365 protein-coding genes, 3 tRNA genes and 2 pseudogenes (2 of these 370 only partly in view) are annotated in these 461373 nt (G+C 56.1%); 188 read left to right on the top strand and 182 right to left on the bottom strand.

From position 1 onward, the window contains the following. Nucleotides 1–62, top strand: partial view of an ATP-binding response regulator gene (locus tag OHL22_RS17200; protein WP_263340006.1) — the final stretch only. It extends 1453 nt beyond the left edge of the window; 62 of the gene's 1515 nt are visible here — the last part of the coding sequence; its start codon lies off the left edge, out of view; its stop codon occupies nucleotides 60–62. A gap of 68 nt (nucleotides 63–130) precedes the next feature. Beyond that, nucleotides 131–511, top strand: coding sequence for a response regulator (locus tag OHL22_RS17195; protein WP_263340002.1), 381 nt, complete (start codon nucleotides 131–133; stop codon nucleotides 509–511). A gap of 227 nt (nucleotides 512–738) precedes the next feature. Here OHL22_RS17195 and OHL22_RS17190 read toward each other — a convergent pair whose 3' ends face one another. Together OHL22_RS17190 and OHL22_RS17185 are read right to left on the bottom strand one after the other, a co-directional pair. Continuing rightward, on the bottom strand, nucleotides 739–3375 hold the full coding sequence (locus OHL22_RS17190) for an ABC transporter permease (RefSeq protein WP_263339999.1): 2637 nt from the start codon (nucleotides 3373–3375) through the stop codon (nucleotides 739–741). After that, nucleotides 3372–3725, bottom strand: a complete 354-nt coding sequence (locus tag OHL22_RS17185; protein ID WP_263339997.1) for a PadR family transcriptional regulator — start codon at nucleotides 3723–3725, stop codon at nucleotides 3372–3374. The genes OHL22_RS17190 and OHL22_RS17185 overlap by 4 nt, the downstream gene beginning before the upstream one ends. Before the next feature lie 254 nt (nucleotides 3726–3979). Here OHL22_RS17185 and OHL22_RS25115 point away from each other — a divergent pair, with 254 nt between their 5' ends. Beyond that, nucleotides 3980–4279, top strand: a complete 300-nt coding sequence (locus tag OHL22_RS25115; RefSeq protein ID WP_396127116.1) for a helix-turn-helix domain-containing protein — start codon at nucleotides 3980–3982, stop codon at nucleotides 4277–4279. Nucleotides 4280–4364: 85 nt separating this feature from the next. Then, nucleotides 4365–5369 (top strand): aldose epimerase family protein, encoded by a 1005-nt coding sequence (locus OHL22_RS17180; RefSeq protein WP_263339995.1) that lies wholly within the window; start codon nucleotides 4365–4367, stop codon nucleotides 5367–5369. A gap of 42 nt (nucleotides 5370–5411) precedes the next feature. Here OHL22_RS17180 and OHL22_RS17175 read toward each other — a convergent pair whose 3' ends face one another. Together OHL22_RS17175 and OHL22_RS17170 are read right to left on the bottom strand one after the other, a co-directional pair. Then, entirely contained in the window at nucleotides 5412–5849 is a 438-nt protein-coding gene (locus OHL22_RS17175) for a DMT family transporter (protein ID WP_263339991.1), read from the bottom strand. An 11-nt stretch (nucleotides 5850–5860) separates the two neighbouring features. After that, a complete protein-coding gene (locus tag OHL22_RS17170) occupies nucleotides 5861–6316 on the bottom strand; it encodes an EamA family transporter (RefSeq protein WP_263339989.1) in 456 nt (151 codons plus the stop codon). Between the two features lie 186 nt (nucleotides 6317–6502). On the opposite strand from OHL22_RS17170, the gene OHL22_RS17165 reads away from it, so the two are divergent. Beyond that, nucleotides 6503–7636, top strand: coding sequence for a mandelate racemase/muconate lactonizing enzyme family protein (locus OHL22_RS17165; protein WP_263339986.1), 1134 nt, complete (start codon nucleotides 6503–6505; stop codon nucleotides 7634–7636). Here the strand turns inward: OHL22_RS17165 and OHL22_RS17160 are convergent, their stop codons facing one another. From OHL22_RS17160 to OHL22_RS17130, 7 genes are all read right to left on the bottom strand, one after another. Further along, complete coding sequence (locus OHL22_RS17160) at nucleotides 7637–8626, bottom strand: zinc-dependent alcohol dehydrogenase (protein ID WP_263339983.1); 990 nt, start codon at nucleotides 8624–8626, stop codon at nucleotides 7637–7639. A 21-nt stretch (nucleotides 8627–8647) separates the two neighbouring features. Beyond that, nucleotides 8648–10585 (bottom strand): PocR ligand-binding domain-containing protein, encoded by a 1938-nt coding sequence (locus OHL22_RS17155; protein ID WP_263339980.1) that lies wholly within the window; start codon nucleotides 10583–10585, stop codon nucleotides 8648–8650. Between the two features lie 181 nt (nucleotides 10586–10766). After that, on the bottom strand, nucleotides 10767–11540 hold the full coding sequence (locus tag OHL22_RS17150) for an SDR family NAD(P)-dependent oxidoreductase (protein WP_263339978.1): 774 nt from the start codon (nucleotides 11538–11540) through the stop codon (nucleotides 10767–10769). A gap of 34 nt (nucleotides 11541–11574) precedes the next feature. Continuing rightward, nucleotides 11575–13341, bottom strand: coding sequence for a glycoside hydrolase family 36 protein (locus OHL22_RS17145; protein ID WP_263339976.1), 1767 nt, complete (start codon nucleotides 13339–13341; stop codon nucleotides 11575–11577). Between the two features lie 614 nt (nucleotides 13342–13955). After that, nucleotides 13956–17690 carry a carboxypeptidase-like regulatory domain-containing protein gene (locus OHL22_RS17140; protein WP_263339973.1) on the bottom strand — a complete coding sequence of 1245 codons (3735 nt, stop codon included), beginning with the start codon at nucleotides 17688–17690 and terminating at the stop codon, nucleotides 13956–13958. A 269-nt stretch (nucleotides 17691–17959) separates the two neighbouring features. Continuing rightward, nucleotides 17960–19654, bottom strand: coding sequence for a CRTAC1 family protein (locus tag OHL22_RS17135; RefSeq protein WP_263339971.1), 1695 nt, complete (start codon nucleotides 19652–19654; stop codon nucleotides 17960–17962). Then, the gene (locus tag OHL22_RS17130; RefSeq protein WP_263339969.1) at nucleotides 19644–20948 is read right to left on the bottom strand and encodes a tetratricopeptide repeat protein; all 1305 of its coding nucleotides are present in this window, start codon (nucleotides 20946–20948) and stop codon (nucleotides 19644–19646) included. Before OHL22_RS17130 ends, OHL22_RS17135 begins: the two co-directional genes overlap by 11 nt. Before the next feature lie 328 nt (nucleotides 20949–21276). On the opposite strand from OHL22_RS17130, the gene OHL22_RS17125 reads away from it, so the two are divergent. Then, entirely contained in the window at nucleotides 21277–21489 is a 213-nt protein-coding gene (locus tag OHL22_RS17125) for an SEL1-like repeat protein (protein WP_263339966.1), read from the top strand. Nucleotides 21490–21551: 62 nt separating this feature from the next. Here the strand turns inward: OHL22_RS17125 and OHL22_RS17120 are convergent, their stop codons facing one another. Both OHL22_RS17120 and OHL22_RS17115 read right to left on the bottom strand, forming a co-directional pair. Beyond that, on the bottom strand, nucleotides 21552–21689 hold the full coding sequence (locus tag OHL22_RS17120; RefSeq protein ID WP_263339964.1) for a hypothetical protein: 138 nt from the start codon (nucleotides 21687–21689) through the stop codon (nucleotides 21552–21554). A gap of 438 nt (nucleotides 21690–22127) precedes the next feature. After that, nucleotides 22128–22220: transfer RNA gene (locus OHL22_RS17115), tRNA-Ser, on the bottom strand. A gap of 222 nt (nucleotides 22221–22442) precedes the next feature. Here OHL22_RS17115 and OHL22_RS17110 point away from each other — a divergent pair. After that, on the top strand, nucleotides 22443–23753 hold the full coding sequence (locus OHL22_RS17110; protein ID WP_263339963.1) for an APC family permease: 1311 nt from the start codon (nucleotides 22443–22445) through the stop codon (nucleotides 23751–23753). A 6-nt stretch (nucleotides 23754–23759) separates the two neighbouring features. Here the strand turns inward: OHL22_RS17110 and OHL22_RS17105 are convergent, their stop codons facing one another. Continuing rightward, on the bottom strand, nucleotides 23760–24941 hold the full coding sequence (locus tag OHL22_RS17105; protein ID WP_263339961.1) for a serine hydrolase domain-containing protein: 1182 nt from the start codon (nucleotides 24939–24941) through the stop codon (nucleotides 23760–23762). A gap of 65 nt (nucleotides 24942–25006) precedes the next feature. After that, nucleotides 25007–25555, bottom strand: coding sequence for an inorganic diphosphatase (locus tag OHL22_RS17100; RefSeq protein ID WP_263339959.1), 549 nt, complete (start codon nucleotides 25553–25555; stop codon nucleotides 25007–25009). A 125-nt stretch (nucleotides 25556–25680) separates the two neighbouring features. On the opposite strand from OHL22_RS17100, the gene purS reads away from it, so the two are divergent. Further along, nucleotides 25681–25926: a phosphoribosylformylglycinamidine synthase subunit PurS gene (gene purS, locus OHL22_RS17095; protein WP_263339958.1), complete on the top strand. Its 246-nt coding sequence runs from the start codon at nucleotides 25681–25683 to the stop codon at nucleotides 25924–25926. A 4-nt stretch (nucleotides 25927–25930) separates the two neighbouring features. Then, complete coding sequence (locus OHL22_RS17090; protein WP_263339956.1) at nucleotides 25931–26374, top strand: hypothetical protein; 444 nt, start codon at nucleotides 25931–25933, stop codon at nucleotides 26372–26374. Nucleotides 26375–26464: 90 nt separating this feature from the next. Here OHL22_RS17090 and OHL22_RS17085 read toward each other — a convergent pair whose 3' ends face one another. Continuing rightward, nucleotides 26465–27601, bottom strand: a complete 1137-nt coding sequence (locus OHL22_RS17085; protein ID WP_263339955.1) for a hypothetical protein — start codon at nucleotides 27599–27601, stop codon at nucleotides 26465–26467. A gap of 278 nt (nucleotides 27602–27879) precedes the next feature. On the opposite strand from OHL22_RS17085, the gene glmS reads away from it, so the two are divergent. Next, nucleotides 27880–29763 carry a glutamine--fructose-6-phosphate transaminase (isomerizing) gene (gene glmS, locus OHL22_RS17080; protein WP_263339953.1) on the top strand — a complete coding sequence of 628 codons (1884 nt, stop codon included), beginning with the start codon at nucleotides 27880–27882 and terminating at the stop codon, nucleotides 29761–29763. Between the two features lie 27 nt (nucleotides 29764–29790). On the opposite strand, the gene OHL22_RS17075 is transcribed toward glmS, so the two are convergent. Beyond that, nucleotides 29791–32130: a GH92 family glycosyl hydrolase gene (locus tag OHL22_RS17075; protein WP_263339951.1), complete on the bottom strand. Its 2340-nt coding sequence runs from the start codon at nucleotides 32128–32130 to the stop codon at nucleotides 29791–29793. 409 nt (nucleotides 32131–32539) lie between these two features. Between OHL22_RS17075 and OHL22_RS17070 the strand changes: the two genes are divergently transcribed. The 5 genes from OHL22_RS17070 (at nucleotide 32540) to OHL22_RS17050 (ending at nucleotide 38172) form a co-directional block, all read left to right on the top strand. Next, nucleotides 32540–33895 (top strand): HD-GYP domain-containing protein, encoded by a 1356-nt coding sequence (locus tag OHL22_RS17070; RefSeq protein WP_263339950.1) that lies wholly within the window; start codon nucleotides 32540–32542, stop codon nucleotides 33893–33895. 114 nt (nucleotides 33896–34009) lie between these two features. Next, a complete protein-coding gene (locus tag OHL22_RS17065) occupies nucleotides 34010–34690 on the top strand; it encodes a YceH family protein (RefSeq protein WP_263339949.1) in 681 nt (226 codons plus the stop codon). Nucleotides 34691–34767: 77 nt separating this feature from the next. After that, nucleotides 34768–36513: a M28 family peptidase gene (locus OHL22_RS17060; protein WP_263339947.1), complete on the top strand. Its 1746-nt coding sequence runs from the start codon at nucleotides 34768–34770 to the stop codon at nucleotides 36511–36513. A gap of 81 nt (nucleotides 36514–36594) precedes the next feature. After that, the gene (locus tag OHL22_RS17055) at nucleotides 36595–37110 is read left to right on the top strand and encodes a Dps family protein (RefSeq protein ID WP_263339946.1); all 516 of its coding nucleotides are present in this window, start codon (nucleotides 36595–36597) and stop codon (nucleotides 37108–37110) included. Between the two features lie 225 nt (nucleotides 37111–37335). Further along, entirely contained in the window at nucleotides 37336–38172 is an 837-nt protein-coding gene (locus tag OHL22_RS17050; RefSeq protein ID WP_263339945.1) for a ferredoxin--NADP reductase, read from the top strand. Between the two features lie 26 nt (nucleotides 38173–38198). Here OHL22_RS17050 and OHL22_RS17045 read toward each other — a convergent pair whose 3' ends face one another. From OHL22_RS17045 to OHL22_RS17025, 5 genes are all read right to left on the bottom strand, one after another. Further along, nucleotides 38199–38369, bottom strand: a complete 171-nt coding sequence (locus OHL22_RS17045) for a hypothetical protein (protein ID WP_263339944.1) — start codon at nucleotides 38367–38369, stop codon at nucleotides 38199–38201. A gap of 68 nt (nucleotides 38370–38437) precedes the next feature. Next, on the bottom strand, nucleotides 38438–39292 hold the full coding sequence (locus tag OHL22_RS17040; protein ID WP_263340534.1) for a LytR/AlgR family response regulator transcription factor: 855 nt from the start codon (nucleotides 39290–39292) through the stop codon (nucleotides 38438–38440). 159 nt (nucleotides 39293–39451) lie between these two features. Further along, nucleotides 39452–39979: a zinc ribbon domain-containing protein gene (locus OHL22_RS17035; protein WP_263339943.1), complete on the bottom strand. Its 528-nt coding sequence runs from the start codon at nucleotides 39977–39979 to the stop codon at nucleotides 39452–39454. Nucleotides 39980–40188: 209 nt separating this feature from the next. Continuing rightward, on the bottom strand, nucleotides 40189–40602 hold the full coding sequence (locus tag OHL22_RS17030; protein WP_263339941.1) for a hypothetical protein: 414 nt from the start codon (nucleotides 40600–40602) through the stop codon (nucleotides 40189–40191). 51 nt (nucleotides 40603–40653) lie between these two features. Further along, nucleotides 40654–41304: an RNA polymerase sigma factor gene (locus tag OHL22_RS17025; protein WP_377819733.1), complete on the bottom strand. Its 651-nt coding sequence runs from the start codon at nucleotides 41302–41304 to the stop codon at nucleotides 40654–40656. A gap of 187 nt (nucleotides 41305–41491) precedes the next feature. On the opposite strand from OHL22_RS17025, the gene rlmB reads away from it, so the two are divergent. Then, the gene (gene rlmB, locus OHL22_RS17020; RefSeq protein WP_263339940.1) at nucleotides 41492–42295 is read left to right on the top strand and encodes a 23S rRNA (guanosine(2251)-2'-O)-methyltransferase RlmB; all 804 of its coding nucleotides are present in this window, start codon (nucleotides 41492–41494) and stop codon (nucleotides 42293–42295) included. Nucleotides 42296–42338: 43 nt separating this feature from the next. Further along, entirely contained in the window at nucleotides 42339–44327 is a 1989-nt protein-coding gene (locus OHL22_RS17015; RefSeq protein WP_263339939.1) for a gluzincin family metallopeptidase, read from the top strand. A 26-nt stretch (nucleotides 44328–44353) separates the two neighbouring features. Here OHL22_RS17015 and OHL22_RS17010 read toward each other — a convergent pair whose 3' ends face one another. Together OHL22_RS17010 and purD are read right to left on the bottom strand one after the other, a co-directional pair. Then, nucleotides 44354–45208, bottom strand: a complete 855-nt coding sequence (locus tag OHL22_RS17010; protein ID WP_263339938.1) for an SGNH/GDSL hydrolase family protein — start codon at nucleotides 45206–45208, stop codon at nucleotides 44354–44356. A 21-nt stretch (nucleotides 45209–45229) separates the two neighbouring features. Continuing rightward, on the bottom strand, nucleotides 45230–46513 hold the full coding sequence (gene purD / locus OHL22_RS17005; protein WP_263339937.1) for a phosphoribosylamine--glycine ligase: 1284 nt from the start codon (nucleotides 46511–46513) through the stop codon (nucleotides 45230–45232). A gap of 221 nt (nucleotides 46514–46734) precedes the next feature. Here purD and OHL22_RS17000 point away from each other — a divergent pair, with 221 nt between their 5' ends. From OHL22_RS17000 to lpdA, 3 genes are all read left to right on the top strand, one after another. Further along, nucleotides 46735–46923, top strand: a complete 189-nt coding sequence (locus OHL22_RS17000) for a hypothetical protein (protein WP_263339936.1) — start codon at nucleotides 46735–46737, stop codon at nucleotides 46921–46923. After that, complete coding sequence (gene miaA, locus OHL22_RS16995) at nucleotides 46887–47930, top strand: tRNA (adenosine(37)-N6)-dimethylallyltransferase MiaA (RefSeq protein WP_263339935.1); 1044 nt, start codon at nucleotides 46887–46889, stop codon at nucleotides 47928–47930. Before OHL22_RS17000 ends, miaA begins: the two co-directional genes overlap by 37 nt. 71 nt (nucleotides 47931–48001) lie before the next feature. After that, nucleotides 48002–49438: a dihydrolipoyl dehydrogenase gene (lpdA, locus tag OHL22_RS16990; RefSeq protein ID WP_263339934.1), complete on the top strand. Its 1437-nt coding sequence runs from the start codon at nucleotides 48002–48004 to the stop codon at nucleotides 49436–49438. A gap of 62 nt (nucleotides 49439–49500) precedes the next feature. On the opposite strand, the gene OHL22_RS16985 is transcribed toward lpdA, so the two are convergent. Further along, nucleotides 49501–50112 (bottom strand): outer membrane protein, encoded by a 612-nt coding sequence (locus OHL22_RS16985; protein ID WP_263339933.1) that lies wholly within the window; start codon nucleotides 50110–50112, stop codon nucleotides 49501–49503. A gap of 112 nt (nucleotides 50113–50224) precedes the next feature. Beyond that, nucleotides 50225–51157, bottom strand: coding sequence for a LolA-like protein (locus tag OHL22_RS16980; RefSeq protein WP_263339932.1), 933 nt, complete (start codon nucleotides 51155–51157; stop codon nucleotides 50225–50227). Between the two features lie 624 nt (nucleotides 51158–51781). On the opposite strand from OHL22_RS16980, the gene OHL22_RS16975 reads away from it, so the two are divergent. The 16 genes from OHL22_RS16975 (at nucleotide 51782) to OHL22_RS16900 (ending at nucleotide 75899) form a co-directional block, all read left to right on the top strand. Next, nucleotides 51782–53815 (top strand): sensor histidine kinase, encoded by a 2034-nt coding sequence (locus OHL22_RS16975; protein WP_263339931.1) that lies wholly within the window; start codon nucleotides 51782–51784, stop codon nucleotides 53813–53815. Between the two features lie 100 nt (nucleotides 53816–53915). Further along, nucleotides 53916–56165 (top strand): dipeptidyl-peptidase 5, encoded by a 2250-nt coding sequence (locus OHL22_RS16970; RefSeq protein WP_263339930.1) that lies wholly within the window; start codon nucleotides 53916–53918, stop codon nucleotides 56163–56165. A gap of 46 nt (nucleotides 56166–56211) precedes the next feature. After that, nucleotides 56212–56346 carry a hypothetical protein gene (locus OHL22_RS16965; protein WP_263339929.1) on the top strand — a complete coding sequence of 45 codons (135 nt, stop codon included), beginning with the start codon at nucleotides 56212–56214 and terminating at the stop codon, nucleotides 56344–56346. 56 nt (nucleotides 56347–56402) lie between these two features. After that, nucleotides 56403–56957, top strand: a complete 555-nt coding sequence (locus OHL22_RS16960; protein ID WP_263339928.1) for a regulatory protein RecX — start codon at nucleotides 56403–56405, stop codon at nucleotides 56955–56957. Nucleotides 56958–57118: 161 nt separating this feature from the next. Then, the gene (locus OHL22_RS16955) at nucleotides 57119–58795 is read left to right on the top strand and encodes a GMC oxidoreductase (protein WP_263339927.1); all 1677 of its coding nucleotides are present in this window, start codon (nucleotides 57119–57121) and stop codon (nucleotides 58793–58795) included. A 137-nt stretch (nucleotides 58796–58932) separates the two neighbouring features. Beyond that, nucleotides 58933–62064, top strand: coding sequence for an alanine--tRNA ligase (alaS, locus tag OHL22_RS16950; protein ID WP_263339926.1), 3132 nt, complete (start codon nucleotides 58933–58935; stop codon nucleotides 62062–62064). A gap of 243 nt (nucleotides 62065–62307) precedes the next feature. Then, nucleotides 62308–62907 carry a DUF4142 domain-containing protein gene (locus tag OHL22_RS16945; RefSeq protein WP_263339925.1) on the top strand — a complete coding sequence of 200 codons (600 nt, stop codon included), beginning with the start codon at nucleotides 62308–62310 and terminating at the stop codon, nucleotides 62905–62907. Between the two features lie 110 nt (nucleotides 62908–63017). Then, nucleotides 63018–65243 carry an N-acetylmuramoyl-L-alanine amidase gene (locus OHL22_RS16940; protein ID WP_263339924.1) on the top strand — a complete coding sequence of 742 codons (2226 nt, stop codon included), beginning with the start codon at nucleotides 63018–63020 and terminating at the stop codon, nucleotides 65241–65243. Nucleotides 65244–65286: 43 nt separating this feature from the next. After that, nucleotides 65287–66120 carry a biotin--[acetyl-CoA-carboxylase] ligase gene (locus tag OHL22_RS16935; protein ID WP_263339923.1) on the top strand — a complete coding sequence of 278 codons (834 nt, stop codon included), beginning with the start codon at nucleotides 65287–65289 and terminating at the stop codon, nucleotides 66118–66120. A gap of 88 nt (nucleotides 66121–66208) precedes the next feature. After that, entirely contained in the window at nucleotides 66209–68641 is a 2433-nt protein-coding gene (locus tag OHL22_RS16930) for an ABC transporter permease (protein ID WP_263339921.1), read from the top strand. 35 nt (nucleotides 68642–68676) lie between these two features. Further along, nucleotides 68677–69375: a formylglycine-generating enzyme family protein gene (locus OHL22_RS16925; protein WP_263339919.1), complete on the top strand. Its 699-nt coding sequence runs from the start codon at nucleotides 68677–68679 to the stop codon at nucleotides 69373–69375. Between the two features lie 28 nt (nucleotides 69376–69403). Continuing rightward, nucleotides 69404–70267 carry a type III pantothenate kinase gene (locus OHL22_RS16920; protein ID WP_263339917.1) on the top strand — a complete coding sequence of 288 codons (864 nt, stop codon included), beginning with the start codon at nucleotides 69404–69406 and terminating at the stop codon, nucleotides 70265–70267. Nucleotides 70268–70336: 69 nt separating this feature from the next. Further along, the gene (locus OHL22_RS16915; protein WP_263339915.1) at nucleotides 70337–71035 is read left to right on the top strand and encodes a hypothetical protein; all 699 of its coding nucleotides are present in this window, start codon (nucleotides 70337–70339) and stop codon (nucleotides 71033–71035) included. 21 nt (nucleotides 71036–71056) lie between these two features. After that, nucleotides 71057–72352, top strand: coding sequence for a class I SAM-dependent RNA methyltransferase (locus OHL22_RS16910; RefSeq protein WP_263339913.1), 1296 nt, complete (start codon nucleotides 71057–71059; stop codon nucleotides 72350–72352). A 171-nt stretch (nucleotides 72353–72523) separates the two neighbouring features. Further along, nucleotides 72524–75451: a ComEC/Rec2 family competence protein gene (locus tag OHL22_RS16905; protein ID WP_263339911.1), complete on the top strand. Its 2928-nt coding sequence runs from the start codon at nucleotides 72524–72526 to the stop codon at nucleotides 75449–75451. 70 nt (nucleotides 75452–75521) lie between these two features. Beyond that, nucleotides 75522–75899 carry a hypothetical protein gene (locus tag OHL22_RS16900; RefSeq protein WP_263339909.1) on the top strand — a complete coding sequence of 126 codons (378 nt, stop codon included), beginning with the start codon at nucleotides 75522–75524 and terminating at the stop codon, nucleotides 75897–75899. A gap of 148 nt (nucleotides 75900–76047) precedes the next feature. On the opposite strand, the gene OHL22_RS16895 is transcribed toward OHL22_RS16900, so the two are convergent. The 5 genes from OHL22_RS16895 to OHL22_RS16875 all read right to left on the bottom strand — a co-directional run bounded on the left by OHL22_RS16895 (nucleotide 76048) and on the right by OHL22_RS16875 (nucleotide 81258). Beyond that, nucleotides 76048–76806 carry a DUF3108 domain-containing protein gene (locus OHL22_RS16895; protein WP_263339907.1) on the bottom strand — a complete coding sequence of 253 codons (759 nt, stop codon included), beginning with the start codon at nucleotides 76804–76806 and terminating at the stop codon, nucleotides 76048–76050. Nucleotides 76807–77038: 232 nt separating this feature from the next. Then, complete coding sequence (locus OHL22_RS16890) at nucleotides 77039–77659, bottom strand: methyltransferase family protein (protein WP_317890905.1); 621 nt, start codon at nucleotides 77657–77659, stop codon at nucleotides 77039–77041. Then, nucleotides 77656–78876 carry a glycosyltransferase family 9 protein gene (locus tag OHL22_RS16885; RefSeq protein WP_263339905.1) on the bottom strand — a complete coding sequence of 407 codons (1221 nt, stop codon included), beginning with the start codon at nucleotides 78874–78876 and terminating at the stop codon, nucleotides 77656–77658. Before OHL22_RS16885 ends, OHL22_RS16890 begins: the two co-directional genes overlap by 4 nt. 109 nt (nucleotides 78877–78985) lie before the next feature. Then, the gene (lpxK, locus tag OHL22_RS16880; RefSeq protein ID WP_263339902.1) at nucleotides 78986–79993 is read right to left on the bottom strand and encodes a tetraacyldisaccharide 4'-kinase; all 1008 of its coding nucleotides are present in this window, start codon (nucleotides 79991–79993) and stop codon (nucleotides 78986–78988) included. Next, on the bottom strand, nucleotides 79990–81258 hold the full coding sequence (locus OHL22_RS16875; RefSeq protein ID WP_263339900.1) for a 3-deoxy-D-manno-octulosonic acid transferase: 1269 nt from the start codon (nucleotides 81256–81258) through the stop codon (nucleotides 79990–79992). Before OHL22_RS16875 ends, lpxK begins: the two co-directional genes overlap by 4 nt. 90 nt (nucleotides 81259–81348) lie before the next feature. Between OHL22_RS16875 and OHL22_RS16870 the strand changes: the two genes are divergently transcribed. Both OHL22_RS16870 and OHL22_RS16865 read left to right on the top strand, forming a co-directional pair. Further along, the gene (locus OHL22_RS16870; RefSeq protein WP_263339898.1) at nucleotides 81349–82050 is read left to right on the top strand and encodes a hypothetical protein; all 702 of its coding nucleotides are present in this window, start codon (nucleotides 81349–81351) and stop codon (nucleotides 82048–82050) included. A gap of 149 nt (nucleotides 82051–82199) precedes the next feature. Continuing rightward, nucleotides 82200–82625: a hypothetical protein gene (locus OHL22_RS16865; protein WP_263339896.1), complete on the top strand. Its 426-nt coding sequence runs from the start codon at nucleotides 82200–82202 to the stop codon at nucleotides 82623–82625. 19 nt (nucleotides 82626–82644) lie between these two features. Here OHL22_RS16865 and OHL22_RS16860 read toward each other — a convergent pair whose 3' ends face one another. Together OHL22_RS16860 and rsmD are read right to left on the bottom strand one after the other, a co-directional pair. After that, nucleotides 82645–84903, bottom strand: coding sequence for a S9 family peptidase (locus OHL22_RS16860; protein WP_263339893.1), 2259 nt, complete (start codon nucleotides 84901–84903; stop codon nucleotides 82645–82647). Nucleotides 84904–85060: 157 nt separating this feature from the next. Beyond that, a complete protein-coding gene (gene rsmD, locus OHL22_RS16855; protein WP_263339890.1) occupies nucleotides 85061–85657 on the bottom strand; it encodes a 16S rRNA (guanine(966)-N(2))-methyltransferase RsmD in 597 nt (198 codons plus the stop codon). A 120-nt stretch (nucleotides 85658–85777) separates the two neighbouring features. Between rsmD and OHL22_RS16850 the strand changes: the two genes are divergently transcribed. Then, nucleotides 85778–86893, top strand: coding sequence for a CBS domain-containing protein (locus OHL22_RS16850; RefSeq protein WP_263339887.1), 1116 nt, complete (start codon nucleotides 85778–85780; stop codon nucleotides 86891–86893). A 775-nt stretch (nucleotides 86894–87668) separates the two neighbouring features. After that, the gene (locus OHL22_RS16845) at nucleotides 87669–89540 is read left to right on the top strand and encodes a hypothetical protein (protein WP_263339884.1); all 1872 of its coding nucleotides are present in this window, start codon (nucleotides 87669–87671) and stop codon (nucleotides 89538–89540) included. An 18-nt stretch (nucleotides 89541–89558) separates the two neighbouring features. Here OHL22_RS16845 and OHL22_RS16840 read toward each other — a convergent pair whose 3' ends face one another. After that, the gene (locus tag OHL22_RS16840; protein ID WP_263339882.1) at nucleotides 89559–90503 is read right to left on the bottom strand and encodes an IS481 family transposase; all 945 of its coding nucleotides are present in this window, start codon (nucleotides 90501–90503) and stop codon (nucleotides 89559–89561) included. Between the two features lie 298 nt (nucleotides 90504–90801). Next, nucleotides 90802–91635, bottom strand: a complete 834-nt coding sequence (locus OHL22_RS16835) for an AraC family transcriptional regulator (RefSeq protein ID WP_263339880.1) — start codon at nucleotides 91633–91635, stop codon at nucleotides 90802–90804. A 201-nt stretch (nucleotides 91636–91836) separates the two neighbouring features. Between OHL22_RS16835 and OHL22_RS16830 the strand changes: the two genes are divergently transcribed. Next, nucleotides 91837–92376: a YkgB family protein gene (locus OHL22_RS16830; RefSeq protein WP_263339878.1), complete on the top strand. Its 540-nt coding sequence runs from the start codon at nucleotides 91837–91839 to the stop codon at nucleotides 92374–92376. Between the two features lie 232 nt (nucleotides 92377–92608). Next, on the top strand, nucleotides 92609–92986 hold the full coding sequence (locus tag OHL22_RS16825) for a DUF2784 domain-containing protein (RefSeq protein ID WP_263339875.1): 378 nt from the start codon (nucleotides 92609–92611) through the stop codon (nucleotides 92984–92986). 101 nt (nucleotides 92987–93087) lie between these two features. On the opposite strand, the gene OHL22_RS16820 is transcribed toward OHL22_RS16825, so the two are convergent. Continuing rightward, nucleotides 93088–93603: an SRPBCC family protein gene (locus OHL22_RS16820; RefSeq protein ID WP_263339872.1), complete on the bottom strand. Its 516-nt coding sequence runs from the start codon at nucleotides 93601–93603 to the stop codon at nucleotides 93088–93090. Between the two features lie 195 nt (nucleotides 93604–93798). Between OHL22_RS16820 and recG the strand changes: the two genes are divergently transcribed. Continuing rightward, nucleotides 93799–96141, top strand: coding sequence for an ATP-dependent DNA helicase RecG (gene recG, locus OHL22_RS16815; protein WP_263340528.1), 2343 nt, complete (start codon nucleotides 93799–93801; stop codon nucleotides 96139–96141). Between the two features lie 146 nt (nucleotides 96142–96287). On the opposite strand, the gene OHL22_RS16810 is transcribed toward recG, so the two are convergent. The 4 genes from OHL22_RS16810 to OHL22_RS16795 all read right to left on the bottom strand — a co-directional run bounded on the left by OHL22_RS16810 (nucleotide 96288) and on the right by OHL22_RS16795 (nucleotide 98721). Next, nucleotides 96288–96716 carry a DUF3592 domain-containing protein gene (locus tag OHL22_RS16810; RefSeq protein ID WP_263339869.1) on the bottom strand — a complete coding sequence of 143 codons (429 nt, stop codon included), beginning with the start codon at nucleotides 96714–96716 and terminating at the stop codon, nucleotides 96288–96290. Nucleotides 96717–97002: 286 nt separating this feature from the next. Then, entirely contained in the window at nucleotides 97003–97368 is a 366-nt protein-coding gene (locus tag OHL22_RS16805) for an acyl carrier protein (RefSeq protein ID WP_263339867.1), read from the bottom strand. A 121-nt stretch (nucleotides 97369–97489) separates the two neighbouring features. Next, the gene (locus tag OHL22_RS16800; RefSeq protein WP_263339864.1) at nucleotides 97490–97999 is read right to left on the bottom strand and encodes a hypothetical protein; all 510 of its coding nucleotides are present in this window, start codon (nucleotides 97997–97999) and stop codon (nucleotides 97490–97492) included. Between the two features lie 347 nt (nucleotides 98000–98346). After that, a complete protein-coding gene (locus OHL22_RS16795; RefSeq protein ID WP_263339861.1) occupies nucleotides 98347–98721 on the bottom strand; it encodes a hypothetical protein in 375 nt (124 codons plus the stop codon). A gap of 175 nt (nucleotides 98722–98896) precedes the next feature. Between OHL22_RS16795 and acpS the strand changes: the two genes are divergently transcribed. From acpS to OHL22_RS16770, 5 genes are all read left to right on the top strand, one after another. Next, entirely contained in the window at nucleotides 98897–99283 is a 387-nt protein-coding gene (gene acpS / locus OHL22_RS16790; RefSeq protein ID WP_263339859.1) for a holo-ACP synthase, read from the top strand. Between the two features lie 166 nt (nucleotides 99284–99449). Then, nucleotides 99450–100526, top strand: a complete 1077-nt coding sequence (locus OHL22_RS16785; protein WP_263339857.1) for an MlaD family protein — start codon at nucleotides 99450–99452, stop codon at nucleotides 100524–100526. A 320-nt stretch (nucleotides 100527–100846) separates the two neighbouring features. Beyond that, nucleotides 100847–102400 carry a sulfatase-like hydrolase/transferase gene (locus OHL22_RS16780; protein WP_263339854.1) on the top strand — a complete coding sequence of 518 codons (1554 nt, stop codon included), beginning with the start codon at nucleotides 100847–100849 and terminating at the stop codon, nucleotides 102398–102400. 61 nt (nucleotides 102401–102461) lie between these two features. Beyond that, nucleotides 102462–103376, top strand: a complete 915-nt coding sequence (locus OHL22_RS16775) for a lysophospholipid acyltransferase family protein (RefSeq protein ID WP_263339851.1) — start codon at nucleotides 102462–102464, stop codon at nucleotides 103374–103376. Nucleotides 103377–103484: 108 nt separating this feature from the next. Continuing rightward, nucleotides 103485–104393 carry an NADP-dependent oxidoreductase gene (locus OHL22_RS16770; RefSeq protein ID WP_263339848.1) on the top strand — a complete coding sequence of 303 codons (909 nt, stop codon included), beginning with the start codon at nucleotides 103485–103487 and terminating at the stop codon, nucleotides 104391–104393. Between the two features lie 182 nt (nucleotides 104394–104575). Here OHL22_RS16770 and OHL22_RS16765 read toward each other — a convergent pair whose 3' ends face one another. After that, nucleotides 104576–105832, bottom strand: a complete 1257-nt coding sequence (locus OHL22_RS16765; protein ID WP_263339845.1) for a metallophosphoesterase family protein — start codon at nucleotides 105830–105832, stop codon at nucleotides 104576–104578. Nucleotides 105833–106047: 215 nt separating this feature from the next. Next, a complete protein-coding gene (locus tag OHL22_RS16760; protein ID WP_263339843.1) occupies nucleotides 106048–107541 on the bottom strand; it encodes a multicopper oxidase family protein in 1494 nt (497 codons plus the stop codon). A 329-nt stretch (nucleotides 107542–107870) separates the two neighbouring features. Between OHL22_RS16760 and OHL22_RS16755 the strand changes: the two genes are divergently transcribed. Beyond that, complete coding sequence (locus OHL22_RS16755; RefSeq protein WP_263339841.1) at nucleotides 107871–109871, top strand: hypothetical protein; 2001 nt, start codon at nucleotides 107871–107873, stop codon at nucleotides 109869–109871. Nucleotides 109872–109930: 59 nt separating this feature from the next. On the opposite strand, the gene OHL22_RS16750 is transcribed toward OHL22_RS16755, so the two are convergent. After that, nucleotides 109931–111232, bottom strand: coding sequence for an NRAMP family divalent metal transporter (locus OHL22_RS16750; protein ID WP_263339838.1), 1302 nt, complete (start codon nucleotides 111230–111232; stop codon nucleotides 109931–109933). Between the two features lie 315 nt (nucleotides 111233–111547). Here OHL22_RS16750 and ychF point away from each other — a divergent pair, with 315 nt between their 5' ends. The 3 genes from ychF to OHL22_RS16735 all read left to right on the top strand — a co-directional run bounded on the left by ychF (nucleotide 111548) and on the right by OHL22_RS16735 (nucleotide 114626). Continuing rightward, the gene (gene ychF / locus OHL22_RS16745; protein ID WP_263339835.1) at nucleotides 111548–112654 is read left to right on the top strand and encodes a redox-regulated ATPase YchF; all 1107 of its coding nucleotides are present in this window, start codon (nucleotides 111548–111550) and stop codon (nucleotides 112652–112654) included. 493 nt (nucleotides 112655–113147) lie between these two features. Further along, the gene (locus OHL22_RS16740) at nucleotides 113148–114092 is read left to right on the top strand and encodes a YXWGXW repeat-containing protein (RefSeq protein ID WP_263339832.1); all 945 of its coding nucleotides are present in this window, start codon (nucleotides 113148–113150) and stop codon (nucleotides 114090–114092) included. 159 nt (nucleotides 114093–114251) lie between these two features. Continuing rightward, nucleotides 114252–114626, top strand: coding sequence for a hypothetical protein (locus OHL22_RS16735; RefSeq protein ID WP_263339829.1), 375 nt, complete (start codon nucleotides 114252–114254; stop codon nucleotides 114624–114626). 75 nt (nucleotides 114627–114701) lie between these two features. On the opposite strand, the gene recJ is transcribed toward OHL22_RS16735, so the two are convergent. Then, nucleotides 114702–116612, bottom strand: a complete 1911-nt coding sequence (gene recJ / locus OHL22_RS16730) for a single-stranded-DNA-specific exonuclease RecJ (RefSeq protein WP_263339826.1) — start codon at nucleotides 116610–116612, stop codon at nucleotides 114702–114704. Continuing rightward, nucleotides 116609–117097, bottom strand: a complete 489-nt coding sequence (locus OHL22_RS16725; protein WP_263339823.1) for a hypothetical protein — start codon at nucleotides 117095–117097, stop codon at nucleotides 116609–116611. The genes recJ and OHL22_RS16725 overlap by 4 nt, the downstream gene beginning before the upstream one ends. A 129-nt stretch (nucleotides 117098–117226) precedes the next feature. Here OHL22_RS16725 and OHL22_RS16720 point away from each other — a divergent pair, with 129 nt between their 5' ends. The 3 genes from OHL22_RS16720 (at nucleotide 117227) to OHL22_RS16710 (ending at nucleotide 118208) form a co-directional block, all read left to right on the top strand. Next, nucleotides 117227–117586, top strand: coding sequence for a (2Fe-2S) ferredoxin domain-containing protein (locus tag OHL22_RS16720; protein ID WP_263339821.1), 360 nt, complete (start codon nucleotides 117227–117229; stop codon nucleotides 117584–117586). 71 nt (nucleotides 117587–117657) lie between these two features. Further along, complete coding sequence (locus OHL22_RS16715) at nucleotides 117658–117936, top strand: DUF507 family protein (RefSeq protein WP_263339818.1); 279 nt, start codon at nucleotides 117658–117660, stop codon at nucleotides 117934–117936. Beyond that, nucleotides 117933–118208 (top strand): DUF507 family protein, encoded by a 276-nt coding sequence (locus OHL22_RS16710; protein ID WP_263339815.1) that lies wholly within the window; start codon nucleotides 117933–117935, stop codon nucleotides 118206–118208. The genes OHL22_RS16715 and OHL22_RS16710 overlap by 4 nt, the downstream gene beginning before the upstream one ends. Before the next feature lie 184 nt (nucleotides 118209–118392). Here OHL22_RS16710 and OHL22_RS16705 read toward each other — a convergent pair whose 3' ends face one another. Together OHL22_RS16705 and OHL22_RS16700 are read right to left on the bottom strand one after the other, a co-directional pair. Next, nucleotides 118393–118788 (bottom strand): DUF1398 family protein, encoded by a 396-nt coding sequence (locus OHL22_RS16705; protein WP_263339812.1) that lies wholly within the window; start codon nucleotides 118786–118788, stop codon nucleotides 118393–118395. Nucleotides 118789–118797: 9 nt separating this feature from the next. Further along, nucleotides 118798–119271: a MarR family winged helix-turn-helix transcriptional regulator gene (locus tag OHL22_RS16700; protein WP_263339810.1), complete on the bottom strand. Its 474-nt coding sequence runs from the start codon at nucleotides 119269–119271 to the stop codon at nucleotides 118798–118800. Nucleotides 119272–119438: 167 nt separating this feature from the next. Between OHL22_RS16700 and OHL22_RS16695 the strand changes: the two genes are divergently transcribed. The 4 genes from OHL22_RS16695 to OHL22_RS16680 all read left to right on the top strand — a co-directional run bounded on the left by OHL22_RS16695 (nucleotide 119439) and on the right by OHL22_RS16680 (nucleotide 122322). Then, complete coding sequence (locus OHL22_RS16695) at nucleotides 119439–120089, top strand: TetR/AcrR family transcriptional regulator (RefSeq protein ID WP_263339807.1); 651 nt, start codon at nucleotides 119439–119441, stop codon at nucleotides 120087–120089. After that, on the top strand, nucleotides 120086–121315 hold the full coding sequence (locus OHL22_RS16690; RefSeq protein WP_263339805.1) for a glycosyltransferase: 1230 nt from the start codon (nucleotides 120086–120088) through the stop codon (nucleotides 121313–121315). The genes OHL22_RS16695 and OHL22_RS16690 overlap by 4 nt, the downstream gene beginning before the upstream one ends. 106 nt (nucleotides 121316–121421) lie before the next feature. Further along, nucleotides 121422–121496: transfer RNA gene (locus tag OHL22_RS16685), tRNA-Glu, on the top strand. A gap of 178 nt (nucleotides 121497–121674) precedes the next feature. Continuing rightward, nucleotides 121675–122322 (top strand): tyrosine-type recombinase/integrase, encoded by a 648-nt coding sequence (locus tag OHL22_RS16680; protein ID WP_263339801.1) that lies wholly within the window; start codon nucleotides 121675–121677, stop codon nucleotides 122320–122322. Between the two features lie 20 nt (nucleotides 122323–122342). Here the strand turns inward: OHL22_RS16680 and OHL22_RS16675 are convergent, their stop codons facing one another. Continuing rightward, nucleotides 122343–123113: a GntR family transcriptional regulator gene (locus tag OHL22_RS16675; protein ID WP_263340525.1), complete on the bottom strand. Its 771-nt coding sequence runs from the start codon at nucleotides 123111–123113 to the stop codon at nucleotides 122343–122345. 346 nt (nucleotides 123114–123459) lie between these two features. Here OHL22_RS16675 and OHL22_RS16670 point away from each other — a divergent pair, with 346 nt between their 5' ends. From OHL22_RS16670 to OHL22_RS16630, 9 genes are all read left to right on the top strand, one after another. Then, nucleotides 123460–124212, top strand: a complete 753-nt coding sequence (locus OHL22_RS16670; RefSeq protein WP_263339799.1) for a fumarylacetoacetate hydrolase family protein — start codon at nucleotides 123460–123462, stop codon at nucleotides 124210–124212. Between the two features lie 21 nt (nucleotides 124213–124233). Then, entirely contained in the window at nucleotides 124234–125682 is a 1449-nt protein-coding gene (locus OHL22_RS16665; RefSeq protein WP_263339797.1) for an APC family permease, read from the top strand. Between the two features lie 24 nt (nucleotides 125683–125706). Further along, entirely contained in the window at nucleotides 125707–127014 is a 1308-nt protein-coding gene (locus tag OHL22_RS16660) for a metal-dependent hydrolase family protein (RefSeq protein ID WP_263339795.1), read from the top strand. 376 nt (nucleotides 127015–127390) lie between these two features. Beyond that, complete coding sequence (locus OHL22_RS16655) at nucleotides 127391–130792, top strand: carboxypeptidase regulatory-like domain-containing protein (RefSeq protein ID WP_263339792.1); 3402 nt, start codon at nucleotides 127391–127393, stop codon at nucleotides 130790–130792. 98 nt (nucleotides 130793–130890) lie between these two features. Beyond that, a complete protein-coding gene (locus OHL22_RS16650) occupies nucleotides 130891–132117 on the top strand; it encodes a tetratricopeptide repeat protein (protein WP_263339789.1) in 1227 nt (408 codons plus the stop codon). A 114-nt stretch (nucleotides 132118–132231) separates the two neighbouring features. After that, the gene (locus OHL22_RS16645) at nucleotides 132232–133965 is read left to right on the top strand and encodes a CRTAC1 family protein (protein WP_263339787.1); all 1734 of its coding nucleotides are present in this window, start codon (nucleotides 132232–132234) and stop codon (nucleotides 133963–133965) included. Between the two features lie 249 nt (nucleotides 133966–134214). After that, nucleotides 134215–135528: a glycoside hydrolase family 30 protein gene (locus OHL22_RS16640; RefSeq protein ID WP_263339784.1), complete on the top strand. Its 1314-nt coding sequence runs from the start codon at nucleotides 134215–134217 to the stop codon at nucleotides 135526–135528. Nucleotides 135529–135532: 4 nt separating this feature from the next. After that, nucleotides 135533–138637, top strand: a complete 3105-nt coding sequence (locus tag OHL22_RS16635) for a glycosyl hydrolase family 28-related protein (RefSeq protein WP_263339781.1) — start codon at nucleotides 135533–135535, stop codon at nucleotides 138635–138637. A 90-nt stretch (nucleotides 138638–138727) separates the two neighbouring features. Beyond that, nucleotides 138728–139855: a LacI family DNA-binding transcriptional regulator gene (locus tag OHL22_RS16630; RefSeq protein ID WP_263339778.1), complete on the top strand. Its 1128-nt coding sequence runs from the start codon at nucleotides 138728–138730 to the stop codon at nucleotides 139853–139855. 752 nt (nucleotides 139856–140607) lie between these two features. On the opposite strand, the gene OHL22_RS16625 is transcribed toward OHL22_RS16630, so the two are convergent. From OHL22_RS16625 to OHL22_RS16610, 4 genes are all read right to left on the bottom strand, one after another. Continuing rightward, nucleotides 140608–141630, bottom strand: a complete 1023-nt coding sequence (locus OHL22_RS16625) for a YncE family protein (RefSeq protein ID WP_263339775.1) — start codon at nucleotides 141628–141630, stop codon at nucleotides 140608–140610. Between the two features lie 38 nt (nucleotides 141631–141668). After that, complete coding sequence (locus OHL22_RS16620) at nucleotides 141669–143162, bottom strand: MmgE/PrpD family protein (protein ID WP_263339772.1); 1494 nt, start codon at nucleotides 143160–143162, stop codon at nucleotides 141669–141671. Further along, on the bottom strand, nucleotides 143143–143655 hold the full coding sequence (locus OHL22_RS16615) for a hypothetical protein (RefSeq protein ID WP_263339770.1): 513 nt from the start codon (nucleotides 143653–143655) through the stop codon (nucleotides 143143–143145). Before OHL22_RS16615 ends, OHL22_RS16620 begins: the two co-directional genes overlap by 20 nt. 71 nt (nucleotides 143656–143726) lie before the next feature. Next, nucleotides 143727–146762, bottom strand: coding sequence for a TonB-dependent receptor (locus OHL22_RS16610; protein WP_263339768.1), 3036 nt, complete (start codon nucleotides 146760–146762; stop codon nucleotides 143727–143729). A 199-nt stretch (nucleotides 146763–146961) separates the two neighbouring features. Here OHL22_RS16610 and OHL22_RS16605 point away from each other — a divergent pair, with 199 nt between their 5' ends. Both OHL22_RS16605 and OHL22_RS16600 read left to right on the top strand, forming a co-directional pair. Beyond that, on the top strand, nucleotides 146962–147642 hold the full coding sequence (locus OHL22_RS16605) for a response regulator transcription factor (RefSeq protein WP_263339767.1): 681 nt from the start codon (nucleotides 146962–146964) through the stop codon (nucleotides 147640–147642). Then, a complete protein-coding gene (locus OHL22_RS16600) occupies nucleotides 147639–149081 on the top strand; it encodes a sensor histidine kinase (protein ID WP_263339765.1) in 1443 nt (480 codons plus the stop codon). The genes OHL22_RS16605 and OHL22_RS16600 overlap by 4 nt, the downstream gene beginning before the upstream one ends. Here the strand turns inward: OHL22_RS16600 and OHL22_RS25110 are convergent. The 4 genes from OHL22_RS25110 to OHL22_RS16585 form a co-directional block, all read right to left on the bottom strand. Then, nucleotides 148995–149333 (bottom strand): hypothetical protein, encoded by a 339-nt coding sequence (locus OHL22_RS25110; RefSeq protein WP_377819584.1) that lies wholly within the window; start codon nucleotides 149331–149333, stop codon nucleotides 148995–148997. The two genes, OHL22_RS16600 and OHL22_RS25110, sit on opposite strands and share 87 nt — an antisense overlap. 134 nt (nucleotides 149334–149467) lie before the next feature. Then, complete coding sequence (locus tag OHL22_RS16595; RefSeq protein ID WP_263339761.1) at nucleotides 149468–149635, bottom strand: tetratricopeptide repeat protein; 168 nt, start codon at nucleotides 149633–149635, stop codon at nucleotides 149468–149470. Between the two features lie 82 nt (nucleotides 149636–149717). Beyond that, a complete protein-coding gene (locus OHL22_RS16590; RefSeq protein WP_263339759.1) occupies nucleotides 149718–152153 on the bottom strand; it encodes an ABC transporter permease in 2436 nt (811 codons plus the stop codon). Nucleotides 152154–152893: 740 nt separating this feature from the next. Then, nucleotides 152894–154633 (bottom strand): FAD-dependent oxidoreductase, encoded by a 1740-nt coding sequence (locus OHL22_RS16585; protein WP_263339756.1) that lies wholly within the window; start codon nucleotides 154631–154633, stop codon nucleotides 152894–152896. A gap of 972 nt (nucleotides 154634–155605) precedes the next feature. On the opposite strand from OHL22_RS16585, the gene OHL22_RS16580 reads away from it, so the two are divergent. Further along, nucleotides 155606–159907: a HEAT repeat domain-containing protein gene (locus tag OHL22_RS16580; protein ID WP_263339753.1), complete on the top strand. Its 4302-nt coding sequence runs from the start codon at nucleotides 155606–155608 to the stop codon at nucleotides 159905–159907. 213 nt (nucleotides 159908–160120) lie between these two features. Here the strand turns inward: OHL22_RS16580 and OHL22_RS16575 are convergent, their stop codons facing one another. Further along, nucleotides 160121–161788: an alpha-amylase family protein gene (locus tag OHL22_RS16575; RefSeq protein WP_263339751.1), complete on the bottom strand. Its 1668-nt coding sequence runs from the start codon at nucleotides 161786–161788 to the stop codon at nucleotides 160121–160123. 50 nt (nucleotides 161789–161838) lie between these two features. On the opposite strand from OHL22_RS16575, the gene OHL22_RS16570 reads away from it, so the two are divergent. Continuing rightward, a complete protein-coding gene (locus OHL22_RS16570) occupies nucleotides 161839–163398 on the top strand; it encodes an alpha-amylase family glycosyl hydrolase (RefSeq protein WP_263339748.1) in 1560 nt (519 codons plus the stop codon). 253 nt (nucleotides 163399–163651) lie between these two features. Here OHL22_RS16570 and OHL22_RS16565 read toward each other — a convergent pair whose 3' ends face one another. Together OHL22_RS16565 and OHL22_RS16560 are read right to left on the bottom strand one after the other, a co-directional pair. After that, on the bottom strand, nucleotides 163652–164536 hold the full coding sequence (locus OHL22_RS16565) for a c-type cytochrome (RefSeq protein WP_263339745.1): 885 nt from the start codon (nucleotides 164534–164536) through the stop codon (nucleotides 163652–163654). A gap of 142 nt (nucleotides 164537–164678) precedes the next feature. Continuing rightward, nucleotides 164679–164831: a hypothetical protein gene (locus tag OHL22_RS16560; protein WP_263339743.1), complete on the bottom strand. Its 153-nt coding sequence runs from the start codon at nucleotides 164829–164831 to the stop codon at nucleotides 164679–164681. Between the two features lie 739 nt (nucleotides 164832–165570). On the opposite strand from OHL22_RS16560, the gene OHL22_RS16555 reads away from it, so the two are divergent. The 3 genes from OHL22_RS16555 to OHL22_RS16545 all read left to right on the top strand — a co-directional run bounded on the left by OHL22_RS16555 (nucleotide 165571) and on the right by OHL22_RS16545 (nucleotide 173497). Beyond that, the gene (locus OHL22_RS16555) at nucleotides 165571–168279 is read left to right on the top strand and encodes a M14 family metallopeptidase (RefSeq protein WP_263339740.1); all 2709 of its coding nucleotides are present in this window, start codon (nucleotides 165571–165573) and stop codon (nucleotides 168277–168279) included. Between the two features lie 154 nt (nucleotides 168280–168433). Next, the gene (locus OHL22_RS16550; RefSeq protein ID WP_263339738.1) at nucleotides 168434–171388 is read left to right on the top strand and encodes a TonB-dependent receptor; all 2955 of its coding nucleotides are present in this window, start codon (nucleotides 168434–168436) and stop codon (nucleotides 171386–171388) included. Nucleotides 171389–171499: 111 nt separating this feature from the next. Beyond that, nucleotides 171500–173497, top strand: coding sequence for a prolyl oligopeptidase family serine peptidase (locus OHL22_RS16545; protein ID WP_263339736.1), 1998 nt, complete (start codon nucleotides 171500–171502; stop codon nucleotides 173495–173497). 472 nt (nucleotides 173498–173969) lie between these two features. On the opposite strand, the gene OHL22_RS16540 is transcribed toward OHL22_RS16545, so the two are convergent. Genes OHL22_RS16540 through OHL22_RS16530 form a run of 3 tightly spaced genes read right to left on the bottom strand, consistent with a single transcriptional unit; the run spans nucleotide 173970 to nucleotide 179883 of the window. Beyond that, nucleotides 173970–175409, bottom strand: a complete 1440-nt coding sequence (locus OHL22_RS16540; RefSeq protein WP_263339733.1) for an efflux transporter outer membrane subunit — start codon at nucleotides 175407–175409, stop codon at nucleotides 173970–173972. After that, nucleotides 175406–178627 (bottom strand): efflux RND transporter permease subunit, encoded by a 3222-nt coding sequence (locus OHL22_RS16535; protein ID WP_263339729.1) that lies wholly within the window; start codon nucleotides 178625–178627, stop codon nucleotides 175406–175408. The genes OHL22_RS16540 and OHL22_RS16535 overlap by 4 nt, the downstream gene beginning before the upstream one ends. Nucleotides 178628–178629: 2 nt before the next feature. Then, complete coding sequence (locus OHL22_RS16530) at nucleotides 178630–179883, bottom strand: efflux RND transporter periplasmic adaptor subunit (RefSeq protein ID WP_263339726.1); 1254 nt, start codon at nucleotides 179881–179883, stop codon at nucleotides 178630–178632. A 76-nt stretch (nucleotides 179884–179959) separates the two neighbouring features. Here OHL22_RS16530 and OHL22_RS25105 point away from each other — a divergent pair. Both OHL22_RS25105 and OHL22_RS16525 read left to right on the top strand, forming a co-directional pair. Next, a pseudogene (locus OHL22_RS25105) lies at nucleotides 179960–180175 on the top strand (hypothetical protein); the annotation flags it as partial. A 297-nt stretch (nucleotides 180176–180472) separates the two neighbouring features. Then, nucleotides 180473–180664 carry a hypothetical protein gene (locus OHL22_RS16525; RefSeq protein ID WP_263339723.1) on the top strand — a complete coding sequence of 64 codons (192 nt, stop codon included), beginning with the start codon at nucleotides 180473–180475 and terminating at the stop codon, nucleotides 180662–180664. 102 nt (nucleotides 180665–180766) lie between these two features. Here the strand turns inward: OHL22_RS16525 and OHL22_RS16520 are convergent, their stop codons facing one another. Continuing rightward, nucleotides 180767–181996, bottom strand: coding sequence for a CehA/McbA family metallohydrolase (locus OHL22_RS16520; protein WP_263339716.1), 1230 nt, complete (start codon nucleotides 181994–181996; stop codon nucleotides 180767–180769). A 242-nt stretch (nucleotides 181997–182238) separates the two neighbouring features. Beyond that, the gene (locus OHL22_RS16515; RefSeq protein WP_263339714.1) at nucleotides 182239–183693 is read right to left on the bottom strand and encodes a hypothetical protein; all 1455 of its coding nucleotides are present in this window, start codon (nucleotides 183691–183693) and stop codon (nucleotides 182239–182241) included. Between the two features lie 248 nt (nucleotides 183694–183941). Between OHL22_RS16515 and OHL22_RS16510 the strand changes: the two genes are divergently transcribed. The 3 genes from OHL22_RS16510 to OHL22_RS16500 all read left to right on the top strand — a co-directional run bounded on the left by OHL22_RS16510 (nucleotide 183942) and on the right by OHL22_RS16500 (nucleotide 193221). Further along, nucleotides 183942–187292 (top strand): carboxypeptidase regulatory-like domain-containing protein, encoded by a 3351-nt coding sequence (locus OHL22_RS16510; protein WP_263339711.1) that lies wholly within the window; start codon nucleotides 183942–183944, stop codon nucleotides 187290–187292. A gap of 737 nt (nucleotides 187293–188029) precedes the next feature. Next, the gene (locus tag OHL22_RS16505) at nucleotides 188030–191890 is read left to right on the top strand and encodes a carboxypeptidase regulatory-like domain-containing protein (protein WP_263339709.1); all 3861 of its coding nucleotides are present in this window, start codon (nucleotides 188030–188032) and stop codon (nucleotides 191888–191890) included. A 176-nt stretch (nucleotides 191891–192066) separates the two neighbouring features. Continuing rightward, entirely contained in the window at nucleotides 192067–193221 is a 1155-nt protein-coding gene (locus OHL22_RS16500) for a tetratricopeptide repeat protein (RefSeq protein ID WP_263339707.1), read from the top strand. A gap of 8 nt (nucleotides 193222–193229) precedes the next feature. On the opposite strand, the gene OHL22_RS16495 is transcribed toward OHL22_RS16500, so the two are convergent. Next, nucleotides 193230–194177: a tetratricopeptide repeat protein gene (locus OHL22_RS16495; RefSeq protein WP_263339704.1), complete on the bottom strand. Its 948-nt coding sequence runs from the start codon at nucleotides 194175–194177 to the stop codon at nucleotides 193230–193232. A 193-nt stretch (nucleotides 194178–194370) separates the two neighbouring features. Here OHL22_RS16495 and OHL22_RS16490 point away from each other — a divergent pair, with 193 nt between their 5' ends. The 7 genes from OHL22_RS16490 to OHL22_RS16460 all read left to right on the top strand — a co-directional run bounded on the left by OHL22_RS16490 (nucleotide 194371) and on the right by OHL22_RS16460 (nucleotide 202430). After that, nucleotides 194371–195414 carry an arabinan endo-1,5-alpha-L-arabinosidase gene (locus OHL22_RS16490; protein ID WP_263339702.1) on the top strand — a complete coding sequence of 348 codons (1044 nt, stop codon included), beginning with the start codon at nucleotides 194371–194373 and terminating at the stop codon, nucleotides 195412–195414. A gap of 261 nt (nucleotides 195415–195675) precedes the next feature. Further along, the gene (locus OHL22_RS16485; RefSeq protein WP_263339700.1) at nucleotides 195676–196200 is read left to right on the top strand and encodes an RNA polymerase sigma factor; all 525 of its coding nucleotides are present in this window, start codon (nucleotides 195676–195678) and stop codon (nucleotides 196198–196200) included. Further along, a complete protein-coding gene (locus OHL22_RS16480; protein ID WP_263339697.1) occupies nucleotides 196197–198803 on the top strand; it encodes a FecR domain-containing protein in 2607 nt (868 codons plus the stop codon). The genes OHL22_RS16485 and OHL22_RS16480 overlap by 4 nt, the downstream gene beginning before the upstream one ends. Before the next feature lies 1 nt (nucleotide 198804). Then, nucleotides 198805–199758 (top strand): ABC transporter ATP-binding protein, encoded by a 954-nt coding sequence (locus OHL22_RS16475; RefSeq protein ID WP_263339695.1) that lies wholly within the window; start codon nucleotides 198805–198807, stop codon nucleotides 199756–199758. After that, a complete protein-coding gene (locus OHL22_RS16470) occupies nucleotides 199745–200620 on the top strand; it encodes an ABC transporter permease (protein ID WP_263339692.1) in 876 nt (291 codons plus the stop codon). Before OHL22_RS16475 ends, OHL22_RS16470 begins: the two co-directional genes overlap by 14 nt. Continuing rightward, complete coding sequence (locus tag OHL22_RS16465; protein ID WP_263339689.1) at nucleotides 200617–201567, top strand: ABC transporter ATP-binding protein; 951 nt, start codon at nucleotides 200617–200619, stop codon at nucleotides 201565–201567. The genes OHL22_RS16470 and OHL22_RS16465 overlap by 4 nt, the downstream gene beginning before the upstream one ends. Next, a complete protein-coding gene (locus OHL22_RS16460) occupies nucleotides 201567–202430 on the top strand; it encodes an ABC transporter permease (protein ID WP_263339686.1) in 864 nt (287 codons plus the stop codon). The genes OHL22_RS16465 and OHL22_RS16460 overlap by 1 nt, the downstream gene beginning before the upstream one ends. A gap of 64 nt (nucleotides 202431–202494) precedes the next feature. Here the strand turns inward: OHL22_RS16460 and OHL22_RS16455 are convergent, their stop codons facing one another. The 5 genes from OHL22_RS16455 to OHL22_RS16435 all read right to left on the bottom strand — a co-directional run bounded on the left by OHL22_RS16455 (nucleotide 202495) and on the right by OHL22_RS16435 (nucleotide 206228). After that, a complete protein-coding gene (locus OHL22_RS16455; protein WP_263339684.1) occupies nucleotides 202495–203280 on the bottom strand; it encodes a LytR/AlgR family response regulator transcription factor in 786 nt (261 codons plus the stop codon). After that, nucleotides 203261–204250, bottom strand: a complete 990-nt coding sequence (locus OHL22_RS16450; protein WP_263339681.1) for a sensor histidine kinase — start codon at nucleotides 204248–204250, stop codon at nucleotides 203261–203263. The genes OHL22_RS16455 and OHL22_RS16450 overlap by 20 nt, the downstream gene beginning before the upstream one ends. Before the next feature lie 185 nt (nucleotides 204251–204435). Next, on the bottom strand, nucleotides 204436–205101 hold the full coding sequence (locus tag OHL22_RS16445) for a hypothetical protein (protein WP_263339678.1): 666 nt from the start codon (nucleotides 205099–205101) through the stop codon (nucleotides 204436–204438). An 84-nt stretch (nucleotides 205102–205185) separates the two neighbouring features. Next, the gene (locus tag OHL22_RS16440) at nucleotides 205186–205653 is read right to left on the bottom strand and encodes a hypothetical protein (protein WP_263339676.1); all 468 of its coding nucleotides are present in this window, start codon (nucleotides 205651–205653) and stop codon (nucleotides 205186–205188) included. Between the two features lie 251 nt (nucleotides 205654–205904). Beyond that, nucleotides 205905–206228, bottom strand: a complete 324-nt coding sequence (locus OHL22_RS16435) for an energy transducer TonB (protein ID WP_263339674.1) — start codon at nucleotides 206226–206228, stop codon at nucleotides 205905–205907. A gap of 179 nt (nucleotides 206229–206407) precedes the next feature. Here OHL22_RS16435 and OHL22_RS16430 point away from each other — a divergent pair, with 179 nt between their 5' ends. After that, nucleotides 206408–207358 carry a diacylglycerol/lipid kinase family protein gene (locus OHL22_RS16430; RefSeq protein ID WP_263339672.1) on the top strand — a complete coding sequence of 317 codons (951 nt, stop codon included), beginning with the start codon at nucleotides 206408–206410 and terminating at the stop codon, nucleotides 207356–207358. Nucleotides 207359–207378: 20 nt separating this feature from the next. Here OHL22_RS16430 and OHL22_RS16425 read toward each other — a convergent pair whose 3' ends face one another. From OHL22_RS16425 to OHL22_RS16415, 3 genes are read right to left on the bottom strand one after another with little or no spacing between them, the layout of a single operon-like run. Further along, nucleotides 207379–208287 (bottom strand): DMT family transporter, encoded by a 909-nt coding sequence (locus tag OHL22_RS16425; protein WP_263339668.1) that lies wholly within the window; start codon nucleotides 208285–208287, stop codon nucleotides 207379–207381. After that, nucleotides 208284–210065, bottom strand: a complete 1782-nt coding sequence (locus OHL22_RS16420) for an amidohydrolase (protein WP_263339666.1) — start codon at nucleotides 210063–210065, stop codon at nucleotides 208284–208286. Before OHL22_RS16420 ends, OHL22_RS16425 begins: the two co-directional genes overlap by 4 nt. Nucleotides 210066–210106: 41 nt before the next feature. Next, the gene (locus OHL22_RS16415) at nucleotides 210107–210520 is read right to left on the bottom strand and encodes a TOBE domain-containing protein (protein WP_263339664.1); all 414 of its coding nucleotides are present in this window, start codon (nucleotides 210518–210520) and stop codon (nucleotides 210107–210109) included. 353 nt (nucleotides 210521–210873) lie between these two features. Between OHL22_RS16415 and OHL22_RS16410 the strand changes: the two genes are divergently transcribed. The 7 genes from OHL22_RS16410 (at nucleotide 210874) to OHL22_RS16380 (ending at nucleotide 220981) form a co-directional block, all read left to right on the top strand. Beyond that, nucleotides 210874–211638, top strand: coding sequence for a hypothetical protein (locus tag OHL22_RS16410; RefSeq protein ID WP_263339661.1), 765 nt, complete (start codon nucleotides 210874–210876; stop codon nucleotides 211636–211638). A gap of 125 nt (nucleotides 211639–211763) precedes the next feature. Beyond that, nucleotides 211764–212444 carry a response regulator transcription factor gene (locus tag OHL22_RS16405; protein ID WP_263339659.1) on the top strand — a complete coding sequence of 227 codons (681 nt, stop codon included), beginning with the start codon at nucleotides 211764–211766 and terminating at the stop codon, nucleotides 212442–212444. Beyond that, nucleotides 212441–213910 (top strand): sensor histidine kinase, encoded by a 1470-nt coding sequence (locus tag OHL22_RS16400; RefSeq protein WP_263339656.1) that lies wholly within the window; start codon nucleotides 212441–212443, stop codon nucleotides 213908–213910. The genes OHL22_RS16405 and OHL22_RS16400 overlap by 4 nt, the downstream gene beginning before the upstream one ends. A 117-nt stretch (nucleotides 213911–214027) precedes the next feature. After that, nucleotides 214028–215050, top strand: a complete 1023-nt coding sequence (locus tag OHL22_RS16395) for a YncE family protein (RefSeq protein ID WP_263339654.1) — start codon at nucleotides 214028–214030, stop codon at nucleotides 215048–215050. Beyond that, nucleotides 215047–216552, top strand: coding sequence for a TolC family protein (locus OHL22_RS16390; RefSeq protein ID WP_263339651.1), 1506 nt, complete (start codon nucleotides 215047–215049; stop codon nucleotides 216550–216552). Before OHL22_RS16395 ends, OHL22_RS16390 begins: the two co-directional genes overlap by 4 nt. Beyond that, complete coding sequence (locus tag OHL22_RS16385) at nucleotides 216552–217847, top strand: efflux RND transporter periplasmic adaptor subunit (RefSeq protein WP_263339648.1); 1296 nt, start codon at nucleotides 216552–216554, stop codon at nucleotides 217845–217847. Before OHL22_RS16390 ends, OHL22_RS16385 begins: the two co-directional genes overlap by 1 nt. After that, nucleotides 217844–220981: an efflux RND transporter permease subunit gene (locus OHL22_RS16380; RefSeq protein WP_263339645.1), complete on the top strand. Its 3138-nt coding sequence runs from the start codon at nucleotides 217844–217846 to the stop codon at nucleotides 220979–220981. The genes OHL22_RS16385 and OHL22_RS16380 overlap by 4 nt, the downstream gene beginning before the upstream one ends. A gap of 2 nt (nucleotides 220982–220983) precedes the next feature. Here the strand turns inward: OHL22_RS16380 and OHL22_RS16375 are convergent, their stop codons facing one another. Beyond that, nucleotides 220984–222264, bottom strand: coding sequence for an arsenic transporter (locus OHL22_RS16375; RefSeq protein WP_263339642.1), 1281 nt, complete (start codon nucleotides 222262–222264; stop codon nucleotides 220984–220986). A 281-nt stretch (nucleotides 222265–222545) separates the two neighbouring features. On the opposite strand from OHL22_RS16375, the gene rhaT reads away from it, so the two are divergent. After that, a complete protein-coding gene (gene rhaT, locus OHL22_RS16370) occupies nucleotides 222546–223703 on the top strand; it encodes an L-rhamnose/proton symporter RhaT (RefSeq protein WP_263339640.1) in 1158 nt (385 codons plus the stop codon). Between the two features lie 510 nt (nucleotides 223704–224213). On the opposite strand, the gene OHL22_RS25100 is transcribed toward rhaT, so the two are convergent. The 4 genes from OHL22_RS25100 to OHL22_RS16355 form a co-directional block, all read right to left on the bottom strand. Then, nucleotides 224214–224510, bottom strand: coding sequence for an FkbM family methyltransferase (locus tag OHL22_RS25100; RefSeq protein WP_377819602.1), 297 nt, complete (start codon nucleotides 224508–224510; stop codon nucleotides 224214–224216). Between the two features lie 6 nt (nucleotides 224511–224516). Further along, nucleotides 224517–224813: an FkbM family methyltransferase gene (locus OHL22_RS16365; RefSeq protein ID WP_263339637.1), complete on the bottom strand. Its 297-nt coding sequence runs from the start codon at nucleotides 224811–224813 to the stop codon at nucleotides 224517–224519. Between the two features lie 411 nt (nucleotides 224814–225224). Next, complete coding sequence (locus OHL22_RS16360) at nucleotides 225225–226322, bottom strand: substrate-binding domain-containing protein (RefSeq protein ID WP_263339635.1); 1098 nt, start codon at nucleotides 226320–226322, stop codon at nucleotides 225225–225227. Nucleotides 226323–226374: 52 nt separating this feature from the next. Further along, the gene (locus OHL22_RS16355) at nucleotides 226375–227562 is read right to left on the bottom strand and encodes a TIM barrel protein (protein WP_263339633.1); all 1188 of its coding nucleotides are present in this window, start codon (nucleotides 227560–227562) and stop codon (nucleotides 226375–226377) included. 497 nt (nucleotides 227563–228059) lie between these two features. Between OHL22_RS16355 and OHL22_RS16350 the strand changes: the two genes are divergently transcribed. Further along, nucleotides 228060–228380 (top strand): L-rhamnose mutarotase, encoded by a 321-nt coding sequence (locus OHL22_RS16350; protein WP_263339631.1) that lies wholly within the window; start codon nucleotides 228060–228062, stop codon nucleotides 228378–228380. A gap of 30 nt (nucleotides 228381–228410) precedes the next feature. Here OHL22_RS16350 and OHL22_RS16345 read toward each other — a convergent pair whose 3' ends face one another. The 5 genes from OHL22_RS16345 to OHL22_RS16325 form a co-directional block, all read right to left on the bottom strand. Then, on the bottom strand, nucleotides 228411–229838 hold the full coding sequence (locus OHL22_RS16345; protein ID WP_263339628.1) for an L-arabinose isomerase family protein: 1428 nt from the start codon (nucleotides 229836–229838) through the stop codon (nucleotides 228411–228413). A 15-nt stretch (nucleotides 229839–229853) separates the two neighbouring features. Next, nucleotides 229854–231317 carry a glycosyl hydrolase family 39 gene (locus tag OHL22_RS16340; protein WP_263339625.1) on the bottom strand — a complete coding sequence of 488 codons (1464 nt, stop codon included), beginning with the start codon at nucleotides 231315–231317 and terminating at the stop codon, nucleotides 229854–229856. Between the two features lie 178 nt (nucleotides 231318–231495). Further along, nucleotides 231496–232494 (bottom strand): amidohydrolase family protein, encoded by a 999-nt coding sequence (locus OHL22_RS16335; protein WP_263339623.1) that lies wholly within the window; start codon nucleotides 232492–232494, stop codon nucleotides 231496–231498. Nucleotides 232495–232529: 35 nt separating this feature from the next. Beyond that, complete coding sequence (locus OHL22_RS16330; RefSeq protein ID WP_263339620.1) at nucleotides 232530–235925, bottom strand: glycosyl hydrolase; 3396 nt, start codon at nucleotides 235923–235925, stop codon at nucleotides 232530–232532. Between the two features lie 300 nt (nucleotides 235926–236225). Then, a complete protein-coding gene (locus OHL22_RS16325; protein ID WP_263339617.1) occupies nucleotides 236226–238487 on the bottom strand; it encodes a Tex family protein in 2262 nt (753 codons plus the stop codon). Nucleotides 238488–238692: 205 nt separating this feature from the next. Here OHL22_RS16325 and OHL22_RS16320 point away from each other — a divergent pair, with 205 nt between their 5' ends. Then, entirely contained in the window at nucleotides 238693–241071 is a 2379-nt protein-coding gene (locus OHL22_RS16320) for a glycoside hydrolase family 95 protein (protein WP_263339616.1), read from the top strand. Nucleotides 241072–241269: 198 nt separating this feature from the next. On the opposite strand, the gene OHL22_RS16315 is transcribed toward OHL22_RS16320, so the two are convergent. The 5 genes from OHL22_RS16315 to OHL22_RS16295 all read right to left on the bottom strand — a co-directional run bounded on the left by OHL22_RS16315 (nucleotide 241270) and on the right by OHL22_RS16295 (nucleotide 247408). After that, on the bottom strand, nucleotides 241270–243714 hold the full coding sequence (locus tag OHL22_RS16315) for an ABC transporter permease (RefSeq protein WP_263339614.1): 2445 nt from the start codon (nucleotides 243712–243714) through the stop codon (nucleotides 241270–241272). A 310-nt stretch (nucleotides 243715–244024) separates the two neighbouring features. Beyond that, a complete protein-coding gene (locus OHL22_RS16310) occupies nucleotides 244025–245542 on the bottom strand; it encodes a serine hydrolase domain-containing protein (protein ID WP_263339612.1) in 1518 nt (505 codons plus the stop codon). 78 nt (nucleotides 245543–245620) lie between these two features. Continuing rightward, nucleotides 245621–246013 carry a nuclear transport factor 2 family protein gene (locus OHL22_RS16305; protein WP_263339610.1) on the bottom strand — a complete coding sequence of 131 codons (393 nt, stop codon included), beginning with the start codon at nucleotides 246011–246013 and terminating at the stop codon, nucleotides 245621–245623. 36 nt (nucleotides 246014–246049) lie between these two features. Next, complete coding sequence (locus OHL22_RS16300; protein WP_263339607.1) at nucleotides 246050–246583, bottom strand: YybH family protein; 534 nt, start codon at nucleotides 246581–246583, stop codon at nucleotides 246050–246052. A gap of 75 nt (nucleotides 246584–246658) precedes the next feature. Next, entirely contained in the window at nucleotides 246659–247408 is a 750-nt protein-coding gene (locus OHL22_RS16295; RefSeq protein ID WP_263339604.1) for an SDR family NAD(P)-dependent oxidoreductase, read from the bottom strand. A gap of 121 nt (nucleotides 247409–247529) precedes the next feature. On the opposite strand from OHL22_RS16295, the gene OHL22_RS16290 reads away from it, so the two are divergent. Beyond that, nucleotides 247530–248510: an AraC family transcriptional regulator gene (locus OHL22_RS16290; protein WP_263339601.1), complete on the top strand. Its 981-nt coding sequence runs from the start codon at nucleotides 247530–247532 to the stop codon at nucleotides 248508–248510. Nucleotides 248511–248686: 176 nt separating this feature from the next. Here OHL22_RS16290 and OHL22_RS16285 read toward each other — a convergent pair whose 3' ends face one another. The 3 genes from OHL22_RS16285 to OHL22_RS16275 all read right to left on the bottom strand — a co-directional run bounded on the left by OHL22_RS16285 (nucleotide 248687) and on the right by OHL22_RS16275 (nucleotide 251409). Then, complete coding sequence (locus tag OHL22_RS16285; protein ID WP_263339598.1) at nucleotides 248687–249262, bottom strand: hypothetical protein; 576 nt, start codon at nucleotides 249260–249262, stop codon at nucleotides 248687–248689. Between the two features lie 58 nt (nucleotides 249263–249320). After that, nucleotides 249321–250421, bottom strand: a complete 1101-nt coding sequence (locus tag OHL22_RS16280) for an NADH:flavin oxidoreductase/NADH oxidase (protein ID WP_263339596.1) — start codon at nucleotides 250419–250421, stop codon at nucleotides 249321–249323. A 241-nt stretch (nucleotides 250422–250662) separates the two neighbouring features. Continuing rightward, nucleotides 250663–251409: an SDR family NAD(P)-dependent oxidoreductase gene (locus tag OHL22_RS16275; RefSeq protein ID WP_263339593.1), complete on the bottom strand. Its 747-nt coding sequence runs from the start codon at nucleotides 251407–251409 to the stop codon at nucleotides 250663–250665. A gap of 215 nt (nucleotides 251410–251624) precedes the next feature. On the opposite strand from OHL22_RS16275, the gene OHL22_RS16270 reads away from it, so the two are divergent. Beyond that, entirely contained in the window at nucleotides 251625–252164 is a 540-nt protein-coding gene (locus tag OHL22_RS16270; protein WP_263339592.1) for a TetR/AcrR family transcriptional regulator, read from the top strand. A 78-nt stretch (nucleotides 252165–252242) separates the two neighbouring features. Here OHL22_RS16270 and OHL22_RS16265 read toward each other — a convergent pair whose 3' ends face one another. The 4 genes from OHL22_RS16265 to OHL22_RS16255 form a co-directional block, all read right to left on the bottom strand. Continuing rightward, entirely contained in the window at nucleotides 252243–252518 is a 276-nt protein-coding gene (locus OHL22_RS16265) for a hypothetical protein (RefSeq protein ID WP_263339590.1), read from the bottom strand. Further along, nucleotides 252449–252871: a DJ-1/PfpI family protein gene (locus OHL22_RS25095; protein WP_377819600.1), complete on the bottom strand. Its 423-nt coding sequence runs from the start codon at nucleotides 252869–252871 to the stop codon at nucleotides 252449–252451. Before OHL22_RS25095 ends, OHL22_RS16265 begins: the two co-directional genes overlap by 70 nt. 310 nt (nucleotides 252872–253181) lie before the next feature. Continuing rightward, nucleotides 253182–254057 (bottom strand): SDR family NAD(P)-dependent oxidoreductase, encoded by an 876-nt coding sequence (locus tag OHL22_RS16260; RefSeq protein ID WP_263339589.1) that lies wholly within the window; start codon nucleotides 254055–254057, stop codon nucleotides 253182–253184. Nucleotides 254058–254120: 63 nt separating this feature from the next. Continuing rightward, on the bottom strand, nucleotides 254121–255026 hold the full coding sequence (locus tag OHL22_RS16255) for an SDR family oxidoreductase (protein WP_263339586.1): 906 nt from the start codon (nucleotides 255024–255026) through the stop codon (nucleotides 254121–254123). Between the two features lie 122 nt (nucleotides 255027–255148). On the opposite strand from OHL22_RS16255, the gene OHL22_RS16250 reads away from it, so the two are divergent. Further along, the gene (locus OHL22_RS16250; RefSeq protein ID WP_263339584.1) at nucleotides 255149–255730 is read left to right on the top strand and encodes a TetR/AcrR family transcriptional regulator; all 582 of its coding nucleotides are present in this window, start codon (nucleotides 255149–255151) and stop codon (nucleotides 255728–255730) included. Between the two features lie 474 nt (nucleotides 255731–256204). Here the strand turns inward: OHL22_RS16250 and OHL22_RS16245 are convergent. The 3 genes from OHL22_RS16245 to OHL22_RS16235 form a co-directional block, all read right to left on the bottom strand. Beyond that, nucleotides 256205–256279 (bottom strand) — tRNA-Asn (locus tag OHL22_RS16245). 111 nt (nucleotides 256280–256390) lie between these two features. Then, nucleotides 256391–257218, bottom strand: coding sequence for a CAP domain-containing protein (locus OHL22_RS16240; RefSeq protein WP_263340522.1), 828 nt, complete (start codon nucleotides 257216–257218; stop codon nucleotides 256391–256393). A gap of 124 nt (nucleotides 257219–257342) precedes the next feature. Next, nucleotides 257343–258086 (bottom strand): CAP domain-containing protein, encoded by a 744-nt coding sequence (locus OHL22_RS16235; protein WP_263339582.1) that lies wholly within the window; start codon nucleotides 258084–258086, stop codon nucleotides 257343–257345. Nucleotides 258087–258190: 104 nt separating this feature from the next. Here OHL22_RS16235 and OHL22_RS16230 point away from each other — a divergent pair, with 104 nt between their 5' ends. Further along, a complete protein-coding gene (locus OHL22_RS16230) occupies nucleotides 258191–259072 on the top strand; it encodes an ABC transporter permease (RefSeq protein WP_263339580.1) in 882 nt (293 codons plus the stop codon). Then, nucleotides 259073–259543: a metallophosphoesterase family protein gene (locus OHL22_RS16225; RefSeq protein ID WP_263339577.1), complete on the top strand. Its 471-nt coding sequence runs from the start codon at nucleotides 259073–259075 to the stop codon at nucleotides 259541–259543. Between the two features lie 52 nt (nucleotides 259544–259595). On the opposite strand, the gene OHL22_RS16220 is transcribed toward OHL22_RS16225, so the two are convergent. Further along, entirely contained in the window at nucleotides 259596–260369 is a 774-nt protein-coding gene (locus OHL22_RS16220) for a hypothetical protein (protein ID WP_263339575.1), read from the bottom strand. A 171-nt stretch (nucleotides 260370–260540) separates the two neighbouring features. Here OHL22_RS16220 and OHL22_RS16215 point away from each other — a divergent pair, with 171 nt between their 5' ends. Beyond that, nucleotides 260541–261485 carry an alpha/beta hydrolase gene (locus OHL22_RS16215; RefSeq protein WP_263339572.1) on the top strand — a complete coding sequence of 315 codons (945 nt, stop codon included), beginning with the start codon at nucleotides 260541–260543 and terminating at the stop codon, nucleotides 261483–261485. Nucleotides 261486–261500: 15 nt separating this feature from the next. Here OHL22_RS16215 and OHL22_RS16210 read toward each other — a convergent pair whose 3' ends face one another. The 7 genes from OHL22_RS16210 to OHL22_RS16180 form a co-directional block, all read right to left on the bottom strand. Then, a complete protein-coding gene (locus OHL22_RS16210) occupies nucleotides 261501–264434 on the bottom strand; it encodes a glycosyl hydrolase family 28-related protein (RefSeq protein WP_263339568.1) in 2934 nt (977 codons plus the stop codon). A gap of 92 nt (nucleotides 264435–264526) precedes the next feature. Beyond that, the gene (locus OHL22_RS16205) at nucleotides 264527–265495 is read right to left on the bottom strand and encodes a deoxyhypusine synthase family protein (protein WP_263339566.1); all 969 of its coding nucleotides are present in this window, start codon (nucleotides 265493–265495) and stop codon (nucleotides 264527–264529) included. 102 nt (nucleotides 265496–265597) lie between these two features. Beyond that, nucleotides 265598–266632 (bottom strand): L-glyceraldehyde 3-phosphate reductase, encoded by a 1035-nt coding sequence (gene mgrA, locus OHL22_RS16200; protein WP_263339563.1) that lies wholly within the window; start codon nucleotides 266630–266632, stop codon nucleotides 265598–265600. Nucleotides 266633–266748: 116 nt separating this feature from the next. Then, entirely contained in the window at nucleotides 266749–267612 is an 864-nt protein-coding gene (locus OHL22_RS16195) for a DNA-3-methyladenine glycosylase family protein (RefSeq protein WP_263339560.1), read from the bottom strand. A 46-nt stretch (nucleotides 267613–267658) separates the two neighbouring features. Next, nucleotides 267659–268261, bottom strand: a complete 603-nt coding sequence (gene pnuC / locus OHL22_RS16190) for a nicotinamide riboside transporter PnuC (protein WP_263339557.1) — start codon at nucleotides 268259–268261, stop codon at nucleotides 267659–267661. Beyond that, entirely contained in the window at nucleotides 268261–269496 is a 1236-nt protein-coding gene (locus tag OHL22_RS16185) for a phosphotransferase enzyme family protein (RefSeq protein WP_263339556.1), read from the bottom strand. Before OHL22_RS16185 ends, pnuC begins: the two co-directional genes overlap by 1 nt. Before the next feature lie 94 nt (nucleotides 269497–269590). Then, nucleotides 269591–274828, bottom strand: coding sequence for a chitobiase/beta-hexosaminidase C-terminal domain-containing protein (locus tag OHL22_RS16180; RefSeq protein WP_263339554.1), 5238 nt, complete (start codon nucleotides 274826–274828; stop codon nucleotides 269591–269593). 272 nt (nucleotides 274829–275100) lie between these two features. Here OHL22_RS16180 and lpxB point away from each other — a divergent pair, with 272 nt between their 5' ends. Together lpxB and OHL22_RS16170 are read left to right on the top strand one after the other, a co-directional pair. Beyond that, complete coding sequence (gene lpxB / locus OHL22_RS16175) at nucleotides 275101–276318, top strand: lipid-A-disaccharide synthase (protein WP_263339551.1); 1218 nt, start codon at nucleotides 275101–275103, stop codon at nucleotides 276316–276318. A 232-nt stretch (nucleotides 276319–276550) separates the two neighbouring features. Beyond that, nucleotides 276551–278485 carry a M1 family aminopeptidase gene (locus tag OHL22_RS16170; protein ID WP_263339549.1) on the top strand — a complete coding sequence of 645 codons (1935 nt, stop codon included), beginning with the start codon at nucleotides 276551–276553 and terminating at the stop codon, nucleotides 278483–278485. Nucleotides 278486–278562: 77 nt separating this feature from the next. On the opposite strand, the gene OHL22_RS16165 is transcribed toward OHL22_RS16170, so the two are convergent. Continuing rightward, nucleotides 278563–282138 carry an alpha-mannosidase gene (locus tag OHL22_RS16165; protein ID WP_263339546.1) on the bottom strand — a complete coding sequence of 1192 codons (3576 nt, stop codon included), beginning with the start codon at nucleotides 282136–282138 and terminating at the stop codon, nucleotides 278563–278565. A 71-nt stretch (nucleotides 282139–282209) separates the two neighbouring features. Then, entirely contained in the window at nucleotides 282210–282791 is a 582-nt protein-coding gene (locus OHL22_RS16160; RefSeq protein WP_263339544.1) for a hypothetical protein, read from the bottom strand. Between the two features lie 174 nt (nucleotides 282792–282965). Here OHL22_RS16160 and OHL22_RS16155 point away from each other — a divergent pair, with 174 nt between their 5' ends. Both OHL22_RS16155 and OHL22_RS16150 read left to right on the top strand, forming a co-directional pair. After that, complete coding sequence (locus OHL22_RS16155; RefSeq protein ID WP_263339541.1) at nucleotides 282966–284972, top strand: ABC transporter ATP-binding protein; 2007 nt, start codon at nucleotides 282966–282968, stop codon at nucleotides 284970–284972. A gap of 58 nt (nucleotides 284973–285030) precedes the next feature. Then, on the top strand, nucleotides 285031–285912 hold the full coding sequence (locus OHL22_RS16150; RefSeq protein ID WP_263339538.1) for a CPBP family intramembrane glutamic endopeptidase: 882 nt from the start codon (nucleotides 285031–285033) through the stop codon (nucleotides 285910–285912). Here the strand turns inward: OHL22_RS16150 and OHL22_RS16145 are convergent. Then, nucleotides 285875–286645, bottom strand: coding sequence for a CPBP family intramembrane glutamic endopeptidase (locus OHL22_RS16145; RefSeq protein ID WP_263339536.1), 771 nt, complete (start codon nucleotides 286643–286645; stop codon nucleotides 285875–285877). The two genes, OHL22_RS16150 and OHL22_RS16145, sit on opposite strands and share 38 nt — an antisense overlap. A 148-nt stretch (nucleotides 286646–286793) precedes the next feature. Between OHL22_RS16145 and hemW the strand changes: the two genes are divergently transcribed. From hemW to OHL22_RS16130, 3 genes are all read left to right on the top strand, one after another. Further along, on the top strand, nucleotides 286794–288044 hold the full coding sequence (gene hemW / locus OHL22_RS16140) for a radical SAM family heme chaperone HemW (RefSeq protein WP_263339534.1): 1251 nt from the start codon (nucleotides 286794–286796) through the stop codon (nucleotides 288042–288044). 36 nt (nucleotides 288045–288080) lie between these two features. Continuing rightward, entirely contained in the window at nucleotides 288081–289187 is a 1107-nt protein-coding gene (locus OHL22_RS16135; RefSeq protein ID WP_263339531.1) for a threonine aldolase family protein, read from the top strand. A 150-nt stretch (nucleotides 289188–289337) separates the two neighbouring features. After that, nucleotides 289338–289631: a hypothetical protein gene (locus OHL22_RS16130; protein WP_263339528.1), complete on the top strand. Its 294-nt coding sequence runs from the start codon at nucleotides 289338–289340 to the stop codon at nucleotides 289629–289631. A 59-nt stretch (nucleotides 289632–289690) separates the two neighbouring features. On the opposite strand, the gene OHL22_RS16125 is transcribed toward OHL22_RS16130, so the two are convergent. Continuing rightward, a complete protein-coding gene (locus OHL22_RS16125) occupies nucleotides 289691–290386 on the bottom strand; it encodes a helix-turn-helix transcriptional regulator (protein ID WP_263339525.1) in 696 nt (231 codons plus the stop codon). A 100-nt stretch (nucleotides 290387–290486) separates the two neighbouring features. After that, entirely contained in the window at nucleotides 290487–290891 is a 405-nt protein-coding gene (locus OHL22_RS16120; RefSeq protein WP_263339522.1) for a VOC family protein, read from the bottom strand. Between the two features lie 187 nt (nucleotides 290892–291078). Here OHL22_RS16120 and OHL22_RS16115 point away from each other — a divergent pair, with 187 nt between their 5' ends. The 5 genes from OHL22_RS16115 to OHL22_RS16095 all read left to right on the top strand — a co-directional run bounded on the left by OHL22_RS16115 (nucleotide 291079) and on the right by OHL22_RS16095 (nucleotide 296122). Further along, nucleotides 291079–292068, top strand: coding sequence for a glycosyltransferase family 2 protein (locus OHL22_RS16115; protein WP_263339518.1), 990 nt, complete (start codon nucleotides 291079–291081; stop codon nucleotides 292066–292068). Nucleotides 292069–292236: 168 nt separating this feature from the next. Further along, nucleotides 292237–293661 carry an alpha-L-fucosidase gene (locus tag OHL22_RS16110; RefSeq protein WP_263339516.1) on the top strand — a complete coding sequence of 475 codons (1425 nt, stop codon included), beginning with the start codon at nucleotides 292237–292239 and terminating at the stop codon, nucleotides 293659–293661. A 52-nt stretch (nucleotides 293662–293713) separates the two neighbouring features. Further along, nucleotides 293714–294283: a methyltransferase family protein gene (locus tag OHL22_RS16105; protein ID WP_263339513.1), complete on the top strand. Its 570-nt coding sequence runs from the start codon at nucleotides 293714–293716 to the stop codon at nucleotides 294281–294283. 47 nt (nucleotides 294284–294330) lie between these two features. After that, nucleotides 294331–295299, top strand: coding sequence for a quinone oxidoreductase family protein (locus tag OHL22_RS16100; RefSeq protein WP_263339511.1), 969 nt, complete (start codon nucleotides 294331–294333; stop codon nucleotides 295297–295299). Nucleotides 295300–295384: 85 nt separating this feature from the next. Further along, on the top strand, nucleotides 295385–296122 hold the full coding sequence (locus tag OHL22_RS16095) for an SIR2 family NAD-dependent protein deacylase (RefSeq protein ID WP_263339508.1): 738 nt from the start codon (nucleotides 295385–295387) through the stop codon (nucleotides 296120–296122). A gap of 13 nt (nucleotides 296123–296135) precedes the next feature. On the opposite strand, the gene OHL22_RS16090 is transcribed toward OHL22_RS16095, so the two are convergent. Together OHL22_RS16090 and OHL22_RS16085 are read right to left on the bottom strand one after the other, a co-directional pair. Continuing rightward, entirely contained in the window at nucleotides 296136–298439 is a 2304-nt protein-coding gene (locus OHL22_RS16090) for a TonB-dependent receptor (RefSeq protein WP_263339505.1), read from the bottom strand. Between the two features lie 177 nt (nucleotides 298440–298616). After that, nucleotides 298617–299006 carry a hypothetical protein gene (locus tag OHL22_RS16085; protein WP_263339500.1) on the bottom strand — a complete coding sequence of 130 codons (390 nt, stop codon included), beginning with the start codon at nucleotides 299004–299006 and terminating at the stop codon, nucleotides 298617–298619. Between the two features lie 118 nt (nucleotides 299007–299124). Between OHL22_RS16085 and OHL22_RS16080 the strand changes: the two genes are divergently transcribed. Next, on the top strand, nucleotides 299125–300453 hold the full coding sequence (locus OHL22_RS16080) for a homoserine dehydrogenase (protein ID WP_263339497.1): 1329 nt from the start codon (nucleotides 299125–299127) through the stop codon (nucleotides 300451–300453). 28 nt (nucleotides 300454–300481) lie between these two features. Here the strand turns inward: OHL22_RS16080 and OHL22_RS16075 are convergent, their stop codons facing one another. From OHL22_RS16075 to cyaY, 4 genes are all read right to left on the bottom strand, one after another. After that, entirely contained in the window at nucleotides 300482–301519 is a 1038-nt protein-coding gene (locus tag OHL22_RS16075) for a LacI family DNA-binding transcriptional regulator (RefSeq protein ID WP_263339494.1), read from the bottom strand. 328 nt (nucleotides 301520–301847) lie between these two features. Further along, nucleotides 301848–302045 carry a hypothetical protein gene (locus tag OHL22_RS16070; protein WP_263339492.1) on the bottom strand — a complete coding sequence of 66 codons (198 nt, stop codon included), beginning with the start codon at nucleotides 302043–302045 and terminating at the stop codon, nucleotides 301848–301850. Nucleotides 302046–302355: 310 nt separating this feature from the next. After that, complete coding sequence (locus OHL22_RS16065; protein WP_263339490.1) at nucleotides 302356–303135, bottom strand: glycosyltransferase family 2 protein; 780 nt, start codon at nucleotides 303133–303135, stop codon at nucleotides 302356–302358. Between the two features lie 60 nt (nucleotides 303136–303195). Continuing rightward, a complete protein-coding gene (cyaY, locus tag OHL22_RS16060) occupies nucleotides 303196–303543 on the bottom strand; it encodes an iron donor protein CyaY (RefSeq protein ID WP_317890904.1) in 348 nt (115 codons plus the stop codon). Nucleotides 303544–303709: 166 nt separating this feature from the next. On the opposite strand from cyaY, the gene OHL22_RS16055 reads away from it, so the two are divergent. Beyond that, nucleotides 303710–304696, top strand: a complete 987-nt coding sequence (locus OHL22_RS16055) for a hypothetical protein (RefSeq protein WP_263339488.1) — start codon at nucleotides 303710–303712, stop codon at nucleotides 304694–304696. A gap of 74 nt (nucleotides 304697–304770) precedes the next feature. Here the strand turns inward: OHL22_RS16055 and OHL22_RS16050 are convergent, their stop codons facing one another. The 7 genes from OHL22_RS16050 to OHL22_RS16020 form a co-directional block, all read right to left on the bottom strand. Further along, a complete protein-coding gene (locus tag OHL22_RS16050) occupies nucleotides 304771–305235 on the bottom strand; it encodes a single-stranded DNA-binding protein (RefSeq protein ID WP_263339485.1) in 465 nt (154 codons plus the stop codon). A gap of 104 nt (nucleotides 305236–305339) precedes the next feature. Next, the gene (locus OHL22_RS16045; RefSeq protein ID WP_263339482.1) at nucleotides 305340–305627 is read right to left on the bottom strand and encodes a hypothetical protein; all 288 of its coding nucleotides are present in this window, start codon (nucleotides 305625–305627) and stop codon (nucleotides 305340–305342) included. Nucleotides 305628–305676: 49 nt separating this feature from the next. Beyond that, nucleotides 305677–306228 (bottom strand): DUF420 domain-containing protein, encoded by a 552-nt coding sequence (locus OHL22_RS16040; protein ID WP_263339480.1) that lies wholly within the window; start codon nucleotides 306226–306228, stop codon nucleotides 305677–305679. A gap of 25 nt (nucleotides 306229–306253) precedes the next feature. After that, a complete protein-coding gene (gene cyoE / locus OHL22_RS16035) occupies nucleotides 306254–307267 on the bottom strand; it encodes a heme o synthase (RefSeq protein ID WP_263339477.1) in 1014 nt (337 codons plus the stop codon). Nucleotides 307268–307405: 138 nt separating this feature from the next. Continuing rightward, nucleotides 307406–307996, bottom strand: a complete 591-nt coding sequence (locus OHL22_RS16030; RefSeq protein ID WP_263339474.1) for a shikimate kinase — start codon at nucleotides 307994–307996, stop codon at nucleotides 307406–307408. Nucleotide 307997: 1 nt separating this feature from the next. Continuing rightward, entirely contained in the window at nucleotides 307998–308285 is a 288-nt protein-coding gene (locus OHL22_RS16025; protein WP_263339471.1) for a hypothetical protein, read from the bottom strand. Continuing rightward, the gene (locus tag OHL22_RS16020) at nucleotides 308285–309007 is read right to left on the bottom strand and encodes an RNA polymerase sigma factor (RefSeq protein WP_263339465.1); all 723 of its coding nucleotides are present in this window, start codon (nucleotides 309005–309007) and stop codon (nucleotides 308285–308287) included. Before OHL22_RS16020 ends, OHL22_RS16025 begins: the two co-directional genes overlap by 1 nt. A 355-nt stretch (nucleotides 309008–309362) precedes the next feature. Between OHL22_RS16020 and OHL22_RS16015 the strand changes: the two genes are divergently transcribed. The 7 genes from OHL22_RS16015 (at nucleotide 309363) to OHL22_RS15985 (ending at nucleotide 321205) form a co-directional block, all read left to right on the top strand. Further along, complete coding sequence (locus tag OHL22_RS16015; protein ID WP_263339462.1) at nucleotides 309363–312686, top strand: POTRA domain-containing protein; 3324 nt, start codon at nucleotides 309363–309365, stop codon at nucleotides 312684–312686. Nucleotides 312687–312700: 14 nt separating this feature from the next. Next, the gene (locus OHL22_RS16010; RefSeq protein WP_263339458.1) at nucleotides 312701–313480 is read left to right on the top strand and encodes a peptidylprolyl isomerase; all 780 of its coding nucleotides are present in this window, start codon (nucleotides 312701–312703) and stop codon (nucleotides 313478–313480) included. Continuing rightward, nucleotides 313477–317760: a translocation/assembly module TamB domain-containing protein gene (locus OHL22_RS16005; RefSeq protein WP_263339455.1), complete on the top strand. Its 4284-nt coding sequence runs from the start codon at nucleotides 313477–313479 to the stop codon at nucleotides 317758–317760. Before OHL22_RS16010 ends, OHL22_RS16005 begins: the two co-directional genes overlap by 4 nt. Nucleotides 317761–317939: 179 nt before the next feature. Then, nucleotides 317940–318734, top strand: a complete 795-nt coding sequence (locus OHL22_RS16000) for a BON domain-containing protein (protein WP_263339452.1) — start codon at nucleotides 317940–317942, stop codon at nucleotides 318732–318734. Nucleotides 318735–318965: 231 nt separating this feature from the next. After that, on the top strand, nucleotides 318966–319568 hold the full coding sequence (locus OHL22_RS15995; RefSeq protein ID WP_263339449.1) for a hypothetical protein: 603 nt from the start codon (nucleotides 318966–318968) through the stop codon (nucleotides 319566–319568). Then, entirely contained in the window at nucleotides 319565–320860 is a 1296-nt protein-coding gene (locus tag OHL22_RS15990) for an MFS transporter (protein ID WP_263339447.1), read from the top strand. The genes OHL22_RS15995 and OHL22_RS15990 overlap by 4 nt, the downstream gene beginning before the upstream one ends. A 75-nt stretch (nucleotides 320861–320935) precedes the next feature. Next, nucleotides 320936–321205 carry a hypothetical protein gene (locus OHL22_RS15985; RefSeq protein ID WP_263339444.1) on the top strand — a complete coding sequence of 90 codons (270 nt, stop codon included), beginning with the start codon at nucleotides 320936–320938 and terminating at the stop codon, nucleotides 321203–321205. A gap of 13 nt (nucleotides 321206–321218) precedes the next feature. Here OHL22_RS15985 and OHL22_RS15980 read toward each other — a convergent pair whose 3' ends face one another. The 4 genes from OHL22_RS15980 to OHL22_RS15965 all read right to left on the bottom strand — a co-directional run bounded on the left by OHL22_RS15980 (nucleotide 321219) and on the right by OHL22_RS15965 (nucleotide 324191). Continuing rightward, a complete protein-coding gene (locus tag OHL22_RS15980; protein ID WP_263339441.1) occupies nucleotides 321219–322250 on the bottom strand; it encodes an ABC transporter permease in 1032 nt (343 codons plus the stop codon). Beyond that, a complete protein-coding gene (locus OHL22_RS15975; RefSeq protein ID WP_263339439.1) occupies nucleotides 322243–323220 on the bottom strand; it encodes an ABC transporter ATP-binding protein in 978 nt (325 codons plus the stop codon). The genes OHL22_RS15980 and OHL22_RS15975 overlap by 8 nt, the downstream gene beginning before the upstream one ends. Nucleotides 323221–323394: 174 nt before the next feature. Continuing rightward, nucleotides 323395–323772, bottom strand: a complete 378-nt coding sequence (locus tag OHL22_RS15970) for an MmcQ/YjbR family DNA-binding protein (protein WP_263339436.1) — start codon at nucleotides 323770–323772, stop codon at nucleotides 323395–323397. Further along, nucleotides 323772–324191, bottom strand: a complete 420-nt coding sequence (locus OHL22_RS15965; RefSeq protein WP_263339434.1) for a VOC family protein — start codon at nucleotides 324189–324191, stop codon at nucleotides 323772–323774. Before OHL22_RS15965 ends, OHL22_RS15970 begins: the two co-directional genes overlap by 1 nt. A 279-nt stretch (nucleotides 324192–324470) precedes the next feature. Here OHL22_RS15965 and OHL22_RS15960 point away from each other — a divergent pair, with 279 nt between their 5' ends. After that, the gene (locus tag OHL22_RS15960; RefSeq protein WP_263339432.1) at nucleotides 324471–325790 is read left to right on the top strand and encodes a Gfo/Idh/MocA family protein; all 1320 of its coding nucleotides are present in this window, start codon (nucleotides 324471–324473) and stop codon (nucleotides 325788–325790) included. Nucleotides 325791–325975: 185 nt separating this feature from the next. Continuing rightward, nucleotides 325976–327136, top strand: coding sequence for an ROK family transcriptional regulator (locus OHL22_RS15955; protein ID WP_263339429.1), 1161 nt, complete (start codon nucleotides 325976–325978; stop codon nucleotides 327134–327136). Nucleotides 327137–327171: 35 nt separating this feature from the next. Here OHL22_RS15955 and OHL22_RS15950 read toward each other — a convergent pair whose 3' ends face one another. Together OHL22_RS15950 and OHL22_RS15945 are read right to left on the bottom strand one after the other, a co-directional pair. After that, entirely contained in the window at nucleotides 327172–327984 is an 813-nt protein-coding gene (locus OHL22_RS15950) for a helix-turn-helix domain-containing protein (protein ID WP_263339427.1), read from the bottom strand. Nucleotides 327985–328107: 123 nt separating this feature from the next. Further along, nucleotides 328108–329520: a M20/M25/M40 family metallo-hydrolase gene (locus OHL22_RS15945; RefSeq protein WP_263339425.1), complete on the bottom strand. Its 1413-nt coding sequence runs from the start codon at nucleotides 329518–329520 to the stop codon at nucleotides 328108–328110. 252 nt (nucleotides 329521–329772) lie between these two features. Here OHL22_RS15945 and OHL22_RS15940 point away from each other — a divergent pair, with 252 nt between their 5' ends. The 7 genes from OHL22_RS15940 (at nucleotide 329773) to OHL22_RS15910 (ending at nucleotide 338789) form a co-directional block, all read left to right on the top strand. After that, nucleotides 329773–330849 (top strand): polysaccharide deacetylase family protein, encoded by a 1077-nt coding sequence (locus tag OHL22_RS15940; RefSeq protein ID WP_263339423.1) that lies wholly within the window; start codon nucleotides 329773–329775, stop codon nucleotides 330847–330849. A 44-nt stretch (nucleotides 330850–330893) separates the two neighbouring features. Beyond that, nucleotides 330894–331760 (top strand): UbiA-like polyprenyltransferase, encoded by an 867-nt coding sequence (locus tag OHL22_RS15935; RefSeq protein WP_263339420.1) that lies wholly within the window; start codon nucleotides 330894–330896, stop codon nucleotides 331758–331760. 128 nt (nucleotides 331761–331888) lie between these two features. Further along, entirely contained in the window at nucleotides 331889–332722 is an 834-nt protein-coding gene (gene pheA / locus OHL22_RS15930) for a prephenate dehydratase (RefSeq protein ID WP_263339417.1), read from the top strand. A 321-nt stretch (nucleotides 332723–333043) separates the two neighbouring features. Beyond that, complete coding sequence (gene lon, locus OHL22_RS15925; protein WP_263339414.1) at nucleotides 333044–335500, top strand: endopeptidase La; 2457 nt, start codon at nucleotides 333044–333046, stop codon at nucleotides 335498–335500. A 441-nt stretch (nucleotides 335501–335941) separates the two neighbouring features. Then, on the top strand, nucleotides 335942–336337 hold the full coding sequence (locus tag OHL22_RS15920) for a BlaI/MecI/CopY family transcriptional regulator (RefSeq protein WP_263339411.1): 396 nt from the start codon (nucleotides 335942–335944) through the stop codon (nucleotides 336335–336337). Further along, on the top strand, nucleotides 336334–337623 hold the full coding sequence (locus OHL22_RS15915) for a M56 family metallopeptidase (protein WP_263339408.1): 1290 nt from the start codon (nucleotides 336334–336336) through the stop codon (nucleotides 337621–337623). Before OHL22_RS15920 ends, OHL22_RS15915 begins: the two co-directional genes overlap by 4 nt. 263 nt (nucleotides 337624–337886) lie before the next feature. Next, on the top strand, nucleotides 337887–338789 hold the full coding sequence (locus tag OHL22_RS15910; protein ID WP_263339407.1) for a hypothetical protein: 903 nt from the start codon (nucleotides 337887–337889) through the stop codon (nucleotides 338787–338789). 28 nt (nucleotides 338790–338817) lie between these two features. Here OHL22_RS15910 and OHL22_RS15905 read toward each other — a convergent pair whose 3' ends face one another. Further along, nucleotides 338818–339105, bottom strand: coding sequence for a TIGR03435 family protein (locus OHL22_RS15905; protein WP_263340518.1), 288 nt, complete (start codon nucleotides 339103–339105; stop codon nucleotides 338818–338820). A 147-nt stretch (nucleotides 339106–339252) separates the two neighbouring features. Here OHL22_RS15905 and OHL22_RS15900 point away from each other — a divergent pair, with 147 nt between their 5' ends. Together OHL22_RS15900 and OHL22_RS15895 are read left to right on the top strand one after the other, a co-directional pair. Further along, nucleotides 339253–339984, top strand: a complete 732-nt coding sequence (locus tag OHL22_RS15900; RefSeq protein ID WP_263339403.1) for a TlpA disulfide reductase family protein — start codon at nucleotides 339253–339255, stop codon at nucleotides 339982–339984. Beyond that, on the top strand, nucleotides 339984–340187 hold the full coding sequence (locus tag OHL22_RS15895; protein ID WP_263339401.1) for a TlpA family protein disulfide reductase: 204 nt from the start codon (nucleotides 339984–339986) through the stop codon (nucleotides 340185–340187). The genes OHL22_RS15900 and OHL22_RS15895 overlap by 1 nt, the downstream gene beginning before the upstream one ends. Nucleotides 340188–340512: 325 nt before the next feature. On the opposite strand, the gene OHL22_RS15890 is transcribed toward OHL22_RS15895, so the two are convergent. The 7 genes from OHL22_RS15890 to allB all read right to left on the bottom strand — a co-directional run bounded on the left by OHL22_RS15890 (nucleotide 340513) and on the right by allB (nucleotide 348017). Then, a complete protein-coding gene (locus OHL22_RS15890; RefSeq protein WP_263339398.1) occupies nucleotides 340513–340923 on the bottom strand; it encodes a hypothetical protein in 411 nt (136 codons plus the stop codon). Nucleotides 340924–340926: 3 nt separating this feature from the next. Beyond that, a complete protein-coding gene (locus tag OHL22_RS15885; RefSeq protein ID WP_263339395.1) occupies nucleotides 340927–341733 on the bottom strand; it encodes a hypothetical protein in 807 nt (268 codons plus the stop codon). Nucleotides 341734–341753: 20 nt separating this feature from the next. Further along, nucleotides 341754–342725: a prenyltransferase/squalene oxidase repeat-containing protein gene (locus OHL22_RS15880; protein WP_263339391.1), complete on the bottom strand. Its 972-nt coding sequence runs from the start codon at nucleotides 342723–342725 to the stop codon at nucleotides 341754–341756. 457 nt (nucleotides 342726–343182) lie between these two features. Continuing rightward, nucleotides 343183–344442: a M20 family metallo-hydrolase gene (locus OHL22_RS15875; RefSeq protein WP_263339388.1), complete on the bottom strand. Its 1260-nt coding sequence runs from the start codon at nucleotides 344440–344442 to the stop codon at nucleotides 343183–343185. Further along, a complete protein-coding gene (allE, locus tag OHL22_RS15870) occupies nucleotides 344439–345209 on the bottom strand; it encodes a (S)-ureidoglycine aminohydrolase (protein WP_263339386.1) in 771 nt (256 codons plus the stop codon). Before allE ends, OHL22_RS15875 begins: the two co-directional genes overlap by 4 nt. Nucleotides 345210–345257: 48 nt before the next feature. After that, nucleotides 345258–346541: an allantoate amidohydrolase gene (locus OHL22_RS15865; RefSeq protein ID WP_263339383.1), complete on the bottom strand. Its 1284-nt coding sequence runs from the start codon at nucleotides 346539–346541 to the stop codon at nucleotides 345258–345260. A 3-nt stretch (nucleotides 346542–346544) separates the two neighbouring features. Next, complete coding sequence (allB, locus tag OHL22_RS15860; protein ID WP_263339380.1) at nucleotides 346545–348017, bottom strand: allantoinase AllB; 1473 nt, start codon at nucleotides 348015–348017, stop codon at nucleotides 346545–346547. 49 nt (nucleotides 348018–348066) lie between these two features. Between allB and OHL22_RS15855 the strand changes: the two genes are divergently transcribed. Then, on the top strand, nucleotides 348067–348546 hold the full coding sequence (locus OHL22_RS15855; RefSeq protein WP_263339377.1) for a nucleoside deaminase: 480 nt from the start codon (nucleotides 348067–348069) through the stop codon (nucleotides 348544–348546). Nucleotides 348547–348552: 6 nt separating this feature from the next. On the opposite strand, the gene OHL22_RS15850 is transcribed toward OHL22_RS15855, so the two are convergent. The 5 genes from OHL22_RS15850 to OHL22_RS15830 form a co-directional block, all read right to left on the bottom strand. Continuing rightward, complete coding sequence (locus tag OHL22_RS15850) at nucleotides 348553–349113, bottom strand: hypothetical protein (RefSeq protein WP_263339373.1); 561 nt, start codon at nucleotides 349111–349113, stop codon at nucleotides 348553–348555. Nucleotides 349114–349261: 148 nt separating this feature from the next. Beyond that, nucleotides 349262–350668, bottom strand: coding sequence for an amidohydrolase family protein (locus OHL22_RS15845; protein ID WP_263339371.1), 1407 nt, complete (start codon nucleotides 350666–350668; stop codon nucleotides 349262–349264). A gap of 196 nt (nucleotides 350669–350864) precedes the next feature. Further along, the gene (locus OHL22_RS15840) at nucleotides 350865–352223 is read right to left on the bottom strand and encodes an aminotransferase family protein (protein WP_263339366.1); all 1359 of its coding nucleotides are present in this window, start codon (nucleotides 352221–352223) and stop codon (nucleotides 350865–350867) included. An 89-nt stretch (nucleotides 352224–352312) separates the two neighbouring features. After that, nucleotides 352313–354769 (bottom strand): ATP-dependent Clp protease ATP-binding subunit, encoded by a 2457-nt coding sequence (locus OHL22_RS15835; RefSeq protein ID WP_263339363.1) that lies wholly within the window; start codon nucleotides 354767–354769, stop codon nucleotides 352313–352315. Nucleotides 354770–354868: 99 nt separating this feature from the next. Continuing rightward, entirely contained in the window at nucleotides 354869–355612 is a 744-nt protein-coding gene (locus OHL22_RS15830; protein ID WP_263339360.1) for an ABC transporter ATP-binding protein, read from the bottom strand. Nucleotides 355613–355918: 306 nt separating this feature from the next. Between OHL22_RS15830 and OHL22_RS15825 the strand changes: the two genes are divergently transcribed. Further along, the gene (locus OHL22_RS15825) at nucleotides 355919–356110 is read left to right on the top strand and encodes a hypothetical protein (RefSeq protein ID WP_263339357.1); all 192 of its coding nucleotides are present in this window, start codon (nucleotides 355919–355921) and stop codon (nucleotides 356108–356110) included. A gap of 522 nt (nucleotides 356111–356632) precedes the next feature. Here OHL22_RS15825 and OHL22_RS15820 read toward each other — a convergent pair. The 5 genes from OHL22_RS15820 to OHL22_RS15800 form a co-directional block, all read right to left on the bottom strand. Continuing rightward, nucleotides 356633–357676, bottom strand: coding sequence for a WD40/YVTN/BNR-like repeat-containing protein (locus OHL22_RS15820; protein ID WP_263339354.1), 1044 nt, complete (start codon nucleotides 357674–357676; stop codon nucleotides 356633–356635). Between the two features lie 438 nt (nucleotides 357677–358114). After that, entirely contained in the window at nucleotides 358115–359050 is a 936-nt protein-coding gene (locus OHL22_RS15815) for a UDP-glucuronic acid decarboxylase family protein (RefSeq protein ID WP_263339351.1), read from the bottom strand. Nucleotides 359051–359146: 96 nt separating this feature from the next. After that, entirely contained in the window at nucleotides 359147–360565 is a 1419-nt protein-coding gene (locus OHL22_RS15810) for a UDP-glucose dehydrogenase family protein (RefSeq protein WP_263339349.1), read from the bottom strand. A gap of 461 nt (nucleotides 360566–361026) precedes the next feature. Next, nucleotides 361027–362808: a hypothetical protein gene (locus tag OHL22_RS15805; RefSeq protein WP_263339347.1), complete on the bottom strand. Its 1782-nt coding sequence runs from the start codon at nucleotides 362806–362808 to the stop codon at nucleotides 361027–361029. Further along, nucleotides 362805–363569: an ABC transporter ATP-binding protein gene (locus OHL22_RS15800; protein WP_263339345.1), complete on the bottom strand. Its 765-nt coding sequence runs from the start codon at nucleotides 363567–363569 to the stop codon at nucleotides 362805–362807. The genes OHL22_RS15805 and OHL22_RS15800 overlap by 4 nt, the downstream gene beginning before the upstream one ends. Nucleotides 363570–363856: 287 nt before the next feature. On the opposite strand from OHL22_RS15800, the gene OHL22_RS15795 reads away from it, so the two are divergent. The 6 genes from OHL22_RS15795 (at nucleotide 363857) to OHL22_RS15770 (ending at nucleotide 369780) form a co-directional block, all read left to right on the top strand. Continuing rightward, entirely contained in the window at nucleotides 363857–364864 is a 1008-nt protein-coding gene (locus tag OHL22_RS15795) for a type I phosphomannose isomerase catalytic subunit (protein WP_263339343.1), read from the top strand. Beyond that, entirely contained in the window at nucleotides 364849–365469 is a 621-nt protein-coding gene (locus OHL22_RS15790) for an HD domain-containing protein (RefSeq protein ID WP_263339341.1), read from the top strand. The genes OHL22_RS15795 and OHL22_RS15790 overlap by 16 nt, the downstream gene beginning before the upstream one ends. 183 nt (nucleotides 365470–365652) lie before the next feature. Then, nucleotides 365653–366225 carry a porin family protein gene (locus OHL22_RS15785; protein WP_263339339.1) on the top strand — a complete coding sequence of 191 codons (573 nt, stop codon included), beginning with the start codon at nucleotides 365653–365655 and terminating at the stop codon, nucleotides 366223–366225. Between the two features lie 239 nt (nucleotides 366226–366464). Continuing rightward, entirely contained in the window at nucleotides 366465–367457 is a 993-nt protein-coding gene (locus OHL22_RS15780; protein ID WP_263339336.1) for an NAD-dependent epimerase/dehydratase family protein, read from the top strand. 9 nt (nucleotides 367458–367466) lie between these two features. After that, nucleotides 367467–368222 carry a WecB/TagA/CpsF family glycosyltransferase gene (locus OHL22_RS15775; RefSeq protein ID WP_263339332.1) on the top strand — a complete coding sequence of 252 codons (756 nt, stop codon included), beginning with the start codon at nucleotides 367467–367469 and terminating at the stop codon, nucleotides 368220–368222. Nucleotides 368223–368436: 214 nt separating this feature from the next. Beyond that, a complete protein-coding gene (locus OHL22_RS15770) occupies nucleotides 368437–369780 on the top strand; it encodes a BON domain-containing protein (protein WP_263339329.1) in 1344 nt (447 codons plus the stop codon). 164 nt (nucleotides 369781–369944) lie between these two features. Here OHL22_RS15770 and OHL22_RS15765 read toward each other — a convergent pair whose 3' ends face one another. From OHL22_RS15765 to OHL22_RS15755, 3 genes and pseudogenes are all read right to left on the bottom strand, one after another. Beyond that, the gene (locus tag OHL22_RS15765; protein ID WP_263339327.1) at nucleotides 369945–370595 is read right to left on the bottom strand and encodes an LbetaH domain-containing protein; all 651 of its coding nucleotides are present in this window, start codon (nucleotides 370593–370595) and stop codon (nucleotides 369945–369947) included. Continuing rightward, nucleotides 370588–371532: a branched-chain amino acid transaminase gene (locus tag OHL22_RS15760; RefSeq protein ID WP_263339324.1), complete on the bottom strand. Its 945-nt coding sequence runs from the start codon at nucleotides 371530–371532 to the stop codon at nucleotides 370588–370590. The genes OHL22_RS15765 and OHL22_RS15760 overlap by 8 nt, the downstream gene beginning before the upstream one ends. Before the next feature lie 81 nt (nucleotides 371533–371613). Beyond that, nucleotides 371614–371994, bottom strand: a pseudogene (locus tag OHL22_RS15755) (hypothetical protein); the annotation flags it as partial. Between the two features lie 407 nt (nucleotides 371995–372401). On the opposite strand from OHL22_RS15755, the gene OHL22_RS15750 reads away from it, so the two are divergent. Next, nucleotides 372402–374051, top strand: a complete 1650-nt coding sequence (locus tag OHL22_RS15750) for a tetratricopeptide repeat protein (protein WP_263339321.1) — start codon at nucleotides 372402–372404, stop codon at nucleotides 374049–374051. A gap of 85 nt (nucleotides 374052–374136) precedes the next feature. On the opposite strand, the gene OHL22_RS15745 is transcribed toward OHL22_RS15750, so the two are convergent. Next, the gene (locus tag OHL22_RS15745) at nucleotides 374137–377475 is read right to left on the bottom strand and encodes a WD40/YVTN/BNR-like repeat-containing protein (protein ID WP_263339318.1); all 3339 of its coding nucleotides are present in this window, start codon (nucleotides 377473–377475) and stop codon (nucleotides 374137–374139) included. A gap of 163 nt (nucleotides 377476–377638) precedes the next feature. Continuing rightward, nucleotides 377639–377986, bottom strand: coding sequence for a DUF488 domain-containing protein (locus OHL22_RS15740; RefSeq protein WP_263339316.1), 348 nt, complete (start codon nucleotides 377984–377986; stop codon nucleotides 377639–377641). Between the two features lie 172 nt (nucleotides 377987–378158). On the opposite strand from OHL22_RS15740, the gene OHL22_RS15735 reads away from it, so the two are divergent. The 14 genes from OHL22_RS15735 to OHL22_RS15670 all read left to right on the top strand — a co-directional run bounded on the left by OHL22_RS15735 (nucleotide 378159) and on the right by OHL22_RS15670 (nucleotide 392995). Continuing rightward, the gene (locus tag OHL22_RS15735; protein WP_263339314.1) at nucleotides 378159–379061 is read left to right on the top strand and encodes a PfkB family carbohydrate kinase; all 903 of its coding nucleotides are present in this window, start codon (nucleotides 378159–378161) and stop codon (nucleotides 379059–379061) included. A 132-nt stretch (nucleotides 379062–379193) separates the two neighbouring features. Continuing rightward, nucleotides 379194–380396 carry a GntR family transcriptional regulator gene (locus OHL22_RS15730; RefSeq protein ID WP_263339312.1) on the top strand — a complete coding sequence of 401 codons (1203 nt, stop codon included), beginning with the start codon at nucleotides 379194–379196 and terminating at the stop codon, nucleotides 380394–380396. A 224-nt stretch (nucleotides 380397–380620) separates the two neighbouring features. Next, nucleotides 380621–381016 (top strand): NADH-quinone oxidoreductase subunit A, encoded by a 396-nt coding sequence (locus OHL22_RS15725; protein ID WP_263339310.1) that lies wholly within the window; start codon nucleotides 380621–380623, stop codon nucleotides 381014–381016. Between the two features lie 55 nt (nucleotides 381017–381071). Continuing rightward, nucleotides 381072–381707, top strand: coding sequence for an NADH-quinone oxidoreductase subunit B (locus OHL22_RS15720; protein ID WP_263339308.1), 636 nt, complete (start codon nucleotides 381072–381074; stop codon nucleotides 381705–381707). Beyond that, on the top strand, nucleotides 381704–382363 hold the full coding sequence (locus OHL22_RS15715; protein ID WP_263339306.1) for an NADH-quinone oxidoreductase subunit C: 660 nt from the start codon (nucleotides 381704–381706) through the stop codon (nucleotides 382361–382363). Before OHL22_RS15720 ends, OHL22_RS15715 begins: the two co-directional genes overlap by 4 nt. Continuing rightward, nucleotides 382360–383514: an NADH-quinone oxidoreductase subunit D gene (locus OHL22_RS15710; protein WP_263339301.1), complete on the top strand. Its 1155-nt coding sequence runs from the start codon at nucleotides 382360–382362 to the stop codon at nucleotides 383512–383514. The genes OHL22_RS15715 and OHL22_RS15710 overlap by 4 nt, the downstream gene beginning before the upstream one ends. A gap of 25 nt (nucleotides 383515–383539) precedes the next feature. Next, nucleotides 383540–384184, top strand: a complete 645-nt coding sequence (locus OHL22_RS15705; RefSeq protein WP_263339298.1) for a 4Fe-4S dicluster domain-containing protein — start codon at nucleotides 383540–383542, stop codon at nucleotides 384182–384184. Further along, a complete protein-coding gene (gene nuoH, locus OHL22_RS15700; RefSeq protein ID WP_263339296.1) occupies nucleotides 384181–385389 on the top strand; it encodes an NADH-quinone oxidoreductase subunit NuoH in 1209 nt (402 codons plus the stop codon). The genes OHL22_RS15705 and nuoH overlap by 4 nt, the downstream gene beginning before the upstream one ends. Nucleotides 385390–385419: 30 nt before the next feature. After that, nucleotides 385420–385956 (top strand): NADH-quinone oxidoreductase subunit J family protein, encoded by a 537-nt coding sequence (locus OHL22_RS15695; protein WP_263339294.1) that lies wholly within the window; start codon nucleotides 385420–385422, stop codon nucleotides 385954–385956. Further along, a complete protein-coding gene (gene nuoK / locus OHL22_RS15690; protein WP_263339291.1) occupies nucleotides 385953–386264 on the top strand; it encodes an NADH-quinone oxidoreductase subunit NuoK in 312 nt (103 codons plus the stop codon). Before OHL22_RS15695 ends, nuoK begins: the two co-directional genes overlap by 4 nt. Further along, the gene (nuoL, locus tag OHL22_RS15685) at nucleotides 386261–388477 is read left to right on the top strand and encodes an NADH-quinone oxidoreductase subunit L (RefSeq protein WP_263339289.1); all 2217 of its coding nucleotides are present in this window, start codon (nucleotides 386261–386263) and stop codon (nucleotides 388475–388477) included. Before nuoK ends, nuoL begins: the two co-directional genes overlap by 4 nt. After that, on the top strand, nucleotides 388474–389994 hold the full coding sequence (locus OHL22_RS15680; RefSeq protein ID WP_263339287.1) for a complex I subunit 4 family protein: 1521 nt from the start codon (nucleotides 388474–388476) through the stop codon (nucleotides 389992–389994). Before nuoL ends, OHL22_RS15680 begins: the two co-directional genes overlap by 4 nt. After that, nucleotides 389994–391532, top strand: coding sequence for a complex I subunit 4 family protein (locus OHL22_RS15675; RefSeq protein WP_263339284.1), 1539 nt, complete (start codon nucleotides 389994–389996; stop codon nucleotides 391530–391532). Before OHL22_RS15680 ends, OHL22_RS15675 begins: the two co-directional genes overlap by 1 nt. Next, nucleotides 391529–392995: an NADH-quinone oxidoreductase subunit N gene (locus OHL22_RS15670; RefSeq protein ID WP_263339282.1), complete on the top strand. Its 1467-nt coding sequence runs from the start codon at nucleotides 391529–391531 to the stop codon at nucleotides 392993–392995. Before OHL22_RS15675 ends, OHL22_RS15670 begins: the two co-directional genes overlap by 4 nt. Before the next feature lie 7 nt (nucleotides 392996–393002). On the opposite strand, the gene OHL22_RS15665 is transcribed toward OHL22_RS15670, so the two are convergent. Continuing rightward, nucleotides 393003–394208, bottom strand: a complete 1206-nt coding sequence (locus OHL22_RS15665; protein ID WP_263339280.1) for a thiolase family protein — start codon at nucleotides 394206–394208, stop codon at nucleotides 393003–393005. Nucleotides 394209–394318: 110 nt separating this feature from the next. Between OHL22_RS15665 and OHL22_RS15660 the strand changes: the two genes are divergently transcribed. Continuing rightward, the gene (locus tag OHL22_RS15660; RefSeq protein WP_263339278.1) at nucleotides 394319–395200 is read left to right on the top strand and encodes an amidohydrolase family protein; all 882 of its coding nucleotides are present in this window, start codon (nucleotides 394319–394321) and stop codon (nucleotides 395198–395200) included. Beyond that, nucleotides 395197–396513 (top strand): L-fucose:H+ symporter permease, encoded by a 1317-nt coding sequence (fucP, locus tag OHL22_RS15655; RefSeq protein ID WP_263339275.1) that lies wholly within the window; start codon nucleotides 395197–395199, stop codon nucleotides 396511–396513. The genes OHL22_RS15660 and fucP overlap by 4 nt, the downstream gene beginning before the upstream one ends. A gap of 27 nt (nucleotides 396514–396540) precedes the next feature. On the opposite strand, the gene OHL22_RS15650 is transcribed toward fucP, so the two are convergent. From OHL22_RS15650 to OHL22_RS15635, 4 genes are all read right to left on the bottom strand, one after another. Further along, complete coding sequence (locus OHL22_RS15650) at nucleotides 396541–397377, bottom strand: fumarylacetoacetate hydrolase family protein (RefSeq protein ID WP_263339273.1); 837 nt, start codon at nucleotides 397375–397377, stop codon at nucleotides 396541–396543. A 39-nt stretch (nucleotides 397378–397416) separates the two neighbouring features. Continuing rightward, on the bottom strand, nucleotides 397417–398172 hold the full coding sequence (locus OHL22_RS15645) for an SDR family NAD(P)-dependent oxidoreductase (RefSeq protein ID WP_263339271.1): 756 nt from the start codon (nucleotides 398170–398172) through the stop codon (nucleotides 397417–397419). A 210-nt stretch (nucleotides 398173–398382) separates the two neighbouring features. After that, nucleotides 398383–398607 carry an exodeoxyribonuclease VII small subunit gene (locus OHL22_RS15640; protein ID WP_263339270.1) on the bottom strand — a complete coding sequence of 75 codons (225 nt, stop codon included), beginning with the start codon at nucleotides 398605–398607 and terminating at the stop codon, nucleotides 398383–398385. A gap of 38 nt (nucleotides 398608–398645) precedes the next feature. Continuing rightward, on the bottom strand, nucleotides 398646–400553 hold the full coding sequence (locus OHL22_RS15635; protein WP_263339267.1) for a bifunctional homocysteine S-methyltransferase/methylenetetrahydrofolate reductase: 1908 nt from the start codon (nucleotides 400551–400553) through the stop codon (nucleotides 398646–398648). Between the two features lie 212 nt (nucleotides 400554–400765). On the opposite strand from OHL22_RS15635, the gene OHL22_RS15630 reads away from it, so the two are divergent. The 13 genes from OHL22_RS15630 (at nucleotide 400766) to phoU (ending at nucleotide 414196) form a co-directional block, all read left to right on the top strand. Next, nucleotides 400766–402193, top strand: coding sequence for a hypothetical protein (locus OHL22_RS15630; protein WP_263339264.1), 1428 nt, complete (start codon nucleotides 400766–400768; stop codon nucleotides 402191–402193). Nucleotides 402194–402206: 13 nt separating this feature from the next. After that, nucleotides 402207–402938, top strand: a complete 732-nt coding sequence (gene bshB1 / locus OHL22_RS15625; protein WP_263339261.1) for a bacillithiol biosynthesis deacetylase BshB1 — start codon at nucleotides 402207–402209, stop codon at nucleotides 402936–402938. A gap of 110 nt (nucleotides 402939–403048) precedes the next feature. After that, nucleotides 403049–403798, top strand: coding sequence for a class I SAM-dependent methyltransferase (locus tag OHL22_RS15620; RefSeq protein WP_263339258.1), 750 nt, complete (start codon nucleotides 403049–403051; stop codon nucleotides 403796–403798). Nucleotides 403799–403908: 110 nt separating this feature from the next. After that, complete coding sequence (locus OHL22_RS15615; RefSeq protein WP_263339253.1) at nucleotides 403909–404688, top strand: hypothetical protein; 780 nt, start codon at nucleotides 403909–403911, stop codon at nucleotides 404686–404688. Between the two features lie 85 nt (nucleotides 404689–404773). Next, nucleotides 404774–405694, top strand: a complete 921-nt coding sequence (locus OHL22_RS15610) for an IS1595 family transposase (RefSeq protein ID WP_263339251.1) — start codon at nucleotides 404774–404776, stop codon at nucleotides 405692–405694. A gap of 220 nt (nucleotides 405695–405914) precedes the next feature. Beyond that, complete coding sequence (locus tag OHL22_RS15605; protein ID WP_263339248.1) at nucleotides 405915–406868, top strand: tropomyosin; 954 nt, start codon at nucleotides 405915–405917, stop codon at nucleotides 406866–406868. A 196-nt stretch (nucleotides 406869–407064) separates the two neighbouring features. Further along, nucleotides 407065–407763 carry a winged helix-turn-helix domain-containing protein gene (locus tag OHL22_RS15600; RefSeq protein WP_263339246.1) on the top strand — a complete coding sequence of 233 codons (699 nt, stop codon included), beginning with the start codon at nucleotides 407065–407067 and terminating at the stop codon, nucleotides 407761–407763. A 60-nt stretch (nucleotides 407764–407823) separates the two neighbouring features. Beyond that, complete coding sequence (locus OHL22_RS15595) at nucleotides 407824–409263, top strand: HAMP domain-containing sensor histidine kinase (RefSeq protein WP_263339244.1); 1440 nt, start codon at nucleotides 407824–407826, stop codon at nucleotides 409261–409263. Between the two features lie 151 nt (nucleotides 409264–409414). Further along, entirely contained in the window at nucleotides 409415–410458 is a 1044-nt protein-coding gene (pstS, locus tag OHL22_RS15590) for a phosphate ABC transporter substrate-binding protein PstS (RefSeq protein ID WP_263339241.1), read from the top strand. Nucleotides 410459–410656: 198 nt separating this feature from the next. Beyond that, nucleotides 410657–411790 carry a phosphate ABC transporter permease subunit PstC gene (pstC, locus tag OHL22_RS15585; RefSeq protein ID WP_263339239.1) on the top strand — a complete coding sequence of 378 codons (1134 nt, stop codon included), beginning with the start codon at nucleotides 410657–410659 and terminating at the stop codon, nucleotides 411788–411790. Between the two features lie 5 nt (nucleotides 411791–411795). Next, nucleotides 411796–412671, top strand: coding sequence for a phosphate ABC transporter permease PstA (gene pstA / locus OHL22_RS15580; protein WP_263339237.1), 876 nt, complete (start codon nucleotides 411796–411798; stop codon nucleotides 412669–412671). Next, complete coding sequence (gene pstB / locus OHL22_RS15575; protein WP_263339234.1) at nucleotides 412672–413430, top strand: phosphate ABC transporter ATP-binding protein PstB; 759 nt, start codon at nucleotides 412672–412674, stop codon at nucleotides 413428–413430. Nucleotides 413431–413482: 52 nt separating this feature from the next. Continuing rightward, nucleotides 413483–414196: a phosphate signaling complex protein PhoU gene (gene phoU, locus OHL22_RS15570; protein WP_263339231.1), complete on the top strand. Its 714-nt coding sequence runs from the start codon at nucleotides 413483–413485 to the stop codon at nucleotides 414194–414196. 121 nt (nucleotides 414197–414317) lie between these two features. Here the strand turns inward: phoU and OHL22_RS15565 are convergent, their stop codons facing one another. The 3 genes from OHL22_RS15565 to OHL22_RS15555 form a co-directional block, all read right to left on the bottom strand. After that, on the bottom strand, nucleotides 414318–417263 hold the full coding sequence (locus tag OHL22_RS15565) for a protease pro-enzyme activation domain-containing protein (RefSeq protein ID WP_263339229.1): 2946 nt from the start codon (nucleotides 417261–417263) through the stop codon (nucleotides 414318–414320). 361 nt (nucleotides 417264–417624) lie between these two features. After that, nucleotides 417625–421455 (bottom strand): UvrD-helicase domain-containing protein, encoded by a 3831-nt coding sequence (locus OHL22_RS15560; RefSeq protein WP_263339226.1) that lies wholly within the window; start codon nucleotides 421453–421455, stop codon nucleotides 417625–417627. Beyond that, nucleotides 421448–424216 carry a PD-(D/E)XK nuclease family protein gene (locus OHL22_RS15555; protein WP_263339223.1) on the bottom strand — a complete coding sequence of 923 codons (2769 nt, stop codon included), beginning with the start codon at nucleotides 424214–424216 and terminating at the stop codon, nucleotides 421448–421450. The genes OHL22_RS15560 and OHL22_RS15555 overlap by 8 nt, the downstream gene beginning before the upstream one ends. 129 nt (nucleotides 424217–424345) lie before the next feature. Here OHL22_RS15555 and OHL22_RS15550 point away from each other — a divergent pair, with 129 nt between their 5' ends. The 4 genes from OHL22_RS15550 (at nucleotide 424346) to OHL22_RS15535 (ending at nucleotide 428150) form a co-directional block, all read left to right on the top strand. Next, complete coding sequence (locus OHL22_RS15550) at nucleotides 424346–425266, top strand: SCO family protein (RefSeq protein WP_263339221.1); 921 nt, start codon at nucleotides 424346–424348, stop codon at nucleotides 425264–425266. Further along, nucleotides 425263–425799, top strand: coding sequence for a gluconokinase (locus OHL22_RS15545; RefSeq protein WP_263339219.1), 537 nt, complete (start codon nucleotides 425263–425265; stop codon nucleotides 425797–425799). Before OHL22_RS15550 ends, OHL22_RS15545 begins: the two co-directional genes overlap by 4 nt. A gap of 83 nt (nucleotides 425800–425882) precedes the next feature. Beyond that, nucleotides 425883–426260, top strand: a complete 378-nt coding sequence (locus tag OHL22_RS15540; protein ID WP_263339217.1) for a hypothetical protein — start codon at nucleotides 425883–425885, stop codon at nucleotides 426258–426260. 9 nt (nucleotides 426261–426269) lie between these two features. Then, nucleotides 426270–428150 carry an ABC transporter ATP-binding protein gene (locus OHL22_RS15535; protein WP_377819597.1) on the top strand — a complete coding sequence of 627 codons (1881 nt, stop codon included), beginning with the start codon at nucleotides 426270–426272 and terminating at the stop codon, nucleotides 428148–428150. A gap of 5 nt (nucleotides 428151–428155) precedes the next feature. Here OHL22_RS15535 and OHL22_RS15530 read toward each other — a convergent pair whose 3' ends face one another. Further along, nucleotides 428156–428992, bottom strand: coding sequence for an energy transducer TonB (locus tag OHL22_RS15530; RefSeq protein WP_263339213.1), 837 nt, complete (start codon nucleotides 428990–428992; stop codon nucleotides 428156–428158). A gap of 18 nt (nucleotides 428993–429010) precedes the next feature. After that, the gene (locus OHL22_RS15525) at nucleotides 429011–431140 is read right to left on the bottom strand and encodes a S9 family peptidase (protein WP_263339212.1); all 2130 of its coding nucleotides are present in this window, start codon (nucleotides 431138–431140) and stop codon (nucleotides 429011–429013) included. An 81-nt stretch (nucleotides 431141–431221) separates the two neighbouring features. Here OHL22_RS15525 and OHL22_RS15520 point away from each other — a divergent pair, with 81 nt between their 5' ends. Next, the gene (locus tag OHL22_RS15520) at nucleotides 431222–432052 is read left to right on the top strand and encodes a TPM domain-containing protein (protein WP_263339211.1); all 831 of its coding nucleotides are present in this window, start codon (nucleotides 431222–431224) and stop codon (nucleotides 432050–432052) included. Nucleotides 432053–432142: 90 nt separating this feature from the next. Then, nucleotides 432143–432721 carry a LemA family protein gene (locus OHL22_RS15515; protein ID WP_263339209.1) on the top strand — a complete coding sequence of 193 codons (579 nt, stop codon included), beginning with the start codon at nucleotides 432143–432145 and terminating at the stop codon, nucleotides 432719–432721. Here the strand turns inward: OHL22_RS15515 and OHL22_RS15510 are convergent, their stop codons facing one another. From OHL22_RS15510 to OHL22_RS15490, 5 genes are all read right to left on the bottom strand, one after another. Next, nucleotides 432722–434542 (bottom strand): M56 and DUF3738 domain-containing protein, encoded by a 1821-nt coding sequence (locus tag OHL22_RS15510; protein WP_263339207.1) that lies wholly within the window; start codon nucleotides 434540–434542, stop codon nucleotides 432722–432724. It abuts the gene before it with no gap. Then, a complete protein-coding gene (locus OHL22_RS15505; RefSeq protein ID WP_263339205.1) occupies nucleotides 434532–434963 on the bottom strand; it encodes a BlaI/MecI/CopY family transcriptional regulator in 432 nt (143 codons plus the stop codon). The genes OHL22_RS15510 and OHL22_RS15505 overlap by 11 nt, the downstream gene beginning before the upstream one ends. 311 nt (nucleotides 434964–435274) lie before the next feature. Then, a complete protein-coding gene (locus OHL22_RS15500; protein WP_263339202.1) occupies nucleotides 435275–435619 on the bottom strand; it encodes an STAS domain-containing protein in 345 nt (114 codons plus the stop codon). A 21-nt stretch (nucleotides 435620–435640) separates the two neighbouring features. Continuing rightward, entirely contained in the window at nucleotides 435641–436099 is a 459-nt protein-coding gene (locus OHL22_RS15495; protein WP_263339200.1) for an ATP-binding protein, read from the bottom strand. 231 nt (nucleotides 436100–436330) lie between these two features. Beyond that, the gene (locus OHL22_RS15490; protein ID WP_263339197.1) at nucleotides 436331–436855 is read right to left on the bottom strand and encodes a GNAT family N-acetyltransferase; all 525 of its coding nucleotides are present in this window, start codon (nucleotides 436853–436855) and stop codon (nucleotides 436331–436333) included. 77 nt (nucleotides 436856–436932) lie between these two features. Between OHL22_RS15490 and OHL22_RS15485 the strand changes: the two genes are divergently transcribed. From OHL22_RS15485 to OHL22_RS15475, 3 genes are all read left to right on the top strand, one after another. Continuing rightward, complete coding sequence (locus OHL22_RS15485; protein ID WP_263339195.1) at nucleotides 436933–437862, top strand: LysR substrate-binding domain-containing protein; 930 nt, start codon at nucleotides 436933–436935, stop codon at nucleotides 437860–437862. Nucleotides 437863–437957: 95 nt separating this feature from the next. Continuing rightward, entirely contained in the window at nucleotides 437958–439214 is a 1257-nt protein-coding gene (locus tag OHL22_RS15480; RefSeq protein WP_263339192.1) for a magnesium transporter MgtE N-terminal domain-containing protein, read from the top strand. A 145-nt stretch (nucleotides 439215–439359) separates the two neighbouring features. Beyond that, nucleotides 439360–439722 (top strand): hypothetical protein, encoded by a 363-nt coding sequence (locus tag OHL22_RS15475; RefSeq protein WP_263339189.1) that lies wholly within the window; start codon nucleotides 439360–439362, stop codon nucleotides 439720–439722. A gap of 41 nt (nucleotides 439723–439763) precedes the next feature. Here the strand turns inward: OHL22_RS15475 and OHL22_RS15470 are convergent, their stop codons facing one another. The 3 genes from OHL22_RS15470 to OHL22_RS15460 are packed head-to-tail and all read right to left on the bottom strand — an operon-like array spanning nucleotide 439764 to nucleotide 442320. After that, nucleotides 439764–440441 (bottom strand): NAD-dependent epimerase/dehydratase family protein, encoded by a 678-nt coding sequence (locus OHL22_RS15470; RefSeq protein WP_263339186.1) that lies wholly within the window; start codon nucleotides 440439–440441, stop codon nucleotides 439764–439766. A 22-nt stretch (nucleotides 440442–440463) separates the two neighbouring features. Further along, nucleotides 440464–441699 (bottom strand): glycoside hydrolase family 172 protein, encoded by a 1236-nt coding sequence (locus OHL22_RS15465; protein ID WP_263339184.1) that lies wholly within the window; start codon nucleotides 441697–441699, stop codon nucleotides 440464–440466. A 36-nt stretch (nucleotides 441700–441735) separates the two neighbouring features. Further along, on the bottom strand, nucleotides 441736–442320 hold the full coding sequence (locus tag OHL22_RS15460; protein WP_263339181.1) for an LOG family protein: 585 nt from the start codon (nucleotides 442318–442320) through the stop codon (nucleotides 441736–441738). A 217-nt stretch (nucleotides 442321–442537) separates the two neighbouring features. On the opposite strand from OHL22_RS15460, the gene OHL22_RS15455 reads away from it, so the two are divergent. After that, a complete protein-coding gene (locus OHL22_RS15455; protein ID WP_263339179.1) occupies nucleotides 442538–443776 on the top strand; it encodes an Nramp family divalent metal transporter in 1239 nt (412 codons plus the stop codon). 15 nt (nucleotides 443777–443791) lie between these two features. On the opposite strand, the gene OHL22_RS15450 is transcribed toward OHL22_RS15455, so the two are convergent. From OHL22_RS15450 to OHL22_RS15440, 3 genes are all read right to left on the bottom strand, one after another. Continuing rightward, nucleotides 443792–444274, bottom strand: a complete 483-nt coding sequence (locus OHL22_RS15450) for a (deoxy)nucleoside triphosphate pyrophosphohydrolase (RefSeq protein WP_317890903.1) — start codon at nucleotides 444272–444274, stop codon at nucleotides 443792–443794. 125 nt (nucleotides 444275–444399) lie between these two features. Continuing rightward, entirely contained in the window at nucleotides 444400–445143 is a 744-nt protein-coding gene (locus OHL22_RS15445) for an HAD family hydrolase (protein WP_263339177.1), read from the bottom strand. A gap of 196 nt (nucleotides 445144–445339) precedes the next feature. After that, nucleotides 445340–448159 (bottom strand): UPF0182 family membrane protein, encoded by a 2820-nt coding sequence (locus OHL22_RS15440; protein WP_263339174.1) that lies wholly within the window; start codon nucleotides 448157–448159, stop codon nucleotides 445340–445342. Between the two features lie 284 nt (nucleotides 448160–448443). Between OHL22_RS15440 and OHL22_RS15435 the strand changes: the two genes are divergently transcribed. Next, the gene (locus tag OHL22_RS15435) at nucleotides 448444–449424 is read left to right on the top strand and encodes a site-specific tyrosine recombinase (RefSeq protein WP_263339172.1); all 981 of its coding nucleotides are present in this window, start codon (nucleotides 448444–448446) and stop codon (nucleotides 449422–449424) included. Beyond that, nucleotides 449421–450419 (top strand): tyrosine recombinase XerC, encoded by a 999-nt coding sequence (locus tag OHL22_RS15430; RefSeq protein WP_263339171.1) that lies wholly within the window; start codon nucleotides 449421–449423, stop codon nucleotides 450417–450419. The genes OHL22_RS15435 and OHL22_RS15430 overlap by 4 nt, the downstream gene beginning before the upstream one ends. 68 nt (nucleotides 450420–450487) lie before the next feature. On the opposite strand, the gene OHL22_RS15425 is transcribed toward OHL22_RS15430, so the two are convergent. From OHL22_RS15425 to uvrA, 4 genes are all read right to left on the bottom strand, one after another. Beyond that, complete coding sequence (locus OHL22_RS15425) at nucleotides 450488–450763, bottom strand: DUF4242 domain-containing protein (RefSeq protein WP_263339169.1); 276 nt, start codon at nucleotides 450761–450763, stop codon at nucleotides 450488–450490. A 159-nt stretch (nucleotides 450764–450922) separates the two neighbouring features. Then, nucleotides 450923–452353, bottom strand: a complete 1431-nt coding sequence (locus OHL22_RS15420) for an APC family permease (protein ID WP_263339167.1) — start codon at nucleotides 452351–452353, stop codon at nucleotides 450923–450925. A gap of 49 nt (nucleotides 452354–452402) precedes the next feature. Next, a complete protein-coding gene (locus tag OHL22_RS15415; RefSeq protein ID WP_263339165.1) occupies nucleotides 452403–453539 on the bottom strand; it encodes a CPBP family intramembrane glutamic endopeptidase in 1137 nt (378 codons plus the stop codon). After that, on the bottom strand, nucleotides 453536–456520 hold the full coding sequence (gene uvrA, locus OHL22_RS15410) for an excinuclease ABC subunit UvrA (protein WP_263339162.1): 2985 nt from the start codon (nucleotides 456518–456520) through the stop codon (nucleotides 453536–453538). Before uvrA ends, OHL22_RS15415 begins: the two co-directional genes overlap by 4 nt. Before the next feature lie 271 nt (nucleotides 456521–456791). Here uvrA and OHL22_RS15405 point away from each other — a divergent pair, with 271 nt between their 5' ends. Then, nucleotides 456792–456977: a hypothetical protein gene (locus OHL22_RS15405; RefSeq protein ID WP_263339159.1), complete on the top strand. Its 186-nt coding sequence runs from the start codon at nucleotides 456792–456794 to the stop codon at nucleotides 456975–456977. Nucleotides 456978–457182: 205 nt separating this feature from the next. Continuing rightward, nucleotides 457183–457791, top strand: coding sequence for a hypothetical protein (locus OHL22_RS15400; protein ID WP_263339157.1), 609 nt, complete (start codon nucleotides 457183–457185; stop codon nucleotides 457789–457791). A gap of 16 nt (nucleotides 457792–457807) precedes the next feature. Here the strand turns inward: OHL22_RS15400 and OHL22_RS15395 are convergent, their stop codons facing one another. The 4 genes from OHL22_RS15395 to OHL22_RS15380 form a co-directional block, all read right to left on the bottom strand. Further along, nucleotides 457808–459106, bottom strand: a complete 1299-nt coding sequence (locus OHL22_RS15395; protein WP_263339154.1) for a spinster family MFS transporter — start codon at nucleotides 459104–459106, stop codon at nucleotides 457808–457810. A 47-nt stretch (nucleotides 459107–459153) separates the two neighbouring features. Further along, nucleotides 459154–460407, bottom strand: a complete 1254-nt coding sequence (locus OHL22_RS15390) for an ankyrin repeat domain-containing protein (protein WP_263339152.1) — start codon at nucleotides 460405–460407, stop codon at nucleotides 459154–459156. A gap of 154 nt (nucleotides 460408–460561) precedes the next feature. Next, nucleotides 460562–461257 carry a hypothetical protein gene (locus OHL22_RS15385; protein ID WP_263339150.1) on the bottom strand — a complete coding sequence of 232 codons (696 nt, stop codon included), beginning with the start codon at nucleotides 461255–461257 and terminating at the stop codon, nucleotides 460562–460564. A 30-nt stretch (nucleotides 461258–461287) separates the two neighbouring features. Beyond that, nucleotides 461288–461373, bottom strand: partial view of an alpha/beta hydrolase gene (locus OHL22_RS15380; RefSeq protein WP_263339148.1) — the end only. 622 nt of this gene lie beyond the right edge of the window; the window shows 86 of its 708 coding nt (coding positions 623–708); the start codon falls outside the window, past its right edge; it ends in the stop codon at nucleotides 461288–461290.

Below are 461373 nucleotides of genomic sequence, written 5' to 3'. Positions count from 1 at the left end.
TATTTCTTCCTGAACGCCGTCCGGATGAATCGGCGATCATCTTGCAAGAAGTGCACTCGTAGACACTTCCAGACACAATGTTGCCCATACAATCTCTAATAGAACAAATCCAGATTGACGGAGGTCGGATATGAGCGATCAGACCAAACCACGCGAGACAATCTTTGTAGTAGATGACGAACCTGTTGTTGCTGACACCTTAGCCGCGATTCTTCGTCAAGTAGGTTTTGCTACGAACTCGTTTCATCATCCGCAGGCAGCATTGGACCAGGCACAGATAAACTGTCCGAATTTATTAATCACCGACGTGATTATGCCGGGAATGACAGGAATCGATCTTGCGATTCAGATGCAGAAGGTCTGCCCCCAATGTAAGGTGCTGCTTTTCTCCGGACAAGCGGCGACTGCGGACTTGCTGGAAGAAGCGCGGACTCGCGGCCATGAATTCGAGTTACTTTCAAAACCAATTCATCCCGCCGATCTCTTGGCCAAAATCTCTAATCAAGAGTAGCTGAGGCAGATTGAATCTGCGCGCGGCAAAGGGTCTTGCTGAATTTCAAGAATACAAAAGCTCCACTCCATTTTGAACAACAGAGAATCAGCGCCGATTCAACACTATTTGGCAGCATTTGAGCCAAGGGCTACCCGTCCGGAAAGCCGATTCTTCGACCATGTGGCTCAAGTGCTGTCGCCAGTGAGTGCGTTGGCGATTACGTCTCAATCCGCCTATACCCTGTTCTATTCAGTTCGGAGCGCTTTCATCGGATCTAACCGGGAAGCACGCCATGCGGGAGCCAGACAGGCCAGAACCGCAACCGCCAGCAGCGTCGCAATCACGCCGGAGAGAACCACAGGATCGAGAGGCTTCGTTCCGAAAAGCATCGACTGAAAGATGCGTGTCGTCGCGAAGCTCATCACCAAACCGAGCCCGAGCCCGGACAGCGCTGGCGTCAGGCCATCCATCAGCATCAACTGCAAGAGCTGATCTCGTTGCGCGCCGAGCGCCATGCGGATGCCCAGTTCCGAGGTCCGCTGAGTGGTCAGGTACGATAGCACGCCGTATAACCCCACCGAAGCAAGAATCAGCGACAAGATAGCAAAAGCCAGCACAAGGGTTGCGCTCAGGCTCGCATTCACCAGGGACGCGCCAATGATCTGCTTCATAGTGAGCACATCTGAGACCGGAAGTTCAGGATTGAGCGATGCGATCTGTTTTTGCAGCGGCACTGAGAATTGCAAAGGATCCGTTGCCGTGTGAACCACGAGCATCGCACCGCCCCGGCCTTCAAGGATGGGGAAATAGATTGTCGCTTTCGGCTCTTTGCCAACCTGGTACAAGATGTCGCCGACGACGCCCACAATCTCCCAATCCATCAGGTTAGGCGCTCCATCGTGGGCGCGCCCTGGAATGTGCAGATGTTTGCCGATAGGATCTTCGCCCGTGAAATATTGCTGAGCGAACTGACGGCTCACAATCACTTTGTACGAGCGCGCAACACGTTCGTCGCTGGTAAAGAACCTTCCGCTCACAAGCGGAATTCCGAGCGCGCTGAAATAGCCAGGATCGACCCAGCGCGTCATCGCATTAGGCAAGTGTTCGCCCACCTTGAGCGGAGGATGCTCCTTCACCGTAAATTCGTCTGTACCCCAGTATCCTGTTCCCGGAACTGTCGTTCCCAATGCAGCGCCGCGAACTCCGGGCATCGCTTTCACTTGCGCCAGCAGCTCTTCGTTGAATGCGTTTTGCTTCTCCGGCGTGTCGTACTCCTTGCCGGGCAGGTTGTATTGCAAAGTGATCGTGTTGTCGATTACGCACCCCATATTGGCTGCGCGCAATTGCATAAAGCTTTTAAGCAGCAACCCAGCGGCCGCCAGCAGCACCACGGTGATTCCAATCTCCGCCGTGAGCAGCGACTTTCTGAGCGCGGTGCGCGAAACGCTGCTCGAGCCGGTCCGGACCGAGGTTTGCAGAGCCTTCAGCATTGACTTGCCTGTTGTGGAAAGCGCGGGCAGCAAGCCTGCAATCAGCGCCGCAGCGAACATGAGCGCGCAGGCTAGCACAATCACCGCGCCATCCATGTGAATGCTCTGCGCGGTTGGCAGATCTTTCCACGTTTTTGCCAGCCACTCAGTGGCGCCTAACGATAGGAGAACTCCACCCATACCCCCGGCTGCGCAAATCACAACACTCTCTGCCATCTGCTCGCGAATCAGGGTGGCCCGCTGAGCGCCGAGGGCGCTTCGTATCGCCACCTCTTTCTGCCGTGCCGCGCCCCGCGCCACCAGCAGGTTTGCGACGTTGAGGCAGCCGATAAGCAGCATGCATCCAACAGCGGAAAGCATCAACGTCAGCGGCTTCTTGACATCTCCGGCGAGATCCTCGTTCAGCGAGCGCGAAACAACATCTTCAGCCACCGGATCATTCGGGTACAGCAAATGATTCTGGTACTGAACGGCGCCAACTTGCGCGATTGCGCTGGCCAGGCTTACGTCAGGGCGGAGCCTTGCCACCACCTGGCTCCCATGCCAGTCGTGATGTTGAAGCATCTCAGCACTGGCATCGGCTTTGTAGGGAACCCACAACTCAATTCCAGCATTGGGATATGTGAACCACGAGGGCAGCACGCCGGCCACCGTGTAAGGTTTGCCGTCGAGGTGAATCTGGCCGCCCACAATCTTCGCATCACCTGCAAACCGCCTCTCGAAGACGCTCCACGTCAACATCACAACTGCGCTGCCGCGTTGATCGTCCGCCTCCGTAAAGTCCCGGCCCAGCGCCGGCTGCACTCCAAGCAGCGAAAACAGATTTGCGGAGCCTGCCTCTGCGTCGACCGACTCCGGCAATTCGTTGCGTACACCGGTGAGGTTGTACCCCGCAGAACGCATGATTGCCATGTCCTCAAAGCCACGGGTCTTCGAGCGCCAGTCGTAGAAGTCAGCAGGCGCAACAGGGTGGTAACTTAATTCCCCTCCTCGAAAGTGTTCGTACACCATCACCAGTCGCGCGGGGTCGCGAAAAGGCAGCGGCCGCAGCAGCACCGAACGTACGACAGTGAAAAGCGACGTGGCAGCGCCCAGGCATAAGGCCATGACCACAATCGCAACGATCGAAAATCCCGGTGTGCGGCTCAAGGCTCGAAAGGCGTATTTCACGTCGCGGGCGATACCGGCCAACCGTTGAGGAGTGTTTTGCACCCACAGCGACTCACGCACCTTCTGTGGATTGCCGAATTTCAAACGGGCCTGCCGCCTGGCTTCGTCGGGGGACATGCCGCGAGCCTCATTGTCGGCAGTCTCTTCCGTCAGAAAAGTGTCGATCTCGTCCTGCAACTCGGAGTCGGAGCGTTTGCGGTGTAGAAATCTCATCCAGCTCATTGCGCACCGCCTTCTTCACCCATAACCAGGCCGATGGCGCGGGTCATCTGCCGCCAGCGGCTGGTTTCGCGAACCAACTGCTTACGGCCTTCTGCCGTCAACCGGTAGAACTTGGCCTTGCGATTGTTCTCGCTCGCACCCCAATAAGAAGAAACCCACCTTCGGTCCTCGAGCCTGTGCAGCGCAGGATAGAGGGAGCCTTGCTCCACCTCCAGAAGATCCTCAGAGGTACGTTCAATAACCTTGGCAATCGTGTGGCCGTGTGCATCACCGCCGACAAGGGTTCGCAGGATCATCATGTCCAGGGTGCCCTTGAGCATTTCATTCTGTGGCTCGCTGCTTTTGCGCATCGCTCTCTCCACTCGAACTTCTATGGGAAAGAATCATACACCACTCGAACTTCTATGGGAAGGTCTACAGGAACGTCCTCGAATATTTGCTGTCAACAGTCCGGCAGATTGCGAAGACAGATCTGCCTATCTCGTTTGACGAACGACTGTTGGGCAGAATTGACGTCTTACAGCTCTCCAGGAAATGTGCGGGAACTGGAAGGCGAGATGGCAAAACTAGCCGCTCTGGCGCCTGCCGACGCTCCATTGCTCCAATGTCATTGCATGAAATGGAAAGGCAGCTTATCTTGTCTGCGCTGCAATATACGATCGGAAACCGTACGCGCGCGGCAGAAATTCTTGGGATCAGTCGCGAAGGGTTACGCACCAAACTGCAGCGATTCCAAGCTAAGGCATCTAAGCTCTTTATTTTGAGGAGCAAAAGCAGAATCCACCCTCTCCGCCACTACTGCGCCCTTTCTGACATCCCCCTTCAACTTGCACGGGAGCCGCAAAGCAGCATAAATTGCTTGCCAAAAATTGTCCGATCTATCCAGAGATCACGGCACGAATAGCGAACGATTTGTTCGTTAACCTGTGATATGACCTTTGCTCCCTGAATACGGATTCGATAATCTGAGGGCGGTTTCCTGTTATCCCATGAGCGATCTTCGCATCTCGACTGCCTGGACATTTCACGGACTTCAAACAATAGTGCTGGAGAATCGCTACCTGAAGCTTGTCGTTCTTCCGGAAGCGGGCGCAAAAATCTGGCAGATAACCTACAAGCCGCTCGATGCAGATTTGCTCTGGAACAATCCTCGCATTCGTCCTGCGAAGCACACGATTCACGCGCGCTATGACGATGTATGGAGCGGCGGGTGGGATGAACTTTTCCCAAACGATGAAGCAGGACTGCTTCAGGGCGAGCACCTTCCCGACCACGGCGAACTCTGGACCGGTTTATGGGAAGCAGAGGCTTTCGCCAACCCGGATTTCGTTGGCGTTCATCTTCGATTCCAGACGCCGATCTCCAGCTTTCTGATCGAGCGAACCATCCGTCTTCGGTCAGGATCCTCTCAATTTGAAATCCAATATTGCTTCACAAATCTCAACACTGGACCGTACCCGTTCCTTTGGAAATTGCATCCCGCCTTCGCAGTCAGTCCAAATCATCGCATTGACTTTCCAAAGATGCAGGTGATTCGCGAACCAGCATTTGCAGGCTCTCTGGGCGACGCCCCACTCACTTTCCCATGGCCACACGCAACGCTTTCAGATCGCACGGTCGATCTTCGCAATGTTCCCGATGTGAGTTCGAGAGCCATTCTTTTTTTCTACGGCACCGACTTCTCTGCGGGCTGGTGCGCTGTCACCAATCGCTCGACTGGACTGGCAGCAGGCCTGCGATTCGATCCATCGGTATTCTCGTCATGCTGGCTGTTCGCCAGTCATGGCGGATGGCGCAATCTCAACGTCGCAGTACTTGAGCCAGCAACCGGATATCCCTTCCAGGCGCAGGCCATGATCGACGCTCAGCGAGCACGTTGGCTTGAACCGGGAGAGCGCCTCGAAACATCCGTGCTTTTCTCCGCACAAGAAGGTTTAAGCTCTGTCGGCGAAATTAATGCTAAAGGTGAAATCGCAGCCGCGCGGGACGAGTGATTCGCACCTCGCGATCGGTCGCGATCAATCTATCCTTCTGGATTAGGTTTCCGCCTTCGCCTCCGTCTCGACAGAAAGCAGAATCGCAGCTGCGATAGCGACCACGGCGCCAACCGATTGCGTCCAGGTGAGCCGCTCATGGAGTAGGAGAACAGCGAGGGCAACTGTGAGCAAAGGATAGAGCGATATCAGCGATATCACAATTGATGCTTTGCCTCCCGACTCGAGTGCACGAAAGCTCGTCCATGCGCCCAGACCGTTAAGTGCACCTCCCGCAATCGCGCTCAGCACAACGACGCGCCCAAGACCCCAATGAGGGCGTTCAATAATCAGAACCACCAGGGACAGTGCGACCATCGCCCAGCAGAACCATAGAAAAGAGCGTTCGCTCGAAATGCAATTCGTCGAGAGTTTTTGCGTCACCCCGGTGATGCCCCAGAAGATCAGCGCCAACATTGCGAACAAAAGCCAGATATGCATCGACGGCTCACCTACGCACTAAGAAGATAAATCGCAACAAACGCTAAGCCAAGGCCAGCCCATTGCGTGCGGCCAACTCTTTCCTTGAGCAGCAACACAGCCAGCAATACCGTCACCATTGGAAACAGCGCGGTTACTGGCGCCACAATGGAAGCTTCACCGCCTTTCACCAACGCCTGAAAGAATGCAAGATTCCCCACCCCGCCTAAAATTCCCGTCAGAAACGCCCAGAAGACCCCTTTGCGCCTTTGAGGCATTGCCTCGCGAGGGCTGCGTCTCCACACTGTCCATCCGACAAATGCCATCAAAGGAGCCAGGCCGACGGTATAAAGCAGCTGGTTCACATATACATCCACGCCATCCGAAGCAACCTTGGAAACCAATCCCCAGGCACCCCATAGAACGATCGTTGCCAGCGACCAGAGCAACCACGCCGGGCGCTTTGTTCGAGACGTATCCTCGATCATGGCGCCACCCCGCTAAACCGTTGGAACTTCATATCCGCAGAGAATAACGGGCGCAGATTGCATGAGCAACCATCGAATGCATCGGCTTCCCTAGTTTTTTGGATCATTCTTTCGCTATGGCGCTCTGTGGCTTTCGTTTCTTTGCATGGGCGCTTTATCATCGGGCATTTAAGAGATCGAATAACGATGAAGATTACCTCCATTGAAGCCATCCACCTCCGAGCTGAGGATCCACTGATCGAACTCTTCGATGGTTCGTATGACGACTGCGTCCTCGTAGTACACACCGACTCCGGCCTCATCGGCATCGGGGAAACGGAATCTATGGCGCCTGCGATCCAAGCCATCGTGCGCGGTCCGTCGGCACATAACCACGCGCGTTCGCTGTCCGCGATCCTTGTGGGCGCCGACCCTTCGGACCCGGTCGAGCTTTGGAATCGCATGTATGAGTCCACCGATTACGTTGGCCGGCGCGGCCTGATTATGCATGCCATTGGCGGCGTCGATCTTGCACTGTGGGATCTGAAAGGCAAGATCGAAGGCAAGCCAGTTCACGAACTGCTGGGCGGCGCCAAGCGAGATCGCCTTCCTGCTTACGGCACTATTTATCCGATGGCGCAAACACCAGCGGCGGTAAAAGAACAGGTCGCGACAGGGAAAGCCAAGAACCTGCGCAACTTCAAATTCGCGGCCGATCCATGGTGGCTGGACGATATCTCTCATACTGGCCGCTTATTGACTGCCGCGCGCGAACAAGCTGGCCCTGAAGCCAAAATCATCATCGATGCAGCTCTTTCCTATCGCACCGCGAAAGAAGGGCTGAAGCTGATACCCATCTTCCGAGAAGTCGGCATCTGGTTTCTCGAAGCCCCGCTACCACTCGACGATGTTGAAGGGCATCTTGAAATGAGCCAACATGGCCTGCCTACCGGCGTCGGCGATCTCGGCCTAACCCATGTACGTGAATTTATCGAGATGATGGACTACGGCGGCGCCAGCATCTGCCAGCCGGATATCTCCCAGGTCGGCGGCTTTACGGGAATCAGACAAATAGCGGCGGCGGCATATTCCAGAGGTAAGCGCGTCATCACACACGGTTACAAGACCAACATAGAAATCGCAGCAAACTTGCATTTCCTTGCGGCACAACCAAACGTCGAACCTTTGGAGTTTTCATTGAGCCACTCGCCGCTTCGATGGCAAACCACTAACGAACATTTCCAGGTAGAGGAAGATGGCTGCGTTCGCGTGTCGCAGACTCCAGGCCTGGGTGTCACACTCAATCCGGAGACGATCGAGCGCTACAGGTTCGGTAACTAATTAGCTTACGCGCAGGAGCATTTTGAGCGTATCGCCTGGCGACTTTGTCATCAGATCAAAGGCACGTTGTCCTTGTGCAAGCGGCAGCTCTTTCGTCCAAGGCGAAAGATCAATCTCACCTGCCTTTAGCAACGCAAGCGATCGCTCAAAGTCCACTGGCGTGTACGCAAACGACGTCGCCACGCGGTGCTCCTTGCGAATGCTGGTCACGAAATCAATCTCGCTTTTTTCTGTTGCCATGCCAAGCAGCACAACCAATCCGCCAGGCCGGCAAAGATCGAACGCGGCCTGACGCGCGTTAGCAGAACCACTTGCGTCCAGCACTAGATCCATGCCCCGTCCTGCAAAATGCAACGCCTCGCCTCGCCCTTCTTCCGTAGCAGCATTTACCGCTAGCGTCGCCCCCATGGCGCGTACGGTAGCAAGACGCTCTTCGCTCACATCCTGAACCAGTACTTCGCGCACTCCGAGACGCAAAGCAGTGAGCAAGGCAAGCGCTCCCATCGTGCCGCCACCGATGATGCCCATACGAAAGAAAGGCTGAGGCGACGCGATCCGAAAAAGATGCACTATGTTTGCCAACGGTTCCGCCAGCACCGCAGAAATATCGGAAAGGCTGTCTGGGATCTCATAAATCTGAGTTTCCGGAATGGCGAGAAACTCCGCATAGCATCCCTGCGTCGTATCCATTCCGAGCAGCCGCCAGCTAGAACATAGATTCTGCGACCCACTCAAGCAGGCGTTACAACGTCCGCAGCTCACTAGTGGATTTGCAACAACTCTTCGACCGTCTTTCGTTCGTCCTACAAATTCATGCCCTAGCACCAACGGAGGTATCCGTCGCCGACTGTGCCCAAGAAACCCCGAAATATCCGATCCGCAGATACCTGCGGCAACCACCGTCAATTCAACTTCACCCGATTCCAGCTTTGGTCGTGGTCGCTCTTCGAGCGAGACGCACAAAGGCGCTGTATAAACAAGAGCGCGCATTCATATCTCCAGTATGTTGATTCAGACTGCTCGTTCCAGTCCCGAGGTCATAGGTTCACTTGCGCCCCAGCGGTGTGGATCGCTCGCAAAAGCCCGCGGTGTACAGTGCATGTGCTTCTTGAATACCGATGCAAAGTATGCGGGATTACAAAATCCGCAGCGATCGGCAACCTCAGCCACATGCAATCTGGGGTTAAGCAAAAGACGCCTCGCCATCTCAAGTCGCTGGCGAATCAAATACTCCTCCAGCGTATGACCTGTTGTCCGGCTATATACACGGCCTAGATGTCCCGCAGACAGCTTCAAATCGTGCGCAATATCCTTGATCGTTACTTTCTCCGGCCCCATCTTGCGAATCAGCCTCTGTGTCTCACTTACGATTTTCTCGTCGCGTTGACTGAATAGCTGCACCAATTGCTGCCGCAGCGAATCTACAAATCCGCGAAAGGCCTCCGCCATGGCAAACGAACTGGGCGAACCAACAATAATCTGAATCGCTCGTTCCTTTGCAGTGTTCACCATCATCGGGTTTGTACCCAAAGTAGAGATCTCACGCGCAAGATGCTCACAAGCCCATGTCAACAAGCCACGTGCCTGCTGTAGCTGGCCGATAGTCGCTGCAGCCGGTGCCGTGGTTGCAAGAAACTCGCGTACCGCGGCCATCACCGACACACTATCTCCGTATTGCAGAGCCTTCAAAATTTTGCCCAGTGTCTGCGCCGGTTGTTGCTGGCGTTCGGGCAGTTGCTCGAACCAGTTCACAGTTGAATGCCCGGAGTCGAGGGCTGATGATGCCTCGTGATATGCGCGAAGCAATTCAACAGATTGGGAATGCAAACCGCTGATGCCTACCCGCGCAAAAGACAGCCCCTCACCGCGTGCAACCCGCATGAGCGCCTGGGCCATATCTTCGAGCATGAGCCGTTCATGCCCAAATGTGCGAGATTTCTGTGAGGTAAAGATGCAAATCTCTCCCGGCGTAACCACGGTTGCAAGCGTATTTGTCCAGGACTGACAGCGATCCTCGATCAGGTGCGCAACGCGGGCATGTGTGAGATGACTGCCGATAGCCGCTGCACGCTCCGCTTCCCGTTGAGATGTGGTGCGTGCGTCGCTGTTGGATACTCCACTCTGCAAACGCAAAATCAAAATTCGGTCTGGAATGCGCTCAAGTCCAACGTTGCGCGCGAGTGCTCGTACTGCATCAAGATTGCTGTCTGGACCATTGTTAACCTGGCCCGCCAGCAGCATCTCAGCCAGTTGCCTTCGATCCAGCGCCAGTTCACGTTCTCTCACCCGTTGAAATTCACTCATGATTTCAAGCCGACGCCAGGAGTTCGCCAGATACCTTGAAAAGACTTCGAGCATTCGAACCATTTCAGCAAGTTGCGCCGACGTCACAACCGGAACGCGGTAATATGCCTCCTCAAGTCGTGCCAAATCAATATGCGGTTGGTCTTGCAGCACCGATTTCACATACGCGAAGCCCTCTGGCGAGGGCTGCTTCGTCAGAACTTGTCCACTGAACAGCGTTCCCAGATATCGCCCTTCGCAAATCACTGGAACCGCAATGTCAGTGAGCCCGACATGGCACGAATAGACCTGACTGCATCCAGTTGCCCTGCATCGCTCCTTCGCAGGTTTATCACTCTTCGCGCAGGTCTGCTCCTCATGCCCCCCAAAACCATGCACCAGATCACAAAATAGCGTGCTGGGGCTTGGAGAGCTTCTTCCTGCTCCCTCGGAGCCCATGGGCTGTAGTTGTATAAGTGCATCGCAGGTGCTCACGCGAGGCTTCCCACTCGGATCGAAGAGCTCCAGATCGTCCGCCCACATCAGCTCAACATTGCGAATCGGACTTGAATGGTTGATCAGAACAAGAAAATATTCAAAAAGCTCTAAGTCTTTTTTGAATTCCTGCTTGAGAGTCCCGCCAAAGGGAGTCTTTTGTTTTTTCATCCCCGCTCCAGAAAATTTCGCCCAACTTTAAATACGTTCCGTTTGCGGAAATCATCATAGGACGGGTATAACGCTTGAGAATACCGAAAAGACGATGGTAACTATCAAAGATGAGCGAATTCTATCGAAATAAACGCGATTGGCCGCACACCTACGAGCAATAAATCAATCATCGACCGCTCTAAGGATGCGCACGAATTGTAAGTCCACCGTCCACCACCAGGTGCGTTCCCGTCACCCATGCAGATTGTTCGCTTGCGAAGTATGCCGCTGCCGATGCTACATCGGCCGGAACTCCACGCCTGCCCAGCGGATGCAAAGCCGTAGTTTGGCGCGCAAGCTCCTCTGGATGGGGTACCGTACTCAACCACTCATCCCACATCGCCGTATCAATGTAGCCGGGGCAAATCGCATTGACACGAATATTGCGTGGCGCTAATTCAAGTGCCATATTCCGCGTCAATGCAACTAAGCCTGCCTTTGAACATGCGTATGGAATCGAATTTGGAAATGCGTGCTCCGCGTGAACGGAGCTGATGTTAACGATGGCGCCTCCGCTCGGTGAGAAGAGCGAAGCCAGCGCCTGGCTCAATAGAAGCGGCGCGCGTAGATTCACAGCAATGATTTGATCGAAGATTGTCGATGTTACCTGACTGAATGGAAGATCGCGTTCAATCGCAGCATTATTTACGAGCACGTCGATTGGGACATTGCGGGCCGCAATTTCCTCGCACACGCGCTGAATCGCTTCCGGATTGCCCAGATCTGCCACGATGGTGTCCACAGACGGTCTATGTTCCGCACGCATCGCAGCCGCAGCGTCTCCGAGTTTCGCCTCGTTGATATCGACAAGCACAAGCTGCGCGCCAGCAGCATGCAGGTGCTCTCCTATAGCGCGGCCAATTCCTTGCGCGCCACCGGTCACTACTGCCAGCTTGTCTGAAAACTCACCCATGAAATGCAATCCTTTCCGATCATTGCTATTTGTCCTAGTGAGTTGCAGCGCCCGACGACAAGAAGACAAGTTCTGAACTGAGTGGATATCGTAGATGAACCTTTAGCCCTTCATCCATTAACTCTCGACCCGAAACCGTGCGATCCGGCGCAGAGCCATCGTGAAAGTGAAGATCATATTGACGGCCTGCCTCAAGCCCGGCCAGCTTGAAGCTGTGCTCGGCTTCATCGGGCGTCGAGCCTCTGAACACGTAAATAACTCCCTTGGCTAGCTCAGGATCCCAATACTCCATCCCATCCCATCGCTTTCCATCTGGCCGCTCTGATATGTGATACAGCCGTGCATCTCGAATCAGCGGACGTAACTTTTCCTTGTAGAGCGCAAACGCCCCTTTAGCGGCGTCGTGCTGCTCCGGGGTCCATATAGATGTATCGAGCATGATCGTTGCCCAACCCATCATGCCGCTACGCAGCATGTACAGGAAGTTTTCAATTCGTGGTGTCGGCCACTTCTCGATGTAATCCTCGAGCATTGCCGTGGGCAGTTCGTAGCTCGTGTCGTAAAAGGCGCGCCGGTTTGAGAGTGGATCGTATGTATCGGTGATCGAGAAGTAATCTCCATGCGACGCCGAGCCAAAGTCCACCATGCGGCCGCCATCATTGCAGATCTCGAACAACAATCCCGGATGCTCACGTCGTGCCTGTGCGTAAATATCGTAATATGCGTGAACCGCATGATAGCTCACATCCGTCGAGTTCGATGCCAATACAAAATCCGATCCCCAGTCATGCGTGACTTGCATCGTGCTCTTGTCTGGCGCAGCATGCGGATGATCTTCGCGCGTGCAGCCCTGAGCGACGAGATAACCATCGTGCTCAATCATGTCCAGATGATTCGTCTCGATGAGTCGCTTCACCTCTTTTGCGGCGTAGGCGTGCGCAGCCGGATCTCCGATATCGATTGTTTGCCCTTTGAATGGCTCCGGTTTCCAGTCGGGTCCTATGTCTGCAACCAACCAGTTGCGAACCTTTGGATCACGAGCATTTAACGCTCCTGGCTCGGTGTCGAGACCAGCCTGCGTCCAGTCCACCCAAATTCCGAAGCGCAATCCTTCTTTGTGAGCTTCATCAGCTACATAGGCCAGGCCGCGAGGAAACTTCTTGGGATCAGCGTACCAGTCACCGACCCCGCGAAACCATCCCGCGTCGACATGGAACATCTCAAGCCCCAGTTCCTTTGACTCGCGAATCATGCGCAGAGCTAAAGTCTCATCCACTGCCATACCGCTTCCCCAACTGTTGTTCACCAGCAGGGGATAATGGACGTCCTTCCAGGTAAGAGGATTCGTGAGCACTTGGCGCACCCATGGCCGCAGCTGATTCCCCGCTCCATCCGGACCTCCGTCAAATGCTCCCAGGAAGACCGTGGGCGTCACGAAGTGATCCCCTGGTGTAACCCGTGTGCGAAATGGCCCAGGCTCTGGGTTAAGCCCAAGCACCGAATCGAGGTTGTTTCCTTGCCTCTCAAGCGAAATACGCGTACGCCCGCTAAACTCTATCCCCGCATACCATCCAGCTTGCGTATCACGATCAAAAACAAAGATAGCCGGAATAATCTCCCGCGGCTGATCCTTGTGAGGCCGTGCATATGTACTCGAGCTACCGATCCACCGATATCCCTCACCAATCGATTCCAGATGTGTGCCTACGGCAGAGGGCGTGTCTGCACCCTTTTCGACGTAAAAGTTCTGCCACTCTTTTCCCGATGAAAGTGCCCACCTGGCGTGCAGACTATCGATCATCTGCAGCCAGATCTCATGAGTGCTGAGATTTTCCACGCGAATGGAATGCTCGATCGCTCCGAACCCTGCGCGCGCAGTCCATTCCCAGCTCAATCGAAGTTTGGGATCTTGCGATTCATATACAAAGACCGCATGTCGACTATCCGCAGAAGAGGCTTTGCTGTTGAAAGTCCAATTGACAGAAGCTTCTGCTCCGTCCACCGTGACACTCGTAGGCAGAGCATCCCCACCGATGTTCTGCCAAACTCGTTCGTTCGAAGTCTTGCTGCGAGTCAGGCTCAACAATTCAGGTCCATGAGCGCCTGCACGAATTTCTATCTGCGCGTCGCTCGTAGAAACGGTGATACTTATTCCTTCCTTGACTTCAGCTTGCGCTGTGAACGATAGCGAAGCATACGCAAACGACAAGCAGATCGAGATCCAACAGATACGAAGCCGGTGCACAGCAATCACCCCATGATCTTGCAATCGTTAAATGCATCCTTCAATCGGCACGGCAGAATGAGCCCTGGTCTGCACATTGCGAGCCACAGCAACTGATGCTTGAGCTTTCAGAATTCAAAGAGTCTGTGGAGACCAGCACCCCGATCTCCACCAACAGATTTGGCCACACACTAAAAAAAGTAACGCACACCAGCCTGCATCACACGTTGTCCGGCCTTGCCGTTAATGCCTCCGAACACCGGTGAATCAGGATCAGCAATGATGTTGCCAAAGTTTGGATGGTTAAAGATATTCTGCGCTTCAATGCGCAGCTCAATGTACTGCGCCTGATTATCGTTGAAATAATACTTCTTGAGGATGCTCGCATCCGTGTAGAAGTTTCCAGGATTACGCATATCCGGAAACATCACCGGAGCATTGCTTAGTGAATAATCAGCCGTACGGGTAAATGCCGAGGCATTCAACACACCCGCAGCATTTCCATTTACAAATTGACCATTCACCACAAGCGCGTCGCTCAAGCTTGCTCCGGATCTCCGGTAGCTGTGGTTTGCCAATGACCACCGAAGGGCCGCACCTGGCGCGGTCGTCCCTCCATCCACCGTCGGCACAGTGACAGGCGTGCCTTTGGGATCCCATGTCGAGATTCCCGCTACTGCCCAACCGCCGGCTACTGCATCCACGAGATATCCGGCAACGCCGTCTGGATGGTTCATGAACTGTCGTCCGCGTCCAAATGGCAGATCGTAGTTGTAATTCAGCTTCAGCGTTTGCGGCATCTCGTAGAGCGCGACACCGTAGCCTTCCATCAGATTATGCGGATTCTGTAGCAATCCCGCCGTAGCTCCGTAAACATGAATATCGGTGCTTGCGGTATTACTCAATGTCTTGCGAATCGCATAGGAGGCCAGCAACGCAAGGCCGCGGTAGTTTCGCGTCTGAATTTGAATGTTGGCAAAGTTCGAAAACGATCTTCCCCAGGTCACTTGACCGGGAGTTGTCGAAGTTGTTCCTGCATATTGCGGCGAAAGTGCAAGCAATTGACTCAGAGACACAGTTGGCTCACTTGAAAACGTCTGTGACTGGCCATAGAACGGGTTCGGCACCTGGTCATTCAGATGTGTGCCCAACTGATAGAAGTTCACCGGCGTGTTATTCAGGCTCCAGTTGAAGACGTTTGTTAATAGGTGCACTCCCTTGATGCCTTGATACTCGGCCGTAATCGCCCAATCATTGCCGAGTTGACGCTGTACGCTAACGCCCCACATATAGTCGGTCGGCGTGTCATAGTGACCTATGGTCGTGCCCGCCTGATCAAAGTTTCCGGCTGCGCCGTAACTCGCGTACCAATATTCTTGATTATTGGTTAATGGGGTGACAAATCCAAGATGCGTTCCACCCGGCTGTGCAGGAAACGTCCCTAGACCGTGATCATTGCCAAACTCGCTGATCCAATGCTGGCCGTCGACGGTTGGAACCTGGTTAAACGTATTAGAGTTGTAATAGAAGCTCAGCCAGTCTGTTGAAAGTCCGTTCAATCCCTGGTCAACAGTACCACCACTCAAATGCAGTACGGTCTTGTCGTTCAATGCCCAACTGATACCAAGGCGCGGTTGCAGGTTTGCGATATTCGTTGTGTACAGGTTCTTCTGTGGATACTCTTTCGTCCCCAGCAGAGCCACACGTCCCGTAGCGCCCTGCGTAAGCCACGCAGGTGTCGGCATGCTGGCCAATTCAGGCTCAGCCGCTACAACCTGACTCCAGTTCCAGTCACTGTTAGCGCTCAGAACATTCTTGGCATTCAGGTCATACATCAAACTGCCTTGCACGTGACGTCCCTGGCGCGCTCCATCATGATCCCAGCGCAAGCCAATTTGCACAGTCAATTTGGTATTTACCTTCCAGTCGTCCATCACATAGGCAGCCTGGTTCCATCCATAAGGTGTGATGTCCCAGTTGCCCCATTGGAAGAAATTGGAAGATCCCATCATCAATTCGGACAGAGGGCTTCCCGTCAAGCCGTCGACCTGATTCCAATATTGATTGGATCCGCCACCTGGGTTCACCCATGCTGCTCCTGTATGGTCGCCGCCTTGTTCTGTAAATCGAATCAGAGACTGCTCATAGCCCACCTTGATCGAGTGACGCCCAATCAGGCGCGTCGCGGAAACCGTTCCGTTGTATGTCTGCGTAATGAACGAATCAAACTCTGAACCCCCGACCGGCGTGTAACCGCTGATTGTCAATGCTGGAGGAATCTCATTTGTCGTCTTTTCAGTGTTGCTTTCAAGCAACGGATCAAACGGCCACTTTGAAGTGTTCACATTCGGATCTGGTGCTGAGCCCAATCCTGAAACGCCATTGCTTATCAGCTTCGAAGTAGCAAAGCCAAGATGGGCATCAATAATGGTCTTCGGTGTCGGCGTCCATGTGTAAAGGAAGCTCCCGCTCCAATCATCATCCGTCGTCACCGACTCAGCGCCGTGCAGCCATGGCGCTGGGATATTGTCCGTCAGCATCGAGCGGCTGATGCTACCTTGCAAATGCTGATCTGCTCGAATCACCTCGTCCATGCGAAGGAAGTATTTGTCGATGGGAAGCGTTAAATTAATCGGGTCATAGCGATTGTCAAGGTGATCATTGTTTGCGGCTGGCGCATGATTCGGCTGCGGCCACAATGCAAGGTAGTCCAGAAATAATTGGCTCTGACCAGAGATTGGACAAGTGAGGCCAGTCCCGCACGGCGCTGAAGATCCATAGTTTGCCGGAATTTTATTACCAGGAAACTGCGGACGAACCCAACACGGAGATTGGCCAGCTAACGGGCCGGTACAGTCATTTGGATTCGAATCATAGGTGCCGTTAAACGGATCATAAATCGTTGCATACAGCGGTTGTCCGTTGTTGACGTTGATCACCGTCTGCGAAAAATCTCCCTCCCGGTTCAAGATCGTAGGAACGCTCGTAAGGATTTCTTGACCTTCGTGGAATCTCTGACCTTCCCACGCGCCGTAAAAGAACGTTTTGTCGTGGCCGTTATATATGTGCGGAATCCGCACAGGACCGCCTGCCGAGACCCCGTAGTTATACTGGTGAAAATCCTGCCTTGGGTTGCCTAGAGAATTGTCAGTCCAGTCGTTGCTGTCCAGGTTCTGGTTCCGGAAGTAGAAGAATGCGCGCCCATGATAAGTATTTGTACCGCTTTGCGTTTCCATCGAAATCAGGCCGCCCGCATAGCGCCCCTTATCCGCGGTCAAGACACCGCTTTCAACGCGAAACTCTCCTATGGAGTCCGGCGTGGGAATAGATCGGTTTGTCGCGTTAAACTCCGCTTCCTGCACCTGATTCCCATCCACGCTAATGCTTGTTCCGTTCACCTGGCCGCCAGAAACGGAATAACTGTTGCCGGTATTGCCAATCAGATAAGCGGAATTACCAAGCGTCTGAATCGAATCCACCTGGGGCCCGTTTCCTTGAATCGAAGGCACCGTCGCGGTCAAATCAAGTGAGTTCCGATTAAGCTGCGGCAGTTCCGTGATCATCTTGTTATCTAGCACATCAGACGAGCTCGATTCATCGGATGAGATCAGCGTAGCGCCGCTCGTAACGGTCATCGTCGTTTCAACAGTGCCCGGTTTTAACGAGAAATTCTGTGTGAGGTGATCGCCTGTATTCAAGACCAAACCAGATCGATTCTCTGTACCGAACCCCGGCACGCTGACATTCAACGAATACGTGCCCGGAAGCAGTTCCGTCAGCAGATATATTCCGGATCCATTGGAAATCGCAGAATAGGAGACATTGGTCGCGGTGTTCGTCGCTTTGATCTGCGCGCCGGAAATAACGGCCCCGGTTGTGTCGGTAACCAGTCCGCTGAGTTGAGCATTGGAACTCTGTGCACGCATTGCCGGACACATCATCAACACTGCAACCAGCATCGCGCTGCATAGGCGCACACTTCGACTGCAAGCGAATCGTCTCCATCCAGATTTCATCGTCTATGGACCTCCAGGCTCCCGCCGCGTGACAATCAGTCATATTTCAGGCGGAAGAACCTAGAGCTATTGATAGTCCTCAAAAAAAACAACCGTCTATCTACATGGAGGATATTTCTTATGCTTTAAGGTTTACCGAGGTTGCGTTGCCGAGGACAAATGAATTCCTGCCGGTCGATCTATGCCTTTGATTTTGGCTCTGTCAGCGATAAACGCTGATCTGCTTTCACTTCTGTAACCTTCTGCACCACACCTGAAGGCCACCGGATCTCAATCGCCGCTGAAGTGGCTGAGCCCAAACCAAAATGCAATGTTAGGTCGCTCGAAGACGCATAACCGACACTGTTCGTAACCGTTCTTATCTGTTTTCGGCCGCTCGCCAGGCATACGACCTGAGCTCCAATCGCCGACCGGTTGCTTGCGGCTCCCGTAAGACGTAATTGCAGCCAGTGCCTGTCATGGCTTTGCGGCGTCCGATTCCACCATAGCTCCAACGGTGCGTTCATTGCGCTCACTGCGACGTCGATGCGGCCATCCCTGTCGAAGTCCGCAAAAACTGCTCCTCGGTGGAGCGCTGGAGTCGCTGCCCCGACTCCGCAATCATCCGACACATCAACAAAGCGCCCGGCTTTGATATGGCCCGCATTATTCTGAAATACGCGATTCGCTTGTGCGTCTCGTACATCAAGGCCTCCTCCGGCAACGAAAAGATCTAGCCAGCCATCGTTGTCCAGATCCACAAGGCCACATCCCCATCCGCTCCATGGTCGGCTCAGATTCAATAGCCCGGTGCTTGCACTTCCATCGTCGAAACTGCCATGCCCTCGATTTAAGAACACTTCATACGTCTCATTCTTCAATCCCGTCATCACGATGTCGGGCAAATCGTCCCCATCAATATCGCCAACAGCCGCACCCATTCCAGAGATGTTTCGTCCATCACCGTTATAGGCGACACCAGCCTCTAATCCGATCTCTGCAATATTTTTCCCCTCAAACGAAACCAGCAGATTCCTCGCATTGTCGTTCGCTATAAAAAGCCCGGCATGCTCACTACCCGCGATGTAGCCCATGGCAATCCCCATGCCTTTGCCCAATAAATCCGGCAGACCTTCTTTACGCGTAACCTCTGTGAAGGTGCCGTTGCCGTTATTGTGATAGAGCTGCATCGCTTGTGCCGTGTACTTATCTGGATGGCAATACGCTCTCGACTGAGGCTCAACGCCTCCGCAAACTGGGTCAGAGCCCGGCGACCAATCACAGTAGTTGGATAGAAACAGATCCAGATAACCGTCGTTGTCATAATCAATCCAGCATGCGGCCACAGTCCAGGGCGGCTTACCCAACGAACCGTTGCCTGCTAAACCCGCCTTCACCGTCACATCATGGAAGGTTCCATCACCGTTGTTGCGATAGAGATGGTTCCCATGCACTCCGGCCACAAAGAGATCTTCAAATCCGTCGTTGTCGTAGTCGCCCACGGCAACGCCCATGCAATAGCCTTCTCCCGCTAAACCCGATCTCTTCGTAACATCGGTAAACGTGCCATCCCTGTTGTTTCGATAAAGACGATTCGAATATTCAGGCCCGGACTTCTTCATCTCGGGTAAACAAGCTCCATTGGTACAGAAAAGGTCCGGCCACCCGTCTCCATCGAAATCAATAACGCCCAGACCACCGGGCAATGTCTCAACCTGATATTTGCGTCCTTGAGCTCCGTTGCATAAAACGAAATCCAGCCCCGCCGCACGTGCGCCATTCACCAATCGAATACCCGAAATTCCCACGTCAGATAATCCATGAGCCGCCGGCCATGCAGCGAGAATGAGAGATGTGCGAAGAAAATCCCGCCTGCGCAGTAAATCAGTTCGCATCAGGTTTTGTAGTTTCCTTATCCTTAGCTGCATCCTGGCTTTCTCGTTGAGCGCTATGAGCTTGAAACTGATCCGAAAGCCGACGCGCTTCTGCGGCAGCTCGCCCCGCGTCGGTATCGCGCCCAAGCCTCTTGAGTACCCGAGCAAGCAGAGCGTGTAACGAGCCTTTCTCATCCGGGTAGCCTTCTCGCAATGCCGGCTCAAGCAGCTTCAGCGCAGAAGAATCGTCTCCCGTCTCCGCGAGTGCTCGACCTAGCTCAATCGAAATCGACTTATCGTTTGGAGTCTGAGCTGTAAGCTGCCGTAGCAATGGAAGCGCATTTTCATAGTCGCGTTCGTTCATTGCAATTGCTGCCAGGGTACGAAGTGCAGACTGGCGATGAGGATCCAGCACCAGTGCCACCTGGGCCGAGGCTTTCGCATTGTCAGAGTCACCTTTGCTCAATTGCGCCTCCGCCAATCTCTCCAGAAGCCGTGGATCTCGCGGATGCAGGCTAATAGCCTGGCGATACTCCTTTTCAGCTCCATCTGGATCATTGCTTAACCGCAGCAAAACATCTCCACGCAACTCATGCACAGCTGCCAGATCCTCTGCCGAATTCCCAAGCCGCCCCGCAGCTTCGCCTGCCTCAAATGCATAGCAGATCGACAGTCGATACGCCGCATCTGCGTCAAGCTTCTGAGAATCATTCGCAAACCTCTTTTCAAGCAAAGGTATTGCGACGCTGCACGACTTATCGTTTGCAGCGACTTGTTCCCTGGTCTTTGCAGTTGATTCAAGCCTGCGCGCCACCGAAAGACCTTCCTCAGATGTGCGAAGCTGTAGTCCAATACTATGGAATCGCTCAAGCGCAAAACCGGCCCACGCTTCTATAGACTGTTCCGATCCATGTCCTCGTTGAACTGCGCGTTCAAAGGCCTCTGCAGCCAGGCCGTATCGGCCAACTGTTGCCTCGGCTTCACCCAGGTAATCTTCCGGGAACTCTTCCTCAGGCTTCGTTCGCGCCGCTGACTGCAGCCGCGGTATGGCATCCAAAGGTTTTCCGATTCGCAGGAGATCAATCCCCAGCAGAAGATTAGCAAAATAGTCATTTGGCTCAAGTTCGCGCGCCTGGTTGAGTACCTGTATAGCCTCGCCGAATCTGGCCTGTTGGTGAAAGTCGAACCCACGATGCAGAAGCGTCTCGAAGGAATCAGCTTGAGTGCCTTGTGCCCACAAAGCGAGCCCGACACCGGCGGCCAAGACTAGGACCGCAGCCAGACTTTTGATCCTTCGTGAGACAGGTGAAGCCATTGGCTCAACATAGCTCGTCTGCTTGCAATGACGCAAATCCTTGGCCGGTATAAACTTCGCGTCCGATTCCAATCGGGGCCGGTGAGAAGAAAAGAAATCTTTCTACCTGCAAGACCGGCTATAGCTATTGCGGCCATAGCATGCTACGCCCAAGGGTCTCTTACTACGACGAGTGAATAACTCCGGAGACATCGGTTGGCATAAGAACAGGATCTTCATTAGCGAAGTCTTTCGTTTCGAGGAACTGGGATTCGTGTTGATTGCACCTGGGTCCAGCAGGGGATGCGAGGTGGCGGGCGAAGGGTATTTGATGGGAATCGGAGTGCCGATGGACAAGTTCCATGGCGTGGATTTGTTGCGCAAGATCTGCGACGTGGGGTATGCGACAGCTTGCGGTGTCCTGGCAATGCAGTACCTGAACGGCGAGGGAGTTCCAAAGAACACGAGCAAAGCGATGGAGTTGCTGCAGCGATCCTGTACGGGTGGCTTCGAGAAGGCTTGTCAAGAAAGAGATGTACTGCGAGCCAAGGGTGTGCATTGATTCTGCGTTTTGGGGTTGAGGAAGTACAAGAGCCGAGGATTGTTCTGCTTAGAGCGACGTTGTTAGAGCTGACTCGAAATAACGAGTCGGAGGGCGCCGCCGAGGAGGACTTCTTCGTTGGAGACGATGCGGGCGCGATGTGACAAGTCGAACTTGATGTCCTGACTACTGAAGCTCGACGGCGTAGACGTTATCCGCATGGCAGGCCATCGCTTCTGAGGATGCTCGTTCGGTCAGTGTTTCGTTCCTTTGGGATTGAGTTGAAGCCAGGCATCGAGATCGCGACGGCACCGGCGTTGCGTTAGCTCAACCCCCGCATTTCAGTTCGAAGTCGGCGGAGGGACAAATTCTCTGGAGTGTTTCCGTCAAGACAAGCCCAATTTGCGGAAAGAATGGGCTTCCCCTTTAAAAACTCTGAATCCCGCAGACCCCACGGCGGGCAAACAATCCTACGACGAACTTGGATTAGAACTTTCTCCAAAAACTGAACATCAACTATCAGACTCAGAAATTGGAGCTAAATCGCAAGGATTTATTCGAGAGAGCTTTTAGGAGAGAAGCCAGTATTTGCGAAATGTGGCCGTATAACAGTGATATTCGAAATTCAAATTGCTCATTTTAAACAACTGATGACTCTATGGCGGAGAGAGGGGGATTCGAACCCCCGGTAGAGCTTTTGACCCTACAACGGTTTAGCAAACCGCCGCCTTCAGCCACTCGGCCATCTCTCCGGCTATTCCCGGATTATACCCGATATGCGACTTTCTCCGCCTGAGAGGAGCAGGAAAGCCGCTCATTTAACAGTGGAAGGACCGCTACCGGACGTACATTGCTCCCTACGAACATTTGCCCGCGGATGGGGTATTTTTCTCTTGGGGTGGGAGGCGATCATTGTTACATTCACATGCATGCGTCTCGCCGCCCAATCAGGGCAGCCGGGGGTTCCGCGCAAAATGCGGATTCTTCCGCTCATCGCCGCCACATACTTCATGGTGTCGGGCGGGCCTTACGCCATTGAGGATATTCTCGGCGGCGCGGGATTCATTACCGCAATCGTCATTCTGCTGGTGCTGCCGTTTGTCTGGAGCCTGCCGACAACACTGATGATCGGCGAACTGGCAAGCGCTATCCCCGCTGAGGGCGGCTTCTATGTTTGGGTTCGCCGCGCGCTCGGGCCCTTCTGGGGATATCAAGAAGGCTGGCTTTCGCTCTCAGCCAGCATCTTCGATATGGCGATCTACCCGGCCTTTTTCGTGAGCTACCTCGGCAAGTTCAATCCAGCATGGACTGCAGGCTGGCACGGGTGGCTCTGGTCTTTTGGTGTAGTGGTGGTGTGCTGCGCCTGGAATCTGCGTGGCGCGCCGTCGGTGGGTGACGGATCGATGGCGCTGTTTGTTTTGTTGTTGTCGCCGTTTGTGGTCTTCACTGTGATCGGCTTCTGGCGTGGATTTACGCTGCACCCGGCAATTCAATGGGGACATACAGGTACGTCAGCCGAGCTTTCCACGGCGGTGCTCGTCGCCATGTGGAATTACATGGGGTGGGACAACGCTTCTACCGTCGCGCAGGAGGTCGAGAATCCGCAGCGCAACTATCCGCTGGCGATGATCGGCTCCGCAGTCCTGGTAGCCGTCACCTATATTCTTCCGCTGCTGGCGATGGCTTTTGCAGGACTCTCATCAGAAAGCTTTTCGACAGGAGCATGGGTGGATGCGGCGCGATCCGTCGGCGGCAACTTGCTGGGACTGACCGTGGTAGCCGGTGGCGTCATCAGCGGTTTTGGCATGTTCAACGCGCTCGTGTTGAGCTACACGCGCCTGCCCATGGCGATGGCCGAAGACGGCCTGTTGCCGCGTGTGGTGGCGCGGAAAAACGCAAAAGAAGTTCCGTGGGTTTCAGTGCTGTTTTGCGGCCTGGCTTGGGCACTCGCGCTCAATCTCCCTTTCGAGCGCCTCATCTCGATCGATCTGATCTTGTATGGTGCGAGTCTTGTTCTGGAGTTCGTGGCGCTGGTAGTGCTTCGGCGTAAAGAGCCAAATCTGGAGCGGCCATTCAAAGCCGGGAACATGGCATTTGCCATCGCTCTTGGCGTAGGACCCACAGCGCTCATTGGCTATGCGCTCTGGGCCTCGCGGGATGAGCGTGTAGGCAACTTCTCTGCACTGTTGTTTGCCTTGTTCGTCGCGCTCCTCGGGCCTGTCTTTTACTGGATCACGACGTGGAAGCAAAACAAGCGTGACCTGGCTCCTACACCCGCCGATTGATGTGGATTATTTCTCTGTAAAGAAGTGATCGATCAGGTAGTCGCGCAACTCAAAGTCGAAGCTGCGTGTGTTTTGTTTCGAATCCTGAGCATCGGTGTTGTAGACAACGATGTAGCCGTTATGCCTGGCTGGATCGATATAGAAGTGGCTGCGGAAACCGTTTTGCCAGCCTGCGTGACCGATCAGCGTCAGTGCTCCATCGGTGTGCTCGAAGAAGCTGGTTGAGACTGTATCGTGTGCTCCTGCACGCGACTGGAAATCGTCGTCCGGCACAACCGGAAGAAACGGCGTCCACATCTCCTCAATCGACGAGCGCTTGAGCACCATATCGTACTCGGCCTCGCGCGTCGCATCGGAAGGATCGCCAAGCAGAAATCCGAGATACTTGAGCATGTCGCCAATGGGCGCGTTCAGGCCACCGTTCGAGCGCGTAATGCCAGTATTGAAATCGAATGGATCTTCAGTCAGCTTGCCGTCTTTCAGGTCCCAGCTATGCGAGCGGTAGCGCAGCAGAAAGTAAGGACTGCGGTCATAGTACGAGCGGCTCATACCGAGCGGCCGAAGCACATTCTTCTCCATGTAGACTTCGTAGCTATCTCCCGAAAGGCGCTCGATGATTTCGCCGAGAAAGACAACGCCGAGATTGGAGTAGCTGAACTTCGAGCCCGGCGGAAACAGGACTTCGGTATAGGGCATCATAGCCACGAGTTGCGACCACTGCGTCGGCTCGAATGGCTGCCAGGTTTTGTCGTCATCGTGCCACGGCCATGTAGGATCGCGAAAACCACCGGCATGGGCCATCACATGGCGAATGGTGACCTTGGAGATTGAACCGTATGGATCATGAACCGCAGCCAGCTCGGGAATGTACTTGATGAGTGGATCGTCTAGCGAGAGCAGACCCCGGTCACGAAGCTGCATGATGGCAATGCCAGTGAATGTCTTGGTGCATGACGCCCAGTGATACGTTGTTTCATCGTTCACCGCTTCTTCAGGTGATTTGCTCTGAATGCCGTAGTTATCGTGCAACACGACGCGGCCATCGCGGATGAGTGCGAGACTGCTGCCCAGTATTCCGTTTTTCTTGAGGCCGGATTCGTAGTAGGTCCGGATGGCCGTTAGATCAGGAGTGGTGTTTCCGGCACCCTCTGCCGCAACCGCAGCTGCGTGAGCAAGCGATATCAACATCGCGCTCACGCAAACTATACGGATGCACCGCCACGCATACAGCCGACGGGCGAGGGCTCTGTGCATCAGCCTTTGGCCGCTTCAGACTTCTTCTTACTGTCATCGAATTGCTTGACGGCGTGCACGATATGATCACGAGCATAGGAAGCGTCGTGCCAGCCCTTGATCTCGACGCGCTTGCCTTCCAGATCCTTGTAGATCGCGAAGAAGTGTGTGATCTCCTTCAGCATGTGCGGATAAATATCGGTGTAATTCCATACATTGTTGTAGCGTGGGTTGTTGTTGCCTACCGCGAGCACCTTCTCGTCGAGTACGCCCTGGTCGAGCATCTCCAGCAGCCCGATCGGACGCACTTCCTGGATGCAGCCGGGAAATGTCGGCTGCGGAACAAGCACCAGCACGTCCAACGGATCGCCGTCATCGCTCAACGTTGACGGAATAAATCCGTAATCACCGGGATAATGGACCGGGGAGTGGAGATTTCGGTCGAGCTTGAATACATGCAACTGTTTGTCGTATTCAAACTTGGCCTTGCCGTCTTTGGGGATCTCAATGACCACCCGAAAAACCTCAGGGGCCCGGTCGCCTACAGGCAACTCCAGATAATTGACCATCTCGTTCTCACTTCTCCCACATTCAGATGTGGGCGGGGGTTGTGACCGGTTATGTGGATGTCCTGCAATGAGAGACAGATACCAGATCTCATCCGGTACCGCCGGAACTACTATAATTACGGGAAATGAAGGCTCATGTCTATGTCACGTTGAAGACTTCCGTTCTCGATCCCCAGGGACAGACGATCCAGAATGCTCTCCGCAAGATCGGTTTTACCGGGGTCGATGGGGTTCGCCAGGGTAAGTATTTTGTTCTCTCGCTCGCCAAAGGCTTAACGCTCGAAGCAGCCAAGGCAGAAGTTGAGCGGGTTGCACGAGAAGTACTGACCAACCCGGTCATCGAGGAATACACCTATCGGATCGAGGAATAAGACCATGCTGGGTGGGGGCAGATCCAAACCGAGAGCGCATGATTATCTCGATGAGCTTGCTCCCAAAGCATCTGCTGGCGAGAAGCTGAAAGTCTTTGGCAGGTGCGCGCTTGGCTGGCTTACCGGTTATCTGATCTCCGCCGTTTCATCGATTCTGTTCTTCCTGATTGCGCATATTGCTTCGCACGCGGCTGCCTCAAACGGGCTGATGTGGGGCACGGCGATTTACGGCGTCGTGTTTACCGTCATTGGAGCAATTGTCGGCGCAAATTTCTCCCGAGCTAATGCGCTCGGCATCGGCGCAGCCATAGCCGCGACCATCGCCGGGGTCGCGCTTTGGTCCTGGGCCGAAACTCCAAGCGATCCACACTGGACGCAGGCGATTGCGATCTTTCTGATGGCGCCCGCAGCGCAATTCGGATCGCTCTTCCGCAGGACGATGGACTAGAGATCTGAGACAGACGGCGCCGCACCCTATAGGCGAAGCGCCGTCAATATCGTACGTCTCTGGGCAAGCTGGAAGCCCTGCCTCAGGAATTTACCGCCAGTCGTCGTTATCGTTGTTGCCGTTACCGCCTTTGCCACAATGCTGCGGAAAGGTGGTGCGTAGGAATCCGTGATTCTGAAGGCTGGTATCAATGTAGCTTCCCGTCACCACACCGAGAACATTGACAGCCGCGGGTGCAGTAGAGGTGGCATTCTGCGGCGCCGTCGACGGAACGGAGAACACAGTCAACTTTCCATCCGTCCCGCGGATAAAGCCCTGATCTCCAGTGGTGCTGTTGGGATCAAAAAAATCGCCCGTAATCGTTCCTTGAAAGTTGATGCTTTCCGGAATGGTGAGTGCCGAATTCGGCGGGTCAAATGTCGTGAAGTTCCCCTTCGCGTCACGTACAAAGCCGTGATACTGCGATACTCCATCGAAGTAATAACCGGTAACTGTGCCGAGGCCGCTGATGCCAGTGACGATGGTGAAGGCAGATCCCGAAGGATCAAATGTTGTCACCTGGCCAGAAGCAGTGCGGATGAATCCATGATCGGTAGTGCCGTCTGAGTAGTAGCCCGCGACGGTTCCCCGTTCATTGATGCCCTGCGGCAGAGTAAGCGTTGAGCTTGCAATCGAGAATGTTTTGATTTTTCCATCAAGCCCTACTACAAATCCATGCGTACCCGCGTCATCGCTGTAGTGGCCCGCGATGTGACCCACCGGAGAGAAGTACTCGGGAAAGGTTCCCTTGTCTGCTCCCGGAACAGTAATAACGGCGTAGTGTCCCCAGGGATCGCGCAGAAAGCCACGATACGTCTGGGTTGCCGTTGAGAAGTAGCCAGTGATGGCTCCGACGAGGCTTATATCGGAGACTGCTGTGTAGGTAGATCCCGGCGGGTCAACCGAATAGACCTTGCAACTAGGTGAACGAAGAAATCCGTGACTGATGGACTGCGCGTTTACAGTGTTACCGACGATGGTTCCGTCGATGGCGATAGCTGTCGGGAACGTTCCACATTGTCCCGTGCATCCGGTTGCGATGGTTCCGACGCCCGCCGGCGCGTCGAAGGTTACGATAGTCGGTTGTGGTGACCACCAGCCTTGAGCTGAGGCCTGCCAAGGTAACATCACTGCCGCTGCGAGAAGCACACTTCGCACAGCAACGCACTCCAGGGAGCAAATCTTCATTGCAAGAATCCTTTCCCTCTCCGGATAGGGCGGACGAGTGATATTTCACTTCGCCGCAAATATTTTTCTTATCTTTAAAAACTGCCGATTTGGACACACACTCTGCGCACACCGATAGCAAGCCCGGTCGAATGCGGCAGATTAAAACCCGATATTGTAACGGCCAGGAAGCATGAAGCAAGGCCGCGTGAGACAGTGCAGTGTGCCTACAATAACTCGCCGGAAATCTCCTGGTCTAGCTGAAACTGAACAAGAATTAAAGGCTCTACAATCGCAGCATGTGCGGAATCGTCGGTTATGTAGGCCCGAAGGAAGTGGTTCCCGTTATTTTGGAAGGCTTGCGGCGTCTTGAGTATCGTGGCTATGACTCTGCAGGCATTGCGGTTGGGTGCAAAGGACAAGGCAAGCTTTCTGTGCGTCGTGCACCGGGCAAGCTCAAGAATATGGAAGAGGTGCTGCGCGAGCGGCCCATCAGCGGGTGCTACGGCATTGGTCACACACGCTGGGCTACGCATGGGCGGCCCACAGAGGAGAATGCTCATCCGCATCGCGACTGTACCGGCAGCATCGTCGTTGTTCACAACGGCATAGTTGAAAACTATCTCGAGCTAAAGCGTGAATTGATAGCACAAGGTCACACGTTCGTAACTGAAACCGACACCGAAGTCATCGCCCATTTAATCGAACAGGTAACTGCCGACGCTCAAAATACCGATAAGACTTTGTCGTTGGAGGCTGCTGTTCGCAAAGCTGTGAAGCGGCTGACAGGCGCCTTTGCATTAGGCGTGTTATCTGCTCGTGAGCCGGACACGATCATCGCCGCGCGGCAAGGTCCACCGGTTGTCATTGGCCGCGGGGAAGGCGAATCGTTTATCGCATCGGATGTGCCGGGCATCCTGCATCACACGCGCAACATTGTTTTCCTCAATGATGGCGATATGGCCAGGCTCACGCCTGAAGGTGTCACCTTCACCGATTTTGACGGCCAGCCCATTACGCGCAAGGTGCAGCACATCACGTGGGATCCGATCCAGGCAGAAAAAGGCGGCTACAAGCACTTCATGCTCAAGGAGATCTGGGAGCAACCGCGCGCTATCCGAGATACCACGCTCGGCCGCATCTCTCTAGATTCGGGGCAGGTGTTTCTTGCAGAGATGGGATTAGCCTCCGAAGATCTCGCCACGGCATCGAGCATCAACATCGCCGCCTGTGGAACAAGCTGGCACGCCGCACTTGCGGGCAAGTACATGATCGAGCGGCTTGCTCGCATACCGGTCGATGTAGATTACGCCAGCGAATACCGCTATCGCGATCCAATCGCTGATCCAACTGCACTGGGCCTCCTAATCACGCAGTCCGGCGAGACGGCGGATACGCTGGCAGCACAGCGCGAAATGATGGCGCTGGGCTCAAAGACCGTAGCCATCTGCAACGTAGTTGGAGCCATGGTGACACGCGATGCCCACGGCACGATTTACACCCACGCCGGACCGGAGATCGGTGTCGCCTCCACGAAGGCCTTTACCTCGCAGATCACGGCGCTGTTTCTCTTTGCGCTTCATCTGGCGCAGGTGCGCGGCAAACTGACTTCGGCAGAGTCCTTGCATCTCTGTGAAGAATTGAGCCGTATCCCCGCAAAGATGATCGACATGCTCAAGGCCGTTTCAGCGCAGACGGAACGGCTAGCGCGGGACTTCTCAAACGCACGCGATTTTCTGTATCTCGGCCGTGGAATTCACTTCCCCATGGCACTCGAAGGCGCACTCAAGCTCAAAGAGATCTCTTATATTCACGCCGAGGGATACCCAGCAGGGGAAATGAAGCATGGCCCGAACGCGCTGATCGATGAGACGCTGCCCGTGGTCGTGCTCGCAACACAGGATCCTTCGGATGCGGGTTCACGTCTGCGCTATGAGAAGACTCTCTCGAATATTCAAGAAGTAACAGCTCGATCAGGCCGCGTAATCGCCATCGCTGTCGAGGATCAGGAAGAGATCGGCAACCTGGTCGAGCATGTCATCTCCATACCGAGAGCACCTGAGCTGCTACTGCCACTACTGGAGATTGTGCCGCTGCAATTGCTGGCCTATCACATCGCCGTGCGCCGCGGCTGCGATGTCGATCAGCCGCGCAACCTCGCGAAATCCGTCACGGTGGAATAGATTCGCCCTATCGAGGGTGACGGTTCGTTACTCCGGCTTTGACATCGAATAGGGTGTCTCTTCCGGACGCGTTGACCACGCAGCATCGTCCTTCGTACTCATAACAAATCGCAGCTCGCCGCCCTGCATCAGTTCGCTGTGCCATAGATATGTGCGATCGAGCGGCTTGCCGTTGAGCGAAACAGACTTCACATACGCATTGGCATCGTTGAGATTGTCGGCGACCACCGTGAGCGTCCTTCCGTTGGGCAGATGCAGTGTCGCGCGGTCGACGAATGGGCGACCGATCACATATTGATTCGATCCCGGCGCAACAGGATAAAAGCCAAGCGAAGTAAAGATGAACCAGGCAGACATCTGACCCAGATCGTCATTGCCTACAAGACCATCGGGAGCAGGACGATACTGCGAGTCGACAATCTGCTTGAGCCGTGCCTGCGTGCGCCACGGCGCTCCTGCATAGTCGTACAGATAAGCAAGATGGTGGCTCGGCTCATTGCCGTGAATGTATTGCCCGATCAGGCCACTGATGTCCTCAATGTCTGCATATTGCTTCGGGTCGACCTTGGCATCGAACATAGCATCGAGTTTGCCTATGAGCTTGTCATTGCCTCCGAGCAAATTGATAAGCCCTTGCGTATCCTGCGGCTCATACCACGAGTACTGCCACGCGTTGCCTTCGGTAAATCCACTGGCAGCACCCGCGCGCGCAGGATCAAAGGGAGTGCGATATTCGCCATTGGCCAGCCGCGGCTCAACGAATCCATCCTTCGTATTGAAGTTGTTTCGCCAGTAGCTCGCGCGTTTCGCAAAGGTATCGGCAACGTCGGTGCGATGCATCGCGCGGGCCATGCGCGCAATTGTCCAGTCGTCAAACGCATATTCGACAGTCTTCGACGCCGCCTCTGCATCGTCATCCACAGGCACGTAGCCATACTTCATGTACTGGTCGAGATGGCCATAGGGACCGTAGGTTGCGCTGGCCACCATGGCCTTCAGTGCGGCATCAGCATCGAATCCGCGAATGCCCTTCATGTAGGCATCAGCAATCTCAGGCACCGCGTGATAGCCGATCATGCACCATGTCTCGATGCCCTGGAACTGCCAGATGGGCAGAATGCCAAACGGGCTCTCCTGCTGCGAAGCAAGGAATGAGTTCACCACATCGCTGGTGCGGCGCTCTGGTTCGATAAGCGTCATCAGCGGCTGCTCAGCACGATATGTATCCCATAGGGAAAAACTGGAGACGAAATTGAAGTCCTTCGCGCGGTGTACCTGATTATCCGGCCCACGATATTCTCCGTCCGCATCCATGCTGATGCTTGGAGCCATCAGCGCATGATAGAGCGAGGTGTAAAGGCTCTTCTGCATTTCCGGCGAGGCTTTGAAGTCGATGACGCCAAGCGCCTGCTGCCACGCCTTATGCGCTGCGGTCCGCACACCATCAAAGTCAAACTCGGGCACTTCGGCATTCATATTGGCAATGGCGTTCTCTTCGCTCACCGGTGATAAAGCTACCTTGATGATCAATGGTTGCGACAATTCGCCAAAATCGAAGGAGGCTTCCAGACCGCGGCCCTCGATGGACTGTGTCGTTTCGGGCGAGGTTCCCGGTGATTTGAATCCCTTGTAGACCGGCGGCTCAGGCTCCAAGTCGTAAAGGCTATGCCCTGTCATGGGGCGCGAGAAGCGAATCGCAAAGTAGAGCTGCCGTCCCGGAGCCCAGCCGCGTGTCTCACGCATACCGGTAATGGTGCCATCCTGGCGAACGCGAATCCGCGACCACAGAATCTTGCCAGGATAGTCGTAGATACTGGAGCGAAGATCGAGCAGTACATGTGCAGGCTTGCCGGCAGGATAGGTATAGCGATGAACACCGACGCGAGTCGTCGCCGTCAGCTCGGCGCGCACTCCATAATCGAGCAGTGTCACAGCGTAGTAGCCAGGCTCTGCATGCTCCTGATCGTGGCTAAACCGCGAGCGATATCCCGAGCCTGGCTTGCCAATCTCGCCGGGATCGAGACGGACATCGCCGGAGATCGGCTGCAACAGCACATCTCCAAGGTCCGAATGGCCTGCCCCCGAAAAGTGCGTGTGCGAGAAACCGAGGATCGTCGTGTCCTCGTACCGGTATCCGGCGGCCCACTTGTAGCTCTGCTTGAAAGGACGGATCTGCGTATCGGGCGAAAGCTGCACCATGCCGAACGGAACGGTCGCACCCGGAAAAGTATGCCCCTCGGGACCTGTCCCGATCATCGGATCGACCATCGATGTCGGATCAGCTTTTGCAGCGTTAGGCGCCGGCTGCGACCAAAGTAACGGGCAAAGAGCCAATGATGCGATCGCCCAGACCCCAAACGTCTTCAAACAGGTCATCCCAATACCAGTCCTGACAGAAAATAGCGTCTCTTCGTCTTCTGCGCCGATGCACGGCTGAAGCTCCCGAAGAGGTTGTTACGCCGTAACCCATTGTGGCAGCTAAGGCCCAAACGCAGCCAGCGTCTGCAAAACCCGAAGAAAACCTATGACAACCGAAGAAATTACCTGATAGAGACCAGAGTACCGACCTTAGTGTTACTCCGGTAATCACATCAGGGGATACCCTCCCACCCCTTCGCCGATAGATAAAGATGTACGGACAAAACCCGAATCTTTCTCGTGAATCAGAGAGGTATCCCCCGTGGCCACTCAACCCGCAGCTCTGGAAAGCTTCTCAGCTGAGAGCATTTTGCTCGATTTTGAGCGGGCCCTTTCGCGAAATCCGCGAGCCCGAGCCGTGATCGGAACGCACCAGATCCCAATGCACGAGATGCTGGCCGCTCTCTCCTACGCGCTCGACCTTACGGAGGGCGCGATCCCCGGCCATGCGATTCGTAGCTGCCTGTATGGAATGCGCATCGCGGACGAACTGGGATTGCCCGAGCTCGACCGGACAACACTCTACTACGCACTTCTTCTTAAGGATGTGGGCTGCAGCGGCAATGCTGCCCGTATGTACTCGCTGATTGGCGGCGATGACCGCCGCATGAAGCACGACGTCCGTCTTCTGGATTGGACCCGGCCCTCTCTTGCCGCGTTTTCGACACTCTGGCACCAGGCGCTTCCGGGTTCCTCGGCGATTCTTCGCACTGGCCGCGTTCTCAAGCTGGCTCTCGATCAGAACAAGAACAGCCGCACCATGATTGCGATCCGCGCCGAACTGGGCGCAAACATCGCCCGCAAAATCGGCCTTGGCGAAGGCGTAGCCGAAACCATTTTAAGACTCAATGAGCACTGGGACGGCAGCGGATATCCCCAGGGACAGCGAGGGCAGACTATTCCACTGCTGTCGCGCATCGCTGCTGTAGCACAGCATCTGGATATCTTCGCCTCCGAGACGGGACTGTCGCGCGCCATGCAGGAACTGACCGACCGCGCCGGCCGCTGGTTCGATCCTGAGCTGGTTCGCGTAGCACGGTGCCTGTACTCCCGTTCGCAACTTCGCGCGGCAGTGGGTGGATTCGATCACTTCGCCCGTGTAAAGCAATTGCGCCCCGGCACTTTGCGCTCCTTATCGACCGAAGAAGTGGATCGCATCTGCGAAATCTTTGCCGAAGTCATCGACGCCAAATCTTCCTTTACCCGCTCGCACTCTTCGAGTACTGCGCGCATAGCTGTCGGAATCGCGGGGGAGCTTGGCTTTACCGTGCAACGTCGGAACAGGATACGACGAGCCGCGCTGCTGCATGATATCGGCAAGCTCAGCCTTCCAAACACCATCCTCGACAAGACAGGACCACTGAGCCCTGATGAATGGGATGCCGTTCGCGCCCACCCAATCCTTTCCAGGCAGATACTAGATCGCATTCCACACTTTGGCGAGATCCCTGCGATCGCCGCACAGCACCATGAAAAGCTCGACGGCGGCGGCTACCCATTCGGTCTTTCCGGCCGGGATTTGAGTCTTGATTCCCGAATCGTGGCCCTCGCCGACATCTTTGCAGCGCTCTCCGAAAAGCGGCCCTACCGCAAGACTTTGGAGATCGGCGAAGTCATCAACATTCTCGAAAGCGATGTCCCCAATAAGCTCGATCCCGATTGCTTCGAGGCCCTGTTGCGCTACCTGCATTCGGCTCCATACGCAACAATCTGATAATCGAACACGAGATGTATTCGTCTGCGGGCCGCGCCAGTATGGCGCGGCTCTTGGCATTTCATGGTATTGCCGGATGATCTGCGAAGATGTTCGCAGGAGACTTCAGCAGCCATGCAGCTCACGCCAGTGGAAGCCCGCGTCCTGGGCGCACTCATTGAAAAAGAGATCACGACACCCGAGTACTATCCACTGTCGCTCAATGCGCTCGTCAACGCCTGCAATCAGAAGAACAACCGCGAGCCAGTCATGTCACTGGATGAGGACCAGGTCCGGCAGGCTCTGCATGGACTTGAGGATGAACGGCTCGCCGGAACTGTGCGCGGTGATAGCCGCGTGACCAAGTACGAGCACCGCATGCAGGAGGTCTTCAACTTCACGCGCGGTGAAATCGCTGTAGTCTGCACGCTGCTGCTGCGCGGCCCGCAAACGCCAGGCGAGCTGCGCGGACGCACCGAGCGCATGTACCGCTTCGATGAGCTGACCGATGTGCTCAATGTGCTGAACAAGCTCTCAGCACGCGAACCGGCGCTGGTAAAGGTGTTGCCACGCCAGCCCGGCACCAAAGAGGCGCGCTATGTCCACCTCTTCTCGGGAGACATCGAAGCATTTCAACCGCCAGTCGCGCATGAGTCTTATGCCGCGGACTCCTCAGACGCAAATGACGCCGTTCGAGCGGAAGATCCGGAGCTTCAGCAGCGCGTCTCTGATCTGGAAGCCGATGTCGCGACATTGAGACGCGAGTTGCACGCCATGCAACAGGAAGTCCAGCGGCTCGGAAAGCTGTTTGACTAGCCCGAGTCCAGGGCACGACGGCCGGGAGAGTTATCCTGAGCGAAACGTACCCGCGTTCCACTCCTCAGGAGGATGCCTTGACAGATTCCCAGCATTCCAACTTATTTCTCAAATATCCCAGACATATCGCTCTCGTCGTGGCAAGCATCTTTGCCATACTCCCCATCGCTGGCTCTCCACAAGGCTTAAAGGAATCGAAAGCAATGGCTTCGGAAGATCTGAAGAAATTCGAATCGCAGGTCGATCCATCCACCATTCGCGCCCATGTTGAATACCTGGCAGATGATCTTCTGGAAGGCCGCTATCCTGGTCTGCGCGGCGGCGAACTGGCCGCCAAGTACATCGCAACACAGTTTGCGGTTTACGGGCTCAAGCCAGTGGGTGACAACGACACCTACTTTCAGAACATCGCCTTTGTTGGCATGAAGGTGAAACGCGATCAGACAACGGCCAGCCTCGTTCCCAACAGCGGCAGTCCCATTCCACTGCAGTTCGGCGACGACTACACGGTAATGAACGAAACCCTGACGCCAGCAGCCGATATCGATGCGCCGCTGGTCTTTGTCGGCTATGGCGTAACTGCTCCGGAGTTTCATTGGAATGACTATGCGGGCATCGACGTAAAAGGCAAGGTTATCGTTTGCATCGTCGGCGACCCGCCATCGGACGATCCAAAATTCTTCGGCGGTCCGGCGCTTACCTACTACGGGCGCTGGACATACAAGTTTGAGCAGGCCGCTCGCATGGGCGCGGTTGGTGCGCTGATCATTCATCGCACCGATCTTGCGAGCTACGGCTGGGATGTGGTGAAGAACTCGAACACCAGCGAAAAGACCTTCCTGCGCAATGACAAGAATCCTGCGCTGCAGGCAGCAAGCTGGATCCAGCTCGACATCGCGAAAAAGCTATTTGCCGCTTCGGGCCTCAATTTCGATCAGGAGTTTGAAGCCGCTGGAAAGCCGGGATTCAAGGCCGTGGAACTCCCCGTACGATTCAAGGCGCATATCGAGAGCACGGTGCGGTCCTTCCAATCACCCAACGTGGTCGGCATGCTTCCCGGCAAGGAGACGCCGGATCAGGCTGTTCTTTACACCGCGCATTACGATCACCTCGGCTTTGTTGCCGGCCCCGACGGGAACCCAAAATCGCCCGGCGACAACATCTATAACGGCGCTGCCGACAACGCAACCGGTGTGGGCATGCTGCTCGAAATGGCCCGCGTCTGGAGCCTCTTCGATTTGAGCCGCGGCGATGCAGGACTGCCTCACTCCGTAATCTTTTCCGCCGTCACCGCCGAAGAGCAGGGTTTGCTCGGCTCGGAATACCTCGGCCAACATCCACCGGTTCCAGCAGCTCAGATCGCCCTCGATATTAACTACGACATGGTGCTTCCTCTCGGCATTCCGCAGGAGATCGATGTCAACGGAGCGCAGCGGACCAGCTTCTATCCGGCAGTCGAAAAAACAGCGAAGGATTTTGGACTGACCATCGTGCCCGATCCACGCCCATCAGCCGGCAGCTACTATCGTTCCGACCACTTCTCGCTTTCCCGCGTCGGCATCCCAGCATTCTCCATCGACACTGGCACGCTGTACGAAGGTCACGACCGCGCCTGGGGTGAAACCAAGATGAAGGATTTTGTGACCAACGACTATCACAATTTCAGCGACAACTTCCACTCCGACTGGGATTTTGCCGGCAACGCGAAGCTGGTGCGCTTTGGCATGGATCTGGGTTGGCAGGCAATCACTTCCAGAAGGCCGATCGTCTGGAATAAAGGAGATGAATTTGAGGCGGCGCGGCTCGCGAGTGAAAGGCCCTAAATCCGAAAGCCTTCACAAGAATTTGACGAAACCCAGAGCCAAGTTACCCCTCTGATTCATCTAAAAGGTCAAGGAGAAATCATGACTACGACTGCCGTTGATCCGAAAAACGGAAACGCTCTGATTACCCCCACCGACCTCTCTCGGAAGGGAGCCGCCCAGATCGGCGAAGAGCTGCGTGTATTGCTGGCTGATGTATTTGCACTCTATCTGAAAACCAAGAATTTCCACTGGCATATGACCGGGCCGCACTTCCGCGATTACCATTTGCTGCTGGATGAGCAGGCGGATCAGATCTTTGCCATCTCGGACGAAGTCGCCGAACGCGCCCGCAAAATCGGCGAAAAGACGCTTCACTCCATCTCGGAGATTTCCAAGTATCAACGCCTGACCGACAATAACGAGGCTTTCGTCTCGCCTAAGTTGATGCTCGCCGAGCTGCACCAGGACAATCTGCGGCTTGTCGAGTATATGCGGAAGACTCATGAAGTCACATCGGAAATTGGCGATGTAGCCACCACCAGCTTGCTTGAAAACTGGATCGATGAGGGCGAGCGTCGTGCCTGGTTCCTTTTTGAGAGCATCCAGACTGCATAGTTGGCTCGCAACGCACATAAAACACTTAGGCCCGGGTTTCGTTCCGGGCCTTTGTTCTTTGTTGACATGGTGATACAAAATGCGCTCAAGCGAGTAACTCTTATAATCCCACATCACAAATTTTCAATTTTGTACCGTCTTATAATCAGCCCATGTTCGAAATAGCATTGGAATCGAAGGCTATTTCCCAACGGACTCAAATTCAGCGTTCAGCGAGAAACTATTTTGCCTCGTCAAACATATACGGCCAGCCTCCTGCAAAAAGCCTGCATCTCCGAATCAGCCCAGTGCTACCATCTTGAGTTCCAGGTCGATGAGTTGCCCAGCTTTGATTTCGCGCCGGGCCAGTTTGTATCGACAGTGGCGGTCGACGAGCGCGGCAAAACCCAGACTCGTGCCTATTCCATTGCCTCGGCCTCCAGCAGCAATCAGTTCGACCTCTGCGTAAACCGGGTGGAGGGCGGTTTTTTCTCAAACCATCTGTGCGATATGGAACCGGGGGCTACAGTGCAGGTGCATGGACCGCATGGCAACTTCACCCTGCGCCAGCCGCTTACCGACTCGATCTTCATCGCCACCGGAACCGGTATTGCGCCGATGCGGAGTTTCACGCAGTGGCTCTTTCCCGAGCAAGGCGAGCACGCCGGCGAAGACCGCAGCGAAGGGAAGCATACCTGGCTGGTCTACGGCACACGGCACGAGAGCGAGCTCTACTATCGCGACTACTTCGACCGCATCGCCGCCGAGCACGAAAACTTCCACTACGTCACCACCTTGAGCCGTGCCGGCGAAGAATGGACGGGCCATCGCGGTTATGTGCAAGAGTATCTCGGAAACATCGTCGAATCGCGAACTCTGGCAGCCAAGACCTCTGCCGCAGCGGTTACCGGAGCGGTCGCTGAAACAGCGGTTGCTGTTGAAGAGCTGGTCGAAGCTCAGACGCCCGCCTTCGATATTCACACTTATATCTGCGGTTTGAACAATATGGTCAGCGCCGTTCGCGAGCGCCTCACCGGATTCGGCTGGCACAAAAAGCAGATTATCTTCGAGCGGTATGACTAAGAGCGAAGCCGTGGGTGAAATGGATCCTAGTGCTGGAAACCCCACATAAGGACACCGAACACCGTCGAAGCCATCACCACAATAAGCACCAGCAGGCCACAGATGAACCACACGGCCTGCTGTTCTTGTTTTGGCGTGGGTTGTGTAATGCCGAAGAAGTTAATAAATCCGCGCGCGACAGCCCGAAGCAAGCCCATTTCGTACCCGTTATCTCTCAGAACAATCTTACCGGGAAGATGTTCGTTGGTGAGTCAGCGGTCTCGTCCTAGAGATTGAAAAGCTCACGCAAACGCTTCGTCTGCGCCCGGCTGACCGGGATCTCTGTCTGTTTTTTATCGTCCATGCGCAGCTGATAGCTCGACTTGAACCAGGGCACGACCTCGCGAATGTGGTTGATGTTGACGACGTAACCCCGATGCGCACGCCAGAACATGCTCGGATCGAGCAGTTCCAGCAGATCTTCTAACGTGCGGCATTTGGAGTGTCCCTCAACCGTTGGCGTCACAACACGGATAATGCCCTCTTCAATCTCAGCAAAGCAGATCTCGCTTTGATCCACGAGCAGAAGACGGCTCTGCACCTGGACTATCAACTTGTTCGGCGCCGGTCCGCGTGGTGTCGTCTGCTGCCGATGCAGCATTTCGAGTAGCGCATCCATGCCCGCGTCCTTACCCGCGCTGGCGTTGATGCTCGTGGAGCTTTCCTGTCCAGCTTCGGCCAGGCGGGCGCGGGTTCGCTCCACAGCTTGCTGAATACGGCTCTTGTCAAAGGGTTTCAAAACATAGTCAACGGCGTTTACATCGAACGCGCGAACGGCGTACTGATCATAAGCCGTCGCGAAAACCACTTGCGGCAATTTCTGCACGCCACGACGCTCGATAAGCTGCTTCAGCACAGCGAAACCGTCAAGACCCGGCATCTGAACGTCGAGGAATACCACATCAGGCTGAAGGTCTTCGATCAGCTCGACCGCCTCGATGCCGTTAGAACCCTCGCCGAGAATCTCCACTCCGCCGATTGAGTTGAGAAGGAACTTCAGCTCCTCGCGCGCAAGCTGCTCATCGTCGACAACGAGCGCTGTAATAGGTGCAAGGCCGACAACATTGGAGGAAGAATTCATTACCGCATCGTCCTTCGATGCTCCATTTGCCATCGTTCACACCCTCCACGGACGGGCTATCAACAGATCAGCCCGATGCAGAAGCAACGGGCTGACTCTATCAATGCTGACCCTGCCAATCAGGATACTCTTTGTGAACTGGCTCGCGTTGGAAAGTACTTAATCTGCAACTGCACGCAGACGGGCCGGCATATGATCCCTGGCTAGCTCATGTCCGCAACGGGTACAGAACTGGTCCGTCGTTCGCACCGATCGGTAGCAGTTGCCGCAACTCGCCGTAAGCTGATAGGCGCACTGCGGGCAGAAGTGAAACTCATTCTGCACGTGACTTCCGCAGGCCGCACAGCGCGATGTAACCGGCAGCCTCAGTAGGAAATAGAGCACCGCGCCAATCCCACCGGGAAGAATAAAGCAGATCGTCATCCAGAAGCGCGCACTCATCGAACGGCGTGGCGCGTCCTTGCTGACGTAGCCGATCATCAGGAAGTAGAGCGCGGCGAGCAGGCCCCACGACAGATTGAAGTAAATGCGAAGGCCGAGCGGAGCCGGTGCATGATGCCGCTGTGCCGGCAGGATAAACCACCAGTAGTATTCGACCACTGCAAACGCGATCCCGGCGGCGAACATGGACCACACCGGGACCAGTCGTGCGTCTTCGTTCATCGGAAAGGATTGGGGCTCGCGCATGGCTATTGTTGTGTCAGAAACAATCGTTCAGGATTTTCTTCCAAATCTACGTGGTTTGACGGCGGCGCACAATGGGAAGTTGCGGGATGGAGAGATTTTTGTAAGGTTTCGGTAAGGTTTCAAACGTACGAGCCAAGACTAAGGCTCGGAGGCAGGGAACCGCCTCAGGCGCCTCTTGTACATCCGATGAAAACAGGAATGGATGGAACTTAGGAGCGGTGACGCCACCAGCCTGCCACAAGAGCCGCGCCAAGCAGCGTTGGGCAAACGATACAAGCCCAGAGACTCCACTGATTTCCGGGATCGCCTAGGTGCTCACCGGCGATCAGGCTGTCAGTCGCTTCCCAAAGAAGGGGAGTAATCAGCAGCAGGACCACTACCGTGATGGCTAGCGCACGCGCCCTTACGCGGTTTCCGTCCTGCTTGATTTCCCGCATCACACCGAGCGAGCTTTGCACTACCCGGCGGGTACGCATGGCCACGGCGCGTTCGCGGTTGGCATCTCTGCCAGTCAATGAAGCGAGTATATCGGGCCCCAAACCCTGCTCAGCCCCGGAATCTCGTTCCGGAGTTTGCGAGCCCACAACGGGTTGCGACTCCCCGGATTCTATTCCCTGATTCAATGCAGCTCCCGATACGGACCGATCATACACCGGTTTTTGGGTCTATCGTATTTAGTTTTCGGCCTGCGCAAAGCCGGGAGCGTCGAAAAGTCTGGTTTTCATAGACGCAAGACCACGATATAGCCTTGACTTCACAGTGGACAGCGGAGCGCGGGTCACGGTTGCAATCTCTTCCAGTGAAAGATCTTCCTGAAATCGGAGGACGAGGACTTCTCGATAAAGAGGTTCCATCTGCATGAGAGCGGCAACTAACCGGTCGCGGTCTTCCAAACCGGAACACTGATCAAAAGGCGAGGGGCCGTCGGCTGCGATCTCGACACCCATCGGGCGGTCTTCTTCTCCGCAATTCTCAAACAGCTCATCCAGGCTCGACATCGTTCGCTTGCGGCGAAGGTCAATCACCAGGTTGCGCGCGACCGTAAACAACCAGGTGTCGAAGCGGGCCTTGCCGTTAAACTGCCCACCGCGTACCAGCACGCGCATCCAGACTTCCTGAAAGAGATCCTCCGCCTGTTCGCGATTGCTGGTTAGGTACAGCAGGTAGCGCAGCAGGCGGTGTTGATAGCGAAGAATAAGCGTGTCTAGCAGCCCCTCGTCCTGTCGCTTGAGCCCCTGAGCGATCTCAAGGCTCTCCTGGCGAACCAGTTCCTGCGCTTGCCGTGATGTAAGCGGGACTGTGGTAACGGAGGCGTGCATTGACATTACATTCGCTTAGACGATGGAAACGGTTCCAAAGGCCAACTTGTTTCTCTACAAAATTTACCATATACCACAATATGGTAACGACCTCTGACGCAGCCTCGCTACCGCATCGGAACACATCCTCGGGAAGTTCCGGCCAGACAGAACTTACCGCGGCACGATTCCGTCGCCGAAGTAAACTGGGGCAATGCAGATTTTGTACGGTGTCCATCCGGTAGAGGAAGCCCTCAAAGCCGGAAAGCGCCGCTTTGACCATGTCCTGATTGCCCGCGAACGGCGCGACGACCGGCTCGAAGCCATCGTTAACCTCTGCCGTGACCTCAAGATCCGTGTCCGTACCGAGCCCCGTGAAACCCTGACCGATATCGCCCGCACCCAGGCACATCAGGGTGTGGTGGCAATTGTGCGCCAGCAGGAGTTCCTGACCATCGAAGACATCCTCGCTCCAACCGGCGATCCGCGCCTGGTTCTCGCGCTGGATGGCATCGAAGATCCCCAGAACCTGGGCGCGCTCTTGCGCACCGCCGACGGAGCCGGCGTCGATAGCGTGGTGATGACCGAGCGGCGGGCCGCCCCATTAAGCGCGGTTGCCGCCAAGGCTGCTGCAGGAGCCCAGGAGCATCTGCGCATCGCGCGCGTCGTCAACCTCGTCCGCGCTCTGGAAGACCTGAAACGGCAGAACATCTGGGTCATTGGCCTCGATGAGCGCGGAACCACCGATTACGACCGCTTCGATTTCACTGGCGACTGCGTTCTGGTGCTCGGCCGGGAAGGCGAAGGCTTGCACGATCTGGTCCGACGCACCTGCGATCATCTGCTGCGCATTCCGATGGCCGGAGGCGTCAGTTCCCTCAATGTCTCCGCAGCCGGAGCTGTCGTGCTCTATGAGGCATTCCGCCAGCGCCGTGCCAAACAGCGCGCATCCGCCGGATCTGACAAATCCGCGGGCGCTTCGTCCAAACCCAAACGGCTGAAGGGACTCGGTTCTTGACCGCTGCATCACGGGAAGCACTGGAAAGGTTCGAAAAACGGTCATGAAGGCAAACACTCTTCAGCGCATCGGAATGGCTCTGCTTTTCGGCGGAAGCCTGTGCGCCGGAATCTCACTATCTGCCGCTGCGCAGACATCCACAGGCGCGCCGCCTGTTTCCTCGCAATCGATTCAGGACACCCAGAAGAACCAGGACAAGAAAGACAAGATTGTCTTCCAGCGCTCGATCGACGCTGACGGACAGGTCGTCGATGGACCGGGTGCTCAGGGAAATTCCGATAACCCGGCTGCGGCTCTGCAGAATCAATCAGGAATATCTCCCGCGAAACCCTCCGCCGCTGTCCTGTCTGCCGAGGATGCAGAGAGATCTGCAATCGCCTTTACGGATTACGACATGGACGTGCGCCTGCGGCCCGCCGAGAGCCATATTGCAGTTCGCACGCTGGTGTCAGTACGCAATACCGGCAAAACGCCGCTGCAGCATCTGCGGCTGCAGATCGGTTCCGAACTCAACTGGGAGTCGATCCGCATCAACAGCCAGCCGATGCCGTTCGCTGCCGCCGTTCTGAACTCCGACGCGGATCATACGGGGCAGCTTCACGAAGCAGCAGTCACCCTGGCGACTCCGCTGGCTCCCGGAGCCGAAGTTCAGGTGGATGTAACGTATTCAGGCGCTATCAAGCAGTCGTTGAAACGCCTGCTCGCCATCGGCACCCCGGAAGAAGTTGCCGAAACCTCCGACTGGGATCGCATCTCAACCGATTTCACCGGCCTGCGCGGATTCGGCAGTGTCGTCTGGTATCCCGTGTCCTCCGTTCCAGTCATTCTCGGCGACGGCAACCGGCTCTTTGACGAGATAGGCCAACACAAGCTGCAGCTCTCCGGAGCGCACTTGCGCCTGGCTCTTACCGTCGAATCCCCGGCGGCCCAGGCTCCCGATATCGCTCTGGTCAACGGGCATCCGGTTACACTCACATCCTCCTCTTCCGCCGACCCATCCCTGCCGGTCATCTCCACTGGGCGAATCGAAGAAACCACCATCGGTTTCGAAGCCCTCAGCTTGTTCCTCGCCCGGCGCAATCATCATGCCTCGGGCGATATCGACCTCTGGACGCGCATCGACACCGAATCCAACGTGACCTCGTGGAGCACTGCCGCAAACGATGTCACGCCGTTTCTGCAGGGCTGGTTGGGCAAGAGCCCACGCACCCGCCTCACCGTTCTGGACCTGCCGGACGACGGCGACATTCCCTTCGAGACCGGTTCGATGCTCGCGACGCCCGTTCGCTCCGCCTCTGAAGATGTGCTGAACGGCGTTATGGCTCACGCGCTTTCCCATGCCTGGGTCAACTCCCGCCGCGCCTGGCTCAGCGAAGGCGTAGCCCACTTCATGGGTACACTCTGGGTCGAAAAGAAGCTGGGCCGCAATCGCGCTTTGGCCGCACTCGACAACTCGCGTGAAGCACTGACGCTCATCGAACCTGAAAGCCCGGGCGAAAGCGACGGAGAACCACTTATTTCCTGCATTTCTCCGGCCTACTATCGCACCAAAGCGACCTACGTCTTCTGGATGTTGCGTGAGCTGGTCGGCGACGAGACGCTTTCAGCAGCCTTCCGCGCCTACGACCCGGCAAAAGATACCGCCCCCGACGCCTTTGAAAAACTCATCGAGCAGGCAGGTCCACGACATGACCTGAGCTGGTTTTTCAACGACTGGGTCTACCACGATCGCGGCCTGCCCGATCTCTCCATTGGCGAGGTCTACCCCACGCCTGCCTCCGTTGGCGGCTCTTACCTGGTGGCAGTAGATGTAGCCAACAACGGCTACGCAGCGGTCGAGGCTCCATTGCAGGTGATCACCGCCGACACCAGCATCACGCAGCACATCATGCTGGCTGCTCGCAGCAAGATCGTGCAGCGCATCTTGATTCAGGGCAAGCCCACAGAGGTGCGTCTCAACGACGGCACCATCCCCGAAACACAGGCGACAGTGCATGCCAAGACGCTTACGGATGCTCCTGCCAAGCCTTGATCGCAGGCCATCACTCGGTCAAGTCCTCAGGACTGGCCGAGTGCCTTTGCAATCCCCGCCTCAACTAACGGATTCATGATCGCGTACCCGGCCGGATTGGGATGCACTCCGTCGTGGCTCAGATTCGCCGGTAATCCTCCGCGGCTATCCACCATGGCCGAGTAGAAATCAACGTACACATCGCCATTGCTGTCGGCGTAATCCTTAATCCACTTGTTGATAGCGACGATCTTGGGTGCAGGCTCGCGTCCGGGCCGCCACGGAAAATCGTACGCAGGCAGAATTGAACAAAGGACGACGCGGATATGGTGCACGCGCGCCAACTCCGCCATCGACGCCAGGTTCGCCTCGGTCTGCTCGGCCGTCATATCGCCGGTGTTACCCGCCACGTCGTTTGTGCCTGCAAAAATCACCACCGCGCTGGGCTTCAGATCGATCACATCCTGCCGGAAGCGCAGCAGCATCTGCGGCGTAGTCTGGCCGCTGATACCGCGATCAATCCACGGCTTGCCAGGGAAGAAGCCGGGATTCGCCGGGCTGGCATCCGTCCCATGGTTCATCCAGCCTTGAGTGATAGAATCGCCCATGAATACAACACGTTTCTCGTCCTTTCCCGGCTGCGGCAAAGCCATGTCTTCCTCATAAAATCTCTTCAGATTCGGCCAGTCCTTCAGCATGACTTCGGTTTGCGCTTTGTATTGCTGAAGCGCTTCGATTTCTTTCGGCGTAAGGGCCGGCGCGGCCGAAGTTGTATTGGCTTGTTGAGCCATAGCCGGAGCAACCAGCAGGGCAACCAACAGGCCCATCGCACTCACGGTTGCCCATCGCCGCATGTGACCGAAATCAAGACGCTTCTCTCCGCACACAGGTTCAACCTGCATCTGGTAATCCCTCCATATCGGTTACTTGCTAACTGATTTATTCAGCGCGCGGTGCCCTATATCGCGCCGGTAGTACATGCCTTCGAACTGAATTTTTTCGATCGCCGCATAGGCGCTATCCAGTGCCTGCCGCAGTGTATCGCCCGCAGCGCACGAACACAGCACGCGGCCTCCGCTGGTGCGAAGTACTCCACCAGAGATCGCCGTTCCCGAGTGAAAGACCTGCACCTCGGGGACACGGTCTGCCTCCGCTATGCCCATAATTTCGAATCCCGTGCGGTAGCTGCCCGGATATCCTCCCGAGCTAGCAATCACACATGCGCTCGCTCCCGGTGACCACCGCAGTTCCGTTTCCTCCAGATGTCCCTCAACGCAGGCCTCCAGCACGTCGATCAGGTCCGACTCTAGCCGCAACAGAATCGCCTGCGTCTCCGGATCGCCAAAGCGGGCATTGAACTCAAGCACTTGCGGCCCGCGTGCCGTCATCATCAGGCCCACATACAGTACACCGATAAACGGCGCATCTTCTGAGGCCATGCCAGCCACCGTCGGACGCGCTATATGTTTCAAAATCCATTCCTGCATGTGCGGTTCGAGGATTGAGTCGGAGGTATAGACTCCCATGCCGCCGGTGTTCGGTCCTGTATCGCCCTCACCGATGCGCTTGTGATCCTGCGCGGCCAGCAGAGGCTTCACATCCTTGCCATCCGTCAGGCAGAGAAAGCTGACCTCATCTCCCTCCAGAAACTCCTCGATGACCAATTGCTGTTCCTGTGACCCCAGCAATTTCCCGCTGAAAAGACCATGCGCGGCCTCAAGCGCAGCCCGCTTCGACTGGCAGATAACCACGCCCTTGCCTGCCGCAAGCCCATCCGCTTTGACCACAATAGGAGCGTGGAAGAACTCAATTGCTTTCTCGACTTCTTCCGTTGAATTGCAAACCGCATAGTTCGCTGTTGGAATCTGATGCCGCTGCAGAAACCGCTTGGCAAACGATTTACTCGTCTCCAGCATCGCAGCAGCCTTGCTGGGACCAAAAACCCGAAGACCAAACGCCGTAAGCGCATCCACAATACCAAGCGATAAAGGCAATTCGGGACCGATGATTGTCAAATCCGGCATTTCCGCCGTAGCCACTGCAACCATTGCATCCAGATCGGAAAGCGAAACAGGCACCAGACGCGCAATCGACGCTATGCCGCCATTGCCTGGCGCACACACCACTTCAGAGACTTTCGGGCTCTTCGCAACCGCCCAGGCAAGCGCGTGTTCCCGCCCGCCGGAACCAAAAATCAGAACTTTCATGACTCCACTAGCCTAGCGTACTAGCCTAGTGTATTTGACCGGTTGCGATGGACCGAAGAGCCTCTTCGCTATACTTCGGCTATAGCATTTTCGGAATTGGTGTAGACCGAAACCACAGCATTCGAGTGGATTTTTCCTCAAGAAAATCCACCTGTTGATGCTTTTGGAAAATCCAAAATAACTCCGAAAATGCCTTAGCCGGAGAAACATCGGACTCATTCATGAGTGGCAATCTCAAAAGCTACGCTGTCCAGCAGGAGCGCAAGGCCCGGCGCGAGGCGCAGCGCATCCAGTTCACGCGCAATCAGGCTATCGGGCTACTGCTCGCAGCGGGCGTAGTGCTGGCCTGGCGCCTGCTGCATACGCCCTCCGAATGGCTCTTTCCCCCAGGCTGGTGGCGGCTGTGGTAGCGAACGTGACCATAAGCCCGCAAAATCAACCTCGAAATCCCGATCCGCTCGCAATCCTCATCCTCGGTCCCACCGGCAGCGGCAAAACATCTCTGTCGCTCGCTCTCGGCGAAAGGCTCAACGGCGAGATCATCAGTTGCGACTCCGTCGCGGTCTATCGCGGCATGGATCTCGGCTCAGCCAAGCCTACCCGCGAAGAACAAGCCAAACTCCCACACCACCTGATCGACGTTACCGATCCCGACCAGCCATATACCGCTGGCGAATACTCGCGTCAGGCGCGGCAAGCCATGCGTGAGATCGTCTCACGAGGTCACACACCCATTGTCACCGGAGGCACTGGCCTCTATCTGCGCGCACTCACGCTCGGGCTCTTTCCCGGCCCGAAGCGCGATGAAGACCTGCGTCTTCGTCTCAATCGCTCGCAAGAGCGCCATGGCGCAGGGTGGCTGCATCGCCTTCTCAAACGGCTCGACCCCGAATCGGCAACGCGTATTCACGCCAACGATACCCCCAAGCTTATCCGCGCCATCGAGGTCTGCCTCGCCGCAGGGCAAACTCTTACGGCTGCTTTCACCGAAGGCGAACATCCGGGGCGCAATCCTCTGACTGGCTTTCGCCTGTTGCGAATCGGCCTCAACCCACCGCGAAAACTGCTCTATGAGCGCCTGAACGAACGCGCAGCAGCAATGTTCCATGCCGGGCTGGTCGAGGAAACTCGCAGCCTTCTGGAGCAGTACGGGCGCGTCAAGGCGCTCGACGCCCTGGGCTATCGCCAGGCCATGACAGTCATTGACGGAATCTCAACACTGGACGAAGCGATTGCCGCCGCCCAGCAGGGCCATCGCAACTATGCCAAACGCCAGCTGACCTGGTTTCGGCGCGAGCCGGATGTGTATTGGATTGATAATTTTGGCGATATGCCGGCGGCACAAAGCACCGCTCTCCAGTGGGTAGAAGATAGAACCTCGAACACAACCGGTCGTCTGGCGCATCTTTTAGACTGAAGCGTTGGAAAGACAGATCTCGCCTCGCGGCAATCAGCCGCAAGACGTTGCCTGTCATGAAAGGAACACACTTGCCTGAGACAATTTACGACGTCGCTATCATTGGCAGCGGCCCTGCTGGCTACACTGCGGCTATCCGCGCCGGGGAATTCGGCCTCAAAGTAGCGCTTATTGAAAAGAACGATCAGATGGGCGGCACCTGCCTGCATGTAGGCTGCATCCCCACCAAGGCACTGCTCTTCCACGCCGAGGTATGGGATCACCTCAAGCACGCAGCCGACTATGGCATCGACAATGTCACATCTCCGCAGGTGAACTGGCCCAATGCCCTCAAGCGCAAGAATGCAATCATTCAGAAGCACGTCAAAGGCCTTGAATTTCTTATGCGCAAGAACAAGGTCAACGTCATCGAGGGCTACGGACGTCTGACAGGCCCTGCGAAAGATGGCATTCACACCGTCAGCCTCTACACCGAGGGCGGAGGCGGCGCAGCCGGCGAGCAAACCACGCTGCAAGCAAAAAACATCATCGTCGCCACCGGTTCTGAAGCCAAGCTGCTGCCCGGCCTCGAAGCCGACACGCGCATCCTGACCAACATCGAGATTCTCTCCATGGCTGACGTGCCCAAATCGCTGATCGTCATCGGCGCAGGAGCCGTCGGTGTCGAGTTCAGCTCTATCTTCCGCAGCTTCGGCAGCGAGGTCACCATCATCGAATATCTGCCTCGCCTTGTTCCCGTAGAAGACGAAGAGATCTCCAAAGAACTCACGCGGCAATTCAAGAAGCGCGGCATCGATGTAAACACCGGAGCGAAAGTTGAATCCGTCGAAAAAACTGAAACAGGCGTCAAAGTGACCTGGATCGGCTCCAACGGCAAGCAGCAGGTCAAGGAAGCCGAGAAGGTTCTGATCGCCGTAGGCCGCGCACCACGCATCGGAAACATCGATATCGACAAGACCAAGATCGAGCTGGACCGCGGCTTCATCAAGACCGGCGAAGCGATGGAAACCGCAGAGCCGGGCATCTTCGCCATCGGCGATATCGTAGCCGGCATGCCCCAGCTCGCCCACTCGGGTGCAATGGCGGGCATGGTCGCCGTCGCTAAAATCGCAGGCAAGCCTTATCGGCCAATCCGCCGCGACCGTATCCCGGGCTGCACTTATACGGAACCGCAGATCGGCTCCGTAGGTCTGACCGAAGCTGCGGCCAAAGAAAAAGGCCACGAAGTCAAGGTAGGGAAATTTCCCTTTGCCGGAAACTCCAAGGCCACCATCGTCGATTCACACGACGGCTTTGTAAAAATCGTCTCCGATACCAAATACGGCGAGATTCTCGGCGTTCACATCATCGGGCCTCAAGCCACCGAAATCATTTCCGAAGCCGTCGTCGCCATGGATCTCGAAGGTACAGTCGATGAGCTCATGTACACCATCCACGCCCATCCAACGCTGAGCGAATCCATGCTCGACGCCTACGGCGCTGTCAACGGACTCGCTATCAACGCATGATCCTCAACCACTCACAAATGAAATCGCACGGTCGTCCATTCCGAAGGCCGTGCGATTTCTCTTTACAGCCGCAGATAAACCCCCAACATCGGCTCTGCTGTGTGTGTAAATGAGTTCGTCGAAGTATATAGCTGCGAAAGATCAGGCGCTTTATAGAGGTTGCCGCGATATTGAAAACGCACGCCGAGATGAGGTAGCAAACCCCAGTCGAGGCCAGCGCCGTAGACATACACAGCCTTGGTGACAGTACGCGTATCAGTGCCGCCCTGCGGCACATCGAAGAGCGCACCAACACCCAATACACCAAATGGCCGGAAACTGCCCACCTTCACATGCGGCACCCAGTCCGCTGTGATCTCATGGGCATCCGCCGAGACCGATTGTGGAATGACGGAAGTGCACTCAGTACCCGAACAAGGAGACGAGTAGGTTTGATTCGCGCGGTTGTAGGAATACGTAGCTTCAAAACCAACGATTGGGTTGCGGAGATGCCGAACCTCAATCAAACCGCCCGCGGCATTTGCAGGACTCTGAGTCGTTCCGTTCCCATTCGTCGTGCCACTGAATGCACCGTACAGGCTCAGTCCAACATCCGTCTGCGCCAGAGACGGAAGACAGCTAAACGCAAAAGCACCTGCTATGAAAAGAAAACGCCGTATAAAAACCGACCGCATATGACCTCCGGAACACCCAAACACCTGAATTTCAGACTCACGTCTGCGTGATTGGACGCATTCCGGGATTCCTGGTTTGTTTGCATATCCAGAAGAGAATCTGTGTAAAAACTTACTTCGGCTGCGAATCGGGCTTTTTCGTATTGTCAGGGGAATTCGTAATTTCGGTGCCGTTATAGAGAATCGTGCTCGTCGATCCGAACTGCTTGTAATCGGTATATTTTACCGTCTGCCGAACGTGAACATCGTCGGACAGATAGCCATTGCCAGCGGTAAAGTGCAGCACGCCGTCACCCTTCGTATACGTCGGGAACCAGTTCTTACCGTCGATCTCTTCGCGATATGTGGTGAAAGGCGTAGACAGGTCCTCATGCCCCTTGCGCAGATCGTCCGGCACATTCTTGCCATTCGTGATCACAATCTGCAACTCCTCGGTATCGACCCAGATCTTGCCCTGGAAATACCGTTTACCCTTCTCGATCACCTTCGGCGAAACATCGAAGACGTAGCACTCTACCTGGTCCACTTTCTGCTTGCCGACATACTTGATGTCGTACTGCGAAGCATCCTGCGTTGTCAGCACAAACGGCAGCCGCTGCTCGATATCCTGAAAATCCGCCGGAGACATGGCAATGCGCTGAAGCGTGTTCGGCGGCGCATCCACGACATGCTCCGTACGGCGGCCATCGGGAGTAAAAATGATGTCATCAACCTCGAAATATTCTCCATCCACCTTGCCGTCATCGTCGATCGTTTGTACCTTTACCGCCCGCCGGTAAGTGTAATGATTCATCGCCTCGCGAAACTCTGATTCCTTGGCGGTGAACTTCTTGACGATCTCCTCGGGCGAAATAGAAGGAGGCGTCAGATCCATTGGCCCGTAACCCGAGTCGAGCGGCATAGGCGAATAAGAGACCGTCGCATTCGGATCGCGTTTCTTTTTATCTTTCGCCCAGCTAACGGCGCATCCGGCCATCAAGGCGCATACCAGCGCAATCCTGATAGAACGTCGCAGCCATGCCCTGCAGAATGTCTTCGTTAACACCCGAAACTCCATTGCTCCCTTGACTGGACACCGGTGGACACCAGCCATGGAAGTCTAAACAGCCTGCTAAGTGTAATTTCGCGCCGGGCACGCGCCCTTTGCGTCTACAACTTTAGACGCATACTCCCGCTCACCGGTAGACCCGATCATAAAATCAGTCTCAAGCTTGGTAAGGCTTATGCTATTACTGTTTTTTCAATAATTTGTAGACACTCGAACCTTACCTGTGGTCTCCTTTCGAAATTGACAGCAGCCAACGGAAGCTCAGGACTACCGGTTTGAAATGTTGAAACCATATTTGCTCTTGGATTCGCAGTCTCCTGAGCGGTCTCTCGCACTGTACTTGCAGCCGTTACCAGCTACAGGCTTTATCCCGAGACCATACCGTTCGACAGGCATTTCGTAAGAAAACCATAACCAGCAAATTGCTTTTCTGGATGCGCAGCCGACAATCCGTTAGAAGATAGTAGTCAGCATCCGCAATCGAACTCCGGTGAGCACGAAGCGGTGATTGCCTGCACCAGTCTGTCTCACAGGGAACTACGCACTTCGCTATTGCATAAGCGCAACAGTCGGATCATCGTATTCGCTGCCTCCACCAGAGGAGTCTGAGGTCTTTCCTTCATGTTCGACGACTACCAGATTCCCGCAATTCTGTTGATCGCCGCGCTCCTGCTCGCCTTTTCTTACCTGCATTCGCGCTTCCGCAGTGTTCGCACACTCTTGTGGCTACTGGCCCTCAGTTGCGCTGAGCTTCAGTCGTTGCTGCAGTGGATGGTCGGCCATTGGCTGGTTCCCACCGGAGGGCACGTCCCGTCCGCGGTTATGTGGCTCACCGTCGGTTCCGAATCTGCCTTCATGCTCAGCTCGGCCTTCTTCCTGGCCTCTCTCTCGCCAATCAGCTTCAAGCTTGGCAAGCTCGAAATTCTCTACGTCGTCCCCTACACCATCCCCATTCTCCTCTACTCCGTCCTTTACTACGGCGTCACGCTTCCGACAGGAAAGACCTTCCTCTGGGCCTACGCATTTCTGGCGTTCTGGGCCGCTGCCGTAGCCGTACTTTGGGGTCTGCGCAAAGGACGTGTTCCCCTCTGGCTGGCCGCGCTGGTCGTCGGTTTTACTACCGCCCTCGGAATCGTGTTTTTCATTCAGCGCGATGTGCATCTGCCGTTGCTGGTCGTCGAAGCCGGCAATATGTTCATGACCACTCTGCTGGTCTGCTACACCTTTCCACGCCTCTCTCCGGGCGTATTTCTCACTTCATCCGGTTTCGTCCTCGTCGCCATTCCACCTTTCTTTCAATTAGTCAATCCCTTCGTCCCGTTCGATTCAGCAACCGTAGTGCTGGCGCGAATGGTCATTCTCGGCAAGATCATCGTTGCCATGGGATTGATTCTGCTCGTCCTGGAAGACGAGGTCGACAAAAACGAGGACGCACAGCGTCGAGAACGGCGCGTCCGCATGGAGCTCGAAGCCTACGCCAGGCCTGCTCTGACCGCGCGCAGCCTGGAAGAGTTCGATCGCGCTTCCAGCCGTTTCTGCCACATGATCGTCGAGAACAGTTGCTTCCACACTGCGGGGCTGTTGGTGCGTACGGCTGCCAATTCTTTCACACTGGCTGGATTTGCCGGCATGGATGGTGCGACCGCGGGAGCCCTGGACGCCCTCGCTCAACGGCTTCCCGCAACCAGCCTTGAAGACTGCTCCGAACCCCTCGTCCCGCAAAGCTCCGGCCTCAATCTCGATCTGACACCGTGGCTCGCGCCGGGCGATGATTTGGAACGGCTGAGCATCACTCACCTCGGCGCAGTACCACTGCGAGGCCCCGATCATACGATCGAGGGCGCGATTCTTATCAGCAGTCCGGCAGTCCCCGTCGAAACACTGCATGCCGAAGACCTGATGCCGCTTGAGATCCTTGCCGGCCGCCTGCAGGCCGCGCGCGCGCAAGCCATGATGCTCGGCAAGCTGATCGACTCGGAACGTTTCGCAGGCGTCGGCCAACTCGCCAACAACGTTGCGCAGCAGCTCAATAATCCTCTGACAGTCATCCTTGGATATTCGGCCCTGCTTGAAGAATCCGTACCTACGCCCGCAGACAGGCGCGCAGCCGAGGCCATCACACAGGAGTCGCGCCGGATGAAAGGCATCCTCGACCGCCTCGCCCGCTTCAGCCGCATCTCTTCCGAGCGCTATAGCGCCTTCTCCCTCGCCGATCTCATCACCGATGTGGAGCAGATGCACCGCACCGATTTTCTGCGCAACGCCATTGAATTCCGCATGTCGATCGAACCAGACATGCCACAGATCTTCGGCAATGCACATCAGCTTCGTCAGGCGCTACTGCACGCCACACAATACGCAATCGATACTGTCATGCGCGTCGAACCCAACCAGGAACGATCCATCCGCATTGAAGCCACATCCTCCGTCCCGGAAGATGGGCGCGTCCACATTCTGATCGCGCATTCAGGCCAGGGGTTTCCGCATCCAGAGCGCGCCTTCGATTCGCTTTCATCAGGCTTTGGAGGCGCCGATTCTCCCGGCATTGGTCTCAGCCTCTGCGCCGCCATCGTTCGCGAGCATCGCGGCAACATCTCCGCCATCAACTACACTCCCACCGGCGCGGGCATCCTGCTCGACCTGCCTGTGAGCTGATCTCTTCCTCCTTTTCACACTTCGTACTCATACTTCACACTTGCCCTTCGCCATGTAAACTTCCCTTTCCGCGCTGTACGCTGCGGACGGGAAGGATTGCATGCGGAATCGTTCTTTGCTCATGCTGGCCGCGTTTGGCGCATTGTTGATGCCTCTAGCAGCTTCAGCCCAATCAGCAGCCAAGCGGCCAATGACCTTTGAGGACATGATGAAGATGCGCCGCCTGGGCGACACCGACGTCTCACCCGACGGCAAATGGCTGCTCTACTCCGTCACCGACGTCGACCTCGCCGCCAACACCCGCACACCCAAAATCTGGATTCAGCCGATAGGCGGCAGTCGAGAGCCAAGAGTAGTCTCCGTCACCAAACCCGGCGACGGCAATGCGCGCTTCTCTCACGACGGCAAACACATCCTCTTCCTCTCCAACCGTCTCGGCACACAACTCGTCTACGTCGCCGACTTCGACCCCGCCACCGGCGAAACCTCCAACGCCGTGAACCCCACGCTCGGCCACCTCTACCACGCAGATACATTAGGCGAACAAACACCGCTGCTCGATGAAGACAGCGCCATCTGGTCACCCGACGGCCAATCCATCGTCTTCACGGCAAAGGTCTATCCCGACTGCCCAGCCATCACACCTGACAATCAGGCCGCGGCAACATGCGATATGGACCGCGATGCCGAGCAAGCCGCAAGCAAGGTCAAGGCCCGCATCTTCACTCACCTGCTCTACCGCCATTGGAACGCCTTCACCGGCGACAAGCGCAGCCATCTCTTCCTCATGGATGTGGCCACCGGCAAAATCCGCGACCTCACGCCAAACGATCCGCATGACGTCCCACCCTTCTCACTCGAAGGCGGCTGCGGCTGCGCCATCTCACCCGACTCGAAAGAACTCGCCTTCACCGAAAACCTCGACCCAGAACCAGCCATCAGCACCAACTCCGACATCTTCACGCTCGACCTGACAAACCCCACAGCCAAGCCAGTCAAGATCAGCACCAGCCCCGGCGGTGACCTCGGTCCCGCTTACTCACCCGACGGCAAATATCTAGCATGGCGATCACAAGCCCGTGCGGGATACGAGAGTGATAAATTCCGGCTAATGCTGTACGACCGTTCCGCGAAATCAACTAAGGAATTGCTTCCAAAATTTGATCGATGGGTTGACGAATTTATCTGGGGACACGAGAAAGAGTCGATCCATACTGCTCCCGCTGATATCTATGTCGTTTCAGGTAATCAGGGCGAGGCAGACATTTTCGGTTTAGATATTGATGCACGCTCTGCGATGCTCATCGCACACTCTGCAGAGTTCAGTGGTATCAACACAGTTGTTTGGCAGCCTTCGCCCATCAGTCAATCTAGCGAACAATTGGTTGTCAGTGAAATGCATGTCGATCGGCCATCGGAGATAGTGCGGCTGGAATCAGTCGGACCAATTGAGCACCTGAAGAATCAACCTGAGGGGGTTCGATCTATATCGATAAATTATCAAGAAGATCAGATCACCCATCTCAACGATTCTCTCCTTGCCCAACTCGACCTCCCCAAGATGGAATCCTTCTGGTTCCCCGCCTCCGACGGCACCAAAGTCCAAGGCTTCCTAATCCGCCCACCCAACTTCGACCCCAACAAGAAATACCCCGTAAAATTCCTGATCCACGGCGGCCCGCAGGGCGCATGGGGCGATAGCTGGAGCTACCGCTGGAACCCTGAGCTCTTCGCCGCCAACGGTTACGTAGTCATCATGATCAACCCAGGCGGCAGCACGGGCTACGGCCAGGCCTTCATTGACCGAGTCAACGGCGACTGGGGCGGCAAGCCCTTCACCGACCTCATGACCGGCCTCGACTACGCCGAGCAGCATTACCCCTTCATCGACAAGAACCGCGAATGCGCCCTCGGCGCCAGCTACGGCGGCTATATGGCCAACTGGATCCTTGGCCACACCAACCGCTTCAAGTGCATCGTCAGCCACGACGGCATGTTCAACGCCGAATCCGCCTTTGGCTCAACCGAAGAAGACTGGTTCAACACCTGGGAATTTAAAGGCCACCCGTGGGACTACTACGGCAAACCTGACGATCAGAATCCCTTCCGCAAATGGTCCCCATCCCTCTCAGCAAAGAATTTCAAGACACCTACACTCGTAGTCCATAGCCAACTCGACTACCGCCTCGACGTCAGCGAAGGCTTCCAGCTCTTCGACACCCTCCAACTCCTCCACATCCCCAGCAAAATGCTCTACTTCCCCGACGAAGGCCACTGGGTCCTCAAACCCCAAAACTCCCAGCTCTGGTACAAAACCGTCAACGACTGGGTCGACCAATGGACAAAGTGAGACCCAATGGACCAAACCCCAATGAACCAAACAAGGATCAGCGGCCATGGAAGAGAGCTCAGCCCACCTCATCCACCGCACGCTCGCCGCATCCGCTGCAATCCTCGTCAGGCCCCAGGCCCAGCGCCAAAGGCGCGACACTATCCCAGCCCAGGCCATCGGCCTGGGTGCACGAAGATAGAGAGAGACATGAGGGCTGAAAGCCCGCTCTAAACTGATCTCTCTGTGTGAACGCTTATGCCCTTTGGCCGCACTTCAAAACGAACAGATCCACTCGACGAACCCACCCTCCACGAGTACGCTCTAAAATCCCTCGGCCGCAAGATGCGCTCCGAAGCCGAACTCCGTCGCCTCATGCAATCCAAAGTAGAGCCCGGCGAAACCGGCTCCGCCAAAATCACCCGCGTCCTCGCAAAACTCAAAGAATACGGCCTGCTCAACGACACAGCCTTCGCCGAAACTTACGCCCGCCTGCGCCAGGAAAACGAAAAATTCGGCCCGCGCCGCGTCCGTCAGGACCTCGCGCAAAAGGGCGTAGCCAAGCCCATCATCGAAGAGACCATCGAAGCCCGCTACGAAGCCGTAGACGAAGAAACCCTCGCCCGCCAATACCTCGACCGCAAGCGCCTGCGCAAACCCGAGAATGAAAAAGAAACCGCCCGCATCCTGCGCCGCATGGTAGGAGCAGGTTTCTCCACCAGCATCATCTACAAAGTCCTGCGTCAGTGGAATCTACCCGAGGAGTCCTTGTCCGCCATTGAAGGCCTCGATGTGGAAGCCTCCGGGGAATAAGACGAGCGCATCCGTCGCCATAGATCGCTACAGATCGCCATAGTAGGATGGAGTAAGACCATTGCCCGGTAAACCGGTTCGGTTTTGGGCCAATCGAGGCGTCTCTTCAAGAGCGTTTTCGTTGCGAGATCATCTCCAACCTGTTCCCCCCACGGGTGCTCATGATCGAAGAAAGTCTTTCAGACAACAAGGTTTGGGAGCTGTGTATCGTCGGCTCCGGACCTGTGGGCATGGCCACGGCGCTCGAGTGCGAGAAGCTCGGCCAGGATGTGCTGCTTCTCGAGGCTGGCGATGCCTCGTTCGACCCATCCGCCGCCAGTGATTCGCATGCAGAAATCGTCGATCCCGACCGCCATGCACCGATGGAGATTGCTGTCTGCCGGGCGCTCGGCGGAACCTCCTGGACCTGGGGTGGCCGTTGCGTTGCCTACGATGACGTGGACCTGATGCCGCGCGAGTTCGTGCCCAACGCGCCCTGGCCAATAAGCCATGGCGAGATTCGTCCCTGGTACCAGCCCGCGACGGACTACCTGTTTTGCGGCGGAGACCGTTTTGAAATACCGCTGGGAAGAAAGCTGAGTGGTGGATTGACGTTGGACTGGGTCGAGCGATGGGCTCGCGAGTCCAGGGTCATCCTGCTCCATCGCGAACGCCTGCTTGCATCCAAGCGAATCCACATCAGCTTGAAAAGCGTCGTTACGCAGATCAATCTAGGCCCGCGCAACAGCGTGGGCGAGCGGCCGCTCCAGAGCCTTACGGTAAAGACGCCAAACGGTGATGCTACCGTGCGTGCCCGCCGCGTCATACTAGCAATGGGTGGAGTGGAAACCACCCGCCTGTTGCTCCACACCCAGCAGCAATGGCCTGAGCTGGGCGGTGGTATTGATGGCCCGCTGGGCCGGTACTACATGGGCCATATCTCGGGGAAGATTGCGAGCATCCTCTTCAACGATTCCAAGACGGTCACCGATCTGGACTTCAAGCTCGACAGTACAGGCGCCTACATCCGTCGGCGATTCATGCTAACCGCGGAGACGCAGATACAGCATCGCGTTCTCAACACGGCATTCTGGCCTGACAATCCTGCCTTTTACGATCCCAGCCACAAGAGTGGAGTTCTGTCCTCGGTCTTTCTCGCGCTCGCTTTTCCGCCGACCGGCCGGCGGCTTTTGTCGGAAGCCATTCGCCTCGCACACACCGGACCACGGCCATACCGGCTCGGAGCACATCTGCGCAATGCAATCCTCGGCGCTCCGCGCGGCGCGGTGGATATCTATCGAATTCTCCGTGATCGTTTCATCCGCAAGCCCAAGAAACCCGGATTTCTGGTTCCCAATGCGGGCAGAAAATACGCCCTGCACTATCACGCCGAACAGGTGCCCGATCCGGAAAGCCGGATCAGCCTCAGCAGCGAGCGAGACTCGTTCGGCCTGCAACGCGCGCAGATTGATCTCCGCTTCACCGAGCAGGACGTTCAGAGCGTTCTGGACTCTCATGCACTGCTCGACCAGGCACTGCAATCTAGCGGCATCGGACGCCTCGAGTATTTCTACGAGGGCCAGGATTTACGCAAGAAAGTCTGGGCTCAGGCAGCGGACGGCTTCCACCAGGTAGGGTCAACCCGCATGGGAACAGACCCGGCTCAGAGCGTCGTCGATCCGGACCTCAAAGTGCACGGCGTCGACAATCTCTACGTCGCTTCGAGCAGTGTCTTCCCAACGTCGGGCCAGGCCAACTCTACACTGTTGGCCGTAGCCTTTGGATTGCGGTTGGTTCATCACCTCCACAATTCAACTCATGAGTTGTCTACGGCTGACCACGCTTCACAACCAGCCTGACCGCAGCTTTCGCACGATCCGGCCGCACAACCATTCATCTGCGGCCACCCTCCTCTCACTCCTCCGTTCCTTCTCACTCGAATTCATCCGGCCTGGAATGACATCCTTCCCCGGGCGCCAATTACACTTGAATAGCCATGCAATACCGCTCAGGTAACGAAATCCGCGAGACATTTCTGCGCTTTTTTGAGTCCAAGGACCACCGCCGCGTAGCCTCGTCCTCACTCGTCCCGGCCAACGACCCCACGCTGCTCTTCGCCAACGCCGGCATGAACCAGTTCAAAGACGTCTTCACCGGCGCAGAAAAGCGCGACTACACCCGCGCCACCACCTCGCAGAAGTGCGTCCGCGCCGGCGGCAAGCACAACGATCTCGAAAATGTCGGCTTCACCCGCCGCCACCACACCTTCTTCGAGATGCTAGGCAACTTCAGCTTCGGCGACTACTTCAAGCACGACGCCATCGCCTACGCATGGGAGCTCGTCACCAGCCCCGAGTGGTTCGGCATCGATAAAGACAAGCTCTACGTCACCATCTTCGAAGGCGACCCGGCCAACGGCGTCCCGCGCGATGACGAAGCCGAGCAGTACTGGATCGAAACCGGCGTCCCCAGAGAGCGCATCTTCGCCATGGGAGCCAAGGACAACTTCTGGCAGATGGGCGAAACCGGCCCCTGCGGCCCCTGCTCCGAAATCTTCTACGACATGGGCCTCGAAGCCTCCGAATCCACCGGCCCCGACGGCAAGCCACTCGACCTGCCCTTCCCGCAGGACGAAGCCCGCTACGTCGAAATCTGGAACCTCGTCTTCATGCAGTTCGACCGCTCCGCCGCAACCGACCCACTCGGCAAGACAATCGGCTACAAGCTCACCCCACTACCTAAGCCCAGCATCGATACCGGCATGGGCCTTGAGCGCACCGCCGCAGTGATTCAAGGCAAGCTATCGAACTTTGAAACCGACCTCTTCACGCCACTGATCCTTCGTGCTGCTGAACTAACGAATTTCAAATTCGATGAACCCAATGAGAGTAGCCGTAGATCGGCAGCGCTAGTAGAACCGTTAACAGAAGAATTTTTGCAACAAGTCAGATTGCATCAAGCTCTTCAAAGCGCCAGTCTTCGCATCATCGCCGATCACGCCCGCGCCGCGACTTTCCTCATCAATGATGGTGTCCTACCTTCCAACGAAGGCCGCGGCTACGTCCTGCGCAAAATCCTCCGCCGAGGCATCCGCCACGGTCACTTGCTAGGACAGGAACAGCCATTCCTGTTCCAGATGGTCTATGCAGTGCGTGATCTGATGAGTTGCGCATATCCTGAGTTGATCGATTCAGCTGATCGAGTTGCAAAGATCGTCGAATCGGAAGAGAGGCAATTTGCCCGAAGCTTGTCACTCGGGCTCGACGAATCTGAGCCTGAAGTGAACGAAATTAAATCGACACAAACGACCCTTGATCCAGCCATCTTTGGAGAGATTCAAAATAAGCAGAGAGAACTCGTAATCTCATTACGTGACAAGGTCTTTGAACTGCGGAATTCAGGATTCCAAACTCTCCCACTCGAAACTGCGGAAGAATACATAATCCCTTCGCGATCATCCTTAAATGCCCCCGCCAGTGCAGCGGATTACATAAGTTCTTCGCTCGCCTCACCCGGCCTGCCTGCAAGTTGGGTGCAAACAATTTCTGCATCGGGTGGTTTAGTATCGCCAAATCTTGCCCAAATGCCTCACCGGCCTAAGAGTTTCTGGCTGGGGGAGCAGGCCTTCCACCTCTATGAAACCTTCGGCCTCCCACTAGACTTCATGGTCGACGCCGCCCGCGACGCCGGCATCGCCTTCGACTCCGAAGGCTTCGAACGCGCCCGCAGCGAAGAACAAGCCCGAGCCCGCGCCTCCTGGAAAGGCGGCGCAACCAAAACCGCCAGCCCAGCCTTCCGCGATCTGCCCAAAACCGACTTCCTCGGCTACGCCCAGCTCATCGCCAAAGACGCCGAAGTCCTCGCCATCGTCAAGGACGGGGCAGGCGTCCCCGCAGCCAAAGCCGGAGACTCCGTCGATATCGTCCTCGACCGCACCAGCTTCTACGGCGACTCCGGCGGCCAGATCGGCGACACAGGCCGCTTCACCTCGCTCGACGGCAACCTCACCGTCGCCGAAATCATCGGCTGTGTCCTGCCCGTGCAAGGCGTCCGCGCTCACAAAGCCATCCTCAAACAGGACATCTCCCTCGGCGACCGCGTTAACACCGTCGTCGACGGCGTCCGCCGCGACGCCATCAAGCGCAACCACACCGGCACCCATCTGCTCCACGCCGCGCTGCGCCAGGTTCTCGGCACCCACGTCAAACAGGCCGGCTCGCTCGTCGACCCCACGCGCCTCCGTTTCGACTTCAGCCACTTCGCCCAGGTTGCCCCCGAAGAGCTCGAAGAGACCGAGTCCATCGTCAACCGCGAAGTCCTCGCCAACGCCGCCGTCGAAACCCTCGTCGACGTGCCCATCGACGTCGCCGTCAACGAGTTCCACGCCATGGCCCTCTTCGGCGAAAAATACGGCGACAAAGTCCGCGTCGTCCGTCTCTCCGACGGCTTCTCCACCGAACTCTGCGGAGGCACCCACACCGCAGCCACCGGCGAGATCGGCCTAATCAAAATCACCGGCGAGGGCTCCGTCTCCTCCGGCGTCCGCCGCGTCGAGGCCATCAGCGGCACCGGTTCGCTCGACGCCTTCCGCCGCGACTACGCCGTAGCCCAGGTAGCCGCACAGGTGGCTCCTCCGCTCCCCGCGTCGTCAGGAGCGTCAGCCCCGGCCGAAGCCCTGCGCCTCAAACTCTCCGAACAGGAAGACGAAATGAAGCGCCTGCGCCGCGAACTCGAAGAGCTGCGCATGAAGTCCGCCGCATCCACCCTCGACGCCGCGCTCGCTTCCGCCGTCGAAGTCAAAGGCGTCAAAGTCGCCACCCTGCGCGCCGACCAGCTAGACCGCGGCCAGCTCCGCACCCTCGTCGATAACCTCAAGCAAGGCCTCGGCGAAGGCGTCGTAGTCCTCGGCTCAGCCCAGCCCGAGGGCAAAGTCGCCATCATCGCCGGCGTCACTCCCGGCCTCACCAAACGCATCCAGGCGGGCAAGCTCGTCGGTGCAGTCGCAAAGCTCGTCGGCGGCTCCGGAGGCGGCAAACCAGAAATCGCAGAAGCGGGGGGCAAGGATCAAGCCCAGCTCGGCGCAGCCCTCGCCGCAGCCCCCGGCATTGTCGGCGAACTACTCGCCTGACAATCTCGCAAAGCAAGAGCCTTCTGTTGTTTAGAAGGCTCTCGTCTCAATGATCGACTGTGCAAGATTGCTCAGGCCTTTCGTCTGGCGCGAGGCAAACACCACCCTGACGGACAACTTACTCGCCACTCTTCCCTTCCCATCAGGAGGAATCACAGGAATCAGTATCATGCTCACCTGTGCGTTAGAGGAGTAAGAGGAGTAGTCCCTATGAGCGTTAGAGGAGTAAGAGGAGTAGTCCCTATGAAAAATCAGTCTTTATTGCGCTTTGCTACCGTTCCAGCTGCTTGTCTGCTGGTAGCCACGGGCCTCATTATTGTTCGTGCCTCAGCCTCGTCATCATCATCGGCAACCGACACCGACAAAAAATTTGTCACCGAAGCCCTGAAAGGCGGGATGGCCGAAGTCTCGCTCGGCCAGCTCGCGGCGCAAAAAGGAGCAAGTGAAGACGTAAAAGCCTTCGGCCAGAAGATGGTCACAGATCACTCCCGTCTTGGCGACCGCATGAAGGTCGTAGCCAGCGACATCGGCGTTTCTGCGCCCGACTCTACAACGCTTGGCGATACCGCTGAAAAAGCCAAGCTCGAAATGCTCTCAGGCAAAACGTTTGACGATGCCTACATCAAGGCCATGGTCAAGGCCCACGAAGACGACCTGAAGGCTTTCCAGCAGGAAGAAGCCGACGGCACATCTCCGGAAGTAAAGCATGCAGCCCGCGAAGGTGCGGCAATGATCCAGTCTCATCTCGACATGATCCGTAAGATTGCTACCGCCCACAACGTCGACAACTCAGCCTCTTACCATAAACCGTCGCCCTACGGCAGCTTCGCCCATGGTCGCTAGACACACATCACCCCTGGCAGACGGGAGTGCGCTATCGTATTCCCGTCAGAGCCCCCTCCCGCCAGCCACACTCGGTCCAGCGATACAATCAAGTTGAGACGATTGCGGCGATGCCTATCTCCCCCGCCATGCCGGCAGACACAGGGACGGCATTTTGCCGCGCGGGCTCTGCCGTGCCAATGTTTCATTTTCCCCGAGCCTTCAGGCGGCCCCATTCGCTTGCCGTTGTTCTTTTCCTCGCGTCTTTAGCACCAGCATCCGCGTTTGCCCAGCACCGTACACATCGCGAACGCACCGTTGATCCCTGGGAACACGCAGTCCAGCTACGCGACAAGCTTGAGGCTCTACCGCCAGAGCAACGCACGCGAGATCGCTATGAAGAAGTTCTCGAAGCCTTCCGCGCCATTTACCACGACAAGCCCGGAGTATCGAAAGCTCCCGCCGCAGTCGCAGCCGTAGCCGACCTGCTCGCAGAAAAAGGCCGTGTCCTGCACGATGCAAAAGCCTCGCGTGACGCACTCGGCCAGTATGAATTTCTCAGGCAGCAATATCCTCAAAGCCCGCAGGTCGATAACGCCCTGTTGCTTGAAGCCGAAGTCTGCCGCCAGGATCTAAATGACACTGGCTGCGCCAAGGAAAAACTCCGCCAGGTCATCCAGGAAATGCCCGACACATCGTTCTCGGAGCAGGCTCAGCTTGAGCTGAAACAGATGGAGGGCCAGCGAACCACCACCCACCGCAGCGACAGAGCCTCGGTGAAGCGTTCGCGTCCGGAATCGCAGCCACAGGTAGCGCAGCAGCCCCGCGAAACCACTCCCGCACCAGCCCCCACGCCCATCCCCGCAGCACAGGATCAACCGGTAGAGTCGCAGCAAGTCGATACCGTAACCCACAGCTCCGGCAAGCCCGTTCTCATCACCGGCATGCGTCACTGGTCCAACCCCACCTCAACCCGCATCGCCATCGATCTAGGCGGCAAAGTGGAGTACGAAGCAGCGCGCGTGCCCAATCCCGACCGCATCTTCTTCGATCTTCACGGCGCACGCCTCGCGCCCGGTCTCAACGGCAAAGAAGTCCAGGTCATCGACGACGGCTATCTGAAACGCATTCGCGCCGCCCAGTTTCAGCAAGATGTAACACGCGTCGTCCTCGACATCACCGATGTCAGCGGCTACTCGGCGTTCCTGCTGCCCAACCCATGGCGTCTCATCATCGACGTACACAGCGATAAATCGGCCAACAAACTCGCTGCCTCCAACGCAAAACCAGCGCCGCAGGGCGACAATTCCGTAGCCGACGTAGCCGCGCTCAGCACCGAGCCTGCCAAGATCCCCGCCACTGCCGGCCCTACAGCAAAGCCAGTCGCCGCGCGCGTCCCATCCAGCCATCCGTCTGACGCAACGCCAAGCCCCAGCGAAGACGCCTCCGCGTCAACGGCTTCATCCACGCCAAATACAGCTACGCCCGACTCGAAATCCCGCAGCAAGTCTCGCCGAGGAACGAAACCAGATAGCAATTCGGAAGAAGCCTCCGTAGCTCACCCTGCCGACCCAACCTCCGACGGTGAGCGATCCCTCGTGCGTGCTCTCGGTCTCAAAGTGGGCCGGATTGTTATCGATCCCGGCCACGGCGGGCACGACTCCGGTACCCTCGGCCCCGGCGGCATTGAAGAGAAAGATGTGGTCCTCGACGTAGCCCTCCGCGTCGGCCGCCTGCTGCATGATCAACTCGGCGCGGAGATCGTCTACACGCGCGACACCGACACCTTCATCCCGCTTGAAACGCGCACGGCTATCGCTAATAAGGCGCAGGCCGATCTCTTCCTCTCCATCCACGCCAACTCCAGCCCCGAGCCCGATGCCCGTGGCGTCGAGGCCTACTACCTCAATTTCACCTCCGACCCCACTGCGCTCGACGTTGCCGCGCGTGAAAATGCAGTGTCCACCAGTGGCGTCCATCAACTCTCCGACCTCGTGCGCAAAATCGCCCTCAAAGACAAGATCGACGAGTCCCGCGAATTTGCAGCTGACATCGACACCGGCCTCTACGACGGCCTGCGCAAAGGCAATCCCGGACTCAAAGATCGCGGTGTCAAAAAAGCTCCCTTCGTCGTCCTCATTGGCGCGCAGATGCCCTCGGTTCTCGCCGAAATCAGCTTCCTCACCAATCCCGATGACGCCGAGCAGCTTCGCGAACCCGAATATCGCGAACGCATCGCCAAATCTCTCGTTGACGGAGTAGAGCGTTATCTGCGCGGACTCAGCGGCACGCGCCCGCATGCCTCCGACAAAGCCCTTGCATCTACCCCATCGACAGGCAATGGTTCAGGACAATAGCCGTCAGCATTGCCTGACTGCATATCTAAAAGAGAACGCACACTTGGCTCCAGCTATACAAGGCCCTCGCGACTTGGACCCACGCGCGATTGATGCCGCACTCACCGGCACGCCCTTCGCGGGACAGATGCACCACTTCCCCACCATCGGCTCCACCAACACCCACGCGCTCGAACAAGCCCGCAATGGCGCACCGCATGGCAGCTTCTACGTCGCCGACGAACAGACCGCAGGCCGCGGCCGAGGCGGCCATCACTGGCACTCCAATGCAGGCGACGGCCTCTACGTGAGTGTGCTGTTGCGCCCGCAGATCAACACTTCCGGCCTCATCTGGATACCCCTCATCACCGGCCTCGCCGCTCATCGAGCAATTGAGAAAACAACCGGCCTCATCGCAGACCTGCGCTGGCCCAACGACCTGCTCATGGGCCCGCGCAAAACTGGAGGTATCCTCGTCGAATCGCAGCTCGAGTCAGATCGCGTAAACGCCGTCATCATTGGTATCGGCATCAATCTCCACCAACAGAGCTTCCCACCGGATCTTGCCACACCCGCCACATCATTCGACCTTGAGCTCAAAAAACATGCCGTGGATACCACGGATAACATCGCAAGCCGTCAACTGCTACTGATCCACCTGCTCATTGCATTGCACGAAGAGTTGCTCGCTCTAAACTCAGCAACAACCGCAGCCAATATCCCCGCCCGCATCTCCGCTATCTCCACTTGGGTAAAAGGCCGTAGCGTCCACGTCCACGGCCCGCAGGAGTGTACCGGCATCACCGCCGGACTCGACGACCACGGCTTCCTCCAGGTCCGTACCGAAAGCGGCCTTGTCCGCATCACCACCGGCGGCCTGCGCGACGCAGCAGGCTGAGCAAGCGGAAATTTTCCTTCGTCCTCACAAATTCACGGAACAACCTCACTCCAGCCGCCGTATTTCCGCTTGAAGCCAAGGGGGAACCATGAACGCAGATCTGCGTCTCGCCCTGCGCCAGTTGCGCAAAGCACCCGGTTTTGCCATTACAGCCGTGTTCACGCTGGCGCTCGCCATCGGCGCCAACGCCATCGTCTTCAGCGTCCTCAACGCGCTGGTGCTACGCCCGCTCAACGTTCCGAATCCCGGCAACCTCTTCATGATCGAGCGCGTCTTTGGCTCCGATACGGTTCCATCCCAGGCCTATCCCGACTACCGTGACCTCCGTGACCGCAGCAACAGCTTCGAATCACTCATAACCTACGACATCCAGGGAGGAATGGGCCTCGACACTGGCAGCGGAAATCCCTCCGTAGTCTGGCCCTATATCGTCAGCGGCAATTACTTCGACGCACTTGGCATCCAGCCATATCTCGGTCGATTCATTCATGCCTCCGACGAGCACGGCAAAGACAGCGCCCCCTTTATCGTCCTTAGCTATGACTATTGGCACAGCCACTTCGATGCCAATCCCGCCGCAGTCGGGCGCACGGTCCAGATCAACAAACATCCCTTCACCATCGCCGGTGTTGCGCCTGCCGGCTTTCGCGGCACCGAGCTTTTCTTCGCTCCAGACTTCTGGATGCCCATCGTCGATCTGCCGGGAGTAGCAGGCTGGGATCCCATCGAAGAACGCGGCGATCACTTCACCTGGATAATGGGACATCTGAAACCGGGCGCATCCCCCCAATCTGCAACCTCGGACATCAATGCGATCGCTGCATCACTCTCCAAGGCCTACCCAAAATCGGATGATGGCCTGAAGTTCGCTCTCTCGCATCCAGGGCTCGCCGGTAATACGCTTGGCAAGCCAACGCGCGCCTTCATGGCCGGACTCATGCTCCTCGCCGGTCTCATCCTGCTCGCAGCCTGCGCCAATCTCGGTAGCCTCTTCGCAGCTCGGGCCGCCGACCGGTCCCGTGAGATTGCCTTGCGAATGGCCCTCGGATCGCGCCGCAAATTCATCTTCCGCCAGCTCTTCACCGAAGCCATCCTGGTCTCGATCACAGGAGGCGTCCTGGGCATTGCAGGAGCCGTCGTCATCCTTCATTTCCTCAGCGCGTGGCGGCCAATCCCCAGCATTCCGATCAATGTGCCGGTCAATCCGGATATCAGCACCTACCTGCTTGCGCTCGCGCTATCTATCTTCAGCGGTCTGCTCTTTGGCCTCGTCCCGGTCCGCCAGGTGCTCCGTTCCGATCCGTGGCAGATTCTGCGCGCGGGCGGCACCAGCGTCGCCGGTCAAAGCCGCTTCACCCTGCGCGATATTTTGCTCGCACTGCAGATCGCCATCTGCGCCGTACTAGTCACCTCGTCGCTCGTAGCCGTGCGTGGCCTAGCCCGATCTTTGCAGAGCAACTATGGATTCCAACCGTCCGGCGTCATGCTCGTACATACCGACTTGCACATGGCCGGCTATGAAGGCGACCAGCAGGTGCAGATGCAGAAACGCATGCTCGACACCGCCGCTGCGATTCCGGGCGTCACCGCCGTCGGATACTCCGACCGTCTCCCGCTCAGCATCGGCGGCAATGACTCCAGCGTCTTCAAAGACGAAACCACCGACTTTCGCGGCGCCAACGCCGTCGCTGACGCGCAACAGTTCGATATCTCGCCTGACTATTTCCGCACGGCCCAAACATCGTTGCTTGCTGGCCGTACCTTCACGGAACACGACACGGACAAGACCCCTGTGGTAGCCGTCATCAATCAACAATTTGCGAAAAAAGTATTTGGTTCTGTGCAACAGGCCATCGGCAGCCACTACAAGGTCTGGGGAGGCAAGCGCGTCGAGGTCATCGGCGTCGTTGAAGATGGCAAATACGAAACCCTCACCGAAGATCCAAAACCAGCGATGTTCTATTCCTACCTCCAGCAGAAATCAGGTGAGGTCTGGCTTATCGTCCGGTCACAGCGCGAACCGGAAGAGATTGCTGCCGCATTGCAACGATCCCTGCGCAAGCTGGACCCCTCTATGCCCCTCGAAATCAGGCCCTGGAGCAGCGAGCTCGACTCCGCTCTCTTTGCCGCGCGCGTAGCCACCGTAGCCCTCGGTGTCCTCGGCATGCTCGGCGCAATGCTCGCCATCACCGGCATCTTCGGCATGGCCTCCTACACCGTCAGCAAGCGCCTGCGCGAACTCGGCATCCGCGTAGCTCTCGGCGCCAATCAGCGCAAAGTGCTCACCGCGGCATTGGGACGCGCCTTCCGCATTCTCGCCATCGGCTCAGCAGCAGGCATGGTCCTCGGCATTCTCGCAACCCGCGTGCTATCGTTCATCGTCTATCAGGCCACGCCACGCGACCCCTTTGTCCTCGGCGGGGTGATTTTCGCCATGCTCGGCATCGGTATGATCGCAGCCTGGATACCAGCCCGGCGTGCCCTTGCTGTCGATCCAATGATCCTCCTGCGCGAAGAATGAAGCCTATACTGCAATCGTAAGCAGCGAGCCTCGGGATGAAGATCCTTTCCATCGTCTTGATCGTGGCCGCATGTGCCATATCCCCACCGGCTCCGGACAAAACCGCGGAGCATCTCAGAATCAACCCCAAAGACGGCTTAGCCTATGTCTGGATACCGCCAGGCGTCTACTGGACGGGCTGTCTTACCGGCGACACCAATTGCTTCGGCTGGGAAAGAAAGAGGGCTGAAATCAAGATTGCTGAGGGATTCTGGATCGGGCGCACGGAGGTCACCCAGCTCGCCTTTCAGCACATCATGCACGCCAATCCCAGCTTCTACATCGGCATGCAGCTTCCAGTCGACAGCGTAAGCTGGCCGGCTGCGCGAACCTATTGCGCCCGGATCGGCATGCGCTTGCCAAGCGAATCCGAGTGGGAATATGCAGCCTATGGCGGAGCAACAGAGCCTCCAAGGCAGCCGCTTTCCACCATTGCCTGGTATGACCCCAACAGCCAGGACACGACCCACCCCGTCGGCCAAAAACTTCCCAACGGATACGGCCTGTTCGATATGCTGGGCAACGTCATGGAGTGGGTATCGGATATCGGCACCGCCCCTGAGGGCAACCGGCTGCTGAAGGGCGGTTCATTTTTCAATGCCGCCCGCGCTCTGCGAATCTCAAATCGCCTCGGAGCTCCCGAGGACCTGCGCCATCGCGACGTCGGATTTCGCTGCGCCGCGAATCAATGGTGAGTCGCCAACCTGCTAACCTGTTCCTCGTATGCTGCTAGCGCTCGACGTAGGAAATACCAATACCGTCCTCGGCCTCTTCAACCTCGACGGCCCAAAAGCTTCAAACACCCTGGCTGGCCACTGGCGTGTATCTACACACCGCACGCAAACCGCCGACGAATACGGCGTCCTCTTCACCAACCTCTTCGAGATGCACGGCCTCGCAACCTCGCGCGTTCGCCACATCATCATTTCGTCCGTAGTTCCCCCGGTCGAAAGCACCCTGCTGCAGGTATGCGAACGCTATTTCCACCTGAAACCGTTGTTCGTCGAGCCTGGTATCAAGACAGGCATGCCGGTGCTGGTAGATAATCCCTCCGAACTAGGCGCCGATCGTCTCGTCAACTGCATCGGAGCCTTTGAAAAATATGGCGGCCCGTCCATCGTCGTAGACTTCGGCACCGCAACCACCTTCGACGTCCTCTCCGCCAAAGGTGAATATCTCGGCGGCATCATCACCCCCGGCCTCGGTATCAGCGCAGACGCTCTCTTCAGCCGAGCCGCGCGCCTCGGACGCGTCGATATCCGGCGTCCCGCAAAGGTCATCGGCACCAACACCGTCGCTCACATACAAAGCGGCCTCTATTACGGCTACATCGGTCTGGTCGACGGCATCCTCGAGCGCATGATCGCCGAGATGCAGCAGGACCCTCGCAGCGGCCTCGCGGTCGATACATCTCTTCCCGAAGCCTCCATCAAAATCCTCGCCACAGGCGGCCTCGCACACCTGATCGCGGAAGACTCACGCTACATCTCCACCATCGACGACATGCTCACGCTCGACGGCCTGCGTCTCGTCTTCGAGCGCAACCAGCCCGCGCCAGATAAACCACAGCGTCCTAGAAGACGCTGAGCAACTCTCAAATCCACAGGCCCACAACTCGACGCCACCCCGTCTCTTGCACGAATCTATAGCAGTACCGTGCAGAACTACTTCAATTACTTCACCGAAATCGAAGAGCACTTCCAGCGCCGCCGCGGCAGCCTGCTGCTGCTCTCCACGCTCGACTGGGCGCTCATCGAAACATGGCGCGAATCCGGCATCCCACTCGAAGCCGTCCTGCGCGGCATCGACAACGCCTTTGACAAATACGACGCGCGCCAGCAAAAAGCCCGCATGCGCCGCGTCAACGGCCTCGCCTGGTGCGCACAGGCCGTCCTCGAAGCCGCCGGAGAGATGGTCGATGCAGCTACCGGCGTTGCTCCAGAAAAACGGCCCACTGATGCTGGTTTCGAACACCAGCGAATCGCGCAGCATCTAAATGCCTCAGCCCATACACTGAAAAACGCAGCAGTCGCCCCAGAAATCACGCAATCAATATCCGCAAAACTCGACGCGCTTTCCCACGAAATCTCCACAAAAGCAACCGTCAGCCTTGAAGATCTGGAGCGCGAGCTCGCAATGCTGGAAGATAAGCTCTTCGCCACACTCACCACGCACGCTCCCGAAGACCTCCTGCTACGCTTCAAGACCGAAGCAGCCCGCGACCTCGCCGCCTATCGCAGCCGCATGAGCGCCGTGCAACTCCGCCAGGTCGAGCAGCAGTTCGTCCACAAGCGCCTGCTCGAACACTACAGCCTGCCGCGGCTTAGCCTGTTCTATATGAGCCAGGCCTCGTGAGCCAGATATCGTAAGACGCAGATGAAACTCCATACAGAAAAATCGGTCTACGGTGGCGACTGTCTCGCCCGTCTCGACAGTCAGCAGACCGATGGCAAATCCGCAGGCAAAAAAGTCTTCGTTCCCCTCACACTTCCCGGCGAAACCGTAGAAGCCCGCATCCTCGAAGACAAGCGCGCCTTCGCCCGCGCAGAAATCGAAACCATTCTCAGCGCTTCACCCAATCGCATCGAGCCGCGCTGCCCTCATTTCGGCATCTGCGGAGGATGCCAATATCAGCATGCCAACTATTCCACACAACTCGCCATCAAGCGCAGCATCCTGCGCGAAACACTCGACCGCGCCAAAGTTCCGTCACCTGCGGAGATTCATACGCTCGTAGGCTCCGAAGAGCAATCCTGGCGCTATCGCAACCGCATTCGCCTTGCCTTCATCCGAGACTCGACCCACGACGCGCAAGGCCGCACACAGGTCGGCTATCGCAGCCGTCGCTCCCACGATCTCGTGCCCATCGACGAATGCCCCATTGCCGCACCCATCCTCGTCGAATGCGCCCTTGACCTGGCCTCCGTTATCGATTCCAACGACCCTCGCAACGACCTGACGGAAAATGACCTGACCGAAGTCGAGCTATTCATCAACCACGACAACTCCGAAATGCTCGTCACATTCTTTCGCGTCCAGGGCGAGCCCATCCTGCGCAGCCTCCGTTTCGTACCTGTGGCAGGCTCTTCACGCCCAAAACTCGAACGTACAGACGCACAATCTCTCACTTACGCAGTCGCAGGCCATGAATACCGCGTCGACGGCGGAGCTTTCTTCCAGATCAATCGCCATCTCCTCGATCGCTTCACAACCCTCGTCACCGATGGCCTCACCGGCTCACTCGCATGGGATCTCTACGCCGGAGTTGGCCTCTTCGCGCGCCGTCTGACGCAAACCTTCAATATGGTTCACGCAGTCGAATCCGCACCGGCCTCGACCGCCGCATTGCAGCATAACCTCGCAGGCGCCAACAGCCACGCAAGCGCACTCACCACCCTCGACTACCTCCGCCGCAATCGCGAACAGCGCGAGCCGCGCCCCGATGTCATCGTCCTCGACCCACCGCGTGCCGGCCTCGGCGATGAAGTCGCCCATCTGCTCAACGCCATCGGTGCGCCTCAACTCGTCTACGTCTCCTGCGATCCCGCAACCCTGGCGCGCGACCTCCACGCACTCACCCGCGAGCGCTACCGCATCGAAGCCATCCACCTCGCCGACATGTTCCCACAGACCTTTCATCTCGAAACTGTAGTCCGCCTGCGCAGGATCTGAAGCCTGGCCTGATACAGTGTCAGCAAAGCCCAAGTCATTCCCAAAATCACTCACAGATCAAATACAGATGGGCGCATAAATTTCGCTTCACTTTCCTCAGATCCATTCGAACGCAACCTCTGAGCATCTTTCCAATGCGTGCTCTGAAAACTTGCGTCTATGAGGAGAAGTTTGCTCCCATCCGCCACAACGACAGCCCAGGCCGCTGCTATCACCCTCGCGCCGCTCTCCGTCCCCGAACCAACACTTCCGGCTATACGCCGCCAGCGCCGGTCAAAGTACATCCTCAACCCTGCACTCTTCGTCCCTCTTTTCTACGCCGCGCTGCTGTACATGGCCGGAATCGTACTGGCTCATCTCCACTACTTCCGCCCCGGATTGCTTCTTGCCAGTCTCGCACCCATCGTCGCAGCCGCAGCCATCTCCATCTCCAAAGCCCCCCGCATCGTCTGGCTACCCATCGCGGCGTTGTGGTTCGTTCTCGGCCTGTGGTCTGCCGAAACCGAGCCCGAGCCAGCCGCAAACCCCGTTATCCTCTCGTACTCCGACGGTCTTCTGCGCACGGTTGAGGGCTCCATAGTCAACGCCGAACCTATACGCAACAATCGCATCGATCCATCAATCATTGACCCATCGCTGCAAGATTCGGACTCCACTTCCGAGCCAGCGAGCAACAGCCAACGCACGCAGCAAGTTGACCTCGCAATCTCTTCGGTAGAAGCCATCTCCGATACAACAGACGCAATGCAGACTATCGCGGAAACGCCCTCCGCCAGAGTCCGCATCACCATCCACTGGCCTGCCACGCCCCATCCATCGTCCAGCCAGCCATTGGATAGCCTCCAATGCGGTCAACACATCCGCGCCGTCCTGCGCATGCTGCCACCAGACACCTTCCATGACCCGGGCGTCTGGAGCCTTCCCAACTACCTCGCCTCCGAACAAATCTCCGCCACGGCAACCCTCGTCGCCACCCAGCAGGACAACGGCGAACCTCGTCTGGTCTTGACCGGCGCACCTGCAATCAACTCACCGCCATGCTGGCTCAACCGCATGCGCACCACAGCAAGCGCACAGCTCGAAACGCTGCCGTTCCTCACCCGCAATCTATCGCCTCCGTTGCGCGCCACTCCTGAAGACGCAGCCATGCTCACCGCCATGCTTACCGGTGACCGCTCCTTCCTCACCCACAGCCTGCGCGCCGGCTTCGAGCGCACAGGCTCCTTTCATCTCATCGTCGTCTCCGGCCTGCATCTCGCCATCCTCGCAGGACTGGTGCTCTCACTCGCGCAACGGCTCCGCATCCCGCGTCTCGCCGCAACAGCCGTCACGCTCGCCATCACTCTCGCCTACGCGCTCTTCACGGGCTTCGCCATCCCCGCGCAGCGCTCCTTCTGGATGATCGCCCTCTACCTGATCGGCCGCCTGCTCTATCGCAGCCGCAGCCCGCTCAACGTCATCGGATTCGCCGCGCTCTGCGTCTCCGCAGTCAGCCCGCGCACTATCTTCGACGCCAGCTTCCAGATGACCTTCATCGCCGTAGCCGCAATCGCCGGCATCGCCATGCCGCTTCTCGAAAACACACTCCACGTCTGGTCCCGCGCCACCCGCGATCTCACGCTGATTTCCATCGACTCCAGGCTTCCGCCGCGCATCGCTCAATTTCGCGTAACATTCCGCCTCATCGCTCATCATCTCGAACACGCCACAAGCCACCACTTCGCGTGGAAGTTGTTTCCTCTCATCATCCGCGTCCTATGCCGCTTAGGTGAGCTACTCTTCGTCACTCTTACCGTAGAACTCGCACTCGCCCTGCCAATGGCCATCTACTTCCACCGCATCACTGCCTTCGCTCTGCCGGTCAATCTCCTGATCCTCCCGCTTCTCACCGTGATTGTCCCCGGCGCGATGCTCACGCTGCTCTTGCTCCTTGCACTTCCTGCGTCTGTATCGATCCTCGCCGCAATACCAGCTACGCTCTGTCTGGCACTACTGCACTTCAGCCTCTGGCTCGTCCACATCTTCGGCAGCTTCACGCTCGGCGATCTCCGTATTCCCCAGCCATCCTTCTGGCAAACCGCCGTCGCATTTGTTTGCTTCATCGCAGCATTGCAGCTCGCCCATGCGAAACAACTCAAGCCATTCATGCAACGCAAGCTCGCCTTCGTCGCAATGCTCGCCATGTCTCTTCTGGCCCTATGGCCTCGCGCCATCGACCACCCCGCAAACGTCATGCTCTTTGAAGCCATTGACGTCGGCCAGGGTGACTCACTCCTTCTCATTTCACCCGATGGCAAAACATTGCTCGTCGACGGCGGCGGCCTCGGCCTGCCATTTGTATCTGCCCATCAGGCAAATCACACAGAATTCGACGTTGGCGAAGAAGTTGTCTCCGCGGCTCTCTGGTCGCGCGGCATCCGCCATCTCGACGCCGTAGCTCTCACCCACGCTCACCATGACCACATGGGCGGCCTTCCAGCCATCCTGCGCAATTTCCATCCCAGAGAATTATGGGTAGGCAACAATCCTCCGGTTGCCGCCTACGAATCCCTGTTGCAGCAAGCCACCACACTCGGCGTACAAATCCACTCCCTGCACACAGGTGACACCATGCCCCTCGGCGACGCAACCATCCGCGTCCTTGCTCCCGAACTCAACTACCGTCCCGGCCCACAACCCGCCAACAACGATTCGCTCGTCCTCCAGGCCAGCTATCGAACCACTTCTGTCCTGCTCGCAGGCGACGCCGAAGCACCCGAAGAACACACCATCCTCGCCCACTCGAAAGCTATCCCAGCAACTAGCCAGGTCTCATCTCCGCTCGACACCAGCCTCCACAGCACCGTCCTCAAAGTCGGCCATCACGGCAGCGTAACCTCTACTCGCCCCGAATTCCTCTCCGCAGTCTCACCGCAATGGGCCGTCATCTCCTGCGGACGGCACAACCGCTTCGGCCATCCACGTTTCGAAATCCTGGAAGAGCTGCAAGCCGCGCACGTTCGCACACTGCGTACCGACACCGGCGGAGCTGCATGCCTCCTTCTCGACGGCCAGACCGTCACCCCAGACCCTGGCTGCCTCGGCGCATCTGAAAAATAAGCCTGGCTCGAAACCTGTTGCACCCCTCGGCACCCTGCCCCTTCGGAGATGGAACTGGAAACATAAGCGGGTGTACGATGCAACCCAACAGGCAAGCATCCGCACCACTCCGGAGGCCTCCTCGTCCATGGATTATCCCGTTTCCCCGGCTCGTACTCACAGCGAGAACGACACGCGACTCATCGAGGCATCGGTCGAAGATCCCATCCAGACTCCCGAAGAGAAGCTCGAAGAAGCCCGGCGCATCCGCCGCCTGCAATTCATGATGAACATGGTCATGCAGGTCATTCAGCAGGATGTCTCACTGCCCGTCGAGCAAGCCTCAGAGATGTGCGCCGACGCCCGCCGGGCCGCGCTAGCCATGTTCCCGGACAAAGCTCTAGCCTTCGACCTAATCTTCTGGCCACGCCTGCAGCGCCTAATGCGCGAGCGTTACCGCATGCAATAGAGGACGAAGTTGAGGACGCCGATGAATCCCTCCATAGCGATAGATCCCTCTAAAACGTAGGCCGGGGATTTATCCCCGGCACAAAGGCAAAGCCGTCATTGGGCTTTAGCCCCTGAGGTGAGCTTTTGATTTCTATCCGCTGTCTGAGTCATTTGTTCTCTAAGGTCGCCAGCCGGAACGTGATCGTCCCCCAGAATGACCGAGCCCGCATCTGCACCGGCAGGTGCCGATCATCATCTGTGTACCAGATCCAGATCTGCCCCCGGTTCTTCACCACACCGGCATCCGCCGTCGGCTCCACGCGCACTGTCTTGTACGTCCCGGAGGGCAGCTTCAGCTCTTCCCGCCCCTCCACCTTCATCGTCACTATCACCGTTTTCAGCGGATCGGAAACCGGAATCTGGAAGCTCTGGCCCACCGTCATCGGTTGTGAAGAAGCATAGAAAACCCCCGTCAGCAGATCCGTCACGCAATTCGGAATTCCCGCCTCCAGATGCTTCGTCTGCCCAGTCGTCAGGTTCTTCTCATCCAACACAGACTTCCCGTCCGTGTAATCCATCTTCAGCGTTGAATTGATCTGGCGCCGCCCCTCGATCGTCTGCTTATCGAACTCCGCCGTGCATCCCCTGTCGCGATCGAACGTCGACTGAAATTTATCGCTCACCCGGTAAATCAGGTTGATCGCTCCGGTCGTATCTCCCGTTGCGGTCAGATGTTCTTTTTCACCATCGGCTTCCAGATGCACCGTAGCCGTCGCCGCCGGAAATACCCTCCAGTCCACCGCGTACGTATACGTCTGCTTTGCAGGGAACGAATAACCAGCCCGAGGCGCAGGCAAAGGCGCGACCGTCGCAACCCCCATCGCAGGCGCAGGAGTCTGCTGCGCCCGCAAATGGGTCGCTGTCATTGCCACGAAGCATGTCAGAAGAATCAAAGAAAAAGAATGCCGCTGCACCGTAGGGGCTAGCTCCATCAAAAAATTATTGAAAATGCAGTTCTTACATTCCCGTAGCGGTGCACGCACCATACGGTTCCAGGCTCGCCGCCACCTATCAGGCAGTCAACTCGGCCCGTTCTTTAGACGTATCTGGTCGCAATGAACGGTCTGGAGGAAAGAGAATAACGACCGGCAATTGCAACTACCTTCCATGCGTCGCGTGTAACCAGATGGCGAGCCCCAGGCTCAGGTACAGCAACGCGGCCCCTAGCAAAGCATTGTACTCGCGATGTTTCCGGTAAAGCGCCAGCGAAAATTTCCCATCCTGCCCTCGATTGCCATCCGGAGACCGCACCGGCGTCAGACGCGGAAAAAGCCTCGGCACTCGCGCGCAATACCACTCGTATTCAAGAAACGTATCCCGCAAAAATGTCTCTTCCGAAGCGATAACCGGCACATAAATCAACAGGAAAAACGCAACCAGCACTCCCGCAAACGCCCAGCTCATCAGAGCAACGGCAAAGCCCGCCGCAATCAGTATCGATCCCAGATACAGCGGATTACGCACATACGCATACGGCCCGGTAATCGTCAGTTCGCTGTTCTTCTTCACATACCCTGACGCATATCCGCGCAACGCCAATCCCGGAATCACCAGCAGCAGGCTCCATGCCACCGCTGCTCCCTGGGGCCGGTGCTTGATCAATTCCCAGAGGTAAACGGCCCCCGCAACAAAACCAAGAGGCACGCGAATCCGCCTGGCAATTCGTTGCCAGCCTGACAGAAACCGCGCCATCACCGATGGCTGATCATCGCCGATCAAGAAAACCTCGCTTCGTCCGCCGACCGTGTTTTGTCCTGTCGTGTTTGGCTCTGCCGCGCTTGCCCCTGCCGTGCTTGCCCATGATCGATCATCAGCACTTGTCCACCCGTCTGCTCCGGCTCGCTCTCATGTACCGTTCGTTCGTGCAGCAGCAATTCCATCACCGCAGTCATCACCGCCTTAGGCATAATCGTCAGCAAACCAGCCTCCGGCTCCTCGCGCCGCGTGTGATCTCGTCTGCTCTCAGGATTTCTTAACACAATAAACTTCGTTCCAAACGGCCCATTGCGGTTCGGCTCCGTTGGTCCATAAATCCCCACCACCGGCCGCTCCAACGCACACGCCAGATGCAGTGGCCCTGTATCGCCGCCAACCACAACCGATACCCTCCGGGTCAATGCAATCAACTCCGCAATCGAACACCGCACCATCGTTGCAAATCCATGGGCAGCTTCAACCACGCCATTCGCCAACTCTTCCTCGCCAGGTCCCGCGCTCACCAGCGACACTCCACCCCGCTGCGCAAACTCTTCCGCCACAACTCCATATCGGTCGACCGGCCAGCGCTTGGCTCCCCATCCAGCGCCAGGGTGAATCAACAAAACCGGAGACCTCGCCGTGCCAAACATCTCACCCTCAAGAACATCGCACCATTCTTCAGCCGCTTCATCATAGGGCAACACCGCAGGAGCATACATCAATTCATCGCCCGCTACCGCCGCCGCCAGCTCTATATCCTGCTCAATGACGTGAACGCCGCAGGTCGCCACTCGCTCGCTGAAAAGCCACTTCGCAATCGGCTCGCGCGGAGTCTCCTCGCCAATGATCCGGCGACATCCCGTAAACCGCGCAACGATCCCCGAGCGCACCGAGCCCTGCATATCGATGACGGCATCATACCCACCCTCGCGCAATTGCCGTCGCAACGTCAGAATGTCACGCAAAGTCTGCCGGCTCAGCGGTTGCCGGCTCCACTGCTTGGCTGGAACCACAAACAGCTTGTCCACCAGCGGACGGCTCGCGCTCCTCGGCAATTCCGTGCTCGAAGCAGGTCCCTCGACTGCCAGCAATGGCATCCACTGCGGCTCAACAGCCCAATCGATCTGCCATCCCGGATGCGCCCGGCGCAGCGCCGTCACGGCCGGCAAAGCATGCAGAATATCGCCCATCGCCCCCAGCCTGACCACCAAAAGACGAAATGGAACCTGTCCGCGCAAGCTCCAATTTTCTCACACCGCTTGCTCCGCAACTCCTCGGCCCTCAGTCGTCCTACGCGATGCAGCCGTCTCTTGGGATTTCCATACGAGGGCTGATTTGGCGTTCGATTCAGGTGCTCTGATGTCCCAACTCACTGAGAAGCCAGCTCATCGCCGCACTCTGGTCTTCGATCACAATCTTCAAATCCGCAGCCAGAATCGGTACTGCTTCCTCCGATCCAAGACTCAGATCGCCCATCCGGTACAGATCCTTCGCCGTCGTAATCAGCGCACCCGCCCCCGTAGTGCCGGCCCTTCGTCGCAGCGATTCGATATCCCCAAACGTGTACGGATGATGATCGGCAAAAACCCGTGTCTCAGCGAGCTTCAACCCTGCCGCCATCAGTCCGGCAAAGAACTGCTCCGGCCGCCCTATACCGCAAAAGGCCACCCACGGCAACGCAACAAGCGACTCCGGCATCGGCGGTAGAACCATCTCCCGTCGAAATCTCCAGATTTTCTGCCCCCGTGCCGTGCCAAATCCGCGCGACTCAAGCAGTTGCACTGCTTCATCATCCTGCGCCGGAACCGCCAGAACATGTGCTCGTGCCAGTGCGGAAAACGGCTCCCGCAGATTTCCCGCAGGCAGCAGAAAATCGCGAAGATCCTCCAAATTCACCAGCACAATATCCACCTGCCGCGCCAATCCACGATGCTGGAAACCATCATCCAGCAGATGTACACCCGTCTTGCCTTTCGCCTCCCGCTCCGCCAGCCGTCCAGCCTGCCACCGGCTAGCCCCCACATACACTGGAGCCTCGGTCGTACGCGCAATCAACAGCGGCTCATCGCCAAATTGCTCCGCGCTTCCATGCCGAGGTACACGCTCCGTAACATCGCCTTTCCGCCCATATCCGCGCGAGAGCACATCCACGGCAATTCCCCGCTCCTGCAACAGCCTCACCAGCGCAACCGTAAACGGTGTCTTGCCCGTCCCTCCCGCCGACAGGTTCCCAACACTCACCACCGGCCACGCCAGCTTCCGCACTGGAGCCAGCCCAGTGCTCCAGCTCAGACCACGCAACGCTAGCCCCGCCCCGTACAACGGTACGAGCGGCATAGCCCATGGCCGTCTCATCGATGCGCCTCCAACACATCACGCAGCGCGGCCACCGTCCGCGCAGTCGCTCCAGCCTGCTCCTCAAAAAACTGGCGTCCTCGCTCACCCATCTCCGCAGCAGCCTGACCATCCGAAAGCAGCGCAGCCATTTCCATTCCCAATGCAGGTGAATGAACAATAGCAATCGCTTTTTTGTCCGCCATCCAGCCCACAATGGAGACAAAATTCGCGTAATGATCCCCCATCACCACAGGCACGCCAAACTGCGCAGGCTCCAGAGGATTATGCCCACCCGCCGGCACAAGGCTGCCTCCCACAAACGCCACCGCCGCCATCGAATACACCGTCGCCAGCTCTCCCATCGAATCCAGCAGCACCACTTCACCCGGCTGAAGCATCGCCTCACCCATCGCCGACCGCCGCCGCCAGGGCACGCCTGATCGCTCCAGCAACTCCGCTACAGCCCCAAATCGTTCCGGATGCCGCGGCGCAATCACCATCGCCAGCTTTGGATCGGCACTCAGCATCTCCGGCCACGCTTCCAGCAGCGCCGCTTCTTCGCCCTCCAGCGTGCTCCCAGCCACCACCAGACGCAGATCCCTGCGAAGTTCTTCTATCAGCTTCACCGCTGCAGAGTCCGCGCCCGAACGCACGTCAAACTTGAGATTGCCCGCCACTCGCACGTCTTCGCAACCCAATTGACGAAGCCTCTCGGCATCCAGTTCCGATTGCGCAAGCACCAGGCTCAGCCGTTTCAAAATAAGACGCCAAAGCGCCCGCAAACGCCTATACCGTGGCCATGACCGGTCCGAAACCCGCGCATTCACCACCGCTACCGGAATCCCGCGCCGAAAGCATCCAAACAGCAGATTGGGCCAGAACTCACTCTCCGCCAACACCAGCATCCGCGGCTTCAAAGCATCCAAGTGCGCCCGCACAGCCCATGGCACATCCAGCGGAGAATAAAAAACCCGGTCACTCCCGAAACGCTCCCGAGCCACCGCTTGCCCCGTCCGCGTCGTCGTCGAAACCACGACAAAGTATTCCGGAAACTCCGCGTCCAGCGCCTTCACCAGCCGGCTCACGGCCAGCACCTCACCCACCGAGACAGCATGCACCCAGATCACCGGACGTCCATTGCGCCCCTTCAGCTCCCGCACCCGCCCCAGCCGCTCCGGCAACCCCTCGCGATACTTCTCCATCGTCAGCAGCCGCCATATCCACCACGGAGCGCTAACCAGAAGCACCAGCATGAGAGCTGCGTTGTAAAGAAATAAAATCATGCGTGACGGATTCGCTGAGTCCGCTGTCTAACCTCTGCAATCATAACGTTGAGTACCAGCGCATCAACCCGCATCCCCGCGAGGACTCTCATGTTTAAGACTGGGATTGCCGCTTTCGCCGCCAGCTACGCCAGACCGTTCCTCAGGCAGGTTGCCGGATTTGCACTACTCACCGCCTTGCTCTCGCCACCGGCCATTGCCAGCGATCACAACCCGCCGCGCGTACAGCCCGCCACTGACTTCGCCGCCGTCGAGGTCCACAAAGACGAAAAGGTCGCCATCGCCGCCGAGCCCTACGACACCAAAGAGAAGATGGAGCTCTTCCGCGTCGACTACATCTCCCACGGCGTTCTGCCCATCCGTCTTATCGTGACCAACAACTCCGACCGCCCCATCTCCCTGCGCGATGCCCGCATCATCTTCGTCACCGCCAACGGAGACCGCATCCAGGCCGCCGAGCCCGAAGACGTCGAGCGCCTCATGTCCCGCAAAGAACGCGAAGGCTCCAAGATCCCCATGCCCGGACCCATTCCCTCGATCCATCTAAAGCCCAAGGCCAGCAATAAAGAGATCGAGCAGGACTTCGATGCCCTCGAGTTTCAAGCCCTGGTCGTCGAGCCGCACACCACGCAGGCCGGCTTCCTCTTCTACGACCTCAGCGGACTCGAGCACCCGCTCAAAGGCGGCATCCTCAACCTGCACACCATCAAAGACGCCGATGGCAAAGAGCTCTTTTACTTCGAAATCCCCTTCGACAAATACCTGAAAACCAAATCCAGTGTGATGAACTAAACAATTCTGTAGTGCTTGTCAATCGAAGCCGCATACCTGTCGCAATCGTGACAGTTTCCTGATGTTTGTCTGCAACCGAGTCTATTTTTGGGTACTCGCGTCTTCGCTTTGCAGAGCACGCACCTTAAGTGCTCTGCAAAGGATGGACTATGCAGATCCACACAAGCATTCTGCGTTCCTTGGTTGCCGCCACACTCACCGTGTTGTTCATCACTCCAACCAGTTCCATCGCTTCACCCAAGCCTCTCGATCCTGTAACCGTCCACAAGCGCATCCTCAAACGCGGCGAGGGCAACTGGATCGCCGTACAAGAGAATAACGGCGTCGATCTCTTTGGCAGAATCATCACCATCGGAGATCGATCCTTCACGCTGCAACTGCACAACGACCCGCAGACCACCGAGATTTACTATTCGGATGTTGCCTATCTCCGCACAGGCTTCACCACCGGACAGAAGATATTCATGATCGGCGGAATAGCGGCAGTTGCGGGCGTTTCCATCTGGGGATTTGTCCACATTCACAACCTCGAGAACAAGCAGCTCAGCAATCAGCCCACTCCCGTTTTTCCATGACCACCATGCGCCGGTGAATCTATGGATGTACCTTGCACCCCACATCCTTCACCGGCGCCACATCATACTGCGGCTCGCACTCATTCATCAGAAACTTATCCATCCAGTTCATGATGTTCTCCAGCCGCTCCACGCGATGCCACGGCTCTCCCGATCGCGAAAGCTCATGGCTCTCCCGCGGAAACCGCACCATCACCGTAGGAATCTTCTTGTACTTCAGCGCGCGGAAGAAAATCTCCCCACCCGAAGTCGGTGGCGTGCGATAGTCCGCATCCCCCAGAATGAACATCATCGGCGTCTTGATGTTGTTCACATATGTCAGCGGCGAGCGGTCGTGATACGCCTGCAGATTGTCGAACGGCGCAGGCTTCATCCAGTACTGCCGGAACTCCCCGATATCCGCCGTGTACCACCACCCCGCCCAGTCCACAATGTCGCGCTGCGCCACCGCTGCTTTGAACCGGTTCGTCTGTGTCACCGTCCAGTCCGTCATCAATCCGCCGCCACTGCCGCCCGTCACGCCCTCACGCTCCGGATCAACCCATCCCTTCTTCTCCACCGCGTCCACCGAGTCCATCAGGTCGTGAAAATCATCGTTGGGATAGTTGTCCTGAATGATGTTCGCGAAGTTCTCGCCATAGCTCGTCGATCCGCGCGGATTCGGATACACCACCACATACCCGCGAGCCGCCATCCAGAGCATCTCGTGATCGAAGACCCACCCATACGCCGAGTGCGGTCCACCATGAATGTTCAGGATCATCGGATACTTCGTCCCATCCTGAAAATCAGGCGGCAACTGCACAAACGTATCGATCGTCTCGCCCTTGATATCCTCCGGATGCGACGTCGGCACCACCTGCAGATCTTCCGGCATCTTCAGATCGAGTTGACTGAACAACGCATCGTTCACGTGCGTCAACTGCGTCTGCGCCTTGGTCCCCGTAATTGAATACAGCTCTCCAATCATGATCGGATTCGAAATCAGCGCCACCAGCCTCGACCCATCCGCCGCCTCGGTGAACCCAAGCACCGCCTGCTTCTCCTGCGTCAGTTCGCCCACTTCGCCAGAAGCCGCATCCACCGTCACCAGCAGCGCGCTCCCCCGCTTCGCCACCACATCCGTCAGCGACGAATCATCCGGGCTCCAGCTCAGCGCAGCACGTCCCGCTCCGCGCGGCGCAACATTATCTCCACCAACCGTGCCGCCCATTTCATAGCTCAGCTTGCTCGTAAGATTCTTGGGCTCGCCCCCTGCACTCGGCTTCCCTCCATCCCACTTCAGATCCATCACCCACAGATCTGTCTGCTTATGGCTCACCGGCTTTGCAGGATGCTCCTGCGCATGAAAAGCAATTCGCTTTCCGTCATGCGAAATCGCAATCCCGCGCGCACTGATCTTCAGATCATCCGCAAACTTCGTATCCGCCAGTCCCTTCGGATGCTCTGCACCCGTCGGAGCCTCAATCGCATACAGCGTGTTGTGATCCTCCGCATCGTAGTAAGGCTCTTCTTCCTGCACAGACGTATAAAAAATCCAATCCGACTTAGGCGACCATTGATACTCCTCAACCCCAAACCGCCCGCCCGTCAGCTGCCACGGAGCATCCTGCGTCCCATCCGCCTTGAGCAAATGAACGAGATACAACTGCGGCGCAACCGAAGCATCCGTATACCCCGCGCCATTCAGCCTGTAGTTATTGCGAGTAATAATCCGCACATCCGACACATGCGCATCGTCGCCCGTCGCCCGCGCCTTCTTCGCCGCCTCCAGCTTCGCCTCTTCCTGATCCTTCGGCGTCGACGACACAACCACGATCGCCTTGCCATCCGGCGACCACGAAGGATTCGAAACCCCCTTCGGCAAATCCGTCAGCCGCACCGGATTCGTATCCGCTGCGCCTTTCTCCATCGGCTGCAGATACAACTGCGGCGGCGCAGGCTTCCCTTCCTTCTCCGCACTGCGCACAAACACCAACTGCTTCCCATCCGGCGACCATCGCGGAGAAGTATCATGCGGCCCGCTCGTCAGCTCCACAGGCTCAGCACCCTGCTTCGTCAGGTCCAGCAAACAAATCCGCGTCTCATACCCGCTGCGATCAGCCGCAACCGTCGCCAGCACATACGCCACCGTCGAACCATCCGGCGACATCTGCGTATCGCCAATCCACTTGAAGCTGAATAGATCTTTCTCAGTGATAGCGCGCTTCTGCGCAACAGAAGCAACCGTGAATACAGCAAAGACGAAAACAACGGCAGAGCAAAGCAATCGGCGCATAGAGCCTCGATGGAAATCTGGGATAGATCGTGCGGGGCGTGCCTGTCAGCAATACGACAAATCATCCGAAACGTCGTACGTGACGCTTGCCCTCAAAACCGGCAGCAAAAGCTCATTTCGGCTGATAGGGAAAAGAATGCCACATCCAACCGCCTTCTCATCCACTTACTTCGTAGAAACTCAACGCAGCATCTCCCTGCTTCAGCAAACGCACGCGCCGCAATGCCCCAAAGCTCTCGCCCGGATCATCCTTTCCGCGATGCTCCGCCACTACCAGCGCTCCCTCGACCAGCAGTTCGCGCCCATCACCGCCCAGCAATTCCAGCACAGCGGCATACTCGGCAGCCGCATCATACGGCGGATCGAGAAACATCACCCCAAACGGTCCAACCCCGCCACGCTCCAACCCGCCGCGCAGGAACCGCAGCACCGCAGCCTTCTCTATGCGAATACCCTCTCGCCGCGAGCGAGCATCCAATCCCAGCCCCGCCAGATTCTTCTCCACCACCCGCAGCGCCGCCGCCCCTTGCTCCACAAACGTCACACTCGCCGCGCCCCGGCTCAGCGCCTCAATCCCCACCGCCCCCGAACCCGCATACAGATCCAGAAACACTCCGCCATCCACACGATCCACCGCCCCCTGCGTCAGCACGTTAAACAGCGTCTCTCGCAGCCGGTCACTCGTCGGCCGTGTATCCATTCCCGCCTGAGCAGCCAGCACCCGCGACCGGAATTTCCCCCCAATCACCCGCATTCCCCGCCAGCTCCTGTCTTGGTTTTCCCGTCTATCATCCCGGAAGGGGATCCGCTTCTCAGCAGCCTCGTATCAATAGCCACAACCACACTCGCCTCACCCCGATACAATCATTCTCATATGCGAGGCTGGTCAATCCCGTTAGGCCGCTGGATGGGTGTCGAAATCCGCATCCACACCTTCTTCGTGATGCTGGCCGTCGTCTTCATGCTCGTCGCCAACGCCGCAGGCGTCAGTTCCACCGCGGGACTCGCCCTCTGGGTGCTCGTCTTCGCCGCCGTCGTCGTCCGAGAAATCGGACGCCTCCTCGTCGCCGGCTGGCTCGGTCTTCGGCTCCGCACCATCCTCATCCTGCCCATCGGCGGCCTCTTCGCCTACGCCAACCCTGAAAGCCAGGAGCGCTCCAGCTCCGGCAGCGCACAATACGCACTCGCCGCCGCAGGCCCCATCGCCAACATCTCCACTGCCGCAATCCTCGCCGCAGGCGCCATGGGAGCCTCCGGCAGTTTCCCGCTCCTCACCCCGCCTCTTGTCTCACCCACCACTCTCGTCCGCAGCCTCATCTGGCTCCAGGCCGCGCTCGGCCTGCTCCACCTGCTCCCCGCCTATCCGCTCGATGCCGGCCGCCTACTGCGCAATAACTGGACACGCGCTCACTCGCCCTCCGCGGCCAGCCGCGCTCTCTCCGGCCTCGGCCAGCTCGTCGCTCTCGCCGCCATCTTCTGCGGATTCTTCCTCCACGACCCCATCCTGCCCGCCGCCGGATTCTTTATCTTCATCGGCGCGCAAATCGAAGATCAGGGCGTCTTCTTCCAATCCGTCGTCGATACCGTCCAGATGCGCGAAGTCATGCTCACCGACTACGCCACCCTCTCACCCAGCGACACCCTCGCCGACGCCCTCCACCGCTGCGTCCACTCGCTCCAGGAAGACTTCCCCGTAGTCCGCAACCGGCAAGTCGTAGGCATCGTCAACCGCCAGCGCATCGTCGAACAGCTCCGCATCGAAGGCAACGGCTACATCCAGGGAGTTATGTCGCGCACCTTCCAGGTAGCCCGCCCAGACGACACCCTCGGAGCCATCATCCGCCGCATCAACGCCGGCCGCGGACTAAGTCTCATCCCCGTAGCCGAAGGCGAAAACATAGTAGGCATGGTCAGCGTCCAAAACTTAATGACCAGCATGTCCCTACTATCCGAACAACGCCGCCTCGAACGCCTAGACTCCGAAAACTAACCCCCGCCGGTGCATTGGGTCCCAGCCACGTTGTCCTCCTGAGCAGAGCGAAGGACCTGCTTTTGTCTTTGTAGTTGCATCTGCAGTTGCTCTTGTCTTTGTTTTTGCCCTTGTCTTTGCCTTTTTGTTTGTCATCCCCGAAGGGGATCTGCTTCTGTCTTCGCAGTTGCATCTGCATTTGCTTTTGTCTTTGCTTTTGCCCTTCTATCTGTCATTCCCCTTTGGGGAATTTGCTTTTATCCCACGCAAGTGGCCCAGTCATCCACCTCTCTGCTTCCGCGTCCCACCAACGCAGCTGTGCCCCATTCATCGCGGTTTCATCGCGATGAGTGGGCGGGACAGGTCTAAAATCCAGTCACTCGCGGCCTGATGTCAAAACCGAAGACTGGCAATGGTCCAGCTTCCTGCATTACCGCACCGGAAACGATGGGATCGTAGAGATAGAATCCTGGTGGACAGCCATGCGCAGAGAACGAAGCATCCTCGAAACCCAGGTCTCAAAGGCGAGACCTGAGGCACCCTCGGTGGTGAAGGAAACATGAAATCTGGGCCACCCGCCAAATGAGCGACAATGGCTTTCATGCGCAAGGTAGTTGCTTCATGGGTAGCACTGCTGTGTCGAAGCCGGACTGGAGGGCAAGGGCGGTCTGACGCCGTTCCTAATTGTGACCCATCCCATGCGTTGAAATACCTTATTCACAAGGTGTCCTTTATTACAGTCCTTTCTCTTGCTTCGCTTGGAGGTCATTCACAGTCCCCCAGTGATCCCGCAGAATTGAAAGCCGTCGAAGGAGGCGTTTCAGGGATCGAGGCGTTCGCCAGAACGGGCGGAAGATTCATTGGCCAGAAAAACAGCGGTGGACAGACCGCGGCCATGCTGGCCGCGGCGAGCTCACCCGAGGTCATTGCTGCATTCCGCAAGGCCGGCGGAACGTTCACCGAGGAAAAAGATAGTTCAGGACACAATGCGGCGGACTATGTCTTGCAGGTGAAACCACATCCTGACCCGGGTGCCGCGCAGTATTACCGGGAGCGTGCGAAAGCGATTGATGCTTTCGCTGAAGCCGGCGGCCGGTTCGCCCTTCAGGATGGCAGGGTCAGTACGAACACGATCGTCCTGCTCATGCAGAACCCAGCGTCGCTTTGCGCATTCCGTAGGGCGATCGGCCCAGACGTTGACCTGCGTTCTTCGATTAGCAACATACAGGAACTTATGGCAGTTAATGGAGGGGCAACTGCCATTCAGGCTTTCGCGGCTGCTGGTCACGTATTTACTTCGAATAATTCTCTCGGAGAATCCGCAGCACAATTGGCTGCTCGCAAAGGCGCCAGCGTGCTCCAGGCCTATGACTCGGCGGTAGAAAGACAGGGAGGCCTTGAATACATCAGCACGGATGACGAATACAGCGCCCTTCGAAGTCCTGCGGCAGTTGAATCCTTCGCGAAAGCCGGTTGCAAGTTCGATGATCGACCCAACAGGAAAGGCCTCACCGCAGAAGCCACGGCAATATTGCACGGGGCCAAAGTCGTTGAAGCTTTCTCAGAATACGGTGGCAAATTCACCAATCGTCTGACACCCCAGGGACTAACCGCCGGAGATATGGCGAGGCGGGAGGAGCTGAACAGTGCTGGAGTGCTGATCGCCTATCGGGCAGCCTTGAAGCGCCAGGGCGGACTCATTTTCGATCTCCCCAAAGACGAATATGAAGCCACCAGGATCGGCGCTCCGGGGATCGAAGCCTTCGTACACCAAGGTGGCAGATTTACAGACACACCTAATGTGCAAGATCTGACCTCTGCAATCATCGCTGCTTCGTCAGGCGCCGAAGCGATCGAGGCTTTCGCGCGGGCTGGCGGCCACTTCACCGATTGGCAAAACAAACAGGGCTATACCGCGGCCATGGCTGCAGCCTACAGCGGAGCCGATGCAATTGCTGCCTTTGCGGAGGCTGGCGGCCATTTTACCGAGCAGCAGAATCACGTTGGCGACACAGCCGCTTTGATCGTTGCCATGCGGCCTGACGATCTTGGCCCCGGAATGCAAGAACTTCATTTTCGACTCGGCGACATGTTCATCGACGGAAAGCAGCGAGGAGCGGCGGCCATCGAAGCTTTTTACGCTGCAGGCGGACGATTTGCGGATCACCAGAATTCGCTTGGCAACACCGCAGCCATGAGTGTGATCGAAAATGGCCCAGCTGCCATTCGTGCTTTTGCCCATGCCGGCGGTCACTTTACCGAGCAAGAAGATAAGGCAGGTCTTACCGCGGAAATTTATGCAGCGTACGACGATCCGGAAACAATCAAGGCATTCTCCGAGGCCGGCGGACGATTCACCACACGCGTCTCAAGCAGTGGCATGACATCTGAAATTGCTGCTGCTGAGAGTACCGTCGATCAGATTACTGCATACTCACAAGCCGGAGGTGTCTTCACTGATCGCAAAACGCGCGAAGGCTGGACATCGGCAATGATCGCTACGAACCATGGAGGCTGGATTCTTCGCCATGAGCCTTCTACGGACATCCCGGACACCATTGCTACGCAGAAGGCTGTCAAAACGGACTTTGCACAAGAGGATGCTGAGGCCAGCAAGGCATATCAGGAAGCGTTGCAAAGACAAGGCGGATTGCTCCACGTTCCATAGGCGGGTGGCTGTAGAAGCTCAAGAGGTTGTTCCATCGGCGAGCGGTATCTCGGAGCGGCTGATGGGCGGGTTGTAGTTGAGGCTACCATGAGGTCTTTCGTGGTTGTAGTAGTGAGTCCATGGCTGCAGATGTGAGTCCCTGTCCTGTGAGTCAGTCCAGTGTTTTGCGTAAGCCCACTCTCTGAGCGCGGTCTGTATAAATCGCTCAGCCTTTCCGTTGGTTCTGGGCGTGTAGGGCCTGGTGCGGTGGTGTTTTAGTGCGAGCTTGCAGCAAGCCTGGCGGAACTGTTGGGAGCGGTAGCTGGATCCGTTGTCGGTCAGCAGAGCGCGCACGCCGATGCCGTGTTGTGCGAAGAAGCCCAGCGCATCGTTGAGGAAGCCGATGGTGGTACCGGCCTTCTGGTCTGGCAGCATGCGGGTGAAGGCCATACGCGAGTGGTCGTCGACGGCCACATGCAGCGCAAGGAAACCGGGATGAGCGCGTTTGCCGCGCAGCCGCCCATCGCCGCGCAGCGAGACCTCCGAGAAGCGCGTCATGCCCTTGATGTCGAGATGCAACAGGTCACCGGGCCGCGGATGCTCATAGCGAACCACGGGAGGCGGCGGGTTCAGGTCGCGCCATCGGCTCAACCGCGCCCGGCGCAGGATGCGGCTCACGGAAGCCGGACTCAGACCCGATTGCCGTGCGATCCGGTACCCGGGCATGTGCCCCCGGCGCAGCTCGACAACCCGATCAACAAGACTCCCCGCCAGGCGGCGCGGACTGCGATGAGGCCGCGAGCTACGATCTGCCAGACCATCCAGTCCGGCTACCTGGAACCGCATCACCCACTTGGCCGCAGTCTTCGCACTCACGCGGAAGGCGGCTGCAGCCGCCTTCCGCGTCTCTCCCTGCTCCAGTACAAACCTGACCAATGCCTCTCGACTGCGATAGCTCAGTCGGGCATTCTTATGAATGTCCATTCGATCCTCCGAAGATTCCTAGTTGCTCGTCACAACCAGCTTCTCCGGTCCAAATCGAATGGACAACCTCCTGAAAGATCACAGGTGGGGCACCCTCTTCTTTCTTTTGCTGAAGCTCCCGAGACTCTCGGGGTGCCCATCCGTTCTACGTTCTTAGTCGAAAGGATGGGATAGTGGATGCCCGCAGCACCAGACCACATTCGTGCGCAGCACGAACCCCGCAGTCTCTTCAATCCGCCTTCAGACGGTTCCTGTGATCTTTCTCATGGCGCGGAAGTTCGCGTGACGGAACATAGAGTCACGTTTGGCGGGTACGGCTGCCAGCGAGCCATTCCGACGGCGACATGCCTATCCGTTGGGTGAAGACTCGCGTTAGAGCTGTGGCATTCGCGTATCCCACCGCGGCGGCGATGAGTTTCAGTGAGTTGCCTTTACGCAACATGGTTTGGGAGACTCCTAATCGCCAGCTTGTCAGGTAGTCAAACGGTGTCATGCCGACGACCTGGCGAAAATAAGCGGCAAAGCGCGCTCGGGACATACCGGCAAGCTGAGCCAGCTGCTCCAGTGACCATGAGGTCTCGGGAGATTCGTGCATGCCTTGGATTGCCTTGCCAAGACGCGAATCGCTGAGTCCCACTAAGATTCCACTGTCAATCAGGCGCGTGTTCATTGCCGATCGGATGAGCAGCACAAAGAGATATTCGAATAATCGATCGATGGCAGCCTGACGGCCTGGTAGCTCAGAGAAGGCCTCTGCAAACAAGAGCTGCAGTGTCGGTTCAAGCTCGGGAAGCGCTGTGAGCGGGAGCACGAGTGGTTCGGGCAGGGATGCGATCAGAGGGTTTAACATTCCGGCGCCGAATTCGATTGTGGCGCATACGAGCTCGGCGCCTGCCTGCAGCGGGCCGTGAAGGCGATGAACGCGAGGGCGGGGAAAGAACAGTATGCTCGGGGTATCGATGACGATCTGACGAGCGTCGGGCCGGGTGATCTTGAGCTTGCCTTGCTTGAGCACATGAAGATGACCGGCATGTTCGCTTATCTGATCTCCGGTGCTGCCGCACAACAGCCCGGAATAAAACATTCGGGCCGTAAGAGAGAACCGTTCGAAGAAGAGCGCGAGTCGATCCATTATGAGACTAAAAGATATCTGATGGATATTCTTTGTGACAAGCAGTCCCATCCTATGGTTGAAAAGACTTGCAGCGTAGTGCGAAGATGCGCTGTCGAGGATTTTGGAAAGGATCGTGTCCCGCATTGCTCCCGTTGTTTTAACCAACACGAGATTTGCCCCAGGCGTGACCACATCAACTTTAATAAGGAGAAGTGAGAAATGAGTAACATCTCGTCGGCACAAACAAGCAACCTCTTACAACAAGCGAAAAACAAACTGACCGGATTGGCTGAGTGGATCAGTGATCGTAATCTACCCTTTCTGGTTATCAGCATCGGTATGATCGTTATGCTGCTTTGGGCCGGATCTTACAAGATGACGCGGCCCGGCGCTGAAGGCATCATTCCTCTTGTTTCGAACAGCTTTCTCGTCTGGTGGCACTTCAAGTTATTCGGTCCGTATATTGGATCGGATCTTATCGGAACTACCGAGTGGCTTACCGCGATCTTGATTATCGCGGGCTACTTCAGACCCAGGGCCGGCATTGTTGGCGGGCTCCTAGGAGTCGTTATCTTCTTCACAACCAGCACCATGCTGCTGAGTACTCCCGGCGCGATTATTTCCGTACCTGGCATTGAGGGAATGAGATATATGAGCTTCCTTGGCCTGTTCCTGTACAAGGACATCATTGCTCTTGGTGGATGTCTTTACCTGGTCAGCTATTTCGGCAAAAAGGCGGTTTCCGAAAACAAACGCTAACTGTGGAGGCTCGGGCCGACATTTTCAGGCATGTCCATTCGATTTATCTGAAGCTTCTGGTTGCTCGTCACGACCGGCTTCTCGGACTCAATCGAATGGACAGTCTTTTGAAAGAGCACCGCGCGGCCGATCATCCTGTCGATGTGGCAACTTTGCTTCGCAGCGCTCACACGATCGCCAGAGATACGCAGTAACGAGGAGCACGCAGTAAGATGAGGCGAGGTTGCGCGCCATGGCCGAGCTTGCGGTCCTCGTTCTGAGCTTTCATCTGGCGTGGCTTTTGCTGGTTATCTTTGGAGCGATCTGGACTCGAGGGCGTCCGTGGTGGAGTGTGCTTCACATTCTGGCTTTGTTGTGGGGCATCGTGGTTGAGGTGAGCCCGTGGCCATGTCCTCTTACGTTGGCCGAAAAGTACTTCGAATCGCGCGCGGGCTGGGCTGCGTATCATGGCAGCTTTTTGCTTCACTATCTGGATGCAATCGTCTATCCCAACCTTCCTGACTGGGTCGTAACCATCGCGGGAGTATCTGTATGCGCGCTGAATCTCGGGGTCTACTGCTGGCGGCTGCGAAAAGGCGAGCTATTTCGCAGCAAAGCGCGGGGAACGTGAGTCAGCGTAGCGCGTGACCACATCTCAACATGCCAACCCAGCCACGAATGCGTGCCGAGGTCTTCAACGACAGGTCTTTGCGCGAAAGCGGAAGCTGTTCCCTAGTTAGTCTCCGGTCCCTGGTTTCTGCCTTTCAGGTACGCTTCGAGTTGTCCCAGCGTTCCATTCCATCCTTGGGTCATCGCGTCGTGCATGCTGTCAAAGGTTTTCTGCTCCGAGGGGGAAGCATCGATGGGGTGCCACGCAATCGTCAGCACGGTGTTCCCGTCGACATCCGCGAATGTCGCTGTTGTCAGTATCTCGAGCGGCCAATCTGCCACATAGGGGTGACGCGTGGGATTCCCGTGTTTATTCGAGAACGTGTTCACCAGCACAATTCGCTCGGGCGCAACTACCTCGCGAAATACCCACTTGCCCCACATCTCGACGCCATTCGCAGCGCGCATGCAGTAGTGGAAGATTCCGCCCGACACGACATTCAGCTTCGCGACTGAAAGCGCGAATCCCGCCGGCGCAAACCACTGCTTGAGATGCTCTTCCTCGGTCCACGTCTTCCATACCAGTTCACGCGGTGCGTCCAGTTCCAGTAAATAGACAAATTCTCGCTCTCGGGACAACTCTGCACCTGCCTTTAGGGTTTGCCGGCCGTGATCAACGTTCCTCAAACTTTTCCGCGGATTTCTCCTCCATCATACCCAAGCTGTGTTCGCCTTCCATACCCAACGACTCAACCCCTTCACCGTGGCACGCGCAACCCGCCGCAATGTAGCATCCACAATGTGCCCGGCCGCAAATCCAATCCCCAGCCCCCACTGCCTGTCGCGCCGCCCGCAGCTCAGGGCCATCAGCCATTCAAGCCTCTCGCGCTCGATACGCCTGTCACTTACGTTCGCGGCGTAGGCCCGAAGGTGGCCAAGGTCCTCGAAGAAAAAGGTATTCTTGTCGCCGAAGACCTGCTCTACCATCTGCCTTTCCGTTACGAGGACCGCCAGCATCCGCGCTCGCTCGATGAACTCAAACCCGGAGAGACCGCCTCAGTCATTGCCGAAATTCGCGGCACGGCGCTCCTGCGCACCCGCCGCATGCCCATCTTCGAGATGACCGTAGGGCAGGGCAATCTCGCTATGAAGTGCATCTGGTTCAACGGCTCTTATCTGCAAGGCCGCTTCCATGCTGGGCAGACCATTGCACTTTTTGGCCGCATTGAGCCATCCCGCTCCAGCCGCAACATGAAGATGATCCAGCCACAGTTCGAGCTGTTGCCTGGGACCGGCGAAGACGAAGAGACTCTCCTTCTCGAAGTGGGCCGCATCACTCCTGTTTATGAATCCCTCGGTGGCTCCATGCTCGCCTCACGCTGGCAGCGCAAGGTCATCTTCCGCCTCATCGAGTCTCTCCGCGGAGCTGCCGGCGCGCCGACCTTGATCCCAGAAGTCCTGCCGACGTCGATGCTGGAACGCCTTGGCCTTCCCACGCGCGAGCAAGCCATCGCCCACGCACACTTTCCTCCGGAAGGCACGACGCAGACTGCGCTCATGGAAGCGCGCACCGCGCCGCTACGCCGCCTTATTTTCGAAGAGCTTTTCTTTCTCGAACTCGGCCTGGAGCTCAAACGCCGCAAAGGCCGCGCGCAGCTGGGCATTGCCTTCGCCACCACCGATCAGGTTCGCGAAGCCATCCGTGAGATTCTGCCGTTCCATCCCACAACTGCACAGAAACGCGCTCTTGGCGAAATCGTCAGCGACATGCGCCAGCCGCACCCTATGCGCCGCCTCTTGCAAGGTGATGTCGGCTCCGGCAAAACCATCGTCGCGCTGCAGGCGATGCTCGTCGCTATTGAAAACGGCTATCAGGCCGCGCTCATGGCTCCTACTGAAATTCTGGCCACGCAGCATTATCTTGCCGCGCGTAAGCTGCTGGCGCGCTCCTCGAAGCGCTACAACATCGTTCTGCTTACCGGCTCACTTGAGCACGATCGTAAGCGCTATGCCCGCAGCCTCATTTATTCCGGCGAAGCGCAGCTTGTTATCGGCACTCATGCCCTCATTGAGGAGAAAGTCGACTTTGCGCGTCTCGGCCTCGTCGTGGTCGACGAGCAGCATCGCTTCGGCGTCCTACAGCGCTTCCGCCTCATGAAAAAACCCGGTGAGGCTGAGCCAGACGTTCTCGTCATGACCGCTACGCCCATCCCACGCACGCTCGCCCTCACGCTCTACGGCGACCTCGACGGCAGCGTCCTCGATGAGCTTCCGCCGGGGCGCACGCCCATCGTTACCCGCAGCGTTCCTGGCGAGCGTCAGGAGGAGGTGTGGGAGTTCGTTTGCAAGCAGGTTGGCCTCGGCCGTCAGGCTTACATCGTCTATCCCGTCATCGAAGGCCCCCGCGACGACCAGCCCGAGCTGGACTTCGCCGCAGCCGATGCCGAGGCCGCTCAAGCCGCTCCACCTGTCCCTGCCAAACGCGCACGCAAATCTGCGAAGAAACAAACCGCCCTCTTCACGCCGGAAGAAATGCCCGAGACGAAACCGTCTCCGAAACAGGAGCTCCGCGCCGCTACCGATATGTATGAGCAGTTGCGTAGTGGGGCTTTCCACGGCCTCCGCGTCGGCCTTCTCCATGGCCGTCTCGACGCCGATGAGAAAGATGTCGTCATGCGCCGGTTTCAGCGCGGGGAGATCGATGTCCTCGTCTCCACCACGGTCATCGAAGTTGGCGTCGATGTTCCCAATGCTTCGGTGATGGTCGTCGATCACGCCGAGCGCTTCGGCCTCGCCCAGCTTCACCAGCTTCGCGGGCGCGTCGGACGCGGCTCCGCCAAAAGCTACTGCATCCTCATGACTGGTGAACGCGTCTCGCCGCAGGCCGAAGAACGCCTGCAGGCCATGGTCCGCACACAAAACGGATTCGAATTGGCCGAGCTCGATCTCACCATGCGCGGCCCTGGCGAGTTTTTCGGTACCCGCCAGGCCGGAGCCCCTACTTTCCGCGTAGCCAACCTGGTCCGTGACCGCGAGATCCTCGAACTGGCCAAACAGGAAGCCGCCCGCTTTGCAAACCAACCCGACGATTCCATCACCGAAGCTGAACGCAAGCGTGTCTGGAACCACCTGCGCCAAGCCTGGCAGCGTCGCTACGGCCTGCTTGAAGCTGGCTGATCACCAGTCGACCGTGAAGTGCACTGCTTCAGACGAACGCGCCTGGAGTTGGTGCACGCAAGCCGGTTTCTCGTTACTTAAACCAGACGAGATTGAGAATGCATGTGAATATACGTCCTCAATCTCGTCTGATTTCGAATATTCCCTTAGGGTGCTCTGTCCCAAAGAACAAAGGCCACGACAGCGACAAGCACTAAACCGAGGATGTAGACGAAACGTAAATTGTGGCGACTCTGCTCAGAAAAGTCTTCAAGAGCACTAAATCGAGGATTTTGGCTGTCATAATAGACAGCGACTGTCTGCCCAAATCCAACTCCTCTTTCGGCTTTGCTGACCGCGGTATATTGTGCATCGCCAACTGAAAAAGTGTAGTCACAGTAGTTGTCGTGCCCGCGTCCACGCTCCTCGCACTGACCAATGATTCCGAAGCTCGTTTTCTGTCTACTCGCTAAATCATTCTCTACAGCTGCTTGATAGGCGAAAAACAAGATACCGAACAGCGCGAAGGCAATGAACGGCCACAGTGACTTCCTGCCAAGTCGAGAAGAATCAGAAAGCCTCTGCACGATGTTCATGATTTTCTGAATGCAAGTATCTGATCTTGCCAAGGCTGAGGTCAATCCAGTTTTCGGGCTTCGCTTAGAAGGTTCTATTCAGGGCAATCCCAGCCGACGAAGCGATACCACTTGCGGAATTAGTCTTCATAAACGCGCTTCTCGTCACTGAAACGGCTCTTTGATCGAGTGATCGACTACTCGGATACGATCCGGACTCGCATTGAAACCAAAGTGTGTCGCATAGGGTAAATCTTGGAACCGGCATAAAGTGGCCTCCGCTTACAACTACGATTCTCTTTAGGTTTTAGTCGACGCCGAGATCTTGGGCGATGCTGGCGCTGTAGAGAATTTCTTCTCGTTTCAAGCCCTGTTGATCGACAAAAACGGCGACCAAAACGTCCCACACACTTTGCGGCGACCAATGCAGCACTTCCACCGGAGCTGGCAGCGGCGTATGCGTGGAAAGGAAGAGGAACTTCGCTTCCTTATGCGTAATTGTGGGAAGCTCTGCCGAAGTGACCGGAGATTGAAGCGGCATCACGCCCACTTTCCGGCAGATCAGATGATAGAAGTCTCCCACTGTGCGGACAGCACCCGCTTCGTCATCTTCGATAGTTATGGCAAACAATTCTTCCGTGCGCAGCACAATCTCTACGGTGTCAAGCCCCATCGGTACAGGTTAGCTCGTGCGAAGGTCCGTCACAACTTCACTAAAACGGGTTCTGGAAACTTTGCTCCGGTCTCGAAAAGGATAACTTCCGGATAGCCGGTCACTCGCTCGGAACTTAAATTCACAGACCTAAATGCTCGAGGTATGGGTTCGCAGCGAGCCGCGCGTGAATCTCTGCTGCTCGCTCGCGCAACCTCTGATCCGGGTCTTCCTCTGCTTTTGCCAATAGCTCTTTCGCCAAGTCGATTCCTTCCTCGCCTAAGGGCCTCGCAAGAACCTGTTCCAACGCGACTACAGCATTCCAACGTGTGGTGCTGTCCTCCACGAGTTCACGAGCCCATCGCATGAATCGCCAATCAGCCATTTCCGAAAGTAGGAAGATCGCTCGTCCTGCTCGCTCCGTGCTCGGCTCGTTTTTGTAAATCTCGTAGCAGTATTCCATCGCGACTGTTGACCTCATGATCAAGAGAACCTGCTCAGCGGCTCCATATCCGGGTTCGAAAGTGATCCAATGATCAACAGCACGACGAATGTTTTCTTCGCCGACGATAAGTTCCAGTACTCGTATCCCTGGCTCTGTTCCCCAACAGCCGCCGACTTGCTTGTCCAGTGCTCTCCAGTCAATCGTCATCCCGTTCTCTCGGTCACTTCGTTTCGACCTCTCATCATCGCATGGAGTTTAGAGCACTGGGAGAATAGTCGGCCATCCGTCATTTACTTCATGGCCAACACTTCCAAAATGGCGCACAAAACGGCATTGCCCGCCGGCGTATCTCACAAAGGGTAAGTTTTGAGACGGCCAAATCAACTCAGTAAAACTCTTGTTCGAGATGCAGAGCCGCCGTGGAATACGCTGCTTCAGGCGAACACGCATGGACCAGCACATGCCAGCATCACCGCACCTTCGTCGTTGCTGTTATTGCTTCGTCATTCTCGCTGAAGATCTGCTTTACTTCGCGCGAAGGCGCCACCCCACTCTTACACCTCACCCTTCCCAAAACACCGCACCTCAAGATCCACACTCACAATCTCAGCCCCGCAATCCTCGTGATGGCTAAGTGTGCACTGGCAAAGCTCAGTAAACCGCAGATGCGCCAACTGGCTTAGCTCGAGCCCCGCCGCAATCAACATTGCATACATATCCACGCAATGCTGCCGCTCAAACTCAAACAGCATGCTGATCAGCCCCTGATCATCCGCTCCTCGGCTCAGCACCCAGCCGCCGCAGCCCAGAATCGCTCCCGTCAGCGTGCGCACCATCATTCCAGGCTCCGCCATCGCCGATGCGCGCATCTGCAGCGCCCAGCTCGATGCCGGTCCCTTCACTGCCGCGGATAGCGCCGCTGGATTCATATCTCATTCATCGGACCCCGTCCGCCAATCTTCACCCACCGTCCCACCCCGCGACAGATCCGGGCCGATCCCGCCCGGTCGTAAGACAACTCCAATCCCAGCCCCCTGATTCTCACCTGCGGCCACTGTTCGCTGTTTCCTGCTCCCCGGCTGCTGTTGTACCCTCCAACCAGACATGCTTGTCGGCACCGGCATTGACCTTACCGAGATTCCCCGCATTCAGCGCTCCATGGAGCGTTTCGGTCAGCGCTTCCTCAACCGCATCTTTACTCCCGCCGAGCAGGCCTACTGCCTCCGAAAAAAGCACTCCGCCGAAAGTTTCGCCGCCCGCTTCGCTGCAAAAGAGGCGGCCGCCAAAGCGCTTGGCACCGGTATCCAGCATGGAGTCAATTGGTTAGAGATTGAAGTCACCCGTCACCCCGGTGGCCGTCCCGGACTTCGCTTTACCGGTCGCGCCGCCGACTTCGCCGCCCGCCTGCGGGTCACCCATGCCGCGCTCTCGCTCACCCACACAGGGACGCTCGCCATGGCCAGCGTCTCCCTCGAAGGCCCCGAATTCTGACTTCGGCAGCAAAAGTCCGCAACCAACGACACATATGCCGCATCGTTTGTTCTGAAATTGGTGCTTTTCGAATTGCTGACTCGACAAAGGCGTTTGGTATCCTCAACCCAGCGAGAGATACACAAAGGCACACCTATTACCCAGCACTACTGAGGACGATTGCACGATGCCGAGCCAGAAAGAACTTCGTTGGTCCCAACTGAAGGTCGGAATAGTAGCTCTGATCGCCATGACCGTTCTCGTCGTGATGATCTTCATCCTCGCCGGATCCACAGGCGGCCTCTTCACCAAGAAGATCAATCTCATCGCCTACTTCGATAACGCCAATGGCCTGAAAGACGGCGCGCCCGTCACGCTCGAAGGCGTCACCATCGGTAACGTGGTCCACGTGCGCATCATTCCGAGCCATGAGCCCCACGCCGTCGAGGTTGTGTGCCGCATCGGTTCCAACTTCCTGCCTTCGCTGCATACCGACTCGACCGCATCCATCACCTCCGCCGGCGTCCTCGGCGATGCCTTTGTCGACATCTCGTCGTCCCACGCCACCGGCCCGCAGCCCGGCAACAACACAGAGATCCCTGTCGCCAAGACACCCAGCATTCAGGACGTTGTCCGTACCAGCCAGGTCTCTATCGAGAACATCAACAAGGTTGTCGCCAAGGTCGGAGTCCTGCTCGATACCGTCAACAACGGCGACGGTACCGCCGCCATGTTCCTCAAAGATCCGGCCATGGCTAAGAAGATTTCCAACACCATCAGCCAGCTTCAGGTCATTACTACCAACATTGCCGAGGGCAAGGGAACGGCTGGCAAGCTCATCACCGACGACGCCCTCTACAACAAGCTGAATGATTCAGTAGCCAAGCTCGACGACATCACCACGCGCCTCGACAACGGCCAGGGAACAGCAGGCAAGCTGCTTACCGACGACACACTCTATAAAAATCTGAACAAGGCCCTCGCCAACACCAACGAGCTGCTGGGCGACATCAACGCGGGCAAAGGATCGCTCGGCAAGTTCACCAAGGATCCCGCCTTTGCCAACAAGGTCGAAGAAACCCTCGGCCACCTCAACGGAATCCTCAAAGGCATCCAGGAGGGGCAAGGCTCCATTGGCCAGATGTTCGTGAACCGCACGCTCTACGACAACTTAAGCAAGACCCTCAACGATACCGGCCAATTGGTCACAGCCATTCGCAAGGACCCCAAGACTTACCTGACAATTCACGTAAAAGTCTTCTAGCCGGTTCTCCATCGCGAGAAGGTTTCTTGAAAAGTGCGATTGCCCAATCCTGCGCGAGATTAATGACGCGGGATTCGGGTCAATTTTTTCAAACTCGTAATCTCTGCTCCCAAAGTATGTCGCATCCGTTGCGCATGCCCTATATGCTGATTAGTCTTGCACCTCGGATTCTCTGAGTGATTGTCGAGGATCTTGATGGATGCTCCATCTATAAACTTCCAGAATGATTCGCAACTTATTTGTGACTTCTATGAACGAGAACATGGAGCTTGCCGTAAGAATCTACTTTTAAATACGACGTAAACAGCAGGGAGGGCAAGGTGGATCGAAGGAAGTTTATGGGATGGATGGCCGCAGGAGCTGCCAGTGGCGCGGTTCCTGTTCTCGCAGGCGCCGAGGGGACGGTGAGCGAGAAGGAGTCTTCAAAGCCGAACTTTCTGTTCATCATTGCCGACGACATGATGTACAGGACCATTCACTCTCTGAACAACCCTGAGATTCACACACCTAACCTCGACAAGCTGGTCGCAAATGGCTGTGCGTTTACGCATTGCTTTCATCAGGGTGCATGGTCAGGTGCTGTTTGCGTGCCTAGCCGCACGATGCTTAACAGCGGTCTTACTGCGTTTCATGCCCTGACGGGCATCGATCGCGTTCACACATGGGGCCAGACGATGGGCGCCGCTGGATATGACACCTTTATCTGCGGCAAGTGGCATCTGAATCCGACGCTTTTGCAGAAGAGCTTTAAGGAACTGGGTCCGGTTGGACCGGGATTTCTGGCTCCGGGCAACGATTTTTATACTGACGAACCAAGCGACAATGATGGCGACCATGTGAATGTTCCGTGGTCTGAGAATGAAGCGTATTTTCGTCCGCGGCCGGGTGGTACGTGGAATCCTGCAGACCGTTCCCTCCACGGACATTGGCTCCAGTCGGACATTGTGGATGCGAAGTTGCCGAGGGAAATCAGGCACTCGAGCACCATTTACGCAGATGCCGTGATTGATTATTTGACCGACAAAGCCGCGAAGCGGAGCACGCCGTTCTTTGTTTACATGGGTTTTAATGCGCCGCATGATCCCCGCCAGGCGCCGCAGGAGTTTCTCGATCTGTATCAGCAGGACAACATCGAAGTGCCTCCGAATTTCCTGCCTGAGCACCCATTCAATATTGGTTCCGACACGTTTGGCCGTGACGAATCACTTGCGCCGTTTCCGCGTACGCACGAGGCTGTGCAACTGCACCGCCGCGAGTATTACGCCATTATTTCGCACATGGATCATGAAATCGGCCGCGTGCTCGATGCGCTGGAACGTTCTAGCAAAGCTGGTAATACGTACGTGGTTGTCACCGCGGATCATGGACTGGCCGTGGGTGAGCACGGACTGATGGGTAAGCAGAATCTTTATGATTGCAGCATCCGTATGCCGCTGCTGATTTCAGGCCCGGGAGTTCGCACAGGCGTGAAGGTTGATGAACTGGTGTATCAGCACAGCATGTATGCGACAACCTGCGATCTGGCGGGCATTCCGACGCCGGGAACAGTTCAATTTCCAAGTATTGCGCCGATGCTACGTGGCGATTACCGTCCGGTACACGATGCGGTCTTCACCTGGCATCGCCATACGCAAAGAGCCATCCGCACGAAGACGCACAAGCTGATTGTGTACCCGGAGGTGCATACGATTCAGTTGTTTGATATCGAGCGTGATCCGTGGGAAATGCATGATCTGTCGGGAGATCCAGCGATGGATAAGCTCAAAGGTGAATTGATGGAGCAGTTACAGCGGATGCAGAAAGAGCTTGGCGATATGATTCATTTTGTCGATCCGCTGCGTGGCGTCTGGACGAAACTACCCCGCCGCGCATAACGATGGATCGTCGTAAATTCATGGGACTAGCTGGTGAAAAGGGTGGAGCCCCCGAGAAGAGTTGATCGAGGCGGAACAAATCAATACTGACGAGCGAGAGAGCGCGGCTTTGCCGGTGGACGATGCGGCGTGCGCGCAGGAAGCTGCATGGGTGCAGGAGGCTGCGTCTGCTTCTGCACGTGGGGCTGCGTCGGGACTTGCTGGGCGGGTGACGTTTCGGCTGGTGAAGCGAGTGGTAGTGCTGATGGCGGCGCTGGGGGTTTGTTTCGCGTGGTTTGGAGTGTTGTGGTTTTGGTGGAAGATGCGCGGACGGGATGTGCCGCTGACGGTGCGCGCGGAGTGGATGCACTTTTGCGGGCAGGTTGTACTGCGCGGGATGGGCGTGAAGTCTCGCGTGGAGGGTGCGCGGCCGTGCGGGACTACGTTGATTGCGGCGAACCATCTGAGCTATCTGGATATTGTGATTGCGGCGGCGGTGATGCCGATTGTGTTCGTGTCGAAGGATGAGATTGCGCGGTGGCCGGTGTTTGGGGCGATAGCGACGCGCGGAAAGACGATCTTTCTGGACCGGCAGAGCAGGGCGAGTGTGCGCAAGGCTGCGAAGGAGATGGCGGAGCGGCTGAGCGAGGGTGTGCCGCTGCTGCTGTTTCCGGAGGGGACGAGCACGGATGGGAGCACGGTGTTGCGGTTTCACTCGCCGCTGTTTGAGCCTGCGGTTGCAGCGGGGCTGCCGATTACTCCAGCGGCGATTGCTTATGAGCCGAAGGCGCCCGGGGTGATGGAGCGCGGTCTTTGCTGGTTTGGGGATGAGACGTTTGTGCCGCATTTGATGCGGGTGCTGAATGTGAAGGGATTCACGGCGGTGATGCGGTTTGGAGAGCCGTTTGTAGTTGCGGACCGGCGTGCGGCAGCGGTGACAGCGTATGATGCGGTGTCTGCCATGCGAGTGGATGAAGAAGCTCGCCGCAGAGGTTAAAGCCGGTCGCTGACCTGGTTGGATGGATGTTAAACCGATCCATCTTTGCGCATCCTCTCTGCTGTCGATCCGCATCTGACAGTTAGCAAAAGCATATGAGGTGTGGTTATGAAAGCAGTTGTGCTACATGAATACGGTGGACCGGACAAACTGAAGTATGAGGAGTGGGATGATCCACGGGCGGGCGAAGGTCAGATTCTAATTCGCGTCACTGCAGCGGGAATCAATCCCATCGACTGGAAGCTTCGTAGTGGCGCCATGAAGGATTTCATGCCGCTGGAACTGCCCACCATTCTTGGTTACGACTACTCTGGCGTCGTTAGCTCGGTCGGCAAGGGCGTTGAGGGCTATGCCGAAGGCGATAAGGTATTCGGCCGTGCCGGCAGGACTTACGCCGAGTTTCTTCTGGGTGATCCCGCAGGCATGTCGAAGATTCCCGACGGCCTTGATCATGTGGAAGCTGCCGCACTTCCGGTGGTGCTAAACACTGGCGAACAACTCATCGCTCAGTTTGGCAAAGTGCAGCATGGACAGGCCGTCATTATCACTGGAGCACTGGGCAGCGTTGGCCGCACTGCCGTCTGGGTGGCCAAGAAGCTTGGTGCGCATGTCATAGTGGGCGTGCGCAGTTCACAAAGAGAGGCTGCGGAGGAGCTCGAGGCCGATGCCATTCTTGCGCTTGATGATCCGCAAGAGATGGACTCGCTTGGCTTCGTCGATGTTGTCGCGGATACGATTGGCGGCAACATAGGCGGTTCGCTCATGGCCAAGGTCAAACCGGGAGGAACATACGCCTCGGTTGTTGGGCCTCCGCCAAATGCCGAACTTTACCCCAACGTGAAAGTAGAGGTTTTCGGCTCACATCCCGACGGAGCGGGGATGCGAGCGCTTGCGGAAGATATCGTGAAGGGAAAGTTCAAGATTCGTGTTGACCGCAAAATGCCACTTGCCGATGCGGCGAAAGCACATGCTTTAGCGGAGAAGGGCGGCGTTGGAAAAGTTCTTCTTTTAGCGTGAACGCAATGGGGATTTCCAGCAATTGATCGGTGAGCGGGAAGGCATCCGCTGATGTGCGGCTGAGGAACGGCTGCGGACGGGAACCGAGAGACAGGCAAAAGAAATTCCCCCTTCGCGAGAAATCGCGAAGGGGGAACGGGTGCTGGAGCAAGGTCATGCTGAAGGTAGCGAGGACGATCCAGTTACCACCTGTTGGATGGACCGTGGCAGGCGGCGACGCCCTTGTCGCTGTACTTAGACGGACCGGTTGTTTGTGCAGGATCCTTTAATGCCGATTCGTAATCCCACGCGTAGCCATTCGGATTGAGCGTCAGTTTCATCACGCCCCAGAATTCTCCGGTTGACGCCTCGAGATTCTCTGCATTGAAGTTCGCGTGGCCACCCGGATCGGAGGATGTGCCGGTTGTGACGACTGTATCGAGTGTTTCGCCGCCCGTGCCAATGATGAATTCGCGGATGCCCTTCCTGGGATCGGAGTTCCCATTGGGGTCAAGCGGCCGATAGCGGGCATAGAGGTGGTCGTGTCCGTTGAGCACCAGGTCGGCTCCGTACTGATAGAGCAGGTCCCAGAAGGCTACAGCGGTCGGGCCCTCGGGCACGGCGATGCTGTTGGCAGCGCTAAATGTGGGCTGGTGCCAATAGGCGAGTGTGCACTGGGAGTGATTGGCCTCGAGATCTTTTTTCAGCCATGCGAGTTCTGAGGCAAACCAGGAACCCGTGGTCGAACAACCGCCAGGCTGTGTCTCGCACTCGATATTGAGCGAGATAAGATGCCACGAGCCGAGGTTATAGGAGTACCATCCATCTCCCACGCCGTCTCCGTTGAGGCCGTTGTTTACCTCTTCGAAGTGCCCGGCTTGTCCATCCGCGCGTGGGACGGGTTGAGGAGTGGGTGAGGTGCCGTTGAGAGAGTTGGAGACCGTAGTGGTCATCATGCTCCCGTCGGCGTTGTGCTGGAAGCCGTTGTAGTAGGAGAAGTAGCCGTAACCAGCAACGCCGATTGCGCCATGCTCGTTGTAGAACTCGTGGTTGCCTGGCGCAGGCCGCTGGATAAATTTGAAAGCGCCGTAGGTCAGGTCGAACGAGTTTTCAAAGTCCGAATAGTTTCCTACCTGGTACTGCTCATCGCCGAGGATCGCGACGAGGTCAGGTTGCATATTCTCAATCTGCTGCGCGGTGGCCGCCTGAGACTGGTTGAGGTTCTGAGCAGTGTCTCCGCTGCAGTTTTCACCCGCCTTCTCACCACTCGGCTCGGTGCCGGGCTGGCACGCGACATCGCCAACCGCCGCCAGCACAGGCGAGCGCTGCACCTTGTTGTATGGCCACGGATTGCCATTGGAGTTTTGATTTTGTGCACTTGCTCCAGCTGCAAATGCCAGTACCGAGGCGGCTGCTCCCATGAGCAGCGCCACTCGGAACCTGTCTTGTGTCATCTTCATGCAGACCTCCCGTTGAGATTTGTGATTGGGGGGAGTTGCCAAAACATCTTTTTCTATCCCGTTAATATTTCGCGTGTGTATCTGGCGTGTTAAAAAGCTGTAACAGAGATGATTTGGAAGCCGTGATGCTATGGTTCAGGCTGTGCAGCAGACGAATGCACAGCCGATAGCTTCGCAGAATCGGTATTCTGCCAGGTTTGCATGCGTTGTAGTACTCAGGCGTAGCGAAACAGCGCCTTGAAACCAAAGTCCATGTGCTGTTGGATATGGCAGTGAAACAGCGTGAGGCCCGGCTGGTCTGCCACCAGGTCCACGGTTGCCCGTCCATACATGGGAACTATCACCGTGTCCTTCAGGATGCCGGCAGTTGGTTTTCCATTGAGCTCGACCAGTTCGAATAGGTGCCGGTGGAAGTGCACGGGGTGGGAATCGTCGCTGCGATTGTGAAACACGATCCGGTGGCGGTGTCCCTGCCGGAACACGAATTCGCCGTCATGCGGATATTCCTTACCGTTGACGAGCCAGTGATTGATTCCATGCAGGCCGCCCGGCACTTTTTCAAAGATCATATCGATTGTCTGGTCGGGAACAGGAAGCGAGGCTGGATGGGGCGCGGTCTTGCCGAAGATTGTGTAATCCCAGCGCGCATTCTGCGGCGGAAGCCATTGCGGATGCTGCTGCTGATTGGCGTACTCCACGACGATGCCCATGCCGGATTGCCGCGCCACATTGCGCATGGCCCCTAAAATCCAGACGCCTGGGTTATTCATCTCGACAATTGCGTCCACGCGCTCGCCTGGGGCGATTTCAATTACATCGACTGTCTGAGGCGTGGGTACGGGATTGCCGTCCAAGGCAATTACCTGAAAACGGTGGCCGGAACAAGCCACACTATGAATTTGCGAGGCGCTGGCGTTGAGCAGATGTATCAGGACACGGTCGCCCTGCCGCACACGGATGGGTTCTCCCGCGCCGAGCATCTTATCGTTGATCGAGTAAAGGGCGGAGTTGACTTCGAGCCCGTTGGTACGCCGGTCTCGCGTGGCGGGTTTTTCAGGCATCGGGTCGTTCGGATCGGGTGGACCCTCATCCGGGTCCATCGTGGTTAGAAAAGGCTCCCACTCTCGCAGGGCCAGAAAGACTTCCTGATCGTAGTGTCCGGGGTCATTGGCGGAATCGATCAGGAGAAACCCGAACTGGCCGGTGTACGCGCCGCGATGCAGATCGAGCATAGCCATAGCGTGCGAGTGGTACCATCGCGAACCCGCCGGGTTGGCTACGAATTGATAGCGGCGCCGGCCATGCGGAGGGACAGGAGGCGTGCCTTCTTCTTCCGCACCGTCCACTTCCGAGGGAATGCACAAGCCATGCCAATGCACGTATTCCGGAGTGTCCGTATCGTTCGTAACATCAACGGTGACGGATTGACCCTCGCGCATTCGCATGAGCGGACCGGGAACTTGATTGTTGTAGCCGATGGTGCTGAGCACGACACGGGGGGCCAGCTCGACCAGCATCGGTGCTATTTGCAGGCTGAAATCCGCCGCGGGCCCGGCAGCGTTTGGTTCTGATGGGGCAACCATTGCATGCTGTGGCGGTGTCGAAACCGGCTGGAGGCCTGGCGGTTCGCCGAGCGCGGTCCGCAGTTTGCCTGCACCTGTCGCGATCATGGTGGCCCATCCCAGCCGTACAAAATCCCTTCGCTTCATGCGATCCCTGTCCCAACTGCGAATGCCACCATACAGACGACTGCCTCAATGAGCATTGCTGATATTAAAAACTTTCCTGATCATTTCATGTTCATCCCGTCCCCTCCCTTTTGGGTCGAACGGTCGGGCAAAATGATCTTCTTTTAACCTTCGGTGTTTCGTCAGATTTGTCTAGAGCAGAAGGACGGTTTCGCTATAGCTGGCGATTGCTGTCCGGCCTGCGGATGAAAATTTATCGATTGTGACCGGTATTCTTCGGACTTTGCGCAATGCGAAGTGCATGAACGCTGCGTGAGACGAAGCACAGCGGACTGCTTGTGAGGGCCCTAATGCAGCGAATTGAACGTCTTGTTATTGCGCTGGCGTTGTTGTTTGGCGCGGGAATGGTGGTTCCGTCGTTTGGTCAGGCTCCGCCGCAGCTGAATGTTCCATACCGTTGCGCGAATGGAATTACTTACACGATTCTTGCGTGTAAGCCGTACCGAGCTGACCAGTGGTGCCAGTGGAAAGAGGAACAGAACGGCAGGCTGGTAACGACGGTCAACAGCACGTGGAGTTCGATGACGGGCAGGATGCAGGGGTGTGTGATTGGCCCACCGGAGCCCAAATCGACAGCGGGCGAGCAGCAAACGTCTGATCTGAAGTTGAATACGCCATACAAGTGTGACGGTGGGCTGACGGTGACTGTCTTCGAGTGCGGGGGGCAGGGAAGTCAGGCGTACTGTCATGTGCGCGCGGAGATGAATGGCAAGTTTGTTTCGCAATTGCCGAAACCGCGCGCCGAGATTGCTCCGCACCTGAGCGCGTGCACGGCGGGCACGCCGTTCAGCCCGCCATATACGGCTGAGTTTCCGAGCGCGCATCACGTGATTGAAGCGATGCTTGCGGGCGATCCGCGCAAGAATATCACTCGCGCGCTGGGGGCCTATTACCAACTCAGCGAGATTCTTGTTGTGTTGGCTGGCGAACGAGCGAATGGCGGGCTGCTGCTGGACGAGAAGAGATTGATCGACGACTACAACAGGCTTGCGGGTGAACTGACCCAAGTGGCTCAACAGAAGTTTCCGGGGGAACACTTTGAGATAGGTGCGAATCCCTATCACTATGCACGGACGGATCCGAAATTTGGGTTTGAAGGGATTCATGTCTGGACGGTCTTTCTTTCGCCGGAAATCCAGTCGGCGTATGCGAAAAGTGTGGGCGGCAACGATGCACGGTACATGGCGGCGATAGAGCAGGAGCGACAGGCCGCGATGAAGCAGGTACAGGCGGATATGGCCGCGGCCGAAGCTGAGGCGCAGCAGAACTCGATGCCGCAGGACCCCGGCTCGGTAGCGATGCGGCGCTGCATGGAGTCGGGCCGCAGCGATGTGGAGTGCATGAAGGAAGCAATGGGGGTTGGATTATCCGATCTATCGGGCGTTACGATGCCGAATCTCGTGCCTGTTGGGCTGCGGCTGACAGGGCTCTACTCAGAGGGAAACTTTGGATTGCAGTTTGCGCAGGATAGCGTAATGGTTGCGTGCGGTGATTTAGTAGCACAGTCGCTGCCTTACACTGTGGAGCGGAGCGATTCACGCGTGGTGGTGCATGTTCCGGTTTCGCCGAGGCCGATCACACTTGCATGGCAAGCCGACGGGCGGCTTGTTGGGCCCGGAGCGGTGGATATCAGCGGGCGTGTTGTTGCTGGCGGAACTGTTGCGAGTACGTCCACGGGCTACGAAATGCAGACACAGACGGCAACGACGCAGAGAACTATCGATTCGGCCGAGGCTGGGAACTACAACCCCGATCAGGTTCACCAGAACGGAATGGAGACTACGGTCGATGAGCAGACGAGCACCACGACGATGAAGCCGACACACACAACTCACTACAGTGTGCCCACTGTTCCGAAGACGGAGCGTTGCAATGTGGGCTCTCTGGCAGCTACAGGGAAAAATGTGGCGATTTCGGCTGTGTTGACGCAGGCGCTGGGGACCAATGCGAGCAAATCTTCGAGTTTGGAGCCTGGGTTGCGGCTGAATGGAACATATGCTTCCGCGACCGGGATGAAGATTGAGTTTCGCGATGATTCGGCGACGGTTGGATGCGGCAAGGTTGCTAACTCCGAAGCATACTCGGTTACCGCAGAGCAGGGGCAAATGATGGTCAGATTTCAAAACAGCACTGGGCCTCTCGCGCTTGTGTTGCAGGCGGACGGGAGTCTTTTGGGATCTGGATCAGTGGGGATTGCCGGGCGGAAGGTTTATGAAGATGCTAATGGCCACGTTGCTTATACGCCGCAAAATGCGCAATGCTCGCTGGGAATGTTTACGCCGGTGAAATGAGGGAGTGTGGGTTTTGCTGATATGGAGATGAGATGTTTGTGTTTCATCGATCAGGCGGCTCACACGACGAGAAGTGCAACTGCGGCGGCGGTCATAAGGACAGCGCAAGCCCAGCCCAGCCATTTCATCAGGGGTGAATTTGTGCGAGTGCCCATCACCTTCTTATCGCTGGTCAACAAAACGACGATGACCACTAAGGGCGGGGCTAGAATTCCGTTGAGAATCGCCGACCAGAAAAGCATTTTGACAGCGTTCATGCCGACAAAATCAAAGACAAGGCCGATGCAGATTGACGCTGCGATGACTGCGTAAAATTTCTGAGCAAGTCTGGGCTTGAGATTGAGCGATGCCGATCTCCACTTTGCTCCTTCCGCTACAACATAGGCACACGATCCCGCTAAGACGGGGACAGCCAGCATGCCTGTGCCAATCATGCCAAGTGTGAAAAGCCAGTAGGCTCCACGGCCGGCCAGGGGACGCAAGGCCTCAGCGGCCTGCTTTGCGGTTTCAATGTTCTTTTCTCCGTGAGCATGGAGAGTCGCTGCCGTGGTGAGGATGAGGAAGTACATCACGAGGTTGGAAAGGAGCATGCCGGTGATGACGTCTCTTTTAGCGGCGCGAAGTTCGGAGTTCGTTGAGCCTTTCCGCTGCGCGACGGTTACCTTGCCGTGATCCCTGTCCTCTTCTACCTCCTGGGCCGCCTGCCAGAAAAAAAGATAAGGCGAGATGGTCGTTCCCATGATTGCGACAAGGACTGAAATATATTCTTTTGTCCATTCAAAATGAGGAAGAAGAGTGAAGTGCAGGATTGCCTTCCAATCCGGATGGCTCAAAAAAGCGGTGATGACATAGGCAAACAGCACGAGTGTCAACCACTTGAAGATGAGCGCCATGGTGCGATAGGAGGTCCAAAGTAGAAGAGCCACAATAACAGCGGCGAAGAACGGGGTCCAGATGTACGCAGGGATGTGAGTCATCATCTCCATGGCGTCGGCCATGCCTGCAAGATCGGCACCCACGTTGAAGATATTGGCGGGAATAACAAGCGCGCACGCAAGCCAGAGGCACCAGCGGGAATAACGAGTACGTATTACACTGGCGAGCCCGCAGCCGGTCACCATGCCTAGCCGCGCGCACATGAGCTGTACAGCGGCCATGAGCGGGAACGTCAGAAGCGCAGTCCAGAGGGTGGCGTAGCCAAATGACGCGCCGGCAACGGAGTAGGTCGATATTCCGGAGGGATCGTCATCGGCCGCTCCGGTTACGAGGCCGGGACCGAGCTCATCCAGGAAGCCCTGAATTCCACGCGGAGAACGAATCAAGGGTTTAGGTCGGGCAGGTGCTGTTTTGGCGTTGGCCACGGCTCATCGTACAGGAGGCAGGCTCACGGCGACTGCCCGGTCTGATGCACTCGGAAAGCATTAATTCAGCCATTCTGCCGGCTAAGAGCCAGACCCGAGGCTGAAGCTCATGCTACTTCGCAACGTATGATGGACTGGGTGAGAGGAATAGATTCCTGGGGCTAAGTGGCTGCGGAAACACGGCCGGCGCCACGGGCATTTGTGGTTCCCACATCTCCGCGAAGTACGCGGATAGATATGGGGCACCCTCGTATGTGGTGCCCACATCTGTGGTATCCGTACTCGATGCTTAATTTGTGAAGGTAAGGAATTGGAATGGGTTTTAACTGTGGAATTGTTGGGCTGCCGAATGTGGGCAAGTCTACTTTGTTTAATGCGTTGACGGAGACGGCTGCGGCTGAGGCGGCGAACTATCCTTTTTGCACGATTGAGCCGAATGTGGGGCGGGTGGCTGTGCCTGATCCGCGGCTGGATGTGCTGGCGAAGCTGGAGAACTCGGCGAAGATTATTCCGACGCAGCTTGAGTTTGTGGATATCGCCGGGCTTGTGCGTGGGGCGTCGCGCGGTGAGGGTCTTGGGAACAAATTTCTGGCGCATATTCGCGAGGTGGATGCGATTGCCCATGTGCTGCGGTGCTTTGAAGACGGGAATGTGACGCATGTGGAGGGATCTGTGGATCCGGTGCGCGATGCGGAGACTGTGGAGACGGAGCTGATGCTGGCCGATCTCGACAGCCTGGAGCGGCGGGTGCTGGCGGCGCAGAAGAAGGCTAAGGGCAACGATGCGGAGTCGAAGGCGCAGCTTGCAGTGATGGAGCCGGCACTCGAAGCGCTGCGCGAGGGCAAGCCGGCGCGTGTGATCGTGCATGATCTTTCGCATGACCAGCAGAAGACGCTGAAGGGGTTGGGGCTGATTACTTCGAAGCCGGTGCTGTATGTGTGCAATGTCGAAGAGGGCTCGGCGGGTACGGGCAATGCGTATTCGGCAAAGGTGGCGGAGTTTGCTGCGGCGCAGGGTGCGAAGTCGGTCGTGATTTCGGCGGCGATTGAGGCAGAGGTTTCGCAGCTTGGCGAGGCTGAGGAGAAGAAAGAATTTCTGGCTTCGCTGGGGCTTGAGGAGACGGGACTGGCGCGGGTGATTCGCGCGGGGTATGAGCTGTTGGGGTTGCTGACATTCTTTACGGTTGGTCCCAAGGAAGCGCATGCGTGGACGGTGGAGAAGGGCGCGAAGGCTCCTGAAGCTGCTGGTGTGATCCATTCGGATTTTGAGAAGGGATTTATTCGCGCGGAGACGATCTCATACGAGGACTATGTGGCTGCTGGCTCAGAGACGGCGGTGAAGGAAGCAGGGAAGATGCGTCTTGAGGGAAGCGACTACGTGGTACGGGATGGGGATATTTTCCATTTCCGGTTTAAGGCTTAAGAGCAGGGAGCACACTCTTAGGGACCAGGGAACAGCCTGCAGAGATCAGGGGTCAGAGGTCAGTTATTTGTGTGGGCCTGCGGCGGCAGAAGCGGGTTTTATTGTGCCTGCGAATCGTTTGCTGATTACTCAGATGGGTCGGATTTGTTGAGCAAACTGGCCACTAACTTACGCAATAGGGCATAAGGGAAGCATAAATTTTCGGAGCTTAACGTTGGCCAAATGGCACGTTTTGCGGATGGAAACTTCGCGGAATCTTTGCCTTATGGCGGCAATAACCGAAAATGTTTTTACAGTTGGAGACGTTTGGGCTATAAAGGCCGTGGCGTTTTGGATTTCTGGTGATTGGAAGGCAACTTCCTTTTACGGTAAGGGTTTTAGAAGCCAAACGGAGCTGATTCGGTTGCGGCTTCGCTCAAAATGATATTCAAACCGGCGTCAGCGATGGGTACGTCCCAGGAGCAAGACAGCCGTTAGAAACAGGAGGTTCTCGATGAAAGTATTTCGCTCTTTGCGGCTTGCTTTGCTGGCCCTCGCACTTTGCGCTATCCCGGCTTCTTCGTTTGCTGGCGTATTTATCAGCGTAAATATTGCGCCGCCGGTGATGCCGGTATATGTGCAGCCACCGTGCCCGGAAGAGGGCTATATGTGGACGCCGGGTTACTGGGCGTATGGGCCGGATGGTTATTACTGGGTGCCTGGCGCCTGGGTGGCTGCTCCGCAGCCTGGCTATCTCTGGACCCCGCCTTACTGGGGCTGGGAGAATGGCGTGTATCTCTTCCATGCCGGCTATTGGGGAGCCCACGTTGGCTACTACGGCGGCGTGAATTACGGCTTCGGATACATGGGATGGGGCTTTGCCGGCGGCGAATGGCGCGGCGGGCACTTCTTCTATAACACCGCGATTGTGCATGTGGGCGGCGGCTTCCACAATACCTATGTGAATGAGACGATCGTGCACAACACGACGATCATCAACAACAATCACGTTTCGTACAACGGCGGCCCGAACGGCGTTCGTTATCAGCCCAGGCCCGAAGAGCGCGCGGCGATGAGCGAGCATCACCTTGCTCCAACCGCAATGCAGCAGCAGCACTTCAACGCAGCAGCGCACAATCCGCAGCAGCGCTTCTCTGCTAACCAGGGACACCCGCAAACAGTAGCGGCAGCGCGGCCGCTGAACGGCGGGGCACGTCCGGAGACGATGAACAGGCCTGCAAATCAGCCGCAGAATCGTCCCCAGGCGCAATCGCAATACCACCCTCAGGCTCAGCCACAGAATCGTCCGCAAACCCAGGCTCGGCCGGAACAACAGTATCGTCCACAGACACAGGCACGGCCTCAGACCGAGGCTCGACCTGAAGCGCGCCCGCAGTCGCAGCCACGGCCTCAGTCGCATCCAGCGCCAAGGTCCGAGGAGCATCCGCGCGGACGCTAGACGTGGCTCAATTGTCCTGATCGTCTTCAATCGGCCCGCAGCCAACCCTGCGGGCTGATTTTTTCATCTTCTGGTTGCAGGTTGAATACAGAATTTGCTTCAGATTGAAAACGATCTGCCAGGAGATAAACGTGCTTTTCAATGAGCAAGGAGGAATAAATGAAGATGTGTAATGCTAGTTGGATGCGTGTTTTTGCTGCCGGTTCGACGCTGGCGACGGCCAGTATGTTGACGGGTGCTTTTGCGATGCCTGCGCATGCGATGGGTGCCGCTGGAGCTCCGGCTTACGGCTATGCGATGCAGGGGCCTGGATGGGATGCTCCTCCGCCGGAGTTGGATGAGGTGACACGGCGAGGCTTTCACGATGGCATAGAGGGCGCGCGGAAGGATTATGAGAATCATCGGCGGCCTGATGTGAATAACCGCGATGAGTTCCGTCATCCGCCTGTTCGTGAGCGCGATCGCGAGGCTTATCGGCATGGTTTTGAGCGCGGATATCGTGTAGGCGTACAGCACTTCTACAACGGCCGCTAGCATAGCTGGCAGCAGCGAACATAAACCCCGATGCCTCGACGAGGTGTTGGGGTTTTGTTTTGAGCTGGGATGACTTCAGTAAGGCAATGTATCCGCTGGCTGTAGGTCCGCGATTTCAATTTGCAGACCACCGTATTGCGGATGTTGATTTTCGCGGATGCGATAGGCGAGGTTGATGCGAGTGCCGGTGTCGAGGGCGAGGTCGCGGCCGCGCTGGGCGAGATTCCAGCCGATGACGGAGATGGGAGAAGTTGTCAGCGCTGAGGATTGGGTCTTGTCTTGCGTGGGCAGGAGTTCGAGGCGGATGTGTTTTTCCTTGAGAAAACGCAGAGGGGCGTGTAGTTGCAGATTGCGTGCGAGGAAGACTGGCTCGGGATTGCCGTGACCGAGTGGCTCAAGTTTGCGCAGCCATGCGCCGAGCGCCGGTGTGACGCGTTCGATGGGCAGCTCGGCGTGTAGCTTGAGGATATGTTGCACGGGCTGGCCTGCGAGTTTATGCGCGGCGAATTGATACAAGCGCTGCTGCAATTCGGGAATGCGTTCGGCAGGGAGGGCGAAGCCGACAGCGAAGGCGTGGCCACCGAAACGGGTGAAGAGCTCGGCGCAGCTTTCGAGGGAGTCGAGAAGAGGGAAGCCATCGATGGAGCGGCCTGAGCCGTAGGCGACGCCGTCTTCGATACTGACGACGATGGCTGGCTTGGCGGTGCGCTCGACGACACGTGAGGCCAGGATGCCGATGATGCCGCGATGCCAGCCTTGGCCGGCGAGGACGAGCATGCGACGGGTGGCGCAGTCTTCGTCGGTGGCGAGGCGATGCTCGATGTCGCGGAGGATGCGGGCTTCTTCTTCGCGGCGCTCAGTATTGAGGCGCTCGAGCTTCAGGGCTAGTTCGTGGGCTCGTGTGTGATCGCGGGTGGTGAAGAGCTCGACGACTTCCGCTGCGATGTCCATGCGGCCTGCGGCGTTGATGCGCGGGCCGAGACGGAAACCGAGATCGAAGCTGGTGAGCGGCTTGGTTGCCGGATCGAGGCCAGCGGCGGCGAAGAGTGCGCGTAGGCCGGTGCTGCTAGGGCGGTGAAGCTCCTGAATTCCGATAAATGCTAGGACGCGGTTTTCGCCTTTGAGCGGGACGGCGTCGGCGACGGTGGCGATGGCGACCATCTTGAGAAATGAGGGAATGATCTTGTCGTGTATGCGCGTGGAGCCGGTGCTGGCGCTGTCGCGAGCACCTTTGCGTTCAAGGACGGCCTGGGCGACTTTGAAGGCGATGGCGGCGCCGCAGAGGGATTTTTCGGGATAGGTGCAGCCGGACTGATTCGGGTTAAGGATGGCGAGGCAATCGGGGATGGATTCACCGGCTTCGGGAAGATGATGGTCGGTGATTATGAGGTCGAGGCCGAGGCGGCGTGCGGTTGCAGCTTCGGCGAAAGCGCGCATGCCGGTGTCTACGGTGATGACGAGATGAACGCCGTTTTGCGCGGCTTCTTCGAGGACGGCGGATTGCATGCCGTAGCCTTCGCGGAGGCGGTGTGGGACATGGAAGCGCACGGCTGCTCCGGACGAGCCGGAGGTTGCTCCCGATGGGCCGCCGGCCATTTCTATGGCGGTCTTGAGCAGGACGACGGCGGTGGTGCCGTCGACATCGTAGTCGCCGTAGAGGAGGATGGTTTCGCGGTTAGCGATTGCGCTCTCGATGCGGGCTACTGCTTCTGCCATGCCGCGCATGAGAAAGGGATCGTGAAGCTGATGGATGTTCGGATTGAGGTAGGCTTCTGCGGCATCGAGGGAGTCAATGCCACGAGCAAGAAGAAGCTGCGCGATGACTTGTGGTATGCGCAGCGTGGATGCGAGATCCGCGGCTCGCAGATCGGCTGGAGCCAAAACCCAGCGCTGTGGAGGGGGCGTGAAGAGCGGTTCAGGAGAAGATGCCGGCGCGGATGGGGAACCGTCGACAGCATCGGATGCAAGACCTGCGGGAGCGTTCACTGGTCTTCGTTGTCGCTTTCTGTGTCGTCGATGACAATGTCGCCAAGGCTCTCGATGCCTTCGAGCAACTCCTGATAGTGCTCGTACCAATCGGTGGTGGTTTCGTGCAGGATGGCGACGCCTTGATGCAAGAAGCCAAGTTGGATGTAACCGACCTTGCCTGCGTATTTACGCAGCCATTCTGCTTCGGCTAGTTCAGAGGTTTCTTCGTCAGGGAAATTAAGATCGCCCGCTTCGTCGATGAGTTCTTCGATCTCTTCGCGCTCAAGTTTGACATCGCTGATGGTGATGAACGGAGCGCCTGCGTGCTTGGCCATCTCGACGAAGTCTTTCCAAGAATCAGGATTTTCTTCGTCGTGGTCATCGGCTTCCCAGAGGATTGCCGGGATGTCTTCGGTGACGAAACCGGGGAGACGGCGCATGCCGTGTCCCTCGATGAATGCCACCATGTCGTCTTTTACTGCTACCAGATCATCGGTTCTCATAGTTCGCTGATTATTGTCGCAGATGCGGGCGGGTTGCAAAGGTCATACCACGGAAAAAGCGGTGATACCAGTCTGTGGAAACCGCTTATGTTGTTGCCGATAGGATTGAGTTTCGGAGGACTTTCGATTTTGGCTCTTCTTGAACGGCACGTCTTTGTGTGTCATAACACACGTCCGGAGGGCGCACCGCGGCCTTCGTGCACGGCGGATGGCAAGAGTGAGTTGTTTACCCAGCTGCAGCAGTTTGCGAAGGCAGCAAACCTGGGCGGTAAGGTGCGGATCAACAAGGCCGGATGCCTGGACCAGTGCGAGCATGGACCAACGGTAGTGGTGTATCCAGAGGCTGTCTGGTATGGGGCTGTGAAGCCGGAAGATGCGGAAGAGATTGTGTCGGAGCATCTGGTGGGCGGACGGCCAGTAGAGCGGCTGCGGCTGGCGGAGACGTGCGTCAACACTAAGGAGTGTCCGCACCGACAGCCGGCCAGCTGATAGCAGGTATTTGCAGCAGCAAAGAGCGGGGCTGCAGGCTCTGCTGCGTATGTTATCTTTGGATTTAATCCATGATCTTTTCCCGCGAATATATCGGATATCTGGCGCAACGGACGGTGAAACACCTGGTCCAGGCGAAGATGATCCAGACTGAACATCAGGCACTGGTTGAGGAACGTGTCACCCAAGCGATGATCGAAGAGATGTCGCTTGAGGACCGCATCAACGAAGAGGTACGCGTGATTCTTGAGGCGTATCAGCAGGAGATGCTGAAGTCGGGCGCGCAGTATGCCGAGATGTTCAAGAAGGTAAAGGGCGAACTGGCGCGCAAGTACAAGGCGGTGCTATGAGAATCTCACGCGACAAGCTGAACAAGCTGGCCCATACGGTAGCGGATGCACTGGCGGAGATTGACCAGGTGGACTTTATGGAGGATCGCAACACGATTCGCCAGGAGGCCCGCAAGGCGCTGGAAATGCTGCTGAATGAGGAGACGAAGATCGACCAGGCGGCTCGCCTGAAGATCAGCTCACAGCGGAAGATCATCCAGGAAGGCACGCAGGAATGGGACATCCTGTACCGCAAATACTACAACGACGAAGTGCGACGGCTGGGGATTTAAAGCATCTTAGGTCAGAGGCGATGACGCGGATTTGTGTTGCGCCTCATTGCCGCTCCAGAATGCGCTTCATCGTTTATAGTTCCTCTTCGACAAACGGCAAGCCCTGGCGAAAGACATTCTCCTGCATCTGTGCGGGTTTGACCAGCGTGATCATATAGACCGAATCCATCGCTCCGCAGACTGCTTATGCTCTGGGCTTTGGAAATTCCTCGATATACTGCTCGCCTTTCCGACCGAAATAGACCACCCGCTTGCCCGTCAGAAATGCCCAGTAGCCGACGACGCCCGCTGCGGTGGATAACTTAACGAATTCGGGATACCGCACTGTGTCTGCCTGCGCACCGCGGATGGCGGCTACGAGATCGGCACTGTTGAATTCCTCCGATATGGGGTCGAGGTCGAGAATCATCGGCACTGCGTGGGTGGTTCCGTCTGACATGTAGTGGGTTTTCTGTTTTGTTGCGAAGTCAACGAGATAAGATTCCACGCCTACTTCGAGCAGTCCTTTGACGACCTGCGGGAAGGTCATTTCGCCTTGCTGCGTTGCGATTGCCAGTTCATGAATAACCTGCTTGTTCATTTCTTCTCCTTATTCGGTTGGCATGGTCTGCAGACCATGGGCTTGCACGAGTTTTTTCATTGAGGCCAGCAGTGCGTCGCGTTCTCTGGCGGAGAGCGGACTGAAAAACTCTTCGTCGTTCTGGTCTGCGAGTGCTGCGAGTTGCGGTACCAGCCGCCGCCCTTTTGGCGTAAGTGCTATGGATTGAAATCGGCGGTCGTCAGTGCGCCCGGTGCGCGTGATGAGCCCTTTGCCGACCAGCCTGTCGACGAGCTTTGAGACTCCGCCGCGCGTCATGCTGATGCGTTCTGCAAGCATCCCAGGCGAGGTTTCTTCTTCGTCGAGCATCTCTCGCATCACCAGCCACTCCGCCACGGTTACGCCGCTTGCCTGGAGCTTGCGAGCGAACGCATGGGAGACGTGATTGGAGACAAAGCGCAGCCAGAATCCGACGTGTTTTTTCAGGTCGCTTACGGGGAGGGAAGATGCTTTTGCGTCTCTCATAGAACTTAATTTACATAGAAACAGTTTCCATATCAACTAAATTTTTCATTTCATTTCGATAGCTGACGCAATAGTTAACTCGCAGCCATCTTTCCTGAGGGTTGGAGGCTTGAAAGATAAGGTTGTACGATGGATAATATTGAACGTTGTTCAATATTTGATTTTTCATGCCTGCACCGAAGACACCAAGCCGACGCGATCGCAAGCGATTGCAAACACTGGAGCGTCTGGCCCGCACCGCGGCTGCTTTGTTTGAGAAGCACGGTTACGAGGCGGTCACGATGGAGCAGATCGCTGCCGAGGCAGACGTGGCCAAGGGTACGCTGTATAACCATTTTCCGGTAAAGGAAGCGGTGCTGGCGCATTGGATACACCTAGAATTGGCCGCGAATCTGGAGATGCTGCACGATCAGTTGCAGACGAGGCCAGGCTTTGCCGAAGGGGCAATGCATGTGCTCAATCATTCGGCCAAGTGGTGCGAACAACACCCGCATTATCTTGCGCCGTACCTGCGCTTCCGCTTTCTGGGCATCGGCGCAAACCCCTCGCCGTCGCATGACAGCGAGCAGTTGAGCGATATTGCCGATACATTTGCATGGCTGATACGGCGCGGGCAGCGGTCGGGAGAGATTCGCGATGACCTCGATCTGGCGCGGCTAGCTATCTCGTTTCACCATCTTTATCTTGGCGCGATGCTGCGTTGGCTTGTCAATCCGCGTTTGAGGTTGCGCAAAGAGTTTGCGGCGATCGTTGAATTGTTTCTGCGTGGTGCGGCAACTGCCAAAACATCCTCCAACAGCAGGAAGAAGGGCTCATGAAGTTTGTCGTTGCAACCTATGGCACGGAGGGTGATGCGCGTCCCTTTGCGGCGCTGTGCCGAGGCCTGATGGATGCTGGGCACGAAGCGCGGCTGCTTGCCGATGGCTCCACGCTAGGCAGTGCGCGGGCGCTTGGGGTGCCGACGGAGGTGCTGGCAGGTGATATTCGCGGTGCGTTCGGCTCCGATCAGGCCATCACCGGCGTGGTCGCTAAGGGTGGTGGTTTCAAAGACACCACGCGAGCGCTGGCGAAGATGGCAAACGACAATGCCGCATTCTGGTTGCGCACAATCATCGAGGCGGGAGAGGGTTGTGACGCGGTCATTGCAGCTGGATTGGCGGCGTTTGTTGCCTTTTCCGCAGCCGAGTACCTGGACGTTCGGTGCATTGGCTCCGGCATGATTCCGATTACGCCGACGGCTTTGTTTCCTTCGCCATTTTTGCCACCTCGGTGGGTACCTCGTTCGCTCAATCGCGCGAGTCATCGTTTTGTGAATGCGATGCTGTGGAAGGCGTTTCGCGACAAGACGAATGCGGCGCGCGCCATGTTTCAACTGCCGCCACGCAAGGCGGTGTGGACGGGGCATCCGATGGTGTATGGCGTCTCGCCCAATTTATTGAGGGAGCCTGCGGACTGGCCTGCCAATGTTCACCTGAGTGGGCAGTGGCTGATGCGGGACTCTACATGGATGCCGCCGCGTGCCTTAGCGGACTTTCTTGCTGCGGGTGAGGCTCCTATCTACATCGGTTTTGGCAGCATGAGCGGTTTCGACAATGCGCGGCTACTGGATGTACTGGTGGAAGCAATGGCTGGGAGGCGCGCGCTATTTTATCCCGGCTGGAGCGGTGTGGATGCGAAGGCGCTTCCGGCCAATTTCTTTGTTATTGGCGACACGCCTCATGATTGGCTGTTTCCGCGCATGACTGCTGTTATCCATCATGGCGGCTCTGGAACTTCACATTCTGCTGCTCGTGCGGGGGTTCCCAGCATCGTGGTTCCGTTTGCAGGGGACCAGTTCTTCTGGGCGGAGCACCTGCGGCTGGCGGGCATAGCACCTGTTGCTGTGGATGGCCGACGGCCCAGCGTTAAGGCATTTGCAGGAGCGCTGGACTTCGTCGCTAGTGAGGAGGTTCGGAACCGTGCACGGGTGCTGGGTGAGACGATGCGTGCGGAGAGCGGTGTTGCAGATGCAGTAGCGGTGCTTGAACGTATCGTGGCGGGTTGACGCAGAGATGATTAGCCCAACCGGATTTTGGCAGGGTGCTGATTCTTTGGTAGATTAGATAGGTAGCCGTGATGCGCAGATGCGCTCGGGCTGTCCCCATACAAGTGGCGCTATCGTCTAGGGGTTAGGACGTGAGATTCTCAATCTTAAAACACGGGTTCGATTCCCGTTAGCGCTACCAGAACTCTTCCAGGCCCGTCCAAGGGCATCCAGTACCAAAGAAAGCAGCTCTATAAATTCAATCACTTAGGTGGAAATCCGTCCTGAGGCATCCTGGCGTGTCCTGCCAAATCCAATAGAAATTGGTGTGTGAATGGTATATATCCCCCTAGCCGTATACCACGGCAAACGGGACACAGATGGCACTCACACAAGTAGAGATAAACAAGGCTAAGCCAGGAGAGAAGAGCTACTCCCTGACCGATGGCAACGGGCTGATGCTTGTCATCTCACCATCCGGTTCGAAGCTCTGGCGGTTCAAGTACAGGATCAATGGGATTCAAAGGATGATGGCCTTTGGCGCATTCCCGGTTATCACGCTTGCTGAGGCCAGGGTTCTTCATCTCGATGCGAAGAAGAAAGTAGCTCAAGGCGTTGACCCGATGGGTAAGGAACAGCAAGAGCGGCGCACAACCCTTAGCACCGCTGATGTAGCTAGTCAGTGGTACGAGCACTGGAAGGTGGGAAAAGATCCGATTCACGCCGGTCATGTACGCACCCGGCTGGATGTCGACATTTTGCCCGTCATCGGACATCTTCACGTTGATGCGGTCAAGCCCATGCACATTGTCCAAATCGTAAAGAATGTGGAAAGTCGGGGAGCACTCGACTTGGCGCGGCGAGCATTTCAGAACTGCTCCCAAATTTTTCGGTACGGGATTGCAAACGCTTTGACAGAAAACAACCCGGCTGCACTAATCAAGCCAGCCGACTTGCTCAAACCGGTTAAGGCAGTCAACATGCCTCGGGTATCAGAGAGAGAGTTGCCCATCTGCTGGTTGGCATAGATGACTACAACGGCGAAGTCCTAACACGCTTCGGTGGAAACGTGCAGTCGCGCGCGATGGTGTGAAGCTTGAATGGAAGGGCGCAGGTTTCTACCGTGAACTGCGTTTAGCGAGTCGCTATCTTGCGTATCATCCAAAAGCTTCCTGCCATCTACAGTCGCATTCAGCAGGATGTGCGTCGTAGCTTCCAGATGTGCCGCCAACAGCCGCGTCGCGTTTTCCGCATCTCGTGCGAGGGTCGCAGTCACGATCGCCTGGTGTTCCTCGTCTACATTGCGCCCCTTCGCAGCGAAGGGCACCGAAAGCCGCCGATAGCGTTCGCTCTGGGCATATAGAAGAGCATGCAGGTGCAGCAGCCAGGGACTTTCGCAGCCATCTACGAGCGCGAGATGAAAGGCAGAGTGCGCTTCAGCCCAGTCTTCATTGGAGCGCGCTGGATCGTTTGTATCGCGCTCGGGGGTGCGCGACAGCCTGTGTGCTGCTGCGACTAAGCGAGCTTCCCAATCCACATCGCCAAAGGCAATCGCCCGCCTAAGGCAGAGGGTTTCAATTTCGACACGCACCATCGTCAGGTCCGTCAGATCAGCTGCCGAAATAGGAGCTGCGCGAAAGCCACGCTGCGGTTCGGCTATCACAAGTCCTTCGGACGTCAAGCGGGACAATGCCTCGCGAACAGCGCCTAAACTGACCGAGAACCGGGTGCAGAGATCCTGGATTTTGAGCCGATTGCCAGGGAGAATCCGACAGGCGAGCAGGTCGGCTCGCAAGCTCTCATAGGCTCCCTGCGTCATGTTTCCAGACGGCTCTTTATTCATCCCCTCATGCCACCCTTGACCGTGTATATCCAGACAAACGTACCATAGAAAACTATTTCGCAAGAGAAAATATATTATTCGTTGACAAATATACATCACTGCGTGATCTTGAATGGAACAAGTCCCGCGAGAAAGGCTGCTGGATTTCGATGATCACAAAAGCTCGTGAAAGGCAGTCTTCGTGCGATTTGCGGCATTTCGGAACGGCGGACAAGAGGGAGTGGCTCTCGCCAATTCAGAGGGAGCATTCCATGGCATGTTGAGTGCAGAGGCGGACTATCCCGGTTCGCTTCGCACTCTCATTCAGAATGGCTCTGGCGCTTTGGAAGCGGCACAGGTTGTACTGGAAAACGGCCCATTGATCGATCTGGAGAAGGTCGAGCTTTTGCCGCCTCTTCCGAATCTAGGAAAGATCATCTGTGTGGGATTGAACTACATCGATCATTCGCTCGAAAGCGGATTCACAGTGCCGGATTACCCGACCATATTTACTCGCTTCGCTTCAAGCCTGATTGGGTCCGGGGCCAGCATCACCCGCCCGGCCGTCTCTACCCAACTCGACTACGAAGGTGAAATGGTCGCAATCATTGGTACAGCGGGCAGGCATATCGCCGAGAGCCGAGCACTTGACCATGTCGCCGGCTACTCAATCTTCAACGATGTATCAGTACGCGATTATCAAAAGAAATCACCTCAATGGACTATAGGCAAAAACTTCGATGGCACCGGAGCCTTTGGTCCTTACTTCATTACCGCGGATGAGATTCCATCAGGTGGAAAAGGACTACGTATTCAAACCCGTCTCAATGGCGCGATTGTTCAGGATGCTTCGACGAATGACATGGTATTTAGCGTGGCACAACTGATTTCTATCCTGAGCGAGGTGATCACACTTTCGCCAGGCGATATCATCGTGAGCGGTACGCCCGCCGGCGTTGGCATGGCGCGGAAGCCACCGTTGTTCATGAAGCATGGTGACGTTTGTGAAGTTGAAATCGAAGGCCTGGGGATACTCCGCAATACTGTCGCGGACGAATTGAGCGTCGTGCCGTGTCTCGAATCGGGCGCTGCGTAAACGCCAATCGCGGGGAACACTATGTTGGCGAGGGAAGCGGAAATCAACGCGAAGGTGGGCGAAGAGATGCGGCTCCGGCAAAATACGCTCTCTCCGAGCCACATCGTGGTGTCCACTCTCGCCACCATCGCGCCGGCGATGAGTTTCTTTTTTGGCTTTGCCGTGATTGTGCGGGGAGCAGGGCTTGCGGCTCCGCTTACGATTGTCACCGCCATGGTTGTGATCTTGTTTCTGACTAACACGATTGCGGAATTTTCTCGCTTCACCCCATCTACTGGATCCTTCGTAACCTTCACCGGCAAGGCGTTCGGACCTTCGGTCGGCGCTGGGGTTTCCGTCTTTCTTATCTTCGGCTATATCGTCTCTGCTTCTACCGTCGTCTCAGTCGCCGGTGTCTGGATTGCGGAAACAATCAAAATGTTCCTTGGTTTCTCGATTCACTGGAGCTTCGTTACAGTACTGATTTCTTTCGCAACCGGTTGGCTGGTTATGAGGGGCGTTGCACTCTCGACATTCTGGTCAGGAGTATTCTTCTATTTCGAAGCCGGTCTGCTGGTTATCGGGAGCATTCTCATGATGCTTGCCCATCCGAGATTTCTCACGGTTGCGCCCTTCCAGTACTCCAACCTGGTAGGCGGGCTCGCAGGTTTGGGAACAGGATTTCCGCTGGCCGTGTATCTCTTCATTGGATGGGAAAATTCCGCTTCGCTTGCAGAAGAGACTGAGAATCCACGCCGCAATATTCCCCGTGCTCTACTCACTGGGACGCTTGCTATCGGCATCTTCTATATCTTCCTAGCCTATGCAACCGCCGCCGGTTTCAAAATGGACGCGCATGCACTGGGAGGCTCACAACTGCCATTTATTGACGGTCTCAAGGCTGCGGCGCCCAGACTGCTCGTGCTTGCGTATATTGCAGGCGTCACCAGCATTCTTGGCTCGCTGATTGGTCTGGTTAATTCCCAGGCGCGCATTCTATTCAACTCGGGCCGTGAAGGCCTGCTCCCTGAATTTCTTGGGAAAATTCACCCCCAACATCAAACGCCGCATAGTGCGATGTGGGTGTTCCTTCTGATCGCAGTTTCACTTGTGCTCGGCTTTGGCTTGCTCGGCGGCGTTGCGCCCATGGAATATTTCGGATTCGCTGGTACGCTTGGTGGCATCCCGATCATTCTTACCTATATGCTTACGAATCTCGCCTTGCCGATCTATGTCTTCCGCCATCGGCGCAGTGAACTCAATATCTTTCGTCATATTCTGCTGCCGGTGGTGGGAGCGTCGATCATGATTTTGCCACTCTGGGGATTAATCCAGCCAGGGCAACCGTGGCCTTTCAATGTATTCCCATGGATTGCTCTGATGATCCTTGTACTGTCCGCAATCTACGGCATGGTGATTTCTCGAATCTCGCCGGGTCTCGCGGCTCGAATCGGCGCCTATGTCGCCGATCAGTCGTACTTGAGTGAATAGGTTTCAGCTTGCAAGGAGATAGACATGACAAAGCCAGTTCTATTCCGCGGCGCCAGCGTTTGGGATGGCAGTGGCTCTACTGCGTTTCCCGCTGACGTGCTTGTCGAGGGATCTCGAATTAAAACGATTGCCTCAGCACCTCATCAACTTCCTACAAGCGGGGCACACGTGATCGAGGCTCTTGGCAGGACTCTGATGCCGGGGCTGGTAGAAGGACACGCCCACATTTCTTTCGGTGGAGCGGTCAATGATTCCGACCTGGGCAATATCCCTCCCGAAGAACACATGCTTCTCACAGCGCGCAACGCCAAGACGCTGCTCGATCATGGTTTTACCAGCGCTTATAGCGCAGCTACGTCCAAGTTGCGTTTGGACGTGGTCATTCGGAATGCCGTTAACGCGGGTCAGTTTCCTGGGCCGCGCATTCGAGCCGCGAGCCCTGAGATCACTGTGACCGGCGGGTTGGGCGACGAGCGCAAAGCACATATGTACTACGAGAGCTTCGGCTTGATCGCCGACGGCGTCGAAGAAATCAAGAAGGCTGTGCGCCTGTGTTGCCGGGAAGGCGTAGACAACATCAAAGTCAACATCTCAGGCGACGATCTCAGCCCGGCTGCACATGGCGGACTTACGGTGATGCGGGAAGAAGAGGTGCAAATGGCCGTCAATGTCGCGCGTGATTTTGGCAAGAAGGTCAACTGTCACGCGCGCGCGGCCGAATCTGTCAAGCGAGCGGTTCGCTGTGGAGTCGACGTAATCTATCACTGCGAGTCTGCCGACGAAGAGGCGATCGACATGCTGGAGTCTGTGAAGGATCGCATCTTTGTCGGGCCGGCTATTGGAATCATCTACAGCACCCTGTATGAAGGGGAGCAGTTTGGTTTCCATCGCGATTCTGAATGCGGCCGGCAGATGCAGCGCGTAATCGATTCCACAGCCGCGGTCTACACCGAGCTGCGCAAGCGAGGGGTGCGTATCCTCATCGGAGGCGACTATGGATTTGCCCAGTCACCGCAAGGTGACAATGCCCGCGACCTCAAGCACTTTGTCGACCTGCTCGGCTTCTCACCGAGCGAAGCTCTTCAATGCGGCACACGGATTGGTGGCCAGGTGATGGGGATGGGCAACGAACTCGGCCAAGTGAAGGAAGGCTACATTGCGGATCTCCTTTTGGTAGACGGCGATCCACTCGCAGATCTTGATCTGGTCGTCCGCGAGAAGAATCTGCACGTTGTCATGAAAGAGGGATCCCTCTACAAGGATGTCTCGGCGACTGCGGCTATTGAGCATGTGTTCAATCTCGAATTAAGACCACTTGTAAATGCTGGATGAGTGATTCATAGCTAGAACAATCGCTTTACTAAAGAAGCTAGGCGGCGCAACCATCACCGCGCTCTAAAGCCTAACGACTCAGCAGTTTTTCTGAATGAACGAGGCTGCTTTGCGGCACGAAACGGGAAGCGGCAACTTTGTTGACAATCATTACAAAGTCGTGATGTAATCCGTTCGCGCATGTACCCGGTAGTTTTCTTTGACCAAGACAAACGATTGCCTTTTATAAGGCAACTGGCTGTTGAAATTGACTGGGCAGGCTCCCGTGCCTGCTCTTTTGCGGAGATGCATGCGGTGGTTCTGTAATTTTTGGAGGCTTTCAATGAGATACAAGGTGCGATGGATATTGGCCCTCTTTTTGAGTTTGGAAAGTGGGATGTGTATTGCCCAGAATACGAACTCCGGTGATCTTCGCGGAACGACCACGGATCAATCGGGCGCAGTAGTTCCTGGGGTAACGGTCACGGTGCACGATGTAGACAAGGACATCACCACTACGTATCTCACCGATGGTGCCGGATTGTATGACACAGGTTCGATCGTGCCCGACCATTATGTCGTCACTTTCAGCCGGCAAGGGTTCAAGGACTTTGTACGCGGCCCCATTACTCTGGGTGTCGGAATCAATACCGTGAACGCACAACTCACGGTGGGCGCAGCAGAACAGCAGGTCGTGGTGCGAGAGGATCTTCCGCTGCTGACGACCGAATCTGGTGCGCAAGAAGGTACTCTTGAAGCATCGACCATGGCGGAACTGCCACAGGTTGGCGGAGCGGATTGGGAGAACTTCGTTGTCTTGCTACCCGGTGCTTCCGGTGCGCCAGAGAATTCATCGAGTTCTGTGAACCCGGGTCAGATTGCATCGATCAATGGCAATCTTCCTTTCGAGAGCGTGTTGGCGGATGGAGCAACCACCACGCTGCCAATGAGTCAAAACGCGGACGTTACAGTCTTTGAAACCACCGCGGAAGTCAAAGTCAGTAGCACTGGCTTCTCAGCTCAATACGGCGTAGGCGACATCGTCTACAACCAGATCACCAAGAGTGGCACCGATGCGTTTCATGGTGCCGGCTATGACTACTTCCAGAACAATGCATTGAATGCCGCCACATACAATTTCGGCGCGCCCTTTACAGTTCCTGTTATTCACTACAACAACTTTGGTGTGGCGGTCGGAGGTCCGATATGGAAGCACAAGATGTTCTTCTATTTCGACTATGACAAAACCATTGACAATGGCGGTTCAAGCACCGGCTTCTTAACCGTGCCGACAGCCGCAATGCAAGCAGGAGATTTCAGTGCGGAAGGTCTTCCTCTTCTCTATGATCCAACTACGCAGACCATCCAGGCGACGGGCAGCCACACATACACAGGTCCCGCCTATACAAATGGAGCCATCACGGTCACATGCCCTTGCGTGATCCGCCAGAGCTTCGCCTCTGAATATGGAAACGGAAGCCAGGCGTATAACAAAATCCCCACAAATATGCTGAGCCCCGCGGCTTTGGCTATTCAAAAGATCATGCCTGCGCCGAACTTTCCTGGACAGCTGGTTACAAATGGAAACGCGAGCGAGGGATATTATCAGAACAACTACGCCTACCAAACACCGAGCACGAATCCCTTCACCAAGTTTTTTGGTCGTCTCGACTATGATGTCACCGGCTCCAACCGGGTCACTATTTCTGAGACAGAGAGCGATAACCCTGGATACGGATACGGCGAGGGATTTTGCCCCATCGATTGCCAGAGCGCGGATGTGAGCCGCGACAACGCGCAGGTTTCAGACGTGTGGACCTTTAGCTCTCATCTCACGAATGAAGCGCGTTTAGGCTTCACGGACCAGTTGAATTTCTTTGTACCGGCGACGCTTAACCAGAACTGGCCGTCGAAGTTGGGAGTCGCTTTTGCCAAGGCCGACAACTTTCCAAACATAAGCATCAACAATTTCTATGGGCCCGGTGGTTCCACCAATGCGGTCTATAAAGAAATGGTTTTTGATCCCTCTGATGTTGTGACGCTTATCAAAGGCAAGCACGTTCTGCATTTCGGAGGCGAGTTCCTGATCAATCGGGCTGACTCTACAGCCTGGGGAAATATCAACTCCGCCAGCGTGAATTATGGCGGGACTTACACCTCGGCAGGTGGTGGCAATACCAACGCCTATGATGGTTTTTCCTACGCAGACTTTCTACTCGGGCAGACCCAAACCTGGAGTGCATCCGTGACTCCGGAATACGGAGGAAGATGGAAGACTCCACAGGTCTTTGCCCAGGATGATTGGAAGATGCGCCCGAACTTGACCATCAATCTCGGTCTGCGTTATGAAATCGAAACCGGCTGGTCTGAGGTGCGTGGCAATGAGGCGACCTTCGACCCCACTGTAGTTAACCCCGCAAACAACACACCTGGTGCGATGTGGTACGGCTTTAGCCATGCGAATGGTCGTCACACTTTGGAAGCCCCGAAGTATGCCATCTTTCTGCCGCGCGTAGGTTTCAGCTGGCAGCCCAGCCAGAATACGGTTCTTCGCGGTGGCTTCGGTATTTATGCGTCCACGTGGAGTGCGGACACCTATGCCGGCGGCTCGCTGGGGGGCGCCTTTGGCAGCCGCGGCAACTACGGGAACGATGTAACCAACGGTATTTGCCCGTTCGTACAACTCGACTCAGACGGCAGCACGCCGGATAACGCCGACCCAGGTTGTGGTGTCGGAGCATACAACTTAGGGAGCGTCAGCTCTCTCTATCTCACCGCGCCGACCACTCCGGATGCCTATAACGGACAGGGCGTGAACTACGATCAATATCACACTCCCGTTCCGACAAATTATCAGTGGTCTTTGGCGGTGCAGAGGGAGTTTGCCAGGGACTTCGTCGCTGAGATCGCATACGTTGGCAACCACGGCACGAATTTGAACTTCCCAGTAGACATTAATCAAGTTCCTCAAAGCCAACTCGGGCCGAATGACGCTGGGAATGTGCCGTACCCGAACTTCCAGCAGATCAGTGGAAGCCCAAACAACGCCGTTTCCAACTACAACTCGTTGCAGGCTCAAATCACCAAACGGATGAGCTATGGACTGCAGTTCAATGTGAACTACACGTGGTCTCACTTCCTCGACGATCAGGATTCTTCCGGCTGGGGCAGCCGCGGTGGCTGGCAGAATTATCAAAATGCGTTTGCTACCTCCGAGAACTACAGCAACTCCAACTTTGACATCAGGAACATGTTTAAGGGACAAGCGATTTATAAGCTGCCGTTCGGCAGGGGAGCGATGTTCTTGAATAAGAACCTGGTCGCCGATGAAGTGCTCGGCGGGTGGCAGATTGCGGGTACCTTTGTAGTTCAGGGCGGAAACCCTATCACGATTACGACTGGGAATAACAATTCATCGAACAATCAGTCCGGAAGTTATACCCAGTATGCGAACCTGGTCGGTGACGTACATGCCGTGCCAGGCGGTCGCAGTCTTAATGAGTGGTACAACCTTTCCGCTCTTGCAGTCCCTGCGCCATACACATACGGCAATTTCATCCGGAACATCGTTTACGGTCCTGGACTCTCGAACGTAAGCTTCTCGCTTGGCAAGACTTTCGATCTATTGCCGGAACGCGGAGTCAAATTCCAGATCCGGGCGGATGCTTCCAATGCCTTGAATCACCCCAGCTTTGGCCAGCCAGGCAACAACGCCATAGGCCAGGGTGAGTCTGCACAGATTACGGGCACGACAGTGGGTGGCAGAGCTCTGCAACTCTACGGCCGTATATCGTTCTGACCGCAGAGAACTACTGACGCGAGGAGGATGGGAGGAACACGGCATCCTCCTCGCGATTTCTCCACCTGATCTCCGTCCTTTGTTATTCTGTGATTACTATGATCCACAAGGCTGTATTGGTAATGCTGATCGTGCTGCCGATACAGTTACTTCCTACCATCTCCCAGACTTCGACTTCAACTGTTACCTCTCAGACAATCCAGCAGCCCAGCTCTCAAACTGAAGTTCAGTCGCATGCGCAAGCTGCGCAGCAATACCTCCGTGAGCACAGACCAGAGCTCGCGATCCCGGAACTGCAAAAGGTCGTTGCCCTTGAGCCAAACAATGTGGAGGCTCGCGCGAATCTCGGAGTTCTATTATTTTTTCGCGGCGAATATAAAGACGCGGTACCGCAACTTCATGCGGCCGTTCAGCTCCAACCGAACTTATCGCGAATCCAGGCACTTTTGGGGATTGCCGAGGAGCACACCGCCGACTTTCCGCATGCGCGCGAGGACCTGAAAGCATCGTTCCCGCTTCTTGAAGACAAGAAGTTCAAAAGCCAGGCCGGCCTCGAATTGATTGGCATCTACACCCAAACCGGCGATCTCGACCAGGCAGTGAATATCATCGGTCAGTTGCAAAAATCAGATCCGGAAAATCCGGAAGTGCAATACGCCGCCTATCGCACCTATGCCGATTTAGCAGGAGAGTCGATGTTAAATCTCTCCTTGATTGCGCCCGATTCAGCGCAAATGCATCAGGTGATGGCGCACGAAGAAACCAGACTGGGCAATAATGCTGGAGCCATCTCGAATTATCGTAAGGCGATTGCCATTGATTCACATCTGCCCGGCGTTCACTACGAATTGGCCGAGCTGCTGAATGCTTCCGATGACGTCTCTGCAAAGAAAGAGGCTGAGCAGGAGTACCGCACAGCTCTTGAAGTCAATCCCATGGACGAAAAGTCTGAATCGCGACTGGGCGAGATCGACGCACAGAGAGGCGATACTGCCAAGGCTTTTCAGGAGTATTCGAAGGCCGTCGAGCTGCAGCCATCTGATTCTGATGCCAAGCTAGGGCTGGCGAAACTGCTCATTGACATGAATCAAAATGCAAAGGCCACTGCATTATTGGAACAGACCATCCAATTGGACCCCACCAATGCGACGGCGCATTACCGTCTTGGCATGCTGTATCGAGGGGCTGGACGGACTGAAGATGCGAAGCGTGAGATTGTCCTCTACAAGAAGTACAAGGCAATGAAAGAGAAGCTGCGCGCTATCTACAAGGAAATGCAGATTCAGCCGCAACAAATGCAGGCCGATGATCCCGTTGAGAAATAGTGACCACGATAGTTTCGCCACGGAGTCGCGATGTTCTGCCGTGCTCTGATTTCAGCCCGAAGACTAATTGCTATTAGCAGGACTGCCGCTGTTTTGGGCGCTATCAGCTTTTCTATGGGGCTCGCACAGGATGTCAATCAACAGTCTCCTGCACAGCAGCCCAAGGTGACTCCTTCGGTCGGAAAACAAGAGAGTGCAACTAGCACTAAATATCCGAATCTTGTGGACATTACGGCCTCGACGGGTATTCACTTCGATCACCTTTCAAGCCCAGAGCAGAAGTTTATTGTGGAGTCCATGAGCGGCGGAGTTGCATTGATAGACTACGACCGCGACGGCTGGCTCGATATTTACTTTACAAACGCGCAGAGCGTTGAGATGGCACTTCATGGGCAAAAGGCTCGCAGCGCCCTATACCACAATAATCATGACGGTACCTTTACTGACGTGACAGACAAAGCTGGAGTCGCGAGTCCGTGCTGGGCGATGGGCGCAGTAGTGGGAGATTACAACAACGACGGCTGGCCCGATCTGCTGGTCACTTGTTTTGGTGGGATAGTCCTCTATCGCAACAATGGCGATGGCACATTCACCGATGCGACGAGGAGCGCGGGCCTGGGTGGCGATCATTTGTGGGCCACAGGCGCAGCGTTTGGAGATTATGACGGCGATGGCTGGGCCGATCTATTCGTTTCCCACTACGTCAACTTCGATCTCAAAGATCTTCCGGCATTCGGATCTGCGAAGACGTGCAAATATCTCGGCGTTGATGTGCAATGTGGCCCGCGCGGTCTGAAAGGTTCCTCCGACAGTCTCTATCGCAACAACCACGATGGAACTTTTACCGACGTCTCGCGGCAGACAGGTGTTGACGATCCGGAGGACCGTGTTGGTCTTAGTGCAGTCTGGAGCGACTTCGACAACGATGGAAAACTCGATCTGTTTGTGACTAACGATGGTGAGGCAAACTACCTCTATCGCAACGAAGGTTCTGGCAAATTCAACGATGTGGGACTTGCGTCCGGCGTCGCGGCTAACGAAGATGGTCTCGAACAGGCCAATATGGGCATCGCAATCGGAGACTATCTCCATTCGGGGCGCATGTCTCTGCTGATCTCACATTTCGACAATGAATATGCGGCCCTCTATCGCAATGAAGGCGATATGAACTTTATCGACGCTTCACTGGCGTCAGGCATTGCAAGAGGAACCAAAGGATATGTGGGTTGGGGCGATGCTTTTGTGGACTTCGATAACGACGGCTGGCTGGATTATTTCGTTGTGAATGGGCACGTCTATCCCCAGGTAGACAGTGCTCATAAAGACGCGAAATATCGTGAGCCAAAACTGCTGTTCGAGAACCAGCGCGATGGGACATTCAAGAACATCAGTAAGCAAGTCGGGTCGGCTATCCAGGCGCCGCAAGTGAGTCGCGGAATGGCAATAGGAGATCTCTTCAACGACGGCCACCTTGAAGCAGTCATAGAGAATTTAGTTGGTCAGCCCATGATTCTTCGTCCAGAGGATGGACCACACAACCACTGGATCAGCTTCCAATTGGAAGGCGTGCAGTGCGATCGTCTGGCACTCAACGCACGAGTGCGAGTAATGGCTGGCGACCTGGTGCAGCTGGGTGAAGTCATCAGCGGCGGAAGCTACCTCTCTCAAAATGACCTTCGCATCCATTTCGGTTTGGGCAAGCATGAGGGTGTAGAAAAAGCTGAAGTTCTCTGGCCCGATGGCAAGACGGAAACATTGACCAATCTATCCGTAGACCGCTTCTACTCCATTCGGGAGGGCGCAGGAGTGGTTTCCTCGGCTCCAGCCACTCATCTGAACCAGAAGTAAGTGAAGTCTAGTAGAAGGTTTAAGCAATATAGAAAGACAATCGTTTGTTTAAAGGTCAAAGTTACTAAATAAACTTGACAGAAGAATCCCTGGGTGTGCCTAATGCTGATTGAAGATTCGATCGCGTTACATATGGAATCACTCCAGGTGTTTATGAAATTGAAGACCATACATTTTGCGCTGCTTGTTTGCATCAGCGTATCGCCCCTCGTGTTGGTTGCACAAGACAAGGGAAGAGCTGAACTGTGGTTGACTACCGCTGACCGATCGAGCTTGTTAGCTCATCAGCCGAACTCGCTTCACTTCCAGAAGGGCAATCAGAAGAACCCTGTCATCGACGTAGACGATAAGCAAACTTACCAATCGATGGATGGCTTCGGATTCGCGCTTACTGGGGGGAGCGCGCAACTGATGATGCGCATGGATGCGCCAAGCCGCTCCGCGCTCCTCAAGGAGCTCTTCGGGCGAGGCAAGGGCGAAATAGGTGTGAGTTATCTGCGCGTCAGTATCGGATCGTCCGACATGAACGACCATGTTTTTACATATGACGATCTGCCCGAGAGCAAAACGGACCCGAATTTGTCCAAATTCAATCTCGGTCCGGATCGCGACGATGTTATCCCTGTTCTGAAAGAAATCCTGGCGATCAATCCTGGAATGAAGATTCTAGGGTCGCCCTGGACAGCGCCGTCCTGGATGAAGAGTAACGACAATCCGAAAGATGGCAATCTCAAACCGGAGTACTACGCGACCTACGCCCATTACTTTGTGAAGTACATCTCAGCGATGAAGGCTGAAGGGATAACCATAGATGCAATCACCGTCCAGAATGAACCGCTCAACGGCAAGAACACGCCGAGTATGGTCATGCAGGCGACAGATCAAGACCGTTTCATTCGAGAAGATCTGGGTCCCGCCTTTCGCAAGGCTGGCCTCAAAACCAAAATCATCTTGTACGATCACAACTGCGATGTTCCTGAATATCCGCTGACGATCTTGAACGATGCTCACGCTGCACAATTTGTCGATGGCTCGGGCTTTCATCTGTATGAAGGCAAAATTGATGCGATGACTCAGGTTCACGACGCGCATCCGGATAAGAACCTCTACTTCACGGAACAGATGGTAGTGGATAACAACGAAGACCCGAAGCTGGATATAGCCTCTGCGTTGAGCCGCGTTCTTGTTGGAGCAACGCGCAACTGGAGCCGTAACGTCTTGCTTTGGAACCTCGCGGCAGATCCGCAGTTTGGTCCTCACACTAACAATGGAGGATGCCCAGTGTGCGAGGGCGCCATTACGCTCGATGGGAATCGGGTCACCCGTAATATCGCGTACTACACCATCGCGCATGCATCGAAGTTTGTACCTCCCGGTTCAGTGAGAATCCAATCCAACACATCAGAATCCTTGCCCAACGTTGCTTTCAAAACTCCAACAAACAAAATCGTCCTGATCGTCGCAAATCCCGGTAATGTCGATCGAATGTTCGACATCAGTTTTCATGGCAAGAGCATAACTTCAACGCTTAAATCCGGTTCTGTGGGAACCTTCGTCTGGTAGAAAAATGAAATCCATATCGATTGCGCTGTCCTTTAAATATGGCTCCGTTGGGAAGTTCTACAAAAACCTGGGAGCTGCAACCAGCTGGCTTGTTCTGGTCTCCGCGTTGCCCGCGCTGGGGTCGTCATCGTTCTATCCGACTCGTCTCCAGGATGAGAAAGCCGTCTATCTTACTCCCGACAAGTTTTCCATCGTCGGAGATGGTGTTGCGGATGATAGCGCCGCTATTCAGCAGGCGATCGATCAGGTACAAGAGACTTCGGGGGAGGGAATCGTCTTCCTTCCTTCGGTCCGCTATCGCATTAGTAAAACTATCTACGTATGGCCAGGAGTGCGGGTAATCGGATACGGTGCGACACGGCCGGTGCTCTATCTGGGCAGGAACACGCCAGGATTCAGTGAGGGTATGGGCTACATGGTTTTCTTCACGGGAGGACGGCCTGGTCACGATCGCCGGCGCCCTGGAACTGCTCCGTCAGCCCGTCGCAATACGAACTCCAGCGCAAGTGCGCCGTTTCCTGGGACGGTGCCACCGACGGCGCCAATTGTGGACGCAAATCCAGGTACATTCTATTCCGCGATGAGCAATGTCGATTTTGAAATTGACGACGGCAACCCCGCAGCTGTTGGCATCCGTTTTCATGTGGCCCAGCATTGCTACCTTGCGCACATGGACTTTCACATCGGCTCTGGCCTGGCAGCTTTGCATGATGTAGGCAACGAGGCAGAAGATCTGCATTTCTATGGCGGCCGCTACGGCATCATAACGCGCAAGCCCTCTCCAGGGTGGCAGTTCACGCTCTTAGACTCGACCTTCGAAGATCAGCGCGAAGCAGCGATCAAAGAACACGAAGCTGGCCTCACCATGATCCGAGATGAGTTCAAAAACGAGCCGCAGGTGGTGGCGATTGATCCCGGATACGCCGACGAACTGTGGATCAAGGATGCGCGCTTTGAAGACATCTCCGGTTCCGCGCTCACGATTAGCAACGAGAACAATGCACGCACTGAGATCAACCTCCAAGGAATTGTGTGCATAGACGTGCCTCATTTCGCTTCTTTTCGCGAGACCGGTAAACAAGTCGATGGACCTTCGAAGACATACCACGTCGAGGAATTTTCGCACGGACTGATCGTCCCGGAGATTGGTCTCAACGGAAAGATCACCACCTTATTTAAGACCGCGGCACTAACAGCAACTCCATCACGCGAGGGGCCCGCAATCCAAGCTCTGCCGTCTCCCAATTCCTGGGTTAACCTGCGCACGCTGGGTGCGAAAGGCGATGGTGTTACCGACGACACGGAGGCCATTCAAAGGGCCATTGATCAGCATTCGACAATCTACATACCGATGGGCCGATATCTTGTTAGCGACACGATCCATCTCAAACCTGACACTGTCCTGATCGGATTACATCCCAGCGCGACCCAATTCGATCTTGCGGAGGCTTCCCCCAAATTTCAAGGTATTGGTGAGCCAAAAGCACTCCTCGAAGCCCCCCTTGGTGGCCGCAATATCGTTACCGGTATTGGGCTCTTTACGGGCGGCCAGAACAACCTTGCCATAGGCGCGTTGTGGCAGGCGGGAGAAGGTTCCTTGGTCGATGATGTTCGTTTTCTCGGCGGCCATGGTACCAACAATGCAGACGGAACGCGAAGCAATCCCTATAACAACACACACACCGCCGATCCGGAGATCAACCGAAGATGGGATGGGCAATATCCAAGCCTCTGGGTGACCAATGGAGGCGGCGGAACCTTCGCCAATATCTGGACGCCGGATACGTTTGCCCAGGCCGGACTCTATATTTCGAACACCACAACCGAAGGTCACGTCTATGAGTTGTCGAGCGAGCATCATGTGCGCACCGAAGTGAAACTCGATCACGTATCTAACTGGGAGATATTTGCCTTGCAGACGGAAGAGGAGCGAGGGGAAGGCCCATTTGCGTTGCCTCTTGAAATCGACAACTCAAACAACATCCTGATCGCCAACTACCATTCCTACCGCGTTGTCAGCACTTATCAGCCCTTCCCCTACGCGATCCGCATAGCGGCCTCGCGAAACATTCGCTTCCGGAATCTCCATGTCTACAGCGACTGCAAGGCCTCATTCGATAATTCAGTCTACGATCAGACAAACAAGATTGAGCTTCGCCAGCGAGAGATCGGTTCGCTAACCGTCTCTGGCAAGAATGTGGTCGCTGAATCCGTGAAGCAGGCGGCTTCGATAGCCCCAGGCGCAAAAGTTGAAAGGTTGACTGGAGGGTTCTTCAATATCTCCGGAGCTGCCGTCGACAGTGCGGGGCGCCTCTATTTTGTCGACTCTCACTGGCAACGGATATATCGATGGTCGCCACAGAATCGGGAGCTTGAAACGATTCTCGATCATCCCATCGATCCAGTAAATCTGGCATTCGATCGCGCAGGCAATCTCATGGTGATTTGCTATAGCGGCAGTGGGACCGTCTATAGCGTTCGCCCCGATTCTCCGGAACGCAAATTGACTGTCATGAAGCCCGTTCCTTCCGTGATTCACACAGGTGCTGATTTTGTTCTTCCAGTAGATCATTGGCGCAACGAGAATGATTTCACGCAGGCTGTGCCCGTGGCCAAGCCATCTCAATTCATCTCTCCCGACGGAACCACAATCATTCCTGCGGGACAAGACTTTGTTGAGGGGCAACTCTATTACGGAACGAAGATGGCGGATGTACTGCGTGCCTTTGGGCTTGGCAAGGTCATTCCCGGAAAGCGCTTCTACGTATCGGATGAATCACAGGAGAAGACGTATTCCGCGAGTGTCGATGCGTCTGGAACCATCAACGGCATGAAGTTATTTGCTGAGCGCGGCGGTGAAAGTGTGGCTACCGATGCGGCTGGAAACGTCTATATCGCAGCCGGGCAGATCTTTGTCTACAACGCACGAGGCGAGAGCCTTGGTACTATCCAAGTACCTGAACGGCCTATTGATCTTATTTTTGGTGGTAAGGACGGGCAAACATTGTTTATTCTGGCGCGCACATCCCTTTACTCAATAAAGATCGCGTCATCAGGCAATCCTAAGGCGAACGACGGAGGACCAGGAGTTAAAGCAAAGTCACAATAACTGTATCCATGTCCGGAAATCCTGGATGGAGATTTTTCTTGTGTGAAAGCCAATAATAAGAAGTCGAGATAGGATGCGCCATATCGGTCCATGAGAGACGACCCCAAGGGTAAGCAAAAAAAAACCGTCGCAAAGTCGGAAGCCCGCAGAAGGGTAAATCTGAAAGAGCTGGCGGCACACCTTGGTCTAAATCCGGCCACGGTTTCGGTCGTCCTCAACAATGTGCCAGGTCGCTCTATCCCCCAAGCTACCCGAGAGCGCATTAAAGCAGCGGCCAAGCAGCTAAATTATGAGCCGAACCTGCTTGCTAGATCTTTTCGCAGCCAACGAACTCACACCATTGGAATATTGGTCCCCGAACTTGGCGACGGGTACCACAACGAAGTGATGAGTGGTATTGGTGACCAACTCATCAATGCGGGATACTTTTATTTCACCGCTCATCACAGGCACCGTCAGGACTTGATTGAAGACTATACGCGAATGCTGGTAGGCCGCGGTGCACAGGGGATTATAGCGATTGATACGGCGATCAAGCATGCGACCTCCGTACCCGTAGTCGCGGTCGCAGGCCATCGTCCTATCGATGGTGTAACCAACGTCGTGCTCAACCACCGTCGCGCGGCAGAGCTGGCTTTGACTCACCTGTATTCCCTGGGGCATCGGCAAATAGCTTTTATGCACGGACAGCTGTTTAGCTCTGACTCGGATGTGCGCTGGAAAAGCCTTGTTGAAGTCGCCGCGAAAATGGATTTGGAAATCAAGCCGGAAATGGTAGTTAGGCTCGACCGCGATACTTCTTCCCCTGAACTCGGCTATCCGGTCGTGCAGCAATTGCAGGCAACCCGACAGCCCTTCACTGCTCTAGTTGCTTTCAATGACATTTCAGCGATAGGAGCCATCCGAGCGCTCCAGGACATCAAGATGCGAGTTCCTGGCGATGTTTCGGTGATTGGTTTTGACGACATCAAGGCGGCCGCCTTCGTTATGCCGCGTCTGACAACCATTCATCAACCGTTGGGAGAGATTGGTAGGATCGCAACCCAAGCCTTGCTTGACCGCTTGCACAGTGCGGAAAGTTCGCGAAGCGAAATAATCGTGGAACCAACGCTTGTTGTCCGGGAGTCAACAGGTCCAGTGAAGAAATCTTCTGCGATGGAGCCATCAACAACGAAGGCTTCCCGAAGTGACCGGTCTCGAGAATCCTATACCAGTTGAAATGATAGTTTTCCGCCAAATGGATCTTCAGCCGGCTCGCCTCGGTAATTTGAACTTGAACACTTTTCAAGACGAGTGGCTCAAATCCGGGCGTGCGAACAGCTAGGTCATAGTTGAACTACTGACTCTCGAGTTACTTCAATGACGATTTAATTTGGGTTGAGTTCCGCTCATGTGTGAGTGCAGGCAGATTTGAAGTGGGGTTCCCGGTAATTTCCCCGGTAACAGAAAAACGTTTATCCTTCCAAACCAATTGGCAGCATAAAAGAGGCGTGGGACTACACTATTGCGGGATCTGGTGCGCGCCCGGCATCGTCCGCTACTTGCGGACGCACCTGCGGGAATACAAGAGGCTGAATTGCAAGATTTTCTCTGTATATTTCCCTGTTAGCAGCGAATTCCAGAGAGCAGTTCGCAGAAGACTCGACCCACCACCAAAGAATAAGAATACAGCGCGAAACCTTGGGCAGATCAACGGAGCGATTAATTGTCGGAGAACAGTTTTTAGTGCATTACAAAGACAACGAGGCTAAAGTGCAGCGGCATTTTGATTGCCAGCACTTCAAAGAGATCAGGAAGGGAATTCAGTCATTCCAGCATCAAAGAATTTCGATCTCATAGATCGTCCGAATCTACTCAAGAAGGACCCGTTTGAGCATTGGCGATGAGGCGCTGATTGATGTCTTGTGAGATCGTTGGATTGAAGCCCGCGTCTTAATGCTCAGGATATGGTCAGAGCACCGGAATTCCATTCAACGAGTGATTGAGAATGCATCAATGAATCCACGACCGGAAGTTGGCGGAATAATGACGTAATAGCGGTTCATCTGTGGTGCGAGCAAAGAATTTTTGGCGTTTGTGCCTTCGGAGATGTGGCCGATGCGGGTGAACTGATTCGTTCCTTTTTCCTGATAGATCCATGTCGATCCGTCTTTGCCGCATTGAACGTAAACTCGCTCAGTAGCCGGATCGAAGACAGCGTCGTCGACGCCGCCACCAATAGGGAGCACTTGCAATTCCTTCCCGGATTGGGTGTCGAAAATTACCAGCTTGCCGTCGCGGCAGGCGACAAAGAGCCGATTGTGCGCTTGATCGAGCGCCATGGCAACGTTGCGTTTGCCGAGGGTCACAGGCCACGTGGCCTCAATCTGCGAGGTTCTGCGGTTGAGCACTACCACCTTGTTTTCCGCCGCGTCGTTTACGAACATGCGTTCAGATCCAGCCTCCAGAGTCATGGCCTCGAGCGTGTCGCCGTCGATTTTGATATCGGCGACTTTGGTTCCTGCGGTTGTATCGATGATGCTCAGCATGGAGTAGGTCTCATGCGCATCTCCGCCGCCATTGTCGATGTAGAGATATTTGGTTTGCGGGTCGTAACCGATGGAATCTGCATCGACCTTGAGAGGAATCTTCTTCAGCAGACGATAGGTGCGGCCGTCATAGATGCGGACAGCACCATCTCCTCCGTCGGTAATGTAAATACGGTCAAGATCCTGCCGGACGAAGATGGCATGTGGAATAGGAATTCCGTCGATGGAGCGGAGATATTTACCGGTATCGAGGTCGAAGACCAATACCTGGTGTGCAGCCTCTGCCGCCGCAAACAGGCGATGACCGTGAACATCGATCCCAAGGTGGTCGAATTTTCCCTCAATCGACGAGGGCATGGCATATTTCCGCACAGGCACCAGCGCAGCGGACTGCGCGTGGAGAGCCGAGGCAGGCGAAAGGCAGAACAGCAATGCGGAAAACAGGGATGTAAAACAGCGAGACATAGTTAACTCCATTGTTGTGGTGAGAAACGTGGATTCGCTCAGGCGGGGGGCTGCAGCAGCGGTCGCAGCATGCGAAGGTCGGTCAAACTTTCCAGATTAAGGATTGCTTCCATCAGATGCGTGGTCCGAAGAGTGCCCAGGCGGGGTTCCAGGAGGTCGCGCGCTTTCTCTGCTACCTCACTAGTCGACATTGGATTCAGTACTGTTCCGCGCACGTGGTCGATGCGCTGACTCCAATGACTTCCATCGTCAAGGATTACCTCGACAACCGAGACCAATTGAGGATAGAGCTTCTGCAAAGCCGCATCAGGCACGAGCTGCACCTTGTTGCGCGCACGCACGATGGCCGGATCGGAAATGAGGGTACGATCGTGGGATTCATTAAAGCCGACGGTGCCCTTCACGAGCATCACGGCAATCATCTGCTGCAGAGAGATATTCGGCATTTCGCGATTATTTACAGTACTGGCCTCGATAGTTCCAAGATGTACGATGATCTGCCGGACGCGATTGGGATGGAACGGGTGCAACGCGCGAATCGACTGCAGGGCATCGAGGGGCGCCTGAATCGGTGAGCCGACGGACCATTTTTTGATACTGGCCCGGGTAATTTCGAAACGCTCGCCAAGACCTTCGATCAGCAGAGCAGGATTCGCTGCGGGAGCAAAGGCGAGGTAGAAGTTATCAGTGCCGGAAAAGGTGTCGTCAATTCCCGTGGCTCCAGCATGGATAAGCAGAGCTGCGGTTACTCCGTTGCGTGCCGGGCCGCCGCCGAACACAAAGGCCTTCTCGATGTGCTGCTGGTCGCGCTGCCAGGCAGCGATGCCAGAGTCCTGCTGAGCGGCAAAATCCAGCAGCCAGCGCATTGGCTGCTCCGCGAGAGACGCTGCACAACCCGCCGCAGCCGCTGCGGCAAAAGTATTCGCCATGCTGTGGGCGTCGTGGTGTGTCTTCGCCTGATACTCGATGCCTCCCATCGACATTAAGACGCGGGTGCCGATGTCATAGCCGAGAGCCAAGGCGCGCAGAAAGCGTGTTCCACTGATGGCGAAGAGGTCACCGGCAACCAGAGCGGCCGGTACGGTGGCACAGCCCGGATGGGAATGGGAAGGGGCATGTGAGTCGTCGGTTTCGTCCGCGTGTGCCAGCATGCCATTGGCCACAGCTGCCTCCAGCGGGCTACAGGTCAGGGACGAGCCTGCCACAGGAGTATTGCCGGTTCCACCGTACAGCCCTGCAAAGCGGAGGGCGGCCTGTCCAGGCAAGAGTTGGGTTCCCGACACCATGGCGGCCAGCGTGTCGAGGACATGTTGCTTCGTTTTTTCGATGACCTCGGGAGGCAGGGCCTGATCGCCCGCTGCCGCCATATAGGCGCTCAACTTGTCCATTACTGCCGGATCGGCCCGGGAAACTGAAGATGGCCGGCGAGCAGCCGCTTCCGAGAAAACCGGAATGGCCGAGAAGGCAAGAAGCTTAGCCGTTGTGGTAAAGAGCTGCCGCCGGCTGAATGAGCTATTGCTTTGCGGGTCCAAAGAGCGTCTCCAGGGTCGGCACCTGCTGCTGCAGTTGATTCCGGATCATGGTTCCGACCGCAATGGCCTCGGATTCAGTAGACGCTGTGCGGAAGGGCACTTCCATGATGAGGAAACCGATGACATCGCCGCGATAATCGTGAACGGGAACAAATGTATCCCAGAACTTGCCCTGCTCCACGCGGTGTACATTGGGCTGGCCTGCGGCGACTGCCGCGAGGTCATCTGGAGACGAAAGCTTGCCAATCTTCTCCGACAGGTTGCTGGCGATGATTGCACTCTGCGTCTGCCCTGGAGGCACTGCGTGAAGGCTCAGCTTCTGAATCTCCGGATGCTGATTCTTGAGTTTCACGATCAGTTGTTGTGCAAACGGAGCCTGCACAGCAATTCTCGTGGCAGCCGGTGATCCCAGGACGGATGGCGTGCAGGCTATGAGACCAGAACCGCTACCGACAAGCAGCGCCCCCATGACTACGTGACAAATCGACTTCATTCACAGTTCCTTTTCTGATTTGAAGAGACAAGCTGTTCAGGAACGCAGGCCGTCTTTTTGTTAAATCCGTATTAGTAGGTAATGCGGAGAGAGAATTCGAGGACGCGCGGCGTTCCCGTACCGACCAATCCGGCAGAGTTAACGGTGGAGGTGATCTTGCCGAAGCTGGAGGGAGTTGTGAGGATGCGCGTACCCCCTGTCACCGTTTCAGACAGGGTGGATGCTGGCTGGCCGTACTGTGCACGATTGAAGATATTGAAGGATTCTGCTCGGAAGATCACGTTGTTCTGCTCACCGCCCACATGGAAGGTCTTCTGCACAGCCGCATCGTCCTGCCAGAGTGTTGGACCGACAGCGGTGTTCCTTCCGGCATTACCCCAGGCTCCAGCCGCAGGTAGCGAGAAGGCCGCTGGATTGAGCCAATGTGCAATCGAATGCCCTAGATAGAGCGGCGCGCCAGGAACAACGTCAGGCCGCTGATCGACGTTGTTGCCGTCGAGAAGGTCTGAGCTGGGGCGGCTCAGGAGGATGTTCACAGGAAATCCGGAACGGGCTGTTAGGAGCGAGTCTACCGACCACCCGCCGACAAGCAGATCTGCTGCGGTGCCAGCATTCAGGAATCGCTCACCACGTCCGAAAGGAAGGGTGTAGACAACGCTGGCGGTTCCGGAGTGACGCGAATCGAAGTCACTGCTCGCGTAATCGCAGCGGAAACACGCGATGTTTTCCGGTGCGTCGGCGTCGCCGGCTCCGACTGAACCGTCGTCGATGGCGTGGGAATACATATAGTTTCCTCCAAAGAAGAGCCCATTGTGCAGATGCCGCCGCAATCCCACCTGAAGGGCGTTGAAGTTAGACATCCCTTCGTTGTACTTCGTGTCGATTTCACTCGGGAACTGTGGCAAAGGGCGGGTTCCGGTCGCAGGATTAATGAGGTTTGTATAGCCGCGGCGGAAGAGATGCACTCCATGCGATCCGAGATAAGTGAGCGTCAGCACGGACTGGCCTGGGATGGCCTGTTCGATCGAGGCTGTCCACTGCTCGATATAGGAGTCCGGATGGTTGCGAGCCATGGAACGAGGCGTAAGTGCGAGGCCCGTGGTGGGTGTCAGAGCAGCGGGAACCGGGTAGCTGTAAATCACGGTGCTGCCGTTGGATTGAATGCCGCTGGTGAGCAAGGTTGACGGTTCGGTATTGACAACCGGACTATCCTCATCTCCCAGTTGTACTTCGCCGTGGAAGGTTCCGAAACCGGCGCGGAAAACGGTATGCCCGTTCAGTTGCTCAGGCGCCCAGGCCAGAGAGAGGCGGGGATCGAAGTCCAGGTAGTTAGGGAAGTAGAAGCCAGTTCCGATGCCGCAATAGCCACCACAACTCGCGATGTCGAAGGGATCTTCAGCGTTGTGAACTTCGGTGAAGGGAGAGAAGTAGCTGTAGCGCAGGCCATAGTTGACGGTCAAGTCACGAGTAGCTTTCCACTCATCCTGGAAGTAGCCGGCCGCATGGAACTTGCGCATGCCCTTGTCGGGCAGCGGCGCGGTGATCTGATAGGTGCTCAACTGATCTGCGAGAAAGGTTGTTTCATTCAGAAAAGCCGCCGTACCATCCAAGGAGTTTGCCTCGTAGAACCACGGCCACTGCAATTCTGCACCGAACTTGACGGTATGTTTGCCCTTGATCCAGGTCAAGGTATCATTCAAATTTTCGTCCTGCCCCACCTGTTGTTTGTTGTAGTTTTCCTGTAACTCGGTGAGTCCGGTGAGTGTGAAATTGATGGGCAGGCCAGTCGTCTGGCTCTGATAGTACAGGTTGCGGTTGAAGCCGAGCTCGGCCTCGTTGGTGATGGTGGCACTGATAATGTGCTCTTCTTCCAGCACGGCGTTATTCATGTTTGCGTTGATCGTAATGGCGTTGCCAAGCGCGTTCAGGGCGCTGGTAGAGACGCCATAGTCTGCGTTGTAGCGGAGGTAGGCAGAGTCCTTCTCGCCGAAACGATGATCTACCCGCGCAGTACCGCTGTCCTCATGATCGGGACTGGGTACAACACTGGTGTAGCTGTCAACGCGAGGGTCGCTGGTGGCAGCCTCCCCGTGGGGATAGGCATTCAGAAAGAAAGCCAGTTCCGGCTGTGCCGCCTGGGTCTCGGCAAGGAAAGCTGAGCTGGGAACAAAACCATTCTGGGGTACGCCGCCCAGCTGTTGGCGAAAGCCTTCGTAATTCGCGAAGAAAAAGGTTCGATCCCGCTTGATTGGCCCGCCCACGTCACCGCCAAACTGATTTAGCTGAAATACCGGTCGACGATTCGAGGACTTGATCGGACCCACAGCGTCAAAAACATTGTTGCGGAAGTAATCGAATACGCTTCCATGAAAATTGTTAGTGCCGGTCTTCGAAATAAGACTTACTTGCGCACCTGCGGAACCTCCGGTATCGGCGGTATAGTTCCCGCTATCGACTTTAAATTCGGCGATAGCCTCGGTTGAAAACTGCAGCCGGAGGGCCGACTTGAGAGAGGCATGAAAGACTCCGCCGGCGTCCACTCCATCGAGACGGAAGTTATTGTCGTCGGTGCCGTTTCCTTCAAAGCGAATAGTCTGTTGAGAACCCGAAGCGGAATCGATGGCGCCAGGGGCGAGCAGTTCAAGATTGGTGATATTGCGACCGTTGAGGGGAAGATTCGATACCTGCACATGCTGTACCGTTCCACCTAGGGTTGCGTTGCTTTCATCGAGCTGAGAACCATCGTGCGCTTGGATGGTCACCGTCTGATTCACCTCGCCGAGTGTCATGGTGAGGTTGACGGTGTGCACGTCTCCGGCGTGAAGGTCGATATCGGGAACGCTAAGATCGCGAAACCCACTGTGCGAAATCCTGATGCTGAAGTGGCCGATTGGAAGAGAAGAAACGGAAAACTCTCCGTGACTCGCGGTCATGACAGATCGAATCTGATTGGTGTCGATTTGCGTAACTGTTATGGTGGCGCCTGCAACGGAGGCGCCCGAAGGATCGGTGACGGTTCCGTTAATCTCGGTTCGGTCGATCTGGCCTTTTGCTGATGGGCATAAGCAGCAGGCGAGCAGCGCAAGGACAAAGACAATTCGTTTCATCGTTCAGCTCCATATATTTCGGGACAGCGGGCATGTAAGAACGGGTAGGTTCGAAAGCACTGGGTTGCACTACGCACCGCTGTGTGGCTTTTCCGATGAAAACTGACGAATCTTAGCTGGACCTTAGGCGGAGATCGTCATCGCGCATTATTTACCCGCAATTCATCAGCCCTGCATGGCGGGTGGGAAGAATAGTTTCATGCATGTTTGCATGGTGGAAGACGATATTCGACTGGCGGAGCTCGTGCAGCAAGTGCTCGAAGAAAATCGCCACGTTGTCGTTCATCTCGAAAGCGGCGAAGAAGCTGCGAGTTACATCGCCGCCCATCGATTTGACGCGGTTTTGCTAGACCTGATGCTGCCTAACGTCAGTGGCCTGACGGTGCTGAAGGAGGTGCGCCGGGCGAATTGCCAGACGCCGGTCATCATTCTCTCCGCGCGAGACACTGTGCCGGAAATGGTGCGAGCGCTCGATATAGGTGCGGACGATTACTTAACCAAGCCCTTTCATCTGGACATCCTTCTGGCTCGTCTGCGATCCGTGGTACGGCGTGGGCCGGTATCGGCGACAGTCGAACTCGTTGCAGGATCCATCTCTCTTGATCCAAAGCGATGTACGGCGCGTCTCGACGGCAGGTTGCTCGATCTGACGCGGCGAGAATATATGCTGCTTGAAACCTTCGTACGCCGAGCCGGGCAGGTGCTGACTCGCGATCAGTTGACAGATGCGGTGTGGGGTATCATCGCCGAGATCAGTAATAACAATCTCGATGTTCATATTCATTCGCTACGCACAAAGCTTGGCAGGGCAGGAGCCATGTACATCCAGACCGTTCGTGGCATTGGCTATGTGCTGCACGCGGAAAGCCGAGCGTCGTGAAACTATCGTCACTGCGAGTACGGGTTGGGCTCGGATACGCGGTATTCACGGTCAGCTGCCTGACACTCTTCGGCATCTTTCTCACGGTCTATCTAGGCCAGGTTCTGGAATCCTCCCGGCCGGCGAGCATGGTCGACCGCGCCGCGCGACTGATTGCTTTCACTGGCGCGGAACACAATGGCTATGCGAAGCGTCCCCTTGACGAAACACTGAACCGCTTCATCGAAGTGTCGCCGGATACCAGCGAGATCATTGTGCGCAGCCCAGACGGGCAAAAGCTGCTCCTTGCGGCCGGCGATCAGCCCTTCCTGCTGAATCTCCTCAACTGCAGTGCTCCCTGTTATCAGGAGGTCGTTTACTCCGGTCACCCGATCCGAACCTATACTGTCGAAGCAAAGCTGGCTGGGAACCTGGTGAAGCTGACCATGGCCGGTCGCGTCGATGAGCACTATGGCATCTTGCACACCGTGCGTACCTCATATCTCCTGTTCGTTCCATTTCTGGTGCTGGCGTCGCTTGCAGGAGGTTATGTCTTCAGTAACCGGGCGCTTCTCCCGGTGGGGCGCATGACGGCGATGGCGAGTCGCCTAAGCATCTCCGACCTGCGGGGGCGCGTACCCGTTCCTCGAACCGGAGACGAACTGCAAAGTCTGGCCGAGGCTTGGAACAGCATGCTCGCACGGTTACAGACGGCAATGGAGCGTAATGCCCAGTTTACTTCGGATGCTTCGCATGATCTCCGTACCTCAATGGCGGTGATGCTGGCGAGCACGCAACTTGGACTTAATAGAGAGCGTACGGCCGAAGAGTATAGAAAACTGCTCGGAAAGATCGCGTCGGAGTGTGAGCACACCCTCACGCTGCTCGAAGACCTTCTAATTTCTGCCAGGTTTGGCTCCGAGCAATATCATCTTGCGCAGGAAACTCTTGATCTCGCCGAGATTGTGCGCGAAAGCTGCGGATTGTTTATCCACCAGGCCGAAGCGAAAAACCAGTCGTTGACGTTTGCTTTGGCTTCGCAGTGCTGGATTCGCGGCGACCGATCTCTCATGCATCGGATGATCGCTGTACTGGTGGAAAATGCCATTAAATACACGGCTCCCGGAGGATCCATTTCGGTGCAGCTTGTCCGGGAGAAGAATACCGCCATCCTGGAAGTGTCCGATACGGGATCGGGAATCTCCGCAACCGATCTACCGCGCATCTTCGATCGCCACTTTCGATCATCCGCATCGCGAAGAACGCAGCGTGGAAACGGTTTGGGCCTGCATATCGCGCGCTCGATCGCCGAGGCCCACGGTGCCCCGCTTACCGTCGAGTCTGAGCTGAACAAGGGCAGCATCTTTCGGGTTTCATTGCCCAGAGTAGAAAGCGAGATTCGAAAAGCTTTTTCGATGCGCGTAGACATAGAACCTGAGGAGAGATCGCTGTTTTCGTGACACCCGATGATCATGATGAAATGGAGCTAGAGTCAGAGCCGCAGGTATTCTATTTGCTGTTGGTGGGTTGATCGAACGGGATAGTTTCGGAGTTCTCGCGGCATTGTTATTAAGGTAAAGAACCCTCAAGCTATTACTGTTTAGCGTAATTGTCGCTCGGCGAGTGCGATCGACTGAAAGTTCTTTCGCCTGCTTGAAAGCTGAAACCGCATTAGTCTTATCTCTACATTTGATGTAGAGCCTACCTAACAAATAGTGAAGGCTTCCATCGTCGTCGCTGGACAGTGCGAGCTTCAGTTCAGCGAATGCTTGTTGATCATGCCCTATAGAAAAATAGACTCGATCAAGAAGGGCATGTGCCTGGATTACGAACTGAGGCTTTCCTGTCAGAGTTTTTTTAGATATGGTTCTGCTGCTTCAAAGTCGCGCTCACCTACCAGTGCTTCCGCCACAAGGATATTGATTGCAGGATCATCCGGCTTCTGCGATAGTGCTTTTTCTGCGGCCGACACTGCATGACAGTCAAATCCATGAGCAGGCGGTTTTTCAATCATATGCCCATGACACAGATCGATCTGAATAGGTCAATGAATGCACCGGCTTGCTCTCGTCAGTTCACTAAATATTCGAACCAGCCTACTCGCAGCGCAGAGCGACCATTGGGTCAATGGCAGTAGCGCGGCGGGCGGGGACCAGACAAGCCAGCGCCGCCACGGCGATAAGAATCAGCGCTACCGCCAGAATCAGGAACGGATCGCGTACGCCGCTTTCGATCCAGTTCGCGATCAGGCGGTTCAGACTGAAGCTCAGCGCCAGTCCTGCAGCAATTCCGATTCCGATGCTGGTTGCAGCCGACCGGGCGACAAGGCTCAGTACATCACGGCGGCGGGCTCCCAGTGCGACGCGGACGCCGAGTTCGCTTGTCCGTTGCAAGACGGTATATGAGACCACACTATAGAGCCCTACCGCAGCCAGAGTCAGCCCCAGGAAGGCGAAGGCTCCGAAAAGTATGGAAATAAGCCGTCCGCGCTCAAATTCCGGCTCGTGTTGGATCCAGCCCTGGAGGTCGCGGACATCGCTGACGATCTGTTGATCAGGATCGATGGAGGCGATCCGCTGACGAATGCTGCGAACCTGGACGAGGGGCTCGCTCTGGGTGCGGACCAGGACCTGCGTGAAGGGAGGCATCACCAAGGTGTAGGGCGCGTACACCGCCGGCGCCACCGGCTTGTCCAGCCCATCATCAAGTGAATCGCTTACGACACCTATGATCTGCAGCCATCCGGTGATTCCATTTGCAGCTAATAGCATGGGCGGGAGACTGGCGAATTGGGGTACGCGCAGGGAATGACCCACAGCATCTTCGCCCGCGAGATAATGACGCACGAACGCCTGATTCACCAAGACCAATGTAGCGCCGCGCTCCACCTCGCTCTGCTCCCAAACGCGGCCCTTGACGAACGGAATTCGCAAGGTTGAGAAGTACTCTGGACTGACGAACTCGACGTGTGCCTCCTGCTCCTGGGCGGCCGGCTTGCCGAGAACCTCAACGGGAACTCTCCAGCCGCTGTTAGGTGGCGTAGCATTGGTCGAGATCCCAACGGACAGAATCCCGGGTGTTGCCGCGATCTTGTCCCGCAGTTCGGCCAAGAACCGGCCACGGTCCGCCCAGGTCGTATGTGCGTTCTCGCGAATGGGAATTTCGACGGACATTGTGTGCTGTGTTTCATAGCCGAGCGAAACGGTGTTCATGCGAACAAAGCTCTGAATTGCCGCACCGGCTGCGGTCATCAGTAACAGGGTCAGAGCGATCTGGCCCGCGATGAGAGCGGTGTGCATGCGCCTTCCTTTCACACTGCCAGTGAGCCGGCGGGTGCCAGCCTGCATCACCTGGCTGATCTTCGGTTGCGACGATTGCAGAGCCGGAAAGAGGCCGAAGACGACCCCGCTGAGGATTGCCAGGCCCACGCTGAAAAATAGGACAGGCAGATTGATGTGAAAGTCGGCTTCGTAGGGATAAGAGTGGTCGGGAAGTCTCGGAACAATGAACGCGATCGATTGATAGGCGACGAACACTCCTAATCCGGCCCCAACGCCAGATAAAAGCAGCGACTCGGTAAGAAGTTGGCGCACGATGCGAAACTGGCTCGCGCCCACCGCGGAGCGGACGGCAAACTCATGTTGCCGTGCCGTGCCGCGCGCAAGCAGAAGGATCGAGACATTCCCACAACCGATCGCCAGCAGCAGCGCGACGGCCCCGAAGAGCAGATACATCGTCTTCTTGAGATCGCGGGTGTAAGTATCAGCCAGCCCACGCACACTCACCTTGAATTGTTTTGGGAAGACATTCGGCGTTTGCTTGTCGAACTCCTGATACAGGTTTCGGAATTCGGCGGCAGCAGCCTCGAAACTAATGCCTGGCTTCAACTTGATCTCTGGACCATAGCGATGCGCCTGGTCGGACTCCATTTTTAGCGGAGTGTAGATGTCTCCGTCTCTCCAGGTGAAGCGCATCGGCATCACGCCCAGGATTGTGTAGGTCTTATGGTTGAGCTGGATGGTCTTTCCCACAACTGCGGGATCGCCGCGGTAATGTCTCTGCCAGAATTTGTAGCTCAAGACCGCGACCGGCTGGGGATCCTGCCCATCGGGAACATCGGTGGGCGTGATGTATCGGCCGAGGACAGGTGTGAGCCCGAGGAACTGAAAATGGGATCCAGACATCTCGTCAACAACCACGTCTTCGGGTATGTCACCGCCTGTCACCGTCTGGTTTGTATAGTTCGAGGTAACCACATCCTCCACCGCGTGGCTCTGGCGCAGCTGGCGAATTTGCGGGCCGGTAAGGTCCCAGGTCCCTTCATGGCCAGCATTATCCGTGAGCCAGACATCGCAGATCCGCTCGATCCCGGCGTACGGCCAGGGGTGCAGCACAGCATCGTACAGAATGCTGTAAACAGCGACCGTTGCGCCGATGCCCAGCGTAAGCGAAAGCACCGCTGTGAGAGAAAAACCTGGGTTGCGAATGATTTGCCGGAACGCAAAGCGGAGATCCTGGAGCGCAACTTGCATCAGCCCTCCTTTGACCTGGAAAAGAGGAAAGTCAGCCCGATTTTTGAATGTAAGCACTTCGACGGCCAAGTCTTTGGTCCAGTTCGAAGGATGTCCATTGGACGTGCCATGCTGAGGAACGCTCGGCCCCGGTGCATGAATCCTACGTTTTAACCTCAAAAGCGACGAAGCGAAGACAGGAATCGCACTGAAGCAGAGCGCCTGTTAACGCGGAGTAAATGTCCACGGACGCACATGCCTGTTCGAAAATGAACATCCCTCATCGATCGGCAATGTATTCACGTCGATGAGCGCGCTGGCCTGAAGTCAACAACTGAGGTTCGAAGTACCTAGCTCGGCGGAAAAGACCGGTTCGCGGGAAGTATTCACCGATTTCGTCCTAATGGCGGTGAGTCCTTACGGCTTCCTCAGCTGTAATTGAACATGAGCGACTCCTCGATTTAGGTGCTCGGAGCGGATGAAATATGAGTCGGAGACATTTTGAATGGTTATGAGCTTTGCCGACGCATAAGGGCAACGCCGAAGTTCGACAGCATTGCATTCATCTTCCACACAGCTTCGGAGGATATTTCCAGCAGGAAGCACGGAAGCGATGTGTTCCTGACCTATCCAATCGGTATAAGTGATTTGACCACCGTAATCACCGGCTGTGCTGCAAGACGAGACCTCGCTCGTCCATGCAGAATCTATTGAATGCTGATTGAGCAGAATGAGAGGTCGAACAAATTTCTTCTTTGGGATCAGCTGCTAACTTCTCTCAGTGCGGCAAGCGTGGACTCAGGCCGCATATTGAACTGGTCACGATGTGCTGCCAAATAGCGGTGTACATCCGAGATGACTACGGAGCCTTCACCTACAGCGGACGCAACGCGCTTAACTGAATTGGCCCGCACATCGCCAACGGCATACATCCCAGGGAGGCTGGTTGCATAGGGCGTATTTTCGAAACCGTCTGCAGCGCCCGTGAGAACGAACCCTTTACTATCTAGCTTCACTGTGCCGAAGAGCCATCCGGAATTTGGCTCTGCACCAATCATTACAAAAACCCGACCGATAGGCTTCGTAGTCTTCTCACCGGTTTTGCGATTTCTCCAAGTGACAAGATCAAGGGCCGATTTTCCTTCGAGCTTCTCAATCTCGGTGTCTGTGTAGAGCGTTATCTGCGGAGACCGCTCGATGCGCGAAATCAGATACTGCGACATCGTGCTCTCGAGCGACGAGGCGCGCACGATGTGATGTACGTGCTTGGCCACCCCAGCCAGGAAAATAGCTGCTTGACCAGCGGAGTTTCCTCCTCCGACTATTATGATTTCTCGCTGGCCACAGAGAAGCGATTCCATCGCTGTTGCCGCGTAATAGATACCTCGATTTTCAAAGTCACTGTGATTCTTGATAGCTAGTCGCCGGTATTGCGCTCCGGTGGCTATGACTGTAGCCCGTGAATAGACCGAGAGCCCACCAGCTAGGGTGAGCTTGTGGATTCCATCGATCTGTTGAGCTGTCACTATCTCGCGAGAGATGGCGAAATGTACTCCAAACTTGAGAGCCTGCAAGTGGGCGCGACTGGCGAGTTGCTGGCCGGAGACTCCTGTTGGAAAGCCGAGATAATTTTCAATCTTTGAACTTGTACCGGCTTGGCCGCCGGGAGCCGTTCCTTCGATGACGATAGTCGTTAACCCTTCCGAGGCCGAGTATACTGCCGCGGCCAAGCCTGATGGACCGGCTCCTACGACGGCTACATCGTAGATCGTTTGCGAGTCTGGGAGCTCGGTAATGCCTAGCTTGTCTGCCAAAGCGGTTATGCTTGGGCGCACGAGGATTTCCCCATCCGGCAGCGCTACAATTGGAAATTTCAAGTCACGAGAATCTTCTCTGTCGGTGCTCCCTTCGAGAATCTCTTCAATCCTGTAGGGATAGTAATTGCGTACGAAGAAGCGCTGTAAGGTCAATAGTTCGACGTCTCCTGCACAGCCTCGAACAAGAACGCCGCTGGAAGCTTCAGCATTGATACCGATACGGCGCCAGATGGTTGCCTGCACAATGAGGTTGGCGATATCTCCTTCGGCACGCATTAACAGCCGAAGCTCTTTGCGTGAAATTCGCAGCAGACGGCTGTCCATCGCTGTTCGTACTTCAGCGACGGCGCTTTGAGAATTCAGAAGGCTCAGCTCTCCACTGAAATGAAACCTGTGATGACGCGCGAAGGGCTTAAGACTGCCGTCTGAGGACTGCAACAAAACATCAATGGCTCCATCCAGGATGACAAACATGTCAGTCTCGCGGTCACCGAAGGTATAGAGAATTACATCCTTTGCAAAAGATTCTTCCCGACCGTATTCCTGCAGCCGCTGAACCATCTCTTCGGTGAGAATGGGAAATGCGAGGTCACGACGATATGCCGCTGTAGCGTCATTAGCGCCCGCTTGCTCGTTCAAGGGTTCTTCCTTATTCGCTGGGACTTGATCATCCGGAATCGTCATGTTTTCAATCTCCGAAGGTGCCTCTCTAGGATATCTGCCGCTATGTCTTTATGCTTTTAGTCCTCCCTAGAGGACTTCCTGGGATGTCCCATTTTTCGATTGCTACGGTACCTCGCCGCCGAGAACGTATCCAGATGGAGGAGCGTTTCGACCCCGCGAAATCCGTTGCGGGAACGCCTGACCGGTGCCGGTGCGCTTCTGGCGGATAAACGATATCCTTGCCAGGTTTCGGTGCAGAGAACTGTGTATTGAGCAAGGGTTGCCAAATGGAGTTTTGATGGATCTACGCCGACAGATCAGGAACGGCGCAGTTTGGCCTCATCGAGGTTAAAAGAATAAAAATTACTTACTCGTTTTGGCGGTAATTGGCGCATGCATAGATATGCCGCGGGATAGGGTCTCCAGCAACTACGGGAGCTCCGCACATAGGTGACTGCGAGCGTGACTGTCCAAGTACTGAACCGCCGGTCAACAGGCCATGCTTATAACCAACTCTCAAAATACTTGTAACGTTCGTAGTCGTGGGCTGCTAAGGAGGAAAGAGGGCAGGCAGCGGCAGCGAAAAGGTACCAGGAACCGGGGTTCTGAAAAAAACCGATTTGGATTGGGACTATATCGACGGGTGGCCACGGTCTTCGGCATACTCTGCAAACCATAGATGAGGGTGCGCCCGCTTCCTCGCAGTTGAGGATCGGGAATACCACAGAACTCAGCGGTCCGGAACCTCAGAAACAATAATTCCGATAACTACTCATAAATCCGCTCTCATCAGTGTTCCGCGCGCGACACACACACATGTTTAGCAGGTAGCCTGTTAGTTCAAAACCTTCGAAATATCCCCTGTTTCGGCGCCAAAAATTGCCAGCCCGATATCTTTGATCTTTGGAATTGCCCTGAAATACCCCAATGCATATATAGTTTCTGCTTTGGTATTCCCGAGCAATTTCAGCCAATCCTAGAGGTACAACCGAGATGCGAGATCCAGTCAAAGAACCGATGATCAAATATCGACGTGTTGCAAGCTGGACGATTGTTGCGGCGTCAGTTTTGGCATGGATTGTCTACGCCATCGTTCCGGTCGGAAGTTCTGTCCATGCCAACCTGGCAACGCAGCCGCCTGCGAAGATTTTGACGTTGGGCACAGCGCGCGCCGACACACTCTATGGATTGACATTGTCGGTGAAGAATCCCGCTCAACTCCAGGGCAGCGATGCCGTGCGAGTCACGGTAAACGATGCCCAAGGAGAGGTCGAGTCCAAATGGCTGCATAGTGCCGATCTCGATCTTTATCTGACCATACGGCCGCGGAAAGCCGGCCCGGTTACCGTTAGCCTTTCGTCGACTTCTGCTGAGCATGCCCCCGAAATCGGCTCTTCCTTAAACAGGATTCTGCAGACTTCCGTGGCGTTGCCGGCTGGCGCAATCGATCTGAATCGGGGCGTGATCGCCGCATCGCCAAACGGCACGTGGCAAGAGGCGCAGCCTTTCGAGCTTGGCCAGACTATTTTCGGCAGCGATGATGAGCGCCCCTATGCTCCCTCGAAAAGCGAAGATGGGTACGCGGCCATGGTCAAGGGGTTTCAATGGTTCCGTTTCACATTTCGCGAAAAGCAGCCTCGGCTGGTCTATTTCGTATTGAATGTGACCGACAGAGATATCCCTCTGGATGTCGATCTTTTTCAATCGGGTAAGGACGCGAGCGGTCAACAGGATGTCGTTCCATTTACGGATGGAGAGTTTGTTTATCAGGTAGAAGCGACGCAGAATTATCCCGGGCTATATAAGTTCAGGACGCGCATCCTGCAGCCTGGGCATGAGTACTACGTCCGGGTAGCGGCGAATCATCCCAGCTATCAACTGCATACATATCAATATCCCGTTCCACCCAACAAAGACCCACACGATGCGGTTCGCGCCGGCATGGATTTCCTGGTGAACATGGGAGATAGCTGGCTATCGAACACTCCGCGCCGGGGTGCGATCGCGCTGCGGACCACGATGCAGCACTCTGAGACGCAGCTCTGCATTGCCTGCCATCCGTCTCAGTTCTCAACCCGAGGATATTTGAGAGCTGTTCAGAACGGTTATGCACCAACCCAGCGTGCGGGGCTTGAGTTTCTGACCGATCGCATCTACAACAACACCAGACCTCTATACGGAGAACCCAACACCAATTGGGTGCGCATCATCTATACCGCTCGGACGGAAGCCAGCCGCCTGCCTTTGATCGCTCATTCTTTCGAGGAGAATGTGACACACGATCCACCACGGAAGAAGTTTGATCTGCCGTATGCGGAGTATCTGAAAATTCATTACAAGGGAGTGACCGTCATGCCTGGGGACGAAGCCGATGGCTGCGAACCTGACGTCAGCCCCTTCGAGATTGCCTCGCAGAGTTGGCACACATTCGACCTGGCCTACAACGAAACACATAACTCAGACTGGCTTAAAGAACGAGATCATGTCGAAAGCCTGGCGCTGGCTTATGAGCCAAAGAACGTGATCGATTTGAATTGGCGAATCATGCTGCTGTCGGAGATCGACCGGCAAAAGTACTCTTCGCAAATCGAAGCGCTCATTGCCAAGCTTTATGAATATGAAACCCCCGAGGGTGGGTGGCCCTATCCTTTCGACAAGAAGGCCAAACCAGCAGACTTTATTTCCTACAACGCAGTATTGGCGCTGGCAGAGGCGGGTCACCGCCCCGAAAGCGACGAACATCTGGACCGCGCAGTCAAAGCGATGTTGGCGGCTCAGCGGCCTGAGGGAAGTTGGGAAGGCGACCCCGTCTATCAGGGATTCAATACGCCGTTTCGAGCCACGCAATTTGCGGTGATGGCGCTATCGACTCTCTATCCCGGAACAACCAAAGCCAAGAATTGGGACGCCGCTTATCCCGCGCCGGTCAAGACTCTTGCCTCGAATGATCTGCCGCTGCTTTTGCAGCAGCTTGATCAGTTCTGGGATCTGGCCCCGGAGGCGGAGCTGCGGCAGATTCGCAAAGTTCTCGCACAAAGCGATCAGCCGCTGGCACGCGAAGCTGCAGCTCGCGCTCTAGGCCACATGGCTGATCCCGGAGCCATGCCGGTTCTCATCAAAGGGCTCGGCGATCCGGCCAAGATGGTGCAGACCTCTTCCGCTTATGCCATCCGCATGGTGCTTTCGCGACGTCAGCAAGCAGCGCCTGAAGGGCGCAAGCTGCTTGCCGCTGCGCTGGCCTCGCCGGATGCAAGGACGCGCTGGGGCGCAGCCCGCGTCTTTAATCAGCACTTCCGCGATCTTACAGACGATACGCAACTGCTGGCTGCTCTGGAGCGCGATCTGAATGATCCGGTGCCTTATGTTCGCTTCGAAGCCGCTGGCGGCGTTTGGCGCTGGTACTACTGGCAGGTAGACAAGCAGGATGTTCGCCGTGGAACCCTGGAGGCGCTTGCCACTCGGCTCAACACGGAGACAGATGCAATGGTGCGCCGTGGTTTGGAAGAAAGCATCTATGACCTGCTCGACGAAAATACCGGATACCTGTCGGCCTGGGTGCGAGCCAGCGCCAAGGATGAAGACAAAGACCGAATCAACGTTGGCTATGAAGCCGTCGTGCGTGACCAGGCACAAGTACTTGCTAAGGTCCTGCGCAATGGAACGACACTTGGCCGCGAAGGCATCTTGAATGCCCTATGGGATTTTCATATCCGCCACTACGCACTGCCAAAGCTGAAATCCGACACCGTATCCATTGGGCTGCCTGCGGTGCTCACCAAGTATGTAGCCGGCGTGCCCGACCTGCACCGACCCGGTTATGAATACCCGCCATATCGCGAAGCGGTAGATTTCAAATATGACGTGGCCAATGGCTTCTTCCAGACTCGGATCGGCAACGACAGCGATCTGATTCACTTCTTCAAGAGCTCTGGGCCGGAGCTGGAAGAAGCCTTGCTCGATTGCCTAAAGGGCGCCGATGACTCCATGAAAATCGAGGTGCTGAAGGCCGGCAGTACGCTGAGTGAATCCGGCGACGCGCGCTTTACTCTTGCGGCATTGGATCTGTCGGAAGACAAGAATGCCGATGTTCGCAAGACCGTCCGCTACGTTTATGAAGGCGGCCAGCGGGGCGTTCTGAACCTCGATTCCACGGCCGCCCCCGATCCCAGACTCGTTGACAAAGTAATCGAGATACTCAAACGGGGAAACCCGGATAGTCAGGCCGTCGTGCTGCCTCTTCTTGCGACGCTGACTCAAAAATCACCATGGCTTGAGCAGCCCGATATTCAAGCTACATTACAGTCCCTCCTGGAGCAGAGCCCGCAGCCCGGAAATTATGCACAGATACTGGATGCGGCCTCATCCTTCCCTGCCCTCATACACGATCCGAAGGTGCAGGAGTTAGTGCTTGCAAGCCTCAATTCGAATGACGGCGATGTACAGCGAGCAGCAATGCGCGTTTCTTTCGAACATCTTCTGAACGATTCGCAGACGGGGCCTGCGGTAAAGACGGCGTTCGCGAATCTGAACTCCTCGTCACTGAGAGTTCTGATGGAGGAAGCGGGCAATCCGCAGTTTCTCAAGAGACGCTTCGGGGTATCCGGAGGTGCGGTATCCCAGGATCAGGACTTTCTTAACGGACACGCGGCTGAATTGAAAATCAAGGAGCCGCTGGAGTATCCGATCGTCGTCGACACAGTGATGGCCAGCTTGCTGAATCCAGACGCCAACGTGAGCGCGGAGGCACTCGACACGCTGCGTAAAGTTAAGGGTGTGGAGCAGCGGCCTGATTTCAAAGCTGCAATGAACCAGCTGCAAAACTCAACGAATCCACGGCTGAAACTCATCTCCACGAGTGTCTTGAAAGGCAAGAATCTGAGCGACGCGCTGCAGGATGTCCAACCGGGCTCGGTCCTCGACTTCCGCTATTTCGTCGCTAAAATCGAGCCCATTCTGGCAAAACGCGGTCAGGATGGAATGGCCTGCGTATTCTGCCACGCCAGTCATGTGATCTTCAAACTGGAGCCGCCGAACGCTGAAGGCGTCTTCTCCGATCAGGACAGCAAAGAGAATTACAAATACGCGATGCGCGTCGTGAACATCTCCGCTCCCGACAAGAGTCTTATGCTGATCAAGCCGACACGGCCTACAGACAGCGCAGGTAATGTCGGCGACTATCTCGCCACACACAACGGCGGCCAGCGTTGGCAGGGAAATGAATCCAGCGAACAATATCGCACGATCCTTGAGTGGATCCGTGGAGGACGCCTTGAGACTGCGAAAGCGCCGCAATAGAGCCCGCAGCAGCACCGCCGTCGTAGCCACAGATTCCATCGCAAGCGTGCGTTCCATGCATCTCAGTGGAGAGCGGCTCACGGTTAACTAGGTGACCGTTCCCCGGCGCGCGAACGGCTATTAGACACCGATTTCTTTGTGTAGGATACGGCCGTCATGTAGAGAGTTCTTTAGTAGGAGCAACGAACCCAATAGGCGCCTTCTCTATCGCCCCTACACTTCGGAGCGACGCAGCAGGTACTCCAAACCGCCGACTCGGAACCAACGGTAGCCATACGGCTCAAGCACGATGCAGTAACGTCCTTTGCCATCTGGAAGGCAATGGTTGTCGCTGAGAAGGTTCGTTAGCTGCTTGCCTTCAAATGCATTTTTCGACTTCAGGCGGAAGCGTATTTCGCGTGGCTCTGACACGAGATTGTGCACGCAGACCACAGAATTGTTGCGCCATGTGTATTCCATGGCCAGTACGCCAGACACGGGAAGAGACACAAATGAAAAATCTCCCCAGCCGATCTCAGGAATCTCTTTGCGCATACGAATCATACGCTCCATCCAGTTGAGGAACGAATTGGGATCCCTGCGCTGAGCGGCTACGTTGATTTGTTCAAAGCCGAAGGGACCGTCTGAGATCAATGGCACAACGGGTTTCGCATGCGTCGTAAATCCTGCGTTCGGTTCCATAGACCACTGCATCGGTGTGCGCGTGCTATTGCGCTCGGGCAAACGCAGATCATCCCCCATCCCGATCTCGTCTCCGTACCGCAGCACCGGTGTTCCCGGCAGTGTCATCGTGAGGCTATATGCAAGTTCGAGCCGCCGCCGATCTCCCCGAAGCATGGGTGCCAGGCGACGCCTGATTCCACGCCCATATAACTGCATCGACTTTTCAGGACCAAACTCTGCGAAGACGAAATTTCGCTGGGCGTCTGTTAGCCGTCCAAGGTCGAGCTCGTCGTGGTTTCTAAGAAACTGTCCCCATTGCGCCGTCGCAGGACGAGACTTGGTATTCTCGAGAGCTTTAATTAAGGATCCAGCCTCGCCGCTCGCCATCGCATAAAAGAGATGCTGGTTGACATCGAAATTGAACATCATCTGCAACCGCTCGCCAAATTCGCCGAAGTACTCCATGTCGTTCTTCGGTACGATGTTCGCTTCGCCCAAGATAATCGCACCACTCTTTCTCCAGGACAAAAACTCCGAGAACGAGCGCAACATGTCGTATTGCTCAACCGATCGAGTTAGATTCGCTCCCTTCTTCGCAATCACAAACGGAACGGCATCCATCCGAAATCCGTCCACGCCCAATTGCAGCCAGAAGCCCATAATCTTGAGGATCTCTTGCTGGACTTCTGGATGGGCTGTGTTCAGATCTGGCTGGAAATCATAGAAACGATGGAAATAATAGGAGCGTGCATTCTTTTCCCACGTCCATGTTGACTTCTGCACGCCTGGGAAGACCATGCCTGAATTCGCATTGTCTGGTTTCTTAGCGGACCAGACATACCAGTCGCGGTAACGTGATTTCGGGTCGCTACAGGCTTCGCGAAACCATGGATGTTCGTTCGAGGTGTGATTGACCACGAGATCTATCAATACGCGAATACCGCGCTCATTGCATGCGTGGGTGAACTCCACGAAATCGCCCAGGGTTCCGTATCGTGGGTCTACGTTATAGTAATCAGCAATGTCATAACCGTCATCGCGACAAGGGGAAGTCTGGAATGGCATCAGCCAAACCGCCGTGATCCCCATGCCCTGTAGAAAATCCAGACGCCTCAATAGACCCTTAAAATCACCCACTCCATCGCCGTTTGCATCCATATAGGTGGCGACGGAAAGGCAATAGATAATCGCGTTCTTGTACCAAAGATCGTTGATCATATGTACGTCTCGCGCAATGGTCTGCTCACTCAAGGAGCTTGTGAGGTCTGATGCAAAATTTGGAGTGGTGGAAACGAGCTGTTATCTACGAGGTCTATCCGCGATCCTTTCAGGACAGCGACGGCGATGGCATCGGCGACCTGAAAGGCATCCTGAGCCGTCTCGACTACTTAGTGGCGCTTGGCGTGGACGCAATCTGGATCTCGCCGATCTATCCCTCACCCATGGCCGATTTCGGATATGACATCTCCGACTACTGCGCGATCGACCGTCTTTTTGGCGCCATGGACGACTTCGACCGGTTGCTGGCAGAGGTGCACCGCCGGGGACTTCGCCTCATTCTCGACTTTGTCCCTAATCACACGTCCGACCAGCATCCATGGTTCTTGGAAAGCCGTTCTTCACGAGAGACTGTCAAGCGCGATTGGTACATCTGGCGAGATGAGCCAAACAATTGGACTAGCAACTTTGGCGGTTCGGCTTGGGAATTCGACGCCACGACGGGTCAGTATTACTACCACTCTTTCCTCAAACAACAACCCGATCTGAACTGGAGGAACCGGGGCGTAATCGACGCGATGTTCGATGTGCTGCGCTTTTGGTTGCAGAAAGGCGTGGATGGCTTCCGAGTCGACGTCATGTGGCTGATGATCAAAGACGATCAGTTTCGCGACAATCCTCCCAATCCCGGTTTTCGCCTCGGGTCTCCGTCCAACCATCGATTTCTTTCGGTCTATAACTCGGACCGGCCCGAGGTCCACGCCATCGTCAATGAGATGCGCAGTGTCGTCGACGAATTTTTGGATCGCGTCCTGATCGGCGAAATCTATCTGCCGATTCCACAGCTAATGTCCTATTACGGTCAAGACCTCAAGGGCGCCAATCTTCCTTTCAACTTCCATTTGCTGCAATGCCCTTGGAGCGCCCCAGTCGTCGCTCAGGTAATCAGCGAGTACAGTCTGGCACTGCCGGAAGGCGCATGGCCGAATTGGGTCTTAGGTAACCATGATCAACCACGCATCGCTTCCAGGGTCGGCAAAGATCAGGCGAGGGTGGCTGCCATGCTGCTTCTCAGCCTTCCAGGAACGATCACCTTATACTACGGCGAAGAGATAGGGATGATAAATGCATCGATCCCTCCCGAGCAGGTGCAGGACCCGGCAGAGAAGAATGAGCCAGGAATCGGACAGGGGCGTGACCCCGAGCGAACACCGATGCGCTGGGACCAACACGTAGGTGCAGGATTCACGACGGGCGTTCCGTGGTTGCCACTGGGCGAGGACCTGAATGAGACAAACGTGGCCTTCGAAATACACGACGGAAAATCGATTTTGCAGCTTTATCGCAGATTCGTCGCATTACGGAAAGCCCACCCCACATTGGTTAGCGGAAAACTGCACCAAATTCAGGTTGATGGGAATGTACTGCGGTTCCGAAGAAGCGGAGCGGAGGAGATCGAGGTCATTCTCAACATGAGCCGCGAACAGATTGCAGTGCCGACAACGCGTGCGACAGTCCTGGCTGGCACACATATGGACTGTGAGGGCCGGGTTATATCTGAACTATCTACACTTCGTGGCGCAGAGGGTGTGCTCCTGCTTCTTGACTAAGCAGAGTTCGGTTGAAGCCGACCGGGCCTACGTCGGCCAGAGGTGATCGAGCGGGATACAATCACACACCACCCGCTGGATGTTGCAGTGAGATAGCTCGCCCCATTCCGCGCTGTCAGTCGGGATGAGCATCTCACGGACTCTCGCATGACCCGCCCAAATGCAATCATTTGCGCTGGCCACAATAGACTGCCGATGCAGACTAGATTTCCACGATGAGGTGCGAGTACGGTTTTACCTCGATTAACCTCATTCACTTTTGAATGCGCGTTAGATTCAGCATGAGATCGACGTCATGCTGGGTACCTGGCACCGTCGGCGCACCGGGCTCACCGACATTCACTTGCGCGTTCCAATGAATCTTGACCATCTTGGCACCATCCGGAAATGGCTTGCCGTTGCCGGGAATGCCCGACTTGAAGGCATCGATCATCACAGGATTCCCTAGGATTGCAGCGAGCTTGTCCCCGTTGTGACTGATGGCGATCACGGGCCAGCTTTCGTATCCCCTGAACTCAGAGAACGCGAGGCCGCCCCGTATTTTGAGTGCGTACTTGTCCTGCGTGGAATTGGCGGTTTGTGTCTGTGATGTGACTGCTGTGGAGGCGGAGACAGCGTTTAGACCGGGGAGCTTGTGGATGAAACGGGCAAGCTTCCAGGTGTCGTTCTCGGAAATGCTCGACTTCCAGGCAGGCATACCTGTGAGGCGAACTCCGTTCTGTATGATCCAAAACACTTCTGCGTCACTCCAGTGCTGCACGTGCGATGAGCTCAGGTCCATTGCGGGCGGGGTCATGTTGCGCCCAACGCTCGTGTCCCCGCGCCCATCCGCACCGTGACATTGGGCGCAAGATCCAAGAAACACTTCTTGTCCTTGGCTTACAACCTCATCCGTCTCAGGCAGCGGGTTCTTTTTCTTTCCTGCCTCCAATGGGATCGCAACGTCTTTAGCCGCATTGGCCAAGGTCGTTTCCTCCGGGGAGGGATGTTTGTCCGCTGTGCAACCTTGAAGCAAAACGCCCAGAATTGCACTCGTCATGCTAAGCATCAGCTTTTGTTTAGGCCCCACGCGGTGATCATTTCCACCTCGCTTGTCAGTCCACGGCAGATCCACAGATTTCTTCATGAGCTCAGGCATCGTGCGTTCTCCTTCACAATGATGGTTGTCTAAGCAATGACTCGACGTGCGTTTGAAGCGATCGCAATTAAGCTAGAGGTCTGGCAGTGAGACAATTGGGGACCGTTTAATATCCGCGTTCGCCGCGTCATCTTCGCTGATCTCAGTCGATGGCTCGCCCGCGGTGAGGCCAGCGCTGAGTCACGACCTTTGTGCGAGTGAAGAAGCGGATGCTGTCCTCGCCATATTGATTAAGATCGCCGTATGCTGAGTCCTTCCAGCCGCCATGGCAGTAGTACCCGACCGGTGTTGACATCGGGAAATTGACGCCCACCATTCCCACCGCGACCTCGACTGCCCCTGCCAGGATTGCGGTATCACCGTGCTCCAGAACCGCTTGCACTTGTCGATGGCCGGATTGTGGACCAGGCTGGTGACAGCGCCAACTCCCGTTACGCTCTGGCCGTTGATGAAATGGCTGATCGTGCGCATGAGTTCATCCTTCGTCAATGTGCTGATGTGATTAAGCCACACGTTGGAACCCGACGCCATTGGACCAAGGTATCGCCGATACTTTGGTAGGAACTGGTAAGTTGCGAAAGCGAAGCCGATCGCAACATCGCCTTGTGGCGTAAGCCAAGTGTGCGCAAGCGCGAGACAGAGGCTATCAAATGAACATCGCACAAAGGCTCGACTGGCACTGGAGACTATGGCACTCAAGCCGGCACAAAGGTAAGAAAACCGCTTTTCTTTTTCCTGCTCTGATGTATATTACATATCACCAGGTATGAAGAACACCCCTACATCCGAAGATCATTTATCGGCGCAGAGTTTCCGCTGTTGCTTCCTGGTCTCGTCGTGTTGTTGCCGCTGAGTTTGCTACCAGCCCGGTACGACGCATCCTGTCTCTTTTCCCAAACGAATCAATAGTAGATCTGCGGGTCTTTCGACTTGTGCCTCTCGCAGGTGCATCGCGGTTTTCTCTACACGTCCGACCATCTGATATGTGATATCTGATCGTCGGGAAGTTGATGAACAATCTTTCCGAGGATGGAATGAAAACAATTCTTTTTGCTTTCTTGTTTCTATTGAGTGCCACTGCCGCTATCGGGCAGACCCGCATCACTTCTCCTGAAGAAGCCTTTGGGTTTAAGCCCGGCACGGACCGAAAGCTGGCAGATTGGAAGGAGCTGACTGCGTATTTCAAACAGCTCAGCACAGAGTCCGACAAAGTTCGTTATGACGAAGTAGGCAAAACCACCGAGGGACGCCCATTCATCACGGTCACAATCTCGGCTCCTGAAAACCTCGCGCATCTGGATCACTACAAAGAGATACAGCGCAGGCTCGCCGATCCCCGAGTCACATCCCCTGATGAAGCGAAAGAGCTCATCGCGGAAGGCAAGACCGTTCTCGTCGTCACTTGCAACATCCATTCCACAGAGATTGCCAGTTCGCAGAGCGCCGCGGAATTCGCATATCAACTGGCCACCGGCGATTCCGAGCGCATCCACTCTATTCTGCACAACGTCATCATAGTTCTTGTTCCTTCGCTCAACCCGGACGGTCAGCAATTGGTCGTCGATTGGTATAAAAAATATCTCGGCACGCCCTACGAAGGCAGTAACCCGGTTGTGCTGTGGCATCACTACGTAGGCCATGACGACAACCGTGACTGGGCCACCTTTACGCAGGCGGAAACACGCCTTGCCGTAGAAAAGGTGCTCAATCCATGGCATCCACAGATCCTCTATGATCTTCATCAGCAGGGGGAGAACTCGGCGCGCATCTATGTGCCTCCTTTTGTTGATCCCTTTGACCCCAACATCGACCCGCTTATCATTCAGTCGCAAAATGCCCTGGGGATGAACACCGCGCTGGAGATCACGCAGACCGGCAAGAAGGGTGTGCTGTCCTACGGCGTCTACGATTTTTGGTCCCCGCTTAGGGACTACATCGCGTACCACAACGGATTGCGTATTCTGACCGAATCTGCAAGCGCTGATATCGCAACTCCGGTCAACATTCCTTTTGAAAAGCTGGCGCGCGGCATTGGCTACGACCCCAAAGTCGCCTCCTGGAACTTCCCCGATCCGTGGAAAGGCGGCGAATGGCATCTGGGCGATATCGTCGCTTACCAGATCGATGCCTTCTTCTCCATCGCGAACAATGCGGCCGTCTTCCGCGAGCGCTATCTCAACAACTTCTATGAGATTGGCCTTCACGCAGTGAATCGCAAGAGCGGACCATCGGCGTTTGTCATCCCGGGTGGGCAAACGGACTCTGCTACTGTTGCAAGGCTCATCAACACCCTACGCATCGGAGACGTGGAAGTAGAACAGGCGACCTCGGACTTCGATGCCGGTGGAAAGCACTACGCGAGTGGAAGCTACATCGTGCAGTTGGCGCAGCCCTACGGGGCTTTTGCCAAGACGTTGCTCGAAGTACAGAAGTACCCCGACATCGCCGAGTATCCCGGTGGCCCTTTGCAGCGGCCGTATGACGTAACAGCACAGACGCTCCCACTGCTTTTCGGAGTAACGGCTGTTCCCGTCAATGACCGGATCGCCGTTGCTGCAAGCAAGGTGGATGTAGTAAAGGCCACCGCAGGCCGCTTTGAAAAGTCATCAACCGGCAATGGCTACTTCATCGCCGACAACACCAATAGCAGTCTCTACGCGCTGTTTGCTCTACTTGCCAAAGACGTAAGAGCCTATCGTCTGACGGGCGCAGGCGTCGAGCCTGGAACCATCTACGTGCCGCCGCAAGAAGGCATCGACACCAAACTTGCCGCTATCGTCGACAAATTCCCCATCGATATCCGCGCAGCGGGTGCAGCACCTATCGGAAAGGCTCTGCAGGTCCATCTGCCTCGCATCGGCCTCTATCAAAGCTGGGTTCCATCCATGGATGAAGGCTGGACGCGCTGGATCTTTGACCAGAACAACATTCCCTATACGCGCCTCGTGGATGCCGACATTCGCAAAGGCGATCTCAACCAGCGTTTCGACTCCATCCTGATTCCTGACAATTCGGCTCCGGCCATCACAAACGGACGCAGAGGATTTGAAGGTGAGAATCCGACCCCTCCCTCTTCTTCCCAGAGTGCACCGGCCGAGAATGGAAGGCGCAGAACGTCCAATGCGCCCGCCGCTCCAGAAACCGGATCTACAACGGGAAATGAAGAAGTCCACGGACCCAAAACGCCGCCGGAGTTTCTTGGCGGCCTTGGAACTGCTGGATTGGCGAGCCTCAAAGCCTTTGTAGAAGCGGGAGGAACCATCATCACGCTCAACAAGGCATCAGAGGTTTATGCGGGCAAAGATCCGGGAACCGTAGTCAATGCTCTCGACACCATCGACCGTAAAGCCTTCTATGTTCCCGGCTCCATCCTCCAGGTAGCTGTGGATCCCGACAACCCAATCGCCTTCGGCTCTACGCCTACCGTGCCCATCTTCTACGAAAACGGCCCGACATTCCGGGTCAATGGCGCAGCGCATTCTGTCGCATTTTTCAACACGGACAAGCCACTGCTGAGCGGTTGGATTCTAGGAGGACAGTTTCTCAAAGGAACTTCTGTTATTGCAGAAGAGCCTGTAGGCAAAGGCAGGATTGTGCTTTTCGGTTTCCGGCCCCAGTACCGAGCACAGTCAGAAGTGACGTACAAGTTCCTCTTCAACGCTTTGCTTTATTCCAGCTCTACGCCAACGGGGCTTACTGCGTCTTCTCCCGTTAAGGTAGGCCACACGAAAGGAGCAAAATAATGCGCTCCATCTGCCGTCATCTTCGTTGTTGTAGCCACACCTAATTTAGCTTCCGCCCAAGAGATGAGATGTCTACGGATCCCGTTAGAACGGGTGACTTGATCTCTTGTGCCTTTTTCAGACCTTTCATTGCTTCGCTTTTATGGAGATCTTTATGCACTCAACTCGTCATATTCCCAGCAGACGTCTACCTGATCTCAGCCGGCATCGTTGGCTCGTTCTGGCCGCTCTCGTGATCTTGATACAACTGTTACCTATTAACATCTTGGCTCAGACAACGGCAGATGGAACCATTCACGGTCAGGTGACGGATGCCTCTGGTACTGCGGTGCCAAACGTAAAGATTGTTGCGCATAGCTCGGCTGTTGGCGGCATATTCAATGCCATCAGTGACGCCGAAGGAAACTACCGCCTCATTGAATTGCCGCCCGGCACCGACTACATCGTCGATGCGGAGCTGTCAGGTTACGACAAATTTGAGCGCACAGGGCTCGTTGTGCGCGCAGGATTGAACATAACCGTTGACATTCAACTCAAGGTTGGGTCGGCCGGTCAAACCGTTGAAGTCACTGAAGAAGCTCCCATCATCGATACACAAAGTGCAGAGCAGGCCACAAACCTTAGCGGCGCGTTGCTTCGCAGCATTCCGATTACTGGACGTCATGATTGGTCGGATTCTCTGCAAATTACGCCGGGCATCATCTCCGCTTCGAGTGATGCCGAGGGAGGCCAGACCTACTTCCTGCGCGGTTCGGAGAATGAGAATCACGCCACGCTCCTCGACGGTATGGATATAGGCAGCTTCGAACAGAACTGGCCCTCCAACACAATTTCAATCGCGAACGAATCGCTCGGCGACATCCAAATCAAGACTGGAGCCAACGATGCCTCTTCGCCGGCGGCGATGGGCATGGTCATCAATTTGGCAAGCCCCGTGGGTGCGGATCAATATCATGGTTCGGTCTACTACCTGATCGGTCCTGCCAGCCTGAACACCAACAATGTTCCTAACGGAAATGCTGCTGCATCTGCATCGGAACAGCCGGATTTTTCTATCGGTGGACCGATCAAGAGGGAGCACGCCTGGTTCTTCTTTTCAGGTCGGTATATTCATCGCGACGATGGCATCAGCCAGACGGCCGCACAATCCGCTTATCTCAAAGAACTCGATCCGTCGTTTGGCAGGTTTGCAAATCAATCCCGCGGCTTTGTCTTCCTGGGAAACAGTTCGATTCAGATTGGTGCGCGTCACAGGCTGATGGGTATTGCGCAGTACGACAGTCGCAGTCAGGATGCGAACTATCAGTGGTACACCCAGGACATAGCGAAGAATCAGTATGGCGGCGGTGCATATGGATTACGTTTGATCTCTCAATGGACGCCGCGCCTTACCACACGCTTTCTCATCTCATACAACAACAAAGGTGTAAACCATAGCCTTGGCGCTATTGGAGGCGTCGGTTCGAAGCCCGAAGAGGATGTCTATCTCACGGCCACCCAGTCCGCTGGAACATTAGTAGGCGAGGGATCCTCGTTAGCGACGTTGAATAATCTATCGTCCGTATCGCTCAATCCTGCACAGAAGGAATCTATCACGGGCGATCTCTCCTACTATGTACCTAAAGCGTTTGGCACACATGAACTAGACGCAGGCTTTTACCTGCAGCCGCATGAGTTAAGCAAGGTCACCACCTATTACGCCAATGGTGGCGGCATCATCCAGGAGGATGCCGCTCTCAATAACCCCAACGACCCGACGCAGGGATACACCATATTTCACACCCGCTCCGTCAATGGCACCAGCAGCTTTCTTGCCAGTTACATCGGAGCAAATGACTACGCCTGGTACATTCAGGATCGGTGGCATCCATTCTCGCGGCTCTCTATCACAGCGGGTCTACGTCCAGACTGGATCTCAGGACGCGATGCAGAATTCAAGGTCACAACACAGCATTCGTGGAACTGGGCGCCCCGTATTGGAGGCGCGTATGTGTTGACCACGAATCAACGCAATGTTGTTCGCGCAAGTTGGACGCGCATTACTGATATCACAAATGCAAGCTATCTGGGTACCGCAGCCACCAGCACTGTCACGACGACAGACACCTATTACAACCCGGATGGCACAATCTTCGGTACACCGATAACCACGCCCGGAAGCACGACAAGTTTCCTCGGGAAGAGCTTCGATCCTCATCGTCATCAGGGCTACGTCCGTGAGTGGCTGGTTGGATATCGCACGCAGTTGAAAGGCGAAGTTTCTGTCGATGTGAGCTATATCGATCGCGAATACCGGGATCGACCCGCTGAGTACGACACTAACCAGATCTACACCACAACCAACGGGCAAGCGATTTGGAGCGGCCTGGTGAATCCAGCGCTGAATAACACGTATTACGTCACCAACAACAAGTGGAACTGGTTCGTTTATCAAGGTATTGAGATTTCTGTAAGCAAGCAGGCTCACGCTCTGCAGCTTTTCAGCACCTACACCTATTCTCCTGATCACATTGCAGGCACCTGGCAGCCCGAGGATCCCACGGCCATCATTGAGCCTACCAAGTTCGCCAATAATGCGGGTATTGGATCGGTTCGAGGATACGTCACCAACGACTGGACAGGTGATACGCGTAACCGCATGTGGCAGCGAAACCAATCTCGCACTGGTGTTACATGGAATGCTCCCTACCATCTGCGCCTCTCAACAACCTTCACTGCACAGTCTGGCACCCCTGGAGGACCTGTGATCACTACGCTAACTGCTCTGGGAAAACCGTATGATGGCCAATACGGTCCATCTACTTTGAATATCGACGGCCGCACCGTTTCGAACCCTCTTGCAACTGCCTACCGCTTCCAATACAAAGATCGCGGCACAGGACAGATCTTCTGCCCATGGCTCCTTCAGTGGAATGTACTAGTGGGTGGTACGTTTCACATAACGGATAGGCAGACCGTCGAGGTAGATCTGAATATCTACAACGTGACGAACAATGGCGCGGCGCAGCAGTTTGTCAACGGGAACAACGCGGCCTCAGGCACGTTCGGTGAGCTGCAAAACATTCAGCAGCCGCGGTCTGCCCAAATTGGAGTTCGCTATCACTTCTAGCCACTCAACAAAGCGGAGCTGGCCCTGAGCCGGCTTCCGCGCCCAGTTGTGTGCAACGTCGTTATCAGATCGAACAGTTGAACGAAAACATTAGCTCCATTGAGGCTCAACATGCGAATACTTCATCGTCTTCTTGCAACAACAGGAATGTTGTCGTGGCTGTGCTGCGCTGGCGCAGTGCAGCAATCCCTCGCGCAAGAAAAAGTTCATTTGACGCTGCAGGACATTGTTTCGCCTGACGGTATTGGCCCGACAGCATTGTCACCGGATGGAAAGACCTTTGCGCTGACGCGTGACGGTCAGATCGTGCTTCTTCCTGTAAGCGGAACATGGCCGGTAACCTTAACAAGTACCTCGGGCGGAAAATCCGGGCTGGCATGGTCGCCAGACGGCAAAAACATTGCCTTTGCGAGCCAGGGAAGCATCTGGGTTGTTTCCGTCTCGGGTGGCGCGCCAAGACGTTTAACCAATGCTCCTGCGGGCGGCGGCGATCCTCGGCAAGCAGCGGATCGCGCTCCGCAATGGTCTCCGAAAGGCCGATGGATTCTTTTTCAAAGCGGCCGCCGCGGAAAAAACAGCCTTCTTGTCGTATCGTCCGACGGAGACTCCACCAACTTCCTGACCGATGGACGCGAGGAAGCTGGAGAGGGGAAATGGTCTCCTACTGGTGACGAGATCGTATACGTTGCCCGCTCGAAAGAGCATTTCAGCGGACAGCTCAAGTTGATTCACTTTGACGCAAACTCCGGCCAGCGTACCAGTGAATCAACTGTCCTCTACACCTCACCCGTCGATCACGGAGGAGGATGGTCCATTCGCGGGACTGAATGGTCTCCTGACGGCAAAGAACTTGTGGCTGTGCTGCAGAATTCAGGCTGGAATCATCTCTATATGCTCTCCGAAAAAGGAGGCGAACCCAAGCAGATCACTGCGGGCGATTTTGAAGAAGATGCTCCTCAGTTTTCCCCTGACGGCAAGCAGATCGCCTTCATTTCGAATCGCGAACTCGCCGAATCGACAAGCCTCTGGGCGATTCCGGTGGACGGCGGTCAAGCCACTAAGATCGCAAAGTTCGATATACCGGGCATTGTTTCGGCGGTGCAGTGGTCACCTGACTCCAGGAAACTTTACTTCGACCATCAGTCCCCCATTGAAACATCGGATATCTTCAGCGTCGAACTGAATTCAAATGCGATTCCGGTGCAGATCACTCACACCACCTCAAAGAACTACGAAGCCTCTGCACAAATCCCGGAGCGGATTACGTGGTCTTCGAAAGACGGCAAGACAGTATCCGGACTGCTTTACAAGCCGGAAGGAGCAAAGCCCGGAGCCAAATTGCCGCTTGTTGTTTGGGTGCACGGAGGCCCCGAAGGACAGGATGTTTATCGGGCGGACGGGTGGGCGCAGTATCTTGCTCAGTCTGGCTATCTTGTTCTGGAAGCAAATTATCGAGGAAGCAGCGGGTATGGTGAGGCGTTTCGCAATCTCAATGTCGAGGACTCCAACGGAGGCGAAGTCGACGATGTCGCGACCGGCGCGCAATATCTGGTAGCGCAAGGGCTTGCGGACCCAACTCGTATGGCAATCGGTGGAGGCAGCCACGGCGGTACGATGACGGCGTACATGGTCGTGCATTACCCCGATCTTTTTCAGGCTGCCATCGAACTCTACGGCGTCGTTGATCGTGATCTTTTTGTCCAGCGTACAAATCCGGATTCATCGATTCGCTGGATGATGAAGATGGGCGGTGCGCCAAATGAAAAGCCAGAAGTGTACAAGAAAGCAAACGTACTGCTGCAAGTTGAGAAAGTTAAAACACCCCTGCTAGTCATGCATGGAGAAGATGATCCCCAGGTGCCACCTGCGAATTCAGCCGAATTCGTCAAGGCGCTCCGAGAGCATGATAAGACCGTTTTCTACTTCACCTATCCCAATGAACTACATGGCTTCGCGCAGCCGGCTCATCGGCTCGACGCATGGCGCAAGCAGCTTGCCTTCCTGGAGCACTACATCAATCCCCGATATGGCACAACATCGACCTCAACGGACGAAGTCGCATTTCCCTCCTCTGACAAACAAGCGAACTCCCATAACGAGGAGAAGTAATTTATCGCTTGCACTCTCCGGCTTCTTTTTACTCACGACGATTCCTGTCTTAAACGAACATACAAATTTCTCGAAGGCAAATGGCAAATATCTCCAACTTTGAATGTTCCCGCTGCGGCTCTATCTTTGAGCCAGTTTCCACTCCCACTGTATGTTCAAAATGCGCTGGTACTCTCTACGTGCGTTACGATCTGGATGCAATCCGCGATCGTGGCTTACGCGACTCGATTGGTGAGGCGAACGACTCAACCGCAGTCTCGGCATGTGGCGTTATCACGAAGTGCTTCCTTCGGTTGAGCCCATCACGCTAGGCGAAGGTTGGCTGCTACTTACGAGAATACGGATCGCTGATCGTCTCTCGAATGGTGGTGGGACTGGATCTGCAATACGACGTACGGTGGATGTTTAGGCTGTCATCGCGGCATCTTCTATAGTTGTACGACTACGTCTGCAGCGCGGTAGTGGAGCAGGTTTACTGCTGCCAACCACCGCCGAGTGCCTGATAGAGCTGCACGAGAGCGAGCGCCTCGCTTTGTTCCGCGTTAATGAGGTTAAGCTGAACGTTGAAGAGATTGGTGTCCGTCGTGAGCACTTCGAGATATGCTGTCGAGCCGCCTTCATAGCGAAGGCGAGCAAGCCGCGTTGCATCCTGTGCGGCTTCTACTAGTTTTTGCTGCTCGGTGCGCGTGGCATGTTGCTTGTTTACGGCGATCAATGAGTTCGACACATCGCGGAAGGCAGTCAGGATCGTCTTCTGATAGGTGAGTATCAGCTCTTCTTTCTGCTGCTTGGAAAGCTCATATTGGCCGCGAAGTTTGCCGCCTTCAAAGATGGGCTGCGTGAGAGTGCCCAGCCCATAAATCGTCTTGCTGTTTGAATCGAAGATGCTGGAGAGACTGTCTCCACCTACGCCAGCCGATGCGCTGATCGAGAGCTGCGGGAAGAATTGCGCTTTGGCAACGCCTACCTGTGCATTGGCTGCTTTAAGTTGTGCTTCGGCCTGTTGAATATCTGGACGGCGCTCCAGAAGCTGCGAGGGAATGCCCACCGGCAGATCCTGTGGCACTGGCGAAAGCGCTGATGGATCGGTGTGCGCGACCGACCCAGGCGGCTTGCCCAGGAGAAGGCTCATCGTATTCTCCTGCTGCTGAATCTGCTCTTGCAGCTGAGGAATCTCCGCGCTGGCCGTGTAGAGCAACTGCTCTGCCTCGCGTACGTCGGAAAGCGGCGCGGAACCTCCCTGCTCGAGCCTCTTTGTCAGGTCCAGGGAGTCCTGGCGAGCTTTGAGGGTCTGCTTGGCAACTTCGAGTTGCTGATCCAGAGAGCGTAGTGTGAAGTACGATGTCGCAACCTGTCCAACCAGAGTCATGCGCACAGCGCGCTGCGCCCATGCTTGCGCCAGCATCTGATCGCGCGCAGCTTCCGTCTGCTTGCGGTATAGTCCCCAGAAATCCGGCGTCCACGCAGCCGACAAATTAATGCTGCCGAACGACAGCGGATTGTCTCCTGCCAGCGAATTGCTCCCTCCTAAGCTACTGGTCAGCGAATTCGGGAGATCTGCGCCAACACCCGTCCCGCCTACGGTGAGCGTAGGCAGACCAGCTGCCCGCGTGATGCGAATCTGCGACCGGGCTTCGAGGACGCGTTCAGCAGCTATACGCAGGTCATAGTTATTCTCAAGCGCCTGACGGATCAGATCTTGCAGCTCCGGCTCGCGAAATACCGCGCTCCACTGCTCATCGCCCAGCGAATCCTTGGCGTTGCTTGAAACAGCGGCCTCATCCGGACCGCGAAACGCAGAAGGCGCTGTGACCGCAGGCCGTTGGTACTTGGGGCCAACGTTGCATCCCGTCAGAAGCAATGCCGTGATGCCAGCCAGGATCGCAGTTGTGCTTTTCATCGAGGTATTCATGCGTGCTCTCCCTTGGCTGGCGGCTGGCCGATACCTGCCTGCTTGCCGAGCTCGACTGGATCGAGGTCGGGTTTGGAGTCCATCGTTGTTCCTTTTCCCCCTCTGGTGTAGCGATGGGAGAGATACTCGACGAATGCAAACGTTACTGGAACGAAGAGAATGCCGAGCACCGTCGAAAGCAGCATGCCGCCCACAACGACCGTACCCAGGATGCGGCGCGACACGCCTCCGGCACCGGAGGCAAACCATAGCGGAAGGCATCCGAAGATGAATGCAAGCGCCGTCATGATGATGGGCCGGAGACGAAGCCGGGCTGCATCGAGTGCCGCCTGGGCGATGCTTTCCCCTTTCTCATAGTTCGTCTTGGCGAACTCGACGATGAGGATGGCGTTCTTCGCCGACAGACCGATCAGCATGATCAATCCGATGGTGGCAAAGACGTCGTTCTCCAGCGCACGAATATTCAACGCCGTGTAGGCGCCTAGAATCGCGACCGGCGTGCTAAGAAGCACGCTGAACGGCAGCGTCCAGCTTTCATACTGAGCGGCCAGAATCAGGAAGACGAAGAGAATCGAGAGCCCGAAGACGACCCATGGCGGAAGTCCGTGTGCGGCTTTGTTTTCCTGGAAGGACATGCCGGAATAATCGAAGCCCATATCTGACGGCATGGTCTGATGGAAGGTATCTTCGAGAGCCTTCATGACTTGCCCGGAACTGTACCCTGGGGCACCGACGATGGTCATCTGCACAGCGTTGTATTCGTTGAATCGAAGAATGAACTCCGGTCCATTGATCTTCTTGATATTGATGAGCGTCGCCAGAGGCACCTGTCCGCCATTGGCGCTTCGCACATAGAATTGGTTGATGTTTTCGATCTTGCTTCGTGTCTCGGACTCAGCTTCCACGTAGGTTTGCCACTGCCGGCCGAACCGGTTGAAATAGTTTGCAAGATATCCACCCATAAATGTCTGCATCGTGGCGTAAACGTCCGAGAGCTGCACCTGCTGCTGCACAACCTTTTCCTTATCCACCGCTGCATAAATCTGCGGCACGGCGGGCAGGTAGGCTGGAACAGCGGCCGCGATCTCATGATGGTTCTTCAGGGCGCCCATGAATGTGCCGAGGTTCTTGGTCAGATACATCGGATCATCGTTGCCTGACCGGTCTTCGAGGATGAAAGTAACGCCGCCCGATGTGCCGACGCCGGGAATCGAGGGTGGCGGGAAGCTGAAGGCGATGCCATCTGGGTTGACCGCCAGTTCCTTCGCCAGGTTCTGTTGGATGGCAAGGAACTGCTCCTGCTTCGACTTTCGAACATCCCAGTCCTTGAAGGAAACGAAGAAGAATGCTGTATTCGTGCTCTGAGTTTGCGTTAGCAGGCTGAAGCCGTTCACCTGGATAACGCTGTTGACGCCTGGTGTTTTCATCAGTGCATCGGAGACCTTCAGTGCAGCTTGATCAGTGCGCTGCAGAGAAGCTGCGTCCGGAAGTTGCAGCGCGACGAAAGCATATCCCTGATCTTCTGTTGGAATGAAGCCCGTTGGCAGGCGCGCTCCCAGCAACACCGAAACGACAGCCACAGCGGCTAGGGCGAGCATGGAGAACCCGGCCTTGTGCACCATCACGCTCGATGTGGAGACAAAGTTGTCCGTCGCGCGGCCGAAGAACTTGTTGAAGAAAGCAAAGAAGTGCCCGAGCGGTCCCTTTTTCTTTTCCTTGTCTTTCGGCTTCAGCAGCAGGGAAGCCAGCGCGGGGCTGAGCGTAAGCGCATTGAAAGCCGAGATAAGAACGGAAATCGCGATGGTGATGGCAAATTGCTGATAGAGACGGCCAGTAATGCCGGGGATAGCGGCGGTGGGGATGAACACGGCAGCGAGGATGAGCGCGATGGCCACAACTGGGCCGCCGACCTCTTCCATTGCCTTGATGGTGGCGTCCCGGGGGCTCAAGCCTTCATCGATATGGTGCTCTACGGCTTCGACCACGATGATTGCGTCATCGACTACCAGTCCGATCGCCAGCACAAGCCCGAAGAGCGATAGCGTGTTGATGGAGAAGCCCAGCAAGGGGAAGATGATGAACGTGCCGATCAGGGAGACCGGCACGGCCATCAAAGGAATCAGCGTCGCACGCCAGCCCTGCAGGAAGACGAAGACCACGATGACGACAAGAACCAGAGCTTCTACGAGGGTCAGAACAATTTCATGCAGACCTGCGGTCACGGCCTTGGTGGTGTCGAGCGGAACGTCATACTTCAGCCCAGCAGGGAAGCTCTTTGAGAGCTCGGCCATTCGCTGGTTTACCCGCCTGGCTACTTCCACGGCGTTGGAACCTGGGAGTTGGTAGACACCAAAGACGCCAGCCGGAGCTTTGTTGTAGCGTCCATTCAGAGTGTAGAACTGCTGGCCCATCTCGATGCGCGCGACGTCACGCAGATGAACCACGGAACCGTCAGCGTTCGCGCGCACGACGATCTTTCCAAACTCTTCCGGTGTGACGAGTCTGCCCTCGGTGCGGACGGTATAAGTGAATTGCTGACCCTTCGGCGCAGGATCGCCGCCGACCTGGCCGGCAGGGTTCACATTGTTCTGCGTCTGCAGAGCAGCGATGATTTCAGGCGCCGTTACACCGAGCTTTGCCAACTGGTCCGGCTGCACCCACACGCGCAGAGCATACTGGCCGCCAAACACCTGGACACGGGCGACACCGGGAACGCGGGTGATTTCATCCTGCAGTTTGATAATCGCGTAGTTGGTGAGGAACGTCGCATCGAACGTGTTGTTTGGCGACGAGAGCGCGACGATCATCAGTGGCGAGGTAAGCGACTTCTGCACGGTGATGCCGCCCACGGTAGCCTGCGCAGGCAGCTGCGATTGCGCCTGCGATACACGAAGCTGGGTCAGAATCTGGTCTGTATCCGGGTTGGTCTTCACGTCGAAATCGACAAAGATCTGCGACTGCCCGTTGTTGGCATTCACCGAATACATGTACAGCATGTTGTCGACGCCGGTGATCTGTTGCTCCAGCGGTGTGGACACGGACTGCAGCAGCGTTTTAGCGTCGGCGCCCGCATAGTTGGCCTGCACCTGGATTTCCGGCGGCGCGATGTCTGGATACTGCGCCGTCGGCAGAGTCAGCATCGACACCAGGCCAATAATCGTGGTGAGGATGGCAATGACAATGGCGACGATGGGCCTGCGGATAAAGAACTTCGACATCGTTACCTCCTGGCCACATCGTTCGCCGCAGGTGCTTGTGCAATCTGCGCAGAATGCGGAGAAACAGGCACACCATCCCGCAGTTTTTGAAGATTGTCGACGATCACCTGCGAACCGGCCGGCAGACCGCCCTCAACCACCCAGTCGGTGCCATACTGCGGACCGAGAGTAAGGTTGACGACTTTGACTTTGTTATCCGGACCAACAATGAAAGCCTGCTGGGTGCCCTGCAGCTCCTGAATCGCGGCCTGCGGCACGAGGATCACATTGTGTTGCAAGCGCGTTTCAGCCGAGACGCGCCCGAACTGGCCCGGACGAAGAATGTTGCCTGGGTTCGGGAAGGCCGCCGCAATGCGGATGGCTCCCGTCTGCGCATTCAGCTGGCGATCCACGAACACGATGTGGCCTTGTTTCGGATACTTGTCACCGTTCGCTAGCGTGAGTGTCAGCGGCAGGTCTGCTGCGCTGCTCAGCAGTCCGCTCTTCTTCTTGTCCTGCAGATTGGAAAGCGAAAGATATTCGCTATCGCTGATGGAGAAGTACACCTTGATGGGGTCCATTTGCGAGACAGAAGTAAGAACGGACTGAGGACTCACAAGATTGCCGACCTGAGTGGTCGCCTGTCCCGCGACGCCGGAGATCAGCGAACGAACCTCGGTGAAACCGAGATTAATTTTCGCCGTTTCTACCGCGGCCTTCGCAGAAACGATCTGCGCCTCTGCCGCGCGGACGTTTGCTGTCATCTGTGCTTCGGTCTGCTTGTCGTTGTCGAGCTGGCTCTGTGCGATGGCGTGCTGTTCTGCCAACGGGGTATCGCGCTTCACGTTGATATCGGCGAGTCCCAACTGGGCCTGTGCCTGGCCCAGAGCACCCTCCGCCTGGCCTACCTGGCCTTCGGCCTGGTCCAGAACTGCCTGGAATGGACGCGGGTCAATTTCAAAGAGAACCTGCCCCTTGCTCACGACCGAGCCTTCACGGTAATCCTGCTTGATCAAGTACCCGCTCACCTGGGGTTGAATCTGGGCGTTCACATAGCCGTCCATGGTGCCCACCCATTCGTTCCGAAGAGGAACGTCGCTTGCGTGGACTGTGACGACGGAAACCGGCAACGGTCCCATAGCCGGGGGTGCCTGTTTCTTTTCGCATCCGGCCAGGAAGAGGACCAGCGTAAAGGAGAGCGCAATGCCCCCAGTCATCTGAATATCGCGGGCGCAGGTGTTTCCTGAGCCGCGATTGCGTCTTGCCTGGAAAGCCATAATAGCTCCTTGTTATTTTTCCGCCCGACCGCAATGACGGTGTACAGGAAAACATACATAGGTGTATGTTTCGTTTATGGATGCCAGCGCGGAGCGTTTTGATTCAGGAATCAGCACGAGAGACTCAGGTATCGGGAAGAGAAAGCGAAATGCTTTACGATCTCCTTCTGATGGCCCGACGCAGGAGCGCGCCATTCACACGCGTCAGAAACTGTTGCTTGCGGCTCGCCGCATCTTCGCCAGGGACGGTTTCGAGGGTGCCAGGCTTCAGGACATTGCTGAATCTGCAGGAAAAACGAGAGGAGCTCTCTATGCTCACTTTAAAGATAAAGAAGATCTCTTTTTTGCGTTGATCACACAGGATTTGACCCAGGACGACGCGGCCTTCCAGAAGAAGCTGCGGCCCGATTCGACGTGCGAAGAGAGGATTGCGGTTGTCACTGAACATCTAGAAGCTCTAGTTCGTGACAGGCAACGCGCTTTGCTCTATGTAGAGTTCAAGCTGTACGCGGCGCGGCATCCGCAGCACAAGCGACAAAGATTGGTAGAACTTCATGCTGCGGTTTGCGGTCAGTGCACGGAGCGCAAAATGCGGTTGGTCCCGGAATTTGCGACTGCGGATGGAGCGGAGCGCCGTCAACTCATCGCTTCCTTTGGAGCGTTGCTGGATGGACTTGCACTCAATCTATACTTCGATCCCGTTGGCCTGACCAATGAAGAGGTTCATCGCAGGATCGAACAAGCGGTTCGCGAGCGTATCACAGCAAAGGGGAAGTTATAGCGTTTGCTAAACAGGACTCGATTCACTATCGGATTGCATTAGGTACGTTGCCATTACCCAGAAAATAGATTTCTGGGTAATGGCAATCAATCGGCATAGCTCTCAAAAGTTTGGATCGAAGTTGAAATAGATTGGATTGGACAATCCGATCATATTGCCGCTAAGCGCCATCGATCCCGGAACATCTGGATACGCAGTCGGCGGTCCGGTGACTTCCACGCGATAGTATGTGCGTCCAATCTGCACTGGTGTATCGGTGAACTCAGCTGTAGGAATCGTTCCCTCAGCTTTGAGAGTCTTGTATGGATCGCCATTCTTGATCACTTTGACGGTGTAATCTCCGCCAGGCACGGTCTTTCCCGTTAGCTGTATGCGGAATGTAATGGGTTTGCCTGTAGGTTTGGCATTATCGCCCATCATCATGTCCATCTTGCCATCGCCGTCGAGGTCGGCATAAAACTCGACGCGAGGTGCATAGGGATTTGCGCTGACAGCGACGCGTCCATTGGTCAGAGCGTCGACGACTGCCTGCAGAGTGCGCTCCTTAGCATAAACCCATGTCGTTGGAGTGCCAACATAGTTGGCCTGTCTTTGCGGAGTATTTTTCGATGCCAGCTCGGGCGAGTTCGGAGTGCCGTGATGCGAGTCGCTGCCGCCTCTGCCAGTAAGCTTTCGTCCTGAAGAAAGCATGTCATCCCAGATCATGATCGCGTTGGCGTTCTTGGGCCATATCGCGGAGTTCCACACTTCGATGGAATCGACCATATCGTAAGAGAATCCGAAATGGTCTTTGCCGCTTGGGTGATTGGCGGAGAGATGAATGCCAAGCTCTTTCTTCACTGCTTCAATCACAATGTCCCGCTGATCGCGAACGTCATAGAGGCGCTGATGATCATAAGGTCTTGCCGAGAAAACGTTACCGTGACCTCGGGTGGTTGTCCACTCCGCACCGTAGAGCAGCAGCAGGGAATCGGACTTGAATTCAGGATCGGCCCAGGTATTATGCGCCACATCGCCCAGAACGTGGTTGTCATGATCCGTGATGCAGATGTAATCCATCCCTACCGATTTGGAGAAGTTGATAATCTTCGCTACGGAGTTGTTGCTGGAGTCATGGCTGTGCCGCGAATGCAGGTGAAGATCGCCTTTGAGCCACACGCCGTCAGTGAGACTTGCGATAGGCGGAAGCGGGCCGAGTTCCGTGGGAGCCCAGGGATTGGAATGGTCTTGCTGACCCGACGCCACACTGACGATGGAAGTGACGGCAAGCAGTAACAGAAGTGCTCGCTGAAAAAAAAGCGTCCTAGGGGAGCGGACAGGGAACGAGAACATGCGGAAAAAGTCTCCTTGAGCAAATAGAGCGTGTTGTCGCCATACTCATTCAGGAGCCGCAAAGAAAAAAGGGGTTCGCTAGTGTGAGATTCGGGGTGGAATTCCGTGACCAATGAAATCAGTCATATGAATGGACACAGACATGGAGCTATCCACGTTCGTACACGGTCACGTGTGCAGATGTACTCATCGCAACTGCCAATGTAGTATCGCGGATCCCCTTCGTAATTCTGCGCCAGCTATTATTGCGCTTGCGGAATGCCGATTCGTTCAAGTACCAGGCTTGGTGCGGATGCATTTGTAGCCACGTTTTCAGCTTTGATGAGCAGCTCAAACGGTTGAAGTTCTCCGTTAGAAGCTCGAGCCCGCTGCAGCGTCGGCGCCATTAGCGAAGAATTCAACAAGAATGAGGCCGCGGCCTCTGTGCCTGCGGTGTTTAAACCCGCAACAATCACAACGTGGCCATCGTTGTTGAGGTTTGGCAGGAAAGCAATGATGCCAAAGGTTTGGTCCTCATGCCCGGCAGTGCTGTAGAGAGTGTTCTCGCCTGCACGTGGATGCAGATTCACGAACCCGGATGGCTTACCCGGATCGGGATCGAAACAGAAGCTAAAGTATAACTGAGGCCGGAACAATTCTAGCCAGGGATTTGCCTCTTCGGAACCTATAAGGATGGCGTTGCTCGTACGCAGGTCTTCCATTCGCATATCGCGCGCGTATTGGACCTTCATGCGTTCCGGCACTACTTCTCGCAACTGTGCCAGGCGGGCGACAAAATTCAGATCCACAACGTTGGTGAAGCGACGGCCGCCCAGCTTGAGAATCTCAGCTGCATCCACGGCGTTTTCAATACCGGCTGTGGTCCGATAGCTTCCATTGACGTACTTGCTGAGTGGCACTGGACGCTGGATCAGGCGCTGCATTATGACCAGGCCGACATCGGAAGGAACGATAAACGTATCTCGATCCGCGGTGAATATCTGAGACCAGAGTTTGTGCGATGCTGCATCTTCGCTGGAGGCGATCTGCCGTGCGTGCCCGAGAAACTCGACGCCCGCACCCAGAAGAATGCCTATTAGCAGCGACACGAGGATCCACAGGCTGATTCGCGGCGATCGAGCGTTTGCATGCAAGGCGGCATGTGCGGCAGCCGGGCCGGACGGTAAAGGGGACTCAGTGGTAGCCGGCGTCTGGGGCTCAATGAATTCAATGGATACAGCATCCCTTCTCTGTGCCGAGATAGCGGACTCCTCAGCTTTTGTCTCTACGGGACTTTTGACGGCACTTGAGAAGATTGGCGTATAGCCGCCGCGTGGGATCTGGAGAAGCAGCGGTTCGGAGCAGCCCTCAGTTGCGAAGTATTCGTCGATCCGTTTGCGCAGATTCCGCGCGTAGCTGCGAACGATATTGTCCTCGTTGGAGTCATATCCCTCGGCTCTGCCAAAGACTAGAACACCAATTTGTTGTTCAGTGATCTCGTCGGCGAGATCGCGAATATGGCGGTCAACGATATACAGGAGAAAATCGGCTAACAGTTTTGAGCGGCCAATGCTTTCGCTGGCTGCAATACGCTGCGCAAGCTGCCAGCGGGGATCTTCGGAGTGTTGATGATTCACGCCAGCAATCGACAGGCGTGGGGCAATACGTGCAGCCTTCGGAGGAAGCTCGAGGACTGGCAAGGCGCTTTTCGAATTCACAATACCTTCAGATTCTAGGTCGCCTTTATGAATGCTCCATCAATAGGGCCGGGCTCACCCGTGTACTCTCCGTGTGCGATTAGCGACGGAACGTGTTCATACTCCTGATTTTTCAGCAGATATCCCAGCAAGGAGACCGCCTGATCCGCACACAAGTAAACCCCTACCGCCGCACCTCTTTGTATCCAATACTCGGGGCAATAACTGCAGTTGGTACGAAGCAGATTCGTACTAAACAAGGAGAAGCAATGAAAGGCTTACCGGGGATATCAGCGCGCATCACCAGAAATAGCGTCCTAATCTATAAAGTTCCGATAGAACCATCCCATTTCCGAAACTGGCTGCTGTTCGCGATCCTTTTTCTGATTGCAAATGCCTCTTTTGCCCAAGGCATTACAGGATCGATCACCGGCACAGTCACCGACGCAAGCGGTAGCGCAGTCAGCGGAGCAACAGTTACCGTTCGCGAGGTCGATACGAATTTGATCCGTACAGTCACGACCTCAGATGTCGGATCGTACAGGGTTCCTCAGCTCGCAGCGGGAAACTACAGCGTGAAGGTAGAAGCCGCAGGGTTCGAAATTTTCCTGAAAGACAAGATCACCCTCGCGATCGATCAGGTCGCGGAGATCGACGCCAAGCTTTCGATCGGCTCCAGCACCCAGACGGTAAATGTCTCCGGCGACGCTCCGGTAATCCAGACTGAAACCTCGTCCGTTGGGCTGCTGGTCGACAGCTCCAGCATTCAAACTACTCCGCTCAACGGCCACGTCAGCATTCTGGGCCTCATCAGCCTGGTACCGGGTGTGCAGGATGTGGCGGCACAGGATCAGGTTCCCGTCCGCGGCGTAACGCTCGCCTTTGGCACTAACCAACGCAATGCTTATGGCGACGCAAACTTTACGTATGACGGCGTCATCAACGAGGAGATCGAACTGCAGAGAGGCGAAGGCGAAGTGCCCCCACTCGACGCGATTTCACAGTTCAAGGTCATCACTCAGGGAGCACCGGCCGAGTTCAATCAGGCCAACCAGACCATCATCGTCAGCGCGAGCGGTACCAACGCACTGCACGGCGAAGCCCTGGAATATAACCGCAGCCGCGGCACCGCGGCCAAAGCCTGGGAAGATCTGCCCGCATCGGAAGTTCCAGCGCGTCCGCCTTATCAGCGTAACGAGTATGGAGGCAACCTCAGCGGACCGATTTACATCCCTCACCTCTACAACGGCAAAGACCGCACCTTCTTCTTCGCCAGCTATGAAGGCTTCCATCTCACCCAATCGGTAACCCTCACCAGCACGCAACCTACCACCTCTGAGCGCGCCGGTGATTTTAGCTGCTTTTTAGCGGGCGGTAGCTGCGCGACCTCAACCGCGGGCACGGTGCTGAAAAATCCGGTGACGGGGCAGCCGTACCCAGGCAATATCATCGATCCCAGCACTACGCCGTTCAACTCCGTAGACGTGCAGCTGCAGAATTTGCTGATGCCTTTACCGACAACCTCGGGCACTGGCGTCAATACGATCGAGCTCGTTCCCCACACAACCGAAGTCTCGCGCTTCAATCTGCGGGTCGATCACAAGATCAGCGACCAGGATCAGATCCGTGGCACCTGGCTGCGTGCCTTTTACGGTCCATTCAAAGACGTGGCTAGCGAGGGCGCTGGATCGAGCCTCGCGGGCGGTGTAGCAATGGATGGCGAGCATAACGACATTTTCGTTGCCGGCTGGACGCACACCTTCTCTCCAACGCTTCTATTAGACAGCCAGATCTCCTATTTGCATCTGCCGCTCTATCGCACAGCGCAGAACTATAAGACAGATTTCTCATCGATTATTCCGGGCCTGGGCTCCCAGATTCTCGAAGGCGCGCCCACCGTTTCCATCACCAACATCACACCATTCTCCGAAGCCGGATCGAAAAATCTGGAGCAGACCTACCAAGGCAACACAGCACTGACCAAGGTCTTTCCCAGGCACACCATCAAGGCAGGATTTTCCTACCTGTATAACGACTCCTGGCAGCAAAGCGCCGAGTCACATGGATCCTTCGGCTTCAACGGGGAATACACGGGCATTGCCTTTGCCGACTTTCTGCTAGGTTATCCCGCCACTACCGGCACCGCGAATCCGCTTGACTTCACGGTGCGTTTCAACTCGAGCCAATATGGCATGTACATCCAGGACGACTGGAAGCCGTTCCGGAACCTCACTCTCAACTACGGAATCCGTTATGACTTTCAGCGGTTCCATGACAATCCTTACGGCACTGAGTCGCTCTTCGTGCCTAGCATCGGCAAGGTTGTCGTATTTGGAGACGTCTACCCGGCAAGTGCGGAGCAGGCGTATATCCCGGACACTGTGCTTTCCACCTCGGTTGGTCTGCCAAACAATATGTACGCGTACCTGGGACAGGCCATGACCAACGTCGCTCCGCGTTTCGGGTTTGCCTATCAGATCGATCCTAAGACGGTCATTCGCGGCGCAGTAGGCCAATACTACAATCTTCTGCCCTCGTCCTACATGGATACGGGTTTCAGCAATCTCCCCTTTGTCACTCAGCTCACTTACACCAACACCAAATCGCCAACCCTTACGATGAACGCTCCGTTCGCGGCTACGGCTTCCGTTCCCGCCAATCCCGCCGTTGAGGCGCAGCACAAGACCGAGACGCCCTACACCGAACAATGGAATCTAGCGATTGAGCGGCAGCTGCCGGGTTCGGTGGATCTGCGTGTCGGCTACATTGGCCAGCGCACGATTCACCAGAACAACTCGGGCGGCCCCGGCAATACTATGCCCGACCTCAACTATGCGGCTCCGGGAGACTATACCGAACAGTCGCAACGGCCCTATCAACCCTTCTCGACCATCTCCTATCAGATCGATCCGATCTTTCACACCACCACCAATTCACTGCAAGTAGGTGTTCACAAACAGTACAAGCAGGGATTGATGATCAACGCGGAGTACCAGTGGATTCGCGTCCTGGGTGTGGAGAACTTCGAGAACCCGACCAACGTTGGCGACTCATACGGCAATATCTCCAGCATCACCCCACAGGTACTCATGGTTAACTACGCCTATGACTTCCCGCTCGGCCGAGGCAAGCTTCTCTTGGGAAACGCGACCGGTCTTGTCGACAAGATCATCAGCGGATGGCAGTTGGCCGGCTTCACTGCTTTCGAAAGTGGGCAGCCATTCTCGGTAACCTATACCGCTCCAGGCAGCCAGATATACGGAGCGAGCGGCCGCGCCAATCGCGTTCTCGGCGTGCCTATCTATCCGGCTCATCAAACCCATGCGGAATGGTTCAATCCTGCGGCTTTCACTGCGCCGCCTGCTTACACCTTCGGCACCTCGGGCTACAACATGCTCTGGGGGCCGCATTATCAGGACTGGGACATGGATCTGGAAAAGACCATTACATTTGCTGACCGCTACAGGGTTCAGTTTCGGGGCGATGTCTTTAACGTTGCCAACCATCCGAACTTCAGCGTTCCCAGTGCCTCCATCAGCAATCCTGCATCTGAAGGCGTTATCTCATCCGTAGTGAACGAAAACCGTACGATTGAGTTCGGCGCAAAGTTCAACTTCTAACAAACGGTTAGTGGTCGCAAAGATGCCGCATGCCGGAGCACAGCGTCTCCCGGCGTGCGGCATCTTTGCGTCATTCACCTCACACACCCGAAATCCATAAATGCAGAAAAGCAAGATCAATGCACGCGCTCGAAGAATCGCAATCCCACAAGATTCGATGGAGTCAATGAGTTGACGCATCTCCTGCCACGAAGAGATTTTGAGATTGACATCCACACGCGGGACTTGCGGCCTGCAGATCCCTTTATGTAATCCGGCTGCAGTCCAGCATCAGGATTCTCCATAGCGAAAAATTGCGCAATCTTCTCGCCTCTCTGGCCGGTTGACTTGTACACCTATTCCTCGAAGATTCGACAAATAGCGCTCCTGTTCATACAGAAGTGGGCAAGAGCGATGTCGATTTTGTTTTGGTGCGGGGCTGAAAATCGATGGCTCCCCGGACAATTTCGCTCCTATTGAAAGAACAGCACAGAACGATACATCTCGTGTTTCTCACATCAGATATAGTGTTGGCCTTCAGCCAGGGAACAACGGCTCACCGTTGTATTCCTGACAGGCACATCTCCAGTTCATTGACAATGAATCGAATTTGGAGTTAACGTTTTCTGGCAATTACGTGGCCATAAACGGCAACAATGAACACGTACGTAGAAATAAAACCTGCCAGGATGAAAGCGTTTTCCGCAGGGAAAGTGAACAGCCGTACCGAATTCACTGAAGCACTTGGAGACGCCAAAATGTTTACAAATGCAAGAGGCTCCTTTCGCGGATTATTGCTGGTCTTGATTGCCGGCATTACCGCTACTGATCTCATCTCCCAAACCTCAAGCGGCGCCATCGCTGGAAACATCCAGGACACGAGCGGAGCGGTCGTTCCTAACGTAACCGTCACCGCGACCAACGATGCCACTCACACCGCCAGTACGACCAAGTCCACTTCGGCTGGCGCTTACAGATTTTCTGCTCTCCCGTTGGGCACATATACGGTTACTGCCGCGTCTTCCGGCTTTTCTACTGCCACGGAGACCGGCGTGATTGTGCAGATCAACGGCATCACGGCGTTGGACATTCAACTTTCCCCGGGTGAGGTCAATCAAACCGTCACCGTAGATGCCAGTGGTCTGCGCATTGAAACTGAGTCTTCCGAGATCGACGGCACCATCTCGAATAAGCAGATCGAAGACCTTCCGCTGTCGCTTGCTTCGGGCGTCGGCGGCCTGCGCTCGCCGGAGACTTTCGTGTTTCTTCTGCCAGGTACTACCGGCCCCGGCAGCGGTACCTCAGGCAATACCGGCAACGGTGTGTTCTTCTCACGCCTCTCTGGAGGCCAGGCATATGGCGGCGAGGTCCTGCTCGACGGCGCCAGTATCCAACGCAGTGAAAATGGCTCCTCTTTCGACGAAACCTCGCCCTCTATCGAGGCTCTACAGGAGTTCAAAGTCACTACTTCCACGCCTTCCGCAGAATTCGGACGCACCACCTCCGGCATAGAGAGCTTTGCTACCAAGAACGGCACCAACGATTTTCACGGCACTGCTTACACTATCGTCAAGAACCGCGTTTTCGACGCCAATAACTGGTTCAACGACGGCTATACGGTACAGGACTGCCAGGGCATCTCCGAAATCAACTGTCCGTACAGTAAGCCGCAGGACAGCAAGTATGACTACGGCTTAGTTTTCGATGGTCCTGTCTGGATTCCTCATGTGTGGAACGGCCACGACAAATCCTTCTTCCTGTTTGCGTGGGAGAAATACAAGTTCACTCCTGGCGGTGTGATTATCTCGACAGTGCCAACTGCTGCGGAGCGCACGGGCGACTTCAGTGACATTCTTGGCGGATACGCGCCGGGCGGAACGCCCTATAACGGACAAAATGTATTGTTGAATCCGTGCACAGGCCTACCCGTGCAGTTCAACCAGATCTATGATCCACGGACTACGGTTCAAATTAGCCCGGGGGTATTTTGCCGTACGCCGTTTGACAACAACGCGGTTCCATCCGCGCTCTTCAGCACCACGGCGGCAGCGCTATCCAAAGGTTTACCCCTGCCGAATCAGGCGCCCCAGAGCACGGACGTGTATGGCTACATAGGCAATTATGCCTATACAGGCGTTGCTCCGAATGACAACACGACCTATACGATTCGTATCGATCAGAACCTTGGCCAGCGGAATAAGATATTCGCCACATACAATACGCGTCAGAACTCCAAGTTAACTGGAACGCCGGATTTCCCGGAGCCGTTTAATAACAATGGATACGTTCAGACATTCACGACACATTATGGCCGCGGGGGCTGGGATTTCACCATCGCACCCAATTGGCTGAACCATCTCAATGTTGGCTACAACCGCACGAACAGCGTGAACCTGTCCTCGGAGTTCAATACACCGGATACAGCCGCCGCTGCAGGGCTTGCGAATGACTATTCCAAGTTCTATCCGTTCATCTCGTTTCCTAGTCCTGATGCTCCTTCGAACTGGGGTCAACAGCAGAATGGCATCAATATCGACAACGGCCTTCGCCTCAACGATATTGTGAGCTGGCTGAAGGGCAGACATAGCATTCGCTTCGGCGTGGACTACCGGCATCAGGCTTACTCAACCAACTTGTATAACGTGGACAACTTTAACTTCTACCGTGACCAGACGGCGGGCGTTAGCAATACCTGCTGCTTCTCGGGCAATCCGTTTGCCAGCTTCTTGCTGGGCGAAGTGGGTGAGGGCGGCCAGACTGTATATAACGTGAATCCACGTTGGGAGTCCTGGTATGCGGCAGGCTTCATTCAGGACGACATCAAGGTCAGCAACAATCTGACCATCAATGTGGGCTTACGGTATGATGTCGATCTACCGCGGCATGAAGGGCACAACCGGACATCGGATTTCAGCTTCACGGCTCCAGATGCGGCGGCGGGTAATTTGCCGGGCGCGCTAGTCTTTGGCACTAACTGCAACTGCAATACGGCATGGGCGGATGCCTGGTACAAAGATCTTGCTCCGCGTATCGGCTTTGCCTATGTGCTTCCGGGCTCTAACGGCAAGGTGGCTTTGCGAGGCGGCGGAGCTATTATCTACGGTCCTCTGCAGTACAACGATTTTGGCGGTAGCATGCTGCAGGGCTACAACATCAGCAAGAGCGTCGCGCTGGGCGGCACGGCTACGCAAGGCGGCGCCTTCACGCCGGCGTTCCGGCTCGACACTGCCGCGCCGGCCGACCCGCAAAACTCCAATGTCGGTTTCCCCAATTACAGCTATGCGCCCAACACTGATCCTACGCAACTGACGGCCGTGAATGGCCCAGGCACGTTCACTCCTGTTGCGGGTGATCTTATCCTGGCGAGGGACGGCCGTCCTTCCATGACCAGCAATTGGAGTCTTCAGCTACAGGATCAGATTGCGCAGGATCTTATCTTCTCGCTCGGTTATATCGGCCAGGCAGCGCAGAATCTTCGCTCTGGCTTCCTGACCAACTTCAACAACATCTCCTCAGCTGACTTCGCTCTTGGCGATCTGCTGAACAACCCGCAGTACAACATTCCTCTGGGCGGTACCAGCAATGGATACAATGCTCCCTACTCAACCTTCACAGGCACTATCGGCCAGTCGATCCGGCCTTTCCCGCAGTATGACTACATTGCGGACGATTGCTGCCTGGAGAACCTAGGCCACTCCACGTATAACGCCATGGTGGTTTCGCTGGAACGCCGTTTCCGCGATGGGTTCAATCTGCAAGCCTCTTACACATGGTCGAAGATCCTTACAGATGCCGATTCTCTAATTCCTTTCAGCTATACGAGTAACAATCAGCGCGAACAGGCGCAGTACTCCTCGCAACTGAAAGGGGACAAGGCTGTCAGCGTTCAGGATTTAACGCATCAGTTCTCGCTGAGCTACCTCTATCAACTACCTCTGGGACATGGACGTAAGTGGCTCAACCAAAACCGCGCTTTGGATCTCATCGCCGGTGGTTGGGAAATTGGCGCCATTCAGCGGTATTCCAGCGGGCAGCCGATCGATTTCGGTTGTGCAACCGGTATTCCGTACTACCAGAACTGCATGACATTCACCGCAGGGCCGGCCTCTGTCAATGGAACGAATTTTGCGAGCGACGCTTACAAGTCCAAGAAGAACGGCCCCAGCGTCTTTAATGGAGAATCATGGTTCAAGCCCGCGTACCGCGTGGCTGGTACAAATGGTTCTTCGGACCCCGGCGTTCCGATGTCGCAGGCAGCTTTCGTAGACCAGAACAGAGAAGGAGTCGACTGGCCGCGTCCCTTCACCGCGGGTTGCGGAACGCCGGCCGCACCTTGCTCCTTCGCTCCATTCGCCTTCGGCAATATCTCTCGCGTTACCGAGGCCATCACCGGTCCGAAGTATCTGGCTGAGGACGTTAGCCTGCTGAAGGACTTCCGTATTACAGAAAAAGTCACGTTCCAGCTCAAGGGCGAGGCTTTCGATCTCCTCAACCGGCATCGGATGGGTTTGCCAGATCTTTCGCCGACCGATTCTTCGCAGAGCACCGGTTTCGGTATTCCTACAGCCGTAGACTATGGTCCGCGTAATTTGCAAGTTTCGGGCCGCGTAACTTTCTAACTAATCATCATCGGCGGAGACAGCAAGATGCTGTCTCCGCTTTTATCTTTGATTCTCTTGCTATCATTCCCGAGTCAAACGGGAAGGGGCTGCTGCTAGCTTTGAATTCTCGGCTACAGGCAGTAGAGCGAGCCTGTTGAACAAGCTGACTTATTCCTGCTCTATAACGAGATCCTATGCATGGTTCGTGTCCTCACCGTTTTCTCGTACTACTTGTTCTTGCCGGACTAGGGGTTGCGGCCTATGCCCAAACCAACCCAACCCTAGCTCGCGCGAAGCATCTTCGCTCGCAGCACAAGCCCGCCGAAGCCGCTACGCTTCTCCGCCCTTACATTGAACAGCACCCCAACGATACTTCCGCTCTTGTCCTGTTCGGCAATGCGCTGCTCGACCTCCATCAGACGGATGAAGCCGGCGAAGCCTTCGCTCGCGCTCTCGCTTCTGCGCCCAACTCTATTCCAGCTAACCTCGCCTCGGGCGAGCTTTTACTCTCTCAGCATCATGACCCTGAGGCCATGGATCGCTTCGAAACCATCCTCGCGCAAGATACGCATCACATTGTCGCCCGCAAAGGAGAAATCGCTGCCGCCACCGAACTCGCCGTCGCCAGCCGCCGTGACAATCATCCTGAGCGCGCGCTCGTTGCCCTGCGTCATGCCTGCGAAAAACTTCCCGATTCATCCGAGCTACAGCTGGACCGCGGCCTTCAGGCGTTCGAGCTTAATCAGTTCGCGGAAGCCGACGAAGCTCTACATGCCGCACAGAAACTCGCTCCCGCCAACCTCACGATTGTTTACGCGCTTGCTCGCCTTGAAACGCAACAACAACACATGCCCGTAGCGGAACGCGACTACAAAACTTATCTCGCGGCCCATCCAAACGACGCAACAGCACATTACGGCCTCGGATACGTCTACGCCATGCTCCTACGTACCGAAGACGCTCGCAGCGAGTTCGAAACATCCGTCCGCCTGCAGCCTCAGCAGACCGAGTCCTACTATCAGCTTGGGCAGATTGCTCTCGAGGCACATCACGATGACGAAGCCAAGTCATTTTTTGAGCACGTACTCGCCCGCGATCCCAATCATGCAGGCGCGCTCACTGGCCTCGGCGAGCTTGCGTTTCGCAATAAGGACTATGCCACCGCTGAGCAGCTTCTCGCCCATGCCGAAAAATCCGCCCCCACCTATACTCGCCCGCACTACTATCGCGGACTCTCTCTGGCCCGCTTAGGCCGCAATGAAGAAGCCCAGCAAGAACTGCAGCATGTCGATGGCCACACGCAGGCTATCCTGCCATCTCCAGTGAATACACCGCAGCCCCAGCCTTAGGCTTCCGTTTAATTCTGGCTATGCTTTCCGTAGAGTGATTTGCTGATCTCAAATTCTGAGCGCGCTTTATCCTTTTGCCCAGATGCTCGATACGCGCGGCCTAATTCGAAGTGCGTCTTGGGATCGTTGGGAGCAAGATCAACTGCGAGTTGCAGTTCGCGAATGCCACGCGCTGAATTTTCGTTGGCGACCAAAGCCATACCCAATTTTTCATGCGCCCATGACGATTTCGGATCGAATTCCACAGCTCTTTCGAGAAAGGGCTGCGCGTCGGCTTCGCGAGACTGATCGAGAAGAAATATTCCCAAGTCAAGATAAGGCCATGGATCGTGCAGGTCGCGCTCTTTTGCCCATTGCACAGCAGTGCGCAGGGCTTCTTCGGCCCTCTGCGGATTGTTAAGCGCGTCGTAGGTGAGCCCAAGATTCTCCTCAGCCTTCAGATGCGTGGGATCGAGCGCCAACACCTTGAGATAAGTCTTTTCCGCATCTGAGAAGAGGTTTTGGGTATAGAGACAACGGCCTAGGCTGTAGAGAGCGTCTGTATTGTTGGGTTCCATACCGAGAGCCACACGGAGCCAGCGTATGGCATCGTCGTAGTCATCGAGCAACACATAATCGAGGGCGACGGATCGTAGCTGCGCAACATTGGGCTTCTGGATCTGCGCGGCACGGGTGTAGGTTTCGAGAGACTCGCGAGGCTTGTTCTGCTGGCGCAGAACGAGTGCGAGCTCATAGAGTGTGTCTGCTGATCGGGGATTCTGCTGAAGATTGGCGCGAAGGCGCGCTTCCGTGTCTGCCAGCGCTGAGTCAGGCTGCGCGGAGGTTTCACGACCGAGCGGAACGCCGCCTGGCTGTGATGTTCTTGCAGGCGCCTGCTGCGAAAAGACCGGATAAGTCACGGCGATCAGCAGAAACACCAGTGCTGCTCGAGTGAACTGGAAGCACCACAAGGTCATTAACCTATTCCGTCGCATCACAAAGCGCAATCCCAAGCGCCGATCCAAAGCGTCAACTGAAAGCACCAACATCGATAAGCTATGTATAGTACAACTGCGTGCGTTGCGGAAATTCTACCGCTGACATCGTTTGGCAGATTGTTTTCGCATCTGAATCGTACGGACGACCGGAGGCAGGAGAAGTTCCGTGCGCATGTCGTTCTGGATTGCCGTACTTATTTCGTTGATCCCGCAACAGGCGGCTCTGCATTCGCCGGATCCGAGAGCGCTTTCACTGAGCGGCGACTATGTTGGCGTTCATGATCCATCGATTGGCCGCGACGGCGACAACTACTATGTTTTCGCGACAAGCCGCGCGCCGGACGGAGGACAGTTCGCCATCCGTTGCTCCCATAACCTGACGGAGTGGGAGCTCTGTGGCCACGTCTTTGATTCCATCCCAGAGTGGATTCAGAAAACGAGCCCTGGCACAAAGAATCTTTGGGCGCCGGATATTTCTTTCTTCCATGGGAAGTATCACCTTTACTATGCTTACTCACTTTTTGGACGGAATCTTTCCGGCATTGCACTTGCAACCAACCAAACGCTGGACCAAACGAGCCCTGAATATCGTTGGCAGGATAAGGGACTGGTTCTGCAATCCACTACATCCGATGACTTCAATGCGATCGACCCAAATATTGTACTCGATGAAAAAGGTATGCCGTGGCTGAGCTTCGGCAGCTTCTGGTCTGGCATCAAGATGCGCCGCATTGACCCAACCACCGGAAAGCTGGATGCTACCGACTCAAAGCTGTATTCTCTCGCCGCCCGGCAAAGACCGCAATATCCTCAGCCGCAGAAATCCGGATTGCCTGCGGACTGGCAAGCGATTGAAGCACCGTTCATCGTACGCCATGGCGGATTCTATTATCTCTTTGTCTCGTTCGATCTGTGCTGCCGCGGCACGCATAGCACTTATCGCACGATGGTCGGTCGTTCGCGCACGGTCACAGGACCATATGTGGATCGCGAGGGCAGGGAAATGGCGCAGGGAGGCGGCAGTGAGCTGCTGACGGCAAATAGTCGCTGGCTTGGGCCAGGTGGAGAGTCCGTGTTGCTGCGTCCGGAGGGCGACTTGATTGTCTTTCACGCATACGATGCCGCGACCGGCAAGCCAGCGCTGCAGATTTCTACCCTCGCTTGGAGAAATGGCTGGCCAGAAGCGGCGCTCGGTATGACGGGAGAGGCAAAATAGTCGGCGTCGGGGCCAGCAAATATTGCCGGGTGGCATTGAGCGTGCTTGCCTCAACCGGCGATTACACATGCGCGTCATTCTGCAATTCCTCGCAAAATTGAGCAGGTGAAAGCCACCGGTTTTCGGTTTCGAGCCCGGTCCAGTGAACATCAAGCAACTTTTTTTCGTAGCTAGTGCAAGCCGGATTAATAATTCGTCAGCAGAAACGTCATCTCTATGAACAGTTCAAAAGGTGAGCCAGTGGCCGTCGGAAACGCGATCATGTCATTACCAATGGCGAGGGAGGGCCTATCGCAACTATTCTGCGAACATTATCGGCGTGTTCTCTCGGCAGCCTATCGCATTACCGGCAGCATGGCTGACGCGGAAGATATTGCTCAGACTGTCTTTCTGCGCATCGCAAGTGTAGATAGTCCACCATCTGCGAGTGCTGGCAGCTACCTCTATCGGGGCGCCATTAATGGAGCACTTGACCTGTTGCGACATCGCAAGGCCGCTCCGGCGTCTCCGCTCGAAGATGCAGAAGGGATTGTTTCCTCGACGCCGGGCAGTTCGCCGGAGGCAGAGGCGTCGAGCAGAGAACTGGGCGACCTGCTCCGGACCGCAGTTAGTGAGTTACCGCCGCGAGGCGCCGAAATGTTCATCCTGCGGTATGTCGAAGAGCTGGGTAACCGCGATATCGCAGCGTTGATGGGAACTTCGCAAGCGGTGGTTGCTGTAACCCTCCACAACATGCGTTTCAGATTGAAGAAACGGCTCACGGAAATGGATCGGGAGAGACGATGAGACGAGATGACGAAATCCTTCTGAGTAAGGCTGTGCAAGCGCTCAAAGCTGACGAACCCGATGCCGCACAGATATCCGCTTCTGCCCAGAGAGTAGCTGTCCGCATTGGGTTGGACGCGATATTGGACTCTGTCGTCGATCTGGGAGACGTAGCCATTGAAGACTGCAAGGACGTGCGAAGGCTACTGGGATCCTATCGTGCAGGAACTCTCTCCAAGACGCGCTCGCTCATGATCGAGGCTCATTTGCACGACTGTGGCTCATGCTTCCGACACGCTCAGAGCGAATCCGGGACGGCGACACTGGATTGGTCGGCTCCTAAAGCAGCCCGGGTTCCTGCATGGCACTTGCGGAGATACAGTTGGGCGCTGGCTCCTGTTTGTGTACTGCTGGTTACTGCATTCTTTGTGTATCGAGCGTATTGGCAGGTTCCGCCAGGTGTCCGTGCTGAGGTGCAATCGATCAATGGCTCGGTTTATCGCATTTCCGATACAGGCGACCGCCTACTCAAGCCGGGCGACAAACTGGCAGAGGGTGATCAATTGCGCACCGGCGGCGGAGCTCACACAGTTCTTCGCCTCTCTGATGGATCGACGGTCGAAGTTAATGAGCGAAGCGTTCTTGGCGTGGGCGCGCGTGGGCATAACATGACGATTGCGCTGGATAATGGAGCCGTCATCGTGCAGGCTGCCAAGCGCGACTCTGGTCACTTATATGTAAAGACTCCCGATTGTCGCGTCGCGGTCACCGGCACCGTTTTCTCGGTCAACTCCGGAATCAAGGGTTCCCGCGTCGGGGTATTGGAAGGGTCGGTACATGTAATGCATGCGGGTGTGGATTCGTTTATCCATGCCGGCGAAGAAGTGGCGACGAACGATAACATGAGCCCCACTCCGGTAGAGCAGCAGGTCTCCTGGAGTCAGGATCGCGACAAATACCTTGCCCTCCTTGCACAATTTTCCATACTTCAACATCGTCTTGAAGCTATTCCATATCCGCGGCTCCGCTACACTAGCGATCTGCTGGATCGTGTTCCCGCTGAGACATTGTTATATGTCAGCATTCCCAACGCGGGGGACTACCTGAGCGAGGCCAACAAGATATTCCAGGAGCAATTGAAGCAAAGCCCGGCGCTGCAAGAATGGTGGAACCGTGGGCATGCCGCGAACAGCGCGAATCTGGATACCATGGTCGAAAGGCTTCATCAGATGAGCCAATACCTCGGCGATGAAGTGGTGCTTGTGGGAGTCAGGCAGGCGAATGCACCTGGCTTTGCTCTGGTCGCCGACGTGCGGAAGAGCGGACTCGGTGATTTTCTGAGGACGCAGCTCCCGGTATCAGCTTCGACATCTGGGCTTACGGTGCTGGACGAGAACGCGCTCAACACGGTCGTTTCCTCGCAGACGCGGTCAGGTGGGTACGCAGTCATTGGACAGCGCCAGGCAATCTTCTCCAATAACCTCGCGATATTGAAGCAGGTTGATGCGCAATTGAATGCAGGCGCCAGCGGTTTTGCCGGGGGAGCATTTGGGCAGCAGATTACGGCGGCCTACAACCGAGGGGCCGGCGTAATCCTGGCAGCGGATCTGCACCAGATGTTAACCAGCCAGTCCAAGCTGCTCCACGCTGGCCATAGCAACGAGATGGCCATCAACAGCAGCGGGATAGAGGACGTACGGTATCTGATTGCTGAACATCGCGAGGTGAACGGTGTACCGGAGAATCACCTGAATCTACAGTTCTCCGGAACCAGGCAGCGTGTTGCCTCGTGGCTTGCTGCCCCTGCTCCGATAGGCTCACTCGACTATGTCACGCCCAATGCCGCTCTTGCTGTGGCGATGCTTTCGAAAGACCCCAAAGCTATTGCCGATGACATCCTTGATATGGCTCTATCGAGCGATGCGCAGAAGAACAATCTGGCTGAAACCGAGGCTAAGCTACAAATCAATTTCCGGGATGACTTAGCCGGAAATCTAGGCGGAGAGTTTCTTCTCGCATTCGACGGCCCGGTGTTGCCCACGCCTTCGTGGAAGGCGGTGATCGAGGTTCGCGATCCCGAGCGGTTGGAAAATACATTGGAGCGTCTGACGCAATCCATCAGCAACCTGGATCACGAAAAAGGTGCGCACTCCATCATCATCCAACAAAGTGTGGTTGGAGAGCAGCACTTCTATGCTGTGCAGGATCAGACCCAGGGCCGTATCATCGCGCAATATACCTTTTCCGATGGCTACATGATTCTCGCGCCCAATCGGGTGCTTCTGATCGAGGCGTTGCGCACAAAGGCTAGTGGAGTTTCTCTCTCCCATGCGGCCACATTCAAAGCGTCGCTTCCCCGGGACGGAAATGAAAACTACTCGGCTATTGCCTATCAGAATTTAAGCCCCGTTCTGGCGCCTCTACTTTCGCATCTCAGTGGAGAGACCGCAGCAACCATTCAGCAACTGGCGGCAGATGCGAGACCCACCACAATATGCGCTTGGGGGAAAGACACCCGGATCGAAGCAGCCAGCGATAGTCATCTCTTTGGGTTCGACTTTTTAACGCTGGGAACTTTAATCCACACCGGGAACAAGCAGGTCGCGGCAAACGTAAGAGAGTGACATGGGCGTAATTGATCCTGTGATTGGTTTTGACGGACTGGAAGTACGGCTTGGAGCTCGTACTGTGCTCAATGGGCTCACGGGAGAGTTGCGGGGAAACGCTATCGGCCTGCTCGGTCCGAATGGCGCCGGAAAATCCACGCTGATCAACACGCTGTTGGGATTTCATTCACCTTCGAAGGGAACCGCGCATGTCCTCGGACTTGATGCGTATCGCGATCGAGCCCGGATTCGCGGCGCAGTCGGATACATGCCGGAAAATGATTCCTTCATCGGAAACATGACCGGAGTGCATTTTGTACGCTATATGGCTGAGCTCTCGGGTTTGCCCTCGGCCGCAGCGCTTGAGCGCGCTCACGAGGCTCTCTTCTACGTAGGCCTCGGCGAGGTGCGATATCGCAAGGTCAACTCCTACTCGCTTGGTATGAAGCAGCTCATCAAGCTGGCTCAAGCACTGGCGCATGGGCCCAAATTACTTATTCTGGATGAGCCCACCAATGGTATGGATCCAATCGCCCGCCAGCGCATGATTCAGTTGGTCAAGGATATCCGCAAAGAAGGCAGCGTGCGGCTGCTTATCTCTTCCCATCTGCTGCGCGATATCGATGAGACCTGCGACGAAGTCCTAATCCTCAAAGATGGCCGTGTTGCTGCTCTCTGCAATATTGAAGCCGAGCGTCGTTCCAACCGCAGCTTCATGGAGCTTGAAACAGTGGGCGCGACCGAAAAGTTCTCGGTCAGCGTTCGTGGACTTGGTTGTGAATGCGCCAGCTTTCCCGATGGCCGTATCAAGCTCGTCATTCCTGAAAACATCGAAGTACGCGATCTCTACGTGATTGCCTCCGAACAGGGAGTCCAGATTCGGCGTATGAACCAGCGACGTGATTCCCTGGAAGACATTTTCTTAAGAGCAATGGAAAGCGAAGCAGGACGCCCAACACATGTCAGTGCATAAAAACACCTATCGTGCCTATACCGGCCCAGTAACCCCGCTGTGGATGCGAGTGTTTGTGCTGGCGCGCTACGGCTTCGCTGAAGCCTGGTCTTCGAAGATCACGATTACGCTTTTCACGCTCTCGCTTTTACCCGTCATCGTCTTTCTCGTTGGCATCTATCTGGCGAACAATCCGATCGCTCAGTCTCTTATACTCAAAAACTCACACCGCATGCTTACGGTCGATGCCAGCTTCTTTCTCGGCGCATTACAGATGCAGTCGTGGATTGCACTTGTTCTGACGGCATGGATTACTCCTCGCCTCATCAGCTTCGACTTGGCTGATAACGCACTGCCTATTCTGTTGAGCCATCCCATCTCGCGCTTCGGCTATCTCTTCGGTAAATTTATAGCGATCTTCGGTTCGCTCTCTGTGGTGACCTGGGTTCCTTGCCTTCTGCTCTTTGTCTATCAGTGCTACGCGTCGACGCAACCATGGGCAGCGGCAAATCTTTCGATCGCAGCCGGCATGTTTGTGGGAGCAATCATTTGGATAGGATTCCTCTCGATCCTTGGTCTGGCTCTTTCATCCTGGGTCAAGTGGAGAGTTGTTGCGACTGCCGTCATCTTTGGCGCAGTCTTTGTTCCTGCCGGCGTAGGAGCCATCGTAAACGCCGTGCTGCGCACGCAATGGGGCCTGTTGCTCAATATCCCCGTTACCATGTCTGTTCTGTGGCAGCGACTCCTTGGCGCGCCCGAGTTCCTGCGACGAGGTTCCTCGCTGCCTACGACAGCCATCGTGGCCGTGCTCGTTCTTGCCTGCCTGCTCTGTCTGGCTATGTTGAACGCACGCATCCGTGCGCGAGAGGTGGTGCGAGGATGAGCGAAACCAATGACCTGATTATCTTCGATGATGTATCCAAGTTTTACGGCGAAGTCCTCGGCGTAAACCGTATCTCGCTCTCGATTCCGCCTGGGATCACAACATTGGTTGGTCCGAACGGCTCCGGCAAGACAACCCTCATGAATCTCATGACAGGACTGGTTCAACCATCAAGCGGACACATCTCGGTGATGGGATTAACGCCCGGCGATGTGGCCGAATTTTTTAGAAACGTTGGCTATTGCACTCAATTTGACTTCTTTCCCCGCGGGCTGAACGGATGGGAGTTTATCTTCGATAGTCTCATGTTGCACGGAATGGACGAGGTGGATGCTTTTGGCCTGACAACTGAAGCTCTTCAACGTGTCCGGCTTGGCGATGCAGCGGGGAGAAAAATTGCGGGCTACAGCAAAGGCATGCGTCAAAAGATTCGACTCGCGCAGGCCATTGCACATCGTCCCAGAGTCTTGGTCCTGGATGAACCACTCAATGGATTAGACCCCATGGCCCGCGCCGAATCCATTGCACTCTTTGAAGAGCTCGGGAGGCAGGGGATGCACCTGCTGATCTCGAGCCACATTCTAGATGAGGTTGATCGCATCTCTGATCGTGTCGTTCTCATCACTGGCGGATATCTTGTTGCTCAGGGAAACATCCAACAGGTCAGGCAGGAAGTACGCGACAAGCCAATGCAGGTCCTCATTCGTTGCGACCGGCCCGAACTGCTCGCTTCAAGAATGTTCGCTGTCGATCATTGTGTTGAAGCGAGGGTTCACGCTGATGGTAAGGGGGTCTTCCTCCGAACTGGAGACGTTGATCAGTTTTATTCGATGCTCAATGGGATTGCGGCAGAAGGGCTGGTTAAGATCGATGCCGTTGCGCCGGCGGATGACGATGCCAACGCCATTTATCAATATTTGATTGGTTCCGATGGGAGTGCTTCCTGATGAATCAAACGACGTCCAGTTTTCGAAAGCGTGTCATGCAACAACCATGGGATTTGTGGTGGATACAGGCACTGCGCCTGACCCGCATCGAGGTAAAAAGAAATCTCTTCTCGTGGAGAGCCAGTTGGATTTACTTCCTTGCCTTCATTCCCACTCTCATAATCCTGATTCATGTGGCAGTCGGCAGACGCCTCCAATTGTCCATGGACGATGACACCGAGATACTCGCAGGAATCATTCAGTTCTATTACATCCGCCTGGGAATCTTCTTCGGCTGCCTTGGCATCTTCTCACGTCTGATTCGCGGCGAAATGATTGAGCGTAGCCTGCACTTCTACTTTCTATCTCCGGTCCGGCGGGAGGTGATCCTGCTGGCCAAGTTCGCAGCCGGATCCATCAGCGCGCTGCTCCTGTTTGGTTCCGCGATCCTGGCAGATTTCATCTTGACGTACACCGTATTCGGTGCGACCGGACATGATTACATCTTCAATGGTCCCGGCCTCGGGCAGTTGGAGGCTTATCTCATGATCACCGTGCTGGCCTGTCTCGGGTACGGTGCGGTATTTCTTCTCCTAAGCTTGATCTTCAAGAATCCGACTCCTGCCGCGATGATTGTTATGGGTTGGGAAGCAATCAATCCCATTGCTCCTTCCTTGCTCCAAAAGATCAGCGTAGCTTCCTATTTGCGGCATCTGATGCCAGTCAACGTTCCTGCGGAAGGAATTTTCGCACTGTTGACTGTACAGACTGAAGCCGAATCTGTGTGGACTGCAACTCTTGGGTTGCTGGTGTTGATTGTGCTCGTGCTTGTCTACTCCTGCTATCGTATCCGCACCTTCGAAATTCGATATACGACCGAGTAGGTAGCGAGTTTCTTTCGGATTCGAGCGGGTATTTTCTCTGAAGAGTATTTCGATTATCACAGCATTACAACGATTGCCCCAGCCGCTTCTCCAGCTGTGCGCGATACGTCCTGCTCACGCGTGAGCGATGTCCGTCTTTCAAGACAACATCGAACTCACCGTGTGAGATTGGTTGCAGTTCGAGGATGCTGTCAATGTTCACGATTGCTGATCTATGCACGCGAACGAAACGCATGGGATCTAGGCTGTCGGCGAGTTCGTTGAGGCTCGCCCGATAGAGCAGTTCTTTACCGCCAACGTGCAGATTAACGTAGACGCCCGCTCCTTCGATCCAATCGATATCTACCACCCGAAGAAAGCGTGTCGTTCCTCCCGACTTTACGACGAGACGATCAAGGCAACGGCCTGCCGGCACAATGGATGAGACCATGCGCAGCATGCTGAGACCGAATTGCTGCATGTTGCGTTCGATATGCCGCATTTTAGCACGCGCAAACGCTGCTTCGAGCCGCTCGTCGCTGAAGGGCTTCAGCAGGTAGTCAAGCGCGTTGGCCTCAAAAGCCGCGATGGCATGCTGATCATATGCGGTGATAAATATCGTAAGCGGCATCTGAGCCGTGCCAATGGTTTCGATTACTCCAAGTCCATCCAACTCGGGCATCTGCACATCGAGAAAGATGAGGTCGAGCGATTCGCGCTGAATGATCTCGACTGCGGCGATCCCATCGCGAGCTTCGAACATTGTTTCAACCTGCATGTCCTTCTTCAGCAGATCGGTGATGCGTTGGCGAGCGGGGGCTTCGTCGTCGACGACTAGTATGCGAAGGCGGTCAGTTGGCGGCGCGATCATCGTCTATTACTCCCGCAAGCCGCAAAGGCAAGGAAATCTCCACTTCTGTGCCGCCACCGCTGCGACGCCTCACGGCAAAACGGCTGTTGCCGTTCGGGTGCAGACCAGCAATGCGTTCGCGGGTGACGGATAATCCTAAACCTGTGGAACTCTCGAGCATCCATCCAGGCGGGAGCCCTACGCCGTTGTCTGTCACGCGGATCTCGATGTATTCGTCGCGACGCTGAGCCGTTACTCGCACTGATCCGCCTGAAGCACGGCACGAAATGCCGTGGCGGATAGCGTTCTCGACGAGCGGTTGCACAATAAAACAGGGCACCAGCGCATACTTTACCTCCGGATCGATATAGGTTTCGATGCCCAGGCTGCTGCCGAATCGAATTTTCTGAATGGCGATATAGTGATCGAGAAAAGCCATCTCTTCTGCAAGCGGAACCTCTTGCCTGCCGCGGGCCTCGAGCGAGAGGCGAAGCAGGTCGCCCAGATGCTCAATCATGCTTCGGGCCAGGCGTGGATCGCGCTCGACCTGAGAGGAAATGGTGTTGAGCGCGTTGAAGAGAAAATGCGGATCGAGCTGCATGCGCAGAGCGTTGAGGCGTGCCTGGGAAAAGCTGCGTTCGAGTCTTTCCAACTGCAACTCGCTCGCGAGATATCGCTGGTAGTAACGAAAGGTTTGGCGCGCGCCGAAGATAAGCCAGTAGACCAGCCAGCCCCAGAAGATGCTGCCGCGAAAAGCGTTGGCTAAGAGGCGCGTGCCCGCAAGCATGCTCCATGGAGCAAGGCCGAGCAAACCGAGCACAGCAGCGAAGACATAGATGTAGAGAACAGTGAGTGCCAGGCTGGGCAGCAACTGTGCGGCAATGCGTCTTCCTAGCTGATTTTCTTTAAAGGGGAGATGCGCATCCACCCAGAAGATGATTGGCGTGATCAGGCCCCACGACCACCACTGTGCGAGAGAGCCAAGCAGCACACGGTTCCAATTGGGCGTAGAGAGGCCGGGGATCGCGAAAAGCAGGCCAAGTATGCTCCAAAGCAGAGCTGCAATGCTCCAGCGCCCCCACCATTTACCCAGCAGATCGTTGAGCGTCGATTGGTCTCTCGTTCGAATTGCGACAAGCCTCCTGATGTGTCTCTGGTTTACTCGCGATGACGCTGCTATTGTCCTGCCAGATTCAAATCCTTCATGTCATCCAGGTGCATTTTGAATCCCCAGCCGTAAAAATTGTTGACGAGTGCTATAGCCACCTCATTATCACCGGCCTTAAGCGGCAGCAGCAACGAGCCGTTTCCTAATGAGAGGCGGCCATCTGGCGTTTTGCGTGCCGCTGGCGGCTGATAAAGGTTTTTGTCGGCGAAGACTATCTGGCCATTTACGAAGACGAAGACTTCGCGGACCCATCCCAGGGAAAGATGCTTTTGCTGCTCTGTGTTGGAGTGAATGTCTGTTTTGAGCCAGACGACAGCCCGCTCCGGCTGTGGATAGGGAATGCCATAAACTCTGCTTACATCCATCAGACCGTCGCGTTCTGCTTCCAGCGGAGCCCAGGCTGCGGTGGTGTTTGGCATGTCGGCGTAGGTCGGCGCCTGATCTGCTGCCAGTTTGGAAAATGGAGAAAGCTGCCAGTGGCGTACATAGAGGCCGTCTGACACGCTCGGGTCTTTTTCCGGCTCGTTTGGCAGGTCTCCCGCTACGTCTGGAGTGACGACGAGATTTGCAAAAATACCTGGCCCTGCGAGCATAATGCCGCCATCTTCGGTATCTCCTTCAAGGCGTCCGATTTTCAGTGTCGGCTCAGTTGCACCGTTGATGTAGATGTTCATTCGCTTTCCTGAAATCACCAGCTTTACGTGATTCCAGCTATTTTCTTGCAACGGCGCAGGGCTCTGGTACTGCGGAAACACGTCTCACAGCAACACACCATGCGTCTGGGGTGCGTATTGAATGCAGTCCGGCGCTTCACTGCACTTTGCCTTTGGCCGCAGGTAAAACATCTCGTAGTTGTTCTCATCCGCACGGCGAAAGATCAAGCCCGCGCCCATGCTGCTCGTCGCTGCCACGTCATACTCAATCGTTCCGTTGCGAAAATTGAGGTCCTTCGCCACAGCAGCACCGGTGCGAACGTGCTGCGCGTAGTTGCCAGGCTGTAACTCAATCGATGGCTTGCCCATGTACTCGATAAAGTTGACTGTACCGGCGGCTGTTGTCCAACGGTCCGCCGTCATGGGAACCTTTTCCGGCTCTGCAGCCTTTGCCGAAAGCGAAAGAACCAGCAACGAAAGGCCAGCCGAGACAACAGCCGCAAGCCTTACAGCAGTGCGCAGGGAACGCGGGAACGTATCATGTGTGTGCGAATCGTGGATCGAGTTTTTCATGCGCCCGATAGTACAGGGCAGTGCACCTAGCGTCTTGCGAATTGTTGCAGTACGGACGAGGATGGTGCAAACCGGTTTTTGCTCATTACTGGCAGGCAACTATCGGCGCCAGGCGAAGGGGTGATGTAAGGGATAGTTGCGGCAGTAGCGTCTTGCTCGATGCAAAGTGAAAGGCAGCTCCAGGAAGAGATCGAGCCGCCTTTTCCGTTTAGCGATAGAACCTCATCGCCAAGTGGATTGCGGGAGGGCTTTTAGCACAGGTCGACGATCAGGTGGAGCTTGGTGGCGAAGGGCTGCCCGTCGAGGGTGGCGGGGGTGAAGTGGAACTGCTTGACGGCAGCGATGACGCTGGCATCCCACTCAGGGGTGAGGGACTGACGAACCTTTACATTCTGTGCCTTACCGTTGGCACCGACGGTGACGTCGAGGCCGACCCGGGCAGGGACTGGAACGGCCTTGGAGACAGTGGTGGTGGGGGGAACGACGTTGGTGGCCGAGATGAGGTGGGGGGCGATGACACGGGTGCTGATGCGAACGTTCTGCGCAGCATTACCGGGGGTTTCCGGCAGCGGCACTCGCCGCCACGCCTGGAGCACTAGTGAAGGTGAATCCAGAGACGCAACAACACAAACGGAAGGGATTGCTAGTATGCGGATAAGGTCGCGTACAGGCTGGATGCGAGAGTCTGTGTTGTGAGCGGGAAGGCTTGTTGCCGGTGTACAGTGGGTGCAAGCTGCGTCGTTTGTTTCTTGTTATGCGAAAGATTGTTGTGGTCTACAACCCAGCGTCGGGCATGATTTCGAATCGGCGCGCTGGTGCACTTGAAGAAGCAGTTGCGGTGCTGCGCGCGGCGGGTGTGGAGGTGCGATCGACTGCGACGGATGGGCCGGGAAGTGCGGCGGAACTGGCCCGGGCAGCGATCGCAGATGGATGCGAGACTGTATTGGCCTGCGGCGGCGATGGAACAGTGAACGAAGTGCTGCAGGGAATGATTGGGAGCGATGCGGCGCTCGGTGTGTTGCCACTGGGAACGGCGAACGCATTAGCTTCAGATCTTGGATTGCCGCTGTCGCTGGCTGGAGCTGCGCGAATGTTACTGGAGGCGCAGCCGAAGCGGATTTCGATAGGACGGATACAGTATCGGGACCGCGGGGGAGAAACGCAGTCGCGGTACTTTACGGTTGCAGCGGGGATCGGCGCCGATGCGCAACTGATGTATCGGATGGATGCGCAATTGAAGCGGCGTTTTGGATATGCGTTATATGCAGTAGAGGCGCTGCGCATCCTGGCGACCGACCCGTTTCCGCTGTTCGAGGCGCGGTTCATGGATGCTTCTGGCGAGATAGTGCGTACGGACAAGGTTTCGCAGCTGCTGGCGGTTCGGATTCGGAATTTTGGCGGGATGCTGCAGAATTTTGCCCCAGGAGCGGCGCTGACGAACGAAAGTCTGAGGTTGGTGGCGTTCAAGACGCGGAAGCGGTTTGACTATTTGAAGTTCCTGACGGCAGTGGTGGGCCGGCGGCATACGTTTAACGGGTGCATTGCACTGATGGAAGCGATGCGCGTGGAATGTGTTCCGCTGAAGGGCATGGAGGGCAAGGTGTATGTAGAGGCGGATGGGGAATTGCTGGGTGGTCTGCCGATGAATATGGACATTGTGCCCGATGCTCTGAATATGCTGATTCCGAACGAGGCGGCGTTATAAATAGGGTTTGCGGAGTGTGATTACGCCTCATGGGATGTGGGAACGTGCGGCTGCGGAATGAGCTCGGTGATAGCGATGCCGGCAAGGATGATGATGGCTCCCGATGCTGGGCGCAGGCCCATGCGTTCGCCAAGGAAGAGAAATGATGTGATCCACGCAAAGACCGGCTCAAGTGTGAGGATGAGCGCAGTATGTGTTGCGGGCAGGATGGACTGCGCCCAGCTTTGAATGGAGAACGCCGCGGCAGTGGCGAGGACGGCTGCGATCGCCAGCGCGAGGATGAGGCGCGGCGTAACGCGCATCTGCGGATGCTCGAGGATGGGCGTGCTGATCATCATGAAGAGGGCGCAGAAGCCGATCTGAAGCAGCGCGAGAGGCTGGAAGGCTATGCGCGGTGATGTATGGCCGAGCGCGATGCAGTGCAATGTAAAAGCCACGGAGCAGCCGAAAGTGAGCAGGTCGCCTGAGTTGACGGCGTTGAAGTCCGGCAGCACGCCTGAGCCCGCGGGGACGGTGAGCAGCAGGATGCCGGCGAAGGCCAGAAATGCGCCTAGATAGGCGTTCCAACGTGGTGCACGGGCACCGACAGGACGAAGCGCCTTGACTGTTGAGAAGAGCGGGACCAGAACGACAACGAGTCCGGTGATGAAGGCTGATTTCGACGGGGTGGTCTTGGCAAGGCCTGCGGTCTGGAACTGATATCCGGCGGCGAGGAAGAAACCAACGATGACTCCGGCGATGAGCTGATGGCGGTTGATCTCGCGCCAGTGACGGCGGTAGGCGATGGCAAGCACAAGGAAGGCCAACGTCATGCGGACGGTGTTGAAGGCGAGCGGAGAAGCGTCGGAGAGGGCGTCTTTGATGAGGACGAACGTGCAGCCCCAGATGCCGACGACTGCCAGCATCAGCAGATAGGCGCGGAGTTTCACTTCTGGTCCCCGGAACTGGCGCTTGACGTGGCGGCAGCTTTATACACGGTGCGGCCGCCGACAACGGTTTCAAGCACTGTTGTCTTGAGAATCTCGGGCGCAGTGACTGTCAGCAGATTGCGGTCGAGGATGATGTAGTCGGCGAGATATTCAGGGGTGAGCTTGCCTTTGATCTTTTCGTCGAACTGGGCGTAGGCGGAGCCCTGCGTATAGGCGTAAAGCGCCTGTGTTCGGGTTAGCTTGTTTTCGGGATAGTAGGTCTTTGTGCCTGCTTCATTTTGACGTGTGACAGCGGCATAGAGGCCGCGGAAGGGCGTTACCGGCTCTACAGGATAGTCGGTGCCGAAGGCCAACGGGACGCCTGCATCGAGGAATGCCTTCCATGCGTAGGAGTAAGCAGCGCGTTTGGGACCGAGGCGGTCTTCTGCCCAGTTCATATCGGTGAGCAGGTGATTGGGCTGCATGGAAGCGATGACTCCGAGCTTGGCGAAGCGCTGGATGTCGGCTGGGTCGACGACCTGAGCATGCTCGACGCGGTCGCGAGCATCATGGGCGACGGTGGGCCAGCAGCGAGGGACTTTGTATGGGTTCTTATCCTGCGGTGAAAGATCGGGGCAGGCATCGTAGGTTTGCGAGAAGGCATCGAGGGCCATGGCGGTGGCTTTGTCTCCGATGGCGTGGAAGCCGATCTGGAAGCCAGCCTGGGCGCGCTCGACGGCCATGGAGTTGAGCTGCGCCTGGTCGAAGCGAGGCAGGCCTGAGTTGGAGGGATCGTCAGCGTATGGCTCTTTGAGAGCAGCGGTGCGTGAGCCGAGAGAGCCATCCATGAAGCCTTTGAGCATGCCGGTGTGGAGCATGGGATCGTGGACGTCGTGATGGGCGCGATGCGCTTTCAACATTTCGAGAGGATCAACGAAGGGAAGCCACTCGCTGATGCGGACGTTGAGCTTACCCTCCTTTTCTAGTTCTTCGAAGACGAGGAAATCATCCCACTCGGAGAAGTCCTGCACGGAGGTGAGGCCGTGGGAGATGGCGTCCTCGATGGCGAGCTCAAGGCCCTGACGGCGCTCATCATGTGTGGGCGGCGGAATGACTTTTTCGGCTGTCTCCATGGCGGTGTCGCGGAGAATGCCGGTGGGCTCACCGTTGGCGTCGATGTCAATGGCTCCCCCTAGAGGGGCTTTTGTTGTGCCGGTGATATTTGCGGCCTTGAGAGCTGCGGTGTTGGCTACGGCGATGTGTCCGTCGATGCGCTCGAAGAGGGCGGGGTGGTCGCCAGTGACTTGATCGAGCTCCTGGCGTGAGGGAAGCGTCTTGTCGGCCCAGAGGGTGTGGTCCCAACCTCCGCCGGTGAGCCAATGGCCGGGTGGCGATTGCTGGGCTTTGTCGCGGATGCGGGTGAGCATCTCATCGAGTGATTTAGAGCCGGTGAGATCGACATTGAGTTTGGTCTGGCCTGCGCCGCCCAGATGCACATGAGCATCGTTGAGGCCGGGCATGACGAAGGCGCCGTGTAAATTTCGGCGGAGAGTTTGATCCGTGGCGAACTTTTCGATTTCGCTGTCCGAGCCTGCGGCGAGAATGTGGCCGTTGGCGATGGCGATCGCGGAGACAATGCGCGGGTGACCTTCTGCAAGGCCTTCGCCGGTGAGAATGACGCCGTGGGTGAGTATTACGTCTGCAAACGGCCGGGGCTGCGCGGTCTGGCCGACGGCGAAGGGAACGCTCAGAAAGCACGCTGCCAGCACAGACCGTGAATAGAACCGTTGTAGGCGCATGGGCGGAGTTTAGCAGAAGAAACGATAGTTGCGGGCAGCGTTCAGACGCGCTCGATCATGACTTCGGTGGACTTCATCAGGGCGGCAGCGGTCTGGCCTTTGCGCAACTGCATTTCGCGAGCCGCGTCGGCGGTGATGATGCTGGTGATCTGCTGATCGCCGATGGAGAGGACGACCTTGGCGAGCAGCCCGCTGATTTTGACATCGATGATTTTGCCGACGAGCTGGTTGCGGCCGCTAACTGTGCGGAAGCGTTCGCGGGATTGAATTTTGGGCTTGGACGGCGAAGACTTGAGGAGCGGGGCGATAGAGCTTTGCGGGATGCGGTGATGGCCGCCGGGGGTCTTTGTGGTAACGAGCTTGCCGGCGAGGATCCATTGCTTGAGGGTGGCGTAGCTGACGCCGAGGGCTGCCGCGGCTTCGCGGGGCTTGAGGAGCAGATCTGCTTCGGTCATGCTGGACCTCTTTAATCGAGTGGAGCACTAACGGCGTGTCCATAGAGTCAATCGGACAGGGATCGCGCCTCAAGACAATGTACAACGGTTTGATGAGGTTCTGATACAAGATCTCGAAAGCGCGAACGCGAATACGCAAGCAGGAAAAACGTAATCGTTATGAAACGACATTTAGATTCGTTTAGAATCGTCAGATGATGAGTCTTGATTCGCTTTGCCGTTTCAATAAGCGCCGTGTGTCATCGCGGCGGAGACTATTTACGTTCTCTCTTGCCGTGCTTGGGGCATTAGGATTTGTTAGCCACAGCGCATACGCTCAGGACGGTAGCTGGTGGCAACGGTACGAAGGGCGGGTGAGCGCAACGCAGGCGGAACAGCCACATTGGATTACTCCGCTGGTGACGGTGACGCCGAGACTGGAACAGGAGTTTCGTGCGGATTTTTTGAGACAGACGAATACGAAGCTGGTGGATACGTGGAACTACGGAAACGGTAAGGGGCTGGAGATTATCCCGGAGAGACATATTGAGCTGCTGTTCAATGTGCCACCGTTTATCAGCCATGATGCGCCGGGATCGAATGACGGGTTTGGCGATGTTTCGTTCAACTCGAAATATCGTTTTTTCGCCCGCAATGAGGAGCGTGGGAATGCGATTATTACTGCGTTTTTCGCGGCCTCGATTCCGACGGGCAAGAACGGCAATGGAAGCTGCTGCGCGGTGGTGACTCCGACGCTGGCGATGGGTAAGGGCTGGGGCAATTTTGATCTGACGACGACGGCCGGCGGGTCGCTGCCGATTACGAATGCCAAGGGGCTGGGGCACACGATTGCGTGGAACAATGTGGCGCAGTACAGGCTGGCGAAAGAGGGGCCGGCGCGGTTTTTCTGGCCGGAGGTTGAGCTGAATTCGAGCTTCTTCAAGGGCGGAGCGAATGACGGCAAGGTGACGACCTATGCTACGCCGGGGATGATTATCGGGCGCATTCCGCTGAGGCACGATGCAAGCGGCAAACCGGGACGGCTTGGGTTGACGTTTGGTGCGGGTGAAGAGATAGCAGTCACTTCATTTCATGCGAACAATCACCTGTTGATTTTTACAGCTCGTATGCCTTTCTGAGAACCAGAAGGATTGATTTTGAAGCGCGGCTGCTTTCGTAGCCGCGCTTTTATTTTTGTGACGGTTCTTTTGATAAATTCCGAGTCTTCAGGCTGACTTAAGCTGTCGTGGCCGATAATTGCCGCATGCGCGTTCTGGTGGTTGAGGACGAAACCCGGTTGGCAGAAAACATCGCGGCGGCGTTTCGCGAGGGCCCAGGTTACGCGGTGGATTGCGTGGAAGATGGAGAGACCGGCGCGGCGCTTGCTGCAGAGCGATGTTATGACCTGATTGTGCTGGATCTGATGTTGCCGAAGATGGATGGCGCGAGCGTACTGAAGCGCATGCGTTCCGGCGCGGTGAATACGCCGGTGCTGATTCTGACGGCACGTTCGGAGACGGTATCGAAAATCAACTTGCTGAATGCGGGCGCAGATGATTATCTGAGCAAACCGTTTGATCTGGGCGAACTGTTGGCGCGGGCTAAAGCTTTGATCCGGCGAGGCAAGGGAGCAGCGCATCCGACGCTACGGGAAGGCGATATTGAGGTCAATACGCTGGAGCAGACTGTCACTCTTGCGGGGCAGCCCGTAGTATTGTCACGGATGGAGTACCGGATACTCGAATACCTGATGCACAGGCCGCGCGCGGTGGTTTCGAAGCAGGAGTTGCTGGAGCATCTGTATGACTATAACTGGGAGCATCATTCGAATGTGATCGAGGTGCATGTGTCGAATCTGCGCAAGCGGATTGGCGGGCAGGACCGGATTGAGACGCTGCGCGGGCGTGGCTATCGACTGTTGTTGCCGGGCGGGCGAACTGCATGAAGCCGTATTCGATCGTTCGCCGGTTGATTGGCATGGTTCTGGTTGTAGAGCTGGCAGCGGCTCTCTGTGTGACGACTGCTGCTTTCCTGTATGAACGTCACACGCACTTTCGCGCCTTTGATGTGCTGCTTCGCGGGCGTGCCGATTCGATTCTGGGTGCGGTACAGGATGCGGAAGATCCCGGCGACAATGTGATGCTGGATGGCTCGCAGTTGAGTGCGCCACCGGACGACGTGTACGAAGTGCGTGATGATAGCGGACGCCTGGTAGGACGATCTGAGAACTGGACAGGATTGGGCAGCGTCGAGAAACTCGATCGAGGAGGACATCGGCATGGACATGGACCAGACGGCGAGGAGCACTTTGGTGCGAATCTGCGTGGGCGGCATTATGGGATGATTCGCATCTCGGGCTATCGCGTAGTTGATCCAGGAGAAAAGGGCGGCGGTGTGAAGCGGACCGTCAGCATCGTGTATGGTGCGCAGATGGATCGTGTGTGGGATGCGGTGCTGCAGTCTGTAAGTTTTTATGCGGTGAGCAGTGTCGTGGTGATGGCTCTGACCGCGCTGCTGATGTTATGGCTGCTGCATCGCGGACTGAGGCCACTGCTTGAACTGGCTGGAGCTGCATCGCGGGTGACGGTAAATGCGTGGGAGTTTGAACCACCTCCGACGGCGCAGGCAACAAGAGAGCTCGCTCCTCTGACGGAGGCGATGCAGGCTGTACTGAGGAGACTTAGGGAGGCATTTGAAGAGCAGCAGAGGTTTGTCGGCGATGCGGCACACGAGTTGAAGACGGGCGTGGCACTGGTGAAGTCTTCGTTGCAGCTGCTTGGAATGAAGCCGCGCAGTCAGACGGAATACATCGCTGGACTGGAGCGCGCACTCGGCGATTGCGAACGCATGGAGGCAATGGTGGCTCAGATGCTGACTCTGGCTCGGATTGAGCAGGCGCCATTGCAGGGGAAGGCCGCTGTTGCAGAAGGCATTTCATTGCTACGCGAGGTGATAGACGAGCTTGCGATGATGGCCGAGTTGAAGCAGGTGAGGATAGAGCTTGATGAAGGCAGCGCGAATACCGTTACACAGCAGGCGATTGCTATTGAGCCGGAGCAATTCAAGTTGTTCTGTAGGAATGTGCTGATGAATGCGATCCAGCATAGTGCAAGCGGGTCTGAGGTCAGGGTGCAGGTTCGCGAAGAGGAAAGTTCCGCGATTTTCGAGTTTCAGGACCATGGCGATGGAATAGGGGAGACTGAGCTGCCATATGTGTTTGAAAGATTCTCGCGAGGCGATCCTTCCCGGAGTAGACATAGTGGAGGTACTGGGCTTGGATTGGCGATCTGTAAGGCAATCGTGGTGCGCGCGCGGGGCGGGATAAAAATTGAGAGCAAGATTGGGGTGGGAACATGTGTCTCGGTGAGGATTCCCATGGCGTCGGGGGTTGCTGAGATGTTGGGAGACTAACTCATCTTTTGCGTGCTTCTTCATGCTGCCTTAAGGTGGCGTATGCGAGGTTAAGTTGAGCGGCGCAAGGCGTGTCCGCAAAGAAAGGGAATCATGAAACTTCCGAGGATGCATTCGATGTCAGGCTGGGCCGCTGCGTGCGGTGTCGTCGCGACTCTGCTGTTGCCCGTCTATTCAGCACAGGCGCAGAAGAGTTACAAGGTCGAAGCGAAGTGGACGATCGGCGGCGAGGGCGGATGGGATTATCTGCTCGCGGACTCGAGTGCGCATCGTTTGTATGTGACGCATGGCCAGCGCGTTGAGGTGATTGACCTGGAAGTTGGGAAGCCGGTGGGGGCCATCACGGGATTGAAGGGAACACATGGCGTGGCGCTGGATGCGGACGGAAAGTTCGGATACATCAGCGATGGAGGCGCCAACCAGGTGGTGATCTTTGACCGGCAGAGCTTGCAGACGGTGGGCACGGTGCCTGCCGGGACGAATCCGGATGGCATTGTGTTTGAGCCGGTAACGAAGACGGTGTGGGCCTTCAATGGGCGCAGCAAAGATGTGACGGTGATCGATACGGCATCGCGCAAGGTAATTGCAACGGTGGCGCTGCCGGGGAAGCCGGAGTTTCCGACCGCGGATGGCAAAGGAAATGTCTACGACAACATCGAGGATAAGAACGAGATTGTGCGTCTGGATGCGAAGAGTCCCAAGGTGACGGCGACGTGGTCGTTGGGCAAGTGCGAATCACCCTCGGGTATGGCGATCGATCGTAGCGGGCACCGGTTATTTTCCGTGTGTGACGGCAAAGTGATGGCTGTGGTGGATTATGAGAGCGGCAAGGTGATCGCGACGCCTGCGATTGGAGATGGTCCGGACGCGGCTGCGTATGATCCGAAGACGAAGCTGGCGTTTTCGTCGAATGGGGAAGGCACGTTGACGGTAGTGGATGCGAGCAACAGTCAGTACAACGTTGTGCAGACGCTTACAACGGAGCCGCGCGCACGTACGATGGCTCTTGATGCAGCGACAGGCAAGGTGTATCTGGTCACTGCACAGTTTGGTCCGCGGCCTGCTGCGACTGCGAATAATCCGAGGCCTCGTCCTTCGGTGTTGCCGAATACGTTCACGGTGGTTGTGGCGGGTCAATGAAGAAACAGTTGCTGATGGGTGACGGCTTAATGGCTGTCACCCACTATTCAAAATGGATGGCATTTGGAAGAGCAGTGATGCTTAGTGCAGGAGTGTTTAGCGCTGTGCTGGCTGCGAGAGCGCAGACCAGCACAACGGTTACTCCGCAGGCACAGAAAGCCGAGGTCGTTGTTTCGCCGCAAAGTGCAAATGCTGCGAACGGCGACACTGAACCATTGCTGACGCTTGCAGATGCAATTGCAAAAGCGGAAAAGAATCAACCGGCGTTTGCGGCCGCAGTGGCAGCGAATAAGACAGCTATGCTGGATCGCTCGATTGCTAGGTCAGCGCTGTTGCCCGGCGTGGTGTACCACAACCAGTATCTGTATACCGAAGGGGCCCAGGGAGCTACTGGCTCCGCAAATGCGAGCGCCGGCCAGGCAGCGTCGGCAGGAACACCGCGATTCATTGCGAACAACTCCGTGCACGAATATACGAGTCAGGGTACAGTGACGGAGACGATCGGTGTGCAGGGATTCAATACTCTGGCGCATGCTACCGCTGCAGCTACGGTAGCGAATGCCGAGCTTGAGATTGCACGACGCGGGCTGGTGGCCACGGTTGTGAGCCTGTACTACGGAAGCCAGGCCGCTGATCGCAAAGTCGACATAGCGCAACGGGCGGCCAATGAGGCTGCCGACTTCACTTCAAATACACAAAAGCGGGAAGAAGCGCGCGAAGTGGCTCATGCCGATGTGGTGAAGGCACAGCTGGAACAGCAGGGCCGTGAGCGGGAACTTGCAAATGCGCGGCTGGATAGCGATCGAGCAAAGCTGGAACTTGCAGTGTTGGTGTATCCGGATCCGCGGACGAAGTTTCGGTTGACCGCGTTTGCGATGCCGGCGCCACTGATAAGCAAAGAAGATATTCAGCAGCTGGCGGCACAGAACAACGCGGAGCTTAAGAGCGCGCTGGCATCGCTGAAGGCAGCAAATCTGGATGTGCAGGGCGCACGAGCCGCGTATTTGCCGGATCTGTCGCTGCAGTATGCGTATGGTATCGATGCGCCGCAGTTTGCGGTGCATGCGCCGGATGGTACTCGGAACCTCGGCTACGAAGCCACGGCGACGCTGGATATTCCGGTGTGGGACTGGCTGGCGACCCACCATCGTGTGCAGCAAAAAGAGGCGCAGAGAGATGTGGCGCGTGTGACGCTGACGGATACGCAGAAGCGATTGATCGCCGACCTGGACACGGCGTATGCAGAGGCAACGGTGGCGCGAGATCAATTGGGGTCCCTTGCGAAGAGTGTTGATATGGCGCGCGAAAGCCTGCGGCTGGCGCGGTTGCGCTATACAGCTGGCGAGGCAACAGTGCTGGAAGTGGTGGATGCGCAGACGACAGTGGCAGCGCAGGAGAACGCCCAAGAAGACGGCATGACGCGATATGAAGCGGCGATTGCCAATCTACAACTGCTGACAGGCCAGAGCTTGACTGAGCAAGGGCCCACGGGAACGAACTGATGAAGGCATGGAAGATGCAATCGATGACTGGTGTGGCGCTGGCGTGCGTGATGCTGGCAATGGCTGGGTGCAAGAAGGCAGAGGAGACACCGGCTGCTGTTGCGGCAGTGGAAGCTGCGACGCCCAAAGTTGGTGAGATTGCCGCGGAGATCCATGCGGATGCGACGTTGTCTCCGCTGGCTCAGGCGGCGATTGAGCCGAAGGTGACGGCGCCAGTGGAGAAATTCGTTGTGCAGCGCGGCGACAAGGTGAAACAGGGACAATTGCTGGTGGTGCTGGAGAATCGAGATCTCTCCGCTGCGGCGATGGACAATGAGGGTGCCTACACATCGGCAGAAGCGTCCTATCAGACCGCAACTAAGGCGACTGTTCCTGAAGACTACACGCGGGCACAACTTGATCTTGCGCAGGCGAAGGCGAATTTCGATCTCAGCGAAACGATCGTGAAAGCTCGCACACAGTTGTTTGCGCAGGGGGCTATTCCGGGGCGTGATCTTGATACGGCAAAGGCGGCGCTGGTGCAGGCGCAGTCTGCATATGACCTCGCAAAGCAGCATTTTGAAGCGGTGCAGAAGACGAGCAATCAGGCGGCACTAGAATCCGCAAAAGGACAGCTTCAATCAGCAAAGGGAAAGTTTGAAGGCGCAAAGGCGCAGTTGAGCTACACAGAGATTCACAGCCCGATCAGTGGATATGTGACGGATCGACCATTGTTTGCGGGCGAAACTGCGACAGCGGGAACGCCAGTGATTACGGTTATGGATACATCGGCGCTAATTGCGAAGGTGCATGTTGCGCAGTTGCTTGCACAGCAATTGAAGGTGGGCGGCGAAGCGAGTCTGCAAGTTCAGGGTGCGGATAAAGAGGTTCCGGCGAAGATTGCATTGATTAGTCCGGCGCTGGATGCTGGAAGCACGACGATTGAAGTCTGGGTTCGGATCGAGAATCCGAAGAACCAATTGAAAGCAGGCACGCCGGTGCAGGTGACAATGACTGGTCGCGAGGTTCCGAACGCGCTGCTGGTACCAACGTCGGCGATTCTCTCGAGCGCAGGTGGGGCAGAAGGTGCGGCCGGTAAATATGTGTTGGTGATCGGTGGAGACAGCACGGTGAAGAAACGGCCGGTGACTGTTGGTGTCCAGACCGAGGATCAAACGCAGATTCTTTCGGGCATTACATCGAAGGACATGGTGGTGACTGCCGGGGGATTTGGCCTGGATGAGGGCACGAAGGTGAAGATTGGTGCGCCTGATAAGGGCGACGATGACAAAGCCGCAGGTGGAGACGACAAATGAGCCTTGCGGTGATGCCATTGGCCGAGAAGCCGTTCTGGCTCAAGCGGCTTTCCACGCCGATTTTCTTCTTCCTTACCGCACTGACGATTGCGGGCATCTACGCCGCGTTGCAGGTGCCGATCGCGGTGTTTCCGGACACGAATTTTCCGCGTGTAGTGATTGGCGTGGATAACGGCGTCATGCCCGTAGAGCAGATGCAGGTGACGATCACCAAGCCGATTGAGGATGCGGTCAATTCGGTGCCAGGGCTGATGACGGTGCGCAGTATCACGAGCCGCGGATCGGCGGAAGTAAGCCTGTTTTTCAACTGGAACGTTGATATGGTGACGACGCTGCAGCTGACGGATGCGGCGCTTGCCAAGGTGCAACAGACGCTGCCGGCGTCGGCACGTATCACTACGAACAGGCTAACGTTTGCGACGTTTCCAATTTTGGGCTATGCACTAACAGCGGATGATCGTGGAGCGAAGACGGTTTCGCAGACGGAGCTTTGGGATCTGGCTACGTACGAGCTTAAGCCGCCGCTGAATCGCGTGGATGGTGTGAGCACAGTGGTGGTGCAGGGTGGCAAGGTGCCGGAGTTCCACATCATTCCGAATCTGGCGCGGCTGCAGGCGACGGGCATTACGATGCTGGATCTGCAGAACGCTGTGCAGGCGGCGGACATTATCGATTCGCCGGGCTTGTATGAGAGCGATCACCAGCTTGTACTGGGGCTTATTGGCGCGCAGGCGCATAGTGTCGACGAACTAGCGAATCTGACGATTAAGACGACGGCGGGTGGTGCGCCGATTCGAGTGGCGGATGTGGCAACGGTTGAGCCTGGAGTGATGCCTGTCTACACCACGGTTACAGCAAACGGCAAGCCGGCTGTGCTGTTGAATATTGCGCGGCAGATTTCATCGAACACGGTGCAGGTAGCGGATGCTGTTGCGCAGGAGGTAGCGCGTTTACAGAAGACGCTGCCGGATGGTGTGAGGTTGACGCCGTTTTACGATCAATCGCAACTGGTGCGGGATTCGATCAGTTCGGTGCGCGACGCGATTTTGATTGGCCTTGTACTTGCTTGCGTGATCCTGTTTCTCTTTCTGCACGACTGGCGCTCGTCGCTGATTGCGGGACTGGTGATTCCAGTTACAGTTGCGATTACGATTCTCTTTCTGTGGGCGATTGGGCAGAGCTTTAATCTGATGACACTGGGCGGACTGGCTGCTGCGATTGGGTTGGTGATTGATGACGCGATCGTAGTGGTGGAAAACATCGCCGTGCATCGCGAGTCGGGCCAGTCGCGTGTTGGCGCGGTGCGCCAGGCGCTCGGTGAGATTACGACACCTTTGATTGGCTCAACGATCACGCCGGTGGTGGTGTTTCTGCCGTTGATCGCAGTAACGGGAGTGACGGGCAGTTTCTTTCGCGCGCTGGCGGTGACGATGACAGCCGCTTTGCTGACGTCTCTGCTGCTGGCGCTTACGTGGACTCCTGCGCTGGCGATTGCGTTGCCGGGTGAAGAGAAGGGCGAGGAGGTCGCGCGTGATCTTGAAGACGTGGATGCCCTGCATGTACACTCGGCCGGTAAGTTCATGACCAGGATATTGGCGGTGCATTCAAAGGCACTGGACTTTTCGCTGCGAAATCCGGTCGTGCTTGCGGTTGCTTGCGGAGTGCTTGTGATTGGCGGGTACTTCACGTACACGCAACTGGGCTCAGATTTGTTGCCGGAGATGGATGAGGGCGGATTTGTTCTGGATTACATCATGCCAGCGGGGAGTTCGCTGACGGAGACGAATCGCGTGCTGCAGCACGTGGAGCAGATATTGCGCGACACGCCGGAGGTGGAAATTACCTCACGCCGTACGGGGCTGCAAATGGGGCTGGCGGCAGTGACAGAAGCCAACACGGGCGACTTTACGGTGAAGCTGAAGAGCAAGCGCTCACGAGCAATTGATGATGTGATGGCGGATGTACGCGATGAGATCAAGAAGACTGAGCCGGAGCTGGATGTTGAGTTTACGCAGGTGTTGCAGGATATGATCGGCGATCTTTCGAATTCGCCGGAACCTATTCAGGTCAAGCTCATCTGCGATGATCAGAATCTATTGAACCAGCTTGGGCCGCGAGTGCAGGATGCGATTAACAAGATTCCAGGTGTGGTAGATACGGAGAACGGAATTGACAATACGATCAGTGGTCCGGCGACGAATTTCGAGATAAGCCCGGTGCTGGCGGCGCAATATGGGTTTACCACACAGGAGATCGCCGAAGACGCGACATCGATACTGGATGGGCTGCCGATTCCTGATCCGATGATTGTGAACGGAAGACCCTATACGATACGGATTCGGCTGCCTGATGAGAACCGAGCATCGCTTGATGCGATCGCGAATACGGTCTTCAACTCATCGAGTGGGCATACAGCAACGCTTGACGCAATAGCAAAGATCACACAACTGCCACCACAAAACGAGATTCGCAGGGAGAACTTGCAGCAAATGATTGCTGTGACAGGGCGGCTTGAGGGCAGCGACCTGGGGACGGCAATGGCGAAGGTACGAGCGACCGTCGATAGCTTGCATCTGCCTTCGAATGTTCGTGTGCAGTATGGCGGGACGTATGAGGAGCAGCAGAAGTCATTTCGTGAGCTATTGCGTGTGCTGCTGATGGCGCTGGTGCTGGTGTTTGGTGTGCTGCTGGCGGAGTTTCGGAACTTCTCCGCGCCAGTGGCGATTCTGACTAGCTCGGTGTTGTCGATTGCGGGTGTGGTGCTGGCATTGCTGGTTACGAAGACTACGTTTAATGTTGCGAGCTTTATCGGACTGATTATGGTGATTGGCATTGTGGCAAAAAATGGCATCTTGTTGCTGGATGCGGACGAGAAGCTGCGCAGGTTGGGGGCTGATCCGCGAGAGGCGATGCGACAGGCAGCGCAACGAAGACTCAGGCCGATTGTGATGACGGCGATTGCAGCTATCTGTGGCATGTTACCGCTTGCATTTGCGATCGGTTCCGGCTCACAGATGCTGCAGCCACTGGCCATAGCGGTGATTGGCGGTGTGCTTCTGTCAGTTGTACTGTCACTTGTGGTGACGCCGGTAGTGTATTACGAGCTGACACGGCGACGGACGGCGCGGATGTAACGCTATCCACCAAGAAGCATGTGCGTAAGCAAGGCTGTGCCTATCGCTCCAAACAGAGCGAGAGGCATTGCTATGACGCCAATGCGCAGGAAGCTCCAGAAGGTAACGTGTTGCTGTTCGCGGCGCAGGGCGATGAGCCAGAGGATCGTCGCGAGCGATCCTGTGACGGATAGGTTGGGGCCGAGATCAATGCCGATCAGCACCGATAGAGCCAGCAGGCCGCTGGTATGAGTTGAGCGAACCGCAGAGCCGGCGATGAGTCCGAGAGGCAGGTTGTTGACGATGTTGTTGGCGATGCCAACCGCGAAGCTTGCAACCAGGGCTCCGATCCACTCATTTTGATGAACTGCCCAGAGCAGCGCGGCCTGAGACATGTGCAATGCTCCGATGGTTTCGACGGCGCGGACCAGGATGAAGAGCGCTGCAACGAGAGCGATGGTGCTCCAACTGATTTCACGCAACAGTCTGGTGGGGCTGGTGCGCGTGCGTAGGGACAGGAAGGCAGTGAACGCCACGGCGCAGAGGCAGGTGGGCAGGCCGAGATCTTTGCCCAGGCTGGACGCAGTGATAAGAATAACTGCGGTAAGCGCAATACTGAGGAGAACGAGCTTGCCAGATGGTGAGAGCGAATCGTTTGTGGTCTCGCTTTCACTTTCAGGGTCGGTGGTTTCAGCCAATTCCTTTTTGAAGAGATAACGCAGAGTCCAATAGGTGATAACTATGGAAACGATGGATGGCGCGGCAAAGGCAAGAAGCCAGTGTGCCAACGGCGGGATAGATCTGTCGTATACGACCAGATTTGCAGGGTTTGAGATGGGCAGAATGAAAGATGCAGCATTAGCGATAAGCGCGCAGGCGAAGAGATAAGGTAATGGCGAGACGCGAGTTTTACGTACGGCGGCGAGGACGGCAGGAGTCAGGACGACAGCCGTGGCATCGTTAGAGAGCAGAGCAGTGACGGCGATGCCAATGAGATAGATAAGGGTGAAGAGACGCGAGGCTGATCTGCGTGAGTGATGTGCGGCGACCGAGGAGAGCCAGTCAAAGACCCCGTGTTCGCGGGCCAGCTCTGAGAGCAGCATCATGCCGATGAGAAAGAGATAAACATCTGTTCCCTCGGCGATGGCGCTGCCTGCCAGGCGCAGCGGGATGAGGCGGAAAACAACGAGAGCAATCGCACCGCTGCCAACCCACCAGATTTCGGCGATCCCGCGTGGACGCACGAGCATGAACGCGATGCTGAGAGCGACGATGATACCCAGGATGATGTGTGCAGGATGCATTCAGAAGTGGTCGTCGGTGAAACGTATTAGAAGGGTCAGAATATCAACGGCAAGCTAACTCTTGCGGCTCAGGATTGCTCGTCTTCCTTTCATCAGCCATCGCGAGAATTGCTTTGACAAGTGTGTTGGCGATTGCGTAGGTTTCCGAAAGAAAAGATATTTCATTAGGGAGATTCGTGCATTTCAGGCTCTCCCACAGATGGGATCGCAGAGCGGAGATTTCCTTTGCGCCTCTTCGTCTCATAGATTACAAGCGCGGCGCGAATCGGTCGGGAGGAAGCTTGGGCGCGAATCCGTTACTGGGAGTTTTTCTGCACTGGCTGGGCGGTCTGGCATCAGCCAGTTTTTATGTGCCTTATAAGAAGGTTCGCGGTTGGTCATGGGAGATCTATTGGTTGGCCGGCGGCGTGGTGAGCTGGATCGTCATGCCGTGGCTGATGGCCAGTTTGCTGTCGCAGCATTTGCTTGCTGTGCTGCATGAGGCGCCCGGATCGGCTATGTTCTGGCCCTTCTTTTTTGGGCTTCTATGGGGATTTGGCGGGCTTACGTTTGGGCTGACGATGCGGTACCTGGGGCTGTCGCTGGGGATGGCAGTGGCGCTGGGGTATACGGCGGTTTTTGGGACGCTGGTACCGCCGATCTTTCATGGGCAGTTTGGGCAGCTACTGACACAGCGGTCTGGGATCATCATCCTCGTTGGCGTGGGAATCTGCGTGCTGGGCATCCTGTTTGCCGGGGCGGCGGGTATTTCGAAAGAGAAGGAGCTGCCGGAGCAGCAGAAGCTCGCGAGCATTGAGGAGTTCAACCTGAAGCTTGGGCTGGCGGTGGCGACTTTCTGCGGGATCATGAGCTCGTGCTTTGCGTTTGGACTGGATGCGGGCACGCCGATCAAGGAATTGACGCTGAAGTATGGCACGAGCACGATGTGGCAGGGATTGCCGGTGCTGGTGGTGGTATTGATGGGCGGGTTCGTCACGAACTTTGTGTGGTGCATGATTCTGAGTACGCGCAATAAGACGTTTGGCGAGTATCTACGGATTCCAGAAGGTGCAGCAGAGACCGCGGCCGGTGAGCATCCACGGCTGGAGAATGCGGTTGATGCGGCTTCCACTGAGATGGCGATTGAAGCGAAGTCGCTCACGGGCGGCAAGCCTTCGATCACCGTAAATTATCTTTTCTCTGCGCTGGCCGGGGCGACGTGGTACATGCAGTTCTTCTTCTACACGATGGGCGAGACGCAGATGGGGCGATACAAGTTTTCAAGCTGGACGCTGCACATGGCGAGCATCATTATCTTCAGCACGTTGTGGGGCGTGGCGCTGAAAGAGTGGCATGGTGTGAGCCGGCGGACGAAGTCGCTGGTTTATCTGACACTGCTTACGCTGATCGGCTCGACGGTGATTGTGGGGTATGGGAACTACCTCGCGATTCACCCGTAACTGCTGAATTCCTCGCGGGTTCACCCTTTGGCGGAAATATGGGATCGTGGCTGGATCATGCGGTTGAAATTGCTCCACGTGGTGCAATTTGTTGCGGCAGGTTATCAGAGCGCGGCCCTGATCACGGATTTTGCTCTACGTAGAGCAATGTTCCTCGTGGAACATTCTGTCTGAGGCTGATGAGAGCCGCGAGGCTATGTCAAGCGAAAATTCCCGCAACTTACTGGCTCAGTTAGCGATCGATTTACGTGGAATTATGAGTGTTTATGCCTGGACCGAAGAGTCGCGGGGAGATTATGCCTGTTGTGCTATGTTTCACGCTCGACAATTGTCGAGCACTGGATCATTCAACCTAAAAGCAATCCCGTCAAACTGTAAAGTATGTCCGGAGATGTTTTGTAAAGCATCTCCTAGAGCTCGACAACAAAGAACGTAGAAAGGATGGGGCACTCTGGGAGTTGTAGCAGTTAGCAGATGAAGAAGACGAGCACGGGCCACCCACCGAGCAGGTTACTTCGCCAGAAAGAGATAGTCTCGAAAATCTGCCGCTTTGTATCGCAGATTATCTGACGAGGCCACGTGGTACCCACAACTGCTCAGGAGCTCAAACAGATCCTCTATTTTTTGACCGTTTGGAAGCCATTTAGGGTGGGTCGCGATGATGAGTGCTGATTGATTTTGGGTCAAAAGGCGTTTTGCTCCTTCACAAACCCATATCTCCGAACCCACGGTGTCGATCTTGATCAGGCGGGGCACGAGTCCGCTCTGCTTCGAGTAGGAATCGAGGGTGATGCCTTCGACCTGGATAACGGTTTAGCCTCTTGGTCCGTTTTCCATCTCCTCGATTTCGACCAGCGAGTTCATGGCAGAATCGCCATCGCCCTCGAGTATGAATGGGGTGACTGCTGAGTCCTCCCTGGTGACAGCCTTGGAGACGATCTCCATCTGTGTGAGGCGGTTCACCTGCTTGTGGAAACGCAAGAAACGGAGCAACACTGGTGACGGCTCAAAGGCTACTACTTTGCCGCTCCGTCCCGTCTGTCTTGCAGCGGCTACAGAGAGCCATCCCTGATGCGCTCCCGCATCGGAAAAGACATCGCCAGATTTCAAGTGTCTGTTGATCCACTGTAGAACGCTCTCGTCCCATAGCACATGATTCCACAGGCGGGAATGCGTCCATACCGGTTTTTCCCAAAGCATCTTCGGCAATGGAAGCCCGATCCAATCAATGCTGTGCTTGAGTGTCGCTGAAGCGCCGGTGTGTATTTTTTCAAGCCGGAATTGATTGCGCCAAACATCCTGATTCTCGATCCACGGTGCTGTTTGCCGGAGCAATGATATCGAGATTCATCGTTCCACACGGGAGGGAAAAAGTTGTTTGCGAAATGTCATTTGATGGACAAACCAAAAGGGGCGGTTTCCCGCAGAGAGCGGGGAATAGGGGACAATAACGGTTCGTGCTGGAGCGTGAATCTGTTCCCAGGTCTCAGAATCGAGACCTGGGGGACACTGCGGCAGAGGTCAGGCTTCGCTTTCGGCGAGGCTGTCTGGCGTGACTACATGATGGCGCACGTAGTTGTATGGCGGAACGATGTGTCCACGCAGGAGCGCAATGCCGATCTGGATGAGACGCGGGCCATAGCTTTCCGCTCCGTGTGAGATAGAGCCGATGATGGCTGATTTGCCGCTGCGCATCTCGTCGAGAACCTCCGGGATACAGTCCTGGCCGACAATGGCAAACTCCTGTTCGCGGCCGGCCTGACGTGCGGCGTCGAGCACGCCGAGGGCGCTCGAGTCAGTGGATGCGGCGACGAGGATGCGCTGGCCTTTGCGGTGATTGCGCAGGAATTCAGATACAGCGAGAGCGCTGGCCTGGCGCATACCGCGGCCTTCCAGGCGCAGGAATCGCTCTGCGGGAGTCTGGTCGAGGCGCTCGCGGATGCCTTCGAAGGCGCCGGTAATGCGGCTTTGCACGAAGCTGCCGGCTTCAGAGAAACCTATGCCTAATATCCAATCAACCTTGCCTTTCCATTGATTGCGTGCATATTGGCTGAGCACCATGCCGGCTTCGTAACCGACCTCAAAGTTGTCGACGCCGAAATAAGTGGCGTTGGGATGAGGAACGTCGATGGCGACGAGAGGGATTTCAGCTTTCTTGAAGATGTGGGCGACGTGAGGCGCTACGTGTTCCTCGACCTGAAATTCCAGGACGAGATCGACGCGCTGGCGGACGAATTCTTCGGCGTTGTGGACGGCAATGTCGGGGTCATACCGGTTGTCGAGCTGGATCAATTCGACGCCTGCGGCAGCAGCAGCAGCAGCGACGCTGGTAGCCACGGCGACTGAGAAAGGCATCTCGGCGCTTTGCGCAGCGAAGCCGAAACGCAGCCGGCGTGGACGTGAAACGAGCCGGTATTCGCCGGTTTGAGTCTGGGCTACGTAGCCGCGGTGTACGAGTGTTTTGAGAATGCGATAAACGCTAGTCTTGGAGATGCTGGTTTGTTGATATACCTCTTCAAGGGCGATCGGACCATTCTGCTTTTCTAATAGCTCCAGAACATCCAATGCCTTGGAGAGAATGGGAATCAGGTAGAGGCGCTTGATCTTCGGTTTCGCCAAACTGGCGGTCCTCCCTTGGCAGCCGGTGAATATGACAGCTTAGTTAACCATCCTATGCATAGGAGCTCACGGCTGCCAACTTTCCACCTCGTTCGCGGGCAATGCGATCGACATAGCCACTTTCTTTCAGAGCAGCGAGTGGGTCTTCGGGCAGGCCGCGCAAGCGACGCCATTCGCGCACGAGCGGGCGCACGTCTGTCCAAAAGGCGTCGCGGAAGAGTTCTTCAGATGAAATGAGGTCGCAGGAAGTCTGAAGTTTCGCGAGTGCTTCACGATCGACGAGTGCGGCTTTGAGCCATAGTTCCTGCGCGGTGGCAACAGTTTGGATCATTGCCTCCATCTTGCCTTTGAGATTGTGGCTTTGATCGATCATGAAGGCGGTCTGCAGGAGGGCCTTTGGGCCAGAGAGATGAATCTCGTGGAAGATGCGGAATATCTGGTAGGGGTCGATAGATCCGAGTGTGAGATCGTCGTCGGCATAACGCCGGTCATTGAAGTGGAAGCCACCGAGAAGATTGAGGTGCAGGAGCCAGGTCACGATCTGCTCGATGTTCTGCGCGGCGTAGTGATGGCCGGTGTCGACGAGAACAACGGCCTGCGGGCCAGTGTGCATGGCAAGATGGGCAGCCATGCCCCAGTCTGCAATGTCGGTGTGATAGAAGGCAGGCTCGAAGGGCTTGTATTCGATGAGCAGGCGCTGATTTGGCGCGAGTGCGGCGTGGGTGCGCTGGAGGGCTTCTTCAAGCCACTCGATACGCCTGCGCATGCTTTGTGTGCCGGGGTAATTGGAGCCGTCAGGCATCCAGAGGGAGATGTCGCGTGAGCCTAGTTCGCGAGCGATAGCTACGGAGTCGAGCAGGTGCGCAAAGGCTTTCCCGCGTATCTCAGCAGATGGGTTGCATAAGGAGCCGAATTTGTACTCCTGATCCTGAAAAAGGTTGGGATTGATGGATCCGGAAGCGATGTTGTACTGCTTTTCGAGAGTCTTTATGGTCGCCGCATCGGAGAGACCGTTGGGAAGATCCCACAGAACATGCAATGCCATCGTCGGAGTGATGCCGGTGAGCTTGTGCACCATGCCGGCATCGGAAAATTTTTCTTCGAGGGTCGATGCGGCGGCAGGCTGGAGAAATTTGCCGAAGCGTGTGCCGGTGTTGGCGAAGCCCCACGAGGGAATCTCGATCTGAAAGGAATCCAGTGCCTGGAACGCATTTTCTTGTATGGATGAGACTGAGTGCATGAGCGCTCCTGCGCAACTTCGGATGCTGCCAACCTGGTGATGCGCTTGCACAGTTCAGAGTAGGCAAGACAGAAGCAAAACGCAGGGTTGCATAAGAATGCTAGAGCAGAGCGAGTCTGATTGTCTAATGTAATTTGTTGCGATTGGGAACTTATGCGTGTACGTTATGGCGCTTTTGTATCAGGGCGAAAAGAACATCGGAAACGTACGCACGCTTCACAATGTTGGAGGTTCTGTCTATAAAATCCACTCAACTAGGTGAAGATTAGAGCCTCATTCGGAGTTCAATGAGGAAATAACATTGCGATTGGTATTAGCGAGGGTTGAGTGGTCGACAGACGTTGTATGTCTTCATTGTAGGACGTTGCGAATGCCTGAAAAGCTTAGGGTTGTCACTGGGAAATTTGCCGATACTCTTTTCGGAGCCTACAAAACGTTGTTCGTGGAGTTGCTGAGCAGATATATCGCGCAGCAGACGCATTGGGATTGGAGGATGTATGCGCAGGATTGCATTTCTTCTGCGACTGAAGCCCAGAACAGGGCCGGATTATGATCGCGATCATGCCGCGGTATGGCCGGAGATGCTTGCGCTGTTGAAGCGGGCGGGCATTTCGGAATATTCGATCTTTCGACGCGACGAGCTGCTTGTACTGTCAATGCGTATGGAAGATGATTTCAACACCGTGTGGGACAGGATAGAAGCCGATCCGGTGAATGCAAGATGGCAGCAGGCAATGAGCGCATACTTTCTGCCTGTGCAGGAGACGCGCGATGGAGAGCGATTTCCGTTTATGCAGGAGGTTTTTTATCTGCCTTAACCGCAGTGTCTGCGGTTAAACAAGGAGAATTTAGCAGATCTGGACGAAGGGGATTTGAAGCAGGCGGGCCAGCTTGCTTAGCTTGCCTGCGATGTGTCCGATGCCGACGGCGCAGTGATGGGCGGGACCTTGCTCGTTCCAGGACTCTACAAAAGACTTTGCGCCGATGGGGAATGCGTAATGGCTGTTGGTGTTGCCAATGTGGAGTGTTTGTCCAGGAACAGACTGACCCTGCGCGATGACGAATTTGAAGCCGTGCGTACGGTCTTCGGCAACGGAAAGCAAGGTTACGGGGCCGTGCTTGACCGACATCTCTACGGAAAGGCCGCGGCCAACTTTGCCGTGATAAACGGTGAGCGGGCGAACCTTGGTTTTGGTTTCGGCAATGGCGATATGACCGGGGCCGTCGTGGCCCATAAGCACGTGGTCCCGCACGAAGTCGATGGCGTAGTACTCGGTGAAGGAACCGCCAGCGCCGAAGCTGTCGATGATCTTCATGGCCAGTGCATTCTTGACCTCGTACTCGCCTGCGACAGGGATGCCGCGCGCGGTGAGCAGGGAAGTGCCAAGGATGATGGAGCTCATGGTGTCTTCGTTGGCTGGGATGCCGCTGCCTTTGTAGTAGTAAGCGAGTGAATGCAGATCGTGTTTGCCAACGAAGCGGTCGAGCGCTATCGAAGTGCGAGCTGCTCGGGCTAGCTCTTCAGCAGTGCAGTCGGGTTGGATATCGAAGTCATTGTGAAATGTGGCGATGCATCGCTCTATCTCTACTTCGGTCACTTCAGAGCGGAGGGCGCTGAGTTCATCGACTTCCAAGTGCTCGATATGTGTGCCGAAGGTGATGGAGACCTGCGTGAGATCGGTGACGATGTCGAGCATGCCGCTGTAGTAGTGCCCGAGTAGTCCCAGGCGGTTGTTGGTGAGGAGCTTCTTGACACGAGCAGCTGCTATCCACTCGCTTACTTCATGCCAAGTTGCTGTGTCGTTGAGAATGCCGATGATCTGATGAAAGGGAATGTCGGCGCGAGTGAGAACATTGGTGATTTCAGGGACTGGACATGCGGAGCAGTATGCGAGCCACTCGCCGGTCATTGCGGTACGGTCTGGGAGCTGGTTGAAAGCTGCGTAGTCGATGGCTGCGGTAGGCTGCAGATTGAGCAGCAGGACTGGGATACCGGCGCGTTGCACCATGGGCAGAACGGTATTGGAGAGCGCGTAGGTAGTGATGTAGATGATGAGCAGATCGGCGTTGGTGGCACGGCATCGGTCACCGGCTTCGCGGCTCATTTGCGGAGTGCCGACGAGATTCAACGACACGATGGAAGCACCGCATTTTTCAACGTGATGCGCGGCTTCGCGCAAATAGCCTTCGAGGCGTTCTTTGAGACCGGCGAATTGCGGCCAGTATGCTTCGAGGCCAATACCGTACAGGGCAACGTTTAACTGTGAATCTGACATGCAGCGCTCGATTCGCTATTGCCTGGCAGTGAGAATGGTTACCGCGTACGGAGCAAGTGTGAGTTGGCCACTGGCCTTACCCGTACGTGGCGCGTCGTCTCCGGTCTGCTCATCGATGGTAAGTGAAGAGGCGTTCTCGAAGTCAAAGTTAAGCGCGACGGTTTTCTCGCTGTTGCTCTTGTTGATGAGCATAACCTTCCTGCCTTGTGGCGTATCGAAGCCCTGGGCGATGACGTCTGCAGTATTGGAGTCGCTTGCTACGAGTTTGTCGCCGGGGTGGAAGTTGTCCTTGATCATCCTGAGCACCCAGTAGCGCGCGTTGGGCTTGCCAGTCTTGAAGTTGATCATGGAGACGCTTGGGTATTGTGACGGATAACCAACGAGCTGTGATTCACCGATGACATCGACGCCTAGCTGTGCCAGCTCAACGTATAGATAGGCATAGAGAGCGCCTGCGGCATTCCAATAGCGCTGCGGGATGCGGTTGAAGGTTAGGCGCGCGTCGGAGGATTCGGCGTTGTCGTTGGGAAGAATGACGCCAAGCTCGTCCGTGTCGATTTTGGTTTCTGATGAAAGACGGTCGCGGATAGCAAGGATGTAACGCGTAGCGGAGAGAAATCCGTCGGCCTGATCGAAGAAGCTGTACTGCCATGTGTTGAGGTCTTCGCCCTCTTCCGGTGTGGCATAGAAGTGAAAAGAAATGTAGTCGAGCGGGATACCGGGTTTATGGTGCTTATGGTCGAGGAAGTATTCGAAGAATCTCGGGTTGTCTCTTGGGGCGGCTAGCGCGAGGCCCATGAACTTGGTATTGGGGCTGACTTTGTGAATTGCCGAGACGATGGCATCGTAGCGAAGAGTATAGTCCTCGGGAGTAGTGCTGTGTTCGGCTTCGACTTCGTTCAGGACTTCCCAGTAGGGAAAGGTGTAATGATAGCCGGACTCGTGGTGTTTGCCGTTTTCGTCAGTGAAGCCGCCCCGTGTGTACCAGCTTACGAGCCGTGCAAAGTAATCGCCGAGCTCTTTGCCTGACGGATCACGCAGTTGTGTGCCTTGCGTGTAATTCCAAAAGACCTCGTTGGGGTCTGCCGGGTATTGAACAGGTTTGTCGGTCTTGAACATCCACGCTGGAATGGTGCTGAAGTTGATGACGGTGGAGTGACCTGAGGTTGCGTTGAGGAAGTCCTTGGTGACAGGGTCGATGTAGGTGAAGTCCCACGAAGTTTTGTCTTTCGTAGGTGGATCCAACTCGGCGACCGCGATTTTGGGGTAAGGGAGCCAGGGTACATAGCGAACATAGTCAGCGCCGAGGTCTTTGAGGGCGCTGAAGGAGCCATCGTGGATTGGCGCGCCAGGATTGAGCATGGGATTGGTGACGACTTGTAGCGTAGGCGTGGAACGGGAAACAATCAGCGTCTTGTTCCAATCGATGTGGAGTTTTGGCTTTTCCTGTCCGAACGCAGCCATTATGCATGTCAACATGAATGCGATCACTACACATGCTTTGCGTCTTGGACTCTGCTGTAGCTTCATGTATCTCTCCAATGCTCGACAATTCTGTACGGTATTTGGTGCTGCTGTACAAAGGCAAAGGTTTTCGATGAGTGCGAATGCGGGGTGCAGCAGGTGGACAGCGGCGCGGCATGCGAATCCTCGTGGTTCAAGAAGCGTTGAGCAGACACTGCTGCGCGGTAGTGAGTGCATTCCAGCGATATACGCTGTGGGAGTTTCTCCAGAAATATTTCTGCTGTGCTGCTTCACTGCGTGTGGCGATGTAGCTTTGTGCGAGATGGAAGACCTGATCGTATGTCGCTAAAGAGTCGCTGTTTGGCCAGTCGCTGCCGAAGTAAATGCGGTCTTCGCCAAAAAGATCCCAGAGTTGATCGAGGCTGTCTTTATATGCGGAGAGATCAAGCGGGATTTCGCTGCCAATGCGATGGATGATTTCGGAGCCTTTGACATAGATCTGCGGACGATGTGCTAGCTCGCGGAGATTTGTGCTGTATTCAGAGCGTCTTACTGCGTCAGCGGGAATGGTTGCATTGGGCAGGTGATCGAGAACGATGCGGAGATTCGGAACCTGATCAGAGATACGCACAACAGCGGCGAGCAGGTCTGCATCGGGGTTGGCGGTTTCGAGGACCAGATCAGCTTGTGCAAGTGTCTTCAGGCCGTGAATGAAAGCGGAATTTGAAGATGCAGCAAGGATATTGCGGTTCCAGAGATTGCCATAGCGAATGCCCAGAAAGAGTGGGCTGCGGTGGAGATGATCGAGTGTCGCGGCGAAGTCGGGAGATTCAGGAAGAAGATTGCCGATGAAGCCGAGGAGAAGCGGATTGCTTTCGCAGGTATCACGAAGCCAGAAGTTATCGATGAGCCATGGACTGGCTTCCACGGCGATGGCTCCGATGATGCCATGAGGTTGAACCAGATGCTCATAACGAGCGGGTAAAGCAGGTTTGTAGAGTACTGTGTCGTCATGCGTTGGCCATGGAACGCCGCCAGGGCGTGTGGGATCGAATAGATGAATGTGAGAGTCGATGGCAGGCATGGATTGTTTTGCGGCAGATAGCGGCAAAACTGCTGTGGCTGTAGCGAGTGCCGTAATGGATTGGAGTACAGCTCGCCTGTTCATTGGGTCGGCATAAAAAGAAGGCATACCGCAGGATCATCCGTGGCATGCCGGGTGGTTGATTACTTCGAGGTTTCGGCTCGCACCACGGTGACTGGTCCAAGCAGGCCTGAGGGCAGAAGCGGCGAGTTGGCTTTGTATGGCTTTACATCGGCGTACGTGTACTTTGTTGCGCCTGGTTGCTGATCGCCGATGAGACGGTTGACCCATGCGTTGATGACTTTGATGTTGAGCTGGTTGGCTCCTGGTTTGAGGATGCCGGTGACGTCGACGCGATAGGGTGTGTGCCACACGACACCGAGGTCTTTGCCATTGACAGTGACTTCAGCGAGATTCTTCACATTGCCCAGGTCGAGATAAAGGTGATCGCCTTTGGCAAACCAACTGGCTGGCGCCTGGATGCTCTTGGTGTAAGTGCCGATACCGGAGTAATACTTGACGCCTGCGTCAGAGTTATCGCTCCATGAGGCGAGTTGATCGAGTGTGATGGAGTCAGGCGCACCCATATCATGCTTGAATGCAATGGTCCATGGCCCGGAAATATCGCCTATTTTGGTTTCCGCAACGGCAGGTAGTGTGAGCGCCTCTTGATGCGCGGGTTTGCGGAAGACAACAAAGACGGTGCCCCAGGGTTCAAGGTCGAGCGGCACAGTGGTACGGCCATCGGCGATTCGGTATGAGGTTGGTCTGGTCGCTCCAGATTCGGCATACCAGAGTTCAGGTGTTTTACCGGTGATACGGAAGGTTGCATCGACGGATTGAGGTTTGTCTCCACGATTGTCCACGAAGTAGACATCGCCATCGGCGAGCTTGCGATGAACGAAGAGCAATGGCTGATTGGCGTCTGCTTTGTCGTAGTCGAAATCGGGAGAGAGGTTCATGGAGTCGAAGACATCGCGGAGTTTTTCGCCAGCGTAGACTTTGCCCTTACCGACGGTATGGACTCCGGTACCGTCGCCGAACAGTTCTTCGCTGAGTTGATGGAATTCTCCCTGATTGTCTGCTTGGCTGGGATCATCGATTGGTTTGGGGCCAGCTACGGTTGCACCCTCTTCCACGAGTTTGTGAATGGCGCGTAGGACTGGCAGAGACATGTGGCGGCTGTAGGGATCGAGCGCGAGCAGCTTGTAGTTCATGCCGCTCTTGGTTGTAATCCCGTCGCCGTTGACGGAGAGCTCATGAATGAGTGCGTCGGCATTGATGTAATCGAAACCATAACCTGCTGGGATATCAGGTGCGCTGCGGTCGAAGATGGCAGTGAGGTTCGAGTCTTCGCCATAGAAATAGATCAGGTCTGCACCGAAATGGCCCTGCTGTAGCAGGTAGCTGGTGCGGGCGAGATAGCTGATCCATGACTTTGCCTGTTCTGCCCAGGTTTCATTGCGGTTGAACCACTGGCCGAATGGCCCCAGCGTGAGGCCAGGTGCAGTGTGTGGCGCCACGAGCGGCTGATGGGCAGACTCGTGAATGACGAATCGATTGATGCCGTTGAGGAATTCCTGGTCGGCGGTGGGCTTGAGCGTTGCGGGCGACCAGGCCCATGGTGCTGCGGCTGCGGTCATCGATTCGGCAGCGGCGATGTTTTGACCATAAATGTGAGCGACGGAGGCAGATTCGCGATCATCGGCGTTGTATCCGTAGGTGATGTTGTTTACGCCGGGAGATTGAGTCCACATGGCGCTCATGGGGACTTCGTTGTATTTTTTGACCTCCATACCGTCGGCGACGAATGCACGGCCGCCTTCGTGCGACTCGCCATAATGGCCCATGCCGCGTTCATGTAATGTCTCCTCTAGCTGGCCGTAGTGTTCCGTCGAGATGAGGTCGGCGATGGTCTTGCGGAAGTCCCAAAGGAATCGGTCGCTGGCTTCTGCACTCTCAACGACGCGGCCTGTGAGCACCGGCATGAAGGGAGCAGGATCATAGCCGCGCAGACGCTTGAACCCCGCGATCATATCGTCGGTCCAGTTCTGCGAGCCAGCTTCCCAACTGTCATTGATAACGTACTGAATGCCGCGCTTGCCCATCTCATCGGCGCCGACTGTTTCTTTGTAGCTGTCGAGGTACTTTTCGAAGTAGTCCTTTACGTAGCCACGGTTCATCTTGTCGACTTCAAGACCAGTGGCCTCTGCGGTCGCGGGGTGATTTGTGATGCCGAGCAGAGAATAGCCAAAGCGAAGAATGACCCAGTTGCCGGGTGGAGGAGTCCAGTCGAGATGCCCGTCTTTATCCATCTTCGAGGTGAGATCGATTACGTTCGAAGGAGAGATGGCTTCGTTGGAATCAATGTGTGGCGTAGCAGCGTGATAGAGATCAGGCACTGGAACGAAGGCTGCTTTTTCCTGCCAGTGATTGACGCGTGGGCCTGGATGCAGGACTAGCTCGGCAATCTCATAGGTAGTAGGTTTTGGCGGCAGTTTGATGCCGAAGGAGGAAGGATCAATGCCTTGAGCCCAGGCGGGTATGGGCGGCGGCGGAGTGCGCCTGAAGGTGACACGGAAATACTTTGCTGTTACCGCGGGAAAGGAGATTGTATGTTCGGGTGCATTTGTATCTTCGAGCTTTGCGACAAGATGCCAGGTTTGCCCATCGTCGCTGGCCTCAAGATTTTTTTCAGGCGAGGAGGTGCCCGCAACGATTGCTTGAATTTCTCCAAGGTCTTTCGTAGCGAAAGTTACGGCCTGAATTGATTGAGGTTTGGGGAATTCATATTGAATCCACGAGATCTGGTGTTCCGCTGGAATCGGGATTCCGGTGGTTTTTTCGAGGTCGCCATCGGTAAGCAATTTTTCGTCGATTTCATTGCCACTGGAGGTTATCTTGGCGTGCAGCTCTTCTGTGGAAGCATCGGCTGATGGGCGCCTGAAGGCAATGACGGCTGCGTCGGCGTAGTACTGTGGGAGTTTCGATTCGCCAGGATTGCCGAGATCGTCGTGGATGCTTTCGTCCTGGAACGCACCTGTGTCGGAAGGTGGATGAGACAGCGTGCCGCTGAATGGCTTGCCACCCTCGACTTCTGTCTCGCTCCAGACATACTTCTTCATGCCAGCTTTGCCGGGTACCCACGGGCCACCGGATTCGCTCCAACCTGGTGAGCCGGCAATCGCCATTTCCATGTCGAATTTGTCACCGAGCGTGATGGCGTACTTGAAGGCGTCTTTCCATTCAGGCGTCATGTAGGCGAGGCGCTTCTTAACGACCTGAGGTGTTTGCAGTGCAGCGTCGAAGTTCTGGTAGCCGGCGAGGCCGATGCGGTGCATCCATTCGAGATCGAGCTGGATGCCTTCCTTGGTGATGTTGCCGTTCATCCAGTGCCACCAGACGCGGGGGCGTGCGGATTGCGGTGGATCTTCAAAGCCCTTCTTCAGAGGATCAACAGTGTTTTGCGCCAGGGAAGCTGTACCGACAAAACATAGGCAAAGACTGGCTGCGGAAAGACGTTTCCATGCGCTGCTCATACGAGAGATTTCTCCGAAGAAGCTGGATTCGCACACGACTGTCAGGCGCGTGCACGGAGCGTCAGGCAGATTCCGTGGAGTGCTATGACTAGCCAGCGTGGACCAACCGAACTATAGGGAGGGAAGAGAAGGGATGTCAAGAAAATAAATAGTTTTCCTATTGGATTGAAATGTGAATTAAGAGGCTTGATACGCAGAGGAGATCCGTCCGGGTGGCAGTTATCCGCGCTTAAGAAAGAGGGTGCGGCAATTGCGAATACGATTGGTCATGGGATCGTATTCGCAGTTGCCGCGATGCTGCTAGGCGCGGGTGCGCCATTTGTTGGCGAGTATGGCGATCTTATCGTCCACAGTGATAGCTGGCGGAGCTGCCTGCTTTTTAGGCGCAGGTTTTGACGCAGGTACGGTAAGAGCTTTAATAGAAAGACTGATGCGTTTGGTCTTTGCATCCACGCTCAATACCTTTACCTTGACGATCTGCCCTGTCTTTACCGCCTCCGATGGATCTTTGATGAAGCGATTCGATAGCTCGCTGATGTGAACGAGTCCGTCTTGATGTACGCCGATATCAACGAAGGCGCCAAATTTGGTGACGTTGGTGACGACGCCTTCGAGCACCATGCCAGGCTGAACGTCGTCGATAGTGTGCACCTCTTCATGAAAGCTAGGTGCGACAAACTTATCGCGTGGGTCACGGCCAGGTTTGCGCAACTCGGCGAGGATGTCATCCAGAGTGAATGCGCCTGCATGAAGCTGGCTGCGGTTTACTTTTTCGAGAAGCTGCGGTTGGCTGATGATTTCCTGGAGTGGAGTCTGTAGCATTTGCGCAATCTGTTCAACGATTGCGTAGGACTCTGGATGTACAGCGGTCATGTCGAGCGGATTGTCGCCATTGCGAATGCGCAGAAAGCCTGCTGATTGTTCGAAGGTCTTGGGGCCGACGCCGGGCACATCCATGATTTGCGTACGCGAGCGAAAGCTGCCGTTCTGATTGCGGTGGCTGACGATGTTTAACGCTGTGCGTTCGGTGATGCCGGCAACATGGCGCAGTAATGTCCAGGATGCGGTGTTCAGATCGACGCCAACGCGGTTGACGCAGCTTTGCACGACGCCTTCAAGGGAGTCGGCGAGCTGGCGCTGATCCACGTCATGCTGATACTGGCCAACGCCGATGGATTTGGGATCGACCTTGACGAGCTCAGAGAGTGGGTCCTGCAGGCGGCGCGCAATTGAGATGGCTCCGCGAACGGTGAGGTCGAGGTCAGGAAACTCCTGTCGCGCGACTTCGGATGCAGAGTAGACGCTGGCGCCAGCTTCGCTGACGGTGACAGAAAAGATATCGGCGATGCCCTTATCGCGAAGGAAACCGCGAACAAATGCGTCAGTCTCGCGCGACGCTGTGCCGTTGCCGATGGCGATGGCGCGAATCGTATGCTTGCGCAGGAGTGCTTCGAGCTTGGGAGCGGCTTCGGCATTGCCTTGCTTTGAGGTGTGCAGATACAGCACATCGTGCGCAAGCAGCTTGCCGGTTTCATCGACTACTGCGATTTTGCATCCTGTGCGCAAGCCGGGATCGATGCCGAGGACTGCGATAGGGCCAGCGGGCGGAGCGAGCAGCAGATTGTAAAGATTGTCGCGGAAGACCTGAATGGCCTCTGCGTCGGAGCGGCGCTTAAGTTCAAGACGAATCTCGCCCTGGATCGATGAATTGAGCAGGCGTTTCCACGCATCGTCGATCGAGAGATCAAGCTGAGGAGTCCAATCACCTTGTTGCCTTAGAACATTGCGGCGAATGAGAGCGAGCGCTCTCTCTTGCTCGATGTCAATGAGGAAATAGAGTACGTTCTCGCTTTCGCCGCGGCGTATTGCGAGCATACGGTGCGACGGGATCGTCTTCACTGGCTCTTTGTACTCGTAATACATCTTGAACTTTTCCTGCTCATCGATGGCATCGATTACTTTGCGGCTGATGACGATACCTTCATCAAAAACAAGCTGGCGCAATGCTTTGCGCAGGTCCGCGTCTTCGCTGATCAACTCTGCAACGATGTGGCGCGCGCCTTCGAGCGCTTCGTCCACGGTGGCAACGCCGAGATCGGTGTTGATGAAAGTTGTGGCGAATTTTTCCAGCGGAGTGTCCGTCGCTTGCTGCGCCCAGAGATAGGATGCAAGCGGTTCGAGGCCTTTTTCGCGCGCGATGGATGCCTTGGTGCGGCGCTTGGGCTTATAAGGTAGATAGAGATCTTCGAGCTCGTTGCGGTCCAGTGTCGCTTCGATGCGCGCCTTCAACTCGCCGGTGAGTTTGCCTTGTTCACCGATGGAAGCAAGGATGGTTTCGCGGCGGTCTTCCAACTCGCGGTAGTAGGCGAGCTTTTCTTCGATGGAGCGAATCTGGACCTCGTCCAAATTGCCTGTTGCTTCTTTACGGTAACGCGCGATGAACGGAACGGTGCCACCATCGTCGAGCAGTTCGATTACCGAGACGATGCCGCGAAGAGGAAGGTTAAGCGTTTGTGCGATATGAAGAAGAGTTGCCTGGGAGAGAGTTTTCTTGTCTGCCATCGGTGGTCCATGTTCATCGTAAACGGTTGGCTCCGATTGGCAGTGATGCTGATGTGCAAAACGCGATCATGTTTTACAGGGCCTTTCTTGCCCGAAACATTGAGAAACTAGAAGGATTTTTCAACGCGACAGCTTCGGAATAGAGTCGGCCAGCGTGTACATTCGAGAAGAAGCAATAGATCTTTCGTCAAGCTCAAGGATATTCATGAAGAAACACGGATTTGTGATTGCGCTTTGCGCAGTTTTGCAAGGACACCTGTTCGCTTTTTCCGGAGCCCCAAAAGATTTGTTGCTATACCAGCAGCCAGCCGGCACATGGACCGAAGCGTTGCCGATCGGGAATGGAAGGCTTGGAGCGATGGTATTCGGAGGGACTGAGCACGAACGGCTGCAATTGAACGAGATCACTGTTTGGTCAGGTGGTCCGCAGCGGGATACGGACAGGAGGGATGCTTATAAAAGTCTTCCCGAATTGCGTCAGTTGCTTGCAGATGGTAAATACGATGTCGCAGAAAAATTTGCGAATGCCAACTTTAACAGTCCGGCGCCTTATACGGCTTCCTATCAAACGCTTGGTGATCTGACATACGACTTCACGCTGCCATCAACAAATATCTCGGAATATAGGCGGAGTCTCGATCTTTCCCAGGCGCTCTCTGAAGTTTCCTTTCAGTCCGGAGGCATCGTCTTTCATCGTGAGTCATTCGCATCGGCTCCGGCAGCAGCGATCATGCAGCGCTTTACCGCAGACCATCCGGGGTCTATCAGCTTTACCATGCATCTCTCGCGTATCGAGCGTGCGCACACCAGAGCGCTTAGCCCTCACGAGATTGAGATGGATGGAGATACAGGAGGCGTGCTACGGTATCGTGTTTTGGCCAGTATCCGAACGCATGGAGGTACAGTACAGAGCACGCCCGATGGAGCACTGCACGTTATCGGTGTAGACAGCGCGGAAGTTGTGCTTACTGCAGCAACCAACTATGTTCTGGACTACGACGCAGGTTACACGGGAGCGAATCTCGATGAGGCAGCCAAGCATATGTCGGCCGACATGCTTTTGCCTTACGACATATTGCGATCGCAACATATCTTGGACTTCAGAAAGTACTATGATCGCGTCTCGCTGCAACTTGGTCCGTCGAGCGATAAGCCAACAGATGAGCGCTTAAAAGAGTACGCTGCGCAACGTGATCCGTCGATGCTGGCGCTTGTTTACGATTACGGACGCTATCTGCTGATCTCGTCCAGCCGTCCGGATAATCCGCTGCCAGCCAATTTGCAGGGGATATGGGGTGATGGATTGACGCTGCCATGGCTTGGGGATTACCACACCAACATCAATGTAGAGATGAATTACTGGCCGGCTGAAACTGCGAACCTGAGCGAAATGCAGCTTCCGATGATTCATTTGATTGAGAGCCTGGTTAAGCCCGGAGAAAAAACCGCTCGAGCCTACTATGGTCCGCAAAGCCCGGGATGGGTAATGGGATATACGACGAACGCCTGGGGATGGACCTCGCCCGGCGAAGAGTTGCCATGGGGAGTATGGTTTGGAGCAAGCGCGTGGGTGACTCAGCACTTGTGGGAGCATTATGCCTTCACACGCGACCTCGGCTATCTTCGGCAGGCATATCCAACGATGAAGGGAGCCGCGGAGTTCTGGATGGCGAACCTGGTGGAGGGACCAGATGGCAAACTCATTGTTTCGCCATCCAGTTCTCCGGAAAATGGTTTTCGCACAGACAGGGGGATGGTCTCTGAGATCGACGCCGGTGCGACGATGGATCGCGAGCTGGTGTGGAATCTGTTGAACAATGTTGCCATGGCCTCGTCACAGCTTGGCGTCGATGCTGAATTCAGAGAAAAAGCGCTGACTATCCGTGATCGCATCGAGCCGCTTCATATCGGGCGCAATGGGCAGTTGATGGAGTGGAGTGGTGACTGGGACGATCCGAACAGCCATCATCGGCATATCTCACATCTCTTTGCGCTTTTTCCGGGAAGCCAAATATCGGTAACGGAGACCCCGAAGCTCGCGGCGGCTGCCGAGGAGACTTTGCGTGAACGCGGCGACGAATCCACTGGATGGGCGCTGACCTGGCGGGCCAATTGCTGGGCTCGTCTGCACAAAGGAGACCGCGCACTGGATCTGCTTTCCAACCTTCTTCACTATACGAAGGAAAACGGCACGAACATGGAAGATGGAGGAGGGTTATATCCCGATCTTTTCGATGCACATCCTCCTTTTCAAATTGACGGGAACTTTGGCGCGGTTTCTGCAATGAATGAGATGTTACTGCAGAGCCAGGATCAATATGTCGATCCAACCGCGACTCATCGGGATCGCTACTACATTGATCTGCTCCCGGCCCTGCCTCAACAATGGAGAACCGGCTTAGTTCGTGGTCTCCTCGCGCGTGGGGGATTTGAGGTCAGCGAGCAATGGGCAGATGGAAGGCTAGTGAGCGCAGCTATTACGAGCAGGGGTGGAGTTGCGGCCATCATTCGATATCAAGGGCGTCAAGTTAGTCTTACGTGGAAACAGGGTGAAACGATCAAACTAGACGGGAATTTGAAATAAGGCAAAGTTTTGTTTAAGAACGACTACACAATATGGTTCCGCGATTCCATGCCCCAATGAGTGCATTGGCGATTTGGCACTGATCTCGACACGTTACTAGCGAGAACGGCGTTTCCCGTTACTTACCTGTAGCAAATCACGAACGTGGACGCATTGAGGTCATTGGGGCAGGAACGAAACGATGCGAATCAATGCCTGCTACAGCGATTTCAGTGCCCCCATCGGGTCCACACTTGCGGCTTTTTTTGCAGGAAGTAAGCAAGCAGCGAGTGCGGCCAACAGAAGCAGGACACTTACGCCAGCAAGAACCGGATAGTCAATCTTCGCGACATCGAAGAGCACACTCTGCATGCCGCGACCAATGAAATATGCTCCGCAAAGCCCGATCGCGAGGCCGATGCAAGCCAGCAAAGCGCCTTCCTTCAAAATCATGAAAATGATTCGTCCGCGGTCGGCTCCGAGCGCAAGCCGTACCGAGATCTCGCTGGACCGTTGCGCCACCGCGAAAGACATCACCCCATAGATACCAATGGTTGCCAGTAGAAGCGCAGCACCCGCGAAGATCATGCAGGCAATCATGGCGTCGCGGGTACCTCGTGTGGCCTGTGCCCGTGTCTGATCCATGGTTTCCATGTTGCGAAGAGCGATGACTGAATCAACAGAGTGGATAGCCGAAGCAACGCGTTTGGAGACGGCTGCGGGATCGATGGCGGTGCGTACGGCAATGGTGGTGACAGGCCAGGGAATCTGCGCAAACGGGATAAGGATCTCAGGGGAATCCTCTTTCTGAAATCCGCGAACATTGCGCGTGACGCCGACAATGCGCCAATCGACGGCCGGACCGAGCCTGGCTACTCCAGGGACAAGCTGCTCCATCGATATCTTCTGTTTTAGAGGATCGGCACCGTCAAGATATCTCTTGGCGAAGTTCTCGTTCACGATGGCCACTCGAACCCCATCAGCCATATCGTTTTCATCGAAGGCACGTCCGCGCTCGACAGGAATTCCAAAGGTCGAGAAATACTCCGGCGTAACCAGATTGAGACTGGCGCTAGGACGTTGCGAAGGGTTGCTCGGTGCGGGTCTACCTTCAACCGTGAAGGCCATACCGAAGATATCTCCAAAGAGAGGATTGCCGGTGCTGATGCCGATCGAAGAGACACCAGCAACGCTTTGAATGCTCGTAACAATACGACGATAGTAAGCAAGAATCTGCGCCGGCTCACTTGGGCGGTTGTCGGGCACACGCATCGAGAAGGTTAGGATATGGTCGGTACGAATGCCGACTTCGGCATGGATACGATTGCGGAAACTCTCCATTGCAAATCCCGCGCCGGCGAGCAGCGACAAAGCCAGCGCAAACTGGCCACAGACCAAAATGCGACGCAGACGCTGCCGCACCAAGCTGGTTCCCGAGTGGCCATCTTTCAGTGCCTCATTCGGGTCGACGCGCGCAGCAAACCAGGCCGGAGCATAACCGAAGAACATGCCGGACAGAGTGGTAACAGCTATCGTAAAGACAAGCGCGATCAGATTGATGTGCGGGCTGGCCTGGTTGGCCGCGAGTGCGAACTCGGGATCCATATGGATTGCGTATCGCAGAAGAGCATAGTCCAAGGCCAAACCCAGCATCCCGCCAGGAATGGCCAGGGCGAGACTCTCACTGATCATTTGCACAAAGATCGTCCACCTCGTCGCGCCAAGGGCGATGCGAATAGCAACCTCCTTTTTTCTTGATAATCCGCGAGCCAGCAAGAGATTCGCGATGTTCACGCAGATCATGAGCAAAACAAATCCGACGGCGGTGAAGATAAGCCAAAATGTGGTTCTCGCTCGCTCAGGCACCTTTTGCAGCGGAGTCAGCAGCACGCCGAAGCCTTGGTTGGTCTTCGGAAAGGCGCGAGCAAGATTCGCGGCAATGCTATCCAGGTCAGCCTGTGCCTGCACCTGCGTAACACCGGGCTTCAACCTGCCGTGTACCTGCAACCAGTGATAGCCATGGTTGTTCTGTTCGGGCGTAAATACGAGCGGAACCGTGATCTCTCCCGCCCTCGTATCGACAAAGCCACCCCGTGTCACGCCGACGACCGTGTAAGGCTCTCCGTCGATCCAGATGCTGGATCCGATGATTTGAGGGTTGCCGCCGAGGCGCTGCCAAAGCGCATGTGCCAGGATGACGACATGGCCCTTCCCGGGAGTTCCTTCCTCGGGAAGGAAGTCGCGGCCCATGAGAAACGCGGCAGGACCGCCCAATTCGTTGTAGTAGCCCGGAGTGGCTCGCATGCCCTGAATGTTCTCCGGTTGATCGCCCGTAGAAAGATTGAACGTGTCGCCCGCCATGGCCGTCATATGCTGAAAAGTGTGGTTCTGCTCCCGCCAATCGAGGAAGTCGGCTGCAGAGACCGGGTTCTGGGAGGCATTGATCTCTGACGTCACGACCATCAACTGACCTGGGGCCGGATACGGCAGGGGCGTAAGGGTTGTGATGTAGCCAATCGTGAACGTCGCGGTAAGAACGCCAATACCAATAGCCACGGAAAGTAAGACGGTGAGGCTCATGCCTGGCATCTTCCTCGATGCCCGAAACGTGTGGCGAAACCCTTCCCGCAACAACCGAGATTTGAGATTGCTGGACGATGACATCGACACACCTCCACTCTAGGATCCAGAATTGTTAGCTAAAGAGCAGATCAGTTGCCAGAATCCGTGCCTCGGGCCGTTGATTTTTCAAGCCTAACTAGCCAAGTGGAATCTGGTCACGTCCGAATTCGCTAATTGCTGTTCGCAAACGGACACCTGGTCATTGTCTCCAGCCGACTGGAGCGTGGTATTGCAACCTGGCAACTTTACCTGCTTAAGCGGCTACTACTTTAATTCTAAGGTTGAGATGTCTTGTTTTCGCCCAGACCGAGGTGGGGCGCAATGGTACGAGTTATCTCTCCCAGGGCTATGTTCAAGCGGACGCTCGCTTCAGACCGAGAACGTAGGGCAGCGTCACCGTTTTGGAGTCCGTTGCGAGAATTCTGCCCACCAGCTTTCCTTCGTGCGGAATAAGTTTGAGATTCAGCGTCTTCGCTCCGGTGCGTATTACATCAGGGGATTCGATCACACCAGTGGACGTTCCTGTGAACCCTATCCCTTCTAAATGCATTTCGATGATCTTCTCCGCAGGTTTCTGACCGAGTTGCAGCGTGGCCGAGTCGGAGGATTCGATATGCAGCCGTACTTGCATCTGCATACCGTCGTTAGTGAGGGTTCCTTGCCAGTGGCCGCTCAATTCAGGTGTGATAACGAATGGCGACGGCGAGGGCCCACTGTTGTCTTCCGGCTGACGCCATTCAGGTAAGTAACTGGAGAGTATTTCATTGCATATGCTCTGACATAGCTCATCCCCGTCTGATCGATTGGTCAAGACCAGGCATGCAAGATCTTCCGCCGGGACCATACGGAGAGCAGTCGCAACACCTGGCTGGCCACCGCCTTTGAAGAGGACTTGCTCGCCGGACTTCAGATGTTGGGTGAACCAGCCGAACGTGGTTGCGACGCCCGAAGGACCAACGAAAACCGGCTTGTGAAGTTCTTCCATCCAGCGGTCGTCCAGAATCCGCGCTCGATCACGATTGTTCATGTTAAACATTGCGAACCGCGCGAGGTCGTGAGCGCTGGCATACAGCTCTCCGGACGCAGGCGTCGCAGTTGTGTAGTACGGGATTGGGTTTCCCGAGGAATCGTAGCGCGCCGCACCAGTTGAAAGCCGCGTAACATCGGTGTCGAAAAAGCTGTCGTCAAGGCCAAGCGGCGTTAGGACCCTCTGCGTGATTAAAGGTCCGATCTCCACCCCTGTCAGGTTCGACGCGATGGCACTAAGAGCGGCGAAGCCAATGTTGCTGTATTCATAACAAGACCCTGGCGGGTACGCGAGGCTTCCGTATTCTGCGAGAAGCGCCTCAGAACTGAGAGCGAGGTTGGCTTCGTTGCGATCGTACATTGCAAACATCTTGGGAAGTCCGCTCACGTGCGCCCCTAGCTGCCGCACTGTTGCGACGTCCGCGTTTCCGTTCGTGCCAATGATCTTGCTTTTCGCAAGATATTTATTTGCGGGATCGTCCAGAGAGAGTTTGCCTTCTGCAACGAGGGCCATGAGCATCGTAGTGGTGAATGGTTTGGTGAGGGATGCCAGGTTGAACGGCGTACGCGAAGTCGCCTTTACGGCGGCCTCGCGATTCGCCCATCCGAAGCCCTCTTCCCAGATGATTCGACCTTTGTGCACAACAGCGACAGCCGCTCCGGTGGCTGATCCAGCCGCGATTTCTTTCAGAATTCTCTCCCGCACAGGGCCAAAGTCGCGTTTGTCAAGCCGTGGGGCGGAATAGCCCGCCCTATTCCTACCCTGCGTCGAAGCAGGCAGGATGCTTGGGATCGATGCGAGCGCCAGAGCGCTTAAGAACTCGCGGCGTGTTGTATAAGTCATCTACTCACTCCTGAAAACTAAATGACGCACAAGATGTCAGTACCATCTCTGGTTCGCCCGCCAAGGATAGGTCGCCAGTTAGGATCGATGTGCGAATGCGGCAGTAGGACTCGTTGTATCGGTCTGATCCCCGAGGTCCATGGCTGCGATAAGACCACTGTTCACGGTGAACACATGGAGAACTTCGCCATCCCAAAGAACATCGCCTTGGAGGTTCTTGACGAGTTGGTGCACCCTGACGCGGATCTTGCCTATGTCTTCTTCGGTTATTTCAACCGGTTTGACATGGCCATCGAACTCACGCCATTGGCGAGTCCAATAGGCGCGGATTTCTTCCTTTCCTCGAACCCTGCCACCCTCAGAAGCCTTGGGCCAGCTCACGTCTTCTGTCATCAGCGCTAATGCGCCATCGATGTTCCGCTTGTTGAATGCGGAGTACGCCTGCTCAATGATCATTTTGGTGTCTGCCATCTGTTCTCCTACTAGCGTTGAGATGAAGAAACGTCGCTACTGCTGAGTTGGCGGCTCTGATGAGTAGACGATGGACGCAATCCGCCAGCCGTCGGCTGCTTTGACCAGTTGCCAGGTTTCGCTGCCGTGGTTGTTGGCCTTCCCGTCGACGTTGAAGACAAAATCGAAATAGAGGACCGCGATAGTACCATCGGTGTGAATGACGAGGTTGCTGTGTTCCGGGTCGAAGTTTTTCGTTGTCGATGTGACCAACTTCGCGAAGTCGCGATAGTTGCTGACACGGACTTTCTGGGTAGTTGGCGACTTCGCTTGCGCTCTCGCATAAGCAGAGTCTGTGAGAACATTCAGCCAGAGATTAGCATCGGGTAAGAACAAACCGGCGAACGCGGCTCCATCGTGCGCCTGGATCGCGGCGTGATACCGGTTCATTACCTGCTGGATTGCAGCCTCGTCTCCATGGTGATCGTTGGCGGTTTGGGTTTGAGTTGCAGACGTTGCCAGCGTCTGAGCAGTGAGCGTTATGGGCAAAAGGGCAAGAACACAAAGTGCGAAGTTAGTCAGTTTCATCATGATTTTGTCCTCAATTCGAAAGATAGGAAGTGTTTCAACCTCTCGCACCAGCAACAAGATCCGCCACTCTCCGTGCTAGACCTGCGCCATGCCTCCATCGACGGCGAGGTCCACGCCGGTAATGTACGAACTTTCGTCGGACGCGAGGAACACGACGGCTGCCGCAATTTCTTCTGGTTTACCTCTGCGACCGAGTGGAACCTGCGAGACGAACTGGTCGGCCGCTCGCTTGGCTTGCTCAGGAGTAAGGCCTGCATTCTCAAGTGCTGGAGTTTCGATTGGTCCGGGGCTTACCGTATTCACGCGAATGTTGCGGTCTTTCAGCTCCATGGTCCAGCCGCGCGCGAAGCTACGCACCGCCGCCTTGCTCGCGGCGTAGACGGTAAACGTTGGCACTCCCAGCACATTCGCAACTGAAGAATTCAGGATGATCGAACCTCCATCTTTGAAGAGGGAAAGAGCCTTCTGCGCCGTAAAGAACAGGCCCTTCACGTTTAAGTCGAATGTTTTGTCGAAATGAGCTTCGGTAGCCGCTTCTAGCGGTACGACTTCACCCCAGCCGGCATTTGCAAAGAGAACGTCGATGTGACCGTGCTTCTCTTTCACGACGGCATAGAGCCGGTCCAAATCCTCCAGCCGCGTTACGTCGCCCGTGACCGTCGTGACGTTTCTTCCGATAAAGGCTGCGGCCTCTTTCAGCTCTTTCTCGCGTCGGCCAGTAATAACGACGTGCGCGCCTTCTTCCACGAAACGCTTAGCCGTGGCTAGGCCAATCCCGCTGTTGCCACCCGTGACGACTGCAACCTTACCTTCAAGCTTTCCCATAATTGCTCCCTTCGGTAGATGTGTAGCATTTCCTACTGAGGAGTAGATTTCCCTGGCAGTGGACGAGAACTGCTTAGGAGTCCAAATCTTTTGTCCATTCGTCCAAACTATGGAGACTCCCTTGGACCCAATAACCGACATCTTCAGAACGATGCATGTAAGCGCTTTCGGTCAGCACAGGCTCGAAGCCACAGCCCCGTGGGGCCTGACACAGGAGAAACAAACCGAAGAAAAAATCACGCCCTCCGGCAAGAAAAATGCACCTACAGATTTGGCACACTTCGCCATGCTGTCGCGCGGTAACTGTTGGCTCAGTGTTGAAGGTATTCCGGGTCCGATTCCCCTCACCGGTGGTGATTGCTTCCTGGTAGTCAGGGGAACTTCGATCGTCATGCGCGATAGCCCGCGAACACGTCCAAGGTCAACCTTTCGCGAAATCGCCGCTAACGCCAACAGTAATGTCGCTCATTACGGGGGCGGTGGCGCACCAACGACCGTCGTCTGCGGCTCCTTCAGTTTCGAACGAGCCAGTCTGAAGCCAATCACGCAGTTATTACCTCGCTTCATTTTGATCAAGGCCGATCAGGCCCACACGCTTGCGCTTCACAACACAATGCAGGCGCTGGCCTCAGAAATGGCAGAACAGGCGCCGGGATCGGAAGTCGTGGCGACTCGGCTGGCCGAAGTTCTGTTTATTCAGGTACTCAGGGCGCATATCGCGTCGGAAGTCGAGTGGCGTAACAAAGGATGGCTTCGTGCAATTTTCGATCCTCAAGTAGGCGCTGCCCTGAGTGCCGTCCACGCCAGTGTGAGTACACCGTGGACAGTCGAATCCCTGGCCGCAGCGGCGACCATGTCTCGGTCCGCATTCGCAGTCCGTTTTAAAGAACTACTCGGGCAAACACCACTGGAATATGTGACCGAGTGGCGGATGCAGAAGGCGATGCAGCTACTCCAGCAGCGTGACAAGAAGCTCATAGACGTCGCTCGGTTGGTCGGATACGATTCCGATGCTGCATTCAGTAAAGCCTTCAAACGAGTTGTCGGGGCTAACCCCGGTGAATATCTCAAACGCAGTTATCAAAACCGAGGCCATGTCTGAATGGCGAAGGTATTTGAAGTCGAGGATTCTGACTTTGCCGCGATCTATCTGCGCAAGCCGTCTCGAACCTGCTGATCGAGGCCGCGACGGGCGTGTCCGAGGCATCCGGACGACACCGCCGCTACGGCCGCTGTGCGGTTTTCCCGCACGGCTACGCGGGTCATTCTCGGAGATCATTATGGGCTGTCGTGCATGTAAATTGCGGGAATAGGGTTGTTCTTGTCCTCCCGAACCCACGCGACCTGTGTGATGTACCAACGTCCTCCACGATTGAGCAACTCGAACGATTTAATACCCCGGACAAATGGTCTCGGATCATTCTGATTCTTGCGAGATTCATAGGAAGCCCAGACGTGAGCCATGATGCTGAACTGTTGCACCCTCATGGCAATAAGGTGGTCGAAGAAGCCTTCATGCTTCGTCCCTGTATCCGACATGTCAGAGTATGCGTCGGAACTCACAAATACCGCGTCGGTAGACGGCTTATCTGACGCCTGGATTGGTATCTCGATTCTTCCACCTGGCGCGAACAATGACTCTAGGCGCCTGCGGTCCAGTGTTTCACCTTTGGAAGTGGAGATAGCGTCGAAGAACGCCTCGACAATCCCACGGATCGCCCCGACGTCGCTTGGCCGTGCGGCAGGCCAATTGGGATGACTGCGAAACTCATGGACTGGCGAAGATTGGGGTGCGGCCGCCTCTGACTGTGTAATCAGAAGCGTAGAGGCAATAAGCAGGAGAAGAGAGGTCATCATAAGACTCCATATGGTGTACGTTTGGCTGGTGCCCATCTGAGCGGCAGGACAGAAGTCAAAGGAACAAACTTCGCAAGCCATTGGGTTGGGAGCGAAGATACTGCTTTGGCGCTCTGATTTGAGTCCCAAAGTGAGCGGCAGCGTGCCAGGGCCAGCGAGGGTCGTACAGCATGGCCCGAGCGAGTGCGATAAGATCGGCATCTCCCGACCTGAGGATTGACTCGGCTTGCTCGAAATCGGTGATCATGCCGACAGCGATGACCGGCAGCGTCGTCGCCTGCTTGACTGCACGCGCCAGGGGAAGCTGATAGCCGGGTCCGACCGGAATCTGCGCAGATGGACTCGAACCGCCGCTTGAAACATTGATCGCAGCGGCGCCTCTGGCCTGAAGCGCTTCGACAAGAGCGACCGTCTCTTCGATCGACCATCCCCCTTCCACCCAGTCTGTTCCGGATACTCGCATCGTAACGGGGCGTTCAGGCGCAAATGCGGCGCGCACGGCTTCAAAAACTTCGAGCGGGAAGCGCATTCGGTTTTCCAATGAGCCTCCATACTCGTCGTCTCTGCGGTTCGAGAGAGGCGAGAGGAATTGATGAATCAGATAGCCGTGCCCGCCAAGGATCTCAATGAAATCCAGCCCGAGCCGTGAGGCGCGTTGCGCTGCGGCCGCGAAGGCATTGCGAATTGCGGCCAGACCATCGCGGTCGAAGGCGACTGGTGATGTATCCGAAGCAGCGAAAGCGATCGGTGACGGGGCATAAGTTTTCCAACCATTTGGCTGGCCGGGCGGAATCTGCGTGCCGCCGTCCCACATTTTTTGCCGAGACCCTTTTCTGCCGGCATGGTTGATCTGGATCCCAATCGGTATGTCCGACCACCGCCGAACGCCAAGTAGCACTCGAGCCATAGAGGCCTCGGATTCATCCGAATAGAGCCCGACGTCAGCATAGGTGGTACGCCCCTCGGGGCTGACCGCAGTTCCTTCAATTGTTAACAACCCTGCACCCGAGCTTGCCAGCTGACCGAGGTGCATCAGGTGCCAATCGTTCATCTTCCCGTCTTCGGACGAGTACTGTGCCATCGGGGCAATCACGATCCGGTTAGCTAAATTCAAGTTGCCGATTTGCATCGGAGTGAACAGTATTGGGTGATTCATAGAACTCCATCTGGCCCCGATTCGGCGGGTTGCGGACTCGCGTAGTGAGTCCGCTTTTTTCGCTACGGGGAAGCTTTGTCAATGTGACCAACTGGACTGCTTTTTAGGCTGCAGCCCACTCGTTTGCTAGTTATTCAGTGAAGCTGCTGTACGTTCTCGGCTGGCGCCAAGCAAGGCAGCAACCCGAAGATGAACACTCTGTCGTCCTACCGCTCACCGGATCTCACGTGAGCGACAAACCTCACACCTGACCGACGCCACCGTCTGCCATCAGATCCGCGCCGGTCACATAAGAACTCTGCTCAGATCCAAGAAAAACGGCCGCATTCGCAATTTCCACGGCCTGTGCGAGACGACCGATGGGGATTATGTTCAGATACATCTTCACCACTTCGTCCCGCCCCTTGATTTCCGACTGGGAGTCGAGAATCGGAGTGTCAGTCACGCCCGGGCTGAGCGTGTTGACACGAATGCCGCGGGCCTTGAACTCGGCAGCCCAAGTGCGTGCGTAGGAACGGGTTGCTGCTTTGGTCGCAGCGTAGGCCGTATGGTTCGGAATTCCCATGACATGCATTGCGGAGCTGACCAGGATGATCGATCCACCACGGCTCATCAGCGGCAACAGCTTCTGCACCAGAAAGACCGGAGCGCGCGCCATAAGATTAAAAGTCTTATCGAAATGCTCAGGTGTGAGGGTGTCGAGTGAAGCCTGCTCAGTGAAACCTGCGTTGGAGACAATGATGTCCACAACGCCTTTATCCGCTTTCACTGCGGCGACGATGCGATCGATATCTTCAAGTTTCGAAAGATCTCCCACTACGGTCGTGACGTTCCTGCCGATTGCGGCCGCTGCCCGATCCAGTTCTACTTGCCGGCGCGCTGCAATGAAGACGTACGCTCCTTCATCGACGAATCGCTTCGCCGTGGCGAAACCAATTCCACTGTTGCCACCGGTGACGACTGCCACCTTTCCTTCGAGTGCACCCATGAAGTTCTCCTTTTTGTGAGCTCGTATCATGTCATCTGTTCGTCGTGCACATTATCGAGCGATCGTTACATATTGTCGAACAGTCGTTACAGATGTGCCTCCGGGTGCATCGGATTCACGATTTCCGAATCTAAAATGAAAGAAGTGCGAGGAAGATCCAGGTGAAACTCGGAAGGCCAGCTGAGTTCGACAAAGAGGCGGCTTTGGATGTAGCGATGCGACTTTTTTGGGAGCGCGGCTACGAGGGAACATCCATGGCGGACCTGTCTCAGGCCATGGGCATTCACCCGTCGAGCATCTACGCTGCCTTCGGCGACAAGCAGGAGCTCTTCGCGCTTGCGGCCAAACGGTACGCAGACGTGCCGGCGCAATACATGGTGAAGGCGCTCGAGCAGCCTACCTTCCAGGGTTTCATTCTTGCGGCATTCGATAACACGGTTGAGTTTCTCGGTTCTAAGGAGCATCCTTCGAGTTGCTTCACGCTCACAGGCGCTATCTCCTGCGGCACGGATACCGAATCCGCAAAGCTCCTGATGCGAGAGATGCGCCTGCAAAACGAGTCAGCCATCAAAGATCGTCTCCTCAGAGCGCGAAAAGCTGGAGAGTTTCCCAAAGGCGAGAACATCGATGACTATACGAGATATCTCTCTTCGCTTCTCAGCGGTCTTGCCATTCAGGCCGCGAATGGATCAACGAGGGCCGAACTGAAGCGAACGGCAGAGGTCGCGCTTAGACATCTCGGCGTTGAAAGATAAGCTCTGGGGCGCAATGCGCCTCGAGAATATGGACTGACGGAAGCAGCCTGTGTTCGTAAGAGTGACAGGAATCGCCGATCAACGCGAAGACGAGCGCGTGCCGCCTGAGGCATACCGTACTGCCTCCGTCTCCCTTGCGGTTCCGATCGGCTCGTACTTCTTGTGAAAGCTCCCGAGTACCTCGGTGGGTGCGCTCTCCGGGGTTCCGCAAGTAAAGATGGGGTTCGGCGCATACTCAATGGCAAGCTGAATCTCCTGCTCAGCTGTGTCTCCGCGCAGAAGAGCTACCAAAGCAAGAGCGGCATCCAACTCTGCCGTGACTCCAGCCGCGCTGATGATATTGCCCAATTCCAATAAGTGGTTGCGCGCCGTCCGTCGAGAAGGCCGGCCTTTGCCAGGACAAACGCGCCAGTACAGATCGAACCGAACCGTCGACTACGGGAGCTCTGCAATCTGAGCCAGTCCAAAAATCCCGATTCATAGTGCAGCTTGCGCGGACCCATGCATCCCGCGACGAGGAGTGTATCGATCGGTCCTTGATGCTCCTGGAATGTCCGATCCGTATGCACGGGTGTGCCGAGATGATTGGAAACCACGCGGTCGGCGCAGGCCGAAATGATGTTGACTCTATATGCCGAATCTCCGCCTTGCAACCAATTCGCGTCACCAAACACCTCTGCAGGACCGAATAGGTCGAGCGTCCTCATAGGCGGAACGGCCACAATCAGGACATGACGCGCATTTCGGGGCAGTGAGAGATCTTCGGCCTGATTGCGCCTTAGGTTTGGTCGGGCTGGCTGGCGTATGGGCATAACCGAGAGCGCGAACCCGCAATTCATTGTAGAAGGGCTCTCCAGAGGACAATCGGTAGTACGCAAACCGGCACGATCGCACGATTCAGTCTCCTCCGTTGTTTACCACACGTTCAGTGTTCGCTTTCGCGTCGCCTCTGATCATTGCTGATGAGCCTTAGTCAACTTCGTCTCGCCTGCTGCGATGAGCGACTCATCCGCAGCATCATGCCTGACCTGAAGTTCCGTGTGCCAGTTGCTCGATCCACTCTGTTGAGGATTTCTTTGGTTCACCCATGGCCGCATTCGACACAGCCTCCCACGCTTGCCACGTTGCCAGGCGCTCTCGATACGCCTCCCGTGCTCTCGGCAAAATCGAGTTGCCCAGTCCGAGTCGCAGTGGCGGATCGTTCGTGTCGACAAGTTTGAGGAGGGCCTCTGCAGTTGCCTCCGGGTCGCCACGTTCCAGGTTGGCAAGGCGAGTCAGAAACTGTTTCCGAAATTCAGCGTAAGGTTCCAGAGCATCTGCGATCTGTGCAGATTTGCCGAATTCGGTTGCGTAAGCTCCAGGCTCAACCAGTGTTACCTTGATGCCGAAAGGTCTCACCTCCTGCGCAACTGATTCGTGCAGAGCTTCCACTGCCCATTTTGTGGCACAGTAGAAGCCGATGAGCGGCAGCGCCGTGATCCCCAGACCGCTCGAAACTCCGAGTATGTGGCCGCTCCCTTGCCTCCGCAACAGAGGCAGAGCCGCTCGCAGCACCCGGACCATTCCGAGGTAGTTCGCGTCGAACAGGTTACGGATCTGCTCGTCGCTCGCCTCCTCTGTGGCCGCGAAAAGGCTTGTTCCGGCGTTGTTGACGAGAACATCCAACCTGCCGAAGTGCGCGTGGGCCTGCTGAATGACCTGAGGCACCTGCTCCGGATTGGTCACGTCGAGGGCCATTGGCAGAACCGCGTCTCCGAAGCGGTCCTTCAGATCAGCGACATCGTCTAGCTTGCGCGCCGTAGCCGTAACTTTGTCCCCGCGCTTCAGGGCGGCCTCGGCCCAGATACGGCCAAACCCACGCGAAGCGCCCGTGATAAACCATGTTTTCTTCATATTGATTCCTCTCAAATTGGCTGAGTTGTGTTTGGCTCGTACGCAGTGTCTTTCAGCCTGAATTCAGTCCTGCGCATAACGCATGTTTCTGAGATCGGTGAGGAGGTCAGGACCGCTGGGGTTCCATCCGAGCGTTGCGCGGGTCTGCGTGCTCGAAGTCTGAGCGTCCCACCCCGCGAAGAATCCAAGGAAGCCAAAATGCTCCTGGGCCTGCTCCAGTGAGATAGAAATGACCGGCACGCTCAGCCCGTGTCCGATGGCGGCGGCAATGTCTTTCAACGGCACTCCATCTTCTGCGACCGCGTGATACCGGGCTCCGGGTTGACCCTTTTCCAGGGCCAACCGGTAAAGACGGGCGACATCCGTTACATGGGCGGCGGGCCAGCGGTTGAGTCCCTCGCCAACGTACGCTGAGACGCCCTTCGTACGCGCTATCGCTACCAGCGGGGTAATGAGGCCCTGTTTTACCGTGTCGTGGACCTGCGGCAGGCGCATCACGGAGGCATGCACGCCGCGCTCGAGGAGCGCAGCAGCTGTCGCCTCCGACGCGCGAGGATACCGGGCCGAAGTCGGAATCGGTGGATCATCTTCGGTGGCTGCGCGGCCCTGTGCCTCTCCAACACCAGAAGTGACGATGAACCGACGGCTGGAACCCTGGAGCACTGCGCCGATGACTTCGATTGCGCGTTTGTCCACTTCGCAGTTCTCCGCGAATCTCGTCCAATCGTCTCGAAAATGCTGAAAGTGCCGAAAAGCTGTGTGAATCACGGCGTCAGATGCGGCAGCTCCATTGCGCAGGCTTTCCAGATCTTCCAGATCGCCGTGCTGTACCTGAGCCCCGGCGGCGACAAGAGACTGTGCGCCCGCATCGCTGCGCGCAAGACCGAGCACCTGGTGGCCTGCGCTGATAAGTTCCGGGACGATCCTGGAACCGATGAACCCTGTAGAACCTGTTACAAACACTCGCATGGGAATTTGCCTGAGCTCCTTAGCATCACAATTGACGAACGGCCGAGGCCCCGTTTAAAACGGGGACAGTCTCCAGGTGAATAGATAACCGGAGACTATCTCCGGTTGCAAGAAGTTTTGAGATGAAGAAAAAGAGTTCACAGCCTGCCCGAAAACCGCGCACAGATGCGCTTCGCAACCGTGAGCGAATTCTCGAGGTGGCGAAGGGGGCTTTTACGCGCTACGGCGCGACCACCAGCCTGGATGACATCGCCAAGCAGGCGGGGGTCGGGGCCGGTACCCTGTATCGCCATTTCCCTACACGGGATGCGTTGATCGAAGCGGTTTATCGCAGCGAGGTGGAAAAACTGGCCGCAGCAGCGCACGGGTTTGCCGCCACGATATCCCCGGTTGAGGCACTGCGTGCCTGGTTGTTGCTGTTTGTCGATTACGTCGCGGCAAAACACATCATTGCCCCGGCGCTTAACAGCGTCGCAGGAGGCCCTTCCAAGCTGTATGAGGGTTCTCGCAGCCTGGTCCAGGGAGCAATCGAAGAGTTGGTGAAGCGCGCGAAAAAAAGCGGCGAAGTGCGCAGAGATGTTGACGCTTCCGATCTACTTCGGGCCGTGATTGGCGTTTCCTATGTGGGTGCCGGCGGCGACTGGCAGCAGAGCGCGAGGCGACTGGTAGATATCCTTGTCGCCGGCTCTCGCCCAGCCAACTAAGCCGAGCAGGTTGGACGGTTTGTCAGGGTGCGGTGGCTGTCTTACTTTAACGAAGAGATAGTCTCCAACTCGAAATCACGACGCGAGAATTTTAGAAGGCGAACTCGCTGGGTTGACTAAAACTGGCCTGAGTACGGTTCAGTTCTCATAAGTCAGCTTCTGCCTCGGAGATCCTGCCTCGTGATTGCCTACTTGTAGCCTCCGAGCGCTGCAGTGACTAAGCGGAAGATTGAGCTCTTGCAGCAGCGCGCATTGTGAGCGTTGCGTCTCGCTTACAACCCTTCGGATACAAGCCCGTTTCTCGTGAAGACGACTAATCTGGTCTACGACTCCGTATGCACAAAGCAAAAGAGTTCAGAGCACATGATGGACATTAATCCTGTCAGCTAGAAATCTTCAATTTGGCGGAAGTTCGGCGACGTTCGATAAACATCGAACTGAGGTCTTCTCTAGATAATTGATTTTAAAGAGGATTGGCTCCTCAGGTAGGACTCGAACCTACAACCCTTCGGTTAACAGCCGAATGCTCTGCCATTGAGCTACTGAGGAATGTGTGCCGCTCTTGCTTTGCCTCTTATGAAGATACCAAAGGCTGCGGATTTGCGTCAAAGCCGCACGAGTTTTGCCCTACTCCCGGTCGATTGAAGCTGCCTGGGTTTCTCAATAGAGCAGGACAGCCACCCGATTCCCACTGAATACCGGTTGGTTGGAGCCACCGTCGCCCTGCGGTGCGCAGGCGCCGACAGCTGCCTCATGAAAGACTCCGCTGGCGATACGTTGTTGAAGCGGTTTGGGTAATTGCGTAACATCGGGCCCCTGCCATCGCATGAGGAAGCGGGCAAAGATGTGGCGAGCTTGTGCGGCTTCATCACTCTGGCAATAGGCACGAGCGTCCTGAGTGCCGTCGACCTTGATGCGCAGGCCTTGAGCCGCCAGCACATGAGCTACACTTGTTTCCACTTGGTTAAACGATTCGGCATCGACACCCTGAGAGTAATCCGCGACCACAAACAGGTAGCCGTGTGCGCGGACGGCACCGACGCCAATGCGATTGATACGGGAATTCATCAAATTATCGTGATGGTCGGGCGAATGCATCCATGAATCATGGACGCGATGAGGTGAGTCGGCCATGGCGATGTTTTCCTCAATCAGGCTGAAGTGCGCTCCGGCACTGGCTGCGCGCTCTGGCAGGCTGGGCTCTTCCGGATATTGATGAGAAAGCTGTCCTTCGCGAGCCATGCGCTCGGCATGTGCCTGTGCGGCCATTGCGAGAGCTTGATCCCATTGCAACGGTTGAAGGCCAGCCTCGCTGCGTGTCTGATTGGCCAGGTCCATGATGGCGTGTGCCGGGTCGTCCTGAGCCTGCGACGAAAATCGGAAAGCCATGCACGCGATAACCACCAACGCCAGTAGCAAAGGTGTCGAAACAAAGCTCTTCTTCTGAGTGATGAGCCGAATGCGAGATCCGAACATCTGCCCTGTCATGGTTTCCAATGCCTTTCTCGATCGAACTACAGCTTAGATGCGGCGAGTGTCTAAATCACTCAATTCGGAGCGTGTCTTTCTCCTGGCCAAAGAATTCTGGCGGAAGACCTATTCGTTCGATGTATTAATACAGCAGAACTGCCATGCGATATACAGTAAATCGTTCTCGTGAACGATCGATAGCGCAGTTTCCGACGGTGGCTGAACTATATCTCTTCGATGAGAGTAAGGTGGATAACTCCTGAGGCAAGTGGTTCAGTTCAGGGCCCTGCCAGCGCAGGATGTATCGTGGTCTTCGTTCGATTGAGACTGGAAGCCCGTCATCAAGTGAGCACGCCGCGCGCGCGTCTGAAGGATCGTGACTGACGGAGGCGCCAAATGTCCGAATTAAAGTAGCGAACGAGGCTTCGATCTGCGGCGGAGTCAGGACGGCCACAGATCGAGCATAGTCGGCATCGGCGAAGAGGACACCCTGGCTAGCTACGACGGCAATGCCGACATGGTCAATCCTGGGGCTCAGTAGATTGAGACGATGCTCCTGGGAATCTAACCATCCTTGATGGATGGTCGAGGTATACGAGCCTACTGCAATGTTCTCCTCGATTAAGCTGAAATGCGCACCTGCGGAACCGGCTCGCTCGGTCAGGCCAGGTTCGCCTGTGTAGCGATGTTCGATCGGTCCTTCAACCGCCATGCGCAGGCAATGCTGGAGTGCCGCATTCGCGAGCGCATCGTCCCAGGCAAGTGTTCCAACTCCGGCAGCGGCGCGAGATGCATTAGCCTGAGCGAAGAGCCATCTGGCCTCGGAAATCAACGCCTGCGGTGGTTTCGTCTGGTCGCTCGTTGCCGATTGTGTGAACAGCGGCATTGCCAGGCAAGTCCAGGCACAGAAAGCCAAATACCTTCTGAAGAACCGCATGCACCATTCAAACCCATTTTGCTGGGCGTGTCGCGATATTCTTGCAATGTCACATGGCATCCCTTTCTGTAAGTCCCAATTCAGGCACAACTCAACACTGGGCCAGTGGGCTGCGCCGTCAGCCGCTGGCTGTCATCGGGTTTCTTCTGGTGACACTCTTTGTGCTGGCGGGGTTGCTCGCTCCGTGGATCGCGCCATCGAATCCTGCGGCGATTGATTTGCTGCATCGGCTTCAGGGGCCTTCGGTCGCGCACTGGTGCGGAACCGATGAACTGGGGCGGGATACGCTATCGCGGCTGCTTTGGGGAGCGCGGCTTTCGCTGGCTGTTTCAGTTTCGGTTGTGGCTGTTTCGCTGGCATTGGGATTGGCAATCGGCGGGCTGGCAGGGTATTGCGGCGGCTGGATCGATCATCTACTGACGATATTTGCGATGAACACATTTCTCGCGCTGCCCGGAATCCTGCTGGCGATTGCGTTTGCTGCGTTCCTCGGGCCAGGTTTTCAAAACCTTGTTTTAGCGCTGGCGATTGGCGGCTGGGCCGGCTATGCGCGGTTGGCGCGCGCACAGGTGATGGCGGTGAAAGAGCGCGAATTTATTGAGGCTTCGCGAGCGCTTGGGGCCTCGGGGATGCGCATCTTCTTCCGCCACATCCTGCCGAACATGATGCAGCCTGTGCTGGTGCAGGCCGCGGTCGGCATGGGCGGCGTGATACTTGCCGAGGCCACGCTTTCATTTTTGGGACTTGGCATCTCTGCTCCAACGCCGAGTTGGGGATCGATGCTGAATGATGCCCGCTCGCATCTATTTGATTCGCCGCATCTGGTTATCTTTCCGGCCATCGCTATGGCGCTTGCAGTTCTGAGCTTCAACTTCCTAGGCGATGCGCTGCGCGATTATCTCGACCCGCATACTCGCATCCAGATGGGGCTATAGATGAAGATTGCGGTGGTTTCGGACACTCATGGGTTGCTACGGCCTGAGCTGTTGCCGATGCTTGGCGGTGCGGAACACATTCTGCATCTCGGCGATGTCGGTGATCCGGCGATCCTTACGCGGCTCGCTGAGATTGCGCCTGTAACAGCGATTCGCGGCAATGTGGACACTGACGGCGTATGTGGGCGACTGCCTGAGACTGAAGTTGTAACAATCAACGGGCAAGATCTCTACATGCTGCATGATGTGCATGATCTGGATCTTGATCCAGTGGCCGCCGGCTTTGCAGCGGTGCTCTTTGGGCATTCGCACAAACCTGAGATTCGACGGCACAAGGGTGTGGTGTACTTCAATCCCGGGTCATGCGGGCCACGGCGGTTTCAACTCCCGATTACATTCGGATGGCTGCAGGTTGCAGCAGAGGGCGAGCTGATTGCGGAGATTGTTACTCTTCCAGTCAATCCACACTGACGCTTGAATGATGCGAAACAAAAACTTAATAGGACTCAGTCGACAGATCAACTCAATTCATCTTCATTCCCGGCATAGCCGAGTGGTCCATAGAATCGTGATTGTCATCATCATTGACTGACCAGACTTTCTTGGGATCTGTCTCATATGGATATACATGCACCATCCAACCGAGGACATGTGGCAGAAACGTTCCGCCAGCAGCATCACAATCTTCGCGCGTATGAATGGAACCAAGAAGGCCAAATTTCGCATTGGGGCCGAAATATCCTGCAAACTGCCTAGGTGGCGCTTTACAAAAATTCACATGCTGATGCCAGCGCGCAATGCTCAGCGGAATGCGTTCGTTCAGCTCATCTTCATTTGCTGTTACCTTGTCGGTATACATAACGCCGACGAGCTTGTATCCACCGTCAGGTGTCTTTTTGTAGAGAAGAGAAGTCGGCTTATGCGGATCGAAATGCGTGAGAGCTTCACGGCCATACTCGGGCTTAGTGAAGTGGTAAATGGGCTGCGGAATGTTTGGCAGAAAGATGCGAAATCCGTCATTGAGGGCTTTATGGTAATCCCGATATGGCTCCATAGCCTCCTTGGCGGCAACAGTTACTGCGTCGGCTTTTGCCCGATCGCCGGATTGCATCGGTCGTAGTGAGGTCATAAACATGTGAACGGACATCTGAGACATGTCATGAACCGCAACGGGTATCAACGCAGGCGTCTGACGTAATGATGTTTGCGCAACGCTGATCAACGCGGCCGTAGTAGTAAGAGTAGCGATTGTCGCCGCCGTTATCTGAACAAGAAGCGTTGGTCTGATTCGACTCATTGATCGTTCCTTCATCTCTTCTTCGTTGATGCCCCGATCACCTCGGGCCATAGAGTCTCTCTAAGCTCCGCGGCTATGATGTCCAGTGTCGACCGCGTGATCTACCATTGCAGTGAACTCGCTCGCGATTCGCTGAGGTCGCGAATATCTTCGACAGGATCTGCACTGCAAATGGACAAGCGCCGCTTAACTGCCGCATCTCTTTTAGCCGGCCTCATCGCGTCGACAGTTTCGCTTTGGGCACAGGAAGCACGAACGCCCACACAGGACAGCATTCTCTACGGAACTGCCGATGGTCAGCCGCTTACGATGGATTATTACGCAGCAAAGGGTGAAGGAGTTCACCCAATCGCGATTATTATTCACGGCGGCGGCTACCATGGCGGAACAAGCAAGAACGGCAGCGAAGCCTATGTTGCCGACTTTCTGGCTCCTGCCGGTTATGCTGTTTTCTCTGTCAACTATCGGTTGGCGCCGAAGTATCCCTATCCCTATATGGTGTATGACGTGCAGCGCGCTGTGCGCTACATTCGCTATCACGCGAGGGAATGGAACGCGGACCCAAACAAGATTGCCCTGGTGGGTGGCTCGGCAGGCGGCTATCTAAGCAACATGGTCGGGTTGCTCAATGCTCCTGGCGATCCTAAGGCGCCAGATCCTGTTGACCGCATAAGCGCAAAAACTCAGGCGGTCGTGAGTTTATATGCACAGAGCAGCTTTGAATTTGTGCCGCTGAATGAAGATGTACATCGTTTTCTGGATTCGTTTATTGCGCAGAAGGGGCAAAAGGAAGCAATTCGAGAGGCTTCGCCGATAACATATGTTTCGAAGGACGATCCTCCGTTTCTTGAGATCCTTGGCGATCAGGACGAGTACATCCCCATGTCGGAAGCAACAAACCTGCAGACAGCATTGCACAAAGCGCATGTTCGTTGTGACATTATCGTGATTCCCGGCGGCAAGCATGGTACTGGTGGCTGGAATAAGCTGCCCAATGTCCCTGACTGGGAAAAGCAAATGACTGAGTGGCTGAACGCACGGCTGCATCATCGCGGGCCAATTGGCGAAGGTATTCGTCCACGTGTTCCGCAAACGGAAGAGAAATCCCCGTCATAGCGATGTTGTACGGCGCTATTTCCCAGGAGTCGCTGTTCGGATTGCGTAGAGCGAACCGCGCGCGCCGATGAATAGTGTTTTGCCGTCAGGGCCGCCAAAAGCGAGGCTGCTGGGGCGTTCTGAAACCTCGAGTATTCCGATCTGCTGCCCTGCGCCGTCGTAGATAAAAATCTCTCCACTGGCGATATAGACGTTGCCCGCCGTATCGCTGACAACAGATGTGCCGCCACGTTCGGCAAAGAGTTTCGTGGTCAGTTTTATGCTGCTTTCCAGTGTGTCGGCATAGGTGTGTTCGTCATCTTCGCTGGTGATCCAGTGTTTTGACCCGGGCGCAAATGTAGTGAATTGAGACGCCTGTGCATCGGCTCGCCATGTGCCGCCTCCGACCATGGCCGTGTTCGATCCAGGCGCATAGTAGTAGCTGCGTGGTTCGTCGAGAACGGTGCTTAGTATTGCCGTATTACTGCCCGGACGAAAGGTATATCCCTTGCGCTCAAGCAGCCATTCGAGATTCCATAGCTCGTTGTGCAGTCCTGACGGAAGCATCAGAGAAGAGCCGGGAGCAACAGTGGCGTTGCCTGTGACCTGTTGCGGCTTGGCGTCTGGAACGCTGAGATCGAGACTGTAGACGGCTTTCTCATATGCCATGATCAACAGCGTATGCGGAGCCACGAACCCAAGAGCCATCGGTGATCCTGGAATCTCGCCAATCTTATCTGCATTATGCGTGGCATCGTTCCAACGATAGATGACGTGCCTGACCGCATCGGTGAAGTAGACATGCCCATCCGAATCCGCTGTCAGGCCAGAGGCGTTGCTGAATCCAGTGGCAACTTTTTCGAGGGTGGCATCGTGGGCAAAGATAGCTGCGGGAATCGGTAATGGTTCAGGCGGCTTGCTGAGAGCGTGTATCACGAACGAGGTAAAGTGGTGTGCGCGAACTTGGGCGCCAGTATTGGCATTGAGAACGCTGTTGTCGAAGGCAAGCCGCGTCTGGCTGAAGACCTTCATGTTGGCAAACTGCACGTCGTCAGAGTCGCGTACGATGACCGCGTCTTTCTTCGGCAATACATTGCGCGAGACGCGGTACATGTATGTGTTGACAAAGAGCAGATGTTGCGAGTGATCAATTTCAGCCGCGGTTGCTTCAGAGCCTGCTGGATTTTCTTCTTCTGTTTGCAGTGCGTAGATGTTCCATTTGCGTACGTTGTGGAACTCAACTTCATTATGAATGTGATGTTCGCATGAGAGTTGATAAATGCTGCCCGGTGTTGAGGTATCTTCGACAAGCAAGCCAGCCTTTGAGAACGAATCATGCGTCCACAGACCACGGAATACACCGCCTCCGCCATCCCTTACCCATAGATCGGGATACTCAGTATCGAAGTACTGATTCCATGCGCCACGTGCTTGAGATGTTGGCGCCGGCTGCGCCGGCGAGAGCGCGGCTCGATAGGCTGTATGTCCGGGGAAGAAACTGACATCATCAAGCATCGAGCCAGCACTTGCTTGCCAAACGATACCCGCGGCGCGCGGATTGCCGAGGCCGCGTGCCAGGCCAATGCTGACTACAGCATTGTGCCCATCGCGCGGAGCAATGATGAGCGGAATGGGTGCACCCTCACCGGAGAAAGCTGGAGTGTCATTAAGCAACGCAAGCTGCGTCGTAACGGGATTGAGTCCGATCAACACAGTGTCTGATTTGAGACGGAGAGAACCAGTGAGCCTGTACATGCCGCTTGGCAGATACAGCACCCGATGCTTATCGATAGCGGCTTGCAGTGCGACGGTATCGTCCGTACCTCCGTCGCCTTTTACTCCCAATGCTTGAACATTGATCCAATCGCTCATAGGAGGAAGTGCAGGTATGTCGCTTGCCGTCATTGCGGGCAATTCAGCCACTTCATGTTCTTTGTGGTGCATGGCAATGCCGATTTCGCGACCATCGTCCGCAATATCGAGTCCGGCTGTGAAGGAATCCATCACATAGGTGTGCGCAGCAACGCTCAGGCCATCATTCCCATGCGCATCGCCACGCAGGAAGTTAGGCACGGCGCTGCATTCGATGCGTTCGAGCGTGACCTCAGAGCGTAGATTTTTGTCGTCACCAAGATCGATGGCTGCGCCGAGCACATCCTGCATGCGCAGATCGCGCCCGTAAAGCTGCTCCACCTGTCCATCGTCAATTTCAATGCCGACTGGCACATGCGAGAACTGATCGCGGATGAGAGTCATGCCCGCTTCCTGCGTGTGAATAGAAGCTACGCTTTGTCCCTCGAAGCTTGAATCCATCAGCAGGAACTGCCAGGCCGGAGAGGTCTTCTTAGTCAGAATTCCGTATTTGCCGCCGTAGATGTGTATGTCGCTGGCTTGATTCCCTATATCTTCAAGCGCAGCTTTCGCGGAGCCAATGTGAAAGTCCATGTGCGTGAGCATGCTGTGCTGCGCTACATGAAATCGAACGGCAACGGCGGCGGGATTGCCATCTTCGATCTCGAAGTCAATATTGTTCATGCCGCTGTAAAAGGTGAATTCGCTCGCATCCCAAATTGGTTCACCTGCAGGTTGACGCCGATCAGTGAAATGCACCATATAGTGGCTCGGGCCTTCTTGAAAGCCAGGTGTGTTCTTAGCTAACACAAAAACCGGGCGGTGTACTCCGAAGCCGATGAGGCGGATACCTTCCCATACATAGATGGTTTTTGTGATGCGATAACGGCCCTGAGGAATGAAGACGATGCCTTGATAGGTTGTCTCCTGCACGCGATTGATTGCCTGTTGAATCGCATCGGAGTCATCCGCGATGCCGTCACCTTTGACGCCGAAATTACCGTGTTCAAGATAAACGGCATGCGGATCGTCTGGCCGAAGAGGGAAGTAAGATTCAGAAGCAAAGCTGGCGATGGGAAGGAGTACGAGCAGAGCGGCGAGAGCGCGTAAGAACGGCATTTGACGGGAACTCCGGGAAGATAGCACCGATATGAAGCGCTATCCTCCGAGCCCATTCTATACATCACCACTTATGTGAAGGCAGGAATGAATTACCAGCCGAGAACATAGGAGAAAACAAGCGGCGCAACGATCGTCGCGTCTGACTCGATGATGAATTTTGGAGTCTCTTCGCCGAGCTTGCCCCAGGTGATCTTTTCGTTCGGAACCGCGCCCGAATAAGACCCGAAGCTGGTAGTCGAATCGCTGATCTGGCAGAAATACGCCCACAACGGAACGTTATCGCGTTGCAAATCCTGATGTAGCATCGGCACGACGCAGATGGGAAAGTCACCGGCAATGCCGCCTGCGATCTGGAAGAAACCAAGCGGCGTCTCGCTCGTAGTCTTGGTGTACCACTCAGCCAACTCCATCATGTACTCAATGCCGGTACGGACAGTGTGCACCATCTTTACGTCGCCGGCGATATTGTGGCCTGCGTACATGTTGCCGAGGGTCGAGTCCTCCCAACCGGGTACGAACATCGGCAGGTTCTTTTCGGCTGCCGCGAGAAGCCAGCTATTCTTCGGATCGATCTGATACGACTGTTTAAGGTCGCCAGACAGCAGGATCTTGTACATGAATTCGTGCGGGAAATAGCGCTCACCTGCCTGATCGGCGCGCATCCACTCCTTAAGCACGACATTTTCGATGCGCCGCATCGCTTCCATCTCAGGAATGCATGTATCGGTCACACGATTCATATGACGCTGAAGCAGCTTCTGCTCATCGGCAGGCGTCAGATCGCGATAGTTGGGCACACGTTCATAAAAGTCATGCGCTACGAGATTGAAGACGTCCTCTTCGAGGTTTGCGCCTGTGCAGCAGATTCCATGCACTTTATCCTGGCGAATCATCTCGGCGAGCGAAAGGCCTAGTTCTGCGGTGCTCATTGCTCCGCCCATGGTCAGAAACATCTTGCCGCCATCGTCGAGCAGCTTAACCCAGGCCTCTGCAGCGTCAATCAGCGCGGCTGCATTGAAGTGACGGTAATGATGCTTGATAAATTCCTTAATTGCCAAAGAGACACCTCGAACGGCAAAACTGCCATCCTCGAAAATATCACAATCGGATGAATTGGATATTGAGCTCACACCGCGATAGATACGGAGATTTCGTTGATGTTACTCACGGCCCTCGCGTGCGTCCTGCCAGAGATCGATGCCGCTGTCCTGGGCGTAGGAATCGATCTCCCCCAATTCGGCTGCAGTAAATTGAAGATTGTTGAGTGCATCAAGCGAGTTGTCGAGCTGCTCGACATTGCGTGCGCCTATCAGTGCCGAGGTTACGCGTTTGTCTCGCAACACCCATGCAATCGCCATCTGTGCCAGAGATTGGCCACGTTTTGCGGCAATTTCGTTCAGAGCTCGCACGCGTCTGATGTTTTCTTCATTCAGGAATTTATCCAGCATCGATGAATTTTCGGCCGTGGCGCGCGAAGTTCCTGGGATGCCGTTCAAATATTTATTGGTCAAAAGGCCCTGCGCGAGTGGCGAAAACGCAATGCAACCTGCTCCGACTTCCTCAAGCGTGTCGAGCAACCCGTGTTCGATCCAGCGATTAAGCATGGAGTAGGACGGCTGATGAATCAGCAGAGGAACACCCTCGCCGTGCAGGATTTTTGCTGCTTCGCGCGTGCGTTCCGGGCTGTAAGAAGAGATGCCGACATAGAGCGCCTTGCCCTGGCGAACAGCCTGCACCAGAGCTCCCATTGTTTCTTCCAGTGGCACATCAAACCACGGGCGATGCGAGTAGAAGATATCGACATAATCGAGTCCCATGCGCCTTAGACTGTCGTCAAGTGAGGCCAGCAGATACTTGCGCGAACCGCCGATGCCGTATGGGCCTGACCACATGTCCCAGCCTGCCTTGGTTGAGATGATCAATTCGTTGCGGTAGGGGCGAAGATCCTTGCGCATGTACTCGCCAAAATTTTCTTCCGCCGAGCCATAAGGAGGCCCGTAGTTGTTGGCGAGATCGAAGTGCGCGACGCCGCGATCGAAAGCGCGCCGGAGCATGGCGCGTCCAGTTTCAAAAACATCAGTACCACCGAAATTTTGCCAAAGGCCAAGGGAGATGGGCGGCAGAACAATCCCTGAATTTCCGCATCGGCGGAAATGTGCTCCGTCATAGCGCTTTGCATCGGCAACATAAGTCATTGGTATATGTCTCCTGGAGTCTCTGGTCGGTTCGATCAGTCACTCCAAAGTATGTCACAGCAGCTTCGCCGCCTATCTGACAGGCGCATGACAAAAAACGGATGGAGTGCTGGCGCTCAAGGGAGATCGATGCCGGCTGAGGTAATAAGCCGGATGATGCGAAAGCGATGCCCGCGAAAGGGCTCTAGCAATTCCATCATGCGCTCATCTGTACCATCTTCTTCGCCTGCAAGCGCGTAGCAGACAATGCGCGGCAGATGCAGATCTCCTGGTATCGCTGCATCGGTATCGCCTGCACCATAACCAAGCACGGTTTCCGTTGTCCATGGACCGATACCTGCGACACGCAATAGCGTCTGCCGCAACTGTTCGAAGTCCATGCCCGGCTTGAGAGAAACAAAGCGCATTTCACGCGCGAATCGAAGCAGCGTCTTGGCGCGTTTCGCGTCGATTCCGATGGACTCAAGAGCAAACTGCGGCACTGCGGCAAGAACCTCAGCTGATGGAAATGCATGAAGACCCAGCGGAGCAGGCGTGCCATAACGGTAGGCGATCTTCCGCCATTCGCGCATGGCATCGACCGTGCGAACCCGCTGCTGCAGGATCGCAGAACACGTCATGTCATATAGCCACGGCACGCGAACAACTCGTAAACCTGGAAGCAATCGATGCAGCCGTTGCATGCCAGCATCCGACGTTGAAAACTGTGCGTATCCATCTTCCTGCTGCAAGTCCGCGGCGGTTTCCGCTAACAGTTCGTCGGCGTTGTCGCCATGAGTTCGAATCACAAGTGCCCGCTTTTCATCCTTGGTGGAACGGATAATCTCGATAGCCGCAGGAGTACCACGATAGAAGAAAGCTTTGCGGAAGCAGTCGGAATGCAGCTCAGTGGTTGGATCGTATGGCCCGAGGCGTTGCAGATTAAAGGTGCGCGGAAAATGCACCGGGAAGAGATCGACGCTGGCTGTTGCTGACGGCATGTCTTGAGAACCGTTTGCGATAGAGGTCCGGCTTGGGGTGAGACGTTCAAGTCGCCTGTTGCGCGCGAAGCGCCCGTTGCCAATCGCGTACTCCAAGCATAGCCAGCAGGACGAAGACAGCGTAGAGGATGGCTGTGAGAATCAGGTGCTTGAATAGATACTCCCCGACATAGAGTATGTCGACGACGATCCATAACCACCAGTTGGCAATGTACTTACGGGCGCCCCACCAGGTCCCGACGAGACTGTAGCCGGTCAGTGCAGCATCGAACCACGGCAGGGCAGCGTCAGTATGGTGTTTCATCCAGTAGCCGAGAACGACGCTGGCAAGAGCGCCAAGTGCGACGTCCCGCAATAAGCTTAAGGACGACGGAATTCCAACACGAACAGAGCCTTCCTGCTTCTTGCCCTGCTGCCAGTGCCACCATCCGTAAATGGCGAAGGCGACGAAGATAAGCTGCAGCAGCATGTCGGAGTAGAGATGGCTCTCACGAAATTGCTCCGCATAAAGCAGACTGGCGAGGATTGTAATGGGCCAAGAGATGAGGCTGCGTCGCGTCGCAAGCCACACATCAAGCGCGCTAACTGCTGCGGCAATCAGCTCAAACCAATGCTCGTTGAACCAAAGCGTTAGATGGGCAGAAGACATCAGTGGTCGCCTCCCGAAGCACGCGGATGTTTCTCTGCCCATTCGCGCAACCATGAGAGCAGTACTTGACCTTGCGGTAAGAGAAACCATTGCGCATGGCCGAGAAAATAGCCTTCGTAGGCAAGGTACGCTTTGTTTTCGGAATGAAGAACAGAGAGGAAGTAGTCCGTCTCTGAAAGCGCAAACTCGCAATGCACAAGTGGCAAGATGGCAGCCAATGCCCGAGCTTGCTCATAGCTGAGAGGCGTGCACGATTCGTAGCCATCGAGTAGTGCGGCTAAATGATCGAAGTGAACCAGATCGGCAGTTGTGTCCTGCATGCGGAGCCATTCAATGATATTGCGCTCGATAGCTGTTGCCAGATCATGGATAGCATTCGTGCGATCGGACAAGCCGAAGTCAACGATGCTGATGACGGTTGCATCGTCTTCGTTGCTGCGCCACATCATGTTGGAACCATGGAAGTCATTGTGCGTCCACAATGGCTCCAGATACGGCAACCACGGCGTGAGTTCTCGGTACAACGGCAAAAAGAGTTCCTGCATATCCAGTCGCCAATCGCGATCCTCCGCGTAGTTGCGCAACGAAGGACGCGATGAAAGGTAGTGCTGCATGTGGAGGAAAGGAAGGTCGCGGTGTGCGTCAATCTGTGAAGACGAAAGCTCTGATTCACCTGGACCGGCGAAGATTGTGAAACTGGTGACAAGTTGCTGCGTGCGGCGCGCAGAAGCTGCGTATCCCTTTGCCGCGTGATGCAAGCGCGCGAGCGTTTCACCTGCCGCGTATGCGTGATGATTCGACAGAAAAGGCTGCCAGGAAATGACCTGCTCATACACGTCAAGCCCACGCGCCCGCGGATGCACTTCGTAGGTCCATTCGCCGAGACAAACGGATGTTTCTTCAGAAACATCTCGCAATGGTGCCTGCACAAGTTGCTGACCAGAAAAGTTGTTTTGCCGTTCCTCTTGTTCAAATGCTTCCGCCAAAAATTCGATGAAGCGATGCTCTTCGTTCAGTTCTTCGCAGGTTCTTATGAGGCTCGAGTGCCGCTTGATAAAAACCGTTCTGCTGGAAGTCTCGACGAGGCCCGCGGACGAAAAAGGACGCGGGCTACGCGAAACAATTCGCTGCCCTTCGCCTGCTTGGGGATAGCGGCGCAGCAGTTGCCGCACTTCATCCAATTCGAGCGGCGGCCAGTCGGGTGCTTCAAGGCTGCCACTCAGGCCATGAGCCATGTTCTCGCTGTCTTGAATAGCCCTTGCCTCCCCGCTCCAGCATCCAGTGTATCGGTGTACCGGTCGCAGGTTGCGTGACCACAGGCGATATGTCTCAATGGGCGAAATAGCCGCTGACGTCGAGAATCAGATTGCCTGGGCTCGGAGAGTAAGCATTGACTGTTCCGTTGACCGTGGGAACGATGGCCATGTTGGAGGTGATGGCGCTATCTGTGGCGTTCAACGTAGAGACATATGGCTGCGGCTGCCCACCTGCCCACAGGGAAAGATAACCGAAAGAGCCTGATGGCACTACTGTCGCATTGAGCACATACGCTGCGGCAGTCGTCGGCAATGCGCAAGGACTAGTGGCAACCGGAACAAGCAGTGTCCCAGGGAATGGTTGTGCGTCAGCTCTCGTGTCGATGATCCGGCATGGAGTGACGGAATAAAGAGATAAACCGTTGCTCGAAGGAGGCGCGAAATAGCCGTTGATATCGAGCACAACATCTGTGTCATCCGAGGTATAAATGGATATTTCGCCATTGCTGCCGGCAGGAACGATAGCCGCATTTGCTTCTACCTCACCGGAGGATGAATTGAGGGTGGAAACGTAGGGTTGCGGCGATCCTGTAGGCCATGTGGAAAGATAGCCGAGGGTTATGTGTGGAACCGCGGTGATATTCAACGAATAAGCCTGAGCATTTGCAGGGACGTTGCATGTGCTGGAAAGGATGGGGAATGCCCGGCTGCTATCGCCCGCAAGGTAAGGGCCGCCGAATGGACCTAAGCCGATGCGAGTGTCCGCAATGCGGCACGGTGTGAGCGGATAAAACTGTAGCGCAGACGTGGTTCCAGCGGGGACGAAATAGCCATTGATGTCGAGGATTACGTTTGTCGGATCGCTGGTGTAGATGCTGACTCCTCCGCTATTGCCCGCGAGCGTAATGGCCGCATTCGCCTTTACGCGGCCATCGGAATTGAGCAAAGAGACGAACGGTTGCGGCTGCCCGCTCGGCCAGATGGCCAGATATCCTATCGGCCCATCGGGTGCGACCGTAACATTGAGTGCATATCCGATGGCGGTCCTGGGGATATTGCAACTGCTTTGTGGAATATCGAATTCGCGTGTGCTGCGGCCTGCCAGTTCAGGTCCTCCGAAGGAGCCAGCGGGATTGCGTGTGTCCGCAATGCGGCATGGGGTGATAGGTATGAACTGGAGCGGAGTGCTTCCATTAGTCATGGTGTAACTTGCTACGGTTACTCCACTGATGGAGTAACCCGGCGCAATTGCAACCGCCTGCAAAATCGTGTTGCGGCCGACAGTCAGTGGACTGGTATACGGAGTCGAAGACGCAGTAGGGGTGCTGCCATTCGTGGTGTAGTAAATACTTGCACCGGGTGTAGCGTCCGTGATGGTGACGGTCTGCGAGGGGCTATAGGTGCCGCCGGGGAGAGAAATGACTGGCTGTGCAGTTGCGGAGGAGATGACATAGGTTGCCGATCCGGCTGGGCTGAATGAATAGCCATTGGCGATTGCGACTGCATTCAACGTCTCGCTGGAGGTTACGGTGATCGGTTCGGCGTATGGCTTCGAAGAAACCGTAGGTGTTGAGCCATCAGTGGTGTAATACATCGTGGCTCCCGTTGTCGCATCGCTGAGGGTGACTGCCTGCGCCGTCACGTAAGTGCCGGCTGGCGGAAAGAAGGTCGGCGTTGCTGTCGAAGGCGCGTAGGACAGAAGAACTTCGAGGGTGTGCGTCCTCTCGCCTCCGGAAGCCGTAATGAAGGTGGAATATGTGCCAGACGTGAGGCCAGCAGGGATGGAATACGAAATGACGTCGGTCGTGGATGTTGATAGTGAAATTATCTTGTTGGCTGCGGAACAGGTAATGCTGGATGATGCGGAACACGTTAACGTAACGGTGCCACTGAAGCCATCTTCCGGGGAAATCAGGAGTGGGACGGTTCCCGTATAAGCTTGGGAGATTGTGACTTCCTGCTGTGAGGAGGTGAGAGAAAAATCCCCTGCATTCAGTATTACGACGAGAGGGCCAGAGGATTGAGGGGAATAGTTGCTGTCGCCTGCGAAATTCGCCAGGAAGGTGTTGCTGCCATTCATCAGTTTCCATGCGGGTAGAGACAACTCCCATGTGGCAGCGGTTGTCGTTTTTTGCTGCAAGGCCCCCGTGTAGGAAACAGTGCCACCCGCTTCGGTGAATGTAACGGATCCTTGCGGCGCGCCGAATGCCGCAGTTCCCATAACGACCGCGGTCATCGATACAGTCTGACTTGACAAATAGCTGGAGGCATTGGCTGTGAGGGTGACTGCAGGCGCAGTTTTGGAAGAAAGCGACTGAACCGATCCGTAGAATCCGGCGCTTGCGTTCCAATTCGTATCGCCCGAATAACTAGCGCTCAAAGGCAAGATGCCTGCAGGGACATTGGTGAATGTTACAGAAGCTCCTTGCGTCGCGGAGTTCGCCGCTCCAGAGGCGTTGAAAGGAGACTTGATCGAGAGAGACTGGTTGCCGAGTTTGACGGTGATGGTTCCGGTCGGCAGTGCTCCGTCGAGTCCAAGATCACCATTCTTTAGTAGAATCTCGACAACGACGCTGCTTCCAGCAGGGATGGTGGTTTCCATTGGCTTTATAGCAAGCGTAGTGGTGCCGGGAAACACGGTGAACGCTGCGGTCTGCGTGGCAGCAATTGCGTTGTAACTGGCGTCTCCTGAGTACGAGGCGGAGATGGAGTGCGCTCCGACGGGCAGCACAGCGGGAATCCACTCAGCAGAACCTTCTCCATTCAGTGGGACAATGAAGGACTGCGTGGTTGCTCCGTTTACATCGGAGAAGAGAATCGAGCCAGTCGCAGACGTTGCACGTGCTCCGGAATTGGCCTCATTGACACCTGCTGGCTGGGCATCCAGATACACCTGCGAACCGTAGGGAATCGACATTCCTTGTGTCAGTGGATAGATGTTGCCATCTGCGGGGTTAAGCACCCATCCGGTTGTGATGAGCGTGGCGCGCTCTGGCGTGACCGTGATGTTGACTGGCTCAGATGTGTTTGGTGCCCATGTGCTATCACCCGAGTATTGACCAAACACCTGATAGGTGCCACCAGGCAGGTCAGACAACGATGCGCTGGCCTGTGCTGCAGTCAGCGTGAGCAGTGCAAGACCATTGGAATAGGCGGTCGCGTCAGTACTATTGATCGCAACACTCCCTGTTGGAGCGCCACTGCCCGATGAGGGCGAAACCACTGCATTTACGGTGACTGGGATGCCGTGCGCAAAGCTGAGTGAAGAGAGTGTTAGCGCCGTAGTCGTCGGCTTCAAGGTCACACGCGCCCAATTGGCGATCAGCCGGGCCACATCGACAGATCCGAGGCCTGTCGCAAGATCGTAACCTGTTCCGGCGACATATCCGCTCTCGGCATAGTTGCTCTTGGCCGGCCCTGAAGTCGCCAGCACGCAGTTCGCGGAACCTTGCAGGCAAGGAACAGCGTTGCCACCGGTTGCAATGTCTCGAAACGTATTCGCTGTCGCACTCTGATTTGCGAGTGCGTAGTAAGTCACGTTGGCGAGCCCTTGCCTGCTGTTGGTGGCTTGATTCACCAGAGCCTGAATCCCAGCCATCGCGGACGCGGCGACGGAGGTCCCGCCTGCGCTGGTGAGCACAACTGCTCCAGTGCTTGTCGTGTTCGTGCAGTCGCCTGGATTGGCGCAAAAGGGATACTTGACGAGATTCGCTCCATCTCCAGAAAAGAGAGAAAGATCAGGCACATCGCGCCGGCTATCGGCGGGAACACCGCTTCCGGTCTGCCAGACGGGCTTGGGATATCCAGTGACAGAACCCGATGTGGGATAGATCGCAGCACTGCTGCTGCCTCCTCCACCAGCAAGAATGCTTGATCGCGCTGAGGAATAAACGCCGCCATCGCTAGCATTCAATCCGAAGGCGTCGTTCCATGCCTGCTCGGGCGCAGTCTGCAACAGCGATACTGCGGGAGCAGTTGCCGATGCCATACCCCAGTACGAGCCGATCTGCGCTTGCAGAGTGCTGGGCGGCGACGCATAGCTGCTGTAGTAGAAGTCTGTGCCACCGACCGCAACATCGTACAGTGTGGATGCCACTCCGTTGACGGCCAATCCGCTATAGGCGAGGTCCTGCGTAGCTGGGTTGTCGCAGGCAGCCGATCCGCTGTCTCCCGTAGCAGCAAAGACAGTGATGCCCTGCGCGGCAGCCTGTTGCCAGAGAGCGCTCCACATGGCATTGCCTGATGCGCCAAGCTCAGATTCGCAGGCTCCGTAACTGACGCTGAGTACGCTGACCTGGTTGTCTTCAAGAGCGCGCAGGGCCGCATCCATCAGAGGATCGGTAAGGACAGAGCCAGCCGAGGTATACAGGATCACCTGTGCTCCGGGAGCCACTGCGGAGGCTTCTTCTACGTCGAAATATGTCTCTGGAGCGTCGGTGGTCTGCCCTGGATCATTGCCATCGATCATAACGGAAGGCAGGTTAGGTATAAGTCCAAAGAGCGATTGATAAGCAGCCACAAGGCTCAAGTCGATGTTGGAGTCGCTAAGAATGCCGATGCTCTGGCCGGCGCCGTTGACGCCAGATTTGTAGACTGAAGCAACGTCATACTGAACCGCGAAGTCAGCGGGCGCTAACTCGTAAGTGTTGCCTCCACCGGCCATCGGATAGGTCCATTCAGGCTGAGCAATATGCGTTTGCAGATCGTAGGACACCTGGCTTGGTGCCTGACTTGCTACATGGGCCAGAGGTCGGAGATGAACGGTGGGCGCAATCGAAATGCCGTGGATTGCGTTTGTCAGCGAGGATGGAACCTCAGGAGCTGAGGCATTCGCAATCACCATCTGCCCGGTGCCAAGGCGGTACCGATGCAGCGTGGTATGAAAAGCCTCTCGAACCTGCCCAGCAGTGCCGGAAAACTCGAGGAACATTTTGCCAGGGTGGACGCGATCCACTATGAATCCCTGAGATTGAAGCCACGCTGTAATGGTTGCGATGTCCGCATCCGAGGGCCCAAACTTCTCGCCAAATTCCTGCGGCGTTAGCCATGCGTGGTAATGAGGATTGCCGGGAGAGTTAGAGCCGGCGATGAATTGTTCCAGCGCACGCTCCTGTTCGGAAGAGCGGTTTAGCAGCAAGAGCATCCGGCTTGCAGTGAAGGAGTCTTCAACAGGTCCCAGGTCCGTTGCCCTCGACAGAATAGGTGAGACACGCCCTCCAATCTGTGCCAGATGGCTGTCATCTGCCACTCCCGGGATTAGATCGCGCGTCTGCATCGCGCGCGCTGGTGGGGTCAAAACGTAGAGTGCCATAAGTAGAACTGCGCCAAACCCGGCTGCGGATGTCTTAGACCGGATGGAGTAGTCGCGACCTCGTGACTCGTGGCGTGGCTGAGGGGGATGAATGGAAGATATGCGGGTCAAGATGCTCGCCTGTGAGAGGAGTCAGCGCGTGCCTCGGTTTGAGACAGTGAGCGCACGCCATGTGTATCGGAAAGAGACAGAAAAACTTGAGTTGGTGAGGGGATGGCGCGAGATGAGACGATCGTGTCTTCCGCAGGTTCTACTCTGTAGATAGAGGACCGATGCCCGATCAGAGCCCCACAATCTTCCTCTCGGCAGGAGAAGCCAGCGGTGAACACTACGGTGCCTTGCTGATGGAGGAACTTATTTCCCGATTTGGCTCTAGTGGAATAGAGCCGCGCTTCATCGGGATGGGTGGCAACCGAATGGAAGCGCTGGGGCTGCAGTGCATCGTTCGCAGTGAAGACGTGGCCGTGATGGGGATAACCGAAATTGTCCGGCATTTGCCACAGATTTACCGCGAATACCGGAAGCTCAAATCGGCGATTCAGACACTGCGGCCTGATATCGCTGTCCTGATCGATTTTCCCGACATCCACCTGAAGCTGGCTTCTGAATTTCAGCGTCTAGGCATTCCGGTGATCTTTTTCGTCAGTCCGCAGCTCTGGGCTTGGAAAAAAGGCCGAATTCGCAAAGTGCAGCGGTTTGTAGACCGGATGCTGGTGATTTTCCCGTTTGAAGAGCCGTTTTACCGCGAGCGCAGCGTGGATGCGCGCTACGTCGGCCATCCGCTGGCCGACCTGCCACTTCCGGCGATCACCACGGAGGAATTTGCAAAAGCGAACGGTCTCGACCCGGAACGTACCTGGATCGGGCTGTTGCCCGGCAGCCGGATTAAGGAAATCCGGCTCAATTTGCCGGGAATGCTCGCCTCAGCGCGCTTGCTGCTCAAAAATAACCATGGCTTGCAGTTTGTGCTTCCGCTTGCACCTACGCTGACGGCTATGCAGCGCCAGGAGGCACTCGCCATGGCTGAAGCAGAGGCACAGGCTTTAGGAAAGTTGCCCCTAAAATTTGTAGACGATGCTCGTGCGACGCTCTTCCGTTGCCGCGCCTCGATTGTCGCCAGCGGCACAGCGACGGTGGAAGCAGCCCTGATCGGGAATCCCTTTGTGGTGGTTTACCGGGTTTCGCCGCTCACCTACGCCATCGCTAAGAGGGTAGTAACCGTTCCCCATGTTGCCATGGTCAATCTGGTTGCAGACCAGCGTCTCGTTCCCGAGCTGATTCAGGATGACTTTCACCCGCCTGCTGTCGTCCAAGCATTAGAGCCGCTCCTGGCTGACGGCCCCGCGCGTTCAAAGATGGTTGCAGGTTTAGCCGAGGTAGGTCGCAAGCTTCGCAGCGGGCGTGCAGCGGAAGAGACAGCCATTGGAACAGTGGCCGGGGAAGTACTGGCTATGCTGCAGAACGGGAAACCGGGGATGGCGCAGGTTTAAGCTGGTTTTTATCGGTTATGGCATGGATCGTTGGCATATCTTTCGAGCCGGTACGGTTTACTGGCGAATGTCAGAAGAAGTCGAAGGAACGTTTTCAGGTTTCCGGGCCTCGGCAAACAGGCCGGACAGGACAGCGGCAGAGATGAGCAGGCACAGCAAGTTTTCCATTCGGTGCAGTCGTTTTTTTCAGTTCAGCACGCTTTCATTGGTTCTCGGAACTCTGATTTTTACGTTGCCGGCCGCTGCTCAGTTTTCGCGTACGGCCAATCGCCTCGTTATCACCGGCTACGTAATTGACGCCGAACTGGACACGACTGCTCACCACATTACGGCGACCGCGGTCGTTACCTTTACTGCGCCTGCCTCAGCCGATGAGGTCACGTTTGGCTTTCACCCGGCGCTGAAGCTGACCAAGGTCACGGATGACACGGGTAAAGTCCTGACCGGTGACCGCACCGCGGATGGCAGCATTCGCATTACGCCCGCAACTCCGTTTGTCGACAAGCAGCCTGTGCACTGGACTTTTTCTTACGAAGGCACGATCACCGGCAATGAGGATGGACCGGTTGAGGGACTGAAGCTGGCCGCTATTCAGGAGCCGATCACCTACCTGTTATATCCCGGGCGATGGTTTCCCACGACCGGCTATCAGATCGACCGGTTCACCGCTGAGATGCACATCAAGGTTCCGCAGGGCATGCAGGTGATCGCCAGCGGCAAGATGGGGCAGTCGAAATCGGTGACGCTCTCCAATGGCAAACCAGGGGATGAGTACGATTTCGATTGGAAGAAGCCCGGTTTTCCCGGAACAGTTATCGCGGGGCGGTTTGTCGCGCCGGTATCTCCAATGGGCGCGCCCAATGTGCATGTCTATCTCACCGTGAATCATCAGGCTTCGCGCAACGACCTGGCAGCGACTGCGGCTCGCGAATTTGAGTTCTTCACGCAAAACTTCGGTGAACCCGAGTCTATTCATCTCAACGTCGTCGAAATCCCGGACGACACACTCCCGGCTATGTGGGCTCCTGAAGTGGCTGCAATCATGGGTTCGCGTGTTGCGGATAAATCGGGCATTCGCCTGCTTGCCAACACCATTGCCCATCAATGGTGGGGCTCTGAGGTAAGCCCACAGACCATGAATGACGCCTGGATCACCAATGGCATGTCGCGTTACGCCGAGCTCATGTATGTGGAGGATGAGAACGGTAAGACTGCGATGAGGAACGCCATTGAGGATGTCTCTGCCGGTGCGCTGGCTTATGACACGACGCCACTTTCAAGCGCCGGAAGGCTCAATCCATTCTCGCCAGAGTTCCAGTCGATGACGCTGGAGAAGGGCGCTATGGTCTTCCACATGCTTCGCTGGGAAGTGGGCGACGCCATGTTTAAGAAGATTCTCGTCGGAGCGCTTAGCCAGTACACCGACCGCGGCATGCGTTCGGCAGACTTTGAAAAAGTGGCCGAGGCGCAGAGCCAGCAGAATTTGACTCCGTTCTTTGCGCAGTGGATAGACGGAACCGGCGCGCCGCAGTTTGTGAAGAAATACGCCGTCTACCGGCTGGGCAACAATAAGGGATTCCGCACCATCGGAGAGATCCAGCAGGATCTGGATCTCTTCCGCATGCCGGTTGAACTGCGTGTTGAGACCGATGGCAAAACAGAAATGAAGCGGATCGACGTTGTCGGTTCCGACTCAAATTTTGTCGTCGATACCTTCGGACGTCCACGGCATATACAGATCGATCCGGATGATTGGGTGCTGCAGTCTACGCCCGACTTACAAGTTCGTGTTCAGATTCTCAAGGGGCAACAGCTGGTGGCGCAGGGTGACCTTGCAGGCGCACTGCAGGAGTATCAGAAGGCGCTGCAGGCTAACTCGCAAAGCTCTCTGGCCAGCTATCGCATCGGTGAGGTGCTCTTCGCGCAGCGAAACTACCAGGCCAGCGCCAATGCTTATCGCGATGCTTTGCGTGGCGATGGTGATCCACGTTGGACCGAGGTCTGGAGCCATATTCAGCTTGGCAAGATCTTTGACGTCACCGGCCAGCGGGACCGTGCCGTGAATGAATACCGCCAGGCCGTGCAGACCAATGACAATACGCAGGGCGCAGTAAATGAGGCCCGCCTGTATCTGCAGAAGCCGTATCAGAGACCGGATACAGAGTAGTAATTCCCTCCCCGTAGATTCAGCACAAATAAAGAGGCCCGGAGATGATCCGGGCCTCTTTATTTGATGCGGTCTATCTACTTCAGAGTGTCGTAGAGTGGCTGCGCGGGAGTAACCGCGGGCTCATCCTTTGCCACCGTAATTGCCAGTACGCGGACCTTGTCATTCTCAGGCAGAGTCAGTGTCCTGGTGTGCGGCGGCAGATACACCGGATAGGCAAAGAGGTAGCTGTACTGGTAAGGCTCATTCAAGCCATCTGGCGTGTGATGGTGCGAGACATACCATCCCAGAGTTGCCGGTTTGATAAAGCCAGGGCGAAGACCGAGGTAGTCGTCCGGATAGCTGGGCGACCAGTCTGGTGATCCGCGATAGGTGATATCGGGCCAGGTCGCGTGGTTGGCGGAAACTGCCCAGTCATGCTTCAACTCGACGGTCCGCTCCGGCTGTCCGAAGCGTCCGCCGACCTTGATGCTGTCCGGCTCCGGCTTCCACAACCGTGTATCCCACTGACCGATGAAACCACCCCAGTTTTCGATGTCCAGGGTAGCCGGATTGCTGCCCACGCGGAATGTGGCCTTCTGGTCTCCATCTTCAGAAGCCGCAAGAATATACACCTTGTTGAAGCCCCCTTCAGGCAGTTCGATCTTCTGCCCCTTGGCGACCACTGCGTCCGGTGTCCCGGTCGCCGCATGAGCCAGGTGGAAGTCCGTGCCATTGAAGTGCAGATCGCCGGGCAGCATTTCGGCGGGCAGAGCATCGCCTTTCGAATCGAATCCACCCTGCGAATGCGTGTCGTCATTGCTGGCCGCAGCCAGGTCATAGTTCAGTGTGACCGGTTCGGACTGAACGCTTTCGAGATGAGCTGGAGCCGCGCCAAGCTTTAATGCAAAGGTCAGCGGCTGGTATCCGTTGAAGGAGGCATCAAGCACGCCATCGTTCACGGTAGCGCTGCCAAGCGGCAATTCCTGCCCGTTGATCGCGCGTGCTGATTCAATGGGACCGGCGAACTTCACATGCACATCGGAGGCAGGTTTGCCATCCAGTTCCACCATGCGGATGACAGTCTCGTCGCTCTTCTCAGCTTTCTTGAGGCCGAGGATGCGGATACGAGGATTGTCGACCGTGACGATGGAGAACGACTTGCCCAACGAGCCGGAGTGCTTGCTCGTTTCAAACGAAACCAGCGGAGTGCTCAGGCGATAGCCCTGCCAGTCGGTCTGTCCCTGGCGCCAGTCGCCTTCATGCCCCGCGAGCCCGAAGAGGATCTCGTGGTGACCCCAGTCCTGGTTGAGCTGATCGCTGTAGCCAGGACGGCGGTTAGGGAACTTCGGATCGGGTGGTGGGAAGCCGGGCGTGCGAATGAGCGTGAGACGAATGGTGTGATCGTCGCGCTTATCCGAGCCGTTCTTAACGTCTGTGAGAATTGTCGCGCCGTACGAGCCGCTCTGATCGGTCAGATCGATCCAGTGATGCGAGGCAACCTCGAACTGGCGATCATACGCGGTAGGCCGTTGAATGGTACCGACTTCCCAGTTGTATGTAGCCATGTTGTTGGTTGCCGAAAGCGGGAAGACAGCCTTGAGATTGGACGAAAGAGTCTTCCAATCGATCGACTCGCCAAATTCGACGCGGTTGCCGGCATCACCCGCCGAGAGCCGCACCGTCTGTACGAACTTCGATCCCTTCGTCTCGCGCGAGACTTCGACAGCCACACGCACTGGACCATTCTCGACCACGCGGATTTTTGCTGGGCCAGAGACGTAAGCGGTGGGTTCAGCTTGCTCCTGATCGAAATCCATGTTCCATGCCGGCCATTGTTTCGGCGCATCGTTCATCAGTGCCAGCCGGAAGGGAGCAGAGAGCAGTTCCTTATTGATCTTTTTGTCGAAGATGCTCGTCACATCGCCGTCGGAGTTGATATGAACGCGATAGCGCGCATTCTCAAGCGACGATTCGCTGACGTGCAGCTCCCTAGAGTGCTCTTCTGATGCGGCGGGCTGTATGTCATAAACCGCATAGCCAACCGAAGGCGTCTTGGCGAGGAACAGTACCTTGCCGTCTTCGACCTGCGATGGAGTCGCCTTGCCGTCAGGGCCAATAACCTTGACAGCTTTGGGCGTGCCTCCAGGGAAGGCAACGTGTGCTTCGACAACGTCTTCGCGCGGGATATTAAGCGAGTTGAAGACAACCAGAGGAACGCCGTGCACCTCAGTGTTCATGCCGGAGGCAACCGACTGCGTTGCATCGGTGAAGACATCGGCGAACTGATTCGAGGCGATGATGTCGTCGTTCCACGCGAACTCATAGGCACGCGGTGTAGCGGTCCCTGCGCCCGTGTCGTGGAACTGCCCGCCCATCACCAGGAACCACGCATCATTGAGCCGTTTCTGCGGATAGGGCCTTCCACCCATCCAGCTCGCAGCAACCGATGCTTTTTCCGCCTCGTCGGCGAGAATCTCATTCTTGCGATTCCAGCGCTTGTGATAAGCCTCTGAGGTCAGCGAGCCGGCAGAGTGGTTGATCAGTTCCAGATCGCCCTGGTAGCTTGGCATGCGAGACTGCATGTCCGGTTTGATGTCCAGGAACATCTGGTCTGCTGCTGCTGAGATCACATGCAGCGGGCCGGTGCCCATCTGTACTTCCGGACCTGTGGTCTTGGCGGCCTGGTCCGCATTCGGACCAAAGGCGCTCATGGCGCTGCCGGGAGTTGGCAGCACCGCATCCGTCTTGTCCACCGTGGCTTCCAGCAGCTTCACCGATTCCTCATCCACAGCACCGCCGATATCGCCGGTGCCAACGTAGTGATAGTCGGCGAAAACGCCCGTAGCCTGGCCGTCGATGTTGACGCGCTTCACCCAGTCCTGTTCCTGATTATTCTCAAGGAAGCGGCGCATCTGCGGCGTTGCATCTGGAGGGATGACGACCGGCGGCGGCTCTTTGCTAAGGTCTGTGCGAATCCGGCTGCCGTAGCCACCGGGATTCAGAGCAGCCAAAATCGTTTCGCCATCGGGACCCTTCCAGATGCCTACATTAAAGGGAATGCCCTCTGGCGTCTGTTCGGCAGAATCCGGACCACCAACTTTAGGCGCAGGCTGCCATGCGGCGCTCAGCTTCTGCGTTGAGAAGCCCTTTACGCCTGACGCTGCGAGAATCGTTGGCAAAGAGGCAGGGAAGCCGAAGCAGTCCGGCAGCATATATTCAGCGCTGGCCTTGCCAAATTCATCGCGGAAATAGGTGTTGCCATAGAGCACCTGCCGGAAGATCGACTCGGCGCTGGGCAGGTTCACGTCACCCTCTTCTACCGAAGATCCGGCCGGGTACCAGTTGCCTTTGGCAATATATCCCTTCATGCGCTCGTAGTCGGCGGGGAAATACTCCTTCATCAGCCGGTAACGGTTTGCGCCAGTCCAGTTGAAAACATAGTGGGGATACTTATCGATGTAGTCGAAGTTGACCTTCATCGTTTTCAGCAGGTATTCACTGATAACCTGCGGAAACTCCCAGCGCCATTGCGTATCGAGATGGGCATAGGGAACAACGTAAAGCGTTGGCTCCTTTGTTATATCTGGAGCTTGCATTGTCTGAGACGGGGCATTCGCGGCGAACGAGATCGCGAGGGCCAGGACGGGGAATATCCGCGAACGGCGCATCATGATTATCTCCGAGTGGAAACGATACCATACCAGTGCAAAGGCTGAGAATTAAATTCAGGTTTACCCGGGTTTTACGGCGTATTCGGCTTTCCACCAGCCGGGCTGGGATAGGCCTTTTCGACGTCATATTTCAACTGCTGGAGCAGAAATAAACTGGGGGCAAGTAGCCCGTTGTCCATCTGCGATCTCCAGATCGGTCCTTTGAGTTTGCCGTCTTGCCCAAGCGTGTAAACCCGCAGTTCATCTTTCTCGCGTTCCGTATCGGCAGGATTTGTCGCACTGCTTTGCGATGCGTCTGCCGGATTCTGGATTGGAGTGCGGCCAGGAACCGGTCCGGTACTGGGCGAGTTGCCCGGAAAGCTGCGGCCGTTAATATATTGGCCTCGATATACGACCACGATCAGGTCTGCATCCACACGAGCGCTAGCCAGGGAATAACGACCCCAATCTTGAATTCCATCCTGCATATCCAGAATGGCGTCACGCTGGTCGCGGTTCAGGCGCAGGTCGGTCAGGTCCCCGTAGCGAGACTCGACGAAGACTGTTTTCGCCTTCTCGAACTGTTCTGGAAGACCCGGTTTCTTGGATTTCGCCTGCGAGATTGCAGCGCCGGTGAAGACAATCAGTAGCAGGACCAGCAGCTTGCGTAACATTGCATCTCCACCAGAGGGTAGCCAAATGAGAAGAAGCGTCGACGGAAGCATCAAATAGCACAATAAGCATACGCTTGACGTTTCAGTTCTGCTTTACTCCTGCGTCGAATCACCCTTAACCTCACCGCTACAATAGGACTGTATCCAGTTGCCGGAAAAAACCATCCAAAATACATGGCCGACGAGAAAAATAAGCCCAAACGAGCCGACGACGAGATTAGCGGCAAAACCTATGACGCGCGGCTGATGCGGCGTCTCGCCGGGTATCTCGGGCCGTATCGAATTCAGGCGACGGTCTCGGTCATCGCAGTCATCCTCAAAGCGGGTTCGGATGTCGTCGGCCCTTATCTCGTTAAAGTAGGCCTGGACCGCTATCTGACCCAGCGTGCAGCTACTGCGGGCGTTGCCAGCAGCAACTGGCTCGGCTCGCGGCTCAGCAATGATCCATACGTAGGCCTCGGCCAGCTTGCAGCGATGTATCTGGGCGCCCTGCTGCTCGCCTATGCCTTTGAGTTCACGCAAACCTACCTCATGCAGTGGACCGGCCAGAAGGTGATGTTTGACCTGCGCAGCGAAATCTTTCGCCACATGCAGCGCATGCACATCGGCTTTTTTGACAATCACGCCGTTGGCCGGCTGGTGACTCGGCTTACGTCCGACGTAGACGCCATCAATGACATGTTCACCTCGGGCGTGCTGTCGATGATCGATGATCTCTTCGCGCTCTCCATCATGGTCATCGTGATGCTCAACATGAACTGGCGGCTCGCACTGCTGACTCTGAGCGTGCTGCCGGTCATCGTTCTAGTCACGCATCTGTTTCGCAAAAGCGTGCGTGAGAGCTACCGCCGCGTGCGTGCTGCTATCGCCCGCATCAACAGCTTTACCCAGGAACACATCAGCGGCATGAGCGTAGTGCAACTCTTTAACCGCGAAGAGCGCGCCTTTAAAGACTTCACTGCCGTCAATGAGCAGCACATGGTCGCGTTCAAAGACACAATCTTCGCTTACGCGCTCTATTACCCTGCTGTCGAAATTCTTTCTTCTATCGCCATCGCCTTCATCGTCTGGCGCGGCGGCTTTGGTGTCATCAATGGCGCAGTCACCATCGGCGTTCTGGCGGCGTTTACGCAATACTCGCAGCGCTTCTTCCGCCCCATCATGGATCTCAGCGAGAAGTTCAACATCCTGCAGGCAGCCATGGCCGCCTGCGAACGCATCTTCAAGCTGCTCGATACCCCCGCCGAGATCGTTTCTCCCGTCGAGACCAAAGCTGGTGACGCCAGCAACCGCATCGAGTTCCGCAACGTCTGGTTCACCTATCAGCTACTAGCGGAAGAACAAAGAGCGCAAATAGCATCAGCAAGCGCATCCGAGCTTGCTGCGATGAACGATATTGAGTGGATTCTCAAAGATGTCAGCTTCACCATCGAGCCTGGACAAACAGTCGCGATTGTTGGCCACACGGGCGCGGGCAAGACTACGTTGACAGGGCTGATGATGCGCTTCTATGACGTAACACGCGGCGGCATCTATCTCGACGGAATCGACCTGCGTGAGCACGATCTGAATACACTACGCCGCCATTTCGCCGTCGTATTGCAGGACCCTTTTCTCTTTACCGGCACGATTGCTGAAAACATCCGGCTGGGCGAAGCGGAGATTACAACAGAGCAGATGGCTTCAGCGGCAAAAGACGTCAATGTGCTTGAGTTTGTCGAAAGTTTGTCCAATGGCTTTGAAGAACCCGTGATCGAGCGCGGCAACTCGCTTTCGACCGGGCAGAAACAGCTCATCAATTTCGCCCGCGCTCTGGCGTATGATCCGCGCATCCTGATTCTTGACGAAGCCACGTCGAGCGTCGATACCGAAACAGAGCAGAAGATTCGCCTCGCGCTTGAGCGCATGGTTGAGGGACGCACCTCGGTCCTCATCGCGCACCGCCTCTCCACTGTGCAGCGCGCCGACATCATTCTCGTCATGCACAAGGGTCAGTTGCGCGAGATGGGTTCGCATCAGCAGTTACTCGCACAGCGCGGCATCTACTGGAAGCTGTATCAGCTTCAATACAAGGATCAGGAAGTTGCCAGTGCGTCGATCTCGATCGGCCCTGCGGTTGGTTCGGGATTGGTCGCCGGGCTTGCTCCCGAACTGGCTTCCGGGGCGAAGATCGGAAGCTGATTGCACTGGAAGCACAATCCTGCATCTCAACAGTTGAGCTTTGTCCATACACTGAAGAGTGGAATACCTCACTGTTCCAATCATCCTTGCAGCGCTTGTCACGCTCGCCCCGTATTTTGCAATCGCGTTCTGGGGTAATTCAGTAACACGCTCAGTGCAACGTTGGCCGATCTTGCTGCGCGTTCTGCTCCCTGCGGTGCTTTGCATCCCCTATCTGTTGGTCAGCATTTCAGCCGAGAGATTCCAATGGCAGTGGCTCGCTCTTTATGCGGTGCTTCCTGTTGCGATCGCCTTTCTGCTCACGCAGGCGCGTGGCATCGATGTGCACAAACGAGGCAATTGGCGGGACTGGCTCGTCCTGGTTCCGTTGGGCCTCGCTGTTGATTTGCGCTGGTTCGAAGCTGCATGGCCTGCGCACCTTGCCGTCTTCAACAAAATCATTCTGCTCGATGCCGGCATGTATGGCTTCATCGTTTTGCGCGAACTGGAAGGCGTTGGGGCCGATCTCCGCATCCGCCTACGCGATCTTTGGCCTGGGCTGCGTGAGTTTCTCTTCTACACCCCCATCGCGATCACGCTCGGACTAAGCATGGGATTTCTGCACTGGCACGCCGTCTGGTCCACACCATGGTGGTTTGCTGGTGCGTGGATCTTCACTTTCCTCTTTATAGCTGTTCCTGAAGAGCTCTTCTTTCGTGGATGGATGCAGAATCTTATGGAGCGGCGCATCGGCCGTCTTCCGGCCCTTCTTTTGACCTCAATATTGTTTGGTTTGTCGCACTGGAACAAGCGCACAACCGGTTTTAACTGGCAATATGTGGCGCTCGCGGCACTGGCCGGTATCTTTTACGGTCGCGCGTGGAGGCAAAATCGGAGAGTCGCGGCATCTGCCATCACCCACGCTACGGTCGATACGGTATGGTCGATCTGGCTCCACTAGTCGGCTCGGGCTCCGGCCGCGAATGCGCGTGTGGCCGGTAGGTCATGTATCCATAACCTACGCGCATATTGTGATCAGCCCGGCCCGGAATCGTGAGCGCGATACAGATGCCGAGAATGGCGTGCGCGATAGCCGGCATGTAGAAATTGCGATAAGCAAGAAACGTAGCGCATGCGACCATGCCCCATATCATCGTCAATGGGGCCAGCACAGGATTGGGCAAATGCGTAATTGCAAAGCAGCATGCAGTGGCGGATACTGCCATCCACTGCTTGGGCAACAGGCGCGTCAGGCGTAGCAGGAAAAAGTTGAGCAGCACAAATTCCTGCAGAAAAGACCAGAGGGCATAAAGCCAGAATCGTTCAAAGAACACGTGTGGAGTCCGAGGAATGCGCAGCATGCCCGCACGATGCGAAAAATAGATGGCGAGTGCAGAAAGTGCGATGGACACCAGGGGAATCCATAAGGCTCGCCAGAAGTGCGCGACGCGATATCCCATGGCGAGTACGCCGTCAAACGAACGCCATGTAGATAGAGTGATCCACATCAAAGCGGCATAGGACAGCCATCGTTGATACGGCATCGCTGTCCAGACAGCTGCTAGAATCAGGCCAAACGCAACTGCGAATTCGATCAGATCGCGTGCGAATCTCGCATCTTGTACCTTGCCTCCCGTTTCCTGCCTGGACTGGCCTACGGAAGGCAAAACTGGAGGTAGATCAATTGCCGCCATCGGATTGAGCCGTCTCCATAATCAGAATGGACGCAGAATTCCCGTACCCGGAATATTTGTTCCGTTCGAAACAATTCTGCGTTCGTTGCAGGCCTTTTTGAGGAATCAATCTATGCCTGTGTCTGAGTAGATGAGAAAATAAGAGGGGATGGCAGCTTCACTCAGGCAAACTTCGGGGCTTTATTTTTCCGTTCCATTCTGCCGGTCAAAGTGTACCTACTGCAATTTCGCTTCGGGCGTTTATCCGGCTTCGGAGCATAGTAAGTACGTTGACCGCCTTGTCTCCGATCTCAGTGCCGCGCCGGCATGGGCACGGTCGATGCAAGTCACGCTTTCTCGGCAGGTGGATACGGTCTATTTCGGCGGCGGCACGCCGAGCCTGCTGTCAGGCGATCATTTCCGGCAGATTTTCCGCGCGATTCGCAATGAGTTTATGTTGACTCGCGACGCAGAGATCACAGTGGAGTGTGCTCCTGGGCAGTTAAGCGACGCCACACTGGGCGCGATGGTTGAGGTTGGTGTCAATCGCGTCAGTCTCGGTGTACAGTCCTTCATCGATGAAGAGGCGCATCGCAGCGGTCGGCTGCATTCCCGGGCGCAGGTGCTCGATGATCTACACCGTCTGCGCAGTGCAGGCATCAACAATCTGAACCTGGACCTGCTTGCCGGACTTGCCGGGCAGACGCTCCAATCCTGGCGCGAATCACTGTCGGTTCTGATCGATACCGGCGTTCCGCATGCCAGCGTTTACATGCTTGAGATTGACGAAGAATCGAGGCTCGGCAGGGAATTGCTCTCCGGCGGTGCACGTTACGGCGCGGAGCTGGTGCCAAGCGACGATGCGATTGTGCAGATGTACGAAGAATCCGTGGAAGCCTTGTCCGAGGCTGGCCTGAAGCAGTACGAAATATCGAACTTTGCGCAGCCCGGCCGGGAATCAGCGCATAATCTCCGTTACTGGCAGCGCAAGCCTTACCTCGGAATCGGCCTGGATGCCAGCTCGATGCTGCCTGCAGAGGATGGCTCTGTCCTGCGCGCCGCCACAACTGCGGATCTCGACGAATTTCTTAAGCATTCGGACAGACAGGAGCCGATCATCGAAACCTCATGGCTGGGGCCAACGCAGCAGATTGAGGAAGCGTGGTTTTTGGGCCTCCGGCGCAATGCCGGGGTCTCTTTTGCCGCACTGCGCAAAGAGTTTGGAGCGGAAGCTGCAGACCCATCGATTGCCATCGCGCGACGCCTCGCAGACGAGGGGTTACTTTCAATCCAACGTGGTAAAGCAGCTCTTACGTCTCGCGGACGATTGATTTCCAATAATGTCTTTGCTGAATTTCTCGGTCTGGGCCGAGGCTGGTCCGTCGAAGAAGAAGATTGCGCCGAAGCCGTCGCGCATTAATTAAACTGCTCTTTTCATCTTTCTGAGGAGCATTCTGTGGCATACAGCGGTTCTGCCGAAGCACCTTCCTTTGATTCTTCCAGCCTGATTGACCTGCGCAGTGATACCGTCACCCGCCCCACCTCGGCCATGCGCGCCGCGATGGCTGCTGCTGAAGTAGGCGACGACATCTACGGCGAAGACCCGACCATTAATCGCCTCGAAGCCCGCGCGGCGGAGATTTTTGGTCGCGAAGCCGCCGTCTTTGTTCCCAGTGGAACCATGGGTAACCAGATCGCGCTGCGCCTGCACACGCGGCCCAATCAGGAGATTATCTGCGAGTCGCGTGCCCACATCCTCGATTGGGAGATGGCGATGGCGGCAACCTTTTCCGGATGCCTGATTCGCGCCGTTGCTTCTCCGGCAGGCTACCTCACGTGGGAACAGATTGCTCCGGTTGTGCATGCAAAAGGGAGCACATTTTCCGCCGCCACCGGTCTGATCGAGCTCGAAAACACAGCGAATCTGGCCGGTGGTATCGTCATCCCCTTGCCCGTGATGGAAGAGGTCCTTCACGAAGCCCACAAGCGCAATCTGCCGGTGCATCTTGACGGCGCACGCATCTTCAACGCCGCGACCACGTTGGGCGGCGACATATTCGAGAATGTTCGTACTTTAACTCGCAGCTTCGACACGGTCATGTTCTGCCTGTCAAAAGGCTTGTGCGCGCCGGTCGGCTCCATGCTGGTGGGTAGTAAAGATGCGATCGATGAAGCCCGTGTCTACCGCAAAGCTCTCGGTGGCGCCATGCGCCAGGCCGGCGTGCTTGCGGCAGCCGGTCTGATTGCTTTGGAAGAAATGACCCTGCGTTTGCATGAAGACCACGCCAATGCAAAGTTGCTGGCTGAGTCTCTCGCCAAACTGCCTGAAGTGCAGATCGATCCGGCAACCGTCGAGACGAACATCGTGATCTTCAACCTGAATAACCGCTCCGCTGCCGAGGTCACTTCCGGGCTCAAGGCGCGTGGCGTGCTTGCCGGAGCAACAGGGCCGAAGTCCGTTCGACTGGTAACGCATCATGATGTCGATCGAAACGCCTGCTTGAGGGCAGCAGAGATTCTTGGGGAAGTGCTTGAGGATGCAGCGGTTGCAGCCCGATCTTAGGTCGCGTATGCGGCTTTGGCGCAGAATTCACAGCATTTCCATCTTCTCGCGCAACTAAACGGTGGCATAAGACGTTCAAGGGAGCAAGAGCCTTAGCCCAAACTGGACGGATCAGGGGCGGGCAATATTCATCAGGAGGAATCGCTCGTCGTGAAGAAATTTCTTCCAACATTGATTTTGGCTGCAGCGCTGCTCCCTGCCGCTTCTTCTTTTGCGCAGGTTGTCGTCCGTGTAGGACCGCCCGCCCCGATCGTTGAAAGACGTCCTGTGGCCCCCGGCCCGGGTTTTGTCTGGATTGACGGCTATCACCGCTGGGATGGTGCCCGCTATGTTTGGGTGCCGGGCCGTTGGGATCGGCCGCCACGTCCGCACGCGCGTTGGGTACCGCATCGCTGGGAGCACCGTCATGATGGCTGGGTGCTTGTCGAAGGACACTGGAGATAGTTCACTTCTATCGGATCAGCAGGAGCGAGGCTACGGCCTCGCTCTTTTGTTCCTGGCGCTTAATCCTTTTCTGCTTGCTTGATCTTTGCCAGGAAATCTTCGTACCGCTGTCCTGATTCCTGAGTAAAAGTCTCTTCCAGAATGCGTAGATTCTGAAAACGATCGGCTCGGAAACTCCGAAAATCGACTCGCATCTCGCACCACGCCACCAGAGTCCAGACTCTACCCCAGAAGAGCAGCGCCAACGGGCGCAGCCTTCGGTCTGTAACCTGTCCTTTTTCATCGCGATAGCAGACTTCGATCTTGCGGGAACCATCAATCGCCGCACGCAGATGCTCAAGCGTTTCGCGGGTCGAACTGACGGTGCTCAGCGCCACGCTCGGTACATAGAGCCGCACCGCGTCAATGCGGTCGCGCAGCCCGCTCGTCAGCACAGCTTCAATCTTTCGCAGGGCATCGTTCGCGGCAGCGGCCAGATCCGGATCTCCCCAGGTCGCCACCATTCGGCTGCCGAGGACTAACGCCGTGATTTCGCGAGGGTTAAACATCAGAGGTGGCAGGTCGTAGTCGCGGCGCAGGGTATAGCCGACGCCAGCTTCGCCCATGATCGGGACACCGGAGAGTTGTAGATCCTGCACATCGCGATAAACCGTGCGCTCCGAAACCTGCAGCTTCTGCGCCAGGCTGCGGGCAGTTTGCAGCCTGCCGGCACGTAATAGTTGAACGATTCGAAAAAGCCGGTCGGCGCGGCGCATGAGGGCATCCTACCGCAATCGGTCGTAAAAGTTGGGATTCGCAAAGAAATCCCGCCCTTCGCAACAGCTCCAAAAGGCGGGATCCAGAGGAAAAAATTGCTTAAAACGTGGCATGAAGACCTACACGATTGCCATCCAGATCGCGAAACTGCGCAATCCAGCCCATGCCACCCGGTAACTGCGCCACTTCCTGCAGTACCTCGCCGCCGGCCGCCTTGGCCCGCTTCAGCACGCCGTCGATGTCACCATCGCAGTTGAGATATACGACAGTCCCATCAGTTGAAGGACTGACCGAGGACATTTCCGCCAGCGCGCCAGTGACGGCCTCGTCGCTGGTTCGGGGAAACATCGCAATTCGAGGGAACCTGGCATCGGTTTTCAGATCCGTGCCAAAGGCGATTTCGTAGAACTCCGTCGCTCGTTCGAGATTGGTGACAGGCAGTTCAAACCAGACCATGTTGTTGGCCCGGCGGGTTTTAACGGGTTCGGTCATCAGGGTAGTCATCGTTTTCTCCGGGCGCGAAGTGTCACGCTTGAAAACTATCTTGCCCTACCCCTGCTGACAGCATTGTGTCAGTAGGTTTCCGATGCAGAATAAATGGTCGCCAGATTGTCCCTCAGCTACTGATTTATCTTGTTCTGATCATTTCGATTGACGCCTTTTTTATCTATGCAACATCTATACTTGGTATATGCCGAAGTACTCTATTGTTGTCCCTTTCCACAATGAAGAAGAGAATGTAACCCAGCTCTACGCCCGCCTCAAGTCCGTAATGGAACAGGTCGGCGACAGTTTCGAGTTGGTTCTTGTGGACGACGGATCCAGCGACCGCACCTATAAGCTCCTTGAAGAGATCGCTGCAGTCGACAGCCGTGTGCTGGTCGTTAAACTCCGCCGCAACTTCGGCCAGACCTCAGCTCTCGCCGCGGGCTTTGATAATGCCTCGGGCGACTTCATTATCGCCATGGACGGCGATCTGCAGCACGACCCCAACGAGATTCCCAACTTTATCGAGAAGCTGGACGAGGGTTACGACGTAGTCTCCGGCTGGCGTAAGGAGCGCATCGACAACTTCGTCATGCGCCGCATTCCCTCCCGCTGTGCCAACTGGCTGATGGCCAAGCTCTCGGAAGTGGATATTCACGATTTCGGCACTACATACAAGGCCTACCGCCGCGAGATCATTCACAATATTCCGCTTTATGGCGAGATGCACCGCTTCATTCCGGCGCTAGCCGCCTGGTACGGCGCCTCGATTTGCGAGATTCCGATCAAGAACGTGATGCGCCAGCGCGGCAAGAGCCACTACGGCATCGGCCGCACCTTCCGCGTCTTCTTCGATCTGTTGACCATCCGCTTCCTGCTCAAGCATATGAGCCGTCCGCTGCATTTCTTCGGCGGATTCGGGGCACTCGGCATCGTTACCGGTTGCTTCTTTTCGCTCTTCCTGTTGCTCACCAAGCTGATCAATCCCCATCAGAACGTGATGGATCAGCATGGCCCGCTCTTCGTTGTCGCCGCTGTGCTCATCGTCGCCGGCATCCAGATGCTGGCCATCGGCCTGCTAGGTGAACTGCAGGTGCGCCACTACCACACCGGCAGCCATCGCGCGCCCTATGCTATCGATCGTCTTGTTCGCCTGCGCGCACCGGAAGAGCCGAGCCTGCTTTCCGGCAGCTGATCTCAAACAGCATTTCGATCAAAAGCCTCGCACATTGCGAGGCTTTTCCATTTCTAGGGAGGTTCGAGCCGGCCCTTCTGAGGTCAATATGTAAAACATTCATTCCATCATGTAGAATTTGGTGCGCCAACCGGAATCAGTTTTAATCCAATCGGAAAGGTTGAACGCGTGCCATACAAGTCTCTGAAAGTCCTGCTTCCCATCGCACTGGGAGTTGCCTTCTCTGCCTGCTCCATCGCCCAGGAAAAGCACTACGAGCCCACCATCGAATCACTCGATTCACATCCTCTGCCGCAGTGGTACGCAGATGCCAAGCTGGGCATATTCATCCACTGGGGACTGTATTCCGTTCCGGGCTGGGCTCCGGTCAACCATCCCGATCACGACTTTGGGACCAGCGATTATGCAAAATACAATCCCTACGCCGAGTGGTACTACAACACGGTTCGCATCGCCGGTTCACCCACAGAGCAGTACGACCGTGAGCACTACGGCCCTGATCACAACTACTACGATTTCAAGACCACGTTCAACGAGAAGATCAAGTCCTGGGATCCGGCGAAGATGGCTGCCATCTTTCGTGACGCCGGCGCGAAGTATGTTGTGCTGACCACGAAGCATCACGAGGGATTCACGCTGTGGCCGAGCAAGGTGCGAAACATCAATCAGCCGGGCCTGCATGCGTCGCGCGACATAGTCGGCGAACTCACCGAAGCTGTGCGCGCAGATGGCATGAAGATGGGACTCTACTACTCCGGCGGCTTCGACTGGACCTTTAACCGCGGCCCGATCGAGGATGGTCAGGATGGCGAAGCCACGAAGCCTGAGACCAAAGCCTATGGCGATTACGCCTTCGATCAGGCTGAGGAACTGATTCGCCTGTACCACCCCGCGGTCTTGTGGAATGACATCGATTGGCCTAAGACAGGCCGTCCACTGCAGCTGATGGCCGACTACTACAACGCGATCCCTGACGGCGTTTTGGATGACCGCTTCGGCGTGCCGCACTCCGACTTCACCTCACCCGAATATTCAAAGCTCGATCAGATCAGCCCCAAGAAGTGGGAAGAGTGCCGCGGCCTTGGACTGTCGTTTGGTATCAATCGCGCCGAAGACGAAAAGCAGACGATCGCCCCGCAGGACCTGATTGAGTTGCTTGTCGACATCGTGAGCAAGAACGGTAACCTGCTTCTCGACGTAGGGCCAGAAGTAGACGGCAGCATTCCAGCCATTCAGATGGACCGCCTGGAAAAGCTGGGTGCGTGGCTCAAGCAGAACGGCGATGCCATCTACGGTACCAAGCCCTGGACACGCGCCAACGGCACCACCAATCAGGTCACGTCAGAAGGCAAGCCCGTCGATCTGCGCTTCACGCAGAAAGATGGCCATCTCTACGCCACACTTTTCGGTAAGCCGACAGGCTCGACCATCCTTCTGCACAACGTAACGGCCGCTCCGGGTTCGGAGATATCCCTGCTCGGCGACGCGGGCGCCCTGAAGTGGAAGCAGAAAGAAGCGGATCTCGAAGTGACGTTGCCATCAACTTTGCCAGGCAACTATGCCTACGTGTTGAAGCTGGACCCTGCAAAATAGAGAAAGGGAACCGGCTTCTGCCGGCCCCCGTATACGGGCTTCAGGAGCCGGCATGTCTCTCTCGCTTTTCGGGCAGATTCTCTACTATGTATGGATTGGTTCAGAAGTTGCAATCGCCATCGGTACGCGCACGCGCCACTCGAGTGGCAATGTGCGCGATCGCGGCACACTCTATCTGCTCTGGGTGGTCATTCTCGCATCGATGACCGCCGGCAGCTGGTTCTCAGAGGCGTCGCGCATCGGCTTCTTTCACAATGCGTATTGGCTGCGCATCCTTACGCTCGGCCTGCTCATCACCGGCCTCGCTATCCGCTGGACAGCTGTCATCACATTGGGCAGATCCTTCAGCTCCAACGTTGCGATTCATGCAACGCAAACCGTGATGAAAACTGGCCTCTATCGCTGGATGCGCCATCCCTCCTACACCGGCCTTATCCTTATCTTCCTTGCCGCGGGCCTGCATACGCACAACTGGATTGGGTTCCTTATCATCACCATTCCCACAACCGCCGCGCTGCTCTATCGCATCCACGTTGAAGAGACCGCTCTGCGCGAGCACTTCGGCGAGGAATACATCGCCTACAGCCGCGAGACAAGACGCCTCATTCCCGGCATATATTGACCGGCATTGATCTCCATTCCATTTCGCCGGAGTATCCTGAAGCTGCTATGAACGCTATCCAGATGCACAAAACCGGCGGCCCAGAAGTGCTTGAGCTCGTCGATCTTCCGATTCCAGTTCCCGGTCCGGGGCAGGTGCTGATTAAGATTGCAGCCACCGGTGTCAACTTCATCGAAACCTACGTACGCGAGGGTCGCTATAAGGCTCCTCTGCCGCTGGTACCTGGTACCGAAGCTGCGGGTGTTATTGAAGCCGTCGGTGAAGGCGTTGATTCCTTCAGGGCTGGTGACCGCGTCGCTTCTACCTCCGTGCAAGGCAGCTATGCCGAGTATGCTTTGGTTCCTGCTTCCGCGCTCGTCAAGGTACCCGATGACGTCGACCTCAAACTCGCTGCGGCAGCGATCCTTCAGGGCATGACCGCGCACTATCTCGTTCATTCCACCTATCCGCTCAAAAAGGGCGAAACAGCATTGATTCACGCCGCCGCCGGTGGCACAGGATGCCTGCTCGTTCAGATGGCGCACCACGCCGGTGCTCGCATTATCGCGACAGTATCCAGCGATGAAAAGGCAGAGATAGCTCGCTCTGCTGGTGCGGATGAAGTGATCAAATACACCGAAGTTGATTTCGAAGCCGAGACAAAGCGCCTGACCGACGAGCATGGTGTCGATGTCGTTTACGACTCGGTGGGCAAAACTACTTTTGAGAAATCGCTCAATTGCCTACGCCCACGCGGCATGATGGTTCTCTTCGGTGGATCGAGCGGTGCAGTGCCGCCCTACGACCTCATCCAGTTGTCAACGCATGGTTCGCTCTACGTCACGCGCCCAACGCTTAAGGACTACATCGCGACCCCCGAAGATCTTCGTCATCGCGCAGGTGATGTCTTCCGCTGGATCGAAGAAGGCAAGCTTCACGTACGCATGCCGCATTTGTATCCTTTGGCCGATGCTGCGCAGGCGCAGATCGATCTCGTCGGCCGCAAGACCACCGGCAAACTGCTCATCATTCCCTGATCATGCTGTCTTGTTCACTCTAGGATAGTCATCCTGAGCGAAGCGAAGGATCTGTTTTTGGCATTGCGTTGCAAGAGGAAGCTGTATGCAGTCCATCGAAATTGCCGCTAATGACCGCGTCTTCGTGCTTACCGGCGCCGGCATCAGCGCCGAGAGCGGTCTTGCAACCTTCCGAGATTCCGACGGCCTCTGGTCCGGCTATCGCATCGAAGACGTATGCACGCCCGAGGCATGGGACAACAATCCCGAACTGGTCTGGCAGTTCTACTCCGCGCGCCGCGAGAACGCAGAGAAAGCGCAGCCTAATCCTGCGCACAGGGTTTTGGCTGAGCTCGAAGACAAGCTCGATGCAAAGTCCGGCCAGGTCGGCGATCGATTCTTTCTGTGCACGCAAAACGTCGATGAGCTGCATGAGCGCGCCGGCACGCGCAATCTTGTCCACATGCACGGTGAGCTGTTTATGTCGCGCTGTAGCGAGGGCTGCGGCAAACCGCCGATCGCAGATCACGCACGCTACGACTCCAAAGCCGAAATCTCCCGCTGCTCATGCCGAGCCATGATGCGGCCGCATATCGTATGGTTCGGAGAGATGCCCTTTGAGATGGATCGCATCAGCCGCGAGATCAACCGCGCCACGGTGATGCTCGTCATCGGTACATCAGGTTCTGTTTATCCGGCTGCGGCTTTTGTGCGCTGGGCGCGTCAGGCAGGCGCGCGCACCATTTACATCGGGCCGGAAGAGCCGCTCAACGCAAAGGAATTCACGCGCATTGTGTTGGGTAAGGCCGGAGAAGTTCTCTCCGGCCTCTTTGTTATTGATTAATGTCAGTAACGCATCAGAAGTGGAACCGGTACGTGATCTGCCCTTGAATCATGCGCGGATCGTTGTAGTGGAATCCACCAATTGTTACCGAATTATCCAGCAGCACTCGGTGATCCGTAACATTCAGCACATTGACGGCCACCTTCAACTGCTCACCAAAGGTATGTCCGGCTGATACGTCGAACGTCGTGTGCGCAGGAAGATAATTCCCGTTGTATGGCCCTTCATCTGCACCGGCCAGACCATTCACAAATCCTGACCCATAGTACACATTGCTCGCAAACCACGTATGCCAGGGCAGGGAAGTAGTAAAGCCGGTGTTGAGCGTGTCTCTTTGGTCGTGATCGACGGGACTATATTCGGAGCCAAGATCGCACGCAGGGGCATTCGGTAAGCTGCAGACAAAGCCGCCTATGATGTTGCCGCGCTGCTCTGCAATCTGGTTTGAATACGTCAAGTGGAACTGCCCGATGTGTCCGAGCCGCGGAGACCGTATGGCAAGTTCCCAACCTCGCACCAATGCCCCGTCTACCGAGATCGGGAAGTACATGTTGGATTCGCCGAGATTCGAGTGATCGAGGAAGTTATTGATGCGTGTCTTGAATGTATCCACATCCAGCGACCATCCGCGATAGGGAATCATGATCCCAAACTGATGTTCTTCATCCCGTTCCGAGCGCAACGGCGTGAATGTATTCTCACCTCCGCCCAGATCGGAAGCATAGTTGAGCACCGAGCTTGAAATTGTGAGCAGCGGAGCTGGCTGAAAGAAGTGTCCGTAGAATCCGCGTAGCACCCACCGCAGTCTTGGAATAATTACAGTTGCTCCAATCCGCGGATAAATAGCAGTCTCGCTATATCCACCATCGAAAACAGAGAGTCGCTCACCACCCAGCAACGTGATGTAGTGACCCAGTCTCAGATGATCTGCAACGTAACATTCGAAAAGTGCCGCGCTGGCGCCTCCAGGAGCGTTCGGTTCCGATGGAGCAGAGCCATCGTTGACCTGCACGCCAAACAGATCATTCTCGCGCTGATAAAAGGAATAAAAGCCGGTAGAAAAATCATTCCAACCTACCTGAGCATGCAAATCTCCCTGCCCACCGACGTAGTTGGATGTCTGATGCCATGTTGTTGCGACCGGTTGATCGTTTGGGTTTGAGTCGTAATTCGAAACGTTGTAGTGATAAAAAGGCGCACACTCAAAGAGTGATTTAGGTGAGAAGGTATGAACCCAATTGGCGATTACAAATCCATCGTGCTCCGCTTGCACATCGCGTAGGCCGACCGAAGAGTAATAGCCCGAAGTAGTCTCATAATCATCTGGGTTTGGATCGTAGGGAACCTGGAAGTAGTCTCGCCGGAACTGCCCATCCAGGCGAAGTTGGTCTTTGTCGGTCTGATTGTGCGTGATGTTGGCGAAACCGCTCTGTGAGTTGGTCGCATCGTGATATACGCCTGCCACGGGCGGAGCTAACCCATAGTGGGAACGTGATCCAGTTACACTCGCGTACCACGCGGTGCGTTCGGAGTGGTCACCCAGTGAGAGTTGTGCTTCGCCGGTGTAGAAATTACCCCCCATCACCGTCAACTCTCCATCACGGTTGAACTCAAAGCCGCTGCGCGGCAATACATTGAAAACGCCATAGGTGCGGTCGCCGATATCCGAACCATAGCTTCCGCGTTCTATTTCCAATTGGTCGATATCTTTTGGATCGATCTGGGGTCCGACATTCGAGGCAATCTTTGTGTTCGGTATCGAGATGCCATCGATCAGCCAGCTCGTCTGGTGCCCTCCGCGCATGTGCAGCATGTCATGCGTCATGTAAGCGCCGGGAACATAGTCGGTGATCATCTCCGTGCCAAGCGTGCGATTGGCGCCGGGAGTTTCCTCAATATCGCTCCGAGTCACCAGCGTGGTTGGCGTCACCGTATCTGGAGCTTGCTCTGATGCTGAAACCGTTACCGTGGTTTTGACACCTGCTGGTTGCAGCACCACGTGAATCACCGGATTCGTGCCTGAAAGCACAGTAACCGTCTCATCTGTTTCGGCGAAGCCTTTCGCTTCCACATGTACGCGGTAAACACCAAGCGGCACCGATGCAATTTGAAAAACGCCATCGCTGCTTGATACGGCTTTGAATTCAAGACTGGAACCCGCCGCTTTCAGAGATACCTGAGCATCCTGGATCGGAAAATGTTGAGGGTCATGCACGACTCCGCGCACGGTAGAGAGAATAGTGGCATGACAGGGAAGAGAAACGGCTGCTGCCAGTGCCGCCATTGCGATACGGGCTATTGCACTTCTGAAAAGCATCAGAGAACTCCGAAACATTGCAATCTGTTCGCGGTTCTGCGGTAAGAGGAATCTATGCCTCCTCACCCGCATGAAGGCAGGCCCTCGATCTCAGAGCAAATCGCGAAGAAGCATCACAACGTTCCGCCGTATGAAGTCTTCAAGCGCAGTAAGAGAGAAGAGCAAACCTGTTGGTTTTCAGATTGCCTGTGGAGGGCCTCTTTTCGGCCACATCCGGAGTTCATTTGTCCATGCAGCATCGCGGATCGTCTGCAATGCACGGCGGCGGCTCAGGCGCAGCAGCGCCACTGCACTATTACCTGGCAGCGCAGCCAAGGTTGGCGCTGTACATGGCATGCTATGCGGCATGCATGGGCAACTGCTTGGACCCATCACCACCAGGCCAGGATCGTCTTCCATCGCATCCATCATGCAATGGTGCTGTCCGTGGCGGCGGCAGCAGGCGGGTATACGCGACTCGTCTACCTTGCCGGTCCATCCCGATCGCAGCGCGTTGGCAGGCATCGCTTCCAAAATGGGAGCGCACCCGGCCAGCAACACCAGCAATAAGGAAAAAATCCGCCTCATTGGCCTCATCCTACAACAGGTGGCCTTGGAGCGATTCGCCTCGGTATCATCTACTCAGCAAAAGATTCGTATCTGGCCGGGTCGCTTCCTCGTCCCCGGGCCCTCCCCAAGTCGTTCTATGAAACAGATCAAAGGGAATTTTGTGCCGCAAGCTCTTAACAATACCTCATCTCTGCCTGCTGTTTCCGCCTCTCGTCCGTTACGCGTCGCCCTCTTCGGATTCGGCACCGTAGGCAGTTCCGTTGCTCGCATTCTTCTGGAGTCACACCCCGCGGGTCTCGAACTGAGCCATATCTTCAATCGCAATGTGGCAAGGAAGCGCGTCGATTGGGTTCCAGATTCAGTCGTTTGGACAGAAAACGCGGAAGATGTACTGCAAGCTAGTTCCTCCAATGGAGGTCCGGACGTCATCGTCGAGCTCGCCGGAGGTCTCGATCCCGCAGGAAATTGGGTGCGAACCGCACTGGCAAATGGCAAAAGCGTCGTCACAGCGAACAAGAAGCTCATCGCCTATCACGGCCTCGAACTCGAAGCCCAGGCAGCGGCGCAAGGCCTGCACCTGCTGTACGGAGCAGCCGTTGCCGGCGGTATCCCCGTAATTCCTGGCCTTGAGCATGGCCTTGCCGGGGATCGCGTCGATCGTGTCGAAGGCATTCTCAACGGCACGTGTAATTTCATCCTGAGCAAGATGCAGGAGGGTGGCGATTACGCCGAAACCCTCGCCGAGGCGCAGCAGTTGGGTTACGCAGAGGCTGACCCAACGGAAGATGTGGCCGGCTACGATGCGCGCGCTAAACTCTCGATTCTCACGCGCCTCGCTCTTCGCGCTCAGATTCATCCGGAAGAGATTCCAACCCGGTCCATTACCGACGTCAGCGCTATCGATTTCAGCTATGCGCGAGACCTGAACTGCACCGTTCGTCAGATCGCTCGCGCCGGGCGCATCGATGGCGAACTCGCTGCAGTCGTCGGACCCATGCTGGTGCCTCTGAGTTCTCCACTCGCCTGGTCGCGCGGAACGGAAAATATGGTTGTCACAACCGGCCACTATGGCGGCGATGTTGTTTTCTCGGGCCACGGAGCAGGTGGGCATCCTACGGCGGTAGCCGTCGTGAGCGACCTCGTAGGTCTCGCTCAGGGTTCATGCCGCATCGCTCTGCCGTCCACTCCAGCCAAGGTCAGCACAGAGCTGGAAGTGCCTCACTACATCCGCTTTACTGTAAGCGACCGGCCCGGCATCGTAGCCGCGATCGCCGGAGCATTAGCTCGCGAAAATATCAATCTCAACGCAATCCTGCAACGGCCCGGTTTTCCGCTTGATCGCCTACCCTTTGTCATTACCGTTGAGCCTTGCCGAACTTCGGCTCTGCAGCGAGCACTGAAGGAGATTGCGCGGCTTCCAGCATTGCTGGAGCCACCACTCGACATGCAGATTCTGGAGAAGTAGTCTCTTTTCACGAGACGCAGTGTCAGAGTCAGGAACGAGCCGGACCGGTCGATTCGCGAATCACCAACTCCGGCTCTATCACCACTTCCGCGGTGAGTTCCGCATTATCAGGGTTCGCAATTCGCTCCAGCAGGATTCGCGCGCCGCGCATCCCCATCTCATTTAGCGGCTGCCGTACAGTCGTCAGGCTCGGAGTGCAAAAAGCCGCTGACTGGATGTCATCGAAACCGACCACCGAAACATCGCCCGGAACATTCAGGCCAGCCTCTGTCAACGCGCGAACAGCGCCGATTGCCGCAATGTCGTTAAAGCAGAAGACAGCGGTGAACGCGCGTGTTCGCTTAAGGAGCTGCATCATCGGCAGATAGCCAATCTCGGGTGACATCGGATGGTGGCCTGTCTTCTCGCTCCATCCTACTTCGTCTGTTCCGTTTCCCGCGCCGATACGTGTCACCAGTTCAGGATCAAGCTCCAGTCCTAGCCCTTTGGCCGCCTGCTCGATACCTTCCCAACGAAATTCGGAATCGGGAATCGCATGCGGGCCGCGCATAAAGGCAATCCGTCGGTGCCCCAATTCGTGCAAGTGCGACAGCGCCATCTCTGCTGCTTTCAGATGATCGAGAACGATATGGGTGACGCCTTCTTCTGATCCATGCGCCGAAATGGCCACCACCGGAACCGGCACATCGATCTCGGCAGGTGTATTTAACAACAGAAATCCGTCAACCGCACGCTCCACCAGCATGCGCGGATACTCCTTCATCAATTCCGGATTCCAATCATGGCATGCTGTGAAATAGAAGTATTTGGCTTGGGTGAGCTCCTGTACAACACCGCTCATAACACGGGTAAAGTACCCCTCACTCAGGTCGGGAGCGAGCACACCCACGCTCATGCTCTTGCTTTGGCGCAGTGATCGCGCAAAATAGTTGGGCCTGTAATTCAACCGCTCAGCGGCTTCCAGCACACGCTGACGCGTCTCCGCAGGTATTGACTTAGCCGACGGCGAATTGTTGAGTACCAGCGAGACCGTCGTCTGCGAGAGTTGTAGATGCTCGGCTAGCATCTTTAGGTTTACATGGCCTGGCTTTGGTTCAGACTTCCCCTTTGGCATCCATCGATTTGTACCAGAATGAAGGTGCTCAGTAAAAGGATTTTCCTCAATAAAAACCTCTGCTGCACATAAGCTGGCTGGAATTGGCAGCTTATGTGCAGCAGAGACTGTCATCTGTTGATAGGTAAAGGACCGGACATGCCTTTGGCATTTCTGATGTCATATCAGAATGCGAACTACAGTATCAGCAGCCGCACATGATTTGCTCAAAGAATCCGGTCCGTTGATCTAAGTTTCGTGGATCAGAAGAGATGCGGTGGTCCACGCTCCGCTGATCTATCTACTGCTGCTGGCCGCCGCGTCCGGGGTCCATGCCGGATTGAGATGAGCCTGTCCGCGTGCCCGATCCAGGCTGCTGATGCTGCCCCGGTTGCCCCTGCCCAGTTTGAGATTGCTGATGCTGCCCGCCGCTTTGCTGGGACGAACCTTGCTGTTGAGGAGCATTTTTTTCTTCCCGTTCATTGGGCTTATTTGTCATAGCAGATTCTCCTGTAAGTATCGGCTGCGGCATATCTGGCATTGCACCGCATCGATACTAGCTCTGAAGCGCAGAGAGTCATCCAGGTTGCCCATCGGAGATTGTCGTTAGTTAGTGTTTTGACTTTTCCATCCATCAATATCGATGAGTCAAAATCGCAGCATAATACGCTGGGCAGCGGCATCCTTGGCAAGCCCATGTTTTACTGGCGATCAGCATATATCTCTATGCAATGGGTGTACTTGTTCTTGTAAGAGCCCGTTCTGTTTCATCCTGTCAAAAGATAAATATCCACAGCATCTTGGCATCATTATCTCTTAGCCTTGGTGGCCTGCCATGCTTTCGCATACTTCCAGCTTGTATAAGCTGAGTGATACATGTGAAATAGCAATCCTTCGCGCCCGTCCATGAATCCGCCGCGGAATACATAGTTATAAAAAAACGTTAGCACCGGGTTGATCGTAGTCATCGCTACAAACTGGATCAGTCCACTGCAGCTCCGACCTTTGCGCAGAACTAGTGGAACGCTGGCAGTGCTATAGCGGTTCATATGCTCCACATAGAGCGCTACAGTCGGATATTGATAATGCAGTAGATCGCCCCGCAACTTGCCTTTGGGCCCAGCCCACTTTGGCGTCGCATGCGGCTCCGTGTCTTCCGGCAACCGCGCGGTGCCTTTACGAAACAACCGCAGCTTGTAATCGGGATACTGGCCTCCGAAACGCATCCAGCGGCCAAAGACCTGATTGCGGCGTGGTACCCAGTAGGCATCGAATTTCGGTTCGCCACCCAACTCGCCCCGAATCAATGCCTGGATCTCGGCCTGTAGTTCGGGAGTCATCTCCTCATCGGCATCGAGAGAAAAGATCCACGGACAGGTGCACTTGTCGATCGACGAGTTCACCTGCGGCCCGTAGCCCTTCCACGGCTCTGAGTACACCTTCACGCCAAAGGACTCGGCAATGGCGATGGTGTCGTCCGTCGATCCGGAATCTACCAGCACGATCTCGTCGGCCCAGGCAACGCTAGGCAACACCCGGCGCAAGTTCGCTACTTCATTACACGCCAGCATGGCTATCGAAATTTTCATAAGAGCTTGCCAGGTTGCGACATCGCCCGCATAAGGCAGTTTCGCAAATTGTCATCAGAATCAGCCGGCATATTCTCCGATTAACCGCATCACCAGATCATCGAGTTTTTCGCCTGTCTTGGGCAGCACAAATCCATCGGATGTGTAGTCAAGCTTGAAGCTGGTACTGAGCGCAGAGATCCAGATCTGCTGCACTGGAGCATTTGGCGTAATCACAAACTTGCTTCCCGGCTCTTCAAACAGCACATACAGCGCGCCGCTCTGTTCCTCTACTTCAAAATCACCGCCGTCCTCGGCGGCAAAGAGCTTCTGCTTGAGCGCTTCCATGGCGCCATCTGCGGCTTTGCGAAACTGCACCTCATCGATCATGCGCCAAGTGTACCAAGTTCGGTGGTTGCTCGACCTCATCGTACCGTTTCGGGCTTTTTCGGGAATCTTAAGGTTTTCTCCGAGATTTCACATCCATCTTGTGAAAGTTTCACCGTACACGATGCAAACTCAACTCAAAGCAGCAAGCGGTACAACGCAATAACCACTACCACCTCAACCAACACCATTTCGTCAGGAGACAAGCGTGAAAATGCGAAGCCTCATCGGATTTTGTTGCGTCACGGCGGTATGGATTGGCGGGACACTCGCATCGCCCGGTGAAGCGCCCTCACCGGCCTCAGGCAAACATCTCGCACCCAGTTCCGCATTGCGGCAAAAGCAGGCGGAGCCTGCAGCCCTCCCGGCGATAGATCCCGCGCATCTCGTTCGCGAAGTCGTCTATAACGAGCTTCACGATCATGACAGCCACGGTTACTGGCGCTATTGGATAGAGAAGCATTCGAGCCGTGAGACTCAATTACAGGAAGAAGTGGAAACTCCCGAAGGGCCAGTCTCCCATCTGGAGCTGACCAACGGTAAACCTCCGTCCGCTGATGAACAGCAGGAAGAGAACAGCCGCCTTGAGCACCTATTGACCTCTCCCGGCGCACAGGCTCAGCACCGCAAAGAATACGCGGAAGATGAAAATCGTATCGGACGTATTCTAGCCCTGTTGCCGGATGCGTTCCTCTACGAACGCATAAGCGACGAAACAAATCGTAGCGAGATGCGCGATTGCCCCTGCTATCACTTTCACTTCCAACCCAATCCGAACTATCCAACGCACTCCATCGAGTCGCGCATCTTTCACGCCATGGCCGGCGATCTCTGGATCGGCGCGGACAATAAACGCCTGGTTCGCCTCGACGGCGTGCTCCAGGACAACGTCGATTTCGGGTACGGAATCCTCGGTCGTCTTTACAAGGGCGGATGGTTCCGTCTTGAGCGCACGCGGGTGACGGCGAACGGCGGCGCCGGTGACTGGAAGACCCGCAAGCTCGAAGTTCACATGAATGGCCGGGCCATGCTCTTTAAGACCATCGCACGTGAAACCAGCGAAGTCCGTGGCGGATTCACTCCCGTCCCACCGGGCCTGAGCTTGCAGCAGGCTGCTGCACTGGCGCGGGAACCTGTTGAGGAAACGGCTTCTCAGCCTGCAACCATACAGCCGACAGCTTTCGTTATACGATAGCGCCAACGGCAACTAGCCCATCCATGCAGAAAGGATGGGCTAGTTGTCATTAGGTTATGAAACGATCTCGAGACCTAAAACGGGATATCGTCATCCGTAATGCCGGTATTGGCATAATCATCCGGACCAGAGGAGCGTTGGTCATAGCCCGATCCGCTGCGCTGCTGCGAATAGCCGCCACTGGTGGCTCCGCCTTCTTCGCCGCGTCCTGAGAGCAGGGAAATATCGCCGACCACGATCTCCGTGCGATACACCTTTTTGCCGCTTTCCTTGTCGTCCCAGCTTCGCGTGGTCAGGCGGCCCTCGGCATAGAGCTTGCTGCCTTTCTTTACATAATCTCGAATGATCTCAGCCAACTTACCGTAGGCGGTCATATTGTGCCATTCGGTGCGATCCTGCCAATTGCCTTGCTGGTCTTTGAATCGCTCACTGGTAGCGATGCTGAAATTGGCCACAGGCTGCCCGCTCGGAAGCACACGAATCTCCGGATCTTTGCCTACGTTGCCCAGAAGGATGACTTTATTGACGCTCTTTGCCATCGAATTACTCCACCTGTCATGTCACGAATGTAAGGAAAAAGAATAGCAGAGACGGCATGCACTCAAGCTGCATGAGCATTCCGTAATACAAGGAAAAGCTGGCATTAGCGCCGCAGATTGCGGCGTCGCAACCACTTGGCAACTCCCAGCATGCTCAACATCAAGCCAAAAGGAACGCACATCATGCCGATTACAAGAGCGAGCCACCCCGCGTTGTTACGGGCTCCATCTGCTCCAACACCGCCCAGCACTGTAAACAGCAACACAACTGCCAGAAGGCCAAAACCCAGGATCGACAGTCCGCCGCGCAGCAACTGGCTCGTTCCGTCATCGGCAAGATTGGGTACTAATTTCAGCGGTCGGGGTTTACCGGACATGTGGGCTACAGACATTCTACGTTCGTAAGCTCTCTATTCTTCTCAATCGTGGGATTCCCGCAATCTACGCCTTTGCCGTGGCCAGCATCACATACGTGATCACGCCGGTGACAGAAACGTAAAGCCAAATCGGAAAAGTCCAACGTGCAATCTTCTTGTGCAGCGGGAAGCGGCCAGTGAGTGAGAAGAAAAAGGTAATGAGGATCAACGGAAGACACACAGTCGCCAGAACGATATGCGTTCCCAATAGCCAGAGATAAAGAGTGCGGAAGGCCGCTCCAACTGGGTAGCGGACATCTCCATGAAGCGCATGATGCGTGATGTAGCTCACCAGGAAGAGCGAACTGAATACAAAGGCGGTGATCATCGATGCGCGGTGAGCCGCAATGCGCCTCATGCGGATAAAAGTGAAGCCAACCAGCAGAGCGCATGCGCAGAGTCCGTTGAGAAAAGCATTGAGCGCAGGCAAAAATGTAAGTCTGACGCTGGCAGCATCCGATGCTGGATGCACATAGATCAGCCAGAAGAGAAACAGCGTCGCCACCAGGCTGATCAGAAGAATGCCTGCGATGTAGGGCCGTGTACCGGAAGATTGAGGAAGAGTCTTGGTCGTCATCGCAAATCTTTGAACTTATGCAGGATCATGGGTGCCGCACGGTAGCTGCCAGCATCAGGCCGGTGAGCAGCAGCGGCAGATAGATCACGCTCACCTTCAGCAGATCGCGTGCAAACATGCGGCTTTCCGTTTCGCTCCGCGCGCGAAGAATACGGGCAAAGCGAATCGTATATCCGAGATATACGAGCCCTAAAACCGTGGCGTAAATTGCATACGGAATTCCCGCCATATGCAGATACCAGGGCGCCAGGCTTACAGGAATCATCAGTACCGCATAGAACAGAGCCTCGATCACGGTGGAGAGGCCGTCAGGCTGCACCACGGGCAGCATCTTGATTCCAGCCCGCCCGTAATCGTGCCGGTAGAGCCACGCGATAGCCATAAAATGCGGAAACTGCCAAACGAACAGGATCGCGAAAAGCGCAATCCCCGGCCACTCGATTTGCCCGCGCGAAGCAGTCCAGCCCAGTAACGGCCCGGCAGCCCCCGGAAAAGCTCCAAGAAATGTAGCCAGCGTCGTAACGCGCTTAAGCGGTGTATAGATCGCAACGTAGCTGAAAACCGTCAGCAGCGTAAGCCCCGCCGTCAGAGGATTCGTCGTGTTGAGCAGCCAGACGCCACTTAGTACAACCGCTATCAGTCCAAGAATTGCCCCTTGGGCCAGCGAAAACCGTCCTGAAGCGATCGGGCGGTTCGCTGTCCGGATCATCTTGGCGTCGCTTTTGCGTTCCAGGGCCTCATTCAGCGCACTTGACCCCGCCGACGCCAGCCCTACGCCGATCAGTGTATTCAGCAGCCCGCGCTGAATGCTCGAAATACCCGAGTCCAGCGATCCCAGGTAAAACCCGGCCCAGGTAGTGATCAGCACCATCGCCGTTACTTTGAACTTGAAAAGCTCCCGGAGATCGCCGATAAAGGTCGCCGTTGCGCCTGGAGCGGGATGAAACGCCAGGGACGCATGCGCAGTCTCCGCCGGCTCATGGGCATGAGCAGAAACTCCAACAGGCGCTTTAGCTGTCGCGGAAGGCAGTGTGGACATGCGTCGGGGCCAAACCTCGACCGAAGCTCACCCGTCTTTTGGGCGCAGGCGACGGCTTTCTTGATGATAACAAGCCTGCATATAGGATTTTCCGAACCATGAGACGGTTTCCTAAGAATCCTTTCGGATCGAGTATTTCTATCTGGAAGGATTCTGTCCCGACAGCCGCTCCACGATAATTTCCACCACTCCAGCAGGTGTATGGCTGTCGACCGGCACGTTCAGATGCGCCAGTCGGTAGAGCGGAAGGCGTTTGTGGTACCGGGCTTCCAGATTCGCCGTATCGCGCAGCACCGGCCGCACCGATTCCGTTCCCCGGCAGCGCCGCAGAACCGTCTCTATCGAAGCCTCCAGATGCACCAGCTTCGCTGCGTTCCGCTCCAGCAGCAACCGTCGTGTGCGGTCGTCCTCAATAGCGCCGCCACCGAGAGCCAATATGACCGCTTCCGGCTCCAGCAGCCGCTGAATCGTCTCGTGCTCCAGTTCGCGAAACCAGGGTTCGCCGTGTTCTTCGAACAAATGTGCTATGGTTGCCCCGGTTTCTCGCTCAATCTCCACATCAGCGTCTATAAACCGATATCCAAGACGCTTAGCCAGTAAGGAGCCGACGGTTGTCTTGCCTGCTCCCATAAATCCCGTGAGAACAATGCGTACCGGAAGCCTCCGCTCCGCTTGGATCTCGACATCTTCGGCGGTTTTCGGCGAGAGGCTACTTTCTTCCGTCAGCAAGTTATGCCTCTCCCCGTTCAATCGCCATTTGAATCTGAGACCAAAGGTCGTCGCGGGGTTCCTGTTCCACCGGCATGACTTGTTTTGCAAACTCGACGATGAATTCCAGTTCCGTCAGCAGGGCCGTGCATCGTTCACAAGTTGCAAGGTGCGGATCGGCCTGCAGGTCTTCGCCTGCACCGATCCGGTCAGCCATGCTCGCCTGGAATGCCGCACACGCGGCTTCGTCCAGAGCTTGGGGAAGATGGTTCCTGTCTACAGACAGATCGCGATTCAAATTGGAGTCCATTACCTGGCCACCTCCTCGTCGGCAGGCGCGCGCAGCGCCTCCCGCAGCTTCATTCTGGCTTTGTGCAGTTGTGATTTTGAATTGCCAATGGAGCAGTCGAGCAGAGTCGCGATCTCGTTGTGTTCATAACCCTCAATATCATGCAGCACGAAAATCAGCCTGTAACCTGCCGGAAGGCTTTCGATCGCTTTTTCCAGAGTCATGCGGTCAATCGATCCAGACAGGTGCATATCGGGCGCGCCAAAGCTTCGCGCCGGTCCACGCTCGGGACTGGGGTCGAGTGCCTCATCAAGAGAGATTAGATTCAAGCCTTTACGGCGAAGATGCATCAGTACAACGTTGACTGTCAGTCGGTGCAACCAGGTAGAAAACGCCGAATCCCCCCGGAAGGTCGCAATTTTGCGGTGAAGCTGCAGAAATGATTCCTGGGTTAGATCCTCGGCTTCGGCCACGTTACCCAGCATGCGAAGACAAAGGGAGTACACCCGGCGTTTATGCAGGGCATAAAGTTGGGCAAACGCATTGTGATCACCGGCCTGCGCTCGTTCCAGGATTTGCGCATCGTTCTCCGGCTGCTGAGATGCCGCAGTGTCACTGGCGCCAGATTTTGCCTGCGACGGAGGGCCACTGGCGGCGCCAGCCACCCTGCTTTGCGGATTTACGCGGTCTTTATTTTCCACCGCGTCGCCGTTCGCGTAACTCGGGGAATTGACTGAGCCCATCGGTAAAATCCTTCGAAAAAAATTAGCGTGTCGGCGTGTATGGCCTCAACCGGAACCGGTCAAGATACATGCTTTCACTTACAGCCTAGCCTCGCCGCGAAATATGGCGGGCTCAGGCGTTGAGCCGTGAGCAAAGGACCGGGCGCAATCCGTTCCCGCTAATTAGTATAAGGATCAGCGGAAAATCGCAACCGGCCACATGGCAAGTGGTACATAAGCTAGTATGCAGGGGAATCGGACTGCGAATAGTCCCGAAAGAAACACTCCAGGCGTCGGACTGCGAATGGTTGTTCCGTGGAAGTACCATCAATTCCGCGGTTCGATTCAGCATTCCTGCCATCGAACGGACTACGCTTTGATTTCTATTGCAGCTCGATATCGCCGCTTGATCTGCCCTGACCAGCGGCGCACTCTCCTTGAACGCGAGGAAAAACGAGCGCAACTCCCCGCAAAGCTACCGCAATCTGGAAAGCTCCTGAAATGGCTGTCTTTGGCCTCGGTGACTTTTCTGTGGTGCGGTTATCCATCTCGCTTGGTGGCTCAGCCGCAGACAGCTCAACAAATTGCGCAAACCGATGCCGCAGAAGTACGCAGAAAAGCTGCAGACACCGAGCAAACCTCCACACAGTTGAACGCTTCTTCGCCTCGCGTTGCGGAGCCTCCTGACAGGCTCGACGCCTTGCAAGGAAAGACTGTCCTGCGCATCGAATTCGAAGGTGTGCGCCGTGCTCGCCTTGAGCCCCTACCCATTGAGTTAGCTCAACAGTCTGGCAAGCCTCTCAATCCGACCGCCGTGCGAGACAGTCTGCGCCGCCTCTACGCGACAGGCGTCTACGACACCATTGCCGTCGAAAGCCGCAGGGAAGCCGGAGGCGTGATCCTCATTTTCAGCGGCCAGCCAAGGACATTCATCGGACTCGTCTCCGTCATTGGAGCAAAGGGAGCCAACATCAACTCTTTGCTTGCACGCGCCAGCGGTCTGACCCCCGGTAATCGCTTCACGGACGCAGGCTTGGTACAGGCAGAAGAGGAGATGAAGAAAACTCTTGCCGCTAACGGCTGGTACCAGGCCACAATCACGCACACTTTAACCCCGCATCCAGCAGAGCAACTGGTCGATATCGCCTTTACCGTCAATTCCCGCGCACAGGCCCGCACCGGCGATGTGTCCGTTCAGGGAGACAGCGGACTGACCCTGGATGAATTTCGCCGTCAGGCGAGGTTACGCGCAGGCCATACCGTCGATCGGGATACATCAAGCCGCGCATTGGGCGGAATGCAAAAGTATTACCGCAAAAACCAACGGCTTGAGGCTGACGTCAAGCTGGAATCGCAAAACTACGTTTCAGCTAAGAACGATGTCGACTTCAACTTCTCCGCCAATCGCGGTCCTATTGTCCATGTCATTGTCGACGGCGTAAGCCTCAGCGATGAAAAAGTCCGAAAGCTCGTTCCCATCTATGAAGAAGGCAGCGTCGATGAAGATCTTCTCAATGAAGGCAACCAGCATCTCCAGAACTATTACCAGCGCCTCGGCTATTTCGATGCGCGCGTTCGCCACGAAGAAAAAAATCCTTCGCCGGATCTCGTCGAGATCCTCTTTACCGTCCATCTCGGAGCACGCCATCGTGTCATTAAAGTTTCCGTCGATGGAAATAAGTACTTTGATCGAGGCACTCTTGAGGAGCGCCTGAGTGTTCGCGCTCACGACGCATTCAGCCGCCAGGGTGTCTACAACCAGGCGCTGATTGCACAGGATATAAGCGCTATACAGGCCGTTTATCAGAACAACGGCTTTACGCAGGTCAAGGTCACGCAGGAGATTCAGGACGAAGACAACAACGGTCAAAGCCCAAAACGAACCAAACAGGTTGGATTTTCAGTCGTCTATCACATCGATGAAGGACCCCAGGAGCGCGTTCACTCCGTCACACTCGTCGGCACGCAGCGTATTGCGCAGGACCTGTTGATTCCCCTGCTGAACACCGCGGCAGGCCAACCGCTTTCGCCGCAAAACCTCGCCGGCGACCGCGAGGCGCTCCTCACTTACTACCTGAGCCGTGGCTTCGAGCAGGCGGACGTAGAAGTAAGTCAGGCGGTTCCGCATGCTTCAACAGACACGCCGCACCCCGATGAAACGCATACCGCTCCAGGTGCCGTCGATGTGACCTTTCGTATCCACGAGGGCGAACAGGTCTTCCTTAGGCGGGTCATAACAACAGGTCTGCACTATACGCATCCCAAAACGATCGCTCGCGCCATCACTCTCAAAGAAGGCGAGCCGCTCGATGAAACCGCCCTCGTCGATACGCAGCGCAATCTGTACGATCTGGCCCTGTTCAATGAGGTCAATCCAGTTATTGAAAATCCCAACGGGGAAGAGCCGCGCAAGACGGTGCTGTTGCAGACCACGGAAGCCCGCCGTTGGGATATCGCTTATGGCGTGGGCTTGGAAGCGCAAACCGGTACGGTCAATGGATCGAATAACAGCAATCCCAATGGAACCGTCGGCATCAGCCCACGTGTTCTGCTTCAGGTAAGCCGCATCAATCTTTTCGGCCGTGATCAGACCGCGTCGATCCGCGGCAACTACGGCCTGCTCGAACAACGTGTTGACCTGGTCTATCAATATCCGCATCTGTTCGGCAATCGCAACTTCAGCTTCAGTTTCAATGGTGGCTACAACAACAGCCAGGATGTCATCACCTACAGCGCCTCCAAGCTCGAAGGCAGTCTGCGCCTCACTGAGCACTTCAACGGCCCCGAGCAGCTCTTCAGTAAAGCCAACACCTTCATCTACCAGTTCATCTATCGCCGTGTGAAGGTTGATCAGAATAGTATTCAGGTGCCACTCGATGAAATTCCGCTGCTGTCGGAAGCAGTACGCGTTGGCGGTCCCAGCTTCACATGGATACGTGACACACGCGATGCTCCACTCGATGCGCATCGCGGCACCTACACCAGCTTTCAGGAGTTCATCTCCTCGGCCATCTTCGACTCCGAAGCCAATTTCAATCAGGTCGATGTGTCGAACTCCAGCTACTACACCTTTGATCACGACCGTCTTGTGCTCGCACGAAATACGCGCTATGGACAGGAGCGAGCGTATGGTCAGTCCGTAGACGAACTGATTCCATTGCCCGAGCGTCTCTATGCCGGTGGTGGCAATTCCCATCGCGGATTCGGCGTGAATTCAGCCGGTCCTCGCGATCCGCAATCCGGCTTCCCCATCGGCGGCGCTGGGGTTTTCGTCAATTCCACCGAACTGCGCATGCCTCCACCAACGTTGCCGCTCTTCGGCAATACGCTCAGCTTCGTTCTCTTCCACGACATGGGCAACGCCTTCCGCGATTCAGGCGACATCTGGCCGAGCATCGCCCGTTTCCGCCAGCCAGATCGCGCCGGTTGCCGTAACCTCACGCCTGGTCCGCCGAGCGGCAAAGTCACGTCGACAGGTACGGAAGGTAGCTGCAGTTTCAACTATTTCTCCCACGCGGTCGGTTTGGGCGCGCGCTATCATACGCCCGTCGGTCCGGTGCGACTCGACTTCAGCTGGAACCTCAACCCACCCATTTATCCCGTCACCTACGACACCGTCACCGACACCAATCTCACCAATCCATACGTAGGCGAAGGTTCTCACTTCAACTTCTTCTTCAGTCTGGGGCAGAGCTTCTGATGCACATAGACCAAATGAGATCGAGCATAGCGAGCCACATCCTCACATGTGGGCGGCGCGTCTTATTTGTCTATGCTGCATATGCAGCCATCTTCGCCTGCGCTCCACACGCTTCGGCTCAGCCTGACGCACCGCATGATGACAAGTCAGCACAGTTCCTCGATAGTGTTGTCGCCGTTGTGAATAACCAGGCGATTCTGTCGAGCGATCTCGATCTTGAAATGCGCATTGTCCACCTGCTTCCCTCCGGCACGCAAAAGGACTATACCCCGCAGGCAGCGATCGAGAGGCTCACCACTCGCGTTTTGATCGAGCAGCAGATTCTTCAGGAAGATCCACACGGTCTCGAAATTCCGGCAAAAGAGCTGGATGACGCATTGACAGAGCTACGTCAGGGGCTGCCCGCATGCAAGATACGCGATTGCAACAGCGCCCAGGGATGGGCCGCGTATTTAGCAACGCTCGGCTTGACTCCCCAGCAGGTCCAAGACTACTGGCAGCATCGAATGGCCGTCCTCCGCTTCATCGAGCTTCGCTTCCGTAGCGGCATTCGCATCTCTCAGGACGATATTCAGAAGTACTATAACCAGACGCTGCTGCCGCAATACGCGCATCCGCAAGATGCTCCCCCGCTTGATCGTGTCACCCCACGCATTCAGGAAATCCTCCTGCAGCAGCAGGTCAATGATCTGCTGACCCAGTGGCTCAAGAGTCTACAGGATCAAGGTCAGGTAGAGATACTCGATCCAGCCCTTCGCTCTCAAGCTTCAACCAAAGAAGGAGGCCGTTCATGAGCGGTCTGGATCGCAACAACGACGGCCTTCCGGAGAGCACGAACCCTTCTTTTGAGCCCGTCAACACCGGCGAATCAAGTCCCACTTCATCTGAGCCTCCTCCGCCTGATCTTCATCGCGGTGTGCCGCGCTGGGCGCGCATCTGCGGCTATATCCTTCTCGTTCTATTTGTGCTACTTGTCGGCGCGTGTATTGCGGGCTATCAATGGGCAAGCTCCGATGGCTTTGAAAACACAGTCCGTAAACACCTCATTGTTGAGTTGCAGAGCCTTACAGGAGGCCGCGTCGAAATCGCCACCCTGCATTGGGATCTCCTGCATCTGCACGCGGAAGCCACCAACATCACCATCCACGGCCTCGAAGCTTCCAATGAAGCGCCATACGCGCACATCGATCGTCTGCAAGTCAGCATTGCCATACTCGGCCTTTTTCAATGGGGGCCTTCGCCTCGCGTTATTCTCCGCGACGCGCAGATCGATCGTCCGAAATTCCATTTCATCGTCTACGCCGATGGCACTACCAATCAGCCTCATCCAAAAAGAAAGCGCAAGCAGTCCACCTCAGCGATAGACAATCTCTTCAACGCAGAGATCGGTCAACTTCAAATCAATAACGGTCTCGCGCAGATTGCTGACTTTGAAGTACCACTCAACTTCGCCGCTCGCAATACATCTCTCCAGCTCAATTGGGTACCCGATACAGGCGCTACTATGGCGCCTACCAACAATGCAAAGTCAGAAGCCGTGCCGCCGGGCAGCTATCGCATCAACCTCAGCGTTGCCGATCTCGCCTTCGCGCAGGCCAAAGAGAACCCGCCCCCAAGCCGTCTTGATGCGTCGCTCGTTCTCTTCCATGACAGCGTCCGGCTAGATTCGCTGCGTCTTACGGCTCTTGATCGGGTCCTCAATCTTCGGGGCATCCTCACCAACTTTGCCCGTCCCAGTTGGCAGGCGCAGGCGCAGGGGCAGATTGACCTGCGCATTCTCGCGCCCTACACCACTTTTGCTTATGCGCGCACCGGCGCTGTCACTCTGCATGCCACTGGCTCAGGACGAGGCTCGCAGTTCACTGCATCAGGCGATCTCGCATCCGACGCAATCCATTATCAGGACACCGTCGTCGATGCGCAGACTGCCGCTTTCTCTGCCAGATTTCACGCCGACCAGAAGCAGCTCAACGTCACTGACATCCAGACCCATCTGCAACGGGGTGGAGAAGTCGATGGTGAACTGCTCCTCGATAATTGGCTCGACTCAACACCCGCTCCGGCTGTGCAGGCATCTTTGCGGCGTGAACACAAAACCTGGCCGGTACCAACAGGTCTTGTCAGGGCGAATTTGAAAGGCATCACACTCGACACGATCCTCGTGATGCTGGCTTCTCCCGAGTACCAGAAACTTGGCCTGAATACGGTAGTGTCCGGTCCCGCGACCGCGCGATGGACAAGCCGTGCCGACGACCTGGAAATCGGCGGCCAGTTGGCTCTCACGCCCTCCAGTACCCCGATAGCAAATGAAGTTCCGGTGCAGGGTTCAGTCGACGGTACCTACCGCTATGCAACCGGTTCTGTAGAAATCAAATCCCTCGATGCGCATCTGCGTCAAAGCGCAGTTCAGGCGCAGGGCTCGCTCGGCGTATATCCCATCACCCGTGCATCGCAGCTTCATGTCGACTTCAATTCTGCGAACCTATCTGAGTTCGACGCTATCCTGCGCACACTGGGGTTGCATCACGGCGCGCGCCAAGGCGCTGAAGCTCTCCCCGTTCAATTGCATGGGCAGGCGCAATTTCACGGCACATTCTCCAGTGCATGGCTTACTCCGCATATCGATGGTCGGCTTACAGCAAATAACATGGGCATCGAGATACCTTCCACCTCTAACAATGCGGAGCCTTACTTTTTTCCTCTCGATTCGCTCGATGCGGAAGGCTCCTACGCGCCCGCCAGCATTGTCATCCGGCACGGTACGCTTCATCGCGGGGCAGCCAGCATCACACTCCAGGGCCATCTCGACTCCGAAGATCCCGATTACCAGATTGGCTTCAGCGAGCCTGAGTTCGATGCGCATGCGATCCTTAGCCTTAAGGCACAACTTCAACAGGCTCCAATAGAAGATCTGCTGCCGCTGGTCAACATTCATGCACCGGTCAAAGGCATCATTAGTTCCCGCGTCGATGTAGATGGGCAGCTCAACAATCTCATTGGCGCCGGCAGCGTCGATCTTGACCAAGCAAGCCTCTACGGTGAGTCCGTCCAGCATGTGCACGCAGTTGGTGCAATCAATGGCCAGACACTCAAGCTCACTTCCGTAACCGCCCAACAATCGTCTGGCAGCACCGGAGGCAAACTCACCGCGACCGCCACCTACAACTGGGATCGCCACAGCTTTCAACTGGATGCGCATGGATCAGGAATCGATCTGGCCGCGATTCATGCGCTTCGCGACAATGGCCTCTCTGTCGGCGGCAAGCTCGCGTTCAACGTCGATGGGGCCGGCACGCAGTCCGATCCTCGTATTCAGGCTCATGCCACGTTCGGCAGCCTCGTCATCGCCGGCGAGCAGGTAGCAGACCTGCAACTCACCGCCAGCACCCGCAATCGCACAGTCTCTTATGATCTAAGCTCTCATCAGCCGACAGGCGACTTCAGCGCGCAAGGCGAAACCGGCTTCGATCCGGATCTGAAAACACAAGCCACCGTGCGCTTCACCCATTTCGACATAGGAGCCATGCTCAAGCTGCTCCATGTAACCGGTATCAGCGGAGAGTCCGATCTCGAAGGCGTCGCGACCATCTCAGGCCCGCTCCGCCGCCCCGAAAGTATTCGCGGTGAAGCGAAACTCGATCAGCTCGCGTTTTCCCTGGAAGGGGTTCATCTAGCCAGCAAAGGCTCGGTGCATGCCACATTGATCGAAGGCATAGCGCGTCTCGACCCAGTTGAAATTACAGGAGAAGACACCGATCTGCGACTTCACGGATCGCTGGCCTTTACCGGCAAACGTCAACTCGATCTGGGAGCCGACGGTGCTGTTAACATGCGTCTGGCCGAGACGCTCGATCCCGACTTGACCGCTCGCGGCGCTACGACATTTCAGATGGAGGCGCATGGCCCGGTTTCGAATCCAACGCTGCAAGGCAAGGTCGAATTCAAAAATGCAAGTCTCGCGTTGCACGATTTCCCCAACGGTCTGAGCCAGATCAACGGCACGCTCGACTTCATTCAGAATCGCCTGCAGGTTCGCTCACTGACCGCCATGTCCGGTGGTGGTCAGTTAAGCGTCGGCGGTTACATCGGCTTCCAGCGTGGCCTGTACGCCGATCTCACCGTTACTGGAAAGTCCATCCGCATCCGCTATCCGCAGGGCATCAGCTCTATCGCCGATGCAACGCTCAAGCTCCAGGGGCCGCAAAACAACCTGCTGCTTAGCGGCAATGTTCTCGTCACGCGTTTCGCAGTGAATAGCGACTTCGATCTTTCTGTATATGCCTCGCAGCCAGTGAGCGTGCAGCCTATCGTTTCGCCCGACGCGCCATCCAACCATCTGCGTCTCGATGTACATGTAATCTCTGCCCCGCAGCTCAACTTCCAGAATGCCTACGCCAAGCTTGCCGGAGATGTCGATCTTCGCCTGCGTGGCACCCTCGCAGCCCCATCCCTGCTTGGCCGCATTTCGCTCACCGAGGGAACGGCAACCGTCAGTGGCACCCGCTACGAACTGCAGCGCGGCGAAATCAACTTCAACAATCCCGTCCGCATTCAGCCTGAAATCGATATCGATGCGACAGCCCGCGTTGAGGATTACGACATCACTCTCGGGCTGCATGGAACCGCCAGCAAGCCCCGCTTCACCTATCGCTCCGAACCTCCTCTGGCCGAGGCCGATATCCTCACTCTTCTCGCGCTCGGTCGTACCCAGAATGAACAGACTGCCTATGTGCAACAGCAGCAGCAGGCCGGCGACAATCCAATGACCGACGCCCTGCTCGGCGGTGCGCTTAACGCCACCGTTTCCAACCGTGTCCAGCGGTTATTCGGCACGGGCGCAGTCAAAATAGACCCCAATTTCATCGGCTCTCTGGGCAACTCCACCGCCCGTGTCACTGTCGTCGAGCAGATCGGCAACAACCTGACGTTCACCTACGCCAGCAACGTCAATACCACTACGCAGCAGCTCATCCAGGCTGAGATAGCCATCAACCGCCATGTCTCCCTGTTGCTCACTCAGGATGAATCGGGCATCTTTTCCGCGGTGATCGAAGCCCGCCGCAGCTATCGGTAAGCGGTAGCCTCCTGTTGCGCTCTGTTCCATCCGAACGAAACACGCCATGAAAATTGGTGTTTATATCTGTGGACAATGAACCTCGCACTCGCAACACGCATCCTAGCAATAGGATGCGTGCACAACAGCCGCACTCAAAGACTCAAAGTCTAATGATCCAGAAGTCAGGAGGTTTCAGCATGATTCCCACTCGTTTCTCCAGTAAAGCTACGCTCGCCGGAATCGTTGTCGGGGCCCTCCTCAGCCTTCCGCTTGCCTCTTTTGCCCTCTCAGGCAATAGAGCCGCTTCCACGATGGAAGACGAGAGCCCGGCTGCGGCAGTGACCGCGAAGCTCAATAAGAAGCAGTTCCAAAATGTAAAAGTTACAGTCGATAACGGTGTCGCAACCCTCTCTGGCACCGTTGATCTGTATGAATACAAAGAGCAGGCCGACAAAATCGCTCACAAAGTAAAAGGTGTTTCCGCCGTCCGCAACGAGATACAGGTGGCTGGCGCCTCAGTTTCCGATCAGGAACTGCAGCAAAAACTCGTCGAAAAGCTGCAATATGATCGCGTTGGATACGGCAATGCTTTTAACGCCATTTCTGTTCAAGTGCATGACGGTGCAGTGACGCTAGGTGGTCATGCCCACACTCCTGTTGATAGGGATTCAGCTTTGGCTCTCGTCTCCACCTATCCAGGTGTTAAAGATGTCAATGACGAGGTCCAGGTCGATCCTGTTTCCATCATGGATGAGCGGACCCGGGTCGCTGTTGCTCACGCCATCTACAGCTTCCCATCCCTGAATAAGTACGCCATCAATCCGGCGGCTCCCATCCGTGTCTCTGTGCAGAATGGCAACGTCGAATTGTATGGAGTCGTAGATACGCAGGCTGACAAGGACACCGCTTATCTGCGCGCGAACGCAGTTCCCGGCGTGTTCAGCGTAAAGAACTACCTGCAAGTCGCCAATCAGACGCCGGAGAAAAAATAGCTAAAGCCAAAATCTTTCTATCCAACGGTCATCATCAGGTTCACTCGACAAATTTCAAGCCCGGAGGTGGAATCTCCGGGCTTTCTCATCGCAACAGAAATACATCGCATTCTAACGTTGCAATTAAAGCGAGAACCGCCTCCTAAGCAGGTTCAGAATTGACCATAAATAACCCGATCACTTTCGCTGATTGCATCTCATCTCCCATAAATAAATCACAGGAGATAAAGTATGCCCCCACCCCCAAAAGCAGCCAAAAAGGCGGCCAAGAAAGCCGCGAAGAAGTCAGCCACGCACCGTCATAAAGATGTTCACGATCTTCGTCGTGCATTCGAACATCTGGGACGAATTGAAACTATCCGCGCGGCAGGCTTGTCGGCAATGGCGCTAGGAGCCGTTGATGTCACCGTCATGTTCGCCGGGCATGAGTGGGAAGGAGGCCATGCCCAGAACGCAGCAGACCTGCTCCGTGCGGCAGAACATATCTGCTTCGGCGCGCGACTATTCGAGAGCACGCTGGATGAGGGCATTCCTTTTGCAGTGCATAGTGCGGTAGTTGCTCACTTTCGCGAGCTGATGCACCGCGCAGATCACCTTCGACCCGAGGTCATCCATCCCCCAGAGTTCGTCGCCGTCTACAAGTTAGCGCGGGAAATGGCCGACCGTGCCATCGAGCGTAATGCCTACCAGTCGGCCCTTGAATATGCCAGGGCCGCTGAAGCCTTGGCACATCTTCGTCTGCATGGCGCGATTACAGTGAATTCCACTCAGTCTCTCGATGCCGGATCGCGTCTAAGACTTTTTGTGAGGGTTCAGTCTTCATCCCTTGTATGAGCGATAGAACGCCGCAATCGGCATTCTTTGATCGGGCAAAGAAACCACCGGCAACGGAAAAAAAGCAGAGTCGCAGAGCCGTCGAAGTTTCTAATTTCTTCCTGGCGGATGTGCAGACCGGCCTGGGCCCCTTTTTGGCTGCTTATCTGGCTGCAGCGCACTGGCGTCCTGATCAGGTCGGCCTGGCTCTTACTGTCGGGGGCGTTATCACCGTTGTAGTCCAGACCCCTGCGGGGAGTTTCGTTGATCGAGTGCACGCAAAGCGGGCTCTCCTGATAGCTGGCTCTCTGGTTTTGGCGGTCGGGGCCGTATTACTGTCCTTGTCAACAGACCAATGGGCCGTTTTCATAGCGCAGGTTTTGATTGGTTCAGCAGCACCCTTTCTCGCTCCCACGCTAGCTGCCATTACCATGGGTCTAACCGGCCCAGAACGCTTCGACATACAATTTGGCCGCAATCAATCCTTCAATTCCGCGGGAAACGTCGCCAGTGCAGGGCTCATTGCGGCGATAAGCCGATGGTTTGGCAATCGTGCCATTTTTCTCGCCACCGCGTTATTCACAATACCAACAGTCGTGTCCATTCTTATGATCCGCAGCCAGGACATTCACCATACGTTGGCTCGCGGCGGACGCGAGCAGTGCGACGAAGAGCCCCAGCAGACAGAAAGCATCACACAGGTCCTCCTTTCAGATCGCGTGCTCCTTGCGTTTCTCGTTGCATCCTCTTGCTTCCATCTCGCAAACGCTGCCATGTTGCCCGAATTAGGGGAGATGTTGAACCATGGCTCCAGCACCACCGCCGCGCCATTTATGTCCGCCTGTGTACTCGTCACGCAGATCGTCATCATGTGTTCAGCCGCTTTTCTGGGCCGAGCGGCAAATCGCATAGGTCGCAGACCTTTGCTTCTTCTCGGTTTTGGAGTACTACCCTTCCGCGCCGTTCTTTACACCCTCACCCATGCAACCGTTCTGCTCGTCGCTATTCAGGTCCTTGATGGCGTCGCGAATGCCATTTTCACCGTCGTTTCCGTCTTGTTGGTTGCAGATCGCACGCGCGGTTCTGGCCGCTTCAATCTCGCCCAGGGAGCATTAGCTACCGCCGTCGGTATCGGTGCAGCGCTCAGCAATCTGATCGGCGGAAAGTTGGCTCAGGAATGCGGATTTAACCGATCCTTTCTCGGCCTCGGCGTTATCGCTGTCATAGCGTTATTGCTTGTTTGGGCTTTCGTCCCTGAAACACTCTCTAGAGTGCAAAGCGCATCGGCTTCGCGCTCGCAACCTGCCCGGTAACCATTCTCGGTAATTCCAATATGGTTCAATTCAACTTAAGTTGTAACGAACGTAATCTTATTCACACCATGAAATGTGGCAAACTTGGCATACTTTGGACTAGGTAGTGAAGCTGAGGAGGAGGGTGCTGTGCAGTTGGCTGAGTGGGAGAACTTTCTGCAACTGGTAAAGTCCGGAAAGCTGCCCAAAGGCTGCAGCCTGGAAGCCGTGCAAGCCCAGCTCTACCAGTACTACAAAGCCCGCTGTATCACCACCGCGCAGTGGACTGAGTTCGAGACCCATATCCATCGCTTGGAACCAGGCCTGCCCTGGCGCTCAAAGATCGCAACCGAAATGCGCGGCTAGAGTTCAATCACGATCAGCGCCAACGGAAAATGCGCAGCGAAATCGCAAACGGCACAATCAGCCACACCAGCAGAATCGCTACCTGCGGCCACATCTGCCCTAAATTCATGCCCTGCAGCATATTTCCTCGCAGGGCATCATTAGCTGCCGTCAACGGCAATGCCCGTACAAACGGCTGAATTTTATCCGGAAACCGCGAAGCAGAAAAGAACACGCCCGATAAAATCCACATCGGCAGCATCACCAGGTTCATCAGCCCTGAAGCAGCCTCCATCGTCTTCGCGCGCGAAGCCACCAGCAGGCCAAGCGCCGAAAACGCCAGCGACGTGAGCACACAAAGAAAAGCCAGCTCCAGCAGCGATCCGCGAAACGGCACGCCAAATACCAGTCGCGCAAACCCGAGAAACGCCACCACTTCAACCACCAGCATTACCAGCCGCGAAAGAAGGTAAGAGGCCAGATACTGCCATCGCGGCATCGGCGAAGCCACCAGCCGTTTCAACAGCTTTTTCTGCCGCGCCTCCACAATCGCAAATCCGAGTCCCCAGATCGCCGATCCCATCAGATTCATTCCCAACAGGCCCGGCACCACGAAATCGATATATCGTGCGCCCGTTTCATGGATAAGCTGGTTTTCCGCATGAACGGCGTCGCGCCGTCCTGCGCTGGCTTGAATCGCCCGATCCGCAATCAGCCGAGCCGTTCGCGCATCGGGATTCGTGTCGTCATACTTATAATCCACACCGTCTGGCCCCTGAATCGCCAGCAGCAGAATTTGCCCCGTCGCCAGCGCATGCGTTCCATCGGCCTCATCGAATTGTTTTGCGCTCAGTCCTTTGTCGGCATTCAACGCCTGCACAAGTTGCGGCGTTGTTCCACCCACTTGCAGCACATCGGCCGGCCGGTTGCGAAAGGCAATGCCAAGCCCCACAGCAAGCAGAATCGGAAAGATAAAAATCCAGAAGATCGCCTCGGGCTCACGCAAAAACAACCGGAACCGCGCCAGCGTCAACTGCAGCAGAGAGCTCTCCTGCCACCTACTCATCGCGCAGATTCCTCCCGGTCAACCCAACAAACACGTCTTCCAGCGTCGCCGAGTGCGTGCGAAATTCGCTCAGTGCAAGTCCTTGCCCCTTGAGCGAAGCAAAGATGAGCGGCACCGCCGTATGCAACTCAGACACTGAAAGCTGATGAAGCCCCGCATCCACGCGATGCGACTGTACGCCCGGAATCCCAGTCAGCGACGCAACATCCACATTGGTATCTGTGCCAAGCGCAAACTCCACAATGTGCTCGCCACCAACAGACGCAATCAGTTGCTGCGGGGTACCCAGAGCAATGATCTTGCCGTGGTCCATGATCGCTATGCGATCGCATAACCGTTCCGCTTCATCCATGTAATGCGTCGTCAAAATAATCGTTCGCCCGGCCTTTTTCAGATCGTCGACAAGATCCCACAAATGACGCCGCGCCTGCGGATCAAGCCCAGTCGTTGGCTCATCCAGAAACAACAGTTCCGGATCACCCACCAGCGCGCACGCCATCGCCAGCCGCTGCTTCTGACCGCCCGAGAGCCCGCCGACACGCGATTTACGCTTCTCATCCAACTGTGCCATGCGAATAATCTCATCGACCGCAACGCCGCGATGAAAAAAGCTGCGAAACAACAGCACCGTTTCCTCGACTGTCAGCTTGTCTGGAAATTGTGTCTCCTGCAACTGAATGCCGATCAGTTGCCGCAGCTCGTTTGCATGACTATTCCAGTTCCGTTCCAGCAACTCCACAGTGCCGGAGTCTGGAGCTGTCAATCCCTCACAAATCTCGATGGTCGTTGTTTTGCCCGCGCCGTTCGGACCAAGCAGGCCAAAACACTCTCCCGGCATCACCTCAAGATCAACGCCATCAACCGCCACAACATCGGCATAGGTCTTCCGCAGCCCGCGCAACAGCAAAGAACGGACTGTAGCACTTGAGCGGCCGTCGCTCGATATATTCTGTGACGCAGTCAGTGGCATCGCCTAAGCCTAAGCAGAAAAACTGCAACATGCAACAGCTATCCTGCGCGCGCATGTGCTTCAAATTTGTAGTGGAACTGTAACGGTTTGTTGAAAACGTGATCTCGCAGAGGCCCCTCGTCAGCGCGCAAAAAGATCGCCTTGCGGAAGAACCGCGCTCAAACACATCTGCACTTACTTCAACGTACGCCCGATCGATTTCGTTCCCGTAGAGCGTTCCTTTGCGGCCTTCTTCGCAGGAGCATTTGCGCTCTCCTGCCACGCCAGGTCCAGCGCCTGAGCGACAATCTCGCTCTTCGCCTGTGCAAGCATTACATTGGTCGAGCCCTGCAAACCCCATGCTCCCTTTACTGGCCGGAACATCTGCGGATGCGTCTCCACAAAATGTTTCTGGTCGTCAGGCCTGAGCTTCACCATCGCAAAGCTCTCATCCGGATAACCCATCGTTGCAAAAATGCGGCCATGAGCGCGAAAGTCGGGGTGATTCATATGCGATCGCTCTTCAGCGCCCTTCAGATTCAGTGCCAGCTCACGAAATTCCTGTGCCGTCATCACTGGTTTTCCTTCGTCAGCGAATGTCCAATCCACCACTTATAACCAAACGGATCGACGATCCCAGCCATGCGATCGCCGTAAGGCTGATCCGCGGGCTCACGCTCGCTCGCCGCTCCCGCCGCTAATGCCTGTTGGTATGTGGTGTCGCAATCGTCCACGTAGATCATTAGATTGATCGGCGATCCGCCATAGTGAGCTACAGCATAAGCGCCAATCTCCGGATGCTCATCAGCCATCATCAGCACAGAGCTGCCAATTTTAACCTCCGCATGCACCACCCGTCCTTCAGGCGAGGTCATGCAAAGCTTCTCCTGTGCGTCGAAGACTTTCGCGTAGAAGTCCATCGCCTCGCGCGTGTTCTTGAAAATCAAATACGGCTGTACCGGGTTATAACCTTCGGGAATCTTGCGTGCCATTGTCGTCTCCTCCTGACAAGAAGCATTCTCAAGCAACCAAATGTAGTCACGATTGTAAAAAAGCGAAATGCCATCTGAAATCTCGATTTGGAAGAAGATATTCCGCTTTTCAATTGCCCCCAGAACGGTCGATAGTGCAGAAATCTACTTGACAAAGAGGATTTGCGGCAATTACTTTCAGTTCGCACTTCGAACTATATAAGTTAGAGGTTTCATTTTCGCAGATCCATCGCAACTCTACCTTGATCGGAATCGTCACATCTATATCGGAGAAAAAGCATGGTGACCCGAAGAGAGTTTCTTGACTCACTCGCTGTTGGAGCAGTAGGCATGACACTTGGCACCTCTGCCAAGAGCTATGCGCAGATCATGGGCGCAAACGATCGTCTCAACTTCGCCGTCATCGGCCTTCACTCCCGCGCCTATGCGCATCTGTCATCGCTCAAGGCAAACAAAGCCAACGCGCGCATCGCTTATGTCTGCGATGTTGATCGCAACACGATGGCAAAGTTTGCTGCTGATACAGAAAAAGAAATGGGCGAGGCTCCCGCTACAGATCAGGATTTCCGCCACATCCTGCAAAAGAAAGAAATCGACGCCATCACCATCGCCACGCCCGATCACTGGCACGCACCGATGGCGATTCTCGGCCTACAGGCAGGCAAGCATGTGTACGTAGAAAAACCCTGCAGCCACAATCCCGCAGAGGGCGCATTGCTCGTCGAAGCGCAACGCAAATACGGCAAGCTGGTTCAGATGGGTACCCAGCAGCGCTCGTCAAAGCACACCATGGAAATCGTCGACAAGATTCACAACGGTCTCATCGGCCGCGCCTATTACGCGAAAGCCTGGTACAGCAACACACGCAAATCCATCGGCGTGGGCAAGGAGGCCCCTGTTCCGCCGCAGCTCGACTGGGATCTCTGGCAAGGTCCAGCTCCTCGCCAAGCCTATAAAGACAATGTGCAGCCCTACAACTGGCACTGGTTCCGTATCTGGGGCACTGGCGAAACGCTCAATAACGGCACTCACGAAATCGACGTCTGCCGCTGGGCCCTTGGCGTCGATTTCCCCAACAGTGTCGCCGCTCAGGGCGGCCGTTATCAGTTCAAGGACGACTGGCAGTTCTACGACACCCTCAATACCAACTTCAACTACGACGACAAAATGATCTCGTGGGAAGGGAAGTGCTGTCAGGGAATGAAGATCTACGGCCGTGACCGCGGATCGACAATCATGGGCACCGAAGGCACCGTACTCGTTGACCGCGACGGTTATGAAATCTACGACCTCAAAGGCACCAAGAAAGATGAGTTCCGTACCGGCAAAGAGACTTCATCCTCTGACCTCACCGGCCGCGACTCCATGACCGATGCGCACTTCGCCAACTTCATCGCTGGCGTACAAAAGGGAGAAAAACTCCACGCTCCCATTGAAGTCGGCAACGTCGCGGTGACGATGTTGCAGCTCTCCAATATCGCCTGGGAAGTCAACCGCGTCCTAAACCTCAATCCCGCCGACGGCAAAATCAAGAACGATGCCGAAGCGATGAAGGGATGGGGCCGCGAATACGAAAAGGGCTGGGCTCCTCACATTTGATCGAGCTGCGCTCAACTCTTCACGAAACAACAACGAGGCAATAAATCGGCAGCGGATATCTTCCATTCCGGGCCCCGCTGCCCGCTATACTAGCCCGAACTACTTCAAATTCGGGCTCGCGTGGGAGTGTTGTTTGCCCCAGTGCCCATGATGAGTGTTTCCGCGTAAGTTCCAAGGGGTTTCTCATGCCGACGGCGCGTTTGTTGATGAACAACCAGGAAAGCGCTTCCAACCGCATCGCCCGGCAAATCAACCGCAATCTCATCTTTAACCACATTCGTGTCCGCCAGCCCATCTCCCGCGCCGACCTTGCCCGCGCCTCTGGCCTGCAACGAAGCACCGTCTCCCTCATCGTTGAAGAACTCCTCGCCGACCGCTGGATCGAAGAGGGCTCCATCGGTCACATTCCACGCGGCCGCAAACCAACCTTCCTTCACCTCAACGACAAACGCGTCGTTCTCACCCTCGATGTTCATCCCACTCAAATCGCACTGGCCGTCATCGCCATCAGCGGCAAAGTCGTAGCCGAAGATCTCCTGACTCTTCCTTCCGATCCCAGCAAAGTCATAGCCACCATCGTCAGACATGTGCGCAGGCTGATTACCACGCATGCCGAGCTCACTTTTGAGGGCATCGGCATGAGCCTGCCCGGGCGCTTCAATCCTTCCATCGAGACCTCCATCTTCGCTCCCAACATCCCTTGGCCGCTCGGTCAGCTCAAAGCCCGTCTTGAGGCTGCTACCGGTCTTCCCACCGCAGCCGACAACGTAGCCAACGCCTGCGCGTTGTCTGAGGTCTGGTTTGGATACAGCGCCGCCCAAAGCAATCTCGTCGCGGTCAACGTCTCGGAAGGCATCGGCGCCGGTATCTTCGCCAACGGCCAGCTACTGCGTGGCGAGGGCGGGGTAGCCGGCGAGTTCGGCCACATACAGATCGATCCCAAAGGCCCCATCTGTGGATGCGGCGGAAAAGGCTGCTTGGAAACCATCGCCTCCAATCGCGCCGGCCTACGTTACTACGCGCAAATCGCCCGGCATGAACTACAGTCCTTTGACAATCTGCTGGAGCTTGTTCGCAATGGCGACCGCAACGCGCTCAAGGCCCTCGATCTCATGTGCCAGGCGCTAGGCCGCGGCATGCACATGATCGCGCTGGCCGTGGCTCCTGGAGAAATCGTCATCGTGGGTGACATCACAACTCTCTGGGACATCGCCGGTCCGCGTATCGAAGCTGAAATGCGCAGCTACCCACTCGTTCTTGCGCCCAAACTGCGCCCCGCACTCGAAGGCAACAAGGCCCGCCTGCGCAGCGGTGTTGCACTCGTCATGAGCAGCAAACGCGTCTGAACAAATCACACTCTCGCCTTCGACACAACGCGCACTTACAACAGCGGCACATGATTCAGATGCGGAGTCGCAACCGCTACGTACTCCCCCGGCGTCATCCCCGCAAACTCGCGAAAGTCATGAATAAAGTGCGCCTGATCGTAGTATCCGCAATCAAGCGCCAGCGAAGCCCATTCCTCTTCCCATCCCTTGTGCAGCTTCAGTAGCGCTCGCTGAAAACGTCGCACTCGTTGAAACGCCTTAGGCGTAAGCCCCGTCTGCATCTCAAACAGATCATTCAATCGTCGTGGGCTCAAACCAATCCGTTCCGCCACGTCACGCACGCGTACACCACGAGGCAACTGTTGCGTTGCGGCAATCACGGCACCATGCAGCGCCCTCGGCTGCCTCAGAAGCCTGGCAGCCAGCTCCTGCTCCAGCACTGCAAAAATCTCCCTAACATTGCGCGCCGCAAGCAGTCTCTCACGCATACGCCCCGCATCCCGCGGCCAAACATCGTCAAGCGAATACGTAGCTCTTGCCACCTCATTCGCCGGAATACCAAGAAAAGGAAACGCCCCACCCGGCGTAAATTGAATCCCCACCACGCGCTGCTGCGCACTCGTATCGATCACAAAGCAGTCCGTTCGTGCTCCACAAAACACCGCCGGCTCAAACGTGCTTGAAATCGCTACGTTATCGGCACTGTATATCTGAATCGGCGCCTCGCGCAGGTCAAAGACAATCCCCGACTCGCCATTCGGCAGCAACCGCTCCTGCTTATGCGCTCCCTCAAATCCCTCCGAATACCAGAGGCAAGCCACAAGCCCCGCCAACGGAAGAGCCGGATTGTATCGCCGATAGAACATAACTCTGCGTATTACGAACCAGGCAACGCCGAACCCCAGCCCGACGCACTTAGTTTAGCCCAAGCTGTAATAACTGGATGACCAACGCTGTTCGCACTCACACTTCACACTCACACTCGTCTTTCAATCCATCTCCAGCAATGCCGCCATCGTCTCCACGCCATCCCAAAGATTCTTCAACCGCAGATTCTCATTCGCCGCATGCTGGTTATCGTCATAGTTTGCAATCGGCAATGTAATCGTATGCGTATGCGCCGCACGAATCATCATCTCCAGTGGCACGCTTCCACCCATCGTCGGCAATAGCTCCACTTCGCCTCGCGCACCCTTTACCGCAGCAATCACCTCCTGCGCTATCGGCAGATCCAGCGGCGTGCGCACCGCGTTGTAACTCGCAGGATCGCGAAAAATCTTCGCAACCTTCGCATGCGATAGCAGCATCTCTTTCGTCGGCTCCGTGTCCACAACAAAATATCCACGCGAAGCCACGTAATCGACTACCCGCTGCTGTTGCGCCTTCCAGTCCACTCCCACCACAAGCCGCAGATCAATGTCGGCCGTTGCCGTCGGTGGAATCACGTTGGCCGCATGCGCTCCCGTTTGCCCTGAAGAGATCCCATTGATGTTCAGCGAAGGCTCATTGATCAAATCCAGCAGATGCCGACCACCACCGTCGGTATGCCCCAATTCAAACGCATCCATCAGCATCCGGTCATTCACGGGAGCCTCCGCCAGCGCCTGTTTCTCCATCGCCGACAACGGCGCAATGCCGTCATAAAAATGCGGAATCAGCACATGCCCGTTCTCATCCTTCATTCCCGCCAGCAACTGCACCAATTCCATCGCCGGATTAGGAGCCCAGTTGCCATAGTGTCCGCTGTGCAATCCATGACTTGGCCCATACACCGTGATCGCCACATGCGTATCGCCCCGCGCGCCGAACACCACCGTCTGCCGTCCACTCTGATCCACCGGCCCATCGCAGATCAGCCAAACATCTCCGGCAATTAAATCGCGATGCGCATCCAGCATCTCTTCCAGATGTGGCGACCCAGCCTCTTCCTCACCCTCCCACACAAACCGGATATTCGCCTTCAGCGGAATCTTCGCCGCATGCAGCGCGTCCAGCGCCGTCAACTGCGCAAAGATCGCCGCCTTGTCATCACCAGCCCCACGCCCATAAATACGGCGCTCACCATTCACATCACGCACCACCGGCGTAAATGGCGGCGTAACCGTCCATTCTGAATTCGTCACTGGCTGCCCATCGTAATGCGCATAGAAGACGATTGTGTGCTTCGCTCCTGGCGTCTGGATCTCGCCATAAACAACGGGCGGCAGATCGCCCTGCGTAAAGAGCTGCGCGGCCACGCCACGCTTCGTCAACTCATGCAGCAGAAAATCCGCATTGCGCTTCAACCCCGCCGGATCAGCCGCCACATTCGGCATCGCAAGAAAATCACCGAACTGCTGCGCGAGATCCGCCTCGCGCGGCTCCACATAACTCTTCGCCGCCTCCGCGGGGCTCTGCGCCATCAGCGCACTCGTGGTCAATAGGAGGGCAGGGAACAGGCAAACCACAAATCTCTTCGCAAACATGCGCCAAGTTTACCCTGCCATATCCGTCCGTTCGAATACAGGACAATCGCACAAAGAAAATCTGTTGTCTGGATTGTTCCTACGCGCAGCGCCGTAGGCGCGATGTTTTTTAGCCCAGCGTTTGAACGCTGGGAAATCGGCATTGACGAACATCTGGAGCCCCGTAGGTGCGGCACAAAGGAGCATCTGATGCCCGACATCACCATTCACGCGATTGCTCCGCGTTCGCATGATGAATGCCGCAGAGCCAGACCAACGCCAGCTATCATCGACAGCATGCGCATCGCGTGGCTCCTGTTGCTTTCGACTCTCTCAATCGCTCTAGTGTCTATACCTGCCTTTACTCAGCAGGCAACACGCACCGTAGCCATCACCATTGACGACCTGCCCTTCATCACCGGCGACGAAAGTCGCCCCATGAGCCCTGCCGATGCAAAGCTCGCAGAGCAATCCAACCGGAAGCTCCTCGCCGTTCTCGCCCGCCACCATGTACCCGTAACCGGCTTCGTCATCCAGCACGGCGTCGAATCTCTCGGCTCCGAAGCAGGCACAGCCATCCTTCGCAACTGGGTCCGTCAAGGCTTCGACCTCGGCAACCACAGCTACGAGCATCCCAATTTCAACGACCTCACCGTCGCGCAATTTGAAGATCAGGTCATTCGCGGTGAATCCCTCATCAAGCCGCTCATGGAATCCGAAAACCGTCAACTCCAGTTCTTCCGCTTCCCCTATAACCACACCGGCGACACCAAAGAAAAACACGACGCCCTCGCAGCCTTCCTTGCCCAACGCGGATACCGCCTCGCCCCCTGCACCATCGAGACTGAAGACTGGATGTTCACCGAGCGCCTCTTTCGCATGCGCGCCCATCACAAAGAGGACGACGCCAGTCGTCTGCTCCAGGCCTATCTCGATTTCACCGCCGCACAGATCGATTATTTCGCCGCTCTCAACAAACAGATCTTCGGCTACGAACCGCCCGAGATCCTGCTCATCCACGACAACCCGCTCAATGCCGAGATGATCGATCGCGTCCTCGGCCTATTCGAGCAGCGCGGCTATCGCTTCGTCACGCTCACTCAAGCCGAGTCCGACCCCGCCTACGCCACCCCCGAAACCTTCATCACGTCCTACGGCCCCATGTGGAGTTACCGCTGGGCCAAAGTCAAAGGCATCCATGTAGATGGCAGTAAAGAGCCTGACCCTCCCGCCTGGATCTTGAACTACGAGAAGCCGCCAGCCACCCCACCGCATCAAAAGAGCTAACCGCAAACGGTAAACTGAAGTAAGAAGGAGCACACACCATCCCCGTGAGCCGCCTCTGGACCAAAACCAGAACCACCCTCGAAATGATCAAGTGGGAGCACTCCATCTTCGCTCTCCCATTTGCTCTCACTGGCGCACTTCTAGCTGCTCACGGCATTCCCACTTGGCGCACACTCGCCTGGATACTCGTAGCCATGGTCTCGGCCCGCTCCGCCGCCATGGCCTTCAATCGCTGGGCCGACGCTGACCTCGATGCCGCCAATCCCCGCACCAAGATGCGCGCCATTCCCGCCGGCCTGCTCACTCGCAGCTTCGTCCTCGGTTTCACGCTGCTCATGATTGCCGTCTTCGAACTGGCATGCTGGCAGCTCAACCGCCTGACACTCATCCTTTCGCCTGTGGTGCTGGCCGTCCTGCTCGGCTACTCCTATATGAAGCGCCTGACGCGCTTCTCGCACGTTATTCTCGGCCTCGCACTCGGCATCGCCCCTTCCGGAGCCTGGATCGCAGTCCGCGGCTCGCTCGATCCCCGCATCACCCTGCTCACCGCCATCGTCACCTGCTGGGTAGCCGGCTTTGACATCCTCTACGCCTGCCAGGACATGGACCACGACCGCCATGCAGGTCTCTTCAGCATCCCTCAGGCCGTCGGCCTCGCCGCCGCCTTCTGGATCGCCCGCATACTTCACCTCACCGTCGTCGCCCTGCTCGCCTGGTTCGCCATCCTCTTCCACTTCGGCCTCGCCGGTGAGATAGGTGTCGCCGTCGTAGCTCTCCTGCTGCTCTACGAACACCTCATCGTCTCCCCACGCGACCTGCGTCGGCTTAATGCCGCCTTCTTCACCATGAATGGTGTCATCGCCATGGTCTTCCTCGCCTTCGTCGCTGCCGATATCTGGCTCGCGCGCTGATTGCGCAGTCATCTCACGCATCGCCTTACGCGTCACCTGTCCTGTGGTATGTTTCGAACAGAAGCAGTCACCCCAACCCCGCTTGCTGGGACACAACTATCAGCCCGCGCGAGGAGCTTCGCCTGATCTTGACCAGAATAGCCATCCAGGGAGAACCCGGCTCCTTCAGCCATGAAGCCGCCACGCGCCTCGCCGCCGAACTAGGCGAGCAGCCTCGCATCGTGCCGTTCTCACTCTCCGCTGAAGTCTTCGCCGCACTTGTCCGCGGGGATGTGGACGCCGCCGCGATCCCCATCGAAAACTCCCTCGCCGGCTCCGTCACCGAGCACTTTGACCTCATGCTCCAGAACGACGTGACGATTGAGCGCGAACTCTTGCTTCGCATCCGGCACAACCTCATCGGACTCTCAGGCGCGAATCTCAAGGAGATTGATCGCGTCTTCTCGCATCCCGTCGCACTCGCTCAGTGTCGCCGTTTTCTTGCAGAGCATCCCCACATGGAGTCCTTCGCCTTCTACGACACCGCCGGCAGCGTCAAGCAACTAGTCGAGCTCCGCGACCGTCATGCCGGCGCCATCGCCAGCCGCGAAGCCGCCAGCTACTACGGAGCCCAGATTCTAGCCGCTGACATCGAAGACAATCCGGAAAACTACACCCGATTCTTCTACCTTCGTCGCTCCGCCGACGCCATCCAAAGTTCGTACGCAAACAAAATGAGCCTCGCTTTCAAAGTTGAGAACCGTGTCGGCACCCTCGTCGCCGCTCTCTCCGAACTCGCCAAAGAGGGAACCAACCTCACCAAGATCGAGTCCCGCCCCGTTCACGGCCATCCCTGGGAATATGTCTTTTACGTAGACTGCCAGCTCCACTCGCCAGAAGACGGAGCCAGGGCTGTGACTGCCCTCCGCAGCCACTGTTCCATGGTCAAAGAGCTGGGCCGCTACATCGAAGCAGCTCTATAGCCCCCCCAGCAGCTCATCGGGTACCCCGGTAATTGGGCTGGCTCAAATATCTCTACTGTTTTCAGCATCTTCTAAGCGGTCGTGTCTCTTTTCCGGCCATGAAGTCGCCCCCTGCACCTGCCGATACATCTCTTCATAACGCCCGGCATTGCTCTGCGGCCGATAAACATCCATCAGCGCAAACGGGAACAGCAGAGCCTGTGGAACACGTATTCGTCAGAGAGATACAACAATTTGGCCGATAAATCAGCCACCGGTTCGTTTCTGAAACTTTCCAGCATGTGTGGTGTCTAATAAGAAAAGTTGATACGAGGACACGCAATGTTCAATCCTATTCCTGATCCAAAAGCCGCTCCTTCCACTCCTCCCAATGGACCGGCCACAACCGTACCCCAAGCTAAGGCCCTGCCCGTGCTGCCGGTACGCGATACCGTGCTCTTTCCCCACGCCGTCCTCCCCCTAACGGTAGGCCGCGAAAGCTCGATCCAGTTGATCGAGTCTCTTGGAGATCAGCGCACGATCGTGGTTGTTGCCCAGCGGGATGCGCGTGTCGACACCCCTCAGCCAGACCAGCTGCACGAGTACGGCACTCTGGCAACTGTTCATAAAGTAGTGAAAATGCCCAACCAGAGCCGCTTCGTCTTCACCGAAGGAACGGCGCGCGTACGTCTGACTAATTTCACCCAGACCGAGCCCTATCTGATGGCCGAGGTCGAACCGGTCGCCGAGGTCGAGTCCGCTGTCGAAGCCGACAAAGCCTCCGTCGAGGCTCTGCATCGCAATGTAGTCTTCGAATTTCAGCAGATCGTCAGCGCTTCCACTACGCTCTCCGATGAGCTGCAGACCATCGCGGCCAACATCAACGAGCCCGGTCGAGCCGCCGACTTCATCGCCAGTTCTCTGCCGTTCCTGACCACAACCGACAAGCAGGACCTGCTTCAAGCCTCCGATGTCGCCGCTCGTCTCGAAAAGCTCAATCAGCTTCTCGCCAAGGAAATCGAAGTCCAGCAGCTCCGCAACAAGATCCAGACCGAGGTCCAGGACCAGGTTCAGCAGTCGCAGCGCGAATACTACCTGCGCGAGCAGATGAAGGCCATCCAGAAGGAGCTCGGCGAAATCGACGAAGGCCAGAAAGACATCGACGAGCTGCGCCAGAAAATCGAAGCCGCCGGCATGCCTGAGGATGTAAAGAAAGAAGCCCTCAAAGAGCTAAACCGGCTCTCGCGCATGTCCCCCATGGCATCCGATTCCTCCCTCGTCCGCAACTACGTCGAGTGGCTGGCGTCCCTGCCCTGGGCTAAGAGCACCGGCGAAAAAGTCGACATCAACAAAGCAGCGGAAATCCTTGCAGATGATCACTATGGCCTGAAAAAGGTAAAAGATCGCATTCTGGATTATCTGAGCGTCCTTGAGCTCAAGCCCGACATGAAAGGCCCGATCCTCTGCTTCGTCGGACCCCCGGGAGTCGGCAAGACCTCGCTCGGCCGTTCCATCGCCCGTGCCCTTGGTCGCAAGTTCCAGCGCATCTCCCTCGGTGGCATGCACGACGAGGCCGAGATCCGCGGTCATCGCCGTACCTACGTCGGAGCCATGCCCGGACAGATCATCCAATCCATTCGCCGCGCCGACACCAACGATCCGGTCATCATGCTCGACGAGATCGACAAGCTAGGCCGCGACTTCCGTGGCGACCCGGCAGCCGCTCTGCTCGAAACGCTAGACCCCGAGCAGAACAACACCTTCCGGGATAATTACCTGGACGTGCCGTTCGACCTATCCAAGGTACTCTTCATCTGCACAGCCAACATGCTCGACTCAGTTCCCGAGCCGCTGCTGGACCGCATGGAGATCATCTCGCTGCAGGGCTACACCGAAGAAGAGAAGGTCAACATCGCCTTCAAATACCTGATCCCGCGCCAGATCAAGGCCAACGGAATCCCGGAAGACGTCATCGAGTTCCCCGATGAGACGGTTCGCAGCCTCGTGCGCCACTATACGCGCGAAGCCGGTGTACGCCGCCTCGAACAGGTCCTCGGCACCGTCTGCCGCAAGGTCGCCCGCCGCTTCGTCGAGGGCAACAAGGACAAGCTCGTCGTGACCAAAGAGCACCTGCAGGAGTTCCTCGGCGGCGTTCAGGTTCGCGTCGATACGGAAGTCTTCGAGCGCACCCGCCGTCCCGGCGTAGCTGTTGGTCTCGCCTGGACACCGGCAGGCGGCGATGTTCTATTCGTCGAAGCCAACAAGATGAAGGGCAAGGGTGGCTTTACTGTAACCGGCCAGATCGGCGAGGTCATGCAGGAATCCATGCAGGCCGCAATGACCTGGGTCCGCTCCAATGCCCCATCCGTCGGCCTCGAAGAGGACTTCAACTCCTCCGTAGATCTGCACATCCACGTCCCCGCAGGCGCCATCCCCAAGGACGGCCCCTCGGCAGGCGTCACCATGGTCACCACTCTGGTGTCGCTCATGACCAACACCCCCGTCCGGCCCTTCACCGCCATGACCGGCGAAGTCACGCTGAGCGGCAACGTACTCCCCGTCGGCGGCATCAAGGAGAAATTCCTCGCCGCCCGCCGCGCCGGAGTCAAGCACGTAATCCTGCCGGCCGAAAACCGTCAGAACGTAGAGGAAGATCTGCTCCCGGCCCAAACCGAGGGCGTCCAGATCCACTACGCAAGCCGCATCGAAGAGGTGCTGGCAGTAGCCCTGCCCCTCCTTAATGCCCGCCCACAGGACACCACAGCCGAAATCAGCCAGGCCGGCAAGTTCCTCGCCTAACCCGATTCCCCCGAATCGGCCGAATCAACTTTCCTCCTCCGGAACATCAGGCGGCTCGCAACCTCGAGCCGCCTTCGCATCCGCTCCCACAAATTCGGGTGCCCCATCCTTCGCGTTTTTTGTGAAGGGTGGGAAACAACCCAGGCTCGCACACTAATCTGCAAACCCAATTCGCGCAAAGCGCGAACCACTTTTGTCGTTGTCGCTGCTTTTGCCCTTGCTTTTCTTGTCTGTCATTCCCCTCAGGAGAATCTGCTTCTCACTGACATAGCCTCGCATCCGGAGCGATTCGAGGGTCAAAGGCCCGTCAACATCCCAGCCAAACGGGCTGGGACAAGATCCCCCACGCGCAATCAAGGGCTGAAAGCCAGCCCTATACCCAATTCACAATCTACGACAAAAATCGTTGACATACGATTTTTGTCGTAGTACGTTGTGGCCATGACCGCAGCACGCGACAACGAAACCCCGTTACCCACAGAGGCCGAGCTAGAGATCCTGCAGATCCTCTGGTCGCACGGCCCGCAAACCGTCCGCGAAGTTCACGAAGCCCTGCACAACCGGCAAACCGGCTACACCACCGTCCTCAAGCAGATGCAGATCATGACCGAAAAAGGCCTGCTCAAGCGAAGCGAGCGCTTCCGTTCTCATGTCTATTCCGCAAAGCAGAATCAGGAGCGCACTCAGCAGCGCCTCGTGACCGACTTCCTCCAGCGAGCCTTCTCCGGATCAGCCAAGAACCTCGTACTCGGCGCCCTGTCCGCCCGGCGCGTCTCTCCAGAAGAAATGGCCGAGATCAAACAGGCCATCCAGAAATTCGAGGAGGAGTCCAAATGACCGCCGCCGCATGGAGCCTCATTCATCTCCTCTGGCAGCAAACTCTCCTCGCACTGGCCCTTGCAGCAGCCCTCAAGATCGCAGAGAAACACACCGCGAATCTCAGATACCTGCTCTGTTGCACCGCTCTTTGCATAGTCGTCCTCTGCCCGTTCCTCACTTGGGCAACATTCGATCTCTGGCCCAGCCACACAATCCATGAGCAATCAACCGCCGGCTTAGACTCCACGGGTCTCGCAATACATTCGGAAACTCAAACGACCGCTCACACCACCCTCCCTGCAGCCTTGACTCTCCTGATCGCCTGGATCAACTACCGCATAGCCACCATCCTCATCCTTTGGTCAATCGGCGTCCTCCTCATCACAGCGAGAATCCTCACATCTCTCTACGCCGTGCACCGCCTGCGAACAACGCAAATCAGCCCCGCGCCAGACCGTCTGCAATCGGTCCTGAGACAGCTTGTGCATCGATTGGGAATCGCAACTCCAATACAACTGCTCATCTCTAGCGGGACGACAACTCCCGCCGTAGTCGGCTGGCAAAAACCGGCCATCCTTCTGCCATCCACATTCCTCGACGGCCTTTCGCCACAGCAGGAACAAGTCATCCTCATTCACGAACTGGCGCATATCCAGCGCCACGACTACCTCGTCAACCTGTTGCAGTCCATCGTCGAAGCTCTCTTCTTCTACCACCCCGCCACTTGGTGGCTTTCTCGTCAAATCCGCCGCGAACGCGAATTTTGCTGCGACGAAACGGCAGCCAACCTGTCCGAATCCGCCCTGGTCTACGCCAAAGCCCTGACCATCCTCGAAGAGCGACGCTTACCGGCAAAACCTCAACTTTCACTGGGAGTTCACGGAGGAGACCTGTCCATGCGAATCAAACACCTTTTCAAGCAGAGCCCAAAAGCCTCTCTCGATCGCAAGTCCGGCATATCACTCGCGATACTAGGCATGCTGACGCTGGCCGCTGTCACGATCCTGTCCATTACAGCCACCAACCGCGTTAACGCTCAAGCCACAGCAACCATGCAACAATCCCAGTTCAAACCACTGAGTGCAGCCAGTTATCCGCCCAATATGGACTGTTCATACTACGGCTGGAAGGATAAGAAATTTGTCCCTCAGGACGGTCTCTGTGAGGCGTCCTCCACCGAGCCTGAAACCTACCTCTGCAGACAAAAAGACGGGGAAAAGCAGAGTCAAATCCAGTCTGGCTGCAAATGGAAAGTACAACGAATGCAAGAATGGCAGCGCCAGCAACAGAACCAATCGAAATAGCAGGACAACGCCAAACCCAATCAACAGGAGGAGGCCGAAGCCTCCAGGCCCCAGAAAACGCCGCACTTCGGACCCAGGGTTTTGGCCCTGGGTCTTTGTCTGCCTCATAAGTTCCAGGCGTTGTGTCTCGAGACCCGAAAAGCTGTATTTTATGAGGGTGCTGAAGTGTCCCGAAACTTACCGATTTTAAAACGTGGACAACTTCTAAAAAGCCGCCAATCCGCCAAGCGCTGTTATCATCTCCAGCACACTTAGGAGCGTGCATGAAGCTGCAAATCGTATTCATCTTCTCAGCAGTGTGTGGATGGTCTTCGTTCTCGAACGCACAGGCGACTTCGGCGCCGGCAAACCCGTTGCACCGGCAGTACCGGGCTGGCGAAAAGCTGACTTACCACATGAAAGGCGTCAACGAAGCCTGGCACTACGAGATCGACGCCGAGGGCGTGGTGAAGAAAGACGCGGCAGGCCAGTACTTCGAAGAGTATCAATGGGTCCACATGACGAGTAACGGGCAACCGGAGTCCCTGTTGCCGTCTGCCGCAGACTATCGGCAGAGACTGACGCTCGATCCTGACCAGAATCCCTCCGCGCCTGATCTAACAAAAGTAGACCCGAAGATGATCGGACCAATCACCGACATGATGACCTTCTACTCAGACCTGTGGTTAGCAAACAAGCTGGGAGTACTCAAGAAAGCCAGGGATCATTTTTATTTCAAGAACCCGATGCCTCCGTCATCGTGGGCAGACGGAACCCATGTACTCGTAGGCCAGGATGCAATCGACTTCGACATGACGCTGAAATCAGTAGATGCTGCCGCCGGGACCGCCATGGTGGAAGTGAGGCACGTACCGCCGCAGAACCCTGCACTACCGCTCAAGGCCGCGTGGATGCAAGATCCAGTGGGGACAGGCGCAAATAACTGGGTTCAAATAGCAAAGGATGAGAACGGTAAGTACGAGGCGGGCGTAGGCATGGAGACATTTACCGTTGACATCACAGTGAGCCTCGCAGATGGGCATATCGCGAGCGCGACGATGGAGAATCCGGTCATCACGATTGAGCGCACCTGCGAGGATGAGGCGCTGTCAAAATGCGGGGACGCCAAGCGGCACGAGATTTTGCGCAAGATTGAGATGACGACAGGGCAGAGATCTGGGAATTAGCTAGTTTAGATTCCGGTCTATCTTGCCCTCAGTTCGGCGACGGCCTCTCAACATGGTCAACCACCATCACTGGCACCGCAATCTTTTGCGCTTCCAGCTTCAAACCCAGCTGCTCTGGAATAGCAGTAAAGAGCGAAGGCGCTTCCGCATCCACCGGAGGATGAGCCGGCATTCCCGGAAACTGCGTATCATCCGGCGTCCAACGCAAGACGAAATCCCATTTACCCGTTAGCCCCGTCTCGTCCACCACCGGCCGGTCGAGGACATCACCTTGTAGCATCCGAGTAAAATCCCCGAGCGTAGCGCGTCTGAAAATTTGTCGATTGGGGTCTCGGCATCAGCATCGACCTGATCCGAAACGCCGCAGATGCAATGCCGAGGATCTGACCAAAGACTCCCTAAGGAACAAACTTCGCGCGCCGAGCGTAAGCCCATCTGAAGGCTCGGTCGAGAGTCAACCGAAGTGATCGATCACGATGCGATAGTGAGGTGGCACATGGGCAGGGCAGTCCTCGATCTTGTCTGGGGCTTGATCGCCTTTGTCATGGTATTGGCGGTATCGTTCATCACCCGTCAACACCAAGACATTCGATCCTTCCTGATGGCGACATGTGTCGCTTTCTTCGCCGCAGCACTCTTACGCGCCAACCCTCGACGTGGACGATTGTGGCTCACTGTCCTGCTGGTTGCCCTAGGCGGAATTGTGCCAGTCGTCACCATGAATCGCTTGGGGATTGCCTTCACGGCGGAGATCTTCATTGCTTCATTCCTGGTGATGAGCGTCTGTGCCTCGATCTTAGGAATGGGAATTCGATGGCTAAATGCACGAGCAGGAACCCGGTATGCCGCAGCACTTGGATGCCTGTCTGCAATTGCGATTCTTGCCGCTGTCTTTGTAGCGATTCCCCGTTGGATAGAGAGTGGCGCTTATCATAGCGTCAATCAAGAGATAACCCCGTTTTCCATCGAGACGCTAACCGGCAAGAAGTTATATTCAGAAGACTGGAAGGGGCGGGTTGTCGTGATCTCCTTCTGGGCGACTTGGTGTACACCATGCGAGACCGAACTTCCCGAGATCGCAGCACTTCAAGCTAAATACCGTGACAATCCAAACGTCTTGATCTTCGCCCTCAATTCGGGGAATCACGGGAAACGCCCGCCAGAGCGCAGGCCTACCTCACCAGGAGAAATCTGATGCTCAATCCAGCTATCGATTCTTTTGGTATTTCTCCCGATGAAGACTCCTGGGGACCAGCCGCAAAGAGCCTCGGCGTCACCAGTCTTCCTGCACTGTACGTCCTGGATCGCTCCGGCGAGCTGAGAATCATCCATCTCGGTTTCGACTCGTCCGAGCAACTCAGCAAGTCGCTCTCTCGCCGAATCGACAAACTTCTATAAGTTGTAGTGCAGGCTTCGCACGGCGGAAGGGTTACGGCCTCCCAGGCCGTTCAAAAACCCGATGTCTTTGATCGTTATTTTCTACCTTCGGAGGCTCTTTGCCGTCTAGTGCCAGGGTTGGAGGGGTTCGGACGAGGGGCTCTCGGCATCGGTTGATACCGGGTGCCCCATCCTTCGCGCACTTTGCGAAGGGTGGGAAACAGCTCAGGCCTGCACACTAACCCGCAAACCCAATTCGCGCCAAGCGCGAACCGTCTCCGTCTTTGCTGCCTCCTTTGGTTTTCCGTCCGTCATTCGAAGGTTGGCATTTGAAAATCATCTTCCGTCAAAGTTGTTTTTCGTTCCACTCAACCTCAAACCCGCTCCAGCCAGGCGCAGTCCGTCGGAATGTCGCATACAGCTTTTTGACGAGTGCGGGGTTAGTCACAAGTTGCCCGTTAATTTCGCGTTCGATTTGTTCATGACGTGCGCGATCTTCGGGCAGAGCGGGATGGTTTTCTCGGGATGCCGTTTGGTTATCAAAGCCGTTGCTCCATCTCTTCCAGATTTCCCAGTCTTCGAGCACCAAACTGGGCAACTCTGGTCTAATCGGAGAAACGAGGTAGAAATCAGAGTAGTCATCAAGTGTGGGATCAAAAGGCGATTCGTAAATGTGGGGAACATCGTGCACGTCTGCCACGCCCAGTCGTGGACAATCCCACCAGTCGTTGATTGTGTAAACCTGTTCCCAAGTCATAATTCATCCCAACAATCCTTCACCTATCATCTGCACCCGCGCCTGAAGGTCATATGATCTGGTGCTCAGATCCAAATCAAGGAGCTTAATTGCCAGAAGTTCCCAGGATGATCGTTTCTGACAATGAAGAGCCATCTCACGCAGCCCGTCTCCCGGCGCGGAAGTACGGTTGTCAGAGATCGCATCTGCCTGTCGCAACTCCGATGCAGGGCTTTGGTATAACTCGTCAGCTCGCAGAGAGACCCATTCAGCAAGCGAGATCAAAGATCCATCAGTGAACTGAGCTGGATGTTTCAGAGCAAACCAAAACAGGCCTAATCCATAGGCACATACTTGACCATCCGATCCCTCTGGCTCGGAATGGAGCAGCAGCCACGCAAGAAATTTGGCTGCTTGTGCTGAGAAGTCTACCGGCAGCGCATCGAGGCTTAAAGCCATCTGGGCAACAGTGCTGTCGGTTCCCAATCCATCACCGTAGTTCCATGGCTCGCGTGTGGCACGCAAAAGAGCTGCACAGGAAAATGCTCTCATCCAATGGCCCAATTCGCCGGTCTGGCCCGGCTTCCAATCCGGATCCTCAGGATCTGACCATCGAATTAGCTCCATGACCTCAGCCGGACACCAATGCATCTCTCTTGGAAACGTACCAGTATCGCGAACTTGACGAAGAGCGGCGAGGTGCTCGTCAGCCTCTTCTCCGTAATCTGCCATGGAAATCCATTTCAATACCTCATCGTTGACGTGCTCAGAAATCTGGCGCAGCAAACCTTCTGGATCAGGCTCGAAAAGATTTAAAAAATCGACAATCATGCTTACTCTCGAGAACTTCGTCATACTCTCATACCATTGCGCGCCTCAAACCACCGCAACACCCGAAGCGCCCGCAACGTAATCCACCGGCACGCCTCACCCACGCGCTCCCCGAACCCTACAAGCAGCGCCTCGTCATAAGCCTGCTCCAGCAGCCATCTCCCATCCGCCTGCTGCTTCCCTGCAACAATCGCAACAGCCTCCCGCATCCGCACATCCGGCTCCCGCCCCGCAGCCCGAAAAAAATCCAGCGCCCGCAACACGTCATACCGGTACCGAGGCGGAAACGCCAATTCCAGAAACTTCAGCTCAACCACTTCGCCAGTTGAGCGTCGCCGGAAAAGCCCTCGCTCCAGCAGATACTCCTCACCCCGCCGCCGCGCCTCTGAAATCTCCGGCGACGGTCCAGCCGCCCGCTCATATTCCAGCAACCCCTCCAACACACAGATCGTCGTATGAAACGAAGACCGCACACTCGGCGGCGCCTCGCAGTTCCAACCCCCGTCCGCAAGCTGCTCGCCCAGCAGCCGCCGCGCCAACTTCTCCGCCGGATGTCCAAAGTAGCTTCCGAACGCCAGCACCCCACCACTGATGCACGGCTCCACTTCGCCCTCATAAAACGGATTTCCGCCAAACTCCGGCGATCTTAGATTCCACCCATCCGGCCGGTCACTCCATCGCAGATTGTTCTCAGCCAAATCCATCGCATCCACAACCGCCTGATCCACAGGATCAATCCCCATAGCCCGCAACTGCTGCAGAGTAAACAGCGTCGACAGCCACGCCGGCTTCCCATCCACGCGCCAAGCCCCATCCGCATCCTGCCGCGCTAGAATCGTCGCACCCAACCCCTCACGTGCCACCCGCGTACGCTCCCCCGCAACCTCCACTGAAGAAGCATCAGTTAAATCCCGCATCACCTGCCAGCGGATAGCCGGGTCAGAATCCAACAGCCAGTCAATCGTCTCTTGGTTAACAGTCTCTTTGTCCACGTCGCGATCTTATCTTTCAGGCCACGCCATTTGCGTAAAATTATCCCGATTCAGGGCACACATAGATATGGAACGGTATCCCAGGATCAGGAAACACTCAAACAAAGCCTTGTTTTGAAAGGGCATGGCTTCAGCCATGCCGCTAAAGCCAATGAAACGAGCTGGGCTTTAGCCCCTGAGGGATGCTTTTCGTTCGTGGGTATAATCCGACTTTTCCGTGACCCCGCCCGCACGGACCACACCAAGGCCTAAGATGTTGGTAGATAAGTAAACTTTGATCTCAAGTCAGTTCCGCAAATAAATAATTACCTCCTCCCTCTCCCCGATAATAAGTACTTTATTTTCAGAAGAGGCAAAGGGGAGCATAGATGGATTAATTCATGGAATTCACATTAGAATTTAAGCTTAAAGTGAAAGATAATAAATGACTAAGACAACAAATCCACATCTCGCCTCTCTACTGTGACGCAAGCTCCGCCAACGTCCGCGCCAGCACCTCAACTCCGCCCGCAATCCATTCTGGACTCGCATACTCATCGGGACGATGACTCACGCCTCCGCGGCAGGGAATAAAGATCATCGCCACCGGCGCAAACCGCGCCACAAAAAGCGAATCATGGTAAGCCCGGCTGACCATCCGTTGCGAACTTCGCCCAGCCACTTTTGCCGCCCGCTCAATCGCTTCCACAATCGCCGGTTCACAAGTCGCCGGCGGATCGGCATTCACCGTCTCAAATCCGATCCGCACACCGCGCCGCTCGGCAATCTCTTCCGCCGCAGTCTTTAGGCTGGCAATCACGCCATCGCGCCGCGCACCATCGATATCCCGAATATCCGTCTCCAGCCGTACCCGCGAAGGCACCGAATTCACCGCTCCTGGAAACACCTCGCAAACCCCAACCGTTCCAACCGTATCGATCACGCCAGTCGCCTTAGCAGCCGCCTCCAGCGCCAGCACCAGTTCTGAAGCCGCGCAAAACGCATCATGCCGCACCGGCATAAGCATCGCCCCTGCATGTCCACCTTCGCCCTCAATCACCACCCGCAGCGAAGCTGGTGCTGCAATATGCGTCACCACGCCAATATCGATACCCTCACGCTCCAAAATCGGCCCCTGCTCAATATGCAGCTCAACAAACGCCGAATAGTGCCCCTCAGCGAGCTTCACCCAACCCAGTGGCCCGGCAAATCCCGCAGCAGACCGCAACTCCTCCAGCCCATGTCCATCCTTATCCCGCAGAGCCAAAGCCTGCTCTGCCGAGAGCACACCGCCCATCAACCGGCTACCCAAGCACCCAATCCCAAACCGAGTCGGCTCTTCCGACGTAAAGATCACCAGCTCAATCGCCCGCCTCGGCCGATACCCAACTCGCTGCAGCGCCCGGATCGCCTCCAACCCCCCAAGCACCCCAACCGCTCCGTCATAAGCCCCTGCATTCGGAATGGCATCGATATGCGATCCCGTTCCAACCGCAGCAAGCCCTGGCTCCGAGCCCTCCCATCGGACGAAGGTGTTTCCAACCGCATCTTCCCGGATCATCAACCCGGCTTCGCGGCACAATCCCTTCACCCACTCCCGCGCCCGCAGATCGGCCTCACTGAACACCACCCGCGTCACCACCGGCGGCCCAGCCTCGGTAATCCCGGCCAAGGTCGTCAGCTCACCGGTCAGCCGGTTCACGTCCACAGAAATCAAAAGGGAATTTGCGGAACTCATCGCGCGGCCTCCAGCAGATGACGGTACCAGTCCTTATAGATCAAGTACTTAGCCGGCGTCTTTCCAATCGCACCAAACCACTGCGGACAGTACGGAGCCATCCAGATAAAGTCCCCCGCCATCACCGGATACCAGCTATCACCGAGCCGGTAAATCCCTCCGCCCTCCAACATCAGCAGCCCATGCTCCATCACATGAATCTCAACCTGGGAAAGCGCTGCCCCCGGCGCGTAGGTCATTGTATTCACCGCAAAGTCCCATTCCAGCCCATCTGGCATCAGCCGCCGTACCAGCAGATCCGGATCGCCGCCAAGCGGCTCCGGATTTGTCTCACTTTCACGTCCGGCAATAACCTCAAGTTTTACTTCATGATTTACTTGTGAATTCAAGTTTTGATACCGCTTCTCAATCAAAACAGCACGCGACCCTGCCGCCCCGGAAACCGAATATCCACAGCCCGGCGGAAGGTAGAGGAAATCTCCTGCAGCCAGCGCGTGAGCTAGGGCCCCTGCTTCAGTCTCAGCAGTCAGGCTGCCCTCAAGCACATAGAGAAACCGCTCGATCCCTTCGCTTGCCGCTCCCAATCGTCCGCCCTCGCGAAACTCAACCGTCATCTGCGTAAATCCCGCCCCGATGCGCGGCGCGGTATGCACAATAAAATCCACATTCGGAGAGCCGGCCAATGGCGTTCGGATAAAAGTGTCCGGAGTCTGCAGCAGGTGGTCAGTCTTCAGACTGCTTCGTGTCTCACCAAGATGGAAGAGCATAAGAATCCTCTTTCAAAAACATCGCTCATATTAAAGAAAAAATGGTGGTTACAAAGATTTAAACGTGAGACGTTTGAGAAAAACCTCACTGACTCTGAGTGCCGCTTCTACATCCGTTTCCATCACTGACTCATCAGGATGATGGCTGATTGCGCCCGGAGTTCGCAGGAACAGCATGGTGGAAGGAACCCGCGTTGCCATCACCATCGCGTCATGTCCGGCACCGCTGGGCATGCGCCGAACTGGAAATCCAGCACCTCCGAGCGCCTCCGCCAGCAGAGCTGTCAGTTCTTCATCCATCGAAACGGCTGGCTGATCCATCTTCTGTTCGGCGACAAACCGCACCCCACGGCGACTGGCAATCGCCTCGCCCTGCGCAAGCAATTCTTCAACTACGATCTGACGTACAAAATCCCTATCGCTCCGGACATCGAGCGTCACTTTTACTAATCCCGGTATTACGTTGGAAGCATTGGGTTTGGCTTCAATTTTCCCGGCAGTGGCGACAAGCTCCGCTTCATGACGTGCAGCGTAGCGCCGGACTTCCGATTCAACAGCCAGGATCCATTCCGCGGCTGCCGTCAGAGCGTCGTGCCGCAGGCGCATCGGGGTGGTTCCGGCGTGATTCGCCTGTCCCGAGAAAGTCACATGGAAACGGCTTTGACCCGCGATTGCTGTAACCGCAGCAAGCTGCAAAATCTCCGCTTCAAGAACCGGCCCCTGCTCGATGTGAATTTCAAAAAATCCGAACGTGTTTTCGTCGAGCTTGGCGGCATCCATATCTCGCGGGTCCAGACCAAAATCACGAATGCTCTTTTCGAGGGTTACGCCTTCCGTATCCTGAAGCGCCAACAACGCCGGATCGAACCGGCCTGCGACAGCTCGGCTCCCGAGGAATGGCACTCCGAATCGGACACCCTCTTCTTCCGAAAAGGCGATGACTTCGATCGGATATGGTATCGATAACTCCGCCGCTGATCGGACCAGTTCTAAGGCCAGCACCACTCCCAACACCCCATCAAACGCTCCAGCGTCGGGAACTGTATCGATATGGGACCCAAGCACAAGCCGCTTGCCCGTCGAACCTTCCGGATTCCAAAGTCCGCGAAGATTGCCCACGGCATCCACCCAGACCGTCATGCCGAGGACAATCATGCGCCGGCGCAGATGCGCGTGAACCTCTTTCACCGGTGGAGTGAGAAATCGGCGTGTTAGCCGGCCCGGCTCCTCGCTCATCGCCGCCAGCAACCGGCACTCAGCTATTACGTCAGCCGCACGTTGACGTAGGTTTCGGGGTGGCGCTGTTTCAATCGGGCTGGCAGTATCGCTCATCGTCTACGGATCGTTCCGGCGCAGCTCCTGGCCAGTCGAGACACTAGCGAAGAGGGCCGTGCCATTGCTTTGTTGAAAGATTCTCTCACCACGCAGCCAGGTTTCCAGCACCTTGCCTCGCAGATTCGCTCCCACATAAGGCGAAAGCTTGTGACGAAAGTGAAGATCTGCCTCGCCAACACTCCATCGCTCGTCAGGGTCGAAGACTGCAAAGTCGGCATCGAAGCCCGGCGCGATCCGGCCCTTGCGAGATGCTCCCGACGATCGATCGAGACCAGCCAGCCGCGCCGGTCCACCCGAAAGCCACTTCGTGATCGACGACAGATCGCCACCAAAGTCCTGTAGTCCGGTCCAGACAACAGGCAGCGCAAGCCCCAAACTGGCAACGCCACCCCACGCCCGATCGAACCGCCCCGACTCGGCATCATTCGAGTCCAACCTACGGTCCTTCATCTCCGGCGGGCAAGGGGAGTGATCGGTCGCGATAAAGTCGATAACGCCATCGAGCAATCCCCACCAAAGAGCTTTCCTATTCGTGGCAGACCGAATCGGCGGAGCGCACTTGAATTCTGTTGCTCCATCCGGAATTTCCTCAGCAGCGAACCACAGATATTGTGGGCAGGTTTCGACAGTGATCTTGAGCCCTGCCTCGCGAGCGCTCTTCAACATCGGTAAAGCCCGCGCCGTAGCCAGATGCACAATATGGATGTGCGCATCGAATTTCTCAGCCAGCCTGATGAGCAGCCCAATAGCCTCCAGTTCCGCTTCATCCGGACGTGAGGCAAGATAGGTTGCATACCGTCGCCAGTCTGCCAACCCTGCATTCAGCCGCACAGTCGCCTCCGCCACCGGCCCAGCAACCTCGGCATGCGCCAGCAACGGCAGCCCCGAACCCTGCAGAACTGCCAGCGCTCTCCGCAATTGCGCTTCATCGCTCCAGGCAAAGCTGTCGATACCCGAGTCAATCAGGAAGCACTTAAAACCCGGAACACCTGCAGCGATCAATCCGGATATATCAGCCTCATTGCCGATGCTTCCTTCATGCCCGACAACGCCGCCCCAGGTAGCCCAGTCCACAAAGCATTGACCTCGGGCTGCCGCTCGTTTCGTTTCAAGTGCTTCTACCGTCGTCGTCTCTGGACTACAGTTCAGCGGCATATCCACAACCGCAGTCATTCCGCCTGCGGCCGCCGCTCGCGTCGCGGTGGCAAATCCCTCCCAGCTTGCGCGTCCTGGGTCATTGATGTGTACATGTGTATCGACAAGCCCCGGCAGCAAGACGAGTTCTCCGAAATCATGTACCCGCGAATTCGCAGGTATCGAGTCCCAATCTGCAAGCTCCACAATCACACCGTCTCGGACCAGCACACTCGCGGGGCGAACCTTATCCAGCGTCACAACACGCTTCGAGCGGAATGCAGTCACACTGTCGTGATCAGCCAACGATCCGCCATCTGCCTGAGCGCCGTATGCCATACTGACGATGATCCTTGAGAATCAAGTGTATCGGAGGCTTTTCGACCGCATGTCCCAGTCGCCCAATCCCGCCTTTCTTAGCCGAGCCGTCGAGTTGGCCGAAGAGAATGTCGAGAAAGGCACTGGCGGTCCATTTGCCGCCCTCATCGTCCGCAACGGAGAAGTGATCGCCGAGGCAGCCAACTCAGTAACGAGAACCAATGACCCGACGGCGCACGGTGAGGTGAACGCCATCCGCAAGGCATGCGCAGCACTCGGTACGTTCAGTCTTGAGGGATGCGAGATCTATTCAAGCTGTGAGCCATGCCCCATGTGTCTCGCAGCCATTTACTGGGCCCGGCTTGGCGCTCTTTATTACGGCAGCAGCCAGCAGGACGCAGCAAAGGCTGGTTTCGACGACGCTTTTCTTTACGAGGAATTCCGCAAGAATCCAGGTGAGCGCAAGATACTCGCGGTGCAGTTGATGCGGGAAGAAGCGTGGACCGCCTTCGCCTCGTGGATGAAGTCGTCAGCGAAAATCGAGTATTGAGTTCTTCTACTGCGGCTTCGTCGTGAGCGGGGTTGTGACCTGCTCGAAGTCGTAGGCAATATTCGAGAGCGCCTGGTCAAAGTTCTTGTCGTGCGTCTTCTGCAGCATGGCGGTTTCGATGGTCTCGGTAAGCGCCCACAGGACGTAGTGTGTCTTGCGATCGTAGATCGTAAGGCGGAACATCGGGAGCGGGTCCGAGGCTCCGTTTTGTTTGTTGCCGCTTGAAGGACCATTCGGTGCAATCAATTGCAACTCCAGGACGAGATCGGCCTGCGAAGGATCATCCACAAGCTGGTGCTCGCCTGAAGCTTTGAGCATCGAGTAAAGGCCCTGGTAGCCGCGATTCGGATCACCGCTGAATGGCTGTGGAAAGAGACCGCCGTCTGCCCCTGCATTGGAGAGAAAGATGGTTTTGGCAGAGAGTAACGCCGCAGGGACGTGATCGCTGGGAGCATAGCCATGACCAACAGAAGTATTAGTGTCAGAGAGACGAATCTTCTGAGCACTGGCAGAAAGAACGAACGACGAGACAGCAAGGCAGGCAACGAGACAATATCTGGCTGGCATCTTGCGCAACCTTTCCGAATGAAGCCACTACGCATCTGGCTTCATTCAGATATGGGGACGTAGTTTGCAGTGAAAATGTTGCGCTGCGCTAAGGGGCGGCGATTGTGCCGATGCAGTGCTTATCCGGATTTTCAAACGCTGCGGGAAGTTACTGTGAGGTGGTGGCGGAGCGTTTGGCAGACTCCATGAGGACTTTGTCGTAGTCCTGGTGGAGGAGCTTGCCGTGATCCACGATAAGCTCGCCACCAACATAGACGCCCTCAAGATCCCGCTCGCCCGCTACGAGCACCAGGCTTGCATAGGGATCAGAGACAGTGCCAAACCGCGTCGGATCGATGACCAGAAAATCCGCATATTTGCCCGCTTCCAGGCTGCCCAGCTTGTCCTTTACTCCCATCACGTCGGCTGAGCCCATCGTGTGCAGATACAGCACGTCGTAAGGGCTCATGATCGTCGCGTCCTCATATTTGTCGCGAATGGCATAGAGTCCTGTGCGCATGTTCTCGAACGGATCGGCAAGATCAGCGCTTGCTTCGCCATCCACACCCATACCCACGCGCAGGCCCAGCTTTCGATACTTCGGAATATCGGCGACACCCGAAGCCAACCGTCCATTCGACAGCGGATTCCAGCTCATGCCGCAGTGATATGCCACAGCCTGCTCGAGAATGTAGTCGTCGGGATGAATGAAGTGTCCAAAGTAAAGCGTAGGCCCAAGCAGTCCGGCCTCTTGAAACCACTTGAACTTGGCACGTTCCGAGGCCACGGTGTCAGGTGGCTCCAGATAGTGGCTCTGATTACCCAGATGGAACTCGTCCATCATCGTCTTCTCGGCCTTTGCCTGATCGATTGTCTCGTTAAACGATGTCGATCCGTTGATCATCACGCTCAGAAACCGCGATGACTTCGGTTGCTCCGCCTGCCAATCGAGAAACGCCTTCAACCGCGCGCGAGCCTGCGGAAGCTGATCGTTCGAGCCGATCTGGTCAGGCTGATACCCGTGCACAAAGCGAATGCCAGAATCGATCTCAGCTCTATACGCAAATTCGCCGCAATCATTTTCGTGACACAAGCCCCAGTGCGAACCGTCATAGTTGAAGCTGTAAGCTGCAGTGATGCCGTGTTGCAAATGATCGAGCGCCCCATCGAGCGTGAACCAGTAAAAATCCTCAGGATGTGCCTTGCTCGCCCGCTGGTTATAAAGGCTATTAATCCATCCGGGCAGCGTCTTGTCTGCCGCAAGGCCGCGAAAGGCAGCCTGCCAGAGATGGCTGTGTGCGGAGAGAAACCCCGGCATAATCCAATGACCATGCGCATCCAGCGTCTCTTTCGCGTGGATAGATGCCGGAGGGTCGCCTGCCGCAATGGCCTTGATCTTCCCTTCGTCGTCGACCACGAAGTAGCCGATGAAGACTTCCTTCTGATTCGGAGCCATCGTGAAGAGCCGCGCGTTCTTTACCAATAGCTTCGCAGTCGTTTGCGCCAGCAGGGTGGGTGACGAAAAGAGAGACACAATGGCAGCCAGCGTGAAAACAATCAGGCCTTTGGATCGCATCTCTCTTTCATATCGCGTATCGCAGGCTGGCGCAATGGATTTACAGAAAGAGACTTGGAGCGATCTCGGCGGTCATTCCTCGGCTTCACGCACTACCCAAATCGCAGGGTCAGCAAATCGTCTGCAGTGCTTTGAATTGCCCGTCGCAGTTGCGCTCGATGAGCTCATCGGAGTAATCGTTGCGTTGTCGACCGTTTTATTCCACCAGCGCATCGGCAATCGCCAGCGATTCATCCAGCGCATTGATGCCAAAGTCGATCTCTTCCTTCGTAACAATCAGCGGCGGCGCGATCACAAAGTGGCTGATCCACGCCTGCTGCGCCACCCCCATGCCCATCATCTTCGCGGCAATCTGATCGACCACCAGCGGCTTGCCCTCCACCTTATCTCGCATCGTGTTGAAAGGCTCCTTGGTCTCGCGGTTCTTCACTAGTTCAACACCCCAGAAAAGGCCAAGTCCGCGCACATCGCCAATGCTCTTGTGCTTCGCCTTCAGCGCCTTCAGCTTCTCTTCAACATACGGAGCGAGCGATGCGGCGCGCTCAACCAGGTTGAGCCGTTGCATCTCCTCAATCGTCGCAACAGCCGGCCCCAGCGTCATCGGATGCGCTTCATACGTATGCCCATGCGCAAAGTAGTTGTCTTCAAAGAAATCAGCGATCTTCTTCGAAGTAGCACAAAGTCCCAGCGGCACATAAGCCGAAGTAATGCCCTTTGCCGTGACGAGAATATCCGGCTCCACGCCCCAGTGATCCACACAGAACCATTTGCCCGTGCGCCCCCACCCCGTCATCACCTCGTCGGCAATAAACAGCACGCCATACTTCTCGCAGATCGCCTTCAGCTTCGGCATGTACTCCGGCGGTGGCACCAGCACACCGTTCGTTCCAACCACCGGCTCAACGATGATGGCTGCAACGTCCGTTTCGTTGGCAATCATATGCTCGATGTAATCCGCACACGCCACTCCGCATTCGGGATACGTATGCTTGATCGGGCACTTGTAACAATTCGTCTCTGGCGCGAAAATATGACCGATACCTTTGCCGCTCGGCTCCATCGCCCATCGCCGCGGATCGCCAGTCGACGAGATCGATGACGTAGTGGACCCGTGATAACTGCGGTAGCGCGAGATGATCTTGGTCTTGCCCGTCACCATCCGCGCAATCTTGAAAGCCGCCTCATTGGCCTCCGTGCCCGAAGTCGCAAAGAAGAACTTCTCCAGCCCCGGCGGTAGCACTTCCAGCAGCTTCTGCGAAAGCAGTGCCCGCGAAGTCGTCGCATACCCCGGAGCCATATACGGCAGTTCGCGAGCCTGCTGCGCAATCGACTCCACCACCTTGGGATTCTTATGCCCAAGATTCACGCACATCAACTGCGCAGAAAAATCCAGATACCGCTTACCCGCCCCATCGATGAAATAGCAGCCCTCTGCATCCACCACATGCATCGGCTTCCACGTCTTCTGGATGCGCCACGTTCCGTAGTTGGTCTGCCGTGTAATGTTGGTGACTTGCTCGCTGCTGAGAGTATCGATCTGCGAGATTTCGCTCATGGGCTGCTCCGATCTGAAAGGCTCAGAACATCGTAGCAAAAGAAAGCCCCGGCTCAATGCCGGGGCCTTTTTCATCAACTACTGCAACATCAGGCGCTATACAGCAGCACACCCTCATTCTTCTCATCGCTCTCGTTCGAAACCGAGCGATAGAAGAGCTGGTTATTCATGATGTAGACTTCAAGGAACGCCGGACGATCCATAATCTGGCCGCCGATGAGCGCTTCCGAGAGCGGGTCTTCGATATAGCGCTGCAGCGCCCTGCGCAACGGTCGTGCACCATAGCTGCGGTCGCCCAGCGTCTTATCGAGAATCCATTTCTTGGCCTCTTCATCCACCGAGATCGTAATCGACTTCTGCGCCAGATTCGTATTCAACTGGTTCACCAGCAGATCCACAATCTGAATCAGGTCGGCATCCGACAAAGCCTGGAAGATGATGACCTCATCAATACGATTGAGGAATTCAGGATTGAAGGTGCGCTTGACCTCGCCCTTCACCAGCTCCTCGATCTTATCCATCACCAGATCTTCCCGATCGCTCTGGAAGCCCAGCCCCTGCTTCTTCATCAGGTGCCGCGCGCCAATGTTCGACGTCATGATGATGATCGTGTTCTTGAAGTCAACCGTATTGCCAAGCCCATCCGTCAACTGCCCATCTTCAAACACCTGCAGCAGCAGATTGAAGACATCCGGATGCGCCTTCTCAACCTCATCCAGCAACACCACCGAGTACGGCGAACGTTTCACACGCTCCGTAAGCTGACCGCCCTCCTCATAACCCACATATCCCGGAGGCGAACCGATTAGCTTCGACACCGAATGCTTCTCCATAAACTCCGACATATCGAAGCGAATCAGCGCCTTCTCGCTGCCAAACAGGAACTGCGCTAGCGTCCGCGCCATCTCTGTCTTGCCCACGCCAGTAGGTCCAAGGAAGAGGAAGCTGCCAATGGGCCGCGCTGGCGATTTGAGCCCAGCACGCGAGCGGCGAATCGCACGAGCCAGCGCCGAGATCGCCTTCTCCTGCGATATCACGCGCTTGTGTAGCTCTTCTTCCACGCGCAACAGCTTCTGCGTCTCTTCTTCCTTGATCGAAGTAATCGGCACGCCAGTCCAGCGGCTGACCACGTCCTCAATGTCTTCGCGGCCCACAATACCCGCAGCCGAATCGTCAAGGTGATACTTCTCCCGCAGCGTGCGCAGGTTCTCGCGCTCCTTGCGCTCCTCATCCGAATAGAACCGCGCCTTCTCGAACTCATGATTCGCAATCGCCGAGTCCATGCGGTGCACAATGAACTTAATCCGCTTCTGCACCTCGGTGATCTCTTCGGGAAGGGAAGTCTGACGCAGCTTCACGCGCGCTCCCGCTTCGTCGATCAGATCGATGGCCTTGTCCGGCAGGAAGCGATCGGGAATGTATCGGTTCGAATGTGAAACCGCAAACTCGATGGCCGCGTCGGTGTAGCTGACCGCATGAAATTTCTCGTATCGGTCCTTGATGCCCATGATGATCTTGACCGCGTCAATTTCATTCGGAGGCGGAACCTTGACGGCCTGGAATCGGCGCTCAAGCGAACGGTCCTTTTCGATAGACTTGCGGAACTCAGCCGGCGTCGTCGCGCCAATGCACTGAATCTCGCCGCGGGAAAGAGCCGGCTTCAGAATGTTCGCCGCATCCAGCGAACCTTCCGCCGAGCCCGCGCCAACCAGAGTGTGCAGCTCATCAATAAAAACGATGGAATTCTGATTCTCCATCAACTCTTTCATGATGGTCTTCAACCGCTCTTCAAACTGCCCGCGATACTTGGTGCCTGCGACGATCAACGAAAGATCCAAAGCCAGCACGCGCTTGTCGGCAAGAAAACTCGGCACCTCGCCATCGGCAATGCGCTGCGCCAGTCCCTCGACGATCGCGGTCTTGCCCACACCCGGCTCGCCTATCAGCACCGGATTGTTCTTGGTGCGGCGGCAGAGAATCTGTACCACGCGCTCCAATTCGCCATCGCGCCCCACCAGCGGATCAAGCTGCCCATCCATCGCCGACTGTGTCAAATCGCGGCTGAACTCAGCCAGCAAACTCGACTCGCGCTGTCGCTGCTGCTGCGGAGCTTTCTCCTGCGTCACGCGCGCCAGCTCTTCGCGAATCGCCGCCAGCTTCAAGCCGCGTTCCTGCAGAATCTCCGCGGCGAAGCACTTTTCTTCGCGCAGCAATCCAAGTAGCAGATGCTCCGTTCCAATATGCTTATGCCCCAGCCGCTCCGCTTCTTCCGCTGCGTAAGCCAGCACGCGCTTGCACTCGTTCGAGAGCGGCAGGTCAACCGAAGTCGATACCTTTTCGCGAATCGTTGTATGCGCCTCAATCTGCTTGCGGATCGACTCCACCGAAGCATGAGAGCGCAGGAACCTGTTGGTTAGAGCCTTGTCTTCGCGCAACAGGCCCAGCAGCAGGTGCTCGGTCTCGATATAAGGCGAGCCAAACTGGCTGGCCTCATACCTGGCGAAGAAGATAACGCGCCGTGCTTTCTCGGTGTAGCGTTCGAACATGGTGTCCTTCCCTTTGGTAAAACTATCGGCTGCGGAAACCAGAAGATTCGAAATTTCCAAATCTGCCGGATGGAGTTGCCGCTTATACGTCGTTAACGCCTAAGCCTCGGTGTGGGAGACCACCTCTAACCTGCCTCCCGCTAAACGTAAGGTCCGCGTACATCGACGGGCCAGTTCCAGGTTGTGCGTTACCAGCACGGAGGTGAGTCCGTGCGCTTCATGCAGCCGTTCTAACAATGCAAACACCAGATCCGCTGACGTGTTGTCCAGATCTCCGGTAGGCTCATCCGCCAGTAAAAGCTGCGGCTTCGTTACCAGAGCCCGCGCCAGTGCGACACGCTGTTGCTCCCCACCACTCAACTCACCCGGCCTGTGTTCCGCCCGGCTCGCGAGTCCCACTTCATCAAGCCACGCTGCTGCTTCCTGCATGGCTTTCCTGCGATCGATGCCACGCGCCAGCAATGGCATCGCGACGTTCTCCTGTGCGGTGAACTCTGGCAGCAGATAGTGAAACTGCCAGACGTATCCGACATGGTCGTTTCGAAACCGCGCCGCCTCTTTTGCGGACAATTTCGTCACTTGAGTTGTGGCGCAGTATATCGTTCCCGCCGTTGGCGCATCAAGCGCGCCCAGCATGTGTAAAAGTGTGCTTTTTCCACTTCCGGACTGGCCCACAATCGCGATCAGCTCTCCACGGCCAATCTCAAAATTGAGACCATCAAAAAGAACCAGTGCGCTGCGCCCGCTGCGGGTGCCGGGATATTTCTTGTGCAGTCCCTCGACGCGCAGCAGCGGTTCCCCGATTTGTTTACCCCGGATCGTCTCATCCTTCTTCAGGCGCATTCCCGGTTCCGGCAGAGGAACGGCTACACTTCTGCCGAATGAGCTCGGGGTGGATGAGGATCCTTCCATTCCAGTGACTCCTATCCTATCGCGGGATAGCGGGATTCTCGGCAATCCACGCAATCGATGGAGTGCTACTTTTGTTGGATGCGCAATGGGTGCATTTGGAAGCAGATGCGAACTGCGCAGGTTTCGGAAGGGGCTGAAATCAAGGCAGTTCGACGGCAAAACGCCATTACTGGTGAAGCTGCGACGCGGCTATCCGTCCCGGTGATAGAATTCGCGCAATTCGCAGGAGGTCTCAGTATGTCCGAAGCACAACAGGTCGCTCTCGTTCAGACGCTGCTCTACTTCATCGGCCATCAGCAATACACACCAACCGCGGCCCAGGTCCAGAGCCAACTCCAGACATTCACCCAGCAGTCGAGTACAGGTTCAGGCACATCCGGCAACAAGCTCCCGGTTGGCTGGGACCTGGCGAAGAATCAGAAGGTCTGATGTGCACCCGACACCGCCCTGGGCAAATCAGTTTTGTCAGCCTGATCTATTCAGCCTGATCTGTTCTGTCATTCTGAGCAAAGCGAAGGATCTGCTTTTGCCTTTGCCGGGCGCCTCATATCTCGAAAAACAGCGAGACCAATCCGTGCAGGGCACAAGCCGCCCTTGCTTTTGCTCTTGTTTTTCTTGTTTGTCATTCCCCTTCGAAGAATCTGCCTCTGTTCTTGCTTTTTGCTCTTGTCTTTGCAGTTTTTCTTGCCGTTGCTTTTCTAGTCTGTCATTCCCCTCAGGGAAGTCTGCTTTTCACCGTCCAAGAGTCAAACCTCAACGAGTCGGAAAAGGTCTCTATCAGATCACCGCGTACCCCGAACCCCCACAGATATGGGACTACATTCGTGCAGAGCACAAACCCGGAGGGAGCAGGGGCATTCATGCCCCTGAAATGACTGCGGGAACAAAGAGCGGCTTCAGCCGCGGGCCTCTCACTCCAGCCTCGATTCACACCTGAATGCAATCGCGGCCTCAGCGATCCGCAACCCGGAGCCGGGCAATGCGCCCTTTCGGCCCAACAACAAAGGGAAGTGAGAGCGCATTCCAGTTGCCATCATCGACCGGCTGCCAGGTTTTGCCATCATCGTGACTGATGTCGCTGCCGTTGGTGCCGACAGTGATCCACGCTTTCAAATCCGCACTCCATTGCACGGCAGAGCGAAATCCGTGCGGCATCTTCTTCGACGCAGTCCAGTGATTGCCTGTGTCGGCAGTCGTTGCCGCAGTGCCTTTCGTCTCTGCAGGTTTTTGGTAGTCACCGCCAACGATCATGCCGTGCTTGAAATCCCGAAAGAATACAGAGAACACCCCGGAAGAATCATTCGCTCCGGCTATTGGAACGGCGACTGATTTGCACGGTCCGGAATCGGAATTACCAATCAAAAGCGGAGAAAGCAGAACATACGCTCCAGATTTTCCACCCGCCGCCAGCACGTAACGCTGATTTCCAAAAACGAAAACTGATGAATTACTTGCCGCAAAAGCGCCTAAGTTAGATCTACTCAGACATCCCGCGGATGTGTCGAACCATCCGTGCCCGAGGAGCATCACGTGCGTTTCGAACCGGCCACGAACTGGGTCTCCGATAAGTTCTCCGGTATGCGCATCGCCTGTTGCAAAACCAAAGTCACCACGCTGAAACGCTACGACATCCCAGAAGCTCTCTTTTTCTTGCGCCTTCAGTGCCAGCGTCCAACTCGTACACCCATCTGACGTCTTGTACAGCCTGCTTTTATCCCCGGGACCAGACGCCATGACAACGGCGTTTTGCGCATCCCATGCCTGAACACCCCGAAAATCCAGCGTCGCGCCATCCTTGTCCGCGTCCGGCGTAGCACACCTCATCCAATGTTCCCCGCCGTCGGTCGTACGCAGAACCGTGCCCCCGCTTCCGCTGGCCCAAGCCACCTTGCCATCCACCGAATCAATCCCGCGCAAGCTGGCCGTCGTACCTGACTCCTGCATCACCCACCGGAATGGAACAGACGTGGCGGGCGATCCCTCGGTCGATCGCACACTGCTCTGTGCAAAGAGAGAAACAGGCAGCAGAGTTGCGCCAACGAACCTCAAAAGCACTAGACGAATCATTGCCGGAGTATACCCGGCAGAATCGGTAAGGAGGCCGGTGTTGAAAGATTGGATTGACTTTTTTAGAGGGAGTTGGGTTTAGGTCCTGAAAATCTCCACTAACAGGAGCCTGGGCGAAAAGCTATCGGCGCGAACCGATGGCTCACGCCCTTCATTTCAGCACAAAACGGTCTAATAGAACGCAAACGCAAACCCTGCCATCTACGCCACTTACAACATTCCCGCTTGACACTCACAATGCAGGAAATGGCAAATGTTCCACGTGGAGCAATTTCGACCAAAACACCGCCATTCGGCCCCAAATTGCTCCACGTGGAACATTCCTGTCGCTCCAAAATTGCTCCACGTGGAGCAATTTCAGCTCATCTACAGCTTCGACTTGAAAAACTCCAGAGACAACTGCAGCCCTTCGCGCAGGCTTACCTTCGGCTCCCAGTCGAGAACCTGCTTGGCCTTCGTGATGTCAGGTTTGCGTCGCATCGGGTCGTCTTGCGGCAGCGGCTCATATTTCAGCTCGCTGCTTGATCCAGTCACTTCGATCACCGCTTCAGCACATTCCAAAATCGTGAACTCAATCGGATTCCCGATATTCGTTGGCAGATGCTCGTCCGACCGGCTAAGCCGCAGAATGCCTTCGATCAGATCGGCCGCATAACAGAAACTGCGTGTCTGCTTACCGTCGCCGTAAACCGTTAGCGGTTCATTGCGCAGCGCTTGCATCATGAAGTTCGAAATAACGCGCCCATCTGACGGATGCAGTCGCGGCCCGTAAGTATTGAAGATGCGGACCAGATGCGTGTTTACATTTCGATAGCGGTAATAAGCCATCGTCAGCGACTCTGCATAGCGCTTTGCTTCGTCATACACCGAGCGCGGCCCGACTGGATTGACGTTGCCCCAATAGCTCTCGCTCTGCGGATGCTCCAGCGGATCGCCGTAGCACTCCGATGTGGATGCATGCAGAAATCCAGCGCCATACTTGTGCGCGATCTCAAGTGTGTTCTCTGTGCCGACTGAGCCTACACGCAGCGTCTCGATAGCCAGTTTCAGATATTCCGGAGGGCTGGCTGGCGAAGCCATGTTGAAGACGTAATCTACTTTGCCGGGATCGAAGGGCTGGCAGATGTCGCGTTCCTCAAATGAAAATCGCGAGTCAGGTTTCAGGTGTGCGATGTTTCCGAGATCGCCGGTAGAGAGGTTGTCGACGCCAAGGACAGTGTGTCCCTCGCCCAGAAGGCGGTCCGTAAGATGCGACCCAAGAAATCCGGCTGCGCCGGTAACCAGAACACGCATGAATCTCATTCGCTCCGTTTGCGTAACAAAAGCCGGTTGGTTGCCCTAGCAGGGCAAAGCGGCCGGCGATCAAATTCCGGCCGCAAGGATTGCATCCGCTCTCTACTACGACACTACGAGCTTGCGCGGCTTGCCCTGCTGTGCCGTGTATGCCGCCGGCCGGCCAACGCTCAGGTACGTGAAGCCGTGTTCCACCATGTGTGCAGGCTTGTAGAGGTTGCGCCCATCAATAACGATGGGGAACTTCAACATCTGGTGCAGACGTTGCAGGTCAAGCCGGCCAAATTCCTTCCAATCGGTGAGGATCAGCAGAGCGTCCGCGCCTTCGGCGGCTTCATATGCGTTGAATGCGTAGCTCAGCTGGTCTGATGGCGGCAGTATAGCCTCCGCCTTCTCCATGGCCGCCGGATCGTAAGCCGACACATTGGCTCCCGCATCAATCAGCTTGCGCACCAGGTCAAGCGCGGGAGATTCGCGGATATCGTCCGTGTCACCCTTGAATGAAAGGCCGAGAGCTGCGAGCTTCTTTCCACGTAGAGTCCACAACGCGCCGCGCACCTTGTTGAAGAAGATATCCTGCTGGTTCGCGTTAATCTTGCGCACTTCTTCGAGAAGCTGGAAATTGATGCCCTGCTGCTGCGCCACCCAGTAGAAGGCCGCAACGTCTTTGGGGAAGCAGGAGCCACCATAACCCAGACCGGCGCGCAGGAATTTGGGGCCAATACGCGAGTCGAGACCCATGCCAGCGGCGATGTCTTCGATATCGGCATCGACTACTTCAGCGAGGTTGGAAACCGCGTTAATAAAGGAGATCTTGAGCGCGAGGAATGCGTTGGACGCGTGCTTGATGATCTCGGCACTTTGGGCCGAGGTGACCAGAAGGGTTGCTGGGTTGTGCTCGCTGAGCATACCCGGCAGTGCGTCTTCGCGAGTGTAGTAGCTGCCATTGGAGAGCGGAGCATAGATGCGCCGGAGCAGCTCCGCCGAACGGTCGTTGTTCGCTCCAACCACGATGCGGTCCGGGTGCAGAAAGTCGCCGATTGCCGTGCCCTCCCGCAAAAATTCGGGGTTTGAGACGACGTCGAATTCACCTGGTTCCACACCGTGACGCAGCATGCAGCGGCTGACCCACTCGTTGGTGTAGACCGGTACCGTGCTTTTTTCCACCAGCACCTTATAGCCGTTCATCGCGTGTGCAATTTCGCTAACGACGGCTTCGACGTACGAGAGATCGGCCGAGCCGGTGCTGCCCTGCGGCGTACCCACGGCGATGAAGATCGCGTCGGAGTTCTGAACGCCGTAGGCGAGATCGCTGGTGAATTCGACTCCACGGTTCAGGTGCTTCGCCAACATGTCAGGGAGATGCTGCTCATAGATGGGCACTCCGCCTTCGTTGAGCATCTTGATCTTGGCTTCATTGTTATCGACACAGATAACTTTGTGGCCGATTTCGGCGAAGCAGACGGCGGCGACGAGTCCTACGTATCCCGATCCGATGACGCAGATGGAAACAGAATCTGACATATATTTTGGTTCTCCTTGAGCGAGGAAGCAGGGGATCTCCCGGCCATGGGTTGCAATAGCGCTTGGCTCTGACGAAAAACGAAGACGGCGAGCAGCCACTGTGACAGGGCGCGTGCTGAATTGAATCCAACCAGACAATGCACACGTTTTGGGCACACGTCCAGCTCCAGCGTTCCGATGACCCGCAGACTCAAGAAAGCGGTTGCGAGTCAACTGCTCTCGCACAGTCTAGCGGCGATAAGGTGCTGGAGCAATCCAAGAAGAAGCTTTCGCGGTAAATTTGTACCACAATATAGTATAAAAATATATAAGCACAATAATGTACCTTAGTTCGGTACAAATAAGTCTTGGAAAGGACCTCTGAGATGGCCAAGGCGCAGTTGGGCCCGGTTTGCCGGAGAAAGATACGAATCCGGCTTGTATAGCCGCAGACGCCAGATCGATACCGATCCTTGGTTGCACTACTTCCGCATTCTCGGGTTCACCATCAGTCCGAGAGTGATCAGTTGCTGTTCCGGCTTCTCCTCGAAATAGAGCTCGGCTTCGCGCTCGCGGGTGCGATTCCAAAGCCGCAAAGCCACCATCGCGCCTATTACCAGCATCGTCAGTACGGCAAAATTTGCGGTACTTTTCAGCGCCGGTTGCTCACAGCCTTTCGCAAACGCCACAATCAGCACCGCGACGAGAACAAACCCCCAAAACACGTACTGCACATTGACCTTGCCGGGCAGAAACGAGCAGGTGAATGGAACTTTGGCAAAGCCGATCAAGCTCACCTCTATTGCAAGCAGACCGAAGATTGCCAGCAGCAGCAGATGTGCCGCAGCCATGGACCAGGGCCGGTAACCGAGCGAGAAAAGCACCGCAGAGAGCCAGACCGGAACGACAGCAAGCAGCAATAGTATGCGCCGCGTAGCGGCGAGGTAGCGATCCGTCGGCCGCAACTGCGTCATGCGAAGCATCCAATTGGCTTTATGCGCAATTGGCAGCGCGAAGACGCCGCGCATTCCACCTACAGCCAGCGCCATCATCAGCAGTGTGGAAATCAAAAAGCCTTCGTCGACCGGCCGTGGTCCATGTGCCTCCAGCCAATCGTGCGCCATTCCTAATGCGAGCCCAAGCACCAGCGCCCATGTAAAAGCCAACGCAATCCGGTGCTGGCGGCTACGCACAAGCGTACGAAGGCTAAAGGAAACCAATACCGTTTGCAGACGATCTCCGAAGGGAACTCTCCATGCGCGACCGCTTCTGGCAGGCTCAAGGTCCGGTTGTTCGGCAATGCGCCGCAGTGTGCGACGGTAGCAGGCGACAAGCGCTACAGATGCAGAAGCTATTGAGAACGCCAGCGCCTCCCAGGCTCGCCATGCCAGCCAACTCATCTCCGGCGGCAACTCACCGGCCACCTGCCTGAGCAAGGCCAGGAACCAGTATCCTGGCCAGCAAGCCACTGTCCAGCGGTTTTCCACGGCCATCATTGCCGCAGGCGAATCGATCTGGCCCAACAAAAAATATCCAATGGGAAAGAGGGCAAAGGCGGTCAGCTGCCCCAGAGCACTCAAGCGCAGAAAAATCTGGCGCGGTAGAAGAAGCGCACCCATACCTTCGATGGCCAGCAGCGAGGCAAAGAGGAAAACCGCAACGGCTATGACCGCCAGCCAGCAGGCCGCAAAGAGCCGCAGTCCGCCCTCCAGCATAGGCGGCCATGTGAGGATTGTCGCCCAGTTCAGACAGACCACCGCCAGCCCCAATACTGCCTCCGGTGAGGCCAATTTCGCAGCCAGAATCGTTCCTGGCCGTATCGGCAACGACCCCAGCACCATCATGTCGCGCCGATCTGGAAATGGCGTCTCCCAGAGAAAGACCACGATCAGACCCGCTACCAGCAGCATCTTTTCAACGATGCCGTGCTCGGCGCCCCAGCTCATCCTGTAAAGCTCGACGGGGGTGAAGGGCGCAGGGTGGAGAACTCTGAGCAATATCATACCCAGGCCTTGAATCCCGCTGATAAAGATGAGAATCCCGGCGAACTGCGCCAAGTACTCGACCATATCGGTTTCGATGGACAGTGCTTCGAGATCGAGAATGCGCAATAGAAATTGCTTATAGAGGACGCGAAAATCCAGCGGCAGCCGCTGAATCCACCGTCCGAAGATGCGTCGGGGCGCCTCTCGCAGTTGCCGGGAGAGCCAACCCATTCCACCTGCGATTGCGTTTCCAGCACGTTCTTCCATCGATTCGTTCATCCGTCGATCAGCCCCACCATCTGTTGCGCCACGGATCGTGAGTCCTGCTCGACAGCAAGCTCGGAGAAAATTTCTTCGAGCGTAGGCAAATCCATCAGCCCGCGCAGGCGCTCTATCTCATCGTTGGCCACGACGTGGCCTTTGTGCAGAATTACGACTCGCGCGCTGATGCGTTCAACCGTGTCGAGTTCATGCGAACTGAAGAGTACAACCTTACCGCGGCAAGCAAGTTCTTCGATCAACGCTCGCAAAACAAGCGCAGACGCTACGTCAAGGCCGCTGAATGGCTCATCGAGCAGCAGCAAATCTGGATTGTGCAGAAGTGCGGCAATCAAGAGTATTTTTTGACGCATGCCCTTCGAGTAGCCCTGAATCGAGGCATGCCGATCACCGTGGAGCGAAAACAGTTGGAGCAATCCTTCGATTCTCTCCTGGCTCAGCCGCCGAGGCAGATCGCGCAATTCGGAAACCATAGTCAGATACTCGGCCCCTGAGAGATGGTGATAGAGATATGGCTCCTCCGGCACATAGCCCATGCGCCGCTTAAAAGCGATTGGATCGGCAAGGGTCGGAGCCCCGTCGAAGAATATTTCGCCGAAGGTGGGCTCGATCAGGCCCGTGATCATCTTCATCGTGGTCGACTTGCCGGAGCCGTTTGGCCCAAGGTAACCAGTGACCTCTCCGGCACGAGCCGAGAAGCTGATGTTATCTACTGCTGGAATTCCTGAGAAATGCTTTGAAACGTGCTGCAGTTCAAGCATGAATCGCGTCCTGTCGGAGGTGGCTGCACGCTATGTAGTGTACTACTAAATAAGTGCCATGAACATGTGGAATGTTCCATAAGCGAAATCGCGAGCACATCGGTTTTTTGTGCCTGGACCCCACTCATAAGAAATTTGAGCGAAATACAGTACTGTATGCCATGTCTACTGCTGCTGCCAGTGAGCGGGGTAGGGGGCGGCATAATCCGGGCATCCCGCGGATGCTTTGTTACAGTGAATTGTGTCTGGCCCGGTTTTTCAGGGGGCAATGAAGGGAATGCAAGTCCATGTCTGGTGTTGAAAGTCTTCCTCCGCTTTTACTAGAGCCAAAGTTCGTTGAGCGTATCTGGGGTACTGCCGACCTGCGGCCGTGGTATGACCATGTCACCGCTTCAGGAAAGATGCCGATTGGCGAGGTCTGGTTGACGGGAGATGAGTGCATTGTTGCCTCTGGACCGTTGACCGGAAAGACTTTAGGGACTGTTTTTGCGGAGGATGCGGAGGCCATGCTGGGACCGGCTGCGGCGGAACGCATGGCTGGGCAGTCTCCTCTGCTGTTAAAGGTTATTTTTGCCAAGGAGAAGCTGAGCGTTCAGGTGCATCCGGACGACAGGCTTGCGCAGAAGTATGGTCAGCCGCGCGGTAAGACGGAGTGTTGGTATGCGCTGGCCGCCGAACCGGGCGCGGAAGTGGCTGCCGGACTGAATCCGAGAGTGACTCTGGAGGAGGTGGAGCGCGGCGTTCACGAGGGAACTCTTGAAAAGAGTCTTACGCTGTTGCCTGTGGCAGCCGGCGATCTGGTTTATGTCGATGCAGGGACAGTGCATGCTATCTGGCCGGGATCGGTCTTACTGGAGACCCAGCAGAATTGCGACCTGACCTATCGGCTCTACGACTATGGCCGCCCGCGCGAACTGCATGTAGCAAAGGCTTTGGAAGCGATACGACTGCAGACCGCCGCGGGTAAGGTAAAGCCGATTGAATTGGCTGATCGGACCATCCTTGTCGACCGGGAGTATTTCTGCGTGGAGCGCATGGAGATTGAGGGATCAAGGGATGGCGCGGGTCTGGCTTTGCCGGAGGAGTTTCTGGAAGGAGAGAAGTCGGCGCTCTCTTATTTATTCGCTGCGTCGGGTTCCGGCAAGATCAGCGCCGTAGATGGTCAGAGCTTTGCTCCGGTTTCGCTGCCTAAGTGCGGAATTGCCGCTGTTCCGGCGAGTGCTCCGGGGTGGCGGATCGATGCGACGGGTGTGTTGGAGCTGATCCGGATTACTCCCCGATGGCCGAAAGCATGAACGAGCCGGATTGGCGGGAATCTGTAAGGTCTTATATTCGGCGGGAGGCTCTGCCGGTAGATAAATTCGGTCATCAGGCGCGACTTTATGCTTTGGCCGTAAAGATTGCCGAAGGCGAAGGGTGCGACGATGACATATTGTTTGCCGCGGCGTGGATGCACGATATTGGAGTGTTTCTGGGGCATCGGCCGTCCGATCCGGCGGCGCTGGCAAAGTGGGATCATGTTCCCTACACCATTGAAAAAACCGGGGAAATGCTCAACGTGTGGGGTTTTCCCGCTGAAAAGCTGAATGCGGTTTGCGAGGTAATCCGCACGCATCAGCCAAAGGATGTGCCGCAATCGCAGGAAGCCACTGTATTGCGAGATGCCGATATTCTGGAACAATTGGGAGCCATCGGGGCGTTGCGAGCCTTTGTAAAGGTGGGCAGGGATACGCGATTCTGTCTTTTCTCCGATGTCGTTCCGGTGCTTGAGCGTGCCGTTCGAGAGCTCCCGGGCAAGCTGCTGTTGCCTCAGTCAAAGCTGCTGGCAGAAGTTCGTGTTCAGACTCTTCGAGATTTTTTGCAAGCAATTCAATTTGAGGCAGGGGAGCTGCTTTACTGAGCGCATCTGACGTTCTAGCGGCGAAGAGAACGCCGTCCGTAATAGTTACCTAAATCCATCAGAGGCTCTTTTACCCTAATCTTTTGCCATTTCTTTTTGATTCAAGTGGTTACTTTCGTTGTACACTGCTTGCAAGAGATCGGCCTCGGGGGAGGGGGTCTGCAATAAACAAGGAGACACCGAATGCGATCGAAGCTCTTCCTGGCGATTCTTCTAACCTTTTCCGGCTTACCAGTTTTTGCGCAAGTTGCGCCAGCCGTAAAGATCAACAGCCTTCCCCTTGGAATCGGCGGCGGCTTCTCTGACTACAGTCTGGACTATGGACCGGGTCGCCGGATGTACGGCGCGTCCGCCTGGGTCAACTATGAGTTGTTTCATGGGATTGGAATCGACGCAGAAGGCACATCCATTTTTGCAGGCGTGCCTGCATCTTTAGGTCACATGCGCCAGGATACGGGAAAGGGTGGGGTTATATACCGCGCTCATCCTCACTTTGGTATTCACCCTTATGCGAAGGCTGTTATCGGAATTGGTAGCATAGATTTTCCTTCCAGAAATCCCTTTTATACGCATGACACTTACACCATCTGGGCATTTGGCGGAGGTGGGGAATATAAGTTGTGGAAGACGTTATATGCCCGCGCGGATTATGAATATCAGTTCTGGCATCAGTATCAGGGTCCACGCGACTTAAATCCGAATGGCTTTACGATCGGCGCGACTTACTACCTTCGCGGGGTTCATGGGCATCGCTGAGACGGGAGTTAGATGGAATGATATCCGTTCAGGTTGCCTAGTCATCTCAAAGTCAAGTTGTGCGCATTTCACCTGAAAATGCTGTAATCTGTACTTATAGTCGGCATTTCGTCGATACCCGTACCCGGGTGGCATCGCCATGATGCGCAAGATCTTCGTCCGGGGATTCCTTTACTTTGCTGCCGGCGAATTCAGTACGTCGGCAGGGTTTCTTTCGCAGGAAAGGGTGCTTTCATATTATGAATATTCGCGGTGCACAAGTACTCGTTTGCGGTGCCGGAGGCTTTATCGGCGGCCATCTCGTCAACAGATTGCTCGATGATGGTGCAGCGAGCGTTCGAGCTGTCGATATCAAGCCTTTCGAAGACTGGTACCAGAAGAACCCGACGGTGGAGAATCTTGTACTCGATTTGCAGGAGAAAAGTGCCTGCATCGAGGCGACTCAAGGGATCGATGCCGTTTTTCAGTTAGCTGCCGACATGGGTGGGATGGGTTTCATTGAAAATAACAAAGCGCTGTGCATGCTGAGCGTTTTGACGAATACGCACATGTTGATGGCCGCTCGTGAGGCTGGGGTCAAGCGTTTCTTCTACTCATCCTCCGCCTGTGTCTATAACGGAGAAAAACAGACGAATCCCGATGTTGTAGCGCTGAAAGAAGAGGACGCGTATCCGGCTCTGCCTGAAGACGGTTACGGATGGGAAAAGCTCTTCAGCGAACGGATGTGCCGTCACTTTTCTGAAGATTACGGGTTGGAGACGAGAGTAGCCCGGTTCCACAATGTGTATGGTCCTCTTGGCACTTGGCAAGGCGGACGGGAAAAAGCGCCGGCAGCGATCTGCCGCAAGGTGCTGGAAGCGAAGATATCCGGCAAGCACGAAATTGAAATTTGGGGTGACGGCCATCAGACAAGAAGTTTTATGTATGTCGACGATTGTACTGAAGGCGTCGTCAAAATCTTCAAGAGTTCAATCGAAGAGCCGATAAACCTCGGATCGGACGAATTGGTTACGATCAATCAACTTGTCGATATCGCCGAGGAGATAGCCGGGGTCAAGTTGAAGCGGAACTACAACCTGACGGCGCCTCGCGGCGTGAACGGACGTAATAGCGATAACACCAAGATTCTTGGGTATCTGGACTGGGAACCGAGCATCAAGCTCCGCGATGGGCTTGCACGTACGATGGCTTGGATTGAGCAGCAAATGCTTACTGGCGTCACAACCAAGTAGGAGTTCTGCATGAGTTCCAATGCGCGGTTTCAACAGATTCTGGGTGTCCGTTTTTACGTTGGGGATGCCCAGGGCGCAATCGAAGAGGTTTCTCGCAAAGGCGGCCTTGTGGTGGTACCGGCCGCTCCGGCATTGAAGAATCTTGCGGCAGATCATGGATACCGGGAGGCTTTGCTAGGCGCCGATTTTGCGATTGCGGACAGCGCTTTCATGGTGTTGTTGTGGAATGCGATCAATCGCAACCGCATTCCAAAGCTTTCCGGACTTCGGTATCTTCGTGCGTTGCTGGAGGAGCCTGATTTTTGCGCGCCCGGCCACACCTTCTGGGTGATGCCTACCGCGGCAAGCGCTCAGCGAAATCTACGTTGGCTGCGGGAGAGTGGTATCCGAGTAGGGAACGAGAACGTTTATCTAGCTCCACTCTATGACCAAGTAATTCATGATGAGGCGCTGTTGGAGCAGCTTGAAGAACGGCGTCCTCGTCACATTATTCTGGGCGTGGGTGGGGGGACGCAGGAGCGGCTGGGATTTTTTCTTAAGAAGAATCTCAGTTATAGTCCCGCGATTCACTGCATTGGAGCTGCGATTGCATTCCTGAGCGGCGATCAGGTGCATATTCCTGAGTGGGCAGACCACATGGGGCTTGGGTGGCTGTACCGCACGCTGGCCGATCCGCGGCGTTTTTTTCCGCGCTACTGGGACGCGCGCCATCTTGCGCCGCTGTTGTTGAAATATCGGGATCGCCTTCCTGTCACCAGTTCCTAATTTTTCCCAATACGGCTTCGTTGCTCGTTTATTCTGCAATCGTCCATTTTCACCTGTGTGGGTAGGGGTGTCAGGGCTGCGAAAGTCGATTTTTTGCGGAACTTTTCCCTGCTGCACGGGTCTAACCGGTTGAACACTACTGGTTCAGGTGGTGTGAGCCGTGAAATTGGAAGCATCTGGCTCAGGAAACAGGACCAGCAGCAGGGAACCAGCCATGACTAAGAGAAAAATTCGAGTAATTTTGCCGACGGTTCTCGTTATTGGTGGAATCGCTGGATTGGGCGTTAGCCTGCCGTTACCGATGGCCGCGCAGGATCAAGGGACCGGGCAGGTATCGGGGCAGCGCACCGATGGACAGATCGAGATGGATGTGGTGCATGCACTCGATGGCCAATCGTCGCTGCAACAGGATTGGATTACAGCCGGAACAGTGCAGGGAGAAGTCACGTTGTCCGGCACGTGCGCGTCTGAAGCAAACAAGAAACTTGCCGAGACTACCGCTGCCCAGGTTCCTGGTGTGGTGAAAGTAGTCAATAATCTGAAGGTTGGAGATCCGCAGGCGGCGGCAAACGGCCAGGGACAGCCACAGGACCAGGTGCAGTACGGCGATGATGCGCAGGGTGGGCAGCAGCCCGCCGATGCATCGAATGGAACGCAGCCTCAGCCTGGTGATCAGCCGGCTCAGCCGCAATATCCGGCACAACCGAATTACCCGGCTCAGCCGAACTATCCGAGTCAGCCGAATTATCCGTCGCAACCTAACTATCCGCCTCAATCGAATTATCCGGCCCAGCCGGGTTATCCGACTCAACCGATGCAACAACCGACTCAGCCTATGCAACCGGGCTATCCCGCTCAGGGTGGCAGCCCTTATGCACCGGTGCCGCAGGCGTCGCAGATTCCACGCGGACCAGTTACGATTCCGCAGGGAACGCTGTTGCGGGTGCGCAGTAGTGAGCCGCTGGTGAGTAAGAAGGCGAAGGTAGGGACGCCGATTGAATTTACTGTGTATCGCGACGTATATGTAGGCGGTTTTCTTGCGATTCCGCGCGGAGCGACGATACGCGGCGAGGTGGTTAATGCCAAGAACGCTGGTGCTTTGGCGGGTAGCCCTGAGCTTGGATTGCAGATCGATAGTCTCGATTTAGGTGGCCAGAGCTACGCGCTTGCTGCTGATCCGTATGAGGTGAAGGGGCCGAACAAGGCTGGCCGCACGGCAGGTAACGCCATCGGCGGAGCGATCTTAGGAGCGATCATCGGTGGTGCTATTGGCGGTGGCGGCGGCGCTGCGATCGGCGCTGGAGCCGGGGCTGTTGGTGGTACTGCAGCGTCTGCTGCTACGCCGGGGCCCCAGGTATGGATTCCAGCAGAGGCGCTGATGGACTTTCACCTGAATGCTCCGCTGACGGTTCAGCCGGTGACCTTGCAGGAGGCACAGCGGCTGGCGCAGAATGCACCGCCTCCGTCGCAGCGTCCTACGCTGTATCGCAGACGGTATTACCCATATGGTTATCCTCCACCACCGCCTCCGCCGGGATATTACTACCAGCCTTATTAATGAGATGGGTTGGATAATTCCCGATGTAAGCGGGTGATAGCTTCAAGAGAAATGCAGAATGGGTCCCGATTGAATCGGGGCCCATTCTGTTTTGGGAAGTTATCGATTCACTGTATCTAAAATCTTACGATTGCTATCAGTGAGCGCGGGAAGATTTGAAGGAGTTAGTTGGCGATGGGTTTGCGTGCCTTGACCCGTACTGCCGGTGAGCCGGCGTAGACTGCCCAAGGTTCGAGGTCACGAGAAGCTACGGATGCCAGACCGAGGACAGCACCTTCTCCGACGTTAACGCCGGGACCTACGCAGGCGCGGGCGCATATCCATGCGTAGGAGCCGATTTGCATGGAGTAAGCGAGCAGGGGGAATGCGGGGTCGTCGAAGTCGTGGGTTGCGCCGCAGATGTAAGCGCCCTGGGAGATGATGGCGTGAGAGCCGAACGTCATGGGCGCGGGATTATAGATCTCAGCACCGTCGCCGGCAGCTACCTGGTCTGCGCAGACAAGGTTCCATGGGGCCCATATCTTCGAGCCGGGGTAGAAATGGCAATTGGGGCCCATCTTCGCTCCGAACAGACGGAGCAGGAACGATCGCCAGGCGTGGAACGGGCGGGGAGACAGCCGATAGAACAGCGCCCATACGATATTCCAAGTGAGGCGCAGCAGGCGGTTGCCCAGGGAAAATGCGGGCCGCAGATACGGGTCTTCAGCCGTATCTGCGGATATGTGGTCTGACGCTTTGTAGTGCAGCTCGCGGGTTCGTGACGGGGTTCGATGGGGTTCGAGCGCCGGTTCCATTCCCGGAAGCATGTCAGGCATTGACTGGCTCTGCAGCGGCTACCTTGACTGGGGTGAGCCAGCCGAAGCGGTCGGGCTTGAGGCCGTTGGCGATGCCGAAGAACTCGTCTGCTATCTGTTTGGTAATTACGCCGGGATTGCCGTCGCCGACTACGATGCGGTCAATGGAGCGGATTGGCGAGACCTCCGCAGCGGTGCCGGTGAAGAAGACTTCGTCGGCGATGTAGAGGAGTTCTCGCGGGATGGACTGCTCGATGATGGGCAGGCCGAGGTGACGAGCCAGCGTAAGCACCGAGTCGCGGGTGATGCCGGAGAGGGCTGAGTTCGACAAGGGCGGCGTGTAGATGACGCCGTTGCGGATGACGAAGATGTTCTCGCCGGAGCCTTCGGAGACGAGGCCGTTCACGTCGAGGCCGATGCCCTCGGCGTAGCCATTGATGTCGGCTTCCATGCGGATCAACTGGGAGTTCATGTAGTTGGCTCCGGCCTTGGCGAGCGCAGGCATGGTGTTTGGCGCGAGGCGGTTCCAGCTTGAGATGCAGACGTCGGCTCCGCCGTGGCCACCTGCGACATATTTGCCCCAGGGGAAGTTGGCGATGTAGACCTCGATGGGCGATCCGGTAGGATTGACGCCGATTTCGCCATAGCCCCGCAGTGCGATGGGGCGAATGTAGCAAGGAGCGACGCCGTTGGCTTCGATGACGTCGACTACCGCGGCGCAAAGCTCATCCAGCGTATAGGGAAGCGACATGCGATAGATCTTGGCGGAGTCGAGAAGCCGCTGCATGTGCTCGGGAAGGCGAAACACGGCTGCTCCAGAGGGCTGGCCGTAGCAACGGATTCCTTCAAAAACACTTGAGCCGTAGTGAACGACATGGCTCATGACATGGATATTCGCTTGTTGCCAGGGAATGAGCTGGCCGTTATGCCAGATTTTCTCCGTAGGCTGGATGGGCATCGTTTGGTGACCTCATTTCTCCTGCTTCGAGGATACCGATTAGGGTACCGCGAATGAGGGAGGGCTGTCACGAAAACCGCGTTACTGGTAGTGGGTCAGTTTGAATTGATTCTGCGGACGATCAACAGCGCACCGAACACAAGTAGGCAAAAAGCCAACAGTAGAACCAGCAGTCCGCCGATCCAAATCAGCAGCATCCCCATGGACGAACATTGTAGCGAAGGTTAAGTTCGCTAGGGCAGCGATTTCCGCATAGCTCCAAACGTGGTCAGCGAGTCCAGCGGCCATCGCGGGCGTAATCCTTAGTGTCTTGTGGATACGCGCGAAATTGTAGTGGATGAAATGCAGGGCAACCGCTGCGGCGTGGTTCTCGACTTTCTTGCTGAACGCATTGGTGAGGCGAGTAAACCGGCGCATCGACATACGCATCGTTAGGTTTCGGCGCTCCACGAAGCTAGTTGAGGGTAGTGGATCAGTTTGAATTTGATTTTCTGAAAAGCGTCAACGCTGCCAATGCTCCGCCAAAGAGAATCAGACCTGTCAAGACGGGGCCGAGCCACGCTGGGTTTCCTAGGCGATTCGCAATGCGGGGGTATTCATATTGAAGTCCGAACACAGAGAGCGCACCAAGACAACACCCGGCGATGTTCATGATATTGGCTGTTTTCTTACTGACCTTCATGCCGCCAATTCTATTCGGCCAGCGCCGCGATTTCCTCAAGACTCCAAACGTGGGTAGTGGTGCAGTTTGAATCTGACGCTCCGATATCGATCTGCATGTCTCGAATGCGTCGAAGTGCGGTGAAAGGTCTTCCGTAACCTTCTCCCGCATACGATCCCGGTTTGCGTGCTTGGCTATAATTGCCGCCATGAAAGCCTTGGCATCTCTAGTGTTGTTATTTGCTGCCCTGCCGGCCGGGGTCAACGCAATGGTCCATTCGCTGGCGGACTCTACTGCTTCGAATGAACGGCTTGGCACAGTGTCGTTTCCAGTCTCGTGTGCAGCGGCATCGCAGGCGGGTTTCAATCGTGGCGTGGCTCTGCAGCATGACTTCTGGTACGAAGAGGCGCGAGCTCAGTTTGATCGGCTAGTCAAAAGCGACCCGGCTTGCGCGATGGCGCACTGGGGAGTGGCGATGAGCGTCTTTCACCAAATATGGGACCGCCCCGATCCGAGAACCATGCAAGTGGGATGGGCGGAGATGCAGCAGGCTGAATCGCTGACTGCCGGAACAGCGCGTGAAAAAGCCTATATTGCAGCCCTTGCGAACTTCTTTCGTCCTGGCGCCGAGGAGTTTCCTGCGCGCATTGCGGCCTATTCTCAGGCGATGGGGAAACTCTATGCGGAGTATCCGGGCGATGTAGACGCAGGCGCGTTCTATGCGCTCTCTCTGCTGGCATCTGTGGGGCCGGACGATACGAGTCTCGCTCATGCTCATAAGGCGATGGATGTGCTTGTGCCGCTCTTTGAGAGATATCCCGACAATCCGGGGGTGGTGCACTACATCATTCACGCCTGCGATAACCCGATTATGGCTCCGGAGGGACTGGCTGCGGCGAACCACTATGGCGAAATTGCGCAGTCGGGACCGCACGCCTTCCACATGCCTGGACATATCTATGCGCGACTCGGCCTGTGGCAACAGGACATAGCTTCGCAGCTTGGCTCCATTGCAGCTTCGCAGGAAGCCGAGGCGCGCGGTGAAAGCGGCATCATGGACGAACCGCACTCTTACGACTTTCTGCTCTATGCCTATCTGCAGAGCGGCCAGGACGCTCTCGCAAAATCGGCACTTGAACAGAGCGGCGAGCCCTTGAAGATGCTTGCATCGATGCCGGGGATGGGCGGCGGTTACATGGATGGCATGATCCCCTACTACCGTTTGAAGCTGCCTATCTTTTATGACCTTGAGAGACGTGACTGGCAGTCGGCTGGGACGCGCGAGCCTATCACCGGTTCGTCACCGCAGGTGTCAGCTATGGTGTACTGGTCTCGCGCTGTGGCTCATGGACATTTGCATAGGCCTGATGAGGCGCGCGCCGATCTTGCCCATTTCGACCAGTTGCTGGCTGAAATCAGGAAGAGCAAGCGTGCTTATACCGCAGAGGGAACGGGCACAAAGATCCAGCGCAGCGAAATGCTGGGGTGGGTGGCTTTTGCGGAGAGCAAACAGGACGAGGCGTTTCAGAATATGCGGGCTGCTGCGGACCTGCAAGACAAAGTGGGCCAAGGGGAGGTTGATATTCCTGCGCGGGAGATGCTGGCCGACATGCTACTGGAATCGGGCCATGCGCAGCAGGCTCTGCGCGAATACGAGATTGCCCTCAAGCTCAGTCCTAACCGGCTGAATGGCCTCTACAATGCAGGCCGTGCGGCGGAGGCTGCGGGAGAGCAAGGAAAGGCACAGACCTACTTTGCGGCGCTGATGAAATCTACAAACAGCGGCAAGGACTCTTCCCGCCCGGAGCTTGCCTATGCAAGAAAGTTCGTCTCTGCCGCTCAGACGGCGGCTAATTAGCAACTGAGATCAATCCCGGGCTTCGCAGAGCTGAATCGGGTGACGCATCGCTGCGTCACCCGATGGCAAGTTAACGTTGAGCCGTCTATTTGCCGGGCTTCCTGCTTCCTTCGGAGGCGTAGCTGCATGCTCCCTGGGTGAGCTTCGTTGGTGCGAGGGTCAGTTCGTGTAGCTGGTTCTTAACCAGGAGCGTGTTGAAGTCCTTAACTTGCTGCTGCACGCTCTTCCATGCATCCACGGTGTGGTTCAGGTCGTTGCAGTCACTCTCCCAGGTGGTGATCTGGGTTGGGGTGGGTGGCATATCCATGCCAACCTGCATCATGCTGACCATGATGTTGTAGGCATTGTTCAGGTTCTCGAAGGATTTAGGAGCCTTTGGATCGGGAGTTGGGGGACGCACGGGAGCACCACCCTCTACAGGGACGACGCCTCCAATCTTCGTCAGACTCGCGTCCAGTGTTTTCGCTTGTGTGGCGACATCGGCCGGGAGATTGCCGTGTGTCAGGGCTTCTAACTGATCTTTGACGGCCTTTACTTCGTCATAGCCTGCGAAGCTCTGCTCCATGCCCTGAACGGAGAGTAACGTGAGTTTAATCTGAGCGTGCAGCGCGGTCATGAGTTCGGGGCTCTGGCCGACGCGAGGATCGTTCACCACGGTGATGGTGCGGGTGTAGACCTGACCGTCCACGGTGAGCTTCAGCGTATAAACGCCAGGAATCACCTGCGGTCCGTGAGGACCGGGAGTGGTCGATCCAGGTGTCATGTTCATTTCATTTTCGAGGTCGTGGCGCAAGGCGGGCGGGTCGTCGTAGTACAGGTTCCAGTTGACGCGATTGAGACCAGCATGTGCGCTGAGGGCGCGCGACTCGGGTGTGGCCAGCCAGTAGTGCGGGAACTCTGCGCCTTCGATTGGTGGCGGCAATGTACTCGACATCGTGCGCACGAGTTTGCCGTCGGCGTCGAAGACCTGGAGTTGGATGGGCCCGCTGGGCTGATGGTCGAGGTAGTAGTCGAGGATGGCACCGTATTGGACGTTGTGGGCGTGGGGGACTTCGATTGAAAAGGGCTGATCCCAGTTGCTGTTTATGCGGGCACGAATGGCGTCCTGTGGCGGGAAGAAATATACAGGCGCGGAAGCAACAGCCTGAGCTTTGGCGGCAATCTCGCGCAGCGGGGTGATGTCGTCGAGAACCCAGAAGCCGCGGCCGTAGGTACCAATGACGAGGTCGTTCTCGTGGTGATCGGTGTGCACGTCGAGATCGCGGATGGAGGTGCTGGGGAGATTCTGGCGCAGTGACTGCCAGTGATCGCCGTTATCGAAGCTGACATAGACGGTAGTTTCGGTGCCTGCAAAAAGAAGGCCAGCTTGCAGCGGATCCACACGGAAACTGTTCACCCAACTTCCGGTGCGCTCGTCTTTGGGAAGGCCACTGACGATGCTGGTCCATGTCTTGCCGCCGTCTGTTGTGCGCCAGATGAGGGGAACATCAGAGTCTTCGTTGGCAGGCACGGTCTGGCCACGAGCGCCGCCGATGCGGCCCGTGACGAACGCAGTATTAGCCTCATCGCCAGCCTCGATGGTGTAGAGGTTGGTATTGGGCTGCATGTCCGCGATGTTCGAGACGTTGTTCCAGGCTTTGCCGTGGTCGGTCGTGATATGGATCTGGTCGTTCGTGCTGACGGACCAGATGATCCCAGGCTTGACCTTTGAGATGGAGAAGTCAGCGATTGAAGCCGGAGGCGGAGGTGGTGTCTGCCCCTGAGGCGTGGGTGGCTGCTGGGGACGCGGCTTGCTGCAGTCCGCTGCAGGCGCACCCTTGGCTGTCGTCAGATCGGGGCTGACTGCTGTGAATGAGTGGGCGCCGTCGCGCGTGACCATGAGGCATTGGTAGGCGACGTAGAGAGCGGTGGGTTCGAATGCGAGGTCGAACTTTTTCTGGAAATCGCGATAGGCGACGTATTTGTTGGATTCAGATCCGAAGTTGGGGGCAACATTCTCCCATTGCATGGTCGACATGTTGATCTTGACCATGCCGCTGCCGCCGCCCCCCGGGCCATAGCCGACGCCATAAATGATGTTGGGGTTTTTGGGATCGGGCGTGATGACACCGAATTCGGAGGAGGGTACTGGGCTCCAGTCGTTGAAATTGATCTGGCCGAAGTTGCCGCGGCTTGAGATCTCGACTGCGCCGGTGTCCTGCTGCGCGGCCATGATGTGGTAGGGATACTGGCTGTCTGTGGCGACGTGATAGACCTGCGAGATAGCCTGCGTGTACCACAGACTCCAGGTTTTGCCGTCGTCGAGCGTGACGCTGGCTCCCTGGTCGGAGCCGACCAGCATGCGGCTGCCGTTGGTTGGGTCGATCCAGAGCTTGTGATAATCCTCGCCGCCGGGCGCGCCCTTGAAAGGTTCGAAGGTCTCGCCGCCATCGGTGGAGCGATACATCGCGGTGCTCATTGTGTAGACGATGTCAGGATTTTGCGAATCGACGTAGACGCCGCTGCTGTAGGCTCCTTGACCGTTGCTGATGCGGAAGTCCTTACCGGCCATGTGCTGCCAGTGTTCGCCGCCATCGTCGGAACGGTAGAGGCCTGACCCGTTTTCAATGACATTGCCGACGATGTAGATACGCTTGCCGCCGGTGTGCATGGCGATCGCAAGAGCGACGCGTCCCGGAAACGGCGGAATCTTGATCTCGGTCCATGTCTTGCCTTCGTCGGTGGATTTATAGACGATTGGCGGCTTGCGCTTCTGACTGCTGGGTGCGCCGAAACCGCCGCTGGTGCCCTGTGTGGCGGCCAGCATCACGCTCGGATCGTCGTAGGCGTATTGCAGGTCACGGACGCCGTCATAATCGGCGGGCTTGAGGACGTTGGCCCAGTTCTGTCCGCCATCGGTGGAACGCCAAACGCCGCCGCCTTTATGGTGATCGTCGCCAAGGGCAGAGGCAATAACGATGCTGGGATCGGATGGGTCGACGAGGATGCTGTCAATCTTTACGGTATCTTCGAGGCCGATGTGCTGCCATGTGCTGCCCGCATCGGTTGACTTCCACATGCCATCGCCGAGGCTGCCGCCAATCGGGTCGCCTGCGCCGGCATAAATGATGCTTGGAGCGGACGGAGCTACCGCGATCGCACCGACGCTGTCGACACCCGTTTGCTGATCGAAGATCGGGAACCAGGTCACGCCTGCGCTGGTGGTCTTCCAGATTCCGCCGAGAGGAGTGCCCATGTAGAACGTGCCGGAATCACCGGCAACGCCGCTCACGGAGGAGATGCGTCCACCATGAAAAGGCCCAACGCTGCGCCATTGCAGGCCAGTGTAGAAATTCGGATTTACTTGTGCCTTCGCGCTCTGAACTGATGCCAGTACGCAGGGAAAAAACAATGCGGAGCAGACTGCCCACAATTTGCACTTCATCTGGGAATGACCTCGGGGAATGCTAGTCGTTTGGCGCGTAGTATACAAGAACGTCCCAGGCGAAGACGCTCGTTGAGTTTAGAGCAGCAATTTTCTTGTGCTCCAGACATGGACGGATGGTTCAGCCGACATTGCGGCATGTTCTAAATAGCTGCCTGAACAGTTACCTGGATTGAAGCAGTTTTTGCAGGACGATGGCTTCATTGTGCTCTTGGTCTTTTGCGCCGTAGAGCAGAGTAACTGGGCCATGGGCTATCTTTTCTTTCAAGAGAGCAATTTGTTCGCTGTGCTGTTTTAGTTCGTCCCGATATCTTTTTTCAAATCGAGGCCATTTCTCAGGATCATGGCCAAACCATTTGCGGAGTTCGTTGCTGGGGGCGACCTCTTTCAGCCAAAGGTCAACCTTCGCCTTTTCCTTGGTAAGACCGCGAGGCCAAAGACGGTCGACGAGGATACGCGTTCCATCGTCTTTGTCAGGCTCGCTGTAAACCCGCTTGATGTTGACTGTCACTCTGCTTTCTCTCCTTGATTCACTGATGCAATGTGTAAGGGCCGAGTTTGTAATCCTCGCGGGATGAATTTTGTCATCCCTGTAGCTTGCGGCTGAAATTCAAGAAGAGGCGCGTGGGGTACTATTCTGAAGAGACTACAGGCTACAGTACCTTACCTTGCGAGGGTCTACTTTGAAAACCGTTCTTGGCCTTGGGGAACTGCTGTGGGATGTATTGCCGGAAGGGCTACAGCTAGGTGGTGCGCCAGCTAACTATACGGTCATGGCGGGACGGCTGGGTAATCACGCTGTGTTGCTGAGCCGTATCGGAGCCGACTCCATGAGCGAGCGGGCTTTGCAGGTGCTGCTGCCTATGCCTGTGGATTGTACGCTGCTGCAGACCGATCCTGAACAGCCGACCGGATGGGTGACGGTGGAGCTTCGGGAGGGGCAGCCGAGCTACACGATTCATGAGCCGGTTGCCTGGGATTTTATGGAGTTGAGCGGGGCGTGGACTGCCGCCACCGCACAGGCAGATGCTATCTGCTTCGGGTCGCTCGGGCAGCGTGATCCGGTTTCGCGTGCAACGACTCAGGCTTTGGTGCGATCAACCAGACCGGAATGCCATCGCATTTTCGATGTCAATCTGCGTGCGCCATTTTATTCCGCTGAGCTGATTCGCAGCTCGCTCGAACTGGCCACGGTGATGAAAATGAACGACGTTGAGGTTCCGCCGGTGGCAGAGTTGCTTGGATTGCCCAAGCCTGCTTCGCTGCGCGCGGGGGCCGAGGCATTGCTGCGGGAGTTTCCGAATCTGCGCCTTATTGCCATCACGCGCGGCGGATCAGGCAGCTTATTGGTGAGCCCCGAGGAGTTCGATTCCCACCCAGGGATTGGGACGATTGTGGCCGATACAATCGGGGCCGGGGATGCATTTACGGCAGCTCTAACGCATTATCTGTTACGCGGTGCACCTTTGCGCGTGCTGAACGAGGCAGGCAATCGCTGGGGAAGTTTTATCGCGTCGCGCAGCGGGGCGATGCCGGAAATTTCCGATGAGACGATTGCCCGGATTGCGCGGGAAATAGAAGGCTGAGTCGCGATCAGGCTGGGTATTGCGCTACTATTTCAGTTGTTAAATGTATCGACAATATGCCGGTAAATGTATTGCTGCATCCGTTTCTGGATTCTGCTCGATGTGGTGTGGCTGGCAGACCGGGAGGGTGTGATGGCTAGAAATTCAGAGAGCGACAGTTCCGCGGGAAATCGGAGCGACGGCGGGAACAAGGTTGAAGATCGGGGCCGGAAGCGCACTCCCAAGCACCAGGTTGTTTTCGAGTATTTGCATGGCCGCATTACGTCAGGGGAGTTCAAGCCGGGTGATCGGCTGCCCAGCGAAGCCGAACTGTGTAAGATGTTTGACGCGTCGCGGATTACGGCGGCAAAGGCCGTGCTAGAGTTGCAGCGGCTGGACCTGGTGACGCGACGACCTGGAGCTGGAACACATGTAAAGCTGCAGCCGCAACTAGAGGGGCGAACCTTTGGCCTGCTTATTCCAGAGCTTGGCCTGACTGAGATATTTGAGCCTGTTTGCCATGGAATGGCGCGTTCCGCCTTCGCACGTCCACATACGCTGGTGTGGGGTAGCGCGTCGGGCAGCGAAGGGGCGAACTCTCACCGCGAGTCGGCAGAGTTAGCGGAACAGATGGCGCATCGGTTTATCGCTCAGAATCTTTCGGGGGTCTTCTTTGCTCCGCTGGAGCTGATTTCGGATAGTGAAGCTGCCAATCGCCGAATTGTGCGGTCGCTGGAGCGGGCGCGCGTTCCTGTGGTTTTGCTGGACCGGTGTTATTTGCCATATCCGGAGCGCTCTTCGCATGATCTGGTCGGTATCGACAATCGGTGTACCGGTTTTAAGATCACGGATCATTTGCTGCGGCTTGGTGTGACGCGACTGGCGTTTCTGGGGGAAGAGCATGCGGCCCAGACCGTGGATGCGAGACTAACCGGATTTTTTGAGGCGCTGCGAGTTCACGGAATTCGCCCGGATGGCGAGTGGGCATGGCGCGGCAGTCCCACGGATCGCTCGTTTGCTGTTCGCATGCTGGAGAAGTGCCGTCCGCAGGGTGTGGTATGCGCGAACGATGTGACGGCTGCACGATTGATGCAAACGCTGCTTGCGCTTGGATACCGTATCCCTGAGGATATTCGCATCGTTGGCATTGACGATGTGAAATATGCGAGCCTGCTGCCGGTGCCGCTTACGACCATTCATCAGAACTGTGCGGCTCTCGGTGCGGTTGCGATGGCTACGATGCTCGATCGTGTGGCCCATCCTGAGCTTCCGGTTCGCGATGTGCTGGTGCCGACGAGACTGGTGGTACGTAGTTCGTGCGGGGCACAGTCCACTAGTTCAGCGATCAACCAGTGAGGTGGTGACTCGCCAGCTCATTGCGATGCGGATGTTGTTGAAGCATTCGTTGCCGGTATCGCAGGTTTATGCCTGGAGAGAAGAAGCTCGAACGGCGTCGGTGTCAAGGTGATGTGGCGCAGCGAATGGCGATTCTTATACGATGAACTGGCAAAAAGCGGGTGTAGTTTGTGATGTGGGACACCGTCGTTGCCTGCGGCAGCGGGTAAGCTGCTAGGGTATTGATGGCGTATTTTTACGGCAATTCCATGCTATCCAGTCCTTACTTTCCGTTGGCAGTTTTATTTGTTGCGGCGCTTGGCTTCGGGCTAGCTCCGCTGGGTCTTGCATGGGCCTGGGCGAGACTGGTTTCGCCGGCGAAGCCGAATGCTATTAAGAACGCGATTTATGAATGTGGGCTGGAATCGAAAGGCGACGCCTGGGTACAGTTTCGATCGGCATATTACCTCTACGCGATTATCTTTTTGGTTTTTGATGTTGAGGCGGTCTTTCTGCTTCCCTTTGCCGTCGCTTTCACAGGGCTGGGAGTGGGAGCGTGCCTGGCCATGCTGGTCTTTGTGCTGCTGTTGATCGAGGGATTGGCCTGGGCGTGGGCTAAAGGAATTCTGACCTGGGCCTGAAGGCTATTTTCGCAGTAAATTCCCAGCCTAAATTGCATTGTTTTGAGGAACATACATGGCTGTTGAGCCAGATCTGAAGATTGAACTCGGGAAACAGGGCGTCTTTGTGACGACGCTGAACGAGTTGTATAACTGGGGCCGCAGGAATTCGGTCTGGCCGATGCAGTTTGGCCTTGCCTGTTGCGCGATCGAGATGATCGCGACCACCATGGCTCGCTACGATCTGGCTCGATTCGGGGCAGAGGTCTTTCGCCCATCGCCTCGTCAGGCAGATTTGATGATTATCTCCGGTACTGTGACCAAGAAGATGGCGCCGCAGGTGGTGAGGCTTTACAACCAGATGGCCGAGCCGCGATATGTGATTGCGATGGGCGCTTGTGCGATCTCGGGAGGGCCGTTTAAGCAGGGCTATAACGTGCTGAAGGGGATTGACCGGTATATTCCGGTGGATGTGCACATACCGGGTTGTCCGCCGCGTCCGGAAGCACTGATCCACGCATTTATGACGCTGCAGAAGCGGATTGAGGAGCAGCCGCTGACGGGTGAGAATCGTCCGCGGCACCTTGACGCGGATGCGCAGGGGCTTTTTCCGGTTCCCGAGCCGGGCGCACATGATCTGGTGCCGCCGGTGAACCGGCTTGTGTGGCCATTGCCTGCTCCGAAACCTGACGCCACGGAGAAGCAGGGATGAAGACTGCCGAAGAAATCCTGGCGGCGATCAAGACGGCTTTGCCCGAGGCAAAGGTGGAGCTGGTGCAGAATCCCAGCGTGTCGGGCCAGCACTCACTGGTGGTTGCGCCAGAAGATGGTCTGGCGGTTGCGGTTTTTCTGCGGGATGACTCCGAACTCGCTCTTGATTTCTGCTCCAATGCGACGGGGGTGGATTGGCTGGACAAGGAGACGACGGAGAAGGTCAAGGCGACCGAAGTTGTTGATGGAGAAGAGAAGGTGATTGAGAAGACGGTGAAGCATATTCAACCGGGCTATCTCGAATCGGTCTACCATCTTTACTCCATGCGGCAGAAGCACGGTCCCGTGATATTTCGAATGCGCACAGCGAACCGCACTGACCAGGTGGAACTGCCGTCGATGACGCCAGTGTGGCGGTCCTGCGAGTTTCAGGAGCGGGAGATCTTCGATCTTTTCGGGATCGTGTTCAAGGGGCATCCGGATCTACGGCGCATTCTGATGTGGGATGAATTTGAGGATCATCCGATGCGCCGCGATTATGTTGATCCGGATGATTACGAGTACGAGCCTACGCCGCATGACGAAGTGCTGAAGCGCGCGCAGGAGCATCAGGCCCAACAGAATGAAGCAAAGCAGGCCGCGGAGGTGACGCAATGAGCACCGCGGCATTCAAGAGCTACCGGCCACCGGTGATTGAGCCCAGCAATGAGGGCGAACTGCTGGAAGTTGCGATGGGGCCGCATCATCCTTCGACCCATGGCGTCTTCCGGATGGATGTGGCGCTGGACGGCGAGATTGTCATCAAGCTGAAGCCTGTGTTCGGGTATCTGCACCGCAACCACGAGAAGATTGCTGAAAAGGCGTCGTATCTGGCTTCGATGCCATATACGGATCGACTCGATTACTTCTGCTCGATGACTAATAACTGGGCCTACGCGATTGCAGTGGAGAAGCTGGCGGGTATTGAGGTACCAGAGCGGGCGCAGTATATTCGCGTGATTACGGCTGAGCTGACCCGTATTCAGAATCATGCGAGCGCCATCGGATTCTTGCTGCAGGAGATGGGCGCGAGCGGAACGCCGCTGATGTATGCCTTTCGCGAGCGCGAGAAGATTCTGGATATTTTTGAAGAGCTCTCCGGCTCGCGCATGATGTGCAACTACATGCGCTTTGGTGGATGCCGCGTAGAGTTGCCCAAGGATTGGCTGGAGAAGGTTGCCGCGATTGTCGATGGGCTGCCGCGTTTTATTGACGAGATTGAGGCGCTGCTGACAGGGAACGAGATTCTGATGGCTCGTACACAGGGCGTGGGTGTATTGAAGCCAGATCTCGCGGTGAATGCCGGGATCACCGGTCCTATGCTGCGCGCGACGGGAGTGAATTACGACATTCGCAAGGTCGATCGCTACGGCATCTATGATCGCTTCGAGTTTCGCGTACCCTTGGGCGACCATGGTGATATCTATGATCGCTACATGGTTCGCGTGCTTGAGATGCGCGAGTCGGTGGGCATTCTGAGGCAGGCTCTCAAGGATGTTCCTGCGGGGCCGATTGTCGATCCCAAGCAGAAGGTTCGCGGCTTCCGGCCTAAGCCAGGAGAGGCTTACGGACGCATCGAGGGTCCGAAGGGCGAGCTTGGTTTTTATCTCATCAGCGATGGCAGCGGTAATCCGTATCGATACCGTGTGCGGCCGCCTTCGCTTATCAATCTGACGGTTCTTGAAGATATGTGCATTGGCCAGAATGTTGCGGATGTGGTGCTGACCTTTGGCAGTGTCGATATTGTGCTGGGTGAGGTAGACCGCTGATGCGACTCGCAGGAAAGGACACCCAATGCTAGGCGAAGGCATCGTTAAAGGACTGGCGGAGACGGCGAAGAACTTCGCAGGCAGCTTTGTGTCGAAGGAGCGGCTCACCACGGTGCAGTATCCCGAGGAGCGAGTAGAGCCGATTGAGAATACGCGTGACTTTCCGTTCCTGGTGTACGACGGCAGCGATCCGATGGCTGGGCTGCGGTGTGTGGCGTGCCAGATATGCGAAAAAGAATGTCCGCCAAAGTGCATTTACATTACTAAGTCGACGGATAAAAAACCGGACTATGTGGGCAAGCCACAGATTTATCCTGCGCGTTTCGATATCGATATCTCGGTTTGCATGAGCTGCCAGATCTGTGTAGAGGTATGTCCTTTCGAAGCGATCAAGATGGACACTGAATTTGAGCTGAGCACGACAGATCGTTTTGAGGGATTGATTCTTGATCGTGAGCAGCTCGCGAAGTCGAACGAGTACTACAACAAGATTCATCCTACTGAGGCCGCAGAAGTGGATGCGCGCCTGGCAGAAGAAAAGGCCAAGGTTGAGGCGAAGGCAAAGGCCGCCGCTGCAGCTGCGGCGGCAAAGGCTGCTGCTCCGGCTTCAGGTGAAACTACTGCGAAACCGGCACCGCAAAAAGATCCAGCGAAGGAGCCGGGCGCGTGAACTTTCAAGCTCTGACACTTCCGGAAAAACTGGATCAGCTTTTTGTATTCGTGCAGCACTGGATCATGGGTTTCTTTCCCGCGCACTGGCAGCCTCTGGTGGGGGCGCTCGTGGGCGTGGTGGGAATTGTTGCTTCGTTTCCGGCTATCTTTGCGCTGACGACGGTGCTTGAGCGCAAGGGGCTGGGCCGGATGCAAAACCGTCTTGGGCCCAATCGTGTTGGGCCGCTGGGTATCTTTCAGCCTGTCGCGGACGGCATCAAATCGTTGACCAAGGAAGATATTGTTCCAGTTTCCGCGGATGGCGTGGTGCACTTTCTTGCGCCGGTGGTTCTTGTGGTTGCGATCTTCCTTGGATATGCATCGCTGCCGATTGGCCGCAACATGGTGCTGGTGAACATCGACGCAGGGCTGCTGTTTTTCTTTGCAGTTGGCGCATCGACGGAGCTTTCGATCTTCATGGCGGGCTGGTCGAGCCGCAACAAGTATTCGCTGCTGGGCGCGATGCGTGCTGTGGCGCAGATGATCAGTTATGAAGTGCCACTGCTGATGTCTGCCATTGTTGCGGTGATGATGACCGGCTCGCTTTCGACGGTGAAGATTGTCGAAGCGCAGAGTGGATTTACCGGAATCTTTCCGCATTGGTATGTCTTTACGCCCTGGGGATTCGCAGGCTTCGTGCTGTTTGTGATCGCTGCATTGGCTGAGACGAACCGTACACCTTTTGATTTGCCGGAAGGCGAGTCGGAGCTTGTTGCCGGCTACTTCACTGAGTACTCGGGCTTCAAGTTTGCGCTCTTCTTTCTCGGTGAATATCTGGGTATGATGTCCATCGCGGGATTTGGCATCACCCTGTTTCTCGGTGGGTGGGGCGCGCCGTTTTCCTTCTTGAATTTCATCCCTTCGTGGGCGTGGTTCTTTCTGAAATTGCTTGCTGCGCTCTGCTTCTTCATCTGGCTGCGCGGAACGCTGCCGCGCTTGAGGCAGGATCAGCTAATGAACTTTGCGTGGAAGTTCATGTTGCCCATGACTCTGCTTAACCTGATGGTTGCCGCGGCATGGCGATTTTTGGGAGACAGCGCAACCGGTGCATGGCTGCGCTGGGTTCTGTGCGCCGGTGTGCTTCTGCTGGCGTATGTCGGCTTGGGGCGCGTTCTGATGCGCAAGCAGCGTCTCGGCGCAAGGAGCTACCGCTATGCCGAATGATTTTGTGTTTCTAACAGAACCGGAGGGGCAATGATCTTCGGTCTTAGCATTGCATTCTGGATTACTGCCTTGTTTACGGTTGCGGGTGCGCTGGCTGCGGCGTTGCTCAAGAACCTGGTGCATTGTGCGTTGAGCCTTACGGTTACATTTGCGGGCCTGGCGATATTGTTTCTGCAACTCGATGCGCAGTTCGCGGGTTTCGCGCAGATGCTGGTTTACATTGGAGCCGTAGCCATTCTTGTCGTGTTCGCGATTCTTCTAACGCGAGGTGCTGGTGCGCCGGAGTACCGCATCTACACCTCGTCATGGCTGGCCGGTATTGCCATCGCTGCCGCTGTATTCGCGCTGCTGGCGTGGTCTGTCATTACAAGTCTGCCTGCGGGAGCGGGGAGCGCAGCGCCCGATGTCACGGTTCTATCCATCGGTCAGGCGCTTATGTCGACCTATGTGCTGCCGCTTGAAATAGTCGCAGTGGTACTTACGGTTGCGCTGATTGGCGCGGTCATTGTTGCGATGCATGACAAGGGTGACGCGAAGACGCACGAGCAGAAGGGCGGGGCACAATGACGCCGTTGGCGGGGTTCCTCATTGTCGCCGCGCTAGTCTTTGCCATTGGGCTTGCGGTTGCGCTGACGCGCCGCAACGCGATCATGGTGCTTATTGGAATTGAGCTGATGCTGAACGCTGCGAATCTGAATCTGATTGCGTTCTGGCGTTTCAGTCCACATCCGGAAGCGCTGACGGGCATGATGTTTGCGCTGTTTTCGATTGCTGTTGCCGCTGCGGAAGCTGCGGTTGGACTGGGCCTTGTGATTGCTTATCACCGTCACACCAAGACCACTGACCTTGATGCGATGCCAAGGATGAAGGGATGACACCACCGATGATCGCAGGCAGTGCATCTCTCATGGCAACCTGGCTTGCACAAGAAAGCAACGGCTCGTTCAGCCCTGCTTTCGTCGATGGAGCATCATCAACGATCGCGCACGTTCTTTGGCTGATTCCTGCGATTCCCATGGTTGCAGCAGGCCTGATTGCTTTGCTTAAGCAGCCGCGACGCGCTGCTGCAGCAGGCTTGGCGATCACTGGTCTTGCCGCGTCACTTATCCTCTCCATCATCGCGTTTGTGCATGTGCTGGGTGTATGGGGTAGTGGAGCGGCGACGCGAGAGGCTGTTACATTCAATTGGTTCGATCTCGGCGCAACGCACATGCAGATGGGGTGGCTGCTCGATCCGCTGGCAGCGGTGATGCTGGTGATGGTCACGTTTGTTGGCCTGCTCATCTTTATCTACTCCACTGGTTACATGGCGGAAGATGAGAACTTCACTCGCTTCTTCTGCTTTCTCTCGCTCTTTGCAGGAGGCATGCTCGGCGTCATCATTTCCAACAGCATTCTGCTGCTCTTTATGTGCTGGGAGATTGTCGGTCTTACGTCGTATCTGCTGATTGGCTTCTGGTATCACAAGCCCAGTGCCGCGGCTGCGGCCAAAAAGGCGTTCCTCACCACGCGTGTTGGCGATATCTTCTTCCTGCTCGGCATTGTCTGGCTCTTCGCGCAGACGGGCACTACGCTTTTCTACAACTACGGTTCGGGTGCAATTGAGCCGAATGCGCTTGCGGCGTTGCTGCAGCAGCCTGCAGCGTGGGGGCTCTCGGCTGCGACGGCGATTGGTCTGTTGATTTTTGCGGGAGCGGCGGGCAAAAGCGGACAGCTTCCGCTGCATGTATGGCTGCCGGATGCGATGGAAGGTCCGACGCCGGTCTCGGCGCTGATTCATGCGGCAACGATGGTGGCAGCCGGCGTTTATCTAGTTGCACGTGTTTATCCGCTGATGAGCGCTGGCGCTAGTGCTGGTGGCTCGACTGTTTCGTTGACGACGGTGGCATGGGTTGGTGCGCTAACTGCACTGTTCGGATCGCTGGTTGCCGTTGCGCAGAATGACATCAAGCGCATTCTTGCTTACTCGACGGTTTCGCAGCTTGGCTACATGATGGTCGGTCTTGCGGTTGGCGGAGTCGCTATCGGCATGTTCCACCTGATCACGCATGCCTTCTTTAAGGCGCTGCTTTTTCTTGGTGCGGGCTCGGTGATTCACGGCTGCCATGAGGAGCAGGATATTCGCCGCATGGGCGGGTTACGTCACGAGATGCCACGCACTTTCTATGCTTATCTAGCGGGCATGCTGGCGCTGAGTGGGTTTCCGCTGTTCTCCGGGTTCTGGAGCAAGGACGCGATCATTGGCTCGGCCTTTCATTGGCCGCTCTCGAAGGGACCGTTTGTGCTGCTCATCATCGGCGCTCTGTTGACTGCGTTTTACATGATGCGGCAAGTGGGCTATGTCTTCTTTGGGCCTTGGCGCGGGCATGGGCATCCGCATGAGAGCCCGTCGGTGATGACGGTGCCGCTGTCTATTCTTGCGGTATTTGCGATTTTCCTGGGATTTCTGGGCACTCCTGCGTGGCCGTGGTTTGCGAGCTTTATTCAGGGCGAGCCACTGAAGTTTGAAGCTGCCTGGTATGCCGAGCCGAACCTGATGCCGCTGATGGGACTGGCCATCGTCCTTGTTCTGCTTGGTCTTGGGGCTGGTTGGCTGCTCTATGTGCGGCGCAACGTAACTAGGCCTGCATCGGCTCCAGTGCACCACCATGCGCAGGAACATGGCGACGAGCCGCAGCATGAGGCCGGAGATTTGGTGGATGTTCTCGAAGGAGCTGCTCCGACGGTGTGGTCGTGGCTGGCGAACCGCCTCTACTTCGATGAGCTTTATGCTGCCACGGTGATTCGCTGGTATGCAATGCTGGCGTGGCTCTCGGACTGGCTTGACCGGCGAGTCTGGGGTGGAATTGTTGCGATGGTTGCGGCGGCGTTCCGAGGCCTTGGATGGACGAACAAGACTGTGGATTCTCAATTAATCGATGGAGCTTTCGATAAGACCTGCGAAGAATTGGTGACCAGCGGTGGCGTGCTGGCATGGCTGCAGGCCGATCGCTCTCCCTTGTATCTTCGTGTACTGACTGTTGGAGCGCTGGTGCTTGCGGGTATTGCTTTGGTCGTGGCGACGGCAACCGGGCAGGTGCGCCTATGACGCATGTGCTCTCTATTCTGACTGCGATTCCAGCAATTGGCGCAGTTATAGCGCTGCTCGCTGGCAACCGCTCTACGACTGCACGGGCAGTCGCGTTTGTTGCAGGCGCGGTCTCGCTGCTAGTTACTTTGTGGGTATGGTTCTCGCTTGCGCCGAATGGCGTGATGAGCTTTGTTGAGCGCGCGGACTGGGTGCCCGGACTTGGTATCGAATATCATCTTGGCGTCGACGGTCTTGGCGCGCTGATGCTGGTGCTTTCAGCCATTGTTTCGGTGATGGCGATTGCTGCTTCACGCAAGGTTGCGCAACAGCCGGGAGTTTATTTTGCACTGATTCTGCTGCTTGAGTCGGGGCTCTTTGGTACTTTTACCGCGCTCAATTTCTTTCACTGGTTTCTGTTCTGGGAGCTGAGCCTCATTCCTGCCTTCTTTCTTATCAAGCTGTGGGGCGGGGAAGGTCGCGGCAAGGCGGCTACGCAGTTTTTTGTGTACACGATGGTTGGTTCGGTCACGCTGTTGCTGGCGTTTCTTGCGCTGTATCTAGCCACGGGCTCGATGGATTTCGAGACACTTACCGCGATGGCTGCGAGCGGGCAGCTTGTGCCGGCGGTTCAAGCGCATCTTGGACCGGTATCGCTTGTATTGGCGCTTGGTGTTTTACTTGGCTTCGCGGTGAAGGTTCCGCTGATGCCGTTTCACACATGGCTGCCGGCGACTTACTCGAAGGCTCCGTCGCCTGTGACGATGCTACTGACTGGCGCGATGTCGAAGATGGGTGTCTACGGTCTGTTGCGGCTTGCGCTGCCGATCTTCGGTGCGCAACTGGCGGAGATTCGTACGCCATTGCTTGCGCTGGCTACGCTCACGGTGGTTGCAGGAGCGTGGGCTGCCGCTGTGCAGAAAGATCTGAAGCGCGTCTTTGCCTACTCGTCGATCAATCATCTCGGATACTGCCTGCTGGCGCTGTTTGCGGTCGCTCTACCTGCGTCGGCATCGCCCTCGGTTCTTACGCAGACGGCGGCACTCGATGGTGTGATTTTGCAGATGTTCAATCACGGCATTACTGCTGCTGCCATATTCTGGTTTCTTACGATGATCGAAGAGCGGTCTGGAGGGGTGCTTGGCCTGAATGATTTTGGCGGCCTGCGCAAACTTGCTCCGGTGTTTTGCGGATTGATGGGTATCGCACTTTTTTCATCTCTGGGATTGCCGGGGTTGAATGGGTTTGTCAGCGAGTTTCTGATCTTCCGTGGAGTTTTTCCACTGAGCTGGTTATCTGCGACGATCGCAGTGCTTGGCCTGTTGATTACCGCAGCGGTGATTCTCACGGTGATTCAGCGAGTCTTTACTGGTCCTGTGAATCCGCGATGGCAGGCGTTTGCTGACCTATCGACTGGTGAGCGCGTGGCCGTTGCGCCGATTCTGATTCTGATGGCTGTTCTTGGCCTCTATCCTCAAGTGGTTTTGGGTACTGTGAACGCGACCGTAACACATCTGCTGGCGGGGTGGAGATTCTGATGCTTGCATATACCATCTATCTCTCATTCGCCGGTGCGCTGATTCTGGCGCTCTTTCCCAAGGCGCTGCAGAGCAGTGCGCGTGTCTTTGCGTTGCTGGTGGCGCTGGCGGGACTGGCGATTGCGCTGATTGGGTTCATCCAGGCCGGAAGCTCAGGCACAGTAATTGTCGCTGATGCTGTGTGGGTCCCGGCCTTAGGCATCCGCTATACGCTTACGGCTGATGGCATCAGCCGCGTGCTTGTGCTGCTGACCGGTATTGCTGCAGTTGCGGGTATTCTCTTTTCCTGGAACATCGGAGAGAAGGAAGGCGATCGCGCCAACGAGTTCTTTGCGTTCTTTCTTGCGCTGATTGGCGGCGTCTATGGTGTCTTTCTTGCAGCCGATCTCTTCTTGTTCTTCGTGTTTTACGAAATTGCTATTGTGCCTAAGTATTTCCTGATTGCCATTTGGGGCTCGACGCGGCGCGAGTATGGAGCGATGAAGCTTGCGCTTTACTCGTTCGCTGGGTCGGCGATGGTGTTGATTGGTCTGCTGGCTGCGTACACGGTGTCTGGCAGCCACACGATGAATCTGCAGGCGATGGCACAGTATTCATTTCCAATTCACTTCCAGATGTGGGCTTTCCCACTGATCTTTGTCGGGTTCGCGATTCTGGCGGGTATGTGGCCATTCCACACGTGGGCTCCAACGGGTCATGTAGCTGCGCCCACTGCTGCGTCGATGCTGCTGGCTGGCGTTGTCATGAAACTGGGAGCCTATGGCTGCCTGCGAGTGGCGATGACGGTCTTTCCGCATGGCCTTGATCCGTGGGGATTTTCGATTCTTGGCCTTACATCATGGCGCATGGTGTTTGCGCTGTTGGCGGCGATTGGCATTGTGTACGGAGCAGCAGTTGCACTGGTGCAGAATGACTTCAAATTTGTCATTGGCTACTCGAGTGTCAGTCACATGGGGCTGGTGCTGCTTGGCCTGATGACGCTGACGCAGATTGGCCTGGATGGTGCGGTGCTGCAGATGTTTTCGCACGGTATCCTGGCAGGCTTGCTCTTCGCGACTGTGGGCCGCATCGTCTATGAGCGGACGCATACGCGCGATCTTGGCGTACTGAGCCGATTGCATCTTGGCAAGACGATGCCGTTTGCAGCGGTGCTGTTTGTGATCGCGGGCATGGCTTCGATGGGGCTGCCGGGCTTCAGCGGATTTATCGCTGAAGTGCAGGTGCTCATTGGTGCATGGCGGGCGTTCCCGTGGTTCGCGGCTGTTGCTGGCGTGGGCATCGTGGTGGGCGTGGCTTATACGTGGCGCGCAATGCAGCGGGCCTTCTTCAGTGAAGCGACTGTCTCAACGGCCTCCTCCGGGACTGCGCATGAAGAGCACGAGCCTTATGCGCCCGTTACCTGGGCTGAGAAAGCGGGCGTCGCGCTTCTGGTGGGAACCAGCTTGATCATCGGTATCTTCCCGCGGGTTCTGCTCGATGTGATCACTCCTGCGGTGCATGCGTTGCCTGAGTTGCTTGTGAAAGGAGGTCGCCTGTGAACACGTTTGCAGTGAATTACGGCAACCTCTTTTCGATCACGATTCCTGAGACGATTCTCGAAGTTGTGTCGCTGCTGGTGCTGGTAGTCGATCTCGGATTTTTGCGTAAAAGCACGCAGCCGGCTCGTATGACCGCTGCATGCGTGCTTGGCGTTATCGGCTCTGTGCTGGCCGGATTGTGGCTGCTCACGCACTCCGGTACGGCGAGCTTTGCTGGCGATGCGCTGGTTTTGAATTCGCTCGTTGCCGCTGCGCAGATAGGTATTCTGCTGCTGACGGCGCTTGTGCTGCTGTTGAGCTTTCAAGCGGAGTTCTCGCGCAATCCTGGCGAATATGTGGCAATTGTATTGCTTGCAACAACAGGCATGATGCTGGTTGCTGCGGCGCGCGATTTGCTAGTGATCTTTGTCGCGCTGGAGTTGCTGAGTCTCTCGCTTTACGTGCTTGCTGCTTTTGCGAAGAGCTCGGCGCTGTCTTCGGAAGCTGCGCTCAAGTACTACCTTTTTGGCGGCATGAGCGCTGCGCTGATGTTGTTCGGCTTCAGCTACCTTTACGGGCTCACTGGAACGACGAATCTCAATGGCATCGCGGTTTCGCTTGCTTCGCAGGGATTGAGCCCGCTGGTTGTTGTTGCCATGGTGCTTGTGGCTGCCGGGCTTGGGTTCAAGGTCGCCGCGGTTCCATTCCATCTGTGGGCTCCAGATACTTATCAGGGTGCGCCTGCTCCTGTTGCGGCACTAATTGCTTCGGGATCGAAGGTCGCGAGCTTTGCTGTTCTTGTTGCTGTTACGGGCAGCCTGATTCCAGCGGCGAGTGCAAGCCGTGGTGCGACATGGATCGTTTTGCTGGTCTGGATGGCCGGCGCATCAATTCTGCTTGGCAATCTTGCCGCGTTGGCGCAGACCAGCGTTCGCCGGCTGCTGGCTTACTCGGCGATTGCGCATGCAGGTTACATGTTGCTGGGTATTGCTGCGAACACGCCGCAATCCGGAGCCGCAGTCTTTTATTACGCGCTTACCTACGCGCTTACTACAGTTGGCGCATTCGGTGTGATTGCGGTTGTTGAACGCAATATGGGCAGTGATCGCTTTGACGCGTTTGCAGGTCTTAGCCGCCGCAATCCGCTGCTTGCTGCGAGCATGCTGATCTTCCTGCTTTCGCTGGCTGGAATTCCGCCGCTGGTTGGCTTCTGGGCTAAGTTCAATCTGTTTGCTGCTGTTCTTCGCGCACCTGGAGTCGGCGCATGGGGACTCGGCATGGTGATCTTTGCGCTGGCGGCGAGCGCTGTATCGCTCTACTACTATCTGCAGGTGCTCAAGCGGGTGTATGTGGTTCCAGCTATGACCGACGAACCTATGGCTGTATCTGCGCTAGAGCAATTGGTATTGCTTGTCATCGCGCTACTTGTAGCTCTGCTGGGCATTTTCCCGAGCGCGCTTAGCGGTTGGATTCCTTTGGGCTAAAGGGCCGCTATTGCGGCCCTCGCAGCACTGTGCATACCGATGCACAGACTGGGCCACCGATGTTGAAGGTGGCTGCGTGTTCCGCGCCGTTTACCTGTAGTGGCGCCGGTACCTTTTGCAACAGTTGCCACGCTGCCCAGCCGATCATGGCGATTCCGGTTGCGCCTACGGGATGGCCTTTGGCGATCAGGCCGCCGGAAGTATTGATGCCGCACGTACCCTGCGGACCCGCATTGCCATCTGCCCAGAAAGCTGCACCGCGCCCTGGCTCGGCTTTGCCGATAATCTCTGTGCCTAGAGCGCCCATGACGGTGAAGCAGTCGTGGATCTCGGCGGCCTTGATTTCAGCCGGGGCTACGCCTGCCATTGCATAAGCTGAGTTCATGGCGCGATATGCGCCCCCAGGCTTAAGCACCTGGCGCTGTTCACGCTGCAGTGGATCGACAGCCTGTCCCCATCCGGCGATCTGCACGCAGTCCTGCTTGTGCAGTCCAAGCTTTGAGAAGCCTTCTTCGGTGGCGATAATCAGAGCCGCGTAACCGTCTGTGATCTGTGAAGAGTCGTAAGTCTTCAAGGGTAGTCCATCGGCAACGTAGCGATTGATGCCTTCGATCTTCGTTGCCTGATCGAGCGTGAGTGAAACGTTTCTCATCTGCGCATAGGGATTGTGCTGGGCGTTTGCGTATTCCTGCACGGCAATCTGCGCCAGATCGCGCTCGGTTACATGCCAATGCTCCATGTACTGCTGCATGATCTCGGCGAAGATGTGCGGAAAGACAAAGGTTTTTCCCTCGCGCTCGTCGGGATCGGAGAAGTACCCGAGCGCCTCGCCTACGCGTGTGCCGTCTGCCTTGCCGCTGGCGTCTCGCATCTTCTCAAGACCAACCGCGAGTGCTGTGTCGCCAATGCCAGATTGCAGCTTGTAGATGCCGGAGAGCACGGCCTGACCGCCAGATGCGCAGGCGTTCTCGACGGCTTCGATCGGTTTAGCCGCCATGCCTTCCATGCCTGCAAGAAGGCCGGCCATGAGGCCCTGTTGATGCAGAGAAAAGTTGCAGGCCGCGGCAATGGAGGCAGAGTCGAGAAGCGCGGGCGAAACGCCGATCTCTGCGCACACGCCGTTGACGGCATGGCAGATCATTTGCTCCTGTGAAAGCTCTGGCAGCTTGCCAAATTTTGACTGGTGATATGCGGCGATATAGATCGGTTTCATAACGCTATGCTCATTGGATGCGCCAGATTGCGTGAAGCAACAAGCTTACGGCGCACGGCAGAGAATAGCATAGCCAACCATGCACGCAAACGGATAGGATGGCGTTGCTTATGGGAAACGATTACAAGCCGTTGCGCGTCGATGCGCACCAGCATTTCTGGAAGTATTCCGAGGCTGAATTCGGATGGATTGACGACTCGATGGCGGTGATCCGACGCGACTTTCTTCCGGACGATTTGAAGCCTTTTCTGGATGTGTCGGGCGTGAGCGCCACGGTGGCGGTTCAGGCCTGCCAGACGGTCGCCGAAACGGACTGGCTGTTGCAACTGGCTGACAACAACTCCTGGATTGCCGGTGTCGTGGGGTGGGCTCCTCTGATCTCGTCGAGCGTGGGGCAAACGCTCGAACGATTGGCCGCGCATCCGAAGCTGAAAGGCATTCGACATGTTCTGCAGGCTGAGCCGTCAGAGTACATGTTGAGGGATGATTTCAATCAAGGCGTGGCGATGCTGCGGAAGTTCAATCTTACCTACGACGTTCTGATTCACCAGCATCAACTGCCTGCGGCCATCGAGTTTGTGGACCGGCATCCGTATCACACGATGATTCTGGATCATGTTGCGAAGCCGCTCATCAAGGCCGGCGAGCTTGAACCCTGGCGAGAACTTATCCGAGAGCTGGCGCGGCGCCCTCATGTGAGCTGCAAGCTTTCGGGCATGGTTACGGAAGCCGATTTTTCGGCGTGGACCGTCGACGGTTTGCGTCCTTATGTGGAGACGGTGCTAGAAGCCTTTGGTCCATCGCGGCTGTTGTTTGGATCGGACTGGCCTGTTTGCGCCGTGGCGTGTCATTACGAAAAGTGGGTTTCCATCGTGAGGCAATTTGTGTCGGCTTTGAGCGATGAGGAACAGGCCAAGATTCTGGGCGGTAATGCTATTCAGGGATACAATTTGAATTTTGCAGACGACAGCAACGAGGTGCACTCCGCTTGAACATTACTCCGCCTTCTTCTCAAAACCGCGCTGCGCGCGATCCTCACCAGCGCCTTGTTCCGCAGGGACGGATACTGCCGTTTGTGCTGGTGACTGCGCTGTTTTTTCTGTGGGGCGTTCCTAACAACTTCAATGACATTCTTATCAGCCAGTTCATGAAGTCTTTCGAGATCAGCCGGCTTCAGGCAGGTCTTGTACAGTTTGCGTTTTACATGGGTTATTTTCTGCTTGCTATGCCTGCAGCGCAGCTAATGCGGCGGGCAGGATACAAGGCGGGGATACTTGTTGGCCTGATTCTGTATGGTTCGGGCTGCATGCTTTTCTGGCCTGCAGCAATCGTCACCAAATACTGGGTGTTTCTGATGGCGCTGTTTGTCATCGCCAGCGGTCTTGCGTTTCTTGAGACGGCTGCCAGCCCGTTCATTGTGCAGGTAGGTGACGTTGACACGGCCGAGCAGCGAATTAACTTTTCACAGGCCTTCAATCCGCTGGGCAGCATATCGGCTGTGCTGGTGGGCAGCCGATTCATCTTTTCGGGCGTCGATCTAAGTCCAGCGCAGGTTGCCACGATGCAGGCGCAGCATACGTATGCTGCTTATCTGCATTCCGAGACCATGCGTGTGGTTGCGCCGTATCTGATCCTGGGAGCGGTGGTGCTGTTCTGGGCTGTTCTTATCGGGCTAACGCCGTTTCCTCATACCGGACTCGATTACTCGCAGAATACGATCGCAAAGGATCATTCCAGGCCGCTCCGGGCAAGGAAGCACTTTGTCTTTGCCGTCGTTGCGCAGTTTCTTTATGTGGGCGCGCAGGTTGGCGTGTGGAGTTTTTTCATCTCCTATGCAAAGACCTATACCCAGCTTAGCCAGCGTGAAGCGGGATATTGGCTCACTGGCGCGCTTGTGGCGTTTACCGCAGGAAGATTTGTTTCCACATGGCTTTTGCGTTTCCTCTCGGGATCGACGCTGCTTGGTATTTTCGGTGTCATTAATGCTGTTATCTGCACGGTGGCGATTCTCAGGCCGGGCATGATGGGCGTGTGGTGCCTTATCGCTGTCAGCTTCTTTATGTCAACGATGTATCCGACGATCTTTGCGTTGGGTGTCAAAGGGCTCGGAACCCACACCAAGACTGGCAGCGCGTTCATTGTCATGTCCATTGTCGGAGGTGCGGCTCTTACCCTGCTGATGGGCATTGTGCCGGGTGTCGCGCGGTCCTACAGCGTTCCTGCGCTCTGCTTTGTTGCAGTTGCGCTCTATGCGTGGTTTCTCTCGAAGCCAGAACCGGATGAGCTTGTGGGCGACGGGGTGTAGGAATATTCCCCGTCGTCCGCTGTGCAGTTATTCCGCGACGACTGGATTGGTGAGCTGTCCGAGGCCCTGGATTGTGACTGTGACAGTTTCTCCCGGCTTCAGCCAGCGCTTGGGATTGCGACCCAGGCCCACGCCGAATGGCGTCCCTGTCGAGATGACATCGCCGGGCAGTAGTGGCGTGATCGATGAGATGTATTCGATCAGCTCGGGAATCTTGAAGATCAGTTCGCGTGTATTCGAGTGCTGCAGCACTTCGCCATCGATTTCGAGTTTAACGTCGAGTGCGTGCGGGTCGGCAATCTCGTCGGCTGTAACGATTGCAGGGCCTATCGGGCAGAAGGTTGGAAGGCTCTTTGACAGCGACCACTGCGAGGTGGAGAACTGAATGTCGCGCGCGCTGACGTCATTGATGATCGTGTAGCCGTAGACATGCTGCATCGCGTCCTGCGCGGCAATACGGTAACCGCCCTTGCCGACAACGAAGGCGAACTCAGCCTCGTAGTCAGGCTCTTTCGTGATTGCGGGTAGAACGATCGCATCTCCAGGACCGATGATGGATGGTGGCAGCTTGAAGAAGACTACCGGGAAATTCGGCACTTCCATGCCGGATTCCCTGGCGTGGTCGCGATAGTTCAACCCAATGGCGAAGATGCGCGGAGGATTTGCCAGCGGGGCGAGCAACTTCACTTCGGTCAACTTGTAACCAGCATGAGCCGCATCTTTTTCGAAGTTCGATACGCCCGCTGCAATTGCAGCAAGCGTATCGGGGTACGAAGAGCCCAGGTCAACAACCAGACCAGCATCCTCGACGAGTGCGCCGGGGCGTACTGCTCCACCTGCCTTGGAAAAGGAAACCAGCTTCATTGCATCTCCATTCGAATCTGATGCGGTAGTTGAATCGAACTATGCGGCTGTCCAGCCGCCATCCAGCGTGAAGAGGGAACCGCTGATAAAACCAGCTTCGCGGGAGCTGAGGTAGCGAACCATCGACGCGACTTCTTCCGGCTGCCCCAGTCGTCCCATGGGCTGGCGTGCGCGCAGTTCAGAACGAATCTTCTCTTTCTCATGCGCGTGATATTTGTCCAGGTAGCCTTCGACGAATGGTGTCTCCACCGTGCCTGGGCAGATCGCATTCACGCGAAGCTCCTTGGGATACTCGACAGCTAGCTGGCGAGTCATCGCCAGGACGGCTCCTTTGGTGGTGCAATACGCAAATCGTTGTTTGATGCCGATCATGCCCGCGACCGAGCCCATATTTACGATGCTGCCCTTATGAGGACTGGCTAGCAGCAAGGGCAGCAGACGCTGTGTCACCAGATAAACCGAGCGCACATTGACATCAAGTAGCCGGTCAAAGTCTTCGCGTTGCGTTGTCTCGATGCTGCCTACGTGCCCGATTCCGGCGTTATTTATCAGAATGTCCAGCCGATCAATGCTCTTAGCCGCTTCATCGATCGAAGCCTCGGAGGTGACATCCATACGAACCGCGCGGCTATTGCCAAGTGTTGCCGCCAGTGACTCGGCTGCCGGAAGGTTGATGTCCGCAACCCAAACAAATGCGCCTGCCCGAACCAGTTCAGCGCAGGTTGCTTCGCCGATGCCGCTGGCGCCGCCCGTTACTAGTGCATGCAAGCCATCAAGCCGAAAAGCTTCAGTCACGGCGCCTCCTCCAGCGTCGCTTCTCGCCATGCATCGAGCAGGACCTGATGTCGACGAGGAGATGAAAAGGATGTTCGTGTCATATGATTTGGTGCCGTAAAGCAATAAATGACCGTAACGATCATACAGGGTCGGTTGGAGTTATGTCAGGAATTAGAAACATGTGTTTTACGATGTGAATCCGTATCGAAGCGGCAAATAGCGCGGATTCTACTCGCCGGCCGTCGGAAACGGTTCGAGTTTGTGGGTGCCGTCACGCTGCTTGATGAGCATTTGAACCTTGCCTTCGGCGGCATCCAGCTCCTGTTTACACTCGGCGGACAGGCCGACTCCCTGCTCAAAAAGCTTGAGGGAGTCTTCTAGCGAGAGCTCCCCCTGTTCCAACTGAGCGACGATGTTTTCTAGTTTCTTGAGGGACTCTTCAAATTTCGCCATTACTACCCCATTCCTATTTGCGGGCTGCACACAAGCTTTTAGTCTGCGGCATAAGAACTGCCTGGAGGCAGAACGGACGCAATCACTTCGGCTGCGAGAGCATAACGGCCAAAGGGTGCGCTGACCTGGACGCCCTGGACCATCGGCTTTGCTTCTTTGAGCATCTCCTGGGCGATCCGTACTCCCTCGGCTCGCGCGGCATCGGGAGATTCCGCTTGCGCCATTCGCAGCATCACGGCTTCCGGTATTGACCAGCGCAGGTCGGTACGTAGGAACTCGGCGTTGCGCAGACTGGTCAGCGGCCAGATGCCCGCAATGATCGGAATACGGAACTCCTCGACGCGCCGCAGAAATGTTTCGAGCAGGCGCAGATCGAAGACCGGTTGCGTAATGGCATACTCGGCGCCGGCCTCGACTTTCCAGGCGAACCGTCGCAACTCCTGCTCTATATCCGGCACTCCAGGGTTTGCGGCTACGCCGATGGTAAAGTTGGTCGAAGCGCCAATGGCGTTGCCGCCGATGTCGAGTCCATGGTTGAGGCGGCGCACGATATTTACTAGTCCGATCGCGTCCACATCGAAGACGGCCGTCGCATCGGGATAGTTGCCCAGCTTCGGTGGATCACCTGTCAGGCAGAGAATGTTTCGCAGACCAATGGAGGAAGCGCCCAGCAGATCGGACTGGATGCTCAGGACGTTCCTGTCGCGGCAGGTGTAGTGGAGTACGGTTTCGATGCCTGTGTGTTGCTGAATCTGAATGCAGAGGCTCTGTGCGCTCATGCGTGCCGAGGCGCGGGGCGAGTCGGGCACGTTGATAGCGTGCACCCCGAGCGAGGCCATCAGACGTGCGCCCTCAATCTCCTTAGTGCAATTGATGCCTTTGGGCGGGACGATCTCGACCAGAGAGACGAATGTGCCCTGTGCGATCAGTGCGCCAAGCCTGGAGCGCTCTGCCAATGGAGCTGGCGGCACTTCGGAGGATTCTTCCGCGGCCCGGTCAGCCGCCGTGCCGGTAATCGTTATTTCTTCCCGCGCCTCATTGCGATTTTGGGCGTCTATAGCGCGAATCGCCGACCGCATGGCGCGGATATGATTTGGGGTCGTCCCGCAACATCCGCCGACGAATTGCGCACCGGATTTGATCGCCTTCCGGGCGAAGCTCGCCATGTACTCCGGAGAACATAAATATATGTTGCGGCCTTCGACTGCTCGTGGCATGCCAGCATTCGGCATGGCCGCGAGCGGGAGTGTGGTGATCGGCCGCATGGCTTCAATTGCCGTCAGCACCGTGGCAGGCCCGGTGGAGCAGTTGCATCCGATAGCATCTGCACCCCACTCGGTAAGCAAAGCCGCTGCATGCGCTGGGCTGGAGCCATCAAGACAGTTGCCATCATCATCGACCGTAATCATGACGATCGCCGGTAGATGGGGTGCTATCGTCTTGGCTGCCAGCAGTGCCTGCTGCGCCTCATTGAGGGCAGGCATGGTCTCGATCATGAGCATGTCGGCGCCGGCGGCGGCTAAGGCAGAAATCTGCTCTTCAAAGGCTTCCCGAGCCTCGGCGAGCCCGGTTTTGCCCAGCGGCTCGAGATGTACACCCAGAGGCCCAACTGAGCCGGCGATCCAGGCGTCGCCTGCCTGTTTATCTTTCAGATGATCGGCAGCCTGGCGGGCGATGCGTACTCCAGCCTCGTTGATCTCGGCTGTCCGGCTCGCGAGTCCGTGCCGTGCCAACCGGAAACGATTGGCGCCAAAAGTATTTGTCTCCAGAATCTCGGCACCGCTCTGCAAATACTCTTCATGGATGGAGAGAATCAGAGAGGGATCCGAAAGATTCAGCTCATCGTAGCAACGATTGATGAAGACGCCCCGGGCGTATAGCACGGTACCCATTGCGCCGTCGCAGAGAACGATTCGATCCTCGAAGGTGTTCTTCAGGCTTTGCATTCTGTCCTATATCCTACCGTGTAGATCATGCCGAGTCTGCTTCCAAGCAGAGTTCCAGTGCGTCTAAATGCGAGCAGCAGGGCCCTTTTGCAACACTCCTGAACATATTTGATCGCGGTCCGGGGAACTGCGGAGCCAGTTTTGTGTGAACGGGGCAGTACCCCCGCTTTGTTATACTTGGCCAGTCAGCCTGTTATCAGAGGGATAGGATTTTGAAGAAGAGAAGTCTCGTGTTTAGCGCCCTGGCGGCACTTGCGACCGCAGGTGCGCTCGCAGGCTGCGGAAGCACATACTACTTTGCCGGGCGCGTTCTGCCGCCCAGCGGTATTGCCAATCGGGTATTGATCGCGGTTCAGAACCCCACCTCTATTACCAAGGGTGCGCTCCAGTTTGTCGACGCATACTACGACATCCGCCAGAGCTACAACGATAAAATTCCCGGTTTCAGCATCAGCGGTTACAGCGGTGCGCTTCCCAGCACGATTCAAAATATGCCCGAAGAGCAGGTGGGCGTTGTCTATGGCTCGGGTGACGGAAGTCTCACGCTGATCAACTACGCTAAGGAAACTACCGCGGGAACTGTGGGAACCCTGAATGGGCTTTCTGCCGAGGCCTATGTTTCACGCAATCAGCTTTGGGTGATTGCAGCTAACCAATCTGCGGACCTGGTGACGGTTCTCGACCGCAACGCCAGTAGGTCCTATTCATTTAGCCTGCCGGGCGTCTATCACGTCTCCATGAATCCTGGCGGCACGGTGATGCTGGCATTTGTTCAGAACTCGAATTACGCCTACTATCCGCGCAAGCTGACCTCGGCCGACTCCAATGCATTGGCAGCCTATTACCTCACCAATCAGTCATGGCCCGCCCCCTATGTCGATTGTGAGCCGAAGAATTTGCCCGGTATGTGCCTGGCGCAGATGCAGGATCCGAGTGGAACTCCGCTGACTTTCGATCGCCCCATCAAAGGAGTATTCTCCGCGGACGGTAGCTCGATCTTCGTCCTGAACTGTGGGCCGGAGTGCGGCGGAACTGCTGCAGGCGTCAGTATTCTGCCGACCGGGCCATTCAACTTCAATGACGGCCAACAAGCGGGGACAATTCCGACCCAATCGGCTATCACCACTATCGCTGTGCCTGGTGGCTCCAGCAATGCCCTTGAGAACGGAAACACGCTTTATGTCCTCGGCGAGCAGCTTCTTCCCGATGGCCTCTTCACGGGAAATCTAACTTTGGTCGATCTGCCCAGCAACACAGCGGGAAGTCCCATCTCTGTCTCTGACAGCGCTCCAGGGTTGCGCACCCGCATGATCATGGCCGACGACAATACGCTCTGGCTGGGTGGGATTCGCTGCACTCAAGGGGAGCGATATGCAACGGGACAACCGTATGGCTGCCTGACGATGTTCAATACGTCGAGCAACACCGTGACGATGCTCGAGCCGTTTCAAGGTGATCTGACCGGTATAGCGGCAGTTACGAGCCTGCACAAGGTCTACATTGCCGAGGGTGGTCAGGTGTATATCTATTCGACGAGCGACGGTTCGGCGATCAACAACTATTACGTTACCGTGACCGGAACCGCGTACGATGTTGCCTATATGGACGCGGTCAGCGACGGCGACAATACCGTTTATTGATTACTATTCTCCAATGGCCGGCATATCCGAATCCGTCGTCGATGTGCTGGCTATTGCGGCCCACCGGGATGATGTAGAGCAGACCTGTGGCGGCACGCTGATGCGTATGTCCGCACGCGGGTTGCGGACAGGCATTCTGGACCTTGCCCAAGGTGAGTCTGGTACACGCGGTACCGCCGCTGATCGTGCTGCAGAAGCCGCAGAAGCGGCTCGTATACTAGGCGTCGCACATCGTCAGGCTTTGGATCTGCCCGACGGCGCGGTTGCCAACACTCTGGAAAACCGCCTTAAGATTGCCCGGGTTCTTCGTGAACTGCGTCCTCGCGTGGTCATTCTGCCGTATTGGGAGGCGCGACATCCCGATCATGCCGTCTGCGGGACGCTCGGCTATGAAGCCTGTTTTGTCGCCGGGCTTTCGAGGATGGATGCCGGACCTCACCCTCCGCATCGCCCGTTCAAGATCATCTACGCCAGCCTCTATGCAGATGTGCGGCCTAGCTTCATCGTTGATATCACGCCTTTTATGGAGCAGCGTTTCGCTTCGCTGATGGCCTACCGTTCCCAGTATGCAAACCAGCAGCAGGGCGGGGGATTGTTCGTTCCCGAGGAAGAGATCCGCGAGCGCACCTTTGCCGAAGCCCGGCATTATGGTCTGCTGGCCGGTGTGAAATATGGCGAGCCGTTCGTTCAACGGGAAGTGGGTCTTGTTGATGATTTGACCTTGATTCCAGTGCAATCGATTTAATAGGTCTCGATGATCTGAATAGATGTATAAGTTTCAATTATAAAAATCCTAAATAAAATAAATTTGTCTTATAGATGCCTTCGCTTCGACAATCCTTCTCAGGAGGCACAATGGTTCAAACCTGGAATCCTGCAACGTATGTTGACAACGGTGCATTTGTTCCTGCGCTTGGCGCAGGAGTGCTGGAATGGCTCAATCCTCAACCGGGAGATCGCATTCTCGATCTGGGCTGTGGTGACGGGCAGTTGACGGCACGCATCGATGCTGCCGGGGCAGATGTCGTTGGTGTCGATGCTTCTGCTGCCATGGTGGAGGCGGCGCGAGATCGTGGCATTGATGCGCGGGTCTGCAACGCTGAGGCTTTGCCGTTTCATGCGGAGTTTGATGCAGTCTTCTCCAATGCTGCTCTGCATTGGGTACATGGGCAGGACGCGATGCTTGCCGGCGTGAAACGCGCATTGAAGCCAGGCGGGAGATTTGTTGCTGAGATGGGTGGTCACGGCAATATTGCCGCAATTCAAGTGGCGCTTGCCGCCGTTGTCGATCGGCATGGATTGGGTCATGCGTTTAACGCCGAGCAGCGTAATTATTTCCCCACACCCGATTCCTATCGTGCGCGCCTTGAGAGACACGGCTTTTACGTGCGCGAGATTCAGCTCATACCGCGTCCTACGCCGTTGCCGGCGGGTATGGCTGCGTGGTTGCATACCTTCCGCCGGGGCGTGCTTGATGCTATACCTGAGTCCGAGCGCGAAATTGTTGTTAACGAGACGGTGGCTCTGCTTAAGCCTGTACTTTGTGACGATGCCGGCAACTGGACTGGCGACTATGTACGGCTTCGCTTCATGGCTCGCGCCTGATCTTTGATTCTGCTCTTGTCCATACATTCATTCCAGCGGAGCATTGGCAGCCTCTTTACAATGGCTCCATGCCCGCGGCTGGATCGACCAGATTTACCCCCGAAAATCAGTTGTCTCACTCGGCCTCCGGCTATCTGCTGACGATGACGGCGACGATTATTCCAGCGGCAAACGCAGGGGTGAAGCGCTCCGATCCGCGCGTTCGTCTTGAAGACTACAAGCAGGCTCTTCGCTTCTGGCTCAGCTACGAGCATGTCTCTGCAGCAAAGATTCTCTTCCTTGAGAATTCGGGAGCAGATCTTAGTGAACTGGAATCTGTCGCAGCTACGGAAAATCCCTTCGGCAAGCCAGTCGAGTTTTTATCCATTCCCGGTAATCAAATTCCGGAAGGCCGTAACTACGGCTATACAGAAATGCAATTGCTCGACGAGGGGCTGGCGCAAAGCCGGTTGCGCCGGGAAACGACACATCTGGTCAAAGTGACGGGGCGGTTGACGTTTCCCGCGCTTGGTAGAGCTATCGACATGATCGAAGGGCGGAATGGAGGGTCACCGGAGTTGATGGTGGAGTGTCGCAAGCTGGGGTTTCCGCGCAAGGGTTTCGACGCGTTTACACAGCTCTTTGTCTGTTCGCACCGTTTTTACGATGACGTGCTGCGGGGATCGCGCGAGGAGATGAATGCGACCGACATACGGTTGCTGGAGCACCTGTTGTTGCGGAAGGTTATTTCGTTTAAGGGCATGGCGGGTTATTATCTGCGTTTTCCCTGCAATGTCGAGCCGGTTGGCTATTCGGGATTCAAGTCTCGTAGCTACCGCACATCGCAGGCAGCTATAACCCGAGCCTTTCGTGCCGCTTTGCGGATTGTGGCGCCGGGATATTGGTTTTGAACCGCGTTTCGTCGGGTTTCTGTGTCAAATTCATCCGTAAATATCCCTTGACGTAAGGTAAGATCAGTGAGACACTGATTTTGCCATGAATAAGACCAACTGCATTCCTGCCGAGCGCCGCTTCACCATCATGCAGTTCAATGAGCGGTTTCCAGATGACGATGCCTGTCTTGATTGGCTGATGGAGAAACGCTATCCCGGTGGGATCGCAACGTGTTCGTATTGCCGCGTGGAACGCAAGCATCATCGGATTGCGTCTAAGAAGGCTTACGCCTGCGACTACTGCGGAACCTATATTTCGCCCATGGCCGGGACGATTTTCGAGAAGTCCAGCACTTCGCTTCGCCTCTGGTTTTATGCAATGTATCTGATGGCTTCTACCCGCTGCGGAGTGTCGGCAAAGCAGGTTCAACGCGAGACGGGTGTTACTTACAAGACTGCGTGGCGCATGTTTAAGCAGATTCGCTCCATGCTGAAGGATGACGAAACCGGCCTCGGCGGACCAGATAGCCATGGAGTCGAAATGGATGAGACGTATTTCGGCGGTGTTCGACGCGGCGTAAAGGGCAAGCCGGGTGCGGGAGATAAAAAGAAAACGGCAATCGTTGGCATCGTGGAACGTCAAGGACGCATTCGCGCGATGACGGCGCATGACACCAAGAGCGCGACACTACTTGGCATGGTCAAAACCCACATCTTGCCTGATACCACGGTGTTTACGGACGAGTACCAGCCTTACGACGGCATCAGCCACATGAAGAATGGCTATACCCACAAGCGCATCAAGCACAGCGAGAAAATCTATGTGATTGGCGACATCCACACGAATTCAATCGAGGGATTCTGGAGCTTGCTAAAGGGTGGAATTCGCGGAGTCTATCACTCGGTCGGCAAATCGTACCTTCAGTCGTACTTGGACGAGTACACATTCCGCTATAACCGTCGCAACGTGAACAAGCCGATGTTTACTTGTTTTCTTGAGCAGGTGATTGAGAAGGCGGAATAGTCTTTGAAACCAAATCCGTGAACTCTTCCAGCGTGATAGGTTCCATAAGCTCCTGAATATCCTCCGAAGGGATCAGGAGCTTTCTCTTGCCGTTTTGCTTCTCTTCGTCGGTGAGCTTAGGCATACGGATTAAGCCTACACCCTTCTAAACCAAAAGATGTAAACTGCCTCGCAGATCAACACAAGGATCAACAGATACATAACCACACGGAGTCTTTTCGTGTCTCTTTCCCTTCTTTCCATGATTACTGTGAATGGGTCCGTAGCCGTGGATACGGTACGTTTAGGCCTAGAGTCGGACAGCGCCAGATGGTTTTCTGTCGTCAAATATTCGGGGTACGCTGTGGCTCTGGGTTGCGCACTCGAAGCCCCCGAAACATTCCATATCTTAAAGCGCTGGTGGCTGCTTAGGTTTAGAGGAGAGAATCGCGAGGAAAGCATCAACGAAAAGAGAAGTTGGCTGGTTCCCGCAGCAGCAGCAGGCTTATTGGCTATTGTTCTAGGAATTTTCCTTGAGACATATGCCGAAGGAAGAGTCTCTGATTTAGACGCCCAACTGAGAGCGCATGAGTCCGACAAAATAACCGCAGCTGAAAGTGACGCGTCGGAAGCGAAGACCCGCGCCGCAAAATTGGAAACGAGTAACAAACAACTAGGCATCGAGTTGGAGAAATCAAAAGCAGAAAATCTTGCTAAAGAGAGAGAATTAGACGCGGCACAACGGAAAACCGCTGAGGTACAAAAAAGCGCCGCCGCAGCTTTCACGGTATTCGTAAGAAGAACCGGAGAAAGGCTACTTAACATAGAAAAATTCGCAAAAGAGATGAAACCATTCCCTCGAAAAGATGTGGAAATCTGGTACACGGACGACGACCCAGAAGCCAAAAAGTTTGCCGAAGACGTATGGGCGGGAGCGTTAAATGCTTGGGGCAGACCGGTACCCACGCTCCGTGTACGAAAGCCGTTCGACATGGTGTGCAACCAGATCGAGGGCGGACAACCAGGAATCACCGTCATTGCACATGACAGTAGCGGGTATACCGGAACGAACAGCTTCGGTGTCACACTGGCCAGGAATTTGCTAGTCTTTCCTCCTACATGGGTCGGCACGCCATGCGATAAACTTCCCGTTAACAAAATCATTGTCAATATCGGTGTAAGAGACCGGATGTAAACCAAACATATGACGAACAACTCATCCTGTGCTTTCTCCTCATACCTTATATGAGGGGATAGTTACGAATTCATCAAACGTTTGCAATTTCTTTGCCTGTTGCCGTCTACCCTAGTGATGGCCCGGTATGCCTGTATCGGATGCGCCGCATGTGCCGAAGAGCCTGCCGGCCAATTGACTACGAGGACTTCCGCAGTTGAGCCAAACTGTATTTGTGCTTGAAGACGATACGGATATTTCCCGTCTCGTTCAGCATCATCTTGAAGCCGCAGGGTTTATTGCCCGCGTTTATCACACCCCGGCCAATCTCATACCCGATGCCGAGCGACAGGCTCCGGCTCTTTTCCTGCTAGACATCATGGTGCCAGGTGGAGACGGTCTGGATGTATGCAGACGCCTGCGCAATCACCCCGCTCTTTCGACGGTTCCGATCATCTTTCTCACGGCTCGCGCGGGAGAAAACGATCGCGTGCTAGGACTCGAGCTGGGCGCGGATGACTACATCACCAAGCCATTTGCTACGCGGGAGCTGCTGGCTCGCGTGAAAGCCGTTCTGCGCCGTTTCGAGCGGCCCACATCGCCGACGATTATCAGTTTTGAAGAGATCATCATCGACGCCAACGCGATGCAGCTTAAGGTGCGTGGTGAGTTGACGACGACCACGGCGACTGAGTTCCGATTGCTCGATTATTTGGCGAGGCATCCGGGGCGTGTTTTCAGCCGTGACCATCTGCTCGATGCGGTCTGGGGCGATGCCCGGTTTGTTACTCCCCGCTCTGTCGATGTGTATGTTCGCCGTATCCGTGAGAAGATCGAGGTGGATGCGGAAAATCCGCGATACCTCAAGACTGTTCGCGGCGCTGGATATCGCTTCGAGATTCCCAAAGGCGAGTAGCCGCACGGCGCGGATATGGATTGAGCCGCGCCGGTTTTCGATGCCAGGCAGGGCCTTCCTGTGACACGCAAGGTCTTCTATAAATTGCTCGGCGCTTTTTGCCTGCTGCTGCTTTTCCATGCGCTGGTCATGGAATTCATCTTTCGGCAGATTGTGCAGACGGCCACGGTCCGGGGCCTGCCCGTGCTGGGCAGGGAAGCGCTCATCTCCGGCCTGGTCGCAGTTCTTGTTGCGTTACCGCTCGCGGCCTGGTTTTCACTAAGCATCTCCCGTCGCTTGCGCCGTGTAGTGAATTTCGCTCATCGTGTGGCGGAAGGCGATCTGGACGCTCGCCTGGAAGATAACTACAACGATGAAATCTCCACCATGACAACGGCGCTGAATACGACGGCAGCGCGGCTGCAAGAGAGCTTCGAAGAGGTCGATAGCCGTCGAAGCGAGCTTGCTGCGTTGCTCGACTCGATGCAGGAAGCCGTCGTTGCCATCACCCGCGAAGGCAGTGTGAGCTGGTCGAATGCAGTGATGCAGCGCATTACGGGCACGCAAATTCGCGAAGGACGCGCGCTTGTTCATTCAGTCCGTGACCCGGACGTGCTCGCCTGTGCCGAGGGGGCGCTGCGTGATCGAGAAGTGCGTTATGGCCGTGCTACTTCGCTGGTGCCGGGCCGCATCTTTGAGATCAACGCCGCTCCGATGCCTGGCGGTGGCGCCGTGGTGGTGCTGCATGATGTTACCAGCGTCGAAGCTGCTGAAAAATCCCGCCGTGACTTTATTGCGAACGTCAGTCACGAGCTTCGCACGCCGCTTACCTCCATCTCGGGCTATGTGGAAACGCTGCTGGAAGATGAGCGTCCAAGCCCGGAAACCACACGCGAGTTTTTGGCCATCATTCTCAAAAACTCAAACCGGATGAATCGGCTGACCGAGGATCTGCTGGCGCTGGCAAGCGTTGAAAGCCCCGACTATGTCCTGCATGCCCAGCCCATCCGCGCCTCGTCTCTGCTGGATGACGCTATCGAATCACTCGCGGGCATGGTGGTCGATTCCGGCATCGAGATCGAATCTGGCGGCGCGCCGGACAATGTTGTTATGGCTGACCCTGACGGCATGACCCAGGTCTTTGGCAACCTGATCGAGAATGCCATGAAATATGGCAAGTCAGGTGGCCGCATACGAGTTTGCGCCAAAATGGCTGGCAGGGAAGTGGAGTTTACAGTGCAGGATTTTGGTCCGGGCATTGCGTCGGAGCACCTTGGCCGCATTTTCGAGCGCTTCTATCGTGTTGATAAGGCGCGTTCCCGCGAATCCGGCGGGACAGGGCTTGGACTCGCGATCGTTAAACATATTGTGCAGGCCCATGGCGGCCACGTCTGGGCTGAGAGCGAACTCGGACATGGCGCCGCGTTTCACTTTACCTTGCCTGTTGTTCCGCGTGAGATACCTGTCGGCGATACAGAGGAGGATGAGCCCTCGCTGGAGAAATCGCCGAGCACATCATAGGTAATATAGCCAGGGCAATGTTTATGCCATCTTTATATGTCCATGCTGCCGCAAATTTTCAATTCCACTGTTTTTCCCTTCGAATTTCAATTCCCAGTAACATTGCGCGGAGAAAATACGTGTTGGAAACAGCCAAACAAGGGAGCCTATTGTGAAGAAAAACTCGTTGTGGTTTTCAGGGATTAAGACTGTTCAGACCGCAGTTGCCACTACTGGAATTTTGCTATTGACTGCCGTTGGAACAGCTCAAGCCCAGAAACTCACCGGCGCCGGGTCCACTTTCGACAATCCAATCTTTACCAAGTGGTTCAGCGAATACAGCGCTGCGCATCCCGGCGTAGAAATCAATTACCAGTCCATCGGCTCTGGAGGTGGTATCAAGCAGGTCACGGCTGGCCTAGTCGACTTCGGTGCCACCGATGGTCCCATGACGGACGAGCAGCTTGCGGCATCCAAGATCAAGCTGATTCATATTCCCGCCGTGTTGGGAGCGGTTGTGCCGATCTTTAATGTTCCAGGTGTAAACGACCTGAAGTTTGCGCCTGATGTGCTAGCCGATATCTTTCTGGGTAAGATTTCGAACTGGGACGATGCCCGCATCGCGAAGGACAATCCTGGAGCCAAGCTTCCTAACCTGTCGATCAGCGTCGTGCACAGAGCCGAAGGTAGCGGCACCACCTTTATCTTTTCCGACTATCTCTCCAAGGTCAGCAAGGACTGGGAGAACGGTCCTGGCCGCGGTTCAGCTCTCAACTGGCCCAAGGGCATCGGCGGCAAAGGCAACGATGGCGTTGCTGGATACATTCGCCAGCTTCCCGGCTCCATTGGCTATGTTGAGCTGATCTATGCTCTTCAGAACCACATTGCTTACGGTGAAGTAAGGAATGCAGCTGGTCACTGGGTGAAGGCTTCCATCGCCGGTGTCACTGCCGCAGCCGCCAGTGTTAAGCAGATGCCGGCAGACTACCGCGTCTCCATTACCAATGCGCCGGGGGCGGATGCGTACCCCATCTCCAGTTTTTCCTGGCTGCTTATCCCCACTCAAGGGCAGGACGCCGCCAAACGCAAGGTTCTCAAGGACTTCCTGAACTGGATGTTGATTGGCGGGGAGAAAGAGGTTTCATCTCTCTACTATGCACCGCTGCCGGACTCTCTCATCGCCAGGGAGCATCAGACGGTCGATAACCTTAAGTAAGCAAAATGCTTAAGCTTGTAAGGCCCGGAAATATATTCCGGGCCTTTGCGGCTATAAGGAGCATCGAATCGTCAGAGTGATTACCGGGCGGTTACTGGAGAACACGTGCTATGCGCTTGATTTCGCAGCCTGTTAACAACCTGTTCATATACGCTCTTTAGCCTTGATTTGGTGACGGTTCCCTTGTCTGAGATTCGCTTGAGAAAACCGGAAACGACCGCGGAAAGCGTCCGAGTGGTGCCCCCGATTCCGGTTCGAGAGAACGACGGCGCCGCCGTCGAACCGAGCACATCCGCCGGCGCATCTGAGATTCGCAAATTTCTCCAGTCCCGCGGCAATTCAGCGTTGGCAGATCAGACGTTCAAAGGCCTGATGATGCTATGCGCGTTCTGCATCTTCGTAGTGGTTGCGCTCATTGTCGTTGAACTGATTCTGCAGTCGCAGCCGACCTTGCAGAAATTTGGTCTGCCGTTCTTTTTCAAATACAACGTCGATCCTGTCACCAAGATGCCGTTGTTCTGGGATCCGGTAAACGGTACCTTCTATGCGTTGCCGTTCCTGTACGGAACACTGGTGACCTCGCTGATCGCGCTTGCTATCGCCGTGCCGCTCTCGCTGGGTGTCGCCATCTTCCTGACTGAGATGTGCCCCAAGTTCCTGCGCGGGCCGCTAGCCTTCCTAACGGAACTGCTAGCCGCCATTCCCAGTGTGGTGTATGGCCTCTGGGCTGTGTTTGTTCTTGTTCCACTGCTCCGTGAGCATGTGAATCCGGTCTTCATGTCGGTCTTTAATGCTCCTTGGCTGGTGAAGGCTTTCGGCTGGACCCACTTGTTCGGCGATGATGGCCTCTTTGGTGGAGTGAATCTGGGTCTTGGAATGTTTGCCGCGGGTGTGGTGCTGGCCATCATGATTCTGCCGATCATCGCCTCGCTTACCCGCGAAGTCATGACCGCTGTGCCTCACTCTCAGAGAGAAGCGGCACTCGCGCTTGGCGCCACGCGCTGGGAGACGATCCGCATCGCCGTACTGCGCAATGCGCGTATTGGTATCGTTGGTTCCATCATCCTGGGCCTGGGCCGCGCGCTCGGTGAAACGATGGCTGTTGCCATGGTCATCGGCAACACGCCGCAGATTCAGATGTCGCTGCTCTCCACCGGCAACTCTATGGCATCGGTGATCGCCAACGAGTTCAGTGAAGCTACAAGCGATCTGCATCGCAGCGCTCTGATCGAGATTGGCCTGGCGCTCTTCCTTGTAACCATCATCGTCAATGGGCTCGCCCGCCTTCTGGTGTGGGCAGTGACTCGTGGCGCACCGGCGCGGGTGAACTGACACTTATGAGCGCAAGACTTCGACAAAGCCAACTTCGCAGCTCCATGCGCACCGCAACGGATCACGCCGCTACGGCGCTCGCGATTCTGGCCACGATTCTGGTGGTTGCGCCGCTGATTGCCATCTTCTTTTACCTCGTCTACAAGGGCGCCAGTTCGCTCAATCTCGCGTTCTTCACGCAGATTCCCAAGCCAGAGGGTGAGGTTGGCGGCGGCATGGCAAATGCGATTATCGGCTCAGCCGTAATTCTCGCCATAGCCAGTGTCATCGGTATTCCCATTGGCATCGGCGGCGGCATCTATCTTGCCGAATACGGCCGCGGAACAAAGCTTGCAAATGCGGTCCGTTTCACGGCAGACGTGTTGAATGGCGTGCCTTCTATCGTGATGGGCATTGCGGCATATGCGCTGGTCGTTGTTCCCATGCACCATTTCTCCGCCTTTGCTGGCGGTGTCGCGCTGGGCATCATGATGATCCCGACCGTTACCCGCAGCACGGAAGAGATGCTGCTGATGGTGCCACATGCCGTTCGTGAAGCGGCTCTCGGTCTGGGTGTTCCGAGCTGGCGTTCCGTTCTTGCCATCACGCTCAAGACCGCTTCTCCCGGTGTCGTTACGGGATGCATGCTAGCTTTTGCCCGCGTTGCCGGTGAAACCGCACCGCTGCTCTTTACCGCGCTTGGCAACCAGTTCTGGAGCGTCAGTCTGAATCGCGAAATCGCGGCTTTGCCGTTGCAGATCTACATCTACGCCATCTCCCCCTATGACGATCAGCACCGTCTGGCGTGGGCTGCCTCACTGGTGCTGATTGTATTGATTGTCTTGTCTGTGGCTCTTGTGCGTTATGTTGCCGGCCGCGGAGTTTTGAAGGGAGCTAGTTAAGTGGGAGTCGGCATCGAGGTTACTAATCTGAACGCGTGGTACGGAACCAATCACACGCTGCAGGACATCAACCTGCCCGTTCCCGCTAATCACGCGACCGCGCTCATCGGACCTTCCGGCTGCGGCAAGTCGACGTTTGTGCGTTGTCTCAACCGCATGCACGAGACGAATCCCGTTGCTCGTGTCACCGGTTCGGTGCGTATTGGCGATCAGGATATCTATGCGGATGCTTCTCCTGTCGAAGTACGCCGTCGCGTCGGCATGGTGTTTCAGCGACCCAATCCATTCCCGACGATGTCGATTTACGACAATGTATGCAGTGGACTCAAGCTCAACGGCTTTCGCAATCGCAAGATGCTCGATGAGGTCGTAGAGCGTTCACTGCGGCAGTCTGCGTTGTGGGATGAAGTGAAGGACGATCTGAAGAAGAAATCGGGCGCCAGCCTGTCGGGTGGTCAGCAGCAGCGCATGTGCATTGCGCGCGCGCTGGCTGTAGACCCTGAAGTGCTGCTCATGGATGAGCCTGCGTCCGCGCTCGATCCGGTCTCGACTTCCAAGATTGAGGATCTTATCTTCGAGCTCAAGTCGCAATATACGATCGTTATCGTGACCCACAACATGCAGCAAGCTGCGCGTGTCGCCGAAAAGACAGGTTTCTTCCTCAATGGACGTCTGGTCGAGTTTGATTCCACCCACAAGATTTTTACCAATCCAAGCGACAAGCGGACCGAAGATTACATTACAGGTAGATTTGGATGATTTTCCGGCTCGAATGCCGGCGCAGTTTTGACGAAAGGTCCGGTCCCCCACAATGACGCGAATTCGTTTTCACCGCAGCCTCGATGATTTGAAAGAGAAGCTCCTGGTTATGGCAGGCCTTGCCGAGCAGGCCATTCAGCGGGCAATCGAGGCGTACAGGGTTCGCGATCTCTCTATTTGCGATCTGGTTAGCCGCAGCGAGATGGCAATCAATCGTCTGGAGCGCGAGATCGATCAGGCGGCTCTCGATCTGCTGGCCATGGAGCAGCCCATGGCTATCGATCTGCGCTTCATTCTTGCGGTTATTAAGATCAACGCCGATCTTGAGCGTGTCGGTGACGGAGCCAAGTCGATCAGCGATCGTGTTCGCACGATGGACAACATGGCAATCGCTGATCTCCCGGTCGATATCCCGCGCATGGCATCACTGGCGTCCAATATGGTGCGAAAGGCGCTACAGGCTTTCATCGAAGCCGATGCGGAGATGGCTCAGTCCGTTCTCAGCCTAGATGATGCGGTGGACAGTATGAACCGCGCGGCGCATGTTTCGCTGGCGAACGTGATGGCTACGCAGTGCCACCTTGCGCCGCAGGCGCTGAATGCTTTGATGGTCTGCCGCAGTCTTGAGCGCGTTGCCGATCATGCCACAAATATCGCCGAAGATGTAATCTTCTGGGTCAAAGGCGCAGATGTTCGGCATAAGGGCAGTGTCGATGCCGATGTTGCGGGTTCACTCGAAGCGCCAGTGTCACGGCACGCGAACTGATGTGCAATAACTAATCGTTTGCAATGATTCTATAGCAGTAGATCGTCAGGGAAACAAAGAAGGCAGGCTTCATTTAGCCTGCCTTCTTTGTTTTTGCGGATTGTCGCTACCTGAACGCTAATTAATCGATCGTGAAGGTGAAGGTAGTGGAGCCTGTGATAGTTGCGCTTACGGAATCCTGCCCCGTTACCGTTACGGTGTAAGTTCCTTTCGGCGGATTGGAGATTGTGTTGGAACTGTTGCCGCCACAGGCTGAGATGCCTAAACCAATCGCTACCAGAGCAATTACCCCCGCTATGCTGCGAAGCTTACGGGAGGAGCGCCCGAGAAATCCTGCAAACAACAGACCTGCGAACGCCAAGGTAAGCGGAGCTGTTTTTCCAGGGTTGTTGCGGTTGTTGCTGCTCAGGTTGTGATGTGACGACAAACGCCGTAACACATGCTTGCCGGGACTCCCGATTGCTTCGGTAGTCACGCAGTCGGTGGCGTTAGTGTCGAGTGTCAGCTGGGTGGTAACAGGAGTAGTAGCGCTGCTCACGCTCACCGATCCATCGCCATTGCTGAGAGTATCAGTGAACTCATAGCAAAGGTTCTGAAGCGCGCTGTCGTTTGAGGTGTCGAAGGTGAGGTAGACCGTGCCGGTGTAGCCGCCGGCAGGCGTTATCGTGATGGTCGATGCGCCGGAGCTGCCCTGCGAAACACTGAGGTTAGTAGCTGCAAGCGCGATGGAACCGGTGCCAGAACTGGTAGTCGGGACATTTACCGTCACACTGCCGGACGAGGCTGCGTGGGTTGCGTCTCCCGAGTAACTTGCAAGAACCTGGTGCGAGCCGCCAGTAGAAAACGATGTTGTATAGGTGACGGTGCCGTTTGCTGTTAGAGCACTGCCGGTAATCGGCGTGCCGGAATCGACGGTGATGGTGACGGTGCCGGTGGGTGTCGTGGAACTGTCAACGGACGCAACCGTGATGGTGAAAGTGTCCGTCGCGTTCACGGCGGGAGCGGTGTTGGAGGCGGATACCGTTGTCGTTGTGGCAAGCAGTGTTGTTCCCGTTGAGGCAGACCAGACATTCGCCAAGTTACCGAGGTCGACGCTGCCCAATCCAGTTACCTGGTCATATCCGGTGCCAGCAGAGAAACCTGCCGTGCTGCTGCAAACGCCTGATCCAGCAAGACAATCATTGTTGCCGCTGGTGATGTCATGGAAAGCTGAGGCATAGTTGGTGGAACTGGCTGCCAGAGAGTAGAGCATCGGATTCACCAGTCCCTGGCCTGTGGTGTATCCCTTTGACTGGTTGATGAGAGCCACCATGCCTGAGAAGATTGGAGCGGCAAAACTGGTGCCTCCGCCGACAGTTAAATCTCCTGTCGAGGAGTCTCTAAAGCCGCTATTGCAGCTAGCATCCTGTCCATTGCTCCAGAAAGTCGAATCGCTTGTGCAAATCAGATAGCCTGGTAAGCCGGTTGCTGCGTTCAACGCAACATCCGGAACCTCGCGCATCGTAATGCTCGACGATAATCCCGTTACGCCTGTCTGCCAGCTCGGCTTGGTAAAGAGGGTGCTAGTGCCGCCGCCGCCGGAACTGAGGCAGTCGGTTTGCCCGCAGTTGGCAGTGTCTTCGTTCCACGCCATCTCCGGGATGTATTGCAGAGCGGAGCTGATGACGTCTGAGGTGCTGGCAGATGCCCAATAAGCGCTGCCGGAAGTTACATATGCGCTGTTAGCCGTCGAAATCTCTGTGCCGCCTACACCGGTGACGTACGGACTGCTTGCTGGGAAATCGACTGCGAGCTGTTGCTGAATGGAGAGAGAAGGGTCCGGGGGGTTCGTTGAGCCGTTGTAGCAGTCTGTCGAGCCATCGTCGCCGGCGGCAGACATCACAGTTTGTCCCTGTGAAGTTGCCTGCTCAAGAGCTGATTCCAGTGTAGATTCCTCACTTGATGGTAGTTCGGCTTCGCACAATCCATAGCTGCTGCTGATGATGGTGCCCAGCTTGTTGTCGATAGCGTACTGAAGAGAATCAAAGGCATCGTAGTTCGTATCATTGCCGACGTAGACGAGGGTGATGGTCGCGCCGGTTGCGATGGCCCCCGACCACTCCAGATCGATGTCAGACTCAGCCTCGTCACCGGTGGAAACCGTCGCAGCACCGGTGTCCGGAACCAGAATCAATTCCGGATCTTTGACGGCCAGGCCCGATGCGCTCTGGAAGGCCTCAATGTCGCTCAGGGCGATTTCAGACTGGCCGATTACGGTAATCGACTGGCCGCTGCCCGTATATCCGCCGTTGTAGAGGGGCTGCACATCATAAACGGTTTTGATATCGCCGGGACTAAAGAAGACGTCGCCGGTTTCGCTGGATGTAAAGGATGGTTTGAGGTGAGGGCTGCGGCTCCGTGTGGCGTGGGACTTGGGACGGAAGTTGCTGAGATTGTCTACACTCTGAACCACACCGGAAAGCCCAGCCGGGATGCTCAAGTCAGTCGAGGGAGCGAAATGCTTTTCTGTGCCAGTCGGCGTGGGAATGTTGTAGGAGTGAATCTCGGTCGAGAAGGCCTGTTCAGCTTGCGCCACTGTTCCGGAGAAGCGAATCATATTCTTGCTTCGGCTGACCGAGTCGATTGTGAATCCCTGCCCCGTGAGCCACGAACTTACTTTGGCAATATCCGAGTCGGCGACTCCGAATTGTGCGGCAAACTGCTCCGGTGCAAGCCACTGATGAAACTGCGGCGATGCAGGATTTTGCTGCGCGGCAAGCAGTGCCTGTAGCTGCGCTTCCTGTGTAGCCGTCCGGCTGAAGTGAATGCTTATGCCTTCGAGCTTGGTGTCTGCCGAGACTCGTCCGGCATCGTACTTTGCCTGCGCCAGCGGGTGCTTGGAATTCGGCAGCACCGTCGTCTGCGAGCTGCTGATTTCAGCGTGGATTCGCGCCGCTGGTTGAGATTGAGCGGTTGCCTGGGTGGCGGCAAAGAGGATAGAGCCCATTGCAGCGGTTGCCGCGAGGGCAGAAATGCGTGTGCGTAACAGGCAAAGAGATCGATTCCAGTGAGTTGCGTTGTTTTTCATAGCCTTCCCTGCAAGCCAGTAGGTAAATACAGTCATTCACTGAATGCCGTTTCTCTGCCTGTTTCGAGCACAGAAATAAACGACACATCTATTGTGCAGAGCGAGAAGGTGCGAACGGGAACGCCCAGTTGGCGGCTGGTTCGCCTCAACCGGTCTTCCGAAAACGATTCAATAGACTTAGACGGAAGTCGGAGTATCCCGTCTACATCCACGCTATTGAGCCGCCCTGGCTGCGAGAAGAAACGGGGGAGAAGGATGTGACTCCGTCTGTCTGCTGACCTTAGACACGGGAGGGGAGATTTTGTTGCGTTTCTTTCTTGCAACCGGGGGACGGCAGCAAAATTTCCACAAAATGGGGGGGCTATATTTCCCAGGAGTCGAACAGGCCGAGAACGGAGTAGAACAAACCAGCTTGAATGCGCGAGCTGGGTTCTCCCGCAGCGTCATTCAGCGCCCGCAAGAAACGTGCATATGCCTCCAGTTGCTCGTGGTGTTGCTTGCGGTGTGTCTCCAGGAAGGCTGAGCGCGCAGCCGTCTGACTCAAATCAGCGTTTTCTGCGTGACTCGTCTTGTAATCGATGACCCACCACACGGGATCGGAGTTGGGTTCGTCGGGTGCGCGAAAATTCCCCTCGGACGGAGGCATCTCGATGGTTCGAAATACGCGGTCGGCACGCAGATTGCGGATCGCCTTTGCGGCGCTCGCTGCGCGTCCTGTTGTGCCGGTCCAGCGAGCTTCGCTGAGCGCTTCTGCATGCGGAGCAAGAATCCATCGGCCCAGAGGTTCAAGTGAGCGGCGCTGTGCGATATCCAGCGCTTTGTCTGAGAGTTGCAGCGCTTCTATGTGTGTAAGTCCCGTGTGCCTTGCCTGTGCAACGACACCTGGCAAGAGGTTTGCCACTGCGGCGGCAGCTTCTTCCGCGGATAATGTCACACGAAGCATGCTCACGTGTTCGAGCAGAGTGTGAATCGCTATTCCCAGAGCCCGGGACGCAAGTCCGCCTTCAGTTCGGGAATATGAGAATGCGGAGTCCTCAGCTAGACCGTCCGCTGGCCTGCTCGCTCCCGATCCACGTCCGGATTGGGATGCCGACCGTAACCGAGGAGCAGTGTAGCCTTCCGGTAACCTGCGCACTTGAGTCGATCTTGTGGGCCGCACCGAAGGCGGGAAAGGAATGACTATGCCGCCCATATCTGCAACATCTGCTGCTGCGGCCAGCGCGGGCAGTGCGATTGCTTGATCGGCAGTCTGGAAATTCGTGTCCCATGCGGCAAATCGTCCAAGTACTTCATCCTCAATCGCAGGCCATGCGGTGGCCAGCAGCCCTGTTGGACTGGCCAGTTTCCGCTCTCCGGTTTTCTTGTCCACTTGAAATCGGGGCCGTGCAAACAGGTGCAATTCTTCTCGTGCGCGGGTAGCGGCGACATAAAGCAGCCGCTTGGCTTCCTGACGCTCCAGTTCGCGTTTTGCTTTGGCCACCCAGTTTTTCGTTGCACCGGCCTTGGTTCCTTTTGCCTGAATCGGCGCTACGAGAAATTCGCTGGTATGCTCTTCGCCTGACCCGGGTTCGGCTAATCCTCGCTCGAGCCATGCCATCATTTCTCTCTGGCCAGCGCGTTCCGGTGCATCAAGATCTGGAACAATGACAACTTCGAACTCCAGCCCCTTTGATTTATGGATCGTCATGAGCTGTACGCCAAACTCACTGTTCGCCAGTGGATCGGGTTGAGCATAGAGATCTCTTAGCGCGGCATCGAGCGCGGGCCCGCATAGATCCATTTCACCTTCGGGGAGCCCATCGAGAGCTGCCCACAATACGCGCAGGTTTTCGGCCTGTTCTGGATTTACTGTGTCTGCTCCACCGAGCGCGAGCCACACAGACTCGAGCCATGTTCCCAGCGACAGAGAGCCCGCTGCAGCACGCGAAGCCGTGGCTTCGTTGCACACCTGCGCTACGCGTGTGGTGGCTTCAATCGCTCTGGCCGAGAGCGCTTCGTTTGCTGCGAGGAGAGGAAGCCGCGCTCGCAGCAGTTCCGGTATAGGGGTTCCGTTAATAGTCTCATCGTCATCCGAGGTCAACAGGTAAAGCTCGGCAAGACTCAATCCGCACCAAGGCGCGCGGAGCACTCCAAGCCACGCCGTCCTATCTGCTGGATGTAGCAATGCGCGGGCCAGGGATAGTGCATCGACGACTTCAGATCGCTCTTGCAGTGGCACGACATCAACCGAGCGAAAGGGAATACCTGCTTTCGTGAGAGCTTCGGCAATCGGCGTCAGCGACTTGCGTTTTCGCCCCAGCACTGCAATGCGAAAGCGTTGCAGCCCTTGCACCGAAGCCTCTGCCAATCGCAATCGGACGAGCTCTACGATCTGAGTTAATTGCGCATGAGCTGTTGCCTGTGCGCTCGAAGTATCGGGGTTGCTCAGTGCCGGGATGAGTGCGGCTTTGCCGGCACGAGTAAATTCCAGATGTAATTCGGCTCGCGCTTGCGATCCATCGGTGCGCACCGCCTCTGCCGGAGAAAATGGTACTCCGCCTTCGGATGCGGCGAAGATTTCCGCGAACCTGTCGTTCAAGTCGTCGACGAGACTGCGTGTCGTGCGGAAGTTCGCGCGAAGTGGCACAAAGGTAAATTCATACGGATCATCGCCTGCTTCCCGGCCAGCGGGAAGACCGAACCGCTTCATTCGCTCGAAGAGCTCGACCTCGGCCTCACGGAAACCATAGATCGATTGCATTGGATCGCCAACGCAGAAGCAGCTGCGGCCTTCGCGTTCCGGCCACGCTGCAATCAGCCGTGTCAGCAATTCGTATTGGGAACGGCTAGTGTCCTGGAATTCATCGATCAGCAGATGTCTGACTCCGTCTGCCTGCCGGATTGCCAGGTCGGAGGGGTAGCCGTTTTCCGGGGCGAGGATTCGTAATGCCATCTGCGCCACTTCGGTGTAGTCGACGGTGCCGGATTCAGCAAATACTACGTGCAATTGCCCCGCTGCTTCGCGCAGCACTGCAAAGCAATGCCTGACCAGTTCCCACTCCTCGTCTGAGTAGCGCAGGGGAAGGCCGCCGGCAAACTCAGCCAGTGCCTCGCGAAGCCCTGGCACGTTGTCCAGATCGCAGGTTAATTCGCTGAACCGGGTTTTCTGCAGCTTGCCGTCGGTTGTGGATGGAAAGCCATGGTTCTTGTTTAATCCGCCTGGTCTTCTCCAGTTCCCATCGTTGTTGAGCAGGAACTTCGCAATGCATCGAAACTCGGAGACTGCGCTCTCCAGAATAAGAGCTTCCTCCTGGCCATCTTCCGATGTGAATGAACTAGACAGATCTACCAGTTCCGCGAGTTCGTAAGGAGAAGAATCTCCCGGTGTTTCGCAGGCAGAGCGCGCAAGCGTCAATATTCGGTCACGCCCATCCGGCGCTTGGTCGAGCAGTGTAATGAATCGTTCAAGACTTTTCAGGGCTCCACGTCGAAACGGCTGTTCCAGTCTTTGCCGGAGCGCAGCCCAGTCTATGTTGTGCGCAAATACAAAGTCCTGAAACCAGCGGCTACGCGCCTGCAGCATCTCAGCTATGAGGTCTTCGACGTCGTTCCAGTTGTTATCGCGCCAGCGTAACAGAGCCTCAACCGATGGCCGCGCGGGAGAATCCTCGCGTGCAATCGCCTCTACTGTTCGCCGTGCCGCTAGCCGGTAAAGCTGCCCTGGATCTTCAGCCATTTCAAGCTGCCCACCCAGCCCGGACAACATGCCCCAGCTCAAAGGACTTTGTAGCGCGAGACTTCGGCAGAAAGCGTCGATTGTGAGTATCCGAAGCTGTGCATTCTGGCGAAGCAGTTGCCAGCCGAGTTGTTCCGATCGCTCCAGCGCGCGCGCTGCGAGAGCTGTGAGATTTTCGTCGCGGCCTGTTCCATCGAATGGACGCGCGGCCGTCTCCAGCGCGTCTAATATGCGGTTTCGCATCTCAGCGGCGGCAGGCTTGGTGAATGTAATTGCTACGATCTGGTCTGGTGATTCCACTTCGGCTAACAATCGCAGGAACCGCTGTGTCAGCAGATATGTTTTTCCTGACCCGGCAGGAGCCTGCACCAGAAACGACTGTGCAGGATCGAGCGCGTGGCTGCGCTCACTTGCATCTGGCGGCGGGTGAGGATCGGTGGGCGGGACAGAAACAGCAAAGTTATCTGCATTACTCATCTTGATTGCCCTCGTCTGCAGAGTCCTCATCGCTTATCTCATGCCATACATCATCGGGCAGATTCTCGTAGATGCGGCATACGGCATGCAGATGACAACGCGCGCAGGTTTTGTCGACATCTTTGGGATCGACGTTGGCTCGGCCTTCAACGAAGTCGTTGGCAAGCTCCTCGATGCGCTGCTTCCAGTCATCAAGCTGTTGGGAAGTCAGCTTGTCTTTGACAAGCCCTGAGGTTCCTTTCAGGGTTGCGTTCAAGCTTGCGGCGGCATTGCGGACTCGCCCCTTGAACCGCATATCTCCGGGAGCCATCTGCGCGAACAGCAGCCCTTCCAGGTTGTCAGGAGCAGCGAAGCATGCATACAGAGGCAACTGAACATCCTCAGGCCGATCACCGTCCCAGTCTTTGGGGTTTACCAGCCCGGTCTTGTAATCGAGAATCAACCGGCTACCATTCGGAAGTATATCCACGCGATCAAGCCGCAAGCGCAGCTTCAATCCTCCGAGCATCACCTCTGCTTCTTGTTCGGTGCCAGCGATTGTGAAAGGCAGACGTGTTCGCTCGTACTCCAGCCACTCCGTAACCAGCCGTGTCAACCGCTCGCTTTCCAATTCCAGATACCGTTGGGGATACCGATTGGGAAATGCGTTAGCACGCCGAGGATCGAAGGTTTCACGCATCACTGCTTTCACGATGTCAGAAACAAATTTGCGTAGATCGGGAACTGCCAACAGGCTCTCCAGATCGGAGATTCCACCTGCATGGTTGTAATCCCAGACTTTACGCATCACTGCGTGGAGCAGCAGTCCGCGCTGACTTGGTGTCAGCGCCGGGTTGGTGCGCCGATCATCTTCAGTCCGCAGTCTCACAACGCCAAAGGCCTGGAATGGGCAAAGCGATTGCAGTGTCAGGCTTCGCGAACCACCCGGCAGTTCAGAGTTGAGGAATGGAAGCAGAGGAGCATCTTCAAAGACTTCTGTTCGATCGGTGTGTGCCGACAGAACATCTGCGTGTTGCTTCACCTCGATACACTCTCCGGCTATGGCGAGCGTAATCGGCGAGGGGCGCTGCTCTGCCTCACCATCTCGTTTCGCATAGCTGAAAACAATGCTTCTGGCCGACGCGAGAATTCGCTTTGTTACTCGTTCGGCGATCTCCCAATCTTCGCGCAAGCTGGCATGCGGCATGCCTGAGCTGCGCTGCAAACCGACAGGCAGCAGTGGATGCGGTTGTCCCTGCGCGGGCCAGCTTCGTTCCTCCGCACCCAGAAACCAGATCGCGTCTGCTAATTGTCCGGCGGATTCCAATGGTTCCATAATCAGCACGCGAGGATTCTCCGATTCGGCTGCAAATACAGATTCTTTGCAAGCATCTTCCGCAGTAGTTGCGAACTCGCTCCATGTCATTCGTGAACCATCAAAGCCAAGCGCGGCGCAATCTTCCAGAACCTTTTCCCATCGTTCCCGAGATTGATAAGCAACGCTATCCAGAGGTATGAATCCAGGCCAGCCAAGCAGGTCTAGTAAGCGCCGCGCATCCTCGGCCCAGGCGCGCGGGCTCTGCATTTGCGGTGTAACTTGCAGCATTGCGTGCACGGCATCAATTCGAGAATGCAGCGTATTTACCGCGGATATAGCAATTGCGGAGTTCGCTCGCCCAGCCCAATGTTCCGCAGCCGCGATAAATTCTTCCAGCCCCCATGCGGGGCTGGACCACTCGCGATGCCGAATTTCGAGCATCACTGACTGCAGGCCAGTTTCTTCTTCCGCACTCACTGCAAGATGCCCGCAGCCAAGCAGCCAATCCAACTCTGTCTCTGTTATCGGCTCGCTCAGCCACCGCAGCAGCATTCCGGCGCTTCGCGCAATGCTCATTCGTTGCAGTGGAACACCGAGAGAGAACTCAAAATCAATCGCTGCTCCGTTTTGCGATTCCGCGCGGAGTGTACGCTCCAACACTCCGCGGCGCTCCGCAAGATTGGGCGCAATCACCATCAGGCGCGTGGAATGTGATTGTTCCATCTGTTCGCGAATCCAGCGAACACATGCCTCAATCTCCGTTTTTGCATCGTGAGTTGCGACGTAACGCCCCGCTCCCGGCATGTCCGACCGGTCGGTCGCCCACTCGCCCCAGGCATCCAGCAGCGACTCCTGCGCGCTCGTCAGGCGATCGAATCCGATGAGCAGCAGAGGAGGATTCGGCGTGCTTTTCTGTTCTTTTCGTAACAAGGAGGCGACCTCGATGGTCAACCTGCTTGGGCTGATTGCGTCTTCTTCGCGGCACAGCTTTTCAAAAGCATCCATCCATTCGCTGAAGACCGCAGCATCATTGGTCCATCCCGACCGTGCTCCTCGTGCCAATGAATTAGGAGCATGCCCGCACAAAAGCCGATACGCTGATTGCGCCATTGCCGCCAATCGGCCAGCGGACAGCGTCAACTCTCCGTTGTGTCTTTGTTTAATCGCTCGCATCCAAAGAGCGCGCTCCTGCAAAGGCTGCAGCAGCATGCGTCCATCTCTGTTGCGTGCGTGCCATTCCTCTGCGATCCAGCGATCCCAGGCATAGATGGCGGATGTTGGCCATGCCTGCAGTCCTTCGCGTAACCGTTCTGCGTCAAGATCCGCAGCAAGCGAACGAGCGGTGCGCTCACTCGCCGCCAACACCATGCCGTTGCGGGCGAGCCATGTTTCTAACCTCGCATTGCGCCGGCTGAAAATAGAGCTAGTTGGATTCTGCATCTCCGGGCTTTTGTCCGCATCCATCCGATCTCAGCTTCCTTTGACGAAGATGTCCTCTGCGTCTCAATTTTTCATGGTAAGGCGTATGGGCTATTGACGCTGGCGTATTCCGATCTTAATCAGAGAGACCAAAACCCGGTAGTAGACTGAACTGTGAAGCTGCGGTCATTTCCTCTTGGCATTCTGGCCATTATTCTGCTGATTGTTGTTACAGGTTGTCATCGACCTGCTCCTGCGGTGCAGCCCGATGATGATTCGCAGTTTACCGTCTATCCCTTGCACGGGAAGATCGTCTCTTCCAATTCCGCAACTGGGGAAGTCACGATCGATCACCAGGCTATTCCGGGCTTCATGGAGGCGATGACCATGCCTTACAAGCTCCGTGATCCCGGTATTATTGGCGAACTGCACCCAGGCGATGTAGTCAACGCCGATGTGATGGTTCCCAAGAATCCGGCTGGTGATGTCGTGGTCGATCACTTTGTTGTTGTGGGCCAGGCTAAACCCGATTACAAGCCGGCTGTGCAGTATCATGTACCCGAGTCGGGCGATAAAGTTCCAGACTTTCGCCTCACGAACGAAGACGGCCGCTCAATCCATCTGGATCAGTTTCGCGGTAAAGCGCTTCTCATCACATTTATCTATACTCGCTGCCCTCTGCCGGATTTTTGTCCTCGTGTGACTCATAACTTCGCCGCCATTGAAAAGTCTCTTGCTGCCAACCCATCCCTGTATGCGAAGACGCATCTGCTGTGCGCCAGCTTTGATTCGGGCCACGACACCCCAGCTCGTTTAAAAGCCTATGGCGAAGAATACATGGGGTCCGAGGCTCCCAAAGCTTTTTCGCACTGGGATTTTGCCGTTGCTACCCAGGAAAAGCTAAAGCCGATGGCTGAATGGTTCGATGTTGGTCTGACGAATGAGCCCGACGGCACCATAAGCCACACACTTTCGACGACGCTCATCGGTCCTGACGGTAAGGTTGTTCAGTTTTATAACGGCAATGACTGGACTCCCGAGCAGGTGCTCTCGGATTTGGCTAAACTGTACCCTCAGGGGAAGACAAAGGGATGATCGTTATCGTCATGGGCGTCAGTGGTTCCGGCAAGACTGTTCTTGCGCAACAACTGGTTGCCGCTACTGGTTGGGAGTATGCCGAAGCAGACGATTATCATTCTGCGGCCAACCGTGCCAAAATGGCGGCCGGAATACCACTTACAGACGAAGATCGCTGGCCCTGGCTGGATGCGCTCCATACTGCGATGCTCAAATGGCAGCAGCAGGGAAAATCCGGTGTTCTTACATGCTCGGCTCTCAAACGCGTCTACCGTCAGCGTCTTATCGATCGTCTCCCTGAGGTTCGTTTCGTCTGGCTCGACCCGCCGCGCAGCGTTCTCGCTGAGCGTATGACGCACCGTCCTGGCCACTTTATGCCTGTGGCTCTGCTTGACAGCCAAATCGCTACGCTTGAGCCTCCGGATCCCACGGAATCTCTCAGCCTGATGCGGCTGGACGGTTCGGAACCCGTAGAAAGGGAGGCTGCGCGTGCCCTGGTCTGGCTTGACGTTAAACCGGCTGCTGCAGCTAACGAATCGATTGCATCCTGAGCGTGTCTGTCGCCATCCCTTCCTCTAGTGGCCGTAGCTTCCAGTAGACTTGAGACTGGATTTCATCTTAGGGGTCGCGCCTCATGGCGAAACTAACACTTGTTTTTGCAGTTGTACTGATTGCGCTTGGGCTGATTGGATTTATCGGCACGGGCAGCGCACATCCTACGGCACTCATTCCAGCCGTTCTGGGCCTCCTGCTGGGTATCTTCGGAGCGCTCGCAATCACACCGAACGAAGGCCGTCGCAAACTCTTTATGCATATCAACGTGACGCTTGGGCTGCTCGGCTTTCTCGGCACCGTCATGGGGCTTGTCCAGTGGTTCCAGATGCTTGCAGGCGCCGCGGTCAAGAATCCACCGGCTACGGAGTCGAAAGCGGCGATGGCGCTGATCTGCCTGATTTACGTCGCGCTTTGTGTGCGTTCTTTTATCGCAGCACGCCGCACGAGGCTGGTCTAACCGATGGCGATGCGACCGGCAACCATGTCGATGCACGGTGAGCGTGGAGGCCGCAGCCATGGCGCACGTGCTGGCGCCGACACGTCAAAGAAAAAAGTGAGCCTGCGTAAAATCTGGCCCACGATCTGGACCTTGGTCAGACCTCGCCGCTGGCTGCTTGCATTGGGGCTTTTGCTCGTGGCAGTCAAAACTGTGTCTGGTCTGGTCATGCCGGCGCTCAGCAAGTATCTGCTCGATGATGTGCTGGCTACGGCTCATCCGCGTCCACAGTTGCTCCCCGTTCTCATCGGCATTGTCTTCGGCGCGACGGTCGTACAGGCGATTACTTCGTTTTCGCTGACGCAGTTGCTCTCCAAGGAAGGCCAAAAGCTCATTTCTGAGCTGCGCAAACAGGTGCAGCGCCATGTGGGGTTGCTCTCTGTTTCCTACTATGACGCCAACCGTACCGGAACGCTTGTCTCCCGCATCATGACGGACGTCGAAGGAGTTCGCAATCTCATCGGGACAGGTCTCGTCGAGTTCGTCGGCGGTGTGCTGACCGCGGTGCTTGCCTTTGTCTACCTGCTGCATAGGAGCGTGCCTGTCACCATCACCGTTTTTAGCGTGATCGGTGTTTTTACCGTCGTCCTGCAATATGCCTTCAAGAAGATCCGGCCCATCTTTCGCGAACGCGGCAAGATCAATGCTGAGGTCACTGGGCGCCTTACCGAATCTCTCGGAGGAGTACGCGTCATCAAGGGCTATCACGCGGAAGAGCGCGAAGCATTCGTCTTTAGTGAGGGCGTGGATCGGCTGCTCCGCAACGTTATCAGCTCACTCACTCTGACCAGCACTCTTGGTGCTGCATCGACTACGGTGCTCGGCCTCGTTTCGGGCATTGTCATGTGGCTTGGCGGCGGTGCGGTTCTTCGGCATAGCTGGACCATCGGCGACTACTTCAGTTACAACATGTTTCTCGCCTTCATGATTGCGCCGGTCTTTCAGATTGTGAATATCGGCACGCAGCTTACAGAGGCGTTTGCCGGGCTGGACCGAACGACTGAACTGCTGGCCGAGATGCAGGAGAACGCTGATCCGCTCCGCAAGGCTACGATGCCGCCCATCACTGGCCGCGTCGAGTTTGACAAGGTCGAGTTTGCTTACGATCCAGAGAAGCCCGTCCTGCACGGCATCGGTTTCGTCGCCGAGCCCGGCAGCGTTACCGCTCTAGTTGGTTCTTCGGGTTCGGGCAAATCCACCATTATCAGCCTCGTTTGTGCGTTCCACACGCCTGTATCGGGTCGTGTGCTTGTCGATGGAGAGGATCTGGCGGTGGTGGACCTGAATAGCTATCGCTCACAGCTTGGTGTGGTGCTGCAGGACTCGTTCCTCTTCGATGGTTCAATTCGCGATAACATCATGTTCTCGCGTCCTGAAGCGACCGAAGAGCAGTTCCTCTTCGCCTGCCGCACTGCGCGCGTCGATGAGTTTGCGGAGCGCTTCCCCGAGGGATATGACACCATCGTCGGTGAGCGAGGAGTCAAGCTCTCTGGAGGTCAGCGCCAACGGCTATCTATCGCGCGCGCGTTGCTTGCGCAGCCACGCGTCCTGATCCTTGACGAAGCCACCAGCTCGCTTGATTCCGAGTCGGAAGCCATGATTCAGGCAGGGCTGAATCAGCTCATGCTGGGTCGCACGACCTTCGTCATCGCGCACAGACTGTCCACCATCCGCCGCGCCGACCAGATTCTCGTTGTCGAAGCCGGGCGCATCGTCGAGCGCGGCAATCATGAGGAGCTCTATGCGCTCCGAGGCCGCTACTATGACCTCTACACTCGCCAGCATGGCCTGGAAGCCAATTTATTCCTGGCTCCCGGGGAAGGAGATGTCGTGTCGGAAGTGGTTCGCTAACCAACCTATCGCAGACGAAATCTGACTTCAATGCTCACCTGCACTTGGACGGGTTCTCCGTCGAGGGTTGTTGCGGGCTTAAAGCGGTATGCTTTGACTGCATCTATCGCCTGTTGATCTAATCCGTGTCCGAGGATACGCACTACATGTATATTTTTGGGAAAACCATTTAGATCTACGATGGTACTGATGACGGAGGTACCGGTAACGCCGTCCTTTCGCGCTTCATCGGAGTATTTAGCTACCGCTGATCGAAGAAGTACGGGTGGTCGTACACCCGTACCAACTTTACGCAGTGATGGAACGTTGTCTGGAGCTGTATGTTCTTCTGAAGGCGTGATGTGATGCTCCGGCGCGAGTGCGATATTTTGCGAATCATGCCCCGCAAGCTTGAGCTCTTGGTTCTCAATACTTTTCAAACGTACCACGGTAATGGGTTGACCTTGAGCGTTGTTCATCGTCGCTATACAGGCTTTCAGTTTTAATTTCAGCAATCTCTCCGCAGCCGCCGGCAGTCCATTGTGTACTGCAGGCGTAAAACGATCCATTCCCGCTACCCGAACTGCGAGTTCGTCTAATTCGTTACCTGCGGGTTCCGACAGCATGATATTTCGCGGATTACCTGAAGTGTCCACCACTATCGAGAGAACCACATGACCATCAAATGAATGGTGACAGTCATTCCCGGAAGTGTCTTGGAGAGTCAAGGGTTGAAGCTGTGGCCCCGTGATTCCAGAATTGTCCAGATAGACAATTTCGGGCGCCGCAGTTTGATACGAATGGCCATAAACAGATAATGTAAGCGCGCACAGCGTAACTAGACCATTCCGCAAATAGTTCAATGCTTGTCTCCAGAAACTCTAGGCTAGATTTAGCACTTCAAGCTCTCTTAATAAGAACGCATAATCGAAGGCAATTTCCTTCAGGTAATCGTACCGCCCACTGGCGCCGCCATGACCGGCCTGCATATTCGTCACCAGCAGCAGGAGATGGTTATCGGTCTTGAGTGTGCGTAACTTCGCTACGTATTTTGCCGGTTCCCAGTACATCACCTGGCTGTCATACAGGCTCGTTTTCACCAGAATCGCCGGATAGTTTCCCGCTTTCAAATTGTCATACGGGGAATAGCTCAACATGTAGTGGAAATATTCTGCCTGGTTCGGATCGCCCCACTCCTCGTACTCGGGAACCGTAAGGGGCAGGGAAGCGTCGAGCATCGTATTCATCACATCGACAAACGGTACATGTGAAACCACTGCGCGAAACAGCTCAGGCCGGAGATTTACTACAGCGCCCATCAACAATCCGCCTGCAGATCCGCCTTCGATGGCTACTCGCGCCGGGTCGCCATATCCATTTGCCGTCAGATGTTCCACTGCGCTGACGAAATCGGTAAATGTATTACGCTTCACCAGCATCTTGCCTGAGTCGTGCCATGGCGTGCCCAAATCCCCACCGCCGCGAATATGCGCGTATGCCATCACTACGCCGCGATCCAGGAGGCTTAAGCGGTTCGCATTAAAACCAATAGGCAGCGAATAGCCATACGACCCGTAGCCGTATACGTACAGCGGATTCTTGCCCGTCTTGCGCTTGTCCCGGTGATACACCAGTGATACCGGCACGCGAACCCCGTCTGCTGCTGTAGCAAACACACGTTCCGAGGCGTAGAGAGAACGGTCGAATCCGCCTGGCACTTCCTGCTGTTTCAAAAGCGTCGAAGCACCCGCTAACGTGTCATACAGAAATACCGAACTGGGCGAAACCAGCGATTGATAGCTATACCGATAGAGAGTCGTGTCAAACTCGCGATTTACTCCCGGTCCCGCGCTGTATACAGGCTCCGGAAAGGCAATCTCTTGAGTTCGTCTTACTGCTCCATCCCCGCTGAATGCCCACAGACGGAGTCGGGGCAGGCCATCTTCCCGCTCACAGGCGGCGAAGAATCCCTGGAAGAGATCGACATCCTCCAGCATGATCTCCGCACGATGTGGAATTACTTCGGTCCAGTGCTCCCGTCCCGGTGTCGAGACTGGCGCTGTCACTAGCCGGAAGTTTCTGCCTTGATCATTGGTACGGATGTACCAGAGACCGTCGCGATGATCCACCGAGTACTCGTGCTCATCCAAGCGCGGATCGATGACCGTCCACTCGCCTGCAGGATCATCTGCCGCCAAAAATCTCGCTTCCGTCGTCGTGTGGCTTCCGGCCTCTACAATGAGGTACTTGCCGTCGCGCGTGCGTCCGGCGCCCAGATTGAACCGCTCGTCAGGCTCCTCAAGTACGAGCACGTCGGCATTGTGATCTGTGCCGAGCACGTGACGCCAGAGCTGATACTGCCGCTTCTGTTCCTCGTCTTCCACCGTATAGAAGAGCGAGCGCTCACCATCAAGGCTGTCAGCGGCCCACACCACCGAACCGACACGCTCGACCACTGACGGCAGTACCTCACCGGTCTCCAGATCCTTGATATGCAGGGTGTACTGACGAAATCCGGTATGGTCAACGCTATACGCCAGCCAACGCCCATCGTCCGTTACATCGGTCGCGCCGATGGCCATGAAGGCGTGCCCTTCTGCTAATGCGTTTCCATCCAGGATCACCTGCTCTGGGCTTAGTTCGGCTATCGTCTGTTCTGTTGCACCCGCAACATCTGCCCGACGACAGTGAATGCCATACTGCAACCCCTCGATGGTTCGCGAGTAGTACCACCACTTGCCGTCGCGATAGGGCACAGACTCGTCTGTCTGCTTGATGTGGTTCAGCATTTCCTCGTATAGCTGCTCCCGCAATCCGGCAAGCGGGACCATTACCGACTCGGCATACGCGTTCTCGGCATCGAGATACGCGAAGACCTCGGGACTTTCCTTTTCGCGCAGCCATGCGTAGTCGTCGCGCAGTACTGTGCCATGCAGCGGCGTCTCTGTGGGGTCTTTGCGTGCGGCCGGTGGAGCAGGCGGTATCAGGGTGGCATCTTTCGTTGTCGTCATCCTGCCTAGAATAGCTGTCCTGCTCGGTCTTCGGCCACCTCAAGGAACTCCGGGGGCGGCCATTGCGTAGAATAGAGTGCAATGCAAGTTTGCCGCTTCCGTTCGGTTCGCAGTTGGCTTTCGCTGGGTGTTTTGCTCTTTTTCTTTTCAGCGCTACCCATTCTCGCTGAACGTGTCGAAGATCTTCCTAAGCCTACCGATTACGTTTCCGACTTTGCGCACGTTCTATCGCCTGGAGCCATCGCCCAGCTTGACCACATCTGTTCCCAACTCGACCACTCAGCCGCGGATACGCAATTTGCAATCGTCACCGTTCACAACCTCGGCGGAGACGATGTTGATGATTTTGCCAATCGTCTGGCGACGAATTGGAGCATGGGCAGCAAGAGAACGCATCGCGGTCTGCTGATTTTGCTCGCCATCGATGACAGGAAGCGGCGCATCGAAGTAGGCGGTGGCTTGCAGGGCATCATTACCGACGCAGATGCCGGTGATGTTGGCCGCGCTATGGTTCCGTATCTGCGTCAGCAGAACTACGATGCGGCCCTGCTGCTGGGAACCGAACGTCTCGCCCACGCGGTCGCCGATGCGGAGCATGTATCGATTGATGAGGCTGCCCCGGTTCGGCCTCAGATCCGCCGGCAATCTGCCCACCATACTTCCTTTATTGGGACTTTCTTCCTTATCCTCCTGGTGATCTTTGTCCTGATTTTCCTCGGCGGTCGCGGAATCCTCGGCTTTCTTCTCGGTATGCTCTTCGGGGGATGGCGTGGCGGCGGTGGCTGGGGTGGAGGAGGGGGCGGCGGCTGGAGCGGTGGTGGCGGTTCCGGTTCAGGCGGAGGTGATTCCGGCTTTGGCGGTTTCGGTGGAGGCGGCGATTTTGACGGTGGCGGAGCCGGCGGGAGCTGGTAGTTCCGTTTATCCTGCTGTCTCATCCAATTGGTGAGCACAGCGAATCAGATCAATCCCTTCTGAACGGAGGGCAGAGGAGAAATCACTCGTATGCGTCGTGGACTTTGGATCGTTCTTGGAATTCTTGGGGTCTTCGTCTTTGTTGGGCTGCTGGTATACGGCAGTTTTGTTTCCGCGCAGAATCAGATGGTCAAGCTCGATGAAGCTGTCAAAACGAGCTGGTCGGATGTGGATGTGCAGCTGCAGCGTCGCGCCGATCTGATTCCCAACCTGGTTGAGACTGTCAAAGGTTTCACTAAGGAAGAAAACTCTGTCTATGCGGATATTGCGAACGCTCGCGCCGGTCTACTGAATGCCCACGATCCGAAGGAGAAGATTGCTGCCAACGGCACTCTCGATTCAGCCTTCGGACGCCTGCTGGCTCTTACCGAAAACTATCCCCAACTTCGCTCCAGTGAGCAGTTCATGCGTTTGCAGGATGAGCTTGCCGGTACGGAAAACCGCATCGGAGTAGCCCGCCGCCGTTACAACGATACCTTGCGCACTTACAACACCTTTGTGCGCCAATTCCCGAACAGTGTCTGGGCCGGCATCCTGGGCTTCCATGTGAACGACGCTTATTTCAACGCTAATCCTGCTTCGCGCAACGCGCCGGCCGTCAAGTTTTAACTAATTGGGCGAAGGCTTCTCGATCCGGTCGATGACAACAACATCGACCGGAGCTTTTTGGGATTCGAGTTTCAGTCCGAGTTGTTCTTGTAGCGCCGTAAAAAGTGCGGGTTCTGAGGGATCTCCAGCAGACGCTTCTGGTTCGCCGGGTTCGGCATTGACAGGAGCCCATTTCAACGTCCAATCGTAGAGCCCGGTAAGTCCGGTCTGGTCCAGGACCAGCCGGTTTCCAAGGTCCGGTTGATGCGATAGCACATTTACCAGAAGGTCGATTGTCGCGGACATTCCTTGCAGTTCTCCTGGGCCACTTCTTCGAATACCGTGCATTCCAGTCTTTCGCGGCGGGTCTCCTGGCTTTTCGTTTTCTGCTGGCGGTGCAGGTGGAGGTGCTGCGGGAGTAAGCTTCGAACCGTTCTTTGCCACCACCAATACATAAACCGGTAGTTCGCGGCTCTCGTGGCTGACTCTCAGGCCGAAACGTTCGGCGAGCAGAGACTGCGCCATGAGGCGCACCTGCTCCATTCTCTGCTCGCCCGGGAGTTTGTCCAGGATTTGCGTCTGCGACTCGGATTCTTTCGCCACGATATCGAATCGATCGGAGGCAGCCCAGGCAGGTACGCCGCTGAGCTGGTCTTCTGATTTGAGTCCGTAAGCAAACCGGATCAGCTCTTTGATAGGCATATTTTCCATGGTGAACCTGCCGGGCGACAGTAGAAGGCTCTGTTGGTCGTCACTAGGGTGACTTGGCTTGACGGTAGCCACCTCAAATTGGGGCAGATTAGCAAGCTCAGTCTGAGCCTGCACACGCAAGGCATGCATAAGGCCAAACACGACAGGCAGGCATAGAACCAGGATTGCCGCGACACCAAGCATGAGCTTGCGTCCAGGCCCAAGCTTTTGGGCAACAGTCTGGGTCATGATGCGCACAATGCGCTGCTTAAGATCTGATCCCGTTACGCCAGCCGCGCAGGCCAGAGGTGATTCAACGTAGAACTTACAGACGTTGAGGATGCCTTCCGCATAAACTTCCGCCTCGTTGCCTGACTGCAGTACAGCTTCGTCGCAGGCCCATTCGCGCTCTTCGATGAGGCGCGTTCGTATCCACCAGACCGCTGGATGAAACCAGAAAAGTATCTCTACCACCATGTGAAGCGCAAAAGTGAGATTGTCGCGCCTGCGCACATGACACATCTCATGCGCAATCACGGCTTGCATCTGGGCTCTATCAAGGCGGTCTTGAATGCCAGCAGGCAGCAACAGCACCGGGCGGACGATACCGAAAACGCCTGGCTCGATGAGCGAACTCGAGAAGAAAACGCGCGCGCCGTCGATCTCAGCATGCAAATATGCCTCACGCACGACACAGCGCAAACGCCACCATGTGCGCGTCCAACTAAACAACAAAAGCAGTGCGCCGCAGGCCCATGCGGAGATCAGACCGACAAGTATCAGATTGGTGTGATGCGCGAGAGCAGGCGTGTTTGAGACTACGTCGGTTTGAGGAAACGGCAGCGTGATCTGCTCGACGGCGCTGGAGATTGCCGGATTCGAGATCACACGGTGGGCGATTTGCGGCGTGTTTGAGATGTTGATGCCTCTGCCCAAAGAGATAAGCGGCGCAAAGGGAACCAGGAACTTGATGGAGGCAGCAAGCCATAACCAGTAGCGGAATCGGGCGTAGTTCTTGCGCAGTGCAAGTGTTAGTAGCCAAACCAAAATGACAAAGATGGTTGATTGCCAAAGGTGATTGCCGAGGGAGTTCTTCCATGTATGCAAATGAGTCTGCAGGTAGGGACTCAGGATTGCGAAGTCAATTTGCATAATCGGTCTCATCTTTAACCTCATCGTTGGCCTGTTTCTTTGCCAGCCTGCGCAAAGCTAATTCCGCCTGCTTCACGTCTTCGGAGGAAAGTTTGCCTGATTCGACCAGATGGGCCATCACAGGCTGCGTGCGGCCTCCAAAGATTGCCAGTAGATCGTCTATGAGCCTTCGCTGCGCCGCATCGCGCGAGATGGTAGCAGAGAAGATATGGAAATTTCCCACCTTCTTTACGCGTTGCACGACCAGTTTCGCCTCCATGCGGTACACGGCCGTTTGGACGGTTGTATATGCGGGCTTTCGCTTCGCAGGCAAAGAGTCCAGGATGTCGCGAATGGAAGCCTCTCCTTTCGCCCACAGCACTTCCATGATCTGAAATTCCACTCTCGACAATTTCGGTGTCGCGGTTGATCTACTACTCATGAGTGAAACACTACTACATATGAAGTAGATCGACAATTTATTTTTATGCGACGACCCGATACGGCGTCTGCCGGCAAGATTGCGACGTTTGAAAACGAGTTGAAGTTATGGATGCGGGCGTTCAGGCATGGTTTAGCTCGCTGACGGCAAGTCCGGATGGTCAATCACGTTTGTGTGACTTCAGCTGTACTCCAGCCGGGGCTATCTCGTCCGCCTTCCTATAGAAAGGCAGTAAACCGCAGGTGCCAGACGACGAAAAAGCCGCGCCGAGGTTCGCTCGGCGCGGCTTTTGTTTGAAGCAGAGATTTAGCCTACTTGAACGAACCGATCGCGCTGGCCTCGTCGTCATAGATGTCGAACACAGTGTAGAGCTTGGTCACCTGCAGAACGTCCTTGACCTTCTTCGTCAGGTTCAGCAGCTTCACATCGGCGTTCTGGTTCTTGGCCGTCGTGTATGCGCTCACCAGCTCGCCCAGGCCTGACGAATCGATGTAGTTTACGTCACCCAGGTTTAGCAGGATGTGCTTGACACCCTTGCTGATCAGATCACGGATGGCGTCGCGCAATTGCACACTGCCTTCGCCCAGGGTAATCCGGCCGCTCAGGTCCAGAATCGTTACGCCGTCCAGCTCACGGGTTGAAATCGATAGTGCCACAGTACGCTCTCCTCAAGGTAATTAGTTCGAATCCGGATTTGCTTCTTTACCGTCGGCCGGCGTCAGATGCTTTATGAGCGTCAGTTCCGTCCCAGGGTGCAGTTGTCGAAAGTGTACCTCATCCAGGAAGGATCGGATGAGGAAGATGCCGCGTCCCGTCCCGCGCAGCAGATTTTCCGGCGCCAGCGGATCGGGCAGCTTCTCCGGGTCCAGCCCTTCGCCCTCGTCGGCAATCGTAATCACCAGCGATTTGCCGGTATTCTCGAAGCTAGCCGTCACAAATTTACTGGGATCGTAGTTGTTGCCGTGCAGCACCGCGTTCACTGCCGCCTCGCGCACCGCCATGGCCACGCGAAAGCCGTCGTCCTCATCCATGCCGGCGGCCTGCGTTAGCTTCTCCGCTGCAGCCTCAATTTCGGCCACGCTCTCCATTGTCGATGCCAGTTTGAAGCTCAGCCGTCCTGTCTGTGGTCCGGTCACTCGTCCTCGCCTTGATGGCTTGCTCAGCGGCCCATCCGCTCATCTCTAAGCCAATTATTTTCAGGCTAGAGCCTTCCGGTTTGGATGCAAGCTACTTTCTGGCAGTTTCACGGCTGAGGCTCGATGTGTCAAGGAGCTGTGGCAATCGCCTGAAAAGATCATTTTCCGCGGCTTTACTGGAAAGTTAGTTTTTGGACGTGACAAGGCGCTCCATCTAGGCTGTTTTGTATTTCAGAGTTGCATGCTCATAAACACGTCTGCTCGCTCATAGTGCATATCCGGCAGGCTCTGCGGCGGCACGTGCTCGAATCCGACCGCCTCGTACAGATGTACCGCGTTCTTCAGCTTCGAATTGCTTCCCAGGAATAGCGATGCTGCTCCCAGTGCGCGCGCCTCTGTGATCGTATGCAGAAGTAGGCGGCGCCCAATGCCTTTGCCGTGCAGTGTCGGCGACACTGCCATCTTCGACAGCTCGTACACACCATTTCCCATCGGAATCAACGCTACGCATCCGACCACCTCGCCATCGGCCCACGCCTGGTACATGCGCCCGCCCTTGCGCAGAATCGTCCCTTCCGGGTCGCCCAGCGTCTCCCGGTCCTTCGCCTCCAGCACAAAGTAGCGCGAGATCCACTCCTCGTTCAGAACCCGGAACGCAGTGCCATCCTCGCCAATCTCCAGCGGGCGAATTTCAATTTCTTCGGGCGCGACTCCCGTTATATCCGCGCTCTTCATTCCTTCCATTGTCTGCGGCATACTCTTAACCCCTGCTTTGAATCTCGCATCGGTAGCAGTAATATGTCCAATATCCTGTTTCTACTAATTGAGACGTTATGAATATCAATGTGGAGATTGAACTCCGACACCTGCGCTATTTCGTAGCCGTTGCAGAAGAACTGCATTTTGGCCGTGCTGCGCAGCGCCTTCATCTTGCGCAGCCACCGCTTTCGCAGCAGATACGCAAGCTCGAGCAGATCCTGGATTGTTCCTTGTTCAACCGTACCTCACGGTCAGTTCGTCTTACGGTGGCGGGCGAAGCTTTTCTCGAACGAGCCAGACGAACCCTCCTCAACGTCAGCCGAGACCTGGAAGAAACCCGCAGCATCGGCCGTGGTGAGGTCGGCTCGCTCCACATCGGCTTTGTTGGCTCCGCCATGCTCACCATCCTCCCTGCCATCTTCCGCGAATATCGCGCCGCCTATCCTGGCGTGCAGCTTCATCTGCACGAGTCCTTCACTGCCAAAGTTATCGAAGGCATGCAGAGCGGTACCCTTGATGCCGGACTGTTGCGTGACAGCGACCCAACTGAGGGCCTTGACGCCGCCACTATCTATTCGGAGCCTTTTGTCATCGTGCTTCCATCGCGCCATCCGCGTGCCGGCCAGAAAAGCATCTCTCCCACTCACCTGCGCGACGAGCCATTTATCTATTACCCGCGCTCTGCAGGCAGCCGTGCTTTTGAGAAGCCTCTTTCTCTTTGTGAGGAACACGGTTTCCGCCCCCACATCGTCCAAGAAGCCCAGAACTGGCTCACGATCCTCCGTCTTATCGGCGCTGGACTAGGCGTGAGCATTGCCCCGGCCTGTGTACGTCGTATCGCCGCGCCCGACGTAGTCTGTCTGCCGGTTCGCAGCAACTCGGGCGCCACAGGCATTACCAGTTCCATCGAGATCGCCACTTTCACCGGCGAGTCCCGTCCCATCGTCCGAGGTTTCGCACAGATCGTCTCCGCCATTGCCGGCAAGCGCATCGTTACCAATTGATTTCGCATCTCAAGGGCAGCGGCGGATGAGTGGCACTCGCTATTCGCCAGTGTCCGTCCATTGGGCTAAACTCAACCTGCCGTAGTTCGTCATTTATGCATCCGCGCACGACATCCCGCGTCAGCCTTACCGCCATGCTCGGTACCCCAGTGACCGATGCGCAGGGTAACGTGCGTGGCAAACTCAAAGACATCGCAGTCGCCACAGGTCCCGAGGCGGGCCGCGTAGCGGGCCTCGTCCTTAAATCGCGCCAAGGCCTGCAGATCGTCTCCTCCGACCAGGTCATGGAGACTCCTGCGGGTACCCTTGAAATCCGTTCGCCATCTGCGCTGAGGCCGCTCAACGGAGACGAAAATTATCTCTTTTTGCAGCAAGATTTGATAGACCGCCAGATCATCGATATCCACGGACGCAAGGTTGTCCGGGTTAATGATGTCGATCTTGAGTGGCTGGGCCATGGGTCTGTTCACCTGCTTCGCGTCTTCGAAGTTGAGGTCGGTCTGCGTGGAGCAGTTCAGCGCGTCTTCAAGGGATTACTCCCGCGACAGACGCTCGAATCCATCTCTCGCCGCTTCGCAGCCAAAGGCATCCCGTGGCAGTTCGTCGATGTTATCGAGGTCGACCCCGCACGGCGTGTCAAGCTCCGCATTGAGCATGAGCGCCTGGGCGAAATGCACCCGTCGGAGATCGCTGAGATTCTTGCCGATCTAGCGCCCGCTGAACGCGAGGCCATTTTTACCACGCTAGACGAAGAGGTTGCGGCCGAGGCGCTCGAAGAGGTTGATCCCAAGCTGCAGAAGTCCCTGATTGAGTCTCTGGACGAAGAACGCATCGCCGACATTGTCGAAGAGATGGATCCGGGCGCTGCCGCCGACCTGCTCGCGGAGCTCTCCGACGAAAAGTCCGAAGCGATCCTGGAAGAGATGGAGCCTGAGGAGCGACATGAGGTCGAAGAACTTCTTGAGTTCCACGAAGATTCAGCCGCCGGGCGCATGACCACCGACTATGTCGCCGTAGACTTTGAAGCAGATGTTTCCAGTGCTGTTCAAGCCCTGCGCGACTTCGAAGGAGATCCAGAAAGCGTCACAGAGATTTACCTCATCGGCGCAAACGACGTTCTTCGCGGGTCTGTGCCACTCTCCCGAATGCTGGTTGCCCAGCCGGCTACCCATCTCAATGTGTTGGCGGAACCACGCGTCCTCTCGTGCCCTGCCGACATGCACCAGTCGCAGGTCGCGGAAATCTTCGATAAGTACAACCTGCGCTCTCTCGCGGTGGTGGATTCACAGAACCGCATGGTCGGAGTTGTTCACTCAGATCATGTCATCAGCTTTCTTTTGGAGAAGCTCTAGCAAGACCATCTGGGGGCGATCCAGTATTGAGACCTGGATTCCTTGAAGGGGGATTCCTCTATTTGGCCATTGCATTTCCGAATGGTGGGGTTTAGGCTATCGGGAATCTTCCAACCAACGGTCAAAAGGACGATAAGCAAGATCGATGAGTCTTTCGGATCCACTCGCAAGTGGCGTTACGTCTTTTGCGGGAAAACTGAAGCAGGCAGTATTTGTCTGCCTGCGGCTGTTTCTCTTTTGTGTTGTTTCGCTCGTTGCCGTGTCGATTGCGGCATGGTGTGTCTTCGTGGCTTTTGAGCCAGACCACGCGATTTTCGTGGCCCTGCAGCGTACTGTGGGATTCATTCGCATTCCGCTGGGTGTTACCGCGGGGCTCTGTATCTTCTTTGCCGCCGTATCGTGGAATACGCCCGCATCGCATTACAGCAATTCAGGAAGTAAAGATATTTCCCGCTTTCAAATGACACTTCACCGCCGCATCCCGGGCGGCAAACGCGAAGTCTCCTGAGCCGGCGCCTCAATACTCCACCCTCTGCCTTTAAATGCTCGTTACCTGTGTTGCTTTTCGAGCATGATCCGCATATCTCCGGTTTCCATCACTCTCTTCTCATTGGCCTGCCTTGCGGCGATCAGCATGGCACCTCCGATTTCGCGCGTCGTCAGCACCGAGCCCGGAAACAACCAACGTAATATGGGCATCAGAGGCTTGAGCATCGCATAGAAGACGCGATACGAGCGTGTCTTCGACGTAATGCCATCGAGTGGCACGATAAATCCAGGCCTGAACATATACGCAGCCTGGAAGGGCATTCTCAGCAGCTCATTCTCTGTTCGCCCTTTGACGCGGGCCCACATAGACCGTCCGTGCTCTGAACTATCCGTTCCAGCTCCCGAAACATATACGAATGTCATCGCCGGATTGAGGCGAACCAGCACATGTGCGACTCTGAGTGTCAGATCATGCGTGATTTGGGTGTAGTCCGCTTCGCTCATGCCCGCGGAAGTAACACCGATGCAAAAGAAACACGCGTCGAGTCCACCTAGTTTTCCTTCCAGACTACTCAGATCGAAGAGGTCCGTTGCCACGAGAGCGCAATGCTTCGGATGATTCGAAAGTGTCGCCGATCGGCTGACCGTTACTACTTCTTCCACATCGGGCGCGAGCAGGCTCTCGCGCAGCGCAGCCTGCCCGACCATACCGGTGGCGCCAAAGATGATTACTCGCATACTCGATCAACGCAGCAGCGGTTTACTCACCAGGCGTTGCCGCACCGGCCCCGCCTACACGAAAGACCTTCGGAATCCGCGACTTCGCAGGTGGCAGGGCAGGGAAGGTGGCATGCGGTTCCGTCTGGTACCAGTACGCCACCGAGAAGAAGTCGTCCGACCGCGAGTTGCCATGTCCATGTTCGATCGTCACTCGAATCGACTTCTCAAAGGCAAGCGGCCCTTCCGTGTGCCAACGGTAGAGACAATACCGCCCGCCAAGCCGTTCGTCGCCCGTGATGTAGGGCGCTCCGTTGTGCTGAAAGGCAAACGGCTTACTGCTGAAATCCCATGCGCCGTTGTAGTAGTCCTCGGTGCCGGTGCCGTTGATGGTCGGCTGCGTGTCGCCGTCGATGAAGATCATGTCATCTCCCTCGCCGAACCATCCGTTCTGGTTCTGCAGCACGGCCTGCGTCACGCCCACGAAATGCCCGCGCCCTGCCGCTTCCAGAAACACATAGTTGTCCTTCCCATCCAGGTTCTTCAAGTCATTGACGCTCCTGTCCCCGTTTCCCGTCCAGTCGTCGATGACACCCTTGCACGGTGCAGCCTGCCGGTACTGTGCGTGGAACCTGCCCAGATCGGTCGGCAGCGATGGCAAAGTCACGTAGTCCACTGCGAAATAGAGAGCGTTGGTCTTTGCTTTGCCCTCGTTTGAAACCGTGATCTTTGCACCTTTCTCAAAGGGCATCTTGAAATATGCGTTGAGTGCTTTCACGGAAGCAACCGCAAGCAGTTCCGATTGATAGACAAAGTACTCACCGAGCCCCAGGCCGAAGAAATCGCCGATGGGCGCTTCAATCGACGGAGTTGCCTCACCGTCCCACCATGCTCGCAGCACCAGATTCTTCAGATGATGGTCATCCTCTGACGCAATTGTGAACCAGATATGCGTGATAACGCCTGCGCCTTGCACATCCAGAACCGTCGCAGAAGCGCCCGGCTCAACCGGCACCGCGTCCGCGTTCCCGCCGCTACGATCCCAGCTCGATGACCTGCGCGATTTGTAGCTTCGCAACCGGGCTGGTCCATATAACTCCTCGGCCGCAACCTCGCCCTGCTTCTCCGGCGGAGCCAAGGCTGCTCCCTCGGCATTTATTGCCCCAGCCGTTAACCCGATTGCCGCCACGCCGCCGGCCAACATGCCAAGCATCCGGCGTCGTCCCAGACCATCACCTTCCACTGCGGCCACATCATTCCTCTCGACCCTCTCGCTCATCGCACCTCCGAAAATATTTACCCCTTGTATTCGGCCTTACCGATCCACACGATCCATCCACTTATCCACCTGAGGTGGCGTGTATTTCTCCAGATACTTCAATAGCCGTCGAGGATCGGTTTCCGTCAGCAGAAGCTCTCGATGGACCTCCGAAAGAAACCGGTCTTTCACAGCGCGGTCCATCATTGCCAACAGGTGATCATAGTATCCGTTCACATTCAGCAGCCCGCTGGGCTTGTGTTGAATGCCGATTTGTGACCACGTCAGTACTTCGCTGAGCTCATCCAGAGTGCCATAGCCGCCCGGCAGCGCAATAAACGCATCTGACATATCCGCCATCATCGTCTTGCGCTCGAGCATTGTTTGCACGATGTGCAGCTCCGTCAATCCTCGGTGTGCAACTTCTTTCAGTACCAGTACGTGAGGAATGACACCGATTACAGAGCCGCCTGCTTCAAGGCATGCATCTGCAATTGCGCCCATCAGGCCAACCTTTCCTCCGCCATAGACAAGCTCAATGCCACTCTCTGCCAGCAGACGTCCGGTCTCCCGTGCAGCTTTCAGATAAGCGTCCCCACTCCCAGAGTTCGACCCGCAAAATACACAAACTCTCTTTAGCATGACCCCATCCCACTGAAAAATAAGTCCAGCGATTCATACTATCCGACCATCCTCAACTCTTGCTGAATCGACTGGCACGCTGACATTCGAAATCGATCTCTCGCCGCTTTGCAGCAACGTACGCGGTACTCCCCTTAATACCCTAGGAATGGTATGTTCAGGAGGGATAAATACCTTCTGCGGCGGGGCCGGAAGCCAGGCCGGAATAGGAAGACGGATGTGGAAGCGCTGGCGAATCCGGATCATGCTGTTCCTGGCCGTGCTCGGTCCAGGTTTCATTACAGCCAACGTCGATAACGACTCCGGCGGCATCCTGACGTATTCGCAGGCAGGCGCGCAATACGGCTACACGCTGCTCTGGACCATGATCCCCATTACCCTGGCTCTTATCGTCGTCCAGGAGATGTGCGCCCGGATGGGGGTGGTCACTGGCAAAGGCCTGAGTGATCTTATCCGTGAAGAATTCGGACTGCGTGTCACCGCTGTCATGATGCTGCTGCTCGTGATCGTTAATTACACCAATGTTGTAACTGAGTTCATCGGCATCGCCGGTAGCCTGCATCTCTTTCACATCTCTCGCTTCATTTCAGTGCCTCTCTGTGCCATCCTGGTGTGGTTCCTCGCGGTTAGAGGGGACTATAAGCAGGTCGAGAAGATATTTCTAGTTGCCTCTGTTGTTTACATTGCCTACATCTTTGCCGGTGTGCTTTCCCAGCCTAACTGGCGTGATGCACTGACGGCCACTGTTCAAATGCCTCCTCGCTCAGCCTGGACCAGCGATTACATCTACATGGCGATCGGTGTTGTCGGAACGACCATCGCGCCTTGGATGCAGTTCTACCTTCAGGCCTCCATTGTTGAGAAAGGCATTCGTATCAAGGACTACGCGGCATCTCGCCTCGACGTAATTGTCGGTAGTTTCTTTACGGACATAGTCGCATGGTTCATTGTTGTTGCCTGTGCAGCTACGCTTTATGTCCATGGCATGGGCGCCATTCAGGTTCCGGCCGACGCTGCAGACGCTATGCGTCCGCTTGCCGGCCGCTATGCCTTTCTGCTCTTTGCCTTTGGACTTTTCAATGCTTCGCTCTTTGCGGCTTCCATTCTGCCGCTTTCCACGGCTTATACCGTGTGCGAAGGCCTCGGCCTTGAATCCGGTATCGACCGCACCTTCAAAGAAGCACCTTTCTTCTACTGGCTCTACACCCTGCTTATCGCCGGCGGAGCTATCACTGTCCTCGTCCTCAAAGATACTCAGCTCGTCAGCATGGCCATCTTCTCGCAAGTGCTCAACGGCGTCCTACTGCCTATCGTTATCGTGCTGATGCTCATTCTTATCAACCGAAAGGACCTCATGGGTGAACATGTCAACTCGCGAGCCTTCAACATCATTGCCTGGGCCACCAGCGTGATCGTCATCGGCCTCAACGCAGCGCTGGTCTTCGCGCATCACTAAGATTATGTGACGAGGCTACAGCAACTTCCCTTGCGCCAGGTCCCGAATCAGCCCACGATCCGCCGCCAGGAAGTCATAGCTCGGCAGATCCTCAAGGCGCACCCACTTCACCTCGTGAAAGATGCGGTTCTCGATCTCGCCCTCGAACTCGTACACGGCGAAGAACTGGAGATCCACCGCGCCACCATGCCGGTAGTTGTGCCGGATATGCGTCACCCGCGGCCCGACCGTCGCTGTGATGCCCAGTTCTTCTTCAAGCTCACGCTTAAGCGCAGCCTCGGGGCTCTCGCCGGGCTCCAGCTTGCCGCCAGGAAACTCCCATTGCAACGCCATCGGTTGATCGGGTCGGCGCTGGCAGATTAGTACCTCAGCTCCGCGCAGTATCAACGCTGCAGCGACCAGGCGCAGTGCGTTCTGGCGAGGTGCGCCTGGCCCAGCGTTTACCGCCGATTTGGCCGCAATCTCTTCGCTGTCATGCTCCTGTGGCTCTTCCGTCACGTCATCAGTGTAACGTTTCCGTCAATAGCAATGAAGCGCCGAGTTAATCTCCCAGTAACGCAAAAGATGCGGTTATCGAGCCGGTCTCTCCACTCGGAAGAATCTTCACTCAATGAAAACGCGCTTCACTCGCCTGCCACAGCAGCCGAAAGACCCTCGGCCGCCGCTGGACGAAAATATCCCCATCCATGCCGCGCTGCCGCATCCAGCAACGCAGGCGACGGGTTGACCGGAAACGCCTTTTTTGCAATCTCCAGCATTGCCAAGTCGTGAATCGAATTGCCGAACACAGCATCCGGCGCGCTCAGCCCAACCCGCTTCAGCGAGGCGGCCTTGCCCTCGTCGGTAGGCACATCCACCAGGTCTTCGGTCACGAGGCCATCAACGACGCGCACCTCCGCGGCCAGCACGCGCTGCTCCGGAATACCGAATTCGCGCACGCCCTCGCTGATCACCCACTTGTTGGTTGAGCTTACGGCCCACAGCTCCACGCCGCGCTCGCGCAGCCCATCGAGTATCTTCGCCATCTCTGTAAATACGCGGTGCCGCACATGCTTGCGCACAAACTCAGCCGCAGCGTTGCGTAGTTCGCTCTCGCGCAAGTCCGCGTACACTTGCGTCATCTCGCCGCAGATCTCCAACTCGCTCACAGTTCCCGCCATGTATGCGCGATGCCGCGTGTCGATCCAGTCGCTCGCCGATCGCGAAACCAACCCTTGCTCAATCGACCAGATCATGAACCCGTATCCGGCATCACCGCTCCAGATCGTTCCATCGCAATCAAACACCGCTATCTGCGGATTCAGCTCATACACCAGCTGCTCAAATTCAGCCGCGCTCCAGCTGGGAATTTCCACTTGTGTCGTCACGTTTTCCAAACCTCGAATTCGCCTCCGCGCGCTCATCATTGCGCTGCGGGAACAATCGGATACATTTCCACCGTTCTTACTATTCTCGTCTAATGGACGCCAACTTGCCTATCGCTCTTCGTAAACGTTTGGCTAATCCAGGCATAGTATTCCCTCTATGTCGCTCTGGTTTCAGCACATCGGCATCTTTCGTGCGCTATAGATGAGAACGGCTCAGCGCATCCAGGGCTTTCTTCAAGGCATCCAGCTTCTGTCCGGCCTCGCCAAGCCGACCTTCGGCCGTCAGCCGCTGGTAATCCGCAAAGTCCTGCGCCGCCTCATGGATCAGTCCTTGCTGGTCCCCGCTTTTTGCAGCAGTGCTGGGCTGACCTCCAGCACTCGATTGTTCCGCCGAAGCGACAGTTTCCTGGGCTGTTCCCGACTCCCCAAACAGCGAGCTAAGCGCCGCTTCGAAACTTGCTCCGTAAGCCAGCCGGTCCTGGAGCGCCAGCACCACCATCCGCAGCTCCGGCATCGGGCTGTGTTCCGCCTGTAGATAAATCGGCTCGGCATACAGCAGCGCCTTCCCACAGGGAATCACCAGCAAGCTTCCGCGCCGCACCTGTGACCCGCGCTGGTTCCACAGTGTCATCTGTCCCGAGATCTGTGCGTTCTGGTCGATCCTTGCTTCCACCTGTAGCGGACCATCCACCAACCGAGTCTTGGGAAAGTCGTACACAATCGCGGTTCCGTAATTGGCACCGTCGCTCCGCGCTCCGATCCATCCGATGAGGTTATTGCGGTTCGACGGAGTAAACGGAAGTATCTCCACAAACTCTGTGCCAGTCTCTCCTGGCAGCTTCATCAGCACGTAGTTCGACTGCATTGGCAGTGTTGTCTGCTCACCGTTCTCTCCATTGCCAACTTCGCGGGCTACCGTCCACAGATCCTCGCGGTTGTAAAACACGCCAGCATCAGTCATGTGATAGAGCCCATAAACTTCGCCTTGCACATTTAGCAGTGTCTCCGGATACCGCACATGCTTCCGCAGCCAGTCCGGCATCGAGGCCGCGTCACGAAAGAGGGAAGGGAAGATGTGCCGGTAAGCCGAAATAATCGGATCCTGCGCATCAAACACATACAGCGTTACCGTGCCGTCGTATGCATCCACAACGGCTTTCACGCTGTTCCGCACATAGTTCGCGGTGCCATCCTGCATCTGGTACCGGCTCGCGTAGGGATAGTCGTTGGAAGTCGTGTACGCATCGATGATCCAGCGCAGCCTGCCATCTCCTCCAATCACTAGGTACGGATCATTCTCGAATGTCAGGAACGGCGCCACCGTCGAAACCCGATCGCGAATGTTCCGCCGCATCAATAGCCGGCTCTGCGGACCCACATCGTCGCTGAAAGGCAGCTTGCTCAAATCTCCGCGATCGAACGCAATCAACAACCGGCGCAGAAATCCGCCAAGTTCAATGCCTCCCGTACCTTCATAAGTAGTGAGGCTGTTGGTGTCTCCCTGTGGGTAGTTGAACTCTTGCTGTTTTGTTTTTACATACACATCGGTATTTGTCAGCTCGCCAAAGTAGATCTCCGGCCGCGAGATCTTCATCTCCGGTACCGTGCTTTGCACCGGCATATTGCTAAGCATCAGCGTCGGCAATCCCTCCGGCGTAAATCCGTTTACGGGATTCATCGTTACGCCATAGCCGTGCGTATAGATCAGCTTCTCGTTGATCCAGTTGCGGCTGCTCTCTGGCAGCTTATCCACGTTCAGCTCACGCGCGGCCAGCATCACCTCGCGCTGTGTTCCGTTAATGTCGTAGCGGTCAATGTCGATGTCCGGAAAGTCGTAATACGTGCGAATCTCCTGGATCTGGCGCAGCGTGTCCTGCAGCGGCCTCCAGTCCCACAGCCGGATATTCTGAATCGTTGGCTGGTTGTTTCCTGCATCCGCCGCCGCTACCGTGGTTTCTGCCGGAAACTCCCGCTGCTGAAATTTATCCAGGCCAAACGCCTCGCGCGTCTTTTCAATGTTGTAGACAATGTACGGCTTCTCGCGTTCCAGCTCATTCGGCTTGACCACGAAGTTCGTCACATACCAGCTCACAATCGTCATTCCAAAGAAGCACAGTATGGCTGGCGTCACGGCCAGACCCAGCAATCGGGGGTTTCGTCCCGCAACCGCATTCCACGCAGCAATCACCGTACCCAGCAGCAGCGCTGCGGCCACCACTGTCATGCCCGGAATCGCCACGTGAACGTCGGTGTAAGTTACTCCCTGAAAGATTGTGTGCAATCCAAACAACAGATCGAACCGGCCTACGTACTCTCGTACTGCCGCTACCAGCAGCAGGAAAGCCAGCGCAATCGAGATGGTCCGCCATCTAGGTTTCTCGTCTGCAAAACGGAGCCGCCTTCGTTCGATGGCCTGTACCCCTCCCGTCACCATTAACAACAGTGCCGCCATCGCGGCACAAAGAATGGTCATAGCCAGCAGCCAGTTCAGTATCAAATGCCATGCGGGCAGCGTAAACAGGTAGAACTCCACTGGCTTGCCAAAAATCGGATCGGTCGCTCCACTTCGTGCCGACGCATATCGCCACAATGCAATTGCAGGCCATTCTGACATCATCGATGCGCCGCTGATCAGAGCTACCAACAACGCGGCGACCACCGCAAGTACGCGAAATACCGGTTCTACAGGCAACCGTATCGGTTTTTGATTCAAATAAATCGTGTGCCCTGACGGCAGCTCGTCTGCATGCACCCTACGCAGCGCCAGATATGCGCCGTAGATCACTGCAAACGACAGCGCGGCAAAAATCGCAAAGACGCTCCACTCGATATCCAGCGTCTTCCAGAACACCTCGCCATATCCGAGCGAGCGAAACCATAGCGAGTCCACATAGAAGGAAACAGCGGTTCGGCTGCCAGCGAAGAGCAAGGCAATAACCAACAGCAGCACAAGAACGCCGCGTCTGCTTCGCTGCGGCACATGATCATCCGGAACCCAATCGATAGTTTCAGGCACAGCCAACTCCATCCAGGCAGGCGACAAAACATTCCGTCGTATCTTGCACATCGCAACCGCGAAAAAGCCTGCCGCTTAACTCGCAGCTCTAATACCCCAGCACCTAAATTACATCCTCACACATTGGAGAATCCCACGCCGCCACATGCAGTATCGTGTCCACATCATTACGCAAGCCTTTGATGTTGCTGATGTTGATTCCGTGTTGACCATGGTTCTTCGGCCCAGGTGCGACTCCCGTTCATCTCTTGAGAAGGCCATAATCGGACCAGTAGAGCCATTCGATGGAACCCACGCGCAATCTCGACCTGCTCATCGAGTACCGCACTTACCTGCGCGTCGAAAAAGGCCTGCGTCCGCTTACCTGCGAAGCCTACGCCGGCGACCTCAAGACCTTCGCCGAGTTCCTCGAAACACGTCACGGCATCTTGCTCACTGCTACGCAACAGGATGTCGCAGCGTTCCTGGAGAATCTCCGCAACCACGATATCGATTCCCGCTCTGCCGCACGTAAGTTGAGCTGCATGCGCGGCTTCTACAAGTGGCTCCTGCTCGATCGCCGCATTCATCATGATCCGACGGTCAACATCGAATCGCCCAAAGCCTGGAAGGTTCTACCTAAATCGCTTGCCGAGTCCGAAGTCAATGCCATGCTTGAATCGGCAAATCTAGCCGCGGATCATCCACAGGCCAAGGCTACTGCCTCGCGCAACCGCGCCATTCTTGAACTACTCTATGCCGGAGGCCTTCGCGTTTCGGAAGTTACATCTCTCTCCGTCAGTGATCTCGCTCTCGATTCAGGCAGGGTTCTTGTTCGCGGCAAAGGCGATAAGGAACGCATCGTCCCTATCGGCAACGCTGCCCTCGAAGCACTCAACATCTATCTACGCGAAGGACGCCCACATTTGGCCCGCGTTCGCTACCGCGCGCATGCATCCGACGCGGCGCGTCTCTTTCTCTCAATGCGAGGAATGCCCATGAGTCGTCAGTCTGTCTGGATGCTTGTTAAGTCCGCAGATTCAAGCGCTAGTCCTCACACTCTCCGGCACAGTTGCGCCACGCACATGGTCGAACATGGCGCAGACCTGCGTTCCGTTCAAATTATGCTCGGCCACGCCGATATTTCTACTACGCAGGTCTATACACATCTTGCGCTGGGACGCCTTACTGCCGTGCACCGCCAGCATCATCCGCGCGGTCGCCGTCGTTTGGATGACGAGCTTGAAGCTGAGCCGACACCAGTGCTCGAAGAGACCGAAGCATGAGCGCCGCTCTAACCCGTCCACTTGTAGAAGAGAGTGAGGCACCACAGATTCCACCTTCGCCACTGCAGCAATTGGTCATAGGCTATTTGGGTGTGCTCGCCAATGAGCGTGGCAGCTCGCAGCACACGCTCCGCGCCTATGAGCGAGAACTTCGCGCCTTTGTGACACACACGAACGAAACACTCGGACGCGAAGCACAGCCGGCCGCCATCGAACACATGCACATCCGCGCTTATCTAGGCATCCTGTATGAGCGCGGCCTCTCTAAAACGTCAGCAGCCCGCGCACTCGCCGCGATACGAAGCTGGTTCAAGTGGCTCGCGCGCTTCGGCCATGTGCAGCAAAACGTTGCGTCTCTAGTCGCCACACCGAAGTTGCCCAAACATCTGCCGCGCGTCCCATCCATTGAGCAGATGAACCAGGTCGTCGACTCCATCGCATCCACTGACGACTCCGCAGCTGCATGGCCCGCTCGCGACGTTGTCATCTTTGAACTTCTCTACGGCTGCGGCATTCGCAATGCGGAGCTCACTGGCCTCAATCTCGCCGACATTCACTGGGCCAACGATGCCATCCTTGTGCGCGGCAAGGGTCAGAAGCAGCGCTACGTTCCTCTCGGCGATGCTGCCGCGCAGGCGATCCGCGCTTATCTAAGCGAAAGACAAGCCCGGCTCGCCGCCGCACAGCGCGGCTCCAATACGCAACCCGACGCACTACTGCTCAACCTGCACCTACGCGGCTCGGGCCGTCTCTCCACGCGCAGCGTCGCTCGCATCGTTAAACGCATCGCCATTCAGCGCGGTCTGTCCTCAGACGTGCATCCACATACACTGCGCCATGCCTTCGGAACCCATCTGCTCGAAGAGGGCGCCGATCTGCGCAGCATTCAAGAAATGCTCGGCCACGAACGTCTCTCCACTACGCAACGCTACACACAACTCACTGCCGCGCAGTTAACGCAGGTCTACGACAAGACGCATCCCCGCGCAAAGTAGCCCGGATACTGTGTCAAAACATGCTTGTCATCCTGAGCGCAGTGAAGGATCTGCTCTTCTCTTTTTCACTAAGCTTCTGCAGTGCCCGGATCAATCGTCGTCTTGATCGGATACACGGCATCCACCGGAAATCCGCCCTTTGCGCCATGTTCGCGAATCGTCGCCTCATCCGGCGCGCGGTACACGCAGAAGACCTTGTCCTGTGTCACATACGACTCGATCCACTGAATCTGCGGACCCATGGCGTTCAACACACCGCATGATGTTTGTGAGATAGCCGTCAGTTGCTCTGGCGTCAGGTTACCCGCACCGGGAATATTGCGCTCAATCAGGAATTTCGGCATTGTTCGCCTCGCTTGCAGGATTGTGCTTTTGCAAAATCGTCTGTTTGAGCGCCGGGGAAGACGACTCGACCGCTCGATGCGAACTTTATCAGTTCGTGCGCCGCTCGTGCATACAAATTCGCCGTAAAAATTCACGGCGGGACAAACGTGTTCGAGACATTACGACGCGATTGCAGCACTGTCATACCGCCGCTTAATCCACTCATACAGCGGCAGCCCCAGCAAAATCAGCCCAGTCCCAATCAGTGATCCCTGCAGATTCCCCACAAAGCTCGAATACAGCACTACCGCAGCACTCAGCACAAACACCGCCGGGAGCACCGGATACCCCCAAACCCGATATGGCCGCGTCATTTCCGGATGTTTCCTGCGATACACAAACACTGTCGTAGCCGTCAGCATGTAAAACAGCCACTCAGCAAATACCGCCAGCTCAAACAACTGCTGAAACCGCCCCAGCGCAATCAGTAGCACCGTCGACAAAAGCCCTTGAATCACCAGCGAAGTCGAAGGGCTTTTGAAACGCGGATGTATCTTGCCAAACGGAGGGAAGAACAACCCATCGCGGGCAGCGGCAAAAGGAATGCGCGCCCCCGACATAATTGTTCCATTCAAAGTTACGAAGATGCTGAGCGCCATTCCCGCCGCCCCCAGCGCCGCCCCCGCAGGTCCAGCCACCACTGACAGTGCCGCCACCGCCGGTCGCGGAGAAGCCGCAATCTGTGGTGCAGCCAGTATGTACTGGATCGCCGCATTCGTCGCCATAAACAGCGCGCCCACCACAAACAGCCCGCCAATCAGCGCGAACGGTAAATTCCGCTCCGGAGTCTTCACCTCGCCCGCCACCATCGTCAGGTCGTTCCATCCGTCGTAGGCCCATAGCGTCGCAATCAGCGCAATCATGAACCCCGTAACTCCACCAGTAGCGTGCGGCAGAGTCGTCGCAAAATTTCCCCATGAACCCGTGCTCGACGCAAAGCAAAACCCAACCACAACAAGAATCAGCACCGCCTTCAGCATCGTAAACAGCACCTGAAAATCCCCGGCTTTCTTGATGCCCAGGTAGTTCAGCCCAGTAATCAGCCACGTCATTCCGATGGCAAAGATCTGCGACCACATCACCGGCAGCAGCTCACCGTGCACACGCACCGGCAGCGCAAACGCGACCATATCCAGCCAGTGAAAGACCGCAAAGATCCCCAGCGTCCGCGCCAGGCCGCTGGTCACCGAAGCAATCGACGCCGGCTTCGCCACCGCAAACCATGTCCACATGTAGAGAAAGCCTGTGCGGTCGCCATATGCCCCGCGCAGGTAGACATACTCGCCACCGGCGTAGGGCATCATCGAGCCCAGCTCGGCATACGTCATTGCGCCGAACAGCGAGAGCAGTCCACCCACGACCCACGCCAGGTACACGAGCCCCGACGACCCCACAGCCTGCATCATCTCCGTCGGCACCAGAAAGATGCCGCTGCCGATGATGGTGCCCACTACAATCGCCATGGCATGGCTGCCGCCCAGCACGCGAGGCAGCTCGTGCGTCACTTCAGTATGGGATTGAGTCGAAGCAGCCGGCGAATTCAGGCTCATGGTTGAAACGAGAGTAGCACGCGGGAATAGATGTCTATGTTTCGCGAGCCTACAGCTTATCCAGATGCCGGAACCCGCCGGTCTCCGCAAACATCACCGCAAACAGCAGAAAGTTATACGAAGCATGCACCAGAGTGCTAGCCGCCAGCGACCGCGTCTTCAGCCGTACCGCACACAGGATCAGGCTGATGCAGTAGAGCAGCATCACCGGCCCCCATGCATTGCCCACCTGCGGCGCGTGCATTGCAGCAAACGGAGCGCTGACCAGCAGCGCTGCAAACACCATCGCACCCACACTCCACACTGGATTCCCAGCCGCATCCAGCGGTCTCGGCAACTCGTGCGTCATCTTCTCGTTCATCCAGTCCCAGGCCGTCGCAATCGCAGGCAGCAGAAATCCGCGAAAGATCAACTCCTCAAAGAAGGGAGCAATCAGCACGCCAAAACAAGCCAGTATCCACGCGTCGGTAGTCGTGCCGAACAGCTTGTCAATCGGCGCATGCTGCGGGAAGGGAAGCAGCCAATTGCCCACGATCGCCAGCAGATTGCAGATCACCGCCACGCCAAACAACAGATAGCGCAGCCGGGCCGCCGTTGCCCCATGCCAGTGCACACCTGAGAAGAATGACTTATGCCAGATCATCCGGAACAGCGGCACAGCGATCCCGATTCCGATGAGATAAATCACCAGCTCCAGCCCTAGCTCTACTGGCGTGCTCTTCGCCGCGGCGTCCAGGCCGTGCACACCGAACAATTTATCCAGCCAGTGAAAATAGAGCGCCGCGCCCAGTAGCGCCGAGCTCACCACTGCCCCGGCAATCAGCAGAATGAGAAAGAGCGTCGCGTCCAGCACATTGGGCGCGCGTGTCTGCACCACAGGCAGCGGCTCGGGCGGGGCGCTCACCAGTAAAGGCCCATCGAATCCATTGCCATTGGAATAAAACACCGGAGGCCCGGACTGAGGCTGGGGTGCAACCGATTCCGGCATCTCGGAATACAGAACAACCGGCTCCGACATCTCCGGTACAGGCGTCACTTCCGCGGATGGCCGCTCCGGCAATGCTGAGTCTGTTTCCGCCTCATGCTTCGCTGCGTCCGGCTCCGCACCCTGGTGCACGAGTCGACCCTCGGCTCTCTGGTCCGCTCCCTCGGCGGTCTCACCTTCCAACCTGGGATCTTCGCTCATGCCTCGTTTGTCCTCGCCCTTCGCGCCGTCTTGGCCTTAGCCGTTTTACTGCCGCTCGTCTTCTTCGCCGCCTTCGTACCCCTGGCTTTCGTACCCTTGTTGGACGCGGGTTTTTCTTCCGCGTTTCCGCCGGAGTTGCTTTCCACGGCAGCAACCTCCAGTATCTCCGGCATCGGATCGGCCGGCGCGCCATGCTCCGCAAAATACTTCGCCAGAAACTCCCCGGTATGCGACCCAGCCACCGCGGCCACCTGCTTCGGACGCCCTTCCGCTATCACGCGTCCGCCGTCCTCGCCACCCTCCGGCCCCATGTCGATCAGCCAATCTGCATTACGAATTACGTCGAGATTATGTTCGATTATCACAACCGAATTGCCAAGATCCGTCAACCGGTGCAGCACTTCGAGCAGTTTCCGCACATCATCAAAGTGCAACCCCGTCGTCGGCTCATCCAGCAGATACAGCGTCCGGCCCGTCTGCCGCTTTGACAGTTCGCGCGCCAGCTTCATCCGCTGCGCCTCGCCGCCAGACAGAGTCGTAGCGCTCTGTCCGAGATGAACATAGCCCAGCCCCACATCCACCAGCGTCTGCAACTTCTGCTTCAACTGCGGCACATCTTCGAGCACCGTCAGCGCATCCTCTATCGTCAGGTCCAGCACATCTGCAATCGAGTAGCCTTTGAACTTGACCGCCAGCGTCTCCTGGTTATATCGCTTGCCGTTGCAAACCTCGCATTGCACGTAGACATCGGGCAGGAAATTCATCTCAATCCGCCGCTGCCCATCGCCCTCGCAAGCCTCGCAGCGCCCGCCCGCAACGTTAAAGCTGAACCGCCCGGCCTTGTATCCCCGTTCCCTGGACTCAGGCATCATCGCAAACAGGTCCCGCAGCGGAGAAAACAACTGCGTATACGTCGCCGGATTCGACCTTGGCGTTCTTCCAATCGGCGACTGATCAATGCGAATCACCTTGTCGATCTGCTCCGCACCAGTGAGCGTATCGTGATTGCCCGGCTCCTCACGCGACCCATACAACTCATTCGCCAGCGAGCGGTACAGAATGTCATTCACCAGCGTGCTCTTGCCGCTGCCGCTCACACCCGTCACCACCGTCATCACGCCCAGCGGAAACTTCACCGTGACATCGCGCAGATTGTGTTCGCGCGCGCCGGCAATCGTGATCCACTTGCCCGTCAGCGAACGCGGCCTCGCCCGGTGCATGATGCTCATCTCGCCTGAGAGGTACTTGCCCGTCAGTGAATCCGGAGCCGCCATGATCTCCGCAGGCGTTCCCTGCGCCACCACGCCACCGCCCAGCCGTCCCGCTCCCGGCCCAAGATCCAGTACATAATCCGCCGAACGAATCGTGTCTTCGTCGTGCTCGACCACCAGCACTGTATTGCCCAGGTTGCGCAGCCGCGTCAGTGCATCAATCAGCCGCATGTTGTCGCGCTGATGCAGCCCGATCGATGGCTCGTCCAGCACGTAGAGCACCCCACGCAGCCGCGAGCCAATCTGCGTCGCCAGCCTTATCCGCTGCCCCTCGCCACCAGATAGCGTCGCCGCATTCCGGTCCAGCGACAGATAGCTCAATCCCACCTCAGCCAGAAACTCCAGCCGCTCGACCACTTCCTTGCGAATCCGCTCCGCAATCAGCGCCTCGCGCTCCGTAAACGTGAGTCCCCGCGCCGCATCCAGCGACTTATTCAACGACAGCGCCGTAAAGTCACTGATCGACAACCCGCCAACCTTCACCGCCAGCGATTCGGGCCTCAGCCGCTTACCACGGCACACCGGGCACACCGACGCAGACATGAACTGCATCATGTATTCGCGATAGCCCTCGCTCTTGGCCTCTTCGATGCCATCGCGCAGATACGCCAGAATCCCGTGAAATCCCGTCCGAGGTCCCTCGCCCTTCGGCGGCCCATAGACCAGTATGTGCTGATGCTTGTTCGGCAACTGCTCAAACGGCAGCTTCAGATCGATGCCATACCGTTGCGCCGCTACGTGAATCAGCTTCAGAAGATACTGCGACGCCGATCCCGGCCCCAGTCCCCCATCCAGCAGTGGCTTCGACCAGTCCGTAATTACCTTCGCGGGGTCGAAATCGTACAACGACCCCAGCCCATGACACTCCGGACAGGCCCCATACGCCGAGTTGAAGCTAAAACTCCTCGGTTCCAGCTTCGGCACATCCAGTCCGCAATCAGGGCACGCCATCGACGAAGAAAAAAGCTGCTCATCCTTCTCCGCCGCAGCCGAAGTCGACGAAGAGACCAGCACCAGCCCATTCGCCATCTGCAGTGCTTTGGCCACCGCAGTTTCAAGCCGTTTCTCCACACCGGCCTTCAGAATGATTCGGTCCACCACCGCCTCAATCGTATGGTTCTTCCGCCGGTCCAATGCAATGTCTTCCGTCAGTTCACGTAACTCGCCATCAATCCGCGCGCGAAATCCCTGCTGCTCCAGTTGATCCAGCAACTCGCGAAACTCGCCCTTGCGCCCCCGCACCACCGGCGCCATGATCACCACGCGCTGCCCGTCACCGAGTTGCAGAATGCGCTGCACAATCTGCTCCGCCGTCTGACGCGAAATCGCCTTGCCGCAGTTCGGGCAGTGCGGCGTTCCGACAGACGCATACAGCAACCGCAGATAGTCATAGATCTCGGTGATGGTTCCCACCGTCGATCGCGGTGAACGGCTCGTCGTCTTCTGCTCAATCGAGATCGCCGGGCTCAGTCCCTCGATGGAGTCCACATCTGGCCGTTCAATCTGATCCAGAAACTGTCGCGCGTACGCCGACAGCGTCTCAACATACCGCCGCTGTCCCTCGGCATAGATGGTGTCAAAGGCCAGCGAACTCTTGCCCGAGCCCGAAAGGCCAGTCACAACCGTCAGCGTATTCCGTGGAATGCGCACGCTGATATCGCGCAGGTTATGCTGCCGCGCCCCGCGCACCGAAATGTGGGAAATCGTCATGTTTTGAGCGGATCAGAAAGGGTGGGCGGGTAATATTCCAGGAGCGATACGGCGTCTCAACCAACCGGAATCGCTCTCTTACAATGGAACTGACCCTCTAGAGGTATTCTATTTGCCAACACCCACAGGGTCAACGAAACCGATTCTGGTGAGACAATCCTTGTCGAGGACAGCAAATCCCCCAAGTAGTCTGTCCTGTTGCCGTTAGCCGCTCAAAGTGCATCCAAGTTCTTCGAGCAGTTAAGGCAATGCAGTACGCTGTTGGAGTTGTATGCAGGATTTCTTCAATCTCGTGATGTTGATCTGCGCCGCGCTGGCTTCCATGGGTTTCGGCGTATGGGCAGCCTATGCCATCGTTCGCGCCGGTTTCGCACTCATGCACTGGCACAGTCGGCAGAGCAACCCCACCCCCGTCAGCACAGTAAAGCCCACCACCGAAGCCGCCCGCGTCTCGTAATTCGTGCTTCTGGCTCTGTGCGAAGTGTGGTAGGCCTGGGCTTCAGCCCAGGCATTAAGCCCATAAAAATTAGGCCGGGTCTTTAGACCCTGAGGCCCGCTTTTTTGTGATTCATCGAACGGTCTTTTCCATGGTTTCGTTCTTCGTTGAATCCTCAGCCCATCCAATTTTGGCACTAAGATAACTATTGGGAGGGGATAAGCACGTGCCTGCATGGCGTCTACTGGGCGAATTACCTCAAGCATCGATCCGCGAAGAGATGCGGGCTCAATTCATTGGTGAATGGAACCCATGGGCCACGCATTGGTTTCCACTGAGTGAACTCCCGATTGTGATGTCCGATCCGCGAAATCCAGCTCTTCGCTGCCATGTCAAAACATATGAAACCAGTATTTCTATGGGACGAAGACGGTTCGCCGCAGTTTTGCTCGATGGCATCTGGCGAATCTATGTCCCCGCCGTGACAGGTGAATCTGGAGCTTTTGAAGCTTCTAAACCCCTTTTTGAGGGATTTTGGAGAACAGCAGATACCACAAGCCAAGGAAGGGTCGGTAATCCTGATTGGCCGGTTCCGGATTCTGGATGGACAGGCAGGGAAGTCTTTCTTGCGTCGCTCGATCACGTTGAGCAGACAGCGAAAAGGATTGCCTACCGAGGGTATTCCAGTTGCCGTATTTGCGGTTGCAGAAATGGAGACATGGAATATCAATTTATGGAATGGGTCTGGCCTTCTGGCTTTCGGCACTACGTTGATGAACATCACGTGCGGCCTTCTGTGGAGTTTCAGAACTTCATATCGCAATGGGCTAGGTAATGTCGGTCATACTCTCTTATAAGGGCTTCTGTTCGGCTTCCAGCCGCGGCGCAAACCGCGCCCCCGCAAACAACAATACCGCCGAAACCACCATCGTCACCAGGGTCAACCCCAACCCCGTCCTCAGCCCGCCATTCTTAGTCGCCCACCCCGAAATAGCCCCAATAATCTGCGGCGAAAACGTATCCCCCAGCATGTGAATCAGAAACAGATTCACCGCAATCGCCGTCGACCGCACCTCTGCCCCCACCGAGTTCACAATCGCCGCATTCAGCGGCCCGGTATTCAGAAACAGAAAAAACTCCGCCCCCGCCAGCGCCGCCACCGACCACTTCGCGGGACCGAAAAACACCAGCGCCGCCAGCGGCAACGTCAAAATCATGCTCCAAGCCGACACCAGGTAAAGCGCCCGATGATCGCGCTTCAACCACATCTGTGCCACCCATCCACCAATGGCGGTGCCCAGCAGGCCATCGGCCACCGTAATCGCCCCAAGAACCGTCCCCGCCTTACCCACTCCCATCCCCGCAAACCGGTGCAGAAACGTCGGCATCCACGTCGAAATCCCACCCATCGCAAACACCAGCATCGCCATGCCCAGCGTCGCGCATAGAAACCCAGCGTTCCTGAACAGCCCCGCAGAGTTTCGCCACATCTCCTCACGCGAAGGCTTCACCTCACTCGCATGTCCTTCTGCCCCACCCCGCACCGGCTCCTTCGCCCAGATCCAGTAAGCCGCCGCCACCAGCAGCCCCGGAATCGCCCCCACAAAAAACGGCGTCCGCCAGCCATACCGCTCGCCCAACTGCCCGCCAATCAGATATCCCAGCGCCGCCCCCACCGGAATCGCCAGATAAAAAATCGACAGAACCCGATTCCGGTCCCGTGCCGGAAAATAATCAGAAATCACCGCCGGCGCAAAAATCGTAAACGTCGCCTCACCCACCCCCACCAGCGCATGCCGAAAATACAGCGTCCAGTAGTCGTGCACAAAGTAGGTAAACAGAGTCGCCAGGCTCCACAGCACAGCTCCCACGACAATCAACGGTTTCCGCCGGAACCGGTCTCCCAGCCAGCCCGTCAGCGGGGCCGTGCACATGTAGGTGATAAAGAGCGCCGTCGTCAGCGCCCCCATCGCCTGGTCTGAAACCTTGAACTCCGCCTGGATCAGCGGCTGCGTCCCCGGCAAAATATACCGGTCGATAAAATTCAGCAGATTCAGCGCCAGCAACAGACAAAGCGCCGTCAGCGCAGCGCTGCTCGCTTTGTCCGGCGCAACCTCTTCGTGCCTGTTTATGTCCGCGGGAGTCGCCACCTACGCAGCTTATCCGACCTCCCTCCACCGCGCCACACCAGCCAGCCTTATTCCACTGCTCCAGCCTCCCGCAGCAGCGCAATGCACCGGTTCTCCGTCTGCCCCGGATGCTCACCAGGAAACCGCATCGCATACCCCAGCGCCGTACACTCCATCACTTCACCCGGAGCTTCATAATGCCCCGGCACTTTCACGCGAAGATTTACATCCGCACCCCGCTCCACAAGCAACCGCGCCACCGGCAGCCCATGATTCCAGAACTGCGTCACCGCATGAAACAACGGCGTCTGGCCGCCCACGCCGTTCTCGTCCACATCTGCGCGCACATTCACATCCGCTCCTCGATCCAGCAATAGCCGTGCCGCCTCGACATTTCCATACTCCGCCGCCACATGCAGCAGCGTCGCTCCACGCATCGTGAGCGTCCTCCCGCCAGTCGCGCCAAAATCCAGATCATCAAACCGCCATCGCACCAAGTCCGGTTCCAGATCAATCATCCCCGACAGCTCGTCCAGACGATTCCGCAGCAGCGCCATCAACGCCGGATTGTCATGCCGAGTCTCCGCACCCGCCGCCAGCAGCACATCGATGCATTCCGCCAGCTCCTCACTCCGCGAATACGTCCCGATCACATAATCCAGCGCGTTTGTCGGATATTTCCTTCCCGGTCTCGCACAGTTCGGATTAGCCCCATGCTCCAGTAGCCATCGAATCGCTACCGGCTGCACCGACTCGCAGGGCGCAAAGATGATCGGAAAATATCCATCCCACTCCGCATTCACATCCGCGCCATGCTCCACCAGCAGCTCCATCATCGGCACGCGATCGCCTCGAAGCGCCGCCCTCATCAGCGGACCGTCCCCGCCCTGGTGCACATCCGATCCGTTCTCAAGCATCCATCGGGCCATCTCCAGCCGCACCGGGGTGGGCGGCTCCCACGGCACCCGGCACTCTGCCACCCAAGTCAGCGGCCCGCTCTTTCCATACCCCAGCGGAGCCCGATGCAGTGCGGGATTCCGCCGCATCATCGCCTTCACGCGCTCAAGATCGTTCGTATCAATCGCCTGCTTTAGCTCACCCACCTCGGTCAGAGATTCCACATGAGCCTTCAGCTTCGGCCAGCTAGCAAATCCGTACCGTCGCGCCACAAGAAACAGCGCCTCAGCCCGCGCCGCAACCGCGCCGGTTCGCAGCAGATCCCGCGCCTCATCTTTCAAATGGCGCAGATCGGGCTTATCAGGAAGAGAAACAGTAGGTCGTTCAGAGAAGGGAAGAGAAGTGTCCTGCGGATCGTCAGCCATAGCGGCCTCCTTTCGTTGCAACCGCCCGGCGTCCGCACATCGGGCTGAAAGAAGACTCGCGAAATTGTAAATCCTGCTCGGGTGGGCTTCTACCCTTTCCGCGGACGGATGCGCCCCTGAAACGCTACCAGCATCCTAGCACAAACATGGTTTTTCACCGCGAATTTGCAGCAGCGGTGCAAGGCCGTAACGTCTCTGAGTGCGCTCCAGCAAGCCCACCGGCATTCATGTCAAAAACCAGCTTTACATTGTCCGTCCGCATTCCCACCGGACCGTTCAGATCCGCACCTTCAGGACCAACCGCGCCCGTCCAGACCTCGGTCTGATCTACAAACACGCGCAGCTCATCGCCTTTCATCGCCGCAGAAAAGGTGTGGCTGTCGCCGTTCCTCAATCGCGGCACAGCAGTACTCCTGATCGGCTTGATGTTGGTGTAGCCGCTGTTGCTACACTGCGAGCTCTTCGTCATTCCCATGTTCCGCTTCACTGAAACTACCAGCTTCGATTCCGGCTCAACCCGCCACATGGCATAGATCACATTGCATGGATCCTGATAGCGCAGATCCAACCCAAACTGCAATCGCAGCGCGCCCGATCCCAATTGCGAAATTTCGCCCGTCGGCCCCATATAGGTGAAATGAGTCTCGATCGACTGCGGCTTGGTCAAATTCACAAAAGCCCGCATCTTCTCTGACTGCGTTTGCAGCCGTCCATCTCCCATGGCCGTCACCGACCCCTCTGTTACGCAGATATCCTTGCGCTCCACGCGAACAGTTTTGTCACTCAGTTGCGCCTGCCCCAGCAACATCATCAACGGCAATGCATATCCAGCAAAGGAAAAGCTCCACATACCCGTCACCTCGCGCGGAAAACTGCGGAATTACTGCCTGTCCCGTGTCCCCGATGCTGGATCATTTGCCGTCAGAAAGCTCAAAATCTCCTGCATCACCCGCTCACCCTGATCTG

It is taken from the genome of Acidicapsa dinghuensis (assembly GCF_025685685.1).
Classification (GTDB): Bacteria; Acidobacteriota; Terriglobia; order Terriglobales; family Acidobacteriaceae; genus Acidicapsa; species Acidicapsa dinghuensis.
This window is presented reverse-complemented; position numbering and strand designations above follow the sequence as displayed.

What these genes read in the sequence shown, in the direction of transcription:
- OHL22_RS17195 (WP_263340002.1), top strand. Translation starts at nt 131, where the DNA reads ATGAGCGATCAGACCAAACCACGCGAGACAATCTTTGTAGTAGATGAC.
- OHL22_RS17190 (WP_263339999.1), bottom strand. Translation starts at nt 3,375, where the DNA reads ATGAGCTGGATGAGATTTCTACACCGCAAACGCTCCGACTCCGAGTTG.
- OHL22_RS17185 (WP_263339997.1), bottom strand. Translation starts at nt 3,725, where the DNA reads ATGCGCAAAAGCAGCGAGCCACAGAATGAAATGCTCAAGGGCACCCTG.
- OHL22_RS25115 (WP_396127116.1), top strand. Translation starts at nt 3,980, where the DNA reads ATGTCATTGCATGAAATGGAAAGGCAGCTTATCTTGTCTGCGCTGCAA.
- OHL22_RS17180 (WP_263339995.1), top strand. Translation starts at nt 4,365, where the DNA reads ATGAGCGATCTTCGCATCTCGACTGCCTGGACATTTCACGGACTTCAA.
- OHL22_RS17175 (WP_263339991.1), bottom strand. Translation starts at nt 5,849, where the DNA reads ATGCATATCTGGCTTTTGTTCGCAATGTTGGCGCTGATCTTCTGGGGC.
- OHL22_RS17170 (WP_263339989.1), bottom strand. Translation starts at nt 6,316, where the DNA reads ATGATCGAGGATACGTCTCGAACAAAGCGCCCGGCGTGGTTGCTCTGG.
- OHL22_RS17165 (WP_263339986.1), top strand. Translation starts at nt 6,503, where the DNA reads ATGAAGATTACCTCCATTGAAGCCATCCACCTCCGAGCTGAGGATCCA.
- OHL22_RS17160 (WP_263339983.1), bottom strand. Translation starts at nt 8,626, where the DNA reads ATGCGCGCTCTTGTTTATACAGCGCCTTTGTGCGTCTCGCTCGAAGAG.
- OHL22_RS17155 (WP_263339980.1), bottom strand. Translation starts at nt 10,585, where the DNA reads ATGAAAAAACAAAAGACTCCCTTTGGCGGGACTCTCAAGCAGGAATTC.
- OHL22_RS17150 (WP_263339978.1), bottom strand. Translation starts at nt 11,540, where the DNA reads ATGGGTGAGTTTTCAGACAAGCTGGCAGTAGTGACCGGTGGCGCGCAA.
- OHL22_RS17145 (WP_263339976.1), bottom strand. Translation starts at nt 13,341, where the DNA reads ATGATCGATAGTCTGCACGCCAGGTGGGCACTTTCATCGGGAAAAGAG.
- OHL22_RS17140 (WP_263339973.1), bottom strand. Translation starts at nt 17,690, where the DNA reads ATGCGTGCACAGAGTTCCAATGCTCAACTCAGCGGACTGGTTACCGAC.
- OHL22_RS17135 (WP_263339971.1), bottom strand. Translation starts at nt 19,654, where the DNA reads ATGCGAACTGATTTACTGCGCAGGCGGGATTTTCTTCGCACATCTCTC.
- OHL22_RS17130 (WP_263339969.1), bottom strand. Translation starts at nt 20,948, where the DNA reads ATGGCTTCACCTGTCTCACGAAGGATCAAAAGTCTGGCTGCGGTCCTA.
- OHL22_RS17125 (WP_263339966.1), top strand. Translation starts at nt 21,277, where the DNA reads ATGGACAAGTTCCATGGCGTGGATTTGTTGCGCAAGATCTGCGACGTG.
- OHL22_RS17120 (WP_263339964.1), bottom strand. Translation starts at nt 21,689, where the DNA reads ATGCGGATAACGTCTACGCCGTCGAGCTTCAGTAGTCAGGACATCAAG.
- OHL22_RS17110 (WP_263339963.1), top strand. Translation starts at nt 22,443, where the DNA reads ATGCGGATTCTTCCGCTCATCGCCGCCACATACTTCATGGTGTCGGGC.
- OHL22_RS17105 (WP_263339961.1), bottom strand. Translation starts at nt 24,941, where the DNA reads ATGTTGATATCGCTTGCTCACGCAGCTGCGGTTGCGGCAGAGGGTGCC.
- OHL22_RS17100 (WP_263339959.1), bottom strand. Translation starts at nt 25,555, where the DNA reads ATGGTCAATTATCTGGAGTTGCCTGTAGGCGACCGGGCCCCTGAGGTT.
- purS (WP_263339958.1), top strand. Translation starts at nt 25,681, where the DNA reads ATGAAGGCTCATGTCTATGTCACGTTGAAGACTTCCGTTCTCGATCCC.
- OHL22_RS17090 (WP_263339956.1), top strand. Translation starts at nt 25,931, where the DNA reads ATGCTGGGTGGGGGCAGATCCAAACCGAGAGCGCATGATTATCTCGAT.
- OHL22_RS17085 (WP_263339955.1), bottom strand. Translation starts at nt 27,601, where the DNA reads ATGAAGATTTGCTCCCTGGAGTGCGTTGCTGTGCGAAGTGTGCTTCTC.
- glmS (WP_263339953.1), top strand. Translation starts at nt 27,880, where the DNA reads ATGTGCGGAATCGTCGGTTATGTAGGCCCGAAGGAAGTGGTTCCCGTT.
- OHL22_RS17065 (WP_263339949.1), top strand. Translation starts at nt 34,010, where the DNA reads ATGCAGCTCACGCCAGTGGAAGCCCGCGTCCTGGGCGCACTCATTGAA.
- OHL22_RS17055 (WP_263339946.1), top strand. Translation starts at nt 36,595, where the DNA reads ATGACTACGACTGCCGTTGATCCGAAAAACGGAAACGCTCTGATTACC.
- OHL22_RS17045 (WP_263339944.1), bottom strand. Translation starts at nt 38,369, where the DNA reads ATGGGCTTGCTTCGGGCTGTCGCGCGCGGATTTATTAACTTCTTCGGC.
- OHL22_RS17040 (WP_263340534.1), bottom strand. Translation starts at nt 39,292, where the DNA reads ATGAATTCTTCCTCCAATGTTGTCGGCCTTGCACCTATTACAGCGCTC.
- OHL22_RS17035 (WP_263339943.1), bottom strand. Translation starts at nt 39,979, where the DNA reads ATGCGCGAGCCCCAATCCTTTCCGATGAACGAAGACGCACGACTGGTC.
- OHL22_RS17025 (WP_377819733.1), bottom strand. Translation starts at nt 41,304, where the DNA reads ATGTCAATGCACGCCTCCGTTACCACAGTCCCGCTTACATCACGGCAA.
- rlmB (WP_263339940.1), top strand. Translation starts at nt 41,492, where the DNA reads ATGCAGATTTTGTACGGTGTCCATCCGGTAGAGGAAGCCCTCAAAGCC.
- OHL22_RS17015 (WP_263339939.1), top strand. Translation starts at nt 42,339, where the DNA reads ATGAAGGCAAACACTCTTCAGCGCATCGGAATGGCTCTGCTTTTCGGC.
- OHL22_RS17010 (WP_263339938.1), bottom strand. Translation starts at nt 45,208, where the DNA reads ATGCAGGTTGAACCTGTGTGCGGAGAGAAGCGTCTTGATTTCGGTCAC.
- purD (WP_263339937.1), bottom strand. Translation starts at nt 46,513, where the DNA reads ATGAAAGTTCTGATTTTTGGTTCCGGCGGGCGGGAACACGCGCTTGCC.
- OHL22_RS17000 (WP_263339936.1), top strand. Translation starts at nt 46,735, where the DNA reads ATGAGTGGCAATCTCAAAAGCTACGCTGTCCAGCAGGAGCGCAAGGCC.
- miaA (WP_263339935.1), top strand. Translation starts at nt 46,887, where the DNA reads ATGGCTCTTTCCCCCAGGCTGGTGGCGGCTGTGGTAGCGAACGTGACC.
- OHL22_RS16985 (WP_263339933.1), bottom strand. Translation starts at nt 50,112, where the DNA reads ATGCGGTCGGTTTTTATACGGCGTTTTCTTTTCATAGCAGGTGCTTTT.
- OHL22_RS16975 (WP_263339931.1), top strand. Translation starts at nt 51,782, where the DNA reads ATGTTCGACGACTACCAGATTCCCGCAATTCTGTTGATCGCCGCGCTC.
- OHL22_RS16970 (WP_263339930.1), top strand. Translation starts at nt 53,916, where the DNA reads ATGCGGAATCGTTCTTTGCTCATGCTGGCCGCGTTTGGCGCATTGTTG.
- OHL22_RS16965 (WP_263339929.1), top strand. Translation starts at nt 56,212, where the DNA reads ATGGAAGAGAGCTCAGCCCACCTCATCCACCGCACGCTCGCCGCATCC.
- OHL22_RS16960 (WP_263339928.1), top strand. Translation starts at nt 56,403, where the DNA reads ATGCCCTTTGGCCGCACTTCAAAACGAACAGATCCACTCGACGAACCC.
- OHL22_RS16955 (WP_263339927.1), top strand. Translation starts at nt 57,119, where the DNA reads ATGATCGAAGAAAGTCTTTCAGACAACAAGGTTTGGGAGCTGTGTATC.
- alaS (WP_263339926.1), top strand. Translation starts at nt 58,933, where the DNA reads ATGCAATACCGCTCAGGTAACGAAATCCGCGAGACATTTCTGCGCTTT.
- OHL22_RS16945 (WP_263339925.1), top strand. Translation starts at nt 62,308, where the DNA reads ATGAAAAATCAGTCTTTATTGCGCTTTGCTACCGTTCCAGCTGCTTGT.
- OHL22_RS16940 (WP_263339924.1), top strand. Translation starts at nt 63,018, where the DNA reads ATGCCTATCTCCCCCGCCATGCCGGCAGACACAGGGACGGCATTTTGC.
- OHL22_RS16930 (WP_263339921.1), top strand. Translation starts at nt 66,209, where the DNA reads ATGAACGCAGATCTGCGTCTCGCCCTGCGCCAGTTGCGCAAAGCACCC.
- OHL22_RS16925 (WP_263339919.1), top strand. Translation starts at nt 68,677, where the DNA reads ATGAAGATCCTTTCCATCGTCTTGATCGTGGCCGCATGTGCCATATCC.
- OHL22_RS16920 (WP_263339917.1), top strand. Translation starts at nt 69,404, where the DNA reads ATGCTGCTAGCGCTCGACGTAGGAAATACCAATACCGTCCTCGGCCTC.
- OHL22_RS16910 (WP_263339913.1), top strand. Translation starts at nt 71,057, where the DNA reads ATGAAACTCCATACAGAAAAATCGGTCTACGGTGGCGACTGTCTCGCC.
- OHL22_RS16895 (WP_263339907.1), bottom strand. Translation starts at nt 76,806, where the DNA reads ATGACAGCGACCCATTTGCGGGCGCAGCAGACTCCTGCGCCTGCGATG.
- lpxK (WP_263339902.1), bottom strand. Translation starts at nt 79,993, where the DNA reads ATGAGACGGCCATGGGCTATGCCGCTCGTACCGTTGTACGGGGCGGGG.
- OHL22_RS16875 (WP_263339900.1), bottom strand. Translation starts at nt 81,258, where the DNA reads ATGATTTTATTTCTTTACAACGCAGCTCTCATGCTGGTGCTTCTGGTT.
- OHL22_RS16870 (WP_263339898.1), top strand. Translation starts at nt 81,349, where the DNA reads ATGTTTAAGACTGGGATTGCCGCTTTCGCCGCCAGCTACGCCAGACCG.
- OHL22_RS16865 (WP_263339896.1), top strand. Translation starts at nt 82,200, where the DNA reads ATGCAGATCCACACAAGCATTCTGCGTTCCTTGGTTGCCGCCACACTC.
- OHL22_RS16860 (WP_263339893.1), bottom strand. Translation starts at nt 84,903, where the DNA reads ATGCGCCGATTGCTTTGCTCTGCCGTTGTTTTCGTCTTTGCTGTATTC.
- rsmD (WP_263339890.1), bottom strand. Translation starts at nt 85,657, where the DNA reads ATGCGGGTGATTGGGGGGAAATTCCGGTCGCGGGTGCTGGCTGCTCAG.
- OHL22_RS16850 (WP_263339887.1), top strand. Translation starts at nt 85,778, where the DNA reads ATGCGAGGCTGGTCAATCCCGTTAGGCCGCTGGATGGGTGTCGAAATC.
- OHL22_RS16840 (WP_263339882.1), bottom strand. Translation starts at nt 90,503, where the DNA reads ATGGACATTCATAAGAATGCCCGACTGAGCTATCGCAGTCGAGAGGCA.
- OHL22_RS16835 (WP_263339880.1), bottom strand. Translation starts at nt 91,635, where the DNA reads ATGGATCGACTCGCGCTCTTCTTCGAACGGTTCTCTCTTACGGCCCGA.
- OHL22_RS16830 (WP_263339878.1), top strand. Translation starts at nt 91,837, where the DNA reads ATGAGTAACATCTCGTCGGCACAAACAAGCAACCTCTTACAACAAGCG.
- OHL22_RS16825 (WP_263339875.1), top strand. Translation starts at nt 92,609, where the DNA reads ATGGCCGAGCTTGCGGTCCTCGTTCTGAGCTTTCATCTGGCGTGGCTT.
- OHL22_RS16810 (WP_263339869.1), bottom strand. Translation starts at nt 96,716, where the DNA reads ATGAACATCGTGCAGAGGCTTTCTGATTCTTCTCGACTTGGCAGGAAG.
- OHL22_RS16805 (WP_263339867.1), bottom strand. Translation starts at nt 97,368, where the DNA reads ATGGGGCTTGACACCGTAGAGATTGTGCTGCGCACGGAAGAATTGTTT.
- OHL22_RS16800 (WP_263339864.1), bottom strand. Translation starts at nt 97,999, where the DNA reads ATGACGATTGACTGGAGAGCACTGGACAAGCAAGTCGGCGGCTGTTGG.
- OHL22_RS16795 (WP_263339861.1), bottom strand. Translation starts at nt 98,721, where the DNA reads ATGAATCCAGCGGCGCTATCCGCGGCAGTGAAGGGACCGGCATCGAGC.
- acpS (WP_263339859.1), top strand. Translation starts at nt 98,897, where the DNA reads ATGCTTGTCGGCACCGGCATTGACCTTACCGAGATTCCCCGCATTCAG.
- OHL22_RS16785 (WP_263339857.1), top strand. Translation starts at nt 99,450, where the DNA reads ATGCCGAGCCAGAAAGAACTTCGTTGGTCCCAACTGAAGGTCGGAATA.
- OHL22_RS16770 (WP_263339848.1), top strand. Translation starts at nt 103,485, where the DNA reads ATGAAAGCAGTTGTGCTACATGAATACGGTGGACCGGACAAACTGAAG.
- OHL22_RS16765 (WP_263339845.1), bottom strand. Translation starts at nt 105,832, where the DNA reads ATGAAGATGACACAAGACAGGTTCCGAGTGGCGCTGCTCATGGGAGCA.
- OHL22_RS16760 (WP_263339843.1), bottom strand. Translation starts at nt 107,541, where the DNA reads ATGAAGCGAAGGGATTTTGTACGGCTGGGATGGGCCACCATGATCGCG.
- OHL22_RS16755 (WP_263339841.1), top strand. Translation starts at nt 107,871, where the DNA reads ATGCAGCGAATTGAACGTCTTGTTATTGCGCTGGCGTTGTTGTTTGGC.
- ychF (WP_263339835.1), top strand. Translation starts at nt 111,548, where the DNA reads ATGGGTTTTAACTGTGGAATTGTTGGGCTGCCGAATGTGGGCAAGTCT.
- OHL22_RS16740 (WP_263339832.1), top strand. Translation starts at nt 113,148, where the DNA reads ATGAAAGTATTTCGCTCTTTGCGGCTTGCTTTGCTGGCCCTCGCACTT.
- OHL22_RS16735 (WP_263339829.1), top strand. Translation starts at nt 114,252, where the DNA reads ATGAAGATGTGTAATGCTAGTTGGATGCGTGTTTTTGCTGCCGGTTCG.
- OHL22_RS16725 (WP_263339823.1), bottom strand. Translation starts at nt 117,097, where the DNA reads ATGAGAACCGATGATCTGGTAGCAGTAAAAGACGACATGGTGGCATTC.
- OHL22_RS16715 (WP_263339818.1), top strand. Translation starts at nt 117,658, where the DNA reads ATGATCTTTTCCCGCGAATATATCGGATATCTGGCGCAACGGACGGTG.
- OHL22_RS16710 (WP_263339815.1), top strand. Translation starts at nt 117,933, where the DNA reads ATGAGAATCTCACGCGACAAGCTGAACAAGCTGGCCCATACGGTAGCG.
- OHL22_RS16705 (WP_263339812.1), bottom strand. Translation starts at nt 118,788, where the DNA reads ATGAACAAGCAGGTTATTCATGAACTGGCAATCGCAACGCAGCAAGGC.
- OHL22_RS16700 (WP_263339810.1), bottom strand. Translation starts at nt 119,271, where the DNA reads ATGAGAGACGCAAAAGCATCTTCCCTCCCCGTAAGCGACCTGAAAAAA.
- OHL22_RS16695 (WP_263339807.1), top strand. Translation starts at nt 119,439, where the DNA reads ATGCCTGCACCGAAGACACCAAGCCGACGCGATCGCAAGCGATTGCAA.
- OHL22_RS16690 (WP_263339805.1), top strand. Translation starts at nt 120,086, where the DNA reads ATGAAGTTTGTCGTTGCAACCTATGGCACGGAGGGTGATGCGCGTCCC.
- OHL22_RS16680 (WP_263339801.1), top strand. Translation starts at nt 121,675, where the DNA reads ATGGCACTCACACAAGTAGAGATAAACAAGGCTAAGCCAGGAGAGAAG.
- OHL22_RS16675 (WP_263340525.1), bottom strand. Translation starts at nt 123,113, where the DNA reads ATGACGCAGGGAGCCTATGAGAGCTTGCGAGCCGACCTGCTCGCCTGT.
- OHL22_RS16665 (WP_263339797.1), top strand. Translation starts at nt 124,234, where the DNA reads ATGTTGGCGAGGGAAGCGGAAATCAACGCGAAGGTGGGCGAAGAGATG.
- OHL22_RS16660 (WP_263339795.1), top strand. Translation starts at nt 125,707, where the DNA reads ATGACAAAGCCAGTTCTATTCCGCGGCGCCAGCGTTTGGGATGGCAGT.
- OHL22_RS16655 (WP_263339792.1), top strand. Translation starts at nt 127,391, where the DNA reads ATGTGTATTGCCCAGAATACGAACTCCGGTGATCTTCGCGGAACGACC.
- OHL22_RS16650 (WP_263339789.1), top strand. Translation starts at nt 130,891, where the DNA reads ATGATCCACAAGGCTGTATTGGTAATGCTGATCGTGCTGCCGATACAG.
- OHL22_RS16645 (WP_263339787.1), top strand. Translation starts at nt 132,232, where the DNA reads ATGGGGCTCGCACAGGATGTCAATCAACAGTCTCCTGCACAGCAGCCC.
- OHL22_RS16635 (WP_263339781.1), top strand. Translation starts at nt 135,533, where the DNA reads ATGAAATCCATATCGATTGCGCTGTCCTTTAAATATGGCTCCGTTGGG.
- OHL22_RS16630 (WP_263339778.1), top strand. Translation starts at nt 138,728, where the DNA reads ATGAGAGACGACCCCAAGGGTAAGCAAAAAAAAACCGTCGCAAAGTCG.
- OHL22_RS16625 (WP_263339775.1), bottom strand. Translation starts at nt 141,630, where the DNA reads ATGTCTCGCTGTTTTACATCCCTGTTTTCCGCATTGCTGTTCTGCCTT.
- OHL22_RS16615 (WP_263339770.1), bottom strand. Translation starts at nt 143,655, where the DNA reads ATGAAGTCGATTTGTCACGTAGTCATGGGGGCGCTGCTTGTCGGTAGC.
- OHL22_RS16610 (WP_263339768.1), bottom strand. Translation starts at nt 146,762, where the DNA reads ATGAAACGAATTGTCTTTGTCCTTGCGCTGCTCGCCTGCTGCTTATGC.
- OHL22_RS16605 (WP_263339767.1), top strand. Translation starts at nt 146,962, where the DNA reads ATGCATGTTTGCATGGTGGAAGACGATATTCGACTGGCGGAGCTCGTG.
- OHL22_RS16595 (WP_263339761.1), bottom strand. Translation starts at nt 149,635, where the DNA reads ATGATTGAAAAACCGCCTGCTCATGGATTTGACTGTCATGCAGTGTCG.
- OHL22_RS16590 (WP_263339759.1), bottom strand. Translation starts at nt 152,153, where the DNA reads ATGCAAGTTGCGCTCCAGGATCTCCGCTTTGCGTTCCGGCAAATCATT.
- OHL22_RS16585 (WP_263339756.1), bottom strand. Translation starts at nt 154,633, where the DNA reads ATGACGATTCCGGATGATCAAGTCCCAGCGAATAAGGAAGAACCCTTG.
- OHL22_RS16580 (WP_263339753.1), top strand. Translation starts at nt 155,606, where the DNA reads ATGCGAGATCCAGTCAAAGAACCGATGATCAAATATCGACGTGTTGCA.
- OHL22_RS16575 (WP_263339751.1), bottom strand. Translation starts at nt 161,788, where the DNA reads ATGATCAACGATCTTTGGTACAAGAACGCGATTATCTATTGCCTTTCC.
- OHL22_RS16570 (WP_263339748.1), top strand. Translation starts at nt 161,839, where the DNA reads ATGCAAAATTTGGAGTGGTGGAAACGAGCTGTTATCTACGAGGTCTAT.
- OHL22_RS16565 (WP_263339745.1), bottom strand. Translation starts at nt 164,536, where the DNA reads ATGCCTGAGCTCATGAAGAAATCTGTGGATCTGCCGTGGACTGACAAG.
- OHL22_RS16560 (WP_263339743.1), bottom strand. Translation starts at nt 164,831, where the DNA reads ATGTCAACACCGGTCGGGTACTACTGCCATGGCGGCTGGAAGGACTCA.
- OHL22_RS16555 (WP_263339740.1), top strand. Translation starts at nt 165,571, where the DNA reads ATGAAAACAATTCTTTTTGCTTTCTTGTTTCTATTGAGTGCCACTGCC.
- OHL22_RS16550 (WP_263339738.1), top strand. Translation starts at nt 168,434, where the DNA reads ATGCACTCAACTCGTCATATTCCCAGCAGACGTCTACCTGATCTCAGC.
- OHL22_RS16545 (WP_263339736.1), top strand. Translation starts at nt 171,500, where the DNA reads ATGCGAATACTTCATCGTCTTCTTGCAACAACAGGAATGTTGTCGTGG.
- OHL22_RS16540 (WP_263339733.1), bottom strand. Translation starts at nt 175,409, where the DNA reads ATGAATACCTCGATGAAAAGCACAACTGCGATCCTGGCTGGCATCACG.
- OHL22_RS16535 (WP_263339729.1), bottom strand. Translation starts at nt 178,627, where the DNA reads ATGTCGAAGTTCTTTATCCGCAGGCCCATCGTCGCCATTGTCATTGCC.
- OHL22_RS16530 (WP_263339726.1), bottom strand. Translation starts at nt 179,883, where the DNA reads ATGGCTTTCCAGGCAAGACGCAATCGCGGCTCAGGAAACACCTGCGCC.
- OHL22_RS16525 (WP_263339723.1), top strand. Translation starts at nt 180,473, where the DNA reads ATGCGGTTGGTCCCGGAATTTGCGACTGCGGATGGAGCGGAGCGCCGT.
- OHL22_RS16520 (WP_263339716.1), bottom strand. Translation starts at nt 181,996, where the DNA reads ATGTTCTCGTTCCCTGTCCGCTCCCCTAGGACGCTTTTTTTTCAGCGA.
- OHL22_RS16510 (WP_263339711.1), top strand. Translation starts at nt 183,942, where the DNA reads ATGAAAGGCTTACCGGGGATATCAGCGCGCATCACCAGAAATAGCGTC.
- OHL22_RS16505 (WP_263339709.1), top strand. Translation starts at nt 188,030, where the DNA reads ATGTTTACAAATGCAAGAGGCTCCTTTCGCGGATTATTGCTGGTCTTG.
- OHL22_RS16500 (WP_263339707.1), top strand. Translation starts at nt 192,067, where the DNA reads ATGCATGGTTCGTGTCCTCACCGTTTTCTCGTACTACTTGTTCTTGCC.
- OHL22_RS16495 (WP_263339704.1), bottom strand. Translation starts at nt 194,177, where the DNA reads ATGACCTTGTGGTGCTTCCAGTTCACTCGAGCAGCACTGGTGTTTCTG.
- OHL22_RS16490 (WP_263339702.1), top strand. Translation starts at nt 194,371, where the DNA reads ATGTCGTTCTGGATTGCCGTACTTATTTCGTTGATCCCGCAACAGGCG.
- OHL22_RS16485 (WP_263339700.1), top strand. Translation starts at nt 195,676, where the DNA reads ATGTCATTACCAATGGCGAGGGAGGGCCTATCGCAACTATTCTGCGAA.
- OHL22_RS16480 (WP_263339697.1), top strand. Translation starts at nt 196,197, where the DNA reads ATGAGACGAGATGACGAAATCCTTCTGAGTAAGGCTGTGCAAGCGCTC.
- OHL22_RS16475 (WP_263339695.1), top strand. Translation starts at nt 198,805, where the DNA reads ATGGGCGTAATTGATCCTGTGATTGGTTTTGACGGACTGGAAGTACGG.
- OHL22_RS16470 (WP_263339692.1), top strand. Translation starts at nt 199,745, where the DNA reads ATGTCAGTGCATAAAAACACCTATCGTGCCTATACCGGCCCAGTAACC.
- OHL22_RS16465 (WP_263339689.1), top strand. Translation starts at nt 200,617, where the DNA reads ATGAGCGAAACCAATGACCTGATTATCTTCGATGATGTATCCAAGTTT.
- OHL22_RS16460 (WP_263339686.1), top strand. Translation starts at nt 201,567, where the DNA reads ATGAATCAAACGACGTCCAGTTTTCGAAAGCGTGTCATGCAACAACCA.
- OHL22_RS16455 (WP_263339684.1), bottom strand. Translation starts at nt 203,280, where the DNA reads ATGATCGCGCCGCCAACTGACCGCCTTCGCATACTAGTCGTCGACGAC.
- OHL22_RS16445 (WP_263339678.1), bottom strand. Translation starts at nt 205,101, where the DNA reads ATGAACATCTACATCAACGGTGCAACTGAGCCGACACTGAAAATCGGA.
- OHL22_RS16440 (WP_263339676.1), bottom strand. Translation starts at nt 205,653, where the DNA reads ATGAAAAACTCGATCCACGATTCGCACACACATGATACGTTCCCGCGT.
- OHL22_RS16430 (WP_263339672.1), top strand. Translation starts at nt 206,408, where the DNA reads ATGCGAAAGATTGTTGTGGTCTACAACCCAGCGTCGGGCATGATTTCG.
- OHL22_RS16420 (WP_263339666.1), bottom strand. Translation starts at nt 210,065, where the DNA reads ATGCGCCTACAACGGTTCTATTCACGGTCTGTGCTGGCAGCGTGCTTT.
- OHL22_RS16415 (WP_263339664.1), bottom strand. Translation starts at nt 210,520, where the DNA reads ATGACCGAAGCAGATCTGCTCCTCAAGCCCCGCGAAGCCGCGGCAGCC.
- OHL22_RS16405 (WP_263339659.1), top strand. Translation starts at nt 211,764, where the DNA reads ATGCGCGTTCTGGTGGTTGAGGACGAAACCCGGTTGGCAGAAAACATC.
- OHL22_RS16400 (WP_263339656.1), top strand. Translation starts at nt 212,441, where the DNA reads ATGAAGCCGTATTCGATCGTTCGCCGGTTGATTGGCATGGTTCTGGTT.
- OHL22_RS16395 (WP_263339654.1), top strand. Translation starts at nt 214,028, where the DNA reads ATGTCAGGCTGGGCCGCTGCGTGCGGTGTCGTCGCGACTCTGCTGTTG.
- OHL22_RS16390 (WP_263339651.1), top strand. Translation starts at nt 215,047, where the DNA reads ATGAAGAAACAGTTGCTGATGGGTGACGGCTTAATGGCTGTCACCCAC.
- OHL22_RS16385 (WP_263339648.1), top strand. Translation starts at nt 216,552, where the DNA reads ATGAAGGCATGGAAGATGCAATCGATGACTGGTGTGGCGCTGGCGTGC.
- OHL22_RS16380 (WP_263339645.1), top strand. Translation starts at nt 217,844, where the DNA reads ATGAGCCTTGCGGTGATGCCATTGGCCGAGAAGCCGTTCTGGCTCAAG.
- OHL22_RS16375 (WP_263339642.1), bottom strand. Translation starts at nt 222,264, where the DNA reads ATGCATCCTGCACACATCATCCTGGGTATCATCGTCGCTCTCAGCATC.
- OHL22_RS16355 (WP_263339633.1), bottom strand. Translation starts at nt 227,562, where the DNA reads ATGCACTCAGTCTCATCCATACAAGAAAATGCGTTCCAGGCACTGGAT.
- OHL22_RS16350 (WP_263339631.1), top strand. Translation starts at nt 228,060, where the DNA reads ATGCGCAGGATTGCATTTCTTCTGCGACTGAAGCCCAGAACAGGGCCG.
- OHL22_RS16345 (WP_263339628.1), bottom strand. Translation starts at nt 229,838, where the DNA reads ATGTCAGATTCACAGTTAAACGTTGCCCTGTACGGTATTGGCCTCGAA.
- OHL22_RS16340 (WP_263339625.1), bottom strand. Translation starts at nt 231,317, where the DNA reads ATGTTGACATGCATAATGGCTGCGTTCGGACAGGAAAAGCCAAAACTC.
- OHL22_RS16335 (WP_263339623.1), bottom strand. Translation starts at nt 232,494, where the DNA reads ATGCCTTCTTTTTATGCCGACCCAATGAACAGGCGAGCTGTACTCCAA.
- OHL22_RS16330 (WP_263339620.1), bottom strand. Translation starts at nt 235,925, where the DNA reads ATGAGCAGCGCATGGAAACGTCTTTCCGCAGCCAGTCTTTGCCTATGT.
- OHL22_RS16325 (WP_263339617.1), bottom strand. Translation starts at nt 238,487, where the DNA reads ATGGCAGACAAGAAAACTCTCTCCCAGGCAACTCTTCTTCATATCGCA.
- OHL22_RS16320 (WP_263339616.1), top strand. Translation starts at nt 238,693, where the DNA reads ATGAAGAAACACGGATTTGTGATTGCGCTTTGCGCAGTTTTGCAAGGA.
- OHL22_RS16315 (WP_263339614.1), bottom strand. Translation starts at nt 243,714, where the DNA reads ATGTCATCGTCCAGCAATCTCAAATCTCGGTTGTTGCGGGAAGGGTTT.
- OHL22_RS16310 (WP_263339612.1), bottom strand. Translation starts at nt 245,542, where the DNA reads ATGACTTATACAACACGCCGCGAGTTCTTAAGCGCTCTGGCGCTCGCA.
- OHL22_RS16305 (WP_263339610.1), bottom strand. Translation starts at nt 246,013, where the DNA reads ATGGCAGACACCAAAATGATCATTGAGCAGGCGTACTCCGCATTCAAC.
- OHL22_RS16300 (WP_263339607.1), bottom strand. Translation starts at nt 246,583, where the DNA reads ATGATGAAACTGACTAACTTCGCACTTTGTGTTCTTGCCCTTTTGCCC.
- OHL22_RS16295 (WP_263339604.1), bottom strand. Translation starts at nt 247,408, where the DNA reads ATGGGAAAGCTTGAAGGTAAGGTTGCAGTCGTCACGGGTGGCAACAGC.
- OHL22_RS16285 (WP_263339598.1), bottom strand. Translation starts at nt 249,262, where the DNA reads ATGACCTCTCTTCTCCTGCTTATTGCCTCTACGCTTCTGATTACACAG.
- OHL22_RS16280 (WP_263339596.1), bottom strand. Translation starts at nt 250,421, where the DNA reads ATGAATCACCCAATACTGTTCACTCCGATGCAAATCGGCAACTTGAAT.
- OHL22_RS16275 (WP_263339593.1), bottom strand. Translation starts at nt 251,409, where the DNA reads ATGGGTGCACTCGAAGGAAAGGTGGCAGTCGTCACCGGTGGCAACAGT.
- OHL22_RS16270 (WP_263339592.1), top strand. Translation starts at nt 251,625, where the DNA reads ATGCGACTTTTTTGGGAGCGCGGCTACGAGGGAACATCCATGGCGGAC.
- OHL22_RS25095 (WP_377819600.1), bottom strand. Translation starts at nt 252,871, where the DNA reads ATGAGGACGCTCGACCTATTCGGTCCTGCAGAGGTGTTTGGTGACGCG.
- OHL22_RS16260 (WP_263339589.1), bottom strand. Translation starts at nt 254,057, where the DNA reads ATGAAGAAAACATGGTTTATCACGGGCGCTTCGCGTGGGTTTGGCCGT.
- OHL22_RS16255 (WP_263339586.1), bottom strand. Translation starts at nt 255,026, where the DNA reads ATGCGAGTGTTTGTAACAGGTTCTACAGGGTTCATCGGTTCCAGGATC.
- OHL22_RS16250 (WP_263339584.1), top strand. Translation starts at nt 255,149, where the DNA reads ATGAAGAAAAAGAGTTCACAGCCTGCCCGAAAACCGCGCACAGATGCG.
- OHL22_RS16240 (WP_263340522.1), bottom strand. Translation starts at nt 257,218, where the DNA reads ATGACAGGGCAGATGTTCGGATCTCGCATTCGGCTCATCACTCAGAAG.
- OHL22_RS16235 (WP_263339582.1), bottom strand. Translation starts at nt 258,086, where the DNA reads ATGCCGCTGTTCACACAATCGGCAACGAGCGACCAGACGAAACCACCG.
- OHL22_RS16230 (WP_263339580.1), top strand. Translation starts at nt 258,191, where the DNA reads ATGGCATCCCTTTCTGTAAGTCCCAATTCAGGCACAACTCAACACTGG.
- OHL22_RS16225 (WP_263339577.1), top strand. Translation starts at nt 259,073, where the DNA reads ATGAAGATTGCGGTGGTTTCGGACACTCATGGGTTGCTACGGCCTGAG.
- OHL22_RS16220 (WP_263339575.1), bottom strand. Translation starts at nt 260,369, where the DNA reads ATGAGTCGAATCAGACCAACGCTTCTTGTTCAGATAACGGCGGCGACA.
- OHL22_RS16215 (WP_263339572.1), top strand. Translation starts at nt 260,541, where the DNA reads ATGGACAAGCGCCGCTTAACTGCCGCATCTCTTTTAGCCGGCCTCATC.
- OHL22_RS16210 (WP_263339568.1), bottom strand. Translation starts at nt 264,434, where the DNA reads ATGCCGTTCTTACGCGCTCTCGCCGCTCTGCTCGTACTCCTTCCCATC.
- mgrA (WP_263339563.1), bottom strand. Translation starts at nt 266,632, where the DNA reads ATGACTTATGTTGCCGATGCAAAGCGCTATGACGGAGCACATTTCCGC.
- OHL22_RS16195 (WP_263339560.1), bottom strand. Translation starts at nt 267,612, where the DNA reads ATGCCGTCAGCAACAGCCAGCGTCGATCTCTTCCCGGTGCATTTTCCG.
- pnuC (WP_263339557.1), bottom strand. Translation starts at nt 268,261, where the DNA reads ATGTCTTCTGCCCATCTAACGCTTTGGTTCAACGAGCATTGGTTTGAG.
- OHL22_RS16185 (WP_263339556.1), bottom strand. Translation starts at nt 269,496, where the DNA reads ATGGCTCATGGCCTGAGTGGCAGCCTTGAAGCACCCGACTGGCCGCCG.
- OHL22_RS16180 (WP_263339554.1), bottom strand. Translation starts at nt 274,828, where the DNA reads ATGGCACTCTACGTTTTGACCCCACCAGCGCGCGCGATGCAGACGCGC.
- lpxB (WP_263339551.1), top strand. Translation starts at nt 275,101, where the DNA reads ATGCCCGATCAGAGCCCCACAATCTTCCTCTCGGCAGGAGAAGCCAGC.
- OHL22_RS16165 (WP_263339546.1), bottom strand. Translation starts at nt 282,138, where the DNA reads ATGATGCGCCGTTCGCGGATATTCCCCGTCCTGGCCCTCGCGATCTCG.
- OHL22_RS16160 (WP_263339544.1), bottom strand. Translation starts at nt 282,791, where the DNA reads ATGTTACGCAAGCTGCTGGTCCTGCTACTGATTGTCTTCACCGGCGCT.
- OHL22_RS16155 (WP_263339541.1), top strand. Translation starts at nt 282,966, where the DNA reads ATGGCCGACGAGAAAAATAAGCCCAAACGAGCCGACGACGAGATTAGC.
- OHL22_RS16145 (WP_263339536.1), bottom strand. Translation starts at nt 286,645, where the DNA reads ATGGCGGCAATTGATCTACCTCCAGTTTTGCCTTCCGTAGGCCAGTCC.
- hemW (WP_263339534.1), top strand. Translation starts at nt 286,794, where the DNA reads ATGGCAGCTTCACTCAGGCAAACTTCGGGGCTTTATTTTTCCGTTCCA.
- OHL22_RS16125 (WP_263339525.1), bottom strand. Translation starts at nt 290,386, where the DNA reads ATGCGCCGCGCCGACCGGCTTTTTCGAATCGTTCAACTATTACGTGCC.
- OHL22_RS16120 (WP_263339522.1), bottom strand. Translation starts at nt 290,891, where the DNA reads ATGACTACCCTGATGACCGAACCCGTTAAAACCCGCCGGGCCAACAAC.
- OHL22_RS16115 (WP_263339518.1), top strand. Translation starts at nt 291,079, where the DNA reads ATGCCGAAGTACTCTATTGTTGTCCCTTTCCACAATGAAGAAGAGAAT.
- OHL22_RS16105 (WP_263339513.1), top strand. Translation starts at nt 293,714, where the DNA reads ATGTCTCTCTCGCTTTTCGGGCAGATTCTCTACTATGTATGGATTGGT.
- OHL22_RS16100 (WP_263339511.1), top strand. Translation starts at nt 294,331, where the DNA reads ATGAACGCTATCCAGATGCACAAAACCGGCGGCCCAGAAGTGCTTGAG.
- OHL22_RS16095 (WP_263339508.1), top strand. Translation starts at nt 295,385, where the DNA reads ATGCAGTCCATCGAAATTGCCGCTAATGACCGCGTCTTCGTGCTTACC.
- OHL22_RS16090 (WP_263339505.1), bottom strand. Translation starts at nt 298,439, where the DNA reads ATGCTTTTCAGAAGTGCAATAGCCCGTATCGCAATGGCGGCACTGGCA.
- OHL22_RS16085 (WP_263339500.1), bottom strand. Translation starts at nt 299,006, where the DNA reads ATGAGGCGGATTTTTTCCTTATTGCTGGTGTTGCTGGCCGGGTGCGCT.
- OHL22_RS16080 (WP_263339497.1), top strand. Translation starts at nt 299,125, where the DNA reads ATGAAACAGATCAAAGGGAATTTTGTGCCGCAAGCTCTTAACAATACC.
- OHL22_RS16075 (WP_263339494.1), bottom strand. Translation starts at nt 301,519, where the DNA reads ATGCTAGCCGAGCATCTACAACTCTCGCAGACGACGGTCTCGCTGGTA.
- OHL22_RS16070 (WP_263339492.1), bottom strand. Translation starts at nt 302,045, where the DNA reads ATGACAAATAAGCCCAATGAACGGGAAGAAAAAAATGCTCCTCAACAG.
- OHL22_RS16065 (WP_263339490.1), bottom strand. Translation starts at nt 303,135, where the DNA reads ATGAAAATTTCGATAGCCATGCTGGCGTGTAATGAAGTAGCGAACTTG.
- cyaY (WP_317890904.1), bottom strand. Translation starts at nt 303,543, where the DNA reads ATGAGGTCGAGCAACCACCGAACTTGGTACACTTGGCGCATGATCGAT.
- OHL22_RS16050 (WP_263339485.1), bottom strand. Translation starts at nt 305,235, where the DNA reads ATGGCAAAGAGCGTCAATAAAGTCATCCTTCTGGGCAACGTAGGCAAA.
- OHL22_RS16045 (WP_263339482.1), bottom strand. Translation starts at nt 305,627, where the DNA reads ATGTCTGTAGCCCACATGTCCGGTAAACCCCGACCGCTGAAATTAGTA.
- OHL22_RS16040 (WP_263339480.1), bottom strand. Translation starts at nt 306,228, where the DNA reads ATGACGACCAAGACTCTTCCTCAATCTTCCGGTACACGGCCCTACATC.
- cyoE (WP_263339477.1), bottom strand. Translation starts at nt 307,267, where the DNA reads ATGTCCACACTGCCTTCCGCGACAGCTAAAGCGCCTGTTGGAGTTTCT.
- OHL22_RS16025 (WP_263339471.1), bottom strand. Translation starts at nt 308,285, where the DNA reads ATGGACTCCAATTTGAATCGCGATCTGTCTGTAGACAGGAACCATCTT.
- OHL22_RS16020 (WP_263339465.1), bottom strand. Translation starts at nt 309,007, where the DNA reads ATGGGCTCAGTCAATTCCCCGAGTTACGCGAACGGCGACGCGGTGGAA.
- OHL22_RS16010 (WP_263339458.1), top strand. Translation starts at nt 312,701, where the DNA reads ATGAGATCGAGCATAGCGAGCCACATCCTCACATGTGGGCGGCGCGTC.
- OHL22_RS16005 (WP_263339455.1), top strand. Translation starts at nt 313,477, where the DNA reads ATGAGCGGTCTGGATCGCAACAACGACGGCCTTCCGGAGAGCACGAAC.
- OHL22_RS16000 (WP_263339452.1), top strand. Translation starts at nt 317,940, where the DNA reads ATGATTCCCACTCGTTTCTCCAGTAAAGCTACGCTCGCCGGAATCGTT.
- OHL22_RS15995 (WP_263339449.1), top strand. Translation starts at nt 318,966, where the DNA reads ATGCCCCCACCCCCAAAAGCAGCCAAAAAGGCGGCCAAGAAAGCCGCG.
- OHL22_RS15990 (WP_263339447.1), top strand. Translation starts at nt 319,565, where the DNA reads ATGAGCGATAGAACGCCGCAATCGGCATTCTTTGATCGGGCAAAGAAA.
- OHL22_RS15980 (WP_263339441.1), bottom strand. Translation starts at nt 322,250, where the DNA reads ATGAGTAGGTGGCAGGAGAGCTCTCTGCTGCAGTTGACGCTGGCGCGG.
- OHL22_RS15975 (WP_263339439.1), bottom strand. Translation starts at nt 323,220, where the DNA reads ATGCCACTGACTGCGTCACAGAATATATCGAGCGACGGCCGCTCAAGT.
- OHL22_RS15970 (WP_263339436.1), bottom strand. Translation starts at nt 323,772, where the DNA reads ATGACGGCACAGGAATTTCGTGAGCTGGCACTGAATCTGAAGGGCGCT.
- OHL22_RS15965 (WP_263339434.1), bottom strand. Translation starts at nt 324,191, where the DNA reads ATGGCACGCAAGATTCCCGAAGGTTATAACCCGGTACAGCCGTATTTG.
- OHL22_RS15960 (WP_263339432.1), top strand. Translation starts at nt 324,471, where the DNA reads ATGGTGACCCGAAGAGAGTTTCTTGACTCACTCGCTGTTGGAGCAGTA.
- OHL22_RS15955 (WP_263339429.1), top strand. Translation starts at nt 325,976, where the DNA reads ATGCCGACGGCGCGTTTGTTGATGAACAACCAGGAAAGCGCTTCCAAC.
- OHL22_RS15950 (WP_263339427.1), bottom strand. Translation starts at nt 327,984, where the DNA reads ATGTTCTATCGGCGATACAATCCGGCTCTTCCGTTGGCGGGGCTTGTG.
- OHL22_RS15945 (WP_263339425.1), bottom strand. Translation starts at nt 329,520, where the DNA reads ATGGCGCAGAGCCCCGCGGAGGCGGCGAAGAGTTATGTGGAGCCGCGC.
- OHL22_RS15940 (WP_263339423.1), top strand. Translation starts at nt 329,773, where the DNA reads ATGCCCGACATCACCATTCACGCGATTGCTCCGCGTTCGCATGATGAA.
- lon (WP_263339414.1), top strand. Translation starts at nt 333,044, where the DNA reads ATGTTCAATCCTATTCCTGATCCAAAAGCCGCTCCTTCCACTCCTCCC.
- OHL22_RS15920 (WP_263339411.1), top strand. Translation starts at nt 335,942, where the DNA reads ATGACCGCAGCACGCGACAACGAAACCCCGTTACCCACAGAGGCCGAG.
- OHL22_RS15915 (WP_263339408.1), top strand. Translation starts at nt 336,334, where the DNA reads ATGACCGCCGCCGCATGGAGCCTCATTCATCTCCTCTGGCAGCAAACT.
- OHL22_RS15910 (WP_263339407.1), top strand. Translation starts at nt 337,887, where the DNA reads ATGAAGCTGCAAATCGTATTCATCTTCTCAGCAGTGTGTGGATGGTCT.
- OHL22_RS15895 (WP_263339401.1), top strand. Translation starts at nt 339,984, where the DNA reads ATGCTCAATCCAGCTATCGATTCTTTTGGTATTTCTCCCGATGAAGAC.
- OHL22_RS15890 (WP_263339398.1), bottom strand. Translation starts at nt 340,923, where the DNA reads ATGACTTGGGAACAGGTTTACACAATCAACGACTGGTGGGATTGTCCA.
- OHL22_RS15885 (WP_263339395.1), bottom strand. Translation starts at nt 341,733, where the DNA reads ATGATTGTCGATTTTTTAAATCTTTTCGAGCCTGATCCAGAAGGTTTG.
- OHL22_RS15875 (WP_263339388.1), bottom strand. Translation starts at nt 344,442, where the DNA reads ATGAGTTCCGCAAATTCCCTTTTGATTTCTGTGGACGTGAACCGGCTG.
- allE (WP_263339386.1), bottom strand. Translation starts at nt 345,209, where the DNA reads ATGCTCTTCCATCTTGGTGAGACACGAAGCAGTCTGAAGACTGACCAC.
- OHL22_RS15865 (WP_263339383.1), bottom strand. Translation starts at nt 346,541, where the DNA reads ATGAGCGATACTGCCAGCCCGATTGAAACAGCGCCACCCCGAAACCTA.
- allB (WP_263339380.1), bottom strand. Translation starts at nt 348,017, where the DNA reads ATGGCATACGGCGCTCAGGCAGATGGCGGATCGTTGGCTGATCACGAC.
- OHL22_RS15855 (WP_263339377.1), top strand. Translation starts at nt 348,067, where the DNA reads ATGTCCCAGTCGCCCAATCCCGCCTTTCTTAGCCGAGCCGTCGAGTTG.
- OHL22_RS15850 (WP_263339373.1), bottom strand. Translation starts at nt 349,113, where the DNA reads ATGCCAGCCAGATATTGTCTCGTTGCCTGCCTTGCTGTCTCGTCGTTC.
- OHL22_RS15845 (WP_263339371.1), bottom strand. Translation starts at nt 350,668, where the DNA reads ATGCGATCCAAAGGCCTGATTGTTTTCACGCTGGCTGCCATTGTGTCT.
- OHL22_RS15840 (WP_263339366.1), bottom strand. Translation starts at nt 352,223, where the DNA reads ATGAGCGAAATCTCGCAGATCGATACTCTCAGCAGCGAGCAAGTCACC.
- OHL22_RS15835 (WP_263339363.1), bottom strand. Translation starts at nt 354,769, where the DNA reads ATGTTCGAACGCTACACCGAGAAAGCACGGCGCGTTATCTTCTTCGCC.
- OHL22_RS15830 (WP_263339360.1), bottom strand. Translation starts at nt 355,612, where the DNA reads ATGCGCCTGAAGAAGGATGAGACGATCCGGGGTAAACAAATCGGGGAA.
- OHL22_RS15825 (WP_263339357.1), top strand. Translation starts at nt 355,919, where the DNA reads ATGTCCGAAGCACAACAGGTCGCTCTCGTTCAGACGCTGCTCTACTTC.
- OHL22_RS15815 (WP_263339351.1), bottom strand. Translation starts at nt 359,050, where the DNA reads ATGAGATTCATGCGTGTTCTGGTTACCGGCGCAGCCGGATTTCTTGGG.
- OHL22_RS15810 (WP_263339349.1), bottom strand. Translation starts at nt 360,565, where the DNA reads ATGTCAGATTCTGTTTCCATCTGCGTCATCGGATCGGGATACGTAGGA.
- OHL22_RS15805 (WP_263339347.1), bottom strand. Translation starts at nt 362,808, where the DNA reads ATGAACGAATCGATGGAAGAACGTGCTGGAAACGCAATCGCAGGTGGA.
- OHL22_RS15800 (WP_263339345.1), bottom strand. Translation starts at nt 363,569, where the DNA reads ATGCTTGAACTGCAGCACGTTTCAAAGCATTTCTCAGGAATTCCAGCA.
- OHL22_RS15795 (WP_263339343.1), top strand. Translation starts at nt 363,857, where the DNA reads ATGTCTGGTGTTGAAAGTCTTCCTCCGCTTTTACTAGAGCCAAAGTTC.
- OHL22_RS15790 (WP_263339341.1), top strand. Translation starts at nt 364,849, where the DNA reads ATGGCCGAAAGCATGAACGAGCCGGATTGGCGGGAATCTGTAAGGTCT.
- OHL22_RS15785 (WP_263339339.1), top strand. Translation starts at nt 365,653, where the DNA reads ATGCGATCGAAGCTCTTCCTGGCGATTCTTCTAACCTTTTCCGGCTTA.
- OHL22_RS15780 (WP_263339336.1), top strand. Translation starts at nt 366,465, where the DNA reads ATGAATATTCGCGGTGCACAAGTACTCGTTTGCGGTGCCGGAGGCTTT.
- OHL22_RS15775 (WP_263339332.1), top strand. Translation starts at nt 367,467, where the DNA reads ATGAGTTCCAATGCGCGGTTTCAACAGATTCTGGGTGTCCGTTTTTAC.
- OHL22_RS15770 (WP_263339329.1), top strand. Translation starts at nt 368,437, where the DNA reads ATGACTAAGAGAAAAATTCGAGTAATTTTGCCGACGGTTCTCGTTATT.
- OHL22_RS15765 (WP_263339327.1), bottom strand. Translation starts at nt 370,595, where the DNA reads ATGCCTGACATGCTTCCGGGAATGGAACCGGCGCTCGAACCCCATCGA.
- OHL22_RS15760 (WP_263339324.1), bottom strand. Translation starts at nt 371,532, where the DNA reads ATGCCCATCCAGCCTACGGAGAAAATCTGGCATAACGGCCAGCTCATT.
- OHL22_RS15750 (WP_263339321.1), top strand. Translation starts at nt 372,402, where the DNA reads ATGAAAGCCTTGGCATCTCTAGTGTTGTTATTTGCTGCCCTGCCGGCC.
- OHL22_RS15745 (WP_263339318.1), bottom strand. Translation starts at nt 377,475, where the DNA reads ATGAAGTGCAAATTGTGGGCAGTCTGCTCCGCATTGTTTTTTCCCTGC.
- OHL22_RS15730 (WP_263339312.1), top strand. Translation starts at nt 379,194, where the DNA reads ATGGCTAGAAATTCAGAGAGCGACAGTTCCGCGGGAAATCGGAGCGAC.
- OHL22_RS15725 (WP_263339310.1), top strand. Translation starts at nt 380,621, where the DNA reads ATGGCGTATTTTTACGGCAATTCCATGCTATCCAGTCCTTACTTTCCG.
- OHL22_RS15720 (WP_263339308.1), top strand. Translation starts at nt 381,072, where the DNA reads ATGGCTGTTGAGCCAGATCTGAAGATTGAACTCGGGAAACAGGGCGTC.
- OHL22_RS15715 (WP_263339306.1), top strand. Translation starts at nt 381,704, where the DNA reads ATGAAGACTGCCGAAGAAATCCTGGCGGCGATCAAGACGGCTTTGCCC.
- OHL22_RS15710 (WP_263339301.1), top strand. Translation starts at nt 382,360, where the DNA reads ATGAGCACCGCGGCATTCAAGAGCTACCGGCCACCGGTGATTGAGCCC.
- OHL22_RS15705 (WP_263339298.1), top strand. Translation starts at nt 383,540, where the DNA reads ATGCTAGGCGAAGGCATCGTTAAAGGACTGGCGGAGACGGCGAAGAAC.
- OHL22_RS15695 (WP_263339294.1), top strand. Translation starts at nt 385,420, where the DNA reads ATGATCTTCGGTCTTAGCATTGCATTCTGGATTACTGCCTTGTTTACG.
- nuoK (WP_263339291.1), top strand. Translation starts at nt 385,953, where the DNA reads ATGACGCCGTTGGCGGGGTTCCTCATTGTCGCCGCGCTAGTCTTTGCC.
- nuoL (WP_263339289.1), top strand. Translation starts at nt 386,261, where the DNA reads ATGACACCACCGATGATCGCAGGCAGTGCATCTCTCATGGCAACCTGG.
- OHL22_RS15680 (WP_263339287.1), top strand. Translation starts at nt 388,474, where the DNA reads ATGACGCATGTGCTCTCTATTCTGACTGCGATTCCAGCAATTGGCGCA.
- OHL22_RS15675 (WP_263339284.1), top strand. Translation starts at nt 389,994, where the DNA reads ATGCTTGCATATACCATCTATCTCTCATTCGCCGGTGCGCTGATTCTG.
- OHL22_RS15665 (WP_263339280.1), bottom strand. Translation starts at nt 394,208, where the DNA reads ATGAAACCGATCTATATCGCCGCATATCACCAGTCAAAATTTGGCAAG.
- OHL22_RS15660 (WP_263339278.1), top strand. Translation starts at nt 394,319, where the DNA reads ATGGGAAACGATTACAAGCCGTTGCGCGTCGATGCGCACCAGCATTTC.
- OHL22_RS15650 (WP_263339273.1), bottom strand. Translation starts at nt 397,377, where the DNA reads ATGAAGCTGGTTTCCTTTTCCAAGGCAGGTGGAGCAGTACGCCCCGGC.
- OHL22_RS15640 (WP_263339270.1), bottom strand. Translation starts at nt 398,607, where the DNA reads ATGGCGAAATTTGAAGAGTCCCTCAAGAAACTAGAAAACATCGTCGCT.
- OHL22_RS15635 (WP_263339267.1), bottom strand. Translation starts at nt 400,553, where the DNA reads ATGCAAAGCCTGAAGAACACCTTCGAGGATCGAATCGTTCTCTGCGAC.
- bshB1 (WP_263339261.1), top strand. Translation starts at nt 402,207, where the DNA reads ATGGCCGGCATATCCGAATCCGTCGTCGATGTGCTGGCTATTGCGGCC.
- OHL22_RS15620 (WP_263339258.1), top strand. Translation starts at nt 403,049, where the DNA reads ATGGTTCAAACCTGGAATCCTGCAACGTATGTTGACAACGGTGCATTT.
- OHL22_RS15610 (WP_263339251.1), top strand. Translation starts at nt 404,774, where the DNA reads ATGAATAAGACCAACTGCATTCCTGCCGAGCGCCGCTTCACCATCATG.
- pstA (WP_263339237.1), top strand. Translation starts at nt 411,796, where the DNA reads ATGAGCGCAAGACTTCGACAAAGCCAACTTCGCAGCTCCATGCGCACC.
- phoU (WP_263339231.1), top strand. Translation starts at nt 413,483, where the DNA reads ATGACGCGAATTCGTTTTCACCGCAGCCTCGATGATTTGAAAGAGAAG.
- OHL22_RS15565 (WP_263339229.1), bottom strand. Translation starts at nt 417,263, where the DNA reads ATGAAAAACAACGCAACTCACTGGAATCGATCTCTTTGCCTGTTACGC.
- OHL22_RS15560 (WP_263339226.1), bottom strand. Translation starts at nt 421,455, where the DNA reads ATGAGTAATGCAGATAACTTTGCTGTTTCTGTCCCGCCCACCGATCCT.
- OHL22_RS15555 (WP_263339223.1), bottom strand. Translation starts at nt 424,216, where the DNA reads ATGGATGCGGACAAAAGCCCGGAGATGCAGAATCCAACTAGCTCTATT.
- OHL22_RS15545 (WP_263339219.1), top strand. Translation starts at nt 425,263, where the DNA reads ATGATCGTTATCGTCATGGGCGTCAGTGGTTCCGGCAAGACTGTTCTT.
- OHL22_RS15540 (WP_263339217.1), top strand. Translation starts at nt 425,883, where the DNA reads ATGGCGAAACTAACACTTGTTTTTGCAGTTGTACTGATTGCGCTTGGG.
- OHL22_RS15535 (WP_377819597.1), top strand. Translation starts at nt 426,270, where the DNA reads ATGCGACCGGCAACCATGTCGATGCACGGTGAGCGTGGAGGCCGCAGC.
- OHL22_RS15525 (WP_263339212.1), bottom strand. Translation starts at nt 431,140, where the DNA reads ATGACGACAACGAAAGATGCCACCCTGATACCGCCTGCTCCACCGGCC.
- OHL22_RS15520 (WP_263339211.1), top strand. Translation starts at nt 431,222, where the DNA reads ATGCAAGTTTGCCGCTTCCGTTCGGTTCGCAGTTGGCTTTCGCTGGGT.
- OHL22_RS15515 (WP_263339209.1), top strand. Translation starts at nt 432,143, where the DNA reads ATGCGTCGTGGACTTTGGATCGTTCTTGGAATTCTTGGGGTCTTCGTC.
- OHL22_RS15510 (WP_263339207.1), bottom strand. Translation starts at nt 434,542, where the DNA reads ATGCAAATTGACTTCGCAATCCTGAGTCCCTACCTGCAGACTCATTTG.
- OHL22_RS15505 (WP_263339205.1), bottom strand. Translation starts at nt 434,963, where the DNA reads ATGAGTAGTAGATCAACCGCGACACCGAAATTGTCGAGAGTGGAATTT.
- OHL22_RS15490 (WP_263339197.1), bottom strand. Translation starts at nt 436,855, where the DNA reads ATGCCGCAGACAATGGAAGGAATGAAGAGCGCGGATATAACGGGAGTC.
- OHL22_RS15485 (WP_263339195.1), top strand. Translation starts at nt 436,933, where the DNA reads ATGAATATCAATGTGGAGATTGAACTCCGACACCTGCGCTATTTCGTA.
- OHL22_RS15480 (WP_263339192.1), top strand. Translation starts at nt 437,958, where the DNA reads ATGCATCCGCGCACGACATCCCGCGTCAGCCTTACCGCCATGCTCGGT.
- OHL22_RS15475 (WP_263339189.1), top strand. Translation starts at nt 439,360, where the DNA reads ATGAGTCTTTCGGATCCACTCGCAAGTGGCGTTACGTCTTTTGCGGGA.
- OHL22_RS15470 (WP_263339186.1), bottom strand. Translation starts at nt 440,441, where the DNA reads ATGCGAGTAATCATCTTTGGCGCCACCGGTATGGTCGGGCAGGCTGCG.
- OHL22_RS15465 (WP_263339184.1), bottom strand. Translation starts at nt 441,699, where the DNA reads ATGAGCGAGAGGGTCGAGAGGAATGATGTGGCCGCAGTGGAAGGTGAT.
- OHL22_RS15460 (WP_263339181.1), bottom strand. Translation starts at nt 442,320, where the DNA reads ATGCTAAAGAGAGTTTGTGTATTTTGCGGGTCGAACTCTGGGAGTGGG.
- OHL22_RS15455 (WP_263339179.1), top strand. Translation starts at nt 442,538, where the DNA reads ATGTGGAAGCGCTGGCGAATCCGGATCATGCTGTTCCTGGCCGTGCTC.
- OHL22_RS15435 (WP_263339172.1), top strand. Translation starts at nt 448,444, where the DNA reads ATGGAACCCACGCGCAATCTCGACCTGCTCATCGAGTACCGCACTTAC.
- OHL22_RS15430 (WP_263339171.1), top strand. Translation starts at nt 449,421, where the DNA reads ATGAGCGCCGCTCTAACCCGTCCACTTGTAGAAGAGAGTGAGGCACCA.
- OHL22_RS15425 (WP_263339169.1), bottom strand. Translation starts at nt 450,763, where the DNA reads ATGCCGAAATTCCTGATTGAGCGCAATATTCCCGGTGCGGGTAACCTG.
- OHL22_RS15420 (WP_263339167.1), bottom strand. Translation starts at nt 452,353, where the DNA reads ATGAGCCTGAATTCGCCGGCTGCTTCGACTCAATCCCATACTGAAGTG.
- OHL22_RS15415 (WP_263339165.1), bottom strand. Translation starts at nt 453,539, where the DNA reads ATGAGCGAAGATCCCAGGTTGGAAGGTGAGACCGCCGAGGGAGCGGAC.
- uvrA (WP_263339162.1), bottom strand. Translation starts at nt 456,520, where the DNA reads ATGACGATTTCCCACATTTCGGTGCGCGGGGCGCGGCAGCATAACCTG.
- OHL22_RS15405 (WP_263339159.1), top strand. Translation starts at nt 456,792, where the DNA reads ATGCAGGATTTCTTCAATCTCGTGATGTTGATCTGCGCCGCGCTGGCT.
- OHL22_RS15390 (WP_263339152.1), bottom strand. Translation starts at nt 460,407, where the DNA reads ATGGCTGACGATCCGCAGGACACTTCTCTTCCCTTCTCTGAACGACCT.
- OHL22_RS15385 (WP_263339150.1), bottom strand. Translation starts at nt 461,257, where the DNA reads ATGTGGAGCTTTTCCTTTGCTGGATATGCATTGCCGTTGATGATGTTG.